The sequence below is a fragment of the Corynebacterium sp. NPDC060344 genome (genome assembly GCF_042725215.1).
In the GTDB taxonomy this organism is placed as follows: Bacteria; Actinomycetota; Actinomycetes; order Mycobacteriales; family Mycobacteriaceae; genus Corynebacterium.
The window spans coordinates 114399-575771 of record NZ_JBHXCS010000001.1; the positions used below are offsets into that span (position 1 = coordinate 114399).

The following is a 461373-nucleotide window of genomic DNA, read 5'->3' on the forward strand; positions in this document are numbered from 1 at the left end:
ATGCGTCGTCGAACAAGTCGAGGAACCACGCCGCGGCGACGATCTGGAACAGCACCGACTGGCCGACGTAGCCGGACATCGACCGCTGGCCCAGCGCCTGCAGCGACAGGAACGGCTCCGGCGGCGACAGCGTCCGGCCGGCCTCGGCGGCGGCGCGGATGCGGCGCTGCAGCGGCAGACAGATCAAGGCGATGGCGCAGATGATGCCGGGGCCGGCCAGCGTGCCGGCGATCGACGACGCCGATCCCCAGTGAGCGCCGTCGAGGACGCCGATCTTGGCCAGTCCCGCGGGGATGCCCGTGGCGACGGCGGCGGTAAGGCCGACCGCGGCGACGATGGCGAGCAGGCGGCGGTGGCGGACGGGGTCCTCGAGGATGCCGGCGCGGGCGGCGACGATGCCCAGGAGGATGAGCGCCCCGAGCTGGGGGCCGACGTCGAAGATGCTGGCGGGGACGGTGATGGCGCTGATCAGGCCGATGCCCAGCTGCTTGGTCAGGTAGCCGCCCTCGGACATGTCGGTGCCGCCCGTGGCGCCGGAGGCGGCGCCGGGGAACATCGCCGCAGCATCGGCGTCGCCGCCTTCCATGGCGATGATCACCGCACCGACGACGGCGAGCACTCCGGCGACCCACAGCAGGGTGCGGTTGGACAGCCGCAACAGGAACACGGCGATCAGGCCCAGCAGCGCGTACAGCATGAGAATGTCGCCGCTGAACAGGAAGATGCAGTGCACCGCGCCGAAGAGCACCAGCCAGCCGTAGCGGCGCAGCAGCAGGCCCCGGTAGGTCTTCGGCTCGACTCCCCTGCGCGATTCCCGGGTCACGAGCATGCCGATGCCGTAGCCGAAGAGCAACGCGAACATGGGCAGGCCGCGGACGTGCACGAAGATCTCGTTGAGCACGACGAGCACGGTGTCGGCAACCGAGCGGTCCGGGGCGGTGACCGCATTGGCGGCACCGGGTGCGGTCGCCGCCGGTGACGAGGAATAGAAGGTCCACGACGTCACGGCGTTGGCCACGCCGATGCTCAGGAGCATGAGGCCGCGGGCTACGTCGGGCGCCAGGATGCGCTCTTTCGCCCGGGTGTGGTGAAAGCTCTCGGTGGGAGCCGCGCCGGACATGGAGCCGCCTCTCAAGTGGTGTTTACAGAAGGGGCTTCATTGTATAACCAATGATGGATTAACGTGTGCGCCGATCGCGGCGGGCGAAGTCGGCGCCGAACATCTACTGTCCGACGCCTACTGCCCAACGTCTACTGCCCAGCATCTACTGTCCAACGTTGTCGCGGAAGCACTCCTGGTACTCGGCGGACGTGTTGTCCAGGTGGCCGCACTTCTGGTCGGCCTCGTCTACGAGGTTCTGTGCCGCCACGAACAGGGCCAGGGCGATCGCGATGGCCAGGCCACCCGTGATGACGCCGATGAGGCCCATGCCGAATGCGCCGCCCGTGCGCGGCTGGCGGCCGGCGGCTTCGACGCGCTTGTGGGCGCCGATGGACTTGACGATCGCGATGATGCCCAGCACCACCGCCACCACGCCGAATGGCGCGCCGATGATGAACGCCGACGTGATCAGCGCGCCCATGCCGATGGCCAGGGAAATGAGGCCGAGCTGCCGTCCGACGGCGGATCCGTCGATGCCGTCGGGGCCGTAGCCGTCGGTGGCGGGATTGCTCATGGTCGTGGTGCTCCTGGGGTGATGGGTGACGGAAGAAATGTCGGGTGGCGCGTCAGTTGATGCCGAGGCTGCCGAAGACCGAGTTCTGGATGCAGGTGTCGTACGCGGTCCGGTCCTGGATCAGGTGCTGGCATTCGGCGGCCGCACCCGCTCCGATGACCACTCCCCAGATGATGAATCCGAAGATGATCAGCGCCAGGATGGACGACACGATCGCGATGACCGACATGGCGGTGGTGCCGCCGGTCTGCGTCGAACCGAGCTTCCGGGCCTTCGACCCAGCGCGCAGCGCGACGACGGCCAGGATGATCGCGATGATCGCCAGCAGACCGCCGAAAATGACGAAGGCGGTCGGGATCGCGAGCAGGCCCAGGATGAGCGCGGCGATCGCCATGCCCTTGCCCGTGGGCACCGACGGCTGGGCACCGCCGGCGCCGTACCCGTGGCGCGCCGGATCGGCGTAGTACCCGTCGTACCCGGCACCGCCTCCGTAGCCCGGCCCACTCTGATCCGGGGTGCCGTACGCGGGCGCGCCGTACCCGGGAGCAGCCTGCCCATCGCCTGGCTGGGACGCCCCACCTGCGCCGGTGTTGGCGTCGAAGGGGTCGTATCCGGCGTGGTCCGGTCGCGACATCGGGATTCCTCTCGGGTGGTCGGACTACTGCATCGTGCGGCGCTTACGCTACCCCACTGCCTCATCCGGATGGACGAGCAGCCGATCGGCGTCGGAGCCGGTCTGCGTCGCGGCCGATCGGAGGAGCAGCCGCTTGGCGCAGCACCCCGCGGCCACTCACCAGTTGCGCAGGTAGCCGATCCGGTCGCGCAATTGCTGCTCGGTGCACAGCGCCGTCGGCGGCCCCCCGCAGTTGCGGCGCACCTCGTTGTGGATCTCGCCGTGCTTGCGGCCCGTGCGCGCCGCCGTCATGGACACCAGGGTGTTCAATTCCTTGCGCAGCTTCGGGATCGCCTGGCTGGCCACGCCACCCGCCCGGGGCATGGGCACGTCCGGGGCGTCGCCCGGCGCCGAAGCCCCGATGCCGGCCGCGCCGGTTGCGCCATCGGGACCGGCTGCCCCGGCCCCGTTGGACAGCGACTCGCCCAGATCGAGCTCGCCCATCTTCCGCTCGTGCTCGGATCGGGCCTCGGACGCCTTGAGCTGCTCCTCCTGGCGCTTCTGCAGGAGGGTGCGCATCTGCTCGGCGTCGAGAAGCCCGGGCAGGCCCAGATAGTCGGCTTCTTCCTCCGATCCGGCCATCGTCGCCGTGCCGTAGGAGGAGCCGTCGTAGATCAGGTAGTCCAATTCGGCGTCGGCGCCGAGGGACTCGTAGGACGGCAGCTCATCGGGCTCGGACTCGGTGCGGTTGGCCTCGGCGACGAGGTCGTCCTCCCAGCCCTCGCTCGGGCGGTGCGGCTTGCCCAGGATGTGATTGCGCTGTACCTCCATCTGCGACGCCAGATCTAACAGCACCGGCACCGACGGCAGGAACACCGACGCAGTCTCTCCGGGGCGCCGCGAACGCACGAAACGGCCGATCGCCTGCGCGAAGAACAGCGGCGTCGACGAGCTCGTGGCGTAGACGCCAACGGCCAGGCGCGGGACGTCGACGCCCTCGGACACCATGCGCACGGCGACCATCCACTCGTCGGTCGAATCCGAGAAGGTCTTGATGCGTTCCGACGACCCCGGTTCGTCGGAAAGCACCAGAGCCACCGGAGTGGAGCTGAGCTGCTCCAGAACCCGCTTGTACGCGCGCGCCGTCGTCGCATCCGTGGCGATGACCAGCCCGCCGGCATCCGGGATGTGCTTGCGCATCTGCACCAGGCGCGTGTGCGCGGCGCGCAGGACCGACGGGATCCAATCGCCGCCCGGATCCAGGGCCGTGCGCCAGGCGCGGGTGGTCTCCTCCGGGCTCATGATCGTGCCCAGGCGCGCCGCGAACTCCTCGCCCGCGGAATCGCGCCACCGGGCCTCGCCCGAGTACGCCAGGAAGACCACGGGGCGGACCACGCCGTCGCGCAGCGCGTCGGCATAGCCGTAGACGTGGTCGGCGACGGACTTTTGGTGGCCCTCGCCATCCTCGGCGTAGCGCACGAACGGGATCGCGGCATCGTCGGAACGGAACGGCGTACCCGTCAGGCACAGCCGGCGCTCGGCGCCGCCGTAGGCCTCGGCGATGCCGTCGCCCCAGCTCTTCGCGTCGCCGCCGTGGTGGACCTCGTCGAGGATCACCAGCGTCGGCCGCGCATCGGCAACGGCCCGGTGCTTGAACGGATGCACCGCCACCTGCGCATACGTGACCACGATGCCGTGGTAGGCGGGGTTGACCACGCCCTTGGCGTTGGTGAACGCCGGGTCCAGGGCAATGCCCGACCTCACCGCCGATTCCGACCACTGCACCTTCAGGTGCTCGGTGGGCACGACGACGACCACCCGCTCGACGACGCGGCGGGCCAGCAGCTCGGCGGCGATGCGCAGGGCGAAGGTCGTCTTGCCCGCGCCCGGCGTCGCCACCGCGAGGAAGTCACGCGGATTGGCGGACAGGTACTTGTCCAGCGCCTCCTGCTGCCATTTGCGCAGGCCGCTCACTTGCGGCGGAGGGTCTTGTAGATCCGTTCGCAGTCCGGGCAGACCGGCGAACCGGGCTTGGCGGACTTGGTCACCGGGAAGGTTTCGCCGCACAGCGCGACGACGTAGTCGCCCGACACGGCGGAGTTCACGATCCGGTCCTTCTTGACGTAATGGAAGAACTTCGGGGTGTCGTCGCGCGTCGTCTCGTCGACGTGGGTGTCGGTCCGTTCGATGGTCTTCGTGGTCTTCAGGGGCGTGCTCACGGTTCCCGATTGTGCACCATCGGCCGGATCGGCAGGAGCGCGGCCCCGGAATGCGGGAGTTTTCCCGGGGAGTACCGTTGTGCCCATGGCGAGTCGGCGGACCAATCGCCGGGGCAGGCGCGGCTCCGAGGCGGTGCTGATCACGGACGCGCGGCAATCCCGCATCCGCAATTACAACTACCGCCGCCACACCTACGCCGCGCTGCAGTGGTCGCGCATTCCCCTGCTGTTGCTGGCCGCCGCGTCGTTCCTGTGGTGGGACCTGACGTGGTTGGCGACGATCCTGACCATCCTGTCGGTGCCCATGCCGTGGATCGCGGTGGTCATCGCCAACGGCGTCGGCGAGCCGGCGGACAAGCGGTCGCCACGGGTGTACAAGCCGGGTCTGGTCCGCGAGCAGAATCGCCGGTGGGAGGAGGCGCAGCGCGAGCGGCTGGCGCAATTGGCCGATCGCCCGGCGCACGTCCTCGGGCCCACGGCCGCCGGCCAGACCGACCTGAATCTGCCCGCCGTCCCCGACGACCCGGATACTGGTGCCGGGCACGGCCCCCTCGGCCCCTACGCGGGTTTCGACCCGTCGATGATCATCGACATGGACGGGATCCCGGACGCCCCCGATCCCAACTCCACCGACCCCACCACAGACCAATCCATGCCCGACACCACCGACCGACCGGAGAACCCCAGCACGTGAGCACCTCCCCGATCCCCGCCCCGCCCACCGACGAGGAGCTGACCGGGCTGCCGGCGCTGGCCCCGCGCCTCGCCGCGGCGCTCCGGGACCTCGGTTTCGGGGTTGCGGGCCTGCGCCAGTTGCTTGGCGACGACGGCCTCGCCGCCCTCGACCGCGGCGAGCCCGAAGCCGTGGCACGAAAGCTCCACCTCGCGCTCGACCGGCCGGGGTTGGCGGCGGCGGTGGCCGCGTTCATCGTGGGCGACGCCGTGGACCTGGCCCCCTGGATCGGCGACGATCTCCTCGCCGAGTGCCTTCGCTGCGGCGTGCTGCGCGAGTCCGACGGCCGCCACGCCGCCGCCATCGACGTCCGCCCGGTGGAGATCGCCGGCGTCGAGCGCCTGGTGTTCTCCGACCGCGACGCGTCAATGACCGACCACGTCCCCGGCCCCGATCACGTCCTCGGCGTCGGCCGCGCGTCGCGGTCCCTGCTGGACATCACGCCGGTCGACCCCGTCGGTTCCGTGCTCGACCTCGGCGCCGGCTGCGGGGTGCAGGCTCTCGGCCAGCATGGGGCCGGGTCGATCACCGCCACCGACGTCCATCCGCGCGCCTGCCTCTATGCCGAGGCGACGCTGGCCGCAGCCAGGCTCGGTTCTCATGTGGAAGTCCTCGAGGGTTCCTGGTTCCACCCCGTCGCGGGCAGCCGCTTCGACCGCATCGTGGCCAATCCCCCGTTCGTCGTCGGCGTGCCCGAAGTGGGCCACGTCTACCGCGACTCCGGCCTGGACCTCGACGGCGCCACGGAGCTGATGCTGCGCGAGGTCCCCGACCACCTCGAACCGGGCGGCACCGCGCATCTGCTCGGCGCGTGGGTCCACGTCGACGGGGGCGACTGGACGACGCGGGTGGCCTCCTGGTTGCCCAATGACGGCGTGGAGGCGTGGATCATCCAGCGAGACGTCGTCGATCCCGCCGCCTACGTGGGCACGTGGCTGCGCGACGAATCCATCGATCCGCGCGGTGCCGAGGGCCGCGAGAAGACCCGCCGCTGGCTCGATCACTTCGCGGCCAACGACGTCGCCGGCATCGGGTTCGGGTACGTCACCATCCAGCGCATCGACGGCCCTTCGTCGATCACGTGCGAGGACATGCCGCAACCGCTGGGCGGCCCCTTCCGCGACGAGGCCGCCGAGTGGCTGCTCCGTGCCGAATGGCTGCGGGACAAGGACGCCGACGGCATTCTCGCCGCGAGTTACCGCGTGCGCCCCGGCGTCGCCGTCGAACGCGTCGAGCTCGCCGGTTCGCAGGCCGACCCCGACCAGGGCTTCTCCCCCGCCGCCCTGCGCATCACGCGCACCGACGGCCCCCGGTGGAGCCACGACACCGATGACACGATCGTCCGCATCCTCTCCGCGGTGACCCCGGACGCGCCGCTGGCCACCGTCCTAGACGTCATGGCCATGCTCGGCGCGTTGCCCGAGGACGGCCTCGACGACGTCAAGGATGCCCTCGTCCCCGTCGTCGTCGATCTGGTCCGCCATGGGCTGGTCCTTCCGGTTGAATTGCTTGACGACGAAGACGCGTAACCAGAAGCAGCGACTAAAGCGGCAGAGAGATGAAGGCGGTACGGCGATGAAGGAGGCACAGCGATGAAGGCAGTGTTGACGCGGGTGACCCGCGCATCGGTGACGGTCGATGGGGAGATCGTCGGCGAGATCGACGGCGGGGAGACCGGGGGCATCCTCGCCCTGGTCGGCGTCGGGCGCGACGACGCACCGGACGCGTGGGAGACGATGGCGCGCAAGATCGCCGAGCTGCGCATCCTCGACGGCGAGACGTCGGCCGCCGATGCCGGTGCGCCGGTCCTGGTGGTCAGCCAATTCACGCTCATGGGCGCGACGAAGAAGGGCCGGCGGCCGTCGTGGACCGATGCGGCGCCGGGAGACGTCGCCGAACCGGTCATCGCGAATATCGTCGGGCGCCTCCGGGAACGCGGCCTGACGGTTGCCGAAGGTCGCTTCGGCGCGATGATGGACGTCGAGTCGGTCAACTCTGGACCCTTTACCGTGCTCGTCGAATGCTGACACCGCCACAATCTGTCCGCCGGATCACGCGGCGCGCGGGATCGTCGTAAAGCCGTGCCACTCCCCCGAATTGGGGCAACCGGAAGCCGGCCGGAACACATGACTGTAAAGGCATTTTCGCGGTGTGACGCAGCCCACCTGCAGTTTTGCCGGAGAAACCCACAGCCGGCCGGAGATTCCCGAATATCACCGTTCGCCGGGAACCCGGTGCCGGGAACAATCCCCGGGGGACGCCCGTTGAACCCTGTGAGATCGTCGACTTCGCAATGAAAGGCCGGATCACATGACTAGTGCCGATGTCCGAACTGACGAACAGAACGCCCGGGAGCGAGATCGCGGGCGCCGCAGCGGGAACAACAACAATCCTTCCGCGGACCTGGTTCGCGTGTATCTGAACGGAATCGGCAAGACGGCCTTGCTCAGCGCGGAGGAAGAGGTCGAACTCTCCAAGCGCATCGAGGCCGGCGTGTACGCCGAGCACCTGCTGGCCAGCGGCGCCAAGATGACCCGCGCGATGAAGCGCGACGTGAAGATCATCGCCAAGGAGGGCAAGGCCGCCCGCGCCCACCTGCTCGAGGCGAACCTGCGCCTGGTGGTCTCCCTGGCCAAGCGCTACACCGGCCGCGGTATGCCGCTGCTGGACCTGATCCAGGAGGGCAACCTCGGCCTGATCCGCGCGATGGAGAAGTTCGACTACACCAAGGGCTTCAAGTTCTCGACCTATGCGACGTGGTGGATCCGCCAGGCCATCACCCGCGGCATGGCAGACCAGTCGCGCACCATCCGGCTGCCCGTCCACCTGGTCGAGCAGGTCAACAAGATCTCCCGCATCAAGCGCGAGCTCTACCAGCAGCTGGGCCGCGAGGCGACCAACGAGGAGCTGGCGGAGGAGTCGGGCATCGCCGAGGGCAAGATCGAGATGCTGCTGCGCCAGTCCCGCGATCCGGTGAGCCTGGACATGCCGGTGGGCACCGACGAGGAGGCGCCGCTGGGCGACTTCATCGAGGACTCGGAGGCCACCGATGCCGAGGAAGCCGTCGTCGCGTCGCTGCGCCACCATGACGTGCGCCGCGTGCTGTCGACGCTGGAGGTCCGGGAGCAGGAGGTCATCAAGCTGCGCTACGGCCTCGACGATGGTCTCCCCCGCACGCTGGACCAGATCGGCCGCCACTTCGGCCTGTCGCGCGAGCGCGTGCGCCAGATCGAGCGCGAGGTCATGGCCAAGCTGCGCGACGGCGATCGCGCCGAGCGCCTGCGCGCCTACGCCAAGTAGGTCCGGCGCACCCGCAACCGGCGCCGCTTTCCCCGCCACCGCCCCGTCACCGCATTCACCCGGTGACGGGGCGCGCCGCGCGAAGGGGAACATTCCGGCGCTCATTGCGGTTATTGTTGAGGTATCCGCGCCGACCGTCGCTTCACCGATGTGCCGGCGCACCGCCGCGCTCGTGCGCGGCCAGACGTTTCGAGCACCCGGAGGACAGCAGTGAGGGACCTGGTAGACACCACGGAGATGTATTTGCGGACCGTCTTCGAGCTCGAGGAAGAGGGCATCATCCCCCTGCGCGCCCGCATCGCGGAGCGGCTTGAGCAGTCCGGCCCGACCGTGAGCCAGACCGTCGCCCGCATGGAGCGCGACGGGCTGCTGTCGGTGGCGCCGGATCGCAGCCTCAAGCTGTCGGACGAGGGCCGGGCCCGCGCCACCTCGGTGATGCGCAAGCACCGCCTGGCCGAGCGCCTGCTCACCGACGTCATCGGCCTGGAGTGGGACAAGGTCCACGACGAGGCCTGCCGGTGGGAGCACGTCATGAGCGACGAGGTGGAGCGTAAGCTCCTTGGTGTTCTCGAAGAGCACACGCTGTCGCCGTTCGGCAACCCCATCCCGGGCCTGTCGGAGCTGGATTCGCCCGCGTCCGCCGAAATGCCGTCGGATGCGGTCCGCCTTTCCGATCTTCCCGCCGGTGGCCCGTACGAGGTGACGGTGCTGCAGATCAACGAGATCCTTCAGGTCGAGCCGACCTACATGAAGCGGCTGCACACCGCCGGCATCATGCCGGGTGCCGCAGCCGAGGTCGAGCTCCATCCGGGGCGAGTGACCTTGGCGCGTGGCGATCATTCGCTGGACATCCCGGACACGCTCTCCCACGCGGTCATGGTGGTGCGAAACAAGTGAAACTCCTGGTGACGGGTGGTGCCGGTTACGTCGGCGGCGTCAATGCCGCAGTGTTGCTCTCCAAGGGCCACGAGGTCACGGTGCTCGACGATCTGTCCACGGGCAATCGTGACGGCGTGCCGGAGGGCGCCGAGTTCATCGAGGCCAACGTCGCCGACGTCATCGGCGATGTCCTGTCCGACGGCGGCTACGACGGCGTGCTGCACTTCGCCGCCCGGTCCCTGGTCGGCGAGTCGGTCGAGGTCCCGTCGGAGTACTGGCACGGCAACGTCGGCACGACGCTGACGCTGCTCGACGCCATGCGGGACACCAACACCAACAATCTGGTGTTCTCCTCCACGGCGGCGACGTACGGCGAGCCGAAGCAGGTGCCCATCACCGAGGACATGCCCACGGCCCCGACCAACGCGTACGGCGCCACGAAGCTGTCCATCGATTACGCCATCACGTCCTACGCCCGCGCCTACGGGCTCGGCGCGACGAGCCTGCGCTACTTCAACGTCGCCGGCGCGTGGAACGGCCACGGCGAGAACCGCGTCGTGGAAACCCACCTGATCCCGCTGGTGCTGCAGGTGGCGCTGGGCCACCGCGACAAGATCATGGTCTTCGGCGACGACTGGCCGACGCCCGATGGCACGGCCGTCCGCGACTACATCCACGTCAAGGATCTCGCCGACGCCCACCTGCTGGCGCTGTCCTCGAATCAGCCGGGCACGCACCGCATCTTCAACCTCGGTTCGGGCGACGGCTATTCGGTCCGCCAGGTCATCGAGACCTGCCGCGAGGTCACCGGCCACCCGATCCCGGCGGAGGACGCCCCACGCCGCGGCGGCGATCCGGCCACGCTCATCGCGTCGTCGGCCCGCGCCATCTCGGAGTTGGGCTGGGATCCGCAGCTAACGGATCTCAAGACCATCGTCGCCGACGCCTGGGAGTTCACCGAGGCCCTCGGCGACCGCGCGCACTCCGCGCACCGCTAGCGCTTTTCCGCTTGACGACGGCCCCGCGCCCCCGCACTTCACCGGGGGCCGGGGCCGTCGGCGTCCCCGTGTCCGCCGGGGTGCACCTCGCCGAGGATGGCGGTGGTGGCCTCGAGCATGGAGCGCAGGGCCTCGTCGCCGCGACCGGACGCCATGGCGGCGAAGAGGAGGTTCGACAGGGAGTGCTCGGGGTCGGTGTCCACGGCGGCGTCGAGGGCGGCCTTGGCGATGCTCGCATTGCCGTGGAGGTACCGGTCGATGGCGTAGCAGGCCAGTGCGTTGGACCGGGCCGATCCCCGGAACAGCCGGCCGCAGCCCAGCCACAGCACGCGGACGGTGTCGGCGGAGGGCCCGAGGATCTCGCACATGGTCAGATCCCGCAGCAACAGGCTGACCAGAGGTCGCGCGAGGGTGCGCAGGTGGTCCGGTGCGCCGAGCGCATCCTCGACGGACACGTCTCCGCGGTCGACGGCGTCGACGAGCGCCAGCCATTCGAGGTGAAACTCGCGCACCTGCTCCATCGCGGCGGGCCCGGGCAGGCCGCCGGCGCGCACGCCGTGGACGTCGCCGCCGGCGCGGCGCAGGGCCTCCCCGGCCGTGATGCGGCACGCGGCGGGCTCCGGCAGGAACCGCTCCCGCATCGCGTCGATGTCGGGTGAGATGGCCTCGCCGGAGCAGTGGAGGTGGCCCGAGGCCCACGACGCCGCCGGCTCGCCGAGCGTGCCGATGCCGAATCCGTCGATGCTCCAGACCTGCTCCCCCGCCCGCAGGGCGCGCACGCCGGCGAACTCCACCACCCTCAGGTCGGCGGACTCCAGCGCCGATTCGATGTATCCGAAGCGTCGTTCCAGTTCCTGCTCCGTTCCCGCCCAGGAGTCCGCGATGACGTAGACGTCGACCCTTTCGTGCCCCTCGTCGGCCATCGCGTCGGCCGCCATGCGCACCGCCCGGGCATCGACGTCGTCGTCTCCGAGCTGGCGCACGAGTACGGGCCCCGGCTCGTCCAGGTCGCGGTCGCCGAAGACGAGGACCAGCGACTCGCAGGGGTAGTAGCCGAGCAGGCCGGGCAAGTTGGTCAGGAAGTCCGCGGGATCGGCGACGTCCATGGCGACGTCGATGGCTTCACTCATGGCCTGGCCCATGTCTTTGCCGGTGGTTTCGCCCGTGCGCGCGTCGCCGGGCAGCGGGTGGTGGGTGCGGTGGTGGGTTCCGTGGTGGGTTCCGTGGTCGGGGTGGTCGGCGTCGTGGCCTCGGTGTGTCATGACCGCAGGATGGGTGACGCGCCGCGGCGGGGCTCGTCGTAAAGCACCCCGGAGACGCCCTATTGTGGATGAAACGGGCCCTGTGGAATATTCGCCGGGCGACGTTGGTTGCACGAGTCACACGCCGGATGACGGCGGTGGGATTCACCCGGATGCCGAGAAGGAGGCGCAGACCATGGACGAGGGACACGACATGTACGAGATCCAGTTCCCCGCCCCCGATGTGGGGCCGAAGAACGGTGGCCTGACCATGGTCGTGGCGCTGCAGGGTTACGCCGACGCGGGGCTCGCGGTCGCGGGGTCGGCGGGCCATCTCATCGATGCGCTGGACCACCGGCCGCTGGTCAATTTCAACAACGACGAGCTGGTCGACTACCGGTCGCGCCGCCCGGCGGTGACCATGGTCGGCGATGCCGTCGCCGAAAGCGCCGAGCTGGACCTGTCGCTGCAGGTCGTGCGCGACAACGCCGGTAAGCCGTTCCTGCTGCTGTCCGGCCCGGAGCCGGATCTGCGCTGGGACGCGTTCTCGGAGGCGGTGGCGGATCTCGCCGAGCGGTTCGACGTGCAGCGCACGGTGTCGCTGTATTCGGCGCCGATGACGGTGCCGCACACCCGCCCGCTGGGCATCATCGCCCACGGCAACGACCGCGAGCTGCTGGCCGGCCACCGCACGTGGGGCCAGCGCGTGACGGTCCCGGGTGCGGCGAGCCTGCGCATCGAGCTCGAGCTCAATCGCCGCGGCCGCAACACCTGCGGGTTCACGGCGCAGGTGCCGCATTACGTGGCGGCGTCGGACTACCCGCTGGCCGCCCTGCGGCTGCTCGAAGCCGTCGCCGGTGCGGGCGACCTCGACTTCCCGTTGGCCGCGCTGGAGCGCGAGTCGGAGAAGGTCGCGGAGCTCCTCGCCGAGCAGGCGACGGAGTCCGAGGAGGTCGCCGGCATCGTGCACATGCTCGAGCAGCAGCATGACGAGGAGGAGCGCCGCCGGTCCACGCTCGAGTCGAATCCGCTGGTCCGGGAGGACGGGTCGATGCCCTCGGCCGACGAACTGGGCGCGGAGTTCGAGCGGTTTTTGGCCACTCAGCTCGATGCCCCTCCGCGTGACGACGACCCGGCGGACACCTCCCCCGCCGACACTGCGGAAGGTGCCGGAGCGTCGACCGATGCCACGGATTCGGATCACTCCGCGGATACCGCCGAAGGCTCGGCCGACACCGAGGACTCGGCAAATACCGCCGACTCGGAGTCCGACGACACCGATGGCCCCGACGATCCCGGTGGCCGGCGCCCCCGCCGCCCCTGGTTCCGGTTTTAGATCGAGCCGGGCACCACGGCCCCGCCGAGGTGGCGCGCCAGAAATTCCAGGGCCGCCTTCTCGGTCGCGGGTGACGCCACGGAGTGGTTGAGGGCCGTGCCCTGCGCCACCGACGGGAATTCGTCGATGACCATCTCCACCTGCGCGCCACGAGCGATCCACCCGTCGGCCAGGTTCTTCGCCTGGTCGAACGGAATGAGATCGTCGTGGCGACCGATGGAAATCAGCACCGCCGCCGACGGCGTCAACCGGCCGATCGTCTGCTCGTCGACGATCCGCGAGAACTTCGGCGACTCGGCGATGTGCTCGGCGATGGACCTGCTGTCGCGGGTCCACATCCGGGTCTGCTGGCCCATGGTCAGCAGTCCGGTTTCCTCCACGCACATCCCCGACACCGTATCCAGGATCCGGCGGCCATGGGGGTTGAGGATGGCATCCTTCTTCTCCGCCAGCACCGGGTGCCGCTCGGCGAAGCCGTTGACGGCCCACCCGATGGCGCCGGCGAGGATCGACCCATCGATGCGCTCGAGCACCGCGCCAAGATCGGCCGGCGGCGCACCGGCGTAGGCGGCCCGCAAGTTCAGCTCCGGTGCGAGCGTCGGAGCCAGCTCCGCGGCCGCGGCTACTGCCCCACCGCCCTGCGAATACCCCCACAGCGCCACCGGCGAATCGGCGGGCAGACCGTCGATGGCGAGGCCGGCGCGTGCGGCGTCGAGAAGCACTCGCCCCGACTCCACCCTGTTGCCGTAGGTGTGCATGCCGTCGCCGCCCAAGCCGATGTAGTCGGAGATGACCACCCGGTAGCCCTGCCCCAGGAGCAACCGACCCTGGGCGATGTGGCCGCCGCCGGGCCGTCCGAACGTCGCCGACGGCGCGCATTGGTCGCCCTGGCCGACCGTGCCGGGGGCGACGACCACCGTGGGACGCGACCCCTCGTGCGGCCATGGGGTCTCGGGCACCAGGACGATGCCGCCGACGGTGACCGGGCGGCCGTGCTCGTCGGCCGAGGTGAAGCCGATGATCCGCGCCGACGCGGCGATCTGCCGCCCCGGCGCGTAGCTGCCGTCGATCAGCGGCGCGGGAGCCGGCATGGCGGTGTCGCGCACCGATGTCACGGCACCTGTCACGGTGCCGGGCGCGGTCCCTGATGCGCCACCTGTCGCGGCACCTGATGTGGCCCCCGGCGCCACCCCGGTGGGGAGTGGATTGGCGGAGGTGGGCGTCGTCAAGCACGACGCCGCCAGGACACCGACCGCAACCAGGAGCGCGCGTGCGCGGGACCGTCTCATGCCCCCATCAAAGCACGGCGGCCGGGTCAGAACTGGCAGGTGGCGGGCAAGTTGATGTCGCCGGCGGAACCGTTGGCCGAGGCCTCCTTGAGCGCGATGCCGAAGGCGGTGGCCAGGTAGTGGGTGGCCAGCTCCGAGCCGGACATCATGGGCATGGTGTGGCCGATGCCCGAACCCGGGGCGATGCGGGGGATCTCGGCGGCGACGAAGGTGACCTCGGCGCCCTGCGCGCACCAGTCGCGGGCCATCTGCTCGGCCTGGCCGAATGGGATGACGTCGTCGTTGCGGCCGTTGAGCACCAGCACCGGGGCGTTGGGCTTCAGGCGGCCGATGCGGTGATGGTCGAGGACGCGGACGATCTCGGGGCGCTCGGCGAAATGCTCCGACAGCGAACGGCCGTCGACGGTCCACGATCCGGTGTGGTCCAGGCCGACGCGCTCGACGGAATTGGAGATGCAGTCCTCGGCCAGTCCCGCCAGGATCTCCTTGCCGTGGGGCGAGGCGATGTCGTCCATGATCGGGCGCAGCTCCGGATGCGAGGCGAGGAACCCGTTGACCGCGTAGCCGATGGCGCCCATGATCATGTTGCCGTCGATGCGGGTGAGCACCTGCGACAGGTCGGCCGGGGGCGCGCCGGCGAAGGTGACGGCGACGTTGAGGTCCGGCGCGTAGGTCTGCGCCAGCTCCGCGGCCGACGCCGTCGCCCCGCCGCCCTGGGAGTAGCCCCAGAAGGCCACCGGCGAATCCGACGGCAGCCCGTCGATGGCCAGGCCGGCGCGCGCGGCGTCGAGAAGCGTCTGCCCCTGGTCGACGCGGTTGGCGTACGTGTGCACCCCCGGCGCCCCGAGGCCGATGTAGTCGCTGACCACCACGCGGAACCCCTGCTCGAGCAGCGGCTGGACCTGCCCGATCTGGCCGCCGCCGGGCTGCGTGCCGAACGTCGCCGACGGCGCGCACTTGTCGCCCTGCCCCACCGTGCCCGGGGCGACGACGACGGTCGGGCGCGGGCCGGCATGATTCCACGGCACGTCCGGCACGACCACGACGCCGCCAACCTCGCGCCCGCGACCGGCACCATCGCGGGTGGCGAAGCGCATAATCCGCGCCGAATGCGCCACCGAGTCGTTGCCGGGCATGGCGCTGGGCAGGGCGCTTGAAACGGCGCTGGACAGGGCATCCGTTGCGGCACTGCCGGGCCGCTGGCTTTGCGACGGTTCCGGCGCAGGATGCGAGGAGAGCACCGTCCCGGGCGCCGCGTCGATCACGGGGAGGTCCTCCCCCGCCCACGCGTCGGCCACCGCATCGGCGGGAGTGGCCGTGGCCGTCCCCGGCAGCACCGCCCCCGCCGTCGCCGTGAACAATCCCGCCGCCACCAGCGCCGCCGCAGCGCGCTTCCATCCACTCGCATTACGCATATAACAATGGAACCACGAGGAAGCGGTACCTGCCCGGCAATTGGATAGTCTGGACGGCGTGTCTCTCTCCGCCATGCTCCCCGACCTCGCCGACGTCCCCGAATCGCTGATCGACGACGCGATCGTCGACTCGTTCATCGCCTGGACGCGGGAGACCGGCATCACGCTCTACCCCGCCCAGGAGGAGGCGACTCTGGCCCTTGCCGGCGGCGACCACGTGATCCTGGCGACGCCGACGGGCTCGGGCAAGTCGATGGTGGCCATCGCCGCGCACTTCGCCGCCCTGGCCCGCGACCAGCGCAGCTTCTACACGGCGCCCATCAAGGCCCTGGTCAGCGAGAAGTTCTTCGCCCTGTGCGAGGTCTTCGGCGCGGAAAACGTGGGCATGATGACCGGCGACGCCACCGTCAACGGCGGCGCGCCCATCGTCTGCGCCACGGCGGAGATCGTGGCCAACATCGCGCTGCGCGAGGGCCCGGAGGCGCGCATCGACCAGGTGGTCATGGACGAGTTCCACTTCTACGCCGAGCCCGACCGCGGGTGGGCGTGGCAGGTGCCGCTGCTGCTGCTCAACCGGGCCCAGTTCCTGCTCATGTCGGCGACGCTGGGCGACGTGTCCATGTTCCGCAGCGACCTGAAGGAGCGCACGGGCCGCGACGTCGAGCTCGTCGCCGGCACGACCCGTCCGGTGCCGCTGGACTTCCACTACGTGCACACGCCGGTCCACGACACGCTCGACGAGCTGCTCGAGGGCGGCAAGGCGCCGATCTACGTGGTGCATTTCTCGCAGCGCGAGGCCATCGAGCGCGCCCAGGCGCTGACGGGCCTGAAGCTGCTCACTCCCGAGGAAAAGGAACGCATCCGCGCGGAGATCGGGGATTTCCGCTTTACGACGTCGTTTGGCCGCGTGCTGTCGAAGCTCGTCCGCCAGGGCATCGGCGTGCACCACGCCGGCATGCTGCCGAAGTACCGCCGGCTCGTCGAGCGCCTGTCGCAGACGGGCCTGCTGAAGGTCATCTGCGGCACCGACACGCTCGGCGTGGGCATCAATGTGCCCATCCGCACGGTGCTGATGACCGGGCTGGTCAAGTACGACGGCACCCGGCAGCGCATTCTCAAGTCCCGCGAGTTCCACCAGATCGCCGGTCGTGCCGGCCGCGCGGGCTACGACACCGAGGGCACCGTCGTGGTGCAGGCGCCCGACCACGAGATCGAGAACTTCAAGCTGCGCCGCCGCGCCGGCCAGGACGAGGCGAAGATGAAGAAGCTGCGCCTCAAGGCCGCGCCGAAGGGCGAGGTGACGTGGTCGGAGAAGGCGTACGACAAGCTCGTCGATCAGCCCCCGGAGGCGCTGACCAGCCGCTTCCGCGTCAGCAACGGCATGCTGCTCAACGTCATCGGCCGCGGCGGCGACACCTTCGCCAACATGCGCGATCTGCTGCGCGGCAACCACGACACGCGCCACCAGCAGAATCAGGCGATCCTGACGTCGATCGAGCTCTACCGCGGCCTGGTCGCGGCGGGCATCGTCGAGGAGACCGAGGGCCCCGGCGGCGAGGGTGACGTCCGTCCCCGGCTGACCGTCGAGCTGCAACGCGATTTCGCGCTCAACCAGCCGCTGGCGCCGTTCGCGCTCGCCGCCCTGGAACTGCTCGACCCCGAGGCCGACGACTACGCGCTCGACGTCATCTCCGTGTTCGAGGCGATCCTCGACGATCCGCGCCCCCTCCTCGCCGCGCAGCAGAAGGCCGCCCGCGGCGAGGAGATCGCGGCGCTGAAGTCGGAGGGCGTCGATTACACCGAGCGCATGAACATCGTCGAGGACATCACGTGGCCCAAGCCGCTCGAGGAGGAACTGGAGCAGGCCTACCAGACCTACGCCAAGGGCCACCCGTGGGTCCGCGAGTTCGAGCTGTCGCCGAAGTCGGTGGTGCGCGAGATGGTGGAGAAGGGCATGACCTTCTCCGACGTCGTGTCGGAGTACGGCATCGCCCGCGCCGAGGGCGTGCTGCTGCGCTACCTCACCGACGCCTGGCGCACGCTGCGCCACACGTTGCCGCGGGAGGCGTCCAACGACGAGCTCGCCGACATCGTCGAGTGGTTGGGCGAGCTGATCCAGCAGGTCGATTCGTCGCTGGTCGACGAGTGGGCGCGCATGGCCGACGCGGACAAGCCGGTCGACGAGGAGACCCTGCGCGAGGCGGCCTTCGGCGGCGATGACTCGCGCCCGCTGACCGGCAACGTCCGCGCGTTCACGCGCATGGTCCGCAACCTCATGTTCCGCCACGTGCAGCTGTTCGCCATGGAGAAGGAGCGCGAGCTGGCCGAGCTGGATTCGCTTGTCGACGACGCACCGGATTGGCCCTCGCTCATGGACGACTACTTCGGCGAGTACGACGACGTGGATCTGGGTCCCGCCGCCCGCGGGCCCGAACATTTCCGGGTCGACGACGACAACGCCGCCGGGGAGGGCTCCGACGGCGGGTTCTGGCGGGTGGAGCAGACCATCCTCGACCCCGACGATGACCGGGGCTGGCGGATCATCGCGGAGGTCGATTTGGCCGAATCGGATGCCGCGGGCGAGGTTCGCCTGCGGTCACTCGAGGTCAAGGCCGGCTGAGCTCGGCCCAGCCTCGGCCCAGCCTCGGCCCAGCCTCGGTGCTGCCCCGGTAAATGCCCCGGGCACCACCGGTTGATCAGGCCTGCGCGATGGCCTTCTCGTAGGACTCCTGGACCAGTTCGCCGATGCGGGAGAACTCGTCGCCGCGCACGGAGGAGGCGCGGTGGACCAGGCCGATGGTGCGGCCGGGGCGGGCCGGGCCCTCGAAGCGGGCGGTTGCCAGGCCGGGGCGGTCGGCCTCGACCTTCAGCGCCGACGCCGGCACGAGGGTCTCGCCGAGGCCGCCGGCGACGCACTGCACGACGGTCGACAGCGACGCCGCCCGGGTCTCCAGGCCCAGGGAGTCGTCGCGCTGGGCGTCCACGCGGCGGCACAGGTCGAGGACCTGATCACGGAGGCAGTGGCCGTCGTCAAGCAGGAGCAGGTCCAGATCGCCGAGCGCATCCAGGGGGACGTCCTCGCGGCCGGCGAGGTCGTGGCCGGAGGGGACGACCAGGTGGAATTCCTCGTCGTAGAGCGGGGTCTCGGCGAAGGAGGACACGCCCGAGGGCAGCGCCAGCACGGCGGCGTCGATGGCGCCGGAGCGCAGGGCCTCGATGAGGTGCGCCGTGGGCTCCTCGACGATGCGGGGCTCCAGGTCCGGCAGTTCCTCGCGGACGCTGAGCAGGAAGTTCGGCAGGATGTACGGCGCGATGGTCGGGATGAAACCGATGGCCAGCGGGCCGGCCAGCTCATCGGTGCGGCCCGAGGCGCGGGCGACGATGTCGTCGACGATCTCGGAGACCTGGCGGGCGTACGGCAGGATGCCGCGGCCGAGCGGCGTGACCAGGACGCGGCGCGTCGAACGCTCGACGAGCTGGACGCCGAGGCCGCCTTCGAGGGTGGACAGGGCCTGGGACAGGGAGGGCTGGGAGATGCCGAGTCGCTGGGCGGCCTGGCCGAAATGGCCGGTGTCGGCGATGGCGACGAATGCGCGGAGCTGCGGCAGGGTGGGGCGGTATTCGCGATTACGCATGCCTATAAGGCTACACGACACTGTTTCAAAATACCTGTTGACTTCGCCCCGTTTCATAGGCATAATGGTGGATGCACCGGCCGGAGCATTGGTTTCGCCAGGTCGCGCATCTCCATGGGGGACACATCATCTACCCCCGGCAGGTGCGCAATTGGCTCCGCTCTTGTTTCACGCCGTCTGCAACGTACGAATCACACAGGACATCGAAGCCGATCCCATAGGAGGATTTTCATGGCTCTGCTCACCGTTGGCGACCAGTTCCCCGAGTTCAACCTCACCGCCCTCAAGGGCGGCAACCTGCGCGACGCCAACGCGGCCTCGCCCGACGACTACTTCGAGCAGGTCACCAACAACTCGTACGAGGGCAAGTGGAAGATCGTCTTCTTCTACCCGAAGGACTTCACCTTCGTCTGCCCGACCGAGATCGCCGCGTTCGGCAAGCTGAACGAGGAGTTCGAGGACCGCGACACCATCGTCCTCGGCGGCTCCGGCGACAACGAGTTCTCCCACTTCAACTGGCGCGCCACCAACGAGGAGCTCCTCGAGGTGCCGTTCCCGATGTTCGCCGACGTGCGCCATGACCTCATGCGCGCCCTGGGCGTCGAGAACGCCGATGGCGTCGCCGACCGCGCGACCTTCATCATCGACCCCGACGGCGTCATCCAGTTCGTCTCCGTCACCCCGGACGCCGTCGGCCGCAACGTCGACGAGGTCCTTCGCGTCCTCGACGCCCTGCAGTCGGAGGAGGTCTGCGCCTGCAACTGGCAGAAGAACGACCCGACCAAGAACATCGACAAGATGGACGTCCTGAAGCAGGAGCTGAAGTAATACATGAGCATCGACAACATTCGTTCCGGTCTCCCGGAGTACGCCAAGGACCAGAAGCTCAACCTGGGTTCGCTGACCCGCTCGACCGAGCTCAGCGAGCAGCAGCTGTGGGGCACCCTGCTGGCCTCGGCCGCCGCCACCCGCAATGACACGGTCTTCTCGGAGATTTCCGAGGAAGCCAAGGAGCACCTGTCGGACGAGGCCTTCGAGTCCGCGCTCGGCGCCGCCACCGTCATGGCCATGAACAACGTCGCCTACCGCGCCAAGGGCTGGCTTGGCGACGACTACGCCCAGGTGAAGTTCGGCCTGCGCATGAACATCATCTCCAAGCCCGGCGTGGAGAAGGCCGACTTCGAGCTGTGGTCGCTGGCCGTGTCCACGATCAACGGCTGCGAGCACTGCGCCGTCGCCCACGACAAGACCGTCCGCGAGGAGGGTCTGACCAAGGAGCAGGTGTGGGAGGCCGTCAAGATCGCCGCGGTCGTCCAGGCCGTCGCCCAGACCGTCCAGGTCGAGAACGCCCGCTAGTCGTTCCCGCCTGATCGGCTGAGACTGAAAAGAGCCGCCGCACTCCCCCGGTTTTCCCGGGCGGGTGCGGCGGCTTCGTCGCGTGCGGGTCAGCTGACGCGCTTGCCCTCGCCGCACTTGTCGATGGTGAACTCGTCGAGCGTCGAGCCGGCACCGCCGGCGCCGTTGGAGGTGGCGGGATCGTCGCCCTCGACGGTGATGACGGCGGTGACGTCCATCGTGCAGGCGTCGACGGTGATCCGCTGGTACGTCGAGGTCTCCCGGGCCCACACGGCGCGCTGGGCGCCCAGGGTCGACCACGAGGAGTTGTCGTCGGTGGCGCCGTAGAACTTCGAGCCGCCGGTGGCGACCATGTAGACCGGGCCGGTGTTGACGCCGTCGACTTCGTTGGCCGCCTTGTGGCCGCGGGCGTAGGCGTGATCGTGGCCGTTGAGCACCAGGTCGACGTCGTGGCGCTCGATGGTTTCGGCGAAGGCGCGGTCGTACATGGGCTCGTCGCGGCCGTCGCTGGCATTGTGGACGGGCTGGTGGAACATGACCACCGACCACGGGTTGGGGTTCTCGGCCAGCGCGCGGTCGAGGAACTCGCGCTGCTGGTCGAGGAACAGGGCGTTGGCGGTCAACGTGATGATGCGCACTCCCCCTCGGTCGACGTAGTACGTCGTGTTGCGCAGGATCTCCGGGCCGTTGGCCGGGTGGCTGAAGTGGTTGTTGTAGGCGGTGGCGAACGGATCGACGGTGAACTCGTGATTGCCGATCGCCGTGAGCATCGGAGTGGTGGCCGGGGCGCCGCCGAGGGAGTCGTACCACTGGCCCCATTCGGCGTCGAGGTGGGCCTGGTCGATCATGTCGCCGGACTGCAGGATCAGCTCGGCGTCCGGCACGCCCGCGAGGGCCGCGGAGGCGGTGGTGCGCCACTCGTCGGCCAGGCCGTTCTGGGCGTCACCGAAAAAGAGCATGTCGACGGGGCCGGCGTGGCCGTCGGGTGCGGTGGTGAATTCGCGCCACGGCCCGGTTTCCCCGCCGGCGGTGATGATGCGGTACTCGTAGGCCGTCGCCGGTGACAGGTCGGTCAGTGCGGCCGACTGGTGCGCGCCACCGGTGAGCGACGCGCCCTTCGCCGTGGTGGCCACGCGTGTGGTGTCGGCGTCCGTGCCGATGCCTGCATCGGAGCCTCCGGCCGGGCGGTACTCCACCGCCGCACCCTGGGCGGGGGCGCGGAATGTGACGGTCATGCCGCGGGCGGCATCGGCGGCGGGCGCCAGGATGACGCGCTCGGCCACTGCCTGCGTGCCTTCTTCTGCCGCGGGAGCTTCCGGCGCGGCGGGCTGGGCGGCGGCGACGCCGGTCAGCGCGGCGGTGGCGGCCAGCGCACCTGCGGTGAGGGCGGCGGTGATGGGGGCGGTGGGACGTCGCAAAGCAAAGGTGCGGGAATTCACGGTTCGGTGGCCTTCGGTGGTTCGGCGGTGCGGGCGTGGCCCGTCGGACCCGTCGATGATCCCCGATACGGATAACCCCGGAGCGTCCGCGACGTGAACGTCGGGAGGCTCCGGGGTTATCGGCGGGTGAAACCTTGCGCGGGGCGCCGTGCGCTACGCCATGGGCACCGGGCGGCGACCACCGATGAGCTGGCGGTACAGCTCGACGTAGGCGACGGCGGAAATCGGCATGGTGTAGATCGCGCCGATGTAGCAGAGCATGACGCCGACGGCGCCGACGAGGCCGATGAGGATCATCGAACCGAGCACGGCCCAGAAGCGGCCCTTGACCAGGTTCCACGCCGCGGTCGGGGACTCGAGGACCTTCGCGCGGCCGTCCATGACCAGCATCGGCATGAGCGTGGTGATGGGCGTGACGAACAGCGCGCCGGCGATGATCACCAGGTACGACAGCATGACCAGCGCCATCCCGGAACCCTCGGACTGGGTGGACGTGGCCACGCCGAGGAACATGAGGGCGTAGCCGGGAATCATCGCGACCAGCGACACCAGGCCCGCGATGAACCAGACGCCGAGCAGCGGGCCCCACCGCGTGACGCGGAAGAAGGTGCGGAACGCCGGGACGCGGCCGTCGATCTCCTCGAAGGCGCCGCGGTACATGAACACCATGATCACGAACATCACCGCGAACAGGACCGGGTACAGCAGTGCCATCGCTCCGAACACGGCGAGGAGGCCGCCCGGGTTCGGCGACGTACCTGTCACCGGGTCGTAGTCCGACAGGCTCGCCATCATGCCGCCGAAAACGACGCCGAAGAAGATGAGCAGGAGCAGGATGATCGCGCCGATCGACGCCGCCGCATAGCCGAGCCACGGGCCGATGTTCGCGTTGACGCGCTTGAAGGCCGTCGACAGCGGCTGGGTGATGTTGAACTGCGCGGCGCCGGACATCACCGGCGACGTCGGCGGCAACTCGCCGCCCGGCTGCGCGACGCCGGTGCCCGGGTCACCGTAGGACCGCTGGCCCCACTGCCCCTGGCCGGCGCCCCACTGGCCCTGGCCCTGGCCCGCGTAGGCGCCGTACTGCTCCTGGCCGCCATATCCCTGGTAGCCCTGTTCGCCCTGGTAGCCCTGCTGGCCATACTGGTCCTGGCCGTACTGGTCCTGGCCGTACTGGCCCTGGCCGTACTGGCCTTGGTTCTGGCCATACTGGTCGTGGCCGTACTGGCTCTGACCGTGCGGCTGCTGGCCCTCTCCCCACCGGGATGCGCCGTCGCTGTGCTGGTTCTGCTGGCCGTAAGGATCCTGCTCGTAACTCTGCTGGCCATAACCTTGCTGGCCCTGCTGACCCTGCTGGCCATAGGGATCCTGGCCGAATCCATGGTCGCCATTGCCCTGCTGGCCATAACCCTGCTGGCCCTGCTGGTCCGAGGCGCCGGAATCCCCGCCATTGGCGTTGCCGGCGTTGCCGTTGGTGCTGCCGTCGTCGGGACGGCCCTTGTCGTCGGTCATTGGATTCTCCTTCACCGTGCAATGAGGTTTTCCAGTGTAAAACTCATCGGCTTCACCCGCGACACCTCGCCGATCCGGGCGCGCCGCGCGCTCCGGGTTCCGGTACCCGGCGCTCGCCGCCCAGTTCTTACGCCACGACGACGGTCACCGCTCCCTCGAACGGCGACAGGTCGCCGCCGATCCCCCGCGACGAGCCGCGGTAGCGGATGACGTACTCGCCGGGTTCGGCGCCCGAGCTGTCCCAGGTGATGGTGGTCTTCGTGGACGCGACGTCCATGGCGAACTCGATGACGGTCGCTTCATGGGAGTCATCGGCGATGCGCGTGCCGTCGGGCTTTTCCACCAACAAGAAGCCCGACTCGTGCCGAAGATCTGAATTGGGGTTCGCGCCGGCGAAGGCGACGGCCACGGCGGTGCCGGCCGCGACGGGGCCTTCCGGGGCCGAAAGGACGTCGCCGAAATTCTTGCCCAGCGGCGCCATGTCGACGAACGGGTTGCCCGCCGGCGACGGCGGGATCTTGCCGGTCAGGTCACCTTCGGCCGCTCCGGCGTCGACGGGGACGCCGGAGGCCATCGCCGAGGCCAGGCCGTCGAAAATCTGCGTGGCGGCGGGCAGGGTGAGCCGGCCGAAGATGGTCGCGCCACCCTCGTAGTCCTGGTGCTCGTACTCCTCCGGGGTGGTGATGTAGTGCCCGTACCCGGAGACGTAGCCCTGCACGATGACCATGTCCATGTCGACGCCGAGCGCCTCGGCGATGGCCCGGCGCAGGCGCAGGCCGGCGACGACGGTGGGCTCGAAGGCGAGCGAGGCGATGACGATGCCGCCGATGCGGTGCAGGTGGAAGATATGCGTCTGCTGGACCAGGCCGGGGATGTAGCCGACGGGCAGCAGGTTCTCCTTGGCGCCGTGGATGGCCGATGCCGAGGCCGGCACCGCGACCTGGTTGACCTGGCGGACCCACGGGGTGCCGCCGCGCGAACCTTCGTTGAACCCGAGGATGGGTTCGCCGCCGCCGTCCTCCTGCGAAGACGCGGCGAAGGCGGCGCCGAGGATCGCCGGGCCGGTGGACCCGGGCTGGCCGTCGGGCGTCCACCGTCCGTCGATCTTGACCTCGCGCATGTTCACCCATTGGTGGCGTGCGTCGATGCCGCCGCCGGGCAGCGCCACCGCACGGCCGGCGACGCCGTCGAGCTGCCGACGGCCCAGCACCCGCGCGGATTCGTACTCGTTGCCCTCGACGGGCCCGGAGTTGGGCACCAGCCCGTGGTTGGGGCTGACGTCGCCGGGCGCGGACATGGCGAACGCCGCGACGAACGGCGCCGATCCGGGGTCGGTGTGGTCGACCCCGGCCTTGTGTTCGGCCAGCCACGCGGCGTAGCCCTTGTTGTCGCCGGAGATGATCATGTGCTCGGGGCCGAACGTCGTCGGGTGGATGCCGTACCAGTTGATCAGGCCGACGGAGGTGCCGTCGCGAAGCACGTGGAGCGTGACGGATTCCCGGTCGACCCCGTCGGGAAACACGGCCTTGTCGGCGTCGGGGTTCTGGTCGAACGCCCCCTTCGACCGGTTGACGCCGGCGTCGGCGACGGTGCCGCGGGTCAGCGCGATCTGGCTCGGCGCCATGTCGGCGTCGGCGCGCTCGATGGCGCGGACGATGCCGGCGACGGTGGCCTCGAAGGTGACGGGCCGGAATCCGAGCGTGGTCAGGTCGACCATGAGGTGACCGGATGTCCCGCCCGGCGCGACGTGGGTGTGCGAGGCGCCGATGAGCACGTTGCCCTCGTGATAGACGTCGCCGAAACGGGCGCGCAGGCGGTTGAGCACCTCCATCTGGATGGACTGGAACATCAGCCCCATGTCGGCGGTGACGTGGGCGACGCGGCCGCCGTTGCCGTCGTCGAAGACGAAGGCGCGGGCGAATTGCCGCTGGCGCAGGCCCGCGGTCTGCTGCTTGAGCACCGCGTAGCCGTTCATGCCCGCGCCGAGGGGCTCGCCGGTCATGTCGGCCATGCCGCGGCCGACGGTCATGGGGATGCTTGACGACGCCCCCGCGCCCCCGGTCCCCTGCACCGGCTGGGCCGCGGCGGGGGCGAATCCGCCCCAGTCGGCGGCCAGTGCCATGCCCAGCGCGGAGGCTGCGGCGGTGGCGCCGAGGAATGCCCGGCGCGGCAGGGTCGGGAGTTGGCGGGCGGAGTCGTTCATGTGCTGGATCCCCTCGGTGGTGATGCGGTGATGGCGAGATGGTCATTTCTGCTGCAAACTCTTGGCGCGACCCTAATGTGACGCAAAGCACCTATGTGTCATTTTCGGCGAAAACCATGCGGTGTGGCCCTATCTGGGTGGATACTGTTTTCCACCCATAACGATCCGGCCCGATTCACCCGATCCCATTCCGGTTCGCCCGAATTGCCCTCATTTCCACTCCCGCCATCAGGAGCCACGTTGTCGCCGACTTCCGGCCACGCGCCCCGCGCGCCGCGCCCATCCCGTTCCATCCACTCCACCTCCGCCACCGGCTCCCGCCGGGCCAGGCTCGCCGCCTCCCTCGCCGCCGTCGCCCTGGGCGGATCCCTTCTCGCCGCTCCCCCGGCGACCGCGCAGACCGTGGCCGCGCAGCCGATGTCGTCGCTGGAGATGGCCTCCGACTTCTCCGGGGCCAATGCCTTCTACATGCCCCCGGAGCAGATCCCCTCCGCCCCGGGCAGCCTCATCCGCCAGGAGCCGATGACGCTCAACGTCACCGTCCCCAACTTCGAAGGTCCCTGGCCGGGCCGCGCCGAGCGATTCATGTACACCTCGGTCAACAGCAACAAGGAAACCGTCGCGGTCACCGGCATGAACATGGAGCCGACCGCGGAGTGGACCGGCGAGGGCCCGCGCCCGACCATCGTCATCGGTTCCGGCACCATCGGCCAGGGCGACCAGTGCGCCCCGTCGCGCCTGGCCCCGACGATGCTCGGCATCGATCTGGAGCAGCCCTCGCTGGGCATCAACTACGAGCTGCTCTTTGCCAACCTCATGCTCCGCGACGGCGTCCGCGTGGTCATGACCGACTACATCGGTCTGGGCACCCCAGGAACGCACACCTACATGAACCGCGTCGACCAGGGCCACGCCATGCTCGACGCCGCCCGCGTCCTGCCGGCGCTGACGGGCGAGGAGTCCCCCGTGGGCTTCTGGGGCTACTCCCAGGGCGGCGGTGCCGCCGCGGCCGCCGCCGAGATGGCCGAGACCTACGCCCCCGAGGTCGACGTGCGCGCCACCTACGCCGGTGCTCCCCCGGCCGATCTCGAGGTCGTCGCCGGCGCCGTGGACCGCAACCTCATCGTCGGCGTGCTGGGCTACACCATCAACGGCCTGCTGCAGGCGCACCCGGAGAGCGTGCCGGTGGTCGAGAACATCATCAGCCCGCTGGGCAAGGAAGTGCTGCACGGCACGCACACCCAGTGCATCGGCGACAGCATCATCGCCTACGGCGCCCTGGGCGCCACCCACCCCAGCCCGACGACGCTGATGACCAACGACGGCCGCACCATCCAGGAGCACATCCGCTCCAACCCGAAGCTCAAGGCGATGGTCGACCGCCAGCTCATCGGCACCATGCGCCCCAACGCCCCGGTGCTGGTGGTCAACAACATCAACGACGACGCCATCCCGCATGACCAGGCCGCCGCGCTGGCGGAGCGCTGGCGCGGGCTCGGCGCCGACGTGGAGTTCCGCTCCATGCCGCTGCCGTCGATCCTGCCGCGTTTCGCCATCGGCCACCTCGGCCCCATGCCCCTGGGCTTCTTCGACGCGAAGGACTGGCTGATCGGCCAGTTCAAGGGCGTCGACGTCGCGCCGGGCTCGTCGACCGAAGGCTCCGCCGCCCTCCCGTCCGGCTCCGCCGAGATGCCGGCCGAACCCGCCGGAACCCCGGCCGGGCTGCCCGCCGGACTCCCCGAACTCCCCGCCGGGCTCCCCGCGATGCAGGCCGGTTTCGGCGAGTAGTCCCCTCCCGGCCGGTCACCTCCCCGGCACGGCCCCCAGCGCCTCGATCACCAGGTCCCAGAACCTGCCGTGATCGAGGCGCACCGCTACCCGCGTGGTGCAGTCGGCGGGAATGGGCGCACGGAAGTCGGCCACCGTCATGCCCGTGGTCAGTGCGCCGTGCAGCTCCACGTCGAGGGGCACCGTCGTCGTGGACACCACCGCGGGATCGATGAGGTAGGCCACCGCGCACGGGTCGTGGACCGGCGGGTCGTCGAAGCCCTGGTTCTCGCGGTAGGCCTCGCGGAAGAACCCGATGAGCCCGACCACGAAGTCAGCCACGTCGGTGCCCAGCGCCGCGATGCGCGCCTCCACCTCCGGCGTCGCCAGCGCCTGGTGCGTCAGGTCCAGGCCGACCATGGTCAGCGGCCACGCCTCGTTGAACACGATGTGCGCGGCCTCGGGGTCGACGCTGATGTTGAATTCCGCCACGGCGGTCTTGTTGCCCTCGTGGTAGCCGCCGCCCATGAGCACGACCTCCGCCACCCGGTCGACGATCGCGGGTTCCTTGCGGGCGGCCATGGCGATGTTCGTCAGCGGCCCCGTCGGCACCAGCGTCACCGTCCCCGCCGGCTCCGACATGACGGTGTCGATGATGAAGTCGACCGCATGGGCGTCGTCAAGCCCCACCGTCGGCTCCGGCACCGCGTAACCATGGACGTCCATGCCCGAGTCACCGTGGACCTCCGCCGCGACGACGCCGGCCCGCACCAGCGGGCGCGTGCAGCCCGCGTGGACCGGGACGTCGCCGATGCCGGCGATGGTGAGCACCGTGCGGGCATTGCGGGTGACCTTCTCCAGGGTCTGGTTGCCGCCGATGGTGGTGATGCCCAGCAGCTCGATCGCCGGATTCCCCGCGGCCAGGAGCATGGCCACGGCGTCGTCGTGGCCGGGATCGCAGTCGAGGATGATCTTGCGGGGCTGGGCCGGGGTGCTCGGCTGGGCCGGTGCGGCGGGATCGGTCGGTGCGTTCATCGGTGCTCCTTCGCGCGGGATGGTCGGGGTCCAGGATCACCCCGCCGGCCGGGCGCGTCAATGGTGCGACAATGGGGGCATGCGCGAGTTCATCGGCAATCTCCGGCATTTCCTGTCCGCCCGGCTGTGGGCGTGGCCGCTGCTGACGGGCTTTCTGGGCATCGTCGCGTCGACGGTGCTTCACGAGGTCAGCGTCTCGGAGGAGGCGCTGTGGGCCCGGTTCCTGTGGCCCGGCGATGCGTCGGCGGCGTCGGACATGCTCAGCTTCGTGTCGTCGACGACGCTGACGGTGCTGACCACCACGATCTCCATGACGCTCATCGTGCTGCAGGTCGCCTCCGGCAACTTTTCGCACCAGCTGCTGCGCGACTACATCCAGTCGCGGGCGGTGCGCGGCATCGTCAGCGTGTACGTGGGCGTGGTGGCGTATTCCATCACGCTGCAGCGGTCGATGGACGCCGAGTCGGAGTTCGTGCCGCAGTTGGCCATGACCGTGGCGATGGTCCTCATCGCGATCTCCCTGGCCACCTTCATCTGGTACGTCTCGCGGGTCATCGACATGGTGCGCGTCGACGCGATCATCGACGGCACCGTGCGCCAGACGGTGGCCAACATCGACGAGCGCATCGAGATCGCCGATAGCCCCCACGACGAGCCCCGACCCCTCGTGCCGGCGAGCGCGCGCACGCTGGTCAGCGACGATCACGGGTACGTCCTGTCCGTCGACGTCGGCGCTGCGGAGCGGTGGGCCAAGCGCCACGATGCGGTGGTGGTCATCGATGCCCGTCCGGGTGACCTGGTCATCCAGGGCCAGGCGTGGGGCCGGTGGTGGCCGGCGGACGGTTTCGGCGCCATGGGGTCGGGTCCGCGGGAAGGCGGTTCGCTTAACGACGAAAAGGGACCCGGCAAGTCCACCCTCCTCGAGCGATTCACCCGGCTCGTTCGTGGCGAGGAGGACTTCGGCGATGAGAACGGCCCGCCGAAGCTGCTCCGCCTCGATGCCGAGCGGGTGTCGGGGGTGGACTTTTCGCTGGGCATCCGGCAGGTGCTGGACATCGGGGTGCGGGCGCTGAGTTCCGGCGTCAACGACAACACCACCGCCATCCACGCCATCGGGCAGTTGACCACGATCATGCGGCACCTGGCGCTCAACCCGGTCAACCCGGCGGTGCGCTACCGCGACAACCAGGTGTCGGTGTGGGCGGCGAACCATGATTTCCAGGAAGTGCTCGTCGACGTCACCACCGAGATCCGGCGCTACGGCTGCGATGACGTAGGCGTGGTGCAGCAGACGCTGCGGATGCTCGACATCATCGAAGATGCCGTCGCCGAGCCGTCCGAGCGCAGCGTCACCGCGCGCGGAGCCAACGGCGCGTCGAATCTGAGCCATGGGGCGCGGGTGTCGCTGCGCCGGTTCATCGGCGAGGAACGCCGGCGGATAGTCAACGCCGCCCGACGCCTGATCCCCGACGCCCACGACATGGCGCGCATCGAAGACGCCGCCTTCAACCGCGACGCCGCCCACGATCCCCCGCCCGAGCCGGGGGTGTAGCGGGCACCGGCCGCCGGATCAGCGGTTATTGCCGGGTGACCCGGCGCGGCGGCGAAGGTTGGGCAACCCATTGAACAGCGCTCGCGGCGTGTTTGGGCATGATAGGTGTCATGTCGACGGTCAGTGATGTGTTGTCTGCGCTCCGCCAGTTCCCCACCAACTCGGAGCGCAGAACCGCGTTCGATGAGTTGACGGTGGGCATGGCCCCAATCACCCGCAAATCTTCTTCCGCCGGAAAGAACCTCGCCCGGCGCCCTGGCAAGGTGGGCAATCCCACTTCCTCGCACGAACACCGCGGAAAAGTGACCGTCGGGTCCGTGGGCAGCTCCCGGATCGTGGAAGGACTGCGCGACAAGTGACTCTGCACAACGCTGAAGAGGGCATCGTCGACTACATCGACCTGCCGCCCAAAGAGAACATCCACGAGTCCCTGGGCAGCAACCACGACATCCACACCGGGCTCGACGAACTGGTCGACAACAGCATCGACGCCGGCGCCGACCGCATCGCCATCGTCTTCCACACCGATAACCGGCGCGTCATTGGCATCGCCGTCCACGACAACGGCGCGGGCATGTCGCCCTCCCAGCTCACCGAAATGATGCGGCTGGGTTCGCACGTGCCGCGGTCAGGCGAAACCATTGGCCGGTACGGCGTCGGCTTCAAGGAAGCATCACTGTCCAATGCCGTCTCCGCGACCGTGGTCAGCACCGACGCCTCGGGGCAGACCTCCGGGCGAGTGATGACCAAGAACAGCTTCAGCGTCGGGGTGCTCAGCGACGAGGCTGCGGAGGACCTCGCCGACGAGCGTCAAGAACTTCTCGGCGACGCGACCGGCACCAGCATCACCTGGAACACATTGTCCGCCGTCTACAAAGGCCCGGACGACGACCTCGCGGCGGACTTCCTGAGCAAGCTGACCGCGAAGAGCCGGGTCCACCTCGGAGTGCGTTACCACCGGTTCCTGGAATCGGAAAAGCTCGCCATCGCCACGTTCACCCATGCCAAGGGCTCCGACACTCCGAATCTGACCCTGTCCCCCGACGCGTTCAATCCCTTCGGATACAAGCGGCCCGGTGCCCCCGAGTTCCCCAGGACGCTGACCCGCGACGGAGACCCGGACGGCCCTGGCCTGACCGTGCACATCTGGCCGACGTCGAAGTCCAAGAATTACGAGCTGGGAAAAGCCGACGATTTCGGGCACCAGGGCTTCTACGTCTATGACCGCGACCGGTTGATCACCGCCGGCGATTGGGCGGACACGCGCCGCCAATCCCGTTCCCAGAAACTCCTGCGCATCGAGATCGATGACCCACGCGTCATCGACGAATACCTGACCATCAGCGCGCAGAAGAAGTCCGTTCGCCCGAAGGAACGGTTCTATGGGTTTCTCGACTCATTGCGGGACCCCAACGCCCCGACCACAACGCTGGAATCCTGCATCGCCGCGGGAATCGAGGCGCAGAAGGCCGCTAACCGGCGGACGGGAAAGAGGAAACCATTGGTGGAACCCGGGCGCGGGTTTGACCAAGCGCTCCGGCAGGCAATTGGCAATGAAGTCAAGTACGTCGCCCGCGACCCCATGAATATTCGTTGGGGCAATGTCGACGACGACGATTTTTTTGCGTTCGACCTGAACAGGCGGACGTTGACCCTGAACGCGACCTACCGCCCCCTGTTCAGCCCGGATCGCGGTCGCCTCAACGATGCGCCGCTACTGAAGGCACTCTTGTACCACCTTTTCAATAGTGCGTTCGATAGCGAGCGGGTGGGATCCAGGACCGCCGATACCCTCGATCTGTGGCAATCGACGTTGACCACGGCAGCCCAGCTCGAGCTCGACGCCCGGGACGCCCGTTACGTCGAAGCTGACGCTGCGGAGCCGGAGGCAGCGGCAGAGGCAACAACGGCACCCGCTCCGAATCCCACCATCACCCCAACCAGACAACCCAGTAAGCGCAAGCGAGGCAGGCACCATCGAAATGACGAAACCCCACCATGGGACGAACTCCTATCCCGCTTCCGTAATCGTCGGCACCTGGAGAAGGGGAAGTAACCACACCATCCGCCTCCAGAACTCGGACGGCTACATCCTCGAGATGTACCCGAGTGCCGGCGTGCTCAATCTGGTCATGCGCGAGCACCCGATCGACACGGCGATCGACACCGGACTGCGGCACGTATCCGTCAACCAGAGGATTTACGACGTCTTGGGCACCAAGACCGAAACGGTCGTGTCCGTCGAGGCCGACAGTGCGACGGTCGAAGCCGCCTACTACTTCCTGCGCAGCATCGCCGAGCAGGTGCAGGGTCAGCATGTCGAACCAACGACGGCGATCTACCAATCGATCCGCGCCTTTAAGTCTCTGCTGCTCGGCAGCTCCGTGGGGTCGACTACCAGCGAGATCGGCTTGCTCGGCGAGATTCTGGTGCTCCAGGAACTGACCGATCGTGGAGTCGTGAGCTTCGACCGTGCCCTCCGCGGGTGGCTCGGCCCGCACAACGAAGAGCACGACTTCGCCTTCGCAAGGTGCGACATCGAAGTGAAGGCGACCGAGAAGGAGCGCCGGCGCCACACGATCTCGTCGGCAACGCAGCTGGTGGAAACGAACGGCAAGAACCTCATCTTCGGCTCCGTCCAGCTGACCCGGACTTCCGAGGGCGGCCACACCCTGGCGGAAGCCATTGCGGCGTTGCGCGATGCCATCGGCGATCCCGAGCTTCTGGAGATCCTCCGCAGCCGCCTCCAGCTCGCCGGCGTCGTGCCGGAGAACGAAGGCAATTACACCACCAGGTGGACCCTGCGGAACCCGATCGAGTTCTACGCGGTCAATGACAGCTTCCCCCGGATCACCACCGAGAGTTACGCATCGATGCATGAACGCATCGATTCGGTCCAGTACGTGATCAACACCGACGGCATCCCGACGTTGTCAGACGACGAAGTCCGTTCCCTCATCGCCACGACAGAAGAGAATTGAACCGACCATGACCACCGATGAACTGACCACCGATAGCTTCTCGGCCATCCGGGAAGAAATCGACTACGTGCTGAACACCCGGCGCATCCGCATCACCAAGACCCTCCTCGAGGATCTCGAGCACAGCTCTGACCAGGACTTCACGCTCGACGACATCAAGCGGTATGTCGACAACGGCAATGACGCGGACATTTCGCCTCTGATCAACTTCATCTTGACGGCGGATGACGTCGACGGAGACGCCATCAAGCCGAAAACGGACACTCAGCCCGAGTCGGTAGCGCGCCGCCAGTGGGTGCTCGAACAGCTCGGGCTTGCGGATATCGCCGACAGCATCAATGCCCGCATCCCCGTCAAGGACCAGCCGACGGTGATCGACACCGATTTCGTCGACTGGTACAAGGGCGATCGCCGCACCGCGAATTCGAACTACTGGCCCATGTACGAGGAAGTACTCAAGGGAAAGGGCTGGAATGCCGATTCGATCTCCGCGGTGAGCCGGCAGGCGACGGAGGTCATCCGCCGCCTCGACGATCCACTCGGGCCGATGGCCGGCGGCAAGCGGGGCCTGGTCGTCGGCCACGTCCAGAGCGGCAAGACAGCGAACTTCACCGCCGTCATGGCCAAAGCCATCGACGCCGGCTACCGGTTCGTCATCGTCCTCGCCGGCACCCTGGACATCCTCCGCAATCAGACCCAGCGCAGGCTGGACATGGAGCTGTTCGGACGGGACGCGATCCTCGATGGCCGATCAGAAGAGAATCTGACGGCGTACGACTACAAGGCTGAGTCATACTTCGCGGACGACAGCGACTGGGACATCGATTGGGACACCGAACGCCGCGGTTTCGTCCGGCATGGTGGGGCCGTCGGCGCGACGGGCTACCCCAGGGTCCGCCGAATCACGACGTCCGTTTCCGACTTCAAGGGATCCGCGGGAGTGTCGCTGATCGACATTCCCCTGCGCAGCCCCGGGAAGCCTTTGAACCACCCGGATAACCTGCTCAATGCCAGCTGTCACGCGGCAGTGGTGAAGAAGAACTCCAACGTGCTGAAGAAGCTCAATTCCGAGCTCGCGCGCCTCGATCCGGCGATCGTCCGCGATCTGCCCGTGCTGATCATCGACGACGAGTCCGACCAGGCGTCGATCAACACCGTCAACCAGAGCAAGAAGAAGTCGAAGGAGGAGGTTGAGCGCACTGCCGTCAATCGCGAGATCACGCGCCTGCTCAAGCACTTCCCCCGCTCCCAATACGTCGGATACACGGCGACGCCCTTCGCCAACGTCTTCGTCGACCCGGAGGACCCGGAAGATCTGTACCCGCGCGACTTCGCCCTCATGCTGACGGAACCTCCGGGATACCGCGGTGCTGCATGGTTCCACGATCGCCACCAGCAGTTCGAGGACGACCCCACTCCCACGGTCGAAACGTCGCGGAGCATGGCGTTCATCCGGGATATTGCGGAGTCGCCCAAGAAGAACTCCGACGAGTTCGATTTCGGATTCGAGTCAGTGCGCAAGGACGAGCTCCAGGAAGCGCTGGACATGTTCGTGCTCACCGGTGCCATCAAGAAGTACCGCGAGGCCAATTCGAATCTGCACTTCGAGCACCACACCATGCTCGTTCACGAGGCCGTGGACACCAGGACCCATGAAGAGGCGTGGACCCTGCTCAAGGGACTGTGGAATCGCTCGAACTACGCGGAAGGCGGGCGAAACGCGGAGCTGAAAAAGCTTTTCGACGATCAGGTCAAACCCGTCATGGACGTGGACAAGTACTCGGAGGGCGCACCCGTGCCCCCGACGTTCGATGCGCTCAAGCCCAACCCCTTTGACAACTACATCACCGCCGCAGCCCAGGCGATGATGGGAGATTCGGCGGAACCCCCGATCCTCCAGGTGAACTCCATCGGTGGCGATGAAGTCGACTTCGAGCGGTCGCCGGTGTGGAAGGTCTTGGTCGGCGGCACGAAGCTGTCGCGCGGCTACACCGTCGAAGGACTGACGGTGAGCTACTTCCGACGCAAGGCCGGCAGCGCCGACACCTTGATGCAGACGGGCCGCTGGTTCGGCTTCCGCAAGGGATACCAGGACCTCGTGCGCCTGTACGCCCCGCCGACCTTGGTGGACATGTTCGAGGCCGCGATGGGCGATGAGAACCACTTCCGCAACATGCTGAAGAAGTACGCGGAATTGGAGGAAGACGGGAAGGCGAAGATCACCCCGATTCAGCTCGCGCCTCTGGTCCGCCAGTCGCTGCCCCACCTGAATCCGACGAGCAAGAACAAGATGTTCAATGCCTACATCAAGCTCATCGCTTCGGCGCCGAACATCGCCGAACTCAACCAGGTGCCACTGCAGGATGCCTACGAGCACAAAAGGTGGAACATCGAGGAAGTCGCCATCCCGTTGTTGTCGGGTATGACCGCCACAACGCGCGACCTCGCCTATGTGCGATACGAAAGCAGCAAGAAGGGCGAGGGGACGACGGTATCGGCCGGCTACACCCCCTCGTACACGACCGTATTGGGTGCGGCCAAGATCATCGATCTCCTGACCGCGATTCGCTGGCGTGGAGACGACGCCGACGCCCGGGACATCTACTACAAGCAGGTCGTCTTCCCGCGCCTTCGGTATCTGTCCGACTTGATGGGCATGGATCCCGAGGGTCTTGGCGGGGATTCCCGGTTCACCGAAGCAGCGGTCATCATGGCCAAGCCGAAGAAGACCGACGAGCAGGGCAAGCAGCGGACGATTCGTCTGCCCGGCGTCGACATCGACGTGCCCGTGGTCCGCCGCTCGCGTCGAACCGGAAAGGGCCGCAATGACATCACTGGTTCCGACCGCAAGCAGAGCTATGCGCTGGAGAGCATCGCTGCCGGATTGCCGTGCACGTATCCGCGACGAGTCGATCTGGACATGCTGACCGAGGATCAGCTCGGCACCTTCAACACCCATCCCACCGCGTTCCCCGTGGATCCCTCCGCCGAACCCTTCGACCTCGGCACGTTCGACCGGCGGACCCGTGGCGCAGTGTTGATCACCCTCTTCGACGATCGTCCCAAGGAGTTTCTCAAGGCAATGGACGACGCCAAAACCTGGGTCGAACCCGACTATCTCAAGGGTGAAGTCGGAATGCAGATCTCATTCAACTCCCCCCATGCGCCCATCGATGCACATGGCCACGATGCCATCGTGTGGGGCGTCCACGTGCCCACGAAGAAGGACAAGGCGACCGTCGGCAAGGATGAGGTGGACGACGCCGAAGCGTCGGCAATCTCGTGACTCCGCCTGAGCCGGGATAACACCACGCACGAATTGTGGTGCCCCGGTCGGGCTCGAACGGCTCCTGCGGGAGGGGAACCGCCCGGCCATCGCCCCTCACCGGTTAACCCACCTCGAATCGCTTTAATGACCTGCTGTAACGGGTGGATTAGCGCATTCGAGGTGGGTTAGCTGTTTTCTCCCCTCCCGGTGCACGCAAAAATGGCCGGTGTGGCGCGACGACGGGTCGTCGCAAAGCCACACCGGCCAAGCCGCAAGCAGTTCCCTAGAGGACCATCGCGGCAATCCAGCCCGCGGCGAGCAGCGGCAGGTTGAAGTGGAGGAAGGTCGGGATCACGGAGTCGCGGATGTGATCGTGCTGGCCGTCGGCGTTGAGGCCGGACGTCGGGCCGAGGGTGGAGTCGGAGGCGGGCGAACCGGCGTCGCCAAGTGCACCGGCGGTGCCGATGATGGCGACGGTGGCCAGCGGCGAGAAGCCCATTGCCGTGCACAGCGGGACGTAGATGGCGGTGATGATCGGCAGCGTCGAGAACGACGACCCGATGCCCATGGTGACGATGAGGCCGACCATCAGCATGGCGAACGCGGCGGCGGCCTGCGAGCCGGAGAACATGTCCGCGGAAGCCTCGACGAGCGGCTCGACGTCGCCGGTCTCCGTCATGACGGCGGCGAAGCCCTGCGCGGAGATCATGATGAAGCCGATGAGGGCCATCATTTTCATGCCGGCGGTGAAGACGTCATCGGCCTGGCGCCAGTTGACGCCGCCGGTGATCATGAACACCGCCAGGCCGCCGAGGGCGCCGATGAGCAGGGAGTCGGCCTCGAAATCGGTCGACTGCATCCACACCTGGATGGCGAAGGTGACGAAGATGGCGACCAGCGCGATGATGATCTTGCGCTTCTCGATCGGCTTCGCCGCAGCGCGCGTCATCGTGCCCACGGCCGCGGAATCGCCCGCGGCATCCGGGTCGGCGGAACCGGCCGGGGCGGTGGGAACGGCACCCGCGTCGGCCAGTGCCTTGTCGGCGTACTTGCGCGGCTTGCGGTAGGTGAAGAACAGCGCGACGAGCAGGCCGGCGAACATGCCCGCGGCCGGGATGCCCATGGCCTGCAGGATGTTGATGCCGGCGGTGTCCATGCCGGCGAGCTCGATGTTGCCGAGCAGGATGTCGTTCAAGAAGATCGAGCCGAAGCCCAGCGGGATGAACATGTAGGTGGTCACCAGGCCGAACGTCAGGGCGCATGCGGCGGCGCGGCGGTCGATGTTCAGCTTGTTCATCACGACCAGCAGCGGCGGGACGATGAGCGGGATGAACGCGATGTGCACCGGGATGAGGTTCTGCGACAGGATCGCCATCAGCGTGAAACCGCCGAGCAGCGACCACTTGACCACGCCCACGGCCTTGGCGTTGTCCTCCGGATCCTTGCCGGTGACCGCACCGATGATCTTGTTGGCCAGCAGCTGCGGCAAGCCGGACTGGGCGACCGCCATGGCGAAGGCGCCGAGCAGCGCATAGCTCAGCGCGATGCGGGCACCGCCGGACAGGCCCTCCTGGAACGCCACCAGCGTCCCATCGAAGCCGAGGCCGCCGAGGAGACCGCCGACGAGCGCGCCGATGAACAGCGCCAGGACGACATGGACGCGCGATATCGCGAGGACGAGCATCACCAACACGGCGATCAACACGGAGTTCATGAGAAAAACCTTAAGCGACCCTCGCCGCCGTGCACGCATCGGTCGCCCCCGCGTGCCAGTGAGATTGCTAACGCCGCCAGCGGCTACCCTTGGCGGCAACCATGTCTCAGCAGAAACAGAACCCGGACCGCGGCAATCGCGGTGGCCGGCGGCGCGGTCGCCGCTCCCCCGGCGCCCGCGACAATCAGCGCGACAACGCCACGCCCCGCGGGGACCACCGCGACAACCACCGCGGCGATCACCCGCACGTGGACAAGCGGCCCATCTACGCCCGCCTGGACGGCGTGACCTTCGCCGAGGCCCGCAGCTTCCGCCGCCGCCTCAAGCGCGCCTCGGCGCCGAATGCCATCCACGCCATCGCGGAGGACATCGAGCTGGCCCGCCTGCGCGTCGAAGAGCGCCGCGAGTCGATCCCGCAGATCACCTACCCGGCCGCGCTGCCGGTGTCGGCGCGCCGGGACGACATCGCAGAGGCCATCGCGAACAACCAGGTCACCGTCATCGCCGGCGAGACCGGCTCGGGCAAGACCACGCAGATCCCGAAGATCCTGCTCGACCTGGGCCGCGGCGTGCTGGGCAAGATCGGCCACACGCAGCCGCGCCGCCTGGCCGCGCGCACCGTCGCCGAGCGCATCGCCGACGAGCTGGGCGAGAAGATCGGCGGCCACGTCGGCTATGCCATCCGCTTCGACGACCGCGTCGGCCGCGACACCTGCGTCAAGCTCATGACCGACGGCATCCTGCTCGCGGAGATCCAGCGCGACCGGCTGCTGCTCGACTACGACACGATCATCATCGACGAGGCCCACGAGCGCAGCCTCAACATCGACTTCCTGCTCGGCTACCTCAAGCGTCTGCTGCCCAAGCGCCCGGACCTGAAGGTGATCATCACCTCGGCGACGATCGACCCGGAGCGTTTCGCGGAGCATTTCGCGGGCGCCGACGGCACGCCCGCGCCGATCATCGAGGTTTCCGGCCGCACCTACCCGGTCGAGGTCCGCTACCGCCCGTTGACCGTCGAGGAGACCGTCACCCGCAAGAACGGCCAGACCGAAACGCGGGTCACCGACATCGACCAGATCGACGGTGTCGTCGACGCCTGCCGCGAGCTCATGCGGGAGGGCGACGGCGACATCCTGGTCTTCTTCTCCGGCGAGCGCGAGATCCGCGAGGCCGCCGAGGCCATCGACGGCCAGAAGTGGCGCGGCGTCGAGGTCCTCCCCCTCTTCGGTCGCCTGTCCAATGCGGAGCAGCACCGGGTCTTCGGGCCGCATGCTTCTCGACGCATCGTCCTGGCAACCAACATCGCCGAAACGTCGCTGACGGTGCCGGGCATCCATTACGTGGTGGACACCGGCACCGCCCGCATTTCGCGCTACTCCACGCGCACGAAGGTCCAGCGCCTGCCGGTCGAGCCGGTGAGCCAGGCCAGCGCCAACCAGCGTTCGGGCCGCTGCGGCCGCGTCGCCGACGGCATCGCCATCCGCCTGTATTCCGAAGATGACTTCCTGTCCCGGCCGGAGTTCACCGATCCGGAGATCCAGCGCACGAACCTGGCTTCGGTCATCCTGCAGATGGCCAATCTGGGGCTTGGCGACGTCGCCGCCTTCCCCTTCGTCGACGCCCCCGACCACAAGGCCATCCGCGACGGCGTGCAGCTGCTCGACGAACTCGGTGCCCTGGCCGCTGCGGAGGGCGACGCCGGGACGTCGTCAAGCGAACTTTCCCTGACCCCCACCGGCCGCGAGCTGGCGCGCATCCCCGTCGACCCGCGGCTGGCGCGGATGCTGGTGGAGGCGCACGTCAACGGTGCGCTCAAGCCCGTCACCGTCGTCGTGGCGGCGCTGAGCCTGCAGGACGTGCGCGAGCGGCCGCTGGAAAAGCAGGCGCAGGCCGACCAGGCGCATGCGCGGTTCAAGGACGCGACCAGCGACTTCCTGTCCTACCTCAAGCTGTGGGAGCACCTGCAGGACAAGCGGCGGGAGCTGTCGGGCAACCAGTTCCGCAAGATGTGCCAGCGCGAGTTCCTGCACTACATGCGGGTGCGCGAGTGGCAGGACCTGATCCGGCAGCTCAACCAGGTCGTCGCGGATCTGGGGTGGAACTGGTCCGTGGAGGGCAACGAGCCGTCGCCGGACGCCATCCACCAGTCGCTGCTGGCCGGCCTGCTGTCGCAGATCGGCGTGCGCGAGGGCGAGGGCAAGGAGTTCACCGGCACGCGCAACACCAAGTTCCTGGTGCACCCGGCGTCGGCGCTGTCGAAGAAGCCGCCGCGCTGGGTGATGGCGGCGGAGATCGTGGAGACCTCGCGCACCTTCGCCCGCGACGCCGCGCGCATCGAGCCGGCGTGGGTGGAGAAACTGGCCTCCCACCTGCTCAAGCACCAGTACTCGGAGCCGCATTGGTCCACCAAGCGCGGCGCGGCGATGGCGTACCAGAAGTCGACGCTCTACGGCGTGCCCGTGGTTGTCGACCGTGCCGTGCCGTACCACCGCGTCGACCCGACGGCGGCGCGCGAGATGTTCATCCGCCACGCGCTCGTCGACGGCGAGTGGACCACCCACCACAAGTTCTTCGCCGACAACCGGGCGAAGCTGGAGGAAGCCGCCCAGATCGAGGACAAGGCGCGCCGCCGCGGCATCGTCGTCGACGACGACACGCTCTACGCCTTCTACGACGCCAAGATCCCCGAGACCGCGACGACCGGCGCCAATTTCGACCGGTGGTGGAAGAAGACGTCAAAGTCCGAGCCGGAGCTGCTCGACTTCGACCCGCATGCGCTGGTCAACCCCGATTCGCATGACGTCGACGCCGCCGCGTTCCCCGATCTGTGGCAGCAGGGCACCCTCGATTTCCGCCTGTCCTACCGCTTCGAGCCCGGCTCCGACGACGATGGCGTGACCCTCCACGTCCCCGTTCCCCTGCTGGCCGGACTGCGCGACGAGGGCTTCGACTGGCTCGTCCCCGGCCTGCGCCAGGAGCTGGTGGAGTCGCTGATCCGCACGCTGCCGAAGGCTTCGCGACGGTCCGTCGTCCCCGCCCCCGACTTCGCATCCAGGGCGCTGGCGTCCATGACGCCGTATGCCCGGCCGCTGCGCGAGTCGCTGGCCGACGCCCTGCGCCAGCTCGGCGGGTCCGGGATCAACGCCGGCGACTTCGACGTGTCCAAGTTGCCGCCGCACCTGCGGTTCAACTTCGCCACCGTCGACCGCCGGGGGAAGATCACCGACCAAGACAGGGATCTGAAGGCCCTGCAGCACCGGCGCGCCGGCCAGGTGACCACGGCGGTGTCGAAGGCCGCCGGGTCGTCGGAGCATGCCGCGGTGAAGGAGTGGACGGCCGACAATCTCGGCGCCGTGCCGGAGACCGTGGAAAACACCGTCGACGGCCAGAAGGTCACCGCGTATCCCACGCTGGTGGCCACGAAGGACGGCGTGGCCGTCAAGGTCGTGCCCACGGAAGCGCAGGCCAAGGCGTCGCTGGTCACGGCGACGCTGACCATGTTGCTGCGCGATTGCACCGTGCAGGCCAAGTCGATGGTCAAGGGCCTGCCGCTGCAGCAGCGCGTGGCCGTCGATGCGTGGCCGCATGGTGGTGCCGAGGGGCTCGTGGAGGATTGCCGCGTCACCGTCGTGCGCGATCTGATGATGGGAGCCGGCGGTCCCGTGCGCGATCCGGAGGAGTACGCAAAGCTCCGCGACGCCGTGAAGCCGCAGGTCCCCGGCCAGGTGCGCCAGCTCGTGGTCGGCATGGCCAAGGCGCTGCCGGCGTATCACCGCGTGGTGTCGCAGCTGAACGAGTGGGACGGCCCGGCCATCGACGACATGCGCGCGCAGCTGGAGTTCATGCTGCCCAAGGGCGCGGTCGCCCGGCACGGGTGGGCGAACCTGCGCCATCTCCCCCGCTATCTGGAGGCGATGGAGGTGCGCTTGGCGGACATGGCCACCGATCCCGACCGCGATGCAGAGCTCGAGGATGAGGTCGCCGAGGTCAACGAGCACCTGGCCGCGCGCCTGGCGAAGCTGCCGGAGGCGCGGAAGAAGTCCGCGGCCGTCCGGGACATCGGTTGGATGATCCAGGAGTTGCGGGTGAGCTTGTTCGCGCAGCGCCTGGGCACGGCGCGCACGGTGTCGCCGCAGCGGGTGAAGAAGGCCATCGACAAGCTGCGGTAGCCGGTGACCGTGCCCGGACTGCGCGTCTTACGTGCGGTCGTGGCGAAGCGACAGGATCTCGTTTTCGAAGTCCTGCGCCGAGCTGAACGACTTGTACACCGACGCGAAGCGCAGGTAGCCGACTTCGTCGAGGTCTCGCAGCGGTTCGAGGATGGCCAGCCCGATGTCGTTGGAGTCCACCCGCGGGGTGCCCTTGGACCGGAGGGTTTCCTCCACTTGCTGGGCGAGCAGTTTCAGCGCTGCTTCGGGGACCTCGCGCCCCTGGCATGCCCGCCGCACGCCGCGGATCACTTTGTCGCGGCTGAAATCTTCGACGACTCCGTCGCGCTTGACGACGATCAGCTGCGACCGCTCTAGCGTGGTGAATCGTTTGCCGCACGCCAGACACTCGCGCCGGCGGCGGATGGTCATTCCATCGTCGATGAGACGGGAGTCGATGACCTTGGTTTGGTCGTGGTGGCAGAACTGGCAATGCACGTCGTCGAGCATACGGTGCCCGCGCCCCACGCCCCTACTGCTGGTGAGCGGCGCCGACGTAGGTCGGGGCCGGTGCCGTCTCCGGGGCGGGCGCGCCCATCCCGGAGAAGTGCAGCATGAGGCCGAACACGGCGCCGACGCCGGCGACGACGGCCATCGAGGTGCGCGTGCGGCGCACCCCCTGCACCGGGCCGCGGACGGCCGAACGACCGTCGCGGACGTGCCCGATGTTCGAAACCCCGTGGGTGGGCGCAGAAGTGAGGGCCGTTCGTCGTGTGTTCGGACGGCGCGACGCGCCCGAAACACCGCCGGGGCGACCGTTCGACGGACGACGGGTCGTACGGACCCGCGTTCGATCCGTCGCGGCACCCGTTCGAACATCGGCGGCGGCGCGACGACGCCGCACGGCGGTTCGGGCAGCCGGGCGAACCGCAGCAGCATCGTTCTCGAGCCACGAGGGAACCTGATCCCCGGACTCCGTGGAGTCCACGTCATGCCAGTTCAGGGTGGCGGTGCGGTAGTCTTCGATAAAAGCGGTCATCGGTTGGTTCCTTCCATCCGGTTACTCGCGAGCATCATACGAAACGGTTTCGAAAATCCCGGTCGCGGTCACTGCACGAATGTTCGACTGCGTTGCTGTGTTCGATTTATATCACCGCCCCCGGATCCCGTCCAGACATGGGGGCAAAAACTTCGAACAGTTGTGCCACCCCCGCACGATTTGGTGTAGGGTCGTGTTCGAACGGCAGGCACGAGCGAGGCAGGTCCGATCGCGCGCATGGCCGATCGACCTGAGCACGACGACATCGAGCACCGGGGCACCCGAGCCCCGTGCACCCGAGCATTAGTCACCCGAGCACTACGCAACCGAGCACGACCGAACCCGGTGGGAGTGGAAACATGGCCGATAAGAAGCAGCCGCACAAGAACACGTTGACGGACCGACAGAGGCGCATCCTGGAGGTCATCCAGGACGCGGTGTCCCTGCGGGGCTACCCGCCGAGCATCCGGGAGATCGGTGACGCGGTCGGGCTGAACTCCACGTCGTCGGTGGCCTACCAGCTCAAGGAGCTGGAGAAGAAGGGCGCGCTGCGCCGCGATCCCCACAAGCCGCGTGCGGTCGACGTCCGCGATCTGAAGCAGAAGCTCGACAACCACGCCGGCAAGCCGGGCCCCAAGCCGAAGTCGGCGTCGGTCCCGGTCGTGCCGGAAGGCGCCACCGCCCCGACGTATGTGCCCATCGTCGGCCAGATCGCCGCCGGCAACCCGATCCTGGCAGAGCAGAGCATCGACGAGCACATGGCGGTTCCCGCAGAGCTCACCGGTCCGGGCGAGCTGTACATGCTCCGCGTCGTCGGCGAGTCGATGGTCGATGCCGGCATCTTCGACGGTGACTGGGTCGTGGTGAAGTCGCAGCAGACGGCCAACAACGGCGATTTCGTCGCGGCGATGATCGACGGCGACTCGGACAGCGAGGCCACGGTCAAGGAGTGGCACGAGGATCGTTCGGGCAAGTGGCTGCTCCCCCACAACGACGCCTTCGAGCCGATTCCGGTCGACGGTGGGGTGACCATCCTCGGCCGCGTCGTCAGCGTCCTGCGCCGTCTCTGATCCACCACCCGAGAAGGGGCCCGAGCACCATGTGCTCGGGCCCCTTCTCATGCATTCGGTGCGCCAGCCAGCATGTGGTGCGCGAGCCAGGCCTCAGGCCCCGCTTCCACCGCGCGCACAGGTTGGCGGGGAGCAAGCCGGGGAAGCCCCCATTCAATCTCAGAGTTTTCGCGGCCGTGAATCCGGCCTCAACCTGCAGGAGATTGAATTCTTGACCCCCTATTTCTTCAAGCTCAGAGTCCGCGTGCCCCTCGGAAAGGGCGCGAAAACCCTGAGATTGAATTGATGGGTCGATTCCAACTGAATTCAGCGACCATCCATGCATTCACGGCCCCACGCGGCGGCGCGGGACGTCCGTGACGAGCCTCGACGGCCACGGTGAGCCGCGACGTGGACCGCTACCCCAGGCCGAAAACGGAGCGCGCGGCTACTCCAGGCCGAAGACGGAGCGCACCGCGGCGCGAGCGGCATCGGCGTTCGGCGCATCCAACGCCGCACGAGCGGCGTCGGCACACTGGGCGGCGGTGACCTCGGCGAGCTGGGCCCCCACGCCCGGCAGCGCCGTCGCGGCCGCCGACAGCGAGTTCACCCCGAGGCCCACGAGCACGCAGGCCAGCAGCGGATCGGCCGCGGCTTCGCCGCACACGCCGACCGGGGTGCCGGTGAGCTTGCCGGACCGGCACGTCATGTCGATCAACCGCAGCACCGCCGGCTGCCACGGATCCGTGAGGTACGCCAGGTGCGGCGACAGGCGGTCGGCGGCCATCGCGTACTGGGTCAGGTCGTTGGTGCCGATGGAGACGAAGTCGAGAACCTTCATCAGATCGTGGCTCATCAGGGCCGCGGCGGGAATCTCGATCATCGCACCCGGCGTCAGGCCGCGTTCGCGGCAGAGCCCGGCGAACCACTCGGCCTCTTCCAGGGTCGCCACCATCGGCGCCATCACCCACGTCGGGGCCTCCGCTCCGCGGCCCGCCTTCGTGCCGGCCAGTGCGATGGCGTCGAGCTGGCGTTCCATGAGCCCCGAGTTCGACCGCGAAATGCGCAGGCCGCGCACGCCCAGCGCCGGATTGTCCTCGTCGCCGAGATTGGCGAAGGCGATCGGCTTGTCGGAGCCCGCATCGAGCGTGCGCACGACGATCTTCGACTCCGGGAACGCCTTGAGCACCGTGGCGTAGATGTCCGCCTGATTCTCCACCGTCGGTTCCGTGGCCGCCGACAGGAAGCAGAGCTCGGTGCGGAACAGGCCGATGCCCTCGGCCGCGCCGTCCGCGGCGATGCGCGCGGCATTGCCGTCGCCGACGTTGGCCAGCAGCTGCACGTGTTCCCCGTCGGCGGTGCGCCCCGGACCCGACCACGCCGCGATCTTGTCGGCCATCCGCGCGGCCTCGTCCACCGCCGCCTGCGCGACCGCCGGGTCGGGGTCGGCGGTGATCTCCCCCTTGGCGCCATCCACCAGCGTCAGGGTCCCCTGCTCGATGACGCGCAAGCCCGCGCCCGCCGCCACCGCGCACGGCACGCCCAGCTGCCGGGCGATGATCGCCGTGTGCGACGTGGGCCCGCCCAGCGTGGTCACCATCGCCACGAACAACTCCGGGTCCAAGGTGGCGGTGTCGGCGGGCGACAGGTCGTCGGCAAGCAAGACCGACGGCTCGATCACGGCCGGCAATCCCGGCTCGTCCTCGCCGCGCAATTCCGCGATGACGCGATCGCGGATGTCCTCCAGGTCCGTGGTGCGCTCGGCCATGATCCCGCCGGCGGCCTTGAACATCTCCACGAACTTCTCGATCGCCGCCATCGTCGACGACTCCGCGCCCACCCCGGCCTTGATCGACTTCACCGCGGCCCGGTGCCACCCGCGGTCCAGCGTCAGCTTCGAGGTGGCCAGGAGCACCTCGGCCGCGTTGCCCTCGGCACGGCCGGCGCGGGCGGCCAACCGCTCGGACACCGCCGCGGCCGCCGCCCGGAAGCGCTCGATCTCGGCCTCGGCGTCGCCGGCATGCGGCTCGCCCTCCGGCGGCAGCGCGGGACGCGGCCGCACCCACACGGCGGGCGCATACCCCACTCCCGGGACGACGGCGGTGGCCTTCAACGTGGTGGACGACGGCATGGGCTCTCCTGGACTACGGAATGGATCGATTCACCCGCTGCGGGCGAGGCCCGAACGGAAACTCCTTGCGCAAAATCTTACTCCACATTTCCCACATTGAAACCCAATTCTCGCTTGACTTTCCAACATATTCGGGCATGATTGGAGGGAGCCGAGTGTGTGGTCGCGGCGCCAGCCGGAATCGGTTACGTCCAGGCCACCACACGTAAATACCGCCCCACCCCGGATCGCAGAATCGGGCAATCGACACCCGATTGGGCTTGATTCGGCCCAAACGCAGGAGACGACCGTGTACGCAGAAGAACGCCGACGCAAAATCGCTTCATTGACGGCCGTCGAGGGCAGGGTCACGGTCTCGGATCTGGCGCACCATTTCGACGTCACCGCCGAGACCATCCGCCGCGACCTCGCCCAGCTCGACGCGGAGGGTGCGGTCCACCGCGTTCACGGCGGCGCCGTCGCGGCGAAGTCGTTCCAGACCGTCGAGGTCAGCGTCGACGCGCGCAAGAAGGCGCAGAAGGACGCCAAGCGCTCCATCGCCCGCGCCGCGGTCGATTTCCTGCCGTCCTCCGGCGGCGGCGTCTTCCTCGACGCCGGCACCACCACCGAGGCGCTGGCCGAGCTGATGGCGGCGTTCCCCGAAGAGCGCCACTGGTCGGTGGTCACCAATTCCCTGCCCAGCGCCCTGACGCTGGCCGGCGCGCCCTACATCGAGCTGCAGCTGCTCGGCGGCCAGGTCCGCGCCATCACGCAGGCCGTCGTCGGCGATGCGGCGCTGCGCTCCCTGGCGCTGATGCGCGCCGACGTCGCGTTCATCGGCTCCAACGCCCTGACCATCGACCACGGCCTGTCCACGGCCGACCCGCAGGAGGCGGCGGTCAAGAGGGCGATGATCACCAATGCCCGCAAGGTCGTGGTCATGTGCGACTCGACGAAGCTGGGCCGCGACTTCCTGGTCAGCTTCGCCGCGCTCGACGACATCGACGTGGTCATCACCGACCCGTCGGCCCCGCAGGCCTTCATCGACGAGCTGCAGGACCATGACGTGAAGGTGATCGTCGCCCGATGATCCTCACGCTCACCGCGAATCCCTCGATCGACCGGACGACCACCGTCAAGGGCCGCCTCGAACGCGGTGGCGTGTTCCGGCTGGCCATGCAGTCGGACGTGCCCGGCGGCAAGGGCGTCAACGTCTCCGCCGCCGTCGCCCACGCCGGCCACGACACGCTGGCGCTGTACCCGGCGGCGAGCAACGGCCGCTTTTCCCGCCTGCTCGCCGAGACGGACATCCCGCACGAGCCCATCGACTTGCCCGACGAGGCCCGCGTCAACCTGACCATCGTCGAGGACGATGGCACGACGACGAAGCTCAACACCCCGGGCGCGCTGTTGTCCGGCGTCGACGCCGATCGCGTCCTCGAGCGCCTGGCCCACCATGCGCCGCAGGCGACGTGGGTGGTGCTGGCCGGGTCGCTGCCCCCGGGCGCGCCGGTCGATTTCTGGGCCACCTGCGTGCGCCGCGTCCGCGAGGCCAACCCGGATGCCGGCATTGCGGTGGACACCTCCGATGCACCGCTGCTGGCGCTGGGCGAGGCGTTCCCGGCCGCCGCGCCGGAGGTCATGAAGCCCAACGGCCTGGAACTGGGCCAGCTCGCCGGCCTCGACGGCGATGACCTGGAGCGCCGCGCCTCCGACGGCGACCTCGCCGCGGTCGTCGCCGCCGCCCGCACCCTCAATGCGTCCGGTGTCGGGGAGGTCCTGGTCACGCTCGGTGCCGCGGGTGCGGTGCTCGTGCTTGCCGACGGCCCGGCGTTCGCCGCGACCCCTCCCCCCATCGTTCCGCTGTCGACCGTCGGCGCCGGGGACAGCTCGCTGGCCGGGTATCTGCTCGCCCGCGAAGACGGCATCGACCCCGCAGGCGCGCTGGCCCGCGCCGTGGCCTACGGGTCGGCCGCCACGTCCCTGCCCGGCACCACCATCCCCCGCCCCGACCAGACGAACCCGGGCGCTGTGGCCGTCCGGGAACTCTGACTCTCCCCCACTGCACGAGGAGTCCCCAATGTCATCCCAGGTCATCCTGCCGGAGCTCGTCGAACTCGACGTCGCGCCGGGCGGCACCCCGGAGGCCGTCATCCGGCATCTGGCCGCATTGGTCGCGGGCGCGGGCCGCGCCGCCGACGCGGACGAGCTTGCCGACGACGCTCTGGCCCGCGAGGCGAAGTCGGGCACCGGCGTGCCCGGTGGCGTCGCCATTCCCCACTGCCGGTCGGAGTCGGTGACCGAACCGACGCTGGCGTTCGCGCGCCTGACTCGCCCGGTCGATTTCTCCGGGCCCGACGGCCCGGCGGATCTGGTCTTCCTCATCGCCGCGCCCGCCGGCGGCGGCAAGGCGCACCTGAAGATCCTGTCCAAGCTCGCGCGCGGGCTGGTGAAGAAGGACTTCCGCGCCGCGCTGCGCGGTGCGGCCACGCCCGACGAGATCGTCGACGTGGTCAACGCCCGCATCGCCGGGACCGCCCAAAAGACGGCCTCGGAGCCGACCTCCGCATCCGAGCGCTCCGCGCCCGTGCCCGTGGCGGCTTCGACGCGGGCGACCCGCATCGTCGCGGTGACCGCCTGCCCCACCGGCATCGCGCACACGTACATGGCCGCCGACTCCCTGGCCCAGATCGCCGCCGAGCGCGACGACGTCGACCTCGCGGTGGAAACCCAAGGCTCGTCGGCCGTCCAGGCCCTGCCCGCCGAGACCATCGCCGCCGCCGACGCCGTCATCTTCGCCACCGACGTCGGTGTCAAGGACCGCGACCGCTTCGCCGGCAAGCCGGTCATCGAATCCGGCGTCAAGCGCGCCATCAACGAACCCGCCGCCATGATCGACGAGGCCATCGCCGCCGCCGGCGACCCGAACGCCGCGCGCGTGGCGGGGACGGCGGGCGGCGGCGACGCGGAGTCGTCGTCAAGCACCACCGCTTCCTCCCTCGGCTGGGGCAAGCGCATCCAGCAGGCGGTGATGACGGGCGTGAGCTACATGGTGCCGTTCGTCGCCGCCGGCGGCCTGCTGCTCGCGCTGGGCTTCCTATTCGGCGGCTACGAAGTCGCCGGCGTCGCCGACCGCGTCTCGCAGGACTACACCCTGTGGAACCTGCCCGGCAACCAGATCCCCATGGCCGACGGCACCGTCACCGAAGTCGAGCGCTCCGGGCTGCTGCTGTACCTGGGCGCGATCCTGTTCGCCACGGGCAACTTCGGCATGAGCGTCATCGTGGCCATCCTGTCGGCGTTCATCGCCTTCGGGCTGGCCGGCCGCCCCGGCATCGCGCCGGGCTTCATCGGCGGCGCGATCTCCGTTGCCATCGGCGCCGGCTTCCTCGGCGGCCTGGTCACGGGCATCGTCGCCGGCCTCATCGCCCTGTGGCTGACCACGCTGCGCGTGCCGCGCTGGCTGGCGTCTCTCATGCCGGTGGTCATCGTGCCGCTGGTCGCCTCCGTGGGCGTCGGCCTGCTCATGTTCCTGTTCCTCGGCCGCCCGCTGACCTCGCTGATGAACGCGCTGGCCGACTGGCTAGGCGGCATGTCCGGCAGCTCCGCGATCCTGCTGGGCGTCATCGTCGGCCTCATGATGTGCGCCGACATGGGCGGGCCGATCAACAAGGCCGCCTACCTCTTCGCCACCGCCGGGCTGTCCACCGGCGACACCGCCTCCATGCAGGTCATGGCAGCGGTCATGGGCGCGGGCATGGTGCCGCCGCTGGCCATGGCGCTGTCGTCGGCCGTGCGCCCGGCGCTGTACACGCGGGCCGAGCGCGAAAACGGCAAGGCCGGTTGGCTGCTCGGTGCATCGTTCATCTCCGAGGGCGCCATCCCCTTCGCCGCCGCCGACCCGCTGCGCGTCATCCCGTCGATCATGGCCGGCGGCGCCGTCACCGGCGCGCTGTCCATGGCCTTCGGCGCCGCGTCGCGCGCCCCGCACGGCGGCGTGTTCGTCTTCTTCGCCATCGACAACGTCCTGGCCTGGTTCGCCGCCATCATCGCCGGCGCCATCGTCGGCGCGGTGCTGGTCAGCGCGCTCAAGCAGCTGTGGCCCCGCAAGGTCGCCGGTGCGGCCGCCGATTCCGGCGCCCCGGCCGGTTCCCCGGCCGACGCAGCCGAAGCTCCGCCCGCGCAGCCGGCTTCCGCGTAAAATCGACAACCGATACCTTCCACCGAAAGGACCACCACACATGGCCTCCAAGACCGTGACCGTCGGCTCGACCGTCGGCCTGCACGCCCGCCCCGCCACCCTCATCGCCGATGCGGCGGCGGAGTACGACGAGGAGATCCTCATCGAGCTCGTCGAGTCCGACGACGATGACGAGCCCGCCGACGCCGCCAGCTCGCTGATGATCATGTCCCTGGGCGCCGAGCACGGCGATCAGGTCACGGTCACCTCCGACGATGCCGGTGCCGTGGAGAAGATCGCCGCCCTCATCGAGAGCAACCTCGACGAGGAGTAGGCCCCCGCTTTTCCTGCTTTGCGACGCCGGCGTCCCCGGCGTCCCATGCACGACGCGGCCCCGACCGGGATGGTGAAATCCGGTCGGGGCCGCGTCGTCGTCAAGCAGGCGCGTTCGTGTGGTCTACCGCCTCGTGCCCGCGAACTGGCCCTCGCCGACGCGGCGGTAGAGCCACTTGAGGATCGGGTAGCCGACGATGATGCCCACCGAACCCCACGCGATGCCCTCCAGCTCCAGCGAACCGATGGACAGCGTGAGATTGCCGATGCCCGCCACCATCGCCGTGGCCGAGGCGACGAGGTTGACCGGGTTGTTGAAGTCGACGGCGTTGTCCAGCCAAATGCGGATGCCCAGCATGCCGATCAGGCCGTAGAGCACCAGCGTCGCGCCGCCGAGGACGCCCTCGGGGATGGTGAGGATCAGCGCGCCGAACTTCGGGATGAACGCCAGCGCGATGGCCGTCAGCGCCGCCACCCAGTAGGCGGCCGTGGAGTAGACGCGGGTGGCGGCCATGACGCCGATGTTCTCCGCGTACGTGGTCGTGCCCGAACCGCCCGCCGAGCCGGCCAGCGTCGTGGCCAGGCCATCGGCGATGAGCGCGTCGCCGGCGAGGTCGTCGAGGTTGCGGCCCGTCATGGCGGAGACGGCCTTGACGTGGCCGACGTTTTCGGCGATGAGCACCACGACCACCGGCAGGCCGATGAGCATGGCGTTGAGGTGGAACTCCGGGGCGTGGAAGTCCGGCAGGCCGAACCACGCGGCCTCGCGCACCGCCGCGGTGGCGTCCGGCGACAGGTTGCCCGTGGCCGTGGCGAAGGCCCACCCGACGACGACGCCGATGAGCACGCCCAGGCGGGCGATCATCCCGCGGCCGGCGACGGTGGCCACCAAGATGGTCAGCATGGTCACGGCGGCCACCAGGGGCTGGGCCGAGAAGTTCGTCGCCGCGACCGGGGCCAGGTTGAAGCCGATGAGCGCGACGATCGCGCCGGTGACCGCCGGCGGCATGACGGCGTCGAGCGCCTGGCGGCCGGCCTTCTTCACGATGACGCCGATGAGGATCAGCATCGCGCCGGCGGTGACCACCACGCCGGCCTGGGCGCCGATGCCCTGCGCCTGCGTGGCCGTCAGCGGCGCGATGAACGCGAAGGACGAACCGAGGTAGCTGGGCAGGCGGTTGCGGGTGATGAGCAGGAACAGGATCGTGCCCAGGCCCGAGAACAGCAGGGTCGTGTTGACGGGGAACCCGGTGAGCAGCGGCACCAGCAGCGTCGCGCCGAACATGGCGATGACGTGCTGCATGCCGATGCCGATGGTGCGCGGCCAGTCCAGCCGCTCCTCCGGCGCCACCACCGCACCCGGCGCGATGGTGCGGCCGTTGCCGTGGAGATCCCAGCCGAACAGCCGGCCGCGCACGGCCGGGTGGTCGGGGTGATCGGGATGATCCGGGTGAACTGTGTCGGTGGGGTGTTTCTCGTTGGTCACGCGCGTGATGTTACGCGCCCGGCTCCGGCAGGTCGGGATCGACGATGAACTCCTCGAGCTCCCGGGCCATCGACCGCGGCAGGCGGACGTCGAGCACGGTGCCGTCGGCGCCGTACTGCTCGTCGAGGACCGTCGCCTGCTCGTGCAGGCGCGAGACCACGTCGCCGCGGTCGAAGGGCACGAGCACCGAGACGTGGGCGTCCATGGCGTTGAGCGCAAGCTCCACGCGGGTCTCCAGCTCGGACAGGCCTTCGCCGGTGGCGGCGGAAGTGAACACGACGTCGTCGAGGACGTGGCGCAGCTCGGCGATGGTCGCGGGCTCGGCGAGGTCGATCTTGTTGACCACCAGCAGCTCCGGCGGCACGTCGGCCTTCTGTTCGGCGGCGATGTCGCCGATGACGGTGTTGACCGTGCGGATCTGCTCGAGCGGGAACGGATCGGAACCGTCGACGACGTGGAGGATCAGGTCGGCCTCGAGGATCTCCTCCAGCGTCGAGCGGAACGCCTCGACCAGCTGCGTGGGCAGGTGGCGGACGAAGCCGACGGTGTCGGTGACGATCACCGTGCGGCCGTCGCGCAGCTCGGCGCGGCGGGTCGTGGGGTCCAGGGTGGCGAACAGCGCGTCCTCCACCAGCACGCCGGCGCCCGTCAGCGCATTGAGCAGCGAGGACTTGCCGGCGTTGGTGTAGCCGGCGATGGCGATGCGCGGCAGGTGCCCGGCCTTGCGGCGGGCGCGCTTGACCTCGCGGGAGGTCTTCATGCCCTCGAGTTCCTTGCGGATGCGCGCCATGTCCTGGCGCAGCCGCCGGCGGTCGGTCTCGATCTTCGTTTCGCCGGGCCCGCGCAGGCCGACGCCGCCGTTGGAGCCGGCGCGGCCGCCGGCCTGTCGCGACATGGAGTGGCCCCAGCCGCGCAGGCGGGTGATCAGGTACTGCATCTGGGCCAGCGACACCTGCGCCTTGCCCTCCTTGGACTTCGCGTGCTGGGCGAAGATGTCCAGGATGAGCATGGTGCGGTCGATGACCTTCGCGTCGAGCTTGTCTTCCAGCGCGACCAGCTGGCCGGGCGAGAGCTCGCCGTCTGCGACGACCGTGTCGGCGCCGGTGGCCTTGACGATGTCCCTCAGCTCCGCGACCTTGCCCGAGCCGATGTAGGTGCCCGGGTCGGGCTTGTCGCGGCGCTGCAGCACGGATTCGAGGACCTCGGAGCCGGCGGTTTCGGCCAACGCCGCGAGTTCGCCCATGGCGGCCTCGGCTTCGGCCAGCGTGCCCTGCGTCCATACGCCGAGCAGGATGACGCGCTCGAGCCGCAGCTGGCGGTACTCGACCTCGGTGATGTCCTCGGCGTCGGTGGTGTGCGTCGCCGCGCGGGTCAGCCGGCGCAGCGATGAGCGCGCCTCCAGGTCCAGGTCGCCGACGGTGGGCTGGGCGGCCCGGGTCTCGGGCGCGTCCCCGCCGGACTCGGCGAAGCGCTGGTCGCCGTTGGTCTCGTTGGGCCCCTGGTCGGGGTAACTGTCGTTCATGGGGGTTTCAGTCATGTTCCGGCCATTGTCTCACGACCACCGGAAAAGCCCATATCTCGGCCAATTGCGCGTGCCCCGCGCCGGATTTCAACGCCCGCGAGTGAGCACCAGCGCGACGGGTCCCCGGTCCCGGGCGGCATTGCTTGGCGACGAGCACGCGGACCCGTCCGCCCCCGCATGCGCGCAGCCGCCGCATCCGCCGGCCGGGCACGACGCCGCCAGGCGCTCGCGGCGCAGTTGCCCCGTCCGCTCGAGGTGCTCGATCGCCGCATCGACGGTGGCCCGCGCCAGGCCGGTGCGCTCGGCGATGGCGCCGCGGGAGACGGCGCCGGCGGCGATGGACCCGCGCACGGCGGCCAGTGGCCCGCTCACAGGAACAGCCTCGCGATCTGGAAGACGGCCACGGCCAGCACCCATGCGCCGACGAGCTGCGAGGCTAACCCGAACATGGTCCACTTCAGCCCGATCTCGCGTTTCTGCGCGGCCAGCGTGGCCACGCACGGGGTGTAGGCGAGCAGGAAGATCATGAACGCCCACACCGCGGCCAGGCCGTGGCCGCCGGAGGAGCGATCGAAGTCGGCGCGGATGTGATCGGCAAGGGGGCTTTCGGCCTGCTCCCCCGCTTCGGCGTCGGTGACGTCGTCGACGGCGTAGGTCTGGGCCCACGTGGAGATGACCGCTTCCTTGGCCACGAATCCGGTCAGCAGCGTGCCGGTCAGCGACCAGGAGCCGAAGCCGGCGGGCTCGAAGACCGGCGACACCGTCTCCGAGACGACGCCGTAGGCCGAGTCGCGCGGCGGCAGGTCCTCGTCGGCGAATCCGTAACCGGGTGCGGTGGGCACGGACATCAGCGCCCACACCACGATGACGGTGACCACGATGATGCCGCCGGCGGTCTTCAGGAATCCCTTCAGCCGCGTCCACGCCACCGACAGAGCCAGCCGGGGCATGGGCAGCTGGTAGCCGGGCAGGTCGATGACCAGGGGCTCGGACGGCATGGCGCGCCACAGCGTGTGCCGCAGCACCAGGCCCGTGAGCACCACCAGGCCAATGGAGACCAGGTACATGGCGAAGACGACGGTGCCGGCATTGTCCGGGAAGAACACCGCGGCGAGCATGACGTAGACGACCAGCCGGGCGCTGCAGGAGGTGAAGGGGATCAGCAGGGCGGTGAGGATACGATGGCGCGGATTGCCCAGCACTCGGGTGGCGGAGATCGCCGGGACGTTGCAGCCGAAGCCGACGATGAGCGGGATGAACGCCTTGCCCGGCAGCCCGATGGCGCGCATGACGCGGTCGGTGACCACGGCGGCCCGCGCCATGTAACCGGAGTCCTCGAGCACGGCCAGGCACAGGAACATCAGCGCCATCAGCGGCGCGAAGGTCAGCACCATGCCCACGCCGCCGATCAGGCCGTCGACGATGAGGCCGGAGACCACCGGGCCGCCGAGCCCGATCGTCTCCAGGCCGGAGCGGACCCACTCGGAGACCGGGCCGGTGACCAGGCCTTCGAGCCCGTCCTGCAGGGGCGCGGCGACGACGGTGGTGATCTGGAACACCAGCCACATCACGCCGAGGAACAGCAGCGGGCCGGCGAAGGGGTTCAGCGCCACCCGGTCGATGCGATCGGACCACGTCGGCGTCCCGCCGGGTTCGGTGGTCGATGCGGCGACGACGCGGTCGATGAACTCGAACCGGGCTTCGTCGGCGTCGGCCTCCGCACCATTCAGGTCCGTGTCGGCGACGGCACTCGAACCCGCACGCTGCCTGATCACGCGCGGGCAGCCCGTCATCGCGCCAGCGACTGCGGTGCGCACCTCGCCGACGCCATTGCGGCGGCGCGGGTCGACGGCGACGACGGGCACGCCGAGCGCGTCCTGCATGGCGGCGGCGTCGACGTCGACGCCCTGGGCGGCGGCGACGTCGGTCTTCGTCAGCACCACGACGATTCGGTACGGGTGCTCGGCGATTTCCGAGAACAGGTACAGCCCGCGGGCCGGCGCCGTGGCGTCGACGGCAACGATGACCAAGTCCGGGCGCTCATCTGGCCCGCGGGTGATGAGCATCTCGCGCGTGAGCTCCTCGTCGGGGCTCATCGCGTCGAGCGAGTAGGCACCGGGGAAATCGATGACGTCGTAGGTGGCGTCGCCGGCCTTCCATGCGCCGCGGCTGACCTCGACGGTCGTGCCCGGCCAATTGCCCATCTGCGCCTTGGCGCCGGTCAGGGCATTGAACAGCGTCGACTTGCCGGAGTTGGGCGCGCCGACCAGGCCGATGACCGGCGATCCGGTCGGGGCGGGCGCTCCCCCGGCGCAGGCGTGGCAGCTGGGCGCGACGGAGATCGACTTCGCGGCGGGCTTCACCGCGCTCATCGCAGCACGTCCATCTGCTCGAGCGTGCGGCGGTCGATGGCGTAGCGGGCGGTGCCGGACTTGATCACGCGTCCCCCGCCGGCGGTCTTCGGGCCGACGGTGACGCTCATCCCCGGCCGCAGGCCGAGCTGCGCCAGGCGGCGGCACAGCTGCGGTTCGGTGCGCGGCGCGGAGAGCACGACCGTGTCGCCGACGGCGACGTCGCTGAGCCTCGCGGTGGCCAGATCGACGGCGGTCACCGCCTCCCGGCCTTCGGCTGCGGCACGCGCCGAGCGCGTCTTGTCACCCATCACGCGAATGGACATCGCGGCGATCCTTCCGGGCCGATCCACTCGGCCACGCCAGCCAAGTCAGCCCGGCCATTTCCCGGTTGGAAAGCACGCGCTGGCTTGAGAAACTAAGGCCAGCCTAGCCCTGCGGAATAGGTGAACGCGAGCCAATTCAAGGCCCAACCGATGATCTTTGCGTCACACTTGCACCGCGCGGACCGTCGCCAAGCCCGACTCGGTTCCGGGACGGGCCGGGACTAAGATGGACCACCATGACTTCCGACCTGAAGAGCATCGGCCTCGACTACCCGCGCTGGCAGGACGCCATCGAGGCGGCCATCGCCACGGAGCACCTTTCCGTCATCGGCGAGGTCCGCGGCGGCCAGCTCGTCCGCTTCGAGGACCCGTCGGGCGCGCGGCTGCACGTCCTGGGCGTCGAGCCGTTTTCCACCTTCGCGGGGTTTGCGGGGATGACGCGCGTGACGGCTCACGTTTCCGCGCTTGACGACGTCCTGGCGCTCATCGAGATCGTCGCCGATGACCCGTCGCACCCGAACTTCGACAAGGTCGTGGCCACGGCGACGTGCCACCTGGCGCAGGGGCCGATGCTCGTCGACGAGGGCACGCAGACCTTCGAGCACGTCAACCTCGCCGCGCTGGGCATCGACGTCACCGTCGACGAGGACGCCGAGGCGTTCGAGTCGCGCACCGGCGAGCAGCCCGGCGGCGTGCGCTTCACCGGCGCCGAGGCCGTCACGGGTGCGGCCGCCGGCACGAAGGCCCCCGATGCGTCGGCGACGCTGTCCGGCGTGGTCAACGCCGCGGTCAAGCGCACCAACCGTCTCACCGGCCAGGAGTTCTGGGTGCTGCACCTCGACGTGCCGCTGCCGCTGGACGTGCTCGTGTCCGCCGACGTCATCCCGGAACCGCAGATCGGCACCGTGGTCTCCGGCGATTTCCTGCTCGTCGGCGAGGTCATCGCTCCCCAGGGTTGCGGCGACTCCTGCGGCGACGGCGGTTGCGGCTGCGGTTCCGGAGGCTGCGGCGGCCACTAGCCGCCCGGCTCGACGGGTCCGCTTCGGGCGCTGTTATCGACCCAGCGCCGCCAGGTCCACCTCGCCGTGGGCGACGAGCGCCGAGGGTCCGGTGAGAATCGACGTCGACGCGGTGATCTCCACGGTCACGGTGCCGCCGGGCACGTGGACATCAACGACGCCCGTGCCGTGGCCCGCATCGGCCAGCGCCGACACGGCGGCGGCGACGGTGCCGGTGCCGCAGGATCGGGTCTCCCCCACGCCGCGCTCGATGACGCGCATGTGGATCGCACGGTTCCCGGTGCCGGCGCCGTCCTCGTCAAGCGGCGTGACGACCTCCAGGTTCACGCCCGCGGGGAACATCTCCGCGTCGACCTCGGGCACACCGCTCAATTCCAGCCGCGCCAGACCATCGGCGTCGAGGTCCGGCAGCACGCACGCGAGATGGGGGTTGCCCATGTCCACGCCGACTCCGGCGTAACGCCCCTGGCCCAGGAACGCCGTCGCCGCCCCGAGCACCACGGGCGCGCCCATGTCGACGGACACGGTGGCGCGGGTGGCGGTGACGTCGTCAAGCGACACGACCTTGACCCCCGCCCGCGTGCCCACCCGCAGCGCCGCCGTCTCCGTGCTCAGCCCCGAAGCGACCAGGTAGTGCGCGAACACGCGCACGCCATTGCCGCACATCTCCGCGATGGAGCCGTCGGCATTGCGGTAATCCATGAACCAATCGTCGGCGCGGACCTCGTCGGCCTCGCCGGCGCGCGGCAGCCCATCGAGGACACCGGCGGCGACGAGCGCCCCCGCCCGCGCCACGTGCAGCAGGCCATCGCCGCCGATGCCCGCGCGACGGTCGCAGAGCTTCGCGACGACCCCGGCCGGCAAATCCAGCTCCGCGCCCTCGTCGGCGACGATGACGAAGTCGTTTTCCGTGCCGTGGCCCTTGGTGAAGGCGATGATCGCGTTGTCCGGTGCAGTGGCGTTCGAGTCAGGCGTATTCGAGCTCATTGCCCGAATGGTACGCGGGCGGTGTTGCGCTCACGTTAAGGCCGTCAGCGCCTGGTGCCGGGGATCGCCGTCGCCGGTGCCGGCGGCATCAAGCCACCTCACGCGGGGGTCGCGCTGGAACCAGGACTTTTGGCGGCGCACGTAGCGCCGCGTGCCGGTGATGGTGCGCTCGATGGCCTCGTCGAGGTCGTACTCGCCGTCGAGGTGGTCGAGCACCTGCGCGTAGCCGATCGCCCGGCTGGCGGTGACGCCGTCGCGCAGGCCCTGTGCCAGCAACGCGTCGGCTTCCTCCATGAGCCCGCGCTCGAACATCAGGCGCGTGCGGCGCTCGATGCGCTCGCCCAGCCAGTCGGCCTCGGTGCGCAGGCCCAGGATCCGCGTGCCCCACCGCGGCGGGGCGTCGATCGGCGGCTTCGACGCGCCGAACGGTTCGCCGGTCAGCTCGATGACCTCGAGGGCGCGCACGATGCGCCGGGGGTCGCGCCGCTCGATGATCGCGGCCGCGGCGGGGTCGACCTCCGCGAGGCGGTCATGGAGCTTTTCGACGCCCACCTCCTCCTGCACGGCCTCCCACTTGGCGCGGACCTCCGGATCGGTCGGCGGGAAACGCCAATCGTCGACGAGCGCCTGGACGTAGAGCATGGAGCCGCCCACGAGGATGGGCACGTGGCCGCGGGCCATGATCGCCTCGACGTCGGCGACGGCCTCTTCCTGGTACGTGGCCACCGACGCCGGTTCGGTGACGTCGAGGACGTCGAGTTGGTGGTGAGGGATGCCGCGGCGCTCCTCCACCGTCAGCTTCGCCGTGCCGATGTCCATGCCCCGGTAGAGCTGCATGGAATCGACGTTGACGATCTCCCCGCCGAACTCCTCGGCCAGCGCCAATCCCAGATCCGACTTGCCGGAGGCCGTCGGGCCGATGACGGCGATCGGGGTCAGGTTCTGGTCCGGGGCCGGGGTCAGTGCCGGGTTCCGGTCCGTGTCCGCATTTCCGCTCATGGTCACGCCTCCCATTCCCATTCCGCGACGTGGTAGCCGACGCCGTGCGGCGCGCCCCGAAAACTCTGCCGGGCGGTGAAGGTCCGGGCGTCGAGGCTCAGCTCCGACCCGAAGCTCGCCAGGTCCTGCCACACGCCCATCGTGTGCAGCCCCACCGAGTCGCAAAGGTTCGGCCCGAATTCGCCGAAGGGGTCATGGCCGGGGTCGCCGCCGAATCGCCCCTCGGCGATGGCCGCGCAGGCGTCGTCGATGGGCTCGGCATCCGGCAGCAGCGTCAGCGGGGCGCGCGCCGTCAGCGCCGACGGCCCCTCGGCCACGATGACGATGGGCCCGGTCGCGTCGGCGTCAAAGGGGTCGGGCAATTGCGCGGTCACGTCGACGTCGGCCGGATCCCATCCGGCATCCCCGATCACCCAGCGCGCGACCAGCTCCGGCAAATGGTGCCCGCCGCCGACCTCGACGCCGGCGCCCCAGGCGCGGAAGGAGCCGGCGTGGGACGTCGCAAAGCGATCATCGGGCCGACGCACGATCACCGGGCGCGACCGCCCTGCCCCGTCCCCCGACTCCGCCCCGAGCACGCGGGAGACCGCGGCGCGCACCGCGGCCCGCAGCTCCGCGGCACCCGCATCGGCGCCGGAAAGTTCCGGTACCAGCAGGGGCGCGCCGGGAATGAGCAGGAGTCGTCGGATCACGGCCTCGAATCTACCCGCCGCGGGCGACCCATCCGGCAACGGTTGCGGCACGCGGGCCCGTCGTTTGCGATACTCGATGGGAGGAACGTGAAACGGCAGCCGTGCCGCGCGGCTAAAGCACCGATTGGATAGAACCCATGACCGACAACACCCCCACCCCGAAGCCCGGCCCCCGCCCCGGCCCCCGACCGGGAGGCATGCCCCGCCGTCCCGCGGCCCCGGCAGGCACGCCCGCCGCGGCGCCCGTCGCGCCCCGCAAGACCGACCCGTCCAAGTGGGGCCGCGTCGACGACGACGGCACGGTGTGGGTCCGCACCGCCGACGGCGAGCGGCAGGTCGGCTCGTGGCAGGCGGGCACTCCCGAGGAGGGCCTGGCGCACTACGGTTCGCGTTACGACGACCTGGCCACCGAAATCGAGCTGCTCGAGGCGCGCATCCAGTCGCATCCGGAAGAGGCCGCCACGGTTCGCTCGTCGGCGGAGGAGCTGAAGGCGCAGCTGCCCGAGGCCGCCGTCGTCGGTGATCTGGAGGCCCTGGACAAGCGGCTGGCGGTCGTGCTCGAGCACGCCGACCAGGCCGGCGAGAAGGCCAAGGCCGACAAGGCGCAGCGCCGGGCCGCGGCGATCGAAAAGAAGGAGAAGCTCGCCGCCGAGGCCGAGGACATCGCCGAGAACTCCGAGGACTGGAAGGTCGCCGGCGACCGCATCCGCGCCATCCTCGACGAGTGGAAGCAGATCCGCGGCATCGACCGCAAGACCGATGACCAGCTGTGGAAGCGCTACTCCCGCGCCCGCGACTCGTTCAACCGCCGCCGCGGCAGCCACTTCGCAGAGCTCGACCGCAACCGTGCGTCGGCGCGTGCGGCCAAGGAGGAGCTCATCGAGGAGGCCGAGGCCCTGCAGCACTCCACCGACTGGGGCGGCACCGCCGCCGCCTACCGCGACCTGATGGCCCGGTGGAAGCAGGCCGGTCGCGCGCCGCGCGAGATCGACGACAAGCTGTGGAAGCGCTTCAAGGGCGCGCAGGACACCTTCTTCGCCGCCCGCAACGCCGTCAACGCCGAGCGCGACAAGGAGTTCGAGGCCAACGCCGAGGCCAAGGAGGCGCTGCTGGCCGAGTACGACGAGCGCATCCGCCCGGACAAGGACCTCGACCACGCCCGCACCGAGCTGCGCAAGCTCCAGGAGCGCTGGGAGGAGATCGGCTTCGTCCCGCGCGCGCGGGTCCGGGAGTTCGAGGACAAGATCGGCAAGCTCGAGCGCCGCGTGTCCGAGGCCGCCGATTCCCAGTGGCGCCGCACCGACCCGGAGGCCCAGGCCCGCGTGAAGCAGTTCGCCGACCGCGCCGCCGACTTCGAGGCCAAGGCAGCCGACTTCGAGGCCGCCGGCAAGACCAAGAAGGCCGAGGACGCCCGCGCCCAGGCCGCCCAGTGGCGCGAATGGGCCGACGCCGCGGAGCGCGCACTCGAGGAGATGTAGGGCGCGCGGCCGCCGCCGCTGCCGCGGCCATGCGAAAACCCCGCCGGCTCTTCCGTGAAGGAGGAGTCGGCGGGGTTCGTCGTCTGCCGGTCTGCGGCGCTACTCGCCGTGCCGGGGCTGCTCGTCGACCTGCTCTTCCGCGGCCCGTCGTTCGCGGCGGCGCTTGGCGCGGTCGCGGCGGTCGTCGACCATCGCGTCGACGTCGGTGCCGGTGTTGTCGATCAGGCCGGCGCGCAGGTACTGCTGCTGGGCGCGCAGCACGGGATCCTCGTGGACCTCTTCGCGCCGGGCGGCGGCCAGCGCGGCCTGGAACGTCGACTTGCGGAAGACCACGAAGCACATGGTGATCGCCAGCGCGATGGACAGTGCGATGCCCAGCGCCAGGCCCCAGCCGATGCCCTCGGACGCCTCCGACGGCGGGCGCGACTGCCGCATCCACCCCGCGAAGACGGAGTACACGGCCTGGACGCAGGACACGGCCCACGTCACGAACGCGACCACGGCCGACCGCGACAGGATCGTCGCGATGACCAGCAAAATGCCCACCACGAGGATGATCGAGTAGATCCGCTCCGGGACCATGGTGAAGTACCGGCGGGCGACGTCGGTGTCCAGCAGGACGTCGAAGCCGAGCACGTTGCCCGAATGCGGGGCGAAGAACGTGAAGATCAACCCGACCATCAAGATGCCCATGGGCACCACGTGGCGGCCCAGCTGGATCTCGCCGCTGGCCTTGCGCTCGGCGGCCCGCAGGTCACCGCGGAACTCGGCGAGCTTGTCGCGGGAGGCGCCTTCCTGCGCAATCGCGTTCTGGTCAGTCACAACCGCAACCCCTGTCCTGGTTCTTCGTCTGGTCCGCGACCGGCGCAGAAGGCCGGCCCACCGCGGGCAAGCCTAGTCCCACGCCGATCGGTGCGGTGGTCGGGGTGTTGCCCGCCTCCCACATGTCGCCGGCGCGGGTGCGGCGGTGGCCGGTGACGCCGGAGTCGGCGATGAGGAAGTGCGGTGCCGATTCCGTCACCGTCACGGTGACCATGTCGCCGGGCCGGATTGTCCCGTCGATGCCGGTGCCGGCGGCGTCGTCAAGCTCATGCGGTGCGAAGTGCACCAGCCGGCCGTCGACCGCCCGGCCCGACATGCGGCGGGTCTCGGCGTTCTTCTTGCCGTCGCCCGCGGTGACCAGCAGCTCGAGCGTGCGCCCGACCTGCTTGGCGTTCTCCTCCTCGCTGATGCGCTCCTGCAGCTCGATGAGCCGGCCGTAGCGTTCCTTGACCACCGACGGCGGCACCTGGTCCGGCATGTCCGCCGCCGGGGTGCCCGGGCGCGGCGAGTACTGGAAGGTGAACGCCGAGGTGAAGCGGGCGCGCTCGACGACGTCGAGGGTCGCCTGGAAGTCCTCCTCCGTCTCGCCGGGGAAGCCGACGATGATGTCGGTGGTGATCGCCGCATGCGGCATACGCTCGCGGACCTTGTCCAGGATGCCCAGGAACTTCTTCGACCGGTAGGACCGGCGCATCTCCTTGAGCACCTTGTCCGACCCGGACTGCAGCGGCATGTGCAGCTGCGGCGCGACGTTGGGGGTCTCGGCCATGGCGTCGATGACGTCATCGGTGAACTCCGCCGGGTGCGGCGAGGTGAAGCGCACGCGCTCCAGCCCCTCGATGTCGCCGCAGGCGCGCAGCAGCTTGGAGAAGGCCGACTTGTCGCGCTCGAGCTCGGGGTCGTCGAAATGCACGCCGTAGGCGTTGACGTTCTGGCCCAGCAGCGTCACCTCCGACACGCCCTGCTCCACCAGCGCCTTCACCTCGGAGAGGATGTCGCCGGGGCGGCGGTCGCGCTCCTTGCCGCGCAGCGACGGCACGATGCAGAAGGTGCAGGTGTTGTTGCAGCCCACCGACACCGACACCCAGCCCGCGTACGGCGACTCGCGCTTGGCGGGCAGCACCGACGGGAAGTCTTCCAGCGCGTCCTTGATCTCGACCTGCGCCTCGTGGTTGTGGGCGGCGCGCTCCAGCAGCGCCGGCAGCGACCCGAGGTTGTGGGTGCCGAAGACCACGTCGACCCACGGCGCCTTCTCCACCACCGTGGCCTTGTCCTTCTGCGCCAGGCAGCCGCCGACGGCGATCTGCATGCCGGGGTGCTCGTCCTTGATCGGCTTGAGCCGGCCGAGCGTGCCGTAGAGGCGGTTGTCGGCGTTCTCGCGCACCGCGCACGTGTTGAACACCACCAGGTCCGGCCGATCGCCCTCGGCGACGGCGGTGTAGCCGTTGTCCTCCAGCAGCCCGGACAGGCGCTCGGAGTCGTGGACGTTCATCTGGCAGCCGAACGTGCGCACCTCGTAGGTGCGGGGTCCGGCGGTGGGGCTGGTGGTGGGGCTTGCGTGCGTCACGCCCGAAAGGGTATCGCGACCAGGCGCGCCTTCCACAATCGCGGCCGGGGGCCCGGGCCGTTTGCTTTGCGACGGCCACCGCGCAGCCGCCGGCTGCCGGAACCGTCGGCGATCCGCCCGAAAACGGAAATTTCGGAAACGACCGGCGCCCGGACATTTAACCATCCGGAAACACAATGTGGCGTTGGTCGCTTTTCAACCACATAGTGACGGGAGTAACTTCCTTTTCATGACCGATACACATGTTGGCGGCGGCACCGCCATGATCGCCTTGGACGGGGTCGAAAAGTACTTCGACGACTTCCACGCGCTGAAGAACATCAACCTCGCCATCCCGCGCGGCCAGGTCGTCGTCGTGCTCGGCCCTTCGGGGTCGGGCAAGTCCACGCTGTGCCGGACCATCAACCGCCTGGAAACCATCGACGATGGCGCCATCTACATCGACGGGGCCAGGCTTCCCGAGGAAGGCAAGCAGCTCGCCTCGCTGCGCGCCGACGTCGGGATGGTCTTCCAGTCGTTCAACCTCTTTTCCCACCTCACCATCAAGGACAACGTGACGCTGGCGCCGATGAAGGTGCGCAAGATGTCCAAGTCCGATGCGGAGCAGCTGGCCATGCGGCTGCTCGACCGGGTCGGCATCGCCGCCCAGGCCGAGAAGTACCCGGCCCAGCTGTCGGGCGGGCAGCAGCAGCGCGTGGCCATCGCCCGGGCGCTGGCCATGAACCCCAAGGTCATGCTTTTCGACGAGCCGACGTCCGCCCTCGACCCCGAAATGGTCAACGAGGTCCTCGACGTGATGGCCTCTTTGGCGAAGGAGGGCATGACCATGGTGTGCGTGACCCATGAAATGGGCTTCGCGCGCAAGGCCGCCGACCGGATCCTGTTCATGGCCGACGGCGAGATCATCGAGGACACCGACCCCGACACGTTCTTCGACTCCCCCGCCACCGATCGAGCCCGGGACTTCCTGGGCAAGATCCTCGGGCATTAGGGCCGGCGATGATCACGAGCACACGATTCATCAGGCGGGCGATGGCCGCGGTGGTCGCCCTGTCGGCGGCTGCGGCGATAGCCGCGTGCGGCTCATCCGAGCCGCGCAGCGTCGTCGGCGACATCGAGTCCGGGGACGTCATCTTGGGCACCAAGTACGACCAGCCCGGCCTCGGCCTGCGCCATCCCGACAAGGCGATGTCCGGCGTCGACGTCGACGTGGCCACGTACGTGGTCAACCACATCGCCGACGCCAACGGGTGGGCGCATCCGGCGATCACGTGGCGCGAAACCCCGTCGGCGCAGCGCGAGACGCTGATCAACAATGGCGAGGTCACCATGATCGCGGCCACGTACTCGATCAACGCCGGCCGCGCGAAGGCCGTCGACTTCGGCGGGCCGTACCTGCTCACGCACCAGGCCCTGCTGGTGCGCGACGACGATCGGACGCTGAATTCCCTGGAGGATCTCGCCAACGGCCGCAAACTCTGTTCCGTGACGGGTTCCACCCCGGCCCAGAAGATCAAGGACGCGTTGCCCGGCGTGCAGCTCCAGGAGTTCGACTCCTACTCCTCCTGCGTGGAGGCGCTGTACCGCGGCAAGGTCGACGCGTTGACCACCGACGCGACGATTCTCGCGGGCTACGCGGCGCAGTACGACGATGAACTGCGCGTCGTGCCCATGACCAAGTCCGATGGCGAGCCCTTCACCAACGAGCATTACGGCATCGGCCACGCCAAGGGCGATCCCGCATCGACCGAGGCCATCAACGGTGCTCTCCGGGAGATGTACTCCTCCGGCGAGTTCCGCCGCATCCTCGAGCGCAATCTCGGCGCGAACGCCGACACTGCCGGCGAGGACGCCGTGGGCGACCTGGCCTTCCTGGAAGAAAAGTAGGGGGTGCGATCATGAACGAGCTATTCACCGAACTCATGCCGTCGCTGTTGCCCGCGTTCTGGGTGACCATCAAGCTGACGTTCTTCTCCGCCGTGGGCGCCCTGATCCTGGGCACCATTCTCACGGCGATGCGCGTCTGCCCCGTGGGCATCCTCCGTTCGCTGGCGACCGGGTACATCGAGCTGCTGCGCAATACGCCGCTGACGCTGATCGTGCTGTTCTGCTCGATCGGCCTGTACCAGAACCTGGGGCTGGCGCTGGCGCCGGAAAACGACGACTTCATCGTCAACAACAACTTCTGGCTCGCGGTGCTCGGCTTCACGTTGTACACCGCGGCCTTCGTGGCCGAATCGCTGCGGTCGGGCATCAATACGGTGCCCTTCGGGCAGGCGGAGGCCGCCCGGTCGCTGGGCCTGTCCTTCGGCCAGGTGTTCTCGAAGATCATCTTCCCGCAGGCGCTGCGCGCCGCGATCATCCCGTTGGGCAACACGGCGATCGCGCTGACCAAGAACACGACCATCGCGTCGATCATCGGCGTCGCGGAAGCGTCGCTGCTGATGAAGGAGACGCTGGAGAACAACGCCGATCTGCTGTTCCCGACCTTCGGGATCTTCGCCCTCGGTTTCGTTGCCCTGACTTTGCCCATGGGCCTGCTCTTCGGCCGGGCCGGAATGAATTTGGCGGTGAAGCAGTGATGAGCACCAGAGCAACCGTCCTGTACGACACCCCGGGCCCCCGGGGACGCAGGACCAATCTGATTTTGACGGTGGCCACGGTGGTCATCGCGCTGATCGCGGCGTGGTGGATCGGTTCGACGCTGGCGGCAAACGGCCAGTTCGAGGCCGAGAAGTGGACGCCGTTCCTCAAGTCGACGACGTGGACGACGTATCTCCTTCCCGGTTTGCTCGGGACGTTGATGGCGGCGGCGCTGTCGATCGTGCTGGCATTGGCCATCGGCACGGCTCTCGGCCTCGGCCGGTTGGCGGAGACCGCGTGGATCCGGTGGGTGTGCGGCGTCATCGTGGAGGTGTTCCGCGCGGTCCCGGTGCTGATCCTGATCATCTTCGCGTACCAGTTGTTCGCCCAGTACGCGGTGTTCCCGTCGGCGTTCCTCTCTTTCGCCGCCGTCGTGTTCGGCTTGACCGTGTACAACGGCACCGTCATCGCGGAGATCCTGCGGTCGGGAATCATGTCCCTGCCGAAGGGGCAGACGGAGGCAGCACTGGCGCTGGGGCTGACGCGCCAGCAGACGATGGTGAAGATCTTGCTGCCGCAGGCCGTGGCCGCCATGTTGCCGGCGTTGATCGCACAGATGGTGATCGCGCTGAAGGATTCGGCGCTGGGCTACACCATCGGCTACGTCGAGGTGGTGCGCTCGGGCATCCAGTCGGCGTCGTACTACCGCAACTTCTTCGCGGCACTGTTGGTGGTGGCGGCGATCATGTTCCTGATCAACTTCGCGCTGACCCGCGTGGCGCAGCGCATCGAGTACCAGCTGCGCGCGGGCCGCGCGCGCCGCAACATCGTCGCGGCGGTCCCGCATCAGCCGGATCAGGGCCTGGACACCAAGGACGAGGTCAACGTCGATTGGCATGACCCGGAGTACCGCAAGATCAAGAATCCCGGCGAGTAACTCCCCCGAGGCCGGACCCGGGCCGTACGAGACCGCTAGGACGAACCGAGTTCGTCGTAGCGGTCGTCGAGGGCCCGTTTGGCGATCTCCATCGACATCCCCTGGTTGAACCCCCGCCGGGCCAGCACGCCGACCACGCGGCGCAGATCCTTGTCCCTGGCCGCCCGATCGGCCGGCGCCACCTTGATGGTGCCGGCCTTTTTCACGGCCAGGGCGTGGGCGATGTGGGACTCGTCGGCGTCGGTGACCTGCTCGAGCGCGTCCTCCCGCAGATGAGGGGCGATCCCCTTCTCAGTCAGTTCGCGGTCGAGCACCATCCGCGACTTGCCGCGGGCGGCGTGGCGCTGCCGCACCCATTCGCGGGCGAAGTGGGCGTCGTCGATCAGCTTCGAATGGGCCAGATCATCGAGGACCTCGTCGATGGCCGCGGGCGGCCACTCGTCGTTCTCGGCCAGCCGCCCGCGGAGTTCTTCGCGGGAGCGGGCGCGCTGGTCGAGCAGCCGCAGCGCACGCGAGCGGATGGGGGCCTTCGCGGCCTCCGCATCGGCGTCGATGATCGGTTCACCGCCCTCGGCGGCGACCTTCTCCATCGCGATGCGCAGCTTCTCCAGCTTCGCCTCCTGCGCCGACCGATCCGAGCGATCCGACTTATCCGCCACGTGCGGCGCCCCCTCTCCTACTCGTCGTCCTCGTCATCGAAGTCGATGTCGGGCACCACGTCGACCGGGGCATCCGCATCCGGCTCCTCGGTGACGTTGGCGTACTCGGCGACGGCGAGCTTGCGCTTGATCTTGTCCTCCAGCTCGGCCGACAGATCGGGGTTCGCGCGCAGGTACTCGCGGGACTTCTCCTTGCCCTGCCCCAGCTGATCGCCCTCGTAGGTGAACCAGGAACCGGACTTCTTGATGATCCCGTTGTCCACGCCCATGTCCAGGATCGACCCCTCGCGGGAAATGCCCTGGCCGTAGATGATGTCGAACTCGGCGATCTTGAACGGCGGCGACACCTTGTTCTTGACCACCTTGAGCTTGGTGCGGTTGCCCACCGCGTCCTGGCCGTCCTTGAGCGTCTGGATCCGCCGCACGTCGCAGCGCACCGACGCGTAGAACTTCAGCGCCTTGCCGCCCGTGGTGGTCTCCGGCGAACCGAACATCACGCCGATCTTCTCGCGCAGCTGGTTGATGAACACGGCGGTCGTGCCCGAGTTCGACACCGCGCCGGTCATCTTGCGCAGCGCCTGGCTCATCAGTCGCGCCTGCAGACCGACGTGGGAGTCGCCCATTTCGCCGTCGATCTCCGCCTTCGGCGTCAATGCCGCGACCGAGTCGACGACGATGATGTCGATGGCGCCCGAGCGGACCAGCATGTCCGCGATCTCCAGCGCCTGCTCGCCGGTGTCGGGCTGCGACACCAGCAGGTTGTCCGTGTCCACGCCCAGCTTGCGGGCATAATCCGGGTCCAGGGCGTGCTCGGCGTCGATGAAGGCCGCAATGCCGCCGGCCTTCTGCGCCTCCGCGATGGCGTGCAGCGCCACCGTCGTCTTGCCCGACGACTCCGGGCCGTAGATCTCCACGATGCGGCCGCGCGGGAATCCGCCGATGCCGAGCGCCACGTCGATGGCGATGTTTCCGGAGGAGATCGCGCGGATCGGCGGACGATCCTCATCGCCCAGCCGCATCACGGCGCCCTTGCCGAAGTCCTTCTCGATGTTCGCCAGCGCGACATCGAGCGCCTTCAGCCGATCGCCGCCGCCCGTCGCCGCAGTCGTCTTCTTCCTCGCCATTTTCGTCTCCTGTTCGCGCGCCGTCTCCGCCGCGTCTAGATCCGTTTCGTCCCGTACCTGATGCGCACCCGGCGCCATTGTTTGCGTCACGCCCTAATGGACGCGCCCCGGAGCGAATCGGTTCCATTTTGTTTTTTCGCGGCACCCTCGCCGCCCACACCCGTCGTTGTACAGGGCCGGGCGGATCGACTCACCGCACGCGTTCGACTATAGACGAAAGCCCGTTCGAATGCGCGCCGACACTCAGTCGTCGGGCCCCAGCCATCGCTCTTCCGGGATCTCGTGGTCCCGGCACAGGGCCCACCAGACGTCGCGGGGTTCAACGCCGCGTTCGATCAACTCGGCGGGCGTGGCGCCGTATTCGGCGAGCACGTGCGACTCCAGCAGCCAGGGGCCATGGGAATCGCCGAACTCTGCCTCGACGAAGCGGTGAAAATCGGCCAAACGCATGCGCCAACGGTAACACCGGCGGCACCCCGACCAACGGCGCGATCGCGTGCGACACTCCGGCGGCCCCGGCGACCCCGGCCAACCGGCGGCCAACCGGCGGCCAACCCCGCACTGAACACCGCTCAAGGCGGCGGCTAGAATAACTTCCCGTGCAGAAAACAGCGATCCAAACCCTCGTCTACGTCGCGGCGTTCGCGGCCCTGATCATCGTCCTCGGCGCGGTGTCCATCCCGGTCGGCGGCGCCGGCGTGCCCATCGTCCTGCAGAACATGGGCATCGCGCTGGCCGCGATGCTGCTCGGCTGGCGCCGCGGCACCCTGGCCGTGCTGTTGTTCCTGGGCGTCGGGCTCATCGGCGTGCCCAACCTCGCGGGCTTCCGCACCACCCTGTCGGCGCTGCCCGGCACGACGGTCGGCTACATCGTCGGCTACGTCGTCGCGGCGCTGGTCATCGGCCTGCTCACCGTCCGCCGCCCCCGCGGCGCCGGCGCGATGATCGCTCTGTTCACCGTCGCCGGCCTGGTCGGCGTCGTCGCCCAGTACCTGTTCGGCACCGCGGGCCTGATGATCCGCGCCGAGATGGGCTTCACCGAGGCCCTGCTGGTCAACGTCCCGTTCGTGCCGGGCGATATCATCAAGGTCGTCGTCGCCGCACTCATCGCGGCGCCGGTCCTGCGCGCCTTCCCGGACCTGCGCCCGACCGCTCGCAGCACGGGCCGCGCCACCGGCGCCGCCACCACCCCCACCACCACGGAGACCCCCGCCACCCGATGACCGCCATCCGCTTCGATTCCGTCACCTGCGACTACGAGGGCCGCCGCGCCCTGGGCCCGGTGACGGTCGAGCTGTCCGAGCGCCGCATCGGCATCATCGGCCCCAACGGCGGCGGAAAGTCGACGTTCGTGCGGCTGATCAACGGGCTGGCCGACGCCTCCTCCGGCCGCGTCGACGTCGGCGGCCTCGACCCCGCCCGCAAGGGCCGCGAGGTCCGCCGCCACGTCGGCTTCGTCTTCTCCGACGCCGACAACCAGATCGTCATGCCCACCGTGGCCGAGGACGTTTCCTTCTCCCTGCGCCAGCGCGGCATCGCGCCGAAGGAACGCGAGGAGCTCACTCTTTCTGCTTTGCGGCGCTTCGACCTCGCCGATCACGCCGACCATTCGCCGCACCTGCTCTCCGGCGGGCAAAAGCAGCTGTTGGCGCTGACCTCCGTGCTCGTGCTGGAACCGGAGCTGGTCATCGCCGACGAGCCGACGACGCTGCTGGACCTGCGCAACCGCAAGCTGCTGGCGTCGACGTTCGCGGCGCTGGACCAGCAGCTGATCGTGGTCACCCACGACCTCGACTTCGTCGCCGACTTCGACCGGGTGCTCTGCATCGAAAACGGGCTCATCGTCGACGACGGCGATCCCCGGTCCGTCATCGACGGCTATGTCGCTCGGATGGGCGCCTGATGACCGGCCGTGGCGCCCTGATCGTGCCGCTGTCCGTGTACGTCAAGCGCCGGTCCCCCGTGCACCGGCTGCCCGCGCTGCCGAAGTTGGCGCTGGTCGTCGCCTTCATCATCCTGGCGACCCTGTTCGCCCGCACGATCCCCACCGCCGCCGTCGCACTGGCGATCGCGCTGGCCGGATACGCACTGGCGCGCATTCCCTTCACAGTGGCGCTGTCCCAGCTGCTCGGTGCGGTGCCGTTGCTCGCGTTCATCGCGATCATCCAGGGGCTGACGGGCAATTGGGAGTTGGGCATCATGCTGTTCCTGCAGATCCTCGCCTGCGTCGTCGCCGCAACGCTGCTGACGCTGACCACCCGCGTCTCCGACCTCATGGACGCCTTCGACCGGATCCTCGCGCCGCTGGGCAAGCTCGGTCTGCCGGTGTCCACGATCTCCCTGGCCATGTCGCTGACGCTGCGCCTAATCCCGCTGCAGGTGCAGGCCGTGCGCGAGGTCCTCGATGCCCGCCGTGCCCGGGGTGCGTCGGCATCGGTGACGGCGTTCGGGGTGCCGGTGATCATCCGCACGATCCGCCGCTCCCGCGCCATGTCCGACGCCCTGCTGGCCCGCGGCGTCGGCGACTAGCCGTCATGCCCCGGTAGGTCCCCGACCGACATCCGGGCCCCGCACCAACCGACGAGCGTCAACCGACGAGCGCGGACGCACGAAACCGGCGGCCGACCACATCATCGTGGTCGGTCGCCGGTCGTCATGTCAGCGGGGCGACGCCCCGCCGGAGAAGCGCTTGGCCCGATCGGGCTCCGCCGCGCCCTACTGCCCGCGCAGCTCGCGCAGCTTGGCCTCGACGGCCGGGTCGGCCGCGCCGGACTGGCCGCCCTGGCCCTGCTCGATGGCGCCCTGGGCGCCGCCGGAGGACAGCTGGTTGCCGCCGCGCATCTCGGAGCGGATCTGCTCCAGGCGCGAGTGGCCGGCCAGCTGGACGCCTGCCTGCTCGACCTCGGCCATGCGGCCCTGGACGGAGTTCTGCGCCAGCTCGGCCTGGCCGAGGGCGTTGGCGTAGCGGCGCTCGATCTTGTCGCGCACCTGATCCAGGTTCGGCGTCGAGCCGGAGGACAGCTCGTTCATGGACTGCAGGGACTCGGAGACCTTCTCCTGCATCTTGGCCTGCTCGAGCTGCGACAGCAGCTTGGTGCGCTCGGCGACCTTCTGCTGCAGCGCCATGGAGTTGCGCTCGACGGCCTTCTTGGCCTGCGAGGCCTGCTGCAGCGACTGGTCGTGCAGACCCTTGAGGTCCTCCACCGACTGCTCGGCGGTGACCAGCTGCGCGGCGAACGCCTCGGCGGCGTTCTCGTACTCCACGGCCTTGGCCTCGTCGCCCTCGCCGCGGGCCTTGTCGGCCAGCTGCAGCGCCTGGCGGGTGTTGCCCTGGAGCTTCTCGATCTCGGCGAGCTGGCGGTTCAGGCGCATCTCGAGCTGGCGCTGGTTGCCGATGACGGCCGCCGCCTGCTGGGAAAGCTCCTGGTGCTGGCGCTGCGCGTCCTCGATGGCCTGCTGGATCTGGACCTTGGGGTCCGCGTTCTCCTCGATCTTGGAGTCGAACAGGGCCATCATGTAGTTCCACAGCTTGGCGAAGGGGTTTGCCATTGTTGCTCGGTACCTTCCTCAGGGGGTCGACGGGAGTGGGCGGGAGACCCGGGCGTCCGGCGTCCCAGGATACCCGGCGGGGGGTCGCGGCGCAGCAGCGCCACGTGCGCGGTGCGAACTACATGGCGGCCATCTCGGGCTGCGCGGCGTGCAGCGCCATGCTGCCGGCGGCGTCGATGATGACGTCGGACACAGACACCGACAGTCCGTGGCACACGGACGCGAGCAGTTCCGACGACACCTCCTTGCGGCCGCGCTCCAGCTCGGAGAGGTATCCGGGGCTGATGGCGGCGAGGTCGGACAGTTCGCGCAGCGTCATGCCGTTGCGGGTGCGGATGTCGCGCAGCGCCTCGCCGAGCGCCTCCCGCAGCAGCGGTTCGCGCGCCGGTTCCGCGGTCGGCAGCGGCGTGCGCGCCGGGGTGGTCTCCGGCGCGGGGGCGGAAATGGTCATCGTATCGTTGATCATCACCCCCATTAACGCACGGATCGCGCGGATTGTTCCCGCTTCCCCGATCAATCGCCGATTTCCTCCCCCGCGTTCACCCGGTCCGCGCCCCACGTCACCGGCGTTACCGCGCGAGCTCCTCCGCCAGCAGGTCCAGGGCCGCGGCGACGGATCCGGCCCGGATGCCCCAGCGCCCGGCTTCGGGGTCCAGGTCCAGTTGCTTGACGACGACGCCGTCGTCCCCCGAGGAGCCGGACTCATGGGACCTGCCGGGTGGCCCCGCGATGGCGCACCACACTTCGCCGACGCCGTGGCCATCCTGCGGATCGGGTCCGGCGACTCCGGTCAGCGCGATCCCCCAATCGGCGCCGCAGCGGCGCCGGGCGCCGGCCGCCATGGCCCGCGCGGTCTCGGACGCCACCGGGCCCACCTCGCGCAGGGTCGATGCGGGCACGCCCGCCAGCGTCTCCTTCAACTCGGTGGCGTAGGTGATCAGGCCGCCGCGCAGGACGGCGGAGGCGCCGGGCACGCCGGCGACGGTCGCGCAGAACAGGCCGGCGGTGAGGGATTCGGCGGCGGCGAGCGTCTGTCCGCGACCGGCCAGCTCGCCGACGACGCCGGCCGCCGCGGTGCCGCCGGCCAGCGGATCGGCGGGGCTAGATGCCGGGGCATCGCCGGCGGCGGCCACTACGCGGCGGCCTTGCGCGAATCGACGATGTACTGGATGCCGGTGACCACGGTGATGGCCACCGCGATGATCATGACGATCCACGCCGGCCAGTGCAGCCACGCCAGCGGGATGAGGAACAGCGCCACGGCCAGGGACTGCGCCACCGTCTTGAGCTTGCCGCCCTTCGAGGCCGGCACCACGTGGCCGGCGCGCAGCTGGAACACGCGCCACAGGGTGATGCCGAGTTCGCGCACGACGATGATCGCCGTGATCCACCACGGCAGCAGCCCGATGAGGTTCAGCCCGACCAGCGCGCCGATCATCAGCGCCTTGTCGGCGATGGGGTCGGCGATCTTGCCGAAGTCGGTGACCAGATTCCGGCTGCGCGCCAGATCGCCGTCGATCTTGTCGGTGATCATCAGCAACGCGAACACCCCGAAGGACCACCAGCGCCACCCGGCATCGTCGCCGCCGTCCTTGAGCAGCAGCCACAGGAAGACGGGCACGCCGAGGATGCGCAGCACGGTGAGCGCATTCGGCAGGTTCCAGTTGGAGGGGGCGGCGTCCGCGGCGGGACGGGTCTGATCGGTCACGCGGACAACACTACCGTCGAATGCCGCGCGCATTGGCCGGGCCTCCCCGCCACCTACCGCCGCCGTAGACTTCCGGCATGACCATCTACGCCGTGTCCTACCGCTACGACCCCGCCAACCCCCGCATCGCGGAGGTGCGCCCCGACCACCGCGCATTCATCGCAGGGCTCAAGGACGAGGGCGCGATCATCGGATCCGGCCCCCACCCCGACGCCGAAGGCGGGGCGCTCATCGTCATCAGGCTCGATGACGACCAGGACCCCGCCTCCGTGATGGACGCGGATCCGTTCCACGTCCAGGGCGTTGTCGATGACCGGTCGATCCGGGAATGGAATCCGGTCATCAACATCTGGGACTAGACCCGGCCGGGCCCGCGCCCGCCGCTGCCGTCGTCCGCGGTGCCCGGCTCGGGCGCCGGGTCGTCGTCACGCGAACGCGCATTGCGGCCCACCGCGGTCGCACCCGCGGAGATGTCCTCGTGCTCCTCGTCGTGGCCCGTCCACCGGGCCGGGGCGACGCCGCCCATGTTCTCGTCGCGCTTGTTCTTCAGCCACGACGCGACGACGGTGACCACCAGAACACCGACGATGACGGCCAGCGACGTCCAGGTGCTGATCTCCGGGACCTTCACGTCCTCGCCGCCGTTGATGAAGAACAGGTTGTTCTCGTGCAGCGCGTGCAGGAACAGCTTGATGGCGATGAAGCCCAGGATGATGCCCAGGCCGTAGGCCAGGTACACCAGGCGGTCGAGCAGGCCGTCGAGCAGGAAGTACATCTGGCGCAGGCCCATCAGCGCCAGGGCGTTGGCCGTGAAGACGATGTAGGGCTCGTTGGTCAGCCCGAAGATCGCGGGGATCGAGTCGAACGCGAACATGATGTCCACGAAGCCGATGGCCACCAGCGCCACCGCCAGCGGCGTGAAGAACCGCTTGCCGTCGATGCGCGCGGTGAGCTTGTCCTTGTTGTAGCTGGTGGACAGCGGGACGATCTTGCGCAGCCACTTGATGATGGCCATGTCGTTCGGATCGGTCTCCGGCTTGTCCGCGGCCTCGTCCCACACCGTCTTGATCGCCGTGTACAGCAGGAAAATGGCGAACAGGTAGAAGATGTCCGACCACGCGTTGATCACGGCCGCACCGATGAGGATGAACACCGTGCGGAAGACCAGCGCCATGGCGATGCCGAACAGCAGCACCTTCTGCTGGTACTTGCGCGGGATCTTGAACGCGCCGATGATCAGCGCGAACACGAACAGGTTGTCCACGCTCAGCGCCTTTTCGGTCACGTAGCCGGACAGGAACTCCACGCCCCGCTCGTGGTCCCAGAACAACCAGATGAACCCGCCGAACAGCAGGGCCAGGACCACGTAGAAGGCGGTCCAGCCGCCGGCCTCCTTGAGCGTCGGCTCATGGGGCGTGCGGACGTGGGCGTAAAAGTCGAATGCGATGAAGCCCAGGACGATCACGATGGTGATGGCCCAGACGTAAAAGGGTACGTGCACGAAAAGTGCTCCTCCGGTTGGTCGGCAAATAACCGGAGGTCTCTCCCACCTCACGACGTTCGTCGGCCGATGGTGCCGGGGAAGCCGCGGTGCCCGCCATCACGGCGCGCACCCGATTCCCGTGTTGACGACGGCCATCGCGGTGAAAATCCGGGGATACTCCCCTCCACGGCGCACCACTGTACACGGGGCGCGCCGCCGCGTCCTACGCCATGCCCTCCGTCGGCTCGGCGTCGACGACGTTCGCGTCGTCGTCGGTGGGCGCGTCGGCCGGGTCGGCGCCGCGGATCATCCAGATGATGGTCTCCAGCTCCTCCGGCTTGACCAGCACCTCGCGGGCCTTCGAGCCCTCCGACGGGCCGACGACGCCGCGGGTCTCCATGAGGTCCATGAGGCGGCCGGCCTTGGCGAAGCCGATGCGCAGCTTGCGCTGCAGCATCGACGTCGAGCCGAACTGCGAGGTGACCACCAGCTCGACGGCCTGCACCAGGTCCTCGAGGTCGTCGCCGATGTCCGGGTCGATGTTCTTGACGGCCTCGGCCGACTTGTCCTCGGTGACGCCCTCGGTGTAGTCCGGCTCGGCCTGGTCCTTGCACGCCTCGACGACGGCCTGGATCTCCTCGTCGGTGACGAACGCGCCCTGCAGACGGCGGGGCTTGCCCGCGCCCTGCGGGATGAACAGCGCGTCGCCCATGCCGATGAGCTTCTCGGCGCCGCCCTGGTCCAGGATGACGCGCGAGTCGGTCAGCGACGACGTGGCGAACGCCAGACGCGACGGCACGTTGGTCTTGATCAGGCCGGTGACCACGTCGACCGACGGGCGCTGCGTCGCCAGCACCAGGTGGATGCCGGCGGCGCGGGCCTTCTGGGTGATGCGGACGATGGCGTCCTCGATGTCGCGCGGAGCGGTCATCATCAGGTCGGCGAGCTCGTCGACGACGCACACGATGTACGGGTACGGGCGGTACTCGCGCTCGGAGCCGAGCGGGGCGGTGATCTCGCCGGACTTGACCTTGCGGTTGAAGTCCTTGATGTGGCGCACGCGGGTGGACTTCATGTCCATGTACCGCTGCTCCATCTCCTCCACCAGCCACTGCAGGGCCGCAGCGGCCTTCTTGGGCTGGGTGATGATGGGCGTGATCAGGTGCGGGATGCCCTCGTAGGGGGTCAGCTCGACCATCTTCGGGTCGACGAGGATCAGCCGCACCTCCTCCGGGGTGGCGCGGGTGAGCATGGACACGAGCATGGAGTTGACGAACGCCGACTTGCCCGAGCCGGTGGAGCCGGCGACGAGCAGGTGCGGCATCTTCTGGATCGAGTGGCTGACGAACTCGCCCTCAATGTCCTTGCCCAGGCCGATGAGCATCGCGTCGTCGTTGGCCACGGTCTTCGGGGCCTCGAGGACGTCGGCCAGGCGCACCATCTCGCGATCGTTGTTGGGCACCTCGATGCCGACGGCCGACTTGCCCGGGATGGGCGCCAGCAGTCGCACGTTGTCGGTGGCCACCGCGTAGGCGATGTTGGACTGCAGGTTGGTGATCTTGGAGACCTTCACGCCCGGGCCCAGCGCGATCTCGTAGCGCGTGACCGTCGGGCCGCGGGAGAACCCGGTGACCTGCGCGTCGATGTTGAACTCCGCGAAGACGTCGGTGATCGCCTCGATCATCCGGTCGTTGGTCGCGGTGCGGGTCTTCGGCGGCTCGCCCTGGACCAGCAGGTTGGTCGACGGCAGGCGGTAGCCCTCCGTCGCCGAGGTCCGTGCGGGCACGGCCGCGGTTTTCGGCTCGGTCTCGGACTTCGGCGTCGAGGCGGGGATCGCCGAGGCGTCGATGCCGGACCGCGCCGCGATGGCGTCCATCTGTCGCCGGGTCGCCGCGGAGACGGCATCGTCCTTCGCGGCAGCATTCGGCTCGGCGGCATCGTGCTCGACGTCGTCATGCTTGACGACGCCCACGTCCCCGTCCTTCACCGCGGGCATCTGATCGGTGTCGGCGGTGTCGTGGGAGGCGGGATCGCGGGAAACTTGAGTCGTGCGGGCGGTTGCCGCCGTGTCGCGCGGCGCCCGGGCCTTGGAAGCGGCGGTGGCCTCATCGTCGATGGTGAGCTGGCGCGTACGGGTGTCGTCGCCGCGACCGGCCACCTCGGCCGAGTCGCCGTCGTCGAGCAGGTCGTAGAGGTTGTCCTCCGCCGGAGCCGACCGATCGGCGGCACGGGAACCGCGCTTGGGCGCCGCCGTACGGCGGCGGGCGCGGGGACGAGGAGCCGGCGTCGTGGGGGCGTCGTCCGAGTAGCCGTCGGAATACCCGCCGTCAACGTCGTTGGCGTACTCGTCGTGACGCTCGGGACCGTCGGGGCCGTCGTAGGCCTCGGCGCGCTCGTCGAGGATGCCGTCGATGCCGGCATAGCGGTCGTCGGGGTCGACGGCGTCGTCGTCGGCGGTTCGGCCGCTGCCGACGCGGCCCGACCAGGCGCCGAGGTTGAGGTACTCCCCGACCACGTCGACGAGCTGCCGCACGGTCGTGCCGCTGAGCAGCAGTGCACCGTAGAAGATCACGCCGAACAGCAGGATCACCGCGACCCACGGGGTGAAACCGGCGGCCAGCGGGGTGCCGATGTATCCGCCGATGGCACCGCCGGCGGCCCGGCGGCCCTCCCAATCGGCGGGGCGGCCCGAACCGATGTGGACGATGGCGAGCATGCCGCCGGCGATGAGGCCGGCGCCCAGGCCGGCCGCAGAGAAGCGCTCCCGCGGCGGCACGTTGCCCAGCATCATCATCACGGCGAGGATGCCCAGGACGACGGGGAGCACGTGGGCGCCCACGCCGATGAGCGTGCGGAACAGCGTCTCCACCAGATCGCCGACCGGGCCCGCCAAGGAGAACCAGGTCGCGCCGGCGAGGATGATCGCCAACGCGAGGACGAGCAGTGCGGCGCCGTCGCGCCCGCCCTCGATGGCCGGGTCCTCCGGCGTCACGTCACCGTCGGACGGGCCACGGGATCCGGCGCCCTTCGGCGCACCCGACCGCCCGCGGCCGGTGGCCGCGGGCGGATCGATATCGTCGTAGCCATCGGCCTTCTTGCGCCGCTTGGGCCGGGAGTCAACCGGTGCGGCTTGATCGGCGGCGTCGTATCCGTCCGCCGCCGTGCCGCGCCGCTTTCCCTTGCCGGCCTTCATCCGCGCATCCTCCGCGCCATGGTCCTCCATCACATTTCCACCGGCCGTACCACGGCCACGGCCACCGCCGCCGCCGAGCCTGCGGGCCACTCCCGCCACGCCCCGGGCCGTCTGGGACCACGCCCCGGACAGCCCCTCCCCGACCGCGCGGTACGCGCTGCCGGTGCGCTCGAAGTCATCGCCGTACCGGTCGCCATAGCCGTCGTCCATGCGTCGGGTCGCGGCACGGGTGGAGCGGGCGTCCGCGGGCCGACGCGCCGGACCGCGCGAGGTGGGGCGCGTCCGGGGGCTGCGGGTACGGCTGGTGGCTGACATGTGCACCACCCTAGTAGGTTTTCGTCCCTATTTTCACATCAGTCACACGCGTGTCAGTTAGGCGCAACCTCTCGGCTGCGGCGGCGTGCGCAGCCGCTCGACCGTCAGATGGCCAGGTGCACCACGCCGGACTCGTCGCCGTCGATGTCCACCTTGGCCTCGTCGCGCCCGAACAGCCACAGGACGAGTTCTCCGGGATCGCCCTTGACCGTCACGGTCGGGGCCCCCGACGCCGCCCGGTCCACCGGGGTCGACGCCGCGCCATCATCGCGGACGAGCACGACCGTCGACGTGGAATCCCGCAGCATGCGCCGCGACATCGTCGTCGCGATGCGCCACAGGTCCCGGCGGCCCGCCGGCGACAACTCGCGCGGCTCCCACCCCTCGCGGGCGCGGCGGACGTCCTCGTGGTGCACGAAATTCTCCGCGGCGTTGACCAACTGGTCCGCCCACCGCATCGGGTTCCACACCGGGGCACCGTCCGCCCACGTGTCCACCAGCTCATCGAAGGGCTTCGCCTCGTACTCGGCGGTCACCTTCTCCAACCGCTCCTTCAGCGCCGGCACGAACATGCCGCCCGCCGCATCGGGGCGGTTCTCGCGGAGCACCAGGTGCACCGCCAGATCACGCGTGGTCCAGCCCTCGCACAACGTCGGGGCGTCCGGGCCGACCTCCCGGAAAAGGTCCGCCAGCTGTCGTCGTTCTTCCTGCGAGAATGTCATGGCCGCCAGTGTACGGGCGCCACCTCAACCGATGCAGGGCCCGCAGATCGATGCTGGGCCCGCCACGCCGCTCATCGGGCCCGACGGGGAGCGCCACGCGACGACGACGCCCCTTCCGGCGGCGGGGCCGAAAGGGGCGTCGTCAAGCACGACCGGTCCGGGAGCCGGACCGGCCCGAAAGCTACAGGCTCTCGCGCGTGCCATCCACGTCATCGTCGGAGACGGCGTCGCCGGACTCCGAGGACATGGGCACGATGGTCGGGACGATCATCGGGCTGCGGCGGTACTTCTGGTTGATCATCTTCTCCGCGCGGCGGCGGACCTCCTGCGCCATGCGGTACGGGTTGTTCTCGCCCGAACCGGCCAGGTCGAACATGGTCTCGTCGACCAGCTTCTCCACCTCGGCCAGGACCTCCTTGACGTCGTCGGAGAAACCGCGGGCCTGGGCGCGGGGCTTCTCCAGCGGACGGCCGGTGCGGTTGTCGATGACGGAGGTGACCGTGATCAGGCCACCCTCGCGCATCTCCGCGCGATCGGCGAGGACGTCGGCGTCGACGTCGCCCATCGACGTGCCGTCGACGTAGAGCTGGCCGACCGGCACCTGGCCGGCGACGCGGGCGCGGCCGTCGACGAGGTCGACGACGACGCCGTTCTGCGCCAGCACCACGTTCTCCGCCGGCACGCCGGTGGAGATGGCCAGATCCTTGTTGGCGCGCAGGTGGCGCCACTCGCCGTGGACCGGCATCGCGTTGGACGGGCGCACCGCGTTGTACAGGAACAGCAGCTCGCCCGAGTAGCCGTGGCCGGAGGTGTGCACCTTCGCGTCGCGCGAGGTGACGACCTTCGCGCCGATCTGCGCGAGCATGTTGAGGACGCCGAAGACGGCCTCCTCGTTGCCCGGCACCAGCGACGAGGACATGATGATCAGATCGCCGTCGCGGACGGTGATCTGGCGGTGCTCGCGGCGGGCCATGCGGCTCAGCGCCGCCATCGGCTCACCCTGCGTGCCCGTGGTGACCAGCACGACCTTGTGCGGGGCCATGCGGGACGCCTCGTTCATCTCGACGATCGTGCCGCGCGGGGCGGTGAGCAGGCCGAGCTCTTCGGCGATGCGCATGTTGCGGATCATCGAGCGGCCGTTGAACGCCACCTTGCGGTTGGCGGCCACGGCGGCGTCGATGACGGCCTGGACGCGGTACACGTTCGACGCGAAGGCGGCGAAGATGACGCGCTGCTTGGCCTCGGTCACCAGACGGCGCAGCGTCGGGATGATGTCCGCCTCGGACTCGGACACGCCCGGGGTGGTCGCGTTGGTCGAGTCGCACAGGAACAGGTCGACGCCCTCGTCGCCCAGACGGCTCAGGGCCGGCAGGTCGGTGGGGCGGTTGTCCGGCGGAGTCTGGTCCAGCTTGATGTCGCCCGTGTGGACGACCAGGCCGGCGCCGGTCTTGATGGCCACGCCCAGGCACTCCGGGATGGAGTGGTTGACCGCGAAGAAACGCAGGTCGAACGGGCCGCGCTGGAGGCGGTCCTGCTCGTTGACCTCGACGGTCTTCGGGCGGATGCGGTGCTCCTGCAGCTTCGCCTGGATCAGCGCCAGGGTGAAGCGCGACGCGATGACGGGGATGTCGCCCCGCTGCTTGAGCATCCACGGGATGGCGCCGATGTGGTCCTCGTGGCCGTGGGTGACCACGAGCGCCTCGACGCGATCCCACTTGCCCTCCATGTAGGAGAAGTCCGGGAGGATCAGGTCGACGCCCGGCTCATCCGAGCTCGGGAACAGCACGCCGCAGTCGACGATGAGCAGGCGTTCCTTGTACTCGAAGACCGTCATGTTGCGGCCGATCTCCGAGATGCCGCCCAGCGCGACGATGCGCAGGCCGTCCTTCGGGGCCTTCGGCGGCTCCGCCAGGCGCTGGGTCAGATCCGCACCCTGCATGGACTGGACGACGTTGCGGCGGTTGCGATTGCCTCCGCGGCCACCGCCCTTGTTGCCGCCGCTCTGGCCACCCTGGCCCTGGCCGCCGCGGCCACCGCGGTTGCCGTTGCCGTTGCCGTTGCCGCCGTTGTTGCCATTGTTGTTCTGGCCGCCGCGGCCGCCACGGCCACCTCGGCCGCCGCGCCCACCGCGGTTGGAGCCGCCGGAACGGCCCTGACCGGAGTCGCGGTCGTTCTTCTGCTCGTTGCGGGCCTCGTTCTTGGCCTCACCGTTGCCGGCGTTCTTCGAGTCGTTCTTGGCGGCGTTGCCGCCGTCGTTCTTCGGCGCCGGGGACTCGGCGCGGGCGATCTCCGCCTCCTGCGGCGGTCCGGCCTTGCGGACGACCTTGCGGGGGCGGTTGCGATTCTCGCTCACTTAAAGGACACCGGCCTCTCGCAAGTCGGAAGCGAGCAGATCGAGCTGCTCGGGGGTCGGGTAAATCTGAGGCAAACGGGGTTCTCCTGTCTGAATGCCCTGCAGCTGCAAAGCTGCCTTGGCGAAGCTCACCCCGCCCAGGCGGCCCTGGGCGCGGAAAAGCGGGGTCATGGAAGCGTGGGTCTCGCGGGCGGCATCGAGCCGGCCGGCGTCGAACTGGTCGCGCAGGTCGGCGAGCTTGCGGGGCGCGGCGTGGCCGATGACGGAAATGAAGCCGGAGGCGCCGATGGACAGCCACGGCAGATTCACGACGTCGTCACCCGAGTACCAGGCCAAATCCGAATTGGCGATGATGTGCGCCGCCGAACCGAGGTCGCCCTTGGCGTCCTTCACGGCGGTGATGCGGGGGTGCTCCGCGAGACGGAAAAGAGTGTCCGTTTCAATCGGGATGACCGAGCGCGGCGGAATGTCGTACAGGCAGACCTCCAGGTCCGTCGCGTCCGCGACGGCCGTGAAGTGCCGGTAGATGCCTTCCTGGCTCGGCTTCGAGTAATACGGCGTAACCACCAGAAGGGAGTCCGCGCCCGCGTCGGCCGAGGCCTTGGCGAGCTCGATGGACGATGCGGTGTCGTTGGTGCCCGCTCCCGCGACCAGCTTGACGGAATCGCCGAGCTCGGCGCGCACGGCGCGCAGCAGCTCCAGCTTTTCTTCCGTGGAGGTGGTCGGGGACTCGCCGGTGGTGCCGGCGAGGATGAGCGAATCGCAGCCGTTGTCCGTCAGATGCCCGGCCAACCGCACGCCTGCATCGACGTCCAGGGCGCCGTCCGCGTCAAACGGGGTCACCATGGCGACGGCGACGGTGCCGAAGGCATCGACGCCTCGGTTCGAAGCGAATCCAGTGGTCATTGTTGAGAGGGTACCTGTTCTGTGTCGCTGTACGGGGCATTGCCCCGGCTTATCCTTCAAATGCGTACGGGCTCGACGCGACGACGGAACCGTCGCGGAGGCGGCTGACCTCGAAATCGCCGAACGCCGTGGGGGCCGCCTGCTGCAGTTCGCGCAGGCACGCCACCGCCAGGGCCCGGATCTCCGAATCCGCATGTTCCGTGGCCCGCATTCCTATGAAATGCCGCCACGAACGGTAGTTACCGGTGACCACGATACGTGTTTCCGTGGCGTTGGGCAGGACCGCGCGCGCGGCCTGGCGCGCCTGTTTGCGGCGCAGCAGGGCGTTGGGCTCGTCCGCCCACTTCTCCTCCAGCGCGTCGAGCAATTCCTGGTAGGCGAAGCGCGACTGGTCCACGACGCCCTCGAACAGCGCCAGCAGCTCCGGGTCCTCGGAGATCGCCGCGGGCGCGACCACGCGGTTGGCGGTGTCGGGGACGAACCGCTGCGACAACTGCGAGAAGGAGAAGTGGCGGTGCCGCGTCAGCTCGTGCGAGCACGACCGCGACAGCCCGCGCACGTAGATCGACGCCGACGCGTGCTCGAACAAGCTGGTGTGGCCCACTTCGAGCACGTGGCGCAGGTATCCCTGATTCGTCGCGGTCCTCGGGTTGGGCTTGTCCCACGTTTCGTAGCAGGCCCGGCCGGCGAACTCGATGAGCGCTTCGCCGCCGTCGGCGTCGGTGCCCCAGTCGATGTCGTCGGGCGCTGCGAACTGCGTGGAAGCGATGAGCTGCGCGCTCAATCCCACGATCTCGGACATGTCGGCGCCCTTACAGTCCCAGGTAGGACTCGAGGCCGACGGTCAGCCCCTCGTGCCCGGCGATCTTGCGCACACCGACGAGGACGCCCGGCACGAAGGACGTGCGCGAGTACGAGTCCTGCTTGATGGTCAGGGACTGCCCCTCGGTGCCGAAGATGACGGTCTCGTGAGCGACGGTGCCGGTCATGCGCACCGCGTGGACCGGCACGCCCTCGACGTCGGCTCCGCGGGAGCCGTCGAGGGACTGTTCGGTGGCGTCGGGCTGGGCGCCCATCCCCGCTTCACGACGGGCCCGCGCGATTCCCTCCGCGGTGTGGATCGCGGTTCCGGACGGGGCGTCCTTCTTGTGCGGATGATGCATCTCGATGACCTCGGCCGACTCGAAGTACGGGGCCGCGATCTCGGAGAAGCGCATGGTCAGCACCGCCGAGATGGCGAAGTTCGGCGCGATGAGGACGTTGGCCTTGCGGCCCTCCTCCCCGGCGTCGATCCACGCGCGGACCTGGTCGAGGCGCTCCGGGGTGAAACCGGTGGTGCCCACGACGGCGTGGATGCCGTTGGCCAGGCAGTACTCCAGGTTCCCCATGACCGCGTCGGGCTGGGTGAAGTCGACGATGACCTCGGCCCCGGCCTCCGACAGCGCCGACAGGTCGTCGCCGGCGTCGAGCGACGCGACGAGGTCCAGATCGTCGGCGGCCTCGACGGCCTCGCAGATGGTCGATCCGACCTTGCCCTTGGCGCCGAGCACGCCGACCTTGATGTTGCCCATGTTCTCCTGGCTCTCCCCTCGTCGCGGGCGCGATCGCGCCCGCTCGTCTTTAGTTCAGCTCTTGTCGTGCATCTCTTACCGTGCACCCACTCTAGGCCGCGTGCGCCGGAGTTCGCGCCGACCCGCCGTTTCCCGGCGCCGGGATCGACCGACTGGCATTGCCGGTGACATGGGCGTATGTTGATCCGGTTCACCGCGCACGCGCCACCCGGATTCGTCGCGCGGTCATCAGTTTCATCGGGCGCCGCCCGCGGGCACCATCCCCGCCGCGCCCGCCGCACAGGCCTCCCGGCGTATCCCGGGGAAAGGAGTGGCGCATGTCCAGCGCCGAGCGCACCCACACCGGCAGCCCGCAATCGTCCGGCACCGCGCCTTCGTCGGGTGCGGAGTCGCCTGCCGGCGGCGGCGAGTCCGCCCCTGCGCGGGGCCGCACCCCGTACATGGCCATCTACGTCCTGTTGGCGGCCGCGTTCATCGCGATCCTCAACGAGACCGTCATGAGCGTCGCCATCCCGGTGATCAAGACCGACCTCGACATCACGGCGACGCTGGCGCAGTGGGTCACCACCGCCTTCCTGCTCACCATGGCCGTGGTCATCCCCGTCACCGGCTTCCTCATCTCCAAGCTGACGCTGCGCCAGATGTTCCTGGTCTCCCAGGGCCTGTTCGTGGCGGGAACGCTCATAGGCGCGCTGTCGCCGACGTTTGCAGTGGTCATTCTGGGCCGCGTGATCCAGGCCGTGGGCACGGCGATCCTCCTGCCGCTGCTCATGACCACCGTGCTGCGCCTGGTCCCGGAGGACAAGCGCGGGACGATGATGGGCAACCTGTCCATCGTCATCGCCGTGGCCCCCGCCGTCGGCCCGACGGTGTCCGGGTTCATTCTCAAGCTGGCCTCCAACAACTGGCACATGCTCTTCTGGACGATGCTGCCCATCGGCATCGTCGTCCTCATCGTGGGCACCGCACTGCTCCCCTCCTTCGGCGAGCGATCCGACAAGCGCATCGACCTTCTCTCCGTCGTCCTGTCCGCCATCGGTTTCGGCGTCACGGTCTACGGCCTGTCCCTGGTCGGCGCGGACGCCGGCGCGATGCTGTGGATCACCCTGGGCATCGGCCTGACGTCCCTGGTGCTGTTCGGGCTGCGCCAGATCCGCCTGGCGCGCACGGATTCGGCGCTGCTGGATCTGCGGGTGTTCCGCACGAAGAGCTTCGCCATCTCCACGGCCATCCTCTCCATCGGCATGCTGGCGATGTTCGGCGTCATCATCATCCTCCCGCTCTACCTGGCGCTGCGCGGCGTCGAGGTCCTCACCATCGGCCTGATGCTCATGCCCGGCCCGCTGGTGATGGGCCTGATGGGCCCGATCGTCGGGCGCCTCTACGACAAGGTCGGGCCGCGCCCGCTGGTTCCCCCGGGAGCCGTGCTGGTCACCCTCGGCGTCCTCGGCCTGGCGATGATGGGCATGAACACCCCTCTGTGGTGGATCGTCGCCGCGCACATCGTGCTGGAGATCGGCCTGGGCCTGCTGTTCACCCCGCTGTTCACGTGGGGCCTGGGCGACCTGCCGCAGAAGCTGTACCCGGACGGCTCCGCGGTGGTCAACACCCTGCAGCAGGTGTTCGGCGCGGTGGGCACCGCGGCGTTCGTCGCCATCGCCGCCGCGGCGACGGCGACCATGACCACGTCCGCCACCCCGGCCATCGACGAGACCATCAACGGCTACCGCATCGCACTGTGGGTCGGCGTCGGCTTCGGCGTGATCACCATCGCCCTGTCCACCCAGGTCAAGCGCACCCGCAAGCGCGTCGAGCTGGAATAGTCCCGCGGGGCAACTGAACCGCGCGATCTTTCCGCCTCAGCCACCCAGCGCCCGCCGCGCGCCCATCCGCGCCTGGCCGAGATCGGAGTTGAAGCCCGCGTCGCAGCCGTGCCTGAACGCGTCGCCGTCGAGCCGCGCCTTCGAAGACGTGTGCCGGAGGAACGGGTAGCGGCGGCGCATCTCGTCCCGCGCCCGCTGCGCATCATCCTTGAGCACCAGCGACGCGCTCCCGCCGGCGGGGCGCCGCTGTGCATCGAGGTCCGCCCGCTGCGCCGCGCCTCGCTCCAGCTCGGCCAGACGATCGCCGACGACAGTGGCGAATCCCACCATGTACGACCGGCGCCACCGGGCCGTCCGCGCCGAATCCCCCGCCCGCAGCCTGGCCGCGCCGGCGAGCATGTGCGGGCACAGCATGGAAAACAGCAGCTGCACGCGCTCGACGTGCCGCGCGGCCCCGATCAGCGTGCCCCGGTCCGCGCCCCGGCCCATCCCGCGGCCACCGGTGGCGCCGCCGCCGGACCACAGCACGACCTCGCAGTGCAGCGCCCGCGCCAGCGCATTGAGCAGGCCGATCTGCTGGCGCTGGTACGCGCCAGACATGTCCAGCTCCACCACCTTCATCGCCGCACCGGCATCCGACGGATCCCCCAGCTTGGCCGGATCCAGCCCGTACTGCGCGATCAGCGCGAAGGCCTTGTCGCGGAACACGTCGCCCTCCGGCGTCCCCTCCCGGTCCGTCGCCTGATTGAGCAGCTTGCGCACCTTCTCGCGGATATCTCCCCGCATCGATCCCATCCGAACCAGCCCCCTTCGGCGCGGCCCCTCGACCGCCCCATCGTTCGCGCCCGCCCCGACCCCGGAGCAGTCGCACTCGTTTTCGATTCGCCCGCGATGCTACGCCATCGAACGGACCTTCGCATGCGGAAGAGCCCCGCTCCCTCACTTCGAGGTCACGGGGCTCCTTTTCGCGCCGGCCAGCTGGTGGCCGGGCGCACGATCACGCGATCACGCGGTCACGCGGTCATGCGCTCATGCGCTCATTCAACCCGCTCGGCACCATCCGACGGCACCGCCACGAGGAACTCCGGCGGCCGGAACCCGGCTTCCGCATACGCCCCGGCGATGGCGTCGGCGACGGCCCGCACGTGCGCCGGATCGAGCAGGGCGATGGCGCTGCCGCCGAATCCCCCGCCCGTCATCCGGGCGCCGACGGCACCGTGCTCCATGGCCGTGTCCACCGCCAGATCCAGCTCGGGGCAGGTGACCTCGTAGTCGTCGCGCAGCGAGGCGTGGCTCGCGCACATCGACTCGCCGAACGCGGCCATGTCGCCCGCCCGCAGCTGCTCGATCGCCGTGGCCGTCCGCTCGATTTCGGAGACGACGTGGCGCACGCGCTTGACGACGACCCGCTCCCACTCATCGGCGTCCGCGCCATTCGGGACGTTGGACCGGGCCCACTCTGCGGCGGACGATGTGGCGTCGTCAAGCTCCCTCAGGGACCCGACGCCCAAGCCTTCCGTCACCGCATCGATGACCCCGCGGCGCGAGGCGTACTGCCCGTCGGCGAGGAAATGCGGGGCCTTGGTGTCGATGACCAGGATGGCCAGGTCATGCGCCGGAAGATCGCACGGGACCTGCACGGCCGAATCGTCGGCGTAGTCGATGGCCAGGGCATTGCCCGTCTGCCCGAACAGCGAGATGCGCTGGTCCAGGCCGCCGGTCGAGGCGCCCACGACGTCGTTCTCCGCGCTGATGCACGCGGCGACCAGGGCTGCGCGGACCTCGTGGCCGAACTCGTCGTCCGGGCCGCCGATCGGGCCGACCGTGAGCTCGTAGGCGGCCAGCGCCGCCGAGCACTCGAGCGCGGCCGAGCTGGACAGCCCGCCGCCGATCGGGACGTCGGAGACCACGGCGATGTCGAATCCGCCCAGGTCCCGCGGCAGAAGGCCCGCCTCCTGCTGCGCCCAGATCGAGCCGACGACGTAGCCGGTCCAATTCTTCGGCTTGCCGGGGCCGACCTCGTCGACGCCGATCTCCACGATCTGGGGATCATCGCCGCCCATCGACGACACCAGGCGGTACTTCCGGTCCTCGCGGGGCGACACCGCCACCCACGTGCGCTGCGACAGCGCGAAGGGCAGGCAGATGCCGCCGGCGTAGTCGACGTGCTCGCCGATGAGGTTCACGCGGCCCGGCGCCGCCCACACGCCGGCGGGCGCGGCGTCGAACGCCTTCTTGAACAGCACCGCCGCATCGGCCGCGCCGGTGGCGTCGTCGCGCGTCGGCGACCACTTCGCGCCGCCGATCTCGCGGAAGCGGTCGGCGATGCGCTCCGGGGTCGTATCCGAGATCCACGCGCCCTGGCCCGACTCCGAGCCGGCGAGGAACTTCATGCGCCCCGGCGACCGCATCATCGAGTACAGCTGCAGGTGCAGCCGGCCGTGCTCGCGGTCCTCGCCCACCGGCGCCTGATTCCACGACGCGATGTACGGGGTGCGCTCGACGCCCTCGAAGAACCGGTCCATGCGGCCCAGCAGATCGAGATACATGCGGGTCAGCTCATCCTTTTCGTCATCGGTGAGCGCCGCGAAATCCGGCACGTCCCGATTGGCCATGAGCATGACCTCCACCGGCCACTTCGCCGCGGCCGGGACGAACGCCGTGAAGTGCTCGCCCTCGGCGACGATCCTGCGGCCCGAGCGCTTCTCGGCGGCCAGGACGTCATCGAAAAGCGAACGGCCCGTCTCGGCGCGGTGCGCCTTGGCCTGCTGCGCGATCGACGCCGCGCGCGCAGGCAGGTACGGGTACGAGTAGATCTGCCCGTGCGGGTGCTGCAGCGTGACGCCGATTTCCTTGCCGCGGTTCTCGAACGGGAACACCAGGCGCACGCCGTCGATGGCCGACAGCTCGCGCGTGCGGTGCGCCCACGCCTCCACCACCGTGCGGGCACGGTGGTACGGCAGATCGCGGAAGGTGGAGGTGACGTCCGGGGTGAAGCAGACGACCTCGCAGCGGGCCAGGGCCGGGCGGCGCGGGAAGAGCTCCTCGCCGTCGACCTCGACCGCGAAGTCATCCGGGACGTCCATGTGCACCGACAGCGACGGGAAGCGGTTCTCGAAGACCACGACGTCATAATCGTCGGCGGGGATCTCCGTGGGCAGCTCCCCCGGCTTCGTCGGCGCCAGCGGGTTCTCGTTGGCCGGCGGCATGAACGTGCGGTTCATGCGGTGAGCGGCGTAGACGTTCCATTCCCCGGTGAGGGGATCGCGGCGCAGCTCGGACTCCGTCACCGCCTCCGGCAGCGTGCGGTCGTCGACGGTCTTGCGGGTGCTGCGGCCGGCGACGAAATCGGGTTCGTCGTCGAAGTAGATCAGCTCGCGGCCGTCGGCAAGCGTCATCCGCGTGGTGGAGAAGGGATGGGCGGTCATGGTGGGCTACGCCTCCTTCACGGCATCGCGGTGATGCGGGTCGTCGTGCGCGGCGGCCGGGGCCTCCGCATCGGCGGGCACGATGATCGGGCGGACCTTCGCCCAGATGAGGAACACGGCCGCCGAGGCGACGAGTGCCAGGCCGGTCCACGTGTTGTAGGACGCGTCCTTGGGCAGGCCCGTGTCCGGGTTCATGCCCGGGTCGAGCAGGAACGCGGCGATCAGCAGGACGATCCCGTAGATGCCCAGCAGTGCGCCGATGATGTTGCGAACGTCGAAGGCACCGGCGGCCTTCTTGTTGGACGTGATGTTGCTCATGTCAGTCACTCCTAGGCGAACACGATGTTGAGGACGATGACCATGGCCATGCACAGGATGCCCAGGGGCACGGTGCGCTGGTACCACGGCAGCGTCGCTTCGTTGGCGTCGGTGAGGTTTTCCTTCGGGGTCACCGACTTGACGAAGCCGACGAGCTCATGGTCGGGCTTCGGCTTGGTGACCAGCGAAACGAGGATGGAGAAGACGATGTCCACCACGAAGGCGACGGACGCGGCGACGAACGCGGTGCCCTGGCCCGGGAGGTTGAACACGCCGGCGGTGGCGTCGGTGAAGGTGGAGATGTACCAGTAGACGACCGCGGACAGCGTACCGAGCACCAGGCCCACCCAACCGGCGGTCGGGGTCATGCGCTTCCAGAACATGCCCAGGATGAAGGTGGCGAACAGCGGGGCGTTGAAGAAGCCGAACAGCGTCTGCAGGTAGTCCATGACGTTGCCGAAGTTGTTCGCGATCAGGGCGGTGAACACCGCGATGAGGGCGGCGGCGACGGTGGCCCAGCGGCCGAACTTCAGGTAGAAGTCGTCGTGCTTGCCCTTGATCACGTACGTTTCGACGATGTCGTAGCTGATGACCGTGTTGAACGCCGAGATGTTGGCGGCCATGCCGGCCATGAACGCGGCGAGCAGGCCCGCGATGGCGACGCCGAGCAGGCCGTTGGGCAGCAGATCGCGCATCAGGTACAGGATCGCGTCATTCGGCGCGGCGGACTGGTTCATGATCGGCGTGACGGTCGCCGCGGCGATCATGCCGGGGATGACGACGATGAACGGCACGAACATCTTGGGGAACGCGCCGATGATCGGGGTCTTGCGGGCCGCGGACAGCGAATCGGCGGCCATGGAGCGCTGGACCTCGACGAAGTTGGTGGTCCAGTAGCCGAAGGACAGCACGAAGCCGAGGCCGAAGGTCAGGCCGATGACGGAGACGATCGGGTTGTCGAAGCCCGAGATGTCGGTGCCGGGCCAGGTGTGGAAGTGCGACTCGGCGGCGAGCGAGGCCTTCAGGCCGCTCCAGCCGCCGACGTTGTGCAGGCCGATGAGCGTCAGCGGCAGCAGCGCGGCGATGATGACGAAGAACTGCAGCACCTCGTTGTAGATGGCCGCGGACAGGCCGCCGAGGGTGATGTAGGACAGCACGATGACGGCGGCGACGATGAGGGTGACCCACAGCGGCCAGCCGAGCAGCGAGTTGACCACCTTGGCCAGCAGCAGCAGGTTGATGCCGGCGATGAGCAGCTGGGCGACGGCGAAGGAGATCGCGTTGACCAGGTGCGCGCCGGGGCCGAAGCGCCGCAGCATGAACTCCGGCACGGAGCGGACCTTCGAGCCGTAGTAGAAGGGCATCATGACGATGCCCAGGAAGACCATGGCCGGGATCGCGCCGATCCAGAAGTAGTGCATGGTCTGGAAGCCGTACTGCACGCCGTTGGCGGACATGCCGACGATTTCGACGGCGCCGAGGTTGGCGGAGATGAACGCCAGGCCCGTCACCCACGCCGGCAGCGAGCGGCCGGAGAGGAAGAAGTCGATGGACGAGGACACCTTGGACCGTGCGGCCCAGCCGATGCCCAGAACAAATGCGAAGTAGAGGGCGACGAGCGAGTAATCTACCCAGCTCGCGTCCAGCCGGAGTGCGGCCTCAGCCTGAATCACGGCATTCTCCTGGTTCTGTGGTGATGATGTGAATGATGGAAGTTCGTGGGGGCTTCTTGCTTGACGACGGCCCGCGCGCTACCGCGCCACCGTGCCCGCCGAGCGGAGGCCCATGGACAATTCGACCTTCTCGCCGGCGCCGATCGAGATGAGGTCGCGTCCGGACCTCAGGGCGTCGGGCGGGCAGGTCATGGGTTCGACGGCCAGCGCCCGGCCGACGCGGGGGAAGCCCTCGCGCCGGGCGGGGTCGGCCGTGAAGATCTGGAACCACCCGAAGGCGTCGTCGGCCCACATCTCGACGCCCTCGCCGTCCGGCCCCACGAGGCGGGCGCGGGCGGGAGGTGCGTCGGATGCGCGGGCGGCGTCGTCGTCAAGCCCACCGCCCCACGCCGCCACCGGCGACGCGAAGCAATGGTCGAGCCACAATCCCGAGGTCAGGACCCCGTCGGACAGGCCCGGGACCACCGCATCGGCGGGGACATCGGGCCCGGCCGGCAGGTTGCGGACGGGCTCGAGCGGGAGGTTGCGCTCGACGCCGACGGACAGGACGCAATCGTCCAGGTCCGCCCCGGCGGCGCTGAGGTACGGGTGGAACCCGAACCCGAAGGGGCACGGCGAGGTGCCCAAGTTTTCGGCGGTCACATCGGCGCGCAGGCCGGCGTCGGCGTCGACGCTCCAGCGCACCGTGAAGCGCATGGGCCAATTCCAGCCGGGCTGGGGGCCGGGCTCGATGGAGAGGGTGACGTGGTCCTCCCCCGCCTCGACGAAATCCCAGGCGCAGTTGGCCACGAAACCGTGGATCGCGTTGGAGCGCCCCGGCTCGGTGATCTGCATGCGGTGGACGACGCCCTCGTGGATGAACACGCCATCGGCGACGCGGTTGGGCCACGGCGCCAGGAGCGTGGCGGCGCTCAGCGGCGGGAACTCGCCCCGCGGGTAGTCGACCAGCAGCGGGCGGCCGGCGTACTCCAGCGACCGGGGGCCACCACCGAAGGCGGAGATGTCGGCGCGGTACTGCCCCGCCGAAATCTCGATGAACGGGTGTTCGTGGCGGGGGCGCTCGGGGGCTCCCCCTGCTGCGGTCGCGGTCATTGTGACCCTCCTGCTGCATGTGCTTCGGATGTGATCCCTTTGACACGAAGCATAGCACTGGAATGTCACAACTGGTCATAACAGGCCTGTCTCCTCGGACACACCCGGCTGCTCTTTCTCGGTTCAGACGATTGGCCCGGCCCCCGATTCGCCCGGTAAGGGCCCGTGAACGCGAAAAACGGGCCCCGCACCGTGAAAACACGATGCGGGGCCCGTTGGCCGGAGGACTACTCCTGGACCGGAACCAGCGAGATCTTGCCGCGGTTGTCGATGTCCGCGATCTCGACCTGGATCTTGTCGCCGACGTTGACCACGTCCTCGACCTTGTCGATCCGCTTGCCGTCGCCCAGCTTGGAGATGTGCACCAGACCATCGCGGCCCGGGACCAGGGAGACGAACGCGCCGAAGGCGGTGGTCTTGACCACGGTGCCCAGGTAGCGCTCGCCGACCTTCGGCAGCTGCGGGTTGGCGATGGCGTTGATCTTCTCGATCGCCGCGTCGGCGGCCTCACCGGAGGTGGCGGACACGAAGATCGTGCCGTCGTCCTCGATGGAGATGTTCGCGCCGGTCTCCTCGGTGATGCCGTTGATGACCTTGCCCTTGGGGCCGATGACCTCGCCGATCTTCGACTGCGGCACGGAGATCGTGGTGATCTTCGGGGCGAACGGGCTCATCTCGTCCGGCTCGTCGATGGCCTCGGCCATGACCTCCAGGATGGTCAGGCGCGCGTCGCGGGCCTGCTCCAGCGCGTCGGCCAGCACCTTCGACGGGATGCCGTCGAGCTTGGTGTCCAGCTGCAGTGCGGTGATGAACTCGGAGGTGCCGGCGACCTTGAAGTCCATGTCGCCGAAGGCGTCCTCGGCGCCGAGGATGTCGGTCAGCGCGACGTAGCGGGTGTCGCCGTCGACCTCGCCCGAGACCAGGCCCATGGCGATGCCCGCCACCGGGGCGCGCAGGGGAACGCCGGCGTTGTACAGCGACAGCGTCGAGGCGCACACGGAGCCCATCGACGTCGAGCCGTTGGAGCCCAGCGCCTCGGAGACCTGGCGGATGGTGTACGGGAACTTCTCGCGCGACGGCAGCACCGGCACGATGGCGCGCTCGGCGAGCGCACCGTGGCCGATCTCGCGGCGCTTCGGCGAACCGACGCGGCCGGTCTCGCCGGTGGAGTACGGCGGGAAGTTGTAGTGGTGGAAGTAGCGCTTCGAGGACACCGGGCCCAGCGAATCGATCTGCTGCTCCATCTTCAGCATGTCCAGCGTGGTGACGCCCAGGATCTGGGTCTCGCCGCGCTCGAACAGGGCGGAGCCGTGTGCGCGCGGGATCAGCTCGATCTCGACGCCGAGGTCGCGGATCGCGTCGGTGGCGCGGCCGTCGATGCGGAAACCGTCGGTGAGGATCATGTCGCGCACGATCGACTTCATCAGGCCGTTGTACGCGGCGGCGATCTCCTTGCCGCGCTCCGGGAACTGCGGCTCGAGGGCGGCGACGACCTCGTCCATGAAGGCGTTGGTGGCATCGTCGCGGTCCTGCTTCGACGGGGTCTTCAGCAGCTCCGGCAGCTTGGCCGCGGCCTCGGACTCGACGGCGGCGTAGACGTCGTCGTTGTACGCCGGGAACAGCGGGAACTCGCGGACATCCTGGGCGGCCTCGCCGGCCAGGGACTGCTGCGCGCGGCACAGCTCGGCGATGAACGGCTTGGCGGACTCCAGGCCCTCGGCGACGACGGACTCCGTCGGCGCCGGGCGGCCCTGGGCGACCAGGTCGGCCACGTGCTCGGTGGCGCCGGCCTCGACCATCATGATGGCCACGTTGTCGGCGGCGGCCTTGGCCTTGCGCGACTTGCCGCGGCCCTTGGCGGCGTTGTCGTCGGCCAGGCGACCGGCGACGACGATCTCGAACAGCGCCTGCTCGTGCTGCTCGACGGTCGGGAACGCGACCCACTCGCCCTTGGGGTGGGCGTCGTCGGCGACCAGCGCCATGCGGACGGCGCCGACCGGGCCGGACACCGGCAGGCCGGACAGCTGGGTGGCGGCGGAGGCGGCGTTGATGGCCACCACGTCGTACATGTCCTTCGGATCGAGGGACATGACGGTGATGATGATCTGGACCTCGTTGCGCAGGCCCTTGACGAACGTCGGGCGCAGCGGGCGGTCGATCAGGCGGCAGGCCAGGATGGCGTCCTGGCCGGGGCGGCCCTCGCGGCGGAAGAACGAGCCGGGGATGCGGCCCGCGGCGTACATGCGCTCCTCGACGTCCACCGTCAGCGGGAAGAAGTCGAAGCCCTCGCGGGGGTTGTTGGACGCGCACGTCGTGGCGAGCATCATCGTCTCGTCGTCGAGGTACGCGGTGACGGCGCCGTCGGCCTGGCGGGCCAGCTGGCCGGTCTCGAATCGGATTTCGCGGGTGCCGAAGTCGCCGTTGTCGATGACAGCGACGGCCTCCACGATGTCGTCGTAGCCGTTGTCGTCGTAGTCGTACTGATTATCGGTCATGCGGGGAATAACCACGTCTTTCGTTTGGTGTGCCCCCAGGGCGATCGTCGGTGCCGCCCTATTGCTTCATTTCGGGGCATCGCGGCGACCCTACCACGGCAAACGCGAAAAAGCCCGCCGCAACCAGGGTGATCCTGGTCGCGGCGGGCGTTTCGGGCCACCCGGATTGGGCGGCCGACGCTCGTGCGCGGCTCTTAGCGGCGCAGGCCGAGGCGCTCGATGAGGTTACGGTAGCGCTGGACGTCGTTGTCGGCCAGGTACTTGAGCAGACCCTTGCGGCGACCGACGAGCAGCAGCAGGCCGCGGCGCGAGTGGTGGTCGTGCTTGTGGAACTTCAGGTGCTCGGTGAGCTGGCGGATGCGCGTGGTCAGCAGCGCGACCTGGGCCTCCGGCGAACCGGTGTCGGTCTCGTGCAGGCCGAATTCCTTGAGGACGTCGGACTTTTCCTGGGTCGAAAGCGCCATGGGGCGTCTCCTTCGTGTCGTTGGTTGTTTCAGTCCACTCCTTGGCCCCGGTGCGACCGGCGGCGCGGCGACTGTTCGTGGACCACAGTCACGGCCAACGGGCGAGAGTACCAGCTGCTCCCCCGGTATCCCTAATCCCCGCGCCGTGCACGGCTCCACGCCGCTCATCCCCTCGGACCCCGATTCGACGCCGCCTACCCACTCCTACGCCGCCTTCCCCCCTCGGACCCCGATTCGACGCCGCGCATCCCTTCGAGCCCACATTTCGGTCCCAACCAAACCCAAACCCCGACAGCTAAAGTCCGACTTCACTGGTGATGTCGGGATGTGGCCACCTCTATGGGGGTCCTATCGGGGTTTAGCTGTCGGGGTTTGGGTTTCGAGCTCGATCGCGGGCGCTGATGTGGGGTTCAGCGCCGGAGAAGTCGGGGTTTTCGCCGGCGCGCTACTCGACCAGCACCGCCGCCACTCCACTGGCACCGCTGCGCCCAATTACGCCTGATTCGGGCCCCGTGATCCAGGTCCCCCGATACAGGTCTGGCCGCCCTACTCCACGCCGAGCACGGCGCGGGTCTCGGCGACGTCGAGGTTCATGCGCTCGATGAGCGGGTCGATGCCGTCGAACTTCTCCATGCCCCGGATGCGGCCGACGAAATCGATGGAGCCGGTGAGGCCGTACAGGTCCGCCGACCGGTCGAGGATGAACGCCTCGACGGTGCGGGCGGTGTCGCCGAAGGTGACGTTGGTGCCCACGGACACCGCCGCCGGGTACGCGCGGCCGAGCTCGATGTCGCCGTCCGGGTCGACGTCGGCACGCTCGGGCCCTTCGGTGGCGGTGAACCACGCCGCGTACACGCCGTCGGAGGGCACGGCGAGGCCGGGTGCGACGTCGATGTTGGCCGTCGGGAAGCCCAGCTGCGCCCCGCCCCGGCCCTGGCCGTGGATGACCTCGCCGGTGACGCGGTGCGGCCGGCCGAGGCAATCGGCGGCGGCGGCGACGTCGCCGTCGGCCAGGTGCCCGCGCACGCGCGTCGACGACACGCGGTCGCCGCCGTCGGCGAGCAGTTCGACGATCTCCACGTCGATGCCGTGCTCCGCGCCCTGCACCGGCAGCGTCTCCGTGTTGCCCGCCGCCTTGTGGCCGTAGGTGAAGTTCTCCCCCACCAGCACGGCCCGGGCGTGCAGCGTCCCGGCGAGGATGTCGCCGACGAAGTCCTCCGGCGACATGGCGGCGAGCTCCTTGTCGAAGCGCAGCACCAGCATCGCATCGACGCCGATCTCCGCCGCCAGCTCCGCGCGGCGCGGCCACGTCGCCAGCGTCGCCGGCGCCTTGTCCGGGGCGAACACGGCGATGGGGTGCGGGTCGAAGGTCACCAGCACGGCGGGCACGCCGATCTCGCGCGCCCGCTCCACCGCGCGGCCGATGAGCCGCCGGTGGCCGAGATGGATGCCGTCGAAGACGCCGATCGTCACGACGGTGTCGCCGAGGTCGGCGGGTACCTGTTCAATCCCGTGCCAGATGTCCACGCGCCAACCCTACGACACGCCACCGCCGCCGCGCCGAATAGGATGCCCCACATGAATGCATCTCCGGACATGGTCGACCCGCTGGCGGATTCGGGGCTCGTCGTCGTCGACAAGCCCGCGGGGATGACCAGCCACGACGTCGTCGGCAAGCTCAGGCGCGTGTTCGGGACGCGCCGCGTGGGGCATTCGGGGACCCTGGACCCGATGGCCACGGGCGTGCTGGTGCTCGGCGTCAATCGGGGGACGCGGTTTCTGCCGCACGTCCACGCCGACGCGAAGTCCTACGATGCGACGATCCGCCTGGGCGCGTCGACCGTCACCGACGACGCGGAGGGAGAGGTGCTGGCCACGGCGGCTCCCGAGCAGATCGCGGCCGTCACCGACGACGCGATCAGGGCGGGTGTCGCGGCGCTGACGGGCGAGATCATGCAGCGTCCCGCGTCGGTGTCGGCGGTCAAGATCGACGGGGTCCGCGCCCACGAGCGGATGCGCCGCGGGGAGGACGTCGTGCTGCCCGAGCGCCCGGTCACGGTGTCGCTTTTCGACGTCCACGCGATCCGTCGTCAGGCGGGGTTCATCGACCTCGACGTGAGCGTGGATTGCTCGGCCGGGACGTTCATCCGTTCGCTGGCGCGGGACCTGGGGGCCGGCCTGGGCGTCGGCGGCCACGTCACGGCGCTGCGGCGCACGGCCGCCGGGCCCTTCCGCATCGATGGGGCGAAGACCCTGGAGGAGCTCGCGGAGGAGCCCGTGCCCACGATGAGCCTCGACGAGGCGTGCCTGGCGTGCTTCCCCGCCCGCGACGTCACCGCCGACGAGGGCATTGCGCTGTCGCAGGGCAAGTGGCTCGAGCCGATCGGCATGGGCGGCGTGCAGGCCGCGCGGACGCCGGACGGGCGCGTCGTCGCGCTGATCACGGAGTCCGGCGACCGCGCGAAGACGGTGTTCGTCGCGCGGCCGTCGACGATGTAGGTGCGGTGCGGAGCAGCGGCCGTCAGCGCACGACGGCCGTGGCGATGACGTAGCCGTTCTCCACGGTCCAGTGGCCCTCGATGAAGTGCACCGGGGTGGGGCGCACGAGGATGTAGGAGACGAAGGTGCCGTCGGGGCGCAGGTCGATGTCGGCGTCCTCGAAACCGAGCCAGCGGCCAGTGAGCGGGTACCACGCCTTGTACGTGGCCTCCTTGGCGCAGAACAGCAGCCGGTCGGCGCATTCCAGGCCCGCGGTGCCGATGGTGGCCAACTCGCGGGGGCTCGCGATGGAGCCCAGCACGCCCTCGGGCAGCGGCTCGGCGACCTCGGCGTCGACGCCGATGGAGCGCACCAGCAGGCGCGGGGCGACGACCGCGGCGCGGAAACCCCGGGTGTGCGTCATGGAGCCGGTGATCTGGTTCGGCCAGATGGGCATGCCCCGCTTGCCGCGCAGGATCGGGCGCGCCGACGGGCGGCCGGTGAGCTCCTCGATGGCCCGGTGGGCGCACCAGCGGGCATCGCCGAACTCGGCCTTGCGCGCATCGACGGCGCCGGAGACGAGATTGCGTTCCAGCGGGTCGAGCTCGTGGTAGTGATCCAGGCTGTCGCCGTTCGTCCACATCTGATGGAACGAGGCGTGAGCCGGGAGCATGGCCTTCGTGAGCACCGTCATCGAACCTCCATTACTGGGTAGGGCCACGTCCGGTCGCCTTCCCGCGGCTGCCATTCCCTGGGGTAGCCCAGCGAGACCTCCGTGTGCGGCACGCCGTCGACGACGGTGGTGCCGGGGATGTGCAGGTGCCCGTAGATGACGTGGCGGGCCTGGTACCGCGTGCCCCAATCCTGCGTGTGCCGGGTGCCGGCCCACATGGACAATTCCGGGTAGTACACCGCCGACAGCGGTTCCTTCGCCAGCGGCCAATGATTGACCAGAATCGTCGGCCCGTCGACGCGGGCGAGCCTGCGCACCGTGTACGCGAGGCGGCGCCGGCACCACAGCACCGGGTCGACGAAGGGGCGGATGGCGAACTCGTCGGTCATGACGACCTGCCGGGCATTGGCCATCTCGAGTGCCTCGCCGATGGTCGTGCCGGCGGGGCGCCAGGAATAGTCGTACAGGGTGAACAGCGGGCAGATGGTCACGCCGCCGAACTCGGGGTACGGATCCTCGGGCGTGAGCACGCCGAGGCGCCGGCAACCGTCGACGAGCTGCGCGTAGCGGTCCTCGCCCACGTGGGCGTCGGCGCCGCGGCAGAACAGCTCGTGGTTGCCGGGGACCCAGATCACCTGCGCCCAGCGGCGGGACAGCTCGCCGAGGGTCTTGAGCACCAGCTCGGGCCGCTCGGCGACGTCGCCGGCGACGATGAGCCAGTCCGCGGGGTTGCGCGGCTGCAGGCTCTCCATCACCGCCTTGTTCGCCTTGACGGCCACGTGCAGGTCGGAAATCGCCCACAGGGTGATCGACGAATGGTCGTCGTCCGCCATGGGCGCCTCCTCGTGGCTCGTGCCGGTTGCCGGGTGATGGTGAAGCCGGGTCTGGCAGATATATCGCCGCCGGTCACGGAATCGTAACGGATCGGCGGCGATTCGCGGGAAAAGTCCACGCAAACCAGACTCTCAGGCAACTTTAGTCACACATGCCCCACGGTCAACAGTTTTGGGGCGGCAAATCACCGGCGCGCGGCCCCTACTCCCCCGCCGCCACCGTCCACTTCGGACCGCGGTAGCGCACGGCGACGAAGATGAGCCGCAGCACCATGAACGTCAGCAGCCCCCACCACACGCCGGTGAGCCCCCAGCCCATCGACAGCGTCAGCCACACCGGCGGCAGGAATCCGAGCACCACGGCGGTGATCGTCGCGTTGCGCAGGAACGCCGCATCCCCGGCCCCCAGCAGCACGCCGTCGATGGCGAAGACGACGCCGCCGACGGGGATCATGGCCACGAGAATCCACCACGGCCCCTCGGCGATGGCCGCGAGCACGCCCCCGGCATCGGTGAACACGCGCGGCAACACGGAATTGAGCAGGGCGAACACCGCGGCGAGCACGCCGGCGAAAACCGTCGACCAGGCGATGACGCGCCGCGCGGTGAACCTCGCCGCCGCCACCGAGCCGACGCCCAGCGCCGCACCGACCAGCGTCTGCGCCGCGATCGCCAGCGAGTCGAGCACCAGCGACAGCAGGTTCCACAGCTGCAGCAGGATCTGGTGGCCGCCGAGCGAATACGCCCCCAGCCGCCCCGCGACGCCGGCCGCGGACAGGAACGCGACCTGGAACGCCAGCGAACGCAGGATCAGGTCCCGGCCCAGCACCAGCTGCCGCTTGATCAGGGTCCAGCTCGGTTGCTTGTCGACGTCCCGTTCAGACGCCGACGCCACCAATTTCCGGATGAAGAAGCCCGCCGTCAGCGTCTCGCCGCCGATCATCGCCCACGCCGATCCGTCCAAACCCAACCATCCGACGAGCGGGACGATGGCGATCGCCGCGGGCCCCAGCCCGCCGACGACGTAGAGGAAGGGCCGGCGCGTGTCCTGCACCCCGCGCATCCAACCATTGCCGGCTTGGGCGATGAGCGTGAGCGGGATGCCGAAGGCCGCGATGCGCAGCCATCCGGCCGCGGCGGTCGCCACTTCCGGATCGGGCGCGAGCAGCCGCGTGATCGCGCCGGCGAAGATCTGCACCAGCCCGAAGAGGATGGCGCCGACGAAGATGGCCACCCACGTGGCCTGCACCCCCTCGGTCACCGCGCCGCGCACGTCGCCGCGGCCGAACGCCCGCGACGCCCGGGCGGTGGTGCCGTAGGCGAGGAACGTCAGCTGCGCGGTGAGCATGGAGAACACCGTCGCCCCCGCAGCCAGCGCCGCGAGCTCCACCGCCCCCAGGCGGCCGACGACGGCCGTGTCCAACAGCAGATACAGCGGCGGCGCCGCCAACACCCCGAGGGCGGGCAGCGCCAGGCCGAGAATCCGGCCCGCGGTGACCGGCCGGTCCAGCTCGGTGGTCACCTCAGATGCCGTCGTCGGATACGGGCGTGCCGGGCTTCTCGATCGTCGCCGCCGCCACCTCCGACGCCCCGATCAACGCGCCCAGGACACCGTCCCGGTCGCCGCTGAAGTTGTACCCCGCCGCTCGCTGGTGTCCTCCGCCGCCGAGGAACTTGGCCACCTCGGAGACGTCGACAAGCTCGGTTGAACGCAGCGACATCGACCAGAACCCCGGCGCATACTCCTTGAACACCGCCGCGACATCGCCGCCCTTGGTCGTGCGCACGACGTCGACGACCGCCTCGACCTCATCGTGACCGACGTCGGCCATGTCCTCGTGCGACACCGTCACGTGCACCAGGCCCGCACCATCGGCCCAGCCGGGGACGCGGCCCGCCGTGGCCATGACGCGGCCCAAAAACGGCAGGAACTCGAACGGGTGGCCCTCCAGCAGCTGCGCGCCGATGGTCCGCGGGTCCAGGCCCTTGTTCAGCAGCCGCGCCGCCGCCGTGTGCATGCGGGAACGCCCGAACTGGAACGACACCGTGTCCGTGAGCAGGCCCGCGTACAGCGCATGCGCCATGTCGCGGGTCAGGCGGATGCCCCAGACCTCGAAGAAGTCCAGCAGCACCATCGTCGAGGACTCCGCGTCCTCGTCGACCATGTTCACCGTGCCGTAGTGCGTGTTCGAATCGTGGTGATCGACGACGATGAGCCGCTGCGACGACAGCATCCGCTCGCGCAGGCAACCCAGCCGCTCCGGGCTCGCGCAATCGACCGACACCCACGTGTCCACCGACTCCGGGATGTCATCGGGCGACACGAAGAACTCCCAGCCCGGGATGGTCAGCAGCGACTTCGCCGGCAACTCGTCGTTGCCGTACGCCGCCACGGCGCGGATGCCCCGCTGGCGCAGCGCCATGACCATCGCCGACGCCGCGCCGATCGCGTCGGCGTCGGGGTGGATGTGGCAGACCACCGCCACGAACTCGGCGTCGGCGAGCATGTCCATCGAATCCTGGATCGGACCCGACATGCGCCGGCTGATCGACTGCGACAGCTGGTGCGCCGCCTGCTCCGCCGGCCCCACCTCAGGCCTCCGGCTCGTCGTCGCGGCGGTACGGATCGGACTCGCCCGCGGGGGCGGCGCCTTCGCGCAGCTTCGCCAGTTCGGCGTCGCGGCGGCGGGTCGCCTCGAGCAGCTCCTCCATGTGGGCGCTGGCCTCGGGGACGGTGTCGACCTCGAACGACAGCGTCGGTGTGTACCGCACGCCGAGCGCGCGACCGACGAGCGAGCGCAGCTGGCCGCGGGCGCGGTGCAGCGCCTCGGCGGCGGCCTCCCAGTCGGGGTCCTCGTCGATGGTGCGGCCGCGGGCGGTGTAGAACACCGTGGCGTCGTGCAGGTCGCCGGTGACGCGGCAATCGGTGATGGTCACCAGCTCCAGCCTCCGGTCCTTGACCTCGCGCTCGATCGCGGCGGCGACGACCTCCTGGATTCGCTTGGCCATGCGGCGTGCGCGTGCGGGATCGGCCATCTCGATCTACTCCTCTGGTCGGGGACTTCTTGTCGCTGACGTGCGTCGGGACGCGAGGTGATCGCGCCCGAACTCCGGCCACCCAGGATAGCCGTTCGTTTCGCCGGTTTGTGTCCGGCCCCGCCGATTCGCCGCCTGCGCGGGGTCGCCCTCGGCGAACGCCCGCCCGCGCCCTACTTTGCGACGGCCCGCGCGCCACCCCGCCAACCGACACCGCGAAGTCGTCGCCGAACGGGGACGGTGCGCCGGTTTCGGGCCGAGGAGATACCAACGCCGCGTCGCCAACTGCGTTTGCGCAGGTGGCGGAAATCGTCGGCGTCTCCTTGGCACGAGACGAACCACGTTCTCGTGCGGATGCGGTTACACCCCTCCGCGGACCCAGAGCATCGCCGCAGGTGACGGGCTGCACACGTGAAGCGTTGGCACCACATATGCACGAGCGCTTGCTTGTCGACGGCCCGCGCCCCCGCCAACCACCCGACACGACGAAGCCGGCCCCCGCACCGAATGGCGTGGGGGCCGGCCGTCGAAAAGCGACGTGCCGTGGGGCACCGATCACTCTCGGGTCCGCGGACTAGTTGTTATGTCCCGTGAGGTTGTGAACGACTTCCGCGGGAGTTGAGCCGCCCAGTGCGCCATGGGGTCGGTGGTGATTGTAATGATGCAACCACCCCGGATACACCCGCGCACGGGCGGCTTCACCGTCGTAGGTATCGGCATAGGCCCATTCAGCGGCCAACGTCCTGTTGAACCGCTCGACCTTGCCATTGGTCTGCGGCCGATACGGACGGGTAAACACATGCTTGACCTGCTCGGCGGCGAGCACGTTGTTGAACAACTTCGACCGGTATGCCGAGCCGTTGTCGGTCATCACCCGGCTAATGGCGATGCCGTAGCCGGCGAAGAAGGTCCGGGCTCGCTGCCAAAACCCCACCACGGTGTCCTTCTTCTCGTCGTCGAGTATCTCCGAGTACGCCAGCCGGGAGCAGTCGTCGACGACGTGGTGCAGGCAGGCGTAGCCGACGCCGGAGTGGCCCTTGGTCTTGTCGTTTCCGCGGCCGAGTTTGCGCCAGCCACCGCCGTCGGGGATGCGGCCGAGCTTTTTGACGTCCATGTGGACCATGTCGCCGGGGACGTCGTAGACGTAGGAGTTGGCCGGTGCCCGGCGTATCGGAAGTCCGGTGGCCTGGTCGAGGCAGGACAGCGCCGGCATGCGGTAGCGGCGCAGGACGCGGTGGACCGTGGAAGGGGCCATGCCCAGGTGGAAGGCGATGCGGGCCGGACCCCAGCGTCGGGTGTGGCGCAATTTGATGATGCGGCGTTCGGTCCGCTGTGGGGTTTGGTTCGGGCTGGTGGCCGGCTTGCTGGTCCGGTCGGTCATGGGCAGTCCGTCGCGGTAACGGCGGGACCATTTGTAGGCCGTGGAGGCCGAGACTTGGAAGCGTTCGGCGGCGCGGGCGCAGCTCCAGCCATCGTCGATGATGAGCTTGGCCAGGCGCAGTCGCCCGGTGGGGGTCAGTGGTGCGTTAGCGTGTGTCATGGAAGGTCGTTTCTGGTGTCTTTGAGTGTGGTAACCCAAGACAATCACAGGGACGGCCTTCCCTTGTTCTATCCAGCCGGGGCAATCGCCTGACGTGGTGATGCCCCGGTAGGCAGCGTTCGCAACCTACCGGGGCATAACAACTAGTCGCGCGGGACCTCGACCATCTCGTAGGCCTCGATGATGTCGTCCACCTGGATATCCGGGTAGGACAGCACCATGCCGCACTCGTAACCGGCGGTGACCTCGGTGGCGTCGTCCTTCTCGCGGCGCAGCGAGTTGATCGTCGCCTGCTCCGCCACGACGTTGCCGTCGCGGATGAGGCGGACCTTCGCGTTGCGGCGCATCTTGCCGGACTCCACCATGCAACCCGCGATGAGGCCGATGGCGGACGCCTTGAAGATCGCGCGGATCTCGGCGCGGCCGACCTCGCGCTCCTCGTAGATCGGCTTGAGCATGCCGCGCAGGGCCTGCTCCACTTCCTCGATCGCCTTGTAGATGACCGTGTAGTAGCGCACGTCCACGCCGGCGGCATTGGCGGCCTCGGTCGCCTTGCCCTCCGAACGGACGTTGTAGCCGATGATGACGGCATCCGACGCTTCGGCCAGCGTGACGTTGGTCTGCGTCACCGCACCGACGCCGCGGTCGATGATGTTCAGCTGGACCTCGTCGTCGACCTCGATCTTGAGCAGCGCCTCTTCCAGTGCCTCGACGGTACCGGCGTTGTCGCCCTTCAGGATCAGGTTCAGCGAGTTGGTCTCCTTCATGTACTCATCGAGGTTCTCGAGGGAGACGCGGCGGCGGTTGCGGGCCTGCAGCGCATTGCGGCGGCGGGCGTCGCGACGGTCCGCGATCTGGCGGGCCGTGCGATCCTCCTCCACCACGAGCAGGTTGTCGCCGGCGCCACACACCGAGGTCAGGCCCTGGACCTGCACCGGGCGGGACGGACCCGCCTCCTCGACATCGTTGCCGTACTCGTCGACCATGCGGCGGACGCGACCGTAGGCGTCACCGACGACGATCGAGTCGCCGACGCGCAGCGTGCCGCGCTGGACGATGACGGTGGCGACCGGGCCACGGCCGCGGTCCAGGTGCGCCTCGATGGCGATGCCCTGGGCGTCCATGTCCGGGTTGGCGCGCAGATCGAGGGCCGCGTCGGCCGTGAGCAGCACGGCCTCCAGCAGCTTCTCGATGTTCTCGCCCTGCTTCGCGGAGATGTCGACGAACATGGTGTCGCCGCCCCACTCCTCGTCGGTCAGGCCGTACTCGGTGAGCTGGCCGCGGATCTTCTGCGGGTCCGCGCCCTCCTTGTCGATCTTGTTGACCGCCACGACGATCGGCACGTCGGCCGCCTTCGCGTGGTTGATGGCCTCCACCGTCTGCGGCATGACGCCGTCGTCGGCGGCGACGACGAGGATCGCGACGTCGGTGGCCTGTGCACCGCGGGCACGCATGGCGGTGAACGCCTCGTGGCCCGGGGTGTCCAGGAAGGTCACCTTGCGCTCGTAGTCCTCGAAGTCGACGTTGACCTGGTAGGCGCCGATGTGCTGCGTGATGCCGCCGGCCTCGTCGCCGCCCACGTTCGCCTTGCGGATGGTGTCCAGCAGGCGGGTCTTGCCGTGGTCGACGTGGCCCATGACGGTGACCACCGGCGGGCGGACCATGAGGTCTTCCTCATCGCCCTCGTCCTCGCCGAACTGCAGGTCGAAGGACTCGAGGAGCTCGCGGTCCTCGTCCTCCGGGGAGACGACCTGAACCTTGTAGTCCATCTCGTCGCCCAGCAGCTGCAGGGTCTCGTCGCTCACCGAGGCGGTCGCGGTGACCATCTCGCCGAGGTTGAACAGGGCCTGCACCAGGGCGGCCGCGTCCGCGCCGATCTTCTCGGCGAAGTCGGACAGGGAGGCGCCGCGGGCGAGGCGGATGGTCTGGCCCTGGCCGTTGGGCAGCTTGACGCCGCCGACGACCGAAGGAGCCTGCATCGACTCGTACTCGTGCCGCTTCTGCCGCTTCGACTTGCGTCCGCGGCGCGGGGCGCCGCCCGGGCGCCCGAAGGCACCGGCGGTTCCGCCGCGGCGTCCGCCGCGACCACCGCGCGGGCCACCGCCACCGGGGCCGCCGCCCGGGCCGCCGCGACCGCCGCGCCCGCCGGAAGCGGACTTGGCGGGCATCTGGCCCGGGTTCGGGTGCGACGGCATCATCGACGGGGTGGGGCGGTTGCCGCCGCCACCCTGGCCGCCGCGGCCGCCGCCCTGGGGACGGGGGCCGCCCTTGCCGGCGCCCTGCGGGCGGGGGCCGCCCTGGCCGCCGGGGCGTCCGCCCGGCTTCGGGCCGGGTCGGCCGCCACCCTGCGGGCGGGGCATGGCGGACGGGCGCGGCGCGGGGCGCTCGCCCGTGGAGAACGGGTTGTTGGCCACGCGGGGGGCGCGGCCGCCGGGCTTGGGGCCCGGCTTGCCGCCGCCGGCGCCGCCACGGCCCTGCGGGCGCGGCTGGTCGCCGCCCTGCGGGGCGGGGCGGGCGGCCGGTGCGGGCTTGGCGCCCGGCTTGGCCGGGGCGGCCTTCGGGGCCGGCTGGCCCGGCTTGGCGGCCGGGGACTTCGGGGCCGGCTGGTCCTGCTTCGCCGCGGGGCCCGGCTGGGCCGGGGCCTTCGGGGCGGGCTGGCCCGGCTTGGCCGCCGGGGTCTTCGGGGCGGCCGCAGCGGGCTTGTCCTGCGCGGCGGGCGCGTCCTGCTTGGCCTTCGCCGCCGCCGGTCCCGGCTGGGCCGGGGACTTCGGGGCGGGCTGGCCCGGCTTGGCGGCCGGTGCCTTCGGGCCGGGCTTGGCGCCGCCCGGCTTCGGGCCCGGCTTGCCGGCGCCCGGCTTCGCGTCGCCGCCGGCGTGCTGGCCGTCCTGGGACGCGTAGAGCTGCTTCATGCGCTTGACGACGGGCGGTTCCACCGTCGACGACGCGGTCTTGACGAATTCGCCCTGCTCTTTGAGCTGGGCGAGAAGTTCCTTGCTGGTGACCCCGAGCTGCTTTGCGAGCTCATGGACACGGAGCTTTCCGGACACTTTTCTCCTCACTTGTGGAGTCGAACAGTGCCGGGCGGGTTCGTTTCCCGCGCATTGGCCTTCTGCCGACTCCCGTTATCGGTTGCCGTTCATCGCTGATGCTTCATCGTGCGCTCATCAGTGTTCAGGTCTTTCCGTTGGTCGGTTCCCGGTCGCCGTGGCCGCAGGGTGCGGCTCCGGCATGTGCCCCGAGGGATTCGAGGTACTCGCGGACCGGGTTCGCGTCCGCGTTCGCGGACACCTTCAATGCGCGGCCGAACGCGCGGCGCTTGTCGGCCACCGCCCATGCGTCGAGCGTGGGGGTGATCCAGGCGCCTCGCCCCGGCATGCGTCGCCGGGGGTCGGGGATGACGCGGGTGGCGTCGCCGTCGGGGCGGGCCACCATCCGCAGCAGCCGCCCTTCGGGCAGCCGGGTGCGGGTGGCGATGCAGGTTCGTTCGCGTTCGACGAATTGCGGGGCGTTGTCGTCCCGGGTCATCGTCATGCGCAGACGCACCTGTCCTTCCACCGTCGTTCCTCGTTGGCCGTCTTACAGCTTAACCCGAAACGGGCCCCGAATCCCAACCCCGTGGTTTCGGCGCGGCGGATGCGGATGCTTTGCGACGGCCCGCCGGCCCCCTATTCGCCCGCGGCGCCGGGGGCGGCGGTGAAGTCGGTGGCCGATCCGGCGGCGGGCCCGTCGGTCTGCTCGGGGACTTCGGCATCCGAGTGGATGTCGATGCGCCAGCCGGTCAGGCGGGCGGCGAGGCGCGCGTTCTGGCCTTCGCGGCCGATGGCCAGCGACAGCTGGTAGTCCGGCACGACGACGCGGGCCTGGCGCTCCTCTTCGTCGAGCACCTCGACCTTGACCACCTTGGCCGGGGCCAGGGCGTTGCCCACGAACTTCGCCGGGTCCTCGTCGAAGTCGATGATGTCGATCTTCTCGCCGCCGAGCTCGTTCATGATGGCGCTGACGCGCTGGCCGCGCGGTCCGATGCAGGCGCCCTTGGCGTTGAGGCCCTTGACGGTGGGCTGCACGGCGACCTTGGAGCGGTGGCCGGCCTCTCGGGCGATGGACACCAGCTCGACGGCGCCGTCGGCGACCTCGGGGACCTCGAGCTCGAAGAGCTTGCGCACGAGTTCGGGGTGGGTGCGCGAGAGGTTGATGGCGACGCCGCGCGGGGTCTTGTTCACGCCGACGACGTAGCACTTGGTGCGGTCGCCGTGCTCCAGGGTCTCGCCCGGCAGCTGCTCGGCGGGCAGGAGGATGCCGTCGCGGCCGTGGGCCTCGGAGCCGATGTGGACGACGATGATGCCCTTGTCGTTGGCGCGGACGTCGCGCTGGACGACGCCGGAGATGACCTGGTTCTCCAGGTCGGCGAACTCGCCGAAAACCTTGTCGCTCTCGGCGTCGCGCAGGCGCTGGAGGATGGTCTGGCGCACGGGGTAGGCGGCGATGCGCCCGAAATCCTCGGGGGTGTCGTCCCACTCGGCGACGAGGTTGCCCTCTTCGTCGCGCTCCTGGGCGAAGACCGTGACCTCGCCGGTGTCGTAGTCGATGTCGACCCGCGCGTACTGCGCCGGCGAGTCGGTGCCCCGATAGGCCTCCCGCAGCGATCGGCCGAGCAGGCCCATCATTTCGCCGAAGGGGATGCCCCGCTCCTTTTCCAGGGTGCGCAGGGCGGCGAGTTCGATCTTCACTTGTCCAGTTCCTCCAGCCGCGTCGCGGCATCGTCGAAATCCAGTCCGGCCAGGTCGAGCTCGACGGCCGGTGCTTTAGAGAACTCAATTTCTACCACCGCCTGCTCCACCGAGGCCAACTCGAGCACGGCTCCGGTGGCCTTGGGCCGGCCCTTCGGCCCGGTGGAGGTGACGATGATCACGCGCCCGCCATCGTCGTCAAGCGCACCGATGCGGCCGACGACCTGCCCGCCGTCGGCGAGCCGGATGCGCACGAGGCGGTTGCGGTTGCGGCGCCAATGGCGCGGGGCGGCGAGCGGAGCCTCCACGCCGGGAGTGCTGACCTCGAGGGTGTACTCCAGCTCACCGAAGCGGATCGTGCGGGCGGCCTCGGCGTCGTCGAGCGCGGCGGAGATGTCCCGCGTCACGGCCTCGATGGCGCCGAGGTCGGGGGCGTCGTCGCCGTCGACGAGCACGGTGACCTGCGACTTGCGGCCCGCGCCGGTGACCTTCACGTCCTCGATGTCGAGGCCGTGGGCGGCGGCTGCGGGGCGGATGACGTCTGCGATTGCTTCTGCGGGGGGAAAGGCCATGCGGTGCATTCTAACCACCGGCGATCGTGGCACGATGGACGCGTGATCGACCCGACTGCTCCCCTGCCCCGCCGTGCATTCCTCGTCGGTGCCGCCGGCGCCGGCGGTGCCCTGGCCCTGGCCGCCGCGGGATGCGCGCCCATCACCGCGCCGTCGGCGGACCCCGTGGTGGAGGCCGCGTGGGCACTTGCGCTTCGTGACGCCGACGTGCTCGGCGATGCCGCGTCGAGCGCCGCCGAGACCCGCGCCGCCCAGGCCGACGCCCTGGCCGCGGAGGTGTCGCGGTCATGCGGCGTCCTCGAGGACGGGTCCTCGCCGGAGGAGTGCGTCGCCGCGCCGTCTCCCCTGCCGGCCGCGCCGTCCCCGTCGGAGCCGGTGGCGGTGCTGGCGGAGTCGAGGGGTTCCGGGCTGCTTTACGACGCCCTCGGTTCGGGCCGTGCGCTCCAGGATCCGTATGAGGCCGCGCTCGTCTCCGCGGTCGATGGCGGCATCGTGCTCGCACTGCGTGGTCTGGGCACCGAGTGGGCGGATCTGGTGCCGGAGCTCGCGGGTGGCGGGGACAACGAAGAAGACGGAGTGCTCGACGCCGACGACGCCGCCCCCTTCGCCGACGCCCTCATCGCCGAGTACGCGCTGATCTACGGCATGGGCGTGGCCGCCCCGCGCATCGGCGGAGAGCTGCGCCAGTCGACGGCCACCAGCGCCGATCGGCACCGCATGCTGCGCGACCGCGTCATTTCGCTCGTCGAAGACGCCGGGGCGGACGTGCCCGTGGCTGAACCGGGCTACGCGGTCGTCGACGGCGCGCCGGACCCCGAGTCCGACGCCGCCGGTTTCGCCGCCGCCCTGGAGGATTCGTGCGCGCAGGCGTGGCGGCAGGCGCTCCTGGACGCAAAGAAGCCCGCCGCACGCGCGTTCGCGCTGCACGCGGCGGGCATGTGCCACGCCGGTGGCTCGGTCTTCCGCGGCGACGGTGCCGCCGCGCTGCCGGGCCTGCCGGGTTAGGCCTTCTTGCTCGGCCCTCGTTGATCAGGCCTTCTTGATCAGGTCCAGCACCGTGCCGATGGCATCGTCGTAGTCGATCTCGGAGGTCTCGCCGCCGATGCGGTCGCGCAGCTCCACCTTGTGGTCGGCGAAGCCGCGGCCGACGACGACCACGACGGGCATGCCCAGCAGCTCGGAGTCCTTGAACTTCACGCCGGGGCTCACCTTCGGGCGGTCGTCGAATAGCACGGACACGCCCGCGGCGTCGAGCTCCCCGGCGAGCTTCTCGGCGGCCTCGGCGGCTGCGGCGTCCTTGTTGGCGATGACCACGTGGGCCTGGAACGGCGCGATCGACGCCGGCCAGCGCAGGCCGCGGTCGTCGTGAAGCTGCTCCGCGACCACCGCGACCAGGCGCGAGACGCCGATGCCGTAGGAGCCCATGGTCGGGCGGGAGCGCTTGCCGCCCTCGTCGAGGATGTCGACCTCGAAGGCGTCGGTGTACTTGCGGCCGAGCTGGAAGATGTGGCCGATCTCGATGCCGCGCTGCAGCGTCAGCGTGCCCTCGCCATCGGGGGCCGCATCGCCCTCGCGGACCTCCGCGGCCTCGATGGTGCCGGCCGGCTGGAAATCGCGGCCGACGACGAGGTCGACGACGTGGCGGTTCGGCTCGTCGGCGCCGGTGATCCACGCGGTGCCCTCGACGACGCGGGGGTCGACGTGCAGCGGGACCTCGTTGGCGGCCAGGCCGCGCGGACCGATGTAGCCCTTGACCAGGAACGGGTTCTTGGCGAAGTCCTTGTCCTCCAACAGGCGCACCTCGGCCGGGGCCAGGCCCGCCTCGACGCGCTTCATGTCCACCTCGCGGTCGCCCGGCACGCCGATGCCCGCGAGCTCCCACTCGCCGCCCGGCTGGCGGATGGCGACCATGACGCACTTGAGCGTGTCGGACGCGGTGACTTCGCGGCCCAGGCCGGCGGCGTCGGAGTTGGCCCACTCGACGAGGGCGTCGATGGTGGTGGCGTCGGGGGTCTCGTGGACCACGGCCTCCGGCTTGCCCTCGATGGGCTGGGCCGGCGGGGCCGGGGTGATCACGGCCTCGACGTTGGCGGCGTAATCGGAGGCGGTGGAGCGCACGAACGTGTCCTCGCCCGACGGCGCCACGGCGAGGAACTCTTCGGAGGCCGACCCGCCCATGGCGCCCGACGTCGCCGAGCAGATGACGTACTCGAGGCCGAGGCGGTCGAAGATGCGCTGGTAGGCGCCGCGGTGGAGCTGGTACGACTCGTCGAGGCCGGCGTCGTCCATGTTGAAGGAGTACGAGTCCTTCATGATGAACTCGCGGCCGCGCATGATGCCCGCGCGCGGGCGCGCCTCGTCGCGGTACTTGTTCTGGATCTGGTACAGCGTGACCGGGAAATCCTTGTAGGAGTTGTACAGGTCCTTCACGGCCAGCGCGAACATTTCCTCGTGCGTCGGGCCGAGGAGGTAGTCGCCCTTGCGGCGGTCCTGCAGGCGGAACAGGTCGTCGCCGTACTCGGTCCAGCGGTTGGACTTCTCGTAGGGCTCGCGCGGCAGCAGCGCCGGGAACGAGATCTCCTGCGCGCCGATGCCGTCCATTTCCTCGCGGACGACGGTCTCGATGTTGCGCAGCACCTTCAGTCCCAGCGGCAGCCAGGAGTAGATGCCGGGGGCGTGGCGCCGGATGTAGCCGGCGCGGACGAGGAGCTTGTGGCTGGGCACTTCGGCATCAGCCGGGTCGTCCCGCAGGGTGCGCAGGAACAGCCGAGACATACGCGTGATCATGCGGCCACTCTACCGGTCGCACCCCCACTCGTCGGGCACCGGGCGGCGTTTGCGTCGCCCGACGTCCGCGCCGAAATCGGGGCCGATAAAGTCGGTGCCCATGCTGATTCTTCTGCCGCCGTCGGAGACCAAGTCGACCGGGGGTTCCGGTGCCCCCGTGGACCTGGAGGGTCTGTCCTGGCCCGAGTTGACGGGCATCCGCAGCGAGATCGCCGAGGACCTGGTGGCGCTGGCCGCCGACCGCGATGCGGCGATGACGGCGCTGAAGCTGGGCCCGAAGCTCGCCGACGAGGTCGACGCCAACGCGGCGCTGCTCACCTCCCCGACGATGCCGGCCCTGGACCGGTACACGGGAGTGCTTTTCGACGCCCTCGGCGCCGCATCCCTCTCCCCCGCAGCCCGTGGCCGCCTGGCCGTCGGTTCGGCGCTGTTCGGCGTCGTGGGCGGCGAGGACATGATCCCCAAATACCGCCTGTCCGGCGGGTCGAAGCTCCCGCGCTCCGGCGCACCGTCGGCCGCCGCCCCGACCATGCGCGCCCGCTGGGGCAAGGCCATCACCGCGGCGCTGGCCGACGGCGACCACGGCCTCATCGTCGATCTCCGCTCCGGCACCTACATGAACCTGGGCAAGGTCCCCGGGGCGGTGACCGCCACGGTGCTCACCACCGAGGGCAAGGTCGTGTCGCACTTCAACAAGCACCACAAGGGCCTGCTCGCGCGCGCGTTGTCGCAGGCCGGGGGCGAGGTGGCTTCGCTTGACGACGCCATCGCCGTCGCCCGCGCCGCGGGATTGGATGCGGCGACCGCAGACGGCGGGATCACCATCACGGTGCCGCCGCAGTAGGGGCGGCGGCTAGCGGCCGAGCGCCGCGACGTCGCCGATGACCATGACGGCCGGGGGCTTGACCTCCCGGTCGACGATGGTCTCGCCGAGGGTGCCCAGGTCGCAGTGCAGCACGCGCTGGTTCTCGGTGGTGCCCTCCTGGATGATCGCCGCGGGAGTATCCGCCGAGCGACCGGCGGCGACGAGGGCCTCGGCGATCTTCGGGCCGTTCTTCACGCCCATGATCACCACCAGCGTGCCCTTGAGCTGCCCCAGCGCCTCCCAGTTGACCAGCGACGTCGGGTGGCCCGGCGGCACGTGGCCGGACACGACGGTGAAGTCGTGGTTGACGCCGCGCTGCGTGACGGGGATGCCGGCGGCGGCGGGAACGGAGATCGCCGACGTGATGCCGGGGACCTCGGTGACGGGCACGCCGGCGTCGCGCAGTGCCACGAGCTCTTCGAAGCCGCGGCCGAACAGGTACGGGTCGCCGCCCTTGAGGCGCACGACGAACAGCCCCTGCCGTGCCCGGTCGATGAGCAGCTCGTTGATGCGCTCCTGCGCCATCGCCCGGCCGTAGGGCAGCTTGGCGGCGTCGATGATCTCCACGTCGAGGTCCAGCTCGCCGAGCAGCGACAGCGGGCCGAGGTGGTCGGTGAGCACGACGTCGGCAAGCCTCAGCAGCCGGCGGCCCTCGACCGTGATCAGGTCCGGATCACCCGGGCCACCGCCGACGAGGGCAACCGTGCCCGCCAGGTGGCCGGCGCGGGAGGCGCGGCGGCCCTTGAATTCCTGCGCGTGCTGGGCGGCGCCGTCGGTGGCGTCGTCGACGAGGACGCCGTGCAGGTTGGACTGGACCAGGACCTCGCGCAGCAGATCCGGGTCGGTGACCACGACCATCCGCTTGCCCCACAGCATCGCCGGGGTGAAGGGCGTGCGCCACAGCTGGATGCGGCCGCGCTCGGCCCATCCCTCGATACCGGGCGAGATCTCGCCGCCCTCGCACACGATGACCTCGGCGCCGGCGTCGACCAGGCCGGGGATGACGCGCTCGGCGGTGGTCGATGCTCCGACGACGAGAACGCGGCTGCCCTTCAACATCAAAGTCATGATGGGATCTTATCGCCCGAGCGGGCGATCCCGCGCACCGGCCCTCAGCGGCAGGAATCGACGAAGGACCGCAGCACCGACGGCGCACCCGCGGGGTGAACGTGCAGGTACGACGCGTGGACGCGGCCATCGGGCGAGACGAATCCCTCGGTGACCGCATCGCCGCCCCAGCCGCGCCAGCCCCACGCGGGCGTCCATCCGGCGTCGTGGGCCGCGGCGGCGGTGCCCTCGTCGAGGCGGGTCTTGTGGAACTCGTGGCCCGTCACCCGGCTACCGGCCGGGCCCAGCGCGGAGCCCGACAGCATCGTCGCCGTGCGGTAGCCCAGGCTCAGCCGGCCCATCGACGCCGACCCGGGGATGACGCCGCACATCCGGTGCCCGCCCAGCGATTCCAGCAGCCACAGCAGCCCGGCGCATTCGGCGTGCACGGCGGCGCCGTCGGCGACCATCGCGCGCACGCCGGCGGCGAGGTCGTCGCGGGCGGCCAGGTCCGCGGCATGCTCCTCGGGGAAGCCGCCGGGCACCACCAGGCCATCGGCGGCGGGCAGGTCGTCGACGAGCGGGTCGAAGACCTCCACGCGCGCGCCGGCGGCGGCCAGCAGTTCCGCGTGCTCGGCGTAGGCGAAGGTGAACGCGGGCCCGCCGGCCAGCGCGATGCGGGGGCCGCTTTGCGACGTCCCGGCGCCGATGACCTGCGCCGGATCCCACGCCTCGAACCCGGAGCGCACGTTGGCCAGGGTGGCCACGGCATCGAGATCGACGTGCCTTTCCACCAGGTCGGCCATCATCGCCACCGCATCGCGGGCCTCTTGTCCCCCTTCGGCCGCGGTGACCAGGCCGAGGTGGCGCGACGGGACCTCGATGCCGTCGACGCGCGGGATCGCGCCGAGCACCGGCACCCCGACGGCCTCGATGGCGTCGCGGACGACGGCCTCGTGCCGGTCGGAGCCGACGCGGTTGATGATCGCCCCGGCGACGTGCACGCGGTCGTCCATCGTCGCGAACCCGTGCACCAGCGCCGACGCGGACTGGCTCATGTGGCGGGCGTCGACGACGAGGATGACCGGCATGCCCAACAGGCGGGCGACCTCGGCGGTCGACGCGCTGGCGTCGAGGGGATCGCCGCCGATCCGGCCGTCGAAAAGCCCCATGACGCCCTCGACGATGCCGATGTCCAGCCCCGCCGAGCCGTGGGCGTACAACTGGCCGATCAGGCCCGTGCCGCACATGACCGAATCCAGGTTGCGGCCCGGGCGGCCGGCCGCGATGGCGTGGTAGCCGGGGTCGATGTAGTCGGGGCCGACCTTGAACGGGGCGACCGAGCGGCGGCGGGCCAGGGCGGCGATGAGGCCGGTGGCGATGGTCGTCTTGCCGGTGCCCGATGCCGGCGCCGCGATGACGACGCCGGGTGCGCAGCCGTCTACCACTCGATGCCCTTCTGGCCCTTGCGTCCGGCGTCCATCGGGTGCTTGTGCTTGGTCATCTCGGTGACCAGGTCCGCGACCTCGAGGATGCGCGGGTCGGCGTCGCGGCCGGTGATGACCACGTGCTGGCGGCCCGGGCGATTCGCCAGCGTCTCGGCGACGTCGGCGGCGTCGACCCAGCCCCACTTGATCGGGTAGGTGAACTCGTCGAGGACGTAAAAGTCATGTTCTTCGGCGGCCAGGCGGCGCTTGATCTCCGCCCAGCCCTCGGCGGCGTCGCGGGCGTGGTCCTCCTCGGAGCCGCGCTTGCGCGACCACGACCAGCCCTCGCCCATCTTGTGCCACTGCACGGGGCCGCCCTCGCCGGTGTCGTCGTGGAGCTCGCCGAGGCGCTTGAACACGGACTCCTCGCCGACCTTCCATTTGGCGGACTTCACGAACTGGAAGACGCCGATGTCCAGCCCCTGGTTCCACGCCCGCAGCGCCATGCCGAACGCCGCGGTCGACTTGCCCTTGCCGTGGCCGGTGTGGACCGCGGTGATGGGCAGCTGGCGGCGCTGGCGCGTCGTCAGCCCGTCGTCGGGGATGTTCTTCGGATCAACCTGTCCCTGTGCCATGCCCGACATATTAGCGGGGGCGAAGTACCCCGGCCGCTACGCCCGCCCCTGCTCGTCCATCCAACGGCTGCGCGCCTCGTCGAACGCGCCGCGGGTGCGCACCTGGACGCTGGTGACCTCGGGCGCGGGGCCGCGCACCGCGGCGACGAGGCCCCTGAGCCTCCCGATCGCCGCGGCCACCTCCGGGTCGTTGCCCGCATGCTTTGCGACGGTGGCGCGCGGCAAATCGATCGCGTACCTCGTGTCGCCGAAGGGCACGTGGTCCGGATTGACGCCGTCGTAGTCGAGTTCCGTCTCGCCCGTGCCGGCCTGCGCCAGTCCGTCGAGCGCGTCGAGGATGATCGCCAGCGATTCGTCCTCGTCGGCGGTGTCGGCGTCGGAGTCCCCGGCGCCCGCACCCGCAAGTTCACCGGTGAACCACGCGGTGACCGTGAATTCGGCCTTGTCCGCGGGCGGCTCGGCGTCTCCGTTGAGTTGGCGCCACTGGTCAGCCAGGCCCCATTCGTCCTCGTCGCCGCCGGGTTCGACGTCGGCGACGCTGAAGCCGGCGTCCACCGCGCCGAGCCGTGCACCGATGGCCAGCGCGAGGCGCCCGAGCAAGAGATCGGCGCGCCAGCGTTCGGCGAAAATGCTGATCTCGATGACGTTGACGGACACGGTGTCGGGGGCGGCGGCGTCGGGGCGGGTCATGCACATGAGGCTACCGCCGGTCACGCCCCCACGGCCGCCCTCACCACGCCGGCGACCGCGTCCGCGCTGAGCTCCTCGATGCGCAGGCACGGCGCCCCGAGGTGGTTGGCCAATTCCCGGGCCAGCCCCAACCGGACGCGCCCGGATTCGCAGTCGACGACGATCGACCCCGCCACTCCCCTGCGCCGGATCGCGTCGGCGGCCGCCGCCGCTGTGTCCCGGCCGCCGGCGGCCGTCGCGCGCCCATCGGACAGCACCACGAGCATCGCCCGCCGCGACGGATCCCGCCGGTGCTCGCGTTCGATCAGCTTCCGCGCGGTCTCCAGCCCCGAGGCCAACGGCGTCCGCCCGCCCGTGCGCACATCATCGAGCCGTCTGCTCGCGGCCACCGTCGACCTCGTCGGCGGCAGTTCCACGGTGGCGCCATCGCCGCGGAACGTCACCACGGCCACGCGATCCCGCCGCTGGTAGGCGTCGCGAAGCAGCGACTGCACCGCCCCGGTGACGGCCTCCAACCGATCGCGCGCGGCCATGGACCCGGAGGCGTCGACGAGGAACACGATGAGGTTCGACTCGCGCCCCTCCCGCTCGGCGCCACGCAGATCCGCGCCGGTCAGCGACACCATTCCCCCTTCGAGGCCGGCGCCGCGCTCGGCCGCCGCCAGCACCGTCCCCGGAACGTGAACGCCGCGGCCGTCGCGCACCGCGCGGATGTCGCGCCCGCGGGGCCCCGTCGCTCGCCCGCGGCGGCCGTCGGCTCCGGCACCGATGCCGTCGAGAAGCAGCGTCCTAGCTGCGAAAGGGATCGCCCAACCGGACAGTACCTCCCGTCGGCGCCGGGGCCTGGCCCTCGCTTGGCGACGACTCCGCGTCTCCCTCGTCCGGCGCATCCAGTGAGTCCGGCGCATCCTGTGAGTCCGGCGCATCCTGCGGTTCGTCCGGGTATCGGTCCTCGGCGCGGTCGAGGGCGTCGTCGAGATCCTGCTGGTCGACCCCTGGCTCATCGAAGGGATCGCGGCGGCGGCGATGCGGCAAAGCCAGCTCGGCGGCGACGCGGATGTCCTCGGAATCGATCTCCGTGGCCCCTCGCCACGCGGCGTGGGCGCGGGCGGTGCGGGCAATGACCAGGTCCGCACGCATGCCGTCGACGTCGAAATCGGCGCACAGCGACGCGATGCGGGCCAAATGCACGTCATCGAGCGGGATCTCGCCGACCAGCGCCCGGGCACGGGCGAGGCGGTCGCGCACGTCGCCATCGGCCTCGGCCCACCGGGCGGCGAAGGCGCGCGGATCGGCCTCGTAGGCCAGGCGGCGACGCATGATCTCCACGCGCACCTCCGGATCGCGAGAGGCGGTGACGTCGACGGCGAGGCCGAAACGGTCGAGCAGCTGCGGGCGCAGCTCGCCCTCCTCCGGGTTCATGGTGCCCACGAGGACGAAGGACGTCTCCTCGACGTGGGAGACGCCATCGCGCTCGACGGTGACGCGGCCGGTCGACGCGGCATCGAGCAGCACGTCGACGAGATGGTCCGCGAGGAGATTGACCTCGTCCACGTAGAGCACGCCCCCATTGGCCTTCGACAGCAGGCCGGGGCGGAAATCGGCGTGGCCCGTGGTCAGCACCGACTCGACGTCGATGGACCCCACCACCCGATCCTCGGTCGCGCCGAGCGGCAGATCGACGACCGCGCCCTTCGGCAGCAGCGGGCCGAGCGCGCGCACGGCGGTGGTCTTCGCCGTGCCCTTCTCCCCCCGCACCACCACGCCGCCGATGCCCGGCGACACCGCCGTCAGCAGCAGCGCCAGCCGCAGTCGATCCTGGCCGACGATCGCGGCGAACGGGAAACCCGGGAAGGCAGACATGCAGTCACTTATACCGTGCAACGAAAAATCGGCGGCGGTGGCCCCCATGAATCCATGGGTCCCACCGCCGCCGATCGGATCGGCCGGGCTCTAGTTGTTATGTCCCGTGAGGTTGTGAACGACTTCCGCGGGAGTTGAGCCGCCCAGTGCGCCATGGGGTCGGTGGTGATTGTAATGATGCAACCACCCCGGATACACCCGCGCACGGGCGGCTTCACCGTCGTAGGTATCGGCATAGGCCCATTCAGCGGCCAACGTCCTGTTGAACCGCTCGACCTTGCCATTGGTCTGCGGCCGATACGGACGGGTAAACACATGCTTGACCTGCTCGGCGGCGAGCACGTTGTTGAACAACTTCGACCGGTATGCCGAGCCGTTGTCGGTCATCACCCGGCTAATGGCGATGCCGTAGCCGGCGAAGAAGGTCCGGGCTCGCTGCCAAAACCCCACCACGGTGTCCTTCTTCTCGTCGTCGAGTATCTCCGAGTACGCCAGCCGGGAGCAGTCGTCGACGACGTGGTGCAGGCAGGCGTAGCCGACGCCGGAGTGGCCCTTGGTCTTGTCGTTTCCGCGGCCGAGTTTGCGCCAGCCACCGCCGTCGGGGATGCGGCCGAGCTTTTTGACGTCCATGTGGACCATGTCGCCGGGGACGTCGTAGACGTAGGAGTTGGCCGGTGCCCGGCGTATCGGAAGTCCGGTGGCCTGGTCGAGGCAGGACAGCGCCGGCATGCGGTAGCGGCGCAGGACGCGGTGGACCGTGGAAGGGGCCATGCCCAGGTGGAAGGCGATGCGGGCCGGACCCCAGCGTCGGGTGTGGCGCAATTTGATGATGCGGCGTTCGGTCCGCTGTGGGGTTTGGTTCGGGCTGGTGGCCGGCTTGCTGGTCCGGTCGGTCATGGGCAGTCCGTCGCGGTAACGGCGGGACCATTTGTAGGCCGTGGAGGCCGAGACTTGGAAGCGTTCGGCGGCGCGGGCGCAGCTCCAGCCATCGTCGATGATGAGCTTGGCCAGGCGCAGTCGCCCGGTGGGGGTCAGTGGTGCGTTAGCGTGTGTCATGGAAGGTCGTTTCTGGTGTCTTTGAGTGTGGTAACCCAAGACAATCACAGGGACGGCCTTCCCTTGTTCTATCCAGCCGGGGCAATCGCCTGACGTGGTGATGCCCCGGTAGGCAGCGTTCGCAACCTACCGGGGCATAACATCTAGCGCTCCAGCTTCAGGGCCTTCTGCGAGGCATCCCAGACCTTCTTGTACAGCTCCGGATCATCGGAGAGCTTGGTGCCGTAGGAGGGCACGAGCTCCTTGATCTTCGGGGTCCAGGCGCTCATCTTGTCTCCGAAGCAGCGCTCCAGCAGCTCGATCATCACGGCCGGGGCGATGGAGGCGCCCGGGGACGCGCCCATCAGGCCGGCGATGGAGCCGTCCGCGGAGTTGATGACGGCCGTGCCGAACTCCAGGGTGCCGAACTTCGGCGCCTTGGCCGGCTTGATCACCTGCACGCGCTGGCCGGCGTTGACGATCTCCCAGTCCTCGTCGCGGGCGTTGGGCACGTACTCGCGCAGCGACTCGACGCGCGCGGCGTGGTTCTTGATGACCTCGGTGATCAGGTACTTGGTCAGGCCCATCTCGTGGACGCCGACGCCGAGCAGCGTGGCCAGGTTGTGCGGGCGCAGCGACTTCGGCAGGTCCGTCAGCTTGCCCTGCTTGAGGAACTTCGGGGTCCAGCCGGCGTAGGGGCCGAAGAGCAGGCCCTTCTTGCCGTCGATGACGCGGGTGTCCAGGTGCGGCACGGACATCGGCGGGGTGCCCACCGACGCCTTGCCGTAGACCTTCGCGTCGTGCTTGGCGATGAGCTCCTCGTTGGTGCAGCGCAGCCACTGGCCGGACACGGGGAAGCCGCCGTAGCCCTTGATCTCCGGGATGCCGGCCTTCTGCAGCAGCGGCAGGGCGTTGCCGCCGGCGCCGACGAACACGAAGTTCGCGCGCACGGTGCGGGTGTCGCCGGTGTGCGTGTTCTTCACCGTGATGACCCACTTGGAGCCCTCGCGGGTGATGTTCTTGACCTCGTGGCCGTAGCGGACCTCGGTGCCGCGGTCGGACAGCGCCGCCAGGTACTGCTTGGTCAGCGCGCCGAAGTTGACGTCGGTGCCGTTGGGGTTGCGGATCGCGGAGACCGGGGTGGAGAAGTCGCGGCCCTCGGCCATCAGCGGCAGGTACTCGGCGAAGCGGTCGTGGTCCTCGATGAGCTCCTGGTCGTGGAACAGGGGCTCGTCGTTGAGGGCCTCGAAGCGGCGGCGCATGAACGCCATCTGGTCGTCGCCCTGCGCGAAGGTGGTGTGGTCGACCGCGTTGATGAACGCGCGCGGGTCGGTGATGACGCCGTCCTCGACCAGGTTGGTCCACAGCTGGCGGGAGACCTGGAACTGCTCGTTGATCTTCAGCGCCTTGTCAACGTTGACCACGTTGTTCGCCTCGGGCGTGTAGTTGAGCTCGCACAGCGCCGCGTGGCCGGTGCCGGCGTTGTTCCACGGGGAGGACGACTCCTCGGCCGGCTGATCCAGGCGCTCGAAGATGACCTGGGACCAACCCGGCTCCAGCTCGGTGAGGAGCACGCCGAGCGTGGCGCTCATGACGCCCGCACCGATCAGGGCGACGTCGACGTCGTCGCCGACGGTGGCGGGAAGATTGTTTTCAGACACTGCGGTCAACATCCTTCTGGCTAGGTAATCGGGCGGCGCACGCACGTCCCCCGGACTGACACACTGTTCCCATCCATTGTGTCACAACCCCGGGTGCACCCCCATAAAGTGCCGCTAGGCTGAGGCCCGTGACCTTCCATGAGCAGACCAGTTCCACCCCCGAATGGACGCCCGGGATCCTCGGCGGCGATTTCCCCGAAACCGTCATCGACCTGGGGCGGGACCCCGATGGCGAGGGCGATGTCGTCGCCACGGTGATCAAGTACGCGCCCCCCGGGGAGCGGGGGGCGGACTTCACCCGCCGCCCCGCGGTGCTGTGGGTGCATGGCATGAGCGACTATTTCTTCCACGAACACGTCGCGCGCGTCATCCACGACGCCGGCTACGCCTTCTACGCGGTCGATCTGCGCAAGTGCGGCCGGTCGCGCCGCGAGGGACAGCGCTGGCACCACGTCCGGGACATGTCGCTTTACGACGTCGACCTGGACGCCACCGCGGCGCTCATCCTCGGAGAGGGCCACCCCGGATTGTCGCCGCTGGCCCACTCCACCGGCGGTCTCGTCGCCGCGCTGTGGCTCGATGGCCTGCGCGAGCGCAATCCCGTGATGCACGCGAAGATCCCCGGCGCCGTGCTCAACAGCCCCTGGCTGGATCTGCAGTACCCGAGGATGCAGAGGGCCGTCGTCAAGCTGGCCGCGAAGGTCATGGCGCGGCGCGCGCCCGACCGCCTCACCCCCGACAAGGGGCTCGGCGGCTACGGGCAGTCGATCTACAAGGGCGCCAAGGGCGACTGGGACTTCGACGTCACCCTCAAGCCCGTGGAGGGCCACGTGAAGTCGTGGTCGTGGCTCAATGCCGTGCTGGTTGCGCAGCGCCGCGTGCACCGCGGCATCGAGGTCGGGGTGCCCTGCCTGGTGCTGCATTCGGACCGTTCCGCCGTCAACGCCGACTGGTCGCCGGCCATCGACACCGCCGACGCGGTGCTCGACGTGGAACAGATCGCGCGGCGGACGCGTTGCCTGGGTCGTGGGGCCCGGAACAGGGCCATCCCCGGCGCCCGGCACGACGTGTTCCTGTCCAAGGACCACGCCCGCGGCCACGCGCTGTCGGAGACGATCCTGTTCTTCGATTCGGTCAACGGCCGCTGAGCCCCGCGCGAAGATTTTCAGACGAGATACATCAACACCGTCCACCGAGGAGATGCTTTGTCCAGCGAGACCGCCCGGCACTACGACCTGATCATCATCGGCACCGGATCGGGCAACTCGATCCCGTCGCCCGCCTTCGATGACGTCAGCATCGCCCTGGTCGAGGAGGGCCGCTTCGGCGGCACCTGCCTCAACGTCGGCTGCATCCCCACGAAGATGTACGTGCTCGCCGCCGACGCCGCCCGGAACGTCTCCGAGGCCGCGCGCCTGGGCGTGCACGCCCACGTCGACTCCATCGATTGGGACTCCATCAAGGAGCGCGTCTTCGGCGCCCGCATCGACGCCATCGCCGACGGCGGCGAGGCCTACCGCCGTGGCCCGGAGACGCCGAACATCGACGTCTACGACCGCCACGCCGTCTTCGTCGGCCCGCGGCGCATCCGCACGGGCCGCGGCGGCGAGGAGGTGGAGATCACCGCCGACCAGATCATCATCGCGGCGGGCTCGCGCACCAAGGTCCCGGGCTTCGTCACCGAGTCGGGCGTGGGGTACCGCACGAACAAGGACATCATGCGCATCGACCGCCTGCCGGAGGAGATGATCATCCTCGGCGGCGGGTTCATCGCCACGGAGTTCGCGCACGTCTTCTCCTCGCTGGGCGTCGACGTCCACGTCATCGTCCGCTCCGGCGCCATGAACCGCGAGTCCGACGCCGAGATCTCGCGCCGCTTCACCGAGGTCGCCTCCCGCGATTGGGACGTCCGCCTGAACACGACCATCGAGTCGCTGAGCGAGGAAGAGGCGGCCGACGGCTCGACCGTCGTCGTCGCAAAGCTTTCCGACGGCACGGAGGTCCGCGGCGGCCAGTTCCTCGTCGCCACCGGCCGCGCCCCCAATGGGGACCTGATGGAGCTGGCCGCCGGCGGGGTGGACATGGAGGACGACGGCCGCATCGCCGTCGACGAGCACGGCCGCACCTCCGCCGAGGGAGTGTGGGCGCTGGGCGACGTGTCCAGCCCGTACATGCTCAAGCACATCGCCAACCATGAGGCGAAGGTCGTCTTCCACAACGTGCTCAACCCCGATGACCTGCGCTCCTTCGACCACCGCCACATCCCCTCGGCGGTGTTCTCGCACCCGCAGATCGGGCAGGTGGGCATGGACGAGGACGAGGCGCGCCGGTGGGCCGCCGACAACGGCACCGACGTCACCGTGAAGGTGCAGAACTACGGCGACGTCGCCTACGGCTGGGCGCTGGAGGACCGCGACGGATTCGCCAAGCTCATCGCCGACAAGAAGACCGGCCGCCTCCTCGGCGCGCACTTCATCGGCGAGCAGGCCGCCACCCTGGTGCAGCAGTGCATCCAGATGATGGCCTTCGACCAGGACGTGCGCGAGGTCGTCGACAAGCAGCACTGGATCCACCCGGCGCTGCCCGAGCTCATCGAGAACGCGATCCTCGGGCTCGAATTCGACTAGTCCGGCGGCGACCGCGGGCTAGGCGCAGACCACCGGCCGCCCGGCCAGGGCCTCGGCGACGAGGCCGTGCACGATCGGGTGATCGCGCATGTGGTCGTGGGTCAGGGGGCTCGGCGCCTGCGGGCACGCGTCCTGGACCAGGACGTTGGTCACCGTCGCGCCCGGGCCCGCCTCGAGGAAGGCGCCGGGGGCGGCGCTGGCGGTGGTGTCGTCGCGCGAGACCAGCACGGTGTAGTCCACGCCCGGCACGGTGTCGGGCAGCGACCGCAAATGCGCGACGACGTCCGACCCGTTGAGCTGCTGCAGTGCGGCCGGCCCCAGCAGAGCGTCGCCGATGGCCACGGCCTCCGGGCTGGAGTGCAGGTTCAGCGCATCGAGCCCGCCCATCGAGGTGCCGCGGTGGGTGCCGGCGAGGTAGATGGCGTCGTCGACGAACTGGGCCGCACCGTGCTCGCCCATGGCCACGTGCATGAGGGCGGCGGCCTGCGAGTGGCCGATGACGTCGACGGCGCCGGCCGCCTTGCCCGCCGCCGTCTCTCCCGCGACGTACCGGATCGCCTCGTCGACGGCCCTGGCGCTGGCCACGACGTCGCCGACGCCGGCATTGCCCGGCACGCTGCCCGCCAGCGATTCGCGGTGCCACCCGTAGCCGAGCGCGTACACGCAGTGGCCGGCGTCGACGAGGGGCTGGGCCAGCGCCTTCATCTGCCCGGCGACGCTCCACGTGCCGTGGATGAGCAGCACCGGCTGCGGGTGCTCGGCGGCGGGCACGCACTCCGGGTCGTTCGCCCACTCCAGCTCCGGGAACGCCTCCTCGGTCATGCTGGATCCCGCGGACCCTGCGGACCCCGCCGGCGCCGCGGCGGCCGTCCCGGTGCCCATGCCGAGCGCCGCCGCCATCGCGAACGCCGCCACCGCGGCCCATCCCCTGCGCCTGCGAATCATCCGCCACTCCCCTGGTCAGGCCCCGTTCGGGCACTCCGGTTACCGTTTCCCCCTGAATGTAACGGGTTAACGTGAAGCGCGGGAGGGTTTACCCCAGTTCGGGCACCCCGGTCGCCGCCGCGAGCGCCGGCCCGGCCAAATGCTCCTCGATCGCATCGGCGATGAGGTCGAGCTGCCGCAGCCGCTCGGCCCGGAAATCGGTGTCCGGCGCCACGACGAATCCGCCGAGCCCGGCGGCCTCGGCCACCGCGCGCAGGTAGTCGCGGCGAACCTCGTCATTTTCCAGCAGCCCGTGCCGGTGGGTGCCCGCGACGGCGCCGCGCACGGCACCCTCGCCATGCGGCCACCGCTCCTCGGCGCACCTGGTCACCCGCCCGTTGTGCACCTCGTAGGACCCGTCGTCGTGCCTGGCCAGGATCTTCGGCTCGGCGAACTCGATGTCGGCGTCGAAGATGCCCAGGCCCTCCACGCGCACCGGATCACCGGCCGTGCCGTCGGGGTTTTCCACGCCGTCGACGATGGACGCGCACATCATCTGGAATCCCCCGCAGATGCCCAGCGTCGGGGCGCCGCGGGCTGCGCGGCGGACCACGGCGTCGCCAAGCCCCTGCTCGCGCAACCAGGCGAGATCGTGGACCGTGGCCTTCGTGCCCGGCAGCACCACCAGGTCGGCGCGCGCGACGGTGCTGGGGTCGACGGTCCACTCGACGCGCACGCCCGGCTCCGCGGCCAGCGCCTCGACGTCGGTGGCGTTGGACACGCGCGGCAGGCGGATCGCGGAAACGGTGAGCGTGTCATCGCTCAGCGGCCGCGTCGCCGGGCCGATCGACGTCGCGGCTACGGTGCCCAGAGAATCCTCCGCGTCGATCCACAATCCCTGAATGAACGGAACGACGCCCAGGACCGGCACGCCCGTGCGCTGCTCGACGACGTCGAGCCCCGGCTCGAGCAGCTCGACGGCCCCGCGGAACTTGTTCACCGCGAACCCCGTGATCCGCGCCCGATCCGCCTCATCGAGGATCGCGTGCGTGCCCACGAAATGCGCCAGCACCCCGCCCCGGTCGATGTCGCCGGCGATGATCACCGGCAGGTCGGCGGCCTCGGCCAACCCCATGTTCGCGATGTCCGACTCCCGCAGGTTGACCTCCGCCGGCGAACCCGCGCCCTCGCACACCACGACGTCGAAACGCTCCCGCAAATCGGCCAGGCAGCCCACGGTCACCGACCGCAGTGCTTTGCGACGCTCCCGGTACGTCAGCGCCGACACCGACCCCTGCGCCCGGCCCCGCACCACGACCTGGCTCGTCTGATCGGAACCGGGTTTGAGCAGCACCGGGTTGAAGTCGACGCTGGGCTCCAGCCCGCACGCCAGCGCCTGCAGGGCCTGGGCGCGGCCGATCTCCCCGCCGTCCGGCGTCACCGCGCAATTGTTGGACATGTTCTGCGCCTTGAACGGCGCCACCGACACCCCGCGGCGCACCAGCAGCCGGCACAGGCCCGCGGCCAGCACCGACTTGCCCGCATCCGACGTGCAGCCGGCGACGAGGAACGCCGCGCCCCTGCTCCCCCGGCTCACCGGGTCAGGCCCCCGGCGTCCAACCGGTGAGGAACTGGCCCTCGACGACCTCGTCGGGCTGGGTGAGGATCTCGTAGCCCGACTCCGTCACCAGCACCGTGTGCTCGAACTGCGCCGTCCACTTGCGGTCGGAGTTCTGGACGGTCCAGCCGTCGTCCCAGATCTCATAGTCCAGCTCGCCGAGGTTGATCATCGGCTCGACCGTCAGGGTCATGCCCGGCTCGAGCACGGTGGTCTGCGACGGCTCGTCGTAATGCAGCACCACCAGCCCATTGTGGAACGTGGTGCCCACCCCGTGGCCGGTGAAATCGCGGACCGTATTGTAGCCGAAGCGGCGGGCGTAGGCCTCGATCACGCGGCCGATGACGTTGATCTCGCGGCCCGGGCGGATCGCCTTGATGCCGCGCATCGTCGCGTTGTACGTGCGCTCCACCAGCAGGCGGTGCTCCTCGGACACGTCGCCCGCGAAGAACGTCGCGTTCGTGTCGCCGTGGACGCCGTTCTTGTAGCCGGTGACGTCAACGTTGACGATGTCGCCGTCCTCGATGACCTGCGTGCCCGGGATGCCGTGGCACACGATCTCGTTGAGCGACACGCAGCTGCTCTTGGTGAAGCCCCGGTAGCCCAGCGGCGACGGGTACGTGTCGTTGTCCATCAGGTACTCGTGGACCACACGGTCGACGTCGTCCGTCGTCGCGCCCGGCACGCACGCCTTGCCCGCCTCCACCAGCGCATTGGCCGCGATGCGGGAGACCTCGCGCATGGCCTCGATGTCCTCCGGCGCCTGCACCAGCGGCTCGCCGACGCCCTCGGCGACCTCGTCCTTCCACGCGTACTCCGGCCGCGCGATGTGGGCGGGCACGGTGCGGATGGGGGTGGGCTCCTGCATGGTCAACGGTGCACGATCGGTCATGGCGAACACGATACCCCCGGCCCCGGATCGATCAGCCGACGGGCGCGGGGTCCTGCCGCTCGTCGAGGTTCGCCAGGAACGCGTCGGTCACCGACACCGCATGCTCCGAGCCGCCGCCGCGGACGATGAGGGTGGCGAAGGCGATGTCATCGCGCCACCCCGTGAACCACGCATGCGAACCGCCCGAGACCTCCGCCTCGCCGGTCTTGCCGTACACCTCGCCGCGCGCGGCGATGGCCGTCGCCGTGCCGGAGGTGACCACCGACCGCATCACCGAACGCAGATGGTCCACGGTAACCGGGTCCAGCGCCTCCGGCTGCGCCGACGCCCACGTGCCGGCCTGCGGCACCAGCGTCGGCGTCGGCACGCGCCCCGCGGCGACGGTCGCCGAGACCATGGCCATGCCGAAGGGGCTGGCCAAGTCGAAGCCCTGGCCGTAGCCGGCGTCGATGCGCTCGGCCTCGTCCGTGCCGTCCGACACCGAACCGGTGATGGTGTCCAGCCCCGCGATGCGGTAGTCGACGCCGATGCCGAAGCGCTTCGCCTCCGCCTGCAGCTGCCCCGGGTCCATGCGGTGCGAGATGTCGGCGAAGGTGGTGTTGCACGACCGCGCGAAGGCGTCATTGAGCGACGTGTTGCCCACGCCGGAGCCGTTGTAGTTGGTCACCACGCGCGGGCCCAGCGTCATGGTGCCGGGGCACGGCACCGTCGACGACGGGTCCAGCCCCAGGTGGTCCATGCCGGCGGCGGCGGTGACGATCTTGAACGTCGACCCCGGCGGGAACTGGCCCATCAGCGCCAGATCGCCCTTCTCGTCGGCCTTGCGGGTCTGCGCGACGGCGAGGACCTCGCCCGACGACGGCCGCACGGCGACGAGCATCACCTCGGCCTCCGGCCGCAGATCCACCGCCCGCTGCGCGGCATCCTGCACCGACTTGCTCACCGACGCGCGGATGGCCGGCCGGACCTCCGGAGCCACGGTGTGCAGCGGCGCCAGCACCCCGCCGTCCCGGTTGGCGGCGACGATGTTCCAGCCGTCGCCGCCGGAGACGTCGTCGGAGACGATGCGCTCGACGCGGCTCATCAGATCGGGCGCGAACGCCGGATCCGGCCGCACCATCGCCGCCTCGTCGTTGACGGACACGCCCGGCAGCGACGCGAGCTCGTCGCGCACCTCCGCCGGCGCATCCGCGGGCAGCACCACCACGGAGTATCGCCCGGAGCCGCCCGCGGCCCGCTGCCCCACCTCGCGTGCGTCGACGGACGCGGCGCGGCGGCCCTCGTCATCGGCGGGCATGCCGTTGTTGACCACGGTGGCGATGCGGTTGACTGCGCCCTGGACGTCGTCGACCGCCGACCGGTCGAGCACCACGCGGTGGACCGTGCCCGGCTCGAGCAGCGACGCCCCGTCCGAGCCCACCACCGACGCCCGCGGCGCCGGGACCCGGCGCAGTTCCGGGTGCTGGTTGTTGCCCAGCCGCGGATGCAGCGCCGACGGGCTCCACCGCACCGCCCAGCGGCTGTCGGACTTGGTCAGGTGGAACGTGGTGTCGTACGCCCACTCGCGATCGCCCGCCAGATCCCATTCCATCGTGACCTCCGCGGTGGTGCGGCCCCCGTCGCCGCGCACCTCCCCGATGTGCGCCTCCAGCGTCTCCGCCGACAGTCCCGACCACGCGGCCTCGAGGTCGCCGCGGGCGGTCGACGCATGGTCGGTCAGCTCCGCGGCCGCCGCCACGTCGCCGGCGGCCAGTGCCCCGAAAAAGTCCTCCAGCACGTCTTCCCCGGTGTCCGGCCGCGGCGTGCACGCCACCGCGGTGGCGGACATGGCGACGGCCGTGAACAGCGCGGCGATGCGCCGCCGGGGAGAACTGGGGTTCATGCCGCGGACGCTATCACCGGCGGCGGACCGCCCCCGGATGGCACGCCGACGGCCGCCGGACTACGCCCCGGTGACCTTGACTTCCGGCGCACCGGTGACGGTGGCCTCCTCCTCGCCCATCTCCTCGGCGATGCGCATGGCCTCCTCGATGAGGGTCTCCACGATCTGGTCCTCCGGCACGGTCTTGATGACCTCGCCCTTGACGAAGATCTGCCCCTTGCCGTTGCCCGACGCCACGCCGAGGTCCGCGTCGCGCGCCTCGCCCGGACCGTTGACCACGCAGCCCATGACGGCCACGCGCAGCGGCACCTCCATGCCCTCCAGGCCGGCGGTGACCTTCTCGGCCAGCTCGTAGACGTCGACCTGCGCGCGGCCGCACGACGGGCAGGACACGATGTCCAGCTTGCGCGGGCGCAGGTTCAGCGACTGGAGGATCTGGTCGCCGACCTTGATCTCCTCCTCCGGCGGGGCCGACAGCGACACGCGGATGGTGTCGCCGATGCCCTCCGCCAGCAGCGCGCCGAACGCCACCGAGGACTTGATGGTGCCCTGGAACGCCGGGCCGGCCTCGGTCACGCCGAGGTGCAGCGGGTAGTCGCACTGCGCGGCCAGCTGGCGGTACGCCTCCACCATGACGACCGGGTCGTTGTGCTTGACGGAGATCTTGATGTCGCCGAACCCGTGCTCCTCGAACAGCCCGGCCTCCCACAGCGCCGACTCGACCAGCGCCTCCGGCGTCGCCTTGCCGTACTTGTCCATGATCCGCTTGTCCAGCGAACCGGCGTTGACGCCGATGCGGATGGGGATGCCCGCATCGCCGGCGGCCTTGGCCACCTCCTTGACGCGGCCGTCGAACTCCTTGATGTTGCCCGGGTTGACGCGCACCGCGGCGCAGCCGGCGTCGATGGCGGCGAAGATGTACTTCGGCTGGAAGTGGATGTCGGCGATGACGGGGATCGGCGACTTCTTCGCGATGATCGGCAGCGCCTCCGCGTCGATCGTCTTCGGGCAGGCGACGCGGACGATGTCGCAGCCCGACGCCGTCAGCTGCGCGATCTGCTGCAGCGTGGCGTTGATGTCGTGCGTCTTGGTGTTGGTCATCGACTGCACGGAGATCGGGTGGTCCGACCCGACGCCCACGCCGCCGACCATCAGCTGGCGGGTCTTGCGACGCGGCGCGAGGACGGCGGGGGTTTCGGGGATTCCGAGCGAGACGTTCACGGGGTGTGCTTCCTCATTCCTGGGGGGGTGGGTCTATCAAGGCACGTTAGCCGAAAAGGCGGATCGGGTTGACCACGTCGGCTGCGATGACGATCACGCCGAACGTCAGCAGCACCGCGGTGAACGCCATGGTGACGGGCATGAGCTTGGTGTAATCGGCCGGGCCGAGCGCGGGCTTGCCGGCCAGGCGGCGGATCAGATCGCGCAGCTTCTCGTAGACGACCACGGCGATGTGCCCGCCGTCGAGCGGCGGCAGCGGCACGAGGTTGAACAGCGCGAGGAAGAAGTTGAGGTTCGCGAGCATCATCAGGAAGCCGCTCCACATGTCGTTTTCCACCATTTCGCCGCCGACGCGGCTGGCGCCGACGACGCTCATGGGGCTTTCCTGGTCGCGCTCGGCGCCGAAGATCGACGCGACGACGCCGGGCACCTTCGCGGGGATGGACAGCAGCCCGTCCCACACCGCGCCGAACATGTCGCCGGTGAAGGCCAAGGCCCCGGGCACGGCGGTCAGCGGCGTGAACTCGTTGAGGGTGTTCTGCGGCCGCTCGAACAGCACGCCGACGGCGGGTACCTCGGTGACGGTGCCGTCCTGGGCGCGGCGCTCGACGATCTCGGGTTCCACGGTGATGGTCCGCTCGGTTCCCGCCCGGTCCACGGTGAAGTCGATGGGGCCGCTTGACGAAGACCCGACCTCCTCGATGACCTCCGGATACGTCTCCACGGCCGTGCCGCCCACCGACGTGATCACGTCGCCGGCGCGCAATCCGGCGTTTCCGGCGGGTCCGGTGCCGGAGCAGTCCGACAGGGTGCCGTCGGCGTTTTGCGTCGCGGGCACGCACTGGGTGGCCTGGACCCGCGGCGAGAAGTCGGCGTTCATGTTGGGCAGGCCCCACGCCACCGCGACGACGTAGATGAGGAGGACGCCGACGATGAGGTTCATGGCCACGCCGCCGGAGAGCACGGCGATGCGCTGCCACCACGGGCGGCGCCACATGGCGTGCTCCTCCTCTTCCGGTGCGACGGGGTCCTGCGCGGTCATGCCCGCGATGTCGCAGAATCCGCCCAGCGGCACGGCCTTGAGGCCGTACTCCGTCATGTGGCCGCCCGCGCCCTCGTGCTTTCGGCTGGCCGACCACACCGTCGGCCCGAAGCCGATGAAGTACCGGCGCACGCGCATGCCGCACATGCGGGCGACCTGCATGTGGCCCCACTCGTGCAGCGCGATGGTCACCGCGATGCCGAGGGCGAAGAGGACGACTCCGAGAAGAAAACTCACCGCGCCAGCTTATCCGCCAGCTCGGTGGACAGCGCCCTGGCCCGGCCCTCGACCTCGAGGACGTCGGCGATGTCGCGCGGGGCCGCCGTCGCGTCGATGGCGGCCATCGTCTCCCCCACGACGTCGACGATGTGCGGGAAGGCGATGCGCCCGGCGAGGAACGCCTCCGCGGCCTCCTCGTTGGCGGCGTTGTACACCGCCGGGGTGCAGCCGCCCGCCGTCACCGCCTCGCGCGCCAGCCGGACGGCCGGGAACACGTCGTCGTCCAGCGGCTCGAAGCGCCAGTCCATGGCGTCGCGGAAATCCAGCGCCGGCTGGGCGCCGGCGACGCGGTCCGGCCACCCGAGCGCCAGCGCGATCGGCAGCTTCATCGACGGCGGCGAGGCCTGCGCGATGGTCGCGCCATCGGTGAACGTGACCATGGAATGGATGATCGACTGCGGGTGGACGGTCACGTCGATGCGGTCCGCGGGGACGTCGAAAAGCAGGGAGGCCTCGATGAGCTCCAGGCCCTTGTTGACCATCGACGCCGAATTGAGGGTGTTCATCGGCCCCATCGACCAGGTGGGATGGGCGCCGGCCTGCTCGGGGGTCGCCGACATCAGGCGCTCGCGGGTCCAGCCGCGGAACGGGCCGCCCGAGGCCGTGAGCACCAGGCGGTCGACCTCGCCCATGGTCCCCGACCGCAGGCACTGCGCCATGGCGGAATGCTCGGAGTCGACCGGGACGAGCTGGCCCTCCTGCGCCGTGCGCAGCACCAGCGAACCGCCGGCGACGAGGGACTCCTTGTTGGCCAGCGCCAGGCGCGCGCCCGATTCGAGGGCCGCCAGCGTCGCGCCGAGGCCCATCGAGCCGACCAGGGCGTTGAGCACGACGTCGGCCTCGACCTCGCGGACCAGGCGCTCGGCGGCATCGGGGCCATGGAGGACCTCCGCGCCGATGGACGCCGCCGCGGACGGGTCCGCGCACGCGATGCGATCGGGCGACACGCCGTGCGCCGCGGCCTGCGCCGCCAGCAATTCCGCGTTCCCCCCGCCGGCCGCCAGCCCCACCACGGAGAACCGTTCCGGATTGCCGGCGATCACCTCCAGCGCCTGGGTGCCGATGGAGCCGGTGCTTCCGAGAACGAGAATCCTGGTCTTCACTGGGGTATTGTTACACCCGATACTCAACATTCGCTGAGAGTGTGCCAAAATGCACGTTAACGGGATCGTCGCGGGCGCGACCGTGAGAAACACGTGCAGCATCAGGCACCGCGGCGGCGAAGGTACGGCGCAAACAGGAGGATTACCGTGGCCCACGGACACAAGAAGGAAGAGATCTACAACGGCGTCAGCAATCTCGACGTCCCCGCCGCCAAGTGGGGCTGGAGCGGCCTGAGCGAGGCCACGCTGCAGCGTGCCGGCTGGATTTCCGTGATCTTCCTGATCGCGATGCTGTGGGGCAACCACCCCGGCAAGGTCGAGAACATCTGGCTCATCGGCCTGGCCGTGATCTTCGCCATCGCCCTCCTGTGGCGCGCGTTCTCCCCCAAGGGCAAGCAGGTGCGCACCGTCACCGCCCGCAACAAGCCGGCCGACCACGTCGAGCCGAACTGGGCGTACGACCAGGTCCACGGCACCGGCGCCTACGCCGAGCTCAACGAGAAGCAGCTGGCCGCGTGGAACCACACGCCGGACACCTACGGCAAGAACAAGGCCCAGACCCCGATGACCGGCGGCATCCCGTCGGTCGACGAGGACAAGGGCAAGACCCTCCAGGCCTGATCCCCGCACGAGGAAGGCCCGCACCGCGTAGTTCGCGCGGTGCGGGCCTTTTTTCGTCTGAATCCCCGTCGTCTACGCCCCTTCGGCCGCGAGCTGGCCGCAGGCGGCGGCGATCTCGTTGCCGCGGGTGTCGCGCACCGTGCAGGGCACGCCCTGTTCGCGGACGCGGCGGACGAACTCGTCCTGCTGCTCCTTCGGCGACGCGTCCCACTTCGACCCCGGCGTCGGGTTGAGCGGGATGAGGTTAACGTGCACGCGCGAGCCGAGCGCCTTGTGCAGCTTCTTGCCCAGCATGTCGGCGCGCCAGCCCTGATCGTTGATGTCGCGGATGAGCGCGTACTCGATGGACACGCGGCGGCCGGATTTGTCCGCGTAGTAGCGGGCGGCGTCGAGGACCTCGGCGACGGTGAACCGGTTGTTGATGGGCACCAGCTCGTCGCGAAGCTCATCGTCCGGGGTGTGCAGGCTCACGGCCAGGGTCACCGACATGTCCTCGTCGGCGAGCTTGCGGATCGCCGGCGCCAGCCCCACCGTCGACACCGTCACGTTGCGCTGCGAGATGCCGAAGCCGTCCGGCACCGGGTCCGTGATGCGGCGCACCGCGGCGACGACGCGCTTGTAGTTGGCCAGCGGCTCGCCCATGCCCATGAACACGATGTTGGACAGGCGCCCGCCCTCGTCGCGCATGGTGGCGGCGGCGTCGCGCACCTGGTCGATGATCTCGGCCGTGGTCAGATTGCGCTGCAGCCCGGCCTGGCCGGTGGCGCAGAACGGGCACGCCATGCCGCAGCCGGCCTGCGAGGAGATGCACAGCGTCGCGCGATCCGGGTACTTCATCAGCACCGACTCCAGCAGCGTGCCGTCGCCGGCCTTCCACAGGGTTTTGCGGGTCTCGCCGTCGTCGCAGGAAATGTGGCGCACCGGGTCCAGCAGCTGCGGGAACAGGGCTTCCTTGACCTTGCCGCGGGCGGCGGCGGGCAGGTCCGTCATGGTCTCCGGGTCCGCCTCGAGGCGGCCGTAGTAGTGGCGGGCGATCTGGTTGGCGCGGAACGCCGGCAGGCCGAGCTCCTTCACCGCCTCCTTCAGGGCCGGACCGTCGAGGTCCGCGAGGTGGGTGTCGGGCATGCCGCGGCGGGGCGCTTTGAACACGAGCGGGAGTTGCTTGGTCATGATGGCCCCATCATCGCACGTCGCCGCCGTTGGCGGCGAACCGTGCGGCAGGGTTGAATGGTGTGCATGACTGAACGCGATTACCCCGCAGCCTCCGACCGCCCCCGCGACGACTTCGGCACCGTCCCGGAGCAGGCGCCGATGGAGCGTTACGACGACGCTGCGCTCGACCACTACGACGACACCGCCCCCACCGCCGTGGAGCCCGCCGCCGAGACCGCGCCCGTGACGGAGAAGGAGCCGGAGCCCGCCCCCGCCAAGCGCGGCGGCGCCGCCTCCAGCACCTGGGTGGCGCTGATCATCGGCGCGCTGCTGCTGATCCTGCTGCTGGTATTCATCATGCAGAACCAGCAGGCCGTCGAGCTCCACCTGTTCGCATGGACGTGGAACTTCCCGCTCGGCGTCGGCCTGCTGCTGGCGTCGATCATCGGCGGCCTGATCATGGCCTGCGCCGGAATCTGGAAGATGGTGGAGATGAAGCGGCGCCTCAAGCGCCGCTGATCCCCCGGCCTACAGGCCGAAGATCGTCAGCAGCATCCAGGTCATGGCCGCCGCCGGCAACATGCCGTCGAGGCGGTCCATGAGGCCGCCGTGGCCCGGGATCATCGCGGACATGTCCTTGATGCCCAGGTCCCTTTTGAACTGGGACTCGACCAGGTCCCCCAGCGTCGCCGCGACCACCAGCAGGATGCCCAGCGCCAGACCGAACCACCACGGGCCGTCGAGAAGCAGAATGGCCGAAGCGACGCCCACGGCCGACCCGAAGACGACCGAGCCCGCGAAGCCCTCCCAGGACTTCTTGGGGCTCACCGCCGGGGCCATGGGGTGCTTGCCGAAGAACACGCCGGCGATGTAGCCGCCGACGTCGTTGGCCACCACGCACAGCATGAAGGTGACGATCACCCACACGGGATTGACGTCGCCGGGCGTGGGCATCCGCGCCAGGCTCGCCCCGAACGCCAGGCACAGCGGGATCCACAGCAGCACGAAACAGCCGACGCCGACGTCGCGCAGCCAATTTCGCGGGGCCTCGTTGGCGCCGTACAAGAACAGGCGGCTGACCAGCAGGAACATCAGCGTCGCCAACAGGCCCACCGCAATGCCGGCGACGCCCATCGGCCACGACAGCCAGATCATCGACTGACCGCCGAGGATCAGCACCGGCCGCGGCAGCATCCAATCGGACTCCCGCAGCCGCTGCGCGACCTCCCACGTGCCCAGCGCGGCCGCGCAGGCGACGAGCACGTACCACGCCCAGGCGCCCAGGAACAGCGACGCGATGACCAGAGCGCCCAAAAACGCGCCCATGGCGATGGCCACGGGCACGTTGCGCCCCGCGGAATTGCGGGGTTTCGGGAGTCGGAGCTCCTCGAGGAGGCGCTCGGGATTCGGCGAGGGCACGTCAGCTCCGGTTCATGGCGTCGAGTGGGAAAGGGGGTTGCGAGGAGGTCCTAGACCTCCATCAGCTCGCCCTCCTTGCGCTCGACCAGGGCATCGACCTGCTCGACGTACTTCTTGGTCACGCCGTCGAGCTCCTTCTCGGCGGCCTGGACCTCGTCCTCGCCCGCGTCGCCGTCCTTCTGGATCTTCTTCAGCGACTCCATTCCCTTGCGGCGCACGTTGCGGATGGCGATCTTCGCGTCCTCGCCCTTGCCCTTGGCCAGCTTCGCCATGTCGCGGCGGCGCTCCTCCGTCAACTGGGGCACGGTCACGCGCAGAACCTGGCCATCGTTGGTCGGGTTGACGCCCAGGTCCGAGTTGCGGATCGCGTTCTCGATGTCCTGCATGACCGACGGCTCGTACGGCTTGATGATGAGCATCCGCGGCTCCGGCACCGAGATGGTGGACATCTGGGTGATCGGCGTCGGCGCACCGTAGTACTCGGCCATGACGCCGTTGAACATCGCGGGATTCGCGCGGCCGGTGCGGATGTGGGTCATCTCCTCGCGGCAGTGCTCCACGGAGTTGGCCATCTTCTCTTCTGCGTCGAGCAGCGTCTCGTCGATCATCGTCGCCTCTTCTGTCTGGGACCGGTCGGGCCCGTCCCTCGCGGGTGTTACGGGTCTTTAATCTATCAGCTGCGCACGAGCGTGCCGATGTGCTCGCCCGCCACGGCGCGGGCGATGTTGCCCTCCGTGAGCAGATTGAACACCAGGATCGGCATGTCGTTGTCCATGCACAGCGAGAAGGCGGTGGCGTCGGCGACGCGCAGCTCGCGCTCGATGACCTCGCGGTGGGTGATGTTGTCGAACATCTCCGCATCCGGGTTCACGCGCGGGTCGTCCGAGTAGACGCCGTCGACGCCCTTGGCCATGAGCAGCACCTCGCAGCCGATCTCCAGGGCGCGCTGGGCGGCCGTGGTGTCGGTGGAGAAGTACGGCATGCCCATGCCGGCGCCGAAGATGACCACGCGGCCCTTCTCCAGGTGGCGCTTGGCGCGCAAAGGCAGGTACGGCTCCGCGACCTGCGTCATCTCGATGGCCGTCTGCACGCGCGAATCCACGCCCTGCTGCTCCAGGAAGTCCTGCAGCGCCAGGCAGTTCATGACGGTGCCCAGCATGCCCATGTAGTCCGAGCGGGCGCGGTCCATGCCGCGCTGCTGCAGCTGCGCGCCGCGGAAGAAGTTGCCGCCGCCGATGACCACGCACACCTCCGTGCCCTCGCGGGCGACCTCGGCGATCTGGCGGGCGACGTTCTCCACGACGTTGGGGTCCACGCCCACGGAACCGCCACCGAACATTTCACCGCCCAGCTTCAGCATCACTCGCCGGAAACCGTTTCGGGTGCCCTTGTCGGTGGTGGAGTCGGTCATGGCCCTTCTTTCTCTATGGGGTATTCGGCTATCGCAGATGGTACACGCGCAAAGGGGCGGGCCCCGAACCAATGAAGGTCCGGGGCCCGCCCCATGCTGTCGATGCGGCCCTTAGTGCTGGCCGACCTCGAAGCGGGCAAAGCCGGTCAGCGTGACGCCGGCCTCGTCCATGATCTGCTTGACGGTCTTCTTGGAGTCGGACACCGACGCCTGCTCCAGCAGGACGATGTCCTTGAAGAAGCCGTTGAGGCGACCCTCGACGATCTTCGGCACCGCGGCGTCGGGCTTGCCCTCTTCGCGGGTGATGTTCTCCAGGACGGCGCGCTCGGACTCGACGCGGTCGGCCGGGACGTCGTCGCGCGTGAGGTACTGGGCCTTCAGCGCGGCGACCTGCATGGCGGCACCGTGGGCGGCCTGCTCGGCCTCCTCGCCGGAACCGGTGTAGGCGACCAGCACGCCGACGCCGGCGGGCAGGTCGGCGGCGCGGCGGTGGAGGTACACGGCGATGTTGTCGCCCTCCAGCGTCACGGCGCGGCGCAGCTCGAGCTTTTCGCCGATCTTGGCGGACAGCTCGTGGGTGGCGTCGGCGGCGGACTTGCCGTCGACGTCGGCCGCGGCGAGCTCCTCGGCGGAGTTGGCGTTGACCTTGGCGGCGGCCTCGGCGACCTTGTTGGCGAACTCGATGAACTCGGAGTTCTTGGCCACGAAGTCGGTCTCGGAGTTGACCTCGACCATGGTGCTGCCGGAGACGGCGATGAGGCCCTCGGCGGCGGTGCGCTCGGCGCGCTTGCCCACGTCCTTGGCGCCCTTGACGCGCAGGATCTCGACGGCCTTGTCGAAGTCACCCTCGGTCTCGACCAGGGCGTCCTTGCAGGCCTTCATGCCGGAGCCGGTGAGCTCGCGGAGCTTCTTGACGTCGGCGGCGGTGAAATTCGCCATGTGCGGCGATCCTCCTTGGTGTCGTGTGTCGGATGGGCCGTCCGGGATGCGGCCCGGGAGACTGCCCGTGCGGACAGTCTCCCACATCGACGGTTTCCCGTCCCCGCGAAATTACTCGGCGGCCGGCTTCTCGGCCTGCTCCGCCTGCTCGGCGGGAGCCTCGGCCTGCTCGGCCTTCTCCGCCGGAGCCTCGGCCTGCTCGGCCTTCTCCACCGGGGCGTCGCCCGCGGCCTCGCGGGTCGCGGCGGTCTCGCGCTCGGCGCGGACGCGGCGGCCCTCCTCCACGGCGGAGGAGATGATGCGGGTCAGGACGGTGGCGGAGCGGATGGCGTCGTCGTTGCCCGGGATCGGGAAGTCGACGTCGTCCGGGTCGCAGTTGGTGTCCAGGATGGCGACGACCGGAATGCCCAGCTTCTTCGCCTCGGAGACCGCGATGTGCTCCTTGTTGGTGTCCACGATCCACAGGGCCGAGGGGACCTTGGCCATGTCGCGGATGCCGCCCAGGGTGCGCTCCAGCTTGGTGCGCTCGCGGGTCAGCATGAGGATTTCCTTCTTGGTGCGACCCTCGTAGCCGTTCTCGGCGGCGTCCATGGCCTGAAGTTCCTTCAGGCGGGACAGGCGCTTGGCGACGGTCTGGAAGTTGGTCAGCATGCCGCCGAGCCAACGGTGGTTGACGAACGGCATGTCGACGCGCTCGGCCTCGTTCTGCACGGCCTCCTGGGCCTGCTTCTTGGTGCCGACGAAGAGGATGTTGCCGCCGTGGGCGACGGTCTCCTTGACGAACTCGTACGCCTCATCGATGTAGGTCAGCGTCTGCTGCAGGTCGATGATGTAAATGCCGTTGCGGTCGGTGAAGATGAAACGCTTCATCTTGGGGTTCCAGCGACGCGTCTGGTGTCCGAAGTGGACGCCGGCGTCGAGGAGCTCGCGCATGGAAACGACAGCCATGTGAATTCAGGGAAGGCCTCTCGTCCGGTCTGACTAGGACCGCGGCTGCTTCCCTTCCTCGCTTTCTGATTGGTGTTCGGTTGAAGTCGCGTACGGGTTTTCCCCGTACCCTGGCGCCGCGGGAACCTGCCGTCACCACCCGATTTCCACCGGGCACCTGGCGACGTCGGCTGCGATGTGCGGCGCGCGAAGTCAGCGCACCCGGATGACCCGGGCACACTGCGGGGGGTAGCTTAGCGCATCGCCGCTGGTCGCGCCAATGCCGCCATCCACAGGCCCGGCTTTGTCCACAATCATGGCCCCGGGGCGGGGTCCTTCGCTTGACGACGGCCCGTCGCCGCGGTCATCTGGCGCCATGACCGCACTCCGCCGGAGCCCGATTGCCGCCGCGTTCATCGCCCTGATTCTCGCGGCGACGTCCGTGCTGCCGCCGCCTGCCGCGGCCGTGACTGCGGTGGAGCACGCGAAACCGGTCGACGGTGGCGTCGTCAAGCCCTACGACCCGCCCGCGAAGCGATGGCTGCCCGGGCATCGCGGCGTGGACCTGGCGGCGGCGGTGGGAGCGCAGGTGCGGGCGTCGGCCGATGGCGTGGTGCATTTCGCGGGGATGGTGGCGGGGACGCCGACGGTGTCGGTGATGCACGCGGACGGGATCCGCACGACGTATCAGCCGGTGCGGTGGTCGGTGCGGCGGGGCGAGAGGGTGCGGCGGGGCGCGGTGCTCGGGACGCTGGAGTCGGGGCCCGATCCCGGGCTGCACTGGGGCGCGCTGCGGGGGCGGGACTACCTCAATCCGATGGATCTTTTGTCACGGCGGCCGATCGTGCTGAAGCCCGCGGCATAGCTGAGGGGTAGTCAGGCCCGCGGGTGCGCCCGGCGGTGGGCCTCGCGGAGGCGGTCGGTGGAGACGTGCGTGTAGATCTGCGTCGTGCCCAGCGAACTGTGGCCGAGCAGCTCCTGGACCACGCGCAGGTCCGCTCCCCCTTCGACCATGTGCGTCGCCGCGGTGTGGCGCAGGCCGTGGGGCGACAGGTCGGTGCCCGCCTCCGACGTCTTCGCGTGGACGATTCGCCGCGCCTGCCGGGGGTCGAGCCGGCCGCCGCGGGCGCCGAGGAAGAGCGCGGCGGCACCCTTCTTCTCCGCGCCGTCGGCGAGAAGTTCACCGCGGGCGCCGATCCACTCTTCGATGGCGCGGGCGGCGGGCTCGCCGAAGGGAACGGTGCGCTGCTTGTCGCCCTTGCCCGTGACGGTGAGCGTGGCGCGGCCGAGGTCAACGTCGCCGAGGTCGAGGGCGCACAGCTCGCCGACGCGGATGCCCGCGGCGTAGAGGATCTCGATCATCGCGCGATCGCGGGCATGCAGCGCGGCCTGGCGGGGCGCGAGCTCGGCGGGGGCATCGTCGAGCATCGCGTCGGCCTGGTCGACGGTGAGGATCTCCGGCAGGTGCCTGTGCGGGCGCGGCCCCGTCACGCGGGCGGCGGGGTCGGCGTCGAGGATCCCGGCGGAGACCGCCCACGCCCCGAACCGGCGGATCGACGTCACGGCCCGCGCCAGCGACGTGCGCGCCGCCCCGGCCCGGTGCTTGGCGCCGAGATGGGCGCGGATGACCTTGACGTCGAGGTCCCCGATGTCGCCGAGTCCGGCGAGCAGCGGCGTGAGATCCGCCCGGTACGCGCGGATGGTCGCCGGCGCGAGGCCCCGGACATGTTCGAGATGGTCGAGGAAGTCCCCCAGCGCCGCGTCAAGGTTCGGCGACAACTCCCCGGAAAGCGGCGACGACGGCCCCCGGTGGCCCACGCTGTGCGCGGAGCCTCCGGAAGCCGTCGTCGGTGCCTCACCCATGATGCAAAACCCTACCCCGGTGAGCCGGGTGGTAGTCGCGACCCCTGAAGACACGACACCATGTTCCGGCCCGCCGTTAGCGGGAAGATCGACCGGCACCAGCCCGTACCGGCCAATCTCTTAGGCTTGCCTGACCTATCTTACGTAGGTCGCCTGAAAACGCAACCCCCAATTTCCCGCAGTTTTCCTGCCCACGCAACCACGCCGCCGACCAGGCGGTTCTCCCCGCAGCTACCTCGCTCTCCGCCACAAGCTCCCGTCGCGCACGACCAGGCCCTTGCTCTCCAGTGCCAGCAGCAGGTGCATTGTCAGCGGCAACGTCAGCGCCGCCTCGTCGGCGATGGCCGCGGTGTCGGCGCCCCCTCGGGCCCCGACTCCGGCCATCGGTGTGGCGTCGTAGACCCTCAATTCATTCCGCCCGAGCGCCTGCACCGGGTTCGCCGCCCAGTCCAGCTCCATCTGCGCGCTCTCGTCGACGGAGCCCACGCAGCGGTACAGACCCAGCACGTGTTCCGGGCACGTCACCAGCACCGCGTCGCCTTCGCGGATCGCATCGTGGCAGCCCGTCGACGACGCCGAGGTCGCCTCCCCCGGCACGGCGCCGACGGGGCGGTTCATGTGCCGGGCCCACGCGGCGGTGTTGCGCGCCCCCGAGCGCCACCCCGCCTCCACGAGCACCGTCGCCCCCGTCAATCCCGCAACGAGCCGGTTGCGGGTGAGAAAGCGGTGCCGCGCCGGCCGGATCCCCGGCGGGTATTCCGTGACTATCGCCCCCGACTCCCCGATCCGCCGGAACATGTCCACGTGGGCCGCCGGATAGTCGATGCCCGGCCCGCAGGCCGCGAAGGCGACGGTCCGGCCGCCGACCTCGAGCGCCGTCCGGTGCGCCACCGCGTCGATGCCCAGCGCCCCTCCGCTGACGATCGTCGCCCCCGCCCGGGCCACGCCCGCCGCCAGTCTTTCCGTCATCCGCGCCCCGTAGGCGGTCGCGGCGCGGGTGCCCACCATCGCGACGGCGTCGTCGACCAGCACGTCCAGTCGCCCGCCCCGCACCCACAGCGCGTGCGGCGGCGCGGCCTCCGTGCCGGCGGCGGTCGACCCGATGAAGTTCTGGACGGCCTCCGTCGGCCATTCCTCGTCCTCGGGCGTGACCAAGCGGAAGCCATGCCGGTCTGCGGCGGCGAGATCCTCGTCCACCATCTCCCGGTGGTAGCGCGATTCCGTCGCACCGGCCAGATCCGCGGGCAGCCCGGCGCGCCGCCTGATGCGATCGGCGGCCTCCTCCGGCCCCACCTGTCCGAGGAGCACGTTGAGCGACGGGTGCGGCCCTTCGATGGTCCGGGCCAGGTACGCCCACGCCCGGCGCGTCATGCCGCCACCTCCCCGACCACGGGCGCGTGGAGGTCGCAGGCCGCGGCCACGTCTTCGAGGGTCGGCCGGTCCCGCCCGTCCAGGTCGGCCAGCGTCCACGCCACCCGCAGTGCCCGGTCGACGCCGCGCTGCGTCACGGTGCGCTCGGCGAGCCTGCATTCCAGGTACGCCATGCCGGCATCATCGGCGGGGGCGTGCCGGCGCAGCAGCGGCCCCGGCACCGCGGAATTCGCACTCGCCCCGTCGATCCCCATCAACGCCCACCTCGCGCGCCCCCGATCGCGCGCGGCCATCACCCTCTCCCGTATCGCCGCCGATTCCTCCCCCGGTTCCGGCCTGACCACCGAGTGCCGCGGGTGGATGGACAGCTGGACGTCGATGCGGTCGCGCAGCGGCCCCGACACCGCCGCCATGTGCCGGCGCCTCGCCCCCGGCGGGCACGCGCATTCCCCGGGTTCGGCGGCGCCGCACGGGCAGGGGTTGGCGGCCATCACCAATTGCACGCGGCACGGGTAGCGCACCTGGTGGCGCGACCTCAGCAGCGTCACCTCCCCATGCTCCAGCGGCGTGCGCAGCGCGTCGAGCACGCGGGCGGGCATGAGCGTCACCTCGTCGAGGAACAGCACCCCGCCATGGGCCAGGCTCATCGCACCCGGCCGCGGCATCCCCGATCCCCCTCCCAGCAGCGCCGCAGCACTGACCGTGTGATGCGGCGCGACGAACGGCGGCCGGGTGATCAGTCCCCCATCCTGCGCGCCAGCCCGCCCCGACACCGAGTGCACGGCGGTGACCTCCAGCGCCTCCGCCTCCGTCAGCGTCGGCAGGATCCCCGGCAACCGCGCGGCGAGCATCGACTTGCCCGTCCCCGGCGGCCCCGACAGGAACAGGTGATGCCCGCCGGCGGCGACGACCTCCAGCGCCCGGCGCGCCTCGTCCTGGCCGTGGATGTCCCGCATGTCCGGCAGTTCCCGCTTATCGACGACCCCCCGTTCCCCGTCGGGCACATCCACCCCATCGCCCGTCAGCGCCCACCGCCACAGTTGCGCCAGGGTGGACACCCCGCCCACGGCGATGCCGCCGACCAACGCCGCCTCGTCGAGGTTCGCCGAGGGCACCACCGCCCACCGCAGCCCCGCGTCCCTGGCGGCGATGACCGCCGGCAGGATCCCCTGCACGGGCCGCACCGCCCCGTCGAGCCCCACTTCCCCCAACAGCGCCGTGCGCCCGAGCCTGCCGCGGGCCTCGTCGCCGTCGTCGAGCCCCGACGACAGCACCGCGCACACGATGGCCAGGTCGAACGCCGACCCGTGCTTGCGCAGGCTCGCCGGCGACATGGACACCACGACCTTCGTCCGCGGCCACGTCAGCCCCGAATTCACCGCGGCCGTGCGCACCCGGTCCCTGGCCTCGGCCACCGCGGCGTCGCCGAGCCCTCCGATGTGCATCCCCGGCAACCCTCGCCCCACGTCGGCTTCCACCCCGACGATGACCCCGTCCAACCCCTGCAGCGACACCGATACCGCCCTCCCGACGCTCATCTACGCCACATCCCGGAACCACTCGACCGCCATGCCCCCGGCGATGGGCACGACGTCGACGACGTCGAAACGCACGTGGTCGCAGACCCTGCCGGTCTCGCGCAGCCACCGCGATACGCCCCTGCGCAGCGAGCGCAACTTCGCCGGCGTCACCGCCTCCAATCCGCCGCCCATGGCCCGCGAGGATCTGGTCTTCACTTCGACGACCACCACCGCGTCCCCGTCGGCGAACACCGCGTCGAGCTCGTCCCTGCCCGCCCGCACGTTCACCCCGATCAACGCCAGCCCCTCACCGACCAGATACTCGACCGCCGCCGCTTCCCCGGCCGCCCCGAGCGTCGTGCGCTCCACTGCCCTTCGTGCTTCATCCATGCCCCGACCATGCGGGAGACGGCACGGGAAAACCCGCCGGCCGGTGCACCGGCGGGCGGGTTTTGTGGATGGATCGGGCCCTGTGGATAACCCGGTTCTACTCCGGAAGCCGCAGGTCCGGCTTGTCCAGCTCCTCGATGTTGACGTCCTTGAACGTGATCACGCGGACGTAGCGCACGAACCGCGCCGGGCGGTACATGTCCCACACCCACGCGTCGGACATGCGCAGCTCGAAGTACACCTCGCCGCCGGAGTTGTGCGGGATCAGCTCCACGGCGTTGGCCAGGTAGAACCGCCGCTCCGTCTCCACGACGTAGGCGAACTGGCTGACCACGTCGCGGTATTCCTTGTAGAGGGACAGCTCGACTTCGGCTTCGTAGTTGTCCAGGTCCTCGGCGCTCACGTCAGCGTCTCCCCTCGGTTGCGGTCGGTCATTGCGTCTGTCTCGCGGTGGCGCCGGTGCGCCGCCGCCACGTTGGCGTAGGTCATCCGGTGTTCCCGGCTCGCGCCCAGCTGCTCCACGGCGGCCATGTGCGCGGCGGTGCCGTAGCCCTTGTGGCCCGCCAGGCCGTAGCCCGGCAGTTGCGCGTCGAGGTCAAACATAATGCGGTCCCTCGTCACTTTGGCGACGACACTCGCGGCGGCGATGCATCTCGCCGCCGCGTCGCCCCCGATCATCGGCAAATGGGGCGCGGGCAGCCCCGGCACCTTCATCGCGTCGGTGAGCACGTACCCCGCCGTAACCCCGAGCTTTTCGACGGCCCGCCTCATCCCCGAAATGTTCGCGTGCTGGATTCCCCGCTCGTCGATGTCCGCCGCCGGGATCATGACGGTGGAGGTGGCCGTCGCAAAGCGCAGTATCAGCGGGAACAGGCGCTCGCGGGCCGCGGGCGACAGGGCCTTCGAGTCGGTGAGCGCGGCGAGTTCCGGGATCGTGCGGCGCGGCAGGACGCACGCGGCGATGACGATCGGCCCCGCGCAGGCCCCGCGGCCCGCCTCGTCGACGCCGGCGACGGGCCCGAACCCGCGCGATTCCAGCGCCACCTCGTACATGCGGTCCTGGGCGAGCCTGCGCAGCGACGGGCGCGGCAGGTCCGCCAGAATCGCCGGGCGGGGCCTAGTTGCCCTGGATGTCGGGGTCATCGACGCCGCCGATGCGGCCGAACGGCAGGATGATGGCCTGCACCTTGCCCACGACCTGGTCCACCGGCACCGAACCCTGGAACTCGTCGCCGAGGTGGTAACGGGAGTCGAGGGAGTTGGTGCGGTTGTCGCCCATCATCCACAGGCTGTCGTCGGGGATGGTGACCGGCCCGAAGTAGGGCCCGCCGCACGCCTGCGACCCCGTGGCCGGATCGACCGGATTCTGCGGCGGCGCCAGCGTGAAGGACTCGTCGACGAGCCTGCCGTCAACAAGGATCCCGGGATCGCCCTCGCGGCACTGCACCGTCTGGCCACCGGTGGCGATGACTCGCTTGACCAGCGCGTTCTCGTCCGGCGACACGACGCCGATCCAGCTGCCCAGCGTCTGCAGCGAGTTGACCACCGGGTTCTCCGACCTCTGGTTGACGAACGCGTCATCCCACGACGGCGGGCCATTGAACACCAGCACGTCGCCGGCCTCCGGCTCCGAGAACCGGTACGCCAGCTTGTCCACCCAGATCCGGTCGCCGGTGCAGCCCTCGCAGCCGTGCAGCGTCGGCTGCATCGACTCCGAGGGGATCAGGTACACGCGGCCGACGAACGTCTGCACGCCCACCGAAATGAGCAGCGCGATGACGATGATGATCGGGATCTCGATGTACCACGGCGTCTGCCGCCCCTCGTCACCGTCACCGTCGCGGTCGTCCCGCCCGGCGGGCTCGGCCCAGTGGGACCGGCGGGGCCGTTCTTCTTCGGTGCGCCCGGAGGGCCTCCAGGTAGACCCGGCTGGGCTGGCGGTGGCATCGTCCTCGGTCATGTTCCCGGACTATACGCGCCGCACCGGCCCTCCCCGCGTTGCCCCGCGCGGGTCCCGGAAACGCCGAAGGCGCCGCCCCCGCCGATGTGGTGGGGACGGCGCCGTCGTCAAGCAAAAACGGAAGCCGGAGCTTAGCGCTTTTCCTTGATGCGGGCGGCCTTGCCGCGCAGGTTGCGCAGGTAGTACAGCTTGGCGCGACGGACGTCACCGCGGAACACGACGTTGATGGAGTCGATGTTCGGGGAGTGGACCGGGAAGGTGCGCTCGACGCCGATGCCGAACGAGATCTTGCGGACGGTGAAGGTCTCGCGGACGCCGCCACCCTGGCGACGAATGACGACACCCTTGAACATCTGGATGCGCTCGGTCTTGCCCTCGACGATCTTCACGTTGACCTCGACCGTGTCACCGGCGCGGAAGTCGGGAATGTCGTCGCGGAGCGACGCGGCATCAACCTTGTCGAGAATGTTCATGGAATTGGTTTCCTATCTACTGTGCTGGACAGAGGACCCTGGCGGCTCTTCCCCTGCGGGGCGCTCGGCCGGTTCGTGCCCGAAACATGTTCAGCCGTCGCGACGGACGCCGCTTCCCCGTCTGGGGGCGATGAACCCGCGATCAACCGGGTTAGTATGCCACGAACCGCAGGTGGGGGCCAAATCGCCGCTGGTGGGCGGCGAGTCGGGCTTGCGGTCTGGCATTGTGCGGGGCATGGATCGCTTGACGACGGACCGGGGTGGCGCATCGAACGGCCGATGGGACGCAGTGGCGCTGCTCGGATTCGTGGTGGCGCCGATCGCGGGGTTGGTCGGCGTCGTCGCGTGGGCGCTGTCGGTGAAGGATGGGCTGCCGGACCCGATCGCCACGCATTTCGGCATCCGCGGTGAGGCCGACGGCGTCGGTTCCTTGACCGGGATCCTGGTGATCCTGGTCCTGGTCACGGTGCCGTTGATTGCGCTGATGGGCGGGATGGGCTCGTGGCGGAAGTATCCCCGGATCATGCGGCGCAGCCTGGGTCCGGGGTCGACGGCGTTTTCGGGATTCATGATCGGATTGGTCCCCGAGACGCTGGTTCCGCAGCTCGATCGGGCTTCCGCCAATGGCGTCACCATCGGGTGGGCGTGGACGGTCGCGGGACTGGGGATTGGACTGGTGGTCGGGATCGTGACGGCCATGATGCTGCCCGCAGACAAGGATCACGCTGCACCGTCCGCCCCCGACCCATCTCTCCCCCGAGGTCCCCGAGCGAATCCCGTGCGGACTGGGACGTCGACGGGAATGAAGGTTGCCGTCGCCGCGTATTTGGTCGCTTCGTTGGCGATGCTAATCGTGTCGGTTGGCGGGTTCCTGCTCATTCTCCTGTCGGCGTTCTATTTGCTCCAGACCATGTTCGTCCGCGTGCGGGTCGACGATGATGCCGTCCGGTTCCGCGCGATCATCGGCGAGAGCATTCCCTTGGAGACCATCACCGCCGCCCGCCCGTCGACCTATGACTGGGGCGACTCCGGGGGCGTCGGGATCAGGGGCGTCGAGTACCGAGGCAGCCGTGGCAAGCGTGTTGCGGTGGCGTCGCGGTCCGGTGAGGCCTTGGACATCGACACCACCGGCACGAATTGGACGATCGTCGTGCCCGACGGCACCGCCGAAGCACTGGCCGGCGACATCAACTCCCGCCTTGATCGATTGCACGGGTAGCCCCTCTCTTTGGTGCCGCCGGTCGGCGCCGGGTGGGAATTGAAAGGGGGCCGAAAGGACAGGTCGGGCGAACAGAGGTCGCAACAAGGCAGCAGGGACCACCGGAGGTCACCAGAGGACAGCAGGGGTAAGCAGTGGTCAGCAGTGGTCCTATGAAAATCAGAACGGGATCGTCGGGTCGGGGCCCAGCGGGTCCGGAGGCTCCGGTCGCATCGCCGGGTCCGCGTCGATCGATGCCCGGCGAATCCATGTGCGGCAGTTCTCCGACCAACCCTTTCGTCGGCCGGCACGCTCCGGAGAGACTCCCCAGAAGGCATCGGCTTCCGGATTCTCATCCGCCAACCACCCAAACCGAGACCCGGACTCACCGCGTGCCCTCTCACCGGGCACGCCAGAGTGGCGGGATTGGCCAGATGGTCGAGATTGGTTGGTCCGCCCCGATGATCGGGCCTCCCAACACGGATCCCACACGGGATCCTCGACTGCCGGCCATCCATCATCGGCAGCATCGGCCAGGCACCGTGCCTCTTCGGCGACCTCCCTGTCCGGGTCATTGAGTGGGCCGGCGGTGAACTCGGCCAGTGCCCTCTCATAGTCCGCGGTGGCCTTCGCATGCGCGGCCAGCGCCTCGGCGATCTCCGCGTTGTGCATCGCCTCGGCGGCCTCGGCTTCGGCGCGCATCCGCTGGGCGTTGGCACCGCGGATGGTCTTGGCCAACCGCGTGGCCTTCTGATCGAAGGTCTGCCGTTTAACGTGTGCGATCGGCCCATGGGGCACCGAGGTGGCGAAGGCGGAGCCGGTGTGATCGAACCAGTCGACGGAACCGTCGTCGTTCATCACCGCGTTCCAGTGTCGGCTCGTCTTGAGGTTGTGATGGTGCTGACACAGGCACTGCAGATTCCACGTCGCCGTCACTCCGAGAAGGTTGGAAGTGTCGCCGGCGATGAACGCGGCACCAGACGCATCGGGGTCGTAGTTGATGACGTGGTCGATCTGGCACTTGTGCGCGGGCACATCACACCCGGGGAACCGGCACCCGCCATCGCGGGCACGCACCCTGGCCTTCTGCGCATCGGAGGGCACGTAGCCGTCGACCTGGGAATCGGCGGAGAGCCGGACGTCGTCGCAGCGCTCCAACCACTGCTTGGTCAGGTACTTCGGCAACCATCCGGCGCCGTCGAGCCACAGGCGCAGCTCGCCCTCATCGGCGCCTGCGTCGGCGTAGACGTTCATGGTCACCTTCGCGCCGGCGAAGTCTCCCCGCGACATGGCCATCAGAGCGTCCGCGAGGGTGCAGTCCTCACCCGACTTGATCTTCGCGTCGCGGATGGCGCGGACGGTGGCCTCGAACTCGGCCATGCGGTCCTTGCGCAGACACACCTCCATCGCCCCGAAGTCGCACGGGTAGTCATTGACGATGGTCACCTTCTCCGACTCCAGGGCCTTCTTCTCCTCCTCATCGGGAGGTGTGGAGATGGGTTCGACTGATTCGATGATGGCGCGGAGCTTGCGCATGAAGTTCTTCTGTCCCGGCAGTGCCTGAAACTCCTTGTTGGGGATCAGGTACTCGAGGATCAGCTTTTCGACGTCGGCGAGGTGCTCGTCGGATACGGCGATGGTGGCATCGGCGATCTTCGCTAGGCGTTCCAGGGGCAGTGCGCCGGAGTAGGCGAAGTTGAGGATGCGGGGCATGCGGGCGAGCATGGTGCCGACGTCGCAGTAGATCTCCGCCCAATACGGTGTGACACCGAGCCGGGTGGCGATGGAGGCGATGTGGGAGTCGACGTCGGCACCGCCGTCGGGTGTGGAGGCGATGGCGGCGCCGAGGTTGGCGATGTTGCGGGCACGACCCATCGCGGCAACAGGTTCATCGCGTTCGGTGACCCACCGTTTGCGAAGAGGGGCTGGCTCGGCGTCTGAATCAGCGTCGGAGTCGGGCTCAGACTCAGGGTCGGGCTCGTTGCTGCGGCCATGGCCCGAATCGGGTCGTCGTTGCTCGGGTTGGTTGTGGTGGTGGTCCGGATCGTCGTGCTCATCGGCTGCGTCATGGTCGAAAGCCATGAAGATTCCCCCGGGAATGCGAGTACGGATCGAGAGTGGATCTTTGCGTGATCGCTGGTGCTGATCTGCCCTGGCGCGAGACCAAACCCCCGGCCCCGCCCCTATGTCTTACTGCGCTACAACTTGTTCCTGCTGTGCTACCTTGCTTCACCATTCATCATACACGCGTTCGAGATAGAAGTGACGGCAATGATGGTAACGATCAGGCATCTTTACGCACCATACAACCCTCCCCGCCCGCCCGAAACGCCAACCCCATGCGTCGCACAGGTTGTCGATACACCCATCACGCCAGGCATCCACCTCTCGCGCCGGATACCATTTCCCCCTACCGTGGGGCCATGCAGACTTCATTCCCCGCCAAAATGACTTCGGCACGCGGCCTGGCAGCGTCGGCCGCCGTTGCCCTGGCGCTTGGCCTCGCAGCGTGCGGCGCCGGCTCAGACTCCGAATCCGACACCAACACCGACACCACCACTGACACCGGCACCGCCACAGACACCGCCACCACCACCGAAAACCAAGGCACCGACGCCCCGGCCACCGACACTTCCGCCGCCACGGAATCGGCGGCGAAGGAGGGGGACGAGGGGTCGTCGTCAAGCGAGCCGTTCGCCATGACCGAGGGGTCGACGACGGTGACCATCGACCCGGGCCAGGCGATCCCGCTCAACGAAATGATGCGGGTCACGTGGGACTCGGAGGGGCATTCGACCTGCGGCACGATCCTGACGCTGATGACGCCCGACAACCTCATGCTGCGCTTCGACGCCGACGCGGGCTGCTCGGGCGAGTTCCGGGAGAGCCTGGACCAAAGCCTCGGCGCCACCGCCGGCACCTGGACGCTGATGCTCGCGGGGACGCCCGACGGCGACATCGAGGTCCCCATCGAGGTCGGCTAAACCCCCACCGTCGTGCCGTACCAGCCGGTCCCCTCGGGCAGGGTGCCGGCGAGGGCCTTCGTGATCTCGCGATCGGCCTCGACCCCCACCAGCCCGCCCTTCGGCTCGCCCGACGACCGCACGCGGATCAGGTGGATCTCCTCGGCCACGGGCGGCGCATCATGCGTGGCCATGTGCTGGTCGAGCAGCATGTTGTCCTCTTCGCAGTAATTGCGCTGGACCCGCACGTCGATGCCGTCGTTCCACAATCCGAGGGCGGTCAGCTCGACATGCATCTGCTTTTCGACGTCCCGCCACCGCCCCGGATCGAGCAGCGCCGTGAGATGAGTGGTGAAGGAACCCATGCCCCGAGGCTACCGCCCGAAACCGGCCTTCTTCAGGGCGTCGGCCATCGAGCCGCCGCCGGAGGTGGCGCGGTTGTTCCCGCCCTTGGGGCCCTTGTTCCGGTTGTTCCCCTTGCCGCCCCTGCCACGGTAGCCGCGCTCGGGCTTGGCGCCGGGCTCGTCGTCAAGCCGCAGGGACAGGCCGATGCGCTGGCGATCGACGTCGACGTCCATGACCTTCACCTTGACCACCTCGCCGGATTTGACCACCTCGTGGGGGTCGGAGACGAAGCCCTTGCTCATGGCGGAGACGTGGACCAGGCCGTCCTGGTGGACGCCGACGTCGACGAACGCGCCGAAGGCGGCGACGTTGGTCACGGTGCCCTCGAGGATCATGCCCGGGGTCAAGTCGGAGACCTTTTCCACGCCCTCCTTGAAGGAGGCGGTCTTGAACTCGGGGCGCGGGTCGCGGCCCGGCTTGTCCAGCTCCGCGATGATGTCGGTGACCGTGGGCACGCCGACGCCGGCGGACTCGTCGACGAAGTCGCGCGGGTTGAGCGACTGCAGGACGCGGGAGTTGCCGATGAGCTCCGCCACGCCCAGGCCCGTCGCCGCGGCGATGCGGTCGACGACGCCGTAGGACTCGGGGTGGACGGCCGAGGCGTCGAGCGGGTTGGCCGCCCCGCGCACACGGAGGAAGCCGGCGCACTGCTCGAAGGCCTTCGGGCCCAGGCGCGGGACCTTCAGCAGCTCCTTGCGCGAGGTGAAGGCGCCGTTGCCGTCGCGGTAAGCCACGATGTTCTCCGCCACGGTCGTGCTCACGCCCGCCACCCGGCCCAGCAGCGGCGCCGACGCGGTGTTGACCTCCACGCCCACGGCGTTGACGGCGTCCTCGACGACGGCGTCGAGGGAATGCGCGAGCTTCGTCTGCGACACGTCGTGCTGGTACTGGCCGACGCCGATGGACTTCGGGTCGATCTTGACCAGCTCCGCCAGCGGATCCTGCAGGCGGCGGGCGATGGAGACCGCGCCGCGCAGGGAGACGTCCATGTCGGGAAACTCGGCGGCCGCCAGCGCCGAGGCCGAGTACACCGAGGCGCCCGACTCCGACACGGTCACCGGCTCGGGGCGCGCTCCCCCGGCCTTGACCAGCAGGTCCGCGACCTCGCGGGCGAGCTGGTCGGTTTCGCGCGACGCCGTGCCGTTGCCCACGGCCATGAGCTCGACGCGGTGGGTGGCGCACAGGGTGGCCAGGGCGTCGCGGGCGGCGTCCCACTTGTTCTGCGGCTGGTGCGGGTAGACGACGACGGTGTCGAGCACCTTGCCGGTGCCATCGACGACGGCGCACTTGACGCCGTTGCGAAACCCCGGGTCGAGGCCGAGCGTGGCGCGCTGGCCGGCGGGCGCGGCGAGCAGAAGGTCGCGCAGGTTGCGGGCGAAGACGTCGACGGCCTCGGCCTCGGCGCGCTCCTTCAGCCGCATGCGGGCGTCGAGCGCCGCGGAGACCTCGAGCTTGGTGCGCCAGCCGAAGCGGATGGCCTGGTCGACCCACTCGGATTCGGGCAGGTCGAAGGCGCGGCGGACCATGCCCTCGTACACCGCATCGTCGCCGGCGTCGATGCCCAGCTGCAGGATGCCCTCCGACTCGCCGCGCAGGACGGCGAGCACGCGGTGGCCCGGCATGGACTCCAGGGGCTCGGCGTGCTCGAAGTAATCGCGGTACTTCGCGCCGGCCTGTTCCTTGCCCTCGACGACGCTCGCCGCCGCCTGGCCGGTGGACCACACGCGCTCGCGCACCTCGCCGACCAGGTCGGCGTCGGTGGAGAACGATTCGACGAGGATCGCCCGGGCGCCGTTCAGGGCATCCTTCGGCTCGGCGAAGCCCTCGGTGACGTAGCCGGCGGCCGTCTGCGAAGGGTCGGCGGCGGGGTTGTTCAGCAGGTCGTCGAGAAGCGGCCCGAGCCCCGCCTCGCGGGCGATATCGGCCTTGGTGCGGCGCTTCTTCTTGAACGGCAGGTAGAGGTCCTCGAGCCGGGCCTTCGTGTCGCAGGCGAGGATGAGGGCGCGGAGGTCATCGGTGAGTTTGCCCTGCTCATCGATGGCGGCGAGGACGGCCTTCTTGCGGTCCTCGAGCTCGCGCAGGTACGTCAGCCGCTCTTCGATGGTGCGCAGCTGGCCGTCGTCGAGGCCGCCGGTGGCCTCCTTGCGGTAGCGGGCGATGAAGGGCACGGTGTTGCCCTCGTCGAGCAGTTTCACGGCGGTGGCGACGTGCGCCTGATCCACCCCGAGTTCGCGGGCGATGGTGGTCTCGATCATTCCGGCGAGTGTAGTGGCCCGGGTTTTCCTGCTTGACGACGGCCCGCGCGCCCGCAACCACCGCGACTTTTGCCATTACGGCAAACCTCGTTGCCGAATCCCGGCCGAGCAGTCCATTGTGTGGAACCATGAGCACACGCCGATATCCGCTGTTCCGAGTCATCGCCATCGGAGTCGGGGCAACCGCCCTGATGGACGTCACCGCCGAAGTCCTCCGCAGGACGCGGGGCACCCGATCCCTCGACTATGGCCTGGTCGGACGGTGGATCGGGCACATGCCGGCGGGCACCTTCGCCCACCGCCCGATCATGGCCGCCGAGCCGGTCTCCGGCGAGCGGGCCCTGGGGTGGTCGGCCCACTACGGCATCGGCATCGGCTTCGCCGCGGCCCTCGCCGCCCTGAGGCCGGGATGGGTCGACCGGCCGACGCTGGCGCCGGCGCTGGCGATGGGCATCGGCACCGTTGCCGCGCCGTGGCTGATCATGCAGCCGGCGTTCGGCATGGGCGTGGCCGCCGCGCGCACGCCGGATCCCGCAGCGGCACGCCTCGGCAGCCTGCGGGCGCACGCGACGTATGGCGCCGGACTCTGGCTGTCAGCCGGGATTCTCCGGATCGGTCAGATGAACGCGCTGCCCCTGCGGGCCGAGGAGGCTTAGCACCTCCACCGGGCCGTCGCCGGTGGAACCGAACCAGTGCGCGGCCCGGGTGTCGAATTCGGCGGCATGCCCCGGCTCCAGCTCCACGTCATGGTCGCCGACGATGAGGCGCAGCGTGCCGGACAGCACGTACAGCCATTCGCGGCCTTCGTGCCTGCAGGGGCGCGGCGTCGACCGGGAGGCGGGCAGGATCATTTTCACGGCCTCGTGCGGTCCGGGCTCGTGAGTCAACGGCACCACGACGATCCCATTTCGCCGGATCGGCCGGGCATGCACCCGGGGATCCCCCACCTGCGGGGCTCCGACCAGATCGTCGAGGGGCAACCCGTACACGCGCGACAGCGCGAGCAACAGTTCGAGGGTCGGCTTGCGCCCGCCGGATTCCAGGCGCGACAGCGTCGAGGTGGAGATCCCCGTCGCCGCCGACACATCGTCGAGCGTCAGCCGCCCGGCATGCCGGACGGAGCGCAGGCGCGCGCCGACCCGATCGAGCACGCGATCGATCCCACCGTCGTCCATGGCTCCACGGTACAGCGGCGAGGTCCTGCGACAATGGGCACTAGTGCTAGCATGGGTAGCACTATGAACACTTTCGAGGATCTTCGGGACCTGCCACCGGGACTGCTCTGGGCGTTGGGGGCGGTCGTCGCCGTGCAACTGGCGCTCATCGTCATCGCGCTCGTGGTGCTGGCGCGCACGCCCGCCGAACGGGTGAAACTTCTTCCGAAGGTTGCCTGGGCCCTGGTCATCCTGCTGGCCAATGGCATTGGCCCGATCATCTTCTTCGCCGTGGGTTGGGAGCGGCGCCCGAAGAAGGGGCCGGCCGCCGCCCACTCGAACACGAGCCTGCTGTCCCGATTTGGGCCGCCGCGCGACGGTGCCGCCATCGAGTTCGACGGCGTGCGTAAGAGCTACGGCGACCACGTGGTCCTCGACGACGTGACGCTGACCGTGCCGCACGGGTCGGTCTTCGGGTTCCTCGGGCCGAATGGGTCGGGAAAGACCACGGCGCTGCGCATGCTCATGGGGCTGTCGAAGGCGGACGCCGGCGTCGTCACCCTCGATGGGCGGGTCGGCTACCTGCCCGATGTCCCGGCATTCGACCCGTGGCTGACGCCCGCGGAGTATCTGCGGCTGTCGGCCCGCCTCGAGGGATTCACGGGCGGGGAACTCGACGGCCGCGTGGCCGAAGCGCTGGACATTTCGGGGCTGGCTCAGGTCCGGCGCCCGATCTCCGGCCTGTCCCGCGGCATGCGGCAGCGGCTCGGGATCGCGCAGGCGCTCATCGCCACGCCGGGCATCGTCGTGCTCGACGAGCCGATGTCGGCGCTCGATCCGATTGCCCGGCGCGAAGTGCTGGGCATCATCGATTCGCTGCGCGGGCGGGCGACCGTGTTCTTCTCCACGCATTCGATGGCCGACGTCGAGGCCGTGTGCGATCGTGCGGCGTTCCTCGGGCACGGGCGAATCCTCGCCACGGGCACGCTGACGGAGCTGATGGACGAGTTCGGCGATCCGGGCCACATCACGGCGACGTTTCGGGCCCGGCCCGGCATCGATGTCGCAGGTCGCCTGTCGGAGGCCGGCTTCCGCGATGTCGACGTCATCCCCGGCGGAGACCTCGACGATGCCTTCGCCGCCGCGATGGGAGGTGCGCGATGACGGTTCTGATCGGACGACAGTTCCGTGCGCTGCGCGCGTCCTGGTCGACGTGGGCGCTGGCGGGTGTCGCGGCATTGTTCGCGGTGCTCTCCCCCATCACCGCCCGCTATCTGCCGGAGATCCTCGGCGGTCTCGTCGGCGGCGACGCCGCCATCCCCATCGACGTCTCCGCCTTGCCCGATCCGTCCCCGGCGGACGCGTGGGCGCAGTGGTCGTCGAATCTGGCGCAGCTGGTCATCGTCATCGTGGCCATCGTCGCCGCGTCCGCCGTGTCGGCCGATGTCACGCGCGGCACCGCCGTGCCCATCCTCGCCCACCGGGTCAGCCGCCCGGGACTGTGGGCGTCGGCATTCACCGCGGTCGCCGTCACCCTTGCGGTGGTCGCCGCCGCGGGGACGGTGCTGATGATCGCGGTCACCGCCCTGCTTTTCGACGGCCTCGCCGTCTCCGAGATCGGCGACCCCGTGGCGACTTCGGCCCTGTGGCTTGTGTTCGCATTGTCGGTCGTGGCGGTGACCATGGCCGCCTCGGGTGCGGGCGCCTCGTCTCTCGGAGCGGCTGCGGTGGGCATCGCGTACTTTGCCCTCATGGCGTTCGCCGGCATGTGGCCGGTGATGATGGACTGGAGTCCAGCGGGATTGCTGGCGGCGAAGAACGCCTCGGCGGAGCCCGGCGCGGTCATCGGTACAGTCGCGGTGATCATCGTGGGAATCGCCGCCGGCATTGCATCATTCACTCGAAGGGAACTGTGATCCGGGATGCTCATTCACCTCGATTCCGCGTCGCCGACGCCACTGTGGGCGCAGCTGGTCGCCTCGTTGCGCAGGTCCGTCCACGACGGGGACGTGGCCATCGGCGAGAAGTTGCCCAGCGCGGGTGACCTGGCGGAGTCCCTCGACCTGAACAAGAACACGGTGCTGCGCGCCTACCGGCAATTGCGAGACGACGGCATAGTCGAGTTGCGGCGCGGCCGGGGCGCCACGGTCATCGCGGGCGCGGCCGACGGGGATGCGGAGCACTCCGTCGTGGAAGCAGCCCTGGATCGCCTGGCCTCCGCCGCGCGCGAGTCGTCGATCCCCATGTCCGACCTCATCGCGGGACTGACGGTTCGGGGGATCCGTTGATGAGGGCTGCCCGCCTGCGCCTCGTCGCTCAAACGCTGGCGCTGCCGGCCGTCGTCCTCGTCCTCGCGGTGACGTGGGCGCTGTGGGTGCTGCCCGAGCTGCCGGACCCCGTGGCCACCCGATTCGGGGACGACCAGGCGGCGACCGACTTCACCCCGCCGGGCACCTTCATCACCGTCGTGGCGCTGACCACCGCATTCACTGCCGGAGTGTTCGGCGTTCTGTTGCTCTCCGGCGTGTCGTCGGGGCGTGCGGGACGCGTCCTCGCCGGCGCCGGGGCCGGAGCCGCCACACTCGTGCCCGTCATGATGGCCACCACCCTGCATCCGCAAGTCGGCCTTGACGACGCGTCCGCGTTCCACCTGCCATGGCCCGCGTTCGTGGCGCCGTTCGTCATCGCGGTCGTGGCGGGAACGGCGGTGGGATTGCTCGTCCGGCCGGTCGGGGAACCCGAAGAATCCATCGCCGCGGGCACGCCCATCGCGGTCGGAGACACCTCCTTGGCCGCGTGGTTCGGCAAGTGCCGCGCACCGTGGATAATGTCGGTGCTCCTCGTGGTGGCCGTCGGCGCGACGGCCGTCACCTCCATCGCGGCGTTCCGGCAAGGTGACGCGGTGCTCGGATCCGTATACATTTTGCTCGCCATCGCGGTCGGCATTGCGATGTCGATGCTCCTCGGAGTGCGGGTCCGCGTCGACGCCATGGGCGTCCATTGGCGGCTGCTGCCGGGGTTGCCGCGCCGGACGATCCGCTACCCGTCGATCCGCGACGTGGCGGCGGTCGACGTCAAACCCGGTGACTGGGGTGGCTGGGGCTACCGATTCGGAGGGAAGGGCACGGCGATTCTCATCCGCGGTGGAGAGGGCCTGCGCATCGAGCGCACGAACGGCCGGGCACTCTACGTCACGGTCGATGACGCGGCGCGCGGGGCCGAACTGGCCCGGGCGCATCTGCGGCGTTACCGGTCGTAGCCGGAGTATGCGGCGAGCCGCCTGATCCGGTCGGTGACCCGGATGTTCCCCTTGCCCTCTCGGTCGCGCTTGATGATCAGCCTGGCCGCCGCCACCTGCGCTCGATCCGGGACGTGCGGATCCCTCGTCTTCCCGGCATCGCCGATCGTCGCATCCATCGTCCGACTCCTTTTCGCCCTCAGTACCTTCCGCCGCCCGCCATCATGCGCCGCACCGGCGTCGACCGCAGGACCAGCAGCGCGATGATCAGGCCGACCACGCCGGCCGCGAGGCCGCCGGCGACGTCGGAAAGCCAATGGGCGCCCACCCACACGCGGCTGAGCGCGACGACGCCGACCAACGCGACCACCGCCCACTTCAGCGCCGTGGCCAGGCCGCGGCGGACCATCGGCGCGAGCACCTGGATCGCCGCCATGCCCGTGCCCGTCACTCCCGCGACGTGGGCCGACGGGAAGGCGCCGTCATGCAGCGCCGGCAGCTCCGACAGCCGCAGCGGGCCGGCGGGGCGGTCGCGGTCGAGCAGCCACTTCATCACGTACGTCATGGCGATCGACGCGCCGAACGCCAGCGGCACCAGCAGCGCCATCGCCCGCAGGCGCCGCCACAGGAACACCGCCGCAATGAGCGTGGCGGGCGCGACGAACATGGGGCGGAACACCTCGGTGATGCCCATGAACGCGCCATCGAGGTTGCCGTCGAGCGCCCCGGCCCGCAGGTCGCGGACCCACCCGGCGAAGCGGAGGTCGACCTCCGAGCCCGTCGCCGTCGACGCGAACCACGCCAGCGCCACGAGCGCGGCGACCCAGCCGATCACATGGGTCGGCCGGGCGATGGACGTGCGGCTCACGCGATCACCGTGGTTTCCCCCGCCCACGGGGTCGACTCGCCGACGGCGCGGCCGATGGCCTCCGTGACCTCGTCCTCCAGCGCGGCCGGGCCCTCTGTGACGATGAGCAGCGCATGCAGCTTCTCGATCGTCGGCGGCTGCGCGTTCATGGACAGCCACCGGTCCATGAGCGATTCCGCCTGCGTGTCCACGACGGCGTCCTCCCCGGCCAGCGGCATGGCCACGCGTTCGTGGACGATGGTCAGGTTCAGGGCGCCGAGCTCGGCGAGGATGCGGTCGCCGATGGCCGGGAGATCCTCCGGGTCGAACAGCGCGCGCGTGATGGTCTGGTACTGGGTCATGGGAACTGTCTAGCATGGCCCGCGGATCGCATCTATCGTGGTAATGCAGATACCTAATTAGGACGACCCCAGGAGCCCGCCATGGACGCCCCCGAAACCCTCATCGACGTCATCGACGCCGCCCCGGACGCCAGGGACGGCGACTTCCCCGCCGCCAAGCGGGTGCTCACGGCCGATGGTGCGACCATCGTGGCGTTCACCTTCGCCAAAGGGCAGCGCCTCGACGACCACCACGCCCCGCATCCGCTGACCGTCCAGGTCATCGAGGGTTCCATCAGGTTCACGGTCGAGGACCGCGATCACCGCCTGGTGCCCGGGAAGATCCTCCACGTGCCCGAGGGCGTCGTCCATTCCGTCCACGCCGACGACGGCGACGCCACCTTCCTTCTCCTGCTCTCGACTACTCCTCGGGGCTGACCCCGGCGTCGAGCGCTTTCCGGTCGCGCGCCGACAGCTCCACGGCGTCGAGAAGCTCGGGCCGGCGCGACGCCGTGCGCAGCAGCGACTGGTCGCGGCGCCACCGGTCCACCTTGGCGTGGTTGCCCGACAGCAGCACCGGCGGCACCTCCAGGTCGCGCCAGTTGCGCGGCTTGGTGTAGCCGGGGCCCTCGAGCAGGCCGTCGGAAAAACTGTCCTCCTCGTGGCTGCGCCGGTTGCCCAGCACGCCCGGCACCAGCCGCACCACGGCCTCGGCCATGACCAGCACGGCGACTTCCCCGCCGATGAGCACGTAGTCGCCGATGGAGACCTCCTCCACGCGGTACCGGTTCGCGGCGTCGTCGACGACGCGCTGGTCGATGCCCTCGTAGCGCCCGCACGCGAACACGATGTGCTTCTCGTGCGACCAGCGCCGCGCCATGTCCTGGGTGAAGGGGGTGCCCGCCGGGGTCGGCACGATCAAGAGGGGCTTGTCGACGTCTCGTTCGCCGCCATCGCCTTCCATTCCATAAGAGGAGACCTCCGGCAGACCGGCGAGCTCGTCGTGGCGGGCCTGGCCGGTGTGCGGCATCGCGGAATCCAGCGACGCCGCCGAGGCCGCCGGACCCGTCCCGGCCGCGACGTCGTCGAGCGCCGGGCCCCACACGTCGGGCTTCATGACCATCCCGGGGCCGCCCCCGTACGGCGAATCGTCGACGGCCTGGTGGACCCCGGTGGCCCACTGCCGCAGGTCGTGGACGCCGACTTCGAGAATCCCCTTCTCTATCGCCTTGCCCAGCAGCGCGTGGCGCAGCGGGTCGAGGTAGCCCGGGAAAATGGTCACCACGTCCAGGCGCATGGCGGTCACAGCTCCAGCAGCCCGTCCGGCGGGGTGATCACGACGGCGCCGTTGTCCACGTCGACGATGGGCACCAGCGCGTGGACGAAGGGCACCAGCACCTCGCGGCCGCCGTCGTCGAGCACCACCTCGAGCAGCCGCTGGGTGGGGTTGCGCACCACGCCGGTGATCTCGCCGATGTCCTCGGGCTCCGGCTCCGCGCCCTCGTACGCGCGGGCGTTGGCGGTGGCCTCGTCGACGTCGCCGACATTGAGCACCCGCAGCCCGATCAGCTCGTGGTCGTAGTAGGCCTCGTCGTCGCCGTCGAAGACGGGCGCGGCGAAAAAGCGCATGCCGCGCAGGGTTTCGGCGTCGTTGCGGTCGGGGACCTCGTCGAAGAACACCAGCAGGCGCCCCTGGTGGGGGCGCATGGACTTCACGGTCAGCTCGCGCTCGCGGCCGGCTTGCTTGCCGACGAGGACCTCCCCGACGGCGAAGCGACCCGCCGGATCATCCGTCGTGGCGTCGACGACGACCTCACCGCGCACGCCGTGGGGCTTGATCACCCGCCCGATCTGCACCAGGTCCGCGCCGCCGGCATTGTTTCCCGAATTCTTCTGGCTCACGCGCCCAGACTATCGCGACGTGACCCGGCCACCGTCAACGGACACCGTGCGGGTCGCGCGGAAAGCGTCGCGCATGCGGCGGTCGTGGGTGACCAGCAGCACCGTGCCGGCGAATTGCTCGACGGCCTGCTCCAGCTGCTCGATGGCGGGCAGATCCAGGTGGTTCGTCGGCTCGTCGAGGACGAGGGTGTTGGTGCCGCGCGCCTGCAGCAGTGCCAGCGCGGCGCGGGTGCGCTCCCCCGGCGACAGCGAATCGCACGGCCGGGGCACGTGCTCGCCAGTGAGCCCGAACTTGGCCAACAGGGTGCGCACTTCCGCGTCCGGCCAGTCGGGAACCTCCGCGGCGAAGCGGTCGACGAGCGGATCCGGGCCGTCGAAAAGCTCCCTGGCCTGGTCCACCCGCCCGACGACGACGCCCGCGCCCACCGACGCCGAACCCTCGTCGGGCGCGCGCTCGCCGACGAGCAGCGACAGCAACGTCGACTTGCCCGAACCGTTGGGGCCCTCGACGAGCACGCGGTCGCCCTGGTTGATCTGCAGGGTGACGGGGCCGAGGGTGAAGTCGCCGAACTCGGCCACCGCATCGCGCAGCGTGGCCACCACCGTGCCGGACCGCGGCGCGGCGGCGATGGTCATGCGCAGCTCCCACTCCTTGCGGGGCTCTTCGACGACCTCCATGCGCTCGATGGCGCGCTCGGTCTGCGCGATCTTGCCCGCCTGCTTCTCGGACCGCTGACCGGCGCGGTGGCGGATGTGCTTGTCGCGCTCCGGGCTCTTGCCGCCATGGGCGCGCATGGCGTTGCGCGAGCCCTTGTCCAGCCAGGTCTTCTGGGTCTGCAGGCGGCTCTTGAGCTTGTCGACGTCGCCCGCGTAGTCCTCGTACGCCTCCCGCGCGCGGCGGCGGCGCAGATCGCGCTCGGCGAGGAAGGCCTCGTAGCCGCCGTCGAAGACGGTGATCTGGCGCTGCGCCGCATCGAGCTCGACCATCCGCGTGATGGCGCGGGCCAGGAACTCGCGGTCGTGGCTGACGATGAGCATGGGGCGGCGCTCGCCGGAGATGAAGGCCTCCAGGCGCGCGATGCCGTCGAGATCGAGGTCGTTGGTCGGCTCGTCGAGGAGCAGGACGTCATGGCCGGCCAGCAGGATCACCGCAAGGTTCGCGCGGGCGGCCTGGCCGCCGGACAACGCGGTCATGGGCAGCGACAGCACCGCCTCGTCGAGGCCGAGCTCGGCGGCGATGCGGGGCAGGCGCTCGTCGAGGTCCGCGCCGCCCAGCGCCAGCCAGCGGTCGAGGGCCGCGGCGTAGTCGTCGGCGGCGGCCGGGTCGTCCGCCATGGCCTCGGCCAGCGCATCCATGCGGGCGGCGGCCTCCGTGACGCCGGTGCGGCGGGCGACGAAATCGGCGACGGACTCGTCCCGGCGCTCGACCTCCTGCTCCAGCAGGCCGACGGTGGCGTCCGGCGGCGAGGTGGAGATCGTGCCCGTCATCTCCGCCGACGGCGCACCCGCCGCGGCGGCCAGCAGCGTCGACTTGCCCGAGCCGTTGGGGCCCGTCAGGCCCGCGACGTCGCCCGGGGCCAACGTCAGATCCAGATCCGCGAACAGGGTCCGGGGGCCATGGGCGGCGCCGACGCCGCGAAACTCGATGGTTGCCATGGGCGTTGATGCTACCCCACCCCAATACGCGGCCGGACATGCGAAAACGCCGCCACCCGGTGGGCGACGGCGTCGTCGGAAAGCGAGGGGGAACCGAAATTACTCGGCGGACTCCTCGGCCGGAGCCTCCTCGGCGGGGGCCTCCTCGGCGGCCTTCGCGGCCTTGGCCTCGGCGGCCTCCTTGGCGGCGCGGCGCTTCTCGGTGATGGCCTCGGCGGACGGGCCCTCGTTGGCCTCCGCCAGAGCCTGGTTGAACAGGTCCAGCTTGGAGGGCTTCTCCTCGGCGGTCTTCAGGGTGCCCTCGGCGCCCGGCAGGCCCTTGAACTTCTGCCAGTCGCCGGTGACCTTCAGCAGGGCCAGGACCGGCTCGGTCGGCTGGGCGCCGACGGACAGCCAGTGCTGGGCGCGCTCGGAGTCGATCTTGATGACCGACGGCTCGGCCTTCGGCTCGTAGGTGCCGATGTTCTCGATGACGCGGCCCGAGCGACGGGTGCGGGCGTCGGCGATGACGACGCGGTAGTGCGGGGTGCGGATCTTGCCGATGCGCTGGAGCTTGATCTTGACGGCCATGTGGCGTCTTCCTCTCGGTCACGGGGCAATTCTTGTGACACCCCCGCATGTGCGGCGGGGGCCGGTTTTGCCCTTGGTTTGGTCTGCGGGTGACCATCGGTCGACCGTGGTCGGGTCCGACGAACCGCAGTGGCGCCCACGCGGAGCGCGGACAACCCGGGAAACGATACCAGCGCCGCCACCGGGAACCAAAAACCCCGCTTGCACCTGGCCTGCACTGATTCGGCCCCCGCCGCCGGGAATTGTTATTCTGCCAGCGACACCGCCAGCCCCCCGACCCCAGAGGTGCCCACTGAACGCCCCAGACCGCGCCAGCGCCTACCGTCACGATCTCGACGGCCTGCGCGGTTTGGCGATCGCGCTGGTCGTCCTGTTCCACGTCTTCGGCGGCTCGGTCTCCGGCGGCGTCGACGTGTTCCTGCTGCTGTCGGGCTTTTTCTTCCTCGCCTCGCAAATGCGCAACGCCGACCGGCCGGGGCAGTCGATCAACCCCGTCCATTCCCTGTGGCGCACCGCGCGCAGGCTGCTGCCCGCCCTCATCCTCGTGCTCGCCGCGACGTCGGCGGCCGCCGTCGCGTGGTTCCCGCAGCTGCAATCGCCGTCGATGGCCAAGCAGCTCACCGCGTCGATCCTCTACCGCCAAAACGCCGAGCTCGCCGACCAGGTCCGCGACTACGCCGTCGCCGGGTCCACCGTGTCGCCGCTGCAGCACCTGTGGTCGATGTCGGTGCAGGGGCAGTTCTACGTCGGCGGCATCCTGCTCATCTCCGCCATCGCCTTCATCGTGCGGCGCACAGGCGCCCGGACCACGGTGCGCACCGTGATGCTGCCGATCCTGCTGGCGGCCACCGCCGCGTCCTTCGCCTACGCGACCTGGCTCCACGGCACGTCGCAGGGGCTCAACTACTACTCCACGTGGTCGCGCATCTGGCAGATCTCCGCCGGCGGCCTGCTCATCTACGCCGCCGCCGGTCTGCGCGTCCCGCCCGCGCTCAAGCCGTGGCTGCCCGCCGCCGGCGTGGCCATGATCGCCTCCACCGGTTTCCTCTTCGACGGCGCCTCGCTGTTCCCGGGGCCGATGGCGCTGTGGCCGCTGCTGGGTGCCGCGCTGGTGGTCCTCGGCGGCGGCACCGGCATCGTCTCGGCGTGGCTGTCGTCGCGCCCCATGCGCCGCCTCGGCGACATCGCCTACGCGCTGTACCTGTGGCACTGGCCGCTGCTCATCCTGGGCATGCTCGCCGTCGGCGCCAACGCACCGGGGCGCAAACTGGGCATCGCCGTCATCGCCGCGTCGCTGGTGCTGGCGTGGGCGACGCACCGGTTCGTCGAAAAGCCCCTGATGCAGAAGGGCCGCCGGCCCGCCGTCGGCGACGCCCCTGCCCGCAACGCGGCGAAGTCCCTGCGCACCGAGCCCGCCGCGCGCCGGCGACTGGCCGGGGCCGTCGCGCTCACCGCCGTCGGGGCGCTGCTGCTGGTCGCCTCGCCCGTGCAGCAGCACCGGGTCAACGAGGCGCGGCTGACCATCCTCGATCCGGCCGACTACCCCGGTGCCCGGGTGCTCACCGAGGGCGCCACCGCGCCCGAGGGCGTTCCCTACCGGCCCGGGCAGGATCTGATCGGCAACCTCTGGCCCATCGCCGCCCACGAAGGCTGCCTGTCGCTGCGCTCCGACGCCCCCGACGAGGTGGTCACCGTCAAGCGCAACACCGACGAGTCGCCGTGCATCTACGGCGACGCCGACGCGGACCGGTCCATCGTGCTCATCGGCGGCTCCCACGCCGAGCAGTGGTTCTCCCCGCTCGAGCAGGTGGCCATCGAAGCCGGCTACCGGCTCGAGGTGATCATGCGGCCGGGCTGCGCCGCCTTCCTGTCGCCGGTGTGGGACATGAACGACATGTGCGCCGAATGGTCCGAGGCCGTGGTCAACCACCTGGTGGACAACCGCCCGGACGTCGTCGTGACCACCTCCAGCCGCCCCGGCTGGGAGAACACCGACTACACGCCGGACGGCTACGCCGAGTTCTGGTGGGCGATGGCCGACTTGGGCGTGCCGGTCGTCGGCATCCGCGACACCCCGTGGATGAAGGACGAGTTCGGCGACCCCTTCTCCCCGACCGACTGCGTCGCCGCCGGCGGCGACCCCGCCGAATGCGGCACCCCGCGCGACCGCGTCCTGTCGCCGTTCCATGGCGCCGACGACATCCTCGCGGGAATCCCCGACTCCCTCAGCCTGGACTTCTCCGATCTCGTCTGCCCGGACGGCATTTGCCCCGCGGTGATCGGCAACATCTACGTCTACCGCGACGACAACCACCTGTCCGACCAGTTCGCGCTGTCGCTGACCTCCGAGATGAAGCGCCGCCTGCTGCCCTTCCTCGAGGATCTCGAATGACCCCGGCGTACCGCCGCGACCTCGACGGTCTGCGCGGCCTGGCCATCGCCCTGGTGGTGGCCTTCCACGTTTTCGACGGCCGGGTCTCCGGCGGCGTCGACGTCTTCCTGCTGCTGTCGGGGTTCTTCTTCCTCGGCTCTCAGATGCGCAACGCCGACCGCGCCGACCGGTCGATCAACGTGTGGCACTCGCTGTGGCGGACCATGCGCAGGCTGCTGCCGTCGCTGATCCTGGTGGTCACGGCGACGACGCTCGGCGTGCTCGCGTTCGCCCCGGCCCTGGTCAACGGCGAGATCGCGGCCCAGCTGCCGGCGTCGCTGCTCTACGTGCAAAACGCCGTCCTGGCCGCTCAGGGCGCCGATTACGCCGCGGCGTCGGGCGAGGTGTCGCCGCTGCAGCACCTGTGGTCGATGTCGGTGCAGGGCCAGTTCTACCTGCTGGGCATCCTCGTCGTGTCCGCCATCGCGTTCACGCTGCGCGCCTCGCACGCGCGCCCGCGCACCACCACGGTGATGGTCCCGGTGCTCGTCGCCGCGACCGTGGCCTCCTTCTGGTGGGCGACGGTCCTGCACGGCCAGGCGCAGGGCCAGAACTACTACTCCACGTGGTCGCGCATGTGGGAGCTCGCCGCCGGCGGGTTGCTGGCGCTTGCGGTCGCGCGCTTTACGACGCCCCGGTTCGCCGCCCCCGTCCTCCCCGTCCTCGGCGTGGCCATGATCGTGTCCACGGGCTTCATGTTCGACGGCGCCGCCGAATTCCCCGGCCCCTGGACCCTGTGGCCGCTCGGCGGCGCGGCGCTGGTCATCCTCGGCGGCGGCGCGGGCTTCATGTCGCGCATCCTCGAGTCCGGCTTCATGCGGATGCTCGGCGACATCGCCTACGCCCTGTACCTGTGGCACTGGCCGCTGCTGATCGTCACCATGTCCGCGCTGGGCCTCGACGACGTCGACGTGGGCATCGGTGCCGCCGTCATCGCCGCGTCGGTGGGGCTGGCGTGGCTGACGCACCGGTTCGTCGAAAAGCCCCTGATGCAGAAGGCGCCCCGCCCGCTCGTCGGGGAAGCGCGCGCCCGCGCGGGCCTGCGCTCCATGCGCACCGGGCCCGGGGCGGCGCGCGCGGTGGCCGCCGTGGTCCTGCTGGTGATGTTCGGCTCGATGGTCGGCCTGGGCCAGGAGCACTCGCGACGCTCGGCCGAATCCGCGGGCCAGAGCCTCGACGCGATCACCTACCCCGGCGCCCGCGCACTCAGCGACGGCTACCCCGTCCCCCACGGCCTCGAACCGCGGCCGGCGCCCGAATACGTGGCCAAGGCCTACCCCATCGTCGCCGAGGACGGGTGCATGACCTACGTCGGCGAGGACGCCGACCACATCGCCGACGGCAAGCGCTTCGGCCCCGATGCCGGCGAACCGTGCGTGTACGGCGACCCGGACGGGGACGAGACCATGTACCTGATCGGCAGCTCGCACTCCGAACAGTGGAGCACCGTCCTCGACCGCATCGCCCGCGACCGCGGATGGCGCCTGGTCCCCCTGATCCGCCAGGGCTGCGTGATCACCCTGGGCACCCCGCTGCCCAGCTCCGACGACGAGTGCATCGAGTGGTCCGAGCGGATGCTGGAGAAGATCGCCGACGACCGGCCGGACCTCGTGGTGTCCACCTCGACCCGCGCCAAGGGCGACTGGGGCGAGGGCCCCGACGTGCTGTCCCCCGGCGTGGCGGAGGCGTTCCGCTTCCTCGACGGCGAGGGCATCCCCGTCGCCGGCATCCGCGACAACCCCTGGCTCGTCGACGGCGACGGCGACCGGCTCAACGCCCCGACGTGCCTGGCCGAGGAACGCGTCAACTGGCGCGACGGAGACGAGGCCCGCGCCGCCGCCGACGAGTGCGGCATCGCCCGCAAGGAGGCCCTGGCGGAGAGCAATCCCGCGGCGAGGCTTTTCCGGGGCCTCGACGACGGCTGGTCCATCGACCTGTCCGACGCGATCTGCCGGCGGGACCACTGCCCCGCCGTCGTCGGCAACGTGCTGGTCTACCGCGATTCCAACCACCTCAGCGTGGCATACGCGGATTCCCTCCAGCCGGCGCTGGCCCGGGCACTGCTGCCGGTCTTCGAGGAGCTGGAGGGGTAAAGCGGGGCCCGTTCCGTGGCGGGCCCCGGCCTACTTCTTGCCCGGGCCGCCCTGGCCGAAGTCCAGGTTGTCCAGGTCGATGCCCTCCATGCCGGGGGGCATCTTGCCCTTCATCTGCTTCTGCAGCTCGGCCATGTCCGGCATCCCGGCGCCGCCCATGCCCGGCATACCGGGCATACCCGGCATTCCGGGCATGCCGCCCTGGCGCATCGACTTCGGCGGCGTGGGCCCGCGGCCCTTGCCCTTGCCCTTCTTGCCCTTGCGGCCCTTCTTGGTCTTGCGGTTCGACGGGCGGCCGCCGGGCATGCCGAACTTGCCGGCCATCTGGGCCATCATCTTGCGTGCCTCGAAGAAGCGCTCCACCAGCTGATTGACCTCGCTGACGGCGACGCCGGAACCGGCGGCGATGCGCTTGCGGCGCGAGGCGTTGAGGATCTTCGGGTCCTCGCGCTCGGCCGGCGTCATGCCGCGGATGATCGCCTGCATGCGGTCGAGGTGCTTCTCATCGACCATGTCGGCCATCTCGGACATCTGGGCGCCGCCGGGCAGCATCTTCAGGATGTTGCCGATCGGGCCCATCTTGCGGACCATGAGCATCTGCTCGAGGAAGTCCTCCAGCGTCAGCTCGCCGCTGCCCATCTTCGCGGCGGTCTTCTCCGCCTCCGACTGGTCGAAGACCTGCTCGGCCTGCTCGATGAGGCTGAGCATGTCGCCCATGCCCAGGATGCGGCTGGCCATGCGCTCCGGGTGGAAGACGTCGAAGTCCTCCAGCTTCTCGCCCGTGGAGGCGAACATGATCGGCTTGCCGGTGACCTCGCGGATCGACAGCGCGGCACCGCCGCGGGCGTCGCCGTCGAGCTTGGTCAGCACCACGCCGGTGAAGTCGACGCCGTCGCGGAAGGCCTCGGCGGTGACCACGGCGTCCTGGCCGATCATCGCGTCGATGACGAACAGGACCTCGTCGGGGTTGACCGCGTCGCGGATGTCTCGCGCCTGGGTCATCAGGGTCTCGTCGATGCCGAGGCGGCCGGCGGTGTCCACGATGACCACGTCGTGCTGGGTGCGCTTGGCTTCCTCGATGCCCGCCTGTGCGACGGAGACCGGGTCGCCGTGGGAGGTGCCCATCTCGTGGGCGTAGGAGTCCATCGACGTGCCCGGGTCGGGCGCGAAGGTGGGCACGCCGGCGCGCTCGCCGACGATCTGCAGCTGCTGGACGGCGCCGGGGCGCTGCAGGTCGCAGGCCACCAGCATCGGGGTGTGGCCCTGTCCGGCGAGGTGCTTGGCCAGCTTGCCGGCCAGGGTGGTCTTGCCGGCGCCCTGCAGGCCGGCGAGCATGATCACCGTCGGCGGGTTCTTGGCCAGGCGCAGGCGCTGGGTATCGCCGCCGAGGATCTGGACCAGTTCCTCGTTGACGATCTTGATGACCTGCTGCGCCGGGTTCAGCGCCTGGGAGACCTCCGCGCCGGCGGCGCGTTCCTTGATGCGCTTGATGAACGCGCGCACCACGGGCAGGGAGACGTCAGCCTCCAGAAGGGCGAGGCGGATCTCGCGGGCGGTGGCGTTGATGTCCGCCTCGGACAGACGCCCCTTGCCGCGAAGATCCTTCAGTGCCCCTGTGAGCCGTTCGGAGAGTGATTCAAACACGGGTGGTCGATCTCCCTGATGGTGTCGGTGTCATGGATATGGCTTTCCCACCATACCCGCCGGCGCCACCGTCCCCGCCACCCGCCGGGGCGGGTCAGCGCAGGGCGGCGTCGCCGATTTCGCCGGTGCGCACGCGCACCGCGTCGGTGACTTCGGTGGCCCAGGCCTTGCCGTCGCCGATGGAGCCGGTGCGCGCCGCGTCGGCGATGACCTTCAGGGTCTCCTCGGCGAGGTCGTCGGGCACGACGACGTCCAACCGCAGCTTTTCGACGAAGGCGATGGCGTACTCGGCGCCCCTGTAGACCTCGACGTGGCCCTGCTGGCGGCCGAAGCCGCGGACCTCCGCCACGGTCAGGCCGGACACCCCGAGGTCCTCCAGCGCGAACCGGACGCTCTCCAAGGTGGTGGGCTTGATGATCGCCGTGATCAGCTTCATGGTGTTCTCTTTCCTCTGGTGCTGGTGATCTGGCTTGCGGGTGCGGGTCAGCGCGTCAGGTTCACCGGGATGCCGGCGGAGCTGTCGTAGGCGGTCTCGCGGTGCTCGGCGTTGTCCACGCCGGCGCGCTCCTCGTCGTCGTCGATGCGCCAGCCCATGGTGGACTTCAGGCCCAGGGCCAGGATCAGGGTGACGATGCCGGACAGGATCATGGCGACGACGGCGATGATGATCTGGATGGCGAAGAGCTTCAGGCCGTACATGCCGCCGCCGGTGAGCAGGCCGTCGCCGGTGGCCAGCAGGCCCACGCCGACGGTGCCCCACAGGCCGGCGACGAGGTGGACGCCGACGACGTCGAGCGAGTCGTCGAAGCCGAAGCGGTACTTCAGCGAGACGCCGAGGCAGGCCAGGGCGCCGCCGACGAGGCCGAGGATGATCGAGGTGACGGGGTTGAGCGCGCCGGCGGCCGGGGTGACGGCGACCAGGCCGGCGACGATGCCGGACGCGGCGCCCAGGGAGGTCGAGTGTCCGTAGCGGATGCGCTCGACGGCGAGCCAGCCGAGCATGGCGGCGGCGGTGGCGGCGGTGGTGTTGACCCACGCCAGGCCGGCCAGGCCGTCGGCGGCGAAGGCGGAGCCACCGTTGAAGCCGAACCAGCCGAACCACAGCAGGGCGGCGCCGAGCATGACCAGGGGCAGGTTGTGCGGGCGGTGCGCCTCGCGCATGAAACCGTGGCCGCGGCCGATGACCAGCGCGAGCACCAGCGCGGCCATGCCGGCGTTGATGTGGACGACGGTGCCGCCGGCGAAGTCGATCGGGGCGACCGCGGCGAGGGTCTCGCCGGCTTCGGTCACGGTGCCGAAGAGCATCGCCGACAGGGAGCTGCCCGAGTGGCTGAGCAGGCCGCCGCCCCAGACCATGTGGGCCATCGGGAAGTAGGCGAAGGTGGCCCACAGGCCGGTGAAGACCAGCCAGGTGCCGAACTTCACGCGGCCGGCCAGCGCGCCGGAGATCAGCGCGGTGGAGATCACGGCGAAGGTCAGCTGGAAGGCGACGTCGATGACGTTGGCGTAACCGCCGGAGCCGGCGACGTACTCGCCGGCGTCATCGGTGATCTGGCCGGCCAGGCCGAACTGCTCGAAGGGGTTGGCGAAGAATCCGCCGTAGGAGGTCGAGCCGTAGGACATCGACCAGCCCCACAGGACGTAGACGACGGTGACGACGCCGAGGGCGCCGAAGGACATCATCATCATGTTGAGCACGGCGCGGCGGCCGGTCATGCCGCCGTAGAACAGTGCCAGGGCGGGGGTCATCAGCAGCACCAGCGAGGCGGATACGAGCATCCACGCCGCGTTGCCGGAGTTCAGCACAACCTCATCGGGGGTCATCGCGTCTCCTAATTTTCATGTTTTCGGTGGGACGCAGATGAGTATCGGCTGAGCAGATTACGCGGAAACCCGCCGAACGGTTACGTTTCCGTCACCGTTCGGCGGGTTCGTGTTTCGCGGGTGTTGCGGGTGTTTCGGGTCGGTTACCCGGGGCCTTTTCTGTCCGGGACCTACCCCGGCTCTATCCCAGCAGAGCGTCGACGAAGCCCTCGGGCTCGAAGGGCGCGAGGTGGTCGGCGCCCTCGCCGAGGCCGACGAGCTTGACCGGCACGCCGAGCTCGCGCTGGACCTGGAAGACGATGCCGCCCTTGGCGGTGCCGTCGAGCTTGGTCAGCACGACGCCGGTGATGTCGACGACGTCGCGGAAGGTGCGGGCCTGCATCAGGCCGTTCTGCCCGACGGTGGCGTCGAGGACGAGCAGGACCTCGTCGACGGCGGCCTTCTTCTCCACGACGCGCTTGACCTTGCCCAGCTGGTCCATCAGGCCGGTCTTGGTGTGCAGGCGGCCGGCGGTGTCGATGAGCACCACGTCGGCGGCGTCGTCGATGCCCTTGGCCACGGAGTCGAAGGCGATCGACGCGGGGTCGGCGCCCTCGGGCCCGCGGACGGTGGTGGCGCCGACGCGGCGGCCCCAGGTTTCCAGCTGGTCGGCGGCCGCGGCGCGGAAGGTGTCCGCCGCGCCGAGGAGCACATTGTGGCCCTGGGCGACGAGCACGCGGGCGAGCTTGCCGGTGGTGGTGGTCTTGCCGGTGCCGTTGACGCCGACGACGAGCACCACGGCCGGCTTGCCCTCGTGCGGCAGCGCGCGGATGGAGCGGTCCAGGTCCGGGCCGCACTCCTCGATGAGGACCTCGCGCAGCAGTGCGCGGGCCTCGGCTTCGGAGCCGACGCCGCGGGAGGCGATGCGCTCGCGGAGCTTTTCGACGACGTTCATCGTCGCGGCAGTTCCGAGGTCCGCCATGATCAGCGTGTCCTCGATTTCCTCCCACGCGTCCTCGTCCAGGTCGCCGGCGCCGAGGATGCCCAGCACCGACTGGCCGATGGCGCCCTGCGAGCGGGACAGGCGCCCGCGCAGGCGCGAGATGCGGCCCTCGGTCGGATCGATGTCGTCGAGCGGCTGCTCCGGCTCGACCGGGGCGACGGCCTCGGTCTCGACGTCGGCGACATCGGCTGGGCGATCGTCGACGGGGGCGGTCTCCGCGACGGGCTCGCGGATGACCTCCTCTTCCACGGTCTCCACGGGCTCGGGCTCAACAAGCTCAGTCTCGACCGGCTCGGGCTCAACGGGCTCGGGCGCAAGGTCGGCGGGCGGCACCACATCCGGGGCCGGTTCCTCGAGATCCTCGACCTCGGGCAGGGCCGGCTCATCGGCCAGCTCCTCGGGGACCTTCGGGGCCTCCATGTCGTCGACGGACTCGACGGGCTCGACGACCTCAGTCTCGGCCAGCTCCGGCTCCGGCTCGGGCTCGGGCTCAACGTCGGCCTCGCCCAGGCCGGACCCCTCGGGGCGCGGCGGCAGCGGCGGGGTCGGCGGGACCGGGGGCGCAGTCGGGGCGGCCTTCGTTTCCGGGGCCTTCTTCGTGTCCGGTGCCGGCGGCGTGCCCAGTTCCTGGCCGGGCAGCAGATCCGGCTGCTTCTCCGGCTGCTTCGTCTGCGCCGGGGCGAAATTGAAGCCGCCCGTCGCCTGGTAGTTCCCGGACTTCTCCGCCTGGGTCAGCTCCTCCGGAGCCTTCTTCTCCTCGAACGAGATGGTGTTCTTCTTCCGGCGGGCCAGGCCCACCAGCAGGAGAATCACCAGCAGAATCACCACGACAACCGCGGCGAGAATGATCCATTGCGTAACCGTCATGCCCACCAGTCTTGCAGGTTCGCGCCCGTCCGGCTCGCCCCGGGTGGGCGCGCGGCGGGCGGGACGGCCGGTAATACAGTGGCGGCATGGCTTCCCCCGCACCGCAGGAACTGCTCCGCGCCCTCACCGAATCGCTGCCGCCCGGCGCCGTCATCGTCGACGCCGACGTCCTGGACACCTACGCCCGCGACCGCACCGACGTCATCGCCGCCGGGGCTCCCCTGGCCGCCGTCACCGCCCGCTCCACCGACGACGTCGCCGCGGCGATGTCGTGGGCCCATGCCCACGACGTGCCCGTCGTCACGCGGGGCGCGGGGACGGGCCTGTCCGGCGGCGCGACCGCGACGCCGGGCTGCCTGATCGTGTCGCTGGCGAAGATGGACCGGATCCTGGCCATCGAACCCGACGACTTCGTCGCCCGCGTCGAGGCCGGCGTGATCAACGGCGACCTCGATCGCGCCGCGGCCGAGCACGGCCTGATGTACGCGCCGGACCCGTCGAGCATGGACAGCTCCAGCATCGGCGGCAACATCGCCACCAACGCCGGCGGCCTGCGCTGCGTGAAGTACGGGGTCACGCGCAATTCCGTGCGGTCGCTGACGGTCGTGCTCGCCGACGGCCGCGTGCTGCGCACCGGCCACGACACGGTCAAGGGCGTGTCCGGCCTCGACCTCGTCGGGCTGTTCTGCGGATCCGAGGGCACGCTCGGCGTCATCACCGAAGCCACCGTCGCCCTGGTCCCCCGCCCCGCCGGCGACCCCGTGACGCTGCTGGCGCCGTTCCCCACCGCCGACGCGGCGCTTGGGGCCGTGTCTGCGGCGATGCGGCTGGGCGCGGACCCGGAGCTGATGGAGTTCATGGACCGCCGCACGCTGCGCGCCATCGACGAGTGGAAGGGCACCGACTTCGCCGGCTGCGGGGGCATGGTGCTCTCGCAGGTCACCGGCCCGGATGCGCGCGGGCGCGCCGAGCTGATCGCGCAGGCCTTCCACGCCGGCGGCGCCGACGACGTCGCGGTGTCGGACAATGCCGCCGAGGGCGACCAGCTCATCGCCATCCGCCGCATGGCCTACCCCGCCAAGGAGCGCCTGGGCCACGCCCTGACCGAGGACGTGTGCGTGCCGCGGTCGCAGCTGGCGCACATGATGCGCTTCATCGACGACCTCGCCGGCGAACGCGGGCTGACCATCTGCACCGTCGCCCACGCCGGCGACGGCAACCTGCACCCGGTGTTCATCTACGACGGGCCCACCCCGGCCGACGTCCCCGACGAGGTCTGGCAGGCCGCCGGCGACGTCTTCCGCGAGGCCCTGCGCGTGGGCGGGACGCTGACGGGCGAACATGGCGTCGGCACGCTCAAGCGCCGCTTCCTCGCGGAGGAGCTCGGCGACGTCGGCGTGGCCGTCCAGCGTGCGGTCAAGAACGCCCTGGACCCGAAGGGGCTGCTCAACCCAGGCAAGGCCCTGGCCTGACTCAGGCGATGCGCACGCCCGCCGGCAATTCCCCGGCGGGCACCTTCAGCCGCCGGTGGGCGAAGGCCACGCCCGCCGCGCCGAGCAGCAGATTGATGGCCAGGCCCGGCCCCCACTTCCAGCCCGGGCGCCCCTCCACGGGCCGCGGCGTGGACTGGGTGGTCGGGCCGTCGCCGGGCTCGCGCATGGACGCGGCGAGCTCGGCGCACGTCTCCGGCTGATGCTCGGGCGCGTGGAAGGACCGGTCGACGAGATCGCGCACGATCGGGGTGACCCCCGGCGCACTCCCGGAGTACGGCAGGGCGTCGGACAGCACGACGACGGGATTGGGCAGGAACAGCCACGCGATGGACCGGGTGTCCACGGTCCGGATCTCGGTGGTCTCCTCCCGGCACCAGCTGGAGGTGTCGTCGAGGTCGAGGTTGTCGTCGTAACGCATCATGTACGCGACCTGGCGCGTTTCGCGCTGCTCGGTAAGCGGCATGGACAGCAGAAACGTCACCGGCAGCCCGATGACCAGCACCGCGACGATGAGGTACGACAGCATCGTCGACGACGCCGTGCGCGGCGTCAGCGCCGACAGCCCCAGGCCCATGCCCGACACCGCCAGCAGCAGCAGCGCGACGATGGCCACGCCCAGCAGCATCGCCCACCACGGCATGCCGCCGCGCACGACCGTCCAGATGAGCACCGGCAGGGACACCAGCAGGAAGGCCAGCGATGCGAGCCACGCGGCCAGGAGCTTTCCGACGGCCACCGCCCAGACCGGCACCGGCGCCGCCTGGATCAGGGCCAGCACCCCATCGCGCCGGTCGCCGTTGATGGACGTCGCCGTTTGGGCGGGGGCGACCAGGAGGCCGACGAGCAGCACGAACAGCAGGGTTCCCCCGGCGATCGCTTCGGCCGACGCGCGTGCCCACGCCTCTTCGTCGCCGGAGAGCCCCGGGCCGACGGAGCCGAAGAACAGCGTCTGCAGCAGCACCGTGCCCACGAGCACGACGAACCAGCCGACCAGCAGCACCCGCCACCGCGTCGACCGCGCCCGCTGGGTCAGCTCGAGGGACACCACTTCGCGCAAGGCGTTCATCACCGCGCACCCCATTCCAGGTATCGGGATTCCAGCGTCCTCCGGCCGAAGGACGCCACCACCACCCCGGCGGCCAGGGCCCGGGCCAGCGCCGCGGAAGCCGCGGCCGGTTCGGCGGCGAAGTCCGCCCACGCCACGCGGGGGCCGTCGCCGGGATCCGCGCCGCCGAGGACCACGCCCAGGGCGGGATCTTCGGCCCCGGCCCAGCGGCGCAGTGCGCCATCGCCGTCACCGCCACCGTCGACAACGGCCAGCCGCCACGTCGGGGCGGCGTCCTCGGCGGTCGCCGGCAGTGTGCGGCCGTCGCGCATCATGATGACATCGTCGACCATCTCCTCCAGCTCCGGCAGGATGTGGGAGCTGACGACGATCGCCGCCCCCGCATCCGCCCGCCGGCGCAGAATGCCGCGCAGCGCCATGCGGGAGTCGGGGTCCATGCCGGACGCCGGTTCGTCGAGAAGCAGCACCGCCGGGTCATGGACCAGGGCCCGCGCCAGCGACAGGCGCTGCTTCTGCCCGCGCGACAGGACGCGCACGCGCGCACCGGCGAACTCCGACAGGCCCACCTCGGCGAGCAGCTCCGTGGCCCGGGCGTCGGCGACGTCGCGGGCCAGGCCGTAGAGGCGGCCGAAGCTGGCGACGATCTCGTGGGACGTCAGCGTCTCCCACGCGCCCACGTGGTCGGGCATCCAGCCGATGCCCGCGCGCGCCGACGGGCCATCGGACGACGGGTCGGCGCCGGCGACCTCGACGCTGCCGGAATCCGGCGCCAGCAGCCCGGCCAACACCAGCAGCAGCGTGGTCTTGCCGCTGCCGTTGGGCCCGATCAGGCCGGTGATCCGGCCGGGTGCGACGTCGACGTCCGCATGCTCGATGGCGACGTGTCCGCCGAAGGTGCGGCGCACGGACCGGGCTATGATGCTCATGGCTCCAACGTATACCCCTGCGCCACCGCATCGGCGAGGGAATCGGCGACGAAAGCCTGGTCGCGCAGCCGCAGCCGGGCGGCGATGGTGCAGTACGGGGCATCGGCGGGCAGCCCGATGGCGACCGCGACGATGCGCAGCGCCTCGTGCGGATCCTCCGGGGGGTCGCCCAGGCCCATCGTCGAATACGCCACGGCCCACGGGCCGCTCGCCGTGGTCTCCGGCACCGGCACGACCTCGAACCCGCCCTCGACGATGACGCGGACCCGGTCGCCCGGGTAGTCCCTCTCCGCCAGCGTCGCGCCGATGCTCGTGCCCACCGCGCCCTGCCGCCGCCACCGCACCGACGCGGAGCACCCGTCGCCGGACAGGCGCACCGGCGCGTCGAACGCCGCACCGGCGAGCGCCGGGATCGCGTGCGGGATGGCCACGGACTCGTCGGTGGCCATCACGGCATCGGCGTCGACGAGCACCGACCAGCGGCCGCCGTGCAGGTACATCGACCCGGTCAGCTCCGGCCTCGCGTGGTTGACGGGCACGGCGCCCTCCCGGCCGGCGGTGGTCCAGGTGTCGGGGGCGCAGCGGATGATCGCGGGCTCCGCGCTGAGCGCGTTGCGTATCGACGGCCTGGTCCGGCCCGGGATGAGCTCGGCCAGCTGCGCCGTGGTCATGGCGCCATCGGCCAGCGTGAGAATGGCCAGCGCCCGGTCGCCGATCGAGCGGTCCCGGTTGATCACGCGGCCGCGGAACAGGAACCGGCGCCCGACGGTGGCCAGGTAGTCGGCGAGTTCCGCCTCCCCCACGCCCAGCTCCTCGGCGGCGGCGCGGACCTCGACGGTGCCCACGGCGTCGGCGCGCTCGGCGAGGATGTCGTCGATGCGCTCGGCGGTGCCCTCCGCGACCAGCCACCCGCAGCCCACCATGGACCAATCCGGGGCCAGCGCCTCCACGACGTCGAGGCAATTGACGGTCAGGCCCGGGATCGGGTCCGCCAGCGCCGGCACCGCCGCGAGGATTTCCGTGACGTGGGCGAAGGGGTGCAGCCGGCGGCGCACGCCGTCGATGACCAGGCCGACGAAGGCGCAGTCGTCGAGCTTCGCCCGCAGCGTCGACTCCAGCTGGCGCACGCGCTCGCGCGTCAGCCCCAGCTCCGTGCCGATGCTGTCGAGCGTGCGGCGGGTGATCAGCCGCTCGCGCAGGATCATCGGCCACCGCGGGTCGCCGCCGACGGCCCCGGAGATCTCCCCGATCGCCGCGGCGATGAGCTGCCCATGGGACCCGCAGACCTCGCCGAGCATCGAATGCGCGGTCGCCGGCAGCGGCGACATCTCCGATGGCACGTCGCCGGCCAGCGCCAGCCACTGGGCCAGCGCCTGATGCGCGTCGAATCGCTGGTCCGACTGCTGCATCGTCGGCCACCTCCGGGAGTCGGTTCTGGGTCGGTCGACCGAGATCATATCCCAGTTTCCGGATGCGCCCGGACGATTTCCGGCAGTGCCCGCTATTCTCCGGTTTCCGGCGACATCCGTTGCGAGATCACGCGGGTCACGCCATCGCCCCGCATGGTCACGCCGTACAGCACATTTGCGACATCCATCGTCGGCTTCTGGTGCGTGATCACGATCAGCTGAGAAGATTCGCGCAATTCCTCCAGCAGGGCGATGAGGCGTCGCAGGTTGACGTCGTCAAGCGCGGCCTCGACCTCGTCGAGGACGTAGAACGGGCTGGGGCGCGCGCGGAAGATGGCCACGAGCATCGCCAGCGCCGTCAGCGACTTCTCGCCGCCCGACAGCAGCGACAGCCGCTTGACCTTCTTGCCCGGCGGCCGCGCCTCGACCTCGATGCCGGTGGCCAGCATGTCGTCGGGCTCGGTGAGGATCAGCCGCCCCTCGCCGCCCGGGAAGAGGGTGTCGAAGACCCTGGGGAACTCCCGCTCCACGTCCAACCACGCCTCGGTGAACAGCCGCAGGATCGTCTCGTCGACGTCCTCGACCACGTCGAGGAGGTCCTTGCGGGCGCGGCGGACGTCGTCGAGCTGGGTGGCCAGGAAGTCGTGGCGCTCCTCCATCGCCTTGAACTCCTCCAGCGCCAGCGGGTTGACGCGGCCGAGGACGCGCAGGTCCTTCTCCGCCTGCTTGAGGCGGGCCTCGGCGGCCGCGCGGTCGAAGCCCTCCCCCGGCGCGTGGGAGTCGAGCAGGTCGGCGACGGGCACGCCGAGCTGGTCGACGATGGTCTCCTCCGCCTGGTCCACGCGCAGCTGCGCCTCGGCGCGGGCGATGTCGCCGCGGTGGGCGCCGTCGGTGAGTTCGGCGACGCGCTTGGCCGCCGCGTTGGCGTCGGCGCGGGCCTTGTTCAGTTCCGCGGCGATGGCCGTGCGGGCGGCGTCGAGTTCCTCGCGGTCGGCGCCGGCGCGTTCCAGCGACACCGACACCTGCTCGGCCACCTCGCCGGACAGTTCGGCGACGGTGGCGGCCAGCAGGCGCGAGCGTTCCCGGCGCACCTGCGCAGCCTCGTGGCGGGCACGGGCCTGTCGTTCGGACGTTGCTTGGCGACGCAGCCGTTCGGCCTTCCCCCTGACTCCTCCCGAACGCTCCTCGGCGGTGCGCAGGGCCAGCCGGGCCTCGGTTTCCATGGCGCGGGCCTGGGCGAGCGCGGCGGCGGCGTGGTCGCGGTCCTCGGTGGAGGGCTCGCCGTCGGCTGGGTCGTCGTCGACGCGGGCGAGGCGGTCGGCCACCTCGTCGAGTTCGCCGCGCAGGGTCACCAGGCGCGCTTCGGCCTCGTCGCGGCGGGCGCCGGCGCGCTCGGCGTCGTGGTCGACTCCGGCGAGCTGCGACTGCGCGCGGGTGCGGGCGTCCTTGAGGGTTTTCAGGCCGCGCTCGTGCTCGCGCAGGGCGGCGCGGGCCGCGGCGGCGTCGGTGCGGCGGTCCTCTTCTTCGGCGACGGCGCCGGCCAGGACGCCGGCGAGGTCGGCCAGTTCCGTCCGGGCGGCGGCCAGTTCCTCTTCGGCGGCGGCGATGCCCGCGCCGATTTCGACGCTGGAGCGCGCGCCCCCGGCGCCGCCGGCGACCCACCGGGGGCCGTGGAGGCGCCCGTCGGCGGTCGCCGCCCGCAGCCGGTTGTCCTCGGCGACGACCCGGCGTGCGGTGGCGGCGTCTGGGCACAGGACGACGTCGACGAGCAGCGCAGACAGTGCCGCGGCCAGCTCCGGCGGGTGCTCGACCGCATCGAGCGCCCACGTGCAGCCGCTCGGGGCGTCGACGTCGAGGCGCCAGCCGGAGTCAGTACCCGAACTCGAGCCGGTACCGGGCTCGACGACGGTGGCGCGGCCGGCTTCGGCGTCGGACAGCAGGGAAATCATGTCGTCGGCGGAATCTGCCGACGCCGCGACGAGCGCCTCGGCGGCGGGTCCGAGGGCGGCGGCGATGGCCGAATCCCACCCGCCGGTGACGTGCAGCGCCTCCGACAGGGCGGAGAGGCCATGGGCGTCGCGCAGCCACCCGGCGCCGTCGGTGGCCGCCGCCCGGCGGGAGGCGTCGAGGGCCTCGATGCGCGCCGACAGGCCGGAAACGGACTTTTCCAGCGCCCGTTCCCGATCGCGCAGCTCCTTCACGCGGGCGGTGGCCGCGGCGGCTTCGGCGTCGGCGCGCTCGTGGGCGCGGGCCAGCTCGGGGCGCGCGGTCTCGGCGTCGGCGAAGGCCTCCGCCGCATCGTCGAGCGCGGCGGCGGCGTCATCGCGGCGCTGCCCGGCCTCGGCGACGTGCTCGGCCAAGCGCGCCGACTCCGCCTCGGCCGATTCGATGCGCACCCGCAGGGACTCCTCTGCCGCGACGAGTCTGACGACACCCTCGCGGCGGTCGGCCAGCGCGCGGACCTGCGCCATGTGCTCGGAATCGGCGGCGCGGAACGCGTCCTCGGCCTCGCCCAGGACGTCGCGGACGGATTCGAGCCGCTCGCGGGCCTCCGACTCGGCCTCGGCCAGTTCTTCTTCCTCGGCCGCGGCGCGCTCGGCGCGTGCCTCCAGCTCCTCGGGATCCTGGCCGGTCCACGGCGCCGGCGCCGAATCGGCGGCGCGGTCGGCGGCGATGCGGCGCGTCGCCCCCACGCGCTCGGCCAGCGCCGACAGCCGGAACCACAGTTCGCGGGCGGCGTCGGCGCGCGGGGTGACGTCCTCGAGCTCGGATTCCAGATCATCGCGGCGTTCCGCGGCAGCCTCGGCCACGGCTTCCTCCGCCGCCACCTTGGCGGCGACGGCCTGGGCCTGCGCGGCGGCGTCGTCAAGCGACTCCCGCAGGGCCACCAGATCCGCCGCCGCGAGAGCCAGCCTGGCCTCCCGCAGATCCGCCTGGACGGTCTGCGCGCGGCGCGCGGCCTCCGCCTGCCGGGCCAGCGGCTTGAGCTGGCGGCGCAGCTCCCCGACCAGATCCTCCAGCCGGTCCAGGTTGCCCTGCATGGCCTGCAGCTTGCGCTGGGCCTTTTCTTTGCGACGCCGATGCTTGAGCACGCCGGCGGCTTCCTCGATGAAGGCGCGGCGATCCTCCGGCCGGGACTCCAGGATCTGGGCCAGGCGGCCCTGGCCGACGATGACGTGCATCTCGCGGCCGATGCCGGAATCGCTGAGCAGCTCCTGGACGTCCATGAGGCGGCAGCGGGAGCCGTTGATCTCGTACTCGCTGGCGCCGTCGCGGAACATGCGGCGCGTCACCGAGACCTCGGAATAGCCGATCGGCAGCGCGCCGTCGGCATTGTCGATGGTCAGCGTCACCTCGGCCCGGCCCAGCGGCTTGCGGCCCGAGGTGCCGGCGAAGATGACGTCCTCCATCTTGCCGCCGCGCAGGGTCTTGGCGCCCTGCTCGCCCATCACCCACGCCAGGGCGTCGACGACGTTGGACTTGCCGGAGCCGTTCGGGCCGACGACCGCGCAGATGCCCGGCTCGAACTTCAGCGTGGTCGCCGACGCGAAGGACTTGAATCCCTTGAGGGTCAGCGATTTGAGGTGCACGACCGATGATTGTGCCATGCCGGGCGCCCGGAACCGGGCAACCCCGGGGCTCTATTTGCGCTCGAAGCCCCCATAACCGCCGCGGGCGTCGCCGAAGTCGGCGATGACGGTGGACACCGAGCCCGGGGCATCGGGGCCCTCGAGCCAGTCGAGCAGTGCCTCGCAGGCGGCCGCTTCCCCTTCGGCGATGACGAGCACGCGGCCGTCGGGGTAGTTCTTCGCGTACCCCGTCAGCCCCAGCTCGAGGGCGCGGACGCGGGTGGCCCAGCGGAAACCGACGCCCTGGACGTGGCCGTGGGCCCACGCGGTCAGACGGGAGCCGGGCTGCGTCGATCCGGTCACTTGCCCACCTGCGCGGCGCCGCCGTCGTCGGCGCGGACGGTCATCGGGTCGGTGCCGTCCCAGCACTCGATGTTCTCGTGGCCGCGGATGTTCGGCAGGTCATCGCGGTGGAAGACCGGGTTGAGGCCCTTTGCCTTCTGCGCCGCGTAGTTGCCCAGCAGCGCCACGGCCACGCCGCCCAACGGCAGGATCGCGGCGATGTTGATGGTGGCCATCAGTGCGGAGAAAACGTCGGCAAGCGCCCACACCAGCGGCACAGAGCCGAGGGCGCCGCCCAGCACGCACAGGACGATGAGCCCGCGCACGACGTTGAGCACCGCCTTCTTGCCGTTGAGGAACGGCACGTTGGCCTCGGCGTAGTAGTAGTTGCCGATGATCGACGAGAACGCCAGGAAGAAGATGATCACCGTCACCGCGTGGATGCCCCACGCGCCGATCTGCGCGGCCAGCGCCGCCTGCGTCAGCGAGGTGCCCTCGGCGCCCGTGCCGTACTCCGGGTTGGACAGCAGGATGATCACCGCGGTCACGGTGCAGACGATGATGGTGTCGAAGTAGACGCCGAGGGTCTGGATCAGGCCCTGCTTGCAGGGGTGCGACACCGACGACGTCGCCGCCGCGTTCGGGGTCGAGCCCATGCCGGCCTCGTTGGAGAACAGGCCGCGGCGGATGCCCTGCATGATCGCGGTGCCCACCGCGGCGCCGGCGATCTCGCGGATGCCCAGCGCATGCTCGACGATCAGCGCCAGCATCGCCGGCACCTCGCGCCAGTTGATGACGAGCACGATGAGGCCCAGGATGATGTACGCCATCGCCATGACCGGCACGATGACCTGGGTGAACTTGGAGATGCGCTGCACGCCGCCGAAGATGATCAGGCCGGTGGCCGCGGCGAGGACCAGGCCGATGATCGCCTTGGTGCCCATGGAGTCGTTGCCGGTCGACTCGGCGACGGCGGCGGTGATGGAGTTCGACTGCACGGCGTTGAACACGAAGCCGTAGGTCACGGTGATGGCCAGGGCGAAGAGGATGGCCAGCCAGCGGAACTTCTCGCCCAGGCCGCGGGTGATGTAGTACGCCGGTCCGCCGCGGTAGGACTCCTTGTCCTTGACCTTGTACAGCTGCGCCAGGGTGGATTCGACGAAGCTGGTCGCGCCGCCGATGATCGCCAGCAGCCACATCCAGAACACGGCGCCGGGGCCGCCGGTGGAGATGGCCACCGCCACGCCGGCGACGTTGCCGGTGCCCACGCGCGACGCGGCGGAAATGGTGAACGCCTTGAAGCTCGAGATGCCCTTGACGCCCTCGGAGATGTCCGACGGCTTTTCGCCGATGGCGCGGAACATCTCCGGCAGGTAGCGGATCTGCACCACGAACGTGCGGGCGCAGAAGTACAGCCCCGCGAGCACCAGCAGGGCGATCATGAACAGCCAGTACTTGTCGTTCCAGGCAGTGACGGCGCTCGTGGCGCTTTCCATCCAACTCATGAACGTGACATTAGACCCGCATCAGCCGACGGTAAACGCCTTGACAGGAACCACAGCATTGCCATCGCCGCGATGGCCCACCACAGGTAGGTGTTGCCGAACACGTGCCAGAAGGCACTCCAGTCCAGTTCACGGGCCTGTTCGGCCGGTGCGAGGGCCTGCGGTTCGAGGGCGAAGCACGCCAGCCCGGTGCCCGCGAAAATCCACGGCAGCTTCCCGGCGCGGGAGCCCGGATGCGGGCCGCCGCCGTCCCCGTTCCTGAGAACGAGCATGACCACGGCGACGATCATCACCGGCACCCACACCCAGTGGTGCGACCACGACACGGGCGAGGCGAGCAGCCCGAACAGCGCGTTGGCGCACGCGGCGAGGAAGGCGTGGCCGTCGCGAAGCAGCCGCAGCATGACGGCGACCGTGACGGCCAGCGCGAGCACCACCAGCCCCAGCCACAGGCCGCCGCCGGATTCTTCGGTGTGCAGGCCCAGGCGCCACAGTTCGGCGTCGATGGACTGGTTGGAGGCGTACATCGGCCCGCCGATGCGCCCGGTGTTGATCAGCGTGTCGGTCCAGTACCGCGTCGAATCCTCCGTCAGCGCCAGGTGCCCGATCAGCGTCAGGCCGCCGGCGGAGGCGGCGATGCGCGCGATGCCGGCCCAGTCCAGGCGCAGCAGGAACCACAGGCCGAACACGGCGGGCGTGAGCTTCACGGCGATGGCCGCGCCGGTGAGCAGGCCGCGGTATTTCGGGGGGACGACGAGGACGTCGATGGCCACGAGCATCATCAAGATGACGTTGACCTGCCCGAATGCGATCGTCGTGTGCACGGGCCCGAACCACAGCAGGGCCGCGGTCAGCGCCAGCGCCAGCCACGCGGCGTCGGCGGTGCGCATTTCGCCCAGCTTGACGACGACCTCGCGCAGCACCCACCACAGCCCGCCGATCGTGGCGGCGGTGACCAGGACGAAGACCAGTTGCAGCGGGATCAGCGCCAGCGGCGCGAACAGCAGCGCGGCGACGGGCGGATACGTGAACGGCAGCCAGACGTCGATGGTCGTGGGGAACGTGCCCTCGTACAGCGGCAGGCCGTCGAGGACGCGGCGGCCACCGACGACGTAGACGTCGGCGTCGAGGAAGTAACGCGCCCCGCCCGAGAAGTCGATGAGCTTCGTCGCCGCGAACGCGAGGAAGGCGACGACGATGACGGCGCGCACCCACCGCAGGCGCAGGACCTCGGCCACCCGGTCCAGGGGTCCGGTGGCCGAGTCGCGGCGGGAGTCGGTGATGTCGCGGGTCATGGGGCCTTCCGGATTCGCGCGAGCTTCTGGCACCGCGGGCAGTGGTAGCTGGAGCGGTTCATGAAGGTGGAGCGCACGATCGGCGCGCCGCAGCGGCTGCAGGGCTCGCCCTCGCGGCCGTAGGCCTCCAGATCGCGGGCGAAGTAGCCCGATTCGCCGTTGACGTTGACGTAGAGGGAATCGAAGCTGGTGCCGCCGACGGAGATCGCCCGGCCCATCACTTCGCGGCCGGCGCGCAGGAGCTTGGCCAGCGTGCGCACCGACAGCTCATCGGCCGGGGTTTCCCCGTGGACGCGGGCGGCCCAGAGCATTTCGTCGGCGTAGATGTTGCCGATGCCCGAGACGACCTCCTGGTTGAGCAGGACCCGCTTGATGCCGCTGGTGCGGCGGCGGATGGAGTGGGCCAGCTCCACGGGATCGACGGCCGGGTCCATGAGGTCGCGGGCGATGTGGGCCGCCGGGGCCGGCACTCCCCCGCCGTCGGCGTCGCAGGCCCACACCCAGCCGAACGTCCGCTGGTCGCGGAACTGCAACGTAAGGCCGTCCGCGTGCTCCTCCGCGTGCTCTCCCCCGTGTTCACTCCCGCCATCGAGTTCCAGCACCGCGCGCACATGCGGCGACTGCGGGGTGTCCGGCCCCGGCACGATCAGCTGGCCGCTCATGCCCAAGTGGATGAGCAGCGCCGAGCCGTCGTCAAGCGACAGCCACAGGAACTTGCCCCGCCGGCCCGTGCCGGTGATCGTCCGGCCGACCAGGCGCCGCCCGAACTCGGGCGCGCCACCCGGCTGCCGGCGCACCGCGCGATCGCGCAGGACGCGGGCGGCGGCGATGCGGCGGCCGCGGACGTGGGGGTCGAGGCCGAGGCGGATGGTCTCCACCTCGGGAAGCTCAGGCACCCGTCACCCCTGGCCGAGAGCCGAATGCGCCTGCTCGGCGGCGAGCATCTCGGCTTCCTTCTTCGTCGCGCCCGTGCCCGTGCCGCGGACGGCGCCGTCGACGAGCAGCTCGACGGAGTACGTGCGGGCGTGGTCCGGGCCCTCGGAGCTGACGACGTATTCCGCGGCCGGCAAGTTCTTCGCCGACAGGCGCTCCTGCAGCAGCGTCTTCCAGTCGCGGCCGCGCGACTGCGTCGGGGCCTCGTCGATCATCGCGTCGAACAGGCGCAGGATCGTGGCCTGGGACGTGGCGAAGCCATGCTGCAGGTAAATCGCGCCCAGCAGCGCCTCGACGGTGTCGGCGAGGATCGAATGCTTGTCGGCGCCGCCCGTGGACTTCTCGCCGCGGCCGAGCAGGATGTGCTCGCCGAGCTCGATGCGGCGCGCCAGGTCGGCGAGCGCGTACATGTTGACCACGCCCGCGCGCATCTTGGAGATGTCCTGCTCCGCGCGATCCGGGAAGCGGCGGTAGAGCTCCTCGGCGACGCACATGCCCAGCACGGCGTCGCCCAGGAACTCCAGGCGCTCGTTGTTGGTGAGGTTGCCGTTTTCGTTGGCGAAGCTGCGGTGCGTCAGCGCCAGGCACAGGCGGTCGTCCTCGAGGTCGACGCCCAGGCGCTGCAGCAGCGGCGCATGGTCGACCGAGGTGAACGCCGCCTGGCGCGCGGCCTCACCGCTGAGGCGCCGCTTCCGGCTCACTTCTCGTCCCCGGCGGAGCCTGCGTCGGTGGAGCCCGCATCAGTGGAGCCCAGGTCGCCGAACTTCTCGGCCAGGCCCGCCCAGCGCGGGTCGGGCGCGTCGCCCTGCTCGCCGGCGACGCCGTCGGGGGCGGGCACGCCGGTGTCCTCGCCGTGGCAGGGGCGGTTCTCCACGTTCTCGCACGTCGGGTTGAACGGCAGCGCCACGACCGCCTCGTCGATGACGGCCTGGGTGATGTCGGCCAGATCGCCGTCGAGCTCGGGCAGATCCTCGGCGGCGTCCTCGTCGTCGACGTCGCCGGTGAGGAAGCCCTCGCCGGCGGAGAACACCGTGGAGACGTGGATGTCCAGCTCGTCGGCGAGGTCGCCGAGGCAGCGGACGCACTGGCCCTGCAGCGGGGCGCGGACGTCGGCGTCGATGAGGACGCCGCCGCCCAGGGGGGTGACCACGCCGTCGAGGCGCACCTCGGCCCCCTGCTGCACGGCGATCATCTCGGCGCCGATGCGCTCCGGGGTGTCTCCGACACGGGAAAAGGGCTCGGGGGCGCCTTCGCGCAACACCCGGCCCACGTCAAACACGAAAGGGGAAACGGCAGTCATAATGCCGTCATCCTACCTCCCCGGCCCGCCGTCCACGACGGCGACCGGCGTCAGCGGCGGTAGTCCCCGCCCCGGTCGTACTGGCGCTCCGCGCCCAGATCGCCGCGGTCGTCGCGGTCCAGGCGGTCATCCCGGTCGAGCCGCTCGGTGCGGTCGGTGCGGTCCGCGCCACCGGCGCCCACGGCACCGGCGCCCTTGCGCAGCGCGGAACGGTCGCGGCCGACGGAGCGCAGCGTCTCCGACAGCGACGCCTCGAACTCGGCGAGCTTGCCGTCGACGTACACGTCGCACTCGCCGCGCAGGCGGTTGGAATCGGCGTAGGCGGATTCGACGACCCGGCGGGCCTCCTCGTTCGCCTCGTGGACGACGGTCGACTCGGACACCAGGCGCTGCTGCTCGGCGAGGCCGTCCTGGACCGAGCGGTCGTAGGCCGCGTTACCGGAGGCGACCAGGCGGTCGGCCTCGGAGGCGGCGCGCTCGGTGACCTGGTGGTACTCGCGGTCGGCGTCGGCGCGGCGGCGGTCGGCCTCGTCCTGGGCCTCCGACACGGTGACGTGGGCGCGGTTCTCCGCGTCCTCCACCATGCGGCGGGCGCGGTCCTCCGCCTCGTCCATGATCCGGCGCGCCTCTTCCTCGGCGGCGGCGATCGACTCGGCCGCCGACGCCTCGGCGTCGCTGATGATCACGTCGCGCTGGTCGAGCACGTCCTGGGCGTCGTCGAGCTCGGCGGGGAAGGCGTTGCGCAATTCGTCGAGAAGCACCAGCACGTCGCGGCGCGGCACCATGCAGTTCGCCGTCATCGGGACGCCATAGGCTTCCTCGACGGTCTGGACAAGTTCATCGAGGGATTCAAAGACGCGGTACATGCCGCTCAGGTTACGCGATGACCTGCACGTTCGCGGTGATTGCTGGCCACGGCGTTTTCCGGCTTGACGACGGCCCCCTCCCCGGCCCTCTCACCCGCGCCGGGACCCGCGCCACCGGCCGCTACGTCAGCCGCGCCCGCAGCGCCGCCTGCACCGGGTCGGGCACGAGGCCCTCGACGGAACCGCCGTAGCGGACGACTTCCTTCATCAGGGTCGACGACACGTGGCCGTACTTCGGGTCGGCCTCGATGAACATGGTGTCCACGCCGCTCATGCGGCGGTTCATCTGCGCCATGGGAACCTCGTACTCGTAGTCCGTGGCCGAGCGCAGGCCCTTGACCAGCGTCGCGATGCCATGCTCGGTGGTGTAGTCCACCAGCAGCTGCGACCACGAGTCGACGCGGACGTTGCCCAGGTGGCCGGTGCACTGCTCGATCAGGCGCATCCGTTCCTCGGGCGTGAACATCCCCTCCTTGTTGGGGTTGTGCGTCACCAGCACGGTGACTTCGTCGAAAAGCCTCGAGGTGCGCTGGATGACGTCGAGATGGCCACTGGTCAACGGGTCGTACGAACCGGGGCAGCAGGCGTGGGTCATTGGTCTTCCCCTCGTCGGTAAATCGCGGTGTCGAAGCGCGCCAGCCCGTGGATGCGGCGCTTGAGCTTCTGCTCCAGGATGCCGAAACCCTCCGGCCAGACGGTCTCGTCGTCGGAGGAATGCCGCTCGACGGTGACCACGGCGCCGTCGCGCAACGCCGGGCGCAGCGCCCCGAGCATCTCGGTGACAGCCTCCCCCGCCAGCTCATACGGCGGATCGGCGATGACGCGGTCGAAATGATCACCCGGCGCGCCCGCCAGGTACGTCGACGCCTTCATCTCGGCCAGGGTGACCCGCGGGTGGCCGACGGTGTCGATGTTCGTTCGGATCGCCCGGCACGCCGCCGGATGCGATTCCACGAGCACGACCTCGGCGGCCCCGCGCGAGGCGGCCTCCAGGCCCAGCGCACCGGAGCCGGCGAAAAGGTCCAGCACGGTCGTGCCCTCGATGCCGAAGCGCGACGACCACGACGAAAAGATGGCCTCCCGCGCGCGGTCGGTCGTAGGCCTGGTCGCGTCGCCCTTCGGCGCCACCAGCTTCCGGCCCCGGGCCACGCCGGCGATGATGCGGGTCATCGGCGCGGCTCCTTCGGCGCCAGCATCACCAGCGGGTCGCCGCCGGAAACGTCGGAAAAGTCCCCCACCAGCACCTTCACCACGGTCGCCGGGCACGGCGCCGGGACGGGGGCCTCCAGCTTCACGGCCTCGACCACCGCGACGGGCAGCCCCGTGGTCACGTCATCGCCTTCGGCGACCTGCAGCCGCGCCACTCCCGCGAAGGGGGCGCACACGACCACGGCGCCGTCGTCACCGTTCGTTTCGCTCATGCCCCAGAGTCTACGGGCGCCGCGCCCGCCCACTCAGCTGCGGTCCAGGAATCCGGCTTCCTCGTCGGTGATGTCGTAGGTCAGCGTCACGGCAGCGTCGGGGTCGCGGGCGACGAGCAGCGCCGCGTCGTCGCGCGCCCGCTCGATGATCCGCTTGTCCTCGCCGAGGTCGAGCAACCCCAGCCCGGCGCTGAGTCCCGACTGCCCCTCGCCGAGGACGTCGCCGTGCTTGCGGGTGCGCACGTCGATCTCCGCCAGCGCGAAACCGTCGTTGGTCGCCGCGATCTCGTCGAGCCGCGCCCGCTCCGGGGAGCCGGGAAGCGTCTCGGTGCACAGGAAGCACCGCCCGGCCAGCTCGCTTCGGCCAACGCGCCCGCGCAGCTGGTGGAGCTGAGAGACGCCGTAACTTTCGGCGCGGCGGATCATCATCACCGTCGCCTCCGGCACGTCGACGCCGACCTCGATGACCGTCGTGGCCACCAGCACCGACGTGCGGCCGGCGACGAAATCCGCCATCGCCGCCGCCTTCTCCTCCGCCGCCATCCGCCCGTGCAGGAAACCGACGTCGACCCCCGGCAGGTTCCTCCGGGCCAGGTCGAAATTGTCCTCGACGGACTCGCCCTCGCCCATGATCCGCGGCGACACGACGAACGCCCGGTGCCCCTCGTCGACCTCCTCGCGGATGACCTCCCACGCACGCGCCTCCCACGAGGGCTTTTCGACGCTCGGCACCACGATCGTGGTCACCTTCTGCCGCTTCCCCGGCAGCTCGGCGAGCTCCGAGACGTCCAGGTCGCCGAACACGGTCATGGCCAGGGTGCGCGGAATCGGAGTCGCCGTCATCACCAACACGTGCGGCGTCATCCCGTCGCGCCCGCGCTCGCGCAGCCGGTCGCGCTGCCGCACGCCGAACCGGTGCTGCTCGTCGATGACCACCAGCCCCAGGTCGAAGAAATCCACGCCCTCGCTGAGCAGGGCATGCGTGCCGACGACTATCGCCGCCTCCCCCGACACGATGTCCAGCAGGGCGGCGCGCTTCTCGCCCACCGACATCGAACCGGTCAGCAGCGTCACGGTGGCGTCGACGCCGGCGTCGTCAAGCAAACCCGCAATCGTGCGCGCATGCTGCGCCGCCAGGACCTCCGTCGGGGCGAGCAGCGCGCTCTGGCGGCCGGCGTCGGCGACCTGCAGCATGCCCAGCAGCGCCACGACGGTCTTGCCGGAACCGACCTCGCCCTGCAGCAGGCGGTTCATGGGCGTCGCGCGGGAGAGATCGCCGGAGACGTCGCCCAGGACGCGGCGCTGGCCGCCGGTCAGCTCAAAGGGGAGGTTGTCGGCCAGGGCCGACGCGCGGCTCGGCTCGTCGGCCGGCGGGCACTGCGGGGCGACGCGATCGGCGTTGCCCGCGCGGCGCAGCGCCAGGGCCAGCTGGAGCTCCAGGGCCTCGTCGTACTTCAGGCGGTTGATCGCGCCCATGGGGCCGTCGGCGCCGGGGAAATGCACGTCGCGCAGGGCCGTGTCGAAGGTCGGCAGCGCGCCCGGAAACTCCGGCAGCGGCTCGGGCTGCCGCGGCAGCCACCGCAGCACGCGCCGGATGTACAGCGCGATGATGATCCCCGGCAGCCCCTTGCGGCCCCGGTAAATGGGCAGATACGGCCGGGCCAGCAGGTTGCGGACCTCCGCCATGCCGTCGACGCCGTCGACGAGCTTCTTCAGCTTGCCCGTCGCCGCCCCCGGCTTGCCGTCGGCGCCCATGACCATGATGTCGGCGTTGGTCAGCTGCACCTTCATCTGGAACTCCCCCAGCGTCGCCAGCACCAGCAGCCGCATGCCCGGGCGCAGCACGTTGCCCAGCCACGACTGCCCGAAAAGGGGCATCGGCATGGTGCGCACGCCGTCGGTGACGGTCACCTGCAGGGGGTGACGCACCGCCTCCCGCCGGCGTGTGGCGGGGGGTATTTCGTGCTTGACGACGCTCACGACCTCCACGACCGCCGTAATCGACTCTCCGACCTGGGCATAGGAGACGTCGAGGCTATGGCCCTGGGCGGCGTAGCGCTGGGGCAGGATGCTCAGCAGCTCGCCCACCGACGTCGCGCCGAGGGATTGCTCGGCCTTGCGGGCGGCCTTCGGATCGAGGACGAACTTCAGCGGCGTCATCGCCGTGGCCGTGGCCAACCAGCCCAGCATCGCCCGCCCCCGCTACTCCACGCCGATCTGGGCGAGCTCGGCCATGCCGTCGGCGGCGTAGGCCGCCACGTCGACGCCGGGCGCGACGTCCTCCAGGCGGCGGCGCAGGGCGGTGGCCGACTCGGGGTCGACGCCGGTGCCCAGCAGCACGGTGACCAGCTCGCCGCCGGAGCGCAGCATCAGCTCGACGGTGCGGGTCAGCCCTTCGGCGACGGTGTCGGCGACGACGAGGATGTCGCCGCCGACGGTGGCCAGCACGTCGCCCTTGGCGCAGGGCCCGGCGGCGGTCAGACCGGCGCTCGGGGCGGCGCCGAGGGTGGCGGTGCGCATGCCGGCGGACGCCTCGCTCATGGCGTAGGCGTCGACGGCCAGCGGGATCGTCGGGTCGTGCACGGCGACGGAGGCCAGGCCGTTGGCCAGCGTCGCCGTGGGCAGGATGGTGATGGAATGCCCGCCGGCCTGGGCCGCCAGCTCCACCTGGATCAGCTCGCGGTTGCCCACCAGCCCGTTGGGCAGCAGCAGCACCTCGCCGTCGCCGGGGATGCCCGCGATGGCGCCGAGGATCGCCCCGACGACGTCGCCGTCGGGCCCCACCGGCGTCGCCCCCGCGGAGGCGAACAGCTCGGCGATCGGCCCCGCCGGCGCGACGGCCAGCAGGGAGCGCGTCGGCGCCTCCTGCGCCGCGGCACCCTGGGCCACGGTGTCGATGACCTCGATGCGGATGTTCTCGGGCCGCCCGAAATCCAGCGCGGCCTCGATGATCGCGCCGGCGTCGGCGGAGTGGATGTGCATCATGTGCCGCTGCCCTCCCTCGCCGGCCAGGACCATCGAATTGCCCAGCGCGTGCATGGTGGAGCGGAACTCGTCGAGGCGGTCGTCGGCGACGTCGATGAGGAACATCACCTCCAGCTCGGGGCCGTCGGCCGCGGACGCCGTGACGTGGAGGTCGGGGTCGTCGGGGGCCTGGCCGGACACTTCGTCGAGAAGCGCGTCGAGAAGCAGCACTAGCCCCGCACCGCCCGCATCGACGACGCCGGCCTCGCGCAGCGCCCGCAGCTGCGTGGGCGTGCGGTCGAGGGCCTGCCGCGCGGCCTCCGAAGCCGCCGCGATGACGTCGACGAGGTCGCCCGGATCTCGCTGCCCCGCGGCGACGGCGGCTTGACGCAGCACCGTGAGGATCGTCCCCTCCACCGGATCGGCGATGGCCCGATCGACGTGCTTCACCGCCGTGTCCAGCGCATTTTGCACGTGCTCGCCGCCGAAACCGCCGGGCGCCGCGGCCTCGGCCAGCGCGCGCAGGACCTGCGACAGGACCGTCCCCGAGTTGCCCCGCGCGCCCCGCACCGCACCGGCGGCCAGCGCGATGGCGATGTCGTGCGCGTCGTTGTGCGCGTCCGGGGCCGGGTCTTGGTTGCTTTGCGACGCCTCCGCTTCGGCCAGCGCCGCCGACATCGTGGCGGCCATGTTGGAGCCGGTGTCGGCGTCGGGCACCGGGAACACGTTGAGCTCGTTGATCTCCTCGCGGCGGCGCTCCAGCACGGCGACGCAGCGGCGGGCCCAGCTGAGCAGGGATGCGCCGTCGATGCGGGCGAGCTTGGCGGGCCGGTCGGGCGAGGACATGGCGGGCATATTACAGCGTCCAGTCCACCGGTTCAGCGCCCATCGAGCGCAGCGCGTCATTGGCGCGGGAGAACGGGCGGGAGCCGAAGAAGCCCCGGGAGGCGCTCAGCGGCGAGGGGTGCGCGGAGCAGATGCACGGGACGTCGCCGAGCAGCTTCTGGGCGGTCTGGGCATCGCGGCCCCAGAGGATGGCGACCATCGGGGCGTCGCGGCGGGCCAGGGCGCGGATGGCCTCGGCGGTGATGTCCTCCCAGCCCTTGCGGCGGTGGGATGCGGGCTGGCCGGGGGCGACAGTGAGCACCCTGTTGAACAGCGCCACGCCGTTGTGCGTCCACCGGGAGAGGTCGCCGTGCTCCGGCGGCGTCAAGCCCAGGTCGGATTCGTACTCGCGGTAGATGTTGGCCAGCGAACGCGGCAACGGGCGGACGTCGGGGTGGACCGAAAAGCTCAGGCCCATCGCGTGGCCCGGGGTGGGATACGGGTCCTGGCCGACGATGAGGACGCGGACGTCGTCGAAAGGCGTGGTGAACGCCCGCAGGACGTCGTCGCCCGACGGCAGGTAGCCGCGGCCGGCGTCGTTTTCGGCGCGGAGGAAGTCGCCCATCGCGTGGATGCGGTCGGCGACCGGCTCCAGCGCGCGGGCCCACCCGGCCTCGACGGGAAGGGCGCGCGAATGGGGGTCGGTGTTGGAGTCGGAGTTGGGATCGGCGCTGGAGTCGGCCATCAGAAGCTCACCCATCCCCCGCGCAGCCACGGTTCGCGGCCGCCGACGGTGACGGGCAGGCCGCGGTCACGGTGGGCGGTGCCGATGCGCCGGAATCCCGTCGGCGGCTCGCCCGGCGTCGTGCCCAGCAGGGTGTGGTCCTCCCCGCCCGCGAGGACCCACCGCCAGGGGTCGGTGTCCAGGCAGTCGGCGGCGGCCATGAGCAGCTCGGACGGTGCGACGGCGTCTTCGTCGACGTCGATGGTGATGTTCGACGCCGAGGCGATCTCGGTGAGGTCGACGATCAGCCCGTCGGAGTTGTCCGTCAGTGCGTTGACGCCTGCCGCACGGGCGACCGGCCCGCGGCCGTAGGCGAAGTCGGGGACGAGGTGGGCGTCGACGAGCTCGCGAAACTTCTCCGGCACCGCCGACGGCGAGCCGTACCGCTGCAGCAGGTCCAGGCCGGCGCCCGAGTGCCCGATGCGCCCGGCGGCGATGACGGTGTCGCCGGGGCGGGCGGCGGAGCGCACCAGCGGCCGCCCCGGACCGCCGAGCTCGCCCATCGCGGTGATGGAAATGACCAGCGATTCACCGCCGACGACGTCGCCGCCGACGAGTTCGGCGGCGCATTTGCGGCCTTGTTCGCGCAGGCCCGTGGCGATGCCTCGGACCACGTCGAGTTCGGTGTCGGCGGGGACGGACAGTCCCATGAGGATCGCCGTCGGCCGCGCCCCCATGGCCTCGATGTCGGCGAAGTTCTGCACCGCCGCCTTCGCCCCGACTTGTTCGGGGGTGGACCAGTCCAGGGAGAAGTGCCGGCCTTCGACGAGCATGTCGGTCGAGGCGATGTAGCGGGCGTTGGGCGTCGTCATGGACAGGACGGCGGCGTCGTCGCCGTTCCTGGCCGAGGGGGCGGCTTCCCGGATGGCCGCGATGACGGCGTGTTCGCCGGCTTCTCCTGCTGTTGTCATGGCTTTGGGGTCACCGATCCTTCCGCCCCGAGGGCGAAGTAGACTTTTCCCACATGGGAGAAAACGTTCAGGCTCAGGGTAACCGTCGCCGTGCGGGCATCGCACTGGCCCTCGCCGTTGTGCTCGCCCTCGCCGTCATCGTCGGGGCGAAGCTGTTCCAGGATGATCAGGCGCGCAATCCGGTGATGCTGTCGTCGCCGCCGATGCCGGACAACGATTCCCCGAAGTGCGCCGAGCTCCTCGACCGCCTGCCCGATCGTCTCGACGGCCTCGTGCGCGCCGAGCTCGCCGAGCCCGCCCCGGTGGGTGCTGCCGTGTGGCGCAACACCGCCGATGAGCGCGTGACGCTGCGCTGCGGCGCGTCCGTGCCGGTGCAGTACACGGAGTTGTCGGCCACCGAGGATCATGACGGCGTGACGTGGGTCCGCGTCGACGACGCCTCCGAGGGCGTCGACCTGGCAACGTGGTTTTCCGTCGGTCGCACCCCGGTGGTGGCGGTGACGGCCAGCGGTTCCCGCGCCGACGCCATCCCGGAGCTGTCGGGGGCGATGCTCGCCGACGCCGAGCACGGCGACGCCCCCGCCCCGAATCCGATCCCGTTGACGGATCTGGCCGCCGATGACGCCGACGACCGCTGCTCTTCCCTTCTCGCCGCGCTGCCCGGGGAGATCGGCGACCGCGACCGCCTCGACGATGCGGATCTGCCCGCCGGTTCCGTCGTGTGGGCCGATGACACGGGCAATCTCATTTCCCTGCGCTGCGGCGTCGGCGTGCCCCCGGGGTACGCGGACACCGAGGAGCAGCTGACCCAGATCAACGACATCGTCTGGTTCTCCGAGCCGTCGTTGACCTCCGGTGACGTGGGCACCTGGTACGCGATGGGCCGCGAGCGTTTCGTCGCCGTCCACCTCCCCGTGTCCGAGGCGTCCGGCGTCCTGCCGATGCTCTCCGACATCATCTCCGCCAACTTGAGCAACATCTCTCCGAGCGAGCAATAGCTTTACGACGGCCACCGCCCTCCATCTCCGGCGTCACTTTTCGGAGTCACTTGGCGGAGTCACTTGACGGCGTCACTTTTCGGGCTCTTCCTCCCCCGTCTCCCGGGTGGCCTTCCTCCTATTTCCCGCATGCTGCTTTCTCGCATGGCGGCGCAACGCACGCCCCGGATTCGCCCACGCCGCAGGATGCTGATTCTCCCGCGGCACACGCCCCGCACCACCACCTGAACCCCCGGGATCACCCGCACCACCGCCTGGACCGCCTCGTGGACTCGGACCGCGCGGAGTTGCGGGCCCGCCCGGATCGTTGTGCGGTGGTGTCCACACGATCCTCGGCTCACCCGGACCATGGCCCCTGCGCGACCACCACTTGCCCGGATCACGCCTCGAATCATCCACATTGGCGTGCGTCTTCGGATCAACCAGAGTCATCAGGTTCAAATCCGTGCCACCACCGAACTGCCACGCCTCAGTGTGGTGGATATGGCACCACGCCGCCGGCGCCGACGACCCCGGAGCACTGCTCATTCCCTCGGCACCCAGCAATGCCAGATACTGCGCCATCGTGCCCGCACGCTCCGAACGCCCCAAGTACAACGGCTCACCGTTGAAATCGAGCACCTCCAGAAACAGATTCTTCACATCGCAATTCTCGATGGCCTCCGACACCGACATGTGCACGTTGGTATCCGTCATCACCACACCGGTCATGTCCATGAGCTGATCCAGCGTCGCCACCACGACCACCGACGTCGTACCCCGCGCCGGCTGCAACCGTCTCCTGCGCAGCGGCGGCCGACCCGTCCGAGCCCGTCCGGCCCCTGCGGCCCGTGTCGCAGGCTCCTCTGCCATGCGGGATGCTTCGTCGATGGTGTGGTCGAACATCGTGTCGGCCTGCGCTCCGAAATCAGGGTCGATCAGTGGCACCGGCCCCACACCAGGGCCCGTCACACCATCCTCCGAACTCAAGTCCTGCTGGCCAGAGCACTCGCCCGCCGATTCCCTATCAGGCCCCTCATCCGGACCAGCCGCCGGACCAGCATCAGGTCCAGAATCAGGCCCCACATCAGCACCCGCAGTCCCCGGGCCCCAACCCTGGTCACCGGCCGGGAACGCACCGGGGCCGTAGCCTGCGGCCAACGCGGCCTCGAGAGCATCATGAAGACGCTGCGACGCGCTGCGCTCATCACCGGCGGCCTCACCACCGGGCAACAATCCACCCGGCCGGCCATGATCGGCGGCCAACCGCTTGAGTATCGCCGCCAGGTGCGGCGTCAACTGCCCCGAAATCTTGCTCATCCCATCATGGCCCTGCACGCCGACGCGCACACCACGGGCGCGCTTGCGGTCGGCATCTGTATACGGGTCATCGATGCCCAACATCGCCCGCAGCATCGGCGCCAACTGATCGAGATCATCGACGTCGACGTGCTCGACGAGTTCGGCGATGTGCGGGTCGGCCACCCTCGTCAACTCCGCATGGACGCTGTGCGGGAAGCCGCGCAGTACCCGGTCGACCTTGTCGACGGCATCGGCACCGATGACACCGGCCTCCACCTTCGCCCGCAGACACGGCATGTAGTCCGGGTTGCCGGCGTCGCCGAGTGCTTGGTGTCCGGGTGAGAGCCTGCGGTGGGCTGCCCGGCGGCGGCGTGCCTCACCGCGGCTGATGCACTGCGACCGTGCCAGTGCCGCGGGGATCTTGCCGTCTGCCACCGGGGCGTCGTCGCGGCGTGCCTGGAGGTACTGGGCGTCGACGACGGCCAGCTGCTTGCGGGCGGTCTCCAGGCGCCCGTAGGCCGCCTCGCGCTGCGTGCGGGTGAGCCGGTCCCATGCGCCGGTGGCGACGGTGGCCGCGTCGGCGAGGGCGTCGATGGCGGCGAGCAAGTCGGCGGCACATCCGGCTGGGGTGGTCATGAGCCCCAAGCTAGGACCGGGGTGAGTCGTATGCCAGTGCGAAACCGAGGTTTACCGGCCCACGGCACGGTCACTTCGTGGAATGTGGTGACACACAGGGGTTTTGGGCCCGGCTGAAGTTATTACCGACGCTACCCCCGTTTACTACACCCGTGATTGTACTTTCGATTCGTCCGCGACTAAGCGGTCGGAAAATGTGGCGGGAGGTGCAGATGTGAGCACCACACCAAACCACTCCCCGGGCATGCGAGAGGCGGCGCACCGGTGATCGGTGCGCCGCCCCGTCGTCAAGCCACAAGCCCTGCCGAGCCCTCGCCTACCTCCGCGCGACCAGCGCGCGCTCGACGAGCGTGCCCAGCAGCTCGGCGTAGGGCACCCCGGAGGCGGCGAACATCTGGGGGTACATGGAGATCGGGGTGAAGCCGGGCATGGTGTTGACCTCGTTGAGCACCGGCCCATCGGCGGTGACGAAGAAGTCGACGCGCGTCAGGCCATCGCAGCCGATCGAGCGGAAGGCGAGCTTGGACAGTTCCTGCACCTCGGCGATGGTCTCGGCGGGCAGCTGTGCGGGGATCTGGGCGGTGACCACGTCGTCGAGGTACTTGGTGTCGAAGCCGTAGAAGCCCTCGTCGGAATCCTCGGTACCGGTCAGCTGCGCCGGCGCGGATGCCACGAGCTCGCCGTCGGGGCGCTGCAGCACGCCGCATTCGACCTCGGCGCCGACGATGCCCTTCTCCACGATCACCTTCGCGTCGTGGGCGCGCGCCAGCTCCAGCGCGGCGTCGAACTCGTCCCAGGAATCGACCTTGGAGATGCCGATCGACGACCCGCCGCGCGCCGGCTTCACGAACACCGGCAGCCCCAGCCGCCCGCGGTCGGCCTGCGTCAGCTCCTCGCCCTCGAGCAGCACCGCCTGCTCGCCCACCGGGATGCCCCCGGCGACGGCGAGGTTCTTGGTCCGCTCCTTGTCCATGCCCGCCGCCGATGCCAGCACGCCCGGGCCGACGAACGGGATGCGCGACAGTTCGAGCAGCCCCTGGATGGTGCCGTCCTCGCCGTTGGGCCCGTGGAGCACGGGGAACACGACGTCGACGACGTCATGGACCTGCCCCGCCTCGGGCCCGGCGACGTAGCGCAGCTCGCCGGCCCGGCGCGGGTCGGTGGACAGCTGCAGCTCGGCGCCGCCCTCGGCGACGTCGGCGACCTCGGGCAGCTCGCGGCCGTGCTTGCTCAGCGCCTCCGGGTCGGCGATGCCGGGCGTCCACGTGCCCTGGCGGGTGATGCCGACGGGCACGACGCGGTACTTCCCGGCGTCGAGATGCGCCATGATCGCGCCGGCGGACACGCAGGACACGTTGTGCTCGGGGCTCGCGCCGCCGTAGAGGACGGCGACGGCGATGCGGTCATCGGCGGGGCGCTGTGCAGGCGAAGTCATGGTTTCGCATCCTACCCCCGGGCGGGTCGCCCACTTTGCTTTGCGACGGCCCGGCGCGCGTGCCCCGTCACTCCGCCTTGCGGGAGCGGCCCATCAGCGCGCGGACCATCTCGTCGACGGACACCCCTTGGTGGCAGACGGCGTGGACGGCCTCGGTGATGGGCATCTCCACGTCGTGCTCGCGGGCGAGTTCGCGGATGGAGATCGACGAAATGACGCCCTCGGCGACCTGGCCGCGGGTGGCGTGCTGGGCTTCCTCGACGGAGTCGCCGCGGCCCATGCGCTCGCCGAAGGTGCGGTTGCGCGACAGCGGCGACGAGCACGTGGCCACGAGGTCGCCGAGGCCCGCCAGGCCCGAGAAGGTCTTCTCCTGCGCGCCGGCGGCGACGCCGAGGCGCGTGATCTCCGCCAGGCCGCGGGTGATGATGGTCGCCAGGGTATTCTCCCCCAGCCCCTGCCCCGTGGCCATGCCGCAGGCCAGGGCAATGACGTTCTTGCACGCGCCGCCGATCTCGCAGCCGATGACGTCGGGGTTGGTGTACGGGCGGAAGTAGCCGGTGGCCACGGCGGCCTGAACGAGCTGGGCGCGGGTGACGTCCGTGCACGCGATGACGGTGGCGGCGGGCTGGCCGGCGGCGATCTCGCGCGCCAGGTTCGGCCCCGACAGCACGGCGACGCGCTCCTCGGCGACTTCGGCGACCTCGGTGATGACCTCGCTCATCCGCTTGTGCGACTCCCGCTCGATGCCCTTGGCCAGGCTCAGCAGCGTCGCCTGCGGATCGATGAGCTCGCGCCACTCCGCCAGGTTCACGCGCAGCGTCTGCGACGGCACGGCCAGCACCACGATGTCGGCGCCGTCGAGTGTCGCGCCGGCGTCGTCGGAGGCGGTGATGTTCTCCGGCAGCACCAGCCCGGGCAGGTAGTCGGCGTTTTCGCGGGAGGTCTGGATGCGCTCGGCCTGCTCGCCGCGTCGCGCCCACAACCGGACCGGGTTGCCGGCGTCGGCGAAGACCTTGGCCAGAGTCGTTCCCCACGAACCCGCGCCCATCACGGCCACGTCCACCATCGCTGGCTCCTTTCCCATCGATCCCATCGATCCCATGAATTCCGCCCGCTCTCCCCGGCTGCCGGGCAACCGGTGGATCGGGCGCGCCGCGCCCCTTCCGTCAACGGTTTTCGTCGTCAAGCCTAGCCATCCCGGGGCCCGCGGCGTTCGGGAGGTGAGCCAACATGGCCGGGACTATGCTGGATCGGAGCGTGACAGCAACACCGCCCCGCCCACCGTCGATCGCCGCGCCGACGCGGCGCACAGGAGCCACCACCCACATGACCATGCATGAAAACGACAAGGACCAGGTCAACGACCAGAGCCTGACGGGGCGGTTGCGGGAGATCGGGGTGGATCCGGGAGAAGGCGTCCGCAAGCCCACCTACGCCGCCGGCGCGGTGCTGTGGCGCGGCGACGTCGCCGACCCCGAGATCGGCCTGATCCACCGCCCCGGCTACGACGACTGGTCGCTGCCCAAGGGCAAGCTCGACCCGGGCGAGAACCTGCCCATGACCGCCGAGCGCGAGATCCGCGAGGAAACCGGCTACACCGTCCGGCTGGGCAAGCTGCTGGGCACCGTCAGCTATCCCGTCTCCGGGCGCACGAAGCTGGTCTGGTACTGGACCGCGGAGGTCCTCGACGGCGAGTTCGCCGCCAACTCCGAGGTCGACGAGCTGCGCTGGGTGAGCATGGACGAGGCCGCCGAGCTGCTGACCTACGACCTCGACGTCGACGTGCTGAACAAGGCCCGCAAGCGCCTGGGCAATGAGCCCGACACCCGCGTCATCTACGTCCGCCACGGCCGGGCGCACGCCCGGAAGAACTGGGCCGGCGACGACAACCTGCGCCCCCTGGACAAGAAGGGCCGCCGCCAGTCGGAGCTGCTGGTGCCCGAGCTGCTGCCCTTCCGCCCGGAGCGCGTGTACTCGGCGGAGCCGGTGCGCTGCATCCACACGGTCGAACCGCTGGCCGCGGAACTGGGGGCCGAGGTCGTCGTCGACGAGCTCTTTGGCGACGTGGCGTGCATCTCCCGCCTGGTCGAGGCGCAGAACCGGTTCATGGACGTCGTCGCCGAGGGCGGCGTGTCCGTCATCTGCGCCCAGGGCACCGTCATCCCGGACATGATCGCGTGGCTGTCGGCCAACGGCACCCTGCCCATCGCCGACATCCCCTGCAAGAAGGGCTCGGCGTGGGTGCTGGGCTTCAACGACGGCGTGCTGACCACCGCGGACTACTACGCCAGCGCGCTGCCGGTGAAGTGACGCCGGCGGTGGGGTGCCCGAGCCTCAGGCGTCGAAGCCGGAGTGGGACGAGCTGCGGCGCACCGAGATGCCGTCCTCGTCGGTGAGGCCGTCCCTGACCACGGCGCGGAAGTAGCTGCCCGGGCGGAAGCCGGGCGTGCGGGTCGCGGGGACCTCGATGGCCTCGCCCGTGTGCGGGTTGCGGGCGGTGCGGGGCGCGCGCTCCCGGGACTCGAAGGTGCCGAATCCCATGATCGTCACCGAATCCCCCATGGCCACGGCGCGGACGATGAGGTCCAGGGTGCCCTCCACCGCGGCCGCTGCGTCGCCGTGGTTGACGTCGAGCTTTTCGGCGAGTTGGACGACGAGGTCGGACTTGTTCATCGCGGGTGACCTCCGGGGAATTCGGGGTTTCAGGGGAGGGTGGCAACGCGCCCGAATGGGAAAATAGGTTCAACGCACCAGACTGATCGCGTTTCCATCCCATGACGCTTCCCTCAACGTAACCCCGCATGGCGAAGGGCGCCACGCGAGCGTGGCGCCCTCACCCCGGGACGAACCGGGGGCTACTGCAGGGTGCGCGGCTTGTGGGAGAGCCGCGACTGCTCAAATGCCTTGATGTCGGCTTCATTTCGCAGGGTCAGCGAGATGTCGTCGAGGCCCTCGCGCAGGCGCCAGCGGGTGTAGTCGTCGACGTCGAAGGGCAGCACCGTATCGCCGGCGGCGACCGTGCGGGCCTCCAGGTCGACGGTGAGCTCCAGGCCCGGCTCCTCCTCGAGCTTCTTCCACAGCAGCTCGACGTCCGACTGCTCCATCTGCGCGGCCAGCAGGCCGGCCTTGCCGGAGTTGCCGCGGAAGATGTCCGCGAAGCGCGACGAGATGACCACGCGGAAGCCGTAGTCCATCAGGGCCCACACGGCGTGCTCGCGCGACGAGCCGGTGCCGAAGTCGGGGCCGGCGACGAGCACGGAGCCGTCGGCGTAGACGGGGCGGTTGAGCACGAATTCGTCTTCGTTGACGCGCCAGTTCTTGAACAGGCCGTCCTCGAATCCGGTGCGGGTGACGCGCTTGAGGTAGACCGCCGGGATGATCTGGTCGGTGTCGACGTTGGAGCGCCGCAGCGGCACGCCGACACCGGTGTGGGTGGTGAACTTCTCCATGGGTGGAGTCCTTTCGGAAGGTACGTGTCGGTGGTCGGTCTACAGGTCTTCCGGCGACGCCAGGTGGCCGGCGACGGCGGAGGCGGCGGCGACGGCGGGGCTGACCAGGTGGGTGCGGCCGCCCTTGCCCTGGCGGCCCTCGAAGTTGCGGTTCGAGGTCGACGCGCAGCGCTGGCCGGGCTCGAGCTGGTCGGGGTTCATGCCCAGGCACATCGAGCAGCCGGGCTGGCGCCACTCGGCGCCGGCGGCGGTGAACACGGCGTCGAGGCCCTCGGCTTCGGCGAGCTCGCGGACGCGTGCGGAGCCGGGGACGACGAGCATCTGCACGCCGTCGGCGACCGTGCGGTCCTTGAGGATGTCCGCCACCGCCCGCATGTCCTCGATGCGGCCGTTGGTGCAGGAGCCGACGAAGACGACGTCGACGGGGATGTCGCGCATCGGGGTGCCGGGCTTCAGGTCCATGTACTCCAGGGCGCGCTCGGCGGCGAGGCGCTCGTCGTCGCCGGCGATGAGCTCGGGGTCCGGCACGGTCTCGCCCAGGGGGACGCCCTGTCCGGGGTTGGTGCCCCAGGTGACGAAGGGCGTCAGCGCGGAGCCGTCGATCTCGACGACGGTGTCGAACTCGGCGTCGTCGTCGGTGACCAGCGAATCCCAGTACTCGACGGCGGCGTCCCACTCCTCGCCCTGCGGCGCGTGGGGGCGGCCCTGCAGGTACTCGTAGGTCGTGGCGTCGGGGGCGATCATGCCCGCGCGGGCGCCGGCCTCGATGGACATGTTGCAGATGGTCATGCGGGCTTCCATCGACAGCTTGGAGATCGCCTCGCCGCGGTACTCGATGACGTGGCCCTGGCCGCCGCCGGTGCCGATCTCGGCGATGATCGCCAGGATCAGGTCCTTCGACGTCACGCCGGGGCGCAGCTCGCCGGAGACGTTGACCGCCATGGTCTTGAACGGCTTGAGCGGCAGCGTCTGGGTGGCCAGGACGTGCTCGACCTCGGAGGTGCCGATGCCGAAGGCCATCGCGCCGAACGCGCCGTGGGTGGCGGTGTGGGAGTCGCCGCACACGACGGTGGTGCCCGGCTGGGTCAGGCCCAGCTGCGGGCCGACGACGTGGACGATGCCCTGCTCGCGGTCGCCCATGGGGTGCAGGCGGACGCCGAATTCCTCGGCGTTGGCGCGCAGCGTGGCGATCTGCGTGCGCGACGTCGGTTCCTTGATCAGCTCGATCGCCCCGCCGGCGGCGCCGTCGGTGGGCACGTTGTGGTCCTCGGTGGCGATGGTCAGGTCGGGGCGGCGCACGGGCCGGCCGGCCAGGCGCAGGCCGTCGAACGCCTGCGGGGACGTGACCTCGTGGACGAGGTGGAGGTCGATGTAGATGAGATCGGGTTCACCGTTCTCGCCCTGCTTGACGACGTGGTCGCGCCACACCTTTTCGGCGAGCGTCTTCGGGCTGGCGTCCGTGGTGCTCATGGTCACCTCTCGGGTCGTGATGGGCTGCTGTGTCATCCTTGGATCCGGCGCATCGGGCCCGGGTGGAGGCTCCGATGGTTACATCCCAGATCGTGAGATGTTAATATCATGGCATGGGACAGACTAGCACAGCCGACGCCGCCCCGATGAGCGGGATCAAGGTCCTCGACCGGTCCGTTCTCATCCTCACCACGGTCGCCGCCGGCCCTTGCACGCTGGCGGAGCTGTGCGACCGCACCGGGCTGCCGCGGGCGACCGCGCACCGGTTGGCCACCGCGCTGGAGGTGCACCGTCTGGTCACCCGCACGCCCGATGGCCGCTGGACCACGGGCCCGGGCCTCACCGACCTGACGCCGGTCACCGCGGACTTGCTTGCCGACGCCGCCGCCCACGTCCTCCCCCGACTCATGGAGACCACCGGGGAGTCCGTCCAGCTCTATCGTCTCACCGGCGACACCCGAACGTGCATCGCCTCCCTCGAGCCGGCGACGGGCCTGCGCAATACTGTCCCCGTCGGCTCCCGCATGCCGCTGTCGGCCGGTTCCGCGGCGAAGATCCTGCTGGCCTACGGTCCCCCGGGATTGGCCGAGCGCATCCTCCCCGAGGCGGATTTCGGTGCGGGGGAGCTGGCGGACGTCGCAAAGCAGGGATGGGCCGAGTCCATGGGCGAGCGCGACCCCGCGCTGGCCAGCGTCTCCGCCCCGATCCGCGACGGCGCCGGGGAAATCGTGGCGGTGCTGTCCATTTCCGGGCCGGTCGAGCGCCTGTCGCCGTCGCCGTACGAGGCCTGGGGGCGCGAGGTGCTCACCGCCGCGGCCGACATGGAGAAGCGGTTGTAGTGGGCCCGGCGCCCATGCCCTCCCCGTCCGCATCTCCGTCGCCCATGTACCGCCATTTCGTCCTCGGCATGTCCACGCTCGCCGCGGTCGGGTCGTCGGTGGTGCACATGGGCACGCCGTTTCTCATTCCCGCACTGACCGCGTCGGGCCTGTCGCTGCCGACCGCGGGGCTGATCGCGGCGATGCCGGCGGCGGGCATCGTGGTCACGCTCATCGCGTGGGGATGGTTCGTCGACGTCTTCGGCGAGCGCGCCGCCCTGTCGCTGGGCCTCGGCTCGACGGCGGCGATGACGGGCGTCGCGGCATGGGCCTCCGAATCCGGTCCCGCCCTGCTCGCCGGTGCGCTCTTCCTCGCGGGCTGCGCCGCCGCGTCGGTCAATTCGGCGTCGGGACGCGTGGTCTCAGGCTGGTACCCGCCCTCGCAGCGTGGCACGGCGATGGGCATCCGGCAGATGGCCCAGCCGCTCGGTGCCGCATTGTCCGCGGTGACGTTGCCGGTCCTCGCCGCCGCCCACGGCATCCGCGCGGCGCTGATCTTCGCCGCCGTCCTGTGCGCGGTGCTCGCCATCGCCTGCCTGCTGGGCATCAAGGATCCGCCGCGCCCCGAGTCCGGTTCCGCCGATCACGCGGCCGCCGCCGCGAGCCCGTATCGAGGATCCCGGTACCTGGTGCGCATCCACGTCGCGTCGGCGATGCTGTCGTGGCCGCAGTCGATGATGGGCTCGTTCATCCTCGTGTGGCTCATCGGGCGCGGGCATTCGGAGGTCTCCGCCGGCGTCATCGTCATGATCGCCCAGCTCTGCGGCGCGGGTTCGCGGGCCGCGATGGGCTTCATCTCCGATCGCGCGCGCTCGCGCCTGCGCCCGTACCGGCACGTCGCCATGGTCACGCTGGGTTTGCTGCTGATCATGGCGCTTTTCGACGGCCTGGGCACAGGCTGGGCACCCGGCACCACCGACGGGGCCGGAGCCGATGCCTTCGCCACCTCTCCCCTGGGCATCGTGGCGACGATCGTCGTATGCGCGCTGGCGGTCGCCGCCGTGTCGCCGAATGGTCTGGCCTTCACCGCCGTGGCCGAGTACGCCGGCCCGCTGTGGTCGGGGCGCGCCCTGGGGACGCAGAACACGTTCCAGAACATCATCTACGCCGCCACTCCTCCGCTCGCCGGCGTCGTGGTCGCGGGAGTGGGCTTCCCCGCGCTGTTCGCCATCTCAGCAGTATTCCCCGCCGTGGCGCTGGCCGTCGGCCCGCGCGGCGACGAACGCCGCCACGCGACCCTGGAGCCGTGATCCGGGGGCGCCTTACGCGATGGCGTGCAGCTGCTCCACGAGGGCGGTGAACTCACCCGTCAGCCGCCCGCACCCAGGCACCTCACCGAGACGCACCGAGTAGACCCTGGCAAGTTCGGAGTACCACCACAGCTGCTTCTCCCGGCCCGCGTTGAAACGATCCCACAGGGAGTCGCCCTGCGCCTCCAGATCGATGAGCGTGGACTTGAGGTTGTGCAGCTTGTCGCAGGTGCTGACCAGGACCGCGGGGATCGAGGCGTCGTGCTCGAGGTGCTGCAGATACGCCTCCGAGCGAACCTGCCACGACGGGTCGTCGACCTTCGTCAGTTCTTCGACGAGACCGGTCACCCGATCGCCGAAGTCGGCGCGCATCCGGTCGACGCCGTAATGCTCGGGCACGTCCTCGAGGGTGTCGTGGAGCAACGCCGCGATGATCATGTCCTCCGCAGTCGCATCGGCCGCATCGCTCGTGCGGCCCTCGCCGGCCTCGCCGACGTCGACGCCATCGGCGAACTCCGCCACCAGCATGGCGACGGCGAACAAGTGCGCCGCATAAGGGGTGTCGGTCATCTTCCGCACGTGATGGCGGTGCGCGATGCTGGCGACGTCGATCGCCTTCATCACTCTCGGGGTCATCCGGGTCGACGTCATCCGGGTCGACGCAGATGCGCGGCCGGAGCCGTCCGGGCGGGAATCCTGAATCTGGGGAACCATGGCGGTCCTTTCGACGGAGCCGTGCGTGGCCGGGCAACGCCCACGCATGCGCGACACTATCCCCCGCCCCGGATCGTGCCCGCCGACCGTTCGAACACTCGTGGCCACGCTCCCCATTCCCGCGGCCTCGAACACAGGACACCGTACCCGGGACCCCGACAACGAAGAAGGCCTCCACCGTGTGGTGGAGGCCTTCTGCTTTGTACCCCGTACGGGATTTGAACCCGTGCTACCGCCGTGAGAGGGCGGCGTCCTGGGCCGCTAGACGAACGGGGCTCAAGACCGCGATGACGTTCCCGTTTCCGGAAGCGCTCTTCGCTGACTTGAAGAAGATTAGCAACACCCCTCGGCGCACTCCTAATCGCCTGGTGAGACCCGATTTTCACACCTTCTGCAGCCCTCTGGAGCGAATCCCGAATCTCGTGCCGGCCCGCCGCCCAAGCAAAAAAAGAAGACCTCCACCAAAAGGTGGAGGTCTTCTTCGTTGTACCCCGTACGGGATTTGAACCCGTGCTACCGCCGTGAGAGGGCGGCGTCCTAGGCCGCTAGACGAACGGGGCGCAGAACTCGCTGCCGATCATTGCTGATCAGCTGGAATTCAGCTGGCCTACCAGGACTCGAACCTAGAACGACGGTACCAGAAACCGCTGTGTTGCCAATTACACCATAGGCCATTGCGCTTCCGGCTCCCGGCCTTGCGACCGGCTGCCGTTGCAACGAGGACTAATATAGCCAGAGTTCCCGGAAGCACACAAATCCACTGGTCACGGCACTTTTAGCGCCGCCGACCGTGAGTCCGCTACTGCGCGGCGTCGGTCTGCCAGGGCGTGACCTCGCGGGCGGCCTTCAGGCGCGCGAGCGACTTCCCGCGGCCCAGCAGCTCCATGGACTCGAACAGCGGCGGCGACACCTGCGCCCCGGTGACGGCGACGCGGATCGGGCCGAAGGCCTTGCGCGGCTTGAGCTCCAGATCCTCGATGAGCGCCTTCTGCAGGGCGGCCTCGATGGACGGGGTGGTGAACTCGTCGTCGGAAAGCCCCTCCACCGCGGCGATGGTGGCGTCCAGCGCCGCCACGGCGTCCTCCTTGAGGTTCTTGCGGGCGGAGCGCTCGTCGAGCTCGAACTCGTCGTCGGGGACCACGAGGAACTTCACCAGGTCCCAGGCCTCGCCGAGGGTCTTGATGCGCGTCTGCACCATCTCGGCCAGGAACGCGAAGTCCTTGGCCGGGTAGTCGACCGGCCAGTCGCGGGTCTCGGCGAGGTAGGTGCGCAGGCGCGCGGCGAAGTCCTCCGGCGCCAGGCGGCGGATGTGCTCGGCGTTGATGGCGTCGGCCTTCTTTTGGTCGAAGCGCGCCGGGTTGGAGTTGACGTCGGCGACGTCGAAGGCGGCGACCATCTCGTCCATGGTGAAGACCTCGTTGTCCGCCGAGATCGACCAGCCCAGCAACGCCAGGTAGTTGAGCAGGCCCTCGGGAAGGAAGCCGTTGCGGCGGTGGATGAACAGGTCCGACTCGGGATCGCGCTTGGACAGCTTCTTGTTGCCCTCGCCCATGACGAACGGCAGGTGGCCGAAGTGCGGGGCGCCATTGCCCACGCCGATGCGCTCCAGCGCCCGGTACAGGGCGATCTGGCGCGGCGTCGACGGCAGCAGGTCCTCGCCGCGCAGGACGTGGGTGATCTCCATCAGCGCGTCGTCGACGGGGTTGACCAGGGTGTACAGCGGCTCGCCGGTGGAACGGGCGATGACGAAGTCGGAGACCACGCCGGCCTTGAACTCGACGCGGCCGCGGACGACGTCGTCGAAGGCGATGTCCTCGTCGGGCATGCGCAGGCGGATGACGGGGTTGCGGCCCGCGGCGCGGAACGCCGCCTTCTCCTCGTCGGTGAGGTTCCGGTCGTGGTTGTCGTAGCCGAGCTTGGGGTCGCGGCCGGCGGCGCGGTGGCGGGCCTCGGTCTCCTCCGGGGAGGAGAAGGACTCGTAGGCCTCGCCGGACTCGATGAGCTTGGCCAGGACGTCGGCGTAGATCTCCTTGCGCTGCGACTGGCGGTACGGGCCGTGCGGGCCGCCGACGTCGATGCCCTCATCCCAGTCGAGGCCGAGCCACGTCAGGGCGTCGATGATGGCCTGGTAGGACTCTTCGGAGTCGCGCGCGGCATCGGTGTCCTCGATGCGGAACACGAGCTTGCCGCCGGTGTGGCGGGCGTAGGCCCAGTTGAACAGGGCGGTGCGGATCAGGCCGACGTGGGGGGTGCCGGTCGGTGAGGGGCAGAAGCGGACGCGAACATCAGACATGCTTGACGACGATACCCGCCTCCACTCCCCCACTCAGCGCCAACCGGGCGGCGGCTAGTTGCCGGCCCATTCGTCGGCGATGCGCCCGGAGTAGCCGAGGTCCGCGAGCCGGTCGAGCCACGCCCCGATCGGCGCGGCGCCGCTGCCGGGGGCGCCGCGCCCCGGGGAGTCGGCGATCTGCACGTGGTGCGGCAGCGGCTGCTGCCCCGCGGCGACGTCGTCGAGCCACGCGTCGACGTCGACGCCCAGCTCCGCGAGGTGGAAAAGGTCGAGGAGCAGCCCGGCCCCCGTGTCCCGGCACAGCTCGACGGCAGTCCATGGGCCGCGCACGGGCAGGTCCGGGTTGCCGGACATCGGCTCGATGAGCGGCGTAAAGCCCGGCAGCGCGTCGGCGACGGCGCGCACGTGCCGCCGCTGCGTCTCCGTCACCTCGGGGCCGCCCGCGCCGGGGAGCAGATTGCCCATGGCCACGCCGGTCAGGTCGCGCAGGCGGCGGATGGCGTCCAGGTGGGCGTCGGAAAGCATCCGTTCGTGCAGGACCCCGCGCTCGCCGGCGGCCATGTCGCCGGCCCACAGATTGATGGCGACCAGCCGCACGCCCGCCAGGTCCAGCGCCGCGGCGAAGTCCCGGACTTCGCTTGCCGACGGCTCCTCCACCGCGAACGGCCACCAGAATTCGACCTCGCGGTAACCGGCGCCGGCGGCGGCGCGGGCGGCATCGGCGGGAGCGCGGCCCGGGAAGAGGATCGAGCAATTGGCCACGTGATCGGCGGGGGTCATGCACGCCAGCGTAGTGGCGCATGCCACAATTCGAGCCATGAACGAGGCAAGGACGGGTGGCCGCAAGTTCGCGCTGGTGACCGGCGGCGGCGCGGGCATCGGCGCCGAGGTCGCCACCGCGCTCGCCGCCGACGGATGGACCGTGCGGATCTGCGGGCGCACGTCGGAGGCCCTGGAACGGACCTGCGCGGCGGACCCGGAGCGGCTGAGCTGGGCGCGGTGCGACGTCACCGACGAGGCCGGCGTCGACGCGCTGTTCGCGGGCATCGCCGAGGATTTCGGCCGCATCGACCTGGTCGTGGTCAACGCCGGCGTGCCCGGGCCGACCGCGCCGCTGGGCGAGATCGACGCCGAGGGATTCCGGGGCACCGTGGAGATCAACCTCACCGGGGCCTTCCTCACCGCCCGGGCCGCATTCCGGGCCATGGCCGCCCAGGACCCCGCCGGCGGGCGGATCCTGTTCAACGGCTCCATCGCCGCGCAGACGCCGCGCCCGCACTCGGCGCCCTATGCTGCGTCGAAGGCGGGGCTGGCCGGGCTGGCCGCAGTGACCGGCCTCGACGGCCGGGCCCACGGCATCACGGCGACGCGCATCGACATCGGCAACGCGGCCACCGGGCTTCTCGCCGGCTTCGGGGCCGCCACCGGCGCCCTGCAGGCCGATGGCTCGCGCGTGGAGGAGCCGACCTTCCCCGCCGCCGAGGCCGCCCGGGCCTTCGTCTACGCCGCATCGCTGCCGCCGTCGGCCGTCGTGGACCAGCTCACCGTCACCGCCGCCGGAATGCCGTTCGCGGGGCGGGGCTGAGCCGACCGTGAACACCCCTGACATGGAGGTTTCACCGCCGAATCGGTTCCCGGGGCACCGCTGGGTATCATCGAATCACACCCGGGATGACGGATCGGCCGGGGCAGTGCACCGCACTCACCGGCCCGTTTCCGGCATCGCGACTGGTCGAGCGACGGAAGGCGGTGAACGGGTCCGATGACTTCGGAAGGCGACGAATGCGTCCGCGGGCGACGCGGCCCCTTCGACGGGCGCCCCGCCACCGCCCCGGATTTCCTGCTCTCCCGCAGCCACGGCTCCGTGCGCACGCAGGGCTCGCTGGCCACCTACACCGACCCGTGGCTGGCCGCCGAGCGCCTGCGCCGCGGCGAGCACCAGATGGTCGTCGGCGCCATCCCGTTCAACCCGGAGCACCCCTCCGCGCTGACCGTGCCGCGCGAGGTCATCCGCTCCGAGCAGCCCCTGGAGCCGCCGGCCCACTACCGGTGGAATTCGCCGGACATGAAGGCCCGCATCGTCGGCCATGACCCCTCGCCGGAGGACCATCTCGAGCGCATCGATGCGGCGATCCGCACCATCAAGGTCTCCGGCCTGGAGAAGATCGTGCTGGCCCGCGCGCTGGACCTGGCCATCGATCCGCCGATCGACCCGCTGCAGCTGTCGGCCCGCCTCATCGACCGCTCCCCCAACCGCGACGGCTTCGTCGCCGACCTCGGCCCCGCCGGCGGCCGCTTCACCGGACGGCTGCTGGTCGGCTCCTCGCCGGAGATGCTCGTGCGCCGCCGCGGCCGCTACGTCGAGGCCTTCCCGCTGGCCGGGTCGGCGCCCCGCTCCCGCGACCGCGCGGCCGACGAGGCCGCCGCCGCCAAGCTCACCGCCTCGCGCAAGAACAACGACGAGCACGAATTCGTCGTCGACGACATCGCCGACAACCTCGAGCACCTGTGCTCGCACCTCGACGTCCCCCATGAACCGCAGCTGCTGAGCACCTCCGAGATGTGGCACCTGGGCACCTTCATCCGCGGCGAACTCAAGGACCCCGTCATCTCCGCCCTGGACCTGGCGCTGCTGGTCCACCCGACGCCGGCCATCTGCGGCACACCGACCGAATCGGCGATGAGCGTCATCGAGGCCGTCGAATCCGACCGCGGCTTCTACGCCGGCTGCGTCGGCTGGTGCGACTCCGACGGCGACGGCGAGTTCGTCGTCTCCATCCGCTGCGCCGAGATCGACGCCCGCGGCTCCGACGCCCGCCTGTGGGCCGGCGGCGGCATCGTCGCCGACTCCAACCCCGAAGAAGAGCTCGCCGAAACCACCGCGAAGCTCCGCACCGTCCTGCGCGCCTTCGGGCTCTGATTCTCCCCGACCGAACTCACCCGGGCACGCGAGAACCCCTCCCCGACCTCGAAGGTCCGGGAGGGGTTCGTCGTCAAGCAGGAAGAACCGGCTAGGCGCGCTCGACCGGGTTGGCCAGCTTGCCGATGCCCGGGATCTCGATCTCGATGCGGTCGCCCGGGAACATGGCCGCGGTGCCGGCCGGGGAACCCGTGCAGATGATGTCGCCCGGCAGCAGGGTGATCGACGCGGTGAGGAACTCGATGATCTCCGGGATCGACATGATCATCTGGTCGGAGTTCGAGTCCTGCTTGGTCTCGGTCACGCCGTTCTGCGTCAGGTGCGCCTTGATCGGCAGGTCCTGGTAATCCAGCTCGGTCTGGATCCACGGGCCGATCGGGCAGAACGTGTCAATGCCCTTCGCGCGCGCCCACTGGCCATCGGCGAACTGCAGGTCGCGCGAGGACACGTCGTTGACGATGGTGTAGCCGAAGATGACGTCCTCGGCGTCGGCCGCCTTGACGTTCTTGCACGGCTTGCCGATCACGATCGCCAGCTCGCCCTCGAACTCCACCTTCGTGGCGAAATCCGGGATGCGGATGGGCGCCTCGGGGCCGATGACGGCCGTCGGCGGCTTGAGGAACATCGTCGGCGGCAGCGACTCGCCGGAGGTCTTGAAGACCTCCTTGACGTGGTCGGCGTAGTTGCGGCCGATGGCGACGACCTTCGACGGCAGCATCGGGGCGAGCAGCCGCACGTCGGCGAGCGGCCAGGAACGGCCGGTCTTGGTCACCTCGCCGAACGGGTGGCCTTCGATTTCGTGCAGCTGGACACCGTCATCTTCGCCTTCGACGAGCGCGAAGCACATGCCCTCGGGGTGGGCGATTCGAGCAATACGCATGCGGCACAGGTTACATGGTGAACCGTCGATCACCGTGATCGGGCCCACTGGCCCGGGCACCCCCGCTCACCTGGGCAGTCCCGCGGCGTCCTGCGCCAGCCACAGTTCCGCGCCCGCCAGCGCGTCGGTGAGCGCATGGTGGGCCTTGTAGGGCGGCAGGCCGTAGCGCTCGCGGCACGTCCACAGGCGCAGTTCATCGCGGCGCGGCTCGCGGTCGGCGGCCTGGTACTTCAGGTATTCGCGCTGCATGGTGTCGGCGACGTCGACCTTGAGCCCGGCGCCGAGGTGCCGGCGGCAGGCCTTGTCCAGGAAGCTGATCTCCAGCTTGGCGAAGTGCGCCAGCAGCTTCCGGCCCTTGAGCGCCTCGATGACCATCTCGATGGCCTCGGCGGGTTCGACGCCCATGGCCACGGCGTCGTCGGTGAGGCCGTGCAGCGTCGCCGATTCGCCGACGGAGGCCTCCCCCGCCGCGCCGCGCAGGATGACGTGGTTGGCGCCGCCGAGCACGATCTCGTTGCCGTCGACGGGCACCCAGCCGATGGACAGCAGGCGGTCCTTGTTGGCGTCGAGGCCCGTGGTCTCCACGTCCACGGCCAGCCAGCGGTCGTCGCGGGTGGGGGTGTCGTAGAACTCGGCGAGCACGCCGGTTGCTTTGCGACGGCCACCGCCGAACATCGAATCGAAGAGTCCCATTGCTACCGTCCCGTCACGACATCTGGTTGATGGGGTACTTCGTCGCCAGCGACTGCTGCAGGCGGCGGATCACCCCGAAGGCGTCGCGCAGGTGCTCGCGCTCCAGGCGGGACAGCTCCTTCGGGTTGACGTGGTTGTCCGGGTCCTCGCCGGCGTTGACCGCGTCGTGGTGGTGGGCGAGCTGGACGCTCGCCAGGAAGTCGAAGGCGTCGCGCAGGTCCGCGGCGCCCTGGCGGCTGACCGCCCCGGCGCCGGCGGCGGCGTTGAGGCGCTCGCGCGTGCCGATCTGCGGCAGGCCCGACGCCACGGCGAACAGGCGGGCCATCTGCACGACGGTGGCCAGGCCGCCCTTCTTGATGTCCAGCGTGTTCTCGTGGCTGCCGCCCTTTTCCAGCACCAGGCCGCGGAAGAAGCCCAGCGGCGGCTCGCGGTGCGCGGCCAGCTTGGCCAGGTGCGCGTGGAGGCGCTTGGAGCCCTCGGCGATGGGCACGTACGTCGAGCGGAGATCGTCGACGAGCTGGTCCTCGCCGTGGATGCCGCGGATGTCGAAGAAGGTCTGCGCATGCAGCAGCGCGTCCGGGTCGGGCTTGGTGATCCACTGGTGGAACACCGTCTTCCACGACGACAGGCTCCTGCGCCACTCCGGGTTCGACGCCATCATGTCGCCCGGGCACAGCGGGTAGCCGCATTCGGCCAGCGCCTCGCAGACGAACTCGGTGAGGTCCGTGAAGTACTGGCCGTGGGCCGCTTCGTCGTAGGAGTCGTCGATGATCAGCGCGTTGTCCTGGTCGGAGGCCATGCCCATTTCGCGGCGGCCCTGGGAGCCGAGGACGACGAACGAGTACGGCACCGGCGGGTGGCCGAACTTCTCCTCGGCCATGTCCAGCAGCCGGCGGGCCACCGCGTCGGCGGTGACGGTGAGCAGGCGCGAGATCTCGTCGGCGGAGACGCCGCGCTCGATGAAGCGGCTGACCACGCGGCGGGAGTTGGCGGCGACCTCGGAGATCTCGGCGATGGTCTTCTTCCGCGCCAGCGTCGCCGTCGCGTAGACGGGGTCGGTGTGCAGCGTGCGCAGCAGGTCGCCGATGACGACCATGCCCACCACGCCGGAATCGTCGGCCACCGGCAGGTGGTGGTAGCCGCGCTCGGCCATGAGCAGCATCGCCTCGAAGGCGAGCATCGACGGCTCGACGGTGACGGGGTTGGGCGTCATCACCTCGCCGATGACCAATTCGGGACCGTGGCCGGCGGCGAGCACGCGGCGGCGCAGGTCGCGGTCGGTGAGGATGCCCGCCAGCTCGCCGCCGTCGATGATGAGCAGCGAGGAGACGTTGCGCTCGGTCATCACCTTCGCGCCCTCGCCGATGGTGGCGGTGGATTCGATGTGCACCGGGTTGCCGGCCATGAGGTCGGCGACGCGGGTGCGCAGTGCGTCGGAGGACGCCGAGCTGCGCAGGTCCGAGGCGACGGCGCGGATGCGGGCGTTCTCGCCGCCGAAGTGGTGGCTGATCTGTGGGAAGCGGGTCATCAGATCGTCGAAGACGTCCTCCGGCACCGCGAGCAGCAGCGTGTCCTCGACGGCAGTCATCGTGTACAGCGACGGCTCGTGGGACAGCATCGTGGAGTAGCCCATGGTGGCGCCGTCGTCGCGGCGGTCGAGCAGCGTGCCGGAGGCGTCGAAGACGTCGACGAGGCCCGAGCGCACCACGAACAGCGCGTCGCTGGTGCGGCCGGCGGAGATGACCTCCTGGCCGCGGCGGGCGTAGCGCATGGTCAGACGGCCGGGCAGAGTCGCGAGTTCGTCGTCCGGCAGTTCCGAGAACGGGGGCGTCTGGCGAAGGAAATCGCGGATTTCGTCGAGCTCGACGGACATGGTGTCTCCTGTGGCTCCGGCCGGGAAGGGCCCGGCGGCATTCGTTTCCCCCAGAATATCGAACACCGCTGCTAGGTTGGCCCCATGTTCAGCCGACGCAGCAATACAGGACCCGGGGACACCCCCGAACCCGCCCCCGCGATGGAGGAACGACCCGTGAGCGCGGACATTCCCACTGATATTCCCCCTGAACTCCCCTCCGACGACGCCGAGCTCATGCACTCGCTGCGGTCCCGGCTCTTCGACCGGATGACCGAGGAGACCCGCGACGCGGAGTACGCGTACTCCCGGCGCATCGGCCCGCTGGTGGAGGTCATGTGCCGCGATCAGCCGTCCCAGGTGTCCACGCTGACCGACGCCCAGCTGGCGGGCCGCGACCTGGAGCTACTGTTCGCCGCGGCGCGGAAGAACACCGAGGTCGAGCCGTCGGACCTCTCCCCCGTCGAGGTCGAGGGCGGTGGCCCGATGTGGCTGCTGGAGGGCGACCACTTTTTCGTGTCCTCCCAGCTGGCGTCTCTGCCCGCCCGCATCGCCGAGCGCGCGGGCGTCCCGGCCGTCGGCGAAGGCGTGCTCGTCGTCGCCCCTCGCCGGGGTTCGCTGGTCGGCGTGCCGCTCATCGACGAGTCCTCGCTGCAGGGCGTGGGCATGCTCTTCGATTTCCTCGACCGCTTCGGCGACGACACCGGCTTCGAGGGCCTCTATTACATCCACGACCCCGAGGTCTCCTCCGCCACCGTCGGCTCGGGCTTCAGCGATGGCCCGCTGATCCAGAACGTCCGCGGCCCCTCGGGCCCCGGCGGCAAGCCCTCCGTCGTCGTCGACGGCCCCTTCGAGGACGCGATGATGCGCGCGGGCCTGATCAACCCCGGTGGGCCGGCCGACGGGGATGCCGGGGCCGGACCAGGTGAACGGTGAAAGCCGTGACCGTCGCAAAGCCTGCCGTGTGACATCGATCACGGCTATGGTGGATGCATGAACACGCGCAACCCCGCCCGCCCCCTGGAATCCCACATTCTCACGGCGTTCGACGCGATCGCCGCGATCGTCGGCGGCATGGACGACGAGGTGGCCAACGCCCGCCCCGACATCCCCGGCGTGAACTCCCCGCTGGTGCTGCTGCGCCACGTCGGCGGATCGGCGCGGCACTGGCTCGACCACGTGTGCCTGGGCAACGAGGACGTCCGCGACCGCAGCGACGAGTTCTCCGCCTCCGGCAGCGTCGCCGCGGAGCTGGAGCGCCACGCGGCGCAGCGCGAGGTCATCGCCGCCGCGCTCGAGCAGCTGCGCGACGCCGACCCGCAGGCCGCGCCCGCCGCACCGCCGGCCGACAAGCAGCGCTGGTGGCTGCCGACGATCGGCGGCGTCATGGTGCACGTCTACAACGAATGCGCCCAGCACCTGGGACACCTGGAGATCACCCGCGACGCCCTGCTCGCCGGGCTGCCGCGCGCCGGACAGAAGCGGTCGGTGCTGGACCTGATCATCGACGAGCTCGACCGCCAGGGCCATCCCGCCGACGCGATCGAGCCGGACGAGTACTACGGCGGCCACGTCATCACCACCACCGACGGGATGCAGTTGGGCACCGTCGACATCGAGGCCGCGTGCATCCGCGTGTCCGAGGGCGTCGTCGGCCCCGAGCGCACGCAGCGCCGCCGGTGGGTGGTCCGCGAGCAGCTCATCGCGCTGCTGGAGGAATAGGGTTGGCGCGTTCCGATTCCGGCGCGGCGGCCCCGCGCACCACTCCCCTGCGCCACGGCTGCGGGCATCCCCACCATTGCCCGGAGCCGGTGCGCCTGCGGGTGCTCGCACGCACGCCGCTGTTCCGGGGGCTCGGCGACGACGTCATCGCCGACGTCGATTCCCGCATGGCCGCCCACGCGTGGGCCGGGGGTGAGCACCTCTACGTGGAGGGCGATCCGGCCGAGGAGCTGTTCGTGCTGGCGTCGGGCCGGGCGAAGGTGCTGCGGACCAGCCCCGATGGCGTGGAGACGATCCTCGATGTCCTGGGCCCGGGCGACCTTTTCGGGGGCTTGACGACGCTCGGCGTCACCCGCCACGGCGAATCCGTGCGGGCGCTGCAAACCACGTGTGCCCTGCGCATCGGCGCCGTCGAATTCCGCGCACTGCTCGCCGACCATCCGGAGGTCGCCGTCCGGGCGTTCGACGAGGTCGCCGCGCAGCTGCACGAGGTGCGGGGGCTGTTTTCGGCGACGACGACCGGCACGGTGGCCCAACGCGTGGCGCACGTCCTGCTGCGGTTGGCGGCGAAGTTCGGGGAGACGCGCCCGCAGGGGCTGGTGATCCAGGTGCCGCTGTCGAGGGCGGACATCGCGGCGATGGCGGGATCGACCACCGAATCGGTGAGCCGGGCGATGAGCGCGATGCGCCGCGACGGCCTCATCGACTCCGGCCGCAAGTGGACGTCCCTGCTGGACACGGCCGGTTTGAGGGAGCTTTCCGGCGAATGTGCAGTTGATTGATCCACGTCAATGACCGCCGGGCGCGGCGGCAATAACTTCAGGGGCGTCAACAGGAAATCGGGCCGGTACCCCGGCCCCCGCCCCGGAAGGACACGACGATCATGTCTGCCACCACCAACTCCAACACCACCAACTCCGTCCGCACCCTCCTGCGCGCCGAGGGCTTCTCCTGCCCGTCGTGCGTGTCGAAGATCGAGAAGCGCCTGGGCCGCCTCGACGGCGTCGAATCCGTGAAGGTCCACTTCGCCAGCTCCCGCATCGAAGTCGACCACGACCCCGATGCCGTCGGAACCGATGAACTCGTCGCCCAGGTCCGCAAGGCCGGCTACGTCGCAAAGCCCGCGGCGTTCTGACGCCGACCCGCCCACCTGGTGAATCGAAGGAGACGACGATGAACATGTTCAATCGGATCAGATACGGGCGATGGACGGTGCCGGCGGTGTCCGGCGCGCTCATCGCGGCGTCGTGGGCGACCGGCTCCGACGCCCTCATGGTCGCCGCGGCCGTCATCGCCGGCTGGCGGATCGCCGTCAACGCGGTCCGCGCGCTGCTGGCCCGCGACATCGGCATCGACGCGCTGGTCACCGTCGCCGCGGTCGGCGCGATCGCGGTGCGCAACTACTGGGAGGCCGCGGCGGTGACGTTCCTCTTCGCCATCGGCGCGGCGCTCGAGTCGGCGACGCTGGCCAAGACGCGGTCGGCGCTGCAGGAGCTCGTGGCCGTCGCGCCGGACGTCGCGGTCGTGCTGCGCGACGGCGTGCCCGAGGAAGTGCCGGCCGGGTCGGTCGAGCCGGGCGAAACGGTGATCGTGAAAAACGGCGCGAAGGTGCCCGTCGACGGCGTGGTCGCCGAGGGCGTCGGCGCGATCGACCAGGCGTCGATCACCGGCGAGTCGGTGCCGGTGGAGAAGGTCGCCGGCGACCGCGTCTTCGCCGGCACCATCTCCCGCGGGGGCTTCCTGCGGGTGCGCGCCACCGGCATCGGCGCGGACACCACGCTTGCGCGGATCATCCACCGAGTCGAGGAGGCGCAGGACGCCAAGGCCCCGACTCAGACGTTCATGGAGCGTTTCGCCCGCTGGTACACGCCCGCCGTCATCGTGCTGGCGCTGGTGTCGGGGCTGGCGTTCCTCGATTTGGAGCTCGCGCTGACGCTGCTGGTCATCGGCTGCCCGGGCGCGCTGGTCATCTCGATTCCCGTGTCCATCGTCTCCGGCATCGGCCGGGCCGCGCGCGACGGGATCCTGATCAAGGGCGGCGAATACCTGGAGACCGCCTCCCGCATCGACCTGGTGGCCGTGGACAAGACGGGCACGTTGACCGTGGGCTCCCCGCAGCTCACCGACGTCGTCGCGCTTGACCGCGACCTCGGCCGCACCGGCCTGCTCGCCTGGGCGGCGCGGGCCGAGGCCGGGTCCGAGCATCCGCTGGCGCGGCCCATCCTGGAGGCCGCGACGGACGAAGGGCTGGACGCGTCGTTGCCCGACGAGGTCGAGTCGGTGCCGGGCAAGGGCATCCGCGCCGACGTCGGCGGCACCCGCGTGCTGGTGGGCAATGCGGCGCTGCTGGCGGAGTTCGGCGTCGATGGCGCCGATCCCGCCGCGACCGCCCGCGCGTCCGAGGTGGCCGCCGGGCTGGCGGAGTCGGGCCGCACCCCGATGATCGTCGCCGTCGGCGATCGGGTCGCCGGCGTCATCGCCGTGGCCGACCGGGTCCGCGACACGGCGGCCGACATGGTCGAGTCGCTCCACGCCGCGGGTGTGAAGGACGTGGTCATGCTCACCGGCGACGTCGAGCCCGTCGCCCGGGCCATCGGCGCGGAGACCGGCGTCGATCAGATCCGCGCGGGGCTGCTGCCGGAGGGCAAGCTCGACGAGATCGTCGGGTTCCAGCGCCGCGGCCGCGTGGTCGCCATGGTTGGCGACGGGGTCAACGACGCCCCTGCATTGGCGACCGCCGACATCGGCGTGGCCATGGGAGCGGCAGGATCCGCGGTCGCGGTGGAGACCGCCGACGTGGCGCTGATGGCCGATGACCTGCTGCGCCTCCCGGAGGCCATCGACCTGGCCAAGCGCACCCGCGCGGTAATGCGGCAAAACATCACCATCGCCCTGATCACGGTCGCGGCGCTGTTCGCCGGCGTGTTCGCGGGCGGGGTGACCATGGCGATCGGGATGCTCATCCACGAGGCGTCGGTGCTGGTGGTCATCGGCAACGCGATGCGGCTGCTGCGCCGCACGCGGCGGGCTACTCGTCGAGCTTCAGCCCCGGGTACTTCTGCCACTCCGGCAGCCCGCCATCGCGGCGATAGCACGCCCACCCTGCAATCAACCACACGGTGAAGAAGCCCAGGGACTCCGCCGAGTAGGCCGGGGTGAGGGCGCCGAGGTCCGTGAACACGAACTTCGACGTATACGCGGCCCAGGCCACGGCGCCGATGGTGAGAAACACGTCCCGCTTCATCGGGAGTCGCTTCCCGGTGGAGCGGTTGTACGCGTACCGGCACACCCCCAGCACGATCCACACCATGAATGCGGCCACCACACCGCTGCTGACGTAGATCAATCCCCGCTCCTCGAATGTCGTTCCGGCAGTCTCGCGCCGGCCACGCTACTCCCCGCGCCATGCCGCTATCGGCCGTTCGCCGGAATCATCGGCGACGGCGACCGCACCGCGGGATCTAACTGCCGACGCTTCCGCGTTTTCATGCAACGAAATCGCGGAAGCGTCGGCAGTTAGTGTCGCTCACCCCGGGAATTTTCCGGCATGCGCATCGGCAATGCGCCGCGGCACGGCGCAGTCGGCCGCGTGCTTCAGCCCTTCGCGTCAGCCCTTTACTTCAGCCCTTTGCGACGGCGGCGGCGATGCGGTCGCCGACCTCGGTGGTGACGATCGGGGCGTCGCCACGCTCGGCGACGTCGGCCTCGACGGCGCGCTCGATGCGGGCGGCGTCGTCCTCGCGGCCGAGGTGGCGCAGCATCATCGCGCCGGAGAGGATCGCGGCGGTCGGGTCGGCGATGCCCTGGCCGGCGATGTCCGGAGCGGAACCGTGGACCGGCTCGAACATCGACGGGTTGGTGCGGGAGGCGTCGATGTTGGCCGATGCCGCCAGGCCGATGCCGCCGGAGATCGCACCGGCCTCGTCGGTGATGATGTCGCCGAAGAGGTTGTCGGTGACGATGACATCGAACCGCGACGGCTGCGTGACCATGTAGATGGTCGCGGCGTCGATGTGGCTGTAGTCGACCTCGACCTCGGGATACTCGGCCGCGACCTCGTCGACGGTGCGCTGCCACAGGCCGCCGCCGTGGACCAGGACGTTGGTCTTGTGCACCAGCGTCAGCTTCTTGCGGCGGGTCATGGCCAGGTCGAAGGCGTAGCGGACCACGCGCTCGGCGCCGAAGCGGGTGTTCACCGAGGTCTCATTGGCCACCTCCTGCGGCGTGCCGACGCGGATCGCGCCGCCGTTGCCGGTGTAGGCGCCCTCGGTGCCCTCGCGGACGACGACGAAGTCGATCTCGCCCGGGTTCTTCAGCGGCGACTCGACGCCCGGGTACAGCTTCGACGGGCGCAGGTTGACGTGGTGGTCGAGGGCGAAGCGCATCTTCAGCAGCAGCCCGCGCTCGAGGATCCCCGGCGGCACCTTCCGCGGGTCGCCGATGGCGCCCAGCAGGATGGCGTCGTGATCGCGCAGGCTGTCGAGGTCGGCGTCGGTGAGCAGCTCGCCGTTGCGCTCGTAGCGGCGGGCGCCCAGGTCGTACTCGGTGGTCTCGAAGTCGCCGATGGTGGCGCGGAGGACCTTGAGGGCCTCTGCGGTGACCTCGGTGCCGATGCCGTCACCGTCGATGACGGCGATCTTCAGCGTGCCGGTGGTATCGCTCATTGTCGCGGGGATCCCTTCTCACTATATGGACGCTGCCATCCTATCAGATGGGATTCACCGCCGACCACTGCGACGCGTCACCACCCCGGCGGACGCGAACGGCACAGGTCGAACCACAACTCCTCACCGCACAGATCCGCGCCATTGAGCGCGCCGCAGCATCGCTCGCCCAAGTTGGCTCGGGTCGCCTGAGGATCCTGCAGGCAATATTCCTCGTACCCGACGGATCCGTCCGTCATGATCGCCTGCCCGGGAGAATCCTCGACGCAGTAGTAGAAGTACGTGGTCTCTCCCCCATCCGCGTTGACCTCGGAGCCGCCCGCACCAGCCCCCGAGCCCGATGCCGACGCAGTCGCGGACTGGCGGTATTCGTGCACGTCGTAGACGACGTCGGCGAGGTTGCCCGCATCCGTCGTCGACAGGAACTCCCACTGCGGGGTCGCGCAGTTGGTGAGCAGCATCCATCCCCGGTCCCCCTGCTGCGACGCGACGACCGTGCCCACGGAGTTGACCAGGCTCGCATTCAGCATGACGTTCTCGTTCACGCCCCGGAAAACCACGAGGTACGTCACAATCCCGCAATCGTTCATCGACATCGGCCACTGCCCGCCGTCGAGCGTCGCCGCATTCGGACCGGTGACTTCCGACACCCGCACGCGCCCGCTCGCCGAGCGTTCGAGCCGGTAATCGCCCCACGCATCGACGGCCTCCGGCGCGGGCCCCGACATCACGACGTCGAATCCGGCTCCCTCGAGCATCGCCGCGGAGTCCATGGCGGGCGCCTCCTCGGTCGCCTCCGCGTCCTCGGATTTGCCGGTGGCGGGGCTGCTTTGCGACGTCGTGTCCGGCGCCGCAACGCCCCCATCCCCCTCGTCATCGCCGCCGCGCATTGCCACCGCGATGACGGCCGCCGCGATCGCGATCACCGCCAACAACGCGACGATGATGATCGCCCCGCGCAGCGTCGGCGACATCCGATTCGGGTCGGCCCCTGCGCTCGCGGGAACTGCGGTGCCCCACGAGTGATCGTCGTAAAGCGGTTCATTGTCCGTGCTGCCCATGGCCCACCGGCCTCCTCGGTTCCCGGAGACCCACCGGCCAAGCCCGCGCGAATCTCGTTTCACCCGCAAGAATACTCCCGGCACGCCGGATCCCCGATGCCGCGGCCCTCCCCCGACCCGGTACCCCCGTCACTGCACTTCTGCGGACCCGCGCCGGCCCCGCTATCTTCCGGGGCCATGGGGGAAACGACGACGGCACGGCCGTCCCTGACAATGATCATCCGCACGCTCAAGTGGGCCGGCATCACGGTGGAGGGGGTCGCCGACGACGGCGCCGGGGCCCGCCTGGACCTGGGCGACGGCACCATCTTCAACACGCACAACCTCGAGCACATGCTCGGCAACGCCCCGCGCTCGAAGTGGCGGCGCATCATCGAGGACTTCATCAAACCCGCCATCGACGGCACGCCCGACATCCCCTCGATCGACGAGGTGGACCTGCTGAAGAACACCTACTCCCGGCTGCTCTGGGAGCTGCCCGCCGAGTTCGGGCCCGGCGCGTACACGTACTCCCGGAAGTTCGGCCCGTTCCACGAGGTCCTGCAGATGAAGATGGGGCAGCATCTGGCGTACCTCTCGGATGATGCCGTCGAGGGCCGCGACCTGGATCTGCTTTTCGACGCCGCCCGCAAGAACACCGAGATGCTCCACTGCGACGTGGACATCATGACGAGCCCGGAGACCGGCGCGATGCTGTGGTCGTTCAAGGGCGACTCGAACCTGGTGGCGTCGAAGCTGCCGTTCGTGCCCGCGGCCATCCGCAAGGTGATCGGCGGCGTGCGCGGCGAGGCGCGATGGGGCGACTCCCTGGGCCACGGCATGCTCTTCGCCATCCCGCACCGCCACGAGATCCTGGCCACCGGCCTGGCCGAGCCGTGCGACCTGGAGAGCATCGAGCTGCTGATGAAGTTCTCCGCCGACGCCGCCGACCCGACCGGCATGCCCGGCGTGTGGTTCATGCACTGGGACGGCGGCGAGATGGCCATCGAGTCGGTGTCCTACGGGGCCCACCCCATCACCGGCGAGGTGCGGCTGTCGGAGGGCCGCTTCCGCCGGGCCGTCCTGGCCCTCGACGCCGACATGGACGATGACTTCGACCACGACCCGATCTGACCACCGCAACGCGAAACGACGCCCGTCCCGGGCCGCGAAGGCCGGGGACGGGCGTCGTCACGCACCGGGAGCGGGAAACTATCCCGCGTGGAGCTCGATGCTGCCGCCGGGAATCGAATCGATGAGGCGGCGGGTGTAGTCCTGCGACGGGTTCTCGAAGAGCTCGTCGGTGCGGCCGGTCTCGACGATCCGGCCCTTCTCCATCACCAGCACCTGGTCGGCGATCTGCTTGACCACCGCCAGGTCATGGGTGATGAACAGGTACGACAGCCCCAGCTCCGCCTGCAGCGAATTGAGCAGGTCGAGGATCTGCGACTGCACCAGCACGTCGAGCGCGCTGACCGCCTCGTCGCAGACCACCAGCTCCGGGTTGAGCGCCAGGGCGCGGGCGATGGCCACGCGCTGGCGCTGGCCGCCGGACAGCTCGCCGGGATAGCGGTGCGCCATCTGCCGGGGAATGGACACGCGGTCGAGCAGCTCGTTGACGCGGGCCTGCCGCGACTTCTCGTCGCCGATGCCGTGGATGCGCAGCGGCTCCACGACGGTGTTGTACACCGAATACATCGGGTCCAGCGACCCGTACGGGTTCTGGAAGATCGGCTGCACGCGCCGGCGGAAGTCCAGCTCCCCGCCGTCGCCGCCGCGCTTCGCGCATCGCTTGACGACGTCTTCGCCATCGAAATGCGCCGAGCCCGACGTCGGGTCCAACAGCCCCAGCACCATCTGCGCCACCGTCGACTTGCCCGAACCGGACTCGCCGACGATCGCCGTGGTGGTGCCGCGCGGCATGGAGAACGACACGTCGTCGACCGCGGTGAAGGAGTCCTTCTTCCACGGGCGCGCGCCCGGGACGTCGAAGACCTTCGTCAGGTTGCGGACCTCGAGGATCGGGGCCTCCGCGGGGGTGTCCACGGTCTCGGCGAGGTCGGTCGCATGCTCCATCGACTCCGCACGGACGGCCGCGCGGCGATCGAGGACGTCGTCGCGGCGGGCGCGCAGCGACGGCGCCGCCGCCACCAGGCGCTTGGTGTACTCGTGGCGGGGATCCTGGAGGATCTCCCGCGCGGGGCCCCATTCGACGACGTGGCCCTGGCTCATCACGATGATCCGGGACGCCCGCTCGGCGGCCAGCCCCAGGTCATGGGTGATCAGCAGCACCGACGTGCCCAACTCGCGGGTCAGCCCGTCGAGGTGGTCGAGGATCTGCTGCTGCACCGTCACGTCCAGCGCCGACGTCGGCTCATCGGCGATGAGCAGCTTCGGCCGCGCCGACAAACCGATGGCGATGAGCGCGCGCTGGCGCATGCCGCCGGAGTATTCGTGCGGGTACTGGTCGATGCGGCGGGAGGCGTCGGGAAGCCCGGCCTCCTCCAACAGCTCGATGGCCCGGGAATGGGCCTTCGATCCCTTGGCGATGCCATTGGCCCGCAGCGATTCCTTGATCTGGTGGCCGACCTTCCACACCGGGTTGAGGTTGGACATCGGGTCCTGCGGAACCAGGCCGATCTCCGCGCCGCGCAGGGCGGTCATGCGGCGGTCACCGGCGTGGGTGATGTCCTCGCCGTCGAACGTGATCGTGCCGCCGGTGACGTGGCCGCCGCCGGGCAGCAGCCCGATGATCGAGTGCGCCAGCGTCGACTTGCCGGAACCCGACTCGCCGACGATGGCCACCGTCTCACCCGGGTAGATGTCCAGGTCGACGCCGAACACCGTCGGCGCCGGGTTCTTCTTCCCGCCGAAGGCGATGTCCACGCCGCGCATGGACAGCAGCGGCTCGGCGGCGCCGGCCGCGGTGGCCCCGGAAGCGTGATCGGGAGTGCGTGATTCGGTCACTTCTTCCTCTCCTTCGGGTCGAGGGCGTCCTTGACCACGTCGCCGAGCAGGATGAATCCCAGCACGGTCAGGGCCAGGGCGCCGGCCGGGTAGAACAGCGTCGTCGGCGACTGGCGCAGGGTGTTCTGGGCGACGGAAATGTCGTTGCCCCAGCTCACCTCGGTCGGCGGCAGTCCGATGCCCAGGTAGGACAGCGTGGCCTCGGCAACGATGTAGATGCCCAGCGACGTCGTCGCCATGACGATGATCGGCGCCAGGCAGTTGGGCAGGACGTGCCGCAGCAGGATGCGCCCGCCGGACAGGCCCAGCGCGCGCGACGCCATGACGTAGTCGTTGTTCTTCACCGACAGCACCGCCGAGCGCACGACGCGGGCCATCGACGGCCAGCCGAACAGCGCCAGCACCAGCGTCACCGTCCACACGTCGCGCTGCGGGAAGACCTGCATCAGCACGATGCCGGCCAGCAGCAGCGGGATGGCGAAGAAGATGTCCGTGATGCGCGACAGGAATGCGTCGAGGATGCCCCCGACCCAGCCGGCGGTCGCGCCGATGAGGACGCCGAGCAGCGTCACCAGCAGCGTCACGCACACGCCCACGATGACGGACGGGCGCGCCCCGTAGATGACGCGCGAGTACACGTCGTAGCCCTGCTGGGTGAACCCGAAGGGATGCCCGTCGGCGGGATCGCCCAGCGAATTGCGCAGGTCGGCGGCACGGGGGTCCACCGACGTGAACAGGCCGGGGAACAGCGCGACGATGGTGACCAGGGCGATGATCGCCATGGACACCCAGAACAGGGGCCGCCGGCGCATGCGCCGCCAGGCCTCCCCCCACATGCCCAGGGGCACGGTGTCGGGGAGCTTCTGGTCGCGGGTGAGCACGTCCTCGGTCGACACGGGCGCGTGCCCGCGCTGCAGCCGGACGTCGGCGTCGCCCATGGCCGCGGGAACGTTTCTTGGATCAGGCATATCGGATCCTCGGGTCGAGTGCGGCGTACAGGAGGTCGATGAGCAGGTTGGCCACCATGTAGATGATCACCAACACGGTGACCACGCTGACGACGGTCGGCGTTTCGCCGATGGTGACGGACCGGAAGATCAGGCCGCCCACGCCGGGGATGTTGAAGATTCCCTCGGTGACGATCGCCCCGCCCATCAGGGCCGCAAGGTCCGCGCCGATGAACGTGACCACGGGGATCAGCGAATTGCGCAGGACGTGCGAGCCGACGACCCCGCGGCGGGACATGCCGCGCGCGTAGGCCGTGCGGACGAAGTCCGACCCGACCGCCTCGGCGACGGAGGACCTGGTGAGCCTGAGCACGTAGGCGAAGGACACCAGCCCCAGCACCGTGGCCGGCATGATCAAGTCGACGAAGTCGGCGTTGCCGCCGACCGTCGGCGGCACCACCGCCCACTTGATGCCGAAGAGGTACTGGGCGACGAAGCCGATGACGAAGATGGGCACCGCGATGATGAACAGCGACGCCACCAGCACGGTCGAGTCGAACCAGCCGCCCTTGCGCAGGCCGGCGACGACGCCGAAGCCGATGCCGAAGACGGTCTCGATCACCAGCGCCATGAGCGCCAGCTTGATGGTGACGGGGAATGCCTCGGCCAAAACGGCCGTGACGGGCCGACCCGAGAAGGTCTGCCCGAAATCGAACTGGAGAATGCCGCCGACGTACATGAGGTACTGCACGAGGAAGGGCTTGTCCAGGTTGTAGCGCTCGCGGAGCTCGTTCTCGACCGCCGGCGTGAGGGGCTTGTCGCCCGCCAGCGCCTGGATCGGATCACCCGGGGTCAGGAACACCATCGCGTAGATCAGGAAGGTGGCCCCGAAGAACACCGGGATCATTTGGAGCAGCCGCTTGCCGATGTACCACGGCACTGCGGATCAGCCCTTCTTCATGGGCGCGTAATCGAACGTGCCGTTCCACATCATGTCGACGCCGGAGACCTCGGGGTTCCACGCGTAGGCGGCCTTGGGCACCCACATCGGGATGGCGGGCAGCTCGTCGACCAGGATCTCCTGGGCGCGCTTGTACAGCTCATTGGCCTTGCCCTCGTCGGTCTCGGCGGCGGCCTCTTCGAGGAGCTTGTCGAATTCCTCGTTGGAGTAGCCGCCGTCGTTGGCGGAGCCGGTGGTCATGTACTGCGGCTCCAGGAAGTTGGCGATCGACGGGTAGTCGGCCTGCCAGCCGGAGCGGAACGCGGAGCCGATGGTCTCGTTGGTGACGTCATCGCGCAGGCCCTTGAACAGCGGGTAGGCCTTGCCGGTCGCCTCGATGCCGAGGGTGTCGGAGATGCCGTTGGTGATGGCCTCGACCCACGCCTGGTGGTCGCCGTCGGCGTTGTAGGCGATCTCGAACTTTCCGGACCACGGCGAGATCTCGTCGGCCTGCGCCCACAGTTCCTTGGCGCGCTCGGGGTCGTGGCCGACGGTCTCGGAGCTGTCCGGGGACTGCAGGCCCGGCAGGGTGGGCACGCCGAAGTCGACGGCCGGGTCGGCGGCACCCGAGTAGATGGTGTCGACGATCAGCTGGCGGTCGAAGGCCAGCGAGATGGCTTGGCGACGGAGCTTGCCCTCCTCGTCATCGCCGAAGTGCTCGAGGTTCTCCGGGATGACGAAAGTCTGGGAGACCATCTTCGCCTTGGAGTCGTTGGAATCCGGGAAGTCGTTGGTGTAGTTCGACAGCGACGAGGTCGGCATGGTGTCCATGACGTCGAGGCGGCCGGACTGCAGGTCCGCGTAGGCGGTGTCCAGGTTCTGGTAGAACACGAAGTTCACGCCGCCGTTGGAGGGGGCGTCGCCGGCGTAGTCCTCGTTGACCACGGTGTTCAGGCCGACGTTGTGCTGCCAGGCGGAGTCCGACTCGAGCTTGTACGGGCCATTGCCGATGGGCGCCTGGCCGTAGGCCTCGACGTCGTCGAAGGCGACCGACGGCCACGGGTAGTACGCGGAGTAGCCCAGGCGCATCGGGAACGACGCCTCCGGGTTGTTCAGCGAGACCTTGAACTCGGTGTCCGAGACCTTCTCCAGGCCGGACATCTCTTCGGCGGTGGCGCCTTCCTCGGCGACCTCGTCGTAGCCCTCGATGTTCTCGAAGAAGTACTGCTGCTTCTGGGCGTTCTTTGACGCCGCGGCGTAGTTCCAGGCGTTGATGAACGAGTCGGCCGTCACGGCCTCGCCGTTGGTGAACGTCCAGTCGTCCTTGAGCTTGATCGTGTACTCGGTGGCGTCGTCGTTGGCGTCGATGGACTCGGCGACGGCCATTTCCGTCTCGCCGTCGACGTTGTAGGACACCAGGCCGGTGTACAGGACGTCGACGATCTTGCCGCCGCAGGTTTCGTTGGTGTCGGTGGACAGCAGCGGCGACTGCGGCTCGCAGCCGTAGGCGTTGATGGCGGCCGACGAGTCGCCGCCGCCCCCGGCTCCGTCGTCCGAGCTGCACGCGACCATCGCGGCGCTCGCCGCGATGGCGGTGAGCCCGGCGATGACCGCCTTCTTCTGTGACTTCATGGTCGTGCCTTTCTGTCGGCCGGGGTTGTGCCCCGGTGTTGGGAAGGTTCTCGGCCCCCGGCGTTTGCAGTGGTCGCCGGACGGTTCCATGGACGAATGTATGGAACCAGTGAAAATCCCGAAGTTCACTTGTGTAAACCCTGCGTTACACATTAGAGGATTCGGCGCAAACTTGTGACCCACTTCACTGGCGAATGTCAGATTCCGTCCCACCGCCATTAACCCGATGGCCATCTAGCGGCCATTTCGCGCCTTGTTGCAATCGGTTTTCATTTAGGACAGGATGTCCCCATGTCCCATGAGAACCACGCCGACCGCTCCCCCGCCGACCTCGTCGCCAAGCCCGGCACCCCGACCCGCCCGACCCCCGTCACCGTCCTGTCCGGATTCCTCGGCGCGGGCAAGACGACCCTGCTCAACGGCCTGCTGGCCAATCGCGCCGGCCGCAGGCTGGCGGTGATCGTCAACGACTTCTCCGAGGTCAACGTCGATGCCGACCTCGTCGCCGCCGGCTCGCACCTGTCGCGCGGCGAGGAGCGCTTCGTCGAGCTGTCCAACGGCTGCATCTGCTGCACGCTGCGCGAGGACCTCGTCGAGGGCGTCGGCGCGCTCGCCCGCTCGGGCAAGTACGACCAGATCATCATCGAGTCGACCGGCATCTCCGAGCCCATGCCCGTCGCCGCGACCTTCGAGTGGGAATTCGACGACGGCTCGCGGCTGGCCGACATCGCCCCCATCGACACGATGGTCACGCTCGTCGACGCCTCGCAGTTCCTGTCGATGCTGCGCTCCGGCACGGCGCTGGCCGCCGCCGACCGCCAGGCCACGCCCGACGACGAGCGCACGGTCTCGGACCTGCTCGTCGACCAGGTCGAGTTCGCGGACCTGATCCTGATCACCAAAACCGACCTCGTCGACGAGCGCCTGGCCCGCGCCACCGAGGACGCCGTGCGCGCCATGAACCCCCGCGCGCGGATCCTGCGCGTCACCGACGGGGAGGTCGGGGCCGGCATCGTGCTGGATGCGGGACTTTACGACGCCGCCACCGCCGCCACCTACCACGGCTACGCGGAGGAGCTGGCCAATCCGCATACGCCGGAGACGGAGGAATACGGGATTTCCTCGGTGACGTTCCGCGGCGACCGGCCCTTCGACAGGGACCGCCTCGTCGCCGCGCTGCGCTCCACCCGGGGGCTCGTGCGCTCGAAGGGCCATTGCTGGATCGCAGACCGGCTCGAGGTCGCCCAGGTGTGGAGCCAGGCCGGGCCGAACCTGTCCATCCAGCCGGTCGTGGAGTGGGCGCGCACCGACATCGCCCCGTCCAGCGAGGTCGTGCTCATCGGCGTGGACTTCGACGCCGACGCCGCGCTGGCGGCCTTCGGCGCGGCGATGCTCACCGACGACGAGACCATGGCGCTGCTCGCGGAGCGGTAGGCCCGGGGGAAGCGCGGCGGGGCCCCGGCGGCGGCGAAATCACTCGCGGGGGTACGTCGCCGCCCCCTCCAAACGGGGCCGATGGGGGCGCACGGCGGCCGGGGTGGGGCGGTTCACGCTGTTCGCCGGGGTGTGCGCCACGACACTGCGGCGCCACAGGGGCACCCTGCGTCATATGCCCTCAACTGCGACTATGATGGGGTACGCCGTTCGCATGGTAGGTTCGCCGACAAACCGATGCGAATACGGAACGCGGGTGCGGTCGCCATGACCGGTTCGGTTCCTCAAGCGGGTCGGCGGTTTTTCAGGACGAACATCCACACTTCAGGAGGAACAATGTCGGAACGCATCGCGCACGCTGGTTTGCGCGGCAAGGTCATGACCGCTGATGAGGCCGCCGGCTTCATCAACCCGGGCGACATGATCGGATTCTCCGGCTTCACCGGTGCCGGCTACCCGAAGGAGCTGCCGGGCGCGCTGGCCAAGCGCATCACCGATGCGAAGGACCGCGGCGAGGAGTTCCGCGTGAAGGTGCTCACCGGCGCCTCCACCGCCCCCGAGCTCGACGCCGCGCTGGCGGAGACCGGCGGCATCGCCTGGCGCATGCCGTACCAGTCCGACCCGAGCATGCGAAAGGCCATCAACGACGGCACGTCCGCGTACTCGGACATCCACCTGTCGCACTCCGGCCCGCAGACCGAGCAGGGCTTCTTCGGCGACCTCAACGTCGCCGTGGTCGAGGCCGTGCGCATCACCGAGAACGGCGGCATCGTGCCGTCTTCGTCGGTGGGCAACAACGTCTCCTACCTGAACGCCGCCGACAAGATCATCATCGAGGTCAACTCCTGGCAGTCGCTGGGCCTGGAGGGCATGCACGACATCTGGAACGCGGGCCTGCCGCCGAACCGCCAGATCATCCCGATCATCGGCTCCGGCCAGCGCATCGGCGAGACGTCCATCCAGATCGACCCGAACAAGGTCGTCGCCGTCATCGAGACCAACTCCGCGGACCGCAACTCGCCGTTCAAGCCGCTGGACGACGACTCGAAGGCCATCGCCGGCCACCTCATCGACTTCTTCGAGAACGAGGTGTCCCAGGGCCGTCTGCCGGAGAACCTGCTGCCGCTGCAGTCGGGCGTCGGCAACATCGCCAATGCGGTCCTCGCGGGCCTGCTGGACTCGGACTTCGAGAACCTGACCTCCTACACCGAGGTCATCCAGGACGGCATGGTCGAGCTGCTGGACAAGGGCACCATGACCGTCGCGTCGGCCACGTCCTTCGCCCTGTCGCCGGAGGCGGCCGAGCGCATGAACGACCAGGCCGAGGACTACGCCAAGAAGATCGTGCTGCGCCCGCAGGACGTCTCGAACAACCCGGAGGTCATCCGCCGACTCGGCGTGATCTCGTGCAACGGTCTGATCGAGGCCGACATCTACGGCAACGTGAACTCGACCCACATCATGGGCACGAAGATCATGAACGGCATCGGCGGCTCGGGCGACTTCACCCGCAACGCCTACATCTCCACCTTCGTCTCCCCGTCGACGGCGAAGGGCGGCGACATCTCCGCCATCGTGCCCATGGTCTCGCACCACGACCACACGGAGCACGACGCGATGGTCATCATCACCGAGCAGGGTCTCGCCGACCTGCGCGGCCTGGGCCCGCGCCAGCGCGCGAAGGTCGTCATCGAGAAGTGCGCGCACCCGGATTACCGTGCCGCGCTCACCGAGTACGTCGAGCGCGCGGAGAAGGGCGGCCAGTCCGCGCTGCACACCCCGCACGATCTCAAGGAGGCCCTGGGCTGGCACCAGCGCTTCGTCGAGACCGGTTCCATGAAGCAGAAGTAATGTAGCGCTCCTGCTTGACGACGTCCGGCCCGCACATTCCCGATGGAATGTGCGGGCCGGGCGTTTTTCATGTCAGGCCTGCCGGCGCCGGCCTTCGGACCAGGCGCCCCACAGGGTGGCGTAGCGGCCGCCGGCGGCGGCGAGCGTGGAGTGCGGCCCGGATTCGACGATGCGGCCGCCCTCCATGACCACGACGCGGTCCGCGGCGGCGGCCTGGTCGAGGCGGTGGGCGACGATGAGCGCGGTGCGTCCGCGGGTGACTTCGTCGGCGGCGCGCGCCAGGGAGTCGGCGCCGGAGGATCCGGCCTCGGCGGTGGCCTCGTCGAGGACGACGACGGGCGGGTCGGACAGCAGCACGCGGGCCAGCGCGACCTGCTGGGCGGCGACGGGGTCGAGGCGGTGGCCGCCGATGCCGACGATGGTGTCCAGGCCGTCGGGCAGGCGGTGCCGCCAGTCGGCGCCGACGCGGTCGAGGGCGGCGAGCACTTCCTCGTCGGTCGCGTCGGGCGCGGCGAGGGTGAGGTCGTCGCGCAGGCTTCCCTCGAAGACGTGGACCTCCTGGGTGACCAGGGCGACGGTGCGGCCGCGGGCGGCTTCGGCGCCGGTGGCCAGGTCGATGCCGCCGACGCGGACGGTGCCGGAGTCGGCGATGCGCAGGCCGGCGACGATCGCGGCGACGGTGGACTTGCCGGCGCCCGACGACCCCACCAGTGCGACGGTCTCCCCCGGCGCGATGGCCAGGTCGATGTCGTCGACGGCGCTGCCGCGGCCGTAGGAGAAGTTCACGCCGCGCAGCTCGACCCCGGCGGCGGGGTCGGGCTCGGCGTCGGCGTGATCGGGGCGGCGCTCGCGCAGCACGCCGACGATGCGGGTCAGCGACGTGGCGCCGGACTGGGCGACGTCCAGGACCATGACCATGCGGGTCAGCGGGGAGAACAGGCGCATGAACAGCAGCATCGCGGCGGTGGCGCCGCCGATGGTGGTGTGCCCGGCCTGGACCAGGTAGAAGCCCAGCACCAGGGTGGAGGCCATGCCCAGGAACTCGGCGAAGTGCATCCGCGCCATGATGATGTTGTGCGTGATGCGGGCGTCCACGCCGTGGCGGACGACCTTCCAGCTCCATTCGGCGATGCCGAGGCGTCGCAAAGCAGCGAGACCGAACGCGCGCACCGCCGGCAGGCCGTGGATGGTCGACAGCACCATGCGGGCGCGCTCGGCCATCGCCCCGCGCTCGGCGGCGAAGACCGCCGGGGCCGTGCGCAGGTACCCGCGCACCGCGATGACGTGCACCGGGGCGACGATGAGGAACGCCGCCATGAACCGCCAGTCCACCGAGCCGACGCCGGCGATGGACACCAGCACCGTGAACACCGCCCCCGCCGCGATGGGCAGGGTCTGGGTGACGGCCGCGGAGACCTGGGCGACGTCGTCGGTGGCGCGGGAGACGACGTCGCCGGCGCCCGCCCGCTCGACGCGCTCGACGGGCAGGCCCAGTGCGGTGGAGACCATGTCCTCGCGCAGATCGGCGATGGCGGTCTCCGCCAGGCGGGCGACGAGGCGGAAGCCGATGGCCGACAGCACGCCGGAGCCGATGGCCGCGGCGACCATGCGCACGGCCAGGTCGGCGATGTCGCCGCGGGTGCCGCCGTCGGCGACGACGTCGACGATGCCGCCCATGAGCTTGGGCACCAGCACTCCGCACCACGCGGCGGCGATGAGCACCGCGACGGCCACGGCCAGCCGCAGCCCGCGGCCGCGCACCAGCGTGCGCAGATGGCGCAGGGTCTCCCCCGCCCCGGCGACCGGGAACCGGTCGGCGGTCATCGCGGCGTCGCGGCTGTCGGCGCCGAACGTCGGCCGCAGCACCCCGGTCAATTGATTCATGCCGCGCATGTCACGCCACCTCCATTTCGGCCGCCCACGCGGGGGCGGACGTCAGCACGATGGTCGTGCGCCCGGCGCGATGGCGCGCCACGCCGCGGGCCACGGCCTGCTCGGTGACCGAGTCCACGGCCGTGGTCGGGTCGGCGAGCACCAGGGCCGGCGGATCGGCCAGCAGCGCCCGGGCCAGGGCGATGCGCTGGCGCTGGCCGCCGGAGAGCATGACGCCGGCGTCGCCGATGCGGGTGTCCAGGCCGTCGGGGAGCACCTCGATGACGTCGGTGCAGCCCGCCGCGGCCAGCGCGGCGTCGATCTGCGCGCCGGTCGCGTCGGGGCGCACGGCCAGGAGGTTCTCCGTGACGGTGCCGTCGAAGAGGTCGGCCGAATGCGGGGCCGTGACCACGCGAGACAGCACGTCGCCCAGGTCCGCGTCGGCCAGATCGACGCCGTCGACGAAGAACCGTCCGCGGTCGGGCCGGTGCGCGATGGTCAGCGCGTCGACGATCTCGGACATCTCCGCCGACCCGACCGCGAACACGCGGTGGGCGCCGGGAGTGACGGCCTCGCCGTCGATGACGATGCTCGTGCCGGTGTCCGTGTCAGTGCCGTCCCCCACCGGCGCCCCGTCCTCCGTCACTGCGTAGGGCTCGCGGAGCAAACCGAGCACGCGCTCGGCGCTGGCCACGGACGTCGCCCACACGGCCGAGGCGTTCTTGCCCAGGGCGGTCATGGGGTCGATGATGAACTGCGCCAGGCCGACGACGGTGATCAGCTCGCCAACGGTGAGGTGGCCGGCGATGGCGGCGATGCCGGAGCCCGCCGCGACGATGGTGACGAAGATGCCGCCGAGCACCTCCACCGACCCGATCAGCCGGGACTCGGCGCCGATGGCGTGGTTGGTGGCGTCCAGCGCCTCGCGGGACTTGTCGCGATAGCGCCCCGCGGCCGTGCGCCGGGCCCCGAGGCCCGCCAGCGTGCGGAAGCCCGCCACCAGGTCCGCAGCCGTGGCCGAGGCCCGGGCGGCGGCTGCTTGGCGACGGCCCACGCGCCGCCTCAGCGGCCCGCCCGCCGCCATCGACCCCCACGTCAGCAGCGCGCCGCCGACGAGGACGACGAGCCCGACGGGCACCGACACGGTGAGCAGGATGATGGAGGCGAAGATCAGCGACGCGATCTCGGCGACCGGGCGCAGCCCGACCATGACGGCGCGGGCGGTGTTCTGCGCGTCGGTGGTCGACACCGCCAGCAACGCCCCCGGCGGGCGGGCGCCGTTGGCGAAGCCGCGGCGGTCGACGATGCGGTCGGTGAGCTGCATGCGCAGGGTGTGCTCGACGGTGAGCATGGCGATGGTGCCCAGGCGGCCGCCGAAGCGGGCCGCGACGTCGAGGATCAGGAACACCGCGGCGAGGACGAGCATCCACGACCACAGGGCGGTCGAGTTGCCGTCGGCGATGGCGGTGTCCACGGTACGGCCGGCGACGACGGGCACCAGCGCCTCGCAGATCTGGTGCATGACCATGAGCAGCATGGCCGGGATGGTCACCGGCTTACGCGAGAACATCACCCGCAACTGGTACTTCGCGGGCGACGTGGTGGCGTCGAAGGCGGGCGGCGCAATGGGCGGCGGCGTGGCCGGCGCGGTGATCAGCGGCACGGGGACCTCCAGGTCGGGCGGGGTGGTGCGGTGGGTGAAGCGACGTCTCACTGTACTGGGCGCGCGGCCGTTGCCTTCATGCGCCGTGCAGGTTCCGGCAGAGGCTCGCATCGGCGCCAGAATTATGGGTAGCCTACCCTCATGCAGACTTCCCCCAGTACGGACGCGGCCGCGACGGCCCCCTTCCGGCTCTTCCGCACGACCGTCACCGCCATCGACCGGTCGCGCCCCACCATCGTCCGCGTCACGTTCGGCGGCGAGTGCCTGGCCCGCTTCGGCCGCGGCGGCCTGGACCAGCGCATCAAGCTCTTCTTCCCCCGCACCGACGAGGCCACCGGCGCGGCCCGGCCCATCCCGGATCTCGGCCCCGACCTCTTCGACGCCGACGGCACCGGCACCGACTCCGCCTTCTCGCGCCTGCGCTCCCTCGCCGCCGACCCCGATGCGCCGCATGTGCGCACGTACACCGTCCGCCGCATCGACGACGCCGGCACCGCCCTCGACGTCGACCTGGTCGCCCACGGCACCACGAGCCCGTCGGCGCGCTGGCTGGCCGGCGTCCGCCCGGGCGATCCCATGACCATCCTCGGCCCCGACGAGGCCTCCCCCGGCCGCCTCGGCGGCATCGAGTGGCATCCCGGCAATGCGTCGTCGATCCTCATCGCCGGCGACGAGACCGCGCTGCCCGCCATCGCCGGCATCGTCGAGCAGGGCGGCGTTCCCGCCGGCGCCGACGTCCGCATCGTCGTCGAGGCGCCCGACGCCCGCGACCTCGATGATCTGCGGGCCCCGGACGAGTGGACCGTCGTCCGTCTCGAGCGCCCGGAGGGCACCGCGCCCGGCTCCTTGCTTGCCGACGCCGTCCGCACCCTCCTCGCCGCCGAACCCGGGTTCCTGGGCGAGGCGGCGGCGCAGGCTGTCGAACCGGCGGACCCCGCCGACTACGCCGCGGACCCCGATCTCGTGTGGGACGTCGCCGACGCCCGCAGCGACGGCGGCGGGTACGCGTGGTTGGCCGGCGAGGCCTCCGCCGTCACCGGACTGCGCCGCCATCTGGTGCGCGAGCTCGGCGTGGACAAGTCCCGCGTGTCCTTCATGGGCTACTGGCGCATGGGCCGCGAAGGGGCCTGACGCACCGGCTGACTCAGACCGTGCCCCTGGCCACGATGAGGGGCGCGGTCCCGCCGCACGGGTCGTCGAGAACGTCGGCGCGCAGCCCGTAGGCCGCGGCGAGCAGCTCGGGGGTGATGGACTCGCGGGGGCCGCCGTCGGCGAGGATCGCGCCGTCCTTCATCACCACGACCGTGTCGGAGTATGCCGCCGCCAACGCCAGGTCGTGGAGGACCATCACCACGGTGCGCCCGTCGTCGGCCAGCCCACGGACCAGGTCCAGCATTTCGATGGCGTGGGCGGGGTCGAGGTAGGTCGTCGGTTCGTCGAGAAGCAGCACGGGGGTGTCCTGGGCGACGGCCATGGCCAACCAGGCGCGCTGCCTCTGGCCACCCGACAATGCGGCGAGATCGCGGTCGGCCAGCTCGGCCGTGCCGGTGCGCTCGAGTGCCTGGGCGACGACCTCCCTGTCGTGCGCCGAGGAACCCCGCCACCGCGGGCGGTGCGGGTGGCGGCCGCGGGCGACGAGCTCGCCGACGGTGAGGCCCTCCGGCGCCATGGGGTGCTGCGGCAGCACGGCCACGCGGCGCGCGGAGTCACGGGCCGTCAGCGCATGGACGTCCTCGCCGCCGACCTCGACGCTGCCGGACCTCGGCGCGAGCAACCGGGACATCGTGCGCAACAGCGTCGACTTTCCGCAGCCGTTGGGGCCGAGCAGCGTGGTCACGCGGCCGGCCTCGGCGGTCAGCGACGTGCCGCGGACGATGTCGGGCCCGTCGCCGTAGCCGGCGACGATGTCCCGGGCGGTGATGGTCATGCTCGCGTTCATGCGAACCTCCTCGCGGATGCGGATGTGAGAACGAGTGCGATCAGGGCGGGGCCGCCGATGATCGCGGTGATCAGACCGACGGGGACGGTCACCGGCAGCACCGTGGCCAGGACGGCGCACAGCGACAGCAGCGCCGCCCCCGCCGCGGCCGACGCGATGGGCGGGGAGACCGGGGCACGGGCGACGAGCCTGGCCAACTGCGGGGCGACCAGCGCCACGAAGGCGATCGGGCCGACCACCGACACCGTCACCGCGACGAGCCCCGTCGCGGCGATGAGCAGGCGCGTCCGCACGCGGCCGACGTCGACGCCCAGCGCCCGCGCCGAATCGTCGTCGTGGGCGAGCAGCGGCAGCTCGCGCCACCCCCACGCGCCGAGAACGAGGAAGGGCACCGCGGCGGCCACCATCGGCGGCACCGCCTCCCACCGGACGAAACCGGTGGAGCCGGCCAGCCACGTCTGCGCCTCCGCCGCCCGCGACAGATCGGCGCGGACCATGAGGTAATGCACCGCGGCCTGGCACATCAGCGACAGCGCGAGGCCGACGAGGATCACCCGCCGCGAGGTGCCCAGCCCGCCGAAGGCGAACAGCAGCGCCACGATGACGGCCGCGCCGACCAGTGCCAGCGCGCACCGCCACCAGAACGTGGGGAAGTCCTCGGCGAAGGCCGGTCGGGCGACGAGCGTGCCCAGCACCACGGCGACCGCCGCTCCCCCGGACACGCCGAGCACGTCCGGTGAAGCGATGGGGTTGCGCGACGACGTCTGCGTCCATGCACCCGCGATGCCCAGCGCCGCGCCTACGAACGGGGTGGCCACGGCGACGGGCATGCGCAGATCCCACACGACGGTGATCTCGCGGCCCGTGCCCCCGCCGAAGAGCACCGACAGGACGGTCCCGGGCGCGATGGAAACGGGGCCCAGACCCAGGAGCAGCACATAGGCGGCAACGGCCACCGCGGCAAAGCCGGCGGCGGTACCTGCCGCGGCGAGGAACCGGCGATCAACGGACGGCACGGCGCTCCCCCTTCCGGACGGCGAGGATGAACAGCGGGGCGCCGACGAGGGCGAGCATGATCGATGCCTCGATCTCGCCCGGGCGGGCGAGCAGGCGCCCCACGACGTCGGCGAAGACGGTTAGCGCCGCCCCCGCGCACGCCGCGGCGGGCAGTAGCCGGGTCAGCGCCGGACCGGTGAGCGGCCGCATGAGGTGGGGCGCGGCGAAACCGACGAACGCCACCGGCCCCACGGCCGCCGTCGCCGTGCCGGCGAGCACGACGATGGAGATGAGCATCCCGGCGCGGACCAGCGCGGGAGATGCCCCGAGCCCCGCCGCGGCGTCGTCGCCCATGGCCAGCAGGTCCATCGACCGGGCCAGCACGGCGGCAAGGCCACCGCCGATGGCCAGCCCCGCCACGGCGAGCAGCACCTCGCCGGTACCGCGGCCGGACAGCGACCCGACGGTCCACTGCCGCATCCCGTCGAGCACCGCGCTGGACTGCAGCGCCAACAGCGTCGTCGCCGCGGTGAACGCCGCGGAGGCGCCGACGCCGACGAGGATGAGCGTCAGCGAATCCGCCGACGCCCGGGACACCCCGAACACCACCAGCGCGGCAATGGCCGCGCCCGCCAGCGCCAGCGGCACCTTCGCCGGCGTGCCCGCCAGACCAACAGTCAGCCCCGCGGCCACGGCGAAGCCGGCGCCGGAGGTGATGCCGATGATCCCGGGGTCGGCCAACGGATTGCGGGTCCACGACTGCGCGATCGCACCGGAGATCGCCAATGCGGCCCCCGCCGCCATGCCCAGCAGCGTCCGGGGCACCCGCAGCTCCCAGACCACGTGGCCCAGGTCCCCGAGGGCGCCCCGTGCGGCGGCCGGGCCGTCGTAAAGCACCGCCAGCACGTCGGCCGGCGCCGACGGCCGGGCACCGATGAACACCGACGCCGCGGCGCACGCGACCAGGGCCACCGCCAGCGCGGCGGGCCAGGCGCGCCGCGTGCCGGTCACAGCTGCTCGGAGAACTTGTCGATCGCCCAGGGGATGGTCACCGGGTTCGGCATGCTCATGGCGTTGCCGGTGTCGGAGCCGAGGAAGCGCACGCGGCCCTCCTTGACGATGTCCAGCCCCATGAACGTCGGGTCCTTCTTCAGCGCATCGGCCGCCCCCATGTAATCGAGGACGAACAGGACGTCGACGCCGCCGAGCTGCGCGTAGTTCTCGGGCGCGAAATCCTTGTAGAACGTGCCGTCGTCGGTGGCCTGCAGCTCGTCGGGGATGGTGTAGCCCAGGTCCTCGATGAACTGGCCGCGGCCGTCGCCGTCGGTGTACAGGCCGACCTTGCCGTCGTAGGGCATGATGATCGCCGCGGTCTGGCCGGCGGTGTCCGGGTGCTCCTTCTTGAACTCCGCGAACTTGTCCTTGGTCTCCTCGATCAGCCGCTCGCCGTCCTCCTGCTTGCCGACGGCCCCCGCGATCGTCGTCACCTGCGAATCCCACGGCACCTGCCAATCGGCGTGGGCGTCGTCGTGGAGGGTCACCGGCGCGATGGCCTCGAGGTCCTTCTTCGCCTGCTCGTCGACGGCGTTGTTGACCGCGATGATCTTCGTCGGGTCCGACGCGGCGATCTTCTCCACGGACTCGGCGGTGAAGCCCGTGCCCGTGCCGTAGACGACGTCGGGCTTCGCGTCGCCGAGCAGCTCCTTCGACCAGGGGCCGACGCCGGAGGGGTCGACGTCGCCTTCCGCGCCCCACGGCGCGACCAGCACGGGCTCGATGCCCAGCGCCAGCAGCGTATCGGCGTCGCCGAGGCCGACGGCCGCGATGCGCTCGGCGCCCGCGCCGGTGCTCTCCCCCGCCGCGCCGCCGTCGCCGCGCGAGCAGCCCGTCACCGTCAGCGCCAGCGCCGCGGCGACCGCCGCGACCTTGACCATCCGACTGCGGCCCTGGTTGTCATTCACGTTTCGTCGCTCCCGTCGATGAGACTCGCGGCCCTCTGCCGCACCGGGGGAACAATAGCCAACGCGCTGCTACATTGGCAAGGTATGCCTTACTTCACCGGGAGGGCTTGCCGACGACGCCCGCCGCGCCCAGCGCACCACGGACTTCATCGGTGATGGGGCCCAGCTGTTCCTCGCGGGCGATCTTGTCCGCCGCGGTCGCCGTGACCATGTACAGCGACGCGAACGCGCCGAGCACCCACGACACCTTCACCAGCGCGCCCGGGATGTTCAGGGGGCCGATCTCGACGATCGCCGGCGGCTTCGACGTCCAGGCCGTGATGGTCGCCTCCGGGATGGACACCAGGCCCAGGAACACGAAGCCCGCGAAGACCAGCACCCCGAAGAAGCTCGCCTGCGCCGCCTGAACCGAGGCCGCGACGTAACGGAGGTTGAGCTTCAACCGCAGCGGGAACTTGCGGTCCTCCTCGATGACCTCGCGCACGTGCTCGTTGACCACGATGAACGAGGCCAGCACGCCGAAGCCCCACAGCAGCGCCGCCACCGCGGCCGCCCGCCACACGGTCCACGCCACGCCGAGCTGCCACAGCTCCGCGTTGTAGAAGAAGAACAGGAACGCCACCAGCAGCAGCGGCAGCGTGCGCACCGCCCGCGTCAGCGAGTCGGCCACCTCGCGCACCGCGCGCATGAGCGTCCACGCCAGCAGCCTGCCCCACCCCAGGAACACGAACAGCGCGATGAGCGCCACCGGCACCACCGACACCCGGTCGACGAAGTTGCCCGACCCGGGCGCCCCGATGGTCAGCAGCGTCGCGATGCCCGGCGACAGCACCGTGAGCACCAGCACCACCGCTCCCCCGGCGGTGGCGGCCTTCGGCGGCAGGAACTTCAGCACCGCCCACGTGATCAGCGGGACGACCAGCGCCGCGATGAACAGCGCCAGGATGGCCCAGCCGATCATGTCCACGTCGAGGCCCTCGTCGGGGGCGTTGAAGAAGGCCTCCAGCTCCTCGGCGGAAAACGCCCGCAGCAGCAGGGCCCGCCCGACCTGGAACACGGCCACCGCGGTCCACGCCGGGGCGCAGCGCTGCAGCAGCCGGTGGGCGCGCACCCGGGCCGGCAGGGCAGACGGAAGCCCCGAGGCCCACAACCGGCGGATGACGTCGGGGGGCATCCGGTCGGCCGTGTCGTCGGGCCTCGGGGCGGTGTCCAGTTCGCGGTCTCGCACGACGTTGAGATTACGCCATGCGGGCCGTCACCAGGACCATCCGGAACTAGTTGAGCACCAGCTGCAGCGCGCGGTTGGCGTCGATCTCGTCCACGATGGACTCGATGAGCTCCTCCGGCACCTCCTGCGACACGCGCAGGATGAGGATGGCGTTGTCGCCATCGGCCTCCGGCGACAGCGCGGCGGCCTCGATGTTGATGCCGGCCTGGCCCAGCGCGACGCCGACCTTGCCCAGGGCGCCCGGCTGATCCTTGTAGGTGAGGAACAGGTTGCGGCCCTCCGAGCGCATGTCCACGCCGCGGCCGTTGATGCGCACGATCTTCTCGACGCGGTCCAGGCCCGTCAGGGCGCCGGTGACGGTGGAGGTGGTGCCGTCGGCGGCGATGACCTTGACCTCGACCACCGAGCGGTGCGTGACGGACTCCGGGGCGGTCTCCACGGAAATCTCCACGCCGCGTTCCTCGGCGATGCGGGGGGCGTTGACGAAGGTCACCGGCTCCTCGATCATCGAGGAGAACAGGCCGCGGGCGGCGGCCAGGCCCAGCACGTCGACGTCCTCGGTGGACAGCTCGCCGCGCGCGGTGACCTCCACCGCGGTCGGCGCGCCCTCGAGCAGGCCACCGGCGACGAGGCCGAGCTCGCGGGCCAGCTCCAGCCAGAGGGCGACTTCCTCGCCCACGGCGCCGCCGGAGACGTTGACGGCGTCCGGCACGAAGTCGCCGGCCAGGGCCAGCAGCACGGACTTGGCGACGTCGATGCCCGCGCGGTCCTGCGCCTCCTCGGTGGAGGCGCCCAGGTGCGGCGACACCACGGTCTGCGGCAGCTTGAACAGCGGCGAATCCGTGCACGGCTCGGAGGCGTAGACGTCGAAGCCGGCGCCGCGGATGTGGCCCGACTCGATGGCGTCGGCCAGGGCCTGCTCGTCGACGAGGCCGCCGCGGGCCGCGTTGATGATGATCTGGCCCTTCTTCGACTTGGCCAGGAGGTCGGCGTCGAACATGCCGGCCGTCTCCTTGGTCTTGGGCAGGTGGATGGTGACGAAGTCGGCGCGGGAGACGAGCTCCTCCAGGTCGACGAGCTCGACGTTCATCTGGGCCGCGCGCGCCGGGTTGGCGTACGGGTCGTAGGCGATGATCGTGGTCTCGAACGCCGCGAGGCGCTGCGCGAACAGCTGGCCGATGTGGCCGAAGCCGACGATGCCGACGGTCTTGCCGAAGATCTCGACGCCCTTGAAGGACGAGCGCTTCCACTCGCCGTCGCGCAGGGTGGCGTCGGCGGCGGGGACCTGACGGGCGGTGGCCAGCAGCAGCGCCACTGCCTGCTCGCACGCGGAGTGGATGTTCGAGGTCGGGGCGTTGACGACCATGACGCCGCGCTCGGTGGCGGCGGTGATGTCGACGTTGTCCAGGCCCACGCCGGCGCGGCCGACGATCTTCAGCTTGGGGGCGGCCTCGAGGACGTCCTTGTCCACGGTGGTCGCGGAACGGACCAGCAGGGCGTCGGCGTCGGCGACGGCGGCGAGGAGCTCCGGGCGGTTCGGGCCGTCGACCCAGCGCACCTCCACGGAATCTCCGAGCGCGTCCACGGTGGACTGCGCGAGCTTGTCGGCGATGAGGACGACCGGGCGAGCGTTCTGGCTCACGAGCAACTCCTGATTATGTGCGTATGCGTCCGATCCGATCCGGCACGACCGCGCCCGAAAGGATGGGCCCGCGCCGGCTCGTTGGCGTGGGCCCGCTCATCATATCCCCGGGTGCCCCGGCCGGGGGTGGCAGCCCCCGGATCGGGCGCCGGGCAAACGCCCGGATGGGGGTCTACTGGTAGGTCACGATCCACGGGCGCGGATCGATGGCCATCGTCTGCTCCGGCGTGAACATCGGCTGATCCTCGTCGATGAAGTTCTTCCACGCCATGAAGATCTCCGGCTGGAGGTCCTGGCGCATGACGTCCCACGTCTCGAACTTCTGCTCCGGGGTGCCGTGGCCGTCCGCGTGCAGGACGACGGCCAGCTCGGGGCGCGACACGTCGATCTGGTCGCGGTCGCGCAGCATCTGCAGCTGGAACTGGTGCAGCATGAGCACCTTCTGCGGCAGGTTGTTCTCCGCGGTCAGGTCCGCCAGGTACTCCACGACGCGGTTGACCTCCTCGGCCTGGACGTGGCCGACGGCGACATTGGGCAGACCGTCCGGGGTCAGCTTCCACTCCGGGTCGAGCGCGAGGCCGACGTTGGGGCGCTTGAGCAGCTCCTCGTAGAACTTGGCCTCGTCGACGAAGTCGGCGCGGCCCGGCTGGATGTCCAGGATCACGTAGCCGCCGGCCTCCGTCATGGCGTCGACGTAGGGCTCGAGCACCTCGACGGGCGCGGGCTCCGTGTAGTCGCCGCGCGGGCCCGGGGCCGCCTGGGCGACCGAGGCGATGATCTCGAAGGCCGGGATGACCGGATCGCCGGTCATGCCCTGGTACTCCGCGACGAGCTCCTTGGCGTGGGCGACGGCCTCCTCCGGGGTCTCCTCGCCCATGACGCCGAGCACGGGGGCGCCCGGGTGGCCGTAGGTGGCGATCATGTGGCGGCCCGGGAACACCAGCTGGCCGCCGCCGGGCAGCTCCTCGATGTTCTCGTCGGCCGCGAGCTCGACGGACTTGGCGAACTTCGCGTCGTCGCCGAAGGCGCCGCCGAGGCCGATGAGCGCGCGATCGCCGCGCGCGGCCTCGATCGACTCGGAGGTCGCGCGGGCGTCGCCGATGGGCAGCCACTTGACCTCGACGCCCGCGGCGCGGGCGGTGGCGATGGCGCCGAGCGGGGTGCCCGGGGCGGCGAAGGCGATGGGATCGTCGTCGCCGGTCTTCGGGTCGACCGCATCCGAGGCGGCGAGGGCGTCGCCGGCGTCGCCGGACTGCTCCCCGCCCTGATCGCCGGCCGGCGGGACGGTCGGCTCGGAGGCGTCCATGTCCACGATCGCGCGGGCCGGCTCCTCCTCCACCTCCGCCTCGGCGAACTCGGTGCCCGTGAGCGCCTTCAGGCCCTCCAGGTCGGCCGGGGCGGCGACGACGGTGCGCTCGCCCTCGGCCGCGACCTCGGCATCGCCGACGGTGACGACCGTCCCGGCACCGAGGCGCGTGATCTCCTCCTCCACCGACGACGCGTCGGTGGCCTGCTGCACGAGCATGGGCACGCCCGACGACACCGCGATGCCGGCGGCGCGGCGCTGCGAATCCTCGTCATCGGCGGAGACCACGACGGCCTCGGCGGAATCGAGCAGCTTCTGCGACGCGGCGAGCTCGTCGGCGACGGCGATGGGCTCCTCCGGGGCGTCGGCGGCCTTCGAGGGGCCGTCGTCGTCGGAGCACGCGACGAGGGAGAACACGGTCGCGGCCCCGGCCACGAGGGCCAGGGACCGGCGGAGGGGCGAGGGGCGGGCAGCGGACCAGACCAAGGCGGGCCTGCCTTTCGATTGTCCCGGCATAATGCGGGGTGGCGATCGTTTACCCGATCAGACTATCGGACGCCGGAGCGAACCCCGTCGTACGCGCCCGGGCCGGGGGCACCACGACGAAAACCTCCCCCGCACGCTATGTGCGGGGGAGGTTGGCCGTCGTAAAGCCCGGGGCCTTTACGCGGTGGCGTCCAGGGGGTTCTTCACCCAGGACATGAGATCGCGCAGCTTGGTGCCGGTCTCCTCGATCTGGTGGTTGGCGTACTCGGCGCGCAGGCCCTCCAGCTCGGTGTTGCCGTTCTCCACGTTGGCGATGAGGCGCTTGGTGAAGGTGCCGTCCTGGATGTCGGTCAGGATGTCCTTCATGCGCTTCTTCGTGTCGGCGTCGATGACGCGCGGGCCGGAGAGGTAGCCGCCGAACTCCGCGGTGTCGGACACCGAGTAGTTCATGTTGGCGATGCCGCCCTCGAACATGAGGTCAACGATGAGCTTGAGCTCGTGCAGGCACTCGAAGTAGGCCATCTCCGGCTCGTAACCGGCCTCGACCAGCACCTCGAAACCAACCTTCACCAGCTCCTCGGTGCCGCCGCACAGCACGGCCTGCTCGCCGAACAGGTCGGTGACGGTCTCCGCCTCGAAGGTGGTCGGGATGACGCCCGCGCGGGCGCCGCCGATGGCCGCGGCGTAGGACAGGCAGAGGTCCTTGCCCTCGCCCTTCGGGTCCTGGTCCACGGCGATGAGGCAGGGCACGCCCTTGCCGTCGACGAACTGCCGGCGGACCAGGTGGCCCGGGCCCTTCGGGGCGACCATGCCCACGGTGACGTTCTCGGCCGGCTTGATCAGGTCGAAGTGGACGTTGAGGCCGTGGCCGAAGAGCAGCGCGTCGCCGTCCTTCAGGTTCGGCGCGATGTCCTCGGCGTAGACCTTGGCCTGGGTGGTGTCCGGCACCAGCACCATGATGACGTCGGCCCACGCGGCGGCGTCGGCGTTGGACTTGACCTCGAAGCCGGCCTCCTTGGCCTTCTCCGCCGACTTCGAGCCCTCGCGCAGGCCGATGACGACCTCGACGCCCGAGTCGCGCAGGTTCTGGGAGTGGGCGTGGCCCTGGGAGCCGTAGCCCAGCACGGCGACCTTGCGGCCCTGGATGATCGACAGGTCGGCGTTGTCGTCGTACAGCAGTTCAATAGCCATGGAAGTGAGATTGCCTTTCGTGGAAATCTGGTTTTGTCAGCGTTCGGCGTCGACCGCCCGCGATCGCTCGTGGACAGTCTAGCCAGGGGATTGTTTCGGGGGTTACAGCGCCCGGGACGCCAGCATCGGCTTCGGGCCGCGGGCCACCGCGACCGTGCCGGACTGCACCAGCTCGCGGATGCCGAAGGGCTCGAGGACCTCCAGCAGCGCCCGCAGCTTCGAGCGCTCGCCCGTGGCCTCGATGACCACGGACTCCTGCGCCACGTCGACGACGCGGGCGCGGAACAGCTTCGCCGCGTCGACGACCTGGGGACGGTTGTTGTTGTCCGCCGTGACCTTGACCAGCAGCAGCGCGCGGGACACGAGCTGGTCGTCCGGCTGACGGACCACCTTGAGCACCGGCACCAGCTTGTTCAGCTGCTTGGTGATCTGCTCGATGGGCAGATCCTCCGTCTCAACCACGAGGGTGATGCGGTTGACTCCGTCGACCTCGGTGGTGCCCGAGGTGATGGACTGGATGCTGAACCCGCGGCGGGTGAACATGCCCGCAATGCGGACCAGGATGCCCGGCTCGTCGAGGGTCAGCACGGACAGGGTGTGCAGTTCGGCCATGGTGAGCTTCGCTTTCCTCTTCGTCTGGTTCGTCTGGTTGCCGGGTTACCGGGTCTGCATGGTCGGGTGGTTCGCCTCGGGCGCCTTCGCGGCGTCCTCGGGGTTGTCCGAGATCGTCTCGTGGATGTCCGCCGGGGTCTCCCCCGCCGACATCTCTTCGTCGAAAAGCGGTCGCAGGCCGCGGGCCGACTCGATCTCGTCGTTGGACTTGCCGGCGGCGACCATCGGCCACACCTGCGCATCCTCGCCGACGATGAAGTCGATGACCACCGGGCGATCGTTGATCTCGCGGGCCTTCTGGATCGCCGGGATGACCTCTTCTTCCTTGGTCACGCGGATGGCCACGCAACCCAGGCCCTCCGACAGGCGCACGAAGTCCGGCACGTAGGAGTTGTCCTGCGGGCGCAGCTTCGTGTTGGAGTAGCGCTTCTCGTAGAACAGCGTCTGCCACTGGCGGACCATGCCCAGGTTGCCGTTGTTGATCAGCGCGACCTTGATGGGGAAGTTCTCGATGGCCGAGGTGGTCAGCTCCTGGTTGGTCATCTGGAAGCAACCGTCGCCGTCGATGGCCCAGACCTCCTTGTCCGGGGCGGCGGCCTTGGCGCCCATCGCGGCCGGGACCGCGTAGCCCATCGTGCCCAGGCCACCGGAGTTGAGCCAGGTGCGCGGGTTCTCGTACTGGATGAACTGCGCCGCCCACATCTGGTGCTGGCCGACGCCGGCGCAGTAGACGGCGTCGGGGCCGACGACGTCGGACAGGGTCTTCAGCACGAACTGCGGCGACAGCGAACCGTCGGACTGCTCTTCCCAGCCCAGCGGGAAATCGTCGCGCAGGCCGTTGAGCTCGCCGCGCCACGACTCGATCGCCGGGGCCTTCAGGTCCAGCGCGCGGTACGTGTCGGCCAGCGCCGAGAGCACCTCGCGGGCGTCGCCGACGATGGGCACGTGCGCCTCGCGGATCTTGCCGATCTCCGCCGGGTCGATGTCGGCGTGGATGACCTTCGCCCCCGGGGCGAAGGTGGACAGCTGACCGGTGACGCGGTCGTCGAAGCGGGCGCCGATGGTGATCAGCAGATCCGACTTCTGCAGCGCCGCGACGGCGGAAACCTTGCCGTGCATGCCGGGCATGCCCATGTGCAGCTCGTGGGCGTCGGGGAACGCGCCGCGGGCCATGAGGGTGGTCACCACCGGCACGCCGGTCATCTCGGCGAACGCGATGAGCTCGGCCGAGGCGTTGGCCTTGATCACGCCGCCGCCGACGTAGAGCACCGGGCGCTCGGCCGCGGCGATCATGCGCACGGCCTCCTCGATCTGGCGCGAGTGCGGGGTGGTCACCGGGCGGTAGCCGGGCAGGTCCACCTCCGGCGGCCAGGAGAAGTCGATCTCGGTGTTCTGCAGGTCCTTCGGCACGTCGACGAGCACGGCGCCCGGGCGGCCGGTGGAGGCCAGGTGGAACGCCTCGGCGATGGCCTTGGGGATGTCGTTGGCGTCGGTGACCATGAAGTTGTGCTTGGTCACCGGCATGGTGATGCCGCGGATGTCCGCCTCCTGGAAGGCGTCCGAGCCAAGCAGCGGCATGCCGACCTGGCCGGTGATGGCCACGACGGGCACGGAGTCCATCTGGGCGTCGGCCAGCGGGGTGACCAGGTTGGTGGCGCCCGGGCCGGAGGTGGCGATGCACACGCCGACCTTGCCCGCGACCTGCGCGTAGCCGGTGGCCGCGTGGCCGGCGCCCTGCTCGTGGCGCACGAGCACGTGGCGGATCTTCTCGGAGTCGAACAGCGGGTCGTACAGCGGGAGGATCGCGCCGCCGGGAATGCCGAATACGACGTCCGCGCCGAGCTCCTCGAGGGACCGGACGATGGCCTTCGCGCCGGTGATGCGCTCGGTCGTCGTGCGCCGCGACTGGGCGGCCACGGTGGCGGGCGAGGGGCTCTTCTGTGGGGCGGCGTTCATTCCGGTGCGCTCCTGTGGTCGGGTACTGGCTGGTCCGAGCATGACGGGCCGGTGGGCCCGCGTTGCTGTCGAGAATAGCGTCCACATAGTGGACAGTCAATCTCACATAGTTGGACAACCCGCCCCCAGCGGCGGAAACTCCCCCAATTTCCTCCCCCGTTTCCTCCCCCGCACCTCAGCGTCCTCTTAGCCTACGGCCCTACCGTGGCGCGCATGGACTTTCTTCTATATCTATTGCAGCGGTCGTGGTCGTGGATGGCCACGAATGGGTTGGCCATCGCGGCGCTGCTCATCCTGATCGTCCTCGTCCCCCGCATCCGGCGGTTCGTCATCGCCGTCGCCACGGGGAACATGGCCGACGGAGAGGAATCCACGAAGGGCCGCCGAGCGCTGATCGGCGCCGTCGTCTACATCGTGGAGATGATCGCCTACTTCGTCATCGGCCTGGCCCTGCTCAACCAGTTCGGGGTCTCGCTGACGGCCGCGGCGGTCCCGGCGACCGTCGTCTCGGCGGCCATCGGCTTCGGCGCGCAGGGCGTCATCGGCGATTTGATCGGCGGCGTCTTCATCATCGCGGAGAAGCAGTACGGCATCGGCGACTGGGTGGAGTTCCACTCCCCCTCCGGCACCGTCCAGGGCGAGGTGGTCAACATGACCCTGCGCGCGACGACGATCCGCACGCTCAACGGCGAGGAGGTCGTGGTCCCCAACGCCCAGGCCCGCATGTGCGTCAACTACTCGTCGGCCTGGTCGCGCGCGGTCATCGAGATCCCGGTGCCCATGACGGCCGGCGGTTCGGTGCGCGATCTGGAGGAACGCACCCTCGAGGCCGCCAAGCGCGCCATCGACGCGTCGGGCGTGCGCGAGCACGTCCTGTCGGAGATCCGCATCCAGTCCTCGACGGAGCTGGTGCCGCCGACGGCGATGGGCCTGCCGTGGACGGTGACCATGCGCCTGATCGCGGATTGCGAGCCGGGCGACCAGTGGCTGATCGAGCGCGCGGTGCGCGGCGAGATCATCGACACCTGGTGGGACGATTACGGCGAGCGCGCCGAGTCGAATCCGCTGAAGTCCGCCGAGGCCCTCACCGCGCAGCTGGGCGCCATCCGCCGCTCGCCGGTGACCAGGCCCGATGAAGATGAGCCCGTCCCCGCCCCTGCCCCGGATCCCGCCGACGCCGCCGCGCGCCGCGGCGAGGGTTCGCTCGAGGTGGAGCAGGCGAATGCGGCCAAGGCCGCGCAGGCTTCGCACGGGTCGCTTGACGACGACGCCGATCACCGCCGCAGCGACCTCCCCTCCGCGGGCGCCGCGATCGACGATCGGCGCCGGCGGGCCGAGGACGCCGGAGAGGTGGACGAGACCGCGGCTGCCGACCCCGCCCCGCAGAAGCCGATGTCGAGGCGCCAGCGCGTGCGCCAGGTGCTGTCCGCCGGCGGCCGCGCCCGCCCGTCGACGGTGGTGATGATCGTCGCCCTGATGATCCTGGGCATGCTCAACCTGGCCACCGTCGAACCCGGCGAAGACGAGGAGGGCGTCGCCGGCTGGCTGGCGCCGAGCCGCTTCACGGGCGACGACGAGGCCGACACGGCCACGGAGACCCCCACCGAGCCGGCCCCCGACGCCAACACCGGCACGGGCACCGACCCCAACACGGGCACCGGCACCGGCGGTACCACCACCGCACCCACCACCCCGAACGACGTGCCGCGCCAGCAGAGCGGCACCGACACCGGAAACACGCCCGGCACCGGCAACACCGGCAACTCCGGCAATACCGGCACGGGCACCGACACGGGAACCGGCACCGGAACCGGCACGGATTCGGGAACCGGAACCGGTACCGGCGACACCGGCACGGGCACCGGGGACTCCGCCGCCAATTAGCGGGCATGCCGAGTGCGGCGCGCCCGCCCCGGCCCCCTACAATGTGCCCTCATGAGCACCGACCGGCCCAGCACGCTGCCCACCACCCGTTTCCGCCCGCAGAAGACCCATTTCATGGCGGTCGTGTTCCTGGTGTTCCTGGCCATCGTGGCCATGGGCTTCTCCCTGTGGCTGACGCCGCTGCTGCTGGTCCCGGTCATCTACTCGGTGTGGATCCTGCGGGTGCGCACCACGGTCAGCTCCCGCGGCATCACCGCGGTGTACCTGGTCGGCGGCCGCCGTTCCCTGCCGTGGAACCGGTTCCGCGGCGTGCTGTTCGACAAGCGCGGCCGCGCCTTCGCCGTGGGCCGCTCGACGGAGGACGGGCAGGACGACGACGTCCGCTTCTCCCTCCCTGCCATCACCTTCAATTCGCTGCCCGCCCTCAGCGAGGCCACCGGCGGCCGCATCCCCGACCCGGTCACCCCGGCGCACCTCGCCGAGGGCGACAAGGTGGAGATCTTCGACCGCGACGGCAACTCCGTGAAGATGACCCGCGAGGAGTACGAGGCCAAGAACACCGACGAGCCCCGCCACCCCTGATCCCGCAGGACGTCGTCAAGCAAGGCACACCTGAAGAGTGTCCACATAGTGGACACGAAAGCCCACCCAATGAGACGTGACGGGGTCCCGGGGTCTATCATTGGGGAACCTCGCCGCCAACCAGAAAGGAGTGGGGCAGCCATGATCCCCCTTCGTTCCAAGGTCACCACCGCCGGCCGCAATGCCGCGGGCGCCCGCTCGCTGTGGCGCGCCACCGGCATGTCCGACAACGACTTCGGCAAGCCGATCATCGCGATCGCGAACTCGTACACGCAGTTCGTGCCGGGCCACGTCCACCTCAAGAACGTCGGCGACATCGTCGCCGAGGCGGTCACCGCCGCCGGCGGCGTCGCCCGCGAGTTCAACACCATCGCCGTCGACGACGGCATCGCCATGGGCCACGACGGCATGCTCTACTCGCTGCCGTCGCGCGAGATCATCGCCGACTCCGTCGAGTACATGGTCAACGCCCACACCGCCGACGCGCTGGTGTGCATCTCCAACTGCGACAAGATCACCCCGGGCATGCTCAACGCGGCGATGCGCCTGAACATCCCCGTCGTGTTCGTCTCCGGTGGCCCGATGGAGTCCGGCTTCTCCGTCGTCGTCGACGGCGTGGTCAAGCCCGGATCGGACCTCATCTCCGCGATCTCGGCCTCGGCCGACGACAAGGTCGACGACGAGCAGCTGCTCGACATCGAGCGCTCCGCCTGCCCGACCTGCGGCTCCTGCTCCGGCATGTTCACGGCCAACTCCATGAACTGCCTCACCGAAGCCCTGGGCCTGTCCCTGCCGGGCAACGGTTCGACGCTGGCCACCCAGGTCGCGCGCCGCGACCTGTTCACCCGCGCCGGCGAGCTCATCGTCGACATCGCCAACCGCTACTACCGCGACGGCGACGAGACGGTGCTGCCGCGCAACATCGCCAACCGCGACGCGTTCGTCAACGCCATGACCCTCGACGTGGCCATGGGCGGCTCCACCAACACGGTGCTGCACATCCTCGCCGCCGCGCAGGAGGGCGAGATCGACTTCGACTTGGACGACATCGACCAGATCTCCCGCAACGTCCCCTGCCTGTCCAAGGTGGCGCCGAACTCCGACTATTACATGGAGCACGTCCACCGCGCCGGCGGCATCCCCGCCATCATGGGCGAGCTGCGCCGCGGCGGCCTGCTGAACATGGACGCCAACTCGGTCCACGCCCCGTCGCTGGCCGAGCAGCTCGACGCGTGGGACATCCGCGGAGGCAAGGCCACCGACGAGGCCATCGAGCTGTTCCACGCCGCGCCCGGCGGCGTGCGCACCACCGAGCCGTTTTCCACGGACAACCGGTGGGAGTCGCTCGACGTCGACGCCGAGAACGGCTGCATCCACTCGGTGGAGCACGCGTACACCAAGGAGGGCGGCCTGTGCGTGCTGCGCGGCAACATCGCCCGCGACGGCGCGATCCTGAAGACCGCCGGCATCTCCGAGGACCAGTTCCACTTCGAGGGCACCGCCCGCGTCGTCGAGAGCCAGGAGGAGGCCGTGTCGGTCATCCTCACCCGCACGCTCCAGCCGGGCGAGGTCCTCTTCGTCCTGTACGAGGGCCCCGCGGGCGGCCCGGGCATGCAGGAGATGCTGCACCCGACGGCGTTCATCAAGGGCGCCGGCCTGGGCAAGAAGTGCGCACTGGTCACCGACGGCCGATTCTCCGGCGGGTCCTCGGGCCTGTCCATCGGCCACCTCTCCCCCGAGGCCGCGGCCGGCGGCGACATCGCCCTGGTCCGCGACGGTGACCCGGTCTACATCGACGTCTCGGAGCGCCGCCTGGAGATCCAGGTCGACGACGCCGAGCTGGCCCGCCGCCGCGAGGAGGAGCTCGCCCGCGACAAGCCCTTCACGCCGCACAAGGAGCGCCCGCGCCGCGTGACCAAGGCCCTGCGCGCCTACGCGAAGATGGCCTCCAGCGCCGACAAGGGCGCGGTCCGCGTCGTGGACTAGGGTCCCAGCACGAAGAAAGCCACCTCCGATCGGAGGTGGCTTTCTTTTTTGCTTTGCGACGGTCCTGCTCAGCGGGATCTATTCAGATTGGCGCGGTTCTTCATTGCGCCGCGAGTTCGCTGCCAGTTCCCGCAGGCTTCGTTCCAGCTGGAACAGCTTGTACGCGACGAGGCCGATCGCCACGATCAGCGACAGCCAGAACGCGAGGACGACGATCGTAATCAACGTGCTGGACATGTGGCACCTACTTTCGAATGATGTTCACGCAGGCGTAAGGAGACCACCCGGCGCCTCCATTTCGACGGAAAACATATGGCCCGCGCGTATGATTTCATATTCAGGAAGCCTATACGTGCCGCGCCCCCGATCATCAACGTGATCGGGAGCGCGGGCTGTTTCGTAAAGGGGCGCGGCCCCGTGGCTAGGACGTCGCGCCCGTGGTGGTGTCCACGAACGGCAGCTGCCCGGCGACGAGGTACCACAGGCCGACGGCCGCGGCGACGGCGAGGATGCAGAAGATCCAGGAGCTCGCCAGCGGGCGTCGCGCCCAACCGCGGCTGAAGTCGATGCCGTAGCGGCCCGGGCCGGTGAACTGCAGCGCCAGAGCGGCGGCGGTCAGCGCCAGGTGCAGGCGCACCGGCTCGGCGCCGACTGCCAGGACGTTCCAGCCGGAATCGCCGACCGCGACCTCGAACATGGTCAGGAACGCGGAGATGGCCAGTGCAAGTGCGGCGCCCAGGGGCGTCGCCAAGCCAAGCACCAGCAACCCGCCCGCGATGACCTGGACCGTCGGGATGGCGATGGCGATGATGCCCGCGAGGTTGTACCCGTTGTCCGCGAACTGGGCCTCCAGCGCGCCGATGCCGGGGGCGCCGCCGAACTGGAAGAAGGTGGCCAGTCCGAGCATGAGCAGCATGCCGCCGACGCCGAGGCGCAGCAGCAGCAGGCCGAAGTCGAGCGTGCCGCGGCGGGGATCGAGGTCGCGGTCCCGGTCATGGTCCCGGTCGAGGTCGTCGTCGCGGAAGTCGCGGTCATCGGAGTCCGCGGTGCCGACCACCGGGGCGGCGGCGGCGCTCGTGCGATCGTGGTCATGGTCGTAGGCGTAGCCGGTGCCGGTGCCAACGTCCGAGTCGGAGTCCCGGCCTGCGGTGGCCGCGGTGGCGCCGAGGCCCGCCGCCCCGACGGCCCCGACCGCCCCGACGGAACCGGTGTCGGTGTTGTCGGAGCCCGCGGTGTCGTACCCCGTCGGGGCGGGCGCGACCTGGGTCGGCTCGTCGGCGGCGAAGTCGGCGTCGGCCTCGCGGTAGTCGTCGGTCTTGGCCAGCGGCTCGATCTTCTGCGGCGCGGTGCGCCCGGCGGCGGCGTAGATGTCGCGGCGCGGGATCACCTGGGTCTCGCCAGAATCGGTGACGTCGGAGTCGGCGGTGCCGGTGCTCGCGGACGTGGCGGCGGCGACGGTGTCGTCCGCCCCCTCCGCCCCACCCGCGAACGGGCCTGCGCCGGTGCCGTCGACGATCTCGGTCTTGGCGTCGGCCTCCGGGGCGAGTCCCTTTTGCGAAGCCGGCACCGCGATGGCTTCGGTCCGGGCGTCGGGCGTGGTGTCGGGGGCGACATCGGCTGCGGGGCCGTCGTCGGCGATTCGACGGTAGGTCGGGACGTCGAAGTCGTCGTCAAGCCCCTCCTCGTAGTCGCCCAAGTTGCGGGGATTCGGGTTCTTGGTGTTGTCGCTCACAGGGCCCAGGGTATGCGCTGCGCAGCGGTTGGGTCGGGTGACGTGCCGGGCGCGGGGCGTTTTTCCTATTCTGGCGGGCATGGAATGGAACGGGCGGGCGTGCGCGAGGATCGCCGCGGCAGCGTTGGCCGCGGCGCTCCCGCTGTCGCTGGCGGCGTGCATGGACGACTCCCCCGACCTCGCCGGTCAGTTCGCCGAGCAGCCCTCGGAGCCGACCGGGGTGCCCATGCCGGATTCGCACATGCGCGACGCGATGCCCACCCCGGGCGTCCAGCGCGAGCCGCGCGGCCAGGACGATCCGTGCGCGATCGACGACGTAGTTCTCGCCGCGTGCCTGCCGGAGACCACCGCCATCGCGTCGCCGGGGCCGGGCCGGTCGGTGGTGGCGACGGCGGAGGGCCGACTGCATTTGGTCGTCGCCGGCGCGGGCGCAACCGAGATCGCCGATGCCGGATCGCGGGTCGCGCAGATCACCGCCAGCCCCACCGCCGCCGAGGACGGTCAGCTGTTCCTCCTGCGTGCCGATGGTTCCGTCGCCCGCCTCACCCTCCTCCCCGGCGGCGGCGCGGACCTGCGCGAGTTGCCGCAGTACTCGAATCCCATGAACCTGGGCCTCTACCTCGACGCATCCGGCGAGGTGAACACCCTGCTCGCGGGCGACCCGGGCATCGAGGTCATTTCGATGTGCCATGCCCCGCACGGGACGCCGCCGCTGATGGCGGTGCGCCTGGATGGCACGCCGATGCTCGCCCAGTGGTCGGATGGCCTGATCCAGCCGGTGGGCGGAGTGGACCTCGATGATTCGCTCGGCGGGTGCGCGGTCGTGGGCCAGGAGGTGGTCGTGGCGGTGCCGGATGCGCAGCGCGTCGTGTCCATCCCGATCGCGCCGCCGGAGCCGGGCCCGTTCGGCGTATGGACGGTCGCCGGTTCCCCCGAGACCATGCTCGAGGGCGAGTACGGACACGTCGGCTGGGTTGCGCCCGTCGTCGCCGATGGCGGGATCGAGGTGTGGGGCGCGACGGTCAACAAGGCCGCGGGCCGCGATGGGGGCGCCTCCGACGAGCGCGTCTTCCGCCTCCCCTCCGGCGGCAGTTCCGGCGGTTCGCCGAATTAGACCGGTTCACACCTAGCTTTACGACGTCTCGGCCCCACCAGTTCGCCCTCACATCCCCGGTCGGCGCACAGCCGTCACGGGCAGACACGAAGCTGCGCCTGGCCTTGCCCGCAACCTGTGCCCATTCGCCTTATAGTTCGATCCCGCCGGATGGAACATTGTACGGCACCAGGTGAGATAATGCGCCGTATATGCTGCTGAAAGTTGCCAAACCGTCACCTCCCGTTCACCTCCGATCGCTCGAACGCGTGTATCATCGATGGTGAAGCAAGGAAGTACAGCAAGACCAAGCAGTAGCGCAGTAAGACATAGGGGCGGGGCCGGGGGTTTGGTTCCGCTACAGGGCAGATCAGCACCAGCGATCACACAAAGATCCACTCTCGATCCGTACTCGCATTCCCGGGGGAACCGACATGGCTTTCGACCATGACGCAGCCGATGAGCACGACGATCCGGCCCACCACCACAACCAACACGAGCAGCACAAGCAGCGACCGCCCGAACCAAGCGATGGCTGCAACAACCAGCCCGAGCCTGACTCCAAGCCTGAGTCCGACTCTGATTCAGACGCTGAGCCGGCCCCTCCCAGGAAGCGGTGGGTGACCGAGCGTGATGAGCCCGTTGCCGCCATGGGGCGTGCCCGCAACATCGCCAACATCGACGCCGCCATCGCTTCCACGCCCGACGGTGGTGCCGACGTCGACTCCCACATCGCCTCCATCGCCACCCGGCTGGGTGTCACGCCGTATTGGGCGGAGATCTACTGCGACGTCGGCACCATGCTCGCCCGCATGCCCCGCATCCTCGACTTCGCCTACTCCGGCGCACTGCCCCTGGAACGCCTAGCGAAGATCGCCGATGCCACCGTCGCCGTGTCCGACGAGCATCTCGCCGACGTCGAAGAACAGATCCTCGAGTACCTGATCCCCAACAAGGAGTTTCAGGCACTGCCGGGACAGAAGGTCTTCATGCGCAAGCTCCGCGCCATCATCGAATCAGTCGAACCCATCTCCACCCCACCCGATGAAGAGGAGAAGAAGTCGCTGGAGGCGGAGAAGGTGACCATCGTCAACGACTACGCGTGCGACTTCGCGGCGATGGAGGTGTGCCTGCGCAAGGATCGCATGGCCGAGTTCGAAGCCACCCTGCGCGCCATCCGCGACGCCAAGATCAAGGCAGGCGAGGACTGCACCCTCGCCGACGCTCTGATGGCCATGTCGCGCGGTGATTTCGCCGGGGCGAAGGTCACCATGAACGTCTACGCCGACGCGAACTCCGATGATGGCGAGCTGCGATTGTGGATCGACGGCGCCGGATGGTTGCCGAAGTACCTGACCAAGCAGTGGTTGGAGCGCTGCGACGACGTCCGGCTCTCCGCCGACTCCCAGGTCGATGGCTACGTGCCCTCCGATGCACAGAAGGCGAGAGTGCGTGCCCGCGATGGCGGGTGCCGGTTCCCGGGGTGTGATGTGCCGGCGCACAGGTGCCAGATCGACCACGTCATCAACTACGACCCCGACGCCATGAAGGGTGCACCGGGGATGGTCATCGGCGGCGGAAACTGTGCGGGAGAGGCCGCGTTCATCGCCGGTGACGGGTCGAACCTGCTCGGCGTGACCGCAACGTGGAATCTGCAGTGCCTGTGCCAACACCACCACAACCTCAAGACCAGCCGACACTGGAACGCCGTGATGAACGACGACGGTTCCGTCGACTGGTTCGACCACACCGGTGCCGCCTTCGCCACCTCGGTACCGCACGGTCCCATCGCCCACATCAAGCGGCAGACCTTCGACCAGAAGGCCACCCGCTTGGCCAAGACCATCCGCGGTGCCAACGCCCAACGGATGCGCGCCGAAGCCGAAGCCGCCGAGGCGATGCACCGCGCCGAGGTTGCTGACGCACTGGCCAACCACGCGAAGGCCACCGCGGACTATGAAAGGGCGATGGCGGAGTTCACCGCCGGGCCACTCAATGACCCGGACCGGGAGGTCGCCGAAGAGGCACGGTGCCTGGCCGATGCTGCCGACGATGGATGGCCGGCAGCCGAGGATCCGGTGTGGGATCCGGGGTGGGAGGCCCGATCATCGGGACGGACCAACCACTCCGGCGTGCCCGGTGAAAGGGCACGCGGCGAGTCTGGGTCTCGGTTCGGGTGGTTGGCCGATGAGAATCCGGAGGCCGATGCCTTTTGGGGAGTCTCTCCGGAGCGTTCCTCACGGCGGGGCTGGTCGGAGAACTGCTTAACGTGGATCCGCCGGGCATCGATCGATGCGGACCCGACCATGCGGCCGGAGCCGCCGGATCCACTCGGCCCGGACCCCACGATTCCGTTCTAGGCCGCCGACGTTAGGTTATGGTTCCTTTATGGCTCGAATCACCTCCACGTTCACCGTCACGGCATCCGACCGGGTCTCCCCGACCATTCAGAGGGTGCGTTTCGACGTCTCGGACATCACTCCCTTCGCCGACAACCCCCACACCGACGCGTACGTGAAGCTGCTGTTCACCTCGAGCACCGGCGACGACTCGAGCAACGGCACGGAAACTGACGCCGGCGCCGACGCTCCGCCGACGATGCGCACGTACACAGTGCATTCCATCGACGTCGACGACGCATCCCTCGCCATCGACTTCGCGCTCCACGGGGACGAGGGCATCGCCTGCGCATGGGCGCTGTCGGCGCGGCCGGGCGACGTCATCGACGCCCGCGGCCCGGGCGGCGCCTACTCCCCCGACGCCGGCGCCACCCGCCACCTGATCTGCGGCGACGCCACCGCAATCCCCGCCATCGCCGCCGCGATCAAGGCACTGCCCGCCGACGCCATCGCCGACGTGGTCGTGGAAGCACCGGACTACGCGGACGTCGACCTCATCGACAACCACCCCGGCGCATCGATCACGCACGTCACCCCGGCGACCGGCCCGGACGCCGCACCCGGGGACGCGCTGGTGGAGATGACCACGGCGATCGTCGGGAAGCTGGCGGGCCGCCCCGACTTCGATGCCGCCGGCATGCAGGTCTTCGTCCACGGCGAAGCCAACGCGGTGATGAAGCGCATCCGCCCCATGCTCAAAGACGCCGGCATCCAGGTCCGCGGGGCCTCCATCTCCGGCTACTGGCGCGTCGGCCGCACCGAAGAAGGCTTCCGCGCGTGGAAGAAGGAGAACAAGCCCACCGACGGCTGACCGGCCAACTCCATCATCCAACGCCAACGGCCCGGGATCCGCGGTGGATTCCGGGCCGGGAGGCGTCGCAAAGCAAGCTAGCCGAGCTTCTTGGCAATCAGCTGATTGACCTGTGCCGGGTCCGCCTTGCCGCGGGTGGCCTTCATGACCTGGCCGACGATGGCGCCGACGACCTTCTTGTTGCCGCCCTTGTACTTTTCGACGATGTCCGGGTTCGCCGCGAGAGCCTCGTCGACGGCGGCCTCGATGGCGCCATCATCGCGGACGACCTCCAGGCCACGGGCCTTGACCACCTCATCGACATCGCCCTCGCCGGCCAGCACGCCATCGACGGCCTGGCGGGCCAGCTTGTTGGTCAGCTTGCCCTCCTTGATCAGCGCGACGACGCGGGCGACCTGCTCCGGCGTGATCTCCAGCGCCGCGAGCTCCACGCCACGGGCGTTGGCCTGCTGCGACAGGTAGGCGACCCACCACGCGCGAGCCTCGTCGGGGGTGGTGCCGGCCTCGACGGTGTCGACGATGAGATCCAGGGCGCCGGCGTTGACCAGGTCGCGCATCTCCTCGTCCTTCAGGCCCCACTCCTGCTGGATGCGGGCGCGGCGCACCCACGGCAGCTCCGGCAGCGTCGCGCGGATCTCCTCGACCCACTCGCGCGGGGCGATGACCGGCGGCAGATCCGGGTCATTGAAGTAGCGGTAGTCCTCCGCGGTCTCCTTGATGCGGCCGGCCGACGTCGAACCATCGGTCTCCTGGTAGTGGCGGGTCTCCTGGCGGATGGAACCGCCGTCGGTGAGGACCTGCGCCTGGCGCTGCATCTCGTAGCGCACCGCCTGCTCGACGGACTTCAGCGAGTTGATGTTCTTGGTCTCGGTGCGGGTGCCGAACTCCTCCTGGCCGATCGGGCGCAGGGACAGGTTGGAGTCGACGCGCATGGAACCCTGGTCCATGCGGGCATCGGACACGCCCAGGGCCTTGACCAGGTCGCGCAGGGCGGTGACGTAGGCGCGGGCGACCTCGGGGGCCCGCTCGCCGGCGCCGGTGATGGGCTTGGTCACGATCTCGATCAGCGGCACGCCCGCACGGTTGCAGTCGACCAGCGAACGGGTCGCGCCGTGGATGCGGCCGGTGGCGCCGCCAAGGTGGGTCAGCTTGCCGGTGTCCTCCTCCATGTGGGCGCGCTCGATCTCGATGCGCCACTCGGTGCCGTCGTCGAGAACGACGTCGAGGTGGCCGTTGAAGGCGATGGGCTCGTCGTACTGCGAGATCTGATAGTTCTTCGGCTGGTCCGGGTAGAAGTAGTTCTTCCGGGCGAAGCGGGAGGACTCCGCGATCTCGCAGTTGAGCGCCAGGCCGATCTTGATGGCCCATTCGATGCCGGTCTTGTTCACCACGGGCAGCGCGCCCGGCAGGCCCAGGCTGCACGGGTCGACGTTGCTGTTCGGCGCGGCGCCGAAGTTGGCGGAGGAGGCGGAGAACATCTTCGTGTTCGTCGCGAGCTCCACGTGCACCTCCATGCCCATAACGGGGTCGAAGCGCTCGAGGACCTCGTCGTAGTCCATCAGATCATCAGCGTAAGCGGCGGTCATGGGGGACATCGTACTAGTGGCCGCGGAGAGCCGGGCACCCCGGGGCCGGGCCGGTGGACTACCCTGATCTCGTTGCCCGACCGTTATCGCCGAACTATCACCGGGAGCCCCGATGACCCACGCCCGCACCGACGACGCGACCCCCGTTTCCCGCCGCAGGGGACTGCTGGCGGGGCTGGTCATCGCGGCCGCCGTGATCGTGACCATCGCGGTCGTCGCGTCGATGTTCTTCGGCTCGTCCAACAAGGGCCATGGCGCGGAGCTGCGCCAGCAGGACGTCCGCGACGCGCTGCCGGCGGAGCTGGCGGAGGGCTGGAAGTCGGAGATGTGCTTCCTGCTCATGGACAAGCCCCGCGGCCTGGGCACGCCGGGCGAGGACTTCCCGGAGCAGCTGCCGGCGATCAACTGCCTCCTCGACGACGGCAGCCCCAACGGCGTGTCCACGACGATGGTCTCCGACGAGCAGTACGCCGCCGCCGTGAAGGACCCGGCCGAGGGCGTGGACATGATCGAGCTGGGCTCCTCCTCCGACGGAGCCCATGAGCTGACGTGGCTGGCGGAGACCGGCCTGATCTACGACGTCACCGAGACGTCGGTCCTGCGCTTCGGCCCCTACGCCGACGAGGCCGCCGCCCGCGCCTTCGCCGAGTCCCACGGCCTGCTCTAGCCCGTGCCCGGCCCCAGCGAACATCCCCCGGTCCCGCCCACGTCGCGCGCCGCGATGCCGGTGTTCCGCGACGGCGTGCATCGCGCGGCCGGTGCGGGGGCCTTCGGGCATTTGCTTTCCGACGGCGACGCGGCACGCTACGACGACGTCCGCCCCGGGTATCCGCCGGAGGTCGTGGGGTTGGCGGGCGCTCCGGCGCTCGACGTGCTCGACGTCGGGGCGGGAACCGGAAAGCTGACCGCCGCGCTGGTGGCAGCGGGCCACAGGGTGACCGCGCTGGAACCCGGTGCGGAAATGCTCGCGGCGCTGGCCCGCGCCTGCCCCGGGGTCCCCGCCGTCCGCGCCACCGCGGAGGCGACGGGATTGGCCGCCGGGTCCTTCGACGCCATCACCTGCGCGCAGACGTGGCATTGGGTGGACGTGCCGGCGGCCTCCGCCGAATTCGCCCGGCTGCTGAGGCCGGGAGGGCGCGTGGTGCTGACGTGGAACACCCTCGACGTCCGCATCCCCTGGGTGCACAGGCTCACGCGCATCATGCACGCGGGCGACGTGCAGAAGCCCGGCTTCGTCCCCGGCGTCGCCGCTCCCCTGCGGATCACCGCCGAGCTGCGCACGGAATGGGAGCAGGCGCTGACGCCGGGGCAGATCGTCGCGCTGGCCAGGACCCGCTCGTACTGGCTGCGGTCGAAGCCGGAGACCCGGGAAAAGGTCGAGGCGAATCTCCGGTGGTACCTGCTCGACCACCTCGGATTCGCCCCGGACGACTCGGTCGCGCTGCCCTACCGGTCGGATTCCTTCGTGCTGGCGGCCGAGTCGTCGTCAAGCTCACCCGAAACCTCACCGTGAGCGGCGTCGATGAGCTCCCCGTCGTCGGCGTTTGAGGCGGCGACCTCGCGCTCGAGGCGCGCACGGTCGTCCCTGCTGAACACGGCGCGGGGATCGAGGCGGCGGCGGACCAGGTCGCGGATGACGGCGCGGCGCTCGGCCTCCTCCGCGAGCTTCGCGCGGCCGGTGAGGCGGGCGGCGATGACCACGATGATCAGCACGATGCCGATGTAGCCGATGGCCGGGTAGACGGTGGACACGAGGGTCTGGAAGCCGATGAAGCTCAGCGCCAGGCCGACGGCGACGGAGCCCAGGAACACCGGGCGGAACTTGTCCTTGTGGTTGCGCGTCAGGCGCTTGCCCAAGGCGTAGAACATGCCGATGGCGGTGTTGAAGATCATGCCGTAGACCACCACGGCCATGGCCACGCCCAGCGCGGGGTTGACGCGGTCGACGATGGTGAGCATCGGCAGGTCATCGCCGCCGACGGACTCCACCGAGTAGAACAGCGCCACCGACACGATGATGAGCAGCCCGCCGAAGATCACGCCGCCGAGCAGGCCGCCGACGCCGGCCTCGCGGGGGTTGAGGTGCGTGCCGCCGATGACGATGGCCATGGACACCGCCACCATGAAGTTGAAGCCGACGTAGTTGATCGCCGAGACCCACCAGTTGGGCAGGGTGGTCAACAGGCCCTCCGTCGCCGGCTCGAGCTCGGCGAGCGTGCCCTCCGCGCGGACGATGGAGTAGATCGACGCGCCGACGAGGAAGACGATGATGAACGGCGAAATCGCGCCGATGATCCGCGTCACCTTGTCCACGTCGAGCATGCCCGTCGCCGCGACCAGCGCGACCATGAGCAGCGAGCCCACCCACAGCGGGACGTCGAACTGCTGGCGCAGATTGGCCCCGGCGCCGGCGAACATGACGAAGCCGGTGCTGAACAGAGTCACCATCACCGCCACATCGAGGATGCGCGACATGATCGGGGAGGAAATGCGGTCGAACACCGCCGTATGCTCGCCGGCCAGGAAATAGCTGGCCAGCGACAGCACCGCGGCCGCCGCGGCGGCCATGACCACCCCGGACAGCACCGCCCCGGCGATCCCCCAGCGCCCGAAGGCGACGAAATACTGCATCATCTCCTGGCCGGACGCGAATCCGGCGCCGACGATGAGGCCTACGACGGCCATGGCAATAGCTACTGAACGTTTGAGCACCCCCGAAGTGTACTCCGGGGGATCAGCCGAACAGCGCCTTGGCGGTGGCGTAGCGGCGGGGCGGCACGACCTTGAGCTCGGAGACGGCGTCGTCGATGTCGATGCGCTCGACGTGCTCGCCGCGCAGGGCGACGATCTTGCCGTAGTCGCCGTCGTGGACGGCGCGGGTGGCGTGGACGCCGTAGCGGGTGGCCAGCACGCGGTCGTAGGCGGTCGGGGTGCCGCCGCGCTGGATGTGGCCGAGCACGGTGGTGCGCACGTCGTAGCCGGTGCGCTCCTTGATCTCGTTGCCGATGACCTGGCCGATGCCGTTGAAGGTCTGGTGGCCGAACTGGTCGACGCCGCCCTCCTCGAACTGCATGGTGCCCTCGGCCGGCATGGCGCCCTCGGCGACGACGATGATGCCGTACTTCTCGCCCATCTGGAACCGGCGCTCCATGGACTTGCAGATGGCGTTGATGTCGAACGGCTCTTCCGGGATGACGATGTAGTGCGCGCCGCCGGCCATGCCCGCGTGCAGCGCGATCCAGCCGACGTGGCGGCCCATGACCTCGACGATCATGACGCGCTCGTGGGACTCCGCGGTGGTGTGCAGGCGGTCGACGGCCTCGGTGGCCACGGCGACGGCGGTGTCGAAGCCGAAGGTGTAGTCGGTGCCGTTGACGTCGTTGTCGATGGTCTTGGGCACGCCGACGACGGGCACGCCGTTGTCGGACAGCCACTTGCCGGCCTTGAGGGTGCCTTCGCCGCCGATGGGGATCAGGGCGTCGATGCCGGCGTCGGCGAGGTTGTCCTTAATGCGGTCCAGGTTCGACATGAGGATGTCCGGGTGGACGCGGCCGGTGCCGAGCATGGTGCCGCCGCGCAGCAGCATCCGGTCGATGTTCTCGTCGTCGTACAACTGGACCCTGCGGTCCTCCATGAGGCCGATCCAGCCATCTTCGAAGCCGACGACGGTGGAGCCGTATTCGGAGCTGGCGGTGCGCACGATGGCGCGGATGACGGCATTGAGGCCGGGGCAGTCGCCACCGGAGGTCAGGGTCGCGATTCGCATGCCCCCCACTCTAGCGACCGTTCCGCCCGGACGCGCCTCGGGCATCGCGGTGAGCGATCGTGCCCGTTTCGGGTTGCTTTACGACGCCCCGGGCGCCCTCCTGAAGCCGGCGACGGCGACGAATCCGATGCACAGGACGGCGGCGTGGAGCAGCAGCGATTGGCCGAAGATAGCGGGACCGGCGCCGGCGGCCTGGCCGACGGCGATGAACGCGGCGGTGGCGGCGGCACCGAAGACCGCGCCGACCTGGCGGGTGGTGTTGTAGACGCCGGAGCCGGCGCCGGCGATGCGGGTGTCCAGGCCGCGCAGGGTGATCGTCGAGTTGGGGGCCCACACGAAGGCGTTGCCCACGCCGAGCAGCAGCACGACGACGGCGATGGTCCACGTGGGCACCGATTCGCGCAGGACGCCGAACATGGCGACGTGGCCGGCGATCATGGCGCCGAAGCCGATCATGGACAGCCGGTTGGCCTTGGTGCGCTCGACCATCGACCCCACCCACGGCGCCAACACGCCGGACAGCAGGGCCATCGGTGCGACGAGCAGGCCGGCCTGGAAGGCGGTGAGGTCGTCGTAGGTCTGCACGTAGAGCATGACGGGCAAGGCGTTGGCCGCGGTGGCGAAGGCCATCGTGGCGATGGACAGGGCGCCGCGGGCGAAGTTGGGGTCGTCGAAAAGCCGGAGCGGGACCAGCGGCTCGACGCCGCGCCCCGGCGCAGTGGCCTGGAGCCGCACGAACACCGCGAAGAGGATCGCCGAGGCGGCGAGCATCGCCCAGATCCACGGCGCCCACCCGGCGGCCTGGCCCTGCTGGAGGCCGAAGACCAGGCCGACCATAGCCAGCGTGGACACGGCGATGCCGGCGACGTCGAAGCTGCGCGACGTCGACGGCAGGTCCGGGACCCACTTGGCCACGAGGACCATGGACAGGATGCCGAAGGGGATGTTCACGAAGAAGATCCACTCCCAGCCGACGGTGGTGGTGAGGAAGCCGCCGAGCAGCGGGCCGGTCAGCGTGGCCAGGCCGGCGACGGTGCCCCACCAGCCCATCGCGGCGCCGCGGCGTTCCGGCGGGAAAATGCGGGTGATGATGGCAAGCGTCTGCGGGCCGATCAGCGCGGCGCCGAGGCCCTGCGCGAAGCGGGCGGCGACGAGCGATTCGATGGATTCGGCCAGCCCGCACCACAACGACGACAGCGTGAAGATGACCATGCCGATCTGGTAGATCCGCTTCTGCCCGAACTGATCGCCGAGGCGGCCGGTGACCAGCAGCGGCACGGCGTAGGCCAGCAGGTACGCCGAGGTCACCCAGATCGCGGCGGCGTATTCGGCGCCGAGCTGCTCCATGAATTGTGGCGTGGCCACGGCGACGATCGACTGGTCGAGGAGGTTCATGAAGAACCCGACGCAGAGCGCGAACAACGCGAGATACGCCTGCTTGGGCGGCAAATGGTGCTGCGCCGCCGTGGCCGTGTCCCGCATGTGCCCGCCTCTTTCCTCTACGTCACGTCGCGACGATGCTACTCCCCCGGCTCCCACCATCCGCCCTCGCCGCGGGTCCGGTGGACAGCTTCCACCACGAGTAGCTCGAAACTGATGCCGATCGCCGCGCAGGTACTTGCTCACCTGCGAGGTGGAAATCTGCTGCTCATTTGCTTTTCGACGATCCGTGGTCGGCGATATGCTGTCCCCATGAGTAGGCAACGCGAATCACGTCGCGTCCTGGACGCCCAGATCCGGTCCACTTCCCGAGCGCAGTGGATCGACGTCGGATTCTTCGTCGCCGCCGGCGCGCTGGCGGTGTGGTTCGCGCTGTTGCTGCTGGGCAACTCCATCCATTTGGGATGGTCGCTGGTGCTGCTCGTGCCGTTTTGGGCGGTCACGGCGTATCTGACGCTGCCGCGGCTGCACCGCATCCTCACCTCGCTGTACGTGCCGGACTACTTCTTCGGCCGTACGCGCACCTCCGAAGGGATGCTCGGCGATCCGGTGAACCTGGCCGTCGACGGTACGGCGGCGCAGATCCATGCCGCGATGACGGCCGCCGGCTGGACGCTGGCGGATCCGGTGAATCTGCGCACGTCGTGGCGCATCGTCGTGTCCTCGGTGCTGGGCCGCTCCTACCCGGAAGCGCCGGTGTCGCCGCTGTTCCTCTTCGGCCGCATGCAGGACCTCGCCTACCAGCAGGAGGTCGAGGGATCGCCGTCGCAGCGCCACCACGTCCGGTTCTGGCGCTGCCCCGACGACTGGCCGCTGCCGGGCGGGCGCCGCGTGGGGTGGCTGGGCGCGGGCACCTTCGACACCGCCGTCGGCCTGAGCCTGTTCACCCTGCAGGTCACACACCGCATCGACGAGAACATCGACGTCGAGCGCGACTACATCGTCGACTCGGTCCGGGCCGTGCCCGGCTCGTCCATCGACGTCATCCGGGAGTTCTCCTCCGGCTACCACCACCGCAACGGCGGCGGCGACAGGGTGCGCACGGACGGCGACCTGCCCGTCATCGACGTCGGCGGCGTGCGCGTGGCTCCGGCCGCCGAGGTGCCCGCGATGGTCGCCGAGGCCGCCGCCGGGTTCGCGGTGCCCGATGGCCCCGTCGCCTCCCCGGACCCGGATGCCCGGGTCTCCGCACCGTCGCAGGTCCATGCCCACCGGCCGCCGAAGCTGATGCTGGCGCTGGTCATGCTCATGGCGTCGTTCCTGGGGCAGTGCGCGATGCTGGCGTGGGGGTTCGTCCGCTCCCCCGAGGACGTCATCGGCGCCACCGGCGAATCGGATCAGGTCAACGCCGCCGCATTCGTCATCTTCCTGTCGGCGTGGGCCGCCGGGCTGGTCATCCTCACCGCGCTGACGCTCGCGGGCCGGGCGTGGCCGCGCATCGCGCTCATGGCGCTGCTCACGGCGGGGCTGTTCCTCCAGCTGCGCGATGGCCGCGCAGGGGACGCCGGCACCATCACGGTCCATCTGGTCACCGCCGCCGTCAGCCTCGTCGCGCTGCTGGCCATCTCCTCCGACGAGGTGCGCCAATGGACGCAAAACCGCCGCCCCGGGAAGGGGCGGCGGTCGGGCGTCGTAAAGCAAGAAGGTTAGGCGACCGGGCCGCGGACCTTCTCGTACGCGGCGCCGACCCGGTACAGGCGGTCGTCGCCGTGGCGCGGGGCCATGATCTGCAGGCCCACCGGCAGGCCGGTGTCGGCGGCCAGGCCCGAGGGCACCGACATGCCGCACATGCCCGCCAGGTTCAGCGGCAGCGTGCACAGGTCGAACATGTACATGCTCAGCGGATCGTCGACCTTTTCGCCCAGCTTGAAGGCGGTGGTCGGCGTCGTCGGGGACACCAGGACGTCGACCTGCTCGAAGGCGCGCTCGAAGTCCTGCTGGATCAGCGTGCGCACGCGCTGGGCCTGCAGGTAGTAGGCGTCGTAGTAGCCCACGGACAGCGCGTAGGTGCCGATGATGATGCGCCGCTTGACCTCGTCGCCGAAGCCCTCTGCGCGGGTCTTGGCCATCACCTGGTCGGCCGACAGCGTCCCGTCGTCGCCGGCGCGGCGGCCGTAGCGCATGCCGTCGAAGCGGGCGAGGTTGGAGCTGACCTCGCACGGGAGGATCAGGTAGTAGGCGCTGAGCGCATGGTCGAAGTTCGGGCAGTCGACCTCGACGACCTCCGCGCCGGCTTCCTTGAGCTTGTCGACGGCCTCGTGGAACGAATCCAGCACGCCGCCCTGGTAGCCGTCGGTGCGGTCGAACTGCTTGACGACGCCGACCTTCACGCCCGTGAGGTCGCCGTCGGCACCGGCCTTTGCGGCGGCGACGACGTCGGCGATGGGCTGCTCGGTGGAGGTCGAGTCGCGCTCGTCGTGGCCGGCGATGACCTCGTGGAGCAGCGCCGTGTCCAGCACGGTGCGCGCCGTCGGCCCGCCCTGGTCCAGGGAGGACGCGCAGGCGACGAGGCCGTGGCGGGAGACCGTGCCGTAGGTCGGCTTGACGCCGACGGTGGCGGTCAGCGCGGCGGGCTGGCGGATCGAGCCGCCGGTGTCGGTGCCGATGGCCAGCGGCGCCATCGCGGCGGCCAGCGCGGCCGAGGAGCCGCCGCCGGAACCGCCGGCGGTGCGCTCGGCGTCCCACGGGTTGTGGGTCGGGCCGTAGGCGGAGTTCTCGGTCGACGAGCCCATGGCGAACTCGTCCATGTTCGTCTTGCCCAGGATCGGGATGCCCGCGGCGCGGAGCTTCTCGGTGACGGTGGCGTCGTAGGGGCTCATGTAGCCCTCGAGCATCTTCGACGCGCACGTGGTCGGGGCGTCGGTGGTGACGAACACGTCCTTGAGCGCCAGCGGCACGCCCGCCAGCGGGGAGGCCGGGGCATCGCCGGCATCGAGGGAGTCGTCGACGGCCTTCGCGGCGGCCAGGGCCTCGTCGGCGCCAATGTGCAGGAAGGCGTGGATGCCCTCGTCGACCGCGGCGATGCGGTCGAGGAACGCCTGCGTGACCTCCACGGAGGTCAGCTCGCGGGAATGGATCTTGGCGGCGAGCTCGGCGGCGGTCAGGCCCAGGATCGGGTCGTCCGCGACGGCGGTGAACAGGGTGGGGTTGGTCATGGTCACTCCTCCTCGCCCAGGATCTGCGGGACCTCGAAGCGCTGCTCCTCGACCGAGGGCGCCTGGTCCAGGGCCTGCTCGGCGGTCAGCGTCGGCTTGACCACATCGTCGCGCATGACGCCCGACAGGGACGACGGGTGACTCATGGGCTCGACGTCGGAGGCGGCGACCTCCTGGACGTCCTGCACGTGGTTGATGATGCCGTCGATCTGGCCGGCGAACTCGTCGAGCTCCGCGTCGGTCAGCGCCAGGCGGGACAGTCGTGCGAGGTGGGCGACCTCGTCGCGCGAGATTGCGGGCACGCGTGACCCCTTTCGTTGTCTCCGGGTTTTACCCGATCAGGTTAGCCGCTGCGGCCGGGGCGCGGGTTCACGCCCCCTCAACGGGCGCGCAACACCGTCGTAAAGCGGGCGGCGGAGGATTCACGGGAAGCAGAAGCCCTACTCACCTGTGTGGCACGGGTCACGGCGCACCCCCGGGGCGTCCCATGTAACCTGGTGAACCGTCTTGCCGATACGCGCCTCCGTCACCCGGGATTCCCCAGGTCGCGGCGGCCACGAAAGGTCCCCGTAACCCATGTCGTACCTCATGCGAGTGCAGATCCCCGACGGCCCAGGCTCGCTGGGCCTGCTGGCCGCGGCGCTCGGCGAAACGGGCGGTGACATCCGCTCCGTCGACGTGGTGGAGCACGGCACCGACGGCACCGTCGTCGACGACATCGTGGTGGACCTGCCCAGCGGCAGCCTGCCCGACACCCTCATCACCGCCGCGCAGTCCATCGACGGCGTGGAAGTCGACTCGATCCGCCCGTTTTCCGGGTCGGTCGACCGACGCGGACAGATCGCCATGCTCGCCGAGTTCTCCCGCCACCGCAGCCAGCCGCAGCGAGCGCTCGGCGAGATCGTCGACGGCCTGCCCCGCACCATGACCGCCGGGTGGGCGCTGGTGCTCGGGCACTCGGCGACGGGCACGCGGCGCGTCGTCGCCTCCATCGCCGCCCCCGAGGACGACGGGCGCACGCTGGCCGAGCCGCCGGTCGACACCGCCCGCCGCCTCGACGGCGAGAACGAGCCCTGGATCCCCGAATCGTGGACCCTCATGGAGTCCTCGCTGGCCGCCGCCCCCATGGGCAAGGGCTGGACGCTGGTCATCGGGCGGCCCGGCGGACCCGACTTCCTGCCCTCGGAGGTCCAGCACCTGGGCCGCATCGGCGACATCGTCGGCGCGATTCTGCACTAAACCGCCACCGCGGGCCGCGCGGCCCGATAGCCTTCTCCCATGCAAAACAACCCGGTCATCGCCATCGGATTGCCCGTGGCCCTCGCGGTCATCATGGTCGGCATCGGGCTGAGCCTGACGCTCGCCGATTTCCGCGCCCAGGCCCGCACGCCGCGGGCGACGATCATCGGCACGCTGGGCCAGGTGCTGCTCGTGCCGGCCATCGGCATCGCGGTGGCCATGGCCATGGACCTGCCGCCGATCATGGCGCTCGGCCTCGTCCTCGTCGCCGCCTGCCCCGGCGGGTCGACGTCGAACCTGGTGACGTATCTGGCCCGCGGAAACGTGGCGCTGTCGATCATCCTCACCGTCGTCGCGTCGCTGGTGGTCATCGTCACCCTGCCCGGCTGGCTCGACGTCGCCGGGCGGCTGCTGCCCGGCGCCACCGATCTGGCCGTGTCCGTCCCCCTGGGCCAGACCTTCGGGCTGCTCGTCGGTGTGATCTTGATCCCCGTCGCCGCCGGCATGCTCCTGCGCGCCAAGAAGCCGGACCTGGCCGCGAAGCTGGAGCGCGGCATGTCGGCGCTCGGCGCCGTCGTGCTGCTGCTGGCCATCGCGGCCGTCGCCGTCGACCTCGGCTCCGAGATCGTGGACATGGTCATCCTCGCCGGCCCCGCGGTGCTGGTGTTCAACCTCGCCGTCATCCTCGCCGGCGGGGCCCTGGCCTGGGCCGCCCGCGTCGACCGCGCCTCGCAGCTGGCGCTGGCCGTGGAGTACGGCATCAAGAACTCCACCCTCGGCCTGGTCATCGCGCTGACCGTGGTGGGCGACGAGGAGTTCGCCGTCCCCGCGGCCGTCTACTCCATCGTCATGTACCTCACCGCCGCCGCGGTCATCGCCCTGGGGCGGCGGATGATGGCGACCACGGCGAACTGAGGGCCGTCGCAAAGCAGCCCCGCCCGGCGCGCTCGGCGCGAGACCCGCGCACCGTGCGGGTAAGGTCGGATGCCGCCTGCGTCCACCGTTTCCGACCACCCGTCGGGGGCGGCCAGGACCATCCCCCACCCCGCAATCGGAGACCCACCCCACATGTCGAATTTCACTGATCGGCTCGCCTCGCACGTGCGCGCCGAATCCGGCCGCACTCCCGAAACCTCGTCCGAGATGGAGTTCTGGTCGGGCATGTCCCGCGTCGTCGTCGATCACCTCGCCGACGATTGGGAGGCCACCACCCGCGCCTACGCCGCCACCCGCCAGCAGCACTACTTCTCCGCGGAATTCCTCATGGGCCGCGCGCTGCTGAACAACCTGCTGAACCTGGGCCTGGTCGACGAGGCGGAGCAGGCCGTCGCCGCCTACGGCAAGAACCTCACCGACGTGCTCGAGGCCGAGCACGACGCGGCGCTGGGCAACGGCGGCCTCGGCCGCCTGGCCGCCTGCTTCCTCGACTCCTGCGCCACCCAGGACCTGCCGGCCACCGGCTACGGCATCCTGTACCGCTACGGCCTGTTCAAGCAGACCTTCGAGGACGGTTTCCAGGACGAGCACCCGGACCCGTGGATGGAGGAGGGTTACCCCTTCGTCGTCCGCCGCGAGGACGAGGCCCGCATCGTGCGCTTCGACGACCTCACCGTCCGCGCGGTCCCCCACGACATGCCCATCACCGGCTACGGCACCGACAACGTGGGCACCCTGCGCCTGTGGAACTCCGAGCCGATGCGCGAATTCGACTACGACGCGTTCAACTCGCAGCGCTTCACCGACGCCATCGTCGAGCGCGAGCGCGTCCACGACCTCTGCCGCGTGCTGTACCCGAACGACTCCACGTACGAGGGCAAGGTGCTGCGCGTGCGCCAGCAGTACTTCTTCGTCTCCGCCTCGCTGCAGGCGATGATCGACTCGCACCTGGCCAACCACGATTCGCTGGACTCCTTCGCGGAGTACAACTGCATCCAGCTCAACGACACGCACCCGGTGCTGGCCATCCCCGAGCTGATGCGTTTGCTTCTCGACGAGCACGGCCTGGGCTGGGAAGAGGCGTGGGCCATCACGTCCAAGGCGTTCGCCTACACCAACCACACCGTGCTGGCGGAGGCCCTGGAGACGTGGGAGTTCTCCATCTTCGAGCGCCTGTTCCGCCGCGTGCTCGAGATCATCCAGGAGATCGACCGCCGCTTCCGCGCCGACCTCGACGAGCGCGGCATCGACCACGCCACCATCGATTACATGGCGCCGATCTCCCACGGCCTGATCCACATGGCGTGGATCGCCTGCTACACCGCGTACTCCATCAACGGCGTCGCGGCGCTGCACACGGAGATCATCAAGCGCGAGACGCTCGGCGAGTGGCACGGCATCTGGCCGGAGAAGTTCAACAACAAGACCAACGGCGTCACCCCGCGCCGCTGGCTCAACCAGTGCAACCCGCGCCTGCCGGAGCTGCTGACCCGCCTGTCCGGCTCGGATGCGTGGGTGACGGACCTGGACAAGCTCGCCGAGCTGGAGAAGTTCGCCGACGACGAGGACGTCCTGCGCGAGGTCATGGCCATCAAGCGCGGCAACAAGGAGGATTTCGCGGCGTGGATCGAGGCCCGCCAGGGCATCGAGATCTCCCCCGACGCGATCTTCGACTCGCAGATCAAGCGCCTGCACGAGTACAAGCGGCAGCTGCTCAACGCGCTGTACATCCTGGACCTGTACTACCGCATCAAGGACAACCCGGAGTGGGACGTCGTGCCGCGCGTGGCCATCTTCGGCGCGAAGGCGGCCCCGGGCTACGTCCGGGCGAAGGCGATCATCAAGTTCATCAACGCCATCGCGGAGCTGGTGAACAACGACGAGGAGATCGGCGACAAGCTCAAGGTCGTGTTCGTGGAGAACTACAACGTCTCCCCCGCCGAGCACATCATCCCGGCCACGGACATCTCCGAGCAGATCTCCACGGCCGGCAAGGAGGCCTCGGGCACGGGCAACATGAAGTTCATGATGAACGGCGCCCTGACCCTGGGCACCCTCGACGGCGCGAACGTCGAGATCGTCGAGGCCGTGGGCGACGACAACGCCTACATCTTCGGCGCCAAGGAAGAGGAGCTGCCGGAGCTGCGCAAGACCTACGACCCGCGCGCGGCCTACGAGTCGGTCCCGGGCCTCAAGCGCGCCCTGGATTCGCTCGTCGACGGCACGTTCAGCGACGGCGGCTCGGGCATCTTCCACGACCTGCACCACTCGCTGCTCAACTCCCCCGGTTACGAGCCCGCCGACGTGTACTACGTCCTGGGCGACTTCACCGACTACCGCGAGACCCGCGACCGCATGGCCGAGGATTACCGCGACGAGCTGAAGTGGGCGCGGATGTGCTTCCTGAACATCATCCGTTCGGGCCGCTTCTCCTCCGACCGCACCATCCGCGACTACGCCGACGAGGTGTGGAAGATCGAGGCCACCCCGATCAAGTAATCCGGATCAGTCCGGTTCGAGGCCGGGTCCCGCGTACGAGCGGGACCCGGCCTCGGCATTTGCGCCGGCGCCGCCCCGGCTGAACGTCAGTCCCAGACGTCGATCTTCTGGGCCAGAGCCGCCATCGACCGGGACACCCGACCCGCCACGACCTCATCGCCGAGGTCGGCGGCCATGCCCGAGATCATCCGGATGACCGGCAGGTACTTGGCCGTCATCTTCCTGGCGAACGCGGCGTCCGCGTAGAACGCCGAGCCTGCGTTGTCCCACAGGTCGGACGCCTTGACCAGAAGCGCCACGGGGTCATCCGCCAGGCTCCGCTCCAGGTGCGCGCGGTAGGCCTCGCGTTTGTCGCCGCCCTCGAGCTTCTTCAGCTCCGGTGGGTTGGTTACCGCCGCCACCGCCGCCCGCAGCCTCGGGCCGAGGTTCTCCCCCAGTGCCGCCGCCGCGTCCGAGCCGTCGCCGCCGTAGAACGAAACGACGCGGTCGGGGGCATCCTCGACGACGTCGTGAAGCAGACAACCCTGCAGCACCAGCTCGACGTCCGCGCCCGGCCAGCGGTCCGCGACCCACAGGAACGCGCGGAGCGCATTGCGCAGCGGATGGTCGATGTAGGGGTGCTCGCGGCCCAGGACGCGATCGCGGCGCATGACGCCGTGGTGCGCGTGGCAGGCCAACTGCAGGGCCTCCAACGTTGATGCGCTGCGGGACACGTGCAGGACCATGTCGATGAGCTGCCCGGTGTCCAGCGACTTGAGCTTGACCACCTCATGCCGCATCGGACCGTTCGAGGTGCGCCGTTCGGCGATGGTTCGCGTCAGGCAGTTGCGCCCCCACGCGTCGCGTCCGATGGTGATCTGTTCCGCCATCCGGCCCGGGCGCTTCGTGGCGTCCGGGACGGTGACCAGTGCGCGTTCGGTCTTGTGGACCTTCGTGTTCTGGATAGTCGCCGCCATGTACGCACGTTATCGGCGCCCCACCTGGGGCGACTATGGCGCGGGACACAATGTGTCATAATCCGCCGATCCGCCCGGACGTGACCGGGATCACCGCCGCAGATAGGCCAGATTGACCGCGGCGATGGCCGCCCACGGCAATCCGATGTAGGTGCCGGCGGCATGCCCCATCTCGCCGGGCAGCATCCACCCCGCGGCGACGGGCGCGAACATCAGCGCCAGACCGACCACCGATTGCCGCAGGATGGCGAAGACCGGCAGGGCCATGAGCACCGCGACGATCACGGCGAGCACCACGTACCCCGAGACGGTGGGCCCGATGGTGCCGCCGAGGAAGTTCACCGCCAGCAGCAGCGGCGGCAGGACGGAGATGATCGCCTCCGCCGGCAGCGCCCACTCCGGCTGGGTCGTGCGGTCGGCACGGATCCAGCCATAGGACGCACGTTCGCCGCCCCCGCTCCTGAAGACCACCGGCTACTCGGTTCCGGGGATGGCGGACGGGCCGTCGGAAAGCAATCGGTGGAAACCCGCCTCATCGAGGATCGGCACCCCCAGCTGCTCCGCCTTGTCCGCCTTCGAGCCGGCGTTGTCGCCGACGACGACCACCGAGGTCTTCTTCGACACCGAACCGGCCGCCTTGCCGCCGCGGACGAGGATGGCCTCCTTGGCGCTGTCGCGCGTGAAGTCCTCCAGCGAGCCGGTGACCACGACGGTCAGCCCCTCGAGGACCTGCTCGGGGCGGTCGGAGACCTCGTCGGCCATGCGCACCCCGGCGGCCTCCCACTTGTCCACGACCTCGCGGTGCCAATCGACGCCGAACCACGCGATGACGGAGTCGGCGATGATCCCGCCGACGCCATCGGTATCGGCGAGGGCCTCCCGAGAGGCCCCGCGGATGGCCTCCATCGACCCGAACTTCTGGGCCAGCGCGCGGGCGGCGGTCGGGCCAACGTGTCGGATGGACAGGCTGACCAGCACGCGCCACAGCTCGCGGGACTTTGCGGCCCCGATGAACTCCAGAAGCTTCTTGCCGTTGGCGTTGAGGGTGCCGCGCGCGACGCCGTCGTCGCCCACCTTCTTCTTCGCGGCGGTGGTGTAGACCTCCGTGCGCTCCAGATCGGCGGCGGTGAGCGAAAACAGGTCGCCTTCGTCCGACAGCACGCCGCGGTGGATGAGGTCGGCGGCGCCGCGCTCCCCCAGGTGCTCGATGTCGAAACCGCCGCGCGAGGCCAGGAACTCCACGCGCCGGCGCAGCTGCCCCGGGCAGTAGCGGGTGTTGGGGCAGCGCCAGTCGGCGTCGTCTTCCTTCGCCGGCGCCAGGCGCGTGCCGCATTCCGGGCACAGCGTCGGGTAGATGAACTCCCGCTCGGTGCCGTCGCGCACGTCGGCGACGGGACCGAGCACCTCGGGGATGACGTCGCCGGCCTTGCGGATGGTCACCCGATCGCCGATGAGCACCCCCTTGCGCGTCACCTCGGTCGGATTGTGCAGGGTGGCCATCTCGACGGTCGACCCGGCGACGGTGACCGGGCGCATCACCGCATACGGCGTCGCGCGGCCCGTGCGCCCGATGGACACGCGGATGTCCAGCAGGTCGGTGGTGACCTCCTCCGGCGGATACTTGAACGCGATCGCCCACCGCGGCGCCCTCGACGTCGCGCCCAGCGCGCGCTGTTCGGCGAGGTCGTCGACCTTGACCACCAGGCCGTCCATCTCGTGCTCCGCGTCGTGGCGGTGCTCGCCCCAGTACAGCATGTGCTTGACGACGTCCTCCGCCGCCTCCACCTTCTTCGTGTACGGCGAGACGTGGAGGCCCCAGGCCGCCAGCGCCAGGTAGGCGTCGTGCTGCGTGTCGGGCCGCCAGCCCTCGACGTGGCCGATGCCGTGGCAGATCATGGCCAGCGGGCGCTTGGCGGTTTCGGCGGGATCCTTCTGCCGCAGCGAACCGGCCGCCGCGTTGCGGGGGTTGGCGAAGGTGCGCTGGCCCGCCTCGGCGCGGCCGGCGTTGAGGGCGTCGAACTCGTCCACCGGAATGTAGACCTCGCCGCGGACCTCGAGGACGTCGGGCACCGGGTACTCGCCGGTGCCCGTCAGCTCGTGCGGGATGTCCGCGATGGTGCGGGCGTTGGCGGTGACGTTCTCGCCCGCCCTGCCGTCGCCGCGGGTCGCGGCGCGGACCAGGCGGCCCTTCTCGTAGACCAGGTCGATGGACAGGCCGTCGATCTTCAGCTCCGTCAGGTACGCCGCCGCGGGAGTGCGGGCCAGCCACTCGCGCAGCTCCGCCTCGTCGAAGACGTTGTCCAGGCTGTACAGCCGCTGCAGATGCTCGACCGGCTCGAAGGTGACGCCATCGGCGGGCGCCTCCACCCGGGCGCCGACCTGCTGCGTCGGGCTGTCCGGCACGGCCAGCTCCGGATGCGCGGCCTCCAGCTCCTGGAGCCTGCGGAACAGTTCATCGTACTCCGCATCCGAGATGACCGGCTGGCCCGTGTAGTACTTCGACGAATGATCGCGGATCTCGTCGGCCAGTTCTTCCCACGCCCGCCGGACGTCGGGCGCCGGCCCGTCGGAAAGCGAATCCACGGTGCTGTCCGGGATGGAGTCGGTGAGGTCTTCGCTGCGATCGGTCACGCGGACGATTCTAGGCGGTGGGCCGGATCACCCGCTCCCACCCGAACCCGCCGCGATCCGGGGCGCCGTTTAGAGTGGCCACATGACCACATTCGACGCGGGCAGGATGTTCGCCTTCGACCTGGAGACGACGGGAACTAACCCGCATGAATGCCGGATCGTGACATCCGCGCTGGTCCGCATCGACGGGGGGCCGCCGCAGGCCACGGAGCTGCTCGCCGACCCGGGGGTGGAGATCCCCGCCGCGGCCGCCGCGGTCCACGGCATCACCACCGAGCACGCGCGGCAGCACGGCCGCCCCCACGACGAGGTGCTCGCCGAGACCATCGCCGAGATCCGCCGGGCGTGGAGCGACGGGCTGACGCTCGTGGCCTACAACGCCGCCTACGACCTCACCGTGCTGCGCAGCCAAGATCCGGGCTTCACCGTCGACGGGCTCGTCTTCGACCCCCTGGTCATCGACCGCGCCCGCGACCAGTTCCGCAAGGGCAAGAAGACCCTGGGCAACGTCTGCGAGCACTACCAGGTGCGCCTGGACAACGCACACGAGGCGACCGCCGATGCGCTGGCCGCCGCCCGCCTGGCGTGGGTGATGGCGAAGAAGGTGTGGCCGGACCTGGCCACCATGGACGGCGACGAGCTCATGGAATACCAGGCCGTCTCCCACTTCGAGCAGCAGCGCTCTCTGCGCGAGTGGCTGGTCAAGCAGGGCCGCGACGTGTCGGACTTCCGCATGAGCGCCTGGCCCATCGACGCGCCGAGGGGCTGAACCAGTGCTCGTCATCTGGGACATCGATCTCACGCTCATAGACAACGCGGGCTTCGGGCACGCCGAAGCCGACCGGCTCCTCGCCGCCCGGGGCATCGAGCGCCCCGCGGACCTGAGCTTCGCCGGGCGCACCGACGCCGACATCTGGGGGTCCGTCCTCGGTGCGCAGCCGGGCGACGCCGAGCTCGGTGATTTCCTCACCGACCTCGCCGACGCCTGCGCGGTGGCCGAATGGAAGGGCTTTCCCCTGCCCGGCGTGCGCGATGTCGTGTCGTCGCTGGCGCGGGCCGGCCATTCCCAGACGGTGGTGTCCGGGAACATGGCCGAAACCGGGTGGCTGAAATTGCGTCATGCTCATTTGTCCGAATTCATGGCCCCGCGATTCTCGGCGTTCGGCGATTACGCCATCGACCGCTCCGATCTGATGAACGTCGCGCTCATGGAATGGGGCGGGCGCGGGCCCGTCGTCGCCGTCGGCGACACCCCGGCGGATGCGGCGGCGGCCCTGGAAAACGGGATCGGATTCGTCGGCGTCACCACCGGCCGCCATTCGGCCTCGGACCTCACCGCCGCACTCGTCAACGTCAACCGGTTGTCGACGCCGTACTTCACCGACGATGATCTCCCCGACGGATCCGCGATCATCGGTGATCTGCGGGATACGCCGGCCGTCGTCAAGCTTTTGGAGACCACGGCGCGCTGAGCCGGGCACCCACCGGGGGTGATTCCCCCCCGTCAATTCCGGACATTCGATTGGCGTCCGGGCTTTTCCGAATCGGCCCGAAAATCGGGCATCGACGCCCGGCCATCTGCACAATGCGTCCTTGGCGCACGAATGTACGGCGCTCACTGCGATAATCCGGTGCTGCCGAAGATTGTCGCGGCCACCCGTCGAATGACAATTCTGCATTTCGCTTTCGCAATTGATAAATTGAACTGGTCCGAAACCACCGGCGATACGGCGCGGAAGCGACCCTTCCACGGCCCGCACCGCCACCCGGAAGGAACCCAGCAACGATGCCGAGGCGCACCAAGCACACCGCCCAGCGGGACCGCGCCGCGATGACCGAGAAGATTCTCGACGCGGCCGAAGCCCTGCTGCGGCGCGACACCGAGGGCACGGGCATCCCGCCCCTGACCCTCGGCGACGTGGCGAAGGAGGTCGGGCTCGCCCGATCCAGCCTGTACCGCTACTTCGCCGGCGTCGAGGAGCTCATCGAGGCCGTGTCCATGCGCGGATTCGACGAGTGGGTCACCGCCACCCGCGAGCACGTGGAGTCCGTCAAAGGCGCCTCCGGCCCCCGCGCCGCGATCCTCGCCTTCACCGAGGACAACCTGCGCCGCGCCCCCGAGGGCGAGCTGCGGTGGCGCAATCAGCTGCTGCGCGTCCACCTCGACGAGCTGACGTACAAGCGGGTCATGGAGCGCCACGAGACCGCCACCGACATCCTCACCGATTGCGTCGCCGACCTGCCCGGGCTCGACGGCGACGTCGCGCGGGAGCAGCTTCGCGACGGCCTGCGCATGCTCATCAGCGGCGGCGTCCTCGCGGCGTCCGACCACCCTGAGTCGGTCGAGGCCCACATCCGCCTGTTCACCGCGTCGGCCGACGCGATGATGGACGAGGCGACCGGCGGGCGGAAGGCCTAGCTACAAGTCGCCGGCGGCCCGCGAGATCAACTCCGCGGTGCGCCGCCCGCCCGCGTAGGCGGGGGCGATCCACGACGCGGGGGCGCCGGCGAAGCCACGGTCGACGGTGACGCCGACGTGGCCGACCAGGTCGGCGCGGGGGAACGACAATTCGTCCCACAGCCGGGCGACGCGCTCGGCGATGGCGCGGGCGTCGGGCTCGAGGTGGGCGCCGGTGTGTTCGTCGCTCCCGCCGGGAGTCGCGGGCACGGCGCCGAGCAGCAGGTCCAGGCCCGATTGGCGCAGCCGCCCGACTTCGTCGAGCATGGCCGACCCGCTGATCGCGCCAATGGGCAGCGCGATGCCGGCGGCCCCGGATTCCAGCAGCGCCTTTTCCAGCGACGGCGGCCGCGGCCCCGGGTGCGCCGCCGCCAGCCCGGGCAGCGCGATGGTGATCGGCGGCAGCCCCGCGGCGCCGCCTGTCAGCGTGCGCCACTGCTCCGCGAGCTCGCGGTAGCCGACGGCCGGCAGCGTGGTGCCCTCGATGGCGCCCTCCACGAGCCCCGCTGCGATGGCCGGTGCGGCGGGTTCGTGCATGACGACGTCGACCTCCGCGCCGAAGCGCCCCCGCACGTCGGCGACGTGGGCGGCAAGGCCCTCGGCCAGCGAGGCGGCGAGGTAGGCCACCGCTCCCCGATCGACGAGCATGCGGTGGCCGCCGGGCAGCTCGATCGCCGCGGCCAGCGTCCACGGCCCGACGACGGGCACGGTGACGGTCTCGGGGGCCGTGCCCCAGAACTCCTCGCATACGTCGAGGTCGCGCTCGAGATGATCGGCGGCCACCGTCACCGCCCGGCCTCCGCGTTCGGCGATGCGCCACGACCGAGGTCCCGCGTCGAGGCCCAGGTCGGCGCAGATCGCCCCCGTGCGGCCGACGGCATCGGCGCCGAGGCCCCGGTCGGCGAGCACGGGCAGATGCGGGTGCGCGCCGCATTCGCCGGCGAGGATCTCCGCCACCGCGCGGACGTCGGTGCCGGGCAGCGGGCCGAGGCCGCGGAAGGCGGTCATCGGGCGCCGCCCGTGGACACGATCGTGCCGGAGCCGAGGACGACGTCGCCGGCCCGATCCGGCCGGTAGAGCACGGCCGCCTGGCCGGGGGCGACGCCGCGCAGGGGCTCGCCGAGGGTGCACGTGAATGCTCCTCCCGTCCCCCCGTCGTCGACCGCGCCGGTCCATTCCACGCGGCACGGCACCGGGCGGCCGTGGGCGCGCACCTGCACCTCGGCGTCGAAATCGGCCGGGGGCACATCGGCGCCGAGCCACACGGCGCGGTCCACCGACAGCACGCCGACGTCGAGATCCTCGCGCCGGCCCACCGTCACCGTGCCGGTGCCGACGTCCATGCCGGTGACGTAGCGCGGCTTGCCGTCCTGCGCGGGGCCGGGCAGGCCCAGGCCCTTGCGCTGGCCGATGGTGAAGGCATCGACGCCGTCGTGGTCGGCGAGCTTCTCCCCCGTCGCGCCATCGACGACCGCGCCCGGCCGGCGCGGGATGTGGCGGCCCAGGAACGCCTGGGTGTCGCCGTCGGGGATGAAGCAGATGTCGGTGGAGTCCGGCTTGTTGGCGATGGTGATCCCCCGCGCCGCCGCCTCCGCCCGGATCTGCGGCTTTTCCGTGTCGCCGATGGGGAACAGCGACCGCGACAGCTGGTTCCGGTCGAGCACGCCGAGCACGTAGGACTGGTCCTTGGCCTGGTCGCCGGCGCGGCGCAGGCGGCCCTCGCCGTCGACCAGCGCGTAATGGCCGGTGGCCACGGCGTCGAAGCCCAGCGCCAGCCCGCGGTCGAGCAGCGCCTGGAACTTGATGCGCTCGTTGCACCGCAGGCAGGGGTTGGGCGTTTCGCCCCGGGCGTAGGAGTCGATGAAGTCGTCGACGACCTCGGCCCGGAAGCGTTCCGAAAAGTCCCACACGTAGAACGGGATGCCCAGCAGGTCGGCGACACGGCGGGCGTCGCCGGAATCCTCCAGCGAGCAGCAGCCGCGGGCGCCGGCGCGCAGGGTCACGGGATCCTTGGCCAGCGCCAGGTGCACGCCGACGACGTCATGGCCGGCGTCGACCAGCCGCGCCGCCGCCACGGCCGAGTCGACCCCGCCGCTCATCGCCGCCAACACCCGCATCGCGTGTCCTCCCGTGCCTCGCCTCATCGTCTTTCCGCGCCCGATCAGGCCATTCCCGCCGCGCGCGCCCGTGCGACGGTATCACCCAGCACGGAAATCACCGCGTCGACGTCGGCGTCCGCCGAATCCCAGCCGAGGGTCAGCCGCAGCGCCCCGCGCGACACGGCCAGGTCGACGCCCATGGCCTCGAGCACGTGGCTGGCCCGGTTGACGCCGGCCGCGCACGCCGAGCCGGTCGCCGCGGAGATCCCCGCCGCGTCGAGCAGCATGATCAGGCTGTCGCCCTCCGCGCCGGTGACGCTGAGGTGCAGGTGGCCGGGCAGCGCGGGCTCGGTCGTGTGCACCACGACGCCGTCGAGGTCCCGCACGGCTGCCAGCAGACGGTCCCTGAGCTTTGCGACGGCCCGCCGTTCCTCCCCCATCGCCCCCGTCGCCGCGCGCAGCGCCGCCGCCATCCCGGCCGCGGCGGCGACGTCCGGGGTTCCGGAGCGCAGCCCCCGCTCCTGGCCGCCGCCGGCGTTGAGCGGGGTCAGCGACGCCGCGCGCCGCACCAGCAGCGCGCCGATGCCGCGGGGGCCGCCGAACTTGTGGGCGGAGACGGCCATCGCCGTCGCACCGCAGGAGTGGAAGTCCACGGGCACGTGCCCGGCCGCCTGGACGGCGTCGACATGGACGGGGGCGCCATGCTCGCCGGCCGCGGCGATGAACTCGCCGATCGGCTGGATCGCGCCGGTCTCGTTGTTGGCCCACTGGCAGGTCCACAGGTGATGGGGGCCGTCGCCACGCCCCTCCAGCCGGTCCACCGCAACCCGGCCCGCCGCGTCCACCGGGGCCTCGATGACGTGCGCGCCGTGGTGCTCGGCGAGGTGGGCGACGGCCTTGCGCACCGCATCGTGCTCCACCGGCGTGGTCACCACCGTGCCCGGGCCACCGGCCTTCTGCGCCGCCGCGAGGTAGAGGCCGCGGACGCCGAGGTTGTCGGCCTCGGTGCCGCCGGAGGTGAAGATGACCTCCACCGGCTCCGCGCCGAGATCGGCCGCGATGGACTCGCGGGCCTCCTCCAGGATCTTGCGCGCCGCGCGGCCCTCCGCGTACTGCGAATTCGGGTTGCCGGCGCCCAGCGCATCGACCATCGCCGCCCTGGCCTCCGGGCGCAGCGGAGACGTGGCGGCATGGTCGAGGTGGTGGCGGGGCATGGTCGCGGACATCCCGGACAGAGTAGCGCGTCGCGCGGATGGCGCGGGCACGCCCGGAACGCGAAAGGGCGCCGCCCGCATGATGCGGACGGCGCCCCGTCGGGGAGTGCGGGATGACCCGCGAGAGCTCTGGAGACTCTGGAGGCTTTACGCCTTCTTGATCTCCTCGGTGGCCTGCGGGGCGACCTTGAACAGGTCGCCGACGATGCCGAAGTCGGCGATCTCGAAGATCGGGGCCTCTTCGTCCTTGTTGACGGCCACGACCGTCTTCGAGGTCTGCATGCCGGCCTTGTGCTGGATGGCGCCGGAAATGCCCAGGGCGACGTACAGGTCCGGGGAGACAGTCTTGCCGGTCTGGCCGACCTGGAACTGGCCCGGGTAGTAGTCGGCGTCGACGGCGGCGCGGGAGGCGCCGACGGCGGCACCGAGCGCGTCGGCCATCGGCTCGACGACGTCGCTGAAGCCCTCGGCGGAGGCGACGCCGCGGCCGCCGGAGACGACGATCTTGGCCTCGGTCAGCTCGGGGCGGTCGCCGCCCTCGGCCGGCGCGAAGGACACGATCTCCACGGAGGTCTCGTCGGCGGCCGGGTACTCCACCGCGGTGACCGACGGCGAGGCGGCGGCCTCGACCGGGTCGACGGAACCCGGGCGCAGCGAGTACGCCGGGGAGGCGCCGTAGCCGGCGCCCTCGACGATGAACTCGCCGCCGAAGATTGAGTAGACTGCGGAGCGGTCCTCCTTGATCTCGATGACGTCGGACAGGACGCCGGAGCCGGTCAGTGCGGCGACGCGGCCGGCGATTTCCTTGCCGGCGGCGGAGGCGGCGACGAGCACCGGGACCTGGCGCTCGGCGGCCAGGCCGACGAGGACGCCGACCTCGGGGGTGATCAGGTGCTTGCCGGCCTCATCGGACTCGGCGGCGAGGATCTCGCCGGCGCCGTACTTGCCCAGGGTGTCGGCGAAGCTCTCGGCGGTGCCGGGCTTGCCGACGACCACGGCCGCGGGGGTGCCGAAGGCACGGGCGGCGGTGAGCAGTTCGGCGGTGGAGTTCTTCAGCTCGCCATCGGTGTGGTCGACGAGAACGAGGACGTCGGTCATGGTGATTCTTCTCCTGCTGTTCGTTCGTGCGGTGTTCGCGATGGACGCTTTAGATGAACTTCTGGGCCTTGAGGTACTCGGCCAGCTTCACGCCGGCGTCGCCCTCGTCGTTGATGCGCTCGCCCGCGGACTTCGGCGGCTTCGGCGTCGCGGAGGTCACGGAGGTGGCGGCGTTCTCCAGGCCCACCTGCTCGGCCTCGGCGGCGACGTCGGCGAGGGTCAGCTCGCGGACCGGCTTCTTCTTCGCGGCCATGATGCCCTTGAAGGAGGCGAAGCGGGGCTCGTTGGCCTTCTCCGTCACCGACACGATGGCCGGGAGGTTCGCCTTGAGCTGGTGGACGCCGTCCTCGGTCTCGCGCTCGCCGGTGACGGTGGTGCCGTCGATGGCGACGGAGCGCATGTGGGTCAGCACCGGCAGGCCGCGGTACACGCCGAGCACGGCGGGGACGGTGCCCGTGCCGCCGTCGGTGGAGGCGTTGCCGGTGATGATGACGTCGACGTCGCCGATGGCGTCGATGACGGTGGACAGGGCCCACGCGGTCTGGACGGCGTCGGAGCCGGCCAGGGCGTCGTCGGTGAGGATGACGGCGTCGTCGGCGCCCATGGACAGCGCCTTGCGCAGCGCCTCGACGGCGCGCTCGGGGCCGATGGTGGCGACGGTGACGTTGCCGCCGTGCTCTTCCTTCAGCTTCAGCGCGGCCTCGACGGCGTTCTCGTTGATCTCGTCGAGCACGGCGTCGGCGCTCTCGCGGTCGAGCGTGAAGTCGTCGTCGGCGAGCTTGCGCTCGGACCAGGTATCCGGGACCTGCTTGACCAGAACCACGATGTTCGGCATGTGTCTGTCGTCCTTACTGGTTGAGTGACTGTGTACGTGTCGTGAATTTGTCCGGCGCGCCGGTCCGGCGGTCTCGCCCGCACCGAAAAACGGTGTTCGCGTGACCTGGCCCGACTGCCGCGCCCTCTGTGTCGAAGGTAACAGAGTCAACACCGGACTGTAGGTGATCCACGTAACAATGTCGATATTTTTTCGGTTCTAGTTTAGTTAGCCAGCATTAACGCAGCGTGGCAAAGGCGCACGTCGGGTGCCCCCGTGACTTATGCCCCGGGTCCCCACTGCCTCTGACGACATACAAATGCCGTCCCGGCCGACCCGATCCGCGTCACGACGACGCCCATCGCCGTGCCTTTAACTGAGCCTTTTGCAGAGCCCTTCGAGGCACCCTTCTTGTTCGCCGCCAACTTCCACTGCTTGCGCAGCACGTCGGGGTTGGCGTCGACGCCGCGCACGAGGATCTCCGCCGACGTGCACCCGTGCGCCGCCAGCGCCTGCCGCACCTTCTTCAGCGGCACCTGCTCGACCACCTCGAATCCCGAGGCCCCCGGCGGGATCGCGTCCCCGGTCAGGTGGGCGATGCGCTCGTCGAGCTGCCGCAGCCCGTGCGCGGCGGCGTAGTGCCGCACCAGCCCCGCGCGCACCACGGCGCCGTCCGGGTCGATGATGAATCGGCCGGGCTCCCCGGTCCCGCAGTCGTCGGGCAGGGTGTCGTCGTAAAGCTCCATCGTGACCGACCCGCCCCGGGTCCGCACCACGTGCGCGCTTCGCGTGACGACGCCGCCCGCGCCCGCCACCGGCCCGCCCGCCAGTCCCGGCGTGTACAGGCAGACCTCCTTGACGCCGCCATCGACCGAGGTGACGGCGGCTTCGCCCTCCCACTCGGAGTAGTCGATGCCCGGGGCGCACTTGATGGCCATCTCGTGGCGCACCCGGGACCCGGGCCCGCGCCAGGCGTCGACCAGATCCGGCAGCGGCGGCAGCAGGTCTTCGGGGCGCGGGATGCGGCGGCCGCCGGCCCGGCGCGCGGGATCGGCGACGATGATCATCCCCTCGCTCACCGGGGCCAGCGCATCGGCGACGGCGACGTGGGCGTCCGGCGCATTGTGGCGGGCCATGAGCGCGCGGGCGGGATCGATGTCGGTGCCGATGACCGGGAAAGGGTCGGGTGCGCGCGCGGACGCCAGCGCCGCGATCTCCGCACCGATGGAGCAGGTGACGTCGTGGACGCCCGGCGCGACGCCGGCGGCCACGGCGGCGGCGAGCCGATCCGCGCGGCGCGCCGCGATGGCGGCGTGGGTGGCCTGCTGGGCGGAGTCGGAATCGAGCAGCCACCACGACGGCACCTTGCCCGCCGTCGACCGGCGGGCGCGCTCGAGCTCCACCACCGCGCGCGCCATGTCCCCGGCCACGCCGCGGGCGCCCAGCGCACTCTTGAGGTGGGCCAGATCGGAGAGGAGGGAGGCGTCGGAAAGCTCCAGGCCCGAGGCCGCGGCGGCGAGCCCCGGATCGGCCAGCAGCGCGCGGACCTCCGCGACGGACAGGCTCACGGGCGACCCCGCGCGGCGTCCTCGCGGAGGTGGCCCAGGTGCGTGGCCACCGCGAAGAACTCGTCCATGAACGGGTCCCCGAAGAAATCGCTGGTCGTGCGGGCCGGCGGCTCCTTGCCCTCGTCGGCGGCGGCGAGGACCTCGGACACCGTCGCGTACCCCAGCAACCGCTTGATCTGCGCCCACGTCGGCGGCATGAGGCCCACCTTGCGGTCGCGCCAGCCCTCCATCAGGGCCGTCGGGCGGAACCACCCGGTCGACGACGCCTCGGAGGTGTCGCCGTCAGCGGTCTGGCCCGGAGGGTGCGCGGCCAGGAAGAAGTAGGTGTCGTAGCGCGTGGGGAAATTCTCCGGCGTCACCCAATTGCTCCACGGGCGCAGCAGATCGGAGCGCAGCCACAGGCCGTTGTCCGCCAGGAAATCGGAGAACGCCAGCTCATGGGATTCCATGGCCTTGCGCTGCGCGTGGAAGCGCCCCGAATCGGCGATGGTCCCGCCCGACGCATCGGTCGCCAGCAGCGTGCCGGTCTCCTCGAAGGTCTCGCGGACGGCCGCGCACACCAGCGCGCGGGCCGTGGCGGGGGCGACGTCGAAGGCGTCGGCCCACCACTGCGGCGGATGCCCCGACCAGTTCAACCGCGGGCTGTCGTGCCCGTCGCCGTCGAGGTCGCCGGGGAAATCGCGCGCGTCGACTCCGCCACCCGGGAACACCGTCATGTTCGCCGCGAACCGCATCGTGCTCACGCGCTCCTGCACGTACAGCTCGATGCCGTGCAGCGAATCGCGCACCAGCAGCACCGTCGACGCCAGGCGCGGCGTCGGCGGCGTCTGTGGCGTCGGCGGCTGCGCCTTCTCCTCTGCGACCATGTCCTCCTACTCCCCCTTCCGGTGCGCCCCGGCCCGGCGGGCCCGGCGGGCGAAGAAACGGCCGTCGATGCTGTCCACGGCGATCGCCTGATGGAACGCCTTGGACAGATTCTCGCTGGTCAGCACATCCTCGATGAGGCCCTGGGCGACGACCCCGCCGTCGTCGAGAAGCATCGCGTGCGTGAAACCGAACGGGATCTCCTCGACGTGGTGGGTGATCATGACGATGGCCGGCGCATCCGGGTCGAGCGCGAGCTGGCCGAGGTAGCCCACCAGATCCTCGCGGCCGCCGAGGTCGAGGCCGGCGCCGGGCTCGTCGAGAAGCAGCAGCTCCGGATTGACCATGAGGGCGCGCGAAATGAGCACGCGCTTGCGCTCGCCCTCCGACAGCGTCCCCCACGTTCGGTCGGCGAGGTGCTCGGCGCCCATCTTCTCCAGGATCTCCGACGCCTGGTCGAAATCCATCTCCTCGTAGGACTCGCGCCACCGGCCCAGCACCGAATACGACGCGGAAATGACAAGGTCCGCGACCTTCTCGTCGACCGGGATGCGGTGCGCCAGCGCCGAGGACGTCAGGCCGATCATTGTCCGCAGATCGCGCATGTCCGTGCGGCCCAACCGCTCGCCCATCACCCGGGCCACGCCCGACGACGGGTACTCCTCCGCGGCGGCGATGCGCATCAGCGACGTCTTGCCCGCGCCGTTCGGCCCGAGCACCACCCAGCGCTCGTCGAGCTCCACCTGCCAATCCAGGGGGCCGATCAGCGTCCGGCCGCCGCGCTTGAGCGAGACCCCGCGAAAGTCGACCAGCAGGTCCTCGTCGAAGTCGTCGTCGTTGAAGTCAGAGTCAAAGTCAGCCACGCGTCCATCGTGCCCCACTTCCCCGCCCCGCGCCCCGTCTTGCTCCCCCGCGTGGCGTGGTGGGACGGCGAGGACCGACTAACGGCGTACGCTCGCAGGCCGCGGCGCCGCCCGGCGTCCACCGTTCCCCGATCGGGGCCGACCGGGGCTTTCCTCCCGTGTGGGATGGCCGGACCTCCACTACCCTTGTGGGGTGACCCCGCCGACCGGCGGCTTTTGCCGGCGGCGGGCGATGGTGAACGACAAGCAGTGAACGACAAGCAATAGCGCCGCCCCCGGCGCGGAGGAGACTCGAAGGTGACCGGACGACTCGGAATCGACGATGTACGACCCCAGGTGGACGGCGGTGCCACCCCGTCCAAGGCCGTGGCCGGCGAAGTCGTCCCCGTCTTCGCCGTCGTCTGGCGCGAGGGCCACGACGCCCTCAACGCGACCCTCAACGTCAAGGGGCCGAAGGAATCGTCCTTCGCCGCCCGCACCCAGCGCATCCCCATGCGCGTCAGCGACCATGACGCCAACCAGGTCAACGCGACCTTCGTGCCGGACGCCCCGGGCCTGTGGACGTTCCGCGTCGACGCCTGGTCCGACCCGATGGCCACGTGGCGCAATGCCGTGACCAAGAAGATCGAGGCCGGCCAGTCCGAAGCGGAGCTGACCAACGACCTGGAGATCGGCGCGCGCCTGTTCGACCGCGCCGCCGCCGGCGCCGCCACCGTCTACCGGTCGCACCTGCGCGGCGTGGCGCAGTCCCTGCGCTCCGACGCCGAGCTGCGCGCCCGCGTCTCCCCCGCCCTGTCGGACGAGACCCGCGGCATCCTCGAGCTGCACCCGCTGCGCGAGCTGCTGACCCGCGGCAAGACCCGCAAGGTCCTCGTCGAGCGCCGCGAGGCCCTCTTCGGCTCCTGGTACGAGTTCTTCCCGCGCTCCAACGGCGGCTTCGACGAGGACGGCAACCTGCGCCACGGCACGTTCCGCTCGTCCATCCCGCAGCTCGACCGCGCCGCCCGCATGGGCTTCGACGTCGTCTACCTGCCCCCGATCCACCCGATCGGCGAGATCAACCGCAAGGGCCGCAACAACACCCTGACCCCGGACGCCGACGACGTCGGATCGCCGTGGGCCATCGGTTCGGCCAACGGCGGCCACGACGCCTTCGAGCCGAAGCTCGGCGGCGACGACGAGTTCGCCGAGTTCGTCTCCGCGGCCAAGGAGCGCGGCCTGGAGGTCGCCCTCGACCTGGCCCTGCAGTGCGCGCCCGACCACCCGTGGGCCAAGGCCCACCCGGACTGGTTCACCGTCCTGCCCGACGGCACCATCGCCTACGCCGAGAATCCGCCGAAGAAGTACCAGGACATCTACCCCCTGAACTTCGACAACGACCCGAAGGGCCTCTACGAGGAGGTCCTGCGCGTGGTCCGCTTCTGGGTCAAGCGCGGCGTCAAGGTCTTCCGCGTGGACAACCCGCACACCAAGCCCGGCAACTTCTGGGAGTGGCTGATCGAGACCGTCCACCAGACCAACCCCGAGGTCATCTTCCTGGCCGAGGCCTTCACCGCCCCGGCCCGCCTGTACGGCCTGGCCAAGGCCGGCTTCACGCAGTCCTACATCTACTTCCCGTGGAAGACCACGAAGAAGGAGCTGACGGAGTTCGGCGAGGAGATCGTCAAGCACACCGACATCGCCCGCCCGTCGCTATGGGTCAACACCCCGGACATCCTCCACGACTTCCTGGTCAAGGGCGGTCGCGGCGCCTTCGCCATCCGCGCGGCGCTGGCGTCGACCCTGTCGCCGCTGTGGGGCATGTACTCCGGCTTCGAGCTCTACGAGAACGTGCCGGTCAAGGAGGGCTCGGAGGAGTACCTGGACAGCGAGAAGTACCAGCTGCGCCACCGCGACTACGACGCCGCGCTGGAGTCGGGCGACTCCCTGGAGCCGTTCATCACGCTGCTCAACACCCTGCGCCGCGAGCACCCGGCCCTGCAGCAGCTGCGCACGCTGCGCTTCCACGACGTCGCCAACGACAACCTGCTGGCGTACTCGAAGATCGATCCGCTCACCGGCGACGCCGTGCTCGTGGTGGTCAACCTCGATCCGTGGAACGCCCAGGAGGGCATGCTCGACATCGACATGAACTCCATCGGCCGCCGCAGCACCGACCGCATGGACGTCGAGGACCTGATCACCGGCCAGCGCTTCAACTGGGGCAAGGAGAACTTCGTCCGCCTCGAGCCGTGGTCCAACGTCGCGCACATCATCCAGCTGCCGGACGTGCCGGAGGGCACGCGCCGGAAGCTGGCGTGGCGCGATGTGCCCGACTACGAGGGATAAGACGGACCCGCCCCACCCGGGGTGAATCCGTCAACGGGACCCGCCCCGCGCGCATACGCTGGAGGCGGGCTTCCGCGCCCCGAGCATGATCGACCCGACAAACTGACGCACAACCCGGTTTTCACCTGGAAGGACCGCCATGAGCGCCCCCACCGATCCGCGCCTGACCATTCCGGCCGGAGACATGGATCGTCTCCGCAGCTGCACGCACCATGATCCCCACGCGTTTTACGGTGCGCATCTGATCGACGGCGACACCGTCGTCCGCACCCGCATCTTCGGTGCGTCGGCGGTGACGGTGGTCACGGCCCGCGGCGAGTTCGAGGCGGAGCCGGTGGGCGACGACGTCTACGCGGCGCTGGTCCCGGGCGAGTCGAACTTCGATTATCGCCTGCGCGTGACCTGGGCCGATGGTTCGACCGAGGATCGCGCCGACGGCTACCACTTCCTGCCGACGGTCCGCGAGGGCGACTTGCATCTGATCGGCGAGGGCCGCCACGAGCGCCTGTGGGAGGCGCTGGGAGCGCACGTGCGCACGTACGAGACGGAGCTTGGCGACGTCTCCGGCGTGTCATTTTCCGTCTGGGCGCCCAATGCCCGCGGCGTCGCCGTGATCGGCGATTTCTGCATGTGGAACGGCGCCCAGTTCCCGATGCGCTCGATGGGCGGCACGGGCGTGTGGGAGGTCTTCATCCCGGGCGTGGGCCCCGGCGACGTGTACAAGTTCGCCATCACCACCCCGGAGGGCCACCGCCGCGACAAGGCGGACCCGATGGCCTACGCCACCGAGGTGCCGCCGGCGACCGGTTCGATCGTCGCCGAGTCCGAGTACCAGTGGCGCGATGACACGTGGATGGCCAAGCGCGTGACCACCGACTGGCAGGCCGAGCCGATGTCCATCTACGAGGTCCACCTGGGCTCCTGGAAGCAGGGCCTGTCCTACGAGGTCATGGCCGAGCAGCTGGTGCGCTACGTCAAGGACATGGGCTACACGCACGTGGAGTTCATGCCGGTCGCCGAGCACCCGTTCTCGGGTTCCTGGGGTTACCAGGTCACCTCGTACTACGCGCCGACCAGCCGCTTCGGTTCGCCGGATCAGCTGCGCGCGCTCGTCGACGCCTTCCACGCCGCCGGCATCGGCGTGATCGTGGACTGGGTCCCGGGCCACTTCCCCAAGGACGACTGGGCGCTGGCGCGTTTCGACGGCACGGCCTGCTACGAGCACCCGGACTGGCGCCGCGGCGAGCAGAAGGACTGGGGCACCTACGTCTTCGACTTCGGCCGCAACGAGGTCCGCAACTTCCTCTACGCCAACGCCCTGTACTGGGCCGAGGAGTTCCACATCGACGGCCTGCGCGTCGACGCCGTCGCGTCGATGCTCTACCTCGACTACTCCCGCGAGGAGGGCGAGTGGCTGCCGAACCAGTACGGCGGCCGCGAGAACCTGGACGCCGTGCAGTTCCTGCAGGAGTTCAACGCCACGGTGCACAAGCACCACCCGGGCTTCCTCACCATCGCCGAGGAGTCCACGTCGTGGCCGGGCGTCACCGCCCCGACGGAGGACGGCGGCCTGGGCTTCAACATGAAGTGGAACATGGGCTGGATGAACGACACCCTGGAGTACTTCTCCAAGGATCCGATCCACCGCTCCTACCACCATCACGAGGTCACCTTCGCGATGGTCTACGCCTACTCCGAGAAGTTCATCCTGCCGTTCAGCCACGACGAGGTCGTGCACGGCAAGGGTTCGCTGTGGGAGCGCATGCCGGGCGACGACTGGAACAAGGCCGCGGGCCTGCGCACGCTGCTGTCGTTCATGTGGGGCCACCCGGGCAAGCAGCTGCTGTTCCAGGGCCAGGAGCTGGGCCAGAACCGCGAGTGGAACCACGACGAGTCGATCGCGTGGGACAACCTCGACGGGTGGGGCGGCGAGTTCCACCGCGGCATCCAGCTGCTGGTCAAGGACCTCAACGCCGTCTACGGCGACACCAGCGCCCTGTGGTCGCGCGATGATCGCCCGGAGGGCTTCTCCTGGATCAACGCCGACGACACGAACAACAGCGTGCTGTCCTTCGTCCGCTACGGCGAGGACGGTTCCGCGCTGGCGTGCGTGTTCAACCTGTCGGGTGCCACGCAGGAGCGCTACCGCATCGGCGTGCCGCGCGCGGGCCAGTGGCGCGAGGTGCTCAATTCCAACGACGAGCGCTACGCCGGGTCGGGTTACGGCCTCAACGGCACGCTGACCGCCGAGCAGCACGGGTGGAACGGCCAGGATCAGTCCATCGAGCTGACCCTGCCGGCGAACACCGCCATCTGGTTCCGCCACGAGGGCTGATCCGGGGCAGATGACCGGGCAGGACGGGCGCCGCACCATGGAGCGGCGCATCACCGCGATGATGGCCGTGATGGCCGAGCGTCACGCGGCGATGCGCGCGACGTGGTACGGCGCTTTTCTGTCGCCGGTGATCCTGGTGCTGGGCTTTTGCCTGCTCATCGTGGGCATCGTCATTTTGCCGACGCCGGCCCCGGGCTGGCTGCTCATCTTCGTCTCGCTGGGCCTGTTGTCGCTGGTGCATCCGCCGATGCGCCGGCTGAACATCAGGCTGGCCAGGCTTTACGACGCCTTCGAGGCATGGTTCCGCCGCCGCCACTGGGCCACCCAGCTCGCCCTGGGCGCGGCGCTGGTGATCTCGGTGGCGGCGATCATGGCCTCGGTCTGGTACTTCGTGGCGCCGGGCGATTGGCCGTACACGCGCCAGGAGGCGTGACCGGGGCGCCCAACGATGCGCGGCATTAGAACAGAGCGCTGGCCATCCGGCGGCGGGCGTCGAGTGCGACGGGGTCGGCGGCGTCGAAAAGCTGCAGCAGGTCCAGCAGCCGGTCCTTGACCGCCGCGCGGTCGTCGCCGAAGACGGTCGGCAGCAGCACGAGCAGCCGCTCGAGGGACAGGGCGGGGTCGCCGACGAGCATCTCCACGTCGGCGGCCTCCAGCGCCAGCCCCACGTTCTTCGGGTCCGCGTCGGCGCGGGCCACGGGATCCGAGGAACGGTCGATCTTCTGGGCGCGCGCCAGGAACGCGATGTTGGTCCGCGCGGCCTTCAGCTCGGCGTTGGCGGGCTCGGACTTGAGGATCTCGTCGTAGACCTCCACCGCGCCGTCGAAGTCGCCCTCGTTGAGCTTGTCCTCGGCCGTCTGCAGGCGCGGGTCGTCCGTCGGGGGCTTCGGGCCGCCGTCGGCGTCGGGGCCCTCCTCCCCCTCGCCCATCATGCGGGTGCCCGCCGGCAGGCCCTTGAGGCGGCCGCGGGTGGCGTCCATGACGGCGTCGATCCACTGGTCCATGTAGTCGCGGGTCTGCTCCCCTGCGAACTGCCCGATCGGCTGGCCCATGGCCACGGCGACGACCGTCGGCAGCGCCTGCACGCCGAAGGCGCGGGCGACGTCCATCTGCGTGTCGGCGTCGACCCACGCCGCGATCCAGTTGAGGTTGGCCTCGCGCGCCATTTCGTCGAGAAGCAGGCGCATGCGCACCGACTCCGGCGACGCCGCGGCACCGATCAGCACCACCACCGGCACCTGCTCGGAGCGGATGACCACCTCCGCGTCGAAGTTCTCGCCGGTGACCTCGACCAGCGGCGGCAGGCCCTCGCCCTGGTCGGAGATGCGGCGCTCGGCCTCGGCGCGGGCGTCGGCCTCGCGCTTGAGCGCCTCCAGATCGACGGTGCCGGGCGGCGGCGGGGGCGTCGAGCACTCGCGGTGGCCGCCGTGCGAATGGGAGTGGCCGTGGGAATGTCCGTGGGCGTGCGTCATGGGAATGGGATCCTAGTCGGCGAGCCGGCGCTCGACCGCATCGACCTTGGCCGCCAGCTGCCCGGTGTAGCCGGGGCGGATGTCGGCCTTGAGCACCAGCGAGGTCCGCGGCGCGACGGAGGACACGGCCTCGGTGGCGCGCTTGACCACGTCCATCACCTCGTCCCACTCGCCCTCGATGAGCGTGAACATGGAGTTGGTCTCGTTGGGCAGGCCCGATTCGCGGACGACGCGGACGGCTTCGGCGACGGCGGCGGACATGCCTTCGTCGGGGTCGGCGGAGGCGGGGGCGACGGAGAAGGCGACGATCATGGCCCCAGGGTAGCGCGGGGGCACCACCCCGGGCGGCGCGGCGGGAGCGGCGGGAAACGCCGTATCCTGGAGGGCATGAGCGACATCAACGTCACCGTCCCCCACAACTTCGTCACGGCCGTCGATCACGTCGGCATCGCCGTGCCCGACTTCGACGCCGCCGTCGAGTGGTACCGCGCGAACATGGGTTTCGTGAACTACCACGAGGAGGTCAATGAGGAGCAGGGCGTCCGCGAGGCCATGCTCGGCCCGGCCGAGAAGGTCGAGGGCGGCACCCTGGTCCAGATCCTCGCGCCGTTGAACGAGGAGTCGACGATCGCGAAGTACATCGACAAGAAGGGCCCGGGCATCCAGCAGTACGCGCTGCGGGTCACGGACATGGATGCCCTGATGGCGCATCTGAAGGAGCAGGGCACGCGCGTGCTCTACGAGGTGCCCAAGAACGGCACGGCCAATTCCCGCATCAACTTCGTGCACCCGAAGGACGCGGGCGGCGTGCTGCTGGAGCTCGTCGAGCCCGCCAAGTAGCTTTTCGCTTTACGACGGCCCGGCGTCCGCACCATGCGGCGCCGGGTTTCGTCATGCCGCGTCCCCCCTGTCCGGCGCGCGGTCCCGCCGTGCTCGTCTAGTCTCGCAAGGGTGAGTGAGCAGCGAGACGACCAGGAGCCCCGGGACGACGCCGGCGCCGGCAACCCGGATCTGCCGGAGTTCATGAGGAACCCCGAGCCGCTGGACAAAGTGCTGTTCGTCGCGCTGATGGCGATGGGCGTCTACTCGATGGCGCTGCTGGCCATGCGCGCGTTCCTGCTGTCGCATCCCATGGCGTATGCGTTGATGGTCGGCGGCTACACCAGCGCGACCATCGGCGGCGCCAACGCGTCGGTGGGCAATGGCATGTGGTGGCTGTTCCTGGCGGCGACGCTGGTGGGCGCCCTGAAGTTCATGCCGGTCTACTGGCTGATGGGCCGGCGCTGGGGCATGGAGTTCATCGAGATGTCCCTGCAGTACATGCCCAGGGCGCGGCGCTTCTTCACCAAGGCGCTGACCAAGGAGTCCGGCAAAACGAAGGCCACCATCCTGGGGCTGCTGCCGCTGGGCTACGCGCCCGGTCCCGTTCCCGGCAACCTGCTCAATGCCATCGCCGGGCTGCTGCGCGTGGGGTTCTGGCCGCTGCTGGCGCTCAACGTCCTGGCCGTGCTGGCGGTCAACGGCCTGTTTATGTGGTTGGGCTTCACCTTCGGCGACCAGATCCTCGAGGTCGTCGAAGTGGTCAACCGCTACCTGCTGTGGATCACGCTGGGCCTGCTGGCGCTGATGGTGTTCCAGGCGCGCAAGAAGACGTCGACGTAGCCGCCGGCCGGTCCCCCGCCGCCGGTGGGTCCTGGCCGGATGGGGTGTCGGCGGGCCGTCGTCAAGCAGTGGTACCCGAGCAACCGGGAATAGCACCCGCGCTCTTTTTGTTGACATGAACATGAAAACTTTCGGGTTCCTGTCCTTCGGCCACTATGGTGGCCCCGGCTCCGGCCACACGGCCGCCGACATGCTCACGCAGGCCGTCGAGCTGTCCGTCGCCGCCGACGAGATCGGCGTCAACGGCGCGTACTTCCGCGTCCACCATTTCGCCCGCCAGGCAGCGTCGCCCATGCCGCTGCTGTCGGCGATCGCGGCGCGGACGAAGCGGATCGAGGTGGGCACGGGCGTCATCGACATGCGGTACGAGAATCCGCTGTACCTCGCCGAGGAGGCCGCCGCCCTGGACCTGCTCTCCGACGGCCGCGTCGCCCTCGGCGTCTCCCGCGGATCGCCGGAGCCGGCCCTGCGCGGCTGGGAGACCTTCGGCTACCACGGCTCCACCGACCCCCGCGGCGCCGACAGACCTGTTCATGCGGGCCGTGCGCGGCGAGCGCCTGGCCACCGCCGACCCCGACCAGTACGGGCCGAACCGGCACCTGCGCGTCGAGCCGCACTCCCCCGGGCTCGCGTCGCGGATCTGGTGGGGCGCAGGATCGCGCGACACCGCCGAGTGGGCGGGCGCGGCCGGGGTGAACCTGATGAGCTCCACCCTGCTCACCGAGGCCACCGGCGATTCCTTCGCCGCCCTGCAGGCAGAGCAGATCGCCCGTTACCGCGCCGCATGGGACGCCGCCGGGCACGAGGGCACACCGCGCGTGTCCGTCAGCCGCAGCATCTTCCCCCTGATGACCGACTACGACCGCCAACTGTTCATCCGCGAATCGCAGGGCCGCGACCAGATCGGCGTCATCGACGGCTTCCGGTCGACGTTCGGCAAGAGCTACGCCGGCGAGCCCGATCAGCTGGTCGAGGCGCTCAAGGCCGACGAGGCCGTCATGAGCGCCGACTCCCTGATGCTGACCATCCCCTCCCAGCTCGGCGTCGACTACAACATGCACCTGCTGTCCGCGTTCGCCGAGCACGTCGCCCCGGAGCTGGGCTGGCGGCCCAATTCCGAGGGCCCGGCGACGGGCTACGCAAAGGACGAGATCCCCGCGTAGCCGGGCGGCCGCCCCCCAGCGCCCCTCTCCCTTCGTCCCTTCGTCCCCTCGCCAGTCCCCGCACATCACCCCTCGCCCCCTCGCCCCCAAGCCCGCTAACCCACCCCGAATTGCTTAACCCACCCGTTGTAGCGGGTGGGTTAAGTCATTCAAGGTGGGTTAAGCGGCGCATGGAGCGCGCATCGGGCGCGTCGGGCACATCGGCTCGTCGCTGCCTCTTGCTGCCCGCCGCTGCCCGTCGATGCCCCTCACTCGCGACTCCCTGGCCTCCTCCCCGGCCCCCTCACCGACGCGACATCGACGCGACATCGGCGAGGCGATGGTGGCCGGTGAAGTCGGACCCCTGGGCGCGGCGCTGCCGGTACGCGTCGATCAGGACGGGCACGCACCGCCCGGTCACTACGTCGCCCCAGCCGAGGCGGATGACGCGCAGCCCGGCATGCAGCAGCAGATTCTGCCTCTCCAGTTGCTTCCTGGCCGCCTGGACGGGGTCTCCGTAGTCGCCGGAGGTCTTCACCAATCCGTCGAATTCGATGACCAGCCCCAGTTCCGGCCAAAAGAAGTCGACCACCGCGAGCCAGGTGCCGTGGCGGTCGAAGATGGCCACCTGCTGCAGTGGCTGGGGCAGTCCCGCCCGGTCGATGCACCAGCGCACGAGCGATTCTCCGGCGGATTGGCTGCGGTCGGAGGCGAGGGCGAGGACCCTGCGCGCGGAGCCGATTCCGCGCCGCCTGCCCATCGTCCGCAGTTCCGCAGCCAGCGCGGCGACATCGCCGTTGCCGGTCCACAGCACCGATTCGACGACCACCAATCCCGCCTTCATCCCGTGCAACAGGCACGTTTCCAGTGCGGTTCGAGCCGGCGACGTCACGCGCACGCCGCGCGACATGTACTCCCTCCCGATCCCCGTCACCGCGTGCCGCGCGACCGCGCGCCCCGCCCGGCGATCCTTCGACCCGACGGCGAGCACGTCGACGCGCCCGTCGTCGGGGACGATGAACCCGAACCCCATGATCGCGGCGGCCGCGGGCCCGGTGACGATCCCCGCGCCGTTGGTCAGCCCGATCGCCAAGGCGAGCAGCACGAACGTCTCGTGTCGCGCCCTGGCCGCCACGGTCGCGTACACGCCCCGCACGATCCGCTCGATCCTCCCCTCCTTCAGCGCCGCTTGCAGCAGCTTCGGCCCGGCCTCCCCCTGCATCGAGCTGAGTATCAGCCCCGTCGCCGGATGCGCTACCAAAGTTCCCCGGTCCCCCGTCATCGATCGCCGTCCTCTCGCGTCCTGGTCGTCGCCGCCGGACGGTCGACCGCGTGGCCGGCGCCGGTGGCCCCTTCGTTGTCTTAGACGCGGTTCGCGGTGGATCGGTTCCATGCAATCGGCCAAACCCACCCCGAATGGCTTAACCCACCCGTTGTAGCGGGTGGGTTAAGTCATTCAAGGTGGGTTAGCGGGGTCGGTGCCCGGGGAGCCGGGCTCAGGCCTCCGTCTTCGGGGGCTTGGGCGTCGCCTCGAGCAGGTCGTCGCCGATCGCGATCGGCCCCTGCTTTGCGACGACCTCGACCGCACCGAATTTCCTGTGGTTGGTCACCAGCACCGGGGTGATCGGCGAGTAGCCGGCCGCGACGATGGCATCGCGGTCGAAGCGCACCAGCGGGGTGCCCGCGCTGACGCGGTCGCCCTTGGCCACGAGGAACTCGAAGCCCTCCCCGTCCATGTTCACGGTGTCGACGCCGATGTGGACCAGGACCTGCAGGCCGTTGTCCAGCTTGAGGCCGACGGCGTGGCCGGTCGGGAACGTCACCATGACTTTTCCGGCGGCCGGGGCGACGACGGTGTCGCCGTCGGGGTCGATGGCCGCGCCCTTGCCCACCTTGCCGGCGGCGAAGGCGGCGTCGGGGACCTCGGACAGCGGCAGCAGGGTGCCGCTCATGGGCGCGACGATGGCCAACTCGAGGTCGGCGTCGGTTTCGGGCTCCTTCACGGCCACGGCGGTGGCGGCGCCGGCACCCGCGACGCCGGCGGCGGTGGCGGGGACGGTGGCGTCGTCACGCGAAGAAGCGGTGCCGGACTCCGACGGCAGAGGCGCGTTGGCGGCCTCCTCGACCTCGGCCATCGCGGCGGCGCGCTCACGGGCGATGCGCTCGTGGGCGGCGGCCTTCTCGTCGGCGGAGCGGTAGTCGAAGAACAGCACCAGCAGCAGCGACGTGAAGAACGCCGCGGCAATGCCGATGATGTACCCGCCCAGCGGGTCGAACGCGCCGACGGTGAGCACGGAGGTGAACACGAAGGCCTTAGCCTTGACGTTGAACAGGCCCATGACCACGCCGCCGACGAGGCAGCCCGGCAGCAGGCGCAGGTAGGTCTTCTTGAAGCGCAGCACCACGCCGTACAGGCTCGGCTCGGAGATGCCGCCGAGCAGGCCGGCGAACATGCCGCCCGACGACACCTGGCGCATGGAGGCGTCCTTCTCGCGCATGGCGACGATCATGACGCCCGTGACCAGGCCGAAGCACGCGAAGTTCCACGCGCCCATGGGGCCCTGGATGAAGTCGTAGCCCAGGGTGGCGATGTTCTGGATCATGATCGCGTTGAGCGGCCAATGCAGGCCCAGCGGCACCATGAACGGGTAGATCAGCGGCACGACGATGGCCAGGATGAACGGCGAGAAACCGTTGATGGCCAGCAGCATGTTGGAGATGCCGTTGCCCAGGCCGATGCCGAACGGGCCGACGATGAACGCGGTCAGCGGGATCATGATCAGCAGCGAGAAGAACGGCACGAACACCATCTGGATGGCGCCCGGGATGATCTTCTTCAGGCCCTTCTCCACGAAGAACAGCAGCACCGCGGCGAACAGCGGCGGGAAGACCTGGCCGGCGTAGTTGTTCAGGACCATCGGCAGGCCGAAGACGGTGACCGTGTCGCCCTGCTCGCCCAGCGCGAGGAACTCCGGGGTGAGCAGCGCGGCCGGGATGGCGGCGCCGACCCACTCGTTGGCGCCGAGCTTGCGGGCCGCGGTCGCGCCGACCATGACGGGCAGGAAGTAGAACACCGACCGCCACATCGCGTGGAGGAACTGCCACGTCGGCGGCAGGGTCTCGCCCTCGGGCGGGTCGAAGGCCTGGATGCCGAACGTGTCGGCCAGGACCAGCAGGGTGATGATCAGCGACGCGCCGAGCAGCGCCCACAGCACCGGGCGGAACGTGTCGGACAGGAACTCGAAGCAGTAGTCGACCCAGCCGAACTTGCCGCGGACGCCGTCGTACTCCTTCTTGCCGTCCTGCGCGCCATCCTTCGCGCCTCCGGTCGCCTTCTTCTTGCTTGACGACGACTTCGCGCCCCCGTCGTCCGCCGCATCGGCCATGCCGGGGCGCCGGACCATTGCCTGGTAGTAATTGCCCACGTCACCGCCCATGATGACCTGCAGGCCGGTGGATCCCTGGGGCACGACGCCGAGGACCTTGTCGTCGGCGTCGATGGCCTCCTGGTCGGCCGCGGAGAGGTCGCGGAGGTGGAAGCGGAGGCGGGTCGCGCAGTGCGTCACGGAGGTGATGTTCTCCGGACCGCCGACCTTGTCGAGGATGTGTTGGGCGGTGGACTCGACCGTTGCGGCCATTGGGGTCCCTTTCGTCGGCCGCGGCGGCCGTCGTGGCCGGCCGCGGTAGCTGCCGGAAGAAGGCGCCGACCGGCCCCGCGGTTCCCGCCTCACACCGCGGGACGTGCGGTTATGTCCGAATCAGGGCCCGTTTCCGGGACTGTCATGATTCAGATTACCCCCGCACATGCCCGAACGGAATAGTCATTTTCCCGGGCGTTCCCGGTTGTGCCCGTTCCCTGCATGAGGGGTGCAGAAAGGCCGCTCAGCCCCAGCGCCGCGTGATCCCCCGGTCGCCGCGCTTGCCCCAGCAGTTGCGGTGCCAATGCCGCCGATCCTCGGCGCGACCCCCGTAGTCCGCGGGCCACGCCACGACGTGGGCGACGCCGGGCGGGATCTCCTGGTCGCAGCCCGGGCAGCGGTACCACTTCGTCGCCTGCCCGGACGCGACGTCGCGGACCTGGAAGTCCTCCCCCGCCAGCCGCCCCGGCCCGGATTCGGTCCGGGTGTTCTGGAATGCACCGAGGCTCGGCAACGGGCGGAACTCACCGCTTCTGCTTGCCGACGGCCCCTTCCCCCGCCTCGTCTTTCCCCGGCCCATGTCCTCGCCTCCCGTGGTGGCCCGATCGTGCCTCTAGAACAGCCGGAGCTCGTTGGATTCGGTGCCCCGCAGAGCGTCGTAGTCGACGACGACGCAGCGGATCCCGCGGTCCTCCGCGAGCGTCCGCGCCTGCGGCTTGATCTCCTGCGCGGCGAAGACGCCGACGACGGGCGCGAGCATCTCGTCGCGGTTGAGCATCTCCAGATAGCGGGTCAGCTGCTCGACGCCGTCGATGTTGCCGCGGCGCTTGACCTCCACGGCCACCGTCGCGCCATCGGAGTTGCGGCCGAGCAGATCCACCGGGCCGATGGCCGTCGGGTACTCGCGGCGGATCAGCGTCCACCCCTCGCCGAAGGTGGTGAAGTGCTCCGCCAAAAGCTCCTGCAGGTGGGTCTCCACGCCATCCTTGACCAGGCCGGGATCCTGGCCCAGTTCGTGGGAGACGTCGGAAAGCATCTCGGAGATGGTGATGCGCAGCTGCTCCCCCTTGGAGTTCTCCACGACCCACAGGAGCTCGCCGGTGTCGTCGCCGGCCTCGTCGAGGATGGGCTGCTCCGCCAGCGAACACGGCGGGGTCATCCAGTTCAGCGGCTTGTACGCGCGGTCGTCGGCGTGGACGGACACGGAGCCGTCGGCCTTGACCAGGAGCAGGCGCGGGGCCTCCGGAAGGTGGGCGGTGAGCCGGCCGACGTAATCGACGGTGCAGCGGGCGATGACGAGACGCATGCCCACCACCCTAACGGTCGGCCACCGCGCGGGGACCGGGGCCCTGCCGGATCAGTGGGGGCGGTTGCCGCCATTCGGGCGCGAGCCGCCGTTGGAGCGGGCAGAGCCGTTGGAGCGTGCCGTGCCGTTGGAGCGGGAGGTGCCGGCACCGCGGGCGCGGGCGCTGCGGAAGCGCTCCTCGATGTTCGTGGGCAGCGCGCGCGTCTGGCGCGCCGACGGCGACGACTCCACCCACGCCACGAGCGCCGTGTCGCCCGAATCGTCGACGGCGAGCTCCCACTCCCCCTGGCCGGCGACGGCGAAGCCCACGACGTGGAGCCCGTCATCGAAAAACCCCGCCTCGACGGTGGTCGGCTCTCTGCGCGAGAGGATTTCCACGTCGTTGCGGGGGAAGGAAAGATCGGCGCCCGGGCGAAGCGAACGGAGCTTGTACACCAGCGCGGTGCCGTCCGAATACTTCATCACCCCATGGCGCCACGCCGCGCCGTCCTCGGCCGGGATCGGCCGGATGATCACCGGCGTGCCCTTCGAGCGCAGCTTGGTGAACCGCCACAGGGCGAGCACGCCCCCGAGCAGCAGAACGAAGGCCACAACGACCACGAAGACGTTCAGGGCGTCCACAATGACCTCGTTTCACTCGGCCCCGCGGGCGGCGGGGCGGGCTGGCTGGAGAACACGGGTATTGGACAAATCCTAGTCGACGTGCACGGCAGCCGTAAAACGAGCGGCGGCGTCGCAAAGCAAAGGGGAGGGGCGCCGGCACCACACTTTCGTGTGGAACCGGCGCCCCTCCCCTGATGCGGGTGGAGAACCCGGTCGTGCGACCGGCTACCGCTTACGCGGCGCCCGAAGCGCGGCGCGTGGCGCGCAGCTCGGACTCGGCCCGTGCCCTGACCTCCGGATCATCCGACTGGAGGCGAGACTCGGCGTCGGAGACGTCGACCTCGTCGGCCCAAACGGCCTTGTCGGCGAGAACGGTGATCTTCTTCGTGGACACGGAGAGGAACCCGCCCTGGACGGCGGCGACCATGACCTGGCCGTCGTCGGTCCGGATGGTCACCGTGCCATTCTCGGTCAACTGCCCGAGGAAAGGCTGGTGGCCGGGCAGCACGCCGATCTCACCCTCGGTGGTCTCGGCCGTCACGGAAGTGGCCTTGCCCTCCCAGAGCATGCGCTCGACGGCGACCAGTTCGGTGGCGATGTCAGCCATGTGGAACGCCCCTTACTTCTTCTGCATCTCGGCGTACTTCTTCTCGACGTCGTCGAGGCCGCCCAGGCCGTCGAAGGCCATTTCCGGGTAGTTGTCGAAGTCGCCCTTGCAGATGCGGTCGAAGGCCACGATGGTGTCCTTCAGCGGCACGTAGGAGCCCGGCAGACCGGTGAACTTCTCCGCGACGAAGAAGTTCTGGCCCAGGAACCGCTGGATGCGGCGGGCGCGCTGGACGGTGATCTTGTCCTCTTCGGACAGCTCGTCCATGCCCAGGATCGCGATGATGTCCTGGAGCTCCTTGTTCTTCTGCAGGATGTTGATGACCTGCTGCGCCACACCGTAGTGCTCCTCGCCGACGATGGACGGCTCGAGGATTCGAGACGTCGACGACAGCGGGTTCACGGCCGGGTAGATGCCCTTCGAGGCGATCGAGCGGTCGAGCTCGGTGGTCGCGTCGAGGTGGGCGAAGGTGGTCGCCGGAGCCGGGTCGGTGTAGTCGTCGGCGGGCACGTAAACGGCCTGCAGAGACGTGATCGAACGGCCCTTGGTCGACGTAATGCGGTCCTGGAGGACACCCATCTCGTCGGCCAGCGTCGGCTGGTAACCCACCGCCGAAGGCATGCGGCCCAGCAGGGTCGACACCTCGGAACCGGCCTGCGTGAAGCGGAAGATGTTGTCGATGAACAGCAGCACGTCCTGGTGCTGCACGTCACGGAAGTACTCCGCCATGGTCAGGCCCGACAGCGCGACGCGCATGCGGACTCCCGGCGGCTCATCCATCTGGCCGAAGACGAGCGCCGTATCCTGCAGCACGCCCATCTCCTCCATCTCGAGGAAGAGGTCCGTGCCCTCACGGGTGCGCTCACCGACGCCGGCGAAGACCGACGTGCCGGAGAACTCGCGCGCGATACGGGTGATCATCTCCTGGATCAGAACGGTCTTGCCGACGCCGGCGCCACCGAACAGGCCGATCTTGCCGCCCTTGACGTAGGGGGTCAGGAGGTCGATGACCTTGATGCCCGTCTCCAGGATCTCGGTCTTGCCCTCGAGCTGGTCGAACGGCGGCGGGTCGCGGTGGATGCCCCACTGCTCGCCGTCGCGGCCGAGGCCGGGCTCGTCCAGGCAGTCGCCCAGGGCGTTGAAGACGTGGCCCTTGACGACGTCGCCGACGGGAACCGAAATCGGCTTGCCCGTGTCGGTGACGTCCGCGCCGCGGACCAGGCCGTCGGTCGGGGCCATGGCGATGGTGCGCACCAGGTTGTCGCCCAGGTGCTGCGCCGTCTCGAGGACGATGGTCTTGGCGACCGACGGAAGGGAAACTTCCACGGTCAGCGCGTTGTACAGTGCCGGGAGCTCGTTACGCGGGAACTCCACGTCGACGACGGCACCGATGACACGCACGATGCGGCCGACGGCCGTCGCGGTGTTCTGCTCATTGAGAGCTGTGCTCATATCTAGTCACTTTCTCCGCTGTCGTCGAGCGCACCGGCGCCACCGACGATTTCTGTGATTTCCTGGGTAATCTGCGCCTGACGGGCCTGGTTGGCCACGCGAGAGAGGTCCTTGACCAGCTCGGTCGCGTTGTCGGTCGCCGACTTCATGGCGTTGCGCCGCGCCGCGGACTCGGAGGCCGCGGCCTCGAGCATCACGGCGAACAGGCTCTTGGACACGTACTGCGGAAGCAGTTCCGACAGCAGGGTGTCGGCGTCCGGCTCGAACTCGTAGTCCGGCTGGAGGTCGCCGCCGCCGTTGGAGAGCATGTCCTCGCCCAGATCCATCTCCTCGGTCTCGATGACCGGCTCGATGGGCAGCATCTGGTGTGCCCGGGGAACCTGGGACAGCATCGACACGAATTCCGTGTAGACCACGTGAACTTGGTCGAAGCCCTGGATCTCCTCGCCATCCGCCACGCGCAGGCCATCGCGGTGCTTGGCCGTGCCCTCGGAGGTGGCCACGAAACCGTCGATCAGGTGACGACGGACGTCGTGGGTGAGATCGTAGTCCGGGTCCTGGGAGAAGCCCTCCCAGGTGCCGGCCATCGGCATCTCGCGGAAATCGTAGTAATCGATGCCCTTGCGGCCCGTGACGTAGGTGACGGTCTCGTAACCGGAGTCCTTCAGGGTGGCGCGCAGTTCCGCGGCCTTCTTCAGGACGTTGTGGTTGTAACCGCCGCACATGCCGCGATCGGACGTCACCACGAGGATGGCGGCACGGTTGGCGCCTTCGCGCTCGTGCAGCATCGGGTGATCAAGCGAGGAAGCCGAGGCGAGGCGTCCGATGACGTTCTCGATCTCGTCGGCGTAGGGCTGGGAGTCGGCAACCCGACGCTGCGCCTTGGTGATGCGCGACGTCGCGATGAGCTCCTGTGCCTTGGTGATCTTCTTGGTCGAGTTGACCGACTTGATGCGGTCTCGCAATTCACGAAGATTCGCCATGTTCTAACGCCTCCCTTCTTTTTCGATAACGGTCATTGCAAGCACGCCCCGACTACTTCGCGGAGGACTTGCGGGAGACCGAGATCTGCTGCTTGGTCTGCTCGCCTTCGGCGAGGGGCTCAGCGGGAGCCTCCTTGGCCACCGGCGCGCCCTCCGAAGTCTGGAAACCCTTCTTGAACTCCTCGACGGAGGACTTCAGGGCCGACTTCGACTCGTCGGAGAACGGCTTGCCACCGTCGATCTGCTCGAAAACGGCCTCGTTGTTGGAGTACAGGTACTCCATCAGCTCGGTCTCGAAGCGGCGGACGTCCTCGACCGGGACATCGTCGAACTCGCCTTCGCCGGCGAGGTAGATCGACGTCATCTGGTACTCGACGGACTGCGGGTGGTTCTCCTTCTGCTTCAGCAGCTCGACCAGTCGCTGGCCGCGCTCGAGCTGACGCTTGGAGGCGTCGTCGAGGTCGGACGCGAACATGGCGAACGCCTCGAGGTCGCGGTAGGACGCGAGGTCCAGACGCAGGTTGCCGGAGACCTTCTTCATGCCCTTGGTCTGGGCGGCGCCGCCGACTCGGGAAACCGAGACGCCGACGTTGATGGCCGGGCGGACGCCCTGGTTGAACAGGTCCGACTCCAGGAAGACCTGACCGTCGGTGATCGAGATCACGTTGGTCGGGATGAAGGCGGAAACGTCGTTGGCCTTGGTCTCGATGATCGGCAGGGCGGTCAGCGAACCGGCGCCCATGTCGTCGGACAGCTTCGCCGCGCGCTCCAGCAGACGGGAGTGCAGGTAGAAGACGTCACCCGGGTACGCCTCGCGTCCCGGCGGACGACGCAGCAGCAGGGAGATGGCACGGTAGGCCTCGGCCTGCTTGGTCAGGTCATCGTAAATGACCAGGACGTGCTTGCCCTGGTACATCCAGTGCTGGCCCAGGGCGGCACCCGCGAAGGGGGCCAGCCACTTGAAGCCGGCGGCATCGGAGGCCGGGGCGGCCACGATGGTGGTGTAATCGAGCGCGCCGTGATCCTCGAGGGTCTTGCGCACGCCGGCGATGGTCGAGCCCTTCTGGCCGATCGCGACGTAGATGCAGCGCACCTGCTTCGTCGGATCGCCGGACTCCCAGTTCGCCTTCTGGTTGAGGATGGTGTCCAGGCAGACCGCGGTCTTGCCGGTCTTGCGGTCACCAATGATCAGCTGTCGCTGACCGCGGCCGATCGGGGTCATCGCGTCGATGGCCTTGATGCCGGTGGCCATCGGCTCCTCGACCGGCTGACGCTGCAGCACGGACGGGGCCTGGAGCTCCAGGACGCGGTCCTCTTCGGCCTCGATGTCGCCCAGGCCGTCGATCGGCTGGCCCAGGGGGTTGATAACGCGGCCGAGGAACTTGTCCCCGACCGGGATGGACAGGACATCGCCCGTCCGCTTGACCTCGTCGCCCTCGGCGAGCGACTCGAAGTTGCCCAGCACCACGACGCCGACCTTGTCGGTGTCGAGGTTCTGCGCGACGCCAATGACGCCGCCCGGGAACTCGAGAAGCTCGTTGGTCATGACCGACGGCATACCCGCAACCTGCGCAATGCCATCAGCAGCACTGATGACCACGCCGACCTCCTCGCGGGAGGCCTCCGGGGAGTAGCTCGAGGTGTAATTCGCAATCGCGCTACGGATCTCGTCGGAGGAGATCGTCAGCTCCGCCATGTTCTTCCTGCTCTCGGTAAATTCTACGTCCAGTGAAATTTCGTCAAACCATCCGTCAGCCAAGGCCAACGCGCAACTTCTCGAGCTTCCTCGAAAGGCTGCCGTCGATGACCTCGTCACCGACCCGGATGACCAGTCCACCGAGGATCGACTCATCGATCTCGGTGTGGATGGACATCTCTTCGCCGTAAACTCGGCCGAGCTTGTCCGCCAGCGCACGCTGCTGCTCATCAGAGATAGCGGTTGCACTGGTCACACGGGCGACGGTGCGATTCCGGAGGCCGGCGGCAAGCCGGGACAGGGAGTCGATGTCGTCCGCGGGGCGCTTTTCCGGGCGCCCGACGGCCTGCAGCGCCAACGCCTCGGTCACCGAAGTGACCTTGCCGTACAGCACGGAGGCCAAGAGACCCCGCTTGGCTTCGGGGGTCGCGGCCTTATCCGCCAGCAGCTGCTCGAGCTGCGGCTCATTGACGAGGATGCTGCCCAAACGGAACAGCTCATCCTCGACCGTTTCCAGCTGGCCCTGGCCCTCGGCCGAGCGCAGCAGGGCACGACGGCCCAGCTCCACCAGGCCCGCGCGGAATTCGCGCGAGTTCGACCAGGTCTGCGCGGCGGCGTCGGAGATGACCTTGAGGGTCGTCTCGGACACCTTGCCTTCGAACAGGCCCCGGATGATTCCGGTGCGCTGCTCCGCCGCAACCGACTGATCGGCGACGGCGACACGCAGGCCGCGGTCGGAGTCGAGGGTTTCGACGACGTCGAAAAGCTCGGAGCCGGTCTGGGCCGCGTTCGCGACGGAGACGGTGGCACCGCCGATGGCGGCGTCCAGCTCCGTGCGGAGCTGCGCCAAAGATTCGCGGCTAGCTGCGTGCATGTCGCCTACTTTCCGGCCGGGGCCACGGTGTCAAGGTTGCTGAGGAAGCGATCGATCGTGCCCGACGTCTTCACGTTGTCGGACAGCTGCTCGCCGAGCAGACGCTCCGCGAGGTTGATCGAGTTCTGCCCCATCTCCTTGCGAAGCTCCGCCACGACCTGCTCACGCTGGGCCGACAGCTGCTTCTCACCGGACTCGATGATTCGTGCGCTCTCGTCGTTGGCCTTGGTAGTCGCCTCCGCGATGATCTTCTGACCCTGAACTCGGGCCTCATCGCGGATCTTGGCGGCTTCGGTGCGGGCCTCGGCGAGCTGGCTGTTGTACTTCTCGAGAGCGGCCTTGGCCTCGGCCTGCGCGGCCTCGGCACGCTCGATGCCGCCCTCAATCCGGTCCTCCCGCTCGGTCAGGACCTCCTGGAACTTCGGAAGCACGAGCTTCCAGAAGAGCACCAGGATGACAATGAGCGGGACAATGGACCAGACGACGTCATAGGACTTGGGCAGCAGGGGGTTGATCTGCTCCTCGAACGGGAGCGCCTCCTCTGCGGCCAGGTAGTAAATGAAATCCGTCATGGTTCAGTGTTCTCCGCTTAGTTGAGGTCCGGACTAGAGAATGAAGCCGGCGACCAGGCCGATGAGGGCCAGCGCCTCGGTGAAGGCGATGCCCAGGAACATGGTGGTGCGGAGCTGGCCGGCCATCTCGGGCTGGCGAGCCATGCCCTCGACGGTCTTGCCGGCGACGATGCCGATGCCCAGGCCCGGGCCCAGGGTCGACAGGCCGTAGCCGATGGTCTTCAGGCCGGAGGCGGTGGCCTCGGCGGCGGCAGCGTCCTGGGCGGAGAGGATGACGTCGTTCATTATGAACCGTTCCCTTTCTGAGGAGACCCGGGCGATGTCAGAGTCGTAGTTAGTTGCCCGGGCTGGGGTCATGTGGGTCGTGCTATTCTGAGGAGACCCGGGCGATGTCAGAGTCGTAGTTAGTTGCCCGGGCTGGGGTCATGTGGGTCGTGCTATGAAATTGTGCCCTTCGCCGGCGGGTGCCGGCGAGGGACAGCTAGTGCTCGTCGGCGTGCAGCGACAGTTCGATGTAAACGGCGACCAGCAGGGCGAAGATGTACGCCTGCAGGAAGATCACCAGAAGCTCGAACAGCGTGAACAGAATCGAGGCGACGAGGGTCAAGCCGGACAGGGCCGTCCAGGCGTTCAGCTGCCAGAAGAAGAAGTTCGTGGCGCCGAACAGCAGGACGAGGACCATGTGGCCGGCCAGCATGTTGGCCATGAGACGAATGGCCAGCGTGGCCGGACGCAGGACGAAGGTGGAGAAAAGCTCGATGGGCACCACGATGACGTGGAGCAACGGCGGCAGGTTCGGCAGAACGACCGACGACTTCACGAACTTGAAGAAGCCGTACTTCTTCGCGCCCGCGTAAATGAAGGCCAGGTAACCGAACAGGGCGAGGATCAGCGGCATGCCGATTCGCGCGTTGGGGGAAATGTTGAGGCCGGGGATGACGGCCGCGACATTCATCGAGACGACCAGGAAGAAGATGGTGGCCAGGACCGGCAGGAACCGGCGGCCCTCCTTCTTGCCCAGGATCTCCTCCGCGATGTGGATGCGGACGAAGTCCAGCATCAATTCCGCGACGTTCTGCAGTCCCGTCGGCACCAGCTTCGGCCGGCGCAGCGCGACGACGAAGAAGATGGCGACGATGACGGCCATGAGAAGACGGACGAACATCAGGCGGTCGAGGGCGAACCAGTCGCCCGCGTCGCCGATGAGGAACTGACCGTACTTCTCGCCCGGGAAATACTCCGATTCCAAGTTGGGCGAGTGGAACTCGCCCTTCATGGCAAGTGTTGAAACGCTCAGCGTTCTCTCCCGTGATTGGGCCGCAAGAACTGGGTCAAGCGGTGCGATGGACGTCGTTTAACGTGGGACGCCGCGGATTCCAATCGCACATCTGCACGGCGTACACGGGGCGGCCAGCATCAAGCCGGCCCCGTATCCCTACGGACGCCGACCCGTGCCCAGCACCGACGCGCCGAGGCGCACCGATGGCAGGGTCAAGCCGTCTTACCCATCGCTCAGGATAACAGTTGCGGCACGTTTTTCACATTGGACACACCCCCGGGCAATCGACCCCGCAAAGCAGGAAAACGGCGCCTGATCCTGTGGGATTGCGCCGTTTTCGGGTGAAAAGCGGAAGTGGCCGGGATGTCGACGTGCGACAACACCCGCGTGCCCGGAAATGCTCGGACACGTGTTCGCCGGAACGCCCGTTCAGCCGCCGGTGATGTAGGTCAGATTGGATTGAGACATCCCCCACACTTCCGCGCCGAGGGTCACGATGAGCGCGAGGACCACGGTGATGAAGAAGGCCATGGGATCGTAGAATTCCATGTCCTTGATGATGACCAGGATGAGGATCAGCACCACGATCTTCGCCAGCCATCCGAACATGACCACGGCCCCCGTCATGGTCGGCGTCGACTTCGCGGTGACCAGCACCGAGGCGACGGTGAGCAGCACGAACCCGCCGCCGATGGCCGCTCCGAGCAGGACGCCCCACACGCCGGGCATGCCGTCCTTGCCGCCCCAGATGAGCAGCGATGCGACGGTGAGGATGGCCAGCGCGATGGCGCCGGAGCGCGCGGCGGACATCAGCGGGATCCGCGGATCGTCGTACTTCGACGTCGGCGCGGAAGCCGCGGCGGCGTCGGCGGCGTCGCGGCCGCTGTCAGTGTTGGGGGTGTCTTCGCTCACGGGGTGACATGGTACCCGCTCCCCCGGGCCGCCAGATAGGCAGCATGGTCAACGCGACGGCGAGCACGAGCAGCAGGCCGAATCCGACGGCGACGACGGGGGCGGGGAACACGGTGGTGCCCACCGCGCCGAAGGCGACGACGGACACCCACATGTACAGCACGAGCACGACCTTGCGGTGGCTGTGGCCCATCTCGAGCAGCCGGTGGTGCAGGTGCATCTTGTCGGGCGCGAACGGCGACTGCCCCCGGCGGGTCCTGCGGATCACCGCCAGCAGAAGGTCGAGCATGGGCACGCTCAGCGCGGCGACGACGACGATGATCGGCGACATCAGCGCCAGCGCATCGGCGGTGCCGTACATCGACGGCGAGATGCGCCCGGACGCCGACACCGACGCACCGGCGAGCATGAGCCCGATGAGCATCGCCCCCGAGTCGCCCATGAAGATGCGCGCCGGCTCGAAGTTGTGGGGCAGGAACCCGATGCACGCGCCGAGAAGGCACGCGGAGATCATCGCGGGCGGGTACGCCGAGACGGTGCCGCCCTGGTCGTGGAGCATGACCATCGAGTAGATGAGCAGGGAGCCCGCGGCGATCATGCCCAGGCCGGAGGCGAGCCCGTCGATGCCGTCGACGAAGTTGATGGCGTTGATCAGCGCGACGGTGAACAGCACGGTGACCAGGGTCGACGACACGGGGTCGAGGATGAGCGTCGTGCCCCCGCCGAATGGGATGTAGATGAGGTACCAGGTCACGCCCATCATCGACATGACGATCGCCGCCAGCACCTGCCCGGCGAACTTGGTCAGGGCGTCGAGGTCGAAGAGGTCGTCGAGGATGCCGACCAGCAGCAGGATCGTCGCGGCGACGGCCATGGCGTTCATGTCCGGCGTCATCGGCGGAAATCCCCTGTTCAGGGCGGGCAACTCGCTGGCCACCCAGATGGCGACGATGATGCCGCTGTACATGGCCACGCCGCCGAGTCGGGGCTTCGGGATGTCGTGGACGTCGCGCTCGCGCGGCATGTCCAGGTACCCGGTGCGCACCACCATGTACCGGATGACGCCGGTGAGCAGGTAGCTCACCGATGCGGCGACGAGCACCAGCAGCGCCAGCTCGCGCAGGGGCACGCCTGCCCCGGCTCCGGAGGCGGCGTGCAGTGCGACGTCGTTGGTCATGGCGGCGGGCGGCGCGTCAGCCGTTGGCCGGGCGTCGCAGGGCGGCGGCGTCCTTGCCCAGGACCTCGCCGATCTGTTCGGCGGTGATGGCGCCTTCCCGCAGGATGCGGGCCTCGGGGCCGGACAGGTCCACGATGGTCGACGGCTTGCCGATGGTCGCCCGTCCCCCGTCGAGGTACACCGCCGCCTCGGCACCGAGCTGCTGCTTGGCGCGCACGGCGGTCAGCGCGGGTTCCTGGCCGGAGATGTTGGCGCTGGACACGGCCATCGGGCCGGTGCGGCGCAGCAGTTCGATGGCGATGGGGTGCAGCGGCATGCGCAGCATGACGGTGCCGCGGGTGTCGCCGAGGTTCCAGGGCAGGCTGGGCGCCTGGTTGACCACCAGCGACAGGCCGCCGGGCCAGAAGGCCTCGACGAGTGCGCGGCCGGCGGCGGTGTGCTCGCGCACCAGGCCGTCGACGGTGGTCCACGATCCGACGAGCACGGGCACGGGCATGTCGGGGCCGCGGTGCTTGGCGCGCAGCAGCGAGGCCACGGCGGCGTTGTTGAACGCGTCGCAGCCGAGGCCGTAGACGGTGTCGGTGGGCAGGACGACGAGCCGGCCGGCCTGCACCGCGTCGACCGCGGCCTTCAGCCCGTTTTCGCGGCCTTCGTCGGTGGAGCAGTCGTGGATGATGCTCATGTCGCCTGGTCTGTCCCTTCGTCGGTGGAGCGGCGCCGTGCGGTGGTGAACCGGTCGCGCCCGGCGAGGTCGCGGTGGACCTCGATGCCGTGGAAGATCCCGGTGCCCGCGAGCAGCGCCGTCATGTCGGCGCCGGAGTCGTCGTCATGCTCGATGGCGACGATCCCGCCGGGCTTCAGCAGCGCCCGCACGGTGTTCATCATAGGGCGGATGACGTCGAGCCCGTCGTCTCCCCCGAACACGGCGTGATGGGGGTCGTGGCGCACCTCGGCGTCGACGTCGGTGGCCAGCGGCACGTACGGCGGGTTGGACACGACGAGGTCGGCGCGGCCGCGAAGGTCGGCCAGCATCGACGCCTCGCCGACGAGCGCGGGGTCGGTGACGTCCCCGCCGACGAGCCGCACCTCGCCCTTGCGCGCGCCACGCTCCCCCGCCCACATTTCGCGGCAGGTGGCCAGGTTGCGCCGCGCCCAGTCGAGCGCGACGGGGTCGAGCTCCACGCCGGTGACCGACGCCGCGGGGATCTGGTCGGCGATGGCCAGCGCCAGCGCGCCGGATCCCGTGCACAGGTCGACCACGACGGGCCCGGCTCCGGTGGGTTGGGGTGCTTTACGACGGTCCGGAGCGTCGTCAAGCAGATCTTTGCCCAGCTCATCGACGCACCACTGCGCGACCAACTCGGTTTCTGGGCGGGGAACGAAGACGCCCGGGCCGACGGCCAGATCGAGGCGGCCCATCGGCGCCGTGCCCAGGATGTGCTGCAGCGGCTCGCGGGCGGCGCGGCGGGCGACCAGGGGCGGCAGCTCGGTGAGCAGCGGATCGCCCGGCCCGACCGGATCGCGGCGCGCGAAAATCATGTCCGTGCGGGACAGCCCGCCGGCGTGCATGACCAGCTGCTCGGCATCGGCCTGCGGCGAGGGGCAGCCGGCTTCGGACAGCGCGGCCGCCGTCGCCGACAGGATCGACCCGACGGTCGCGGTGGAGTGCCCGGCCACCTACTCGGCTTCCAGGCGCTCCTGGCGCTCGGCGTCGTGCAGGGCCTTGAGCAGGTCCTCCATGTCGCCGCCGAGGACCGCGTCCAGGTTGTGGGCCTTGTACCCGATGCGGTGATCGGACACGCGGTTCTCCGGGAAGTTGTACGTGCGCACGCGCTCGGACCGGTCCATTGTGCGGACCTGCGACTTGCGGGCGTCCGACGCGGAGGCCGCGGCCTCCTCCTCGGCCATCTGCTGCAGACGCGCGGCCAGGACCTGCATGGCGCGGGCCTTGTTCTGGATCTGCGAGCGCTCCTTCTGGCACGTGACCACCAGGCCGGTGGGCAGGTGCGTCAGGCGCACGGCGGAGTCGGTGGTGTTGACGCCCTGGCCGCCCTTGCCGGAGGAACGGTAGACGTCGACGCGGAGATCCTTGTCGTCGATCTGGACGTCCTCGACCTCGTCGGGCTCCGGGTAGACCAGGACGCCGGCGGCGGAGGTCTGGATGCGGCCCTGCGACTCGGTGACGGGCACGCGCTGCACGCGGTGGACGCCGCCCTCGAACTTGAACACGCTCCACGCGCCATCGCGCGACGGATTCTTCGCCCGCACCGACAAGGTCATGTCCTTGACGCCGCCGAGGTCGGACTCGGACAGGCCGAGGATCTCCGTGGCGAAGCCGTTCTTCTCGGCGTAGCGCTGGTACATGCGCGCCAGCTCGCCGGCGAACAGGGCGGCCTCCTCGCCGCCGGCGCCGGACTTGATCTCCATGACGATGTCGTCGGAGTCGTGCGGGTCGCGCGGGGCGAGCAGGTCGGCGAGGCGCTCCTCGAGCTCGACCTCCTCGACCTCCAGTCGCTTGGCCTCGGCCGCGAACTCCGCGTCCTCGTCGGCCATTTCGCGGGCGGCCTCCATGTCCTCGCGGACCTGGGTCAGGCGCGCGTGGGCCTGGATGATCGGCTGCAGCTCGTTGAAGCGCTTGCCCACCTTGCGGGCGCGCGAGGCGTCGTTGTGCAGCTCGGGGTCCGCCAGCTGGGCCTCGAGGCCGTGGTACTCGGACAGGACGTCATCGACTGCGGTGACCTTGTCGGACATTTCGGGTGCCTCCCTCAGAGCATCTCGTCGACGTCGACGTCCGCGGCCATCGGCGCGCTGGAGGCGACCTGCATGAGGAACTCGCGGTTGTTCTTCGACTTCTTCAACTGCTTCATCAGCAGGTCGATCGCCGACTGCGGGTCCAGCGCGGACAGGATGCGGCGCAGCTTGTGCATGACGCGCGCCTCGTCCGGGGCCAGCAGCAGCTCGTCCTTGCGGGTGCCCGACGGGTTGACGTCGACGGCCGGGAACACGCGGCGCTCCGAGATCTTGCGGTCGAGCTTGAGCTCGGCGTTGCCGGTGCCCTTGAACTCCTCGAAGATCACGGTGTCGCCGGCGGAGCCGGTCTCGACCATCGCGGTGGCGATGATGGTCAGCGAACCGCCGTTTTCGATGTTGCGCGCCGCGCCGAGGAATCGCTTCGGCGGGTACAGCGCGTTGGAGTCGACGCCGCCGGACAGGATGCGGCCCGACGCCGGCGAGGAGTTGTTGTACGCGCGGCCCAGGCGGGTGATGGAGTCGAGCAGGACGACGACGTCCTGGCCCTGCTCCACCAGGCGCTTGGCGCGCTCGATGGCCAGCTCGGCGACCGTGGTGTGGTCCCCCGGCGGGCGGTCGAACGTCGACGCGATGACCTCGCCGCGCACGGAGCGCTGCATGTCGGTGACTTCCTCCGGGCGCTCGTCGACGAGGACGACCATCATGTAGCACTCGGGGTTGTTCGTGGCGATCGCGTTGGCGATGTTCTGCAGGATCGTCGTCTTGCCGGCCTTGGGCGGGGAGACGATGAGGGCGCGCTGGCCCTTGCCGATCGGCATGATCAGATCGATGACGCGGGTGGTCAGGATCTTCTGCTCGGTCTCCAGGCGCAGGCGCTGGTTCGGGTACAGCGGCGTCAGCTTGCCGAACTCCGGGCGGCCCTTGGCCTGGTCCGGGGTCTGGCCGTTGACGGTGTCGACCTGGACCAGCGGGTTGTACTTGCGCTTGTTGCGGCCGTTGCCGTGGGTGACCTGCCCGCCGCCGCCGTCGCGCGGCATGCGGACCTGGCCGGTGATGGCATCGCCCTTGCGCAGGCCGTACTTGCGCACGAGCTGCTGGGAGACGTGGACGTCGTTGGAGCCCGACAGGTAGCCCGAGGTGCGGACGAACGCCGAGTTGTTGTCCATCACGTCGACGATGCCGGCGACGGGCTGCAGGACGTCGCCCTCGCGCACGCCCTCGTCGTTGCCGCCGCCCTGGTTGTCGCGGCCCTTGCGGTCGCGGCGGTTGCGGCGGTTGCGGCGTCCGCCGCGACCCTCGCTGTCGTCGTTGCGGTCATTGCGATCGTTGCGGTTCCGGTTGCGGTTGCGCCCGCCGCCCTGGTTGTCGCGGTTGTTCTGGCCGCCCTGATTGTCGCGATCGCCGCGGTTGTTGTCTCCGCCCTGGTTATCGCGGTTGTCCCGGTTATCCCGGTCGCCGCGATTGTTGTCGCCGCCCTGGTTGTCGCGGTTGTCCCGGTTGTCGCGGTTGTTGTCGCGGTTGTTGTCGCGGTTATCCCGGTTGTTGTCGCGATTGTTGTCGCCGCCATTGTTGTTGCGCTGGCGGGCGCGGTCGCGGCGGGCACGGCGGGACTGCGACCGCGACGGGAAGTCGTTCTGGTCGTTCTGACCATCCGAGTTGCCGCCGTTGCGGGAGTTGCCGCCGTCGTTGCCCTCGGAATCGCGGTTTCCGTTGCGGGAATCGGCGGCGGACGAGTCGTCGTCACGCCCGGCGGAGCCGGAATCCTTGCCGGACTCCCGGCCCGAGCCCTTGCCGGAGCTCTTGCCGGAATCCTCGCCCGAGCCCTTCTTCGCCGCGGGCGCCTGGCCGGAGCCTCCCCCCTGGATGGCCGCGATCAGCTCATGCTTGCGCATCGCCGAAATGCCGCGGATGCCCTTGCCCGACGCGATGGCGCGGAGATCCGCCATGCGCAGCGCCGTCAGATTCTCCTGGCCCTGGGTGGCGCCGGTGGTGTCCGTATCGGTCACGGAAGTCCTTTCGTGTTTTTCCCTCGACATCGTCGCCCGCACCGCAATCCGGTGCGGCTCGAAACGGGGGCCGGGAACGCAAGGCCCCGATCAACCCGGCCGCATCTGGCGGCCGAACCCGTCGCGCGGGTGTCGTGGGGTGCCGGCGCCGCGGAAATCCTCGCGCCCCCATCGAATCCCCGGGGGCGATCGGTGCCGATCGCGGGACCTGGCGTCAACCCCCGCACACCCGCGCACGCGAACGGTGCGCGAAACGATGCGAAAAGTGGGGGTGGCGGAGCGGTCCGGCGGTCTACGTCGCGGCGTCCTGGGTTCCCAGAGTAATCGCCGCCGCCGCCGCGGGGCAACCGGGCCCGGGGCGGCGTGTCGGCCCGGCCTTCGGGCTACCCTGTACACATGCGCAGCACGATGCAGGAAATCCCGCTTTCGGTGGCGAGGATCCTCGAGTACGGCCGCACCATCCACGCGAACACCACGGTGACCTCGTGGCACGCGGACGGCCCCGAGACCACGACCTTCGCCGCCATCGCGTCGCGCGCATCGGCGCTGGCCAACGCGCTGCGCGACGAGCTCGGCATCGACGGCGACCAGCGCGTGGGCACCCTGATGTACAACTGCGCCGAGCACCTGGAGGTGTTCCTCGGCGTCGCGTCGATGGGCGCGGTGTTCCAGCCGCTGAACCAGCAGCTGATGGACGACCAGATCGTGCACATCATCAATCACGCCCACGACGAGATCATCATCTGCGATCCGGCGCTGGCCGAGGGCCTGGGCCGCATGCTGCCCGAGTGCCCGGGCGTCCGGGCGGTGGTGTTCATCGGGACGTCGGGCCTGGAGGAGGCCGCCGCGCACCTGCCGGACGGGGTGCCGTGGCACTCCTACGAAGCGCTTCTCGACGGCCGCCCGTCCACCTTCGATTGGCCCGAACTCGACGAGACGCTCGGGGCGGCGATGTGCTACTCCACCGGCACCGAGGGCGCGCCGAAGGGCGTCATCTATTCCCACAGGTCGCTGTACCTGCACAGCCTGAACCTGCGCACCACGGACTCGTTCGCCATCGCGCACGGCACGCCGTGGCTGTGCTGCGTGCCCATCTACCACGTGCTCAGCTGGGGCGTGCCGCTGGCGAACTTCATGTGCGGGGCGCCGATGGTCTTCCCCGGCGCGGACCTGTCGGCGCCGCGGCTGGCGGAGATCATCGCCACCTCCCTGCCGCGCGTGGCGCAGGGCGTGCCCACCCTGTGGATTTCGCTGATGGTGCACTACCTGAACAACCCGCCGGAGCGGATGAGCCTGCAGGACATCTTCGTCGGCGGTTCCCCCGCCCCGCCGGCGCTGATCCGGATGTGGGAGGAGCGCTACGGCGTCGACGTCATCCACCTGTGGGGCATGACGGAAACGTCGCCGGTGGGCACCGTCGCGCGTCCCCCGTCGGGCGCGTCCGGCGAAACCCGCCAGCGCTACCGCGTCAGCCAGGGCCGGTTCCCCGACATCATGGAGTTCCGCATCGTCGACGAGGAGGGCCGCATCCTCGATCTCCACGACCGCAACCAGGGCGAGCTGCAGGTCCGCGGCAACACCGTGACCGGCACGTACTACCACTCGCCGGAGGAGGACGACGGCGGCGACGCCCACTTCTTCCGCGGCGGCGAGGTCGACGCCGCCCGGTCGCGGTTCACGGCCGACGGCTGGCTGCGCACGGGCGACGTCGGCTCGATCACCCGCGACGGCTACCTCACCGTGCAGGACCGCGCGAAGGACGTCATCCGTTCCGGCGGCGAGTGGATCTACTCGGTGCAGCTGGAGAACCTGGTCATGGAGTCGCAGGAGGTCGTCGAGTGCGCCGTCATCGGCGTGCCCGACGAGAAGTGGGGCGAGCGGCCGCTGGCCGTCACCGTCCTGTACCCGGATGTGCCGGCGGATCGGGGCCAGGCCGAGAAGCTTCGCGACGAGCTGCGCCCCAAGCTCCCCAAGTGGATGCTCCCGGATTACTGGGCGTTCGTCGGCGCGATCGACAAGACATCGGTGGACAAGTTCGACAAGAAGGATCTGCGGGCGCATCTGGCGGCCGATGAGCTGGACGTCATCAAGTTGAAGGGCCCGGGCGAGAAGTAGCCGCGCCGAGAGGTAGCCGGGGCGCTCCCGCGCACTCCCGCCAAGGTCCCCTCCCCGTCCAGCTCGGCCGCCTCCTCCAAGCTGGCCCGCCCCGGCCGCACAAAAACCTACGTTCCGGCCAGAAACTCATGTTTGAACGTGAGTATCTGGCCGGAACGTAGGTATCTGCGCTGCGGAGCGCCGGGCAGAACGCCGCCGAGCTCCCCGAAACGCTGCGGAAAGCCGGGAAGAGCCGGGGAGCGCCCCGATTCGCTGCGGAGCGCCTAGCCTTCGACCTCGACCTGGACCGGGCCGGCGACGGAGAGCTCCATGACCTTGATGCCGGCCTCGCGGGCCTCCTCGAGGACCTTCGCGGGGACCTCACCGGTCGACAGCACCAGGCACGTCGGCCCGGCGCCGGACAGGAACGCGGCGTACCCGCGGTTGCGCAGGCGGTTGACCCACTCGGCGGTCACCGGCAGCACCTCGGCGCGGTACGTCTGGTGCAGGCGATCGCGGGTGCCCTCCCACAGCAGCTCGGGGTGGCTGGTCAGCGCGGTGACCATCACGGCGACGCGCGAGACGTTGAAGCGCGCATCGGTGTGGCTGACGTCGCTGGGCAGCACCTGGCGCACGGCGTTCGTCGACGCGTGGAACGACGGCACGAGCGCGGTGCCGCGGATGTCGGGGTGCACGTCCAGGCCGACGGCCCGGTACTGCGGGGCGGTGCGGCCGTCGACGGGCTTGTCGGTCCAGCTGACGACGGCCCCGCCCAGCACGGACGCGGCGGCGTTGTCGGGGTGGCCCTCGAAGACGGAGGCCTCTTGGATGAGCTGGTCATCCGACAGCGGGAAACCGCACAGGCCGTTGGCCGCGGCGACGCCGGCGACGGCGGCGGCCGCCGAGGAACCCAGGCCGCGCGACTGCGGGATGGTGTTGTGGCACACCACCCGCAGGCCCGGCGCCTCCATCCCGGCGGCGCGCAGGCCGGCGCGGATCGCGCGGACGACCAGGTGCGACTCATTGGTGGGCAGCTCTTCGGCGCCCTCGCCGTGCAGCTCGACCTCGATGCCGGATTCGGTGACCTCGACCTCGACGGTGTCGTGGATCGACAGCGCCAGGCCCAGGGTGTCGAAGCCGGGGCCCAGGTTCGCCGACGAACCCGGCACCGTCACCCGGACCTTCTGGCCGGGCAGCAGTTCCTGTGCCATCGCTAGATGTCCATTCCCTCGATGCGGATGACGGAGTTGACCTCGAGCACGGCGTCGAGCTTGGACAGCGCGTCGACGGTGGCCTCGAGCTCGCGCTCCTTGGCGCGGTGGGTGATGATCACCAGGCGCGCACCCGGGTTGGCGCCTTCCTGGCGGACCGTGCGCAGGGAGATGTCCTGGTCGGCGAAGGTCCGCGCGACCTCGGCGAGCACGCCCAGGCGGTCGTCGACGTGGAGGTCGATGTGGTAGCGGGTGCGCACCTCGCCGAAGTCGAGGATGGGCAGGTTGGCGTAGGTGGAGTCGCCGGGGGCGCGGCCGCCGTGGACGATGTTGCGGGCGGCGGCCACCAGGTCGCCGAGCACGGCCGAGGCGGTCGGGTTTCCGCCGGCGCCGTTGCCGTAGAGCATGAGGCTGCCGGCGGCCTCGGCGACGACGAACACGGCGTTGAACGACTCGCGGACGGTGGCCAGCGGGTGGCGGCGCGGGATCAGCGCCGGGTACACGCGGGCGGAGATGCCCTCGTTGCCGTTTTCGTCGGTGACGCGCTCGCAGGTGGCCAGCAGCTTGATGGTGCAGTCGGCGGCCTGGGCGGCGGCGATGTCCTCGGCGGTGATGTCCGAGATGCCCTCGCAGTGGACGTCGTCGGCGGTGACGCGGGTGTGGAACGCCAGGGAGGACAGGATCGCGGCCTTCGAGGCGGCGTCGTGGCCCTCGACGTCGGCGGTCGGGTCGGCCTCGGCGTAGCCCAGGCGGGTGGCCTCGGCGAGCATCTCGCCGTAGTCGGCGCCGGTGGAGTCCATGGCGTCGAGGATGAAGTTGGTGGTGCCGTTGACGATGCCCACGACCTTGTTCACGGTGTCGCCGGCCAGGGAGCGGCGCAGCGGGCCGACGATCGGGATGGCGGCGGCGACGGCGGCCTCGAAGAAGAGGTCGGCGCCGGAGGAGTCGGCGGCGTCGGACAGCTCGGCGCCGTGCGCGGCGACGAGCGCCTTGTTGGCGGTGACCACGGACTTGCCGGCGCGCAGGGCGGCGAGCACGACGCGGCGCGGGTAGTCGATGCCGCCGATGACCTCGACGACCAGGTCGATGTCGTCGCGCTCGACGAGCGAGTAGGCGTCGTCGGTGATCAGTTCGGGGTCGATGCCGGGGCGGGGCTTGGACTTGTCGCTGACGGCGACGCCCCTGACCTCGATGGGGCCGCCGACGCGGCGCTCGAAGTCCTCCGCCTTCTCGCCCAGCAGGCGCAGCACCTGCGTGCCCACGGTGCCGAGGCCGAGAATGGCAACGCCGACGGACTGCCCTTCGCCCTTGCCGGGGTTGAAGGTGGTCTCGTTGTTCGCGCTCATTGCTCTCCCGTTGTATTCGTCAGTGTTCGTCTGTGTTCGTCCCGTGTCCTAACCGGATTCGTACGCCGATCAGCCTACTGGGGGCCGTCGGCGCCGCGCCTGTCGGGTGACGGGCGCGGGGGCCGGTCCCCTACCCTTCCAGGGCCAGGAAGTCCTGGATGGTTTCGCGCCGCATCATCTGCTTTGCGACGCCGTCGCGCACCGTGACCACCGCGGGCCTGTTGAAGGCGTTGTAGCGGCTGGCCATGGCGTAGGCGTAGGCGCCGGTGGCGGCGAGGGCGACGAGGTCGCCGCGGCGGATGTCGTCCGGGTAATCGGCGTCGCGGACGAGGATGTCGCCGGATTCGCAGTGGGAGCCGACGAGGCGGGTGGGCGTGGGCTGCCCCTGCGCCATGCGGGACACCAGGCGGGCGTCGTAAAGCGAGCCGTACAGCGCCGGGCGGATGTTGTCGGACATGCCGCCGTCGACGGACAGGTAGCGGCGCTGGGCGCCCTCGTCGACGGTGACGTCCTTGACGGTGCCGACCTCGTAGACGGTGACGGTGCCGGGGCCGGCGATGGCGCGGCCGGGCTCGACGAGCACCGACGGGGCCTCGATGCCCAGCTCCGCGGCGGTCTTGGCCACGGCGGTGAGCAGGTCGTGGGCGACCTCGTCGACGTTGAGCGGCTGCTCGTCCTTGGTGTAGGCGATGCCGTAGCCGCCGCCGAGGTCGAGCTCCGGCAGCTCCACGCCGAGCTCGGCGTGGATGCGGGAGTACAGCTCCAGGACGCGGTCGGCGGCGGCGGTGAAGCCGCGGGCGTCGAAGACCTGGGAGCCGACGTGGCAGTGCAGGCCCACCAGCTCGAGGTTGCCCGCCTTCACGGCGGCCTCCGCCGCGCGGTAGGCAGAGCCGGAGGCCAGCGAGAAGCCGAACTTCTGGTCCTCGTGGCTGGTGGCGATGAACTCGTGGGTGTGGGCCTCGATGCCGGGCTTGACGCGGATCATCACGTGCTGGACGCGACCGGCCTCGCCGGCGATGGCGTCGAGGCGCTCGAGCTCCTGGTCGCTGTCGAGGACGACGTGGCCGACGCCCTCGTCGACGCAGGCGCGGAGGAAGTCGTCGCCCTTGTTGTTGCCGTGGGCGGTGATGCGCGCGGCCGGGAAGTCGGCCATCAGCGCGATGCGCAGCTCGCCGAGCGAGGCGACGTCGAGGGCCAGGCCCTCCTCGTCGATCCAGCGGGCGACGGCGCGGGTGAGGAACGCCTTCGACGCGTAGTGCACGTGCTCCGGGCCGCCGAAGGCGCGCGCCATGTCGCGGCAGCGGGAGCGGAAGTCGTCTTCGTCGACGACCATGACGGGCGTGCCGTACTCGGCGGCGATGTCCGTCAGCGCCACGCCGGCGATGGACACCACGCCATCGTCGCCGCGGACCGCGTTGCGCGGCCAGACGTGGGCGGGCAGGCCATTGAAGCCAGTGGACCCATTGGCCCCATTGGCCCCATTGAACGCTGCGGTGGCCTCTGCCGAATTCGATCCGGTCATGCGCTACATCCTCTCCGGTGCGGTGACGCCGACCAGGCCGAGGGCGTTGGCCAGGGTCAGGCGGGTGGCCTCGGCCAGGCCCAGTCGGGCGGCGTGGAGCGGCTCGGCCTCTTCGCCGGCCTTGGGCAGGATCTGGCAGGCGTCGTAGAAGCGGTGGAACACGCCGGCGAGCTGCTCGGCGTAGCGGGCGACGCGGTGCGGCTCGCGCAGCTGCGCCGCCGCGGTGACCACGGCGGGGAACTCGCCGAGGGTGCGGATCAGCTCGCCCTCGCGGTCGTGGGTCAGCAGCCCGAAGTCCGCGCCCTCCGACGTCACGCCCGCCTCGGCCGCACGGCGCGCGATCGAGCTGATGCGGGCGTGGCCGTATTGCACGTAGTAGACGGGATTGTCGTTGGACTGCGACGCCCACAGCGCCAGGTCGATGTCCAGCGAAGAATCGACCGACGAGCGGATCAGCGAGTAGCGGGCGGCGTCGATGCCGATGGCCTCCACCAGGTCATCGAGGGTGATCACGGTGCCGGCGCGCTTGGACATGCGCACCGCCACACCGTCGCGCACCAGGTTGACCATCTGGCCGATGAGCACCTCGACCGCGTCGGCGTCGTAGCCCAGCGCAGCCGCGGCGGCCTTGAGGCGGGCGATGTAGCCGTGGTGGTCGGCGCCGAGCATGTAGATGCACAGGTCGAAGCCGCGGTCGAACTTGTCCTTGGCGTAGGCGATGTCGCCGGCGATGTAGGCGGCGTTGCCGTCGGACTTGATGACCACCCGGTCCTTGTCGTCGCCGTAGTCGGTCGACTTCAGCCACCAGGCTCCGTCGTTCTCGTACAGCTTGCCGTCGTCCTTCAGCTTCGCCACCGACGCCTCGACGGCACCGGACTCGAACAGCGAGTTCTCGTGGAAGAAGACGTCGAAGTCGGTGCCGAATTCGTGCAGCGACTTCTTGATGTGCCCGAACATCAGCTCCACGCCCTCGGCGCGGAACAGCTCCTGCACCGCCGCCGGCTCGCCGTCGAGCGCGTCGGGGTGGGCGGCGACGACCTGCGCGGCGATGTCGGCGATGTAGTCGCCGCCGTAGCCGTCCTCCGGCGCCGGCTCGCCCTTGGCCGCCGCGACGAGCGAGCGGGCGAAGCGGTCGATCTGGCCGCCGTGGTCGTTGAAGTAGTACTCGCGGGTGACCTGCGCACCGCGCGCCGACAGCACGCGGCCCAGCGCGTCGCCGACGGCCGCCCAGCGGGTGCCGCCGAGGTGGATCGGGCCGGTCGGGTTGGCCGAGACGAACTCGAGGTTGACCTTGGTGCCGGCGTAATCGTCGCCATGGCCCCACTTCTCGCCCGCGGCGAGGATCTCCGAGACGATCTTGCCCTGCGCCGCCGAGCCCAGGCGGATGTTGATGAAGCCCGGGCCGGCCACCGACGCCTCGTCGATGCCGTCGGCCGCCGCGAGCTTGTCCACCAGCCAGCCGGCGACGTCGCGCGGCTTCGCGCCGGCGCGCCCGGCGGCCTGCATGGCCACGTTGGTGGCGTAGTCGCCGTGCTCGGGGTTGCGGGGCCGCTCGACGACGACCTCCTCCGGCAGCACGGCCGGGTCCAGGTCATGTTCGGCGAAGACGTCGACGGCGAGGCCGCGGATCAGGGCGGCGAGTTCGGCTGGAGTCATGGTTGCCCATCCTAGCGGGTGGCCCGGACCCCGCTTTACGACGGTCGAACGTCCCCCACATCGCTCTTTTCCGCCGGGGCGAAGGGGGTGCGCGGAGGCGTCGCAAAGCAATGGTGAACCATGCTCACCCGGCGCCGCGGGCCGGATCGGCGATCCGGGGTGCGGCGTAGACTCGGCGGCGCAACCCACCCACCACCAGCCTCACCCAGGAGCCCACATGAAGGTCGCGTTATTCGCCACCTGCGTCGGCGACGTGATGTTCCCGTCCGCCGTCCAGGCCACCGCGGCGGTGCTCACCCGCCTCGGCTGCGACGTCGTCTTCCCCGAAAAGCAGACGTGCTGCGGCCAGATGCACGTCAACACCGGATACCAGGAGGAGGCGCTGCCGCAGCTGGACACGTACGCGGAGGCGTTTTCCGACCCGTCCATCGACTACGTCGTCGCGCCGTCCGGGTCCTGCGCCGGCGCCGTGCGCCACCAGCACCCGATGCTCGCGTCGCGCTTCGGCACCGCCGCCCAGGCCGACGCCGCACGCACCTGCGCCGGCAAGACCCTGGACCTGTCGGAGTTCATCGTCGACGTCGCCGGCATCACCGACGTCGGGGCGTACTTCCCGCACCGGGTGACCTACCACTCCACGTGCCACAGCCTGCGCGTCCTCCACGTCGGCGAGCGCCCGGTGAAGCTGCTGCGCGCCGTCGAGGGCATCGACCTGGTGGACCTGCCCGGTGCCGAGGAATGCTGCGGGTTCGGCGGCACGTTCAGCGTGAAGAACGCCGAGACCTCCGCGGCGATGGTCACCGACAAGGTGGCGCACATCGAGGAGACCCGCGCGGAGTTCGTCACCGCCGGCGACGCGTCGTGCCTGCTCAACATCACCGGCAAGCTGCGCAAGAACGACTCGGCCGTCCACTCCATCCACATCGCCGAGATCCTCGCGTCGACGCGGCGGCGGCCCTATGAGGTGCCGGCGGGCCACGGGCGCGGAGGCGTCGCAAAGCAGGGCGCGAACCAGCTGGGTGGTGCGCGATGAGCCCCGTCCACCTGGGACTGCCCACTCCCCCGCGCGCGCCCGGCGGCGTCGGCCATCTGCGCGGCGACGAGGGATTCACCGATGCCGCCCGCCACGAGCTGAAGAACGCGCAGCTGCGCTCCAACCTGCACAAGGCCACCCACACCATCCGCGGCAAGCGCGCCGCCGTCGTCGGCGAGAAGGCCGACTGGGAGAAGCTGCGCCTGGCCGGCTCGGCGATCAAGCGCGACGTCATGGCGCGGCTGCCGGAGCTGCTCGAGCAGTTCGAGGCCGCCGTCACCGCCCGCGGCGGTCACGTCCACTGGGCGCGCGATGCGGCGGAGGCGAACCGGATCGTCACCGAACTGGTGCAGGCCACCGGCGAGACCGACGTGATCAAGGTCAAGTCGATGGCCACGCAGGAAATCGGGCTCAACGAGGCCCTGGAAGACGCCGGCATCCACGCCCGCGAGACCGACCTGGCGGAGCTGATCGTCCAGCTGGGCGAGGACAAGCCGTCGCACATCCTCGTGCCGGCCATCCACCGCAACCGCGACGAGATCCGCGACATCTTCCGCCGCGGCATCCCCGGCGTCGACCCGGACCTGGGCAACGAGCCGGCGGAGCTGGCGGAGGCGTCGCGGCGGTTCCTGCGCGACCAGTTCATGGGCGCGAAGGTGGCCATTTCCGGCGCGAACTTCGGCGTCGCCGAGACCGGCACCGTCACCGTCGTCGAGTCCGAGGGCAACGGCCGCATGTGCCTGACGCTGCCGGAGACGCTGATCACGGTGATGGGCATAGAGAAGCTGCTGCCGACGTTCGGGGACCTGGAGGTCTTCCTGCAGCTGCTGCCGCGGTCGTCGACCGGTGAGCGGATGAACCCGTACACCTCCATGTGGACCGGCGTCACCGACGGCGACGGGCCGCAGGAATTCCACATCGTGCTGCTGGACAACGGCCGCACCGCCACGCTGTCCGACCCGATCGGCCGCGAGGCGCTCAAGTGCATCCGCTGCTCGGCGTGCCTGAACATCTGCCCCGTCTACGAGCGCGCCGGCGGCCACGCCTACGGCTCGACGTACCCGGGGCCGATCGGCGCGATCCTGTCGCCGCAGCTGACGGGCATGGATTCGCGGCAGGACCCGAATGCGTCGCTGCCGTACGCGTCGTCGCTGTGCGGGGCGTGTTTCGAGGTCTGCCCGGTGCGCATCGACATCCCGGCGGCGCTGCTGGAGCTGCGCCACCAGAAGGTCCGCGATCACCGCCCGCCGGTCGAGGGCAAACTGTTCGGCCTGATGGGCTGGGTCATGGGCGGCTCGCGGCTGTGGGACATGACCGTGCGGTCGGCGTCGCTGATCCGCGTGCTGGGGCTTCGCGACGGCGAGATCCACCGCCTGCCCCTGTTCCTGTCCGGCTGGTCCGACGCCCGCGACACCCCGGTGCCGCCGAAGAAGCCGTTCCGGTCCTGGTGGGACTCCGATTCGGCCAAGGCGTTGCTTGACGACGAAGCCGCGCACCCCATCCCCTCCCGCATCACCGGCGGCGGGGGCGCACACGAGGCGGGCAATAGCGCCGAAAACGGAGAGATCGGCGTGAAGGGCGAAAACGGAGAGAACCGCGAGGTGGAGGACCGATGAGCGTCGCAAAGCAAGAGATCCTCGAGCGCATCCGCGAGGCGCACGCGCGGGCCGCGCAGGGTGACGTCATTTCGGAGGGCGCGGGGATCGACCCCGGCGTGCCCGGTGAGGCGTATCCCGTGCCGCGCGACTACATCCGCGGGCGCGAGACGCCCGGCGCCGAGTTGGTGGATCTGCTGGTCGATCGCCTGGTGGACTACCGCGCCGAGGTCATCCGGTGCTCCGGCGAGGCCGGCGGGCCCGGTGGGATAGGCGAGGCGGTGGCGCGGGTCCTGTCCGAGCGTGGCGTTGACCGCGTCGGCATTCCCGCGGGCCTGGACGAGGCCTGGCTGGGCGATTTCGGCGCCGACCACGGCGACATGGTCATCGACGAGCCCGGGCTGTTCGCCCCGACGGAGCTCGACGCGCTCGATGGCGTGGTGACCTCCTCCGCCGTCACCTCCGCCGAGACCGGCACCATCTTCCTCGACGGCTCGCCGACGTGCGGCCGCCGTGCGCTGACGCTGGTCCCGGACCTGCACGTGTGCATCGTGCCGGTGGATTCCATCGTCGATGGCGTGCCAGAGGCGATTGCGCGGCTGGAGCCGACGGCGCCGATCACCATGATCTCCGGGCCGTCGGCGACGTCGGACATCGAGCTCAACCGCGTCGAGGGCGTGCACGGGCCGCGGACGCTGGTGGTCATCATCGCGGGGTAAGCCGGCTGCCGGGCCGGCGCCCGCGTTGACCCCGGCCCTCGCGCTGATCCCGGCCCCGCGCCGGGCTTCACATCTGGCGAGTATGCGCTCCGGGCCTCCCACCGCACACTCGTCAGATCTGCAGCCCCGCACTCGCCCACGAGTGTGCGCTCCAGGCCGCCCACCGCACACTCGTCAGATGTGCAGCCTTGGCCGGAGCCCATGGGCGGCCAATGGCGTCGCAAACTACTACCAGCGCTCCGCAAAACCCCAGGTCGACCTCCGGCGGCGAAACGTTTTGTGGTCGTTTCACACGCCGACGCCACTTCCATGCCCCCTCCCCCGCCGAGCGCGCATCTATCGGGCAATCTCCGACGAGATCCAGGGCCCACCCTCGCCCACGAGTGTGCGCTCTGTGCCTCTCACCGCACACTCGTCGGATGTGCAGCCCGGGGCGGCCGCCCGCGGCGCGAAAAAGTCCCGCACCTGCTGGTGCGGGACTTTTTGCCGGTGCCCCCGATAGGAGTCGAACCTACGACCTTCGGTACCGGAAACCGGTGCTCTATCCACTGAGCTACGGAGGCGTGCGCCCTTGCGGGCAACGACCGATACTTTAGCACCGCCTCACGCGGAACAACGAAAGGCCCGGTCGCCGCGTCCCGCGCGCCGAAAGCTACGCGTCCGGGATCACCAGCCACGCGCCCAGGTACAGCACCAGGGCGACGGGCGCGACGGTGAGGCCGAGGATCGCAAAGATGACGCGCAGCGCCGTGCCGTTGAAGCCGGTCGCCTCCTCGATGCCGCCGCACACGCCGGCGATCCACTTGTTGGAGTGGCTGCGGCGCACGGGCTTGCCGACGAAATCGTCGATCGCCCGGGAAATCTTCGCCTGATCGAAAAGTCCGTTTTTATCAATGTTCGCCATGCCCCCGTTATACGGGAACATGACGTTCACCGCAGGCCAGGGCAGGAGGAGCCGGCGCAGGCAAACTACAGCAGATTCGAACCGTTGCCCTGCTCGGCGTGGCGCATGATCGTCGTAAAGCAGCGGGACATGTGGGCGAGGTCGTCGTCGGAAAGCTGCTCGAAAACCTCCGACCGGACGGTGCCGACGTAGTCCGGCGCCGCCTCCGCGAAGACGTGGCGACCGACGCCGGTCAGCGCGACGGTGTAATCCGAATCCGGGTCGGCGCCCGGATCCTCGACGCTGATGACGCCGCGCTTCTCCATCCGCGTGGTGTGCAGCAGCGCACGGGGGTGATTCCACTTCAGGCGGCGGCACAGCTCATCGACGTGCATCACGCCGTCCTCGGTCTCGCTCAGCGCGATGAGCACCGTGAAATCGCCGAACGTCAGGCCCGTGTTCTCCCGCAGGCTCGCCTCGATGTTGCGCTCGACGCTGCGGAAGGTGGACACGAGCATCTGCCAGAACTGCTGCTCGTCGTCGGTCAGCCACTCATAGTCGTTCATGGCATTCAGGCTAACGGGGATACCGCCCAAAGTCGTACTTTGCCCCGCAATCCCCGCGGCGAGGCTCCCCCTGCCGGGCCCTGCCGGCCCAGCCCCGCCGACCCGGCTCCCCTACTGCCCCAGCGTCTTGTCGCGGAAGCCCTCGGCGGCGGCGGAGATGTTGCGCATCGCGGCCAGCGCGGCGGCGCGGTCGAGGCCGGGCAGGGCGTCGAGCTCGTCGAAGACGATGTTGCGGATCATCCGGACGTGGTCCGGGGCGGCGCGCTCGATGACGTCGCGGCCGGTCGGGGTCAGCTCGACGTCGATGCCGCGGCTATCGGCGGCGCAGCGCAGCTTGGTCACCAGGCCGCGCTTTTCCATGCGCGTGATCTGGTGCGACATGCGGCTGCGATCCCACTTCAGGCCCTCGCACAGCTCGCGCATGCGCACGGTGCCGCCCTCGGCTTCGGAGAGCTGCACCAGCACGGAAAAGTCGGCGCTGGAGATCTCCTCGGTGGTGAGCAGGCGCGTGTCCATTGCGCGCTCGACGGCCTTGGCGGCGTCCATCATTGCGCGCCACAATGTCTGCTCATCGTCGTTGAGCCACGGAACTTCCTGCTGCATGTCGCTCACCGTACCGCAATGACCACCAGTTTCACCAAAATCCAGAAAGTTGTTGACACGTCACCGACAACCCGTTACACTCGGTTTTGTTGATACGGCAACAGGCCGTCGGAAAGCACTCTCTTTCCGGCCGCCCCTCGCGGGCGGCACCACCATAAACCTCTGAAAGGACCCATCATGGCTCTCTCCTCCAACTTCGCCGGCACCTGGAACATCGACCCCTCGCACTCGCAGATCGGCTTCATGGTCCGCCACGCGATGGTCACCAAGACCCGCGGCCAGTTCACCGATTACACCGGCTCCTTCACCATCGATCCGGAGAACAAGGACAACGCCGCGAACGTCGTCATCCAGGCCGCGTCCATCGACACCGGCAACGAGGACCGCGACAACCACGTCCGCACCGGCGATTTCTTCGAGGTGGAAAAGTTCCCCGAGATCACCTTCGTCGCCACCGGCGCCAAGGTCACCGCGGACAACGAGGGCGTGCTCACCGGCGATCTGACCATCAAGGGCGTGACCAAGTCCATCGATCTCGACGTCGAGTTCGAGGGCACCAACGTCGACGCCTACGACCTCGAGCGCATCGGCCTCACCGCCTCCGGTTCCATCAACCGCAAGGACTTCGGCGTCGACTGGCAGGCCCCGCTGAACTCCGGCGTCATGGTCTCCGACAAGGTCGTCCTGGAGATCGAGATCTCCGCGATCAAGGCCTAATTGCTCCGACCCGACCTGGTTTGACCTGGTCCGGCCGGGCTGATTGGTCCCGCTTCGGCGGGACATCGGCCGATTGCTTTACGACGGGCGGCGCCCCCACATCCACCGTGGGGGCGCCGCCTTCGTCGTGTCCATGGTCTGGCGTGGACATGGTCTGGCGTGGTCCAGCCTGCGGGGCAGCCCAGCCGGGGCGGTCCACCCGGCGGGATCAGCCGGGGTGGTGCAGCTCGGGCTGGAGCAGATCGGCCATGTCCAGGCGATGGCTGTCCGCGATGCGCGAGAACCGCTCCGGGTAACACGTGAGCACGAGGATCTGGCTATCCTCCCCCGCGCGGGCGAAGGCGTTGTTCATCTTGCGCAGCCGATCCGGGTCCGAGTACCCCAGAGCGTCGTCGATGATGACGGGCGCGCCGCCTTCACCGTCCATGACGCCGGCGACGGCCAGCCGCAGCAGCACGTCGATCTGTTCCTGCGCGCCGCCGGAGAGCGCATCGAACTCGAACGTGCCCGCGGCACTCGACCGCGACTTGACCGCCATGCCCTCGTCGAGCTCGAAGGTCGTGCTGTGGCCGAAGACCGCGCCGCCGTACTGGGAGAGTTTCTGCAGCAGCGGCTCGCCGATGGTCCGGCGCGTCTCCCGGCGGGACTCCTCGAGGGTCTCGTAGAGCAGCTGGGCCGCCGCCGCCCGCCGGTTGATGGAGTCGAGTTCCCGGCGCAGCCGAGTCCTCTCGGACTCTGCCTCCGCCAATTCCTCGTTGACGCCGGAGACCGATTTCAGCTCGCCGGTCAAGGCACCGCGGCGGATGCGCAGGCGGATCTGCTCGTCCTTGAGCCCGGCCAAGTGGGATTCGGCGCCGGCCAGCGATTCGTCGGCATCTTCGGCGCCACGCTCGACAAGTGCGACCCGCGCCCGCTCGGCCGCGGCCCCGGCCAGTTCGAATTTCTCGGCCGCCGACGCCACTCGCGTCGCCAGCGCGTCATCGCTCTCGCGGCCCCGCGCATCGGCGAGCGCGTCGACGGCGCGGCGGACGTCTTCGGTCCGCGCGTGCTCGTCGGCCTGCTTGGCGTGGAGTTCGTGGCGGGCGGGGCGGGAGCTCATCGACTGCGCGGCCTGCATCGCGGCCTCGTACTCGCCCGCCGTGGTGCGCTCGCGCTCCTTCGCCTCGTCGAGGATGCGCTGCGCGTCGCCTTCGTCGGCGGGCATGGCGACATCGCCGAATGTGCCGACGGCCGAGGCACCTGCGGCGGCCGCGTCGGTCTCGTCGTCGGTGTCGGCGGCGTCTCCATTGCCGTCGCCGTTGCCCGACCACCCCGCGATCATGTCGGCGCGAATGGCGGGATAGGCCTCCACATCGGCGTCGAAGCCATCGCGGGCATCCCGGATTTCACCCAGATCTCGGTTGCTCAACTCGGCGTCCAGGCGGGTGCGGGCGATCTCCAGCTCCGACTCGACGGTCGCCCGCGCCTTCGCCTTCTCCTCGGCGCGCTGCACCGAGCTCACCCCGAGCTCGGAGAGGATGTCGTCGAGCTTCTCCTTCGCCAGCGCCGCGCGTCCCGCATATTCGCCGGCCCCATCGCCGGGGGTCACGGTGACGGTGACCTCTCCGACGCGCACGCTCGTCGGCGCGGTCACCGGGCGCGTCACGGGCGCCGCCCCGACCTCGACCTCGGCACCGTCGATGGCCACCGTCGACTCGGAGACCGCGGAGACCGTCAATTCCGACGACGACGCCTCCAGCACCGTCGTCGCGGTGCGCCATTCATGTTCGGCGTCGTACGCCCGCTTCGCGTCATCGGCGGTGATGCGGTGCTCGGCGAGCTTTCGGCGCTTGTCGCGCACGACCTCGTCGAGCTCGCGCACCCGCTCCAGGACCTCGTCGAGTTCCGCGAGCGTGCGGACGTTCGCGCAATGCGTCAGATCGTCCCCCGCCAACTGCAGCAATCGGCGGGCGCGATCCCGGCGCCCCCGCGTCTCCACGACCTTCGCCTCGATTTCGTCGACCTCGCGCGACTCCGCCTCATATGCCTCGCGCAGGGGCTTGAGCTCGGCGATGACCCGTTCCAGGGACGCCTGCGCCTGCTTCTCCTGGGCGATGAGCTCATCGCGGGCTTCCCTGCTCTGCCGGGCATTGCCCAGCTCGACGGTCGCCAGCGTCACGGCGTCGTCGGCCTTCGACTTCGCGTGGCGGAACTCCGACAGCTCCGACACCGTGCGGCGCCACCGCGCCACGTCCTCCTCGGCCTCCGGCAGCGACGCCTCCAGGGCGGTGCGGCGGGCATCGTTCTTCTCCGCCTCGTCGACCAGCCCCCGCACCTGCGCGACCCGCGCCGACGCCGCCGACCACCGCGCTTCCGCCGCCTCCACGGCTTCGCGCGCCTCCTTCAGCGACGCCTTCTCCCGGCCCTGCGCCGTGAAGTACAACGCGCGCTCGGCCAACGCCGCCTCGACGATGGACCGCTGTTCCTCCGTCTCCGCCGTCCCGCCCGATGCCTCCTGAAGTGCATCGTTGACCTGCGCGAAAGCACCCATCCGCAGCGCCTTCTGTTCCGTGCCCTGGCGAGCTACGAATGCATTCCACAGCTCGCGGGTCCCCTCGCCCCTGGTCAGCTCGTCGAGCCACTGCTGTGCGGCATCGCCGGTCAGCGTCTTCGGCGCAGGCTCCGTCACCGACACCTCCGTCACCGTCGCGGCGCGCGCCCCTGCGAAGACCTTCCGCAGCGTGAAGCGGGTCCCGCCGAGCGTCATGTCCAGCGTGATGTCCGGGAATGCGTCGCGATTGTTGGGCCGCAGCGCCTTCGTTTCCTTGCGCTCGGCTTTCGCCGGCCACGACAGCGCGACGTGGATGGCCTCCGCGATGGTCGACTTGCCCATCTCGTTGTCGCCGGCGATGACCACCACGCCACGATCCGGCAGGTCATCGACCACCAGGCGATCGATGCCGCGGACGTTCTTCAACTCGATCGAGTGCAGCTTCATGGCGTGTCCCCTACTTCCCGGTCCCGGCCAGGCGCGCGAGCAGCGCCAGCGCGTCGGCGGCGGTGCGCCGGTCATCCTCGGCCAGCGACGCATCCGCCGTCCGTTCCTTCAACCGCTCTGCGGCGTCCAACGGGAACCCGTTGACGCCCAGCGAACTGATGTCGCCGTCCTCCGGCACGACGGTGATCTCCGAGCCGCTGCCCCGCCGGTACAGCGCGGCGAACGACGGCGCGATCTCGCGCAGCCCGCGCTTGAGCTCGGCGTCGGCGATGAGGTTCAGCGTCCCGCGCAGCGAGTACTTCACGCAGGTCCGGGACTTGTCGCTGAGCATCCGCAGCTCGTCCAACCACGCCCGCGCATCCTCGACGCCGGCGAAGTCGCGCTCCATCGCCCGGAAATCCCACTGCCCGACGCCGACGACCTCCACCAACGGCCGGCGATCCGGCCACGCATCGACGACGAGCACGTAGCCGGAATTGCGCTCCTTGTCGTCGTAGTCCGTCGTCTCCGGCGAGCCCGAGAACCACATCCGCCCGTCATCGTCGAGCTTCTGCGTCGAATGCGAGTCCCCGACGGCCACGTAGTGCACGGCCCGCTTGTCGACGGCCCCTTCCACCGCCTCCAGCGACAACGTCTCCCCCACCTCGGCGCCGAAGCCCGCGACCTGGCCATGCGCCACGGCAATGCGCACGCCGGCGGTCGCCTCCAACGGCTCGAGCGCCTCGGCGAGCACATCGGAGTCCGGCGACCTGCTGGTCAGCGGCGCACCAACGATCTCCACGCCCGGCCGCACCTCCACCGGCTCCGAGTCGCGCAGGACGTGGACGCCCTTCATGTCCACCTCGTCGAACACCTTCCGGTGGTAGATCGACGTCGCATCCAGCGCGTCATGATTGCCCGGCAGCAGATACACCGGCACGGGCAATTCGCGGATCACGTCGAGCGAGCGCTGGAAATCCCGCTCGGGCAACGTGTTCGACTCGAAGACGTCGCCGGCCACGACGATGAACTCCGCCCCGCGCTCCCGCGCCAGCCGGCCGATCCTGCGCACCGCCTCCAACCGGTCGGCCGAATACCTGGCCTGCGCCTCACCGTCGCCCTCCTTGAGGAACCACCGCGTCATGCCCAGCTGCCAGTCCGACGTGTGCAGGAACCGCACCGCATCTTCCGGGGCCGCGCCCCGACCGTCCCCCGCTTGCGAATCCCGCCGCTCATCCATGCCCCGATTCCTATCAGAGCCCCCGGATCACCGCCGGTCGAAACACCCCCGCATCGCACCCCTGTTCGAAGTTCGGCGCCCACCCCTCACTCACGCCCCTCACTCATCGTCGAACGACGTCGCCACCACCCCGTCGTCATCTTCGCCGCGCGGACGCCCGGGCCCGTCGCCGAAATCAACGTCATCGAACGACGGCGGCGACACCAGGTGGTCCCAGCAGTCCTCCAGATCCGACACCGCCCGCAGCGTCTCCACGGACAACACGGTGGCCGACCGCAGCGCGGCGTGCAACAGCGTCGGGTCGGTGTCGCGCAGCACGACCATCGGCTCCGGCGTCGGCACCTCGATCGACGGCAGATCCTTGCCCCAAAAGTCCCGTTCCACGAGTTCGAGCACGGGATCCTCGGTCCGCGGCCCCGTCGTCCGCCGCACAGGTGTGCGCGCCTTCCCCTCCGCGTCGCGCCCCGCCGATTTCTCCGCGGCCTCCGCCATCAGCCCCGCCAGCCGGTGCCGGGCTTCATGCACGCCGACACCCCGCAGCTCCAGCGCATTCATCGGCTCGGCGTCGATGGCCCCGGCCGCCGCCGTCAGCACCGCCACCACGTGCTTGCACACCGGCATCGGGTCCGGGCACGAGCACCGCGGCGTCGGCGCCTCGGTGGTCGACAACAGCAGGTCATCGAGCTGGGCGTCGGGCAACACACCCTTCTCCAACTCCCCGACCGCCCCGTCCGTCTCCGCCAGCCAGCGCAGCACGCCGTCGGCGGCCCGCGCGTCGCGGTACGGCAGCTTGATCACCACGGTGAACGGCTCGAGCTGGCTGCCCTTGACCTCGCCGACGATCTGCCCGTCGACCATGCGGAACCCCAGCACGTGGCCGTCGGCGTAGTACAGGTGTCCGCGTTCCAGCCGCCCGTCGTCGGCCCAGTTGACCGCGGAATCGTAGAGCCTCCGGGCCACGACGGTGCGCGGGGAGAAGGACTTCGACCCCGCTTTACGACGGCCCGCCGCATCCTTCCGCCCACTGCCCCTCGCCCGTCCGCCGCGGGATCCCGCGGCCGACCCCTTGCCGGCACCGCGCGCGCCGAAGTCGGCGAAAATGACGTTGTCGCCCCAGGTCACATCACCCTTCGCCATCGCGCTGCTCCTTCTTCTCGGTCGCCGGGGTCTTCTTCGGCGCCTTGTTCTCCGGCGCTTTTTCGTCCGCCTTCGCCCCGAACTCGATCACGTCCGCCATCGACTGCCGGTGTTTCTCGCGGGTCTCCTGCGCCCATTCGTCCTCGACCGTGTGCCCCGCTTCGGCGGCGTGGGCTGCGCGGTGGGAACGGGCGTCGTCAAGCTTCCACAGATGGTGGAGCTCGTCGAGGTCCATCTCCGTCAGCCACGACTCGCCGGTGGGCATCACCGCCCGCGCCAGATCGACCTTGCCCGCGATGACCTGGTCGATGCGTTCCTCGATGGTCCCCTTGGCCACCAGCTTGTGCACCTGGACATCGCGGCGCTGGCCGATGCGGTACGCGCGGTCGGTGGCCTGATCTTCCACCGCCGGATTCCACCACCGGTCGACGTGGACCACGTGATTGGCCGCCGTGAGATTCAGGCCCGTGCCGCCGGCCTTGAGGCTGAGCACCATCACCGGCGCGCCATCCTCCGCATTGAACTCGTCGACCATCCGCTGCCTGGCCGCCCGCGACACGCCGCCGTGCAGGAACGGGATCTCGCGGCCCAGCCGCTCCGACAGCCACGGCTGCAGCATGTGCCCGAACGTCGTGTACTGCGTGAACACGAGCACGCGCTCATCGGCGAGCACCGCGTCGTCGACGATGCGCTGCAGCTCGGCCACCTTGCCCGACCGGTGCCGGCCGCGATTGAGCAGCGGCGACCCGTCCGACTGGAAATGCGCGGGATGGTTGCAGATCTGCTTGAGCTTGGTGATGCCCTGCAGCACCAGCGCCCGCCTCTTCATCCCCTTCGCGGCGTCGACCTCCTGCTCCAGCTCCTTGACCCACCCGCGGTACAGCAGCGCCTGCTCGGCGGTCAGCGGCACCAGCTCGATGGCTTCGTCCTTCTCCGGCAGGTCGTCGAGGATCCCGGGGTCGGTCTTCATGCGCCGAAGGATGAACGGCGCCGTGATCCCCCGCAGCTCATTGGCCATTTCCTCGTTGCCGTCGCGCTCGATCGGCGCGGCGAACCGCGACCGGAACGAGCGCGCCGAACCGAGGATGTTGCGGTTGCAGAAGTCCATGATCGACCGCAGCTCGCCGAGATTGTTCTCCACGGGCGTGCCGGTCAGCGCGATCCGCTGCCGCGCGGGCAGCAGCCGGACGGCCCTGGCCACGGCGGTATTCGGGTTCTTCACCGCCTGCGCCTCGTCGAGGATCACGTGGTCCCACTGCACCGCCGCCCACTCGCCGGGATCGCGCGCGACGATGCCGTAGGTGGTCACCACCAGATCCGCGCGCTCGGCCCTTCGCTTGAGCTCCTCGCCCCGCGGCCGATTTCCGCCATGGAGCACCTCCACCTTCAGGCCCGGCGCGAACCGCGCAGCCTCCTTGGCCCAGTTGCCCACCACGGACATGGGCGCGACCAGCAGGGTCGGGTACCGCTTTACGACGCCATCCAGCGCCCTCACCGAGTCGCCGCCCGCATCGAGCGCCGCATCGAGTGTTTCGCGGGCGCGGCGATCCTCCTCCGATTCGGCGGCGAGCCGGGCCTCCTTCTCGTGGAGCAGCAGCGCGAGGATCTGCACCGTCTTGCCCAGCCCCATGTCGTCGGCGAGGATCACGCCGAACCCCGCGCCGGACATCCACGCCAGCCAATCCAGGCCCCGTCGCTGGTACTCGCGCAGCTCGCCGACGAAGCCGTCCGGGGTGTCCACGCGTGGCCGCTGGAGATCGACGACGTCCGGGTCATACAGCGACCGCGCCCAGCCGCGGGCATCGACGTCGACGGGCACCGGCGCCTGCGACACCGCCCCCTCGGAGAAATGGATCTCGCGCAGCGACGCCGACCCCTTGCCGGTGGCCTCGCCGGCCTTCGTCTGCTCCTCGAGGAACCTCAGCGCCTTGCGCGTCGCCTCCGGATCCGCCGCAACCCACGAGTCGCGCAGCCGCACCAGGCCGGAACCGGATTCGGAGAGGCGGCGGACGTCATCGTCGGAAAGCACCTCGTCGCCGAGGGTCAGCCTCCACTTGTAATCCACGATCTGGTCGAACCCGACGCGCGACTCCGTGGCACCGCGCACCGACCCCGTCGGCTCCTTCTCCTGCGGATCGACCTCCAGCCGCAGCGACGGCTGGGCGGCGACCCACGACCGCGGCAGCATCACCGCGATGCCCGCGTCGCGCAGCGCATCGACGCCGGTGGACACCAGTTCCACGACCTGGTCGGGGCGCAGCAGCAGGTCCAGGCCATCGCCATCGGACACCGCACTGTGGAACGGCGGGAACGCCCGCTGCGCCACCTCCAACTGCGGCCGCAACTGCGTGAGCACCGACCCGCGGCACATCGCCGGATCCAACCGCTCCGGGGCGTCGACGCCGATGCGGTAGTGCATGCGCAGCGGCCACCACAGGCCGTCGTCCTCGTCGGCGCCGGCGGCCCCACCCGCGCTACCGGCACCGCCCCGCTTGTTGACGATGTCGATCACCCGCCCGTGATCGGGATCGTCGAAATCCTCCGGCTCCTCCAGCACGAGCAGCAGCCGCACGTCCTCGCCGGAGGCCGACGAGCGCCACAGCGCCAGATCCGTGGCCACGTCCGGCGTCGCCCGCCGCAACGGCTCCGAATCCAGCAGCGAGCGCACGAACGCCTGGCGCCCCTTCGGCGGATCCGGCATGTCCGCCAACAGCGCATTAACCGTCCAATGGAACAGCCGCCCCATCAGATCGTCGATCATCTCGCCGCCGCCGTTGACGGCCAGCACCGGCGGCGTGCGCTGCGCCACCTGCGCCCGCCACGCCGTCTCCTTCAGGCCATCGGGCAACCGCCACTGCGGCCACCACTGCCCGTCCTCCCACGTCACGGCCACCAGCGCACGCCCGGCGCACGCCCACCGCTCCAGCGCCTCCTGCACGCGGATCAGAAAACGCAGATCCGCCGCGAAGGCCACGTCGCCGGCGTCGCCGCGCAGCGACTCCAGCACCGTCACCGCGCGCTCCGGCACGAACGTCCACGTCGGCAGCACATGCCGCACCCGCTTCCCCTTCGGCGTGCGCAGTTCCACCTCGGGGCGGCCCCTGGGCACCGACGACAGCACCCCGACGGCGGCGGAGGGCAATGCCATCCGTGCGCCGTCGTCAAGCCCCCCGAGCACCCGATGCCCCTCCACCCGCTCCAACCACAAATTCAGCCCCGTGCCGGGCAGCCACAGGCCGTGGAGCAGATGCGTGGTCGAAGACATGCCCCGATCATGCCACCCGCCCCGGATCGCACCGGGCCCCGGCACGCGCGGCGTTCGAACGCCCGGCGCGATCCGGCGCGATCCGGCGCCGGCTACTCCGGCACGGGGCACACCACCGGTACGCCATCGTCGTCGAGGACCCGGGCGCGGATGCCGTAGACCTCGTCGAGCAGCTCCGGGACCAGCACATCGGCCGGCGCCCCGACAGCACGGATCACGCCGTCGGACAGCACCGCCAGCCGATCGCAGTAGCGCGCCGCAAGGTTGAGGTCGTGGATGGCGACCAGCGCCACCGCACCATTGGCCGTCGCCTCGCGGCGGATGAGCTCCAGCAGCCGGACCTGGTGGCGCAGGTCCAGGGCGGACGTGGGCTCGTCGAGAAGCATCACCGCAGGCCGGCGCACCAGCATCTGCGCGACGGCGACCAGCTGGCGCTGGCCTCCGGACAGCTCGCCCAACCCGCGGTCGGACAGCCCCTCGATGCCCAGCGCGGCCATCGCCGCAGCCGCCGCGGCCAGCGCATCGTCGCCGACGCGCCACATGCCGCCGCGCCGCGACGAGGCCAGCACCGACTCGAACGCGGTCAGCGACGCCGTGCCGGGCAGGTCCTGCGGCACGTACCCGATCGCATCGCGCGCCGCGGCCCCGGCGAGCACGCCGTCGCCGGCATCGACGCCGACCATGCCGTGGCGCACGCGGTCGATGCCCGCGATCGCCTTGACCAGCGTGGACTTGCCGGCCGCGTTCGGGCCGATCAAACCCGTCACCGTGCCACCGGGCACCGGGCCCAGATCCACGCCCCGGAGCACCTCGCGGCGGCCGTAGGAGCGCCGCAACCCTTCCACCGTCAATGTCGCAGCCATGTCAGCGCCCTCCCAGCAGGCGGCGCCGCGCGAGCACGAGCACCACGAAGAAGGGCACGCCGACCAGGGCGGTGATGATCCCGATCGGGATGGCGATGCCCGGCACGATCGTGATCGACGCGGCATGCGCCGCCGCCAGCAGCGCCGCGCCGGCGGCCATCGCCGCGGGGACGAAGAAACGGTGGTCCTCGCCGACGAGGATGCGCGCGACGTGCGGGCCGACCAGGCCGACGAAGCCGATGATCCCCGCGAACGCGACGGCCGTCGCCGCCAGCAGCGACGCGATGACCAGCGTGGTCGCGCGCAGCATGGGCACGTCGACGCCCATCGCGGCGGCGCGGGCCTCGCCCAGCCGCAGCGCCGTGAGCTTCCACGCCGAGACCATGGTGAACGGCACCGCGATCAGCAGCGCCCCGGCGATCAGCCCGTTGGCCGTCCACGTCGCGCGGCCGAGCGACCCCATGGTCCAGAACACGATCTGCTGCAGCGCCTCGGTGCTGGCGCGGTACTGCATCAGCGCCAGCAGCGCCTGGAACAGGAAGACCAGCGAAATGCCCAGCAGGATCATCGATTCCGACCCCGCCCCGCGCCAGAGGGCGGCGATCATGACCACGGCGACGGCGATCATCGCCGACGCCCACGCCACCGCGGCGAGGTTGAACTGCGGGTTGGCGATGACCGTCCACCCCATCACGATCGACGCCGCCCCGCCGAACGCCGCGGCCGCCGAGATGCCCAGCGTGAAGGGCTCGGCCAGCGGGTTGTCCAGGATGGTCTGCATCTGCGCGCCGGCCAGCGACAGCGCGGCGCCGATGAGCACCGCCATCACGGACATGGGCAGGCGCAGGTCCCACAGCACCGTCCGGGTGCGGTCGTCGACGGAGCCGGGGTCGGCGATGCCGCCGAGGACGTCGCCGACGCTCAGCGGCAGCGGGCCCACGACCGTGGCCACGACGAATGCGGTCGCGGCCGCCGCGGTCAGGAGGGCGATCGCGGCGATCTTGCGCCGGGCGCGGGCGCGGTACCCGGCGGCCGCGTCGGCGGGTTCGGGGATGATCTCCGCGTGCGGTTCGGGCTTGACGACGGCCTGCGTCACTTGCCGTCCCCCGTGGACGCGAAGAAGGTGCCGGACAGCTCGAACGGCAGCCACTCGCGGTGGAACTCGGCGAAGTCGGCGACGGGGTCGACGTCCTTGAACTTGTCGGGGTGGAGCCAGGCGCCGATCTGCTCCAGCGCGAAGACGTTGTAGGGCGAGTCGTAGAACTGGTGGTACAGGCCGTGGAGGTTGCCCTCCTTCGGAGCGGCCAGCTGGTCGAAGCCCGGCGTGGCGGTCAGCCCGTCGAGCGCGGTGCGGGCGGAGGCGTCCTTGGCGGCGTAGCCCAGTTCGACGTGCGGCAGGACCGCGGGCTTCTCCGGGTCCGGGGCCCACGAGCCGCCGGTGGCGATGATCGCCTCGGGCTCTTCGGCCAGCACCTTCTCGGCGGTGACGTCGCCGAACTCGGTGTCCAGGATGCCGTCGCCGATGTTGTCGCCGCCGGCGGCGTTGACCAGGTCGCCGATGTTGGAGTCCTTCACCGTGGCGCAGCAGTCCTTCAGACCCGCGGCGCGCCACACGAAGGTGCGGGGCTTGTCCTTGACGTCCTTTACCCGGCCGGTGATCTCGTCGACCTTGGCCTCGTAGAACTTGGCGAACTTCTCGGCGGCCTCGTCTTCGTCGAGCACCCGACCGAGCACGCGCACCGACGTCGTGGTGTTCTCCAGCGGCTTCTGGCGGAAGTCGGTGAACACGTACTTCAGGCCGGCCTGATCCAGCTTGGCCAGGAAGCCGTTTTCCTCGGCGGCCTTCTTGTGGTCGAGGGTCATGACGATGACGTCGGGGTCGTGGGCCAGCAGGTTCTCCACCGTCACGTCACCCTTGGAGATCGTGCCGATGACCGGGATGTCCTTCGCGGCGGGGTGGGCCTCGAAGAGCTTCTCCTCGAATGACGGGGCACCGGAGTGCAGGTCCCCGCCCCAGGCGACCACGCGATCGGTGGGGTTGTCCTTGTCCAGCATCGCCGTGGCGAAGGCCGCGCGGCCCTCGCCGAGGATGACCCGCTCGGGGCGCGCGTCGAAGGAGACGCTGCGCCCGGCGACGTCGGTGACGGTGAATCCGCCGCCGGCTCCCCCGGACTCCCCGGACGGGGATTCGCCGCCTGCCGCGCCGGGCATGGAGCAGCCGGTGAGCAGGAGCGCGGCGCCGGCGAGCGCGGCGGTCGCCGCGGTCACCTTTCGGTTGATGGGACGGTGCACGTGGTGTGCCTTTCTGGTCGGGGCCGCGGTGGCGGCCGAGTGCGTCGCGCGGCGACGGGTGCCCTAGTGGGCGTATCGCCGCGAGCCCGCGACAACGTTCAATAAGGTCACGCATTGCAGGCGAGGTAAGTCTTACCATCCTTGAACGCCGTCCAGCAATGGCCCAGCCCACGGCGCATTCGACGGCCGGATCCTCGCCCAGCCCGCGGCCAGCCTGCGATCAGCCCCCGACCAGTCCGCACCCACCTCCCCCAAAATGATGCGCGCCACATTGTTACGCATTCGTTATTCTCGCCGCTCACAGGCGGCATTAAGGTTCCTGGATGGGCGGTCGGCCGGAAAAACCCAGGTCACCGTTTTGCACGCCCCAACGGATGCATGACAACGTCGTTGAGTCACTTTTACGCACGTAGACATGAAATCCCACACCAGAAGGAGTGGAAGCACTTGCAAACGACGACTTGGTATCTCATCGCCATCGTCATCTACCTGGCCCTGATGCTCTACATCGGCTACGCGGCCTACCGGAAGACGACCGAATACGACGACTACATGCTCGCCGGCCGCGGCCTGCATCCGTTCGTCGCCGCCTTGTCCGCGGGCGCATCCGACATGTCCGGCTGGCTGCTCATGGGCCTGCCAGGCGCGATCTACCTGTCCGGCCTCAACCAGACGTGGATCGCCATCGGCCTGTGCATCGGCGCGTGGGCGAACTGGAAGCTGACGGCCCCGCGCCTGCGCAGCTACACCAAGGTGGCCAAGAACTCGATCACCATCCCGTCGTTCCTGGAGAACCGCCTCGAGGACCGGACGAAGGTCCTGCGCGTGGCGTCGGGCATCATCATCCTGGTCTTCTTCACCTTCTACGTGTCCTCCGGCATGGTCGCCGGCGGCCGTTACTGGGAGTCCACCTTCGGCGGCGACTACATGACCGGCCTGCTGCTGGTCTCGGGCGTCACCGTCGCGTACACCCTGTTCGGCGGCTTCCTGGCGGTGTCCTACACCGACGCCGTGCAGGGCATCATCATGTTCCTGGCGCTGATCATCGTGCCCATCGTCGCCATGTTCGTGCTCACCGGCGAGGGCGAGCCGGTCTCCGACCTGTTCTCCTTCGCCGCCGAGAACCCCTACCCGGGCAGCGAGGGCGCGCCGGTCGAGGGCTTCTTCAACCCGTTCTCCGGCATCCCCTTCCTCGCCGCCGTCGGCCTGATCGGCTGGGGCCTGGGCTACTTCGGCCAGCCGCACATCATCGTGCGCTTCATGGCGCTGCGCTCCCCCGCGGACGCCGTCGCCGGCCGCCGCTACGGCATCACGTGGCAGATCCTGTGCATGATCGGCGCGACGATGGTCGCCATCATCTCCACCGTGTTCTTCGCCCGCCACCCGGAGGCGACGATCACGGACAAGGAGGCGTACGAGACCATTTTCCTGGACCTCACCCGCGTCATCTTCCACCCGCTGGTCGCCGGCCTGATCCTCACCGCGGTCCTGGCGGCGATCATGTCGACCATTTCGTCGCAGCTGCTGGTCTCCTCCTCCGCGCTGATCGAGGACCTGTACCGCGGCGTCGTGAACAAGAACCTGAAGTCGTCGACGTCGATGCTGGCGTCGCGCATCGCGGTGGCCGTCGTCGCCATCGTCGCGGGCGTCATCGCCGCGAACCCGAACTCGTCCATCCTGGATCTGGTCGGCTTCGCGTGGGCCGGCTTCGGCTCCGCGTTCGGCCCGGTGGTCGTGGCGTCGCTGTACTGGCGCCGCCTGAACATGCCGGGTGCTGCGGCGGGCATCATCGTCGGTGCGATCGTGTCGTTCGCGTGGGGCCAGAGCGCCCTGACCGACGTCATCTACGAGATCGTGCCGGGCGTGCTGGCCTCCACCATCGCGATGGTCGCCGTCACCCTGATGACGAAGAAGCCGTCCGCGGCCATGATCGAGGAGTTCGAGCGCGCCGCCGCTGAGGCGAAGGCCCCGGCCGCGCCGAAGGGTTCCGCGGTCAAGGCCTAGGCTCCGCCGGGCACACCCCGTCGGGGGTGGCCGCAGATTAGACGGAACCGCATGACGGCGGGCCGCGTCCATAAGAACGTGGCCCGCCGTTTTCGCATTCCCGTCCCCCGTTGCCCGTCCCGGTTCTTCGCTTTACGACGCCTCCTCCCCACCCTTTCCGCCCTCCTCCTCGCAGCTGCCGCGGGGTGTTCCACCGAGCCCGGTGCCGATGCCCGTGAGGTCGCCGTCCTCCTCGCGTCCGTCCGCGTCGTGCCGGAGCGGGTGACGGTGCTCGGATACGACAGAGCTCTGTTCGGCGATTGGGCTCCGGTCATTGGCACTGGATCAGCCGGCCCTGGAGTTGCTGGCGCTGGAGTTGCTGGTGGCGGAGTTACTGGTGGCGGCGGAGCCAGTGGAGTGCGCGACACCCGCGATGCCGTGCTCGCCGAGTGGTCAGCGGGCACCGGCCAGATCGCGGACGTGTACACCGGCGAGAATCTCGAGCCGGACATCGCGGACATTGACGTGGACCACGTGTATCCGCTGGCCGCCGCCTGGGATTTCGGGGCGCATGCGTGGGACGCGCGGACCAGGCGCGCCTTCGCCAATGACGCCGAACTCAATCTCGTGCCGGTCGCCTCGGCGGTCAATCGGGAGAAGTCGGATCTCACGCCCGCCGAGTGGCTCCCGCCGGAGCGCGATCTCCGCTGCCCCTACTCCCACCGCTACTTGAGCGTCGCCGCCTCCTGGCAGTTGCCCATCTCCGTCGACGACTGGAAGGCAATGGCCGACTCCTGCAACATCCGCGCCCGCACCTGACCCCGAGCTCACTGAGGCCGCACTCAACAACACCGCATTCACCGACCCCGCACTCACCAACACCACACATCGACGCGTCACTTATCGACGCCGCGTCGATACCACTTGGGCGCTCGCCCACCCCATCCGCTAACATGGCGCCCCGATGGAGAACCCGCTTTACCCGGCGGTTTCCCTATGAACCAGCCCACACCCGCCATTTGAAAGGCCCACGTGAACAACGTCGTCCTCATTGCCCACGTCGTCGCGGCGATCCTGCTGCTCGGCCCGGTCACCGTCGCCATCTCGATGTTCCCCCGCCTCGCGCTCGCCGCCCGCGACGGCGAAGCCGGCACCATCGGCGCCGCCCGCGCCATGCATGCCATCACCCGCACGTACGGCCTGTTTTCGCTGGCCGTGCCGCTGCTGGGCTTCGGCGTCATGTTCACCGACCTGGATTACTACCTCAAGCAGGGCGCGCTGCACACCTCGATCCTCCTCGCGGTGATCGCGTGGGCGCTGCTGTACTTCGTCATCACGCCGAAGCAGTCCGTGATGATGGCCGGCCTCGGCGTCGCCGGCGAGGACGAGCTCGCCGATGATCCGGACTTCCGCAAGCGCGCCGACAAGGCCGCGAACCTCGATTGGAAGAAGGCCAAGGGCCAGCTGGCCATGTTCTCCGGCATCTTCGGCGCCCTGTGGCTGATCACCGCGGTGCTCATGTTCTTCATCTAGGCACTCAGCCAGGAACGAGCAACACCGCCTCGATCACGCGCCAACCGGCCGATGGGATGTCCCCGTCGGCCGGTTTTCGCGTTCCCGGGCACCCCACACCGCCGACTCCCCCACTCCAGCCTCGCGGCCACGCCCCACACCATCGACTCCCCCGCCATCGGTCGCCTCCGCGTGCCCGAGATTCAAGATCAGAGTTTTCGTGTCGGCTTTTCCGGCCACGAAAACTCTGAGGTTGAAGAATTCGACCCCCAATTCTTCAATCTCAGAGCATCCGTGACCTCCGTAGGTCCCACGAAAACTCCGAGATTGAATGGCCGTCGCCAAGCGACGCGACTCGAGCCTCCGACCTGCACAAACGCGAGCGTGCCACACAAGCCCCGCAGCGACGTTGGCGGGTACGCGTGCACGCGGGGAGATCTCCAACGCCGCTACGGGCCGCACAGCGCTCCGGCGTTGTGGGCAGGCGCGAATAGACGGATCGGCGGCGGGATTGCGGTGGGCACCGGCACAGAGCTTTTGCTTTGCGACGCCCACCGACACCCGATAACGCCGTCACGCTGGAATTGGGCCGCTCGCCAGCACCGTTGTTTTCGCAGCCGAAGGATACGTAGGGTCGCGGGGAGGGAGCGGCGTTCACCGCACCCGCCCCGCGCGCAGCACTGGGCAACCCCCGTCCGGCGCGGGGACCGCCCGATTTCGCACGAGGAGGATCCATGGCCCCCACGCATGACTCACGCCACCACATCGACGACGACGGACGTGACGACGGCCTGACCCCCCTCGACGACCTCGTCGACGCGGCGGTGGAACGCGCGCTCGGCTGGCTCGCCGAATCCGAGAAGGTCAGCGGCCGCTCGACCTCGGGCGACGGCGCTTCGAGCGACGGCAACGCAGCCGCGGGCGCTGGCTCCGGCACCGTCTCGCCGGCGACGACCGGCGGCGAGGAGCCCGAGGACCCGATCAAGGACGCCTCGGACCACGCGGCCGAGCAGCTGGCCAAGCTGGTCCACGACCCGGCGGGCGTGGACTACACCATGGCGTTCGTCGACCAGGTCGCCCGCCCCGAGGACCACGCGACGGCCGCGCGCCAGCTGGCAAACCTGACCAGCGGCACGAAGACGCCGGCCTTCCTGTCGATGCTCGACCGCGCGGCGATGAAGCTCGGCGGCGTGATGGCCCCGAAGCTGCCGTGGCTGGTCATGCCGATCGCGCGGCGCCGCATGCGCCAGCTGGTCGGTCACCTCATCCTCGACTCCGATGGTGAGGCCCTGCACGAGTTGCTTGCCGACGCACGCACCCGCGACCGCCGCCTCAACCTCAACCTTCTGGGCGAGGCCGTCCTCGGCGCGAAGGAGGCCGAGCGCCGCCTGCACGACACGATGGCGCTGCTGCGCGATCCGATGGTCGACTACGTCTCCGTCAAGGCGTCGAGCGTCGTCTCCCAGCTCAATCCGTGGGATTTCGACGGCAGCGTCGAGCGTCTCGTCGGCACGCTGCGCCCGCTCTACCGCATCGCGGCCGATGCGCCGGGACAGTCGGATCGCACGTCGCCGCCGTTCATCAACTTGGACATGGAGGAGTACCACGATCTCGACCTGACGCTGGAGGTCTTCGAGCGCATCCTGTCGGAGGACGAGTTCCTGGGCATGGAGGCCGGCATCGTGCTGCAGGCGTATCTGCCGGATTCGGTGGCGGCGCTGGAGCGGCTGATCGGCTTCGCCAGGCAGCGGGTTGCCCGCGGCGGCGCTCCGGTGAAGGTCCGCCTGGTCAAGGGCGCGAACCTGTCCATGGAGACCGTCACCGCCGACTCCCACGGCTGGGTCCGCGCGCCGTATGCCACGAAGGCCGAGACCGACGCCAATTACCTGCGGCTGCTCGACCGGGCGCTGCGGCCGGACGTCGCGGACGCCCTGCGCGTCGGCGTCGCCAGCCACAATCTCTTCTCCATGGCCGCCGCGGTGGAGCTTGCCCGGTCCAGGGGCGTCGAAAAGCAGATCGATGCCGAGATGCTGCAGGGCATGGCCCCGATGCAGCAGAAGGTGATCCAGGAGGACGTCGGCCGCCTGATCCTGTACACCCCGGTCGTCGACGCGGACAGCTTCGACGTCGCGGTGAGCTACCTGGTGCGCAGGCTCGAGGAGAATGCGGCGGAGGAGAACTTCCTGCACGCGATGACCTCTGTCGACGAGGGTGAGCGCGCGGGCGGCGATGGGCCGTCGCCGCGGTCGCCGGAGTCGCCGATGTCGGGCCAGGAGGAGCGGTTCCGGCAGGCGGTCGACGAGCGCGATGCGACGTTGGCCGAGCCGCGCCGCACGCAGGACCGCCGGGTGGAGGGCCCGCCGACGGCGGCGGACGCGAAGCCGGGCACGACCACGACGCCGCGGGCGGGGAAGGCGAAGCGGGCGCCATCGCTGACGGATTTCGCCAACGAGCCCGACACCGATCCCGCGCTGCCGGCCAACCGCGAGTGGGCGGAGGCGCTGGTCGATCCGGCGAGCGATCCGGGCCCGTCGCGGGCGCCGCTGATCGACGACGTCGCCGACGTCGATGCGGTGGTCCATCGCGCGACGCTGGTGCAGTCGGCGTGGGCGGACCTCGGCGAGCACGGGCGCGCGTCGGTGCTGGAGGTCGTCGCGGAGCGGTTTGCTTCTCGACGGGGCAGCCTCATCGCCGCCGCCGTGCACGGCCCCGGAAAGACGGTCGCGGAAACGGATCCGGAGATCAGCGAGGCCATCGACTTCATCCGGTACTACGCGGCGTCGGCGAGGACGCTGGCCGAGGAGCCGGGCGTGGCCTTCACGCCCAATCGCGTGACGGTGGTCGCGCCGCCGTGGAATTTCCCGGTGGCCATCCCGGTCGGCGGCGTCGTGTCGGCGCTGGCGGCGGGTTCGGCGGTGATCATTTCGCCGGCGCCGCAGGTCGTGCGCGTGGCCGAGGTCGCCGTGGCCGCGCTGCGCGAGGGCCTGAAGGACGCCGGCGCGGACCCCGATCTGATCCAGCTGGCCAACACCGACGAGGGCGCGGCGGGCAAGCACCTGATCACGCATGACGACGTCGACGCCGTCGTGCTCACCGGCGCCTCCGAGACGGCGGCGCTGTTCCGCAAGTGGCGGCCGGAGCGGCCGGTGCTGGCGGAGACGAGCGGCAAGAACGCGATCATCGTCACGCCGGCGGCGGACCCGGATCTGGCGGCGGCGGACATCGTGTCCTCGGCGTTCGGCCATGCCGGGCAGAAGTGTTCGGCGGGGTCGCTGGTCATCCTCGTCGGCGCGGCCGGCAAGTCCGAGCGCCTGCTGGAGCAGATCCTCGACGCCACCCGCACCCTCGAGGTCGGGCATGGCCGGGACCTGTCCACGGACATGGGCCCGCTGGTCGAGGAGCCCGGCGACAAGCTGCGCCGCGGCCTGACCGCGCTGGAGCCCGGCGAGTCGTGGCTGGTGCGGCCGCGCCAGCTCGACGAAGAGGGAAAGCTGTGGTCACCTGGCATCCGCGACAACGTGCGCCCCGGATCGTGGTTCCACCTGACCGAGTGCTTCGGGCCGGTCCTGGGCGTCATGCGCGCCCCCGACCTGGAGACGGCCATCGAGTGGCAGAACGCCGTCGACTTCGGCCTGACCGGTGGCATCCACACCCTCGATTCGTCGGAGGTGGCCACGTGGCTGTCCAAGGTCGAGGTGGGCAATGCCTACGTCAACCGGCACATCACCGGCGCAATCGTCCGCCGCCAGCCGTTCGGCGGCTGGAAGGGCTCGTCGGTCGGGCCGGGAGCGAAGGCCGGTGGGCCGAATTACGTGGCGCAGCTGGGGACGCTGCACGATGCGTCGTCGTCAAGCATGCCGAAGGCCAGCCCGGGCCGTGCCGTCGGCGCGGTCCTGCGGGACCTGGCCAATGCGCTGCGCGAGGGCGCGGCGGGGTCGGCCGATACGCGCGAGGCGACGGCGCAGCTCATCGACGATGCCATCGAGTACCTGAAGGGTGCGGCCGGATCCGACGCGCACTGGGCGGGCACCGAGTTCGGCGTGCCGCGCGACGAGTCCGGGCTGATCGGCGAGGCCAACGTGTTCCGCTACCGGCCGTACCCGACTCCCGTGGTGCGCGTCGGGCCGGGAGCCGATGCCGTGAAGCTGGCCCGCACCGTGCTCGCCGCGGCGGCCGCGCACGATGCCGTCGGTGCGGCGGAGTCGGCCACGGGCACGCGGCGCGCCGGGGTTCCGGTGATCAGCGTCGCGCCGTCGGTGATCGGCGATGCGGAGGCGGCGTCGCGGCCGGGCACCTCCCCCAGCCGCGCCGATTCGCCCATCGCCTCGACGCTGCGGGTGCTGTCGGCACACGAGCTGATCGAGGTCGTCGTCGAGGATGACGCCGACTTCACCGCCCGGGTGTCGGCGGCGCCGTCGTCGCGCGTGCGGTGCCTCGGCGCCGTGCCGACGAGCGCGCTGAAGGCCGCCGCCGAGAACGGCTCGTGGCTCGATCCGGCGCCCGTCGTGCAGAGCGGCCGCCACGAGATGCTGCACTACCTGCGCGAACAGTCGATCTCGTGGTCGCTGCACCGCTTCGGCCACGTCTCGGCCGGCGCGGAGGAGGGCCTGCGGAAGGCACTGCGCGCATAACGGTTGAGTAACGCAGGGGCCACGATGCGGCCACGGTCGCCGTCAGCCCTTGCGTTGCCCACCCAACACGACCACGGTGGGGCCCACACGTTGATCGGACCATGGTTCCGGCGCAACGACACGGCACAGGAACCGGACACGGATAACGGCCCGCTCGACGCGATCCGCCGCCCCCGACCCCGATAGTTCGACCTCCGGCGGATCGGAGAGGACACCATGTTCGACATGTTGAACGCTCCCCGCTTCCGAACCACCCGCACCATCCGCACGGCGACGGTCGCCACGGCCGCCGCCGCGACCCTCACCTTCGGCGCCGCCGCCGCGGCGATCGCGCCGCAGGCCACGGCCAATCCCGGCGAGGTCCGCGAGTGCGTCTCGGAGATCACCCCCGAGCGCACGGCCGATGCCATTTCCCGAGCCATCTCCACCGGCGACATCGCCGCGGGCCACGATTGGGCACCGAACAAGGCCATGGAGTACCTGGGCGGCGACTGCGACGAGGTCACGGCCCAGCCGGTCTCGGCTCGCGGCGGTGACCCGTCGGCGCCGACGGCGCTGCTGCTGTTCCGCCCGGGCAGTGGCGAGTACGCCCGTGCGGCCGAGATCCCCGGCTTCGTCGCCGAGGGCCCTGCCTGGGGCGCACAGACCAGTGGCATGGTCCACATCGAGCGCACGGCGCGCGACGTCATCCGCGTGAAGTGGGCCAATGAGGCCGGTGCGACGGCCACGGTCGACTACCGCTACGTCCACGGCCCCGACGGCCCGCCCCGCTACGAGTTCGAGCTGGTCGACGGCACGGGCCACAACTAGCGGCAGCTCCGCTTTCCGGCTTCTGCTTCACGACGTCCCGGCCCGCACCCATCCCCCGGGTGCGGGCCGTTCGTCGTGGGCGTTACCGGCGACATCCCACGACCGGGAGAACCTGCGACGTTGCCTGACGCCGAAAACGGTCGACACGCCCAACACTCGGAGCGCCGGACCGTCGTAAAGCAGTCCGCCCACTGCCCACCACTAGAGTCCGCGCCGGACGTTCGTGTCATATGGTCAACGCTCCCAAAACGGCCGCGTCAAAACCGCAGGTGGTCAAACCTGCTACTCATGAGCGTTGACCATATTGCACTAACTCCGCTCGAGCGCCCTCGGCCGGCAGGACTTCTGTGCACACAAGCCCCGCCGACACGACTTCGGTGAGCGCAACCCCCGCCGGCCCACGTTCCACCAACACACACTCGGCCAGCACGAATCCGCCGACGCTCGCACGGCCGACACACGTTGAGCCCGCCCGGGCCGGAACCTGGCCGATCCCGCAGCGTGTTGAAAATTGTTGCAGACAACACAATCTGAGCAGTGCTCAATAGGTGATAGGGTCGCGTTGTTACATATCCGCCGGGGCTGCCACGCGGGTGGCCCCTTCTTCCCGAACGGACGCGACGCCCACGATGAAGAACAAGAAGCGAGGCGCGGGGTTCCTGCGGGTGCTCAAGTACGCCCTGCTGGTCCTGGCGACCGTTGCGCTGGTGAAGATCGCCTTCTTCCCCGCCAACCAAACTCCCCAGCACGTCAGCTCAGGCGACTTCTCCCAGCCGACGGCGGTGATGGAGAAGGGCACGATCAACAACGAAACCAAGCTGTCGGCGACCATCCTCCGCGATGCGCCGACACCCATCCGCGCCACCGCCGCCGGCGAGGTCACCACCGTCTACGCAGCCTCCGGGCAGCCGGTCAACGCAGGCCAGGGCCTGATCCAGGTGAAGACCACGACGATGCCCGCCGGCAGCGCCGGCACCTCCGGCTCCAACGCCGGCGGCAACACGGGCGGCAACTCGGGCGGCAATTCGGGCACCGACGCGGACGCCGATTCCGCCGAATCCGCGCCGACGCCCCAGCCCGTCGTCAGCTACAACAACATCCCGGCCCGCGCGGGCGGCACCGTGCAGCTCACCGTGGTGGTCGGGCAGTCGGTGGAGGTGGGCCAGGAAATCGGCACGATCTCGCCGAGCTCCTTCCACGCGCTGGCGCAGCTCAAGCCGAGCCAGCTGTACTCGATGGGCGATGCGCTGCGCTCGGGCACGCTGTCCATCACCGACGGGCCGGGACCCTTCCTGTGCTCGGAGGTGAAGGTGGTCACTGCATCGTCGGCCGCCACCGGTGGCGCCGGTGCATCCGGTGACGCCGCATCCTCCGGCGCGGCCGCGGGCGGCTCCGGCGGCGGCCCGCAGATCCGCTGCGCCATCCCCAACGACCAGACCGTCTACGAGGGCATCCCCGCGACGCTGACCATCGGCGGCGCGACGACGGGCGAGGTCAACACCCTGCCGGTCACCGCCGTGGAGGGCCGCTTCAACGAGGGCGTCGTCTTCGTGCCCGCCCCCGATCCCGCCGACAAGCCCATCAAGCGCAAGGTCCAGCTCGGGGCGAACGACGGCAAGAAGATCGAGATCAAGGGCGGCCTGAAGGAGGGCGAGGAGGTCCTGATGTTCGTCCCCGCCAACTCCGGCGCCGGCACGGGATCCGACTCCGGTTCCGACTCCGACTCCCCCGACGCCGACCCCGACGCCGATGCCAACTCCGATGCCCCGGCCGGCAACTGACGGCGCGCCGCGATGCTGAATCTGACGCGGGTCACCCGCACGGTGGAGTTGCCCAATGGCGAGATGCTGCCCATCCTCCAGGGCGTTGACCTGGAGGTGTTGCCGCGCGATCACGTGAGCATCATCGGGCAGTCGGGCAGCGGCAAGTCGACGCTGCTCAACATCATCGGCATGCTCGATCTGCCGGATGAGGGCACGTACACCTTCGATGGCACGGACGTGTCCACGCTTTCCGACGCCTCCCTCGCCGCCCTGCGCGGCGATTCCTTCGGGTTCGTCTTCCAGCAGTTCAATCTCTTCCCCTCGCGCACGGCATTGGACAACGTCGAGGTCCCGTTGATGTACGACAAGGGCCCGAAGTTCTGGAAGCGCCGCGAGCTCGCCGCGGAGATGCTCGACAGGGTGGGCCTCGGCGATCGCCTCGACGCGATGCCGGGGCGGCTGTCCGGCGGCGAGCAGCAGCGCGTGGCCATCGCGCGTGCGCTGGTGCGCCGGCCGAAGGTCATCCTCGCCGATGAGCCCACCGGCGCGCTCGACCTGGACACCGGCAAGATCGTCATGGAGCTGCTCGAGGAGGTCGCCGCCGAGAACGACTCCGCGCTGATCCTGATCACCCACGACATGGAGGTCGCCGAGCGGGCGCACCGCATCGTCGAACTCCGGGGCGGGAGGCTTCACGACGACTCGCTCCTCCGCTCCCCCCACCTCCCCATCGCGGGCGACGACGCCGAGACCGGCGCGGACGCCGACCGTGCTCCGGATTCCCATGCCGCTGGTCCAGACGCGGACGCCGACGACTCGGCCCGTACCGTGGAGTTCACGGAGGTGACCGGCGATGAATAAGTACGCCTACTCCCTCACGCCCTACCTCGGCGCGCTGCTGGAGGCGTGGCACGAGCTGCGCATCAACCGCAATCGCATCATGTTGTCGCTGGTCAGCGTCGCTGCCGCCGTGTGGGCGATGTCGACGGTGATTGCGCTGGGCAACATCCTCACGTCCTCCTCCGAGGCCGCCACCGCCCAGTCCACCGGCATCGCCGGCACGGTGACCATCACCGCGTCGCCGGGTTCCGGCATCGAGACCAACGGCGGCGCCCCCGACGGAAGCTCCGGTGGTCCCATGGCGGGGTTCTTCCCGCCGTCCGGGTCGGGAGACGCCGCTGCGGAGGGGTTGGACGTCGTCAAGCCGGACGGTTCCATCGACGACGCGTTCTCCGGCGCGGCGCGCGCCACCGTCGACCAGGTCCGCGCGAACACGTGGACGCGGATGCGGACGCAGCCGCTCGACGTCCTCGTCCCCGGCAAGCCCGCATGCGACCCCGTGCTCGACCCGACGTGCGTGCCGGCGCAGGTGCCCGACCTGTACGGCGTCGACCCGGGGTGGTTCGACATTCATCGCCGGACCATCATCGAGGGCCGCGCGCTGCAGCCGGGCGACGGCGAGCGCCTGATGAACCCCACCGTGGTCAACGAGGCCCTGTGGGAGCAGCTCGGCTTCCCCGACCCCGCCGCGCACCCGACGTTCACCGGCCGCGAGACCGGCGCGACGCAGTTCACCGTCGTCGGCGTGATGAAGGGCCTGGGCACCTGGGACTCCCCGCTCGCCGTGACCTCGTACGACTCGCTGATGTACGCCGGGCACTCCGCCCTAGGCTCGCCGCGGCTGCTCGTCGCCGCGCCGCTGGAGGAGGCCAAGCAGGCGCAGCGCACCATGACCGACATGATGCGCGGCCACCTCGGCGGCGGCTGGCAGATCAGCGGCTCGACGGCCGACCGCAGCGTGGAGCAGACGGCGCAGATGAACTCGATGATCACGAAGGTGCTCGGCGTCATCGGCGGCATCGTCATCGCGCTGGGTGCGCTGGGGCTGCTGACGGTGTCGATCGTGACCATCGGCCACCGCGTCCGCGAGATCGGCATCCGCCGGGCGATGGGCGCGTCGGCGGCGAGGATCTTCATTTCGGTGTTCCTCGAGTCGATCGTCGCCACCACCGTCGCCGGTGTCGTCGGCGTGGTGCTGTCGATCGTCACCGTCAAGCAGCTGCCGCTCGAGGCGATGCTCGGCATGCCCATCGACCTGGGCACCGTGCCGTATCCGCTGACCGCGGCGTTCATGGGCGTGGCCATCGCCTCGCTGGTCGGCGCGCTGGCCGGCGTCATCCCCGCGACCATCGCCGTGCGGGTCAAGCCCATCGACGCGATCCGCTTCTAGGGCCGGCCGGCCTTCGGGCCGGCATGGCTTTACGACGAACCGGCCCGCACCCCGTTGAAGGGTGCGGGCCGGCTGTCATGCGCCCGTCCCCCGCCTCATCGCCGAGCACCACAGCTTCGGGCACGTGGCCGATTGCTCAACAGGCGCCCGGCACACCTCAGATTCCGTAGCGCCCCACGGACCGTTCGTGTCGTATGGTCAACGCTCCCGATTCGACCTCACCAAAACCCCTGGTGGTCAAACCTGCTACTCATGAGCGTTGACCATATGGCACTAACGCCGCCGGGCCCGTCTGGCCAGAGCATGCCTCCGGCCGACATGGCTTTACGACGAACCGGCCCGCACCCCGTTCAAGGGTGCGGGCCGGCTGTCATGCGCCCGTCCCCCGCCACATCGCACCAGTTGGATGCGGTGAGGGGCGGGGGACGTGGGCGTCGTAAAGCAGCTCAGGTGTGAGCCGCGGCGGGACTAGTCCCAGCTGCCGCGGCCACCACGGCCACCGCGATCATCGCGGCCGCCCCGGTACCCGCCGCGGTCGCCGCCGCGCCCGCCACGATCGTCTCGGCCGCCACGGTAACCACCGCGATCGCCGCCACGGCCACCACGGTCATCGCGATTGCCGCGGTACCCGCCGCGCCCGCCGCGATCGTCGTCGTCGCGTCCGCCGCGGTAGCCGCCACGTCCGCCACGGCCACCGTCATCATCTCGGCCACGGCCGCCTCGGAAACCACCGCGACCACCACGGTCGCCGCCACGGCCACCGCGATCACCGCGGTACCCGCCACGGTCGCCGCCGCGCCCGCCGCCACGGCGATCATCGCGATCGTCGTAGGCGTGCGAGCCATCGTCGACGTTCGTGCCGTCATCCGGGGTGATGTGGATGAGCTGGCCGGAGATGCGGGTGTCCTTGAGGTTCTCGAAGACCTGCTGCGGCATGTTCGCCGGCAGCTCGACCAGGGTGTGGTCGCCGCGGATGTCGATGTGGCCGAAGTCCTTCGACGTCAGGCCACCCTCGTTGGCGATGGCGCCGACGATCGCGCCCGGGCGCACGTGCTGGCGGCGGCCCACGCTGATGCGGAACTTGCTCATGCCGTCGCGGGTGAACTCGGCGCGCTCGGCGCGGCGGGCTGCATGCTCGCTGCGGCGGTCGCGCTGGCCGCGGCCGCCGCGGTCCTCCTCGAAACGCCCGCGGCCATCACGGTCGCGGCCGCGGTCGTCGCGCTTGCGGCGCGGCTGCTCCTTCATCAGGAAGTCGCCGTTCTGCGACTGCGCGGCCAGGGCGGCGGCGATGTCGACCAGCGGGGTGTCGTGCTCCTCGGCGTATTCCTGGATCATCTCGCGGAACACCGGCACCTGGCCGTCCTCGAGGGCCTCGGTGATGGCGTCCATGAACTTGGACTTGCGGGAGTCGTTGACCTCGTCGACGGACGGCAGCTGCATCTCGTGCAGGGACGACTTCGTCGCGCGCTCGATGGAGCGCAGCAGCCGGCCCTCGCGCGGGGTGACGAACAGCAGCGCCTCACCCGAGCGGCCCGCGCGGCCGGTGCGGCCGATGCGGTGGACGTAGGACTCGGTGTCGTGGGGAATGTCGAAGTTGACCACGTGGCTGATGCGGTCGACGTCGAGGCCGCGGGCGGCGACGTCGGTGGCAACGAGGATGTCCAGGCGGCCGTTCTTCAGCTGGTCGATGGTGCGCTCGCGCTGGTTCTGTGCGATGTCGCCGTTGATGGCGGCGGCGGTGAAGCCGCGGGCGCGCAGCTTCTCGGCGAGCTCCTCGGTTTCGTGCTTGGTGCGCACGAACACGATCATCGCCTCGAACTCCTCGACCTCCAGCACGCGGGTGAGGGCGTCGAGCTTGTTGCGGTGGGCGGTCATGAGGAAGCGCTGGCGGATGTTGTCCGCGGTGCGCGTCTGCGACTTGACCGTGATTTCCTGCGGGTCGTTGAGGTACTGCTTGGACAGGCGGCGGATCGCGGCCGGCATGGTGGCCGAGAACAGTGCGACCTGCTTGTCCTCCGGGGTGTCGGCGAGGATGCGCTCGACGTCTTCCTGGAAGCCCATGTTGAGCATCTCGTCGGCTTCGTCGAGGACCAGGAAGCGCAGGCCGGAGATGTTCAGCGAGCCCTTTTCCAGGTGGTCGATGACGCGGCCGGGGGTGCCCACGATGATCTGGGCGCCGCGGCGCAAGCCGGAGAGCTGGATGCCGTAGGACTGGCCGCCGTAGATCGGCAGCACGGAGATGCCGCCGAGGTGGTCTGCGAAGGACTGGAAGGAGTCGGCGACCTGCAGGGCCAGCTCGCGGGTCGGCGCGAGGACCAGGGCCTGGGGCGCGCGGACGGAGCGGTCGATGCGGGCGAGGACGGGCAGCGCGAACGCGGCGGTCTTGCCGGTGCCGGTCTGCGCGAGGCCGACGACGTCGCGGTCGTTCATCAGGGTCGGGATCGTCGCGGCCTGGATCGGCGACGGCGTCTCGAAGCCCACCTTCGTCACCGCGCGCACGACCTCGTCGGGCAGGTCGAGCTCGTCGAAGCCGGGGGTCTCGTCGGCGTCGTCGTTCTTCTTGCCGGCCTTCTTGTTGTCGGCCTTCTTCTCGTCGGACTTGGTGGTGTCCGCGGACTTGGTGGCGGCCGCGTCGTCGTCAAGCTTTTCCTGCTTTGCGACGCCCACGTCCTCGCCCTTCTGCGCCTCTTCCACCTCGGCGTTGGCCTCGAAGGGGGCTTCGTCGACGTTGGAGACCTCGGTCTCGTCGACCTGCACGGCCTCGGTGTTCTGCTCCGCACCCAGCTCTTCGCGGATCACGTCGTTATTCTCGTTATTTCCCATGTTCTTACCCATCTCATCGCCCGTCGTCGGGGCGTCTTCCCGGCCCCTCGGGGCCTCATGTGCGGCTCGTCCGGCCGTCTCGTCCGCGGTCTCGTTCGCCGCGTGCTCTGCATTCAAATTGTCATCGTGGGCCGTTGCGGCCCGCCCATCGTCAGTGTCCGCGGTGGTGCTCATATCCCTGCTGACCTGCGCAGCATCAACCGTCGACGTGTTCAATACGTCGTCGAGGGTGAGGGGTGCGCTGTCGTGCGAGCTATCCGTGGATACCGATTCGTCATAGTTCTCCGGCGTATTCGCGTCGCCGGCACCGTCATCGGTTGTGCTCATTGCCCGCGCCACGTTACCCCGTCTACATGCCGAAATGCGATTAACTCGGCCCAACGGTGGCGGAGGTCACTATATGTGCGGACATATCGAGTGGCGGGTGGGGTGGGGGCTGGGTGCGGGCGCGGCGGTGCGCGGGCGAAGTGCGGGGTGCGCGGGCGCGGCGGTGCGCGGGCGAAGTGCGGGGTGCGCGGGCGCGGTGCGGGTGCGCGGGCGCGGTGCGGGTGCGGCGGTGTGCGACCGCCGCCTGAACCGCTCCCCTGGCGCTGCGAGGGCTGCACATCTGACGAGTGTGCGATCTGAGGCCTCCAGCGCACACTCGTGGACGGCCCTGGACGGCCGCCAGCCCTGCGCGCCACACTCGTGGACAGCAACGAGACCTGCGCGCCCCGTTTCGTGTCGCAGAGATACCAACGGCGCGTCGACAACTACGTTTGCGCAGGTCGCCGAAATCGGTGGCATCTCCTCGGCACGAGACCGCCGCCGACGCGACACTCCCCTCGCCTCCGGCGTCGAAATCGCAATTTAGCGGCACCGCCGGCGGGATTCGTGCAAATGCGGTTACACCCCACCCGCCCCGAACGACATCGTCGCAGGTCACGGGCTGCACATATGAAGCGGTGGCATCACATATGCACGAGCAGGACGCGGCGCTGACATAGACGCCCGCCGCGAGGGCTGCACATCTGACGAGTGTGCGAAATCGGGACCCCAGCGCACACTCGTCGCCGACTCTGGCACCGGCGGCTGGGCCTTAGTGCCATACGATCAACGCTCCCGGATCGAGCCTCGCAAAACCGCAGGTGGTCAGAAGTGCTACTCGCGAGCGTTGACCATACGACACGAAGACGCCGCACATTCGGATTCCCCGGGGCTACAACCACCGAGTCGGCTGCACATCTGACGAGTGGCCGCGGACTGGGGCTCCACGGGGCCTGCTTGTCGACGAGATCGTGACCCAGCGCCCAAATCCTGATTTCGTCGCGAGCTCCGGCGAAATGACGGCGAGCTGTCGGCCTCGGCCGCCCCCTTTTTTCTACTTTCGACAACCTAACCTTCGGCTAAACTGGCGCTCACCGAAGTCCGGCATCCCTGCACTCCGCTGCCCGCCACTCCCCGATAGGCGACGCCATGACGACGACACCTCCCGCGCCCGGCTCCGATTCCGGGCACAACGGCGACACGCGCCCCAGCTCGAGCGGCACAACCAGCACCGGCCCAACCTCCGCGCCCGCCGGCAAGAAGCGCATCGTCGAAATCGACGCGGTCCGCGGTTTCGCGCTGTGCGGCATCCACGTGGTGAACGTCTATCAGCAGGTCGTGTTCCCGGCGATGTTCGGCGAGCTGCGCGGCAAAGGCGTCACAGTATTCCCGGACCTGGTCAGATACGGGTTCTACGAACGGTTCTTCCCCATCTTCACGCTGTTGTTCGGACTGGGGTTCGCCATCTTCTTGGAGTCCGCGGCCGCCAAAACCGACTCGCCGCGCACGGTCCTGGCCAGGAGGCTCGTGGCGCTGGCGGTCATCGGCATCATCCACCAGGTCTTCCATCAGGGCGAGGCGCTGCTCCCCTACGCGATCTTCGGCCTGATCTTCCTGTTGCCGGCGTCGTTCCTGAAACCATGGCCGACAGTGGCCGTCGGCATCGTGCTGCTGCTCATCGGCGGCCAGGTCATCGCGGGCTATGGCGTGATGCCGGGGCTGCTGGTCATCGGCCTGGCGTTGGCCGGCCTCGGAGTACACCGAACACTGCGCACGCACACGGGGGCATGGGCCGCGGTGACCGCCATCTTCGGCGCGATCACCGCCGCCCATTGGTGGTCGGTGTGGGCCGGCATCGACCTGCCGCGCCTGTCCTTCGGCCTGGCCTCCCTGCCCGATCAGCTCGCCGGCGTCGCCACCGGCATGTTCTTCGCCTGCCTGTTGATCCTGCTCATGCGCATCCCCATCGGCCGCCCCCTCGCCGCCGTCCTCGCACCGATGGGCCGCATGGCGCTGACGAACTACCTCATGGCCACGGTCCTCATCCTCGCCGCCTCCCCCGCCCTCGGCATCGCGGACACGTCGGATTGGCCGCAGATCGCGGGGCTGGTCGTGGGCATCATCGTCGTCGAGGCGATCTGGAGCCCCCTGTGGCTCGCGCGCTTCCGCTACGGCCCGGCCGAATGGGCGTGGCGGTGCGTGACGTGGTGGCGAAAGGTCCCCATCCGCCGCTGAACTATTCCCCGGCGGGCTTTGGGGTCGTCGGCACGCAAGCGAGCGTTTCCCTGCCGCCGAGCCAGCCCACCAGCGCGATGCCGGTGATCACGCCGCAGGCGACAAAGCCGGCCCGGTACCCCCACAGGTCGACGATGAGCCCGACGACGAGGGGGCCGGAGATGGCGCCGAGGTCCATGGCCATCTGGAAGTTCGCCAGGACCTTGCCGCCCTGGCGGTCGGAGCCGATGACGTCGGCGAGCACGGCCTGCTGCACGGGGTTGATCATGCCCGCGCCGAAGCCGGCCACCGCCGACACGGCCAGCAGCGCGATGTCGCCGTGGACGAAGCCGACCGCGCCGGTGAACGCGCCGTTGACCGCCAGCCCGGCGAACAACAGCGGCCGCCGCCCGATGCGGTCGGACAGCGACCCGGAAAACTGCAGCGCCACGACATTGCCCAGCGCGAACGCGGTCAGCGCGAGCCCCGCCACCGCCGCGCCGTGCTGGAAGGTCGCCGCGGCGAACAGCGGCACGATGGCCACGCGCACGCCGAAATTCGACCACCCGTTGGCGAACCCCGACACCAGTGCCGCGCGGTAGGCGGAGTCGCGCCAGGCCTCGAGGAACGTCATCACGGGCGTGGTGCGCACGGGCACCTTCTGCCGCAGGGCCTCGGGGTTGAGGCGCACGGCGACGATCAGCGTGGCCACGACCAGCGCGAACCCGTAGATGAAGAACGGCGTCCGCATCCCCCACGCCGCCATCGCCGCGCCGAGCAGCGGCCCGAACACGTTGCCCAGCAGGAACGCCGAGCCGTACGCCGACGAGCACTTCCCGCGGATGTCCGGCGGCGCCATGCGCACGATCAGGCCCATCGCCGACACGGTGAACATGGTCGAGCCGATGCCGCCGAGCGCGCGGAACACCAGCAGCGACCAGTAGTCCCAGGCGACGCCGACCAGCAGCGTCGACACCGCCACGATGCTCAGCCCGGCGAGGTACGTCCGCCGGTACCCGACCTTGTCCACGAGCCGCCCGGACGTCGGCGCGAAAATGAGCCGGAAGATGGAAAACGAGCTGACCACGAAGCTCGCCGCGAACACCGAAACGTCGAAGCTCCGCGCGTATTGCGGCAGGATCGGCGCGATCAGCCCGAACCCCAGCGCGATGACGAACGCCGCGCTGACCAGCACCCATATCTCGTGCGGGATGGGGGTTTTCGTCCGGGGCGTGGCGGCGCGGCGCCCACGGTTTTGTTGCATGCGTCCACCATAGCCTCGGGCCCGGATGGCACCGATTCTGCTTGACGACGACCACCGCCCACCCATTCCGCCGTCCCTTCCCCGCTAACCCGCCCCGAATGTCGGAAATGGCCCGATATAACGGGTGGGTTAGGCCATTCGAGGTGGGTTAGCGTGCGTGCGCTGCGTGAAACTGTGCTGCGGCGCTCTACGCCGCCATCCGCCGGGCACGTTTGGCTACCCTGGCGCGCAACGCGGCGGACGCCAACGCCCCCGACCCCGACACCGACGCCGGCCCCACCGCCGGCACTCACGCCCCCGACCCCGCCGCCCGCGGAAAGGCGGATCGCGCATGACCACGTACCGGACGTCCCTGGCGGGACACAGTTACGAGTTCGACGGCATCGTCGACGTCCTGGCGAAGGCGTCGCCGGAGCGCAGCGGCGACGTCCTCGCCGGCTGCGCCGCGCACTCGGCCGCCGAGCGGGTCGCCGCGCAGATGGTGCTCGCCGATGTGCCGCTGACGCTCTTCCTGGACGAACCGGTGATCGACGGGGAGGTGGACGTCGTCACGCAAAAGACCTTGGAAACCCACGACCGGGACGCCTTCGCACCGCTGGCCGCGCTGACGGTCGGCGAGTTCCGCGAATGGCTGCTGGCCACGGCGTACCGCAACGATGCGGCCGAGACGTTCGCGCAGGTGGCGCCGGGAATCCTGCCGGAGATGGCCGCCGCGGTGTCCAAGCTGATGGGCAACGGCGAGCTGGTGCACGTCGCGTCGGCGATCGAGGTGTTCTCGCGGTTCCGCGGGACCATCGGCGGCCGCGGTCGCCTGGCCACGCGCCTGCAGCCGAACCATCCGGTCGATGATCCGCGCGGGGTGGCGGCGTCGCTGGTCGATGGGCTGCTGCTGGGCGCGGGCGATGCGGTGATCGGCATCAATCCGGCGTCGGACTCGCCGGCGGCGACGCGAGCGCTGCTGGAGCTGGTGGATGAGGTGCGGCAGGGGCTGGACATCCCCACGCAGTCGTGCGTGCTGTCGCACGTGACCACGACGAACAAGCTCATCGAGCAGGGCGCGCCGGTGGATCTGGTGTTCCAGTCCATCGCGGGCACGCAGGGCGCGCTGGAGTCGTTCGGGGTGGAGGTGGGCATGCTTGACGACGCCCTGTCCGCCGCCCGCGACCTCCGCCGCGGAACCGTCGGGGACAACGTCATGTACTTCGAGACCGGCCAGGGGTCGTGCCTGTCCGCAGGTGCCCACGTGACCCCGTCGGGGCAGGTGGTGGACCAGCAGACGCTGGAGGCGCGGGCGTACGGGTTGGCGCGGATCTACGAGCCGCTGCTGGTCAACACCGTCGTCGGGTTCATCGGGCCGGAGTACCTGGCCGATGGCCGCCAGATCGTGCGCGCCGGGCTGGAGGACAACTTCTGCGGAAAGCTGCTGGGCCTGCCGATGGGCGTCGACGTCTGCTACACCAACCACGTCGACGCGACCTCCGACGACATGGACACGCTGCTGCATCTGCTGGGGGCGGCGAATACGTCGTTCGTGATCACCGTGCCCGGTTCCGACGACGTGATGCTCGGCTACCAGTCGCTGGCGCACCACGACGTCGCGATGCTGCGCCGGACCATGGGCCTGCGCCCGACGCCGGAGTTCGAGCAGTGGCAGTCGCGGGTGGGCATCGCAGATGGCGGCCGACTCAGCGACGCCGTGCCCGACCTGTCGGGGGCGCTGGCCGCCGGCGCATCGACGCAGTTGGAAGGGGCCTGACATGTCGGAGATTGAACGCACGGAGACCGGGCCGTCCAATACCGGGGAGCCCAATACCGCGCCGTCCGTCGTCCCCATGCCGTTGCCGGAGGCCATGACGTCGGCGACGTCGGCGCGCATCGGCACGGGCCGTGCGGGCGGCGGGCAGACGACGGCGGCGCGGTTGGCGTTGGCCGCCGCACATGCCGAGGCCAAGGACGCCGTCCTGTCCGAGCTCGACGACGCCATCGAGGGCCTGCCCGAGGGCATCGAGGTGATCCGCTCGAAGGCCGGCGACCGCGAGGAGTACCTGCGCAGGCCGGACCTCGGCCGTCTGCCGGATCCGGGCGATCTCGCCGGGCTGGAGCCGGAGCCCGCGGACATCGGCGTCGTCTTCGGCGACGGCCTGTCCCCCGCCGCGCTCGAGGATCACGCGGGCGGCGTGTGGGAGGCCATCCACAAGGCCGTCCCCGACGACTGGACGCTCGCCGCCCCGGTGCTCGCCCTCGGCGCGCGGGTGGCGTTGGCCGATCACATCGGCGAGGCGAAGCAGTGGCGGACGGTGATCATGGCCATCGGCGAGCGCCCGGGCCTGTCGGTGCCGCGCAGCATCGGTCTGTACATAACGCACGCGCCCCGCCCGGGCATGAACGACGGCATGCGCAATTGCATTTCCAACGTCCATTCCCCCAATGGGTTGCTTTACGACGATGCCGCCGCCCGCGCCATCGCCCTCATCGGGCAGATGCGGGAACTCGGGATGTCGGGGACGGCGATCAAGGACGCCAGCGGCGAGACGAAGGAACTGGAGTAGCCCTTCCCGGAAATCCGCGCCACGCGACCCAGCGATTCAGTTAGCGTGGCAAACATGAATACGGCGAAGCGGGACAACTCGGGCGGCACGGCGGCGACCACATCCGGTGCGGGGCGGGCGCGCCGGCCGAAGAAGCGCCGCGGCCTGAAGATCGGCGGGGCGCTGCTGGCGGTGCTGGCCATCGTGGTGGCGGCGGTGCTGGTTGTGGGGCCGGGGATCGTCGAAAAGCAGTTGAATCCGGTGGCGGACGTGGACCTGAAGGACCCGTCGCCGGAGGCCCGGGAGCTGCACGACCGGCTGACCATCGCCGACATGCATTCGGATGCGCTGCTGTGGAAGCGGTCGATTCTGGAGCGCGGCGAGCGTGGCCATGTGGACCTGCCGCGGCTGCAGGAGGGCAATGTGGCGCTGCAGGTGTTCGCGTCGGTGACGCGGTCGCCGCGCGGGCAGAATCTGGACGGCAACACGGATGAGACGGACAACATCACTCCCCTGGTGGCCGCGCAGCTGCAGCCGCCGCGGACGTGGAATTCGCCGTTCGAGAGGTCGATGTATCACGCGGAGAAGCTGGATCGGGCGGTCGAGGGTTCGGACGGGCAGTTGCGGTGGGTGCGGACGAAGGGCGAATTGCGGGCGTTGCTGGCCGATCGCGAGGCCGGCGGTGATGCGATCGGCGCGTTGTACGCGTTGGAGGGCCTGCACAATTTGGAGGGCGATGCGTCGAATCTGCGGAGGCTTTACGACGCCGGCGCCCGCATGGCCGGGTTCACCCACTTCTTCGACAATGAGGTCGCCGGTTCCATGCACGGCGTCGACCGCGGGGGCCTGACCGATCTGGGACGCGAGATGTTCGCGCAGATGCAGGAGCTGGGCATGGTCGTGGACTTGGCTCATGCGAGTCCCGCGGCGATGGAGGAAATGGTGTCGCTTGCCGACGGCCCCGTCGTCTACTCGCACGGCGGCGTCCGCGCGACCTGCGACGTGAACAGGAATCTGACGGACGATCAGATCCGCGCGATCGCGGGCACCGGCGGCGTGATCGGCATCGGGTACTGGGAGGATGCGGTGTGCGGCCTGGGGACGGGGCCGGTCGTCGATGCGATCGACCACGTGGTGGAGGTCGCCGGCATCGACGCGGCGGCGCTCGGCTCGGACTTCGACGGGTCTGTCGAGGTGCCGTGGGACACCTCGCAGCTGGCCGTGATCACCCAGGAGCTGATGGACCGCGGGTACTCGGAAGAGGACACGGCCAAGATCATGGGCGGTAACACTCTCCGCGTGCTGGACGAGGTGCTGCCGGAGTAGGGGTTGGTGGGGAGATCGGGTTGGCCACACTGGAAGGCCAAGCGTATGCGCAGGTCACTCCGGCGCGAGCGACGAAAAAGCGAAACTATACTGTACAGTTGTTCGAAATCGAAGGAGTTCCGAGGAAGGCATCTCCCCACGACGGACTAGCATGCAACTCGGACGCGACGGCAGCGAGTCGGATGCGAACCGACGAGACCCAGCCCATGCGGGACCACCCGTCGCTTGCCCCGCTGGCCTGCACACACTCGGAAAACAACCAAACATTCAACACGCGAACGAGACAACAATCAGCATGAAGCAGCAGACCTTTATCGAACTCTTCGCCGGCGCCGGCGGCATGTCTCTCGGGTTCGAAAACGCCGGTTTCAAATGCTTGGCCGCCACCGACTACTGGGCCGACAGCTCCGCAACTTACCGTGCGAATTTTCCCAATACCCCATTTATCGAGCGAGATATTCGAGAAGTCTCCACGACCGAGCTTCTGGAGACGGCAGGCAAAACGCCCGATTGGATCATTGGCGGCCCACCTTGCCAGGGTTACAGCACAGTCGGAAAGCGGAATCGGACGGACCCCCGAAACCAGCTCTTCCTGGAGTTCTTCCGAATCGTGGACGACATCAGGCCGAGTGGATTCCTAATCGAGAACGTTCTCGGACTGAAGGACATGAGCTTCGAAGAAGAAGTCGCCGCAAAGTTCGAATCGATCGGATACACGGTCGAGTTCAACGTGTTCACCGCCGCAGACTACGGCGTCCCCCAACTCCGCCGTCGGGTAATTTTCGTCGGAACACTCGACGGACGCTCGTACATCAAGCCGCCTCCAATCGTTTCATCGACCGAGTACACGAGCGTCGATGCCGCGATCGGCGATCTGCCGCCGGTTGGCGCCGGAGAGACCGTCACAAGTTACAGACGGACCCGCCCACGGACGGAGTACCAAAAGAACATGCGGGCTGGCAGCACCACGCTCCAAGGCCACACTGCATCGAATCATCCGGACCGCTTGATCGAGGCCATCTCCCATATCGAAGATGGTGGAAACCGCAACCAAATCCCCGCGCACCTTCAGCCAAAGTCAGGTTTTCACAATTCCTACTCAAGGTTGGCGTCGTGGAAGCCTGCCGTGGCAGTCACCCAGAACATGGGCAAGCCATCGGGATCCCGATGCGTTCACCCGAGACAGAATCGGGGTCTCACCGCGCGCGAAGGGGCACGACTGCAGTCGTTTCCTGATAAGTTCCATTTTGAAAAGGGAGTGACGAGCCAACGACTTCAGATCGCCAACGCCGTCCCTCCCATGCTGGCCGAAGCGATCGCAAGGTCGCTCTTGGATCCGAGTTCCTGGAGAGAGACATGTCACGACGCGGCGGAGATCAACCCCTCGACAACTTTCGCCTGAAGCTTGACTTGAGAGCTCCCTTCGGGGCACCCAACGCTTCATTTTCCCCCACGCCCAAGTTCGACGCGGCATTGGACTGGATCGAGACGAAGCGGCCGATGCGGCAGAACTTTTGGCCGGGCCTCAGTCTCGCGCTGCTTTTGCAGGCGGAAAAGATCCTTCGCGATCACCCGACCGGACAGTTGAAGGACGGGATCGAGGAGCTTTCGATCGAGACCTCGACCACGGAACGAGTGGTGAACACTCTGAACGTGCGATTGGGCGACTACGCCCCGTGGATTAAACTTCGACCAATTTACAACGAGGTGCTCGACGTCATTTCGGGCGATTTGCTGCGCGAACACCCGAAGAATGAAGCTCATGCCACACAAGCTTGGCGTCAATATCGTGACTTCATCAACCTGATCTATCAAATGGATTCAAGCGAACGGTCCGAACTCGCCCTTACCATTTGGGACACCGGAATCTTGACACGTCCCGAGTTTCAACTTGCTCAAGTTCGCGATCGGGAGGTGCGAATTTTCGAAAGCACGTTGAAGACTTTTCCCCGTTCACACAAGGGCGTCCCAGGGGGCTGCGGCCTTCAAGGATTGGTATTCGGGTACTTCATCGCGGATTCTCCGAATCTGATCATCGAATCGCACAAGGTAAATACGGGCTCTAGCCGCGCCCGCATGCTCGGCGACGTCGATGGATTCAGAGGATCGGAAACAGAGCTTTCAGCTGAAGTAAAAGATCTGCACCTCACCCTGGATAATCTTCATAGTCAGCTCGGCGCTTACCTCGAGGACATTTCTCGCTTCCCCAATGTGACCGCCGTGGTCGCTTGCACATCGATCGACGAAGACGCCCGATACGAAATCGAGTCCAGAAACATCCAGGTGATGGATCTCAAAGACATGATTCGCGCCGTTTCCGTTTGGGATCTGCCGAAGCAAGAGGAGGCGGTTCGCGGAGCTTCGTACTACTATTCGAGAATTCAGGGCAGTTCGGCCATTACCGCAGCTTTGGCCGACTTCGTGAAATCCTCCAAGGAAGGTGCCTCAAACTCTCCCTCGACACATGAGGGGCAAACTTCATCGGCATAGAGCCCCGGTGCCTGCGTACGGGCCAACGGACGCTGGATGAAGCTCGCGCCACCAACCTTCGACTCCCGCCGGTCAAGTGGCCCTAGCCTCGAAGAAGGTTTCAACGCTGATACGCAGCCCCCACGGGGGAACTGACGAGCCGGTCGACTCTGAGAGTAGCCGGGCCTCCATCCCGTCACCCCTCCCGGTTGGGCCACGCGAGCCCCCGCATTTCAGAACCCGAGGACGACAACGTACGAAAACGCTTCCGGCCTGCCCCTGACGACATATTTTCACTTCGGGGGCCCCCGCACACTCCGGATCTTCAATATTTTGTTCGAAAATGCAGCGAGTTCACCGCGTCGCGATGTGGTCAATCCAGGACACACGATAACCTCGGTAGCGAGACTCAATCTGGAGGTTGCAATGCAAATGGTGGACGCTTTCCGCGATGTCTTCGACTCGTACGCTCGGACACACGGAGTAGACGCGGCTCGCTCGAGGTTCAAGCACATGGTGCCCGATCCCCTCATCGTTGAAGAGTTGTGCAGGGGGTTCGAGTTCAAACTGACCGAGATCATCGAGTCGCAGCCGGCCGCGATTCGTCCGGCGGGGATGGAACCGTGGTACCCCGGTCCCGGCGAGGACGACCTTTGTTGGCCGAGGCTGCGCGACTACTACCTGACCGAGAAGCAGCGTCCGGAGGAACAAGTCAACTCCGTCGACGACGCGTCGAATGTCGTTGTCGCACATACCCATCGCCCCGACGACAACGCGTTCAAATGCCGCGGTCTGGTGGTCGGGTACATCCAGTCCGGGAAAACGACCAACTTCACTGCAGTCGCAGCCAAGGCCGCCGATCTCGGCTATCACCTCGTCATCGTTTTGTCCGGCATCCACAATTCCCTCCGGAAGCAAACCCAGAGTCGCCTGTCATCCGAGCTCACTGACTTGAACTCCGATAAGTGGCTTTCTCTCACTACCGAGGAATCGGATTTCCGCAAACCCACTTTCAATGGCGAGGCCGCCCTTGGCGAAGGCAACGCCACCGGGCTGATGGTGATCAAGAAGAACCCTGTTGTACTTCGCCGGCTTCGTGACTGGCTTGGCACCGAGGTCATGCGTGAGCACCTCAATAACCTGAGGGTTCTCGTGATCGACGATGAGGCCGACCAAGCATCGGTGGGTACCGCGACGATCAACCCCCTCATCAGGGATGTCTTGGCGCTGATGCCCCGCAATACCTACATCGGTTACACGGCCACCCCGTTCGCGAATGTATTCATCGACCCTTCCGAGTCCGAGGATTTCTATCCTCGGGACTTCATCTTGAATTTGCCTCGGCCCGACGGCTACTTCGGCCCGGAGATGATTTTCGGTCGACTCGATGCTGAGAATGACTCGGAGGAGGCGGCGGGATATGACATGGTCAGACTCGTCGAGGAGAACGAGCTCGAGTCTCTCCGCCCGGCCACCAAAAAGGACATTCGAGCCTTCGAGCCGAAGGTGACGGGCGTGCTGGAGAAGGCCGTCAACTGGTTCTTCCTTGCTACCGCCGCCCGCTTCGTTCGCGGTCAGAAAGAACACAGTTCAATGCTGGTTCACACTCACATCGTCACGGACGTCCACGAGAAGTTCCGCGAACCACTCGAAACGTACCGTGATGACCTGTTGGCGAAACTCGAGTCAAACGACGCCGCGACGATCGAGAGGCTTCGACTCACATGGAACGAGGAGTCCTCGGCGGTACCCGCCGAGGACTTCCAAAGGGCGAGTCTTCCCTTCGACAAGGTACTCGAACAACTCCCGGGAGTGATTCGCGGCACTCGCATCGTTCTGGACAACTATCGAAGCAAGGACCGTCTCGACTACACGGGTGCGAAAGAACCTCAGCTCGTCATCGCCGTCGGTGCAAACACCTTGTCTCGTGGCCTGACGCTCGAAGGCCTGGTCTCGTCCGTATTCGTCCGAACAGCGCGCGCCTACGACACGCTTCTTCAGATGGGGCGTTGGTTCGGATTCCGCAACGGATATGAAGAACTACCCCGCATTTGGATGACGGAGGACTTGCGCGACCAGTTCCGCCATCTCGCGCAAGTCGAGTTCGAGATGCGGATGGACATCGACCGTTACCAGGAACAGGACTTGACGCCGACGGACGTATCGGTTCGCATTCTCACTCATCCTGCGTTGGCCATCACAGCCAAAATGGGGGCCGCGAAGACCACCGACATCACCTTCACCGGACATGCGTTGACGACCCGATACTTCGACGTGAGCGACGAGACTTTGCTTCAGGCAAACCTTGATGCTGCGGTGAAATTGGCGCGCGCGTCGCAATCTCTGGGAGTCCGACTGTCCGAAAGCGGCGCCTCCAGCGGAACCCAAGTCTTCGACGATGTGCCGGCCGATGCTGTTCTGGATTTTCTTGCCGACTTTTCGGTTCATGACTCACAGCCCAACATGGACCCGCGACTCCTGTCTCAATTCATCCGCGACAGTGTCGGCGTTCAAGATGGGTACCTGCAAAAGTGGACGGTGGCATTCGTGGCCGGAGAAGGCAGCACCGTCGAACTCGGCCCCATCGGGCCTATCTCTACGTCCCGCCGTTCAGCGGAAATTCCCGATCCCAAGAAAAAGCGAATCCACACCCTCAGCAGTCCGCCCGATTTTGGGTTGGGGTTGGGCAAGTCTCGGGCCGAACTGGAGGAAGCCGCAGGCGGCAGGCTGTCCGATCCTCGCATGCTGACGCTGCGCGGGCTCGATGACACCCAGTGCAGGAAGGGCATTCTCCTCATTTATCCCATTGATCCGGTATCGGAACCGAAAAAGACACCTAAGACTCCCAAGATGCGCAAATACAACATCGACGCCGCAGGTGGGATCGCGCCGATAGGCATCGGCATCGGTTTCCCGGAGCCCGAGTTGAACGGCGAGGTCGACGTGAAGAAGCGCAGGCTCCGTACGCACATGGCGGTCGAATTGCCGCAGTACGAAGACATCGCGGACGAGGCAGCCGCGGAAGTGCAGACTATTTTCGATACGGACGCGGAGGACGACTGATGAACGCCGCAAAATTCTCCGACCTTTGGGCCGAGTTGGACCGACCCGCGACGGGTGAGTTTACGATGGGATTCGTTGCAGAAACGCGGATCCGTCTCGCCGTCGATCAAGAGGGACAGCACCATGTCCTGATCCCGGCCGGCAATTACAACTGCTCAATCCCACACGACGGTGATTCGCTCCGCACCCGAATCCACCCGGTCGGGGTCGATCGGCTCCGGTACGAGTCGCACCTCGACATCTATTGCGTCAACCCCTCGCTCACCCGCGCGTTCGATCGGCTCGCGGCAGCCCTGATCGAGGTCGCCGGTACCAGCACCGATCCCGTGCATGACGCACTCAAGTGCCTTGGAGAGTGGAAGAACCTCTTCATCGACAGGCGTCGTCGTTCGCTCACTCCACAACAGCGCATCGGGATCTTCGCCGAGCTCGGCGTGCTGAAGGATTTCGTCGATGCCCAACAGATCGTCGAAACAAGCGCGTGGACCGGTCCTTCTAAAGCACCCCATGATTTCGAGTTCGACACAATGTCGCTCGAAGTGAAGGCCTACGGTGCTGGCTCCGATCAGGTGACTTTCCACGGCCCACTTCAACTTGACACCATCGAAGGCAAACCATTGTACCTGTGCCTTCGACAGGTCGAGGAGGACGAGGCAGGTAATACACTGCTGGAACTTGCGCAAGAGATCGAAGATCAAGTCGAAGATCCGCAGAGATTTCGCACGACGCTGAACAAGATCGGGGTGCTGGACGACGACGAAGCCCTCGAGCACTACAGGTACTCGGTCGTTCGAGAATCTCTCTTCGAGGTCAACGAGCAGACTCCTCGAATCGTCGCCTCGTCTTTCGCGGATGGCGAGTTCCCCGCCGCGATCGAGCGCCTCAGGTACTCGATCGAGCCAGAGGATCTGATCACCGGCGACGTTTTCTCCAACATCGATTCGTGGCTCTCGGAGGTCGGCGAATGAGTGCCATCAAATGGTGGTCCCAGCCTTTTCCTCCGGAAGGCGGCGTCACCGGTTCGGGAGTCATGCGCCAGTTGGGCACGCCGTCGATGGAGCTGTTGGACGTGCTCGTACGCGAATCCGTTCAGAACAGCTGGGATGCTTCGATTAACGGGTCGATCAGCTACTCCATCGAGTTTCGGCGATTGGGAGAGCATGCCGAGGCATGGCGTCGGCTGATCGGAGACGCGGATTCGACCGACGGCACCGTCGTCCATCCGGGTGATCTGACTTCCGATGCCTTGATCATGATCGTGAGCGACAGAGGCACTTCCGGCCTGGGCGGTCCGCTCTTGGCCGATGAAAAGTTGAAGCCGGGGCAGGTGGCGAATTTCGTCCAGTTTCTCCGCAACGTCGGTGAGCCGAGGGACAAGGATCTCGGTGGTGGCACGTATGGCTTCGGAAAGGCCATCTTTTACAACCTCAGCTCATGCGGGGCCATCCTCGTGGACACGAACTGTACGGATCGGGTGAACCGCCGGCGGCTCATGGGCGCCGCACTCGGTAGTCCTTTCAGCGGTTCGGATGGTGTTCGCTACACCGGTCGACACTGGTGGGGAGCAACTGATTCGGAGCGCGGCGTGCCGCTGCCATTGCTCGAAGACGAGGCGGCCAGCATGTCGGCGCAGTTCGGCCTGCCGGGCTTCACGGAGGGTGAAACCGGAACCGATATCGCCATTCTGTTGCCGAATCTCGGCCTCGCCGATGGTGAGGAAGAGTCTCGCCACGACAACATTGACGATGCCGCGGATCGAGTGGTGTCAGCGCTTCTTTGGCATCTCTGGCCGAAGCTCGGGTCCGCGACACGTGAAGCGGAAATCAAGGTTTCCGTGAAGAAGGAGGGCAAGCCGGTCCCGATTCAACGGCCGGACCAGTACCCGTTCCTTCGACCTTTCACGCTGTCGTTGGACGCGATTCACGAAGGGCAAGGAACACCGATCATTCGGAAAACTCCGAAATACCCCGGAGAAGTCGGGCATTGGGCGATCCACCTGTGCCAGCCGGATCCGACTTCCGGATCCCACGCGGGGCTGCTGTCCGCGAAACCGTTCAATGGCCCTTACCACCACGCGGCCCGCATGCGTCAGGCCAAATTGGTGGTGGACTACTTCGACTGCGAGCCGTTCCCCGGCCAGGACATGGGATATGGCGCAACCTTCATCGCCTCACCCGAGTTCGACCAGTGCTTCGCCGATGCGGAACCTCCAACCCACGACAAGTGGGAGACCCGTGGTCTCCCCGACAAGGCTCGCCTCGTCGTCAACTACGCTGCATCGAATCTTCGAAAGGGAATCAAGGAGTTCCTGTCCACCAAGGCTTCGACCCGCTCCTCGGATTTGGCCGGACTTGGCCGTCTCTCTTCGAACCTTGGTCGACTGATCCCCTTCGATGGCAGGGAGCTCGGACCGACGGAACCCAAGCAGCAGAAGTCTTCGACGTCCACCAGATCGAAACGGGGCCCCACCGCACGTGTCATCGATCAGCCGGCACTCATTCGCACCGACGAAGGATTGAAATTGATTGCGGTCGTCAGTCCGCCGGAAGTCCGCCATCGCGCCGTCACACTGATCGCCGACACCTTCGTCGTGCTCGATGACGGCAGACGCGAGAACGAACCTCCGAAGGACGCTCCGGTTCCGCGGGTCATCGGATGGCGGAACTCCTCCGGCCAATTGATCGCCGAAGGCAGTGAACTGGTCGTCACCGGTGACATTTCGGACTATGACGTACTCCAAGTCGAGATTTCCAGAGTCCCAAATGCTTCCGTGGGCTTGGCAGTGGCAACGAGGGAGTCCTGATGCGCAACCGTCCTTATCTTGTACCTGGGCCCGGACGCATCGCGTTCGAAGGATGGAGCCGACGAATCGGAGAGGACTGGTCCTCCCTGGAGAGCCAGATTCCCGACTGGAACGCCGGAACGAGTCTGGAGATCTCTCGTCCCTACGAGATCGACGTGGAGGGCATCCGTCTGGACTGTGGTTTGGCCCCGAATTCCGGAGTACGCGTCACCGTGTCCTGGTCGAGTGATTCCACCAAGATGGGCGGGACGGTCGCCATCGACATCGTCGTGGATGAAAAGCAACGGATTGTTCGAGGGCGTCTGGACGGCATGGAAATCGGTGGCAGACTCACCCTCAGGACGACGGTGACCGCAGTGCCCGCGGCGGGCTCGGAAGACGGCTCACCATCCGTTGCCGGGACCGTCCTCTACGAGGACACCCAAAGCGTGGTCCTCGGCACCGACGACGGCAAGTTCCCCGTCTGCATCGATGACTTCGCGCACACGCCCTACCACGTGGACGCTTCCTGGTACCTCGAAATCGACACAACGGATCTGACCGCATCGTTCAACTCGGCCGCCGTCCTCCACTTGAACCAACGAGACTCGAAATTGATCGAAGCGACGACAGCCGAGGAACCCACCGCAGGGCAAAAACGGCTCCTTCAAGAACTCAGCCACGGACTTTCGACGCACATGCTCTACCTCGCGATGGAAGTTGATCGATTGGAAAACCTCGACGTCTCGTCTTCATGGGAAGTTGGCTCGTTGGGTGCGATGTTTTCGCTCCTCCTCGAACAGGCTGATCTGTCCGGCGCGAGCTTGGGCGGCGGAATCGACCAGATGGCTCGATTGAGGGCGACCGTCGAAGGAATCACCCGAGCTCAAGGAAAGGGGCGTTCGTTCTGATGGCCGCCAATCAAACTCGACTGTGGCCCCGGATCACCCGGTCGATTTCGGAAACGATTTTCCAGTCCGAGGTCCTGGCAGGTCAGATCCCGCCCTACGCGACGAGTCACGGCCAAATGACCTACGGTCCGACCGGTGGACGGGCCGGAACCCCCGAGATCGAACGTCTTCGAAACGCACTCATCGACGTTGCGCGCATTCATGGATTCGGAACCACGGACCATGCCGGAGGTGCCGGCCCGGCCTTCGATAGGGACGCCGCTCCGGTGATGGTCGATCACATGGCCGTGACGTGGGAAGAAGCTGGACAGCCCGGCGTATGGTCGATGATTTCGCTCGTCATCCTCCCCGACCTCACGGCATGGAGATGGGGCGATGGCCCCTCCGCCACCAAGGAGCGTTGGATCTGCATCGACCCGACTCGCCATGCATGGGGACGGCTCTGGTGGCAAGAAACCGTTTGTCGTGAACGACCGGGTCTCCTGGAGAAATTCAAAGAATCCGAGTTGAACCAGTTTTTCGAGAGGACGTCGTTCACCCGTCACCGCGAGTTTTTCCTTTATTTCATGGAGGCGACCGCGGCTCACCTGACCAAGTTTCCCCGTCGCACTTGGGTCCGTGACGTCACCAAGCGAATGCGGCGAAGACTGGCATTCATCGACACCTTTTCCTTGACGACGCCAGAACTCCAGACGTTCGTGGACGACGTGGTCCGCGAAAGCCTGGAAGCTCTGAGGTGACCTCCAAAAACCACAGACGAGGCCACCGAATGCCGGCGATGTTACTGCGCGTTTGGTGCGGCGGGCGTAGCCGGCTAGCCTTTGGTTCATGATCCCTCACCCCATTCGCACCCTGGATCTCTTCGCAGGTGCGGGTGGCATCACCGAAGGCTTCAAGCAGGCCAGCGACTTGTTCCGCTGCGTACGTGCAGTCGAGTGGGATGCCGACGCTTCGCGCACGTTCGATGCCAACCACGGTGGCGGCGAGGCGGTGACGTTCGCGGGCGACATCGAAACCTGGACCGAGCACGAGGCGGTGCCCGACGCCGACGTCGTGGTCGGAGGGCCGCCGTGTCAGGGTTTCTCCCAGCTCGGAAAACAGCAGGCCGACGATGAACGAAATGCCCTGTGGCGCCATTACGCCGAGGCCGTCCGAGACTCGGGAGCCACCTATTTCGTGATGGAGAACGTTCCCCAGTTCGCCAAATCACTGGAAGCACCATTGTTCTTTCGTGAGTTCGAACCTGGAGGAATTCTCGAGAACTATCGGTTCGACACCGATGTTTTGGACGCCAGTCATTTCGGCGCAGCCCAAAAACGAAAGCGCTTCATAGCTCTGGGATGGAAGAAGGGGGCCGTCGCCCCCAAGTGGCCCACCAAACTTCAGGAGAACGACCGCAAGACGCTCGCCGATGTGTTGGCCGGCGTTCCTTCTCGAGTGACGAGCACGCACTTGCGGCCGGAACGCCCCGTGCAGACGCATGAGCTCCACTTCACCCGCGACTACCGGGACATTTCCCTGAAGCGTTTTCGCGACATTCCCCCCGGTGGTAATCGGTTCGACATCCGCGACGAGTACCTCGCCCCCTGTTGGCGCAATCACAAGTCGGGCTCGGGGGATGTCATGGGCCGCCTGTACTGGGACCGCCCTTCGGTGACTATCCGAACGGAGTTCTTCAAGCCCGAGAAGGGCCGATACCTTCATCCGGACGAGCACCGTGCCATCACCCACTTCGAGGCCGCGCTCATCCAGGGGTTCCCGCCGAACTACCTCTGGTACGGCTCAAAGACGTCGATCGGGAAGCAGATCGGCAATGCCGTGCCGATCCCCTTGTCCAAAGCGATTGCCGAAACGCTCCTCGACGCCTTTGGGGGAATCAGGCGCCTCGAAGATGCGATGCCACTTCCCGGCATGGAGTAACCCTGCTCCGGGCCTTCACTCCCTGTCGAGGGGCATAACAGCTAGCCCAGCCAGCTCCCTCCACGTGTCCTCGATCTCGTCGGCCACCTCGTCGATGTCATCGTGAGTCCAGTACCGAAGGACGACCCATCCCATCACCCGAAGCTCAGCGGTCACATGCGCATCGCGTTCCCGGTTTCGCTGGATTTTCGCCCTCCACCATTCGGCGTTGTTCTTCGGCAAGGATCCGTGGATGCTGCATCCATGCCAGAAGCAGCCGTCGATGAAGGCGGCGATTTTCACCCTGGTGAAGGCCACGTCGGGGTGGCCACTGACGCCGCCGTAATCCACGCGAAAACGCAATCCTCGTCGATGCAGTTCTCGACGTAACTGAATCTCAGGCTTGGTGTCGCGTCTCTTGACTCGACTCAGATTCCTGGACACCTGGGAATTGAGAGGTGTGGGGCCACGACGTTCCGCACTCACCACGCCACCTCCGCTCACTTCCGTCCCCGTCCCCCCTCCCGATGATGCCGGCACGCGAGACTTGACACACATGTTCGAACCCACTTCGAACACTCGTCCGAGCCATGCTCTACCCTGCGGGCCATGACGAACTCACCGAACCTCCCCGCAGCCCACCAGCACATTCCCGCCGACCCGAGCCACGACCACGACGTCCACCAGCTCCCGCAGCCAGCGCACACCCTCGCCGATCGCTACCGCCGGGCCTGCGGCGACGAGCTCGCCCTGGTCTCCACGTTCTACCGCCACCCCGTCGCCGCCCGCGCCATGCGCCCGGGCGCGCTCGACCACACGATCACGCTTCCCGACGCCGACGGCGTCACCGCGACCATCCGCACCCACCGCGTCCGCGTCCCCGCCGGCCTCGTCCGGGACCTATCGCTGCGCTACCCCGAATACCTCATGCTCGGCGGCCGCCCGGTGTACCTGTTCACGGCATCCGTCCTCGTCGGGCTTCACGACGACCAGCCCACCCCCTTCACCGGTCCCGTCCACGCCCGCGCCATCGCCGAAGCTCTTCATGATGCCCGCGACGCGGCAAACATCCACCCCAACGGCACCGATCCCGCCAGCGGCGCATTCCGCTTCAGCTGGATCGGCGACCGGGAAGGCCACGTGTTCACCAGCCCACCCGAGTTGTTCACGCCACGGTCGCGGGCAGCGTAAAGAGCTGCGGGCGAGGTCAGGCCGCCATGATTCTCGCGCTACGCCAGACCGGCAAGCTCGTCGGCCTGCTCCAGCAGGTCCGTCGCCCAAAACTCGCGGCGCAGCGGATTCGCCACACCTGGACGGCCCTTTTCCGGCTCACACTCGAGGACTCCCCTGACCCAGCGCTCCGGCCACGCCGTCGCCCCGTGCACCGCGCCGAGCAAGGCGCCGGCAATCGCCGCATTGGTGTCGGTGTCGCCGCCCATGCCGATGGCGTCGACGAGGGCGTCGACCGGATCGTCGTAAAGCACCAGCTGACGCACCGCGATCGACAGCGCCAGCAACACCCAGCCGTCGTGCTGCCGGTAATCACCGACATCGCCCATGCGGCCCGCCGCAATCGCCTGGGCGACCGCCTGCTCGGAGGTCGCGCCCTCCATCGCATCGACGACCTCCTTGACCGTGCCACCGTGGATCGCCGTGACCAGGCCCGTGACGAACACCGCGTTCGCATCGATGCAGATCGGGTTGGGGTGGGTCAGCGCGGCTTCCTCGCGGGCGAAGTCGGCAGCGGCGGCGATGCCGACGTCGTCGCGGGCACCGAAGACTCCCAACGGCGAGACGCGCATGAGGGCGCCGTTGGCCTGGGAGTCTTCATTGAGGCCGTGCCCGGCCAGCGCCCGCTCGCACGTGCCGCCGATGTCGAATGGATTCGTCGAATACCAGTGGACGTAACCGCGAAACACGTCGTCGGCGTCGAAGGTGCCCTGGCGCTGGAGGCTGCGGATGAGCATCATCGCCATCTGCGAGTCATCCGTTGGCTGGCCGGCGATGAGGTTCCAGGTGCCGCCATCGGCAAGATCGCGCACCCCGTCCGGGTAGCGCTCGGCGATGTCCTCGGGCTCCTCGAACTCCACGAGACTACCCAGCGAATCACCGATGAACTGACCCAACAGGCACCCGCGGGCGCGATCGCGCAGCTGCGCGGTGCCGGTGGTGGGATCAGTGGTGGTCTCGGCGGCGGGATCGGTGGCGGAACCGGCGGCCGAATCCGAAGGAGTCATGCTGGCCAGAATAGGGAAAGTGCGGGGCGTGCACCGGGGCTCGCATGCCGTCGCAAATCACCCACGCGCCCTCGCCTCCGAGCACGGGATCACTGACCCGTTTCCCAACGGATCTGCGAAGGATCAACTGGCCGATCGCCGATCGAATGCGGCCGCCAACCGCCGACCCCAAGTGGATCGTTTCCCCCGGCCCCATCAGTACCCCTCGGCCAAAAGCCCCTCGGGTTGCTTTCGCTCTTCTCTCATGCGCCGCACCTCTTCGGCAACCTCGCGCTCAGCTGCCCACGGAGCGAGCTGGCCACCGTTCCTCCCGATTCCCGCCTTGAGTTCGCGATACGCGGCGACTGCCGGTCCGTCCGAGTCCGTCACAACACCTTCTCCCTCCGACGCGAGCCATTGCTCGAGCCGACGTCGAGCTTCCTGATCCCCAGTTGTCATGGCGTTTCGTACCTCCTCCGGTTACCCGAACCGTAGCCCGAGCCCACTCCATTGCCAATGGATCCCGCGACGCTACTACCCCACCTCAGCCGGCCGCTGCTTCCCCGGCGACAGCATCGCCCACAGAGGGCCGGTGATGAACCAGACTCCCAACACCACGCCCAGGCGCGGGTACCACTCGCGCAGCGCCATCGCCCCCTCGCCGCCGCCGACGATGGCCACGCACAACTCGAGCACGATCACGGCGAGCGCCGCCGCCGCGATCGCCCAGCCGAAGTCCGCCCATTCCTTGCGCACCTTCGATCCGACGGCGGGCTCCTCCACGTGCTCCCCGCGCACGCGGCGCCGGTACGCCCGATCCGCCCACGCAATCGCCCTCTTGCCGAACACCACCGAGAACCCCAGGTACAGCGCCGCCAACCCATGCGCCAGCCCCGGCCGTCCGCCCGAACGCAGGTCGAGGACCGTGAACACCAGCAGCGCCACGTCCACCACCGGCGTCAGCGCCAGCAACACCAGCCCCAGCCGCGGCATGCCCAGCGGATACCGCGCCAATAGCCCCAACGCGATGAGCACCCAGAATCCGATCTCACACGCGATGATCGCGTACACCATGGCCGATCACTTCCCTTCCAGCTTTCTAACACGGTCGTGTTAGTCACGAAGACTAGCACGACTGCGCTAGAATTGCGCCATGGCACAATCCGGCAACCCCTCCCGCCCGCGCCTCACCGCCGACGAACGTCGCGAGCAGGCCCTCGCCGCCGCCCGCCGCCTGATCCTGCGCGCCGGCATCGAAGCCGCCAGCGTCCGCAACGTCGCCACCGAAGCCGGCATGGCCACCGGCTCGCTGCGCCACATCTTCCCCTCGCACGAATCCCTGTTCACCGCGCTCATGGCCGACAACGCCGACCGCGCCGCCGCCCGCATCCAGGACGTCTTCACCCGCGAACTCGCCGCCGGAACCCCGGTTCGCGGCACCTTCCTGGCCGTCCTGCGCGAAACGATCCCGCTTTCCGACGCCTCCCGCGCCGATTTCGTCGTCCAACTCGCCCTCTTCACCGGACACCCCGACAGCGCCCCCATTCGCGAGGCGATCGCCGATGCCGGGGAGAAGCTCGATCAGCTGTGCGCGATCACCGTCGCAAAGCTGCGGCCGGACCTGGCCCCGGACCTGGACCCGGACTTGGTCTCGGACGTCGCCACGACAGCCGAGCTGGCCACCGACCTGCGGGTCGCCCTCGACGGCATCGCCCTGCGCTGCCTGGAGAATCCCGGGTACGCCACCGACGCCGGCACCCGCGGCGCCGAAGCAACGCTGGCCCGCGCGCTCGACCGAGTCGCCGGAGCGTAGACGCGAAAGCGGGGCACCGGCTCACTGCCAGTGCCCCACTCTTGGGATTCGAACTAGGTCCGACCAGTTCTTGCCGCCATCAGCCGTTTACTCATCGTCGCGGGGCGTCAACAACTGGTTCAGCTGCTCCACACTGAGACACCCTTGCAGGAGAGCATCGGCCGGGGCTTGCCCATCGGGGAGCAGGCCATTCGGGAACGTCCACCACCTCAGTGCCTCCCATTGGTCCCGCTCGCTGTAGTTCCCACCATTGAGGAGCCGCCGATTGGCAAGAATGACCAGCTCTGGAAGCACTCCTCCCCCGGCGGAGAACTGGAACGAGGGGTAACGATGCGACTGAGCCCCCGGCACCGAAAGCAACGCACCCTTCTTTCGGTAGTATCCCAGCTTGCTTTTGGCATCAGACCGATTGCCTCCGGCAGCGAGAGAAGTCGTCGCATCGGCGGTCATCAGTAGGTCGACGCTCCGCAGCAAGCGCGCACGCTCCACGATCGCAGGATCCCTCCGGTAGCCGTACCTCCAAATCGGCAGTGACCTCCAGTTCACGGGGAATCCCATCGAATCCAGCCTGTCGGGCCTATCCGCAACAAAGTCTTCGATCTCACGGATCAAACGATCTCGAGCCTCGTTCGTACCCTCGATTCTGCCCAGGAGAAACGCCACGAGCGCAAGCGTCGCGTACACGCGGGAATTCTGGCGCGTGACCTTTGCTGGAACTCCTTTATCTCCCGGACCTTCCACGAGGTGGAAGAGCTCTCGGCACGAGTCGGGAACCGACACCAGAGCCGTGTGGTTCTTGTTCCACAGCCGACCATGGTGGGAGCAAAGATTCCGTGCCTGCCTCAGTCGATCGAGCCAGCTCCCGAAGGCACCGATATCTCCGACTCCGTTGACGTCCATCAGGTCATAGCCGACGGCGATGGCCTCACGGTCGCGCTGCAACATCCCACCGTAAAGCGTACTGAGCTCGCCAAATGTCATGAGCTCGGTGGCCGCCCACACCGGCAGAGGCTTGCCGTAGCGCTCATGAATGTGCTCAACGAATGCTTCACTGGAGACTTCTTCATTGCGATCCTGCTTGCGACGCCATTCGGAGTGCTGACTCTCCCTTTCCCGTCGAATCTCGCCGCACAAAGGGTCGGGATACGACTCGCCTCGGCCACACGTCCAACTTTCACTCAAATGAGCTGCTTCGACGTGTGCGAACTGATGCCGCTTCCCCAGGACATGCCCGACTCGCGATCGCACCGCTACCTCGATGCGCGACAACGCCAATGCAAGCAGAGACCGGAGCCGTTCATCGAACTCATAGATCTCGAGGATCTCATCCAAACACGCGCCATCCTGAAACTCCGATGGACGTGGCTCCCCTTCGACCTTCGGGAATTGCCTGAACTCATACCAATACCCGGACAAACGGTAGTAGCCAACCCGTTCGAGGACGCCGGCGAGAGTCTCATGGTCAGGAAAAGCGAGCCCCCGCTCCGCCAGAAGTCGCACCTGCTCATCGATATCAAGAAACGGTTTTGAGTACGTGCTGGCCACAGCTTCACATGATAAATGAAAACTGGCCGCCCCCTAAGGATCTAGGGTGACGACCAGTCGTGATACACCTGATGATAGAGGTCATGCGCCACGCACGCAACCGTGCGTTGCGCAAACAACCGTGCGTTGCGCACGCAATTGCACACTACGCACGCAAGCTCACGCTATGAATAACGAGCTACCTGCGACTACTTCTTGTCGTTCTTGGCCGACTTGTCTGCCACGGCATCGTCGTCAAGCGAATCCGCGTCGACATCATCGTCATCGTCGACATCGTCTTCGTCGTTGTCGTCGTAATCGTCATCGTCGCCAAGATCGTCGTCGTCCTCGTCCCAGTCATCGTCCTGGTACGTGGAATACAGCGCCTCGGCGAAACCGTCCTCGACCGGGGCGAGCTGGTCCTCCCACTCCTCGGCGCGGTCGGCGGCCAGCGACAGGACGTCGAGAAGCTTGTCGAAGTCCCTGAACTCCCCCAGCGTCAGCACCTCATTGCGCAGGCTCGCCGCATCCGCGTAGAGGTCCGCGAACATCTTGCGGCGATCGTCGTCGGTGAGGATGGTCTCCGTATCCGAATCCCAGAACTCCGCGATCGCCTGATCCACGATGTCGTCCAGATTCTCGTCCTGCGCGATGAAGCGCACGTGCGCCACCGGATCATTGCCATTCGCCGTGACCAGCACCTGCAGCAGCGACGCCTCGCCCACCTCCGCGGTGACCAGCGTCGCCTCCTCCGGATCCTGCTCGAACTCCAGGTCGGAGACGCGATCATCCTCGCCGTCGAGAAGCACCCGCAGCAACGTGACCACACGATCCGTCGCCACATGATGCGCGACCGCATCCACGGCATCCTCCACCGAGAACACCACCGACACCAGCACGGCCTCGAACTCGTCGTCGTCCGAATCGACGTCGGCGGCCGCGACGTACACCTCCGCCGCCGGCAACTCATCGTCGATGGTGACGAACTGGACCTCCAGGTCCATCGTGATGGGCACGAACAGCGTGTCCCCGTTGACCCGGCTCTCGATGTCCTCGCGATCAAGCGCCGCGGCAATCTGCTCGAAGAAGCTCATGAATGGGACCCTTCCCTCAAAATCGACGGAGGCCATCGCCCGCGCACCGGCCGCGGCCCGCACGCCATCGTAGCGATAACCCGCCGGTCACGTCGCCGCCCACAACTCCCGCCGCTCCGCCGCCGGCCGCCGCGGGCACGACACGCACAGCCCCGCCTTCGGGCTGCGGTAAATCATGCAGCACGACACCCGCTCCAGGTGCGTGACCACGTCAAAGTCCGCCGCCTCGCCGGCCGCCGCCGCGTCCAGGTCCGTCGAGGTCACGCCGTCGGGGCCGGCGCCGGCCTCCACGTCGACGAAGCGCGGCACCGGCACCGCACTGCCGGCGGCGCCGCACCCGGCCAGGCCCTCCACCAGCCACGTTCCCGTCAGCGCACCGGCCCACGGTTCCATCACCTCGTTGCCCGCGGCCACCGCCGCCCCGGCCAGCGCGTCGGCGGCGATCGCCCACAGCGGCGCCGGGCGCACGCCGAGCTCCGCGCCGATGGCGTCGACTACCGGCGCCAGCATCTCGCCGATGGCCCGCCCGTACGCGCGCACGTCGTCGGCGGCGGCCGGGTCGCCGGACTCCAGGCCGTCGCCGGCGCCGAGGTCGGTGAACTCCACGGCCGCGTACCCCAGCCAGTAGTCGTCGCGCTCGAACACGGTCAGCCCGTCCCAGCCCGGCCGCGGCGCGCGCCCCTGCACCACGATCGACGCCGCCGCGGGCCCCAGCCACGAGTTGCACGTCGAGTACCACCACACTTGCGCCAGAAAGCGCACGTCACCGGGCATTCCGTTGCGATCGGCCTCCCCCGCCTCCTCCGGCATCGGGTACAGCTCGCGGGCGGCGTCGACGCGTCGGCGCAGCACGTCGCCGTCGCACATCAGCGCCCGCGCGTCGTCGCCGCTCCACCATCGCGCTCCTTCATGAGCCGTCACTTCCCCACTCATCCTCGGAATCTCCCCCAGCAGCCGCGCGTACTCCCGCGCCGGCTGCGGCACGGGAGTCACGTTCCCGCTTGTGCTTGCCCCGCTTTTGCTTGACGACGTCCCGCCCACCTCAACCAGCCACCTTCCCTCTCGCACCACCGCGATCGTCCGCCTGCCTTCTCGGATCGCCGTTCTTCTGCTACCAGCGTAGGGACATCACCCACCCCACCTCCCGGCCGACCACACCAGCCCCATCCCCCGGCCACCCCGGTTCTTCCCCACGAATCCTTTCCCTCTCGCCGTGACCACACCAGCCCCATCAGTCACAAGGTCGTCATACGCCCGCCTGAGCGTCTCGCGATGGCCGACGCCCTCCCAGTGCCATCCAACGCTTCTGCGGGCCTCATGGACGCTCAATCCCTCGCGCCCCACGAGTCACTTTGCCCCCTTCCTTCCCGGGTCAAGTCACACCAGCCCCAAAATCTGGCGACGCGTTCTTTTCGTAGGCTCGCCGCCGCAAATCACCAGGTGTTTTCCGGCGCGCAGCCTACGAATTGAACGCGATCGACGAACGTTGTTACTGGTGTGACTTGACCGTGTAACCAGAGTGGCGATTGGTGCGCGCGAGACGGCGCCCGCAAGCTCGCCGGCGCCGGCGGGTTCGGGGACTACGCGGACGAGACAGGCAGCGGCGGGCGGCGACCTCATCAGCCACACCGCCCCCAATTATCGGCGGGTCGCCCAGAACGGGACATTGCCGCGACTCACGACCTGGGACTTTAAAGGGGTGCCGCGTCCCGATTTGGGCGATAGCAAATGCGTTACTCCGGATCGACGGCCGGGATGGAGGTTGCGGCGGCGATCGCGCCCGGGATGGAGGTTGCGGCGGCATTTGCGTGCGCGGGGAACGGAGACGGCGGCGGCAATTGCGCGCGCGGGGAACGGAGGTGACAGCGACGGAGGAGGTGGCGGCGGCGAAGGCTGAAAATGGACACGACGCCGGCGGCCGCGAGGTGGTGCGGAATAAGGGGGCGGGTGGACGTCGTTAAGCAGGAATATGCAAGCTGCCCGGGCCAGCCGACCGCACGACCAGCGCGCGCCCGGAACGGCACAGTTGGGTAACAGCACTCACCACGGGGCGCTTCGATCCGGTGTTGCGGATAGAATCAGCCCGATAACCGACGCACGAGGAGGACCCCACATGTTCGGATTCTTTGGCAAGGACGACAAGGACGGCGCGAACAAGAACCGCGCCGGCAACGCCGGCAACGCGGGCAACGCCGGCGACGAGGCCACCGACGCCGGCGGCCCCATCGGCGTCGACAGCGCCCCGCGCGACGGCGGCTTCCTCACCGACGCCGTGGGCTCGGACCCGAAGAAGCTGCAGGAAGAGTCGGGCGTCGCGGGCCGGATGCTCATCAAGTCGCTGGACACGGCGATGGGGTGGCAGACCTCCGCGATCTCCGGCTACGTCCGCCAGCTCCACGCGCGCAAGCCGCACGAGACTCCGGCGCAGATCCAGGACCGCATCGACGACCACTTCCTCGCCCTGGTCACCGGCTCGGGCGGCGCGGCGGGCGGCGCGTCGGTGATCCCGGGCGTCGGCTTCGTCACGGGCCTGGGCGCCGTCGCGCTGGAGTCGGTCGTCTTCCTGGAGATCGCCGCCTGGTACACCCTGGCGTCGGCGTCGCTGCGCGGCATCGACATCGAGGAGGAGGAGCGCCGCCGCAGCCTCGTCCTGGTCACGCTGATGGGCTCGTCGGGCACGGCGCTGGTCGCCGCGGCGATGGGCGATGAGCCGCTGCGCAAGCAGGCCCCGGACAAGGATCCGGCGGCGTCGCTGATCGCGCGCCTGGGCATCCCGCAGCTCGGCGGCCTGAACAAGGTCCTGATCAAGCAGGCCCAGAAGCGCCTGGCCAAGTCGGCGCGGATGGCGGTGATCGGCAAGCTGATGCCCATGGGCATTGGTGCGGTCATCGGCGCGGGCGCGAACCGGAAGATCGGCAAGTCGCTGCTGGAGCGCGCGCGGCTGGCGCTGGGCCCGATCCCGGCGACGTGGCCGGACACTTTCGAGCTTTCCGACGACGACGTCAAGAAGGCTGGTTTCTCCCTGCCGAAGATTCCCCTGTCGTTCGGCTCCATCGGCGGCAAGGACGACCGCACGGGTGAGGACGACCGCAAGGATTCCGAGGCCTAGATGACCGACTCCGCCGCCGCGGCCCCCAGCCGGCCGGCTCGCGCCATTTGGCGTTCCTGCCTCCGGCATCCGGGGCCGCTGGCGGCGGTCGTGGTGGCGACGGTGCTGCTCACGGTCCTGGAGACCGTCGCGCCGCTGCTGACGCGCGATGCCATCGACGTGGCCACGGGCCAGGGCGATGGCGGGCCGTCGGCGGCGGCGCTGACGCAGTTGCCCCCGTTGACCGCGGTGATCGCGGTGTTCGTCGGCGTGGCGCTGGCGAGGTTCCTCACGCAGATCGTGCGCCGCTTCACGGCGGGCCTACTGTCCCTCGACGTGCAGCATGACCTGCGCGTTCGCCTGCTCACCTCGCTCCAGGCACTAGACGGCCCGGCGCAGGACCGCGTGCGCACCGGCCAGGTCGTCTCCCGATCCATCTCGGACCTCCAGGGCATCCAGGGGATGCTCGCCATGCTGCCGCTGACGCTCGGCGCGGTGCTGAAGATCGTGCTCACCGTCGGCGTGATGCTCATGCTCTCGCTGCCGCTGACGTTCGTCGGCCTCGCGGTCATCCCGGCGGTGGTCGCCATCGCGCTGAAGTCCCGCTCGGCGCTGTACGCGGCGACGTGGACGGCGCAGCAGAAGGCCGCGGACGTCGCCACGCACGTCGAGGAAACGGTCACGGGCGTGCGCGTGGTCAAGGCCTTCGCGCAGTCCTCGCGCGAGGTCGCCGAACTCGACACGCTCTCCCGCGCCCTCTACGCGCTGCGGATGCGCTCGGCCAAGCTCAACGCCCGCTTCCAGCCGGCGCTGCAGGCGCTGCCGCAGGTCTCGCTGGTGGCCAACATCGCCGTCGGCGGCTGGCTGGCGCTGAACGGCACGATCACGGTGGGCACGTTCGTCGCCTTCGCCACGTACCTGACCACGCTGACGGCCCTGTCGCGCATGGTCTCCACGATGCTCATTTCGCTGCAGCTGACGGCGGCGAGCATCGATCGCGTCGGCGAGGTCATCGAGTCGCGCCCCGATCATCCCGATCCCGCCGATCCCGTCCCCGTCCCCGCCGGTCCGGTGGGCCTGCGTCTGCGCGGGGTGACGCATTCGCGCGGGGGCAGGGTGTTGCTTGACGACGTCTCCGTCGACCTCCCCCCGGCCTCCACCCTGGCATTGGTCGGGCCCCCCGGGTCGGGCAAGACGATCCTCACCGAATTGCTGGGGCGTTTCTACGTTGCCGATTCGGGTTCGATCGAGATCGTCGGCGCCGGTGCAGATGGCGGTGCCGGTGACGCTGGAAGTGCCGGTGCGGTGGAGGAATCGGGGGCGGAGGGGTCGTCGTCAAGCGCGGACATTGCCCTGGCCAGCGCGGATGACGTGCGCGGCGCGATCACCGTGGTACCCGACGAGCCGTTCCTGCGCTCCGGCACCCTGCGCGACAACATTGCGCTGGCCGATCCCGATGCCACCGATGCGGAGATCGAGGCGGCCGCGGCGCATGCGCAGGTGACGTTCATCGATCAGCTTCCCGATGGCTGGGACACCGCCATCGGCGAGCGCGGCCACAACCTCTCCGGCGGGCAGCGGCAGCGCGTGGCCCTGGCGCGGGCGCTGCTGGCGCGGCCGCGGATCCTGGTGCTCGACGATGCGACGTCGGCCATCGACGCCGGTACCGAGGCGCTGATTTTCGATGCGTTGCGCGAGCACTACGGGGACATCACCACCGTCATCGTCGCGCACCGCTCGTCGACGCTGGAGCTGGCGGACAACATCCTCGTTCTCGACGGTGGGCGCGTCACCGGCTACGGCACCCGCGATGAGCTGGTCGCCGGCCACCCCGGATTCGCCGACCTCATGGACCTGTCCGACGCCGACCGCGCCCGAGCCCGCGCCGCCCTCCATGCGTCGCGGGGTGGCGACGCCGCTCCCCTGGTCATCGACGAACCCGACTGCGCCGACCCCGACCGCGAACTGCTGTGGCCGGGCTCCGGTTCCGGCAAAGATGACGGCGCTGGTGACGGCGCTGGTGACGGTGACGGCGCCGACACCTCGGACGCCATCGCCGCGCACACCCGCACCGACGGCCGCATGATCTCCGCCAAGGGCGCCGCCGGCATGGGCGGTGGCGCCGGCGGCATGGGCGGCGGCCGCGGAGGAATGGGCGGTGGCGGAATGGGCGGTGGCATGGGCGCCGCGATGATGAACGCCCCCGTCACGCAGGACCTCATCGACCGCATCGAGGCACTCCCCCCGGCCAACGAAGAGCCGCGCATCTCCGCCTCGGCGCTGGACAACTCCCGCCGCTTCAGCCTGCCGTCGCTGCTGTCGAATGCCCGGCTGCTCATCCTGTCGGTCATCGCGATGCTGCTGGTGACCACCGCCGCGGACCTCGCGTTTCCCATGCTCGTGCGCTGGGCCATCGACGACGGCGTCTCGGCCGGCGACGCCTCCGCCCTGTGGCTGGCCGCTGCAGCTGGGCTGGGCGTCGTCACGCTCAGTTTCCTGGCCATCGCGGCGACGACGGTGCTGACCTCGCGCACCGGCGAACGCCTGCTCTACGCCCTGCGCGTCCGCTCGTTCCGGCATCTGCATTCGCTGGGGCTGGACTACTTCGAGAAGCAGCGCTCGGGCCGCATCATGACGCGCATGACCACCGACATCGACGCCCTGTCCTCCTTCCTGCAGACCGGCGTCGCCCAGGGCATCATCGCGCTGTTCACGCTGCTGGGCGTCACGGGCATGCTGCTGGCCACGAACCTGTCGCTGGCCGGGGTGGCGCTGATGGCGCTGCCGATCGTCGCGGTGGCCACGCTGATCTTCCGCTCGATCTCGTCGAAACTCTACGCCGCCGCCCGCGAGCAGGTCTCCACGGTCAACGCCGATTTCCAGGAGGCCATCGGTGGCCTGCGCGCCATCCAGATGCACCACCGCGTCGCCGACGTCGAGGCCTCCTTCACCCGCGAGTCCGACCGCTACCGCCGCCTGCGCATCCGCGCCCAGGCCGCGGTGAGCACCTTCTTCCCCGGCATCAACTTCGTCGCGGAGCTGACCACCGCCGCCGTCCTTTTCGTCGGCGCGACGCAGGTCACCGAGGGCGCGACGACGGCCGGCGTGCTCATCGCGTTCACGCTGTACCTGGGCATGCTCTTCGGCCCGATCCAGCAGCTCTCGCAGGTGTTCGACGGCTACCAGCAGGCCCGCGTCGGCCTCGTCCGCATCTCCGACCTGCTGGGCACCGAGGCCGTCGTCGCCGACACCGGCACGCGCGCCGGGGCCAGGTCGGCCGCCTCGGGCGGCATCTCGCTTGACGATGTCACCTTCCGCTACTCCACCGCCGACCCCGACCTGACCGAGGACGAGGCCGATGCCGACGCCGGCGCGGAGAACTCGGGCGAGAATGCGCATGCCGGGAACGAGTCGGCCGCCCTCACCATCCTCGACGGGCTCGATCTGGACATCCCCGAAGGCCAGACCGTGGCGGTGGTCGGGCCGACGGGTGCGGGGAAATCGACCGTCGTCAAGCTCCTGGCCCGGTTCCACGACCCGGTGTCGGGCGCGGTGCGGGCCTCCGGCACCGACATCCGCGAATTCCCGCTCGAGCAGTGGCGCGGCGCGCTCGGCTACGTGCCCCAGGAGCCCCACCTGTTCCACGGGACCATCGCGTCGAACATCGCCTACGGGCGGCCCGGCGCCGGCGAGGACGAGATCACCGGCGCCGCCCGCCGCGTCGGCGCCCTGTCCGCCATCGCCGCCATCCCCGGCGGCTTCACCCACCCCGTCGGCGAACGCGGCCGCGGGCTGTCGTCGGGCCAACGCCAGCTCATCGCGCTCGCCCGCGCCGAAATGGCCGACCCCGCGCTGCTGCTTCTCGACGAGGCCACCGCCACCCTCGACCCCGCCACCGAAGCCACCATCCTCGCCGCCGCCGACCGCGCCACCCGCCGCCGGACGTCCGTCATCGTCGCCCACCGCCTTGCCACCGCCGCCCGCGCCGACAGAATTTTGGTGCTCGAAAATGGCCGGATCATCGAAGACGGCCCGCACACCGTTCTCCTGGGGGCGGGCGGCGCCTACGCGAAGCTGTGGGACACGTACCATAAAGGGACGGCGGACGTGGAGGAACCGGGCATCAACCGTTATCCTTGATTGACCCCTAAAACTCCGCGGTATACGCGTGAATGCAATCAACATGAAATGAGGCGAGTACCTGCCGTGAGCAGCGACATGAGCTTCGGCCAGAACGAGTGGCTGGTCGACGAGATGTTCCAGCAGTTCAAGAAGGATCCGGATTCCGTGGACCAGGAATGGCGGGATTACTTCACCAAGAACGCCTCCGGTACGGACCTGTCGGCCGCCAGCCGAATCGGTTCCGCCACCCCGCGCAACGCGACCAAGGATCCGGCGCCGATGGCCAAGCCCGCCGCGGCGACGGAGGCGGAGGCCAGGGAGACCGGCCGCCGCCCGTCCAAGGGCCCCGAGCCGACCAGGTCGCCGCACAAGTCGCCGCAGCCGCAGGCGAAGAAGTCCCCCATGGACGTCGCCGCGGCCGCCGACTCCCCCGAGGCGGGCAAGACGCCGCTGAAGGGCATCGGCAAGGCGATCGCCAAGAACATGGACCTCTCGCTGGAGATCCCCACCGCGACGTCGGTGCGCGACATGCCGGCGCGCCTCATGTTCGAGAACCGCACCCTGGTCAATGACCAGCTCAAGCACACGCGCGGCGGCAAGATCTCGTTCACGCACATCATCGGCTACGCGATGATCAAGGCCGTCATGGCCCACCCGGACATGAACAATTCCTACGAGGTCATCGACGGCAAGCCGACCCTCGTGGTCCCGGAGAACATCAATCTGGGCCTGGCCATCGACATGCAGAACAAGGACGGTTCGCGCGCGCTGGTCGTGGCGGCCATCCGCGAGTGCGAGTCGCTGTCGTTCAAGGATTTCGTCGCGGCGTACGAGGACATCGTGGTCCGCGCCCGCAACGGCAAGCTGACGGGCAAGGATTTCTCGGGCGTCACCATTTCGCTGACGAACCCGGGCGGCATCGGCACCCGCCACTCGGTGCCGCGCCTGACCAAAGGCCAGGGCGCGATCATCGGCGTCGGCTCGATGGATTACCCGGCCGAGTTCGCCGGCGCGTCGGCCGATCGCCTGGCGGAGCTGGGCGTCGGCAAGCTGGTGACCATCACCTCCACCTACGATCACCGCATCATCCAGGGCGCGGAGTCCGGCGAGTTCCTGCGCACCATGTCGCAGCTGCTTGTCGACGACAAGTTCTGGGACCAGATCTTCGAGGACATGGGTGTTCCCTACACCCCGGTGCGCTGGGCCCAGGACGTGCCGAACGTCGGCGTGGACAAGAACACCCGCGTGATGCGCCTGATCGAGGCGTACCGCCAGCGCGGCCACCTGCTGGCGGACATCGATCCGCTGCACTTCGACCACCCGAACATCATCACGCCGGATCACCGCGACCTGGACATCGCCACGCACGGCCTGTCGCTGTGGGATTACGACCGCACCTTCAACGTCGGCGGTTTCGGCGGCAAGGAGCAGATGACGCTGCGCGAGGTGCTCATCCGCCTGCGCAACGCCTACTGCCTCAAGGTCGGTTCGGAGTACGTGCACATCCTCGACGCCGATGAGCGCGAGTGGCTGCAGGACCGCATCGAGGGCGGGCAGCCCCGCCCGACGCACGCCGAGCAGAAGTACATCCTGCAGAAGCTCAACGCCGCCGAGGCGTTCGAGAACTTCCTGCAGACCAAGTACATCGGCCAGAAGCGCTTCTCGCTCGAGGGCGCCGAGTCGCTCATCCCCCTGATGGACGCCGCCATCGACACCGCGGCCGGCCAGGGCCTGGACGAGGTCGTCATCGGCATGCCGCACCGTGGCCGCCTGAACGTGCTGGCCAACATCGTCGGAAAGCCCCTGTCGCAGATCTTCACCGAGTTCGAGGGCAACATGGACCCGGCGCAGGCCGGCGGCTCCGGCGACGTGAAGTACCACCTGGGCACCCAGGGCCAGCACCTGCAGATGTTCGGCGACGGCGAAATCGACGTCACCCTGACCGCCAACCCGTCCCACCTCGAGGCCGTCAACCCGGTCGTCGTGGGCCTGGCGCGCGCGAAGCAGGACATCATCGACCGCGGCGAAGAGGGCTACACCGTCATGCCGATGCTGCTGCACGGCGACGCCGCGTTCGCGGGCCTGGGCATCGTCCAGGAGACCCTGAACCTGATGGCGCTGCGCGGCTACAAGGTCGGCGGCACCGTCCACATCGTGGTGAACAACCAGATCGGCTTCACCACCTCCCCCGACTCCTCCCGCTCGTCGTACTACGCCACCGACCTGGCCAAGGCCTACGGCTGCCCGGTCTTCCACGTCAACGGCGACGACCCGGAGGCCGTCGTGTGGGTCGGCCAGCTGGCCGTCGAGTACCGCAACCGCTACGGCAAGGACGTCGTCATCGACCTCGTCTGCTACCGCAAGCGCGGCCACAACGAGGCCGACGACCCGTCGATGACCCAGCCGGCGATGTACGACGTCATCGACGCCAAGGAGGGCGTGCGCGCCGCGTACACCGAGGACCTCATCGGCCGCGGCGACCTCTCCGAGGAAGAGGCCGAGGCCGCCCGCCGCGACTTCCACGACCAGATGGAGGCCGTGTTCAACGAGGTCCGCTCCGCCGAGGGCGGCACCCCCAGCGAGCAGACCGGCATCACCGGTTCGCAGCCGCTGCCGCACGGCCTGGACACGAGCATCGACAAGGTCGAGCTGCAGGCCATCGGCAACGCGCACATCGAGGTTCCCGAGGGCTTCGCCGCGCACCCGCGCGTCAACCCCGTGGCCAAGAAGCGCGCCCAGGCCGCCAAGGAAGGCGGCATCGACTGGGGCTTCGCCGAGCTGCTGGCCTTCGGTTCGCTCGCCGGCGCCGGCCGCACCGTCCGCCTGGCGGGCGAGGACGTCCGCCGCGGCACCTTCACCCAGCGCCACGCCGTGCTCATCGACCCGAAGACGGGCACCGAGTACAACCCGATCGACGGCTACGCGCAGGCGCAGGGCAACGGCGGCCGCTTCATGGTCTACAACTCGGCGCTGACCGAGTTCGCCGCCATGGGCTTCGAGTACGGCTACACCCTGGGCAACCCGGACGCGGTCGTGGCGTGGGAGGCGCAGTTCGGCGACTTCGCCAACGGCGCGCAGACCATCATCGACCAGTACATCTCGTCCGGCGAGGCGAAGTGGGGCCAGACCTCCAAGCTGATCCTGCTGCTGCCCCACGGTTACGAGGGCCAGGGCCCCGACCACTCGTCGGCCCGCATCGAGCGTTTCCTGCAGCTGGCTGCGGAGGGTTCGTACACCGTCGCCCAGCCGTCGGATCCGGCGAACTACTTCCACCTGCTTCGTCGTCACGCTCTGTCGGACCTGCACCGCCCGCTGATCGTCTTCACCCCGAAGTCGATGCTGCGCAACAAGGCCGCCGTGTCGCCCATCGAGGCGTTCACCGAGCAGACCAAGTTCAAGTCCGTCATCGACGACCAGTACTTCGAGTCGGGCGAGGGCGACAAGGACAAGGTCAAGACCATCCTGCTCGTGTCGGGCAAGCTGTACTGGGAGCTGGAGAAGAAGCGCCAGAAGGACAAGCGCGACGACGTCGCCATCGTCCGCCTGGAAATGCTGCACCCGATCCCGTTCAACCGCCTGAAGGAGGCGTTCGACAACTACCCGAACGCCACCGAGGTCCGCTTCGTCCAGGACGAGCCCGCCAACCAGGGCCCGTGGCCGTTCCTCGCGCTGGGGCTGCCGGAGGCGCTGCCGGACATGCCGAAGCTCACCCGCGTGTCCCGCCGCGCCCAGTCGTCGACGGCGACTGGTGTGGCGAAGGTCCACGCGATCGAGCAGAAGGCCCTGCTCGACGAGGCGTTCAAGTAGGCGCTTGACCGCATCGCGCCCGCTCAGGGCATCACGCGCACCAAGGGGTTGGTGAGGCCCCCGCTCCGGCTGAAAGGTCGGGGCGGGGGCCTTCCGCATGTCCGGGCTGCTTGACGACGCCCCCGTCCGCCCCACATCACCCCGCCCGCACCAAATCCGACCCGCCCGGATCGACGCCGGCCCCGCCCCACCCCGTCACCGCCCCAACCCCCGGCGCCGTCCCACCCCGTCGCCGCCTCACATCACCCCGCCCGCACCAAATCCGACCCCGCCGGCACCGGCCCAACCCCGACACCACCCGCCCGCACCGGGACTCCTGCGCCAGATACCTACGTTTCAGCCAGGTACCTACGTTTAAACGTGTGTACCTGGCCGAAACGTAGGCATCTTCGGGCGGTTCCGCCGAAATGGACGCCTGGCCCCGACACCGCTCACTACGACGCCGGCACCGGCCCCTCCCCACGCCGGCGTCGCCCACATCGACGCCAGTCGAGCGCCCTTCCTTCGCTTCGACACCGGCCCAAACCCCGACACGGCCCCACCTCGCCCCAGAAAGACGCCGAGCCACCAGAAAGAGGCGGTGGACCAGCTCTTTCTGTGCACTCGACGTCTATCTACGAAATGGCGGCCGTTCCGGGGCGCCCACACCCCGATCTCGCCGGCTCTCCCGCGGCCAAACCCCGACATCACCCGCGGCAACGCCGCCAACACCTCGGTTTCGCTGGACTCCCACGCCAGATACCTACGTTTCAGCCAGGTACCTACGTTTAAACGTGTGTACCTGGCCGAAACGTAGGTGCCTTCGGGCGGTTACGCCAAGATGGACCCCTTGACCTCTGCACCGCTCACTTCGACGCTGGCACCGACCCCTCCACACCCCGACTTCGCCCACATCGACGCCGGTCGAGCGTCCTTCATTCGCTTCGACACCGGCCCAAACCCCGACACGGCCCCACCTCGCCCCAGAAAGACGCCGAGTGACCAGAAAGAGGCGGTGGACCAGCTCTTTCTGTGCACTCGACGTCTATCTACGAAATGGCGGCCGTCCCGGGGCGACCAGCTCCTGGCCGCCGCTCCCCCTACCGGCACCAGCGAGGCGGGTGCGGATCCCCATCGGTCGCGTGTTCGGCCTGGTAGATGGCCTGGACGACGAGGGTGGCGGCGTGCTCGTCGACAAGCGAGTAGAACACGCGGGTCCCCTCCTGCCGCGCACGCACCATCCGCGCCATGCGCAACTTCGCCAGGTGCTGCGACACGCTCGTCGGGGTCTTGCCCACGCGCACGGCGAGCTCGCCGACGGGGAGTTCGCCGTCGCGCAGCGCCAGGATGATCTTCACGCGCGTCATGTCGGCGAGCATCGAGAACACCTCGACGGCCACGTCGATGTACGGCGAGTCGGGGGCGAGCGACGTGGCGTGCCCGGATTCCTCGCAGTAGTCGGCCTCGTCCGGGCCCTGGTCTTCGTCTTGCTTGTCGACGGCCCGCGGAAACCTGCTCATGCCGCCACCCTAACACAGCGAATTGATTGCCCAACCTGCACTTATGATGCCCACCTTCGCAGACATGAAGGCTGTAGCCAACCGCCGCTCAACGACCGCACGCCCGTCGCAGACGTGAAGGCATCTCGGGGCGGGGCGCTATCCCGTCGTGAAGCGGGAGGTGTCCAGCCACTCGGCGGCGACCTGCGCGGGCTCGGCGCCGTCGCGGACCTGGTCGGTGATGTCGTCGACTTCGGGGGTCGAGATCGAGCCGGCGACGCGGTTGAGCACGTTGACGCGGTCACCGCGCGTGAGGGCGGGCTTGAGGTAGAACGGCACGATGTGCTGCGGCAGGACGGCGCCGGGGTCGACGATGGCGCGGTCCTCGAGGCTGCGCGCCTCCGCCTCCTCCAGTCCGTCCTCGCGGCCGCAGCCCTGGGCATTCGACGGGTCGGTGGCCATGATTTCGCCGGGCAGCGCGGCGGACATCGCGCCGTAGACGCGGTCGCGCCATTCGGCGGAGAGGGCCTTGCCGGGGTCGTCGTCGGCGGCGTATTCCTCGGCGAGTTCGCGGGCGGTGGTCGGGTCGATGAGGCCGAGCAGTTCGCCGGTGCAGCCGAAGGACACGGTGACCTCGCCGGATTGGACGGCGCGCATGCGTTCTTCGGAGGGCACGTCGGTGGTTCCGGAGGTGGCGCGGCCGCGGCGCTCGAACGCGCCGGCGTAGACCTCAGCGAGCACGGCCTGCTGGTCGTCGTCGAGGTCGGCGCCGACGAGCACGGGTTCGAGTTGCTCGGCGGGCACGGGCACGGCGGGGTCCTGCGAGGCGCAGCCGGTCAGCGCGAGTGCCCCGGCCAGTGCGGCGGCGAGTGCGGTTCGCGTCGTGCTTGACGACGCCCACGTCCCGCCCATTCGGCGCGCCCCGCCGCGGCGACGTAAACTCTTTCCGATGCGCCGGTCGGCGGTCATGTGGGCGGCGCCGTTGACGGCCTTCATCGTGTCGCTCCTGTTGGTCCGGTCGTGCAGTGTCCGGTAGTGCGTCGCCAGGTTACCCCCGAAGGAGGCTCCCGTGCCCTCGTCCCCCCGCCAGTCTCCGCGGATCAACCGCCGCAGGGCCATCGTCCCGTCGTCCGATGCGATGCGGGATTGCGGCGTGTACGTCGACGGGCACCGGCTGGCCGGCGAGTTCGATCACCGCAGTGCGCTGGAGGAGGTCCGCAACCGCGGCGAGGGTTTCGTGTGGCTGTCGCTGTCGCGCCCCGATGAGGTGCAGATGGACGCCATCGCCGAGGAATACGGCCTCCACGAGCTGACGGTCGAGGATGCGCTGACGCACCGGCAGCGGCCGAAGGTCGAGATCCACGATGATCACATGGTCTTCGTCGTCCGTTCCGTCCACTACAACCCGGAGGGCACGGACGAGGACGAGAACGAGAAGATCGACACCGGCCAGCTGCTGATGGTGCTGGGGCGCAATTACATCATCACCATCCGCATGGGCATGGCCCGTCAGACGCTCAGCCGCCTGGGCGAGCGGGTGTCGGAGGATCCGGAGCTGATCCAGCCCGGCCCGGCCGGCGTGCTGTGGGCGATCACGGACCTTCTCGTCGACGATTACCTGCGCACGGTCCAGCAGCTGGAGGACCTCGTCGAGGACATGGAGGACGAGGTCTTCGAGCCGGGCTACATCACGGAGATCGAGGACATCTACATTCTCAAGCGGGAGATCCTGGAGATGCGCCACGCCATCGACCCGCTGACCACGGCGCTGCGCACGATGATGGGCATGCGCGGGCAGCTGATGCCGAAGACGGTGCGCCGCTATCTGCAGGACGTCCTGGACCACCAGCTGGTCGCCGCGGACATGGCGCAGGGTTTCGACGAGCGCCTGTCCGCACTCATCGACGCCGCGGCCGTGAAGATCCAGCTGCAGCAGAACACCGACATGCGCACCATCTCCGCCTACGCCGCCATCCTCGCGGTGCCCACGGCGCTGGCAGGCATCTACGGCATGAACTTCGACCACATGCCGGAGCTGCACTGGGAGTACGGCTACTTCATCGTGCTGGCCATCATGGGCTGCGTGGTGGCGTTCCTGGTCTGGCTGCTGCGCCGCAACAAGTGGCTGTAGGTAATCAGCGCAGTCGCCGCTGGGCCAGCAGGTCGCGGGCCTTCTCGGCGTTGCGAGGGTTGCACAGGACGTCGTAACGCCCGGCGACGATCTCGGTGGTCGACGCGAAGTCGCGCTTGCCGTTCTGCATGCCGTAGGGCACGGCGGCGAGGATGAGGCCGAACAGGGCGCCGACGACGACGCCGGTGATCAGCGGCGCGATCCAGTCCTCCTGGAACAGGCCGAGCAGCAGGCCGAAGAACAGGCCCATCCACATGCCGTACAGTGCGCCGCCGCCGAGCACCTTGCCCCACGTCAACCGGCCCACGACGCGCTCGACCTGCATGAGGTCGACGCCGACGATGGTCAGGTCCGACACCGGGAACTCGTCGCGGTCAGACAGTTCGTCGACGGCGGCCTGAGCCTCGGCGTAGGTGGTGAAGGTGCCGATCGGCCAACCCTCCGGCGGCGTCGCGGCGGGCTTTCCGTAGGTGCGGCCCTGGGCCATGGTGGTGGTGCTCCTCATCTGGTGGGCTGGATCTGGTGGGCTGACTGGTCCCCCGTCGTTCTCCCCGTTCAACGGCTCGGCCGCCCCTTTTGTTCCCTGGCGGCGGGGTGGCGGGAGGGTGGGCGTCGTCAAGCGAAATCGTGATCGGGGCGGGCGGTTATCCTGGTGGGCATGACTTCCATCGACCGCGTGTACGCGGGCCGCCTGTCGGGGATGATCGTGCGCAACCCGGACGGCGACGCCATCGGCCGGGCCCGTGACCTGGTCGTGCGGCTGCGGCCCTCCGGTGCTCCGTCGCGCGCATTGGGGCTGGTCCTGCAGCTGACGGACAAGCGGCGCGTGTTCGTGCCCATGGGGCGCATCACGGCGATCGAGCCCAACGAGATCCTGCTCAACTCGGGCCTGGTGTCCATGCGGCAATTCAAGGCGCGGCCCGGCGAGTCGACGGTGCTGGGCGACCTGGTCGGTGCGAAGGTGCAGATCGACGACCCCGACCTCGAGCACCTCCACGGCGTGCCGCAGGAGCTGACGGACGTGGAGATGGAGCGCTCGCGCACCCGCGATTGGGTGCTCACGCGCGTGGCGGTGCTGGGGCCGAAGCGGGGCCTGCGCGGGCGCCGCAACGTAGCCGTGGCGCCGTGGAACCACGTCCACGGGCTCGGTGCGGGCGCGGAGCCCAGCGACCACGATGCGGAGCTCATCGCCGAGTTCCACGAGATGCGGCCGGCCGACATCGCCTCGGCCATGACCGACATGGCCGCCGAGCGCAGGCGGCGGATCGCCGAAGCGCTTGACGACGAATTGCTCGCCGACATCATCCAGGAGCTTCCCGACGACGACCAGGCGGAAGTCCTCGAAGACCTCACCATCGAGCGTGCGGCGGACATCCTGGAGGAGATGGATCCCGACGACGCCGCCGACCTGCTCGGCGAGCTCGACGAGAACCGCGCCGACGTGCTGCTGGAACTGATGGACCCGGAGGAGTCGCAGGCGCTGCGGCGCCTGATGGTGTTCGAGCCGGACACCGTGGGCGGTCTGATGACGTCGGATCCGCTGATCCTACAGCCCACGACGACGGTGGCGGAGGCGCTGGCGCGGGCGCGGGACCCGGAGCTGCCGACGTCGCTGGCGTCGATGGTGTTCGTCGTGCGACCGCCGACGGCGACGCCGACCGGCCGGTACCTGGGGTGCGTGCACCTGCAGAAGCTGCTGCGCGAGCCGCCGTCGACGCAGATCGGCGGCATCCTCGACCCCGACCTGCCGCCGCTGTACGCGGAGGATGACGACGAAATCGCGGCGCGGTACTTCGCCACCTACAACCTGGTGTGCGGGCCCGTCATCGACGACGAGGGGCATCTGCTCGGCGCACTGAGCGTCGACGACCTGCTCGACCACATGCTGCCCGAGGATTGGCGAGAAGACGGCATCCGGCCGGAGAAGAGCGCGGTGGGTGGCGGGCAGGCGTCGCAAAGCACTGGCAAGCAGGCCGCCGGCGCGGCGAAGAAGGAGGCGTAACCCATGGCCAAGGATTCCCACCGCGGCGGCGAGCGGCCGTCGATGGACCGCCTCGAGCTGGACACGCCCGTCGTCGACCGCCGGAAGAAATTCGTCGACTTCGACGGCGACCGCGTCGGCGAGGTCGCCGAGAACGTCGCCCGGTTCCTGGGCACGGGCAAGTACCTGGCGTTCCAGACGATCATCGTCATCGTGTGGATCGCCCTCAACATCGGCGGCATGTGGTGGAACTGGGACCCGTACCCGTTCATCCTGCTCAACCTGGCGTTTTCCACCCAGGCCGCGTATGCCGCGCCGCTGATCCTGCTGGCGCAGAACCGGCAGGAGGACCGCGACCGCGCCTCCGTGGCCGAGGACCGCCGCCGCGCCGCCGAAACCAAGGCCGACACCGAGTTCCTCGCCCGCGAGATCGCCGGCGTGCGCGCCGTCGTCGGCGAGGCCGTCACCCGCGACTACCTCCGCCGCGAACTCGACGACCTCACCAGCGTCCTCGAGCGCATCGAGGCCCGCCTGTACGAGGAGGACCGCCACCCCGGCGGGCACCCGGATGGGCATGGGGGCGGGCATGGCGGCGGTCATGCGGGTGACCACGGACGAAGCGGCGGCGCAGACCGCCACCCCGGCTCCCGCCCCGACCACCGCGACCGTTAGGATTCGACGTGATGTCCACGATTACTGAAGCCCAGGTCCGCACCGCCCTTTCCACGGTCGAGGATCCCGAGGTCCGTCGCCCGATCACCGAGATCGGCATGGTCAAGTCCATTGCCATTTCGGAGTCGAACGACGTCGCCGTCGAGGTGTACCTCACCATCGCCGCGTGCCCGATGAAGAACACCATCGTCGAGCGCACCGAGGATGCCGTCAAGGGCATCGAGGGCGTCGGCGCCGTCTCCGTCACCACCGACGTGATGAACGACGAGCAGCGCCGCGAATTCCGCAATGCCGTGCGCGGCTCGTCCGCCGAGCCGGTGATTCCCTTCGCCCAGCCGGAGTCCCGCACCCGCGTGTACGCGGTGGCGTCGGGCAAGGGCGGCGTGGGCAAGTCGTCGGTGACGGTGAACCTCGCCGCGGCGCTGGCGGCGAAGGGCCTGGCGGTCGGCGTGCTCGACGCCGACGTCTACGGCCACTCGGTGCCCCACATGATGGGTTCGGAGGACAAGCCGCACCAGGTCGACGACATGATCATGCCGCCGCAGGCCCATGGCGTGTCGCTGATCTCCATCGGCCACTTCGTCGACGACAACGCCCCGGTCGTGTGGCGCGGCCCGATGCTGCACCGCGCGATCCAGCAGTTCCTGGCCGACGTTTTCTGGGGCGACCTGGACGTGCTGCTGTTTGACCTGCCGCCGGGCACGGGCGACATCGCCATTTCGGTGGCGCAGCTGGTGCCCAACGCAGAGCTGCTCATCGTGACCACCCCGCAGATGGCGGCGGCCGAGGTCGCCGAACGCGCGGGCACCATCTCGCTGCAGACGCGCCAGCGCATCGCGGGCGTCATCGAGAACATGAGCTGGATGGAGATGCCCGACGGTTCGAAGATGGAGGTCTTCGGCGCCGGCGGCGGCGAGACCGTGGCCAAGCGCCTGACGCAGATCACCGGTGCGAACGTGCCGCTGCTGGGCCAGGTGCCGCTGGACACGCGCCTGCGCGAGGGCGGCGACGAGGGCACCCCGATCGTCCTGTCCGAGCCGGAATCCGGCGCGGGCCAGGCGCTCAACGACATCGCGGGCAAGCTGTTCACGCGCCGCGAGTCGCTGGCGGGCAAGTCGCTCGGCCTGGGTGTTACGCCCAAGTAAAACTATCGCGACCCACCGGGCCCCGGCAGCGGAACCTCTTCCGCCGCCGGGGCCCGGGTGCGTAATCTGAACGCCATGTTCAGCCCCCGCGATCTCCCGCTCCCCCTCGTCGGCGCCCCGATGGCCGGCGGCCCGTCATCGCCGGAATTGGTCGCGGAGGTCGCCCGCGCCGGGGGCCTCGGCATGATCGCCGCCGGGTATTTGTCGGCGGATCAGCTGGCGGGGGTCATCGCGGAAACTTTTTCGCTTTACGACGGCCCGCCGTCCCGCCGCCCCGCCCACGGCTTCCCGGTGCGCAGCACCCCGAGCGGCGGGCGCATCGGCGTGAACCTGTTCGTGCCGAACCCCGACGTCTCCGACGGCTGGCACGAGTACCGCGAGCGTCTGGCCGCGGACTTCCCCGCCGTCGAACTGCCCGACGAGCCCAGGTGGACCGACGACGACTGGGACGCCAAAATCGAGTTGTTGACGGGTGGCGGGGGCGGCGGGACGTCGTCAAGCACTGACGTGGCGACGGTGACCTTCACCTTCGGCCTGCCCAAGCGCGGCGTCGTGCGTGCGCTCAACGACGCCGGGAAATCCGTCGGCGTGACCGTGACCAGCCAGGATGAGGCGCGCGCGGCGCTGGCCGTCGGCGCCGACTACCTGATCGTGCAGGGCCCCGGCGCCGGCGGGCACCAGTCGACGTTCGCCGTGGCCGAGATGTCGCCGGCCGTCGGATTCCACGCGGGCGTGTCGGGGACGGCGGCGCTCGTGCGGTCGGTGCGCGCGCTTACCGACGACTACGCCGTCCTCGTCGCCGGCGAGGTCACCACGGTGCCGATCATCGCCACCGGCGGCGTCGGCGGGCGCCACGACGTGCGGGTGCTCATGGAAGCCGGCGCCGAAGCCGTGCAGGTGGGCACGCTGCTGCTGACCGCCGGCGAGGCCGGGACGCGGGAGCCGCACCGCAATGCGCTGCTCGCACACGACCGCGAGACCGTCATGACCAGGTGTTTCTCCGGCCGCTTCGCCCGCGCCCTGGAGAACGACTTCACGCTGGAGTATTCGGATGGCGCGCCGGCGGCGTACCCGCACGTGCACTTCCTGACGTCGCCCATCCGCGCCGCCGCCACCGCCGCCGGCGATCCCGAGGGCCTGAACCTGTGGGCCGGCGTGGGCCACAAGTCGTGCCGGGCGGCGTCGGCCGCCGAGATCCTGGCCGACCTGGCGCCGTAGCCGGGGTGCGGGCGGGCGCGCCCGGCGCCGCTGGCCCACCCCTTCCCCGCCCAACCCGCTCACCGGTCGCGCAAACCCCGACATCGCCCCGCGCATCGGCCTCGTGCTCGGGCGCCCGTGCCGAGAGGATGCCACCAATTTCGGCGACCTGCACAAACGGCCTTACCAACGCGGCGTTGGTATCTCACGGGCACGAAACACCCCGCAGCGCCTCTCCCAACCCCGTCATCGCCCGGCGCCACTGCCCGCGCGTACCGTCCAACTCGCTCACCGCCCACGCAAACCCCGCCATCGCCCGGCGCCGCTGGCCGCTCGTGCATATATGATGCCACCACTGCACATGTACAGCCCACGACCTGCGGCGATGCAGTCGCCTACGGGAGGGGTGTAACCGCATCTTCACGAAACCCGCGGGAGCTCAACGCATGAACGGCGCGGCGCGCGAAAAGTGACGCTGCGCGAAAGCTAGAGGACGTCGTCGTCGGCCCAGTTGTGGCCGCCGGCCTGACCTGCGGCACCTTGGCCATTTGCGCCCTGGCCGCCGGCCTGCGCGCCACCCATGTTCGGGCTCGCGGCGGTCGCGCCACCCGCGCCGCCGCCACTACCGGCGGCGTTGAGGTTCACCGTGTTGTTCACCGGCGGATTGCTGTTCACCGGCGCATTCGCCCCAGCGCCAGTCCCCTGCACGGCACCCGGATTGGCGTTGGCCGGATTCACGCCAGTCCCCTGCACGGCACCCGGGTTGGCGTTGGCCGAATTCGCGCCGGCCCCCTGCACGGCACCCGGGTTGGCGTTGGCCGCATTCGCCGCGGCGGCACCGGCAATCCCGGCAGCGCCCCCGCCAGCCGCGCCCCCGCCGACCGCGCCGCCAGCGCCAGCCCCAGCACCCGCAGCCCCAGCAGCCCCCGCCGCACCGGCACCCCCGGCAGCGTCAGCGGCCCCTCCACCTGCGGCGGGCTTGCCGGTGAGGAGGTCGAGGTAGGTGTCGTCGCCGTCGAAAAGCGTGCGCGTCAGCGCGGTCTTGGGGTTGAGTTTGCGCAGCTCGCCGAGCTCCCCGAGCGGCTTGCGCAGTTCGTCGAAGTCGTCGCCGAGTTCGCCGGTGATGCTCTCGCGGGCGTCGTCGATCGCGGTGCGGGCGGCGAGGATCATCGCGCGCACGTCGGTGATGATGTGCGGCAGCCGCTCGGGCCCGATCAGCACCAGGCCGACGATGAGAATGAGGAGGATCTCTCCCCAACCGACATTAGAGAACACGGGACACCACCTTAGCCGCCGCGGCACCCGTTCGCAGGGCCGGGGCTTGCTTGACGACGCCCACCTCCACCACCTCGCCCTACCCCGCGGGAGTGACGTCGAGGTCCATGCGCTGGCCGTCGCGGACGAGGGTGAGGCGGACGGGCTCGCCGGGCCCGGCGGTCCAGATGGCCACGGTGAGCTCGTCGGCCGAGCCGACCGTGCGGTCGCCGACGGCGGTGATGACGTCGCCTTCGCGGATGCCCGCCGCATCGGCCGGCCCGCCGGGCACGACGGTGGCGACTTCCGCGCCGGTCAGGGCGCCGTTGGCGGCGGTGCGGGCGGTGACGCCGATGTCGGGGTGGACCGGCGCCTGGCCCGCGATGAGCTGCTCGGCGATGCCCTTGGCCATGTTGATGGGGATGGCGAATCCCAGGCCCTGCGATCCGCCGGACACGGAGAAGATGACGGTGTTGATGCCGATCACCGCCCCGCGCTCGTCGACAAGCGGCCCGCCGGAGTTGCCGGGGTTGATGGAGGCGTCGGTCTGGATCGCGTCGGCGACGCCGTCGGTGTCGGTGCCTTCGCCGGCCAGGCGCACGGGACGGTTGAGGGCGGAGACGATGCCGGAGGTGACGGTGCCGCTGAGCCCCTGGGGCGAGCCCATCGCGATGACCGTGTCACCCACCTTGACCTGCGCCGAATCGCCGAGCTCGGCGACGGTGAGGCCCGCGACGTCCTCGACATTGATCACGGCCAGGTCGGTCTTGGGGTCGCGGCCGACGATGGTCGCGGGCACGCTGCGGCCGTCGCCGCCGACGGCGAAGGTCACGGTCAGCTCGGCGTCGGGCACGTCGGCCGCGCCGGAGATGACGTGGTTGTTGGTCAGGATGTGCCCGTCGCCGTCGATGACCACGCCGGAGCCGACGCCGCTCATCCCCGCGGCGCCGATGTTGATGGCCGCCACCGCGGGTTGCACGCGCTGGGCGACGTCGCCGATGGCCGTCAGCTCGCCGGATCCGGGGCGCCCCTCGACCTGCCGCAGCTCGACTCGCTCGTGGTCGGCGCGGAACGTCTTGCCCGCCCAGCCGCCGGCGAATCCGCCGATCCCGCCGAGCGCGAGCACCACGGCCGCGCCCATCGCGAGGATGCGCCACGGCACGATGCGCCCGAGCACGACTTCGCGGGCGTCGATGCGCGGCACCGGCACGACGCGCTCGCGCTCCGGCCGCTTCGCCTTGCGAGCGGTGCCACCGGTGACCATCCGCGTGCGCGGGTCGGCCCACGGCGAGTACCCGTCCCCGGCGTCGCCGTCGGGCTGGTCGAACAGTCCGTCACCACCGTCTTTGCTTGACGACGTCCCACCCCTCCCCCTCTCCGGCGGCAATTGCAGCCCCTGGTGGGAGCGCCCGCTGGGGGCGAAGGCGGCATCGAGTTCGGCGTCCGCGGAGCTTTCGGAGTTATTGGCATTCTCGGCGGACGCGGCAGCCCCAGGGGTCCCTGCGCCCGTGACAAGCCGATCGATGCCCGCGTCGCCGAATTCCCTGTCACCGAAGCCTCCGGTGCCATCGGCGGTGTGCGAGTGCGGGCCGGCTCCGAGGTTCGCCGCACGATGGCGCGGATCCGATCCGCCGACCACCCCGGCCGGGCGCTCGTAGGGGCTGCGACCCGTCACTGGCCGTTCCTCGGCTTGCGCAGGTGACGCCATGCGGATTCGACGAACGCGGCCAGCGAATCCGGGCGGCGGTGGGACAGGCGGCTGGCACCGGGGGCGTTTTCCGGCATCTGCTCGCGCGACATCGACGCCAGACGCTCCCTCAGGTCCGCCGGGATGTGCAGTTCACCGGAGTCGCGCAGCCGCCGTGCGGCCTGGCGCTGACGTGCGACTTCACGGCGGCACTCGCCGCAGGCCAGGAGATGCGCCTGAGCACGGCGGTGCGCCGACGCCCCCAATTCCCCGTCGACGAATGCGGCGACCGCCTCGGTGCCCAAATGATCGGTCGACGCGAACTCGTGATGCGGTGCCGCCATGCCGCGCCTCCTCGACAACGTCCGGGCCCCTCGGGCCGCCGGGCAATTAGTCCGGGCCCCTCGGGCCGCCGGGCAACTCTCCCGGCCACTATCAATTCTCCCGACCACGATACCGGCGGGGCCGTGCGGCGGCGACTACCGCGCGTGGGTGAAGGCGGCCCGATCGGCGCGGTCGAACTCCGCGGCCTCGAGGTTGGCGCGCAGCTGCGTGCGGGCGCGGTGGATGCGGGAGCGGACGGTGCCCATCTTCACGCCGAGCGTGTCGGCGATTTCCTCGTAGGTCAGGCCGACGACGTCGCAAAGCACGACCGCCGCACGATAATCCGGGTGCAATGCGGCCAAGGCGCGCTCGAGATCCGGGTCCAGGTTCGCGTCCGCGTACACCTGCTCCGGCGTCGGCGCGGTGCCCGGCACGCGGTCGTAGTTCTCCGGCAGCGCCTCCATGCGGATGGCCTGGCGGTGGCGGACCATGTCCAGGAACAGATTCGTGGTGATGCGATGCAGCCACCCCTGGAACGTCCCCGGCTTGTAGCGCTTGAGCGAGCGGAAGACGCGCATGAACGTCTCCTGCGTCAGGTCCTCCGCATCATGCGGGTTGCCCGTCAGGCGGAAGGCGAGGCGGTAGACGCTGTCGCCGTGCTCCTCCACCAACTGCGACCAGGAGGGCATGTCGCCCGCACCCGCGTCGAAGGCGGCGGTGCCGGACAGGGCCTCGGTGGGCTCGGCGTCGACGGGCTCGGCGGCCTCCACGGTGGGCTCGGCGGTCTCCACAGACTTCACGGCCTCCACGGACGCGGCCCGATCAGCCGTGTCACGCACGTCGGACTTGGCGTCGATGCGTGCGCGGGGAGAGCCTTCGTCGTTCATGGCAGGAACCTTGCCTCATTCACCTGGGGGTCCATTGACCTTAACCTGATAGACCAGTGTGAGTACAGTTCCAATTCGGCAACGAACGCCCCCGGGTGCACCTGGTTCACCTCGTTGCGGATCCCCACCACCCCGCGCTCCCCCGGCACGCCCCGGCACACGGTTCGCCCCACCTCCCCGCGCTCCCCCGGCGCGCCTTCACGGGACGATGGCGCGCGTCACCCTAGACTCGGCCCCGTGACCGATTCCGCAGCTCCGATCTCCGCCCTCGATGCCATGAGCGCCCACATCAACGCCACCTCCGTGGCCGATGAGGCCCTGGCCGGCGCGCGCGACGACGCCGCCGAATTCGGCTTGCCCGTCCCCGACGCCGTCGCCGGCGGCATGCTCACCGCGCTGGCCACGCTCGCGTCGGCGCGTCGCCCGGATGGCCCGGCCGCCGTCGCCGCGACCCCGGCGGTCGGCGTCGTCGGCCTGCATCTTTTCGCCGGCATGCCCGATGGCGGCGTGCTCACCTGCATCGACCCCGAGATCGAGCACCAGAAGCTCGCCCGCGACGCCTTCCGCCGCGCCGGGATCGGCTCGTCGCGCCACCGCTTCCTGCCGTCGCGCCCCCTCGACGTGCTGGGCCGCCTGGCGCCGGGCGCGTACGACCTCATCTACGCCGACGTCGCGCCCGCCGAGGTGGCTGTGTTCCGCGAGCGGGCCTGGCCCCTGCTTTCCGACGGTGGCGTCCTCATCTTCGCCGGCGTCCTCCTCGACGGCACCATCGCCGACGAGTCGCGTCGCGACCGCGACACCGTGGCAGCCCGCGAGGCCGAGCAGCATCTCCTCGAGCGCGAGGATGCCCTGGTCACGCGCCTGCCCATCGGCGCGGGCGCCATCGCGCTGATCAAGAAGTAGCGGTTCCGCATGGGTCCGAGCCCCGGCTCCGCCCACTCCGATCGCCGGCACCCCGGCACCGGAGCCTCCCGCTTCGACCGCCTGCGCCCGGGTGACCGCGTAGCGGTGCTGTCGCCCTCGTTCGCCGCGCCGGCGATCTTCCCGCAGGTCCATGAGCAGGCCCTTCAGCGCATCCGGGATGACCTGGGGTTGACGCCGGTCGAGTTCGCGACGACCCGTCGTCACGCATCCTCCCCCGCCGACCGCGCCGCCGACATCACCGCGGCCTTCGCGGACCCGGAGATCCGGGCGGTGTTCGCGACCATCGGCGGCGAGGATCAGGTCACCGTCGTCCCGCTTGTCGACGACGCCGTCCTCCGCCACAACCCCAAACCCTTCTTCGGCTACTCCGACAACACCCACCTGCTCAACCACCTGCACCGGCTCGGCGTCGGCGGGTTCTACGGCGGCTCCACCCAGGTGCAGATCGGCTCCGGGCCCGGCATCGACGACGTCCACCTTCGTTCGCTGCGGGCGGCCCTGTTCGGCGAAGGCCCCGGCGTGGGTGTCTCGGCCGACCAGCGCCTGGGCGCCGGAGATGGCGTGAGCGATGGCGGAACGGTGGGCCGCGCAGTGGAGATCGAGCTCACCGACCCGGGCGAGGCGGAGGACTTCGGCGTCGATTGGGCGTCGGCGCGGGCGCTGACCGAGTTTGGCGAACGGCGCCCGACGCGCCCGTGGGAGTGGGTCGGACCCGCCGCCGACGTTGCCGGACCAACGTGGGGCGGGTGCCTCGAGTCGCTGGTGGAAATCGGAATGGCGGGGCGATATCCCCGGCCGGAAGATCTGCGCGGGGCGATCCTCATGGTCGAGACCTCCGAGGAAGTGCCGCCCGTGAGTTGGGTGCGGCGCTGGATGCGGGCATTGGGAGAGCGCGGCATTCTCGCCGAAGTCGCCGGCGTGATCGCCTCATGCCCTCCGACCTCCACTCTTGCGGAGACGCCGGATGAGGCCACCCGCCGCGGATACGCCGACGATCAGGCGCACGCCATCATCGCGACCGTCGCCGAGTACAACGCCGAGGTACCCGTGTGCGTGGGAATCCCGTTCGGCCACACACGGCCGCAGTGGATCGTGCCGTACGGCGGAACGGTGCGCCTGGATGGCGTCAACCGCCGCGTCTTCGCGCGGTACTGACCGCTCCCCTCACTGCCACAAACCACGGGGTCTAAAACTCGGGTTCAGCCGAAAACGCCCCTCTAAACCACGGGTTCACCGTGACCCCGTGGTTTAGACCCCGTGGTTTAGAAATTTGGGCTCCCTCCACGCCCACCAGTGTGCGGTACAGGCCGCTCAGCGCACACTCGTCAAATGTGAAGCCCCGCCGGCGCCGACGAGTGTGCGGTACAGACCCCACAGCGCACACTCGTCAAATGTGAAGCCCCTCAAACGCCGACGAGATCGCGATCCCGCAGTGGAATCGCGATCTCGTCGGACGTGGTGGGCGCGGACCGTCGTAAAGCAAGCGGCGCGCGCCGGCCCCGCCAGCCCTACCGCGCGTTGGCGGTCGCCTCGACGATGGCGGAACAGAACTGCTCAAGGTCACCCGGGTTGCGCGAGGTGATGATGTTCCCGTCCACGACGAGCGCCTCATCCACCCAGTCCGCGCCGGCGTTGACCAGGTCGGCCTTGCACGACACGTACGACGTCAGCTTCGTCCCCGACGCCAGCCCGGCGTCGATGAGGATCCACGGCGCGTGGCAGATCGCGGCGATGGGGCGGCCGGTCTGGTGGAAGGCCTTCACGAAGCCGAGCACGCCCTCCTCGATCCGCGCCGCATCCGCATTCAGCGTCCCGCCGGGCAGCACCAGCGCGTCGAAGTCGCCGGCCTGCGCCTGGTTGACGTCGACGTCGACGACGAACGAATCGGCATGCTCCCAATCGCCCTTCATGGCGACGAAGGACCCCTCCGAGTACGACACGATCAGCGGCTCACCACCGGCGGCGCGGATCGCGCGCATCGGGTCGGTCAGCTCGACCTGCTCGACGCCCTGCCCCGCGAGCACCGCCACGCGACGCCCCTCGAGCACGCGGCCGTTGCCCTGGGCCGCATTGCCCTGGCCCTGGCCCTGGCCCTGGCCCTGGCCCTGGCCCTGATCCTGGCCCTGACCCTGGTTCTGGTTGGTCGAATCCGTCATGGTTTCCTCATTCCTCGTTCGTCCATCGGTTCCGCGGGCACTCCGCCCGCGGCACAACGGTAACCATTATTCACTGATAAGTGTTGCCGCGCCACAACGCTTCGTGCTTGACGACGTCCCGCCGCCCCACCCGCACCACCGCACGCAAAAGCCGCGGCACGTGAAACACGCACCGCAGCCATGCCCGCCGATAACCGGGGCGGGCGCCGGGGAGTCAAAGAGGGGTTGCCGCACGGCAACGCGCCCCCGCCCACCGCCTCGCGCGGCAGCCGGGGACGCGGGGAAGGCTAAATGACCTCGCCCTTGCCCACGGTCACGACGCCACCGGGGCTGATCTTGAAACGCTGCGCATCGCGCTCATGATCCACGCCGATGATCTCGCCGTCGCCGACGGCCACGTTCTTGTCCAGGATCGCGTGGCGCACCACGGCACCGCGGCCGACGCGCACGCCCGGGAACAGCACCGAACCCTCGACGGTCGCGCCATCCTCGACGATGACGTTCGTGCTCAGCACCGAATTGCGCACGGTGCCACCGGAAACGATGGTGCCCGCACCGACCATCGACGCCTGCGCGATGCCGCCCTGCACGAACTTCGCCGGCGGCAGATTCTCGTCCGCGAAGGTGTGGATCGGCCACTTCTTGTTGTACAGGTTGAACACCGGGTGCACGGAGATCAGATCCATGTTCGCCTCGTAGAAGGCGTCGATGGTGCCGACGTCGCGCCAGTAACCCTTGTCGCGCTCGGTCTCGCCCGCGACGTAGTTGTCCTTGAAGTCGTAGACGTACGCCTCGCCCTCGTTGACCAGCATGGGGATGATGTCGCCGCCCATGTCGTGGTCCGAGTCCTCGTTCTCCGAGTCGCGCTTGATGGCCTCGACCAGGGCGTCCGTGGTGAACACGTAATTGCCCATCGACGCGAACGTGGCATCCGGGTCATCCGGGGTGCCAGGCGGATCGGCCGGCTTCTCCAGGAAGCTGGTGATGCGGTTGTTGTCGTCGGCGTCGATGCAGCCGAAGGCGTGGGCCTCCTTGCGCGGCACGCGGATGCCCGCGACCGTGACGCCGGCACCGGACTCGATGTGCGCCTGGACCATCTGCTCCGGGTCCATGCGGTACACGTGGTCGGCGCCGAAGACGATGACGTACTCCGGGGACTCGTCGTAGACGAGGTTCAGGGACTGCAGGATCGCGTCAGCCGAGCCGGTGAACCAGCGCTTGCCCAGTCGCTGCTGCGCCGGAACCGGGGTGACGTACTGGCCGGTGATGCCGGACAGCTGCCACGCCTGGGAAATATGGCGGTCGAGCGAGTGGGACTTGTACTGGGTCAGCACGCAGATCTTCACGTAACCCGCGTTGACCAGATTCGACAGCACGAAGTCGATGAGGCGGTAGCTCCCGCCGAAGGGGACGGCGGGCTTGGCACGGTCCGCAGTCAGCGGAAACAGGCGCTTGCCCTCGCCTCCGGCGAGAACGATGGACAGGACATTCGGTTGACTCCTCACGCCCTCCAACCTATATGCGTTTGCCCGGTCCCGCTTCCGACGCCGCTACCCCCGCGGCGGCACCCGGGCCAAGCCCCGCGAATGCGGATACGCTGGTGACCATGCGAGTTGCGATGATGACCCGAGAGTATCCCCCGGAAATCTACGGCGGCGCAGGCGTGCACGTCACCGAGCTCACCCGCTTCATGCGCGGGCTCGACGGTGTCGACGTCGACGTCCATTGCATGGGCGCCCCGCGCGACGAGGAAGGGTGCTTCGTCCACGGCGTCGACCCGGAGCTCGCCGACGCGAACCCGGCCATCAAGACCCTGTCGACGGGCCTGCGCATGGCGGATGCCGCGGCGGCCACCGACATCCAGGTCGTCCACTCCCACACCTGGTACGCGGGCCTGGGCGGCCACCTGACCGGCAAGCTCAAGGGCATCCCGCACGTGGCCACGGCGCATTCGCTGGAGCCGCACCGTCCGTGGAAGCGCGAGCAGCTGGCCGGCGGCTATGACGTGTCGTCGTGGTCGGAGAAGAACACCATGGAGTACGCCGATGGCGTCATCGCGGTGTCGGAGCGCATGAAGGGCGCGATCCTCGAGGCGTACCCGCGCATCGAGCCGGACCGCGTCCACGTCGTGCTCAATGGCATCGACCCGGGCCTGTGGTACCCGCGCCCGACGTGGGAGGAGTCGAAGGAGGCCAACGGCTGGTCGGTGCTGGAGGACCTCGGCGTCGACCCGTCGCGCCCGATGGTCGCCTTCGTCGGCCGCATCACGCGCCAGAAGGGCGTGGGCCACCTGATCAAGGCCGCGTCGCAGTTCGACGATGGCGTGCAGCTGGTGCTGTGCGCCGGCGCGCCGGACACCCCGGAGATCGCGGCGGAGACGGAGCAGCTGGTCACGGACCTGCAGGCGGAGCGCGACGGCGTGTTCTGGGTGAAGGACATGCTGCCGAAGGAGAAGATCCAGGAGATCCTCACCGCCGCCGATTCCTTCGTGTGCCCGTCGATCTACGAGCCGCTGGGCATCGTCAATCTGGAGGCCATGGCGTGCGGCACGGCGGTCGTCGCCTCGGACGTCGGCGGCATCCCGGAGGTCGTCGTCGACGGCGAGACGGGTGCCCTGGTGCATTACGACGAGTCCGACCCCGACGCCTTCGAGGCCGACATCGCCGCCGCGGTGAACAAGATGGTCGCCGACCGCGAGGCCGCGAAGAAGATCGGCGAGGTCGGCAAGCAGCGCGCGGTGGACGTCTTCAGCTGGGAGACCATCGCGCAGGACACCGTCGAGGTGTACAAGAGCCTCATGTAATGGCTCACGCAGATTCCTCACGAGCCGCAGCCACCTTCGTTTTCGACGGTGGCTGCGGCTTTTGCGCCCGGGCGGCCGCGGCACTGGGACACATCACGCTTGGCGGGATGCTTGACGACGGCCCGGCCTCCTCCTTCCACATCGCCTCCTCGTCGGACTTCCCGTTCGAGCAGTTCGGCGTGGACGCGGCGCTCATCGAGCGCCACGCGCTGTACGTGGAGCCGAGGGACGAGCAATTGGCCACTGCTCCCCCGGCCACGGCCCCGCCCTTCGTCGCCCTGGGCCATCGCGCCATCGGCCACGCCCTGCGCGACCATGGCCGCACCCGCTTCTGGAGGCTCGCCGGCGCCATCCTCCTCCATCCCCTCATGCGCGCGCCGGCATCCATCGTCTACCGGCTCGTGGCCGACAATAGGGCGACGGTGTCGGGGTGGGCGGTGGCCGTCGTCAAGCTAAGGAACCGGGACTAGCCTGGGACCGTGACCACCAACGCGAACCCCGCCCGCGGCAGCCACCCCGCCGACCTGCCGACCACCCGCCACACGTTCTTCCAGGCATCGCTGATGACGGCGCTGCTCGACGGCATCTACGACGGCGAAATGTCGATCGGCGAGCTGCTGGGCAAGGGCAATTTCGGCATCGGCACGTTCGACGGGCTCGATGGCGAGATGGTCATCGTCGACGGCGTGTGCTGGCAGCTGCGCGGCGACGGCACGGCGACGAAGGCGTCGATGAGCCAGAAGACGCCGTACGCCGTGGTGACCAACTTCGTGCCCCACATCGTGCGCGACGCTCCCGACGACTGCGTCCGCGCCGACATCACCCCGTACATCGACTCGGTCGTGCCCAGCGCGAACTACATGTACGCGCTGCGGATCACCGGCGAGTTCGAGTGGGTGAAGACGAGGACCGTCGTGAAGCAGTCCCGGCCCTACCCCAAGATGATCGACGCGACCGAAGCCGACGAGACCGTCGATTTCGAGAACGTCCGCGGCGTCATCGCCGGATTCCGCACGCCCGTGTACGAAAAGGGCATCTCCGTGCCCGGCTGCCACGTGCACTTCATCGACCACGACCGCACCGGCGGCGGGCACGTGCTCGACTTCAAGCTGAAGTCCGGCACCATCGAGATCTGCCCCGGCACCGACCTGCAGCTGCGGCTGCCGCTGTCGGAGGAGTTCTCCGGCGCCGAACTGGCGCCCGAGGACCTCGACGCACAGATCCACGCCACCGAGGTGAAGGACTAGGAGTGGCGGGTGGCGCCGGCAACGCGGGCGGCGTCGCAAAGTACTACCACCGCTTCACAAAACCCCAGGTCGGCTTTTTCGGCGCCCCAAAAATGTGCACTTTCTGACGCCCGTGGCCGTCGTAAAGCAGGGACCTAGCAGGCCTTGCCCAGGCGCGTGACGTGCGCGCGGGCGGTGACCTCCATCTGATCCGGCAGGGCGGCGATGCGCTCGGCCAGGACGTCCGGGTGGATGTGGCGCGCCGAGGGGCTCATGCCGATCTGCGCGGCGATGGCGCCCTGGTCGAGCATCATCGGGAACTCGACGAGCTCCGGCTCGCCGACGGGGACGAGGTGGCCCTCGGCCTGCGCGATCATGCGCTCGACCTTGCCGCGCTCGACGTCGATGATGCCCAGCGGCTGGCGCAGCTCCCCGAGGTGGCCGGTGGCCGCGGTGAGCACCACGACCTGGCCGCCCGGCTTAAGCACGCGGGCGAACTCCTCCGCGTTGCGCGGCGCGAAGATCACCGTGATCGCGTCGATGGAATTGTCGCGGATGGGCAGGCGCGCCCACGCATCGGCCACGACCGCACCAACGCGCGGATGGCACTTGGCCAGGTGCTTCGCCGCCGGCACCGACACGTCGATGCCCACCCCGCGCGCACCGTCAACGCCATCGAGCGTGTGCGCCAGGTAGTAGCCCGTGCCCGCGCCGATCTCCAGAATCGACGGGCTGGCCTCCTCGGCAACGCCGGCGTCGTCGAGGACGTCCTGCACGTTGCCGGTCACGGCCTCGACGAACGGCGCATAATGCCCGCCGGAGAGGAACTCCTCGCGGGCGCCGATCATCTTCGCGTCATCGCCCGAATACCGCAGGCCGGCACCGCCGGCGAGCGTGACGTAACCCTGGCGGGCGACGTCGTAATTGTGGCCCGACTCGGACTTCAGAGTCGCCCACTCGGGGTCGCCGCACCGCAGCGGGGACCCGTCGATGGGGTCTGCGAGCACGTCGATGATGTCGGCGAGCAACCTTTTCCTCCTCGGAAAGTCGGGCATTGGCGGCGTCGACCATCACGATCGGCGCTTCAATGGTGGCCAATCCTACCGCGCACCACGGGACGGCTTGCCAATGGGCCGCACAAGTGAGGCCACACTTGTGGGGCCGGGCAAGCGGGCCCCACAATCGCGCCACCCAAAAACCGGGCCCCGCCGACTCGGCGTCGGCGGGGCAGGGTCAAAGCAGCCGGCGGCCCGTGCTTCCGGGCCGCCGGCGCGATCGAAGATCGGCGGGAACTACTCGCCGACCGAGCTGAGGGCGGCGCCGAGCTCGGCGGCCTCCTCCGGCGTCAGCTCGACGACCAGACGGCCACCGCCGTCGGCGGGGACGCGCATGACGATCTTCTTGCCCTCCTTCACGGCCTCCAGCGGGCCATCTCCGGTGCGGGGCTTCATCGCTGCCATGTGGTTTCTCCTCATTCGCGAACGGGCGTGGGCGGCTCTCCGTCAGTGCCGCGCCTACTCGTCCATGATACGCGCTTTCGCAACGCCGGGGGTCGTTCCGGCGCATTGGGCAGGCGCGACAGCAGCACCGCGAACACCGCCCAGAACACGGGGATCAACAGGACATATAGGCATACGACAAGCACCTGGATCATGTTTCCTCCCCTTCGTTCGGCGCCACCCCGCCGACCACATCGCGCAGTGGCGGGCGGTCGTCGGGCAGGTCCTCGCCGGTCGCCGGGGCGAGCCCGATCTTGCGCAGCAGCGTCGCCGACACCTCCACCGCCATCGGCCCGAGCTCGCCCAGCGGCCGATTGCGGTGCGCCCGCACGCCGAGGTCCGCCTCGGCGATCGACGCCGCTCCCCACCGGTCGGCGACGTCGACGAGCAGGCCGATCTCCACGCCATAGCGCGCGGCGAACGGCAGCTCCATCAGGTCGGCGCGCCACGCCGCGTACTCCCCCGACAGTGGCTGGCGGATCACCGCGAGGTCCGGCCGGAATGCGGCCAGCAGCGGCCGGGCGGTCAATTCGGTGACGCGCCCGCCGCCGACGTCCCCGGGCGCATCCCGGCGGTAGTGCCCCTTGACCAGGCGCACGGAGTCGTCGGCAAGCAGCGGCGCGATCAGCGACGGCACGAACGCCGGGGACGGGTCGCGCAGGTCGGCGTCGAGGAAGACCACGATGTCGCCGCGCGCCGCGCCGACCCCGCGCCACATCGCCTCGCCCTTGCCGGGGCGGGTGGGCACGCCGGGCAGCGCGTCGGCCCAGTTGACCACGCGCGCGCCGGCGGCCTTGGCGACCCGCGCGGTCGCGTCCGCCGAATCCGAGTCCACGACAACGATCTCGTCGACGATCCCCGCGGCCACGCTCGGCCGCACGGACTCGATCACCGCCGCGACGGTCGCTTCCTCGTTCAGGGCCGGCAGCACCACGGACACGGAGGGCCGCTTGACGACGCCCCCCTCCCCGCCATCCGCCCCATCCATCACGGCGGCCGCCGCACCCGCGCTCACTGCAGGCCCCGCACGGTCGACAGCGGTGCGGCGTCGCCGCGGATGGCGCCGATCATGCGGCACACGTCGACGGTGTCGCCGACTTCGTGGACGCGGAACATGGCCACGCCCTGCGCCGCCGCCCACGCCGTGGCCGCCAGCGTCGCCGGCACGCGGCCGTCGACGCCCCGGCCGACAGTCTCGCCGACGAAGTCCTTGTTCGACAGCGCCATGAGCACCGGCCACCCGGCGGCGACGAGCTCGTCGAGGCGCCGGAGCAGCTCCAGGCCGTGGAAGGTGTTCTTGCCGAAGTCGTGCGTCGGATCCACCAGCACGCGATCCTCCGGCACGCCGCACGCCACGGCCCTCTCGGCCAGCGCGGAGGTCTCGGCGATGACGTCGGCCACGACGTCGTCGTAAAGCACCCGGAACGGCCTGGTCCTGGGCACCGCCCCGCCCGTGTGCGAGCAGACGTAGCCGACGCGGTGGGCCCCGGCGACCTCCACGAGCTCGGGGTCGTGGCCCGCCCACGTGTCGTTGACCAGGTCGGCGCCGGCGGCGATGGCTGCATCGGCGACCTCCGCGCGCCACGTGTCCACGCTGATGGTCACCCCGGGGTGGCGGCGCCGGGCCTCGGCGATGGTGGGCACGACGCGGTCGATCTCCTCCGCCGCGCCGACCACCGGGCCCGGGCCCGCCTTGACGCCGCCGATGTCGATGACGTCCGCGCCTGCCGCGACCACCGCATCGATGCGCGCCAGCGCGGCATCCTCGGCGGCGGTGGCGCCGCGGTCGTAGAAGGAATCGGGGGTGCGGTTGACTATCGCCATCACCGCGGGCAGCGCCGTCGGCTGGAAGGCGCTGCGTCGGGTACGGGCCGGGGCCCCGTCGAACTGGTTCACCGGCGGTCCAGCAGCCCCTGGTCGCCGTCGCGGTGGGCGCGGGCGACGGCCCGGCGCGCGGCTTCCTCGCGGCGGTCGCGCTCCTGGCCCTCGTGGGCGGAGACGATGAACTCGATGGCCTCGTCGATGGAGTCGGTGACCAGGAACAGGTCCATGTCCTCGGGCGAGATCATGCCCTCGGCCAGCACGCGGCCGCGGATCCAGTCGATGAGCCCGCCCCAGAACTCGGTGCCCAGCAGCACCACGGGGAAGCGGGTGACCTTGCCGGTCTGCACCATGACCAGGACCTCGAACAGCTCGTCGAGGGTGCCGAAGCCGCCGGGCAGCCCGATGAACGCCTGCGAGTACTTCAGGAACATGGTCTTGCGCACGAAGAAGTACCGGAAGTTCAGGCCCAGGTCGACCCAGTCGTTGATTCCCTGCTCGTGCGGCAGCTCGATGCCCAGGCCCACCGACAGCCCGCCGGCGTCGTGGGCGCCGCGGTTGGGAGCCTCCATGAGGCCGGGCCCGCCGCCGGTGATGCACGCGTACCCGGCCTCGACGATGGCGCGGCCGAGCTCGCAGCCCTGGACGTAGTACGGGTTGTCCTCCGGCATGCGCGCGGACCCGAAGACGGTGATGGCCTTGGGGATCTCCGCCAGCGCCCCGAACCCGTCGACGAACTCCGACTGGATGCGCATGACGCGCCAGGTGTCGGTGTGCAGCCAGTCGGTGTTCTGGTGCGGGTCGAGCAGCCGCCGGTCGGTGGTCGACCGGTTGTGGTCGGTCCCGTCGCCGTCGCGGACGATCAGCGGCCCGCGGATCTGTCGCTTGCGGTCGGGGGACGGGGTGCGGTGGGGGGCCATGGTTGCGTGGTCTCCTCGGTTGATTGGTCGTCGCTTTACGACGACGCCGGCGCGGTGGTCAGGTAGCGCAGCAGATCGCCGGAAAGCCTCGTGATCATCTCCACGGGGATCTGCTCATCGCGCTTGTGGCAGTAGGCGGGGTCTCCGGGGCCGAAGTTGACGGCGGGCATGCCCAGTGCGGCGAAGCGCGACACGTCGGTCCAGCCGTACTTGGGCTTGGCCTCTCCCCCGGCCACCGCGACGAGCTCGGCGGCGGCGGGCCGGTCGAGGCCGGGTAGGGCGCCGGGGCTGACGTCGTCGACCTCGACCTCGATGAGCGGATCGTCGATGGCCAGCACACCCATGAAGTGCTCCATGGCGTCGTCGGTGGTGCGGTCGGGGGCGAAGCGGAAGTTGACGTAGGCCCATGCCTCGTCGGGCACCGTGTTCGTGGCCACGCCGGCTTCGAGATGGACGACCTGCATTCCCTCACGGTAAGTCAGGCCGTCGATGTCCGCAGTCCCGGCGGAGTACGCGGCGACGCGGGACAGCACCCCGGTCAGGCGGTGGGCGGCGTTGTCGCCGAGCCAGGCGCGGGCGGAGTGGGCGCGGGTGCCGCGGGCGGTGACCTTGACGCGGATGGAGCCCTGGCAGCCGGCTTCGATGACGTTGCCGGAGGGCTCGCCCAGCAGCGCGACGTCGCCGGAGAGCAGCTCGGGGTGGCTCTCGGCGAGGTGGCCCAGGCCGTTGAACTCGCCGGCGATTTCCTCACAGGCGTACATGATCAGCGTCAGGTCCCGCTGCAGCTCCTCCGAGCCCGCGAGCGTGGCGAAGGCGTGCAGGTAGCAGGCGTCGCCGCTCTTCATGTCGACGGCGCCGCAGCCGAAGAGCGTGTCCCTGCCCTGCGCATCCCGGCCCCTCGTCGACGGCACGTTGTCGGCGATGGGCACGGTGTCCAGGTGCCCGGCGAGGATCACGCGCTGCGGCAGGCCACGGTGCGTGCGGGCGACGATGTTGTCGCCGATGCGCTCCACGGTCACCGCCGGCTGGGACTCCGGGATCTGCTTTGCGACGCCCCGCAGCGCCGCCTCCACGGCATCGGCCAACCGCGCTTCGTCGCGGGAGACGCTGGGGACGTCGATGAGCGCCGCCGTCAGATCGACGGGGTCCGCGAGCAGGTCCAGGACGTCGCGGGGGTCATCAGCGGGGTCGGGAAATCTGGCGTTCACCAGACCCAGGGTAGCCATCCAGCGCGTCGAGCACCCGGGCGTGCAGGTCGGCGGCGATGCCGTGGCAGGCGTCGCCGTCCGGCGGGGTGCCCGCGCCGAGGTGCGCGGCCAGTTCCTGAGGTTCGGTGGCGATGATGTCGATGCCCTCGGTGTCGCCGCCGAACTCGCGCGCCGGATCGTCGTCAAGCGATTCCAGCTCCGTGCCCTCGCGCAAGACGAACACCCGGGCCGTCGCGCCCTCCGGCAGCGGCGGCAGGGGCGGCGCGGCGTCGGCGCGGTCGAGGCGCGGGCCCCACGCGACGACGGCGACGCGCGAGCCATTGACGGCCACCGCGGGCTCGCCGGCCAGGATCGTCGACCCGGGCAGCGGGCGGCACACCGCGGCGAGCAGGCGCACGGCGGGATCGGAATGGTTGCTGGCGATGGCCGGGCCCGGATCGCGGCGGAAGTCGGGGTCGAGGCGGTCGGCGGCATCGCCGAGCTCATCGCGGGCCCAATCCGGAAGGGCGGCCAGGCGACGATCGCGGTCTGCTTGGCGACGGTCCCACGACGCCCTCACCGCAACGCCCCCGACCAGCCCCGCGGCCAGCCCCAGCAGCAGCGCGCCGATCATGGCCGGCAACCCCGGAGCCGTCGTCCCCGTCAGCCCGGCGGCAAGCGCCCACGCGCCCGGCGCGGCCGAGGCGATGGCGGCGAGCAGAGCCCACTTCCCGGCCGCGACGCCGGCGAACACGCCCCAGCACACGCACCACGCCAGCATGACGATGACCGCCGTCCACGCCACCAACGGCCAGCCCAGGAACACCGCGACGATGCCCGCGACCAGCGCGACCAGCGCCGCCGGGCCCAGCGCCTGCGCCGCCGCGATCGCGCCCTTCGCCGCGCGCGGCAGATCCGAGCGGGCCAGCAGCGCGGCGCTGCGGGGAGTGGAACGGGAAGGGGTGCGGGGAGTGGAACGGGAAGGGGTGCGGGATTCGGGGCGGGAAGGGCTGCCGGGCACGGGGACCTCCGGGGACTGGGACGTCGAGCAATGGGGCATCGGATGGCGGAGCGCGGGCGAGAAGGCGTGCTGCCCGACCGCGCGGTCGAGGGGCCCGTCGCCAGCGGATAGTATCGGAGCCATGATGACGACAGGTGCCTCGGCCACGGGTATCGCGAACATTGCCATGGACGGCACCGTCCTGGACACGTGGTATCCCAACCCCCAGCTCGACGACACCATCACCGAATCCGGCACCCGCCGCCTCGGCGCGCAGGACCTCACGCCGCAGCTGCTGCGCCAGGTGCTCCTCGACGAGGACCGCCGGGTCGAGCAGGTGGCGGTGCGCACCAGCATCGCCGACCTGTCGCAGCCCCCGGTCGATTCCCACGACGCGTACCTGCGCCTGCACCTGTTGTCACACCGCATCGTCACCCCGCATTCGATCCAGATGGCGGAGGTGTTCGACGAGCTCAACATCGTCGCCTGGACCAACAAGGGCCCGTGCCAGCCGGACAACTTCGAGGCCCTGCGCACCAACCTGCGCATGCGCGGTCTGATCCACGTCTATTCCATCGACCGCATGCCGCGGATGGTCGACTACGTCGTGCCGTCGGGCGTGCGCATCGCCGAGGCCGAGCGCGTGCGGCTGGGCGCGTACTTGGCGCCGGGCACCACGGTGCTGCGCGAGGGCTTCGTCTCCCTCAACTCCGGGTCGCTGGGCCCCTGCAAGATCGAGGGCCGCATGTCCTCGGGCGTCGTGCTCGGCGAGTACACGACCATCGGCCTGGCCGGCACCGTCATCGCCCGCCACGACGAACGCGGCCGCCGCATCCCGCTGACCGTCGGCCGCCGCTGCACCATCGGCGTCTCCGCCGGCACCGTGGGCGTCGATCTGGGCGATGACTGCGTGATCGACAAGAACATCCTCATCGACAAGGACTCCCCCATCGAGCTTCTCGACGAAGGGCGCCGCGTCTCGGCGTGGGAGCTCAACGGCCGCGACCGAATGCACTTCTTCCGCCACCCGGACTACGCCGCGGTGTGCATGAAGCCCACCGAGGTGTAGCCGCCGCGGCGCGGTGGCCGGGGTGAATAAGCCCGGATGGCGGCGAGTAATGTCCCATCCATGACCAATTCCCCACTGTCCCGGGTCGACGAGAGCGTGCCGGAGGCCTCCGACGACGCGCACCTCGGCACGGGACTCAAAGTCCGCCACCTGACCATGATGGGCCTGGGCTCCGCCATCGGCGCGGGGCTGTTCCTGGGCACCGGCGTCGGCATCAACGCCGCCGGTCCCGGCGTCCTCCTGTCGTATCTCGCCGCCGGCGTCATCGTCGTCCTGGTGATGACGATGCTCGGCGAGATGGCCGCCGCCCGCCCCGCCTCCGGCGCGTTTTCCACCTACGCCGAGATGGCGTTCGGCCGCAGCGCCGGCTTCGTGCTCGGCTGGCTGTACTGGTTCATGCTGATCATGGTCCTCGGCGCCGAGATCACCGGCGCCGGCGCGATCATGGGCGCGTGGTGGGGAATCCCGGGCTGGATCCCCGGCCTGGTGTGCGTGGTGTTCTTCGCCTTCGTCAACCTGGCCAAGGTCCGCGGCTTCGGCGAGTTCGAGTTCTGGTTCGCCTTCATCAAGGTCGCCGTCATCATCGGCTTCCTGGCCATCGGCACCCTGCTGGTGCTGGGCCTGCTGCCGGGCACGACGTTCGTGGGCACGGAGCACATCCAGGAGTCCGGCTTCCTGCCCAACGGCTTCTCCGGCGTCGCCGCTGGCCTGCTGGCCGTGGCCTTCGCGTTCGGCGGCATCGAGATCGTCACCATCGCCGCCGCCGAGTCCGATGACCCGAAGCGCTCCATCGCCTCGGCGGTGCGCTCGATCATCGTGCGCATCGGCGTGTTCTACATCGGCTGCGTGCTCATCATCATCATGCTGCTGCCCTACGCCCAGATCGGCGGCGCCGACACCGCCGCCGAGTCGCCGTTCACCATGGTGCTGCAGCAGGCGGGCCTGCCGGGCGTCGTCGGCTTCATGGAGGCCGTCATCGTCCTGGCGCTGCTGTCCGCGTTCAACGCGCAGATCTACGCCACGTCGCGCCTGGTGTACTCGATGTCGCGCCGCGGCGAGGCCCCGAAGCTGTTCACGGCGATGAACTCGCAGGCCGTGCCGTACAAGGCCGTGATCATGTCCATGGTCTTCGCCTTCCTGTCGGTGGGCATCCAGGTCGTCTTCGACGGCTCGAGCGTGCTGGTGTTCCTGCTCAACGCGGTCGGCGGCTGCCTGCTGGTCATTTGGCTGGTCATCGCCCTGTCGCAGATCAAGCTGCGCCCGCGCATGGAGGCCAACGGCGAACTCACCGTCCGCCTGCCGGGCTACCCGTGGCTGTCGTGGCTGGCGGTGTTCATGATCCTCGGGCTCACCGTCATGATGCTTTTCGACGAGGTCGCCCGCCAGCAGGTCTACGCCGTCATCGCGGTGTGCTTCTTCCTCGCCGTCCTCGCCGGCCTCACCTCGAAGTCGCGCGCCCGCGCCCGCGACAACGCCGACCAGACCCCGGTCGACGGCGTGCACCACTGAGCGGCACCCACCGAGATCCACCCACGGAGTACTGATTACCGGGCAGCATTCACCGGGCAGCATTCACCGGGCAGCATCCACTGGGCAGCATCGAGCACGCTGCACCCGAAAGTCCCGGTGAACGGGGTGGGCGTGGGCGTCGCAAAGCAATGTGACCCCGCACACACCCGCGAAACGTGAACGTAACAAACCCCCCGCGACGGCCTCCGGCGCGGGGGGTACGGTTATGCGCATGACACGAGGAGCACACTCTTACGGACTGGCCAGCCTGGCCTCGGACGGCACCGTCCTGGACGTCTGGTTCCCCTGCCCCGAGCTCGACGGCAACGGCGAGACCGGCACCAGCCTCATGGCGCCCGACGACCTGCCGGATTCCTGCGATTTCTTCGCCCACCTCATCGGCGAGGACGCCGACCGCGGCGTCCACCGCGTCGGCGTGCGCACCGACATCGCCGACTTCGACCAGGCTCCCGTCGACGCCTACGACGCCTACCTGCGCCTGCACCTGCTGTCCCACCGCCTGGTGCAGCCGCACGGCGTCAACCTCGACGGCGTGTTCGGCCTGCTGGCCAACGTCGTGTGGACCAACTACGGGCCCTGCTCGACGGAGAACTTCGACGTCGTGCGCGCGAAGCTGCTCGGCCGCGGCCCGCTGACCGTGTACTCCGTGGACAAGTTCCCCCGCATGATCGACTACGTGCTGCCCACCGGCGTGCGCATCGGCGACGCCGACCGCGTGCGCCTGGGCGCCCACCTGGCGGAGGGCACGACGGTGATGCACGAGGGCTTCGTCAACTTCAACGCCGGCACCCTCGGCAGCTCCATGGTGGAGGGCCGCATTTCCGCCGGCGTCATCGTCGGCGACGGCTCCGACGTCGGCGGCGGCGCGTCGATCATGGGCACCCTGTCCGGCGGCGGCACCCAGACCATTTCCGTCGGCGAGCGCTGCCTGCTCGGCGCCAACGCGGGCGTGGGCATTTCGCTTGGCGACGACTGCGTCGTCGAAGCCGGCCTCTACGTCACCGCCGGCACCAAATGCACGGTGCTGCTCGACGGCGTGCGCAAGCACCGCAAGGCCGCCGAACTGTCCGGCGGCTCCAACATGCTGTTCCGCCGCAACTCCCAGACCGGCGAGGTCGAGGTCGTGCCGTGGGCCGCCGAGCGCGTCAAGCTCAACGAGGACCTGCACAAGAACTAGCGGGGGCGCGAGAGCTGGCCCTGCACAAGAGCTGGCGGGGGCGCGGGCGCGAGGAAGCCGGGCGCGGAAACCGGCGCCGGACACGAACTGGCGCCACACCCTCCCCGGTTAACCCACCCCGAATGGCGAAAAAGGCCCGTTATAGCGGGTGGGTTAGGCCATTCGGGGTGGGTTAGCTGTCGTGCCCGGGTCGGCGGCGCGCTCTCGCCGCAAGAGCGGGCGCTAGCTGTTGATCCGCTCGACGAGGAATTGCCGTGCCTCGGCGCGGGCGGAGGGGGCGCCGCCGAGGTCGTTCTCGTACTGGACGTGGTCGTGGGACTGCGACAGCAGGAACCTCACCAGCGCTTCGACGGCGGTGCGGGTGTCCGCATCGGCCATCCCCTCCGGCCCGACGATTGCCGCGGCGGCATCGCGGGCGCCGGCCGCGTCCTTGGGGTTGAGCGACGCCGACATGATGGACGGCCCGATGCGCCGCAGTGCCGGGGTCGAGTCGCACCACAGGTCGCCGGTGTTGCACGAGTCGAAGATGCGGTCGGCGAAGACGCCCCACGAGCCCTCGTGCGGGCCGAAGATACCCGTGGAATCGGCGGGCGCGGTGCCGTGCGCGACGGCGACGTCGGCGCCGCGGCGGGGGTTGCCGAACAGCGCCATCGCCTTCACGCGATCGGGGATCAGCGACGACGCCCCGCCCGCCACCCAGGCATTGAGGATGTCCGCGCCCTGCGAGTACCCGGTGAACACGAAATCGGTCCCGGGGCAGGCGTCGTCGACGGCGGCGACGAGCTCGACGAAGCGGCCGAGCCCCGCGGCGGCCGAGGACTTGTACGACGTGGTCAAGAACGCATCCGACACATACGGCAGGTAGAGATTGCGGACGTCGTCGCCGAACTCCGCGGTCAGGTCGGCGCCCAATCTGGCGACGACGCGGCCGTGCGGGACGTCGGGGTCGCGCTGCTCGTTGGTCTCGCCGCTGCCCGGGATGTGGATGGCCGTGATCGGCGTGCATTCGCGGCGGTCAATCGCGGCGATGCCCAGCTCCTTGCCGGAGATCCGGCCGATGACGTACTCGGCGCGGTCCCACGCCGCGGGCGGAATGAGGGGGCTGTCGACGGTGCCGGCCGCGGCCCCGTCCGTGTTTCCCCCGGAGGCCGACGATCCGGCCGAATCCGGGAACGTCAATGAGCCAACCGGAGCCGGAACTCCCCCCGAAACGACGGGCTCGGCAGCTGCCACAGTTGCGAAGCCGGAGGCACCGCCAGAAGACATCGCTGTCATCGCCACGACCACCGAGGCCAGCGCCGTCGATACCCGGCGCGCACCCTTGTTCTTCATTGGCATCTCCTCGGCCGAACAACTTTCGCTGCCTAAAAGGTTAGTCCTCCACCGACCGCCATTCCTCCGGGCCCCCCACTACGGCCACGCCAGCGGATCGGCCACGTCACGGGCCGAGCGGAAGTGGCGGGGCGAGCCGTCGAGGGGGTCGTCGTAAAGCAATTCCGTGGCGACCAACCGCAGGACCCGCGTGATGTTGCCCAGGTCGAGCCCGAGATCGTCGGGGTACGTGTCGTCGCCGAGGATCGGGTAGCCGAGGTGCGCCAGCGTCGCGCGGAGCTGGTGCGTGCGGCCCGTCGACGGCTCGAGGCGCCACTTTCCCACCGACATCCGCGTGCCGCACGTGCCGCAGCCGCAGGTCGCGCCGTGGCCCGCGCCCGGCAGCACGTCGCCGATGTCCGCCGCGACCATGCCCAGGTAGGTCACGCGCGTCGTCGCGGTGCGCCAGAGGTGTGCGGGGATCTCTGCGGGGATCTCTGCCGGGATTTCTGCGGGGATGTCGGTCGGATGGGGAGGCGGGGGGACGTCGTCAAGCAATGGATCGCGGACCCGGACGCCGCGCTCGCCGTCGACGTTGGCCAGCTCGACGACGACGTCGCGCGACTCGCCGGGCGCCCAATCATCGGGGACGACGGTGAGGGCCTCGTACGTCTTGCGCACCCGCCCATCTTGGAATAGACGCTGGTAGGCGCCGCGCGTGGCGGGCTCTCGCGACACGAGCAGCAGCCCCGACGTCAGACGGTCGAGCCGGTGGACGCACGTCAGATCCGGCTCCCCGAACCGATCGCGCAACCGCTGCAGCACCGTGTTGCGCACCAGGCGGCCGTTGGGCGTCGACGGCAGGAAGGGAGGCTTGTCGACGACCAGCGCCCCGGCCTCCTCGGCCACCACGACCGGGCCGAACGGGATCTCCGGTTCGGCGTGGGCGGCGGCGGAGTCGCCCGAGTCGGCGGAGGGGCCGGCCGCGGGGTCGGCGGTTCCGGTCCCGGGCGCGGCGTCCATCGACCCGGCCAGCGAAGCGCCCGCGCCGGATCCGTCACCGGAGCGCTTGCCGGTTCGCTTATCGGCTCCCCACCAGTCGTCGCGGTTGCCCGCCGCCCTGCCCATCGAGACACGCTCCTCGTCTGCCCGCGCCGCCGCGGAGGCGCGGCGGTGCCGACGTTCGCCGATCATCCTTCCGCCATCCTGCCGTATCCTGACGGCATGAACGCCGCCACCCCCGCGAACCGCTCCGAACGCCACGCGCCGCAGACCCCGCAGTCCGAGGCCAATCCCGCCACCGCCTCGTCGACGGCGTACAGCGTGCGCATCGTCGCCGGCGTCCTGCTCATCGTGGTGTTCGGCGGACTGCCGACCGTCGTCGAGGGGCGGCCGCTGTGGGCTGCGATCGTCGGGTTGGTCGGCGTGGTCGTGGGCGTCGTGCTCATCGGCATGGCCGTCAACTCGATGATCCGCGAGCGCCGAGCGAGGAATCGGGCGGGCCGCTGATGCGACCGTCGTAAAGCGACCGCGAAGCGGCGACGACCGCACGCGACATCGAGCCCGGGCCTTGGCGCCCGGGCTTTCGTCGTGAAAACCCCTTGCCGCAATGACAAGCATCCTTTACACTGAGACATGAAAGATGAGCACGGCGACAAGGACGGAGGTGGGCGATGACGCAGAACGGCGAAACACCGGAACTGACCAACATGGTCCGCAAATACCGCCGCTGGAACGAACTGTCGCAGGCCGAACTCGCCGAACGGGTCTCGGTGTCGCGGCAGACCATCGCCAACATCGAACGCGGCAACTACTCCCCCTCCGTGCACCTGGCGCTGGCCATCTGCGCGGAACTGGGCAAAACCGTCGAGCAGGTCTTCGGCGACGAACAGGAAGGATGAAAAATGAGCTACGGAGACACCCTCATCGCCCGCTACGACGCCACCGTCGAGGACGAGTACCAGGCCAACCTCATGCACCGGTCGAACACCATCGGCTATCACATCGCCAGCTACGGCTACGTTTTCGTCGCGGCCGCCATGGCGTGGATCGTGCCGCCGGACAAGAACCTGGCGCCGACCATGGTGCTCGTGCCCATGATCGCCGCCGTCCTGGCGGCCACCGGCTGGATGAAGCGCAAGGCACCTCGGCCGAAGCTGCTGAAGCCGACGCCGGCCGAAATCGCCATCATCATCGTGGCCCTCGGCCTGTGGCTCGGCGGAATGCAATACAACGACCCGCATGCCAGCTCCGCGACGGCCGCGGGGCTCGTGTCGGGCGGCGTCTTCGGCGGAATCATCGGCTACATGATCAGCGCGTGGTCCACCAAGCGCGGCCGCCGCAAGGACATCGAGCGCCTCGACGCCGAGCTCGGCGACGACTGATCGAGGCCCTGCCGGCACTCCGCTTTACGACGGCCCGTCCCCGACCCCTTCCCCCTCTCCGCGCCCGATGGCGTGGGGAGGGGTTCGACGTCAAGCGAAGGCCGGCCCCGCTACGCCGTGCACCGGCGGGGACACCCGCGCCAAATCCGGCGGAACCGATCCGCGCCCGCCCGCGTCCAATGGGGCATGGGGGAAAACGAAAACACGGACGCGACCACGACAGCGACCATCCAGGGGATCCGCAGGACCGACGAGAATCTGATGCACGCGAACGGGGCCGCCGGTCGGGCCCATCTGAGCCGGGAGTGCCGTGCGGGGCGACTCATTCGGCTCGCACCGGCGGTGGCGATTCCCTCGGTGGAGTGGGAAAACGCGAGCTGGCGGGACCGCCGGCGGCTCACGTGCCTCGCGTACGGGCTGGCGAACCCCGATCTGGTGCTGACCGGAGTCAGTGCCGCCCGGGTGCTCGACATCCCACTGCTCGACGATCCCGACGCGGAGGTCCCCGAACTGGTGGAGCTCGGGCGCCCCGGTCCCAGTCGAGCGACCAACGTCAACGCCGCCCGCATCATTCGACCACTCTCCCGGCATGGCCGCTGGATCACCGTCGGCGGAGTGCGGGTCAGCGCCGACATCGACATCGTCCATGACCTCGGCCGCCGCATCGGACCGGGTCAAGCGATGGCCGCCGCAGACCACGTCGTGCGGGAACGAGGTGGGCGGGGCGGTCTCGCACGCGGCGTCGCCAGACTCCTGAAGGCCCGCGTCGCAGGTGCCGCTTTGACCGCGGAGGTCGTCATGCTGGCGTCGGATCAGTCGGAAAGCGCGGCGGAATCGCTCACGAAGTGGGTGATCCACCAGACCGGGATCGACGGATGGCTGCAACAGGTGTGGATCGTCGGGCCCGGCAGCATGCCGATCGGCAGGGTGGACTTCTTTCATCCGTGCCTCGAAACCGTCATCCAGTTCCACGGCAAGAAGAAGTACGACGGCAGATATGGTGACGGCGATACAATTTCGACCTACGAGAACATGCAGGTCAGGCAGCTGATCAACGTCGGCATCGATGTCGTCCAGTTGACGTGGCCGATGGTCGTCGGTGATTCCGCGCGCCGGCTGGTCTGCGATCGAGCGGAAAGGCGTCGCCGTTTTCTGGAGGTCGCGGGTTCCCAGTTCACCGGCGAGTATTTCCGGGACCATGAGAAGTTGCCCGCTCGGGTCCGCGAGAACTTCCGATCTCGCCGTCGTTGACCGGCCATTCGCCCGGCACCTGCCACCTCAAGGATCACCGCCCTCCACCGCCCACGCCGAGCTCGAATCGGCAGACGATTGAAGCTCAGGGTTTCGTACACACCTTTTGTGACTCTCTAGCGGCCGGGTCCTGGGGTTTTACGGCGGTACGAGTCACGAAAGGTGTGCATGAAAGCGCCAAGTCAATTACTGGGGCGGATGTGCCGAGGGGGGCGCATCCGGAGTGCGGCCCAACTGCAGCGAGGCGGATGGGCACGATTCAAGGGCGGCCGGGATGATGCGCGCCGAGATGGGGCGGGACCACCGAAGCTTTACGACGGTTCGGCGACCACCTCGAGGGCCCGATAGCCGTTCAGGGCCTTTCCCTCAAACGGAGCGGGCACTACTGCGCGGGACGTGGGTCACGGGCCGAGTGTGGGAGAGGCGGGTGCTGCCGATGGCCGCCGACCCGAAGTGAGAACCTCCTCGCCGGGTACAGCTAGGCGCGGAGGCGGCCGGCGGCGACGTCGATCGCCTCATCCGACGCCGTCAGGCCAATGCGGACGTGCCGCACTCCCTTCGGCCCGTAGAACTCGCCGGGCGCGACCAGGATGCCGCGTTCGGCGAACCAATCGACCAGGTCACGGCACGTTTCGACGGAACCGGTGGCGGGCCCCTGATCTGCAGCGGCCCCATCACGGGTCGCCCACAGGTAGAGGCCGCCGTCGGAGTCGTCGACGCGGAAACCGGCGCGCTCCACGGCCTCACGCAGCACCGCCCGGCGCCGCTGGTAGCGGGAACGCTGGATGGAGGCGGCGTGGTCGTCGTCAAGCGACGCCACCATCGCGCCCTGCATGGGGCCGGGGACCATGAGGCCGGCGTGGCGTCGCAAAGCAAGCAGGTCCTGGACCAGCGACTCATCGCCGCAGATCCAACCCGCGCGGTAGGACGCCATGTTCGCGATCTTCGACAGCGAATGCACCGCCAACAGTCCCGTGAAATCACCGTCGCACACGCGCGGATCGAGGATCGACGGGGCCTCGAGCTCCCAGTCCAACCCCAGGTAGCACTCGTCGGACACCACGATGACGCCGCGCTCCCGCGCCCACTCGACCACCTTGCGCAGGTGATCGACGCCGAGCACCCGCCCCGACGGATTGCCCGGCGAATTGACGTACATCAGCGTCGGCCGCGACGGCCCCAGCTGCGTCAGCGAATCCGCGCGCACCACGGTCGCCCCGGCCATCCGCGCGCCGACCTCGTACGTCGGGTAGGACAGCTCCGGGATCACCACCGTGTGCCCCTCGCCCGCACCGAGCAGGAACGGCAGCCACGCGATGGCCTCCTTCGTGCCCACCACCGGCAGCACGCCGCGGTCGGCCGACAGGCCCGCCACGCCATGGCGGCGCTCCATCGCCCCCGCGATCGCCGCCCGCAGCTCCGGCGTCCCCGCCGTCTGCGGGTACCCCGGCGCCGCCGACGCCGCGGCCAAACCGTCGCGCGCCGACGCGAACACCTCGTCGACCGGCGTGCCGATGGACAGGTCGATCAACCCGTCCTCGTGCGCCGCCGCCTTCGCCTTCGCATCGGCCAGGGAATCCCACGGGAACGCGGGCAGGCGCTCGGCGGGCGTGGTGCGCGGGCGGTACTGCGGGGGCAGGGTCATGCGCTTCTAGTCCTCGGCCTGCGGCGGCAGCTCGGCGATGAACTTGACGTCGAAGTCCTGCGGGCCGAGCTTCGCGGCGCCGCCGGGCGAGCCGAGCTCGTCGAACCAGTCGACGTTGGCGTCGGTGTACTCGACCCACTCGTCGGGCACGTCATCCTCGTAGAAGATGGCCTCGACGGGGCAGACGGGCTCGCAGGCGCCGCAGTCGACGCACTCGTCGGGGTGGATGTACAGCATCCGCTTGCCCTCGTAGATGCAGTCGACGGGGCATTCCTCCACGCAGGCGCGGTCCATCACGTCTACGCAGGGCTGGGCGATCACGTAAGTCATGGCTTGGGAAACGGCCTTTCACGAATGCGGGGCTGGTTGTAACCAGCCCATTGTGTCACTTGCGGTGCCGGAGCGGCCAACCGCCCCCGACGATGCCGGCGATGAGCAGGGCCACGCTGCGGATGGTTTCGCCGAGGACCTGGTCGCCGCCGAACGGCAGGCCGGTCCAGATCCACAGGAAGACGTAGCCGGCGATCCACGCCCACATGGGCACCAGGGCGATATTACGGTTCGGGGTCCACAGCATCGCCGTCCGAGTGATTATGAGATTAAATACGTATCCCGCCGCGATCGTCCACGGCACGGGGATCGACATGCCGCCGACGTCGACGCGCGCGCCCAGGTACACGACCTCGAGCACGAGCGACACCAGCGCCGCCACGGTCAGCCAGGCGATGCCGGTGACCATTTCCCCGCGGCCGATGTCCTCGCGGACTTGGCTGCGGTCCGGGTCGCCCCAGTGCTTTTCGACGGTCACGTCCCCGCCCCCGGCCCCTCCCTTCATCGGGCGCCGTCCTTGGACGATGCGGAATCGGCGGGCGCGGCAGAGTCAAAGGCGGGTGCGGCGGCACCGGCGGCGCGCGCAGACCCGCCCCACGCCTTCTCCCCCGCAAGCACGGCGGCGAGATCGCGGCCCACAGTGCCCAACCGGTAGTGCTCGGCGGGCGTGATCGGCTGGCAGATGAGGTTCGACAGCGCCCACACGCCGACGGCATCCCCGGAGTCGTCGACGGCGCCGATCGCGGCGCGCGGGTTGACCATGCCGACGCCGCCGTCCCCGACCCACACCTGGGTGGCGTGGGCCCGGAGGGAGGCCGTCTTGGCGGCGAGGTCGGCGTCGGAAAGCGAGATGGCGAAGTCGGAGGCGACCGAGGGAAGGTCGTCGAAGCCCGCCCGGGTCCACGCCGCGGGCACCACGGCGATGGCGGCGAGGCCGGCGCGCAGGGCGTCGTCGTCGGTGACGGTCCACATGGTCGCCCACAGGGACTCGTCGCCGTCGCCGGCCTCCGCGCGCAGCCGCTCGCACGCGGCGACGGTGAGCTCATGGGCGCGGATGTGGTCGGGGTGGCCGTAGCCGCCGTCGGCGTCGTAGGTGATCACGACGTGCGGCCGCAGCGCGCCGAGCACGCCGATCAGGTGGCCCAAGGCCTCGTCGCCGGAGCCGATGAACGCCCGCTCGTCGTCGTTGCCGGGGTCGCCGACCATGCCCGAATCGCGCCACCGCCCCGCCCCGCCGAGATGCACGGGCGCGTGACCGGGGCCGTTGCAGCCCAGTGCGGCCAGCGCGGCGTGGAGCTCATGGACGCGGAAACCGCCGAGCTGATCGGATTCGCCGCCGACGAGCCCCTGGTACGGCTCGCCGATGACCTCGCCGAGTTCGCCGAGCGTGCACGTCACCACCGTCACGTCGGCGCCGCGCCGCACCAGCTGCGCGATCGTGCCGCCGGTGGTGATCGCCTCATCGTCCGGGTGCGCGTGCACAAGCGCGACGCGCAGCCCTGTCAGGTCGCGCGCCAGGTCGGCCGGGTTGGCCATGTCGGCTCCTCCGTGTTCGTGATGGTCCATGCTTTACGACGTCCCGCCGCCATCCCCGTCGCCCCCGCCCCCGGATTCGGCGGCGGAGTCGGGGACCTCGGATGTCGTCGCCGAGGGTACTCGCCGCCAATCGGGCAGCGTCATCAGCGGGCCGATGAACGGGCCGGACGGCCAGGCGGCGGGGTCGTCGGCAGAGTCGTCGGCGATGGGCAGTTCCACGCCGGAGCCCAGGACCGTGATGATCCGATCCACCACAATGCCCAGCTCCACCGCCTGCGCATCGACGGCCTCGCGAATCTCGGCGGGCACCGAATCGGCCGGGGCGACGACGGCCGAGCCGAGAGTGCCGGCATCGCCTGCGTCGGTGCCAGTGTCGGCACCGGCTTCTGATCCGGTGTCAGGACCGGACTCTCCACGTGATCCGTCGTTGGTTGCGGCACCGCCGTTCGTGCCCACGGCCTTCTCCACCATCGCGTCGATGCCCGCATCGCACAGGCCCGACAGATTCGACCCGCGCGCCGATCCCGACGGCGCCGCCGAGTCACCGGCGGGTGCAGCGTTGGGCGTGCCGGTGGTCCCCGTCGTCTCACCGGGCTCAGTCGACTCGGCCGCTCCGGTCGTGTCGGTCGTGTCGGTCGTCGGGGCCTCGGTGGTGCCGTCGCCGTCTTCGTCCACGCCCGGCCGGGCTCCATCGGCGGGAGCAGTCGACAGCCGCTTGTCCGACGGGCACGCCCACCGGCTCGCGGCGCGCTGCGGCGAATCCACCGCGCGATCCCACGCCACCACCATGTCCACGCGGCCATGCGGCAGCAGCGACCCGGCCAGCTCCTGATCATCGGCACCGGTCACCCGAGTCGGCAAGCCCTTCGCGGTGAGCTGATCGCCGATCGCCCGCGCCGCCGCCACCGCCTGGCGGTCCTCGCCCATCACCCCGATGAGCAGCGGATTGTCCTCCGTCACGCCCTCGACCAACCCGGCCAGGGACTCCGGTCCCCCACCCGTCGGCGCCGACGACGAACCCGGCGCGGCCGCGGCCGGGATCTCCAGATCATCCGTGCGTCCCGTCGCGATGGCCGCCACCGCGGGCACGTCGACGGCGGAGAGGAGGGAACGGCGCACGGCGACGTCGTCAAGCAACGGCGATGCGACGTTGGCGTGCAGGGTCAGCTCCCGCGCGAGCACCGCCGGGACCTCCACCGCGCCCGGGACCAGCCCATACGTCAGCGCGGTCGTCTGTTCCGGCCGCAGGCGCAGGGCCTGGAGCTGGGCGGCGCGCAACTGCTCCGCACCCGTCACCGCGCCATCGACCGACCGGATGATCACCGTGTCCGTCTTCGCCGGCGCATCGCCCCAGAAGCGGTCGTTGCGCACCAGGCGCACCTCGCCGCGGCCGACGTCGATCGACTGCGCCGCATACCGCCCGCCCGACGCCGGCAGCCCCGTGTCCAGGATGTCCACGAACGGCGTCGCCGACGGGCGCAGCAGATGGCTCGGCAGCAGATTGCGGAACAGCGAACGCCACTCCGGCATCGCCCCATCCACGAGCACGTCGACCTGCCGGCCGCCCGACGACACCGTGATCGCCTTGAGGCGCTCGTACCCCGACGAATCCGCCACACCGGCATTGGCCAGCAGCGTCGCGTGCAGGTAGCGGAAATCCGCGCCCGAAATCGGCGTGCCGTCCGACCACTGCGCACCCGACCGGATGCGGTAGCGGATGCGCGTATCGCCCGGGCGGGCATCGGAGGCATCCGCCTCAGCGGCCTCCGCGGCGATCGAGGGCGCGGCGTCGTTCCCGGCGTCATCGCCCACGTTGTCACCCGCACCGTCAGCATCGCCGCCAGCCCCCGCACCCGCACCCGCGCCCGAATCTTCATCCGGCACCGGCTCATCGGCGGGCACGATCTCGGCGCCCTCGAGCAGATCGGGGCTCATCCGCCACCGCGCCGGATCCTCGGGGTCCGGCTCGAAGGCGCTGGGCAGCGTCATCGCCGCCACCAGATCGGTCACCGGCGACGCATCCGCGATCAGATGCGGGTTGAACCCCTCGCCGAACTCGTCGACGCCCACCCGGATCTGCTTGAGCGACTCCTCCGCCCGCACCGGCCGGTCCCGCCCCGGCTCTTCTTCCCCCACCGTCGGCGCGTCCCCCGGGTTGGCCATGCACCCGGACAGCAGAATCGCCGCCGCAGCGCTCCCGAAGAGAGCTTTGCGACGGCGACGATCCTGGCGTTCGAACATGGGATCAGCCTACTTCACCGGCCGGATCCCCCACGCCCGAACTACTTGCCCTGGTTGCGGGCCTTCTCGCGCGAACGGGCGCGGTTGCGCTCGGTGGCGTTGAGGATCACCTTGCGCACGCGGATGCCATCCGGCGTGACCTCGACGCACTCGTCGTTGCCACAGAACTCCATGGCCTCGTCGAGGGTGAGGTTGCGCGCCTTGTCCAGCGTCACCGTCGTGTCGGCGGAGGCCGCACGCATGTTGGTGAGCTTCTTCTCCTTGGTGATGTTGATGTCCATGTCCTCGTCGCGCGGGTTCGCGCCGACGACCATGCCCTCGTAGGCCTGGTCGCCCGGCTCGACGAAGAAGGTGCCGCGGTCGGCGAGCTGCAGCAGCGCGTACGCGGTGATCTGGCCGGTGCGGTCGGCGACCAGCGAACCGGTGGCGCGGTCCTTGATCTCGCCGGCCCACTCGTCGTAGCCCGCGGAGAAGTGGTTGGCGATGCCGGTGCCCTTGGTCTCCGTCATGAAGATGGTGCGGAAGCCGATCAGGCCGCGCGACGGGACGATGAACTCCATGCGCACCCAGCCGGTGCCCTGGTTGCCCATCTGCTCCATGCGGCCCTTGCGGGCGGCCATGAGCTGGGTGACGGCGCCGAGGTGCTCCTCGGGGACGTCGATGGTCAGGTGCTCGTAGGGCTCCTGCAGCTTGCCGTCGACGGTCTTGGTGACCACCTGCGGCTTGCCGACGGTCAGCTCGAAGCCCTCGCGGCGCATGGTCTCGACGAGGATGGACAGCGCCATCTCGCCGCGGCCCTGGACCTCCCAGGCGTCGGGGCGCTCGGTCGGCAGGACGCGCAGCGACACGTTGCCGATGAGTTCCTGGTCCAGGCGGGCCTTGACCACGCGGGCGGTGAGCTTGTCGCCACCGCCCTGGCCGGCCATCGGGGAGGTGTTGACGCCGATGGTCATGGAGATCGCCGGCTCGTCGACGATGATCCGCGGCAGCGGGTTCGGGGCGTCGACGGCGCACAGGGTGTCGCCGATCATGACCTCGTCGATGCCGGAGATCGCGGCGATGTCACCGGCGATGGCCTCGTCGGTGGGCACGCGGGTCACGCCGACGGTGCGCAGCAGCTCCGCGATCTTGGCGGTCTTGATGTGCTGCTCGCCCTCGGAGTCGTAGTGGATCCAGGAGACCTGCTGGCCCTTGCGGATCGCGCCCGAGTGGATGCGGATCAGGCCGATGCGGCCGAGGAAGGAGCTGGAGTCGAGGTTGGTGACCTGCGCCTGCAGCGGGCCGTCGACGTCGGCGGACGGCTCGGGGAGCACGGTGGTGATGACGTCGAAAAGCGGCTGCAGATCCTCGTTGTCCGGCAGCTCGCCGTTGCCCGGGTTCTCGGTGGACGCCTTGCCGGCGCGGCCGGAGGCGTAGAGGACGGGCAGCTCGAGGTTGCGCTCGGCGGCCTCGGCGGCGTCGGGGTCCTCGACGGTGGAGGCCAGCTCCAGCAGCAGGTCCTGGGCCTCTTCGACGACCTCGTCGATGCGGGCGTCGGGGCGGTCGGTCTTGTTGACCACGATGATCACCGGCATCGACGCGGCCAGCGCCTTGCCCAGCACGAAGCGGGTCTGCGGCAGCGGGCCCTCGGAGGAGTCGATGAGCAGCACGACGCCGTCGACCATGGACAGCGCGCGCTCGACCTCGCCGCCGAAGTCGGCGTGGCCGGGGGTGTCGATGACGTTGATGATCAGGTCCCGGCCGTCCTTGCCCGCGCCCTTGCGGCGGATCGCGGTGTTCTTGGCCAGGATGGTGATGCCCTTTTCCTTCTCCAGGTCACCGGAGTCCATCACGCGGTCGGCGACCTCCCCGTGATCGCCGAATACGCCGGACTGCTCGAGCATGGCGTTGACGAGGGTGGTCTTGCCATGGTCGACGTGTGCGACGATGGCTACGTTGCGGAACTCGGTTTCGTTCACGTGGGGGGTGCTCCTTGGAGATTGAGGCATGTGGGCCCCGTCGGGCCTAGCGGATACAGGCTACTCGCATGTCGGGCGCGGGCGCGATTTCACGGGTCGGCGGGGCTGGCGGCCGGTGCCGATTGATTGGGCCGCGCGCCACTCACGCCACATCAGCCCCATCCGTCACGACTTTGCACGGGGGGAAGAAATTTACCGAATCGTTTCCCAAAAGCGTTTGCGGGCCTTATGATGGCGACGATTCCGTAATCGTCACCTCAGGTGGCGTTCAGCAACGAACTACGAGGGGTACTTCTACCGTGGTCTCGAACCGACGCACCATCATCCGCCGCACCGCGGCCGCCCTGGGCACCGCCGCACTGCTGTCGGCCGGCCTCGCCCCCACCTCCATCGCGCAGCCGGCCGTGCCGGGTCTGCCGGCGCCGGACTTCGGCTCCATCCCGCAGGCCCCGGGCAGCGCCGACCTGCCGTCCGGCGAGATCGCCAAGGCCATCGAGCAGATCACCAGCCAGCCGGGCGTCCCGGAGGACATCAGCTCCGCGCTGGAGCGCGTCTCCGGCTTCCTCACCGGTGACGGCGACGGCGAGCCGGGCTGGGAGCAGCCGGACAACGCCCCGACCACGTCGGACTTCCCGCTGCCGACCTTCGCCGAGAACTGCATCGGCGGCGAGGGCCGCTCCATCGGCATGGCCACCTCCGTCCCGGGTCCGGCCGCGCTGCCGCTGCCGGGCGTCAAGGCCGGCGAGGTCGGCTACATCTTCACGGGCCTGGGCACCTCGGGCGTCTACAACGGCCAGTCGACGATGAAGGTCCACTGGGTCAACATCGCCAACGGCAAGTTCGGCACGACCCCGCTGACCTACAACGGCATCAACGAGGGCTCGCACGGCACGGTCAACGGCGTCGCGCAGACCGGCCCGGGCATCGTCGTCGCCGCGCTCGAGGGCGGCTTCACCGCCGATGAAGAGGGCGGCCCGGTCGACTGCAACTACACCCCGACCGCCACCTACACCGTGGTCAAGTAGTTTTCGGCTTTCGCTTTACGACGACCCCCGCCCCGGCCCACCGGCCGGCAGGCGGGGGTTCGGCGTTTCCGGGGCAGGGGCGTTTCGAGAGCAGGGTCATTCCGGGAGCAGAGTCGTTTCCGGGACCCGCGCTTGTTGATGTTCGTCACGATTACTGGATTTCGATACCCTCTGGGGTATTCTGATTTGCGTTGACGAGCGGTCATCGAATTCCCGGTGCCGCCATCGCCCGCCGCGCGCGACCCCCGCCGGGGCCACCCCGCCGGCGCCGACCCCCGAGGAGACGACCATGTGCTACCCCGTCGAGTGCCCCGCGTGCCACAAGACCACCTGGGGAGGCTGCGGAAAGCACGTCGACCAGGTGATGGCCACCGTGCCGAAGGATCGACGGTGCACCTGCCGGGCGGAGCAGCCCAAGAAGACGGGATTCTTGGGACTGTTCGGCTAGATCCGGGGGCGCGGCACCACATCCACCGAACCCGACGTATGACCGGCGCATGACCGGCGCATGAAGTACAGCACGCTGCCGGATTACACGGCCGCGGCCCCGCCCCGCACTAGAGTCGGGGCCATGGCAGACCTGCACGTGCCGAAGCTGGAGACCTTCGACGTCCCCGCCTCCGCGAACGTCGACCCGAAGGGGTTCGTCCGCGACGTCGACGTTTTCGAGGCCCATCCCCACGGCCTGTACATGGCCCGCGGCGCCGATCATCCGCAGTTCGGCTACCTGGAATCATGGCTGCTGCCCTCGCTGGGTCTGCGGGCGAACGTCTTCCACTTCCGCCCCGGAGTGGAGGCGACGAGCCACCGCTACCTCGACGTCGCGGAAGTGACCCGCGGCGATGACGGCGTGTGGCGCACCCGCGATCTCTACCTGGATCTACTCGTGCTCGGTGGTGACGGTCTCGGTGGCGGCATCCGGGTAGATGACGCCGACGAGCTCACCGCCGCCATCGCCGCGGGCATCGTCGGCGCGGACGTCGGAGCCTGGGCCGTCGACCGTGCCTTCGACGCCTTGGCCGGCATCACGGCGCACGACGGCGACGCCGACGCGTGGCTCGCCTCGGTCGGCTGCCCGGTGACGTGGGCGGAGTCGATCACCCTCGCCGAACCCGACCAGCCCCACCCCAAGCGGGTCGCCATCGGCGCGGGCCCCGGCAGTGATCCACTCTGACCACTGACACACTCTGACCACTGTCACGATGTGATCACCGAAGCGATCTGGCCTGGGACACGATCCGACCCCGGATGAGGGGCCGGACGAGGGGCGCGTTAGCGTCGTAAAGCAATCGGACAGCGACAACCGAGCGGAAAGCGGGAACAATGACGGCCATCATCGACGCGGTGCGCGCGCAACTGTGCGGGTATTTCGAGGAGAGCACGCCCGGCGAGGCGAAGCTGACGTTCCTCGGCGCCGACCCCCTCACCGTCCTGCGCTTCGGCCCCGACCGCGACGGCTGCGTCACCTACGCGACGCTGGGCTGCTCGCGCTCGCCCATGCAGGACCCGTCGACGCTGGTCATGGACCCGAACGAGGGGCCGCGCGCGGAGCTGGTGCTGCCGGTGGCCGGTGGGCTCGACGCGGTGACGCGGCCGCTGGCCATGCTCGCGGCGTCGCCCGGCGTGGAGGGGCTGGTGCTGCAGGACGGGGCGCTGCTCGACTTCGGGCAGCCGCTGTGGGCCGATGCGCGGTTCACGGGATTCGTGCTCGTCGACTCCCCCGTGCCGGACGTGACCGCCGGCGAGCACACCGTGGCGATGCTCCAGCCGGTGCCGGCGACGCCCAACGAATTCGCTCTCGCGCGGGCCAAGGGCGTGCCGGAACTGCGCGCGAAGTGGGACGAAAAGGGCACCGTGCTCGCCGACCCCCATCGGGCGAGCGTGGTGTAGGCGGCACCTACGTCAGGCGGAGGAAGAGCTCCTCGATCTCGTCGGCGCTCAGCCCATCGTTGTCGCTGCCGTTGAGGCAGCCGCGCATCGACGACGACACCAGCTTGAAACCGGCGCGGTCCAGCGCCTTCGACACCGCCGCGAGCTGGGTGACCACGTCACGGCAGTGGCGCTCCTCCTCCATCATCGCGATGACGCCGGCCAGCTGGCCGTGCGCGCGCTTGAGCCGATTGATGATGGCCCGACGCTGCACGTCGGGATCGAACCCCGGATCCGAATCCGCGGTCGGAGCGAGCGACTCTGTGGCCACCGGGCACCCCTGTCTGATCGTTGGACGATCCTTCCGGGCGCAGGTCCGACGACCGACCTACGGCGCGCGACGCGTCTGCTTTGCGACGGCCAGCGGACAGAGGACATGACGGAACATCGGCACCTGCGCGGTACCTTCACATACCCCGCACCGTACCTCATCACATGTGCGTTTGAACAGATCTGTCTGAACGTACTCTCATAATCGCAGGTAAATGGGCAACGACGTTCAAGCGGGATCGGCTCAATTGATACATTGATGGGCATGAACTCCAGTGCCGACCGCACCCCGCGCCGAAGTGCCCCGCACCGCAGCACCCCGCACCGAAGCACCCCGTTTCATGCGGCCCAGGCCAGCAGGTTGTGGCGCATCGCCGTGGCCGTGTACCTGCCGGCACTGGCATTGTCGGTGGCCACGGCAATGCTCAATTGGGACCGGATGATCGATGCCGCCATGTCCGGCACGACGGGCACGCTCGTGCCCACCGAATCACAGGCGCAGACGTCGGTGCTGATCAGCGTCGGTTTCGCCACCGTCATGCAGGGCCTCGTCGCCGGCGTCTGCTGGGTGCTGGCCGGCAAGCTGCTGCGCGGCAGCGTCGCGGCGCGGATGATCCTCAGCGTCGCAGCCATCGTCTTCTGCATCAACGCGGTGCTGTCCATCATCGCCATGGCCACCGGCGCCAATGAAACCGGCGCGGGCGAGGGCGCCGCCGAGTTCATCGACAGCACCGTCACCGTGCTCATCGTCGTGGCCTCGGCCATCGCCGCGTGGGCGACCGTCCAGGCCTACCGAGGCGCCGACAACCGCTCCTTCTTCGCCACGACGTAATGGCCGGCATCTCCCCCGGCGCCCCCGCGGCCGGCTCCGGCAACTCCTCCGCCGCCGCCCCGCGCCTGTGGTTCTATGCGCTCTTGCTGGTCATCGGCATGTTCTCGCTGGAGTTCGGCTCGGCGTTTGCGGCGATGGCGATCGAATCGGCGTCGGCGGGCGTCGTCGTCACGCTTCGAATGGGAATTGCCGGCCTGATCCTCCTGGTGCTGCTGCGGCCACGGCTGCGCGGGCTGACGCGGTCGGATTGGGCCTGGCTGGGCGGGCTCGCGGCGACGATGGGGCTGATGAACCTGTTCTTCTACCTCGCCATCGACCGCATCCCGCTCGGCGCGGCGGTGACGTTCGAGCTGGTCGGGCCGCTGCTCCTCGCCGCCGTCCGCGCCCGGACGCCCAGGTCGGCGCTGTTCACGGCGCTGGCGTTCGCGGGCGTGGTCATGCTCGGCTGGTCGGGCCTGCGCGATCTCACCGCCGCCGGCGTCGCGTGCGCACTGATCGCCGGCGCGTTCTGGGCGGGCTACATCCTCACCACCGAGGGCACCGGCCGCCGCTTCACCGGGCAGACCGGCCTCGCCCTGGCACTCACCCTCGGCGGCCTCTCACTTGCACCGATCGGTCTGCTCACGGCACCGGCGGCGTTTCTCGATCCGTGGGTTCTCGCGCTGGGCCTGGTCGTCGCCGTGATGTCGAGCATCATCCCCTACGGCATCGACATGGCCTCGCTGCGCGTGCTGCCGGCGGGCCTGTTCGCCACGCTCACCGCGCTCGCCCCCGCCACCGCCGCCATCGCGGGCGTCGCCATCCTCGGCCAGCACCTCAGCGTGCTCAGCTGGGTCGGGCTCATCGTGGTCGTCGCCGCCGCGGGCATGGCGCTGCGCGAGTCGGCCGTCGCCGCCTGATCCGGCCGGTCTTCGTCGGCTCCTTTCTTGCTTGACGACGTCCCCACCTCCCCCGCCGGGCCGTCGTCAAGCAGCCCGATCCGCCTACCCTGGGACCATGAGCCGCCATGACGACCACCATCACGACGACTCCCGCGCGGGCGCAGGCGCCGTGCCCGACGTGCCCGAAGTACCCGCGGCGATCGCGGAACTCGCGCGAGGCGCACGGCGCGTGGAGTTCTTCACCGGCGCCGGCATGAGCGCCGAATCGGGGCTGGCGACGTTCCGCGACGCGCAAACCGGCCTGTGGTCCAAGGTCGACCCGCAGGCGATGGCGAACTTCGACGCCTGGCGGCGCGACCCCGGCGTGATCTGGCCGTGGTACCTGTGGCGGATGAATCTGGCGAGGAGGGCGGCTCCCAACGCGGGCCACGAAGCGATCGCCGCGTGGTGCGGCGAGCTCGACCGCGGCGCCGGTTGGGGGCACGTGACCACCCAGAACATCGATGACCTGCACGAACGGGGCGGGACCGACGAGGGGTCGATCGCGCATCTGCACGGCAGCCTGTTCGCGTTCCGGTGCGACCACTGCGCGGCGCCGGCGAGCGAGCCGGAGCTTCCCGATGAGCCCGTCGAACACCTCATGCCGCCGTTTTGCGACGCGTGCGGGATGGGGTTCGTGCGGCCCGGCGTGGTGTGGTTCGGCGAATCGCTGCCGGTGCCGGAGTGGAAGGAGGCCGAGACGCATGCCGAGCACTGCGATCTGATGGTCGTCGTGGGCACCTCCGGCGTGGTGTTCCCCGCCGCGGGGCTGCCGTTGGCGGCGGTGTCGGCGGGGATCCCGGTCATCGAGATCTCGCCCGATGACACCGATTTCACCCCTCATGCGACGCATTCGTGGCGGACGACGGCGGCCGTCGGGTTGCCCGCCCTGGCCAGAGCCGCCGGCGTGGACCTCTAGCGAGGCAGCAGTCGCCCCGTCATCACCCCGCCGCGCCGCCAAAACCCGGGGTCAGCTCCCCATTCGCTAAACCACGGGGTCAGAGTGCTCTCGTATCGGCACCCACACACCCGACAACACCCCGCCGCGCCTCCAAACCCCGACTACACCCCGCCGCATTTCCAAACCCCGACATCTAAATCCCGCCATCACCAGCGATGTCGGGATTTTCACGGCGTTCACCGTGCCCTGTCGGGGTGGAGCTGTCGGGATTTAGCCGCCGCCCCTAAGTCCGGCATGGATGGCCCGGGCCCTGTCGGGGTATAGCTGTCGGGATTTAGCGGCGGGCCAGAAAAAGAAGAGCGCCCCCGCCGTGGATGGCGGGGGCGCTTTCGTTTGCGCCGTTTAGCGCTTGTTCTTGCCCTCGGCGAGGACCTGGCGGCCGGCGACCATGCGGCAGATCTGGTTGGTGCCCTCGTAGATCTGGGTGATCTTGGCGTCGCGCATCATGCGCTCGACCGGGAAGTCGCGGGTGAAGCCGTAGCCGCCGAGCAGCTGCACGGCGTCGGTGGTGACCTCCATGGCCACGTCGGACGCGTAGGTCTTGGCGGCGGCGGCCATCAGGCCGATCTTCGAGCCACCGTCGGCGGTGCCGCGCTCGGCGTTGGCGGCGGCGGTGTAGACCATCAGGCGGGCGGCCTCGATCTTGGTGCGCATGTCGGCGAGCATGAACTGGGTGTTCTGGAACGCGGAGATCGGCTTGCCGAACTGCTCGCGCTCGAGCACGTAGCCCACCGCGTACTCGTAGGCGCCCTGCGCCAGGCCCAGCGCCTGCGCGCCGATGGTCGGGCGGGTGTGGTCGAGGGTCTCCAGGGCGGTCTTGAAGCCGGTGCCCTCCTCGCCGATCATGCGGTCGGCGGGGATGCGGCAGTCCTCGAAGTAGAGCTCGGCGGTCGGCGAGCCCTTGATGCCCATTTTCTTCTCCAGGCCGCCGACGCGGAAGCCCTCGTCGTCGGAGCGCACCATGAACGCGGAAATGCCGTTGGCGCCCTTCTCGGGGTCGGTGACGGCCATGACGGTGTACCACAGCGACTTGCCGCCGTTGGTGATGAAGCACTTCGAGCCGTTGAGCACCCACGAGTCGCCGTCGCGCACGGCGCGGGTCTTCATGGCGCCGGCGTCGGAGCCGGCTTCGCGCTCGGTCAGCGCGTAGGACGCCATCTCGCCGTTGGCGATGTCCGGCAGCACCTGCTTCTTCAGCTCGTCGGAGCCCTTGAGGATCAGCCCCATCGTGCCGAGCTTGTTCACCGCCGGGATCAGCGACGCGGAGCCGCAGACGCGGGCGACTTCCTCGATGACGATGGTCGCGGCGACGGAGTCCGCACCCTGGCCGCCGTATTCCTCGGGGATGTGGATGGCGTTGAAGCCCGCGGCGTTGAGGGCGTCGAGGGCCTCCTGCGGGAAGCGCTCGTTCTCGTCGACGTCGGCCGCGTGGGGGGCGATCTCCTTGTCGGCGAGCTCGCGGATGACGGCGCGCAGCTCCTGGTGCTCCTCCGGGAGCTGGAACATGTCGAATCCGGGGGTAAGTGCCATTGGGGTGATCCTCCGTGCGTTGGGTTGCGGTGGGTTCAGTTGGTCGGTCTTCGATCATAACCATTAGCGGCGATTAACGGGATCATTTTCGTGGCGCAGGTCACCCCCGAGGGGGTTCGTGCTTTACGACGCCCACCTCTCCGCCCTTCGTCCGTCCCTCGCCCAGGTGCCGGCGAGCGCTGCGGCGACGGCGATGCCGGGAGCCGGCCACCAGGTGCCCAACGCCAGGAACTCCCGCAGCATCGACGTCGCCCAATACTGCGGAGGAGTCGGGGCCCCTTCGGCGCGCCATGAGGCGTTGCCCGCCCGGCGCGCCAGGGAGGCGGTGCGGAAAACGTGGAAGTCGCTGGTGACCACGGTGACGGGACCGCGGTCGACCATCGGTTCGGCGTTGGCCAGGTTCTCCAGCGTCGAAGTGGAGTGCGGTTCGAGGCGGATGTCCGTCAGCCCGCGGTCGCGCAGCCATCCGGCCATCACCTCGGCCTCTGACGGCCCGCCGTCTTCGCCCACGCCGCCGCAGCAGATGACCGTCACCGGCCCGGGCGCCCGGCGCGCGACCTGCTCGGCCTTTTCCAGCCGGTAGCGCAGCAGCGACGACGGGCGGCCATTGCGCAGCGCGCAGCCCAGAACGATCACGGTCCCCGCCGCTCCCGTGCTCCTGCGCGCCCACGTTCGCCGGGCGACGTCGAAGATCGGCAGCATCACACCGGGCGCCGCCGCGGCCGAGAGAAACAGCGCCGACCCCGCGACGACGGCCGGGTGCGCGCCTCTGCCCCGATTGTTTGCCCGATGCATGGCCGGATGCGCGTCACGTGCCCACACGACTCCCGGGTGGGCGCCACTCCCCCGCGCCACGACGCGGGCGGCGGCGAGCACTCCCGCGCCGTACGCGACGCCGGCGGCGGGCAGCCCCCACGCCGGCGGCCTGCGGTTGGGCAGCTTCGGCGGCCGCATCAGCGGATCGCGCCACGCCACCACCCCGCCGACCGCCAGCGTCGCCGCCATGAGGCACCCCGGCGCGGCGGCCAGACCAGCGAAGACCGGCCTCGGCGACACCGCCGCGCCCCGACTGCTTCGTCGCGTTACCGACGACTCCGGCGACACCGCCGCACCCCGGGGGCGGGCCGCGGGGCGTGGGCGGCGGGACGTCGTCAAGCGGAACATGTGCCCACGGTATCCCAGCCCCCGGATCGCACCCGGGGATGTTCGAACGCCGGGCGCGCGATCCGGGGCGGCATCTAGAATCGGCGACCATGACGGACACGGATCGTTTCAGCGCACCCACCGGCCGCACCGAGGGCGAGTGGGTCGCGTGGCTCGACGAGCGGGGCGCGCGGGAGATGGAGCATGCGGAGATCGCGAAGCTGCTGCTGCCCGAGATCGCCGCCGCCGACGGGGAACTCGGCGATGGGTCGAAGTCGTCGAACCCGGCGTGGTGGGCGCAGGGCGTCACAGTCGCCTACGAGCAGGCCATCGGCCGCCGCGCCGTGGGGCAGCGTTGCGATGGCGCCTGGTCGGCATCGGCGTCGAAGACCCTGCCCGGCGACATGGACGAAGTCCGCGACCGATTCGCAGCCCACATGGCAGACGTCTTCGCCGACCGCGGCGGTCTGCACCCCGACGCCGACGGCAACGCCGTCATCGCCGACGACGAGCCCAAGCAGTCCGACACCGACAAGTGGCGCTACTGGCGCTGCCCGATGTCCGACGGCTCGCGCATCGCCGTGACCGTGCAGACCAAGGCGCCCGGCAAGGACGGCGCCGTGAAGTCCGCGCTGGCGGTCAACCACGATTCGCTTGCCGACGAAGCCGCCCGCGACCGCGTCAAGGCCTGGTGGAAGGATGTGCTCGCCGATCTCGCGGCGGCCATGAAATAGGGGGCATGCGGGTGCGGGGCGAGATGGCGGCCATGAAATGGCGAACGTGCAGGTGCGGGGCGAGGTAGCGGGCGCTACCGCGGGTGCACGGTCCAGTCGGCCAGGGCGCGCGGATCGTGGCGGGCGATGTGGTCGTCCTCCTGCGCCGCCCACATCCGCCAGTGACCGTGGAAGTACGGGTCGCGGGCCATGGCGCGGGCGAAACGGGTGGGCTCGTCGAGCTCGACCCATACTCCCCACGTCTCGCCGTCGCCGATGGCGCGTGCGGCCGCGAGATTGTCCGCGGTCAGCGCACCACAACCCTCGATGATGAGGGACGGAGTTGGCGCGGCCGAGCGATCGGCGGCCGTGCCATCGGAGGCTGTGTCATCGGAGGCCGACGCATCACCCGCCGGCGTCACGAACTTCGACAGGTCCACCCACTCGGCCCAGTCGTTGGCGAACCAATCCCAGCGGCGGAACCCCGCCACCTCCGGATCGAGCATCGAATCGGCCACCGCATCGGACGCGGCCGCCAGACCGCCCCACCCGGGATACGCGTCCTCGAGGTGGACGACGGGCCACGCCAGGACGTCGTGAAGCTTCTTCGCCAGCGTCGTCTTCCCCGACCCCGACCGGCCATCGACGAGCAGGATCATGCGACCCCCAGGAACCGGAACTCGCCGGTCCACACCGCGATGCCCAGCGACGCCGCGGCGATGAGCGCGCACACGCCCAGCACCGCCCACTCGCGGCCGCCGAACGTCGACTCGCGCGCCCACGTCCGCTGACCGGGGGCGCCGAATCCGCGGGCCTCCATGGCCGTGGACAGCTTCGTGCCGCGGCGCAGCGCGAAGACCAGCAGCGCGAAGACCTGGCCGAACAGCCGCTTGATCCGCCCATGATCGCCCAGCCCCCGCGCCCGGCGCGCACGGGTCAGCGCCCGCCAATCGTCGAGGAACAGCGTGATCAGCCGGACGCCGGCCACCGACGCCAGCACGAACCGCGCCGGCAGCTTGAGCACCTGCGACAGCCCGTCGCCGAGATCCGTCGGATCGATGTCCGCGGTGAGCACCACCACCGGCAGCCCCACCGCCAGCACGCGCACGGTGATGGCGATGGCCAGCGCGATGGAGTTGTCCGTCACCGTGGCCAGCAGAAACGAGAAATACTCGCGGCCCTCGGGATTGCCGTAGAGCAGCATGGAGATGCCCGACACCGGCGCGGCCAGCAGAATCGGCCACCCGCGCCGCGCCAGCCTGCGCGGCCCGACCCCGCACAGCGGCGCCGCGACGAGCGTGCACGCCAGCGCCACCGCCGCCGACACCCAATCGATGGACAGCAGCAGAGGGGTCGTCATCAGCAACAGACCCAGGAGCTTGGCGACGGGGTTGACGTTCCCGATCAGATTCACCGCGACCCTACCTCCGCCAAGTCGATGACGTGGTCGCCCATCGCCGCGACGACGAGGGGGTCGTGGGTGATGGACACGACCGTGACGCCGTCATCGACGAGCCTGCGCAGCATGCGCAGCAGCTCCGCGAAGGTGCGGCGGTCCTGGCCGAAGGTCGGTTCGTCGAGGATGACCATCGACGGGGCCGTCGACAGGACGGTGGCCACCGACAGCCGGCGCTTCTCCCCGCCCGACAGGGTGAACGGATTCGCCCCGGCCAGGTGCGCCAGGCGCAGGCGCTCGAGGAGCTCGTCGACGCGCTCGGCGCCGGCGGGATCCTTGAGCAGCGTCGGGCCGAGCTCGAGTTCCTCGCGCACGGTCGGAGTGACGAACTGGTGCTCCGGCGCCTGGAACACGCTGCCGATGCGCTGCGCCAACTGCTTCGACGTCCACTTCATGGGGTCCGGGCCGGCGCCGCGGGCGATCTCGTCGGAGGCGATGACCGCACCCGACACCGGGTCCAGCAGCCCTCCCATCGTCAGCGCCAGCGTGGACTTGCCGGAGCCGTTGGGCCCCACGATGCACGTCGACGCCGCCAGCGGCACCGCCGCGGTGATCCCGCGGCGGACGGGGTCGGCGCTGCGGCCGTATCCGACGGCGAGGTCGTCGAAAAGCAGCGCCGCCGTCGCCGACGCGGGCACCGGCGCGGCGTCGCCCACCTGCGGAGGCGCACCCGGCAGCCACACGCCCGCGTCGCGGAGGAAATCGCCGTGGCGGGCGAGGATCTTGGCGGGCGGGCCATCGGCGATGACGGTGGAACCGGAGGTGGCGGAAGGGGCTGCGGTGGTTGAGGTACCGGAGGTGGCAGAACCGGCCGCATCGAGTACGAGGACGCGGTCGACATGATCGACCCAGGCGTCGACGCGGTGCTCGACGACGATGAGCGTCGCGCCCGTCGCGTCGGCGGCGCGGATGGCGGCGTCGCGCAGCTGCGGCACGCCCTCCGGATCGATGTTGGCGGTTGGCTCATCGAGGCAGATCACCCGCGCGCCCATCGCCAGCACCCCGGCCAGGGCCAGGCGCTGCTTCTGGCCGCCCGACAACTTCGCCGTCGGATGATCCAGCGGCACGTCGAGGCCGACCAGATCGAGGGCGCGGCGGACGCGCCGCCAAATTTCGTCGCGGGGCACGCCCAGATTCTCGGCTCCGAAGGCGACGTCGTCGCCGACGCGGGCGGAGATGACCTGGCTCTCCGGATCCTGCAGCACCAGTCCGACGACGCCGCGCACCCCGGCGGGATCGTCGCCGTCGACGAGGAGCGTGCCGGCGTCCTCGCCGTCCTCGTCATCGCCGAGCACCCCGGCGATCGCGGCGAGCAGCGTCGACTTGCCCGCACCGGACGGGCCCAGCAGGAGGACCTTTTCGCCCTCCTCGATGTGGAGGTCGACGTCGGAAAGCGCGGCCCTGCGGCGCCCCGCATGCCGCCACCCGAAACCGCTCGCGGAAATGAATGCCATCGCGGCTGCCGGGCTAGACCTCGCCGCGGCGCTCGCGGCCCGCGGCGAAGCGATCCAGCGCACCCGTGCCCGCCAGCGCGCGCACCAGCAGCCAGCCGACCAGGCCGGCCAGCACCGCGCCCGAGATGAGCAGGCAGGTGAGGTAAATCGAGTTGAACTGCCACGTGCGCGCCAGATTGCCCGACGTGAACAGCTCGAGGATGAACGCGCCCGCACCGGCGGCGGCACCGGCGAGCATGGCCACCGGCGCGGTGAAACGGCGGTAGGCGAACAGCAGGAAAATCAGCTCCGCGCCGAGGCCCTGCGCCAGGCCGGAATACAGCGTGGAAATGCCCCACTGATTGCCGATCAACGCCGACACCGTTGCCGCGATGACCTCGACGAACAGCGCGGCACCCGGCTTGCGGATGACCAGCCCGCCAATGATGCCGCCCAGCAGCCACGGCCCGACGACGAGCCCGCCGAGGCCCGGCGTCAGCGCATCGGCCGCCGTGAACCAGGCGCCGCCGACGATGTTCCACACCACGAAGATCAGTCCGACCGCGACGCCCAGCACCGCGGCGGTGACGATGTCGATGATCCGCCACCCCTTCTTCGGGCGGTTGCGGTTCTTGGTGCGGGTGCGGTCATTCGTGTGACTGCTGGACATGGTCGAGCCTCCGTCGCTTCCTTCGCCGGCATGATCCGGACAGGTTCCTACGGTCGAGGGCGGCAGGCCGCGCCCTCCTCTCAGCCCCACGTGGTCTGCTCGACCGCCGGGACTCCCGTGCGCATTTCGACCGAATGGTACCCCACCTCACGGACCCGCCCTAAAGTTGGGAAATTATGAGCAGTCAACACCCGGACCAGACCGTCGAGGCGCACGGCGCGCACGAGGCGCCCGAGGCGACCGAGCAGCCGGAAGCCCCCGAGCCGCGCATCGCCCGGTCGACGTGGCTGGCGCTAGTCGGCGCCATCGTGGCGGTCCAGGCCCTCGGCCGGGCGTGGGTGCTGTCGGGGCGGACGTTCTACTGGGACGACTTCATCATCGTCGGCTCCGCCGCCGACGCCGACTGGTGGACGCCGGACTACTTCCTGCAGCCGCACGACGGGCACCTGGCGCCGCTGGCGTTCATCCTCCAGGCGGCGGCCAACCAGATCGCGCCGTGGCACTGGTGGTTGCCTGCGGCGCTGATGCTGATCGGGCAGGTCGCGGTGACCGTCGTCGTCGCCCGGGCGCTGCGCTACATCGCCGGCCGGTCGTGGCAGGCGCTTGCGGCACTGGCGCTGGTGGCGTGGACGCCGCTGACGCTGCCCGGCTCGACGTGGTGGTCGGCCGCCGCCAATGCCCTGCCCATGCAGCTGGCGCTGGCCGGCATCACGGCGCTGGCCATCCGCGCGAGCCTGCGCCAGGAGCGGACGATCTCCGGCCGCGCCGTGGCCGCCGCCACGGTCGGGCTGATCGTGGCCCTGGGCTTCTTCGAAAAGGCCCTCGCCGTCGCGCCCGTCGCGTTGGCCATCACCATCGCCGTGGCCTACATGGAGCGCCGCGCCATCGCCGAGACCCTGCTGCGGGCCCGCGCACTGTGGCTGTCGCTGGGACTGGTCACCGGCGCGTGGGCGCTGTTCTATTCGCTGACCGCCCTCGCCGATGCGGGCGAGGCGTCGTCGAAGCCGCATTCGGAGCTGTTCTTCAACGGCCTCGGCCAGGTGCTGGCCGGCCTGGCCGGCGGCCCGTGGTTCTGGGACCGCTGGGCGCCGAGCCAGCCGTGGGCCGATGCGCCGGCAGGGTTGGTCAGCGTCGGCGCCGTGCTGGTGCTGCTGACCATGGCCGTGACCATCGGGCGCGACTACCGAGCCTGGCTGCCGTGGGTCATCGCCGCCGGCTACCTGACGGTGGTCCTGCTGTCGGTGACGCTGATGCGCTCGGGCGACCACACCTCCGACGTTCTGGCCCGCACGCTGCACTACTACGGTGATTCGGCCATCGTCATCGGCTTCGCGCTGGCCGCATCGTGGTCCGACCGGGTCCGGCCCCTGCCGGCGCGGTCGCGCTTCGGCGTCCTCGCGCTGGCCGGCGTCCTGCTGGTGTCCTCGGCGATTTCGGTCAACGGCTACCGCGGAGCATGGGACGACGACGGCACCGGCGAGTGGTTGACCACCGCCCGGCAGTCGCTGGAGTCGGCCGCCGCGCAGGGCGAGAATGCGCCGGTGATCCTCGACCAGCCGGTGCCCTACGAGGTGCTGCTGCCGGTGGCCTACCCGAAGAACATGTACTCGCAGGTCTTCCGCGATCTCCCCCAGCGCCCGACGTTCGGCCGGGTCACCGACGAGCCCCGCATGTTCGACGACGCCGGAGCCCTCGTCCCCGCCCACGTCGCCGAGATCACCCGCATCGGCCAGGGCGAGGTGGAGTCGTGCGGCACGCAGATCGTCGCCGGCCCCGATGGCACGGCGACGGCGGAGATCCCGCTGCGCGACATCGCGAAGCTCGGCGACTGGGTCATCGAGCTCAACGCCATCTCCTCGGCGCCGGCGCAGCTGCGGCTGAGCCTGCCGAACCCCTTCGAGACCCCGGAGCAGACCATGGCCGGATCGACCGTCGCCGACGTCGACGGCGATCTGCGAACCCGCTGGGTGTCGGTGTCCGGCGGCGGCAACACGCTGCGCCTCGACGTCTCGGGTGCACCGGAGGGCACATCGGTGTGCGTCGGTTCGGGGGCGATGGGACCACTGGTTCCCGCCGCCGGCTGAGAATCAACTACGATGACGGTGAGAATTTCATTCGTGATGCCGTTTTAAGGAGTCCCTCCATGCGCAACCGCCTCGTCGGTGCCGTCGCCGCCACCGCCATCGCCGCAGCCGCCCTGGTCGCCTGCTCGCCCCCGAACGAGAACCCGTCGGACGTCAAGGTCACGGACCTGGAGAACCCGACCGCCACGTTCGAGAACGGCGATGCCGCCACCTCCGGCGCCACCACCTCGGAAAACGCCGACGCCAACGGCACGGGCGGCGCCGAGGGCACCGTTCAGGAACCGGCCGCGCAGTAGGGGCACTCCCCCTCCATTCCGCTACCCGCCCCGGCCGAGTTCACGGCCACCCGGTTCGGCCGCCTCCGGGTCAGGCCTCCCCGGTCAGACCGTCCCGGCCATGCCTAGGGGCGCGGGTAGCGGAATTCCACGTTCTCGCCGTCGCGGATCTCCGCCGACGGCTTGCCCGTGACCTCCAGGTCGATGGTCAGCACGTTGCCGTCGCCGGCGACTTCGTAGGTGATGCGCTCGTTGGCGATGGCCGTGACCGTGGCCTTCGCCCGGTGCAGCCACGGGTGGCGGCGCCGCAGCGCGATGAGCTGCTGATAGGCGTTGTGCACCCATGCGCCCAGGCCGGACAGCTCGTCCGGCGTCGCCGGGAAGGCGGGGCGGACCTGATCGTCGCCGCCGAAGCGCTCCTCCTTGACGCCGGAGTATCCCTGCTCGTCGCCGTAGTAGATCAGCGGGATGCCGCCGACGGTCATGAGCACCACCAGCGCCAGCACCGTCTTGTCCTGGCCCACCTGGGAGGCGATCCGGGTGACGTCGTGGTTGCCGATGAACGTCACCGGCACGAACGAGCCGAGGAACTCGTCATGGCGGCCGAGCGTCCACTCCAGCTCGTAGAAGTTGTGCTCCTTCAGCGCCGACCACGTCGCCTTCCACAGCTCGTACTCCGTCACCGAGTCCATGGTCGACCGCGACACGATGTCCACGTAGTCGCCGTGGATCACCTCGCCGTAGATGAACGCGTGCGGGAAGTCCGCGCGCACCGAGGCGAGCACGCCGGACCAGAAATCCGGGTCGACCGCGTAGGCCGCATCGAGGCGCCAGCCGTCGACGCCGCGCTCGAGCCAGTGGCGCATGACCGACTCGATGAACTGCGCCGTCTCCGGGGCGCGATGGTCGAATTCGACCAGATCCAGGTTTCCCTCGAAGCACGGGGCGGAGGGCTGTTCGCCTGAACGGTCGACGTCGAAAAGCTTCGCGGCGTCCGAATCGGGATCGTCGAGCGCCTCGCGGAACATCGGCGCCTGCGAGGACAGGTGGTTGAACACGCCGTCGAGGAGCACCTTGATGCCGCGCTCGTGGGCGGCGGCGATGAGGCGGTCGAACGCGGCGTCATCGCCCAGGCGCTCATCGATGCGGAAGTAATCGAGGGTGTCGTACCCGTGCGTCGCCGACTCGAAGACCGGGCCGAGCTGCAGCACGTTGAGCCCCAGCTCCTGCACGTAATCGAGCCACCCGGTCAGATGATCCAGGCGGGCGGTGCCCGGCGCGGGCTCGATCGCCGCGGTGGAATCGTCGCCGTGGACGGGGGCGCCGGTGAAGCCCAGCGGGTACACGTGCCAGCCGATCGCGTGCTCGAGCCAGTCGGGCGCGGTGTGGGAATCGCTCATGCTCCCACGTTTACCATCACCGCCGCCATCGGCGTCCCGGCCCGACCGGCCCGCTCACTCCTTGCCGTCGACCGACGCCTCCCACGCCTGGCCCACGGCGTCGTTGGACAGGTGCGGCCGGTGGCCGCCATGCCCCGGGTGCCCGCCGTGCCCCGGGTGGCCCGGGTGGCCGCCATGCCCCGAATGATCCCCGTGCCCGCCCGGCGTCCCGTCGAAGGTCCCGGCGTCGCCGGCGGCCTCGACGACGCGGGCGCGCTCGGCGTCGGTGTAGTCGGAGGCCTCGTGGAATTCGCGGCGGTCGCGCCGCTGCCCCGCCTTCGACTCCGGCACACCCAGCCCCGGGGACGCCGGGCGCGGCGGGATCGACCCGGCCGCGGGCATGGCGCCGGTGTTCTGCGGGCGCTTCGGCGGCCCGGGCAGACCGGGTGCCAGCGCATCGAGGGCGATCTGCACCTCCACCTTCACGCCGGCGCCCATGGCCCTCTCGGCGACGTCGTAACGCGAATTGTGCAGGAAGTACGGCATGCCGTTCTCCGGCCCGCCACCGCCGAGGAACATGTAGCAGCCCGGCACCTCGCGCGAGAAGTAGGAGAAGTCGTCGGACGGCGCCCACGGGTCGGCGTCGAAGACGCGGGCCGGGCCGATCGCGCGGGTGGCGGCGTGCCAGGCGCGGTCGCTGGCCAGGTCGGCGTTGACCACCATCGGGTACGGCGTCTGCCACTCGAAGCCGGCGGTGGCGCCGTGGGCATGGCAGATGCCGTTGACCAGCGATTCGATGCGCCCGCAGATCGACGCCCAATCCCCCTCGTCGACGCTGCGGATGGACACCTCCAGCCACGCCTCGTCGGGGATGACGTTGCCGGCCTCGCCGCCGTGGAGCGAGCCGACGTTGACGATGTTCATGTGCTTCGGGTCGAGATTGCGGCTGACGATGGTGTTGAGCATGACCGTCACCTCGCTGGCCACGAGCACCGGGTCGACGGACAGCTGCGGGTTCGACGAGTGCCCGCCGCGGCCGCGGATGGAGATGGACACGATGCCCGACATCGTGGACACCCGCCCGCGGCAGATGCCCACGTGCCCGATGGGGTGCGGGGCGACGTGGAAGGCATAGACCTCGTCGAGGTCGTCGGCGGCGCCATGGGCGACGAGTTCACGCGCGCCGCCGGGCAGCATTTCCTCGGCGTGCTGGAACATGAGCTTGACCCGCCCGTGGAGCCGGTCGCGCATGTCCTGAAGGATCCGTGCGGTGCCGAGCAGCATGGCGGTGTGCACGTCGTGGCCGCAGGCGTGCATGACGCCGGAGTTCTGCGACGCGAAGTGCAGCCCCGTCTCCTCCTTGATGGGCAGGGCGTCGATGTCGGCGCGGTAGCCGATCGTGCGGCCGGTCGCGGGGTCGCCGGCGGTGCCGGTGATCGTGCCCACCACGGACGTCGGCGTCAGCCGGCCGGTCTCGATGCCCCACTCCTCCAGCAGCCCCTCGATGAAGTCGGCCGTCCCGTATTCCTGGAAGCTCAGTTCGGGGTTCTTGTGGATGTGCCTGCGCCAGTCGATGATCTCGCTCAGCGGCACGTCGAAGGCCGCGGCGGGCCCGGCGCCGGGTTCGGCGGTGGGGTCGAAGGCCATTCCTTCGTGGGTGCGGGGGTCCGACATGGTGCGGGTCCTTCGTCTGCTGGCTGGTTGTGCGGGCTGGGGCTTGTGCTTGACGACGGCCACCGTGGACCGTCATCGCCGTGCCACCGAGACTATTCGGCGGCGAACCGGGCGTGCCACCAACTCACGGGATCCTGTGGCGGTGTCCGGGGTCGAAGAGGCCGGGTCAGGCGCCGGCCCAGTAGGCGCCGATGACGCGGGCGAGCCACCACGGATCCTTCACGCCGCACATTTCGCGCGGCGAGTGCATGGACAGCATCGCGGCGCCGACGTCGACGGTGGGGATGCCCAGCCGCGTCGCGGTGATCGGACCGATCGTCGAGCCGCACGGCTTCTGGTTGGACGAGACGAAGTACTGCACGGGGATCGTCTCCCCCGTCGCCCTCGAGGCCGCCTTGGTGACCCGCTCGAACATCGACTGGCCGACGGCGTCGGTGGCGTAGCGCTGGTTGGCGTTGATCTTGAGCACGGGGCCGGCGTCGAGCAGCGGCCAATGCCCCGGCTCGTGCTCGCCGGCGTAGTTCGGGTGGACGGCGTGGGCGCCGTCGGCGGAGATGCACGTCGAGCGGCGGTAGATGCGCTGCACGCCGTCCTCGTCGGCGCCGGCGGCCGCGGCGATGCGGCGCAGGACGTCCTCGAGAAGCGGGCCGGCCGCGCCCGTCGTCGACGCCGACCCGACCTCCTCGTGGTCGAAGGCGACGAACACCGGGATGTCGGCCGTGGTTGCGGAGGCGGCGGAGGGGCCGTCGTGAAGCATCTGCTCGAAAGCCACCAGCGACGCGTGGACGCTGAGCAGATTGTCCAGGCGACCGCACGCCAGGAACTCGCCGCCGACGCCGAACGCGCGGGGCGGCTGCGTGTCGCAGGTGATCAGGTCCCACGCGACGACGTCGTCGGCGGACACCTCGCCCGTGACCGATTCGGCGAGCATCCTGGTGAACGCGCGGGCATCCCCCGAATAGCCGATCACCGGGGTCGTGTGCAGCTGCTTGTCCAGCTTCAGGCCCTGGTCGTTGACCCCGCGGTTGAGGTGGATGGCCAGCTGCGGAATGCGCGCGACCGGCCCCGTGCGGGCCAAGTGCGAGCGGCCATCGCGCGTGACGACGCGACCCGCGAACTCGATCTCCCGATCCGTCCACGCGCCGATGAGCGGACCGCCGTACACCTCCACCGCCACCTGCGCATACCCCGCCGCACCCGTATCCGGATTCGGCTTGACGCGGAAGCCCGGCGAATCGGTGTGGGACCCGACGATGCGGAATGCGGCGCTCTCGGCGGCACCCTCGGCTCCGCCATCCTTCACGCCGCCATCGGCTCCGGGCACCGCCCACGCCACGACCGCTCCCCCGCGGACCAGCACATATGCGCCCGGTGCGGAGGGCCAGGCGTCGGTTTCCTCGATACGAGTCGCGCCGGCGGCCTCCAGGCGCCGCGCCACCTCCGCCGCCGCGTGATACGAACTCGGCGACGCCACCACGAAATCCATCAAATCCGCCAGATGCTCCCCGGCGGACCCCCACGCGTCACGGGGAGAAGGAGGGGTGGAGGTGGAGGAGGAGTCGTCGTCAAGCGAAAAAGCAGTCATGCACCCATCATGGCCCAACCCGACCAATCCCGGCACGACCCCACCACAACCCCGATACCATGGCCCACCATGGGACAACGCGCGCGCGACACCTCCGCAACCGACGGCGATCGCCGCGCCGGCGGCTGGACGGAAGACGCCGCGCCCCACCGCATCGACGCCGGCGACGTCGCCCTCGTGCTCGAAGGCGGCGGCATGCGCAACTCCTACACCGCCCCGTGCATCGAGGTGCTGCTGCGCCACGGCGTCGACGTCGGCTGGGTCGGCGGCATCTCCGCCGGCGCGACGCTGACCGCCAACTACCTCTCCGGCAGCATCCCCCGCGCGAGGTCGACGTTCACCAGCATGACCGACACCCCCGAGTTCGGCGGCTGGGGCAGCTTCCTGCGCGGGCGCGGCTACTTCAACGCCGAGTGGATCTACGAGAAGTCGCCGATGGTCCACACCGCCGGCGTCGACCCCTACCCCTTCGAGCACTTCCTCGCGTCACCGGCGCAGATGCGCATCGGCGCCATCCGCGCCGACACCGGCGACAACGTCTACTGGGGCCGCGACGACGTCGACTCGCTGCAGACGCTGATGAAGTACGTGCGCGCATCGTCGACCCTGCCCGGTTTCATGGTGCCGCCCGTCATCGACGGCGTGCGCTACGTCGACGGGGCGCTCGGCCCATCCGGCGGGATCCCGCTGCAGATCGCGGAGGACGATGGGTTCGACAAGTTCCTGGTGATCATGAGCCGCGAACGGTCCTACGTGAAACCCAAGGTCAGCCGCCCCGCGATGATGCGGCGCATCTTCCGGCGGACGCCGGCGGTGGCCGAGGCGATCATCAAGCGCCCCGAGCGCTACAACGCCACCCGCGCCCGCCTTTTCGAGCTCGAGCGCCAGGGCAAGGCCGTCCTTTTCTTCCCCGACGAGATAAAGATGTCCAACCGCGAGCGCGACCTGGCCAAACTCACCGCCGCCTATGAGACCGGGCTCAAGCAGGCCGAGCGCGAGTGGCCGCTGTGGGCGGAGTTCTTCGGCGCCGCGTAGCCCGGCACCCGCCAACGCCGCTACGGGCCGCACGGCGCACCCCGTATTTCGGGCCGTTTGAGGGTGCGGTGGGCGTCGTCAAGCGAGGAATTCAATCTCATCCCGTAGGCGGGAGAAATTCGGGACACGCACGGGATGAACTTGAAGAATCGGGGCCACGAAACTTCAAGTTCATCCCGTGGGCGGGGCCGTGGACGCGGACGTACGGGATGGAATTGAATTGGTGGGGGCGGACCACGCTTTTCGACGACCCCTCTCGAGCGGCCCACAACTGCTGGACAACACCGATACACCCGCGCCACACCCGTCACAGGGGTGGGGCCAAAGTTTTCCGTGACAACTCCCGGGGAAGCGACTAGCTTCACTCGGGAGAGATGGAATCGTTACCGTTCCGTTGTGAAACGTATTGCGCAGAACACACGATGAACAAGAAGAGACCGTCG

Annotated in this window: 392 protein-coding genes, 4 tRNA genes, 4 pseudogenes and 1 riboswitch (1 of these 401 cut by a window edge); of the genes and pseudogenes, 146 read left to right on the forward strand and 254 right to left on the reverse strand. The window is 69.6% G+C overall.

Translation table 11 applies throughout. From position 1 onward, the window contains the following. The 5 genes from ACFWGD_RS00560 to ACFWGD_RS00580 form a co-directional block, all read right to left on the reverse strand. Positions 1–1036 carry the 5' portion of a DUF418 domain-containing protein gene (locus ACFWGD_RS00560; RefSeq protein WP_377776577.1) on the reverse strand. The gene continues 149 nt to the left of window position 1, outside the view, so only the first 1036 of its 1185 coding nucleotides appear in the window; its start codon is at positions 1034–1036; the stop codon falls past the left edge of the window. Between the two features lie 229 nt (positions 1037–1265). Continuing rightward, positions 1266–1676, reverse strand: coding sequence for a hypothetical protein (locus ACFWGD_RS00565; RefSeq protein WP_377776578.1), 411 nt, complete (start codon positions 1674–1676; stop codon positions 1266–1268). Between the two features lie 52 nt (positions 1677–1728). Next, positions 1729–2310, reverse strand: coding sequence for a hypothetical protein (locus ACFWGD_RS00570; protein ID WP_377776579.1), 582 nt, complete (start codon positions 2308–2310; stop codon positions 1729–1731). Positions 2311–2466: 156 nt separating this feature from the next. Beyond that, positions 2467–4263 (reverse strand): DEAD/DEAH box helicase, encoded by a 1797-nt coding sequence (locus ACFWGD_RS00575; protein WP_377776580.1) that lies wholly within the window; start codon positions 4261–4263, stop codon positions 2467–2469. Further along, on the reverse strand, positions 4260–4508 hold the full coding sequence (locus ACFWGD_RS00580; protein ID WP_377776581.1) for a DUF3039 domain-containing protein: 249 nt from the start codon (positions 4506–4508) through the stop codon (positions 4260–4262). Before ACFWGD_RS00580 ends, ACFWGD_RS00575 begins: the two co-directional genes overlap by 4 nt. Positions 4509–4593: 85 nt before the next feature. Between ACFWGD_RS00580 and ACFWGD_RS00585 the strand changes: the two genes are divergently transcribed. The 6 genes from ACFWGD_RS00585 (at position 4594) to galE (ending at position 10418) form a co-directional block, all read left to right on the forward strand. Next, positions 4594–5202, forward strand: a complete 609-nt coding sequence (locus ACFWGD_RS00585) for a DUF3099 domain-containing protein (protein WP_377776582.1) — start codon at positions 4594–4596, stop codon at positions 5200–5202. Further along, on the forward strand, positions 5199–6770 hold the full coding sequence (locus ACFWGD_RS00590; RefSeq protein WP_377776583.1) for a methyltransferase: 1572 nt from the start codon (positions 5199–5201) through the stop codon (positions 6768–6770). The genes ACFWGD_RS00585 and ACFWGD_RS00590 overlap by 4 nt, the downstream gene beginning before the upstream one ends. 63 nt (positions 6771–6833) lie before the next feature. Beyond that, complete coding sequence (dtd, locus tag ACFWGD_RS00595) at positions 6834–7268, forward strand: D-aminoacyl-tRNA deacylase (protein ID WP_377776584.1); 435 nt, start codon at positions 6834–6836, stop codon at positions 7266–7268. 283 nt (positions 7269–7551) lie between these two features. Beyond that, positions 7552–8541 (forward strand): sigma-70 family RNA polymerase sigma factor, encoded by a 990-nt coding sequence (locus tag ACFWGD_RS00600; RefSeq protein ID WP_377776585.1) that lies wholly within the window; start codon positions 7552–7554, stop codon positions 8539–8541. 210 nt (positions 8542–8751) lie between these two features. Beyond that, on the forward strand, positions 8752–9438 hold the full coding sequence (locus tag ACFWGD_RS00605) for an iron dependent repressor, metal binding and dimerization domain protein (RefSeq protein ID WP_377776586.1): 687 nt from the start codon (positions 8752–8754) through the stop codon (positions 9436–9438). After that, a complete protein-coding gene (gene galE / locus ACFWGD_RS00610) occupies positions 9435–10418 on the forward strand; it encodes a UDP-glucose 4-epimerase GalE (RefSeq protein ID WP_377776587.1) in 984 nt (327 codons plus the stop codon). Before ACFWGD_RS00605 ends, galE begins: the two co-directional genes overlap by 4 nt. 38 nt (positions 10419–10456) lie before the next feature. Here the strand turns inward: galE and ACFWGD_RS00615 are convergent, their stop codons facing one another. After that, on the reverse strand, positions 10457–11680 hold the full coding sequence (locus ACFWGD_RS00615) for a DUF4192 domain-containing protein (protein ID WP_377776588.1): 1224 nt from the start codon (positions 11678–11680) through the stop codon (positions 10457–10459). 175 nt (positions 11681–11855) lie between these two features. Between ACFWGD_RS00615 and ACFWGD_RS00620 the strand changes: the two genes are divergently transcribed. Further along, entirely contained in the window at positions 11856–12995 is a 1140-nt protein-coding gene (locus ACFWGD_RS00620; RefSeq protein ID WP_377776589.1) for a PAC2 family protein, read from the forward strand. On the opposite strand, the gene ACFWGD_RS00625 is transcribed toward ACFWGD_RS00620, so the two are convergent. Further along, positions 12992–14110, reverse strand: a complete 1119-nt coding sequence (locus ACFWGD_RS00625; RefSeq protein WP_377776590.1) for a lipase family protein — start codon at positions 14108–14110, stop codon at positions 12992–12994. The genes ACFWGD_RS00620 and ACFWGD_RS00625 overlap by 4 nt on opposite strands. 200 nt (positions 14111–14310) lie before the next feature. Continuing rightward, entirely contained in the window at positions 14311–15699 is a 1389-nt protein-coding gene (locus ACFWGD_RS00630; protein ID WP_377776591.1) for a lipase family protein, read from the reverse strand. 73 nt (positions 15700–15772) lie between these two features. Between ACFWGD_RS00630 and ACFWGD_RS00635 the strand changes: the two genes are divergently transcribed. Then, entirely contained in the window at positions 15773–18319 is a 2547-nt protein-coding gene (locus ACFWGD_RS00635; protein WP_377776992.1) for a DEAD/DEAH box helicase, read from the forward strand. Positions 18320–18395: 76 nt separating this feature from the next. Here the strand turns inward: ACFWGD_RS00635 and ACFWGD_RS00640 are convergent, their stop codons facing one another. Continuing rightward, the gene (locus tag ACFWGD_RS00640; protein ID WP_377776592.1) at positions 18396–19334 is read right to left on the reverse strand and encodes a hydrogen peroxide-inducible genes activator; all 939 of its coding nucleotides are present in this window, start codon (positions 19332–19334) and stop codon (positions 18396–18398) included. Positions 19335–19565: 231 nt separating this feature from the next. Here ACFWGD_RS00640 and ACFWGD_RS00645 point away from each other — a divergent pair, with 231 nt between their 5' ends. Beyond that, positions 19566–20162 (forward strand): peroxiredoxin, encoded by a 597-nt coding sequence (locus tag ACFWGD_RS00645; RefSeq protein WP_377776593.1) that lies wholly within the window; start codon positions 19566–19568, stop codon positions 20160–20162. Between the two features lie 3 nt (positions 20163–20165). Next, positions 20166–20690, forward strand: coding sequence for a carboxymuconolactone decarboxylase family protein (locus ACFWGD_RS00650; protein WP_377776594.1), 525 nt, complete (start codon positions 20166–20168; stop codon positions 20688–20690). Positions 20691–20779: 89 nt separating this feature from the next. Here ACFWGD_RS00650 and ACFWGD_RS00655 read toward each other — a convergent pair whose 3' ends face one another. The 3 genes from ACFWGD_RS00655 to ACFWGD_RS00665 form a co-directional block, all read right to left on the reverse strand. Then, positions 20780–22129, reverse strand: a complete 1350-nt coding sequence (locus tag ACFWGD_RS00655) for a metallophosphoesterase (RefSeq protein WP_377776595.1) — start codon at positions 22127–22129, stop codon at positions 20780–20782. A 153-nt stretch (positions 22130–22282) separates the two neighbouring features. Further along, positions 22283–23641, reverse strand: coding sequence for a hypothetical protein (locus ACFWGD_RS00660; RefSeq protein WP_377776596.1), 1359 nt, complete (start codon positions 23639–23641; stop codon positions 22283–22285). Positions 23642–23768: 127 nt separating this feature from the next. Further along, the gene (locus ACFWGD_RS00665; protein WP_377776597.1) at positions 23769–25844 is read right to left on the reverse strand and encodes a neutral/alkaline non-lysosomal ceramidase N-terminal domain-containing protein; all 2076 of its coding nucleotides are present in this window, start codon (positions 25842–25844) and stop codon (positions 23769–23771) included. A gap of 240 nt (positions 25845–26084) precedes the next feature. Between ACFWGD_RS00665 and ACFWGD_RS00670 the strand changes: the two genes are divergently transcribed. Then, on the forward strand, positions 26085–27632 hold the full coding sequence (locus tag ACFWGD_RS00670; protein WP_377776598.1) for a lipase family protein: 1548 nt from the start codon (positions 26085–26087) through the stop codon (positions 27630–27632). A 15-nt stretch (positions 27633–27647) separates the two neighbouring features. Here ACFWGD_RS00670 and ACFWGD_RS00675 read toward each other — a convergent pair whose 3' ends face one another. Next, positions 27648–28646, reverse strand: a complete 999-nt coding sequence (locus tag ACFWGD_RS00675; RefSeq protein ID WP_377776599.1) for a nucleoside hydrolase — start codon at positions 28644–28646, stop codon at positions 27648–27650. Between the two features lie 79 nt (positions 28647–28725). Between ACFWGD_RS00675 and ACFWGD_RS00680 the strand changes: the two genes are divergently transcribed. From ACFWGD_RS00680 to ACFWGD_RS00700, 5 genes are all read left to right on the forward strand, one after another. Next, a complete protein-coding gene (locus ACFWGD_RS00680; RefSeq protein ID WP_377776600.1) occupies positions 28726–30198 on the forward strand; it encodes a DUF2254 domain-containing protein in 1473 nt (490 codons plus the stop codon). A 110-nt stretch (positions 30199–30308) separates the two neighbouring features. After that, positions 30309–30557, forward strand: a complete 249-nt coding sequence (locus ACFWGD_RS00685; RefSeq protein ID WP_377776601.1) for a hypothetical protein — start codon at positions 30309–30311, stop codon at positions 30555–30557. Then, the gene (locus tag ACFWGD_RS00690; RefSeq protein ID WP_377776602.1) at positions 30554–32254 is read left to right on the forward strand and encodes an ATP-binding protein; all 1701 of its coding nucleotides are present in this window, start codon (positions 30554–30556) and stop codon (positions 32252–32254) included. Before ACFWGD_RS00685 ends, ACFWGD_RS00690 begins: the two co-directional genes overlap by 4 nt. 61 nt (positions 32255–32315) lie before the next feature. After that, entirely contained in the window at positions 32316–33179 is an 864-nt protein-coding gene (locus ACFWGD_RS00695; RefSeq protein ID WP_377776603.1) for a PD-(D/E)XK motif protein, read from the forward strand. Between the two features lie 7 nt (positions 33180–33186). Beyond that, a complete protein-coding gene (locus tag ACFWGD_RS00700; protein ID WP_377776604.1) occupies positions 33187–36465 on the forward strand; it encodes a Z1 domain-containing protein in 3279 nt (1092 codons plus the stop codon). A 265-nt stretch (positions 36466–36730) separates the two neighbouring features. Here the strand turns inward: ACFWGD_RS00700 and ACFWGD_RS00705 are convergent. Both ACFWGD_RS00705 and ACFWGD_RS00710 read right to left on the reverse strand, forming a co-directional pair. Further along, positions 36731–37822, reverse strand: a pseudogene (locus tag ACFWGD_RS00705) (Na+/H+ antiporter NhaC family protein); the annotation flags it as partial. Positions 37823–37960: 138 nt separating this feature from the next. Continuing rightward, positions 37961–38200: pseudogene (locus ACFWGD_RS00710) on the reverse strand (hypothetical protein); the annotation flags it as partial. Between the two features lie 62 nt (positions 38201–38262). Here ACFWGD_RS00710 and hrpA point away from each other — a divergent pair. Continuing rightward, entirely contained in the window at positions 38263–42333 is a 4071-nt protein-coding gene (hrpA, locus tag ACFWGD_RS00715; protein WP_377776605.1) for an ATP-dependent RNA helicase HrpA, read from the forward strand. Between the two features lie 27 nt (positions 42334–42360). On the opposite strand, the gene nrdR is transcribed toward hrpA, so the two are convergent. Then, positions 42361–42810, reverse strand: a complete 450-nt coding sequence (gene nrdR / locus ACFWGD_RS00720; protein WP_377776993.1) for a transcriptional regulator NrdR — start codon at positions 42808–42810, stop codon at positions 42361–42363. A 34-nt stretch (positions 42811–42844) separates the two neighbouring features. Beyond that, entirely contained in the window at positions 42845–42988 is a 144-nt protein-coding gene (locus tag ACFWGD_RS00725; protein WP_377776606.1) for a hypothetical protein, read from the reverse strand. A 722-nt stretch (positions 42989–43710) separates the two neighbouring features. On the opposite strand from ACFWGD_RS00725, the gene lexA reads away from it, so the two are divergent. Then, entirely contained in the window at positions 43711–44421 is a 711-nt protein-coding gene (lexA, locus tag ACFWGD_RS00730) for a transcriptional repressor LexA (RefSeq protein ID WP_377776607.1), read from the forward strand. A gap of 427 nt (positions 44422–44848) precedes the next feature. Here the strand turns inward: lexA and ACFWGD_RS00735 are convergent, their stop codons facing one another. Continuing rightward, positions 44849–46531, reverse strand: a complete 1683-nt coding sequence (locus ACFWGD_RS00735; RefSeq protein ID WP_377776608.1) for a phosphoenolpyruvate--protein phosphotransferase — start codon at positions 46529–46531, stop codon at positions 44849–44851. Between the two features lie 289 nt (positions 46532–46820). Between ACFWGD_RS00735 and ACFWGD_RS00740 the strand changes: the two genes are divergently transcribed. The 4 genes from ACFWGD_RS00740 to ACFWGD_RS00755 are packed head-to-tail and all read left to right on the forward strand — an operon-like array spanning position 46821 to position 51024. After that, positions 46821–47600 carry a DeoR/GlpR family DNA-binding transcription regulator gene (locus tag ACFWGD_RS00740; protein ID WP_377776609.1) on the forward strand — a complete coding sequence of 260 codons (780 nt, stop codon included), beginning with the start codon at positions 46821–46823 and terminating at the stop codon, positions 47598–47600. Beyond that, positions 47597–48562 carry a 1-phosphofructokinase family hexose kinase gene (locus ACFWGD_RS00745; RefSeq protein ID WP_377776610.1) on the forward strand — a complete coding sequence of 322 codons (966 nt, stop codon included), beginning with the start codon at positions 47597–47599 and terminating at the stop codon, positions 48560–48562. Before ACFWGD_RS00740 ends, ACFWGD_RS00745 begins: the two co-directional genes overlap by 4 nt. A 28-nt stretch (positions 48563–48590) precedes the next feature. Further along, the gene (locus tag ACFWGD_RS00750) at positions 48591–50711 is read left to right on the forward strand and encodes a fructose-specific PTS transporter subunit EIIC (RefSeq protein WP_377776611.1); all 2121 of its coding nucleotides are present in this window, start codon (positions 48591–48593) and stop codon (positions 50709–50711) included. 40 nt (positions 50712–50751) lie between these two features. Continuing rightward, complete coding sequence (locus ACFWGD_RS00755) at positions 50752–51024, forward strand: HPr family phosphocarrier protein (RefSeq protein WP_377776612.1); 273 nt, start codon at positions 50752–50754, stop codon at positions 51022–51024. Between the two features lie 123 nt (positions 51025–51147). Here ACFWGD_RS00755 and ACFWGD_RS00760 read toward each other — a convergent pair whose 3' ends face one another. The 5 genes from ACFWGD_RS00760 to ACFWGD_RS00780 all read right to left on the reverse strand — a co-directional run bounded on the left by ACFWGD_RS00760 (position 51148) and on the right by ACFWGD_RS00780 (position 56708). After that, positions 51148–52440, reverse strand: coding sequence for a uracil-xanthine permease family protein (locus ACFWGD_RS00760; RefSeq protein ID WP_377776994.1), 1293 nt, complete (start codon positions 52438–52440; stop codon positions 51148–51150). Between the two features lie 79 nt (positions 52441–52519). After that, entirely contained in the window at positions 52520–54046 is a 1527-nt protein-coding gene (gene hflX / locus ACFWGD_RS00765; RefSeq protein WP_377776613.1) for a GTPase HflX, read from the reverse strand. Between the two features lie 72 nt (positions 54047–54118). Further along, entirely contained in the window at positions 54119–54403 is a 285-nt protein-coding gene (locus ACFWGD_RS00770) for a FeoC-like transcriptional regulator (protein WP_377776614.1), read from the reverse strand. After that, positions 54400–56403, reverse strand: coding sequence for a ferrous iron transport protein B (gene feoB / locus ACFWGD_RS00775; protein WP_377776615.1), 2004 nt, complete (start codon positions 56401–56403; stop codon positions 54400–54402). Before feoB ends, ACFWGD_RS00770 begins: the two co-directional genes overlap by 4 nt. Continuing rightward, complete coding sequence (locus tag ACFWGD_RS00780; protein ID WP_377776616.1) at positions 56400–56708, reverse strand: ferrous iron transport protein A; 309 nt, start codon at positions 56706–56708, stop codon at positions 56400–56402. Before ACFWGD_RS00780 ends, feoB begins: the two co-directional genes overlap by 4 nt. A gap of 236 nt (positions 56709–56944) precedes the next feature. Between ACFWGD_RS00780 and ACFWGD_RS00785 the strand changes: the two genes are divergently transcribed. Then, positions 56945–57727 (forward strand): hypothetical protein, encoded by a 783-nt coding sequence (locus tag ACFWGD_RS00785; protein WP_377776617.1) that lies wholly within the window; start codon positions 56945–56947, stop codon positions 57725–57727. 33 nt (positions 57728–57760) lie between these two features. Here ACFWGD_RS00785 and dapF read toward each other — a convergent pair whose 3' ends face one another. The 3 genes from dapF to ACFWGD_RS00800 are packed head-to-tail and all read right to left on the reverse strand — an operon-like array spanning position 57761 to position 60405. Next, a complete protein-coding gene (gene dapF, locus ACFWGD_RS00790) occupies positions 57761–58714 on the reverse strand; it encodes a diaminopimelate epimerase (protein WP_377776618.1) in 954 nt (317 codons plus the stop codon). 30 nt (positions 58715–58744) lie between these two features. After that, positions 58745–59713 (reverse strand): tRNA (adenosine(37)-N6)-dimethylallyltransferase MiaA, encoded by a 969-nt coding sequence (gene miaA, locus ACFWGD_RS00795; protein WP_377776619.1) that lies wholly within the window; start codon positions 59711–59713, stop codon positions 58745–58747. 2 nt (positions 59714–59715) lie between these two features. Then, positions 59716–60405, reverse strand: a complete 690-nt coding sequence (locus ACFWGD_RS00800; RefSeq protein WP_377776620.1) for a hypothetical protein — start codon at positions 60403–60405, stop codon at positions 59716–59718. 137 nt (positions 60406–60542) lie between these two features. Between ACFWGD_RS00800 and ACFWGD_RS00805 the strand changes: the two genes are divergently transcribed. Then, positions 60543–61883, forward strand: coding sequence for a DUF349 domain-containing protein (locus tag ACFWGD_RS00805; protein WP_377776621.1), 1341 nt, complete (start codon positions 60543–60545; stop codon positions 61881–61883). Between the two features lie 99 nt (positions 61884–61982). Here ACFWGD_RS00805 and ACFWGD_RS00810 read toward each other — a convergent pair whose 3' ends face one another. Next, positions 61983–62705: a hypothetical protein gene (locus tag ACFWGD_RS00810; RefSeq protein ID WP_377776622.1), complete on the reverse strand. Its 723-nt coding sequence runs from the start codon at positions 62703–62705 to the stop codon at positions 61983–61985. Continuing rightward, positions 62698–64197, reverse strand: coding sequence for a tRNA (N6-isopentenyl adenosine(37)-C2)-methylthiotransferase MiaB (miaB, locus tag ACFWGD_RS00815; RefSeq protein WP_377776995.1), 1500 nt, complete (start codon positions 64195–64197; stop codon positions 62698–62700). Before miaB ends, ACFWGD_RS00810 begins: the two co-directional genes overlap by 8 nt. 337 nt (positions 64198–64534) lie before the next feature. Between miaB and gluA the strand changes: the two genes are divergently transcribed. Genes gluA through ACFWGD_RS00835 form a run of 4 tightly spaced genes read left to right on the forward strand, consistent with a single transcriptional unit; the run spans position 64535 to position 67792 of the window. After that, a complete protein-coding gene (gluA, locus tag ACFWGD_RS00820; RefSeq protein WP_377776996.1) occupies positions 64535–65263 on the forward strand; it encodes a glutamate ABC transporter ATP-binding protein GluA in 729 nt (242 codons plus the stop codon). An 8-nt stretch (positions 65264–65271) separates the two neighbouring features. Continuing rightward, on the forward strand, positions 65272–66159 hold the full coding sequence (locus tag ACFWGD_RS00825; protein ID WP_377776623.1) for a glutamate ABC transporter substrate-binding protein: 888 nt from the start codon (positions 65272–65274) through the stop codon (positions 66157–66159). 11 nt (positions 66160–66170) lie between these two features. After that, on the forward strand, positions 66171–66854 hold the full coding sequence (locus tag ACFWGD_RS00830) for an amino acid ABC transporter permease (protein ID WP_377776624.1): 684 nt from the start codon (positions 66171–66173) through the stop codon (positions 66852–66854). Beyond that, complete coding sequence (locus ACFWGD_RS00835) at positions 66854–67792, forward strand: amino acid ABC transporter permease (RefSeq protein WP_377776625.1); 939 nt, start codon at positions 66854–66856, stop codon at positions 67790–67792. The genes ACFWGD_RS00830 and ACFWGD_RS00835 overlap by 1 nt, the downstream gene beginning before the upstream one ends. Before the next feature lie 35 nt (positions 67793–67827). Here the strand turns inward: ACFWGD_RS00835 and ACFWGD_RS00840 are convergent, their stop codons facing one another. From ACFWGD_RS00840 to ACFWGD_RS00850, 3 genes are all read right to left on the reverse strand, one after another. Further along, positions 67828–68382, reverse strand: coding sequence for a regulatory protein RecX (locus ACFWGD_RS00840; RefSeq protein WP_377776997.1), 555 nt, complete (start codon positions 68380–68382; stop codon positions 67828–67830). Positions 68383–68468: 86 nt separating this feature from the next. Continuing rightward, positions 68469–69575, reverse strand: a complete 1107-nt coding sequence (recA, locus tag ACFWGD_RS00845; RefSeq protein ID WP_377776626.1) for a recombinase RecA — start codon at positions 69573–69575, stop codon at positions 68469–68471. Positions 69576–69818: 243 nt separating this feature from the next. Beyond that, a complete protein-coding gene (locus ACFWGD_RS00850; protein ID WP_377776627.1) occupies positions 69819–70025 on the reverse strand; it encodes a DUF3046 domain-containing protein in 207 nt (68 codons plus the stop codon). A 149-nt stretch (positions 70026–70174) separates the two neighbouring features. Here ACFWGD_RS00850 and ACFWGD_RS00855 point away from each other — a divergent pair, with 149 nt between their 5' ends. Genes ACFWGD_RS00855 through ACFWGD_RS00865 form a run of 3 tightly spaced genes read left to right on the forward strand, consistent with a single transcriptional unit; the run spans position 70175 to position 72104 of the window. After that, positions 70175–70798, forward strand: coding sequence for a biotin transporter BioY (locus tag ACFWGD_RS00855; protein ID WP_377776628.1), 624 nt, complete (start codon positions 70175–70177; stop codon positions 70796–70798). After that, positions 70795–71478 (forward strand): energy-coupling factor ABC transporter ATP-binding protein, encoded by a 684-nt coding sequence (locus ACFWGD_RS00860; protein WP_377776629.1) that lies wholly within the window; start codon positions 70795–70797, stop codon positions 71476–71478. Before ACFWGD_RS00855 ends, ACFWGD_RS00860 begins: the two co-directional genes overlap by 4 nt. Then, complete coding sequence (locus ACFWGD_RS00865) at positions 71478–72104, forward strand: energy-coupling factor transporter transmembrane component T family protein (protein WP_377776630.1); 627 nt, start codon at positions 71478–71480, stop codon at positions 72102–72104. Before ACFWGD_RS00860 ends, ACFWGD_RS00865 begins: the two co-directional genes overlap by 1 nt. A gap of 186 nt (positions 72105–72290) precedes the next feature. Here ACFWGD_RS00865 and ACFWGD_RS00870 read toward each other — a convergent pair whose 3' ends face one another. The 4 genes from ACFWGD_RS00870 to pgsA form a co-directional block, all read right to left on the reverse strand. Continuing rightward, the gene (locus tag ACFWGD_RS00870) at positions 72291–73124 is read right to left on the reverse strand and encodes a PspA/IM30 family protein (RefSeq protein WP_377776631.1); all 834 of its coding nucleotides are present in this window, start codon (positions 73122–73124) and stop codon (positions 72291–72293) included. Between the two features lie 118 nt (positions 73125–73242). Further along, positions 73243–73590 (reverse strand): helix-turn-helix domain-containing protein, encoded by a 348-nt coding sequence (locus tag ACFWGD_RS00875; protein WP_377776632.1) that lies wholly within the window; start codon positions 73588–73590, stop codon positions 73243–73245. 103 nt (positions 73591–73693) lie between these two features. After that, the gene (locus ACFWGD_RS00880) at positions 73694–74257 is read right to left on the reverse strand and encodes a CinA family protein (RefSeq protein ID WP_377776633.1); all 564 of its coding nucleotides are present in this window, start codon (positions 74255–74257) and stop codon (positions 73694–73696) included. Next, the gene (gene pgsA / locus ACFWGD_RS00885; RefSeq protein ID WP_377776634.1) at positions 74257–74865 is read right to left on the reverse strand and encodes a CDP-diacylglycerol--glycerol-3-phosphate 3-phosphatidyltransferase; all 609 of its coding nucleotides are present in this window, start codon (positions 74863–74865) and stop codon (positions 74257–74259) included. Before pgsA ends, ACFWGD_RS00880 begins: the two co-directional genes overlap by 1 nt. Positions 74866–74909: 44 nt before the next feature. Here pgsA and ACFWGD_RS00890 point away from each other — a divergent pair, with 44 nt between their 5' ends. After that, the gene (locus tag ACFWGD_RS00890; protein ID WP_377776635.1) at positions 74910–75191 is read left to right on the forward strand and encodes a YciI family protein; all 282 of its coding nucleotides are present in this window, start codon (positions 74910–74912) and stop codon (positions 75189–75191) included. Here the strand turns inward: ACFWGD_RS00890 and ACFWGD_RS00895 are convergent. From ACFWGD_RS00895 to dapB, 7 genes are all read right to left on the reverse strand, one after another. Then, positions 75188–76333, reverse strand: coding sequence for a TerC family protein (locus ACFWGD_RS00895; RefSeq protein WP_377776636.1), 1146 nt, complete (start codon positions 76331–76333; stop codon positions 75188–75190). The genes ACFWGD_RS00890 and ACFWGD_RS00895 overlap by 4 nt on opposite strands. Before the next feature lie 205 nt (positions 76334–76538). Then, the gene (locus ACFWGD_RS00900) at positions 76539–79823 is read right to left on the reverse strand and encodes a DNA translocase FtsK (protein WP_377776637.1); all 3285 of its coding nucleotides are present in this window, start codon (positions 79821–79823) and stop codon (positions 76539–76541) included. A gap of 104 nt (positions 79824–79927) precedes the next feature. Further along, the gene (locus ACFWGD_RS00905; RefSeq protein WP_377776638.1) at positions 79928–80545 is read right to left on the reverse strand and encodes a TIGR03085 family metal-binding protein; all 618 of its coding nucleotides are present in this window, start codon (positions 80543–80545) and stop codon (positions 79928–79930) included. A 181-nt stretch (positions 80546–80726) separates the two neighbouring features. Beyond that, positions 80727–82898 (reverse strand): ribonuclease J, encoded by a 2172-nt coding sequence (locus ACFWGD_RS00910; RefSeq protein ID WP_377776639.1) that lies wholly within the window; start codon positions 82896–82898, stop codon positions 80727–80729. Further along, positions 82899–83804, reverse strand: coding sequence for a 4-hydroxy-tetrahydrodipicolinate synthase (gene dapA, locus ACFWGD_RS00915; RefSeq protein WP_377776640.1), 906 nt, complete (start codon positions 83802–83804; stop codon positions 82899–82901). Positions 83805–83853: 49 nt separating this feature from the next. After that, a complete protein-coding gene (gene thyX / locus ACFWGD_RS00920; protein ID WP_377776641.1) occupies positions 83854–84606 on the reverse strand; it encodes an FAD-dependent thymidylate synthase in 753 nt (250 codons plus the stop codon). A 10-nt stretch (positions 84607–84616) separates the two neighbouring features. Then, positions 84617–85375, reverse strand: coding sequence for a 4-hydroxy-tetrahydrodipicolinate reductase (dapB, locus tag ACFWGD_RS00925; RefSeq protein WP_377776642.1), 759 nt, complete (start codon positions 85373–85375; stop codon positions 84617–84619). A gap of 317 nt (positions 85376–85692) precedes the next feature. On the opposite strand from dapB, the gene ACFWGD_RS00930 reads away from it, so the two are divergent. After that, the gene (locus tag ACFWGD_RS00930) at positions 85693–87198 is read left to right on the forward strand and encodes an MDR family MFS transporter (protein WP_377776643.1); all 1506 of its coding nucleotides are present in this window, start codon (positions 85693–85695) and stop codon (positions 87196–87198) included. 36 nt (positions 87199–87234) lie between these two features. Here ACFWGD_RS00930 and ACFWGD_RS00935 read toward each other — a convergent pair whose 3' ends face one another. The 8 genes from ACFWGD_RS00935 to ACFWGD_RS00970 all read right to left on the reverse strand — a co-directional run bounded on the left by ACFWGD_RS00935 (position 87235) and on the right by ACFWGD_RS00970 (position 98195). Further along, positions 87235–87984 (reverse strand): DUF2786 domain-containing protein, encoded by a 750-nt coding sequence (locus tag ACFWGD_RS00935; protein ID WP_377776644.1) that lies wholly within the window; start codon positions 87982–87984, stop codon positions 87235–87237. A gap of 251 nt (positions 87985–88235) precedes the next feature. Continuing rightward, positions 88236–90626 carry a galactokinase gene (gene galK / locus ACFWGD_RS00940; RefSeq protein ID WP_377776645.1) on the reverse strand — a complete coding sequence of 797 codons (2391 nt, stop codon included), beginning with the start codon at positions 90624–90626 and terminating at the stop codon, positions 88236–88238. Positions 90627–90632: 6 nt separating this feature from the next. After that, positions 90633–90944 carry a cell wall anchor protein gene (locus ACFWGD_RS00945; RefSeq protein ID WP_377776646.1) on the reverse strand — a complete coding sequence of 104 codons (312 nt, stop codon included), beginning with the start codon at positions 90942–90944 and terminating at the stop codon, positions 90633–90635. Between the two features lie 11 nt (positions 90945–90955). Then, positions 90956–92617 (reverse strand): sodium:solute symporter family protein, encoded by a 1662-nt coding sequence (locus ACFWGD_RS00950; protein ID WP_377776647.1) that lies wholly within the window; start codon positions 92615–92617, stop codon positions 90956–90958. A 78-nt stretch (positions 92618–92695) separates the two neighbouring features. Then, positions 92696–93709, reverse strand: coding sequence for an aldose 1-epimerase family protein (locus ACFWGD_RS00955; protein WP_377776648.1), 1014 nt, complete (start codon positions 93707–93709; stop codon positions 92696–92698). A gap of 227 nt (positions 93710–93936) precedes the next feature. Then, complete coding sequence (locus ACFWGD_RS00960; RefSeq protein WP_377776649.1) at positions 93937–96204, reverse strand: polyribonucleotide nucleotidyltransferase; 2268 nt, start codon at positions 96202–96204, stop codon at positions 93937–93939. Positions 96205–96398: 194 nt separating this feature from the next. Then, complete coding sequence (gene rpsO, locus ACFWGD_RS00965) at positions 96399–96668, reverse strand: 30S ribosomal protein S15 (RefSeq protein ID WP_377776650.1); 270 nt, start codon at positions 96666–96668, stop codon at positions 96399–96401. Between the two features lie 546 nt (positions 96669–97214). Further along, positions 97215–98195 carry a bifunctional riboflavin kinase/FAD synthetase gene (locus tag ACFWGD_RS00970; RefSeq protein ID WP_377776651.1) on the reverse strand — a complete coding sequence of 327 codons (981 nt, stop codon included), beginning with the start codon at positions 98193–98195 and terminating at the stop codon, positions 97215–97217. A 69-nt stretch (positions 98196–98264) separates the two neighbouring features. Between ACFWGD_RS00970 and truB the strand changes: the two genes are divergently transcribed. Further along, the gene (truB, locus tag ACFWGD_RS00975) at positions 98265–99167 is read left to right on the forward strand and encodes a tRNA pseudouridine(55) synthase TruB (RefSeq protein ID WP_377776998.1); all 903 of its coding nucleotides are present in this window, start codon (positions 98265–98267) and stop codon (positions 99165–99167) included. A gap of 22 nt (positions 99168–99189) precedes the next feature. Here the strand turns inward: truB and ACFWGD_RS00980 are convergent, their stop codons facing one another. From ACFWGD_RS00980 to rimP, 10 genes are all read right to left on the reverse strand, one after another. Next, positions 99190–99834, reverse strand: a complete 645-nt coding sequence (locus ACFWGD_RS00980; protein ID WP_377776999.1) for a 4'-phosphopantetheinyl transferase — start codon at positions 99832–99834, stop codon at positions 99190–99192. Between the two features lie 2 nt (positions 99835–99836). After that, positions 99837–100652: a metallophosphoesterase family protein gene (locus ACFWGD_RS00985; protein ID WP_377776652.1), complete on the reverse strand. Its 816-nt coding sequence runs from the start codon at positions 100650–100652 to the stop codon at positions 99837–99839. Positions 100653–100854: 202 nt separating this feature from the next. Then, entirely contained in the window at positions 100855–102174 is a 1320-nt protein-coding gene (locus tag ACFWGD_RS00990) for an MATE family efflux transporter (protein WP_377776653.1), read from the reverse strand. Between the two features lies 1 nt (position 102175). Then, complete coding sequence (locus ACFWGD_RS00995; RefSeq protein ID WP_377776654.1) at positions 102176–103189, reverse strand: bifunctional oligoribonuclease/PAP phosphatase NrnA; 1014 nt, start codon at positions 103187–103189, stop codon at positions 102176–102178. A 55-nt stretch (positions 103190–103244) separates the two neighbouring features. Next, the gene (gene rbfA / locus ACFWGD_RS01000) at positions 103245–103688 is read right to left on the reverse strand and encodes a 30S ribosome-binding factor RbfA (protein WP_377776655.1); all 444 of its coding nucleotides are present in this window, start codon (positions 103686–103688) and stop codon (positions 103245–103247) included. A 574-nt stretch (positions 103689–104262) separates the two neighbouring features. Continuing rightward, a complete protein-coding gene (locus ACFWGD_RS01005) occupies positions 104263–105228 on the reverse strand; it encodes an IS481 family transposase (RefSeq protein WP_377776656.1) in 966 nt (321 codons plus the stop codon). Between the two features lie 143 nt (positions 105229–105371). Beyond that, the gene (infB, locus tag ACFWGD_RS01010; RefSeq protein WP_377776657.1) at positions 105372–108275 is read right to left on the reverse strand and encodes a translation initiation factor IF-2; all 2904 of its coding nucleotides are present in this window, start codon (positions 108273–108275) and stop codon (positions 105372–105374) included. Between the two features lie 124 nt (positions 108276–108399). Beyond that, the gene (locus ACFWGD_RS01015; protein ID WP_377777000.1) at positions 108400–108753 is read right to left on the reverse strand and encodes a YlxR family protein; all 354 of its coding nucleotides are present in this window, start codon (positions 108751–108753) and stop codon (positions 108400–108402) included. Between the two features lie 140 nt (positions 108754–108893). Next, complete coding sequence (gene nusA / locus ACFWGD_RS01020) at positions 108894–109955, reverse strand: transcription termination factor NusA (protein ID WP_377776658.1); 1062 nt, start codon at positions 109953–109955, stop codon at positions 108894–108896. Beyond that, positions 109952–110527 carry a ribosome maturation factor RimP gene (rimP, locus tag ACFWGD_RS01025; RefSeq protein ID WP_377776659.1) on the reverse strand — a complete coding sequence of 192 codons (576 nt, stop codon included), beginning with the start codon at positions 110525–110527 and terminating at the stop codon, positions 109952–109954. The genes nusA and rimP overlap by 4 nt, the downstream gene beginning before the upstream one ends. 42 nt (positions 110528–110569) lie before the next feature. Between rimP and ACFWGD_RS01030 the strand changes: the two genes are divergently transcribed. Beyond that, on the forward strand, positions 110570–111532 hold the full coding sequence (locus ACFWGD_RS01030; RefSeq protein WP_377776660.1) for a DUF4439 domain-containing protein: 963 nt from the start codon (positions 110570–110572) through the stop codon (positions 111530–111532). A 24-nt stretch (positions 111533–111556) separates the two neighbouring features. Here ACFWGD_RS01030 and ACFWGD_RS01035 read toward each other — a convergent pair whose 3' ends face one another. Beyond that, positions 111557–113314 (reverse strand): proline--tRNA ligase, encoded by a 1758-nt coding sequence (locus tag ACFWGD_RS01035; RefSeq protein ID WP_377776661.1) that lies wholly within the window; start codon positions 113312–113314, stop codon positions 111557–111559. Positions 113315–113414: 100 nt separating this feature from the next. On the opposite strand from ACFWGD_RS01035, the gene ACFWGD_RS01040 reads away from it, so the two are divergent. Next, on the forward strand, positions 113415–114158 hold the full coding sequence (locus tag ACFWGD_RS01040; RefSeq protein ID WP_377776662.1) for a YaaA family protein: 744 nt from the start codon (positions 113415–113417) through the stop codon (positions 114156–114158). A 9-nt stretch (positions 114159–114167) separates the two neighbouring features. On the opposite strand, the gene cobA is transcribed toward ACFWGD_RS01040, so the two are convergent. The 8 genes from cobA to mqo form a co-directional block, all read right to left on the reverse strand. After that, a complete protein-coding gene (cobA, locus tag ACFWGD_RS01045) occupies positions 114168–115247 on the reverse strand; it encodes a uroporphyrinogen-III C-methyltransferase (protein ID WP_377776663.1) in 1080 nt (359 codons plus the stop codon). Between the two features lie 44 nt (positions 115248–115291). Beyond that, positions 115292–116674, reverse strand: a complete 1383-nt coding sequence (locus ACFWGD_RS01050) for a cobyrinate a,c-diamide synthase (RefSeq protein WP_377776664.1) — start codon at positions 116672–116674, stop codon at positions 115292–115294. Next, positions 116668–117288, reverse strand: a complete 621-nt coding sequence (gene cobO / locus ACFWGD_RS01055; RefSeq protein ID WP_377776665.1) for a cob(I)yrinic acid a,c-diamide adenosyltransferase — start codon at positions 117286–117288, stop codon at positions 116668–116670. Before cobO ends, ACFWGD_RS01050 begins: the two co-directional genes overlap by 7 nt. Before the next feature lie 36 nt (positions 117289–117324). Beyond that, the gene (locus ACFWGD_RS01060) at positions 117325–117978 is read right to left on the reverse strand and encodes a hypothetical protein (RefSeq protein WP_377776666.1); all 654 of its coding nucleotides are present in this window, start codon (positions 117976–117978) and stop codon (positions 117325–117327) included. Between the two features lie 20 nt (positions 117979–117998). Next, positions 117999–118799 (reverse strand): VWA domain-containing protein, encoded by an 801-nt coding sequence (locus ACFWGD_RS01065; protein ID WP_377777001.1) that lies wholly within the window; start codon positions 118797–118799, stop codon positions 117999–118001. Continuing rightward, positions 118768–119841, reverse strand: coding sequence for an ATP-binding protein (locus ACFWGD_RS01070; protein WP_377776667.1), 1074 nt, complete (start codon positions 119839–119841; stop codon positions 118768–118770). The genes ACFWGD_RS01065 and ACFWGD_RS01070 overlap by 32 nt, the downstream gene beginning before the upstream one ends. Before the next feature lie 90 nt (positions 119842–119931). After that, complete coding sequence (locus ACFWGD_RS01075) at positions 119932–120897, reverse strand: IS481 family transposase (protein WP_377776656.1); 966 nt, start codon at positions 120895–120897, stop codon at positions 119932–119934. A gap of 143 nt (positions 120898–121040) precedes the next feature. Continuing rightward, positions 121041–122549: a malate dehydrogenase (quinone) gene (mqo, locus tag ACFWGD_RS01080; RefSeq protein ID WP_377776668.1), complete on the reverse strand. Its 1509-nt coding sequence runs from the start codon at positions 122547–122549 to the stop codon at positions 121041–121043. Between the two features lie 116 nt (positions 122550–122665). Here mqo and ACFWGD_RS01085 point away from each other — a divergent pair, with 116 nt between their 5' ends. Beyond that, positions 122666–123685, forward strand: a complete 1020-nt coding sequence (locus ACFWGD_RS01085; protein ID WP_377776669.1) for an alpha/beta fold hydrolase — start codon at positions 122666–122668, stop codon at positions 123683–123685. 57 nt (positions 123686–123742) lie between these two features. Beyond that, positions 123743–125164, forward strand: a complete 1422-nt coding sequence (mtr, locus tag ACFWGD_RS01090) for a mycothione reductase (RefSeq protein WP_377776670.1) — start codon at positions 123743–123745, stop codon at positions 125162–125164. Between the two features lie 18 nt (positions 125165–125182). On the opposite strand, the gene ACFWGD_RS01095 is transcribed toward mtr, so the two are convergent. The 7 genes from ACFWGD_RS01095 to dxr form a co-directional block, all read right to left on the reverse strand. Beyond that, positions 125183–126109 carry an esterase/lipase family protein gene (locus ACFWGD_RS01095; protein ID WP_377776671.1) on the reverse strand — a complete coding sequence of 309 codons (927 nt, stop codon included), beginning with the start codon at positions 126107–126109 and terminating at the stop codon, positions 125183–125185. 88 nt (positions 126110–126197) lie between these two features. Further along, the gene (locus ACFWGD_RS01100) at positions 126198–127685 is read right to left on the reverse strand and encodes a cobyric acid synthase (RefSeq protein WP_377776672.1); all 1488 of its coding nucleotides are present in this window, start codon (positions 127683–127685) and stop codon (positions 126198–126200) included. A gap of 4 nt (positions 127686–127689) precedes the next feature. Further along, positions 127690–128598, reverse strand: a complete 909-nt coding sequence (map, locus tag ACFWGD_RS01105) for a type I methionyl aminopeptidase (protein WP_377776673.1) — start codon at positions 128596–128598, stop codon at positions 127690–127692. Positions 128599–128629: 31 nt separating this feature from the next. After that, entirely contained in the window at positions 128630–130480 is a 1851-nt protein-coding gene (locus tag ACFWGD_RS01110; RefSeq protein WP_377776674.1) for a penicillin-binding transpeptidase domain-containing protein, read from the reverse strand. A 60-nt stretch (positions 130481–130540) separates the two neighbouring features. Continuing rightward, positions 130541–131701: a flavodoxin-dependent (E)-4-hydroxy-3-methylbut-2-enyl-diphosphate synthase gene (gene ispG / locus ACFWGD_RS01115; protein ID WP_377776675.1), complete on the reverse strand. Its 1161-nt coding sequence runs from the start codon at positions 131699–131701 to the stop codon at positions 130541–130543. A 46-nt stretch (positions 131702–131747) separates the two neighbouring features. Further along, on the reverse strand, positions 131748–132980 hold the full coding sequence (locus ACFWGD_RS01120; protein WP_377776676.1) for a M50 family metallopeptidase: 1233 nt from the start codon (positions 132978–132980) through the stop codon (positions 131748–131750). Continuing rightward, positions 132977–134155, reverse strand: coding sequence for a 1-deoxy-D-xylulose-5-phosphate reductoisomerase (gene dxr / locus ACFWGD_RS01125; RefSeq protein WP_377776677.1), 1179 nt, complete (start codon positions 134153–134155; stop codon positions 132977–132979). Before dxr ends, ACFWGD_RS01120 begins: the two co-directional genes overlap by 4 nt. 117 nt (positions 134156–134272) lie before the next feature. Here dxr and ACFWGD_RS01130 point away from each other — a divergent pair, with 117 nt between their 5' ends. After that, positions 134273–134746, forward strand: a complete 474-nt coding sequence (locus tag ACFWGD_RS01130; protein WP_377776678.1) for a DUF2631 domain-containing protein — start codon at positions 134273–134275, stop codon at positions 134744–134746. 72 nt (positions 134747–134818) lie between these two features. Here ACFWGD_RS01130 and rlmN read toward each other — a convergent pair whose 3' ends face one another. Further along, entirely contained in the window at positions 134819–135916 is a 1098-nt protein-coding gene (gene rlmN, locus ACFWGD_RS01135; protein ID WP_377776679.1) for a 23S rRNA (adenine(2503)-C(2))-methyltransferase RlmN, read from the reverse strand. Positions 135917–135982: 66 nt separating this feature from the next. Between rlmN and ACFWGD_RS01140 the strand changes: the two genes are divergently transcribed. Next, the gene (locus tag ACFWGD_RS01140) at positions 135983–136417 is read left to right on the forward strand and encodes a lipopolysaccharide assembly LapA domain-containing protein (protein WP_377776680.1); all 435 of its coding nucleotides are present in this window, start codon (positions 135983–135985) and stop codon (positions 136415–136417) included. Between the two features lie 9 nt (positions 136418–136426). Here ACFWGD_RS01140 and ACFWGD_RS01145 read toward each other — a convergent pair whose 3' ends face one another. From ACFWGD_RS01145 to rpsB, 5 genes are all read right to left on the reverse strand, one after another. Then, the gene (locus ACFWGD_RS01145; protein WP_377776681.1) at positions 136427–137317 is read right to left on the reverse strand and encodes a phosphatidate cytidylyltransferase; all 891 of its coding nucleotides are present in this window, start codon (positions 137315–137317) and stop codon (positions 136427–136429) included. Positions 137318–137367: 50 nt separating this feature from the next. Next, complete coding sequence (gene frr, locus ACFWGD_RS01150) at positions 137368–137925, reverse strand: ribosome recycling factor (RefSeq protein WP_377776682.1); 558 nt, start codon at positions 137923–137925, stop codon at positions 137368–137370. A 65-nt stretch (positions 137926–137990) separates the two neighbouring features. Continuing rightward, positions 137991–138728, reverse strand: coding sequence for a UMP kinase (gene pyrH, locus ACFWGD_RS01155; protein WP_377776683.1), 738 nt, complete (start codon positions 138726–138728; stop codon positions 137991–137993). A 111-nt stretch (positions 138729–138839) separates the two neighbouring features. Next, entirely contained in the window at positions 138840–139667 is an 828-nt protein-coding gene (gene tsf, locus ACFWGD_RS01160; RefSeq protein WP_377776684.1) for a translation elongation factor Ts, read from the reverse strand. Positions 139668–139778: 111 nt separating this feature from the next. Further along, positions 139779–140615 (reverse strand): 30S ribosomal protein S2, encoded by an 837-nt coding sequence (gene rpsB, locus ACFWGD_RS01165; protein WP_377776685.1) that lies wholly within the window; start codon positions 140613–140615, stop codon positions 139779–139781. Between the two features lie 355 nt (positions 140616–140970). Here rpsB and ACFWGD_RS01170 point away from each other — a divergent pair, with 355 nt between their 5' ends. Next, positions 140971–141459 carry a peptidoglycan DD-metalloendopeptidase family protein gene (locus tag ACFWGD_RS01170; protein WP_377776686.1) on the forward strand — a complete coding sequence of 163 codons (489 nt, stop codon included), beginning with the start codon at positions 140971–140973 and terminating at the stop codon, positions 141457–141459. Positions 141460–141470: 11 nt separating this feature from the next. Here the strand turns inward: ACFWGD_RS01170 and ACFWGD_RS01175 are convergent, their stop codons facing one another. From ACFWGD_RS01175 to rplS, 8 genes are all read right to left on the reverse strand, one after another. After that, entirely contained in the window at positions 141471–142457 is a 987-nt protein-coding gene (locus tag ACFWGD_RS01175; protein WP_377776687.1) for a tyrosine recombinase XerC, read from the reverse strand. Between the two features lie 231 nt (positions 142458–142688). After that, positions 142689–143828: a DNA-processing protein DprA gene (gene dprA, locus ACFWGD_RS01180; RefSeq protein ID WP_377776688.1), complete on the reverse strand. Its 1140-nt coding sequence runs from the start codon at positions 143826–143828 to the stop codon at positions 142689–142691. Beyond that, positions 143825–145366, reverse strand: coding sequence for a YifB family Mg chelatase-like AAA ATPase (locus ACFWGD_RS01185; protein ID WP_377776689.1), 1542 nt, complete (start codon positions 145364–145366; stop codon positions 143825–143827). Before ACFWGD_RS01185 ends, dprA begins: the two co-directional genes overlap by 4 nt. Continuing rightward, positions 145367–145738: a YraN family protein gene (locus ACFWGD_RS01190; protein WP_377776690.1), complete on the reverse strand. Its 372-nt coding sequence runs from the start codon at positions 145736–145738 to the stop codon at positions 145367–145369. Between the two features lie 97 nt (positions 145739–145835). Continuing rightward, positions 145836–146141 carry a DUF2469 domain-containing protein gene (locus tag ACFWGD_RS01195; protein WP_046650144.1) on the reverse strand — a complete coding sequence of 102 codons (306 nt, stop codon included), beginning with the start codon at positions 146139–146141 and terminating at the stop codon, positions 145836–145838. Then, a complete protein-coding gene (locus ACFWGD_RS01200) occupies positions 146138–146815 on the reverse strand; it encodes a ribonuclease HII (RefSeq protein WP_377777002.1) in 678 nt (225 codons plus the stop codon). Before ACFWGD_RS01200 ends, ACFWGD_RS01195 begins: the two co-directional genes overlap by 4 nt. 40 nt (positions 146816–146855) lie before the next feature. Then, positions 146856–147698, reverse strand: coding sequence for a signal peptidase I (lepB, locus tag ACFWGD_RS01205; protein WP_377776691.1), 843 nt, complete (start codon positions 147696–147698; stop codon positions 146856–146858). A gap of 131 nt (positions 147699–147829) precedes the next feature. Continuing rightward, positions 147830–148171: a 50S ribosomal protein L19 gene (rplS, locus tag ACFWGD_RS01210; RefSeq protein WP_035120812.1), complete on the reverse strand. Its 342-nt coding sequence runs from the start codon at positions 148169–148171 to the stop codon at positions 147830–147832. Here rplS and ACFWGD_RS01215 point away from each other — a divergent pair. Beyond that, positions 148164–149390 (forward strand): DUF1648 domain-containing protein, encoded by a 1227-nt coding sequence (locus tag ACFWGD_RS01215; protein WP_377776692.1) that lies wholly within the window; start codon positions 148164–148166, stop codon positions 149388–149390. The two genes, rplS and ACFWGD_RS01215, sit on opposite strands and share 8 nt — an antisense overlap. 159 nt (positions 149391–149549) lie before the next feature. Here ACFWGD_RS01215 and ACFWGD_RS01220 read toward each other — a convergent pair whose 3' ends face one another. Next, positions 149550–151451, reverse strand: coding sequence for an HNH endonuclease signature motif containing protein (locus ACFWGD_RS01220; RefSeq protein WP_377776693.1), 1902 nt, complete (start codon positions 151449–151451; stop codon positions 149550–149552). A gap of 341 nt (positions 151452–151792) precedes the next feature. Between ACFWGD_RS01220 and ACFWGD_RS01225 the strand changes: the two genes are divergently transcribed. After that, the gene (locus tag ACFWGD_RS01225) at positions 151793–152353 is read left to right on the forward strand and encodes a hypothetical protein (protein ID WP_377776694.1); all 561 of its coding nucleotides are present in this window, start codon (positions 151793–151795) and stop codon (positions 152351–152353) included. On the opposite strand, the gene ACFWGD_RS01230 is transcribed toward ACFWGD_RS01225, so the two are convergent. Both ACFWGD_RS01230 and ACFWGD_RS01235 read right to left on the reverse strand, forming a co-directional pair. Then, entirely contained in the window at positions 152350–152697 is a 348-nt protein-coding gene (locus ACFWGD_RS01230) for a hypothetical protein (protein ID WP_377776695.1), read from the reverse strand. The two genes, ACFWGD_RS01225 and ACFWGD_RS01230, sit on opposite strands and share 4 nt — an antisense overlap. 9 nt (positions 152698–152706) lie before the next feature. After that, positions 152707–154992, reverse strand: coding sequence for a Tex family protein (locus ACFWGD_RS01235; protein WP_377776696.1), 2286 nt, complete (start codon positions 154990–154992; stop codon positions 152707–152709). 128 nt (positions 154993–155120) lie between these two features. Here ACFWGD_RS01235 and ACFWGD_RS01240 point away from each other — a divergent pair, with 128 nt between their 5' ends. Beyond that, entirely contained in the window at positions 155121–155648 is a 528-nt protein-coding gene (locus ACFWGD_RS01240) for a DUF2938 domain-containing protein (protein WP_377776697.1), read from the forward strand. Here the strand turns inward: ACFWGD_RS01240 and ACFWGD_RS01245 are convergent. Further along, positions 155586–156167, reverse strand: a complete 582-nt coding sequence (locus ACFWGD_RS01245; protein ID WP_377776698.1) for a helix-turn-helix domain-containing protein — start codon at positions 156165–156167, stop codon at positions 155586–155588. The genes ACFWGD_RS01240 and ACFWGD_RS01245 overlap by 63 nt on opposite strands. A 63-nt stretch (positions 156168–156230) precedes the next feature. On the opposite strand from ACFWGD_RS01245, the gene ACFWGD_RS01250 reads away from it, so the two are divergent. The 4 genes from ACFWGD_RS01250 to ACFWGD_RS01265 are packed head-to-tail and all read left to right on the forward strand — an operon-like array spanning position 156231 to position 159405. After that, complete coding sequence (locus ACFWGD_RS01250) at positions 156231–157310, forward strand: ATP-binding cassette domain-containing protein (protein WP_377776699.1); 1080 nt, start codon at positions 156231–156233, stop codon at positions 157308–157310. Then, on the forward strand, positions 157307–158062 hold the full coding sequence (locus ACFWGD_RS01255) for a hypothetical protein (RefSeq protein ID WP_377776700.1): 756 nt from the start codon (positions 157307–157309) through the stop codon (positions 158060–158062). Before ACFWGD_RS01250 ends, ACFWGD_RS01255 begins: the two co-directional genes overlap by 4 nt. A 6-nt stretch (positions 158063–158068) precedes the next feature. After that, positions 158069–158434 carry a GntR family transcriptional regulator gene (locus ACFWGD_RS01260; protein ID WP_377776701.1) on the forward strand — a complete coding sequence of 122 codons (366 nt, stop codon included), beginning with the start codon at positions 158069–158071 and terminating at the stop codon, positions 158432–158434. Then, a complete protein-coding gene (locus tag ACFWGD_RS01265) occupies positions 158434–159405 on the forward strand; it encodes a hypothetical protein (protein ID WP_377776702.1) in 972 nt (323 codons plus the stop codon). The genes ACFWGD_RS01260 and ACFWGD_RS01265 overlap by 1 nt, the downstream gene beginning before the upstream one ends. On the opposite strand, the gene ACFWGD_RS01270 is transcribed toward ACFWGD_RS01265, so the two are convergent. Genes ACFWGD_RS01270 through ACFWGD_RS01280 form a run of 3 tightly spaced genes read right to left on the reverse strand, consistent with a single transcriptional unit; the run spans position 159393 to position 160593 of the window. After that, positions 159393–159563, reverse strand: coding sequence for a hypothetical protein (locus ACFWGD_RS01270; RefSeq protein ID WP_377776703.1), 171 nt, complete (start codon positions 159561–159563; stop codon positions 159393–159395). The genes ACFWGD_RS01265 and ACFWGD_RS01270 overlap by 13 nt on opposite strands. 20 nt (positions 159564–159583) lie before the next feature. Then, the gene (locus ACFWGD_RS01275) at positions 159584–160252 is read right to left on the reverse strand and encodes a phosphatase PAP2 family protein (protein WP_377776704.1); all 669 of its coding nucleotides are present in this window, start codon (positions 160250–160252) and stop codon (positions 159584–159586) included. Next, positions 160249–160593 (reverse strand): hypothetical protein, encoded by a 345-nt coding sequence (locus tag ACFWGD_RS01280; protein WP_377776705.1) that lies wholly within the window; start codon positions 160591–160593, stop codon positions 160249–160251. The genes ACFWGD_RS01275 and ACFWGD_RS01280 overlap by 4 nt, the downstream gene beginning before the upstream one ends. 81 nt (positions 160594–160674) lie before the next feature. On the opposite strand from ACFWGD_RS01280, the gene ACFWGD_RS01285 reads away from it, so the two are divergent. Continuing rightward, positions 160675–161010 carry a cupin domain-containing protein gene (locus tag ACFWGD_RS01285; RefSeq protein WP_377776706.1) on the forward strand — a complete coding sequence of 112 codons (336 nt, stop codon included), beginning with the start codon at positions 160675–160677 and terminating at the stop codon, positions 161008–161010. Here ACFWGD_RS01285 and trmD read toward each other — a convergent pair. The 4 genes from trmD to rpsP all read right to left on the reverse strand — a co-directional run bounded on the left by trmD (position 160994) and on the right by rpsP (position 164700). Then, on the reverse strand, positions 160994–161869 hold the full coding sequence (trmD, locus tag ACFWGD_RS01290) for a tRNA (guanosine(37)-N1)-methyltransferase TrmD (RefSeq protein WP_377777003.1): 876 nt from the start codon (positions 161867–161869) through the stop codon (positions 160994–160996). The genes ACFWGD_RS01285 and trmD overlap by 17 nt on opposite strands. Positions 161870–161874: 5 nt before the next feature. Then, positions 161875–162432 carry a ribosome maturation factor RimM gene (gene rimM, locus ACFWGD_RS01295; RefSeq protein WP_377777004.1) on the reverse strand — a complete coding sequence of 186 codons (558 nt, stop codon included), beginning with the start codon at positions 162430–162432 and terminating at the stop codon, positions 161875–161877. A 51-nt stretch (positions 162433–162483) separates the two neighbouring features. Beyond that, positions 162484–164130 (reverse strand): ABC-F family ATP-binding cassette domain-containing protein, encoded by a 1647-nt coding sequence (locus tag ACFWGD_RS01300; RefSeq protein WP_377776707.1) that lies wholly within the window; start codon positions 164128–164130, stop codon positions 162484–162486. Between the two features lie 99 nt (positions 164131–164229). Next, positions 164230–164700, reverse strand: coding sequence for a 30S ribosomal protein S16 (gene rpsP / locus ACFWGD_RS01305; protein ID WP_377776708.1), 471 nt, complete (start codon positions 164698–164700; stop codon positions 164230–164232). 292 nt (positions 164701–164992) lie between these two features. Here rpsP and ACFWGD_RS01310 point away from each other — a divergent pair, with 292 nt between their 5' ends. Together ACFWGD_RS01310 and ACFWGD_RS01315 are read left to right on the forward strand one after the other, a co-directional pair. Then, complete coding sequence (locus ACFWGD_RS01310; RefSeq protein WP_377777005.1) at positions 164993–167092, forward strand: acyltransferase family protein; 2100 nt, start codon at positions 164993–164995, stop codon at positions 167090–167092. Then, positions 167089–169224 carry an acyltransferase family protein gene (locus ACFWGD_RS01315; RefSeq protein WP_377776709.1) on the forward strand — a complete coding sequence of 712 codons (2136 nt, stop codon included), beginning with the start codon at positions 167089–167091 and terminating at the stop codon, positions 169222–169224. The genes ACFWGD_RS01310 and ACFWGD_RS01315 overlap by 4 nt, the downstream gene beginning before the upstream one ends. Positions 169225–169254: 30 nt before the next feature. Here ACFWGD_RS01315 and ffh read toward each other — a convergent pair whose 3' ends face one another. The 4 genes from ffh to ftsY all read right to left on the reverse strand — a co-directional run bounded on the left by ffh (position 169255) and on the right by ftsY (position 174541). Beyond that, the gene (gene ffh / locus ACFWGD_RS01320) at positions 169255–170868 is read right to left on the reverse strand and encodes a signal recognition particle protein (protein ID WP_377776710.1); all 1614 of its coding nucleotides are present in this window, start codon (positions 170866–170868) and stop codon (positions 169255–169257) included. Between the two features lie 94 nt (positions 170869–170962). Then, positions 170963–171304 (reverse strand): P-II family nitrogen regulator, encoded by a 342-nt coding sequence (locus ACFWGD_RS01325; protein ID WP_377776711.1) that lies wholly within the window; start codon positions 171302–171304, stop codon positions 170963–170965. A 47-nt stretch (positions 171305–171351) separates the two neighbouring features. Then, positions 171352–172692, reverse strand: a complete 1341-nt coding sequence (locus ACFWGD_RS01330) for an ammonium transporter (protein ID WP_377776712.1) — start codon at positions 172690–172692, stop codon at positions 171352–171354. Between the two features lie 181 nt (positions 172693–172873). Further along, the gene (gene ftsY, locus ACFWGD_RS01335; RefSeq protein WP_377776713.1) at positions 172874–174541 is read right to left on the reverse strand and encodes a signal recognition particle-docking protein FtsY; all 1668 of its coding nucleotides are present in this window, start codon (positions 174539–174541) and stop codon (positions 172874–172876) included. An 86-nt stretch (positions 174542–174627) separates the two neighbouring features. Between ftsY and ACFWGD_RS01340 the strand changes: the two genes are divergently transcribed. Beyond that, entirely contained in the window at positions 174628–176013 is a 1386-nt protein-coding gene (locus ACFWGD_RS01340; RefSeq protein WP_377776714.1) for an FAD-binding oxidoreductase, read from the forward strand. 1 nt (position 176014) lies between these two features. Here the strand turns inward: ACFWGD_RS01340 and ACFWGD_RS01345 are convergent, their stop codons facing one another. The 18 genes and pseudogenes from ACFWGD_RS01345 to ACFWGD_RS01430 form a co-directional block, all read right to left on the reverse strand. Continuing rightward, positions 176015–177100 (reverse strand): ABC transporter permease, encoded by a 1086-nt coding sequence (locus ACFWGD_RS01345; RefSeq protein WP_377776715.1) that lies wholly within the window; start codon positions 177098–177100, stop codon positions 176015–176017. Beyond that, positions 177100–177975, reverse strand: a pseudogene (locus ACFWGD_RS01350) (ABC transporter ATP-binding protein); the annotation flags it as partial. The gene ACFWGD_RS01345 and the pseudogene ACFWGD_RS01350, both read right to left, overlap by 1 nt. Before the next feature lie 47 nt (positions 177976–178022). Next, positions 178023–179435 (reverse strand): sigma factor-like helix-turn-helix DNA-binding protein, encoded by a 1413-nt coding sequence (locus ACFWGD_RS01355; RefSeq protein WP_377776716.1) that lies wholly within the window; start codon positions 179433–179435, stop codon positions 178023–178025. A 92-nt stretch (positions 179436–179527) separates the two neighbouring features. Next, complete coding sequence (gene smc / locus ACFWGD_RS01360) at positions 179528–183025, reverse strand: chromosome segregation protein SMC (RefSeq protein WP_377777006.1); 3498 nt, start codon at positions 183023–183025, stop codon at positions 179528–179530. A gap of 51 nt (positions 183026–183076) precedes the next feature. Then, positions 183077–183367 (reverse strand): acylphosphatase, encoded by a 291-nt coding sequence (locus ACFWGD_RS01365; protein ID WP_377776717.1) that lies wholly within the window; start codon positions 183365–183367, stop codon positions 183077–183079. Further along, positions 183364–184842 carry an alanine/glycine:cation symporter family protein gene (locus ACFWGD_RS01370; RefSeq protein WP_377777007.1) on the reverse strand — a complete coding sequence of 493 codons (1479 nt, stop codon included), beginning with the start codon at positions 184840–184842 and terminating at the stop codon, positions 183364–183366. The genes ACFWGD_RS01365 and ACFWGD_RS01370 overlap by 4 nt, the downstream gene beginning before the upstream one ends. Before the next feature lie 5 nt (positions 184843–184847). Then, positions 184848–186146, reverse strand: coding sequence for a glycosyltransferase 87 family protein (locus ACFWGD_RS01375; RefSeq protein WP_377776718.1), 1299 nt, complete (start codon positions 186144–186146; stop codon positions 184848–184850). Next, positions 186143–187042, reverse strand: coding sequence for a bifunctional DNA-formamidopyrimidine glycosylase/DNA-(apurinic or apyrimidinic site) lyase (mutM, locus tag ACFWGD_RS01380; protein ID WP_377776719.1), 900 nt, complete (start codon positions 187040–187042; stop codon positions 186143–186145). The genes ACFWGD_RS01375 and mutM overlap by 4 nt, the downstream gene beginning before the upstream one ends. 3 nt (positions 187043–187045) lie before the next feature. Then, entirely contained in the window at positions 187046–187780 is a 735-nt protein-coding gene (gene rnc / locus ACFWGD_RS01385) for a ribonuclease III (RefSeq protein ID WP_377776720.1), read from the reverse strand. Then, a complete protein-coding gene (locus tag ACFWGD_RS01390) occupies positions 187777–188379 on the reverse strand; it encodes a YceD family protein (RefSeq protein WP_377776721.1) in 603 nt (200 codons plus the stop codon). The genes rnc and ACFWGD_RS01390 overlap by 4 nt, the downstream gene beginning before the upstream one ends. A 50-nt stretch (positions 188380–188429) precedes the next feature. Continuing rightward, positions 188430–189245 (reverse strand): DivIVA domain-containing protein, encoded by an 816-nt coding sequence (locus tag ACFWGD_RS01395; RefSeq protein WP_377776722.1) that lies wholly within the window; start codon positions 189243–189245, stop codon positions 188430–188432. A 121-nt stretch (positions 189246–189366) separates the two neighbouring features. Continuing rightward, positions 189367–189840: a pantetheine-phosphate adenylyltransferase gene (gene coaD, locus ACFWGD_RS01400; RefSeq protein ID WP_377776723.1), complete on the reverse strand. Its 474-nt coding sequence runs from the start codon at positions 189838–189840 to the stop codon at positions 189367–189369. Further along, the gene (rsmD, locus tag ACFWGD_RS01405; RefSeq protein ID WP_377776724.1) at positions 189837–190415 is read right to left on the reverse strand and encodes a 16S rRNA (guanine(966)-N(2))-methyltransferase RsmD; all 579 of its coding nucleotides are present in this window, start codon (positions 190413–190415) and stop codon (positions 189837–189839) included. The genes coaD and rsmD overlap by 4 nt, the downstream gene beginning before the upstream one ends. Beyond that, a complete protein-coding gene (locus ACFWGD_RS01410) occupies positions 190412–190666 on the reverse strand; it encodes a biotin/lipoyl-containing protein (RefSeq protein WP_377776725.1) in 255 nt (84 codons plus the stop codon). The genes rsmD and ACFWGD_RS01410 overlap by 4 nt, the downstream gene beginning before the upstream one ends. Positions 190667–190699: 33 nt before the next feature. Continuing rightward, positions 190700–192856, reverse strand: a complete 2157-nt coding sequence (locus ACFWGD_RS01415; protein ID WP_377776726.1) for an ATP-dependent DNA helicase RecG — start codon at positions 192854–192856, stop codon at positions 190700–190702. A gap of 12 nt (positions 192857–192868) precedes the next feature. Then, positions 192869–194476: a DAK2 domain-containing protein gene (locus ACFWGD_RS01420; protein ID WP_377776727.1), complete on the reverse strand. Its 1608-nt coding sequence runs from the start codon at positions 194474–194476 to the stop codon at positions 192869–192871. 10 nt (positions 194477–194486) lie between these two features. Next, a complete protein-coding gene (locus ACFWGD_RS01425; RefSeq protein ID WP_377776728.1) occupies positions 194487–195200 on the reverse strand; it encodes a uracil-DNA glycosylase in 714 nt (237 codons plus the stop codon). Further along, complete coding sequence (locus ACFWGD_RS01430; RefSeq protein ID WP_377776729.1) at positions 195200–196150, reverse strand: thiamine-phosphate kinase; 951 nt, start codon at positions 196148–196150, stop codon at positions 195200–195202. Before ACFWGD_RS01430 ends, ACFWGD_RS01425 begins: the two co-directional genes overlap by 1 nt. A 53-nt stretch (positions 196151–196203) precedes the next feature. On the opposite strand from ACFWGD_RS01430, the gene ACFWGD_RS01435 reads away from it, so the two are divergent. Next, positions 196204–197148, forward strand: a complete 945-nt coding sequence (locus ACFWGD_RS01435) for a DUF3515 domain-containing protein (RefSeq protein ID WP_377776730.1) — start codon at positions 196204–196206, stop codon at positions 197146–197148. A 72-nt stretch (positions 197149–197220) separates the two neighbouring features. Here ACFWGD_RS01435 and ACFWGD_RS01440 read toward each other — a convergent pair whose 3' ends face one another. The 3 genes from ACFWGD_RS01440 to ACFWGD_RS01450 form a co-directional block, all read right to left on the reverse strand. Continuing rightward, positions 197221–199065, reverse strand: a complete 1845-nt coding sequence (locus ACFWGD_RS01440) for a DUF222 domain-containing protein (protein WP_377776731.1) — start codon at positions 199063–199065, stop codon at positions 197221–197223. 316 nt (positions 199066–199381) lie between these two features. Then, on the reverse strand, positions 199382–200500 hold the full coding sequence (locus tag ACFWGD_RS01445; protein WP_377776732.1) for a D-alanine--D-alanine ligase family protein: 1119 nt from the start codon (positions 200498–200500) through the stop codon (positions 199382–199384). Positions 200501–200567: 67 nt separating this feature from the next. Further along, positions 200568–201566, reverse strand: coding sequence for an NAD(P)H-dependent glycerol-3-phosphate dehydrogenase (locus tag ACFWGD_RS01450; RefSeq protein ID WP_377776733.1), 999 nt, complete (start codon positions 201564–201566; stop codon positions 200568–200570). Between the two features lie 266 nt (positions 201567–201832). On the opposite strand from ACFWGD_RS01450, the gene ACFWGD_RS01455 reads away from it, so the two are divergent. Next, entirely contained in the window at positions 201833–202810 is a 978-nt protein-coding gene (locus ACFWGD_RS01455; RefSeq protein WP_377777008.1) for an NUDIX domain-containing protein, read from the forward strand. Between the two features lie 24 nt (positions 202811–202834). Here the strand turns inward: ACFWGD_RS01455 and ACFWGD_RS01460 are convergent, their stop codons facing one another. The 3 genes from ACFWGD_RS01460 to leuC form a co-directional block, all read right to left on the reverse strand. Beyond that, the gene (locus ACFWGD_RS01460) at positions 202835–203173 is read right to left on the reverse strand and encodes an HU family DNA-binding protein (RefSeq protein WP_377776734.1); all 339 of its coding nucleotides are present in this window, start codon (positions 203171–203173) and stop codon (positions 202835–202837) included. Between the two features lie 182 nt (positions 203174–203355). After that, positions 203356–203949, reverse strand: a complete 594-nt coding sequence (leuD, locus tag ACFWGD_RS01465) for a 3-isopropylmalate dehydratase small subunit (protein WP_377776735.1) — start codon at positions 203947–203949, stop codon at positions 203356–203358. 39 nt (positions 203950–203988) lie between these two features. Then, positions 203989–205419 (reverse strand): 3-isopropylmalate dehydratase large subunit, encoded by a 1431-nt coding sequence (leuC, locus tag ACFWGD_RS01470; RefSeq protein ID WP_377776736.1) that lies wholly within the window; start codon positions 205417–205419, stop codon positions 203989–203991. Between the two features lie 113 nt (positions 205420–205532). Between leuC and ACFWGD_RS01475 the strand changes: the two genes are divergently transcribed. Beyond that, entirely contained in the window at positions 205533–206258 is a 726-nt protein-coding gene (locus tag ACFWGD_RS01475; RefSeq protein ID WP_377776737.1) for an IclR family transcriptional regulator, read from the forward strand. 44 nt (positions 206259–206302) lie between these two features. Continuing rightward, on the forward strand, positions 206303–207547 hold the full coding sequence (locus tag ACFWGD_RS01480; protein ID WP_377776738.1) for an MFS transporter: 1245 nt from the start codon (positions 206303–206305) through the stop codon (positions 207545–207547). Positions 207548–207559: 12 nt separating this feature from the next. Here the strand turns inward: ACFWGD_RS01480 and ACFWGD_RS01485 are convergent, their stop codons facing one another. From ACFWGD_RS01485 to ACFWGD_RS01510, 6 genes are all read right to left on the reverse strand, one after another. After that, a complete protein-coding gene (locus ACFWGD_RS01485) occupies positions 207560–208261 on the reverse strand; it encodes an HD domain-containing protein (RefSeq protein WP_377776739.1) in 702 nt (233 codons plus the stop codon). A 203-nt stretch (positions 208262–208464) separates the two neighbouring features. Continuing rightward, positions 208465–208537 (reverse strand) — tRNA-Glu (locus tag ACFWGD_RS01490). 211 nt (positions 208538–208748) lie between these two features. Next, positions 208749–208821: transfer RNA gene (locus ACFWGD_RS01495), tRNA-Glu, on the reverse strand. Between the two features lie 42 nt (positions 208822–208863). Continuing rightward, a tRNA-Gln gene (locus tag ACFWGD_RS01500) sits at positions 208864–208935 on the reverse strand. A 125-nt stretch (positions 208936–209060) separates the two neighbouring features. Beyond that, complete coding sequence (gene gltX, locus ACFWGD_RS01505) at positions 209061–210554, reverse strand: glutamate--tRNA ligase (protein WP_377776740.1); 1494 nt, start codon at positions 210552–210554, stop codon at positions 209061–209063. 54 nt (positions 210555–210608) lie between these two features. Beyond that, the gene (locus ACFWGD_RS01510) at positions 210609–211334 is read right to left on the reverse strand and encodes a TIM barrel protein (RefSeq protein WP_377776741.1); all 726 of its coding nucleotides are present in this window, start codon (positions 211332–211334) and stop codon (positions 210609–210611) included. Between the two features lie 37 nt (positions 211335–211371). Between ACFWGD_RS01510 and ACFWGD_RS01515 the strand changes: the two genes are divergently transcribed. Together ACFWGD_RS01515 and ACFWGD_RS01520 are read left to right on the forward strand one after the other, a co-directional pair. Next, entirely contained in the window at positions 211372–212139 is a 768-nt protein-coding gene (locus tag ACFWGD_RS01515; protein WP_377776742.1) for an SDR family oxidoreductase, read from the forward strand. A 177-nt stretch (positions 212140–212316) separates the two neighbouring features. After that, positions 212317–213474, forward strand: coding sequence for an isochorismate synthase MenF (locus ACFWGD_RS01520; protein WP_377776743.1), 1158 nt, complete (start codon positions 212317–212319; stop codon positions 213472–213474). Between the two features lie 91 nt (positions 213475–213565). Here the strand turns inward: ACFWGD_RS01520 and ACFWGD_RS01525 are convergent, their stop codons facing one another. The 3 genes from ACFWGD_RS01525 to ACFWGD_RS01535 form a co-directional block, all read right to left on the reverse strand. Further along, positions 213566–214354 (reverse strand): fumarylacetoacetate hydrolase family protein, encoded by a 789-nt coding sequence (locus ACFWGD_RS01525; protein ID WP_377776744.1) that lies wholly within the window; start codon positions 214352–214354, stop codon positions 213566–213568. Positions 214355–214420: 66 nt separating this feature from the next. Further along, positions 214421–215047, reverse strand: coding sequence for an exonuclease domain-containing protein (locus ACFWGD_RS01530; RefSeq protein WP_377776745.1), 627 nt, complete (start codon positions 215045–215047; stop codon positions 214421–214423). Between the two features lie 13 nt (positions 215048–215060). After that, a complete protein-coding gene (locus tag ACFWGD_RS01535) occupies positions 215061–216920 on the reverse strand; it encodes a DUF294 nucleotidyltransferase-like domain-containing protein (protein WP_377776746.1) in 1860 nt (619 codons plus the stop codon). Positions 216921–217076: 156 nt separating this feature from the next. On the opposite strand from ACFWGD_RS01535, the gene ACFWGD_RS01540 reads away from it, so the two are divergent. The 5 genes from ACFWGD_RS01540 (at position 217077) to ACFWGD_RS01560 (ending at position 221744) form a co-directional block, all read left to right on the forward strand. Then, on the forward strand, positions 217077–217835 hold the full coding sequence (locus ACFWGD_RS01540) for a hypothetical protein (protein WP_377776747.1): 759 nt from the start codon (positions 217077–217079) through the stop codon (positions 217833–217835). Positions 217836–217892: 57 nt separating this feature from the next. Then, complete coding sequence (locus ACFWGD_RS01545) at positions 217893–218621, forward strand: DUF664 domain-containing protein (protein ID WP_377776748.1); 729 nt, start codon at positions 217893–217895, stop codon at positions 218619–218621. A 2-nt stretch (positions 218622–218623) separates the two neighbouring features. After that, a complete protein-coding gene (locus tag ACFWGD_RS01550; RefSeq protein ID WP_377776749.1) occupies positions 218624–219403 on the forward strand; it encodes a Crp/Fnr family transcriptional regulator in 780 nt (259 codons plus the stop codon). Between the two features lie 101 nt (positions 219404–219504). Beyond that, the gene (locus tag ACFWGD_RS01555; RefSeq protein WP_377776750.1) at positions 219505–219756 is read left to right on the forward strand and encodes a heavy-metal-associated domain-containing protein; all 252 of its coding nucleotides are present in this window, start codon (positions 219505–219507) and stop codon (positions 219754–219756) included. A gap of 38 nt (positions 219757–219794) precedes the next feature. Beyond that, positions 219795–221744 (forward strand): heavy metal translocating P-type ATPase, encoded by a 1950-nt coding sequence (locus ACFWGD_RS01560; protein WP_377776751.1) that lies wholly within the window; start codon positions 219795–219797, stop codon positions 221742–221744. On the opposite strand, the gene ACFWGD_RS01565 is transcribed toward ACFWGD_RS01560, so the two are convergent. The 3 genes from ACFWGD_RS01565 to ACFWGD_RS01575 form a co-directional block, all read right to left on the reverse strand. Then, a complete protein-coding gene (locus ACFWGD_RS01565) occupies positions 221650–221967 on the reverse strand; it encodes a hypothetical protein (protein ID WP_377776752.1) in 318 nt (105 codons plus the stop codon). The two genes, ACFWGD_RS01560 and ACFWGD_RS01565, sit on opposite strands and share 95 nt — an antisense overlap. Before the next feature lie 274 nt (positions 221968–222241). Then, positions 222242–223264 (reverse strand): 3-isopropylmalate dehydrogenase, encoded by a 1023-nt coding sequence (locus tag ACFWGD_RS01570; RefSeq protein ID WP_377777010.1) that lies wholly within the window; start codon positions 223262–223264, stop codon positions 222242–222244. A 98-nt stretch (positions 223265–223362) separates the two neighbouring features. Further along, on the reverse strand, positions 223363–224346 hold the full coding sequence (locus ACFWGD_RS01575) for a hypothetical protein (RefSeq protein ID WP_377776753.1): 984 nt from the start codon (positions 224344–224346) through the stop codon (positions 223363–223365). Between the two features lie 177 nt (positions 224347–224523). On the opposite strand from ACFWGD_RS01575, the gene ACFWGD_RS01580 reads away from it, so the two are divergent. Next, the gene (locus ACFWGD_RS01580) at positions 224524–225459 is read left to right on the forward strand and encodes a hypothetical protein (protein WP_377776754.1); all 936 of its coding nucleotides are present in this window, start codon (positions 224524–224526) and stop codon (positions 225457–225459) included. Positions 225460–225537: 78 nt separating this feature from the next. Here ACFWGD_RS01580 and ACFWGD_RS01585 read toward each other — a convergent pair whose 3' ends face one another. The 4 genes from ACFWGD_RS01585 to ACFWGD_RS01600 all read right to left on the reverse strand — a co-directional run bounded on the left by ACFWGD_RS01585 (position 225538) and on the right by ACFWGD_RS01600 (position 230811). Continuing rightward, positions 225538–227220, reverse strand: a complete 1683-nt coding sequence (locus tag ACFWGD_RS01585; protein WP_377777011.1) for a dipeptide ABC transporter ATP-binding protein — start codon at positions 227218–227220, stop codon at positions 225538–225540. Positions 227221–227288: 68 nt separating this feature from the next. Then, on the reverse strand, positions 227289–228260 hold the full coding sequence (locus ACFWGD_RS01590) for an ABC transporter permease (protein ID WP_377776755.1): 972 nt from the start codon (positions 228258–228260) through the stop codon (positions 227289–227291). Continuing rightward, on the reverse strand, positions 228253–229179 hold the full coding sequence (locus tag ACFWGD_RS01595; protein WP_377776756.1) for an ABC transporter permease: 927 nt from the start codon (positions 229177–229179) through the stop codon (positions 228253–228255). The genes ACFWGD_RS01590 and ACFWGD_RS01595 overlap by 8 nt, the downstream gene beginning before the upstream one ends. A 6-nt stretch (positions 229180–229185) precedes the next feature. Further along, the gene (locus ACFWGD_RS01600) at positions 229186–230811 is read right to left on the reverse strand and encodes an ABC transporter substrate-binding protein (protein WP_377776757.1); all 1626 of its coding nucleotides are present in this window, start codon (positions 230809–230811) and stop codon (positions 229186–229188) included. A 291-nt stretch (positions 230812–231102) separates the two neighbouring features. On the opposite strand from ACFWGD_RS01600, the gene ACFWGD_RS01605 reads away from it, so the two are divergent. Together ACFWGD_RS01605 and ACFWGD_RS01610 are read left to right on the forward strand one after the other, a co-directional pair. Then, positions 231103–232245: a GTP-binding protein gene (locus tag ACFWGD_RS01605; RefSeq protein WP_377776758.1), complete on the forward strand. Its 1143-nt coding sequence runs from the start codon at positions 231103–231105 to the stop codon at positions 232243–232245. Between the two features lie 336 nt (positions 232246–232581). Next, positions 232582–234096, forward strand: coding sequence for an acetyl-CoA hydrolase/transferase family protein (locus ACFWGD_RS01610; RefSeq protein ID WP_377776759.1), 1515 nt, complete (start codon positions 232582–232584; stop codon positions 234094–234096). Between the two features lie 72 nt (positions 234097–234168). Here ACFWGD_RS01610 and ACFWGD_RS01615 read toward each other — a convergent pair whose 3' ends face one another. After that, complete coding sequence (locus ACFWGD_RS01615; protein ID WP_377776760.1) at positions 234169–235980, reverse strand: ABC transporter ATP-binding protein; 1812 nt, start codon at positions 235978–235980, stop codon at positions 234169–234171. A 10-nt stretch (positions 235981–235990) separates the two neighbouring features. Next, entirely contained in the window at positions 235991–237742 is a 1752-nt protein-coding gene (locus ACFWGD_RS01620) for an ABC transporter transmembrane domain-containing protein (RefSeq protein ID WP_377776761.1), read from the reverse strand. 30 nt (positions 237743–237772) lie between these two features. On the opposite strand from ACFWGD_RS01620, the gene ACFWGD_RS01625 reads away from it, so the two are divergent. Continuing rightward, entirely contained in the window at positions 237773–238762 is a 990-nt protein-coding gene (locus ACFWGD_RS01625; RefSeq protein WP_377776762.1) for a siderophore-interacting protein, read from the forward strand. A gap of 13 nt (positions 238763–238775) precedes the next feature. On the opposite strand, the gene ACFWGD_RS01630 is transcribed toward ACFWGD_RS01625, so the two are convergent. The 10 genes from ACFWGD_RS01630 to ACFWGD_RS01675 all read right to left on the reverse strand — a co-directional run bounded on the left by ACFWGD_RS01630 (position 238776) and on the right by ACFWGD_RS01675 (position 250948). Further along, on the reverse strand, positions 238776–239570 hold the full coding sequence (locus ACFWGD_RS01630) for an ABC transporter ATP-binding protein (RefSeq protein WP_377776763.1): 795 nt from the start codon (positions 239568–239570) through the stop codon (positions 238776–238778). Next, positions 239567–240586, reverse strand: a complete 1020-nt coding sequence (locus ACFWGD_RS01635) for a FecCD family ABC transporter permease (protein WP_377776764.1) — start codon at positions 240584–240586, stop codon at positions 239567–239569. The genes ACFWGD_RS01630 and ACFWGD_RS01635 overlap by 4 nt, the downstream gene beginning before the upstream one ends. Then, positions 240573–241577, reverse strand: a complete 1005-nt coding sequence (locus ACFWGD_RS01640) for a FecCD family ABC transporter permease (RefSeq protein WP_377776765.1) — start codon at positions 241575–241577, stop codon at positions 240573–240575. The genes ACFWGD_RS01635 and ACFWGD_RS01640 overlap by 14 nt, the downstream gene beginning before the upstream one ends. Next, positions 241574–242500: an iron-siderophore ABC transporter substrate-binding protein gene (locus ACFWGD_RS01645; protein WP_377777012.1), complete on the reverse strand. Its 927-nt coding sequence runs from the start codon at positions 242498–242500 to the stop codon at positions 241574–241576. Before ACFWGD_RS01645 ends, ACFWGD_RS01640 begins: the two co-directional genes overlap by 4 nt. Positions 242501–242621: 121 nt before the next feature. Next, on the reverse strand, positions 242622–243755 hold the full coding sequence (locus tag ACFWGD_RS01650) for a hypothetical protein (RefSeq protein WP_377776766.1): 1134 nt from the start codon (positions 243753–243755) through the stop codon (positions 242622–242624). Positions 243756–243801: 46 nt separating this feature from the next. Beyond that, a complete protein-coding gene (gene serA, locus ACFWGD_RS01655; protein ID WP_377776767.1) occupies positions 243802–245397 on the reverse strand; it encodes a phosphoglycerate dehydrogenase in 1596 nt (531 codons plus the stop codon). A 172-nt stretch (positions 245398–245569) separates the two neighbouring features. Further along, positions 245570–247138, reverse strand: a complete 1569-nt coding sequence (locus tag ACFWGD_RS01660; RefSeq protein WP_377776768.1) for a hypothetical protein — start codon at positions 247136–247138, stop codon at positions 245570–245572. 228 nt (positions 247139–247366) lie between these two features. Beyond that, positions 247367–248380 carry a ketol-acid reductoisomerase gene (gene ilvC / locus ACFWGD_RS01665; protein ID WP_377776769.1) on the reverse strand — a complete coding sequence of 338 codons (1014 nt, stop codon included), beginning with the start codon at positions 248378–248380 and terminating at the stop codon, positions 247367–247369. Positions 248381–248482: 102 nt separating this feature from the next. After that, a complete protein-coding gene (gene ilvN, locus ACFWGD_RS01670) occupies positions 248483–248992 on the reverse strand; it encodes an acetolactate synthase small subunit (protein WP_102212080.1) in 510 nt (169 codons plus the stop codon). Between the two features lie 45 nt (positions 248993–249037). Further along, positions 249038–250948: an acetolactate synthase large subunit gene (locus ACFWGD_RS01675; RefSeq protein WP_377776770.1), complete on the reverse strand. Its 1911-nt coding sequence runs from the start codon at positions 250946–250948 to the stop codon at positions 249038–249040. Positions 250949–251161: 213 nt separating this feature from the next. On the opposite strand from ACFWGD_RS01675, the gene ACFWGD_RS01680 reads away from it, so the two are divergent. From ACFWGD_RS01680 to ilvD, 3 genes are all read left to right on the forward strand, one after another. After that, entirely contained in the window at positions 251162–252832 is a 1671-nt protein-coding gene (locus ACFWGD_RS01680) for a mechanosensitive ion channel family protein (RefSeq protein WP_377776771.1), read from the forward strand. Between the two features lie 51 nt (positions 252833–252883). Then, complete coding sequence (locus ACFWGD_RS01685) at positions 252884–253414, forward strand: PH domain-containing protein (RefSeq protein ID WP_377776772.1); 531 nt, start codon at positions 252884–252886, stop codon at positions 253412–253414. A 141-nt stretch (positions 253415–253555) separates the two neighbouring features. Continuing rightward, on the forward strand, positions 253556–255400 hold the full coding sequence (ilvD, locus tag ACFWGD_RS01690; protein ID WP_377776773.1) for a dihydroxy-acid dehydratase: 1845 nt from the start codon (positions 253556–253558) through the stop codon (positions 255398–255400). 78 nt (positions 255401–255478) lie between these two features. On the opposite strand, the gene ACFWGD_RS01695 is transcribed toward ilvD, so the two are convergent. Together ACFWGD_RS01695 and ACFWGD_RS01700 are read right to left on the reverse strand one after the other, a co-directional pair. Then, complete coding sequence (locus tag ACFWGD_RS01695; protein ID WP_377776774.1) at positions 255479–255637, reverse strand: hypothetical protein; 159 nt, start codon at positions 255635–255637, stop codon at positions 255479–255481. Between the two features lie 184 nt (positions 255638–255821). Then, positions 255822–257132, reverse strand: coding sequence for a DoxX family protein (locus tag ACFWGD_RS01700; protein ID WP_377776775.1), 1311 nt, complete (start codon positions 257130–257132; stop codon positions 255822–255824). A gap of 79 nt (positions 257133–257211) precedes the next feature. Here ACFWGD_RS01700 and ACFWGD_RS01705 point away from each other — a divergent pair, with 79 nt between their 5' ends. From ACFWGD_RS01705 to ACFWGD_RS01715, 3 genes are all read left to right on the forward strand, one after another. Further along, a complete protein-coding gene (locus ACFWGD_RS01705; RefSeq protein ID WP_377776776.1) occupies positions 257212–258246 on the forward strand; it encodes a glucose dehydrogenase in 1035 nt (344 codons plus the stop codon). A gap of 413 nt (positions 258247–258659) precedes the next feature. Continuing rightward, entirely contained in the window at positions 258660–260585 is a 1926-nt protein-coding gene (locus ACFWGD_RS01710) for an HNH endonuclease signature motif containing protein (protein WP_377776777.1), read from the forward strand. A gap of 28 nt (positions 260586–260613) precedes the next feature. After that, a complete protein-coding gene (locus ACFWGD_RS01715) occupies positions 260614–261435 on the forward strand; it encodes a siderophore-interacting protein (protein WP_377776778.1) in 822 nt (273 codons plus the stop codon). 77 nt (positions 261436–261512) lie between these two features. Here the strand turns inward: ACFWGD_RS01715 and gatB are convergent, their stop codons facing one another. After that, the gene (gatB, locus tag ACFWGD_RS01720) at positions 261513–263021 is read right to left on the reverse strand and encodes an Asp-tRNA(Asn)/Glu-tRNA(Gln) amidotransferase subunit GatB (RefSeq protein WP_377776779.1); all 1509 of its coding nucleotides are present in this window, start codon (positions 263019–263021) and stop codon (positions 261513–261515) included. A gap of 112 nt (positions 263022–263133) precedes the next feature. Here gatB and ACFWGD_RS01725 point away from each other — a divergent pair, with 112 nt between their 5' ends. Together ACFWGD_RS01725 and ACFWGD_RS01730 are read left to right on the forward strand one after the other, a co-directional pair. After that, entirely contained in the window at positions 263134–263688 is a 555-nt protein-coding gene (locus ACFWGD_RS01725; protein ID WP_377776780.1) for a hypothetical protein, read from the forward strand. Positions 263689–263691: 3 nt separating this feature from the next. Next, positions 263692–264534, forward strand: a complete 843-nt coding sequence (locus ACFWGD_RS01730) for a class I SAM-dependent methyltransferase (protein ID WP_377776781.1) — start codon at positions 263692–263694, stop codon at positions 264532–264534. Here the strand turns inward: ACFWGD_RS01730 and ACFWGD_RS01735 are convergent. From ACFWGD_RS01735 to ACFWGD_RS01745, 3 genes are all read right to left on the reverse strand, one after another. Beyond that, positions 264468–265706, reverse strand: coding sequence for a hypothetical protein (locus ACFWGD_RS01735; RefSeq protein ID WP_377776782.1), 1239 nt, complete (start codon positions 265704–265706; stop codon positions 264468–264470). The genes ACFWGD_RS01730 and ACFWGD_RS01735 overlap by 67 nt on opposite strands. Before the next feature lie 49 nt (positions 265707–265755). Further along, the gene (locus ACFWGD_RS01740; protein WP_377776783.1) at positions 265756–266787 is read right to left on the reverse strand and encodes an ATP-dependent 6-phosphofructokinase; all 1032 of its coding nucleotides are present in this window, start codon (positions 266785–266787) and stop codon (positions 265756–265758) included. 78 nt (positions 266788–266865) lie between these two features. Then, complete coding sequence (locus tag ACFWGD_RS01745; RefSeq protein ID WP_377776784.1) at positions 266866–268269, reverse strand: DHA2 family efflux MFS transporter permease subunit; 1404 nt, start codon at positions 268267–268269, stop codon at positions 266866–266868. A gap of 210 nt (positions 268270–268479) precedes the next feature. On the opposite strand from ACFWGD_RS01745, the gene ACFWGD_RS01750 reads away from it, so the two are divergent. Beyond that, positions 268480–269877, forward strand: coding sequence for an LssY C-terminal domain-containing protein (locus ACFWGD_RS01750; protein WP_377776785.1), 1398 nt, complete (start codon positions 268480–268482; stop codon positions 269875–269877). Here ACFWGD_RS01750 and gatA read toward each other — a convergent pair. Then, positions 269874–271382: an Asp-tRNA(Asn)/Glu-tRNA(Gln) amidotransferase subunit GatA gene (gene gatA / locus ACFWGD_RS01755; protein ID WP_377776786.1), complete on the reverse strand. Its 1509-nt coding sequence runs from the start codon at positions 271380–271382 to the stop codon at positions 269874–269876. The two genes, ACFWGD_RS01750 and gatA, sit on opposite strands and share 4 nt — an antisense overlap. Positions 271383–271384: 2 nt before the next feature. Next, positions 271385–271684 carry an Asp-tRNA(Asn)/Glu-tRNA(Gln) amidotransferase subunit GatC gene (gene gatC / locus ACFWGD_RS01760; RefSeq protein WP_377776787.1) on the reverse strand — a complete coding sequence of 100 codons (300 nt, stop codon included), beginning with the start codon at positions 271682–271684 and terminating at the stop codon, positions 271385–271387. 274 nt (positions 271685–271958) lie between these two features. Here gatC and ACFWGD_RS01765 point away from each other — a divergent pair, with 274 nt between their 5' ends. The 3 genes from ACFWGD_RS01765 (at position 271959) to ACFWGD_RS01775 (ending at position 276056) form a co-directional block, all read left to right on the forward strand. After that, positions 271959–272621 (forward strand): amino acid-binding ACT domain protein, encoded by a 663-nt coding sequence (locus tag ACFWGD_RS01765; protein WP_377776788.1) that lies wholly within the window; start codon positions 271959–271961, stop codon positions 272619–272621. Positions 272622–272660: 39 nt separating this feature from the next. After that, positions 272661–273536: a bile acid:sodium symporter family protein gene (locus ACFWGD_RS01770; protein ID WP_377776789.1), complete on the forward strand. Its 876-nt coding sequence runs from the start codon at positions 272661–272663 to the stop codon at positions 273534–273536. A gap of 153 nt (positions 273537–273689) precedes the next feature. Next, positions 273690–276056 (forward strand): glycogen/starch/alpha-glucan phosphorylase, encoded by a 2367-nt coding sequence (locus tag ACFWGD_RS01775; protein ID WP_377776790.1) that lies wholly within the window; start codon positions 273690–273692, stop codon positions 276054–276056. Between the two features lie 86 nt (positions 276057–276142). Here the strand turns inward: ACFWGD_RS01775 and ACFWGD_RS01780 are convergent, their stop codons facing one another. The 3 genes from ACFWGD_RS01780 to ligA all read right to left on the reverse strand — a co-directional run bounded on the left by ACFWGD_RS01780 (position 276143) and on the right by ligA (position 279595). Beyond that, the gene (locus tag ACFWGD_RS01780; RefSeq protein ID WP_377776791.1) at positions 276143–277012 is read right to left on the reverse strand and encodes a hypothetical protein; all 870 of its coding nucleotides are present in this window, start codon (positions 277010–277012) and stop codon (positions 276143–276145) included. Between the two features lie 90 nt (positions 277013–277102). Continuing rightward, entirely contained in the window at positions 277103–277483 is a 381-nt protein-coding gene (locus tag ACFWGD_RS01785; RefSeq protein WP_377776792.1) for a hypothetical protein, read from the reverse strand. A gap of 3 nt (positions 277484–277486) precedes the next feature. Next, positions 277487–279595 carry an NAD-dependent DNA ligase LigA gene (ligA, locus tag ACFWGD_RS01790; protein WP_377777013.1) on the reverse strand — a complete coding sequence of 703 codons (2109 nt, stop codon included), beginning with the start codon at positions 279593–279595 and terminating at the stop codon, positions 277487–277489. A gap of 130 nt (positions 279596–279725) precedes the next feature. On the opposite strand from ligA, the gene ACFWGD_RS01795 reads away from it, so the two are divergent. The 3 genes from ACFWGD_RS01795 (at position 279726) to ACFWGD_RS01805 (ending at position 282062) form a co-directional block, all read left to right on the forward strand. Beyond that, positions 279726–280412 carry a 3'-5' exonuclease gene (locus tag ACFWGD_RS01795; RefSeq protein ID WP_377776793.1) on the forward strand — a complete coding sequence of 229 codons (687 nt, stop codon included), beginning with the start codon at positions 279726–279728 and terminating at the stop codon, positions 280410–280412. 4 nt (positions 280413–280416) lie between these two features. Then, positions 280417–281115, forward strand: a complete 699-nt coding sequence (locus tag ACFWGD_RS01800) for an HAD family hydrolase (RefSeq protein ID WP_377776794.1) — start codon at positions 280417–280419, stop codon at positions 281113–281115. Between the two features lie 314 nt (positions 281116–281429). Beyond that, complete coding sequence (locus ACFWGD_RS01805; protein ID WP_377776795.1) at positions 281430–282062, forward strand: TetR/AcrR family transcriptional regulator; 633 nt, start codon at positions 281430–281432, stop codon at positions 282060–282062. On the opposite strand, the gene ACFWGD_RS01810 is transcribed toward ACFWGD_RS01805, so the two are convergent. From ACFWGD_RS01810 to ACFWGD_RS01845, 8 genes are all read right to left on the reverse strand, one after another. Then, entirely contained in the window at positions 282063–283109 is a 1047-nt protein-coding gene (locus ACFWGD_RS01810; RefSeq protein WP_377776796.1) for a methionine synthase, read from the reverse strand. Beyond that, positions 283106–284218, reverse strand: a complete 1113-nt coding sequence (mnmA, locus tag ACFWGD_RS01815) for a tRNA 2-thiouridine(34) synthase MnmA (protein WP_377776797.1) — start codon at positions 284216–284218, stop codon at positions 283106–283108. The genes ACFWGD_RS01810 and mnmA overlap by 4 nt, the downstream gene beginning before the upstream one ends. 44 nt (positions 284219–284262) lie before the next feature. After that, positions 284263–285426, reverse strand: coding sequence for a cysteine desulfurase family protein (locus ACFWGD_RS01820; RefSeq protein ID WP_377776798.1), 1164 nt, complete (start codon positions 285424–285426; stop codon positions 284263–284265). 135 nt (positions 285427–285561) lie between these two features. Beyond that, a complete protein-coding gene (locus ACFWGD_RS01825; protein WP_377776799.1) occupies positions 285562–286512 on the reverse strand; it encodes an electron transfer flavoprotein subunit alpha/FixB family protein in 951 nt (316 codons plus the stop codon). Positions 286513–286561: 49 nt separating this feature from the next. Beyond that, entirely contained in the window at positions 286562–287347 is a 786-nt protein-coding gene (locus ACFWGD_RS01830; RefSeq protein ID WP_377776800.1) for an electron transfer flavoprotein subunit beta/FixA family protein, read from the reverse strand. A gap of 260 nt (positions 287348–287607) precedes the next feature. Further along, positions 287608–288894, reverse strand: coding sequence for an SAM-dependent methyltransferase (locus ACFWGD_RS01835; RefSeq protein WP_377776801.1), 1287 nt, complete (start codon positions 288892–288894; stop codon positions 287608–287610). Beyond that, on the reverse strand, positions 288891–289760 hold the full coding sequence (locus tag ACFWGD_RS01840; RefSeq protein WP_377776802.1) for an NUDIX hydrolase: 870 nt from the start codon (positions 289758–289760) through the stop codon (positions 288891–288893). Before ACFWGD_RS01840 ends, ACFWGD_RS01835 begins: the two co-directional genes overlap by 4 nt. 6 nt (positions 289761–289766) lie before the next feature. Further along, entirely contained in the window at positions 289767–290621 is an 855-nt protein-coding gene (locus ACFWGD_RS01845) for an ABC transporter ATP-binding protein (RefSeq protein ID WP_377776803.1), read from the reverse strand. A gap of 297 nt (positions 290622–290918) precedes the next feature. On the opposite strand from ACFWGD_RS01845, the gene ACFWGD_RS01850 reads away from it, so the two are divergent. From ACFWGD_RS01850 to ACFWGD_RS01860, 3 genes are all read left to right on the forward strand, one after another. Further along, on the forward strand, positions 290919–292949 hold the full coding sequence (locus ACFWGD_RS01850) for an alpha-1,4-glucan--maltose-1-phosphate maltosyltransferase (RefSeq protein ID WP_377776804.1): 2031 nt from the start codon (positions 290919–290921) through the stop codon (positions 292947–292949). A gap of 139 nt (positions 292950–293088) precedes the next feature. Then, entirely contained in the window at positions 293089–295284 is a 2196-nt protein-coding gene (gene glgB, locus ACFWGD_RS01855) for a 1,4-alpha-glucan branching protein GlgB (RefSeq protein ID WP_377776805.1), read from the forward strand. Positions 295285–295294: 10 nt separating this feature from the next. After that, positions 295295–295717 carry a TIGR02611 family protein gene (locus tag ACFWGD_RS01860; RefSeq protein ID WP_377776806.1) on the forward strand — a complete coding sequence of 141 codons (423 nt, stop codon included), beginning with the start codon at positions 295295–295297 and terminating at the stop codon, positions 295715–295717. Between the two features lie 25 nt (positions 295718–295742). Here ACFWGD_RS01860 and ACFWGD_RS01865 read toward each other — a convergent pair whose 3' ends face one another. Together ACFWGD_RS01865 and ACFWGD_RS01870 are read right to left on the reverse strand one after the other, a co-directional pair. Further along, positions 295743–296756 (reverse strand): tetratricopeptide repeat protein, encoded by a 1014-nt coding sequence (locus ACFWGD_RS01865; protein WP_377776807.1) that lies wholly within the window; start codon positions 296754–296756, stop codon positions 295743–295745. Positions 296757–296768: 12 nt separating this feature from the next. Next, on the reverse strand, positions 296769–297068 hold the full coding sequence (locus tag ACFWGD_RS01870) for an MTH1187 family thiamine-binding protein (protein ID WP_377776808.1): 300 nt from the start codon (positions 297066–297068) through the stop codon (positions 296769–296771). Between the two features lie 75 nt (positions 297069–297143). Here ACFWGD_RS01870 and mce point away from each other — a divergent pair, with 75 nt between their 5' ends. The 3 genes and pseudogenes from mce (at position 297144) to ACFWGD_RS01885 (ending at position 299581) form a co-directional block, all read left to right on the forward strand. Continuing rightward, complete coding sequence (gene mce, locus ACFWGD_RS01875) at positions 297144–297596, forward strand: methylmalonyl-CoA epimerase (RefSeq protein WP_377776809.1); 453 nt, start codon at positions 297144–297146, stop codon at positions 297594–297596. A gap of 183 nt (positions 297597–297779) precedes the next feature. Continuing rightward, complete coding sequence (locus ACFWGD_RS01880; RefSeq protein WP_377777014.1) at positions 297780–298418, forward strand: hypothetical protein; 639 nt, start codon at positions 297780–297782, stop codon at positions 298416–298418. A 121-nt stretch (positions 298419–298539) separates the two neighbouring features. Then, a pseudogene (locus tag ACFWGD_RS01885) lies at positions 298540–299581 on the forward strand (LLM class flavin-dependent oxidoreductase). A gap of 283 nt (positions 299582–299864) precedes the next feature. Here the strand turns inward: ACFWGD_RS01885 and ACFWGD_RS01890 are convergent. The 19 genes from ACFWGD_RS01890 to rho form a co-directional block, all read right to left on the reverse strand. Next, the gene (locus tag ACFWGD_RS01890; RefSeq protein WP_377776810.1) at positions 299865–300782 is read right to left on the reverse strand and encodes a hypothetical protein; all 918 of its coding nucleotides are present in this window, start codon (positions 300780–300782) and stop codon (positions 299865–299867) included. Between the two features lie 274 nt (positions 300783–301056). Beyond that, positions 301057–303198: a glucose PTS transporter subunit IIA gene (locus ACFWGD_RS01895; protein WP_377776811.1), complete on the reverse strand. Its 2142-nt coding sequence runs from the start codon at positions 303196–303198 to the stop codon at positions 301057–301059. A 244-nt stretch (positions 303199–303442) separates the two neighbouring features. After that, positions 303443–303712: a hypothetical protein gene (locus ACFWGD_RS01900; RefSeq protein WP_377776812.1), complete on the reverse strand. Its 270-nt coding sequence runs from the start codon at positions 303710–303712 to the stop codon at positions 303443–303445. Between the two features lie 99 nt (positions 303713–303811). Then, positions 303812–304504, reverse strand: a complete 693-nt coding sequence (nucS, locus tag ACFWGD_RS01905) for an endonuclease NucS (protein WP_377776813.1) — start codon at positions 304502–304504, stop codon at positions 303812–303814. A gap of 51 nt (positions 304505–304555) precedes the next feature. Further along, positions 304556–305125 carry a DUF2550 domain-containing protein gene (locus ACFWGD_RS01910; RefSeq protein ID WP_377776814.1) on the reverse strand — a complete coding sequence of 190 codons (570 nt, stop codon included), beginning with the start codon at positions 305123–305125 and terminating at the stop codon, positions 304556–304558. Positions 305126–305339: 214 nt separating this feature from the next. After that, complete coding sequence (locus ACFWGD_RS01915; RefSeq protein ID WP_377776815.1) at positions 305340–305714, reverse strand: F0F1 ATP synthase subunit epsilon; 375 nt, start codon at positions 305712–305714, stop codon at positions 305340–305342. Between the two features lie 12 nt (positions 305715–305726). After that, complete coding sequence (atpD, locus tag ACFWGD_RS01920; RefSeq protein ID WP_377776816.1) at positions 305727–307166, reverse strand: F0F1 ATP synthase subunit beta; 1440 nt, start codon at positions 307164–307166, stop codon at positions 305727–305729. 2 nt (positions 307167–307168) lie between these two features. Next, entirely contained in the window at positions 307169–308149 is a 981-nt protein-coding gene (locus ACFWGD_RS01925; protein WP_377776817.1) for a F0F1 ATP synthase subunit gamma, read from the reverse strand. Positions 308150–308201: 52 nt separating this feature from the next. Next, on the reverse strand, positions 308202–309845 hold the full coding sequence (atpA, locus tag ACFWGD_RS01930) for a F0F1 ATP synthase subunit alpha (RefSeq protein WP_377776818.1): 1644 nt from the start codon (positions 309843–309845) through the stop codon (positions 308202–308204). A 55-nt stretch (positions 309846–309900) separates the two neighbouring features. Continuing rightward, the gene (locus tag ACFWGD_RS01935) at positions 309901–310719 is read right to left on the reverse strand and encodes a F0F1 ATP synthase subunit delta (protein ID WP_377776819.1); all 819 of its coding nucleotides are present in this window, start codon (positions 310717–310719) and stop codon (positions 309901–309903) included. A 5-nt stretch (positions 310720–310724) separates the two neighbouring features. After that, positions 310725–311291 (reverse strand): F0F1 ATP synthase subunit B, encoded by a 567-nt coding sequence (locus tag ACFWGD_RS01940; protein WP_377776820.1) that lies wholly within the window; start codon positions 311289–311291, stop codon positions 310725–310727. Between the two features lie 33 nt (positions 311292–311324). Further along, positions 311325–311576: an ATP synthase F0 subunit C gene (locus ACFWGD_RS01945; protein ID WP_295624936.1), complete on the reverse strand. Its 252-nt coding sequence runs from the start codon at positions 311574–311576 to the stop codon at positions 311325–311327. Positions 311577–311772: 196 nt separating this feature from the next. After that, positions 311773–312567, reverse strand: a complete 795-nt coding sequence (gene atpB, locus ACFWGD_RS01950; RefSeq protein WP_377776821.1) for a F0F1 ATP synthase subunit A — start codon at positions 312565–312567, stop codon at positions 311773–311775. A 432-nt stretch (positions 312568–312999) separates the two neighbouring features. Continuing rightward, positions 313000–313380 (reverse strand): hypothetical protein, encoded by a 381-nt coding sequence (locus ACFWGD_RS01955; protein WP_377777015.1) that lies wholly within the window; start codon positions 313378–313380, stop codon positions 313000–313002. 76 nt (positions 313381–313456) lie between these two features. Then, positions 313457–314659 (reverse strand): MraY family glycosyltransferase, encoded by a 1203-nt coding sequence (locus ACFWGD_RS01960; RefSeq protein ID WP_377776822.1) that lies wholly within the window; start codon positions 314657–314659, stop codon positions 313457–313459. Between the two features lie 16 nt (positions 314660–314675). After that, positions 314676–315341, reverse strand: coding sequence for an L-threonylcarbamoyladenylate synthase (locus ACFWGD_RS01965; protein ID WP_377776823.1), 666 nt, complete (start codon positions 315339–315341; stop codon positions 314676–314678). Continuing rightward, a complete protein-coding gene (gene prmC / locus ACFWGD_RS01970; protein WP_377776824.1) occupies positions 315338–316336 on the reverse strand; it encodes a peptide chain release factor N(5)-glutamine methyltransferase in 999 nt (332 codons plus the stop codon). Before prmC ends, ACFWGD_RS01965 begins: the two co-directional genes overlap by 4 nt. Further along, positions 316337–317410: a peptide chain release factor 1 gene (prfA, locus tag ACFWGD_RS01975; protein WP_377776825.1), complete on the reverse strand. Its 1074-nt coding sequence runs from the start codon at positions 317408–317410 to the stop codon at positions 316337–316339. Between the two features lie 14 nt (positions 317411–317424). After that, positions 317425–319416 carry a transcription termination factor Rho gene (rho, locus tag ACFWGD_RS01980; RefSeq protein ID WP_377776826.1) on the reverse strand — a complete coding sequence of 664 codons (1992 nt, stop codon included), beginning with the start codon at positions 319414–319416 and terminating at the stop codon, positions 317425–317427. 396 nt (positions 319417–319812) lie between these two features. Between rho and ACFWGD_RS01985 the strand changes: the two genes are divergently transcribed. Next, a complete protein-coding gene (locus ACFWGD_RS01985; protein WP_377776827.1) occupies positions 319813–321531 on the forward strand; it encodes a long-chain fatty-acid--CoA ligase in 1719 nt (572 codons plus the stop codon). Between the two features lie 263 nt (positions 321532–321794). Here the strand turns inward: ACFWGD_RS01985 and thrB are convergent, their stop codons facing one another. The 4 genes from thrB to argS form a co-directional block, all read right to left on the reverse strand. Further along, positions 321795–322721, reverse strand: a complete 927-nt coding sequence (gene thrB / locus ACFWGD_RS01990; protein WP_377776828.1) for a homoserine kinase — start codon at positions 322719–322721, stop codon at positions 321795–321797. A 2-nt stretch (positions 322722–322723) separates the two neighbouring features. Continuing rightward, positions 322724–324067, reverse strand: a complete 1344-nt coding sequence (locus tag ACFWGD_RS01995; RefSeq protein ID WP_377776829.1) for a homoserine dehydrogenase — start codon at positions 324065–324067, stop codon at positions 322724–322726. 130 nt (positions 324068–324197) lie between these two features. Next, positions 324198–325589: a diaminopimelate decarboxylase gene (lysA, locus tag ACFWGD_RS02000; RefSeq protein ID WP_377776830.1), complete on the reverse strand. Its 1392-nt coding sequence runs from the start codon at positions 325587–325589 to the stop codon at positions 324198–324200. 3 nt (positions 325590–325592) lie between these two features. Beyond that, on the reverse strand, positions 325593–327245 hold the full coding sequence (gene argS / locus ACFWGD_RS02005; protein WP_377776831.1) for an arginine--tRNA ligase: 1653 nt from the start codon (positions 327243–327245) through the stop codon (positions 325593–325595). 217 nt (positions 327246–327462) lie between these two features. Between argS and ACFWGD_RS02010 the strand changes: the two genes are divergently transcribed. Genes ACFWGD_RS02010 through ACFWGD_RS02020 form a run of 3 tightly spaced genes read left to right on the forward strand, consistent with a single transcriptional unit; the run spans position 327463 to position 330592 of the window. Continuing rightward, positions 327463–328278 carry a (Fe-S)-binding protein gene (locus ACFWGD_RS02010; protein ID WP_377776832.1) on the forward strand — a complete coding sequence of 272 codons (816 nt, stop codon included), beginning with the start codon at positions 327463–327465 and terminating at the stop codon, positions 328276–328278. After that, a complete protein-coding gene (locus ACFWGD_RS02015; protein WP_377776833.1) occupies positions 328275–329894 on the forward strand; it encodes a lactate utilization protein B in 1620 nt (539 codons plus the stop codon). The genes ACFWGD_RS02010 and ACFWGD_RS02015 overlap by 4 nt, the downstream gene beginning before the upstream one ends. Then, positions 329891–330592, forward strand: coding sequence for a lactate utilization protein C (locus ACFWGD_RS02020; protein ID WP_377776834.1), 702 nt, complete (start codon positions 329891–329893; stop codon positions 330590–330592). The genes ACFWGD_RS02015 and ACFWGD_RS02020 overlap by 4 nt, the downstream gene beginning before the upstream one ends. A 490-nt stretch (positions 330593–331082) precedes the next feature. On the opposite strand, the gene ACFWGD_RS02025 is transcribed toward ACFWGD_RS02020, so the two are convergent. From ACFWGD_RS02025 to ACFWGD_RS02040, 4 genes are all read right to left on the reverse strand, one after another. Further along, positions 331083–331155, reverse strand: a tRNA-Arg gene (locus ACFWGD_RS02025). 89 nt (positions 331156–331244) lie between these two features. Further along, complete coding sequence (locus tag ACFWGD_RS02030) at positions 331245–331496, reverse strand: PspC domain-containing protein (protein WP_377776835.1); 252 nt, start codon at positions 331494–331496, stop codon at positions 331245–331247. Positions 331497–331561: 65 nt separating this feature from the next. Further along, positions 331562–332041 (reverse strand): MarR family winged helix-turn-helix transcriptional regulator, encoded by a 480-nt coding sequence (locus ACFWGD_RS02035; protein ID WP_377776836.1) that lies wholly within the window; start codon positions 332039–332041, stop codon positions 331562–331564. A 111-nt stretch (positions 332042–332152) separates the two neighbouring features. Beyond that, positions 332153–332644 (reverse strand): MarR family winged helix-turn-helix transcriptional regulator, encoded by a 492-nt coding sequence (locus ACFWGD_RS02040; protein WP_377776837.1) that lies wholly within the window; start codon positions 332642–332644, stop codon positions 332153–332155. A gap of 177 nt (positions 332645–332821) precedes the next feature. Here ACFWGD_RS02040 and ACFWGD_RS02045 point away from each other — a divergent pair, with 177 nt between their 5' ends. Beyond that, the gene (locus ACFWGD_RS02045) at positions 332822–333361 is read left to right on the forward strand and encodes a YceI family protein (protein WP_377776838.1); all 540 of its coding nucleotides are present in this window, start codon (positions 332822–332824) and stop codon (positions 333359–333361) included. Between the two features lie 208 nt (positions 333362–333569). On the opposite strand, the gene ACFWGD_RS02050 is transcribed toward ACFWGD_RS02045, so the two are convergent. From ACFWGD_RS02050 to ACFWGD_RS02080, 7 genes are all read right to left on the reverse strand, one after another. After that, entirely contained in the window at positions 333570–336338 is a 2769-nt protein-coding gene (locus ACFWGD_RS02050; RefSeq protein WP_377776839.1) for an AAA family ATPase, read from the reverse strand. 10 nt (positions 336339–336348) lie between these two features. Continuing rightward, positions 336349–337557, reverse strand: coding sequence for an exonuclease SbcCD subunit D (locus ACFWGD_RS02055; protein WP_377776840.1), 1209 nt, complete (start codon positions 337555–337557; stop codon positions 336349–336351). 99 nt (positions 337558–337656) lie between these two features. Next, a complete protein-coding gene (locus ACFWGD_RS02060; protein ID WP_377776841.1) occupies positions 337657–338694 on the reverse strand; it encodes a hypothetical protein in 1038 nt (345 codons plus the stop codon). Then, positions 338681–341959 (reverse strand): DEAD/DEAH box helicase, encoded by a 3279-nt coding sequence (locus ACFWGD_RS02065; RefSeq protein WP_377776842.1) that lies wholly within the window; start codon positions 341957–341959, stop codon positions 338681–338683. The genes ACFWGD_RS02060 and ACFWGD_RS02065 overlap by 14 nt, the downstream gene beginning before the upstream one ends. Before the next feature lie 92 nt (positions 341960–342051). Beyond that, on the reverse strand, positions 342052–342822 hold the full coding sequence (locus ACFWGD_RS02070; RefSeq protein WP_377776843.1) for an ABC transporter ATP-binding protein: 771 nt from the start codon (positions 342820–342822) through the stop codon (positions 342052–342054). A gap of 1 nt (position 342823) precedes the next feature. Beyond that, positions 342824–343876, reverse strand: coding sequence for a FecCD family ABC transporter permease (locus ACFWGD_RS02075; RefSeq protein WP_377777017.1), 1053 nt, complete (start codon positions 343874–343876; stop codon positions 342824–342826). 38 nt (positions 343877–343914) lie between these two features. Beyond that, entirely contained in the window at positions 343915–345033 is a 1119-nt protein-coding gene (locus ACFWGD_RS02080; protein WP_377777018.1) for an ABC transporter substrate-binding protein, read from the reverse strand. Between the two features lie 528 nt (positions 345034–345561). On the opposite strand from ACFWGD_RS02080, the gene putP reads away from it, so the two are divergent. From putP to ACFWGD_RS02120, 8 genes are all read left to right on the forward strand, one after another. Beyond that, positions 345562–347118 carry a sodium/proline symporter PutP gene (putP, locus tag ACFWGD_RS02085; protein WP_377776844.1) on the forward strand — a complete coding sequence of 519 codons (1557 nt, stop codon included), beginning with the start codon at positions 345562–345564 and terminating at the stop codon, positions 347116–347118. Positions 347119–347514: 396 nt separating this feature from the next. Continuing rightward, complete coding sequence (locus ACFWGD_RS02090) at positions 347515–347916, forward strand: DUF1524 domain-containing protein (protein WP_377776845.1); 402 nt, start codon at positions 347515–347517, stop codon at positions 347914–347916. Between the two features lie 213 nt (positions 347917–348129). Continuing rightward, complete coding sequence (locus tag ACFWGD_RS02095) at positions 348130–348630, forward strand: DUF2269 domain-containing protein (protein ID WP_377776846.1); 501 nt, start codon at positions 348130–348132, stop codon at positions 348628–348630. Positions 348631–349343: 713 nt separating this feature from the next. Beyond that, a complete protein-coding gene (locus ACFWGD_RS02100; protein ID WP_377776847.1) occupies positions 349344–353240 on the forward strand; it encodes a bifunctional proline dehydrogenase/L-glutamate gamma-semialdehyde dehydrogenase in 3897 nt (1298 codons plus the stop codon). Positions 353241–353465: 225 nt separating this feature from the next. Next, on the forward strand, positions 353466–354050 hold the full coding sequence (locus ACFWGD_RS02105) for a hypothetical protein (protein WP_377776848.1): 585 nt from the start codon (positions 353466–353468) through the stop codon (positions 354048–354050). Positions 354051–354679: 629 nt separating this feature from the next. After that, positions 354680–355831: a hypothetical protein gene (locus ACFWGD_RS02110; protein ID WP_377776849.1), complete on the forward strand. Its 1152-nt coding sequence runs from the start codon at positions 354680–354682 to the stop codon at positions 355829–355831. A 12-nt stretch (positions 355832–355843) separates the two neighbouring features. Next, positions 355844–356674: an ABC transporter ATP-binding protein gene (locus ACFWGD_RS02115; RefSeq protein ID WP_377776850.1), complete on the forward strand. Its 831-nt coding sequence runs from the start codon at positions 355844–355846 to the stop codon at positions 356672–356674. Beyond that, positions 356667–358043 carry an ABC transporter permease gene (locus tag ACFWGD_RS02120; protein WP_377776851.1) on the forward strand — a complete coding sequence of 459 codons (1377 nt, stop codon included), beginning with the start codon at positions 356667–356669 and terminating at the stop codon, positions 358041–358043. Before ACFWGD_RS02115 ends, ACFWGD_RS02120 begins: the two co-directional genes overlap by 8 nt. A gap of 468 nt (positions 358044–358511) precedes the next feature. On the opposite strand, the gene ACFWGD_RS02125 is transcribed toward ACFWGD_RS02120, so the two are convergent. Then, positions 358512–360866, reverse strand: coding sequence for a DEAD/DEAH box helicase (locus ACFWGD_RS02125; protein ID WP_377777019.1), 2355 nt, complete (start codon positions 360864–360866; stop codon positions 358512–358514). Positions 360867–362321: 1455 nt separating this feature from the next. Between ACFWGD_RS02125 and ACFWGD_RS02130 the strand changes: the two genes are divergently transcribed. Beyond that, positions 362322–363407, forward strand: a complete 1086-nt coding sequence (locus ACFWGD_RS02130) for a DUF418 domain-containing protein (protein WP_377776852.1) — start codon at positions 362322–362324, stop codon at positions 363405–363407. Between the two features lies 1 nt (position 363408). On the opposite strand, the gene ACFWGD_RS02135 is transcribed toward ACFWGD_RS02130, so the two are convergent. Continuing rightward, the gene (locus ACFWGD_RS02135; protein WP_377776853.1) at positions 363409–364650 is read right to left on the reverse strand and encodes an MFS transporter; all 1242 of its coding nucleotides are present in this window, start codon (positions 364648–364650) and stop codon (positions 363409–363411) included. Between the two features lie 331 nt (positions 364651–364981). Here ACFWGD_RS02135 and eutB point away from each other — a divergent pair, with 331 nt between their 5' ends. The 11 genes from eutB to ACFWGD_RS02190 all read left to right on the forward strand — a co-directional run bounded on the left by eutB (position 364982) and on the right by ACFWGD_RS02190 (position 379649). Beyond that, the gene (gene eutB / locus ACFWGD_RS02140; RefSeq protein WP_377776854.1) at positions 364982–366406 is read left to right on the forward strand and encodes an ethanolamine ammonia-lyase subunit EutB; all 1425 of its coding nucleotides are present in this window, start codon (positions 364982–364984) and stop codon (positions 366404–366406) included. 76 nt (positions 366407–366482) lie between these two features. Then, positions 366483–367199 (forward strand): ethanolamine ammonia-lyase subunit EutC, encoded by a 717-nt coding sequence (gene eutC / locus ACFWGD_RS02145; protein ID WP_377777020.1) that lies wholly within the window; start codon positions 366483–366485, stop codon positions 367197–367199. Between the two features lie 54 nt (positions 367200–367253). After that, the gene (locus tag ACFWGD_RS02150) at positions 367254–368504 is read left to right on the forward strand and encodes a dipeptidase (protein ID WP_377776855.1); all 1251 of its coding nucleotides are present in this window, start codon (positions 367254–367256) and stop codon (positions 368502–368504) included. Between the two features lie 295 nt (positions 368505–368799). Further along, positions 368800–369906 (forward strand): DNA cytosine methyltransferase, encoded by a 1107-nt coding sequence (locus tag ACFWGD_RS02155; protein WP_377776856.1) that lies wholly within the window; start codon positions 368800–368802, stop codon positions 369904–369906. Beyond that, complete coding sequence (locus ACFWGD_RS02160) at positions 369861–370994, forward strand: hypothetical protein (RefSeq protein WP_377776857.1); 1134 nt, start codon at positions 369861–369863, stop codon at positions 370992–370994. Before ACFWGD_RS02155 ends, ACFWGD_RS02160 begins: the two co-directional genes overlap by 46 nt. Before the next feature lie 492 nt (positions 370995–371486). Beyond that, the gene (locus ACFWGD_RS02165; protein WP_377776858.1) at positions 371487–374036 is read left to right on the forward strand and encodes a Z1 domain-containing protein; all 2550 of its coding nucleotides are present in this window, start codon (positions 371487–371489) and stop codon (positions 374034–374036) included. After that, a complete protein-coding gene (locus ACFWGD_RS02170; protein WP_377776859.1) occupies positions 374036–375004 on the forward strand; it encodes a PD-(D/E)XK motif protein in 969 nt (322 codons plus the stop codon). The genes ACFWGD_RS02165 and ACFWGD_RS02170 overlap by 1 nt, the downstream gene beginning before the upstream one ends. Further along, a complete protein-coding gene (locus ACFWGD_RS02175; RefSeq protein WP_377776860.1) occupies positions 375001–376839 on the forward strand; it encodes a hypothetical protein in 1839 nt (612 codons plus the stop codon). Before ACFWGD_RS02170 ends, ACFWGD_RS02175 begins: the two co-directional genes overlap by 4 nt. Beyond that, positions 376839–377729, forward strand: a complete 891-nt coding sequence (locus ACFWGD_RS02180; RefSeq protein WP_377776861.1) for a hypothetical protein — start codon at positions 376839–376841, stop codon at positions 377727–377729. The genes ACFWGD_RS02175 and ACFWGD_RS02180 overlap by 1 nt, the downstream gene beginning before the upstream one ends. Further along, positions 377729–378469 carry a hypothetical protein gene (locus ACFWGD_RS02185; RefSeq protein ID WP_377776862.1) on the forward strand — a complete coding sequence of 247 codons (741 nt, stop codon included), beginning with the start codon at positions 377729–377731 and terminating at the stop codon, positions 378467–378469. Before ACFWGD_RS02180 ends, ACFWGD_RS02185 begins: the two co-directional genes overlap by 1 nt. Before the next feature lie 88 nt (positions 378470–378557). Continuing rightward, positions 378558–379649 carry a DNA cytosine methyltransferase gene (locus ACFWGD_RS02190; RefSeq protein WP_377776863.1) on the forward strand — a complete coding sequence of 364 codons (1092 nt, stop codon included), beginning with the start codon at positions 378558–378560 and terminating at the stop codon, positions 379647–379649. A 15-nt stretch (positions 379650–379664) separates the two neighbouring features. Here ACFWGD_RS02190 and ACFWGD_RS02195 read toward each other — a convergent pair whose 3' ends face one another. Continuing rightward, a complete protein-coding gene (locus tag ACFWGD_RS02195) occupies positions 379665–380186 on the reverse strand; it encodes a very short patch repair endonuclease (protein WP_377777021.1) in 522 nt (173 codons plus the stop codon). Positions 380187–380237: 51 nt separating this feature from the next. Between ACFWGD_RS02195 and ACFWGD_RS02200 the strand changes: the two genes are divergently transcribed. After that, positions 380238–380819 carry a hypothetical protein gene (locus ACFWGD_RS02200; RefSeq protein ID WP_377776864.1) on the forward strand — a complete coding sequence of 194 codons (582 nt, stop codon included), beginning with the start codon at positions 380238–380240 and terminating at the stop codon, positions 380817–380819. A 38-nt stretch (positions 380820–380857) separates the two neighbouring features. Here ACFWGD_RS02200 and ACFWGD_RS02205 read toward each other — a convergent pair whose 3' ends face one another. Both ACFWGD_RS02205 and ACFWGD_RS02210 read right to left on the reverse strand, forming a co-directional pair. Then, positions 380858–381865 (reverse strand): ADP-ribosylglycohydrolase family protein, encoded by a 1008-nt coding sequence (locus ACFWGD_RS02205; protein ID WP_377776865.1) that lies wholly within the window; start codon positions 381863–381865, stop codon positions 380858–380860. A gap of 513 nt (positions 381866–382378) precedes the next feature. Beyond that, positions 382379–382918 (reverse strand): hypothetical protein, encoded by a 540-nt coding sequence (locus ACFWGD_RS02210; protein ID WP_377776866.1) that lies wholly within the window; start codon positions 382916–382918, stop codon positions 382379–382381. A gap of 79 nt (positions 382919–382997) precedes the next feature. Here ACFWGD_RS02210 and ACFWGD_RS02215 point away from each other — a divergent pair, with 79 nt between their 5' ends. Next, the gene (locus tag ACFWGD_RS02215; RefSeq protein ID WP_377776867.1) at positions 382998–383657 is read left to right on the forward strand and encodes a TetR family transcriptional regulator; all 660 of its coding nucleotides are present in this window, start codon (positions 382998–383000) and stop codon (positions 383655–383657) included. Between the two features lie 87 nt (positions 383658–383744). Here the strand turns inward: ACFWGD_RS02215 and ACFWGD_RS02220 are convergent, their stop codons facing one another. The 3 genes from ACFWGD_RS02220 to ACFWGD_RS02230 form a co-directional block, all read right to left on the reverse strand. Beyond that, positions 383745–385202 (reverse strand): Abi family protein, encoded by a 1458-nt coding sequence (locus tag ACFWGD_RS02220; protein WP_377776868.1) that lies wholly within the window; start codon positions 385200–385202, stop codon positions 383745–383747. Between the two features lie 188 nt (positions 385203–385390). Then, positions 385391–386275 carry a hypothetical protein gene (locus ACFWGD_RS02225; RefSeq protein ID WP_377776869.1) on the reverse strand — a complete coding sequence of 295 codons (885 nt, stop codon included), beginning with the start codon at positions 386273–386275 and terminating at the stop codon, positions 385391–385393. Between the two features lie 87 nt (positions 386276–386362). After that, on the reverse strand, positions 386363–387196 hold the full coding sequence (locus ACFWGD_RS02230; RefSeq protein WP_377776870.1) for a (2Fe-2S)-binding protein: 834 nt from the start codon (positions 387194–387196) through the stop codon (positions 386363–386365). A 1192-nt stretch (positions 387197–388388) separates the two neighbouring features. On the opposite strand from ACFWGD_RS02230, the gene ACFWGD_RS02235 reads away from it, so the two are divergent. The 3 genes from ACFWGD_RS02235 to ACFWGD_RS02245 all read left to right on the forward strand — a co-directional run bounded on the left by ACFWGD_RS02235 (position 388389) and on the right by ACFWGD_RS02245 (position 397292). Continuing rightward, positions 388389–389384 carry a hypothetical protein gene (locus tag ACFWGD_RS02235; protein ID WP_377776871.1) on the forward strand — a complete coding sequence of 332 codons (996 nt, stop codon included), beginning with the start codon at positions 388389–388391 and terminating at the stop codon, positions 389382–389384. Continuing rightward, positions 389385–393503 carry an ABC transporter ATP-binding protein gene (locus ACFWGD_RS02240; protein WP_377776872.1) on the forward strand — a complete coding sequence of 1373 codons (4119 nt, stop codon included), beginning with the start codon at positions 389385–389387 and terminating at the stop codon, positions 393501–393503. A 66-nt stretch (positions 393504–393569) separates the two neighbouring features. Continuing rightward, positions 393570–397292 carry a multifunctional oxoglutarate decarboxylase/oxoglutarate dehydrogenase thiamine pyrophosphate-binding subunit/dihydrolipoyllysine-residue succinyltransferase subunit gene (locus ACFWGD_RS02245; RefSeq protein ID WP_377776873.1) on the forward strand — a complete coding sequence of 1241 codons (3723 nt, stop codon included), beginning with the start codon at positions 393570–393572 and terminating at the stop codon, positions 397290–397292. 1079 nt (positions 397293–398371) lie between these two features. Here ACFWGD_RS02245 and ACFWGD_RS02250 read toward each other — a convergent pair. Both ACFWGD_RS02250 and ACFWGD_RS02255 read right to left on the reverse strand, forming a co-directional pair. Continuing rightward, positions 398372–398791: an ArsR/SmtB family transcription factor gene (locus ACFWGD_RS02250; protein WP_377776874.1), complete on the reverse strand. Its 420-nt coding sequence runs from the start codon at positions 398789–398791 to the stop codon at positions 398372–398374. A 138-nt stretch (positions 398792–398929) separates the two neighbouring features. Further along, positions 398930–399766 carry a hypothetical protein gene (locus tag ACFWGD_RS02255; RefSeq protein WP_377776875.1) on the reverse strand — a complete coding sequence of 279 codons (837 nt, stop codon included), beginning with the start codon at positions 399764–399766 and terminating at the stop codon, positions 398930–398932. Between the two features lie 73 nt (positions 399767–399839). On the opposite strand from ACFWGD_RS02255, the gene ACFWGD_RS02260 reads away from it, so the two are divergent. Continuing rightward, positions 399840–400901 carry a magnesium and cobalt transport protein CorA gene (locus tag ACFWGD_RS02260; RefSeq protein WP_377776876.1) on the forward strand — a complete coding sequence of 354 codons (1062 nt, stop codon included), beginning with the start codon at positions 399840–399842 and terminating at the stop codon, positions 400899–400901. Between the two features lie 4 nt (positions 400902–400905). On the opposite strand, the gene ACFWGD_RS02265 is transcribed toward ACFWGD_RS02260, so the two are convergent. Next, positions 400906–401406 carry a general stress protein gene (locus ACFWGD_RS02265; protein WP_377776877.1) on the reverse strand — a complete coding sequence of 167 codons (501 nt, stop codon included), beginning with the start codon at positions 401404–401406 and terminating at the stop codon, positions 400906–400908. A 153-nt stretch (positions 401407–401559) separates the two neighbouring features. Here ACFWGD_RS02265 and ACFWGD_RS02270 point away from each other — a divergent pair, with 153 nt between their 5' ends. The 4 genes from ACFWGD_RS02270 to ACFWGD_RS02285 all read left to right on the forward strand — a co-directional run bounded on the left by ACFWGD_RS02270 (position 401560) and on the right by ACFWGD_RS02285 (position 405917). After that, positions 401560–402903: a magnesium transporter MgtE N-terminal domain-containing protein gene (locus ACFWGD_RS02270; RefSeq protein ID WP_377776878.1), complete on the forward strand. Its 1344-nt coding sequence runs from the start codon at positions 401560–401562 to the stop codon at positions 402901–402903. A gap of 3 nt (positions 402904–402906) precedes the next feature. After that, positions 402907–403554 (forward strand): DUF1003 domain-containing protein, encoded by a 648-nt coding sequence (locus ACFWGD_RS02275; RefSeq protein ID WP_377776879.1) that lies wholly within the window; start codon positions 402907–402909, stop codon positions 403552–403554. 11 nt (positions 403555–403565) lie between these two features. Continuing rightward, positions 403566–404699 carry an Mrp/NBP35 family ATP-binding protein gene (locus tag ACFWGD_RS02280; protein ID WP_377776880.1) on the forward strand — a complete coding sequence of 378 codons (1134 nt, stop codon included), beginning with the start codon at positions 403566–403568 and terminating at the stop codon, positions 404697–404699. Positions 404700–404774: 75 nt separating this feature from the next. Continuing rightward, on the forward strand, positions 404775–405917 hold the full coding sequence (locus ACFWGD_RS02285) for a nitronate monooxygenase (protein ID WP_377776881.1): 1143 nt from the start codon (positions 404775–404777) through the stop codon (positions 405915–405917). A gap of 465 nt (positions 405918–406382) precedes the next feature. Here ACFWGD_RS02285 and tatB read toward each other — a convergent pair whose 3' ends face one another. The 4 genes from tatB to sigE all read right to left on the reverse strand — a co-directional run bounded on the left by tatB (position 406383) and on the right by sigE (position 410048). Continuing rightward, positions 406383–407171 (reverse strand): Sec-independent protein translocase protein TatB, encoded by a 789-nt coding sequence (gene tatB, locus ACFWGD_RS02290; protein WP_377776882.1) that lies wholly within the window; start codon positions 407169–407171, stop codon positions 406383–406385. A gap of 79 nt (positions 407172–407250) precedes the next feature. After that, on the reverse strand, positions 407251–408825 hold the full coding sequence (locus ACFWGD_RS02295; RefSeq protein WP_377776883.1) for a S1C family serine protease: 1575 nt from the start codon (positions 408823–408825) through the stop codon (positions 407251–407253). Next, positions 408822–409181, reverse strand: coding sequence for a zf-HC2 domain-containing protein (locus tag ACFWGD_RS02300; RefSeq protein ID WP_377776884.1), 360 nt, complete (start codon positions 409179–409181; stop codon positions 408822–408824). The genes ACFWGD_RS02295 and ACFWGD_RS02300 overlap by 4 nt, the downstream gene beginning before the upstream one ends. A 135-nt stretch (positions 409182–409316) precedes the next feature. Further along, positions 409317–410048 carry an RNA polymerase sigma factor SigE gene (gene sigE / locus ACFWGD_RS02305; protein WP_377776885.1) on the reverse strand — a complete coding sequence of 244 codons (732 nt, stop codon included), beginning with the start codon at positions 410046–410048 and terminating at the stop codon, positions 409317–409319. Positions 410049–410324: 276 nt separating this feature from the next. On the opposite strand from sigE, the gene ACFWGD_RS02310 reads away from it, so the two are divergent. Together ACFWGD_RS02310 and ACFWGD_RS02315 are read left to right on the forward strand one after the other, a co-directional pair. Next, entirely contained in the window at positions 410325–410951 is a 627-nt protein-coding gene (locus ACFWGD_RS02310) for an O-methyltransferase (RefSeq protein WP_377777022.1), read from the forward strand. Between the two features lie 9 nt (positions 410952–410960). Continuing rightward, a complete protein-coding gene (locus tag ACFWGD_RS02315) occupies positions 410961–412127 on the forward strand; it encodes a S66 peptidase family protein (RefSeq protein ID WP_377776886.1) in 1167 nt (388 codons plus the stop codon). Positions 412128–412480: 353 nt separating this feature from the next. Here the strand turns inward: ACFWGD_RS02315 and ACFWGD_RS02320 are convergent, their stop codons facing one another. Together ACFWGD_RS02320 and glgC are read right to left on the reverse strand one after the other, a co-directional pair. Next, positions 412481–413128 (reverse strand): type 1 glutamine amidotransferase domain-containing protein, encoded by a 648-nt coding sequence (locus ACFWGD_RS02320; RefSeq protein ID WP_377776887.1) that lies wholly within the window; start codon positions 413126–413128, stop codon positions 412481–412483. Positions 413129–413415: 287 nt separating this feature from the next. Beyond that, positions 413416–414633, reverse strand: a complete 1218-nt coding sequence (gene glgC, locus ACFWGD_RS02325; RefSeq protein WP_377776888.1) for a glucose-1-phosphate adenylyltransferase — start codon at positions 414631–414633, stop codon at positions 413416–413418. Between the two features lie 101 nt (positions 414634–414734). Here glgC and glgA point away from each other — a divergent pair, with 101 nt between their 5' ends. The 3 genes from glgA to budA all read left to right on the forward strand — a co-directional run bounded on the left by glgA (position 414735) and on the right by budA (position 417178). After that, on the forward strand, positions 414735–415931 hold the full coding sequence (gene glgA / locus ACFWGD_RS02330) for a glycogen synthase (protein ID WP_377776889.1): 1197 nt from the start codon (positions 414735–414737) through the stop codon (positions 415929–415931). Between the two features lie 107 nt (positions 415932–416038). Next, positions 416039–416401 (forward strand): hypothetical protein, encoded by a 363-nt coding sequence (locus tag ACFWGD_RS02335; protein WP_377776890.1) that lies wholly within the window; start codon positions 416039–416041, stop codon positions 416399–416401. 9 nt (positions 416402–416410) lie between these two features. Continuing rightward, on the forward strand, positions 416411–417178 hold the full coding sequence (gene budA / locus ACFWGD_RS02340; RefSeq protein ID WP_377776891.1) for an acetolactate decarboxylase: 768 nt from the start codon (positions 416411–416413) through the stop codon (positions 417176–417178). Positions 417179–417312: 134 nt separating this feature from the next. Here the strand turns inward: budA and ACFWGD_RS02345 are convergent, their stop codons facing one another. From ACFWGD_RS02345 to ACFWGD_RS02375, 7 genes are all read right to left on the reverse strand, one after another. After that, positions 417313–418185 (reverse strand): methyltransferase domain-containing protein, encoded by an 873-nt coding sequence (locus ACFWGD_RS02345; protein WP_377776892.1) that lies wholly within the window; start codon positions 418183–418185, stop codon positions 417313–417315. Positions 418186–418449: 264 nt separating this feature from the next. Next, a complete protein-coding gene (locus ACFWGD_RS02350; RefSeq protein WP_082719111.1) occupies positions 418450–418617 on the reverse strand; it encodes a DUF3117 domain-containing protein in 168 nt (55 codons plus the stop codon). Between the two features lie 190 nt (positions 418618–418807). Further along, on the reverse strand, positions 418808–419644 hold the full coding sequence (locus tag ACFWGD_RS02355; RefSeq protein ID WP_377777023.1) for a glucosyl-3-phosphoglycerate synthase: 837 nt from the start codon (positions 419642–419644) through the stop codon (positions 418808–418810). Positions 419645–419667: 23 nt separating this feature from the next. Next, a complete protein-coding gene (folP, locus tag ACFWGD_RS02360) occupies positions 419668–420480 on the reverse strand; it encodes a dihydropteroate synthase (RefSeq protein ID WP_377777024.1) in 813 nt (270 codons plus the stop codon). 68 nt (positions 420481–420548) lie between these two features. Beyond that, positions 420549–421397: a TIGR00730 family Rossman fold protein gene (locus ACFWGD_RS02365; protein ID WP_377776893.1), complete on the reverse strand. Its 849-nt coding sequence runs from the start codon at positions 421395–421397 to the stop codon at positions 420549–420551. 35 nt (positions 421398–421432) lie between these two features. Beyond that, complete coding sequence (dapE, locus tag ACFWGD_RS02370; protein ID WP_377776894.1) at positions 421433–422623, reverse strand: succinyl-diaminopimelate desuccinylase; 1191 nt, start codon at positions 422621–422623, stop codon at positions 421433–421435. After that, positions 422577–423605 carry a hypothetical protein gene (locus tag ACFWGD_RS02375; protein WP_377776895.1) on the reverse strand — a complete coding sequence of 343 codons (1029 nt, stop codon included), beginning with the start codon at positions 423603–423605 and terminating at the stop codon, positions 422577–422579. Before ACFWGD_RS02375 ends, dapE begins: the two co-directional genes overlap by 47 nt. A gap of 121 nt (positions 423606–423726) precedes the next feature. On the opposite strand from ACFWGD_RS02375, the gene ACFWGD_RS02380 reads away from it, so the two are divergent. The 3 genes from ACFWGD_RS02380 to dapD all read left to right on the forward strand — a co-directional run bounded on the left by ACFWGD_RS02380 (position 423727) and on the right by dapD (position 427360). Beyond that, a complete protein-coding gene (locus ACFWGD_RS02380) occupies positions 423727–424653 on the forward strand; it encodes a DapH/DapD/GlmU-related protein (RefSeq protein WP_377776896.1) in 927 nt (308 codons plus the stop codon). A 60-nt stretch (positions 424654–424713) separates the two neighbouring features. Then, positions 424714–426162, forward strand: coding sequence for an amino acid permease (locus ACFWGD_RS02385; protein ID WP_377776897.1), 1449 nt, complete (start codon positions 424714–424716; stop codon positions 426160–426162). Positions 426163–426388: 226 nt separating this feature from the next. Further along, positions 426389–427360: a 2,3,4,5-tetrahydropyridine-2,6-dicarboxylate N-succinyltransferase gene (dapD, locus tag ACFWGD_RS02390; RefSeq protein WP_377776898.1), complete on the forward strand. Its 972-nt coding sequence runs from the start codon at positions 426389–426391 to the stop codon at positions 427358–427360. A 222-nt stretch (positions 427361–427582) separates the two neighbouring features. Here dapD and ACFWGD_RS02395 read toward each other — a convergent pair whose 3' ends face one another. Next, entirely contained in the window at positions 427583–428539 is a 957-nt protein-coding gene (locus ACFWGD_RS02395; RefSeq protein ID WP_377776899.1) for a cutinase family protein, read from the reverse strand. A 231-nt stretch (positions 428540–428770) separates the two neighbouring features. Next, positions 428771–429865 carry a pseudouridine synthase gene (locus ACFWGD_RS02400; RefSeq protein WP_377776900.1) on the reverse strand — a complete coding sequence of 365 codons (1095 nt, stop codon included), beginning with the start codon at positions 429863–429865 and terminating at the stop codon, positions 428771–428773. Positions 429866–429895: 30 nt separating this feature from the next. Between ACFWGD_RS02400 and ACFWGD_RS02405 the strand changes: the two genes are divergently transcribed. The 4 genes from ACFWGD_RS02405 to ACFWGD_RS02420 all read left to right on the forward strand — a co-directional run bounded on the left by ACFWGD_RS02405 (position 429896) and on the right by ACFWGD_RS02420 (position 432306). After that, positions 429896–430180: a hypothetical protein gene (locus ACFWGD_RS02405; RefSeq protein ID WP_377776901.1), complete on the forward strand. Its 285-nt coding sequence runs from the start codon at positions 429896–429898 to the stop codon at positions 430178–430180. Positions 430181–430344: 164 nt separating this feature from the next. Further along, complete coding sequence (locus tag ACFWGD_RS02410) at positions 430345–430572, forward strand: helix-turn-helix transcriptional regulator (RefSeq protein WP_377776902.1); 228 nt, start codon at positions 430345–430347, stop codon at positions 430570–430572. Between the two features lie 3 nt (positions 430573–430575). Further along, positions 430576–431055 (forward strand): hypothetical protein, encoded by a 480-nt coding sequence (locus tag ACFWGD_RS02415; RefSeq protein ID WP_377776903.1) that lies wholly within the window; start codon positions 430576–430578, stop codon positions 431053–431055. A 186-nt stretch (positions 431056–431241) separates the two neighbouring features. Continuing rightward, positions 431242–432306 (forward strand): hypothetical protein, encoded by a 1065-nt coding sequence (locus tag ACFWGD_RS02420; protein ID WP_377776904.1) that lies wholly within the window; start codon positions 431242–431244, stop codon positions 432304–432306. Positions 432307–432784: 478 nt separating this feature from the next. Here the strand turns inward: ACFWGD_RS02420 and dapC are convergent, their stop codons facing one another. Genes dapC through typA form a run of 6 tightly spaced genes read right to left on the reverse strand, consistent with a single transcriptional unit; the run spans position 432785 to position 440016 of the window. After that, a complete protein-coding gene (gene dapC, locus ACFWGD_RS02425; RefSeq protein ID WP_377776905.1) occupies positions 432785–433951 on the reverse strand; it encodes a succinyldiaminopimelate transaminase in 1167 nt (388 codons plus the stop codon). Between the two features lie 6 nt (positions 433952–433957). Next, positions 433958–434281, reverse strand: coding sequence for a ferredoxin (fdxA, locus tag ACFWGD_RS02430; RefSeq protein WP_120983078.1), 324 nt, complete (start codon positions 434279–434281; stop codon positions 433958–433960). A gap of 55 nt (positions 434282–434336) precedes the next feature. Then, positions 434337–434786, reverse strand: a complete 450-nt coding sequence (locus tag ACFWGD_RS02435; RefSeq protein ID WP_377776906.1) for a hypothetical protein — start codon at positions 434784–434786, stop codon at positions 434337–434339. Beyond that, positions 434783–435817, reverse strand: coding sequence for an N-acetyl-1-D-myo-inositol-2-amino-2-deoxy-alpha-D-glucopyranoside deacetylase (gene mshB, locus ACFWGD_RS02440; protein ID WP_377776907.1), 1035 nt, complete (start codon positions 435815–435817; stop codon positions 434783–434785). Before mshB ends, ACFWGD_RS02435 begins: the two co-directional genes overlap by 4 nt. Positions 435818–435850: 33 nt before the next feature. Beyond that, entirely contained in the window at positions 435851–438058 is a 2208-nt protein-coding gene (locus ACFWGD_RS02445; RefSeq protein ID WP_377776908.1) for an ABC transporter substrate-binding protein, read from the reverse strand. Between the two features lie 41 nt (positions 438059–438099). Then, complete coding sequence (gene typA / locus ACFWGD_RS02450) at positions 438100–440016, reverse strand: translational GTPase TypA (protein WP_377776909.1); 1917 nt, start codon at positions 440014–440016, stop codon at positions 438100–438102. A gap of 299 nt (positions 440017–440315) precedes the next feature. Here typA and ACFWGD_RS02455 point away from each other — a divergent pair, with 299 nt between their 5' ends. The 4 genes from ACFWGD_RS02455 to ACFWGD_RS02470 all read left to right on the forward strand — a co-directional run bounded on the left by ACFWGD_RS02455 (position 440316) and on the right by ACFWGD_RS02470 (position 442931). Further along, positions 440316–441041 (forward strand): hypothetical protein, encoded by a 726-nt coding sequence (locus ACFWGD_RS02455; RefSeq protein ID WP_377776910.1) that lies wholly within the window; start codon positions 440316–440318, stop codon positions 441039–441041. A 289-nt stretch (positions 441042–441330) separates the two neighbouring features. Continuing rightward, the gene (locus tag ACFWGD_RS02460; protein WP_377776911.1) at positions 441331–441489 is read left to right on the forward strand and encodes a hypothetical protein; all 159 of its coding nucleotides are present in this window, start codon (positions 441331–441333) and stop codon (positions 441487–441489) included. 123 nt (positions 441490–441612) lie between these two features. Continuing rightward, positions 441613–442215, forward strand: a complete 603-nt coding sequence (locus ACFWGD_RS02465; protein WP_377776912.1) for a DUF402 domain-containing protein — start codon at positions 441613–441615, stop codon at positions 442213–442215. 149 nt (positions 442216–442364) lie between these two features. Further along, entirely contained in the window at positions 442365–442931 is a 567-nt protein-coding gene (locus tag ACFWGD_RS02470; RefSeq protein ID WP_377776913.1) for a suppressor of fused domain protein, read from the forward strand. 7 nt (positions 442932–442938) lie between these two features. Here the strand turns inward: ACFWGD_RS02470 and ACFWGD_RS02475 are convergent, their stop codons facing one another. Further along, positions 442939–443184 (reverse strand): metal-sensitive transcriptional regulator, encoded by a 246-nt coding sequence (locus ACFWGD_RS02475; protein WP_377776914.1) that lies wholly within the window; start codon positions 443182–443184, stop codon positions 442939–442941. Between the two features lie 321 nt (positions 443185–443505). On the opposite strand from ACFWGD_RS02475, the gene ACFWGD_RS02480 reads away from it, so the two are divergent. The 3 genes from ACFWGD_RS02480 to ACFWGD_RS02490 all read left to right on the forward strand — a co-directional run bounded on the left by ACFWGD_RS02480 (position 443506) and on the right by ACFWGD_RS02490 (position 445911). Then, a complete protein-coding gene (locus tag ACFWGD_RS02480) occupies positions 443506–444072 on the forward strand; it encodes a hypothetical protein (RefSeq protein WP_377776915.1) in 567 nt (188 codons plus the stop codon). Next, positions 444072–444971 (forward strand): DMT family transporter, encoded by a 900-nt coding sequence (locus ACFWGD_RS02485; RefSeq protein ID WP_377776916.1) that lies wholly within the window; start codon positions 444072–444074, stop codon positions 444969–444971. The genes ACFWGD_RS02480 and ACFWGD_RS02485 overlap by 1 nt, the downstream gene beginning before the upstream one ends. A 97-nt stretch (positions 444972–445068) precedes the next feature. Beyond that, positions 445069–445911 carry an NAD-dependent deacylase gene (locus ACFWGD_RS02490; RefSeq protein WP_377776917.1) on the forward strand — a complete coding sequence of 281 codons (843 nt, stop codon included), beginning with the start codon at positions 445069–445071 and terminating at the stop codon, positions 445909–445911. A gap of 384 nt (positions 445912–446295) precedes the next feature. On the opposite strand, the gene ACFWGD_RS02495 is transcribed toward ACFWGD_RS02490, so the two are convergent. Further along, complete coding sequence (locus ACFWGD_RS02495) at positions 446296–447483, reverse strand: acyl-CoA dehydrogenase family protein (protein WP_377776918.1); 1188 nt, start codon at positions 447481–447483, stop codon at positions 446296–446298. Positions 447484–447606: 123 nt separating this feature from the next. Further along, entirely contained in the window at positions 447607–448647 is a 1041-nt protein-coding gene (locus tag ACFWGD_RS02500; RefSeq protein ID WP_377776919.1) for a YdcF family protein, read from the reverse strand. Between the two features lie 89 nt (positions 448648–448736). On the opposite strand from ACFWGD_RS02500, the gene ACFWGD_RS02505 reads away from it, so the two are divergent. Beyond that, positions 448737–449360: a hypothetical protein gene (locus ACFWGD_RS02505; RefSeq protein WP_377776920.1), complete on the forward strand. Its 624-nt coding sequence runs from the start codon at positions 448737–448739 to the stop codon at positions 449358–449360. Positions 449361–449434: 74 nt separating this feature from the next. On the opposite strand, the gene ACFWGD_RS02510 is transcribed toward ACFWGD_RS02505, so the two are convergent. Genes ACFWGD_RS02510 through ACFWGD_RS02525 form a run of 4 tightly spaced genes read right to left on the reverse strand, consistent with a single transcriptional unit; the run spans position 449435 to position 452898 of the window. Next, positions 449435–449998: a hypothetical protein gene (locus tag ACFWGD_RS02510; protein ID WP_377776921.1), complete on the reverse strand. Its 564-nt coding sequence runs from the start codon at positions 449996–449998 to the stop codon at positions 449435–449437. Next, a complete protein-coding gene (locus ACFWGD_RS02515) occupies positions 449995–450753 on the reverse strand; it encodes an energy-coupling factor transporter transmembrane component T family protein (RefSeq protein WP_377776922.1) in 759 nt (252 codons plus the stop codon). Before ACFWGD_RS02515 ends, ACFWGD_RS02510 begins: the two co-directional genes overlap by 4 nt. Further along, positions 450750–452249: an ABC transporter ATP-binding protein gene (locus tag ACFWGD_RS02520; RefSeq protein WP_377776923.1), complete on the reverse strand. Its 1500-nt coding sequence runs from the start codon at positions 452247–452249 to the stop codon at positions 450750–450752. The genes ACFWGD_RS02515 and ACFWGD_RS02520 overlap by 4 nt, the downstream gene beginning before the upstream one ends. Before the next feature lie 13 nt (positions 452250–452262). Further along, positions 452263–452898, reverse strand: coding sequence for an ECF transporter S component (locus tag ACFWGD_RS02525; protein ID WP_377776924.1), 636 nt, complete (start codon positions 452896–452898; stop codon positions 452263–452265). After that, positions 452899–453027, reverse strand: a riboswitch (TPP riboswitch). A 47-nt stretch (positions 453028–453074) separates the two neighbouring features. Between ACFWGD_RS02525 and ACFWGD_RS02530 the strand changes: the two genes are divergently transcribed. Further along, positions 453075–454982 carry a hypothetical protein gene (locus tag ACFWGD_RS02530; RefSeq protein ID WP_377776925.1) on the forward strand — a complete coding sequence of 636 codons (1908 nt, stop codon included), beginning with the start codon at positions 453075–453077 and terminating at the stop codon, positions 454980–454982. A gap of 59 nt (positions 454983–455041) precedes the next feature. Beyond that, complete coding sequence (locus tag ACFWGD_RS02535) at positions 455042–455278, forward strand: hypothetical protein (RefSeq protein ID WP_377776926.1); 237 nt, start codon at positions 455042–455044, stop codon at positions 455276–455278. 104 nt (positions 455279–455382) lie between these two features. Here ACFWGD_RS02535 and ACFWGD_RS02540 read toward each other — a convergent pair whose 3' ends face one another. The 3 genes from ACFWGD_RS02540 to ACFWGD_RS02550 form a co-directional block, all read right to left on the reverse strand. Then, the gene (locus ACFWGD_RS02540; protein ID WP_377776927.1) at positions 455383–456657 is read right to left on the reverse strand and encodes an alpha-amylase family protein; all 1275 of its coding nucleotides are present in this window, start codon (positions 456655–456657) and stop codon (positions 455383–455385) included. Between the two features lie 54 nt (positions 456658–456711). After that, the gene (locus ACFWGD_RS02545; RefSeq protein ID WP_377776928.1) at positions 456712–458310 is read right to left on the reverse strand and encodes a M20 family metallopeptidase; all 1599 of its coding nucleotides are present in this window, start codon (positions 458308–458310) and stop codon (positions 456712–456714) included. A 166-nt stretch (positions 458311–458476) separates the two neighbouring features. After that, complete coding sequence (locus tag ACFWGD_RS02550; RefSeq protein WP_377776929.1) at positions 458477–459895, reverse strand: M18 family aminopeptidase; 1419 nt, start codon at positions 459893–459895, stop codon at positions 458477–458479. Between the two features lie 69 nt (positions 459896–459964). Here ACFWGD_RS02550 and ACFWGD_RS02555 point away from each other — a divergent pair, with 69 nt between their 5' ends. Then, positions 459965–460930, forward strand: a complete 966-nt coding sequence (locus tag ACFWGD_RS02555; protein ID WP_377776930.1) for a patatin family protein — start codon at positions 459965–459967, stop codon at positions 460928–460930. Positions 460931–461373 lie beyond the last annotated feature (443 nt).

Bases quoted from the DNA above. Each gene is read 5' to 3' on its own strand.
- ACFWGD_RS00565 (WP_377776578.1), bottom strand. From the start codon at position 1,676: ATGAGCAATCCCGCCACCGACGGCTACGGCCCCGACGGCATCGACGGA.
- ACFWGD_RS00570 (WP_377776579.1), bottom strand. From the start codon at position 2,310: ATGTCGCGACCGGACCACGCCGGATACGACCCCTTCGACGCCAACACC.
- ACFWGD_RS00585 (WP_377776582.1), top strand. From the start codon at position 4,594: ATGGCGAGTCGGCGGACCAATCGCCGGGGCAGGCGCGGCTCCGAGGCG.
- dtd (WP_377776584.1), top strand. From the start codon at position 6,834: ATGAAGGCAGTGTTGACGCGGGTGACCCGCGCATCGGTGACGGTCGAT.
- ACFWGD_RS00600 (WP_377776585.1), top strand. From the start codon at position 7,552: ATGACTAGTGCCGATGTCCGAACTGACGAACAGAACGCCCGGGAGCGA.
- ACFWGD_RS00615 (WP_377776588.1), bottom strand. From the start codon at position 11,680: ATGACACACCGAGGCCACGACGCCGACCACCCCGACCACGGAACCCAC.
- ACFWGD_RS00620 (WP_377776589.1), top strand. From the start codon at position 11,856: ATGGACGAGGGACACGACATGTACGAGATCCAGTTCCCCGCCCCCGAT.
- ACFWGD_RS00630 (WP_377776591.1), bottom strand. From the start codon at position 15,699: ATGCGTAATGCGAGTGGATGGAAGCGCGCTGCGGCGGCGCTGGTGGCG.
- ACFWGD_RS00635 (WP_377776992.1), top strand. From the start codon at position 15,773: ATGCTCCCCGACCTCGCCGACGTCCCCGAATCGCTGATCGACGACGCG.
- ACFWGD_RS00640 (WP_377776592.1), bottom strand. From the start codon at position 19,334: ATGCGTAATCGCGAATACCGCCCCACCCTGCCGCAGCTCCGCGCATTC.
- ACFWGD_RS00645 (WP_377776593.1), top strand. From the start codon at position 19,566: ATGGCTCTGCTCACCGTTGGCGACCAGTTCCCCGAGTTCAACCTCACC.
- ACFWGD_RS00650 (WP_377776594.1), top strand. From the start codon at position 20,166: ATGAGCATCGACAACATTCGTTCCGGTCTCCCGGAGTACGCCAAGGAC.
- ACFWGD_RS00660 (WP_377776596.1), bottom strand. From the start codon at position 23,641: ATGACCGACGACAAGGGCCGTCCCGACGACGGCAGCACCAACGGCAAC.
- ACFWGD_RS00665 (WP_377776597.1), bottom strand. From the start codon at position 25,844: ATGAACGACTCCGCCCGCCAACTCCCGACCCTGCCGCGCCGGGCATTC.
- ACFWGD_RS00675 (WP_377776599.1), bottom strand. From the start codon at position 28,646: ATGAACGCACCGACCGATCCCGCCGCACCGGCCCAGCCGAGCACCCCG.
- ACFWGD_RS00680 (WP_377776600.1), top strand. From the start codon at position 28,726: ATGCGCGAGTTCATCGGCAATCTCCGGCATTTCCTGTCCGCCCGGCTG.
- ACFWGD_RS00685 (WP_377776601.1), top strand. From the start codon at position 30,309: ATGTCGACGGTCAGTGATGTGTTGTCTGCGCTCCGCCAGTTCCCCACC.
- ACFWGD_RS00700 (WP_377776604.1), top strand. From the start codon at position 33,187: ATGACCACCGATGAACTGACCACCGATAGCTTCTCGGCCATCCGGGAA.
- hrpA (WP_377776605.1), top strand. From the start codon at position 38,263: ATGTCTCAGCAGAAACAGAACCCGGACCGCGGCAATCGCGGTGGCCGG.
- lexA (WP_377776607.1), top strand. From the start codon at position 43,711: ATGGCCGATAAGAAGCAGCCGCACAAGAACACGTTGACGGACCGACAG.
- ACFWGD_RS00735 (WP_377776608.1), bottom strand. From the start codon at position 46,531: ATGCCGTCGTCCACCACGTTGAAGGCCACCGCCGTCGTCCCGGGAGTG.
- ACFWGD_RS00745 (WP_377776610.1), top strand. From the start codon at position 47,597: ATGATCCTCACGCTCACCGCGAATCCCTCGATCGACCGGACGACCACC.
- ACFWGD_RS00750 (WP_377776611.1), top strand. From the start codon at position 48,591: ATGTCATCCCAGGTCATCCTGCCGGAGCTCGTCGAACTCGACGTCGCG.
- ACFWGD_RS00755 (WP_377776612.1), top strand. From the start codon at position 50,752: ATGGCCTCCAAGACCGTGACCGTCGGCTCGACCGTCGGCCTGCACGCC.
- hflX (WP_377776613.1), bottom strand. From the start codon at position 54,046: ATGACTGAAACCCCCATGAACGACAGTTACCCCGACCAGGGGCCCAAC.
- feoB (WP_377776615.1), bottom strand. From the start codon at position 56,403: ATGAGCGCGGTGAAGCCCGCCGCGAAGTCGATCTCCGTCGCGCCCAGC.
- ACFWGD_RS00780 (WP_377776616.1), bottom strand. From the start codon at position 56,708: ATGTCCATTCGCGTGATGGGTGACAAGACGCGCTCGGCGCGTGCCGCA.
- ACFWGD_RS00785 (WP_377776617.1), top strand. From the start codon at position 56,945: ATGACTTCCGACCTGAAGAGCATCGGCCTCGACTACCCGCGCTGGCAG.
- dapF (WP_377776618.1), bottom strand. From the start codon at position 58,714: ATGAGCTCGAATACGCCTGACTCGAACGCCACTGCACCGGACAACGCG.
- miaA (WP_377776619.1), bottom strand. From the start codon at position 59,713: ATGAGCGGAAATGCGGACACGGACCGGAACCCGGCACTGACCCCGGCC.
- ACFWGD_RS00805 (WP_377776621.1), top strand. From the start codon at position 60,543: ATGACCGACAACACCCCCACCCCGAAGCCCGGCCCCCGCCCCGGCCCC.
- miaB (WP_377776995.1), bottom strand. From the start codon at position 64,197: ATGAACGTCCACGACTCCGAGCGCCTGTCCGGGCTGCTGGAGGACAAC.
- gluA (WP_377776996.1), top strand. From the start codon at position 64,535: ATGATCGCCTTGGACGGGGTCGAAAAGTACTTCGACGACTTCCACGCG.
- ACFWGD_RS00825 (WP_377776623.1), top strand. From the start codon at position 65,272: ATGATCACGAGCACACGATTCATCAGGCGGGCGATGGCCGCGGTGGTC.
- ACFWGD_RS00830 (WP_377776624.1), top strand. From the start codon at position 66,171: ATGAACGAGCTATTCACCGAACTCATGCCGTCGCTGTTGCCCGCGTTC.
- ACFWGD_RS00835 (WP_377776625.1), top strand. From the start codon at position 66,854: ATGAGCACCAGAGCAACCGTCCTGTACGACACCCCGGGCCCCCGGGGA.
- ACFWGD_RS00840 (WP_377776997.1), bottom strand. From the start codon at position 68,382: ATGGAGAAGGTCGCCGCCGAGGGCGGTGAACCGATCATCGACGCCGAT.
- recA (WP_377776626.1), bottom strand. From the start codon at position 69,575: ATGGCGAGGAAGAAGACGACTGCGGCGACGGGCGGCGGCGATCGGCTG.
- ACFWGD_RS00850 (WP_377776627.1), bottom strand. From the start codon at position 70,025: ATGCGTTTGGCCGATTTTCACCGCTTCGTCGAGGCAGAGTTCGGCGAT.
- ACFWGD_RS00860 (WP_377776629.1), top strand. From the start codon at position 70,795: ATGACCGCCATCCGCTTCGATTCCGTCACCTGCGACTACGAGGGCCGC.
- ACFWGD_RS00865 (WP_377776630.1), top strand. From the start codon at position 71,478: ATGACCGGCCGTGGCGCCCTGATCGTGCCGCTGTCCGTGTACGTCAAG.
- ACFWGD_RS00870 (WP_377776631.1), bottom strand. From the start codon at position 73,124: ATGGCAAACCCCTTCGCCAAGCTGTGGAACTACATGATGGCCCTGTTC.
- ACFWGD_RS00875 (WP_377776632.1), bottom strand. From the start codon at position 73,590: ATGATCAACGATACGATGACCATTTCCGCCCCCGCGCCGGAGACCACC.
- pgsA (WP_377776634.1), bottom strand. From the start codon at position 74,865: ATGCGCGCGGCATTCGACGGTAGTGTTGTCCGCGTGACCGATCAGACC.
- ACFWGD_RS00890 (WP_377776635.1), top strand. From the start codon at position 74,910: ATGACCATCTACGCCGTGTCCTACCGCTACGACCCCGCCAACCCCCGC.
- ACFWGD_RS00900 (WP_377776637.1), bottom strand. From the start codon at position 79,823: ATGTCAGCCACCAGCCGTACCCGCAGCCCCCGGACGCGCCCCACCTCG.
- ACFWGD_RS00905 (WP_377776638.1), bottom strand. From the start codon at position 80,545: ATGACATTCTCGCAGGAAGAACGACGACAGCTGGCGGACCTTTTCCGG.
- dapA (WP_377776640.1), bottom strand. From the start codon at position 83,804: ATGACCACTGGATTCGCTTCGAACCGAGGCGTCGATGCCTTCGGCACC.
- thyX (WP_377776641.1), bottom strand. From the start codon at position 84,606: ATGTCCGAGATCGTGGGATTGAGCGCGCAGCTCATCGCTTCCACGCAG.
- dapB (WP_377776642.1), bottom strand. From the start codon at position 85,375: ATGGGCAACATCAAGGTCGGCGTGCTCGGCGCCAAGGGCAAGGTCGGA.
- ACFWGD_RS00930 (WP_377776643.1), top strand. From the start codon at position 85,693: ATGTCCAGCGCCGAGCGCACCCACACCGGCAGCCCGCAATCGTCCGGC.
- ACFWGD_RS00935 (WP_377776644.1), bottom strand. From the start codon at position 87,984: ATGCGGGGAGATATCCGCGAGAAGGTGCGCAAGCTGCTCAATCAGGCG.
- galK (WP_377776645.1), bottom strand. From the start codon at position 90,626: ATGACCGCCCATCCCTTCTCCACCACGCGGATGACGCTTGCCGACGGC.
- ACFWGD_RS00945 (WP_377776646.1), bottom strand. From the start codon at position 90,944: ATGAGCAACATCACGTCCAACAAGAAGGCCGCCGGTGCCTTCGACGTT.
- ACFWGD_RS00955 (WP_377776648.1), bottom strand. From the start codon at position 93,709: ATGACCGCGACCGCAGCAGGGGGAGCCCCCGAGCGCCCCCGCCACGAA.
- ACFWGD_RS00960 (WP_377776649.1), bottom strand. From the start codon at position 96,204: ATGACCGATAATCAGTACGACTACGACGACAACGGCTACGACGACATC.
- rpsO (WP_377776650.1), bottom strand. From the start codon at position 96,668: ATGGCGCTTTCGACCCAGGAAAAGTCCGACGTCCTCAAGGAATTCGGC.
- truB (WP_377776998.1), top strand. From the start codon at position 98,265: ATGGTCGACCCGCTGGCGGATTCGGGGCTCGTCGTCGTCGACAAGCCC.
- ACFWGD_RS00985 (WP_377776652.1), bottom strand. From the start codon at position 100,652: ATGGCGGACGACGACCATTCGTCGATCACCCTGTGGGCGATTTCCGAC.
- ACFWGD_RS00995 (WP_377776654.1), bottom strand. From the start codon at position 103,189: ATGTCGGGTCCGATCCAGGATTCGATGGACATGCTCGCCGACGCCGAG.
- rbfA (WP_377776655.1), bottom strand. From the start codon at position 103,688: ATGGCCGATCCCGCACGCGCACGCCGCATGGCCAAGCGAATCCAGGAG.
- ACFWGD_RS01005 (WP_377776656.1), bottom strand. From the start codon at position 105,228: ATGACACACGCTAACGCACCACTGACCCCCACCGGGCGACTGCGCCTG.
- ACFWGD_RS01015 (WP_377777000.1), bottom strand. From the start codon at position 108,753: ATGACCCGGGACGACAACGCCCCGCAATTCGTCGAACGCGAACGAACC.
- rimP (WP_377776659.1), bottom strand. From the start codon at position 110,527: ATGGCCTTTCCCCCCGCAGAAGCAATCGCAGACGTCATCCGCCCCGCA.
- ACFWGD_RS01035 (WP_377776661.1), bottom strand. From the start codon at position 113,314: ATGATCACGCGTATGTCTCGGCTGTTCCTGCGCACCCTGCGGGACGAC.
- ACFWGD_RS01040 (WP_377776662.1), top strand. From the start codon at position 113,415: ATGCTGATTCTTCTGCCGCCGTCGGAGACCAAGTCGACCGGGGGTTCC.
- cobA (WP_377776663.1), bottom strand. From the start codon at position 115,247: ATGACTTTGATGTTGAAGGGCAGCCGCGTTCTCGTCGTCGGAGCATCG.
- cobO (WP_377776665.1), bottom strand. From the start codon at position 117,288: ATGGCACAGGGACAGGTTGATCCGAAGAACATCCCCGACGACGGGCTG.
- ACFWGD_RS01060 (WP_377776666.1), bottom strand. From the start codon at position 117,978: ATGACCCGCCCCGACGCCGCCGCCCCCGACACCGTGTCCGTCAACGTC.
- ACFWGD_RS01070 (WP_377776667.1), bottom strand. From the start codon at position 119,841: ATGTCTGCCTTCCCGGGTTTCCCGTTCGCCGCGATCGTCGGCCAGGAT.
- ACFWGD_RS01075 (WP_377776656.1), bottom strand. From the start codon at position 120,897: ATGACACACGCTAACGCACCACTGACCCCCACCGGGCGACTGCGCCTG.
- mqo (WP_377776668.1), bottom strand. From the start codon at position 122,549: ATGTTGACCGCAGTGTCTGAAAACAATCTTCCCGCCACCGTCGGCGAC.
- ACFWGD_RS01095 (WP_377776671.1), bottom strand. From the start codon at position 126,109: ATGATTCGCAGGCGCAGGGGATGGGCCGCGGTGGCGGCGTTCGCGATG.
- map (WP_377776673.1), bottom strand. From the start codon at position 128,598: ATGACCGATCGTGCACCGTTGACCATGCAGGAGCCCACCCCCATCCGC.
- ACFWGD_RS01110 (WP_377776674.1), bottom strand. From the start codon at position 130,480: ATGAACCCCAGTTCTCCCCGGCGGCGCATCGCCGCGCTGTTCACGGCC.
- dxr (WP_377776677.1), bottom strand. From the start codon at position 134,155: ATGTTGAGTATCGGGTGTAACAATACCCCAGTGAAGACCAGGATTCTC.
- rlmN (WP_377776679.1), bottom strand. From the start codon at position 135,916: ATGACCAAGCAACTCCCGCTCGTGTTCAAAGCGCCCCGCCGCGGCATG.
- ACFWGD_RS01140 (WP_377776680.1), top strand. From the start codon at position 135,983: ATGACTGAACGCGATTACCCCGCAGCCTCCGACCGCCCCCGCGACGAC.
- frr (WP_377776682.1), bottom strand. From the start codon at position 137,925: ATGATCGACGAGACGCTGCTCGACGCAGAAGAGAAGATGGCCAACTCC.
- pyrH (WP_377776683.1), bottom strand. From the start codon at position 138,728: ATGACCGACTCCACCACCGACAAGGGCACCCGAAACGGTTTCCGGCGA.
- tsf (WP_377776684.1), bottom strand. From the start codon at position 139,667: ATGGCGAATTTCACCGCCGCCGACGTCAAGAAGCTCCGCGAGCTCACC.
- rpsB (WP_377776685.1), bottom strand. From the start codon at position 140,615: ATGGCTGTCGTTTCCATGCGCGAGCTCCTCGACGCCGGCGTCCACTTC.
- ACFWGD_RS01170 (WP_377776686.1), top strand. From the start codon at position 140,971: ATGACCGCACTCCGCCGGAGCCCGATTGCCGCCGCGTTCATCGCCCTG.
- ACFWGD_RS01175 (WP_377776687.1), bottom strand. From the start codon at position 142,457: ATGGGTGAGGCACCGACGACGGCTTCCGGAGGCTCCGCGCACAGCGTG.
- dprA (WP_377776688.1), bottom strand. From the start codon at position 143,828: ATGACGCGCCGGGCGTGGGCGTACCTGGCCCGGACCATCGAAGGGCCG.
- ACFWGD_RS01185 (WP_377776689.1), bottom strand. From the start codon at position 145,366: ATGAGCGTCGGGAGGGCGGTATCGGTGTCGCTGCAGGGGTTGGACGGG.
- ACFWGD_RS01190 (WP_377776690.1), bottom strand. From the start codon at position 145,738: ATGGATGAAGCACGAAGGGCAGTGGAGCGCACGACGCTCGGGGCGGCC.
- lepB (WP_377776691.1), bottom strand. From the start codon at position 147,698: ATGACCGAGGACGATGCCACCGCCAGCCCAGCCGGGTCTACCTGGAGG.
- ACFWGD_RS01215 (WP_377776692.1), top strand. From the start codon at position 148,164: ATGTTCATGGAATTGGTTTCCTATCTACTGTGCTGGACAGAGGACCCT.
- rplS (WP_035120812.1), bottom strand. From the start codon at position 148,171: ATGAACATTCTCGACAAGGTTGATGCCGCGTCGCTCCGCGACGACATT.
- ACFWGD_RS01220 (WP_377776693.1), bottom strand. From the start codon at position 151,451: ATGGCTTTCGACCATGACGCAGCCGATGAGCACGACGATCCGGACCAC.
- ACFWGD_RS01225 (WP_377776694.1), top strand. From the start codon at position 151,793: ATGCAGACTTCATTCCCCGCCAAAATGACTTCGGCACGCGGCCTGGCA.
- ACFWGD_RS01230 (WP_377776695.1), bottom strand. From the start codon at position 152,697: ATGGGTTCCTTCACCACTCATCTCACGGCGCTGCTCGATCCGGGGCGG.
- ACFWGD_RS01235 (WP_377776696.1), bottom strand. From the start codon at position 154,992: ATGATCGAGACCACCATCGCCCGCGAACTCGGGGTGGATCAGGCGCAC.
- ACFWGD_RS01240 (WP_377776697.1), top strand. From the start codon at position 155,121: ATGAGCACACGCCGATATCCGCTGTTCCGAGTCATCGCCATCGGAGTC.
- ACFWGD_RS01245 (WP_377776698.1), bottom strand. From the start codon at position 156,167: ATGGACGACGGTGGGATCGATCGCGTGCTCGATCGGGTCGGCGCGCGC.
- ACFWGD_RS01250 (WP_377776699.1), top strand. From the start codon at position 156,231: ATGAACACTTTCGAGGATCTTCGGGACCTGCCACCGGGACTGCTCTGG.
- ACFWGD_RS01255 (WP_377776700.1), top strand. From the start codon at position 157,307: ATGACGGTTCTGATCGGACGACAGTTCCGTGCGCTGCGCGCGTCCTGG.
- ACFWGD_RS01260 (WP_377776701.1), top strand. From the start codon at position 158,069: ATGCTCATTCACCTCGATTCCGCGTCGCCGACGCCACTGTGGGCGCAG.
- ACFWGD_RS01265 (WP_377776702.1), top strand. From the start codon at position 158,434: ATGAGGGCTGCCCGCCTGCGCCTCGTCGCTCAAACGCTGGCGCTGCCG.
- ACFWGD_RS01270 (WP_377776703.1), bottom strand. From the start codon at position 159,563: ATGGATGCGACGATCGGCGATGCCGGGAAGACGAGGGATCCGCACGTC.
- ACFWGD_RS01280 (WP_377776705.1), bottom strand. From the start codon at position 160,593: ATGACCCAGTACCAGACCATCACGCGCGCGCTGTTCGACCCGGAGGAT.
- ACFWGD_RS01285 (WP_377776706.1), top strand. From the start codon at position 160,675: ATGGACGCCCCCGAAACCCTCATCGACGTCATCGACGCCGCCCCGGAC.
- trmD (WP_377777003.1), bottom strand. From the start codon at position 161,869: ATGCGCCTGGACGTGGTGACCATTTTCCCGGGCTACCTCGACCCGCTG.
- ACFWGD_RS01300 (WP_377776707.1), bottom strand. From the start codon at position 164,130: ATGGCAACCATCGAGTTTCGCGGCGTCGGCGCCGCCCATGGCCCCCGG.
- rpsP (WP_377776708.1), bottom strand. From the start codon at position 164,700: ATGGCCGTCAAGATCAAGCTCCAGCGCATCGGCAAGATCCGCACCCCG.
- ACFWGD_RS01315 (WP_377776709.1), top strand. From the start codon at position 167,089: ATGACCCCGGCGTACCGCCGCGACCTCGACGGTCTGCGCGGCCTGGCC.
- ACFWGD_RS01325 (WP_377776711.1), bottom strand. From the start codon at position 171,304: ATGAAGCTGATCACGGCGATCATCAAGCCCACCACCTTGGAGAGCGTC.
- ACFWGD_RS01330 (WP_377776712.1), bottom strand. From the start codon at position 172,692: ATGACCCCCGATGAGGTTGTGCTGAACTCCGGCAACGCGGCGTGGATG.
- ftsY (WP_377776713.1), bottom strand. From the start codon at position 174,541: ATGACGGTTACGCAATGGATCATTCTCGCCGCGGTTGTCGTGGTGATT.
- ACFWGD_RS01340 (WP_377776714.1), top strand. From the start codon at position 174,628: ATGGCTTCCCCCGCACCGCAGGAACTGCTCCGCGCCCTCACCGAATCG.
- ACFWGD_RS01345 (WP_377776715.1), bottom strand. From the start codon at position 177,100: ATGAACGCCTTGCGCGAAGTGGTGTCCCTCGAGCTGACCCAGCGGGCG.
- ACFWGD_RS01355 (WP_377776716.1), bottom strand. From the start codon at position 179,435: ATGCAGCAGTCGGACCAGCGATTCGACGCGCATCAGGCGCTGGCCCAG.
- ACFWGD_RS01370 (WP_377777007.1), bottom strand. From the start codon at position 184,842: ATGGAAAGCGCCACGAGCGCCGTCACTGCCTGGAACGACAAGTACTGG.
- ACFWGD_RS01375 (WP_377776718.1), bottom strand. From the start codon at position 186,146: ATGACCCGCGACATCACCGACTCCCGCCGCGACTCGGCCACCGGACCC.
- ACFWGD_RS01390 (WP_377776721.1), bottom strand. From the start codon at position 188,379: ATGACTGCCGTTTCCCCTTTCGTGTTTGACGTGGGCCGGGTGTTGCGC.
- ACFWGD_RS01395 (WP_377776722.1), bottom strand. From the start codon at position 189,245: ATGTACCGCGTCTTTGAATCCCTCGATGAACTTGTCCAGACCGTCGAG.
- coaD (WP_377776723.1), bottom strand. From the start codon at position 189,840: ATGACCCACGCCTGCTGCCCCGGTTCGTACGACCCGTTGACCAGTGGC.
- rsmD (WP_377776724.1), bottom strand. From the start codon at position 190,415: ATGACCCGCATCATCGCCGGCGTGGCCCGGGGCCGGAAGCTGGTGGCG.
- ACFWGD_RS01410 (WP_377776725.1), bottom strand. From the start codon at position 190,666: ATGAGCGAAACGAACGGTGACGACGGCGCCGTGGTCGTGTGCGCCCCC.
- ACFWGD_RS01415 (WP_377776726.1), bottom strand. From the start codon at position 192,856: ATGCTGGGCTGGTTGGCCACGGCCACGGCGATGACGCCGCTGAAGTTC.
- ACFWGD_RS01420 (WP_377776727.1), bottom strand. From the start codon at position 194,476: ATGTCCTCGCCCGACCGGCCCGCCAAGCTCGCCCGCATCGACGGCGCA.
- ACFWGD_RS01425 (WP_377776728.1), bottom strand. From the start codon at position 195,200: ATGGCCGACTCCAGCGCCGATCCCAACTCCGACTCCAACACCGACCCC.
- ACFWGD_RS01430 (WP_377776729.1), bottom strand. From the start codon at position 196,150: ATGACAACAGCAGGAGAAGCCGGCGAACACGCCGTCATCGCGGCCATC.
- ACFWGD_RS01435 (WP_377776730.1), top strand. From the start codon at position 196,204: ATGGGAGAAAACGTTCAGGCTCAGGGTAACCGTCGCCGTGCGGGCATC.
- ACFWGD_RS01440 (WP_377776731.1), bottom strand. From the start codon at position 199,065: ATGACCACCCCAGCCGGATGTGCCGCCGACTTGCTCGCCGCCATCGAC.
- ACFWGD_RS01445 (WP_377776732.1), bottom strand. From the start codon at position 200,500: ATGACTTCGCCTGCACAGCGCCCCGCCGATGACCGCATCGCCGTCGCC.
- ACFWGD_RS01450 (WP_377776733.1), bottom strand. From the start codon at position 201,566: ATGGTGGACGTGGCCGTGATGGGCGCGGGTTCGTGGGGAACGACTCTG.
- ACFWGD_RS01455 (WP_377777008.1), top strand. From the start codon at position 201,833: ATGCATGAAAACGACAAGGACCAGGTCAACGACCAGAGCCTGACGGGG.
- ACFWGD_RS01460 (WP_377776734.1), bottom strand. From the start codon at position 203,173: ATGAACAAGTCCGACCTCGTCGTCCAACTCGCCGAAAAGCTCGACGTC.
- leuD (WP_377776735.1), bottom strand. From the start codon at position 203,949: ATGGAGAAGTTCACCACCCACACCGGTGTCGGCGTGCCGCTGCGGCGC.
- leuC (WP_377776736.1), bottom strand. From the start codon at position 205,419: ATGAGCACCACGGACGCCAGCCCGAAGACGCTCGCCGAAAAGGTGTGG.
- ACFWGD_RS01475 (WP_377776737.1), top strand. From the start codon at position 205,533: ATGGGACAGACTAGCACAGCCGACGCCGCCCCGATGAGCGGGATCAAG.
- ACFWGD_RS01480 (WP_377776738.1), top strand. From the start codon at position 206,303: ATGTACCGCCATTTCGTCCTCGGCATGTCCACGCTCGCCGCGGTCGGG.
- ACFWGD_RS01485 (WP_377776739.1), bottom strand. From the start codon at position 208,261: ATGGTTCCCCAGATTCAGGATTCCCGCCCGGACGGCTCCGGCCGCGCA.
- gltX (WP_377776740.1), bottom strand. From the start codon at position 210,554: ATGTCTGATGTTCGCGTCCGCTTCTGCCCCTCACCGACCGGCACCCCC.
- ACFWGD_RS01510 (WP_377776741.1), bottom strand. From the start codon at position 211,334: ATGACCCCCGCCGATCACGTGGCCAATTGCTCGATCCTCTTCCCGGGC.
- ACFWGD_RS01515 (WP_377776742.1), top strand. From the start codon at position 211,372: ATGAACGAGGCAAGGACGGGTGGCCGCAAGTTCGCGCTGGTGACCGGC.
- ACFWGD_RS01520 (WP_377776743.1), top strand. From the start codon at position 212,317: ATGACTTCGGAAGGCGACGAATGCGTCCGCGGGCGACGCGGCCCCTTC.
- ACFWGD_RS01525 (WP_377776744.1), bottom strand. From the start codon at position 214,354: ATGCGTATTGCTCGAATCGCCCACCCCGAGGGCATGTGCTTCGCGCTC.
- ACFWGD_RS01530 (WP_377776745.1), bottom strand. From the start codon at position 215,047: ATGGGACTCTTCGATTCGATGTTCGGCGGTGGCCGTCGCAAAGCAACC.
- ACFWGD_RS01535 (WP_377776746.1), bottom strand. From the start codon at position 216,920: ATGTCCGTCGAGCTCGACGAAATCCGCGATTTCCTTCGCCAGACGCCC.
- ACFWGD_RS01545 (WP_377776748.1), top strand. From the start codon at position 217,893: ATGAACACGCGCAACCCCGCCCGCCCCCTGGAATCCCACATTCTCACG.
- ACFWGD_RS01555 (WP_377776750.1), top strand. From the start codon at position 219,505: ATGTCTGCCACCACCAACTCCAACACCACCAACTCCGTCCGCACCCTC.
- ACFWGD_RS01560 (WP_377776751.1), top strand. From the start codon at position 219,795: ATGAACATGTTCAATCGGATCAGATACGGGCGATGGACGGTGCCGGCG.
- ACFWGD_RS01575 (WP_377776753.1), bottom strand. From the start codon at position 224,346: ATGGGCAGCACGGACAATGAACCGCTTTACGACGATCACTCGTGGGGC.
- ACFWGD_RS01580 (WP_377776754.1), top strand. From the start codon at position 224,524: ATGGGGGAAACGACGACGGCACGGCCGTCCCTGACAATGATCATCCGC.
- ACFWGD_RS01585 (WP_377777011.1), bottom strand. From the start codon at position 227,220: ATGCGCGGCGTGGACATCGCCTTCGGCGGGAAGAAGAACCCGGCGCCG.
- ACFWGD_RS01590 (WP_377776755.1), bottom strand. From the start codon at position 228,260: ATGCCTGATCCAAGAAACGTTCCCGCGGCCATGGGCGACGCCGACGTC.
- ACFWGD_RS01600 (WP_377776757.1), bottom strand. From the start codon at position 230,811: ATGAAGTCACAGAAGAAGGCGGTCATCGCCGGGCTCACCGCCATCGCG.
- ACFWGD_RS01605 (WP_377776758.1), top strand. From the start codon at position 231,103: ATGTCCCATGAGAACCACGCCGACCGCTCCCCCGCCGACCTCGTCGCC.
- ACFWGD_RS01610 (WP_377776759.1), top strand. From the start codon at position 232,582: ATGTCGGAACGCATCGCGCACGCTGGTTTGCGCGGCAAGGTCATGACC.
- ACFWGD_RS01615 (WP_377776760.1), bottom strand. From the start codon at position 235,980: ATGAATCAATTGACCGGGGTGCTGCGGCCGACGTTCGGCGCCGACAGC.
- ACFWGD_RS01620 (WP_377776761.1), bottom strand. From the start codon at position 237,742: ATGCGAGCCTCTGCCGGAACCTGCACGGCGCATGAAGGCAACGGCCGC.
- ACFWGD_RS01625 (WP_377776762.1), top strand. From the start codon at position 237,773: ATGCAGACTTCCCCCAGTACGGACGCGGCCGCGACGGCCCCCTTCCGG.
- ACFWGD_RS01630 (WP_377776763.1), bottom strand. From the start codon at position 239,570: ATGAACGCGAGCATGACCATCACCGCCCGGGACATCGTCGCCGGCTAC.
- ACFWGD_RS01645 (WP_377777012.1), bottom strand. From the start codon at position 242,500: ATGGTCAAGGTCGCGGCGGTCGCCGCGGCGCTGGCGCTGACGGTGACG.
- ilvC (WP_377776769.1), bottom strand. From the start codon at position 248,380: ATGGCTATTGAACTGCTGTACGACGACAACGCCGACCTGTCGATCATC.
- ilvN (WP_102212080.1), bottom strand. From the start codon at position 248,992: ATGGCCGAACTGCACACCCTGTCCGTGCTGACCCTCGACGAGCCGGGC.
- ACFWGD_RS01675 (WP_377776770.1), bottom strand. From the start codon at position 250,948: ATGAACGCCGCCCCACAGAAGAGCCCCTCGCCCGCCACCGTGGCCGCC.
- ACFWGD_RS01680 (WP_377776771.1), top strand. From the start codon at position 251,162: ATGGACTTTCTTCTATATCTATTGCAGCGGTCGTGGTCGTGGATGGCC.
- ACFWGD_RS01685 (WP_377776772.1), top strand. From the start codon at position 252,884: ATGAGCACCGACCGGCCCAGCACGCTGCCCACCACCCGTTTCCGCCCG.
- ilvD (WP_377776773.1), top strand. From the start codon at position 253,556: ATGATCCCCCTTCGTTCCAAGGTCACCACCGCCGGCCGCAATGCCGCG.
- ACFWGD_RS01695 (WP_377776774.1), bottom strand. From the start codon at position 255,637: ATGTCCAGCACGTTGATTACGATCGTCGTCCTCGCGTTCTGGCTGTCG.
- ACFWGD_RS01705 (WP_377776776.1), top strand. From the start codon at position 257,212: ATGGAATGGAACGGGCGGGCGTGCGCGAGGATCGCCGCGGCAGCGTTG.
- ACFWGD_RS01710 (WP_377776777.1), top strand. From the start codon at position 258,660: ATGGCTTTCGACCATGACGCAGCCGATGAGCACGACGATCCGGCCCAC.
- ACFWGD_RS01715 (WP_377776778.1), top strand. From the start codon at position 260,614: ATGGCTCGAATCACCTCCACGTTCACCGTCACGGCATCCGACCGGGTC.
- gatB (WP_377776779.1), bottom strand. From the start codon at position 263,021: ATGACCGCCGCTTACGCTGATGATCTGATGGACTACGACGAGGTCCTC.
- ACFWGD_RS01725 (WP_377776780.1), top strand. From the start codon at position 263,134: ATGACCCACGCCCGCACCGACGACGCGACCCCCGTTTCCCGCCGCAGG.
- ACFWGD_RS01735 (WP_377776782.1), bottom strand. From the start codon at position 265,706: ATGGCCGTCGTAGGCCTCATCGTCGGCGCCGGATTCGCGTCCGGCCAG.
- ACFWGD_RS01740 (WP_377776783.1), bottom strand. From the start codon at position 266,787: ATGCGAATCGCGACCCTGACCTCCGGTGGCGACTGCCCCGGCCTCAAT.
- ACFWGD_RS01745 (WP_377776784.1), bottom strand. From the start codon at position 268,269: ATGCGGGACACGGCCACGGCGGCGCAGCACCATTTGCCGCCCAAGCAG.
- ACFWGD_RS01750 (WP_377776785.1), top strand. From the start codon at position 268,480: ATGAGTAGGCAACGCGAATCACGTCGCGTCCTGGACGCCCAGATCCGG.
- gatA (WP_377776786.1), bottom strand. From the start codon at position 271,382: ATGACCAACCCCACCCTGTTCACCGCCGTCGCGGACGACCCGATCCTG.
- ACFWGD_RS01765 (WP_377776788.1), top strand. From the start codon at position 271,959: ATGTCGTACCTCATGCGAGTGCAGATCCCCGACGGCCCAGGCTCGCTG.
- ACFWGD_RS01770 (WP_377776789.1), top strand. From the start codon at position 272,661: ATGCAAAACAACCCGGTCATCGCCATCGGATTGCCCGTGGCCCTCGCG.
- ACFWGD_RS01775 (WP_377776790.1), top strand. From the start codon at position 273,690: ATGTCGAATTTCACTGATCGGCTCGCCTCGCACGTGCGCGCCGAATCC.
- ACFWGD_RS01780 (WP_377776791.1), bottom strand. From the start codon at position 277,012: ATGGCGGCGACTATCCAGAACACGAAGGTCCACAAGACCGAACGCGCA.
- ACFWGD_RS01795 (WP_377776793.1), top strand. From the start codon at position 279,726: ATGACCACATTCGACGCGGGCAGGATGTTCGCCTTCGACCTGGAGACG.
- ACFWGD_RS01805 (WP_377776795.1), top strand. From the start codon at position 281,430: ATGCCGAGGCGCACCAAGCACACCGCCCAGCGGGACCGCGCCGCGATG.
- ACFWGD_RS01810 (WP_377776796.1), bottom strand. From the start codon at position 283,109: ATGACCGCCTTCCGCGGCCTCGGCCCGCTGCCCGGCACCGACGTCCGC.
- mnmA (WP_377776797.1), bottom strand. From the start codon at position 284,218: ATGCGGGTGTTGGCGGCGATGAGCGGCGGGGTCGACTCGGCCGTGGCG.
- ACFWGD_RS01820 (WP_377776798.1), bottom strand. From the start codon at position 285,426: ATGTCCGCGACCATGCCCCGCCACCACCTCGACCATGCCGCCACGTCT.
- ACFWGD_RS01825 (WP_377776799.1), bottom strand. From the start codon at position 286,512: ATGACCGACGTCCTCGTTCTCGTCGACCACACCGATGGCGAGCTGAAG.
- ACFWGD_RS01830 (WP_377776800.1), bottom strand. From the start codon at position 287,347: ATGCCGAACATCGTGGTTCTGGTCAAGCAGGTCCCGGATACCTGGTCC.
- ACFWGD_RS01840 (WP_377776802.1), bottom strand. From the start codon at position 289,760: ATGGTCGCAGAGGAGAAGGCGCAGCCGCCGACGCCACAGACGCCGCCG.
- glgB (WP_377776805.1), top strand. From the start codon at position 293,089: ATGAGCGCCCCCACCGATCCGCGCCTGACCATTCCGGCCGGAGACATG.
- ACFWGD_RS01860 (WP_377776806.1), top strand. From the start codon at position 295,295: ATGACCGGGCAGGACGGGCGCCGCACCATGGAGCGGCGCATCACCGCG.
- ACFWGD_RS01865 (WP_377776807.1), bottom strand. From the start codon at position 296,756: ATGACGCACGCCCACGGACATTCCCACGGCCACTCCCATTCGCACGGC.
- ACFWGD_RS01870 (WP_377776808.1), bottom strand. From the start codon at position 297,068: ATGATCGTCGCCTTCTCCGTCGCCCCCGCCTCCGCCGACCCCGACGAA.
- mce (WP_377776809.1), top strand. From the start codon at position 297,144: ATGAGCGACATCAACGTCACCGTCCCCCACAACTTCGTCACGGCCGTC.
- ACFWGD_RS01880 (WP_377777014.1), top strand. From the start codon at position 297,780: ATGAGGAACCCCGAGCCGCTGGACAAAGTGCTGTTCGTCGCGCTGATG.
- ACFWGD_RS01890 (WP_377776810.1), bottom strand. From the start codon at position 300,782: ATGCAGGGGGAGGCCGGGCCGAAGCTGCTGCAAGCGGCGCTGAAGGAG.
- ACFWGD_RS01895 (WP_377776811.1), bottom strand. From the start codon at position 303,198: ATGGCCGCAACGGTCGAGTCCACCGCCCAACACATCCTCGACAAGGTC.
- nucS (WP_377776813.1), bottom strand. From the start codon at position 304,504: ATGCGTCTCGTCATCGCCCGCTGCACCGTCGATTACGTCGGCCGGCTC.
- ACFWGD_RS01915 (WP_377776815.1), bottom strand. From the start codon at position 305,714: ATGGCTGACATCGCCACCGAACTGGTCGCCGTCGAGCGCATGCTCTGG.
- atpD (WP_377776816.1), bottom strand. From the start codon at position 307,166: ATGAGCACAGCTCTCAATGAGCAGAACACCGCGACGGCCGTCGGCCGC.
- ACFWGD_RS01925 (WP_377776817.1), bottom strand. From the start codon at position 308,149: ATGGCGAATCTTCGTGAATTGCGAGACCGCATCAAGTCGGTCAACTCG.
- atpA (WP_377776818.1), bottom strand. From the start codon at position 309,845: ATGGCGGAGCTGACGATCTCCTCCGACGAGATCCGTAGCGCGATTGCG.
- ACFWGD_RS01935 (WP_377776819.1), bottom strand. From the start codon at position 310,719: ATGCACGCAGCTAGCCGCGAATCTTTGGCGCAGCTCCGCACGGAGCTG.
- ACFWGD_RS01940 (WP_377776820.1), bottom strand. From the start codon at position 311,291: ATGACGGATTTCATTTACTACCTGGCCGCAGAGGAGGCGCTCCCGTTC.
- ACFWGD_RS01945 (WP_295624936.1), bottom strand. From the start codon at position 311,576: ATGAACGACGTCATCCTCTCCGCCCAGGACGCTGCCGCCGCCGAGGCC.
- atpB (WP_377776821.1), bottom strand. From the start codon at position 312,567: ATGAAGGGCGAGTTCCACTCGCCCAACTTGGAATCGGAGTATTTCCCG.
- ACFWGD_RS01955 (WP_377777015.1), bottom strand. From the start codon at position 313,380: ATGTCCGCCGCGCGCTCCGGCGCCATCGCGCTGGCCATCCTCACCGTC.
- ACFWGD_RS01960 (WP_377776822.1), bottom strand. From the start codon at position 314,659: ATGACCAACGACGTCGCACTGCACGCCGCCTCCGGAGCCGGGGCAGGC.
- ACFWGD_RS01965 (WP_377776823.1), bottom strand. From the start codon at position 315,341: ATGAGCATCATCCACGACTGCTCCACCGACGAAGGCCGCGAAAACGGG.
- prfA (WP_377776825.1), bottom strand. From the start codon at position 317,410: ATGTCCGACAAGGTCACCGCAGTCGATGACGTCCTGTCCGAGTACCAC.
- ACFWGD_RS01985 (WP_377776827.1), top strand. From the start codon at position 319,813: ATGCGCAGCACGATGCAGGAAATCCCGCTTTCGGTGGCGAGGATCCTC.
- thrB (WP_377776828.1), bottom strand. From the start codon at position 322,721: ATGGCACAGGAACTGCTGCCCGGCCAGAAGGTCCGGGTGACGGTGCCG.
- ACFWGD_RS01995 (WP_377776829.1), bottom strand. From the start codon at position 324,067: ATGAGCGCGAACAACGAGACCACCTTCAACCCCGGCAAGGGCGAAGGG.
- lysA (WP_377776830.1), bottom strand. From the start codon at position 325,589: ATGACCGGATCGAATTCGGCAGAGGCCACCGCAGCGTTCAATGGGGCC.
- argS (WP_377776831.1), bottom strand. From the start codon at position 327,245: ATGACTCCAGCCGAACTCGCCGCCCTGATCCGCGGCCTCGCCGTCGAC.
- ACFWGD_RS02010 (WP_377776832.1), top strand. From the start codon at position 327,463: ATGAAGGTCGCGTTATTCGCCACCTGCGTCGGCGACGTGATGTTCCCG.
- ACFWGD_RS02015 (WP_377776833.1), top strand. From the start codon at position 328,275: ATGAGCCCCGTCCACCTGGGACTGCCCACTCCCCCGCGCGCGCCCGGC.
- ACFWGD_RS02020 (WP_377776834.1), top strand. From the start codon at position 329,891: ATGAGCGTCGCAAAGCAAGAGATCCTCGAGCGCATCCGCGAGGCGCAC.
- ACFWGD_RS02030 (WP_377776835.1), bottom strand. From the start codon at position 331,496: ATGGCGAACATTGATAAAAACGGACTTTTCGATCAGGCGAAGATTTCC.
- ACFWGD_RS02035 (WP_377776836.1), bottom strand. From the start codon at position 332,041: ATGAACGACTATGAGTGGCTGACCGACGACGAGCAGCAGTTCTGGCAG.
- ACFWGD_RS02040 (WP_377776837.1), bottom strand. From the start codon at position 332,644: ATGCAGCAGGAAGTTCCGTGGCTCAACGACGATGAGCAGACATTGTGG.
- ACFWGD_RS02045 (WP_377776838.1), top strand. From the start codon at position 332,822: ATGGCTCTCTCCTCCAACTTCGCCGGCACCTGGAACATCGACCCCTCG.
- ACFWGD_RS02050 (WP_377776839.1), bottom strand. From the start codon at position 336,338: ATGAAGCTGCACTCGATCGAGTTGAAGAACGTCCGCGGCATCGATCGC.
- ACFWGD_RS02055 (WP_377776840.1), bottom strand. From the start codon at position 337,557: ATGGATGAGCGGCGGGATTCGCAAGCGGGGGACGGTCGGGGCGCGGCC.
- ACFWGD_RS02060 (WP_377776841.1), bottom strand. From the start codon at position 338,694: ATGGCGAAGGGTGATGTGACCTGGGGCGACAACGTCATTTTCGCCGAC.
- ACFWGD_RS02065 (WP_377776842.1), bottom strand. From the start codon at position 341,959: ATGTCTTCGACCACGCATCTGCTCCACGGCCTGTGGCTGCCCGGCACG.
- ACFWGD_RS02070 (WP_377776843.1), bottom strand. From the start codon at position 342,822: ATGGCTGCGACATTGACGGTGGAAGGGTTGCGGCGCTCCTACGGCCGC.
- ACFWGD_RS02080 (WP_377777018.1), bottom strand. From the start codon at position 345,033: ATGCCCGGCGCGGCAGGCGGCGAATCCCCGTCCGGGGAGTCCGGGGGA.
- ACFWGD_RS02100 (WP_377776847.1), top strand. From the start codon at position 349,344: ATGGCCCCCACGCATGACTCACGCCACCACATCGACGACGACGGACGT.
- ACFWGD_RS02105 (WP_377776848.1), top strand. From the start codon at position 353,466: ATGTTGAACGCTCCCCGCTTCCGAACCACCCGCACCATCCGCACGGCG.
- ACFWGD_RS02110 (WP_377776849.1), top strand. From the start codon at position 354,680: ATGAAGAACAAGAAGCGAGGCGCGGGGTTCCTGCGGGTGCTCAAGTAC.
- ACFWGD_RS02115 (WP_377776850.1), top strand. From the start codon at position 355,844: ATGCTGAATCTGACGCGGGTCACCCGCACGGTGGAGTTGCCCAATGGC.
- ACFWGD_RS02120 (WP_377776851.1), top strand. From the start codon at position 356,667: ATGAATAAGTACGCCTACTCCCTCACGCCCTACCTCGGCGCGCTGCTG.
- ACFWGD_RS02125 (WP_377777019.1), bottom strand. From the start codon at position 360,866: ATGGGAAATAACGAGAATAACGACGTGATCCGCGAAGAGCTGGGTGCG.
- ACFWGD_RS02130 (WP_377776852.1), top strand. From the start codon at position 362,322: ATGACGACGACACCTCCCGCGCCCGGCTCCGATTCCGGGCACAACGGC.
- ACFWGD_RS02135 (WP_377776853.1), bottom strand. From the start codon at position 364,650: ATGCAACAAAACCGTGGGCGCCGCGCCGCCACGCCCCGGACGAAAACC.
- eutB (WP_377776854.1), top strand. From the start codon at position 364,982: ATGACCACGTACCGGACGTCCCTGGCGGGACACAGTTACGAGTTCGAC.
- eutC (WP_377777020.1), top strand. From the start codon at position 366,483: ATGCCGTTGCCGGAGGCCATGACGTCGGCGACGTCGGCGCGCATCGGC.
- ACFWGD_RS02150 (WP_377776855.1), top strand. From the start codon at position 367,254: ATGAATACGGCGAAGCGGGACAACTCGGGCGGCACGGCGGCGACCACA.
- ACFWGD_RS02155 (WP_377776856.1), top strand. From the start codon at position 368,800: ATGAAGCAGCAGACCTTTATCGAACTCTTCGCCGGCGCCGGCGGCATG.
- ACFWGD_RS02160 (WP_377776857.1), top strand. From the start codon at position 369,861: ATGTCACGACGCGGCGGAGATCAACCCCTCGACAACTTTCGCCTGAAG.
- ACFWGD_RS02165 (WP_377776858.1), top strand. From the start codon at position 371,487: ATGGTGCCCGATCCCCTCATCGTTGAAGAGTTGTGCAGGGGGTTCGAG.
- ACFWGD_RS02170 (WP_377776859.1), top strand. From the start codon at position 374,036: ATGAACGCCGCAAAATTCTCCGACCTTTGGGCCGAGTTGGACCGACCC.
- ACFWGD_RS02175 (WP_377776860.1), top strand. From the start codon at position 375,001: ATGAGTGCCATCAAATGGTGGTCCCAGCCTTTTCCTCCGGAAGGCGGC.
- ACFWGD_RS02180 (WP_377776861.1), top strand. From the start codon at position 376,839: ATGCGCAACCGTCCTTATCTTGTACCTGGGCCCGGACGCATCGCGTTC.
- ACFWGD_RS02185 (WP_377776862.1), top strand. From the start codon at position 377,729: ATGGCCGCCAATCAAACTCGACTGTGGCCCCGGATCACCCGGTCGATT.
- ACFWGD_RS02190 (WP_377776863.1), top strand. From the start codon at position 378,558: ATGATCCCTCACCCCATTCGCACCCTGGATCTCTTCGCAGGTGCGGGT.
- ACFWGD_RS02195 (WP_377777021.1), bottom strand. From the start codon at position 380,186: ATGTGTGTCAAGTCTCGCGTGCCGGCATCATCGGGAGGGGGGACGGGG.
- ACFWGD_RS02200 (WP_377776864.1), top strand. From the start codon at position 380,238: ATGACGAACTCACCGAACCTCCCCGCAGCCCACCAGCACATTCCCGCC.
- ACFWGD_RS02205 (WP_377776865.1), bottom strand. From the start codon at position 381,865: ATGACTCCTTCGGATTCGGCCGCCGGTTCCGCCACCGATCCCGCCGCC.
- ACFWGD_RS02210 (WP_377776866.1), bottom strand. From the start codon at position 382,918: ATGGTGTACGCGATCATCGCGTGTGAGATCGGATTCTGGGTGCTCATC.
- ACFWGD_RS02215 (WP_377776867.1), top strand. From the start codon at position 382,998: ATGGCACAATCCGGCAACCCCTCCCGCCCGCGCCTCACCGCCGACGAA.
- ACFWGD_RS02225 (WP_377776869.1), bottom strand. From the start codon at position 386,275: ATGAGCTTCTTCGAGCAGATTGCCGCGGCGCTTGATCGCGAGGACATC.
- ACFWGD_RS02235 (WP_377776871.1), top strand. From the start codon at position 388,389: ATGTTCGGATTCTTTGGCAAGGACGACAAGGACGGCGCGAACAAGAAC.
- ACFWGD_RS02240 (WP_377776872.1), top strand. From the start codon at position 389,385: ATGACCGACTCCGCCGCCGCGGCCCCCAGCCGGCCGGCTCGCGCCATT.
- ACFWGD_RS02250 (WP_377776874.1), bottom strand. From the start codon at position 398,791: ATGAGCAGGTTTCCGCGGGCCGTCGACAAGCAAGACGAAGACCAGGGC.
- ACFWGD_RS02255 (WP_377776875.1), bottom strand. From the start codon at position 399,766: ATGAAGGCCGTCAACGGCGCCGCCCACATGACCGCCGACCGGCGCATC.
- ACFWGD_RS02265 (WP_377776877.1), bottom strand. From the start codon at position 401,406: ATGAGGAGCACCACCACCATGGCCCAGGGCCGCACCTACGGAAAGCCC.
- ACFWGD_RS02270 (WP_377776878.1), top strand. From the start codon at position 401,560: ATGACTTCCATCGACCGCGTGTACGCGGGCCGCCTGTCGGGGATGATC.
- ACFWGD_RS02275 (WP_377776879.1), top strand. From the start codon at position 402,907: ATGGCCAAGGATTCCCACCGCGGCGGCGAGCGGCCGTCGATGGACCGC.
- ACFWGD_RS02280 (WP_377776880.1), top strand. From the start codon at position 403,566: ATGTCCACGATTACTGAAGCCCAGGTCCGCACCGCCCTTTCCACGGTC.
- ACFWGD_RS02285 (WP_377776881.1), top strand. From the start codon at position 404,775: ATGTTCAGCCCCCGCGATCTCCCGCTCCCCCTCGTCGGCGCCCCGATG.
- ACFWGD_RS02300 (WP_377776884.1), bottom strand. From the start codon at position 409,181: ATGGCGGCACCGCATCACGAGTTCGCGTCGACCGATCATTTGGGCACC.
- sigE (WP_377776885.1), bottom strand. From the start codon at position 410,048: ATGAACGACGAAGGCTCTCCCCGCGCACGCATCGACGCCAAGTCCGAC.
- ACFWGD_RS02310 (WP_377777022.1), top strand. From the start codon at position 410,325: ATGAGCGCCCACATCAACGCCACCTCCGTGGCCGATGAGGCCCTGGCC.
- ACFWGD_RS02315 (WP_377776886.1), top strand. From the start codon at position 410,961: ATGGGTCCGAGCCCCGGCTCCGCCCACTCCGATCGCCGGCACCCCGGC.
- ACFWGD_RS02320 (WP_377776887.1), bottom strand. From the start codon at position 413,128: ATGACGGATTCGACCAACCAGAACCAGGGTCAGGGCCAGGATCAGGGC.
- glgA (WP_377776889.1), top strand. From the start codon at position 414,735: ATGCGAGTTGCGATGATGACCCGAGAGTATCCCCCGGAAATCTACGGC.
- ACFWGD_RS02335 (WP_377776890.1), top strand. From the start codon at position 416,039: ATGCTTGACGACGGCCCGGCCTCCTCCTTCCACATCGCCTCCTCGTCG.
- ACFWGD_RS02350 (WP_082719111.1), bottom strand. From the start codon at position 418,617: ATGGCAGCGATGAAGCCCCGCACCGGAGATGGCCCGCTGGAGGCCGTG.
- ACFWGD_RS02355 (WP_377777023.1), bottom strand. From the start codon at position 419,644: ATGGATGGGGCGGATGGCGGGGAGGGGGGCGTCGTCAAGCGGCCCTCC.
- folP (WP_377777024.1), bottom strand. From the start codon at position 420,480: ATGGCGATAGTCAACCGCACCCCCGATTCCTTCTACGACCGCGGCGCC.
- ACFWGD_RS02365 (WP_377776893.1), bottom strand. From the start codon at position 421,397: ATGGCCCCCCACCGCACCCCGTCCCCCGACCGCAAGCGACAGATCCGC.
- dapE (WP_377776894.1), bottom strand. From the start codon at position 422,623: ATGGCTACCCTGGGTCTGGTGAACGCCAGATTTCCCGACCCCGCTGAT.
- ACFWGD_RS02380 (WP_377776896.1), top strand. From the start codon at position 423,727: ATGATGACGACAGGTGCCTCGGCCACGGGTATCGCGAACATTGCCATG.
- ACFWGD_RS02385 (WP_377776897.1), top strand. From the start codon at position 424,714: ATGACCAATTCCCCACTGTCCCGGGTCGACGAGAGCGTGCCGGAGGCC.
- dapD (WP_377776898.1), top strand. From the start codon at position 426,389: ATGCGCATGACACGAGGAGCACACTCTTACGGACTGGCCAGCCTGGCC.
- ACFWGD_RS02400 (WP_377776900.1), bottom strand. From the start codon at position 429,865: ATGATCGGCGAACGTCGGCACCGCCGCGCCTCCGCGGCGGCGCGGGCA.
- ACFWGD_RS02405 (WP_377776901.1), top strand. From the start codon at position 429,896: ATGAACGCCGCCACCCCCGCGAACCGCTCCGAACGCCACGCGCCGCAG.
- ACFWGD_RS02410 (WP_377776902.1), top strand. From the start codon at position 430,345: ATGACGCAGAACGGCGAAACACCGGAACTGACCAACATGGTCCGCAAA.
- ACFWGD_RS02415 (WP_377776903.1), top strand. From the start codon at position 430,576: ATGAGCTACGGAGACACCCTCATCGCCCGCTACGACGCCACCGTCGAG.
- ACFWGD_RS02420 (WP_377776904.1), top strand. From the start codon at position 431,242: ATGGGGGAAAACGAAAACACGGACGCGACCACGACAGCGACCATCCAG.
- dapC (WP_377776905.1), bottom strand. From the start codon at position 433,951: ATGACCCTGCCCCCGCAGTACCGCCCGCGCACCACGCCCGCCGAGCGC.
- fdxA (WP_120983078.1), bottom strand. From the start codon at position 434,281: ATGACTTACGTGATCGCCCAGCCCTGCGTAGACGTGATGGACCGCGCC.
- ACFWGD_RS02435 (WP_377776906.1), bottom strand. From the start codon at position 434,786: ATGAAGGGAGGGGCCGGGGGCGGGGACGTGACCGTCGAAAAGCACTGG.
- mshB (WP_377776907.1), bottom strand. From the start codon at position 435,817: ATGGCCAACCCGGCCGACCTGGCGCGCGACCTGACAGGGCTGCGCGTC.
- ACFWGD_RS02445 (WP_377776908.1), bottom strand. From the start codon at position 438,058: ATGTTCGAACGCCAGGATCGTCGCCGTCGCAAAGCTCTCTTCGGGAGC.
- ACFWGD_RS02460 (WP_377776911.1), top strand. From the start codon at position 441,331: ATGTGCTACCCCGTCGAGTGCCCCGCGTGCCACAAGACCACCTGGGGA.
- ACFWGD_RS02465 (WP_377776912.1), top strand. From the start codon at position 441,613: ATGGCAGACCTGCACGTGCCGAAGCTGGAGACCTTCGACGTCCCCGCC.
- ACFWGD_RS02470 (WP_377776913.1), top strand. From the start codon at position 442,365: ATGACGGCCATCATCGACGCGGTGCGCGCGCAACTGTGCGGGTATTTC.
- ACFWGD_RS02480 (WP_377776915.1), top strand. From the start codon at position 443,506: ATGAACTCCAGTGCCGACCGCACCCCGCGCCGAAGTGCCCCGCACCGC.
- ACFWGD_RS02485 (WP_377776916.1), top strand. From the start codon at position 444,072: ATGGCCGGCATCTCCCCCGGCGCCCCCGCGGCCGGCTCCGGCAACTCC.
- ACFWGD_RS02490 (WP_377776917.1), top strand. From the start codon at position 445,069: ATGAGCCGCCATGACGACCACCATCACGACGACTCCCGCGCGGGCGCA.
- ACFWGD_RS02495 (WP_377776918.1), bottom strand. From the start codon at position 447,483: ATGGCACTTACCCCCGGATTCGACATGTTCCAGCTCCCGGAGGAGCAC.
- ACFWGD_RS02500 (WP_377776919.1), bottom strand. From the start codon at position 448,647: ATGTTCCGCTTGACGACGTCCCGCCGCCCACGCCCCGCGGCCCGCCCC.
- ACFWGD_RS02505 (WP_377776920.1), top strand. From the start codon at position 448,737: ATGACGGACACGGATCGTTTCAGCGCACCCACCGGCCGCACCGAGGGC.
- ACFWGD_RS02510 (WP_377776921.1), bottom strand. From the start codon at position 449,998: ATGATCCTGCTCGTCGATGGCCGGTCGGGGTCGGGGAAGACGACGCTG.
- ACFWGD_RS02520 (WP_377776923.1), bottom strand. From the start codon at position 452,249: ATGGCATTCATTTCCGCGAGCGGTTTCGGGTGGCGGCATGCGGGGCGC.
- ACFWGD_RS02525 (WP_377776924.1), bottom strand. From the start codon at position 452,898: ATGTCCAGCAGTCACACGAATGACCGCACCCGCACCAAGAACCGCAAC.
- ACFWGD_RS02530 (WP_377776925.1), top strand. From the start codon at position 453,075: ATGAGCAGTCAACACCCGGACCAGACCGTCGAGGCGCACGGCGCGCAC.
- ACFWGD_RS02535 (WP_377776926.1), top strand. From the start codon at position 455,042: ATGCGCAACCGCCTCGTCGGTGCCGTCGCCGCCACCGCCATCGCCGCA.
- ACFWGD_RS02540 (WP_377776927.1), bottom strand. From the start codon at position 456,657: ATGAGCGATTCCCACACCGCGCCCGACTGGCTCGAGCACGCGATCGGC.
- ACFWGD_RS02545 (WP_377776928.1), bottom strand. From the start codon at position 458,310: ATGTCGGACCCCCGCACCCACGAAGGAATGGCCTTCGACCCCACCGCC.
- ACFWGD_RS02550 (WP_377776929.1), bottom strand. From the start codon at position 459,895: ATGACTGCTTTTTCGCTTGACGACGACTCCTCCTCCACCTCCACCCCT.
- ACFWGD_RS02555 (WP_377776930.1), top strand. From the start codon at position 459,965: ATGGGACAACGCGCGCGCGACACCTCCGCAACCGACGGCGATCGCCGC.